This is a genomic window from Tessaracoccus pujii (genome assembly GCF_054483895.1).
In genome coordinates this window covers 2,082,677-2,544,049 of the sequence record NZ_CM137012.1, presented here as the reverse complement: position 1 = coordinate 2,544,049, position 461,373 = coordinate 2,082,677, and the positions used below count along the sequence as shown (strand labels likewise).

General features: G+C 68.7%; 381 protein-coding genes, 2 tRNA genes, 5 pseudogenes and 2 riboswitches (1 of these 390 running past the window's edge). Of the genes and pseudogenes, 178 read left to right on the top strand and 210 right to left on the bottom strand.

Features of this window, described 5'->3' with window-relative positions:
- Both ACX1D0_RS12075 and ACX1D0_RS12070 read left to right on the top strand, forming a co-directional pair.
- Nucleotides 1–527, top strand: partial view of an LLM class flavin-dependent oxidoreductase gene (locus ACX1D0_RS12075; RefSeq protein WP_458995336.1) — the 3' portion only. Its footprint begins 628 nt before the window's first position; 527 of the gene's 1,155 nt are visible here — the last part of the coding sequence; its start codon lies beyond the left edge, outside the window; it ends in the stop codon at nt 525–527.
- A gap of 160 nt (nt 528–687) precedes the next feature.
- Complete coding sequence (locus ACX1D0_RS12070; RefSeq protein ID WP_459018155.1) at nt 688–1,281, top strand: CE1759 family FMN reductase; 594 nt, start codon at nt 688–690, stop codon at nt 1,279–1,281.
- A 66-nt stretch (nt 1,282–1,347) separates the two neighbouring features.
- Here ACX1D0_RS12070 and mshB read toward each other — a convergent pair whose 3' ends face one another.
- The 3 genes from mshB to ACX1D0_RS12055 all read right to left on the bottom strand — a co-directional run bounded on the left by mshB (nt 1,348) and on the right by ACX1D0_RS12055 (nt 4,454).
- Nucleotides 1,348–2,241 carry an N-acetyl-1-D-myo-inositol-2-amino-2-deoxy-alpha-D-glucopyranoside deacetylase gene (gene mshB, locus ACX1D0_RS12065; RefSeq protein WP_458995334.1) on the bottom strand — a complete coding sequence of 298 codons (894 nt, stop codon included), beginning with the start codon at nt 2,239–2,241 and terminating at the stop codon, nt 1,348–1,350.
- A 216-nt stretch (nt 2,242–2,457) separates the two neighbouring features.
- Nucleotides 2,458–3,462: a Gfo/Idh/MocA family protein gene (locus ACX1D0_RS12060; protein WP_458995333.1), complete on the bottom strand. Its 1,005-nt coding sequence runs from the start codon at nt 3,460–3,462 to the stop codon at nt 2,458–2,460.
- Nucleotides 3,459–4,454 carry a Gfo/Idh/MocA family protein gene (locus ACX1D0_RS12055; RefSeq protein ID WP_458995332.1) on the bottom strand — a complete coding sequence of 332 codons (996 nt, stop codon included), beginning with the start codon at nt 4,452–4,454 and terminating at the stop codon, nt 3,459–3,461. The genes ACX1D0_RS12060 and ACX1D0_RS12055 overlap by 4 nt, the downstream gene beginning before the upstream one ends.
- Before the next feature lie 355 nt (nt 4,455–4,809).
- On the opposite strand from ACX1D0_RS12055, the gene ACX1D0_RS12050 reads away from it, so the two are divergent.
- On the top strand, nt 4,810–5,439 hold the full coding sequence (locus tag ACX1D0_RS12050) for a cation efflux transmembrane domain-containing protein (protein ID WP_458995331.1): 630 nt from the start codon (nt 4,810–4,812) through the stop codon (nt 5,437–5,439).
- An 18-nt stretch (nt 5,440–5,457) separates the two neighbouring features.
- Here the strand turns inward: ACX1D0_RS12050 and ACX1D0_RS12045 are convergent, their stop codons facing one another.
- Nucleotides 5,458–7,242 (bottom strand): DUF5671 domain-containing protein, encoded by a 1,785-nt coding sequence (locus ACX1D0_RS12045; RefSeq protein ID WP_458995330.1) that lies wholly within the window; start codon nt 7,240–7,242, stop codon nt 5,458–5,460.
- Between the two features lie 7 nt (nt 7,243–7,249).
- Nucleotides 7,250–7,675: a hypothetical protein gene (locus ACX1D0_RS12040; RefSeq protein WP_458995329.1), complete on the bottom strand. Its 426-nt coding sequence runs from the start codon at nt 7,673–7,675 to the stop codon at nt 7,250–7,252.
- A 91-nt stretch (nt 7,676–7,766) separates the two neighbouring features.
- Between ACX1D0_RS12040 and ACX1D0_RS12035 the strand changes: the two genes are divergently transcribed.
- The 5 genes from ACX1D0_RS12035 to ACX1D0_RS12015 all read left to right on the top strand — a co-directional run bounded on the left by ACX1D0_RS12035 (nt 7,767) and on the right by ACX1D0_RS12015 (nt 14,598).
- Nucleotides 7,767–10,127 (top strand): glycogen debranching protein, encoded by a 2,361-nt coding sequence (locus ACX1D0_RS12035; protein ID WP_458995328.1) that lies wholly within the window; start codon nt 7,767–7,769, stop codon nt 10,125–10,127.
- A 4-nt stretch (nt 10,128–10,131) separates the two neighbouring features.
- Nucleotides 10,132–11,112 carry a diacylglycerol/lipid kinase family protein gene (locus tag ACX1D0_RS12030; protein WP_458995327.1) on the top strand — a complete coding sequence of 327 codons (981 nt, stop codon included), beginning with the start codon at nt 10,132–10,134 and terminating at the stop codon, nt 11,110–11,112.
- 272 nt (nt 11,113–11,384) lie between these two features.
- On the top strand, nt 11,385–12,002 hold the full coding sequence (locus ACX1D0_RS12025; protein WP_458995326.1) for a DUF4126 domain-containing protein: 618 nt from the start codon (nt 11,385–11,387) through the stop codon (nt 12,000–12,002).
- A 201-nt stretch (nt 12,003–12,203) separates the two neighbouring features.
- The gene (gene thiC, locus ACX1D0_RS12020; protein WP_458995325.1) at nt 12,204–13,904 is read left to right on the top strand and encodes a phosphomethylpyrimidine synthase ThiC; all 1,701 of its coding nucleotides are present in this window, start codon (nt 12,204–12,206) and stop codon (nt 13,902–13,904) included.
- A 7-nt stretch (nt 13,905–13,911) separates the two neighbouring features.
- Entirely contained in the window at nt 13,912–14,598 is a 687-nt protein-coding gene (locus ACX1D0_RS12015; protein WP_458995324.1) for a thiamine phosphate synthase, read from the top strand.
- 39 nt (nt 14,599–14,637) lie between these two features.
- On the opposite strand, the gene thiH is transcribed toward ACX1D0_RS12015, so the two are convergent.
- The 4 genes from thiH to thiS are packed head-to-tail and all read right to left on the bottom strand — an operon-like array spanning nt 14,638 to nt 17,409.
- Complete coding sequence (gene thiH, locus ACX1D0_RS12010) at nt 14,638–15,789, bottom strand: 2-iminoacetate synthase ThiH (RefSeq protein WP_458995323.1); 1,152 nt, start codon at nt 15,787–15,789, stop codon at nt 14,638–14,640.
- Nucleotides 15,789–16,580, bottom strand: a complete 792-nt coding sequence (locus ACX1D0_RS12005; protein ID WP_458995322.1) for a thiazole synthase — start codon at nt 16,578–16,580, stop codon at nt 15,789–15,791. Before ACX1D0_RS12005 ends, thiH begins: the two co-directional genes overlap by 1 nt.
- Complete coding sequence (gene thiF / locus ACX1D0_RS12000) at nt 16,573–17,214, bottom strand: sulfur carrier protein ThiS adenylyltransferase ThiF (RefSeq protein ID WP_458995321.1); 642 nt, start codon at nt 17,212–17,214, stop codon at nt 16,573–16,575. Before thiF ends, ACX1D0_RS12005 begins: the two co-directional genes overlap by 8 nt.
- Nucleotides 17,215–17,409: a sulfur carrier protein ThiS gene (thiS, locus tag ACX1D0_RS11995; protein WP_458995320.1), complete on the bottom strand. Its 195-nt coding sequence runs from the start codon at nt 17,407–17,409 to the stop codon at nt 17,215–17,217.
- Between the two features lie 103 nt (nt 17,410–17,512).
- A riboswitch (TPP riboswitch) is annotated at nt 17,513–17,620 on the bottom strand.
- A gap of 55 nt (nt 17,621–17,675) precedes the next feature.
- On the opposite strand from thiS, the gene ACX1D0_RS11990 reads away from it, so the two are divergent.
- Both ACX1D0_RS11990 and ACX1D0_RS11985 read left to right on the top strand, forming a co-directional pair.
- Nucleotides 17,676–19,745, top strand: coding sequence for an NAD(+) synthase (locus ACX1D0_RS11990; RefSeq protein WP_458995319.1), 2,070 nt, complete (start codon nt 17,676–17,678; stop codon nt 19,743–19,745).
- A 13-nt stretch (nt 19,746–19,758) separates the two neighbouring features.
- Entirely contained in the window at nt 19,759–20,133 is a 375-nt protein-coding gene (locus ACX1D0_RS11985) for an ArsC/Spx/MgsR family protein (RefSeq protein WP_458995318.1), read from the top strand.
- A 100-nt stretch (nt 20,134–20,233) separates the two neighbouring features.
- On the opposite strand, the gene ACX1D0_RS11980 is transcribed toward ACX1D0_RS11985, so the two are convergent.
- Nucleotides 20,234–20,833, bottom strand: a complete 600-nt coding sequence (locus ACX1D0_RS11980; protein ID WP_458995317.1) for a hypothetical protein — start codon at nt 20,831–20,833, stop codon at nt 20,234–20,236.
- A 14-nt stretch (nt 20,834–20,847) separates the two neighbouring features.
- On the bottom strand, nt 20,848–21,687 hold the full coding sequence (locus tag ACX1D0_RS11975; RefSeq protein WP_458995316.1) for a hypothetical protein: 840 nt from the start codon (nt 21,685–21,687) through the stop codon (nt 20,848–20,850).
- 143 nt (nt 21,688–21,830) lie between these two features.
- Between ACX1D0_RS11975 and ACX1D0_RS11970 the strand changes: the two genes are divergently transcribed.
- From ACX1D0_RS11970 to ACX1D0_RS11945, 6 genes are all read left to right on the top strand, one after another.
- The gene (locus ACX1D0_RS11970) at nt 21,831–23,687 is read left to right on the top strand and encodes a hypothetical protein (protein WP_459018154.1); all 1,857 of its coding nucleotides are present in this window, start codon (nt 21,831–21,833) and stop codon (nt 23,685–23,687) included.
- Between the two features lie 2 nt (nt 23,688–23,689).
- A complete protein-coding gene (locus ACX1D0_RS11965; RefSeq protein WP_459018153.1) occupies nt 23,690–25,270 on the top strand; it encodes a type I restriction-modification system subunit M in 1,581 nt (526 codons plus the stop codon).
- A complete protein-coding gene (locus ACX1D0_RS11960; protein WP_459018152.1) occupies nt 25,267–26,409 on the top strand; it encodes a restriction endonuclease subunit S in 1,143 nt (380 codons plus the stop codon). Before ACX1D0_RS11965 ends, ACX1D0_RS11960 begins: the two co-directional genes overlap by 4 nt.
- Before the next feature lie 160 nt (nt 26,410–26,569).
- Complete coding sequence (locus tag ACX1D0_RS11955; protein ID WP_459018151.1) at nt 26,570–26,749, top strand: hypothetical protein; 180 nt, start codon at nt 26,570–26,572, stop codon at nt 26,747–26,749.
- A 12-nt stretch (nt 26,750–26,761) separates the two neighbouring features.
- On the top strand, nt 26,762–27,844 hold the full coding sequence (locus ACX1D0_RS11950; protein ID WP_459018149.1) for a HigA family addiction module antitoxin: 1,083 nt from the start codon (nt 26,762–26,764) through the stop codon (nt 27,842–27,844).
- A gap of 260 nt (nt 27,845–28,104) precedes the next feature.
- Nucleotides 28,105–29,865, top strand: coding sequence for an ATP-binding protein (locus ACX1D0_RS11945; protein WP_459018148.1), 1,761 nt, complete (start codon nt 28,105–28,107; stop codon nt 29,863–29,865).
- An 83-nt stretch (nt 29,866–29,948) separates the two neighbouring features.
- On the opposite strand, the gene ACX1D0_RS11940 is transcribed toward ACX1D0_RS11945, so the two are convergent.
- The 6 genes from ACX1D0_RS11940 to ACX1D0_RS11915 form a co-directional block, all read right to left on the bottom strand.
- Nucleotides 29,949–31,091, bottom strand: a complete 1,143-nt coding sequence (locus ACX1D0_RS11940; RefSeq protein ID WP_459018147.1) for a tetratricopeptide repeat protein — start codon at nt 31,089–31,091, stop codon at nt 29,949–29,951.
- Between the two features lie 227 nt (nt 31,092–31,318).
- Nucleotides 31,319–31,609 (bottom strand): type II toxin-antitoxin system RelE family toxin, encoded by a 291-nt coding sequence (locus tag ACX1D0_RS11935; RefSeq protein ID WP_459018146.1) that lies wholly within the window; start codon nt 31,607–31,609, stop codon nt 31,319–31,321.
- 4 nt (nt 31,610–31,613) lie between these two features.
- Nucleotides 31,614–31,907, bottom strand: a complete 294-nt coding sequence (locus tag ACX1D0_RS11930; protein ID WP_459018145.1) for a hypothetical protein — start codon at nt 31,905–31,907, stop codon at nt 31,614–31,616.
- Nucleotides 31,908–32,072: 165 nt separating this feature from the next.
- Nucleotides 32,073–32,750 (bottom strand): PAQR family membrane homeostasis protein TrhA, encoded by a 678-nt coding sequence (gene trhA / locus ACX1D0_RS11925; protein WP_459018144.1) that lies wholly within the window; start codon nt 32,748–32,750, stop codon nt 32,073–32,075.
- A 276-nt stretch (nt 32,751–33,026) separates the two neighbouring features.
- Entirely contained in the window at nt 33,027–33,341 is a 315-nt protein-coding gene (locus ACX1D0_RS11920) for a type II toxin-antitoxin system PemK/MazF family toxin (protein ID WP_068750567.1), read from the bottom strand.
- 3 nt (nt 33,342–33,344) lie between these two features.
- Nucleotides 33,345–33,578, bottom strand: a complete 234-nt coding sequence (locus ACX1D0_RS11915; RefSeq protein ID WP_068750569.1) for a YlcI/YnfO family protein — start codon at nt 33,576–33,578, stop codon at nt 33,345–33,347.
- 121 nt (nt 33,579–33,699) lie between these two features.
- Here ACX1D0_RS11915 and ACX1D0_RS11910 point away from each other — a divergent pair, with 121 nt between their 5' ends.
- The gene (locus ACX1D0_RS11910; RefSeq protein WP_459018142.1) at nt 33,700–36,816 is read left to right on the top strand and encodes a type I restriction endonuclease subunit R; all 3,117 of its coding nucleotides are present in this window, start codon (nt 33,700–33,702) and stop codon (nt 36,814–36,816) included.
- A 14-nt stretch (nt 36,817–36,830) separates the two neighbouring features.
- Here the strand turns inward: ACX1D0_RS11910 and ald are convergent, their stop codons facing one another.
- On the bottom strand, nt 36,831–37,952 hold the full coding sequence (gene ald / locus ACX1D0_RS11905) for an alanine dehydrogenase (RefSeq protein WP_459018141.1): 1,122 nt from the start codon (nt 37,950–37,952) through the stop codon (nt 36,831–36,833).
- A gap of 289 nt (nt 37,953–38,241) precedes the next feature.
- Here ald and ACX1D0_RS11900 point away from each other — a divergent pair, with 289 nt between their 5' ends.
- The 3 genes from ACX1D0_RS11900 to ACX1D0_RS11890 all read left to right on the top strand — a co-directional run bounded on the left by ACX1D0_RS11900 (nt 38,242) and on the right by ACX1D0_RS11890 (nt 41,614).
- Nucleotides 38,242–39,099, top strand: a complete 858-nt coding sequence (locus ACX1D0_RS11900) for a septal ring lytic transglycosylase RlpA family protein (protein WP_458995305.1) — start codon at nt 38,242–38,244, stop codon at nt 39,097–39,099.
- A gap of 572 nt (nt 39,100–39,671) precedes the next feature.
- Nucleotides 39,672–40,673 (top strand): ABC transporter permease subunit, encoded by a 1,002-nt coding sequence (locus ACX1D0_RS11895; RefSeq protein WP_459018139.1) that lies wholly within the window; start codon nt 39,672–39,674, stop codon nt 40,671–40,673.
- Between the two features lie 14 nt (nt 40,674–40,687).
- Nucleotides 40,688–41,614, top strand: coding sequence for a carbohydrate ABC transporter permease (locus ACX1D0_RS11890; RefSeq protein WP_458995303.1), 927 nt, complete (start codon nt 40,688–40,690; stop codon nt 41,612–41,614).
- 1,614 nt (nt 41,615–43,228) lie between these two features.
- Here ACX1D0_RS11890 and ACX1D0_RS11885 read toward each other — a convergent pair.
- Together ACX1D0_RS11885 and ACX1D0_RS11880 are read right to left on the bottom strand one after the other, a co-directional pair.
- Nucleotides 43,229–45,253, bottom strand: a complete 2,025-nt coding sequence (locus ACX1D0_RS11885) for a glycoside hydrolase family 3 protein (protein WP_459018137.1) — start codon at nt 45,251–45,253, stop codon at nt 43,229–43,231.
- A gap of 246 nt (nt 45,254–45,499) precedes the next feature.
- Nucleotides 45,500–46,468: a LacI family DNA-binding transcriptional regulator gene (locus ACX1D0_RS11880; protein ID WP_458995301.1), complete on the bottom strand. Its 969-nt coding sequence runs from the start codon at nt 46,466–46,468 to the stop codon at nt 45,500–45,502.
- A 230-nt stretch (nt 46,469–46,698) separates the two neighbouring features.
- Here ACX1D0_RS11880 and yicI point away from each other — a divergent pair, with 230 nt between their 5' ends.
- Nucleotides 46,699–48,918, top strand: coding sequence for an alpha-xylosidase (gene yicI, locus ACX1D0_RS11875; RefSeq protein WP_458995300.1), 2,220 nt, complete (start codon nt 46,699–46,701; stop codon nt 48,916–48,918).
- A 966-nt stretch (nt 48,919–49,884) separates the two neighbouring features.
- Here the strand turns inward: yicI and ACX1D0_RS11870 are convergent.
- A complete protein-coding gene (locus ACX1D0_RS11870; RefSeq protein WP_458995299.1) occupies nt 49,885–50,745 on the bottom strand; it encodes an iron-sulfur binding domain-containing protein in 861 nt (286 codons plus the stop codon).
- A 326-nt stretch (nt 50,746–51,071) separates the two neighbouring features.
- On the opposite strand from ACX1D0_RS11870, the gene ACX1D0_RS11865 reads away from it, so the two are divergent.
- Nucleotides 51,072–52,484: a sodium:proton antiporter gene (locus ACX1D0_RS11865; protein ID WP_458995298.1), complete on the top strand. Its 1,413-nt coding sequence runs from the start codon at nt 51,072–51,074 to the stop codon at nt 52,482–52,484.
- Between the two features lie 321 nt (nt 52,485–52,805).
- Here ACX1D0_RS11865 and ACX1D0_RS11860 read toward each other — a convergent pair whose 3' ends face one another.
- The gene (locus tag ACX1D0_RS11860; RefSeq protein ID WP_458995297.1) at nt 52,806–55,505 is read right to left on the bottom strand and encodes a phosphoenolpyruvate carboxylase; all 2,700 of its coding nucleotides are present in this window, start codon (nt 55,503–55,505) and stop codon (nt 52,806–52,808) included.
- An 85-nt stretch (nt 55,506–55,590) separates the two neighbouring features.
- Entirely contained in the window at nt 55,591–56,943 is a 1,353-nt protein-coding gene (dnaB, locus tag ACX1D0_RS11855; RefSeq protein ID WP_458995296.1) for a replicative DNA helicase, read from the bottom strand.
- Between the two features lie 590 nt (nt 56,944–57,533).
- On the opposite strand from dnaB, the gene ACX1D0_RS11850 reads away from it, so the two are divergent.
- From ACX1D0_RS11850 to fumC, 4 genes are all read left to right on the top strand, one after another.
- On the top strand, nt 57,534–57,845 hold the full coding sequence (locus tag ACX1D0_RS11850; protein WP_458995295.1) for a metal-sensitive transcriptional regulator: 312 nt from the start codon (nt 57,534–57,536) through the stop codon (nt 57,843–57,845).
- Nucleotides 57,846–57,865: 20 nt separating this feature from the next.
- A complete protein-coding gene (locus ACX1D0_RS11845) occupies nt 57,866–58,075 on the top strand; it encodes a heavy-metal-associated domain-containing protein (protein WP_458995294.1) in 210 nt (69 codons plus the stop codon).
- A 104-nt stretch (nt 58,076–58,179) separates the two neighbouring features.
- The gene (locus ACX1D0_RS11840) at nt 58,180–60,360 is read left to right on the top strand and encodes a heavy metal translocating P-type ATPase (protein ID WP_458995293.1); all 2,181 of its coding nucleotides are present in this window, start codon (nt 58,180–58,182) and stop codon (nt 60,358–60,360) included.
- A 211-nt stretch (nt 60,361–60,571) separates the two neighbouring features.
- Nucleotides 60,572–61,960, top strand: coding sequence for a class II fumarate hydratase (gene fumC / locus ACX1D0_RS11835; RefSeq protein ID WP_459018135.1), 1,389 nt, complete (start codon nt 60,572–60,574; stop codon nt 61,958–61,960).
- A 144-nt stretch (nt 61,961–62,104) separates the two neighbouring features.
- On the opposite strand, the gene ACX1D0_RS11830 is transcribed toward fumC, so the two are convergent.
- Nucleotides 62,105–63,376 (bottom strand): glycosyltransferase, encoded by a 1,272-nt coding sequence (locus tag ACX1D0_RS11830; RefSeq protein ID WP_459018134.1) that lies wholly within the window; start codon nt 63,374–63,376, stop codon nt 62,105–62,107.
- A 53-nt stretch (nt 63,377–63,429) separates the two neighbouring features.
- On the opposite strand from ACX1D0_RS11830, the gene ACX1D0_RS11825 reads away from it, so the two are divergent.
- A complete protein-coding gene (locus ACX1D0_RS11825; protein WP_459018132.1) occupies nt 63,430–64,500 on the top strand; it encodes a glycerate kinase in 1,071 nt (356 codons plus the stop codon).
- A gap of 12 nt (nt 64,501–64,512) precedes the next feature.
- On the opposite strand, the gene ACX1D0_RS11820 is transcribed toward ACX1D0_RS11825, so the two are convergent.
- From ACX1D0_RS11820 to ACX1D0_RS11805, 4 genes are all read right to left on the bottom strand, one after another.
- Complete coding sequence (locus ACX1D0_RS11820) at nt 64,513–66,018, bottom strand: molybdopterin-dependent oxidoreductase (RefSeq protein WP_459018130.1); 1,506 nt, start codon at nt 66,016–66,018, stop codon at nt 64,513–64,515.
- Between the two features lie 127 nt (nt 66,019–66,145).
- A complete protein-coding gene (gene cydD / locus ACX1D0_RS11815; protein ID WP_459018128.1) occupies nt 66,146–69,556 on the bottom strand; it encodes a thiol reductant ABC exporter subunit CydD in 3,411 nt (1,136 codons plus the stop codon).
- Between the two features lie 34 nt (nt 69,557–69,590).
- Nucleotides 69,591–70,667: a cytochrome d ubiquinol oxidase subunit II gene (gene cydB, locus ACX1D0_RS11810; RefSeq protein WP_459018127.1), complete on the bottom strand. Its 1,077-nt coding sequence runs from the start codon at nt 70,665–70,667 to the stop codon at nt 69,591–69,593.
- 13 nt (nt 70,668–70,680) lie between these two features.
- Complete coding sequence (locus ACX1D0_RS11805; protein WP_459018126.1) at nt 70,681–72,165, bottom strand: cytochrome ubiquinol oxidase subunit I; 1,485 nt, start codon at nt 72,163–72,165, stop codon at nt 70,681–70,683.
- Nucleotides 72,166–72,245: 80 nt separating this feature from the next.
- Between ACX1D0_RS11805 and ACX1D0_RS11800 the strand changes: the two genes are divergently transcribed.
- On the top strand, nt 72,246–72,602 hold the full coding sequence (locus tag ACX1D0_RS11800) for a BlaI/MecI/CopY family transcriptional regulator (RefSeq protein ID WP_459018125.1): 357 nt from the start codon (nt 72,246–72,248) through the stop codon (nt 72,600–72,602).
- Between the two features lie 164 nt (nt 72,603–72,766).
- On the opposite strand, the pseudogene ACX1D0_RS11795 reads toward ACX1D0_RS11800, so the two are convergent.
- The 4 genes and pseudogenes from ACX1D0_RS11795 to ACX1D0_RS11780 all read right to left on the bottom strand — a co-directional run.
- Nucleotides 72,767–73,612, bottom strand: a pseudogene (locus ACX1D0_RS11795) (PPK2 family polyphosphate kinase); the annotation flags it as partial.
- Between the two features lie 63 nt (nt 73,613–73,675).
- Entirely contained in the window at nt 73,676–75,193 is a 1,518-nt protein-coding gene (locus ACX1D0_RS11790; RefSeq protein WP_459018124.1) for a potassium/proton antiporter, read from the bottom strand.
- Between the two features lie 188 nt (nt 75,194–75,381).
- A complete protein-coding gene (locus ACX1D0_RS11785; protein WP_459018123.1) occupies nt 75,382–76,233 on the bottom strand; it encodes a VOC family protein in 852 nt (283 codons plus the stop codon).
- Nucleotides 76,234–76,260: 27 nt separating this feature from the next.
- On the bottom strand, nt 76,261–77,481 hold the full coding sequence (locus tag ACX1D0_RS11780; RefSeq protein ID WP_459018122.1) for an ROK family protein: 1,221 nt from the start codon (nt 77,479–77,481) through the stop codon (nt 76,261–76,263).
- Nucleotides 77,482–77,553: 72 nt separating this feature from the next.
- Between ACX1D0_RS11780 and xylA the strand changes: the two genes are divergently transcribed.
- Complete coding sequence (xylA, locus tag ACX1D0_RS11775) at nt 77,554–78,723, top strand: xylose isomerase (protein WP_459018121.1); 1,170 nt, start codon at nt 77,554–77,556, stop codon at nt 78,721–78,723.
- Between the two features lie 11 nt (nt 78,724–78,734).
- Complete coding sequence (gene xylB, locus ACX1D0_RS11770) at nt 78,735–80,126, top strand: xylulokinase (protein WP_459018120.1); 1,392 nt, start codon at nt 78,735–78,737, stop codon at nt 80,124–80,126.
- Nucleotides 80,127–80,498: 372 nt separating this feature from the next.
- Here the strand turns inward: xylB and ACX1D0_RS11765 are convergent, their stop codons facing one another.
- From ACX1D0_RS11765 to ACX1D0_RS11725, 9 genes and pseudogenes are all read right to left on the bottom strand, one after another.
- Complete coding sequence (locus tag ACX1D0_RS11765) at nt 80,499–82,481, bottom strand: ABC transporter ATP-binding protein (protein ID WP_459018119.1); 1,983 nt, start codon at nt 82,479–82,481, stop codon at nt 80,499–80,501.
- Entirely contained in the window at nt 82,478–84,223 is a 1,746-nt protein-coding gene (locus ACX1D0_RS11760; protein WP_459018117.1) for an ABC transporter ATP-binding protein, read from the bottom strand. The genes ACX1D0_RS11765 and ACX1D0_RS11760 overlap by 4 nt, the downstream gene beginning before the upstream one ends.
- Nucleotides 84,220–84,810 (bottom strand): TetR/AcrR family transcriptional regulator, encoded by a 591-nt coding sequence (locus ACX1D0_RS11755; protein WP_459018115.1) that lies wholly within the window; start codon nt 84,808–84,810, stop codon nt 84,220–84,222. Before ACX1D0_RS11755 ends, ACX1D0_RS11760 begins: the two co-directional genes overlap by 4 nt.
- 89 nt (nt 84,811–84,899) lie before the next feature.
- Nucleotides 84,900–85,355, bottom strand: a complete 456-nt coding sequence (locus tag ACX1D0_RS11750) for a cupin domain-containing protein (protein ID WP_459018113.1) — start codon at nt 85,353–85,355, stop codon at nt 84,900–84,902.
- A gap of 84 nt (nt 85,356–85,439) precedes the next feature.
- Nucleotides 85,440–86,015: an HD domain-containing protein gene (locus ACX1D0_RS11745; RefSeq protein WP_459018112.1), complete on the bottom strand. Its 576-nt coding sequence runs from the start codon at nt 86,013–86,015 to the stop codon at nt 85,440–85,442.
- Nucleotides 86,016–86,091: 76 nt separating this feature from the next.
- A pseudogene (locus ACX1D0_RS11740) lies at nt 86,092–86,310 on the bottom strand (DUF4031 domain-containing protein); the annotation flags it as partial.
- Between the two features lie 13 nt (nt 86,311–86,323).
- Nucleotides 86,324–86,563: a MoaD/ThiS family protein gene (locus ACX1D0_RS11735; protein ID WP_459018110.1), complete on the bottom strand. Its 240-nt coding sequence runs from the start codon at nt 86,561–86,563 to the stop codon at nt 86,324–86,326.
- A gap of 16 nt (nt 86,564–86,579) precedes the next feature.
- Nucleotides 86,580–87,707, bottom strand: coding sequence for a molybdopterin-synthase adenylyltransferase MoeB (gene moeB, locus ACX1D0_RS11730; protein ID WP_459018108.1), 1,128 nt, complete (start codon nt 87,705–87,707; stop codon nt 86,580–86,582).
- 169 nt (nt 87,708–87,876) lie between these two features.
- Nucleotides 87,877–88,902, bottom strand: coding sequence for a LacI family DNA-binding transcriptional regulator (locus tag ACX1D0_RS11725; RefSeq protein ID WP_459018106.1), 1,026 nt, complete (start codon nt 88,900–88,902; stop codon nt 87,877–87,879).
- Nucleotides 88,903–89,121: 219 nt separating this feature from the next.
- On the opposite strand from ACX1D0_RS11725, the gene ACX1D0_RS11720 reads away from it, so the two are divergent.
- The 4 genes from ACX1D0_RS11720 (at nt 89,122) to ACX1D0_RS11705 (ending at nt 95,731) form a co-directional block, all read left to right on the top strand.
- Nucleotides 89,122–90,573, top strand: a complete 1,452-nt coding sequence (locus tag ACX1D0_RS11720; protein WP_459018105.1) for a nitronate monooxygenase — start codon at nt 89,122–89,124, stop codon at nt 90,571–90,573.
- Between the two features lie 112 nt (nt 90,574–90,685).
- Nucleotides 90,686–93,772: a glycoside hydrolase family 2 TIM barrel-domain containing protein gene (locus ACX1D0_RS11715; protein WP_459018104.1), complete on the top strand. Its 3,087-nt coding sequence runs from the start codon at nt 90,686–90,688 to the stop codon at nt 93,770–93,772.
- A complete protein-coding gene (locus tag ACX1D0_RS11710) occupies nt 93,769–94,221 on the top strand; it encodes a NanQ anomerase/TabA/YiaL family protein (protein WP_459018102.1) in 453 nt (150 codons plus the stop codon). The genes ACX1D0_RS11715 and ACX1D0_RS11710 overlap by 4 nt, the downstream gene beginning before the upstream one ends.
- Before the next feature lie 25 nt (nt 94,222–94,246).
- Nucleotides 94,247–95,731, top strand: a complete 1,485-nt coding sequence (locus ACX1D0_RS11705; RefSeq protein ID WP_459018100.1) for an amino acid permease — start codon at nt 94,247–94,249, stop codon at nt 95,729–95,731.
- 76 nt (nt 95,732–95,807) lie between these two features.
- Here the strand turns inward: ACX1D0_RS11705 and ACX1D0_RS11700 are convergent, their stop codons facing one another.
- The 4 genes from ACX1D0_RS11700 to nadA form a co-directional block, all read right to left on the bottom strand.
- Nucleotides 95,808–96,644, bottom strand: coding sequence for a type IV toxin-antitoxin system AbiEi family antitoxin domain-containing protein (locus ACX1D0_RS11700; RefSeq protein WP_459018098.1), 837 nt, complete (start codon nt 96,642–96,644; stop codon nt 95,808–95,810).
- Between the two features lie 136 nt (nt 96,645–96,780).
- Nucleotides 96,781–97,698 (bottom strand): carboxylating nicotinate-nucleotide diphosphorylase, encoded by a 918-nt coding sequence (gene nadC, locus ACX1D0_RS11695; RefSeq protein ID WP_459018096.1) that lies wholly within the window; start codon nt 97,696–97,698, stop codon nt 96,781–96,783.
- On the bottom strand, nt 97,695–99,374 hold the full coding sequence (gene nadB / locus ACX1D0_RS11690; RefSeq protein WP_459018094.1) for an L-aspartate oxidase: 1,680 nt from the start codon (nt 99,372–99,374) through the stop codon (nt 97,695–97,697). The genes nadC and nadB overlap by 4 nt, the downstream gene beginning before the upstream one ends.
- Nucleotides 99,371–100,405 carry a quinolinate synthase NadA gene (nadA, locus tag ACX1D0_RS11685; protein ID WP_459018092.1) on the bottom strand — a complete coding sequence of 345 codons (1,035 nt, stop codon included), beginning with the start codon at nt 100,403–100,405 and terminating at the stop codon, nt 99,371–99,373. The genes nadB and nadA overlap by 4 nt, the downstream gene beginning before the upstream one ends.
- 63 nt (nt 100,406–100,468) lie before the next feature.
- Here nadA and ACX1D0_RS11680 point away from each other — a divergent pair, with 63 nt between their 5' ends.
- The gene (locus tag ACX1D0_RS11680) at nt 100,469–101,182 is read left to right on the top strand and encodes an NUDIX hydrolase (protein WP_459018090.1); all 714 of its coding nucleotides are present in this window, start codon (nt 100,469–100,471) and stop codon (nt 101,180–101,182) included.
- 243 nt (nt 101,183–101,425) lie between these two features.
- Here ACX1D0_RS11680 and ACX1D0_RS11675 read toward each other — a convergent pair whose 3' ends face one another.
- The 12 genes from ACX1D0_RS11675 to ACX1D0_RS11620 all read right to left on the bottom strand — a co-directional run bounded on the left by ACX1D0_RS11675 (nt 101,426) and on the right by ACX1D0_RS11620 (nt 114,977).
- Entirely contained in the window at nt 101,426–103,063 is a 1,638-nt protein-coding gene (locus ACX1D0_RS11675) for an MGH1-like glycoside hydrolase domain-containing protein (protein WP_459018088.1), read from the bottom strand.
- Complete coding sequence (locus ACX1D0_RS11670) at nt 103,063–103,920, bottom strand: carbohydrate ABC transporter permease (RefSeq protein WP_459018086.1); 858 nt, start codon at nt 103,918–103,920, stop codon at nt 103,063–103,065. The genes ACX1D0_RS11675 and ACX1D0_RS11670 overlap by 1 nt, the downstream gene beginning before the upstream one ends.
- A 3-nt stretch (nt 103,921–103,923) precedes the next feature.
- Nucleotides 103,924–104,847: a carbohydrate ABC transporter permease gene (locus ACX1D0_RS11665; RefSeq protein WP_459018084.1), complete on the bottom strand. Its 924-nt coding sequence runs from the start codon at nt 104,845–104,847 to the stop codon at nt 103,924–103,926.
- The gene (locus ACX1D0_RS11660; RefSeq protein ID WP_459018082.1) at nt 104,844–106,130 is read right to left on the bottom strand and encodes an ABC transporter substrate-binding protein; all 1,287 of its coding nucleotides are present in this window, start codon (nt 106,128–106,130) and stop codon (nt 104,844–104,846) included. The genes ACX1D0_RS11665 and ACX1D0_RS11660 overlap by 4 nt, the downstream gene beginning before the upstream one ends.
- A complete protein-coding gene (locus ACX1D0_RS11655; protein ID WP_459018080.1) occupies nt 106,127–107,080 on the bottom strand; it encodes a DMT family transporter in 954 nt (317 codons plus the stop codon). Before ACX1D0_RS11655 ends, ACX1D0_RS11660 begins: the two co-directional genes overlap by 4 nt.
- Before the next feature lie 97 nt (nt 107,081–107,177).
- Complete coding sequence (locus tag ACX1D0_RS11650) at nt 107,178–108,182, bottom strand: LacI family DNA-binding transcriptional regulator (protein WP_459018078.1); 1,005 nt, start codon at nt 108,180–108,182, stop codon at nt 107,178–107,180.
- Between the two features lie 8 nt (nt 108,183–108,190).
- On the bottom strand, nt 108,191–109,606 hold the full coding sequence (locus ACX1D0_RS11645; RefSeq protein ID WP_459018076.1) for a GH1 family beta-glucosidase: 1,416 nt from the start codon (nt 109,604–109,606) through the stop codon (nt 108,191–108,193).
- A complete protein-coding gene (locus tag ACX1D0_RS11640; RefSeq protein WP_459018074.1) occupies nt 109,603–110,511 on the bottom strand; it encodes a carbohydrate ABC transporter permease in 909 nt (302 codons plus the stop codon). The genes ACX1D0_RS11645 and ACX1D0_RS11640 overlap by 4 nt, the downstream gene beginning before the upstream one ends.
- The gene (locus tag ACX1D0_RS11635) at nt 110,511–111,443 is read right to left on the bottom strand and encodes a carbohydrate ABC transporter permease (RefSeq protein ID WP_459018072.1); all 933 of its coding nucleotides are present in this window, start codon (nt 111,441–111,443) and stop codon (nt 110,511–110,513) included. The genes ACX1D0_RS11640 and ACX1D0_RS11635 overlap by 1 nt, the downstream gene beginning before the upstream one ends.
- A gap of 73 nt (nt 111,444–111,516) precedes the next feature.
- The gene (locus ACX1D0_RS11630) at nt 111,517–112,818 is read right to left on the bottom strand and encodes an ABC transporter substrate-binding protein (protein ID WP_459018070.1); all 1,302 of its coding nucleotides are present in this window, start codon (nt 112,816–112,818) and stop codon (nt 111,517–111,519) included.
- Nucleotides 112,819–113,166: 348 nt separating this feature from the next.
- Complete coding sequence (locus tag ACX1D0_RS11625; protein WP_459018068.1) at nt 113,167–114,057, bottom strand: carbohydrate kinase family protein; 891 nt, start codon at nt 114,055–114,057, stop codon at nt 113,167–113,169.
- On the bottom strand, nt 114,057–114,977 hold the full coding sequence (locus ACX1D0_RS11620; protein ID WP_459018067.1) for a pseudouridine-5'-phosphate glycosidase: 921 nt from the start codon (nt 114,975–114,977) through the stop codon (nt 114,057–114,059). The genes ACX1D0_RS11625 and ACX1D0_RS11620 overlap by 1 nt, the downstream gene beginning before the upstream one ends.
- Before the next feature lie 107 nt (nt 114,978–115,084).
- Between ACX1D0_RS11620 and ACX1D0_RS11615 the strand changes: the two genes are divergently transcribed.
- The gene (locus ACX1D0_RS11615) at nt 115,085–115,987 is read left to right on the top strand and encodes a LysR family transcriptional regulator (RefSeq protein ID WP_459018065.1); all 903 of its coding nucleotides are present in this window, start codon (nt 115,085–115,087) and stop codon (nt 115,985–115,987) included.
- Here the strand turns inward: ACX1D0_RS11615 and ACX1D0_RS11610 are convergent.
- The 12 genes from ACX1D0_RS11610 to ACX1D0_RS11555 all read right to left on the bottom strand — a co-directional run bounded on the left by ACX1D0_RS11610 (nt 115,968) and on the right by ACX1D0_RS11555 (nt 129,322).
- A complete protein-coding gene (locus ACX1D0_RS11610) occupies nt 115,968–116,930 on the bottom strand; it encodes a ribokinase (protein ID WP_459018063.1) in 963 nt (320 codons plus the stop codon). The genes ACX1D0_RS11615 and ACX1D0_RS11610 overlap by 20 nt on opposite strands.
- Complete coding sequence (locus ACX1D0_RS11605) at nt 116,927–117,730, bottom strand: SDR family oxidoreductase (protein ID WP_459018061.1); 804 nt, start codon at nt 117,728–117,730, stop codon at nt 116,927–116,929. The genes ACX1D0_RS11610 and ACX1D0_RS11605 overlap by 4 nt, the downstream gene beginning before the upstream one ends.
- A gap of 4 nt (nt 117,731–117,734) precedes the next feature.
- Complete coding sequence (locus tag ACX1D0_RS11600; protein ID WP_459018059.1) at nt 117,735–118,709, bottom strand: nucleoside hydrolase; 975 nt, start codon at nt 118,707–118,709, stop codon at nt 117,735–117,737.
- Entirely contained in the window at nt 118,709–119,659 is a 951-nt protein-coding gene (locus ACX1D0_RS11595) for a nucleoside hydrolase (protein ID WP_459018057.1), read from the bottom strand. Before ACX1D0_RS11595 ends, ACX1D0_RS11600 begins: the two co-directional genes overlap by 1 nt.
- 19 nt (nt 119,660–119,678) lie before the next feature.
- Nucleotides 119,679–120,659, bottom strand: coding sequence for a nucleoside hydrolase (locus ACX1D0_RS11590; RefSeq protein WP_458995247.1), 981 nt, complete (start codon nt 120,657–120,659; stop codon nt 119,679–119,681).
- A 56-nt stretch (nt 120,660–120,715) separates the two neighbouring features.
- Nucleotides 120,716–121,675: an ABC transporter permease gene (locus ACX1D0_RS11585; protein ID WP_458995246.1), complete on the bottom strand. Its 960-nt coding sequence runs from the start codon at nt 121,673–121,675 to the stop codon at nt 120,716–120,718.
- Nucleotides 121,672–124,452 (bottom strand): ATP-binding cassette domain-containing protein, encoded by a 2,781-nt coding sequence (locus ACX1D0_RS11580; protein ID WP_459018054.1) that lies wholly within the window; start codon nt 124,450–124,452, stop codon nt 121,672–121,674. The genes ACX1D0_RS11585 and ACX1D0_RS11580 overlap by 4 nt, the downstream gene beginning before the upstream one ends.
- A 75-nt stretch (nt 124,453–124,527) precedes the next feature.
- Entirely contained in the window at nt 124,528–125,592 is a 1,065-nt protein-coding gene (locus ACX1D0_RS11575; RefSeq protein WP_459018052.1) for a BMP family lipoprotein, read from the bottom strand.
- A gap of 54 nt (nt 125,593–125,646) precedes the next feature.
- A complete protein-coding gene (locus ACX1D0_RS11570) occupies nt 125,647–126,666 on the bottom strand; it encodes a LacI family DNA-binding transcriptional regulator (protein ID WP_459018050.1) in 1,020 nt (339 codons plus the stop codon).
- A gap of 198 nt (nt 126,667–126,864) precedes the next feature.
- Complete coding sequence (locus ACX1D0_RS11565; RefSeq protein ID WP_459018047.1) at nt 126,865–128,373, bottom strand: lysine--tRNA ligase; 1,509 nt, start codon at nt 128,371–128,373, stop codon at nt 126,865–126,867.
- A gap of 23 nt (nt 128,374–128,396) precedes the next feature.
- Nucleotides 128,397–129,041 (bottom strand): HAD family hydrolase, encoded by a 645-nt coding sequence (locus tag ACX1D0_RS11560; protein ID WP_459018045.1) that lies wholly within the window; start codon nt 129,039–129,041, stop codon nt 128,397–128,399.
- Complete coding sequence (locus ACX1D0_RS11555) at nt 129,038–129,322, bottom strand: cell division protein CrgA (RefSeq protein ID WP_459018043.1); 285 nt, start codon at nt 129,320–129,322, stop codon at nt 129,038–129,040. Before ACX1D0_RS11555 ends, ACX1D0_RS11560 begins: the two co-directional genes overlap by 4 nt.
- Before the next feature lie 75 nt (nt 129,323–129,397).
- Here ACX1D0_RS11555 and ACX1D0_RS11550 point away from each other — a divergent pair, with 75 nt between their 5' ends.
- Nucleotides 129,398–130,177: a DUF881 domain-containing protein gene (locus tag ACX1D0_RS11550; RefSeq protein ID WP_459018041.1), complete on the top strand. Its 780-nt coding sequence runs from the start codon at nt 129,398–129,400 to the stop codon at nt 130,175–130,177.
- A 50-nt stretch (nt 130,178–130,227) separates the two neighbouring features.
- Nucleotides 130,228–130,866, top strand: coding sequence for an aminodeoxychorismate/anthranilate synthase component II (locus ACX1D0_RS11545; protein WP_459018039.1), 639 nt, complete (start codon nt 130,228–130,230; stop codon nt 130,864–130,866).
- A gap of 24 nt (nt 130,867–130,890) precedes the next feature.
- Here the strand turns inward: ACX1D0_RS11545 and pknB are convergent, their stop codons facing one another.
- The 14 genes from pknB to uidA all read right to left on the bottom strand — a co-directional run bounded on the left by pknB (nt 130,891) and on the right by uidA (nt 148,096).
- Nucleotides 130,891–132,747: a Stk1 family PASTA domain-containing Ser/Thr kinase gene (gene pknB / locus ACX1D0_RS11540; RefSeq protein WP_459018037.1), complete on the bottom strand. Its 1,857-nt coding sequence runs from the start codon at nt 132,745–132,747 to the stop codon at nt 130,891–130,893.
- A gap of 68 nt (nt 132,748–132,815) precedes the next feature.
- Nucleotides 132,816–134,243: a peptidoglycan D,D-transpeptidase FtsI family protein gene (locus ACX1D0_RS11535; RefSeq protein ID WP_459018035.1), complete on the bottom strand. Its 1,428-nt coding sequence runs from the start codon at nt 134,241–134,243 to the stop codon at nt 132,816–132,818.
- Nucleotides 134,240–135,634: an FtsW/RodA/SpoVE family cell cycle protein gene (locus tag ACX1D0_RS11530; protein WP_459018034.1), complete on the bottom strand. Its 1,395-nt coding sequence runs from the start codon at nt 135,632–135,634 to the stop codon at nt 134,240–134,242. Before ACX1D0_RS11530 ends, ACX1D0_RS11535 begins: the two co-directional genes overlap by 4 nt.
- Nucleotides 135,634–137,088, bottom strand: a complete 1,455-nt coding sequence (locus ACX1D0_RS11525; RefSeq protein WP_459018032.1) for a PP2C family protein-serine/threonine phosphatase — start codon at nt 137,086–137,088, stop codon at nt 135,634–135,636. The genes ACX1D0_RS11530 and ACX1D0_RS11525 overlap by 1 nt, the downstream gene beginning before the upstream one ends.
- Nucleotides 137,088–137,549, bottom strand: a complete 462-nt coding sequence (locus ACX1D0_RS11520) for an FHA domain-containing protein FhaB/FipA (RefSeq protein WP_459018030.1) — start codon at nt 137,547–137,549, stop codon at nt 137,088–137,090. Before ACX1D0_RS11520 ends, ACX1D0_RS11525 begins: the two co-directional genes overlap by 1 nt.
- Complete coding sequence (locus tag ACX1D0_RS11515; RefSeq protein WP_459018028.1) at nt 137,550–138,254, bottom strand: FHA domain-containing protein; 705 nt, start codon at nt 138,252–138,254, stop codon at nt 137,550–137,552.
- 111 nt (nt 138,255–138,365) lie between these two features.
- Nucleotides 138,366–139,397, bottom strand: coding sequence for a methylmalonyl Co-A mutase-associated GTPase MeaB (meaB, locus tag ACX1D0_RS11510; RefSeq protein WP_459018026.1), 1,032 nt, complete (start codon nt 139,395–139,397; stop codon nt 138,366–138,368).
- Nucleotides 139,398–139,435: 38 nt separating this feature from the next.
- Complete coding sequence (locus ACX1D0_RS11505) at nt 139,436–140,860, bottom strand: mannitol dehydrogenase family protein (protein WP_459018024.1); 1,425 nt, start codon at nt 140,858–140,860, stop codon at nt 139,436–139,438.
- Nucleotides 140,857–142,278, bottom strand: a complete 1,422-nt coding sequence (gene uxaC / locus ACX1D0_RS11500; protein ID WP_459018022.1) for a glucuronate isomerase — start codon at nt 142,276–142,278, stop codon at nt 140,857–140,859. Before uxaC ends, ACX1D0_RS11505 begins: the two co-directional genes overlap by 4 nt.
- A gap of 7 nt (nt 142,279–142,285) precedes the next feature.
- On the bottom strand, nt 142,286–143,344 hold the full coding sequence (locus ACX1D0_RS11495) for a LacI family DNA-binding transcriptional regulator (protein WP_459018020.1): 1,059 nt from the start codon (nt 143,342–143,344) through the stop codon (nt 142,286–142,288).
- Complete coding sequence (gene larC, locus ACX1D0_RS11490; RefSeq protein ID WP_459018018.1) at nt 143,337–144,716, bottom strand: nickel pincer cofactor biosynthesis protein LarC; 1,380 nt, start codon at nt 144,714–144,716, stop codon at nt 143,337–143,339. Before larC ends, ACX1D0_RS11495 begins: the two co-directional genes overlap by 8 nt.
- Nucleotides 144,709–145,395 carry a nickel pincer cofactor biosynthesis protein LarB gene (gene larB, locus ACX1D0_RS11485; RefSeq protein ID WP_459018016.1) on the bottom strand — a complete coding sequence of 229 codons (687 nt, stop codon included), beginning with the start codon at nt 145,393–145,395 and terminating at the stop codon, nt 144,709–144,711. The genes larC and larB overlap by 8 nt, the downstream gene beginning before the upstream one ends.
- Nucleotides 145,392–146,306, bottom strand: coding sequence for an ATP-dependent sacrificial sulfur transferase LarE (gene larE / locus ACX1D0_RS11480; protein ID WP_459018014.1), 915 nt, complete (start codon nt 146,304–146,306; stop codon nt 145,392–145,394). Before larE ends, larB begins: the two co-directional genes overlap by 4 nt.
- Nucleotides 146,307–146,311: 5 nt before the next feature.
- Complete coding sequence (gene uidA, locus ACX1D0_RS11475) at nt 146,312–148,096, bottom strand: beta-glucuronidase (protein WP_459018012.1); 1,785 nt, start codon at nt 148,094–148,096, stop codon at nt 146,312–146,314.
- 284 nt (nt 148,097–148,380) lie between these two features.
- Here uidA and ACX1D0_RS11470 point away from each other — a divergent pair, with 284 nt between their 5' ends.
- Nucleotides 148,381–149,835 carry an MFS transporter gene (locus ACX1D0_RS11470; RefSeq protein ID WP_459018011.1) on the top strand — a complete coding sequence of 485 codons (1,455 nt, stop codon included), beginning with the start codon at nt 148,381–148,383 and terminating at the stop codon, nt 149,833–149,835.
- An 831-nt stretch (nt 149,836–150,666) separates the two neighbouring features.
- On the opposite strand, the gene ACX1D0_RS11465 is transcribed toward ACX1D0_RS11470, so the two are convergent.
- The 3 genes and pseudogenes from ACX1D0_RS11465 to gnd form a co-directional block, all read right to left on the bottom strand.
- Complete coding sequence (locus ACX1D0_RS11465; protein WP_459018010.1) at nt 150,667–151,974, bottom strand: lactate racemase domain-containing protein; 1,308 nt, start codon at nt 151,972–151,974, stop codon at nt 150,667–150,669.
- Between the two features lie 85 nt (nt 151,975–152,059).
- Entirely contained in the window at nt 152,060–153,133 is a 1,074-nt protein-coding gene (locus ACX1D0_RS11460) for a PfkB family carbohydrate kinase (protein WP_459018009.1), read from the bottom strand.
- A gap of 11 nt (nt 153,134–153,144) precedes the next feature.
- Nucleotides 153,145–154,602: pseudogene (gene gnd, locus ACX1D0_RS11455) on the bottom strand (NADP-dependent phosphogluconate dehydrogenase); the annotation flags it as partial.
- A 176-nt stretch (nt 154,603–154,778) separates the two neighbouring features.
- Here gnd and ACX1D0_RS11450 point away from each other — a divergent pair.
- Both ACX1D0_RS11450 and ACX1D0_RS11445 read left to right on the top strand, forming a co-directional pair.
- Nucleotides 154,779–156,542 (top strand): glycoside hydrolase family 3 protein, encoded by a 1,764-nt coding sequence (locus tag ACX1D0_RS11450; RefSeq protein WP_459018008.1) that lies wholly within the window; start codon nt 154,779–154,781, stop codon nt 156,540–156,542.
- 7 nt (nt 156,543–156,549) lie between these two features.
- Complete coding sequence (locus ACX1D0_RS11445; protein WP_459018007.1) at nt 156,550–157,452, top strand: HAD family hydrolase; 903 nt, start codon at nt 156,550–156,552, stop codon at nt 157,450–157,452.
- Here ACX1D0_RS11445 and ACX1D0_RS11440 read toward each other — a convergent pair.
- Genes ACX1D0_RS11440 through rfbB form a run of 7 tightly spaced genes read right to left on the bottom strand, consistent with a single transcriptional unit; the run spans nt 157,442 to nt 162,489 of the window.
- Nucleotides 157,442–157,735 (bottom strand): PqqD family peptide modification chaperone, encoded by a 294-nt coding sequence (locus ACX1D0_RS11440; RefSeq protein WP_459018006.1) that lies wholly within the window; start codon nt 157,733–157,735, stop codon nt 157,442–157,444. The two genes, ACX1D0_RS11445 and ACX1D0_RS11440, sit on opposite strands and share 11 nt — an antisense overlap.
- A complete protein-coding gene (locus tag ACX1D0_RS11435; RefSeq protein ID WP_459018005.1) occupies nt 157,732–158,451 on the bottom strand; it encodes a hypothetical protein in 720 nt (239 codons plus the stop codon). The genes ACX1D0_RS11440 and ACX1D0_RS11435 overlap by 4 nt, the downstream gene beginning before the upstream one ends.
- Nucleotides 158,445–158,972 (bottom strand): arsenate reductase/protein-tyrosine-phosphatase family protein, encoded by a 528-nt coding sequence (locus tag ACX1D0_RS11430; protein WP_459018004.1) that lies wholly within the window; start codon nt 158,970–158,972, stop codon nt 158,445–158,447. The genes ACX1D0_RS11435 and ACX1D0_RS11430 overlap by 7 nt, the downstream gene beginning before the upstream one ends.
- Nucleotides 158,965–159,225, bottom strand: a complete 261-nt coding sequence (locus ACX1D0_RS11425; protein WP_459018003.1) for a PqqD family protein — start codon at nt 159,223–159,225, stop codon at nt 158,965–158,967. Before ACX1D0_RS11425 ends, ACX1D0_RS11430 begins: the two co-directional genes overlap by 8 nt.
- A complete protein-coding gene (locus tag ACX1D0_RS11420) occupies nt 159,222–160,118 on the bottom strand; it encodes a nucleotidyltransferase family protein (protein WP_459018002.1) in 897 nt (298 codons plus the stop codon). The genes ACX1D0_RS11425 and ACX1D0_RS11420 overlap by 4 nt, the downstream gene beginning before the upstream one ends.
- Nucleotides 160,115–161,491, bottom strand: a complete 1,377-nt coding sequence (locus tag ACX1D0_RS11415; protein ID WP_459018001.1) for a sugar nucleotide-binding protein — start codon at nt 161,489–161,491, stop codon at nt 160,115–160,117. The genes ACX1D0_RS11420 and ACX1D0_RS11415 overlap by 4 nt, the downstream gene beginning before the upstream one ends.
- A complete protein-coding gene (rfbB, locus tag ACX1D0_RS11410) occupies nt 161,491–162,489 on the bottom strand; it encodes a dTDP-glucose 4,6-dehydratase (RefSeq protein ID WP_459018000.1) in 999 nt (332 codons plus the stop codon). The genes ACX1D0_RS11415 and rfbB overlap by 1 nt, the downstream gene beginning before the upstream one ends.
- Nucleotides 162,490–162,586: 97 nt before the next feature.
- Between rfbB and rfbA the strand changes: the two genes are divergently transcribed.
- Nucleotides 162,587–163,453, top strand: a complete 867-nt coding sequence (gene rfbA / locus ACX1D0_RS11405; protein ID WP_459017999.1) for a glucose-1-phosphate thymidylyltransferase RfbA — start codon at nt 162,587–162,589, stop codon at nt 163,451–163,453.
- 14 nt (nt 163,454–163,467) lie between these two features.
- On the opposite strand, the gene ACX1D0_RS11400 is transcribed toward rfbA, so the two are convergent.
- Nucleotides 163,468–164,886 (bottom strand): sugar transferase, encoded by a 1,419-nt coding sequence (locus ACX1D0_RS11400; RefSeq protein ID WP_459017998.1) that lies wholly within the window; start codon nt 164,884–164,886, stop codon nt 163,468–163,470.
- A 152-nt stretch (nt 164,887–165,038) separates the two neighbouring features.
- Here ACX1D0_RS11400 and ACX1D0_RS11395 point away from each other — a divergent pair, with 152 nt between their 5' ends.
- Nucleotides 165,039–166,571, top strand: coding sequence for a tyrosine-protein kinase domain-containing protein (locus ACX1D0_RS11395; RefSeq protein ID WP_459017997.1), 1,533 nt, complete (start codon nt 165,039–165,041; stop codon nt 166,569–166,571).
- Here the strand turns inward: ACX1D0_RS11395 and ACX1D0_RS11390 are convergent.
- From ACX1D0_RS11390 to ACX1D0_RS11350, 9 genes are all read right to left on the bottom strand, one after another.
- Nucleotides 166,565–167,743, bottom strand: coding sequence for a hypothetical protein (locus ACX1D0_RS11390; RefSeq protein WP_459017996.1), 1,179 nt, complete (start codon nt 167,741–167,743; stop codon nt 166,565–166,567). The two genes, ACX1D0_RS11395 and ACX1D0_RS11390, sit on opposite strands and share 7 nt — an antisense overlap.
- On the bottom strand, nt 167,730–168,884 hold the full coding sequence (locus ACX1D0_RS11385) for a glycosyltransferase (protein WP_459017995.1): 1,155 nt from the start codon (nt 168,882–168,884) through the stop codon (nt 167,730–167,732). Before ACX1D0_RS11385 ends, ACX1D0_RS11390 begins: the two co-directional genes overlap by 14 nt.
- A gap of 1 nt (nt 168,885) precedes the next feature.
- On the bottom strand, nt 168,886–169,821 hold the full coding sequence (locus ACX1D0_RS11380; RefSeq protein WP_459017994.1) for a glycosyltransferase family 2 protein: 936 nt from the start codon (nt 169,819–169,821) through the stop codon (nt 168,886–168,888).
- The gene (locus ACX1D0_RS11375; RefSeq protein WP_459017993.1) at nt 169,818–170,849 is read right to left on the bottom strand and encodes a glycosyltransferase family 4 protein; all 1,032 of its coding nucleotides are present in this window, start codon (nt 170,847–170,849) and stop codon (nt 169,818–169,820) included. The genes ACX1D0_RS11380 and ACX1D0_RS11375 overlap by 4 nt, the downstream gene beginning before the upstream one ends.
- The gene (locus ACX1D0_RS11370; RefSeq protein WP_459017992.1) at nt 170,846–171,889 is read right to left on the bottom strand and encodes a glycosyltransferase family 4 protein; all 1,044 of its coding nucleotides are present in this window, start codon (nt 171,887–171,889) and stop codon (nt 170,846–170,848) included. Before ACX1D0_RS11370 ends, ACX1D0_RS11375 begins: the two co-directional genes overlap by 4 nt.
- Nucleotide 171,890: 1 nt before the next feature.
- Nucleotides 171,891–174,134: an N-acetylneuraminate synthase family protein gene (locus tag ACX1D0_RS11365; protein WP_459017991.1), complete on the bottom strand. Its 2,244-nt coding sequence runs from the start codon at nt 174,132–174,134 to the stop codon at nt 171,891–171,893.
- A gap of 209 nt (nt 174,135–174,343) precedes the next feature.
- Complete coding sequence (locus ACX1D0_RS11360; RefSeq protein WP_459017990.1) at nt 174,344–175,273, bottom strand: prephenate dehydrogenase; 930 nt, start codon at nt 175,271–175,273, stop codon at nt 174,344–174,346.
- Between the two features lie 83 nt (nt 175,274–175,356).
- Nucleotides 175,357–176,364, bottom strand: coding sequence for a CgeB family protein (locus ACX1D0_RS11355; protein WP_459017989.1), 1,008 nt, complete (start codon nt 176,362–176,364; stop codon nt 175,357–175,359).
- Nucleotides 176,361–177,257, bottom strand: coding sequence for a glycosyltransferase family 2 protein (locus tag ACX1D0_RS11350; protein WP_459017988.1), 897 nt, complete (start codon nt 177,255–177,257; stop codon nt 176,361–176,363). The genes ACX1D0_RS11355 and ACX1D0_RS11350 overlap by 4 nt, the downstream gene beginning before the upstream one ends.
- Nucleotides 177,258–177,433: 176 nt before the next feature.
- Between ACX1D0_RS11350 and ACX1D0_RS11345 the strand changes: the two are divergent.
- Nucleotides 177,434–177,679, top strand: a pseudogene (locus ACX1D0_RS11345) (transposase); the annotation flags it as partial.
- 13 nt (nt 177,680–177,692) lie between these two features.
- Here ACX1D0_RS11345 and ACX1D0_RS11340 read toward each other — a convergent pair.
- Nucleotides 177,693–178,472, bottom strand: coding sequence for a glycosyltransferase family 32 protein (locus tag ACX1D0_RS11340; protein ID WP_459017987.1), 780 nt, complete (start codon nt 178,470–178,472; stop codon nt 177,693–177,695).
- A 107-nt stretch (nt 178,473–178,579) separates the two neighbouring features.
- Nucleotides 178,580–180,466 carry an ABC transporter ATP-binding protein gene (locus ACX1D0_RS11335; protein WP_459017986.1) on the bottom strand — a complete coding sequence of 629 codons (1,887 nt, stop codon included), beginning with the start codon at nt 180,464–180,466 and terminating at the stop codon, nt 178,580–178,582.
- 18 nt (nt 180,467–180,484) lie between these two features.
- On the opposite strand from ACX1D0_RS11335, the gene ACX1D0_RS11330 reads away from it, so the two are divergent.
- Both ACX1D0_RS11330 and ACX1D0_RS11325 read left to right on the top strand, forming a co-directional pair.
- Nucleotides 180,485–181,348 carry a glycosyltransferase family 2 protein gene (locus ACX1D0_RS11330; protein WP_459017985.1) on the top strand — a complete coding sequence of 288 codons (864 nt, stop codon included), beginning with the start codon at nt 180,485–180,487 and terminating at the stop codon, nt 181,346–181,348.
- 12 nt (nt 181,349–181,360) lie between these two features.
- Nucleotides 181,361–182,242: a glycosyltransferase family 2 protein gene (locus tag ACX1D0_RS11325; protein ID WP_459017984.1), complete on the top strand. Its 882-nt coding sequence runs from the start codon at nt 181,361–181,363 to the stop codon at nt 182,240–182,242.
- Between the two features lie 24 nt (nt 182,243–182,266).
- Here the strand turns inward: ACX1D0_RS11325 and ACX1D0_RS11320 are convergent, their stop codons facing one another.
- From ACX1D0_RS11320 to ACX1D0_RS11295, 6 genes are all read right to left on the bottom strand, one after another.
- Nucleotides 182,267–183,148, bottom strand: a complete 882-nt coding sequence (locus ACX1D0_RS11320; RefSeq protein WP_459017983.1) for a capsular polysaccharide synthesis protein — start codon at nt 183,146–183,148, stop codon at nt 182,267–182,269.
- A gap of 96 nt (nt 183,149–183,244) precedes the next feature.
- On the bottom strand, nt 183,245–185,551 hold the full coding sequence (locus tag ACX1D0_RS11315) for a glycosyltransferase (protein WP_459017982.1): 2,307 nt from the start codon (nt 185,549–185,551) through the stop codon (nt 183,245–183,247).
- A gap of 42 nt (nt 185,552–185,593) precedes the next feature.
- Nucleotides 185,594–186,628, bottom strand: coding sequence for a glycosyltransferase family protein (locus ACX1D0_RS11310; RefSeq protein WP_459017981.1), 1,035 nt, complete (start codon nt 186,626–186,628; stop codon nt 185,594–185,596).
- A gap of 50 nt (nt 186,629–186,678) precedes the next feature.
- Complete coding sequence (locus ACX1D0_RS11305; protein ID WP_459017980.1) at nt 186,679–187,638, bottom strand: glycosyltransferase family 2 protein; 960 nt, start codon at nt 187,636–187,638, stop codon at nt 186,679–186,681.
- A 53-nt stretch (nt 187,639–187,691) separates the two neighbouring features.
- Entirely contained in the window at nt 187,692–188,558 is an 867-nt protein-coding gene (locus tag ACX1D0_RS11300; protein ID WP_459017979.1) for a WxcM-like domain-containing protein, read from the bottom strand.
- On the bottom strand, nt 188,555–189,664 hold the full coding sequence (locus ACX1D0_RS11295) for a DegT/DnrJ/EryC1/StrS family aminotransferase (RefSeq protein WP_459017978.1): 1,110 nt from the start codon (nt 189,662–189,664) through the stop codon (nt 188,555–188,557). The genes ACX1D0_RS11300 and ACX1D0_RS11295 overlap by 4 nt, the downstream gene beginning before the upstream one ends.
- Nucleotides 189,665–189,790: 126 nt before the next feature.
- Here ACX1D0_RS11295 and ACX1D0_RS11290 point away from each other — a divergent pair, with 126 nt between their 5' ends.
- Nucleotides 189,791–190,492: an acylneuraminate cytidylyltransferase family protein gene (locus ACX1D0_RS11290; RefSeq protein WP_459017977.1), complete on the top strand. Its 702-nt coding sequence runs from the start codon at nt 189,791–189,793 to the stop codon at nt 190,490–190,492.
- A gap of 23 nt (nt 190,493–190,515) precedes the next feature.
- Here the strand turns inward: ACX1D0_RS11290 and ACX1D0_RS11285 are convergent, their stop codons facing one another.
- The 3 genes from ACX1D0_RS11285 to ACX1D0_RS11275 form a co-directional block, all read right to left on the bottom strand.
- Entirely contained in the window at nt 190,516–192,456 is a 1,941-nt protein-coding gene (locus ACX1D0_RS11285) for an acyltransferase family protein (protein ID WP_459017976.1), read from the bottom strand.
- Between the two features lie 49 nt (nt 192,457–192,505).
- A complete protein-coding gene (locus ACX1D0_RS11280) occupies nt 192,506–192,961 on the bottom strand; it encodes a nucleoside deaminase (RefSeq protein WP_459017975.1) in 456 nt (151 codons plus the stop codon).
- A gap of 86 nt (nt 192,962–193,047) precedes the next feature.
- Nucleotides 193,048–194,655, bottom strand: coding sequence for an alcohol dehydrogenase catalytic domain-containing protein (locus ACX1D0_RS11275; RefSeq protein ID WP_459017974.1), 1,608 nt, complete (start codon nt 194,653–194,655; stop codon nt 193,048–193,050).
- 147 nt (nt 194,656–194,802) lie between these two features.
- Here ACX1D0_RS11275 and ACX1D0_RS11270 point away from each other — a divergent pair, with 147 nt between their 5' ends.
- Both ACX1D0_RS11270 and ACX1D0_RS11265 read left to right on the top strand, forming a co-directional pair.
- Entirely contained in the window at nt 194,803–195,735 is a 933-nt protein-coding gene (locus ACX1D0_RS11270; RefSeq protein WP_459017973.1) for a sugar-binding transcriptional regulator, read from the top strand.
- Between the two features lie 124 nt (nt 195,736–195,859).
- Nucleotides 195,860–196,285 carry a hypothetical protein gene (locus tag ACX1D0_RS11265; protein WP_459017972.1) on the top strand — a complete coding sequence of 142 codons (426 nt, stop codon included), beginning with the start codon at nt 195,860–195,862 and terminating at the stop codon, nt 196,283–196,285.
- On the opposite strand, the gene ACX1D0_RS11260 is transcribed toward ACX1D0_RS11265, so the two are convergent.
- From ACX1D0_RS11260 to ACX1D0_RS11250, 3 genes are all read right to left on the bottom strand, one after another.
- The gene (locus tag ACX1D0_RS11260; protein ID WP_459017971.1) at nt 196,249–197,028 is read right to left on the bottom strand and encodes a helix-turn-helix transcriptional regulator; all 780 of its coding nucleotides are present in this window, start codon (nt 197,026–197,028) and stop codon (nt 196,249–196,251) included. The genes ACX1D0_RS11265 and ACX1D0_RS11260 overlap by 37 nt on opposite strands.
- Before the next feature lie 101 nt (nt 197,029–197,129).
- A complete protein-coding gene (locus ACX1D0_RS11255; protein ID WP_459017970.1) occupies nt 197,130–197,804 on the bottom strand; it encodes a ThuA domain-containing protein in 675 nt (224 codons plus the stop codon).
- Between the two features lie 5 nt (nt 197,805–197,809).
- The gene (locus ACX1D0_RS11250) at nt 197,810–198,886 is read right to left on the bottom strand and encodes an oxidoreductase (protein ID WP_459017969.1); all 1,077 of its coding nucleotides are present in this window, start codon (nt 198,884–198,886) and stop codon (nt 197,810–197,812) included.
- Nucleotides 198,887–198,961: 75 nt separating this feature from the next.
- On the opposite strand from ACX1D0_RS11250, the gene ACX1D0_RS11245 reads away from it, so the two are divergent.
- Complete coding sequence (locus ACX1D0_RS11245) at nt 198,962–199,147, top strand: DUF5302 domain-containing protein (protein WP_459017968.1); 186 nt, start codon at nt 198,962–198,964, stop codon at nt 199,145–199,147.
- 191 nt (nt 199,148–199,338) lie between these two features.
- On the opposite strand, the gene scpA is transcribed toward ACX1D0_RS11245, so the two are convergent.
- The 3 genes from scpA to folP form a co-directional block, all read right to left on the bottom strand.
- The gene (scpA, locus tag ACX1D0_RS11240) at nt 199,339–201,519 is read right to left on the bottom strand and encodes a methylmalonyl-CoA mutase (protein WP_459017967.1); all 2,181 of its coding nucleotides are present in this window, start codon (nt 201,517–201,519) and stop codon (nt 199,339–199,341) included.
- A gap of 3 nt (nt 201,520–201,522) precedes the next feature.
- Entirely contained in the window at nt 201,523–203,394 is a 1,872-nt protein-coding gene (gene mutA, locus ACX1D0_RS11235; protein ID WP_459017966.1) for a methylmalonyl-CoA mutase small subunit, read from the bottom strand.
- Nucleotides 203,395–203,504: 110 nt separating this feature from the next.
- Complete coding sequence (gene folP / locus ACX1D0_RS11230) at nt 203,505–204,392, bottom strand: dihydropteroate synthase (protein WP_459017965.1); 888 nt, start codon at nt 204,390–204,392, stop codon at nt 203,505–203,507.
- Between the two features lie 419 nt (nt 204,393–204,811).
- Between folP and ACX1D0_RS11225 the strand changes: the two genes are divergently transcribed.
- From ACX1D0_RS11225 to ACX1D0_RS11205, 5 genes are all read left to right on the top strand, one after another.
- The gene (locus ACX1D0_RS11225) at nt 204,812–205,960 is read left to right on the top strand and encodes a Gfo/Idh/MocA family protein (RefSeq protein ID WP_459017964.1); all 1,149 of its coding nucleotides are present in this window, start codon (nt 204,812–204,814) and stop codon (nt 205,958–205,960) included.
- Nucleotides 205,961–206,103: 143 nt separating this feature from the next.
- Nucleotides 206,104–207,375: an ABC transporter substrate-binding protein gene (locus ACX1D0_RS11220; RefSeq protein WP_459017963.1), complete on the top strand. Its 1,272-nt coding sequence runs from the start codon at nt 206,104–206,106 to the stop codon at nt 207,373–207,375.
- A 19-nt stretch (nt 207,376–207,394) separates the two neighbouring features.
- On the top strand, nt 207,395–208,297 hold the full coding sequence (locus tag ACX1D0_RS11215; protein WP_459017962.1) for a carbohydrate ABC transporter permease: 903 nt from the start codon (nt 207,395–207,397) through the stop codon (nt 208,295–208,297).
- Complete coding sequence (locus ACX1D0_RS11210; RefSeq protein ID WP_459017961.1) at nt 208,294–209,157, top strand: carbohydrate ABC transporter permease; 864 nt, start codon at nt 208,294–208,296, stop codon at nt 209,155–209,157. Before ACX1D0_RS11215 ends, ACX1D0_RS11210 begins: the two co-directional genes overlap by 4 nt.
- 2 nt (nt 209,158–209,159) lie before the next feature.
- Entirely contained in the window at nt 209,160–210,827 is a 1,668-nt protein-coding gene (locus tag ACX1D0_RS11205; RefSeq protein WP_459017960.1) for a hypothetical protein, read from the top strand.
- Between the two features lie 24 nt (nt 210,828–210,851).
- Here ACX1D0_RS11205 and ACX1D0_RS11200 read toward each other — a convergent pair whose 3' ends face one another.
- Together ACX1D0_RS11200 and ACX1D0_RS11195 are read right to left on the bottom strand one after the other, a co-directional pair.
- On the bottom strand, nt 210,852–211,955 hold the full coding sequence (locus tag ACX1D0_RS11200; protein ID WP_459017959.1) for a sugar kinase: 1,104 nt from the start codon (nt 211,953–211,955) through the stop codon (nt 210,852–210,854).
- A 1-nt stretch (nt 211,956) separates the two neighbouring features.
- The gene (locus ACX1D0_RS11195; protein WP_459017958.1) at nt 211,957–212,583 is read right to left on the bottom strand and encodes a bifunctional 4-hydroxy-2-oxoglutarate aldolase/2-dehydro-3-deoxy-phosphogluconate aldolase; all 627 of its coding nucleotides are present in this window, start codon (nt 212,581–212,583) and stop codon (nt 211,957–211,959) included.
- 123 nt (nt 212,584–212,706) lie between these two features.
- On the opposite strand from ACX1D0_RS11195, the gene ACX1D0_RS11190 reads away from it, so the two are divergent.
- A complete protein-coding gene (locus ACX1D0_RS11190; RefSeq protein WP_459017957.1) occupies nt 212,707–213,615 on the top strand; it encodes a DUF6807 domain-containing protein in 909 nt (302 codons plus the stop codon).
- Between the two features lie 38 nt (nt 213,616–213,653).
- On the opposite strand, the gene ACX1D0_RS11185 is transcribed toward ACX1D0_RS11190, so the two are convergent.
- Together ACX1D0_RS11185 and ACX1D0_RS11180 are read right to left on the bottom strand one after the other, a co-directional pair.
- Nucleotides 213,654–215,780 (bottom strand): FAD-binding protein, encoded by a 2,127-nt coding sequence (locus ACX1D0_RS11185; protein ID WP_459017956.1) that lies wholly within the window; start codon nt 215,778–215,780, stop codon nt 213,654–213,656.
- A gap of 10 nt (nt 215,781–215,790) precedes the next feature.
- Entirely contained in the window at nt 215,791–216,555 is a 765-nt protein-coding gene (locus ACX1D0_RS11180) for a 3-ketoacyl-ACP reductase (RefSeq protein WP_459017955.1), read from the bottom strand.
- Nucleotides 216,556–216,716: 161 nt separating this feature from the next.
- Between ACX1D0_RS11180 and ACX1D0_RS11175 the strand changes: the two genes are divergently transcribed.
- Genes ACX1D0_RS11175 through ACX1D0_RS11165 form a run of 3 tightly spaced genes read left to right on the top strand, consistent with a single transcriptional unit; the run spans nt 216,717 to nt 219,831 of the window.
- On the top strand, nt 216,717–217,919 hold the full coding sequence (locus ACX1D0_RS11175) for a Gfo/Idh/MocA family protein (RefSeq protein WP_459017954.1): 1,203 nt from the start codon (nt 216,717–216,719) through the stop codon (nt 217,917–217,919).
- 3 nt (nt 217,920–217,922) lie between these two features.
- Nucleotides 217,923–218,792, top strand: a complete 870-nt coding sequence (locus ACX1D0_RS11170) for a sugar phosphate isomerase/epimerase family protein (RefSeq protein ID WP_459017953.1) — start codon at nt 217,923–217,925, stop codon at nt 218,790–218,792.
- Nucleotides 218,793–218,802: 10 nt separating this feature from the next.
- Nucleotides 218,803–219,831 carry a LacI family DNA-binding transcriptional regulator gene (locus tag ACX1D0_RS11165; RefSeq protein ID WP_459017952.1) on the top strand — a complete coding sequence of 343 codons (1,029 nt, stop codon included), beginning with the start codon at nt 218,803–218,805 and terminating at the stop codon, nt 219,829–219,831.
- Between the two features lie 70 nt (nt 219,832–219,901).
- Here the strand turns inward: ACX1D0_RS11165 and ACX1D0_RS11160 are convergent, their stop codons facing one another.
- Nucleotides 219,902–221,341, bottom strand: coding sequence for an alpha-amylase (locus ACX1D0_RS11160; RefSeq protein ID WP_459017951.1), 1,440 nt, complete (start codon nt 221,339–221,341; stop codon nt 219,902–219,904).
- Between the two features lie 66 nt (nt 221,342–221,407).
- Here ACX1D0_RS11160 and ACX1D0_RS11155 point away from each other — a divergent pair, with 66 nt between their 5' ends.
- Nucleotides 221,408–221,836, top strand: coding sequence for a hypothetical protein (locus ACX1D0_RS11155; RefSeq protein ID WP_459017950.1), 429 nt, complete (start codon nt 221,408–221,410; stop codon nt 221,834–221,836).
- Between the two features lie 257 nt (nt 221,837–222,093).
- Here ACX1D0_RS11155 and ACX1D0_RS11150 read toward each other — a convergent pair whose 3' ends face one another.
- Together ACX1D0_RS11150 and ACX1D0_RS11145 are read right to left on the bottom strand one after the other, a co-directional pair.
- The gene (locus tag ACX1D0_RS11150) at nt 222,094–223,170 is read right to left on the bottom strand and encodes a transaldolase family protein (protein WP_459017949.1); all 1,077 of its coding nucleotides are present in this window, start codon (nt 223,168–223,170) and stop codon (nt 222,094–222,096) included.
- A 151-nt stretch (nt 223,171–223,321) separates the two neighbouring features.
- The gene (locus tag ACX1D0_RS11145; RefSeq protein WP_459017948.1) at nt 223,322–224,068 is read right to left on the bottom strand and encodes a GntR family transcriptional regulator; all 747 of its coding nucleotides are present in this window, start codon (nt 224,066–224,068) and stop codon (nt 223,322–223,324) included.
- Between the two features lie 185 nt (nt 224,069–224,253).
- On the opposite strand from ACX1D0_RS11145, the gene iolC reads away from it, so the two are divergent.
- From iolC to ACX1D0_RS11110, 7 genes are all read left to right on the top strand, one after another.
- Nucleotides 224,254–225,252, top strand: coding sequence for a 5-dehydro-2-deoxygluconokinase (iolC, locus tag ACX1D0_RS11140; protein ID WP_459017947.1), 999 nt, complete (start codon nt 224,254–224,256; stop codon nt 225,250–225,252).
- Nucleotides 225,249–226,121, top strand: a complete 873-nt coding sequence (gene iolB / locus ACX1D0_RS11135) for a 5-deoxy-glucuronate isomerase (protein ID WP_459017946.1) — start codon at nt 225,249–225,251, stop codon at nt 226,119–226,121. Before iolC ends, iolB begins: the two co-directional genes overlap by 4 nt.
- A gap of 19 nt (nt 226,122–226,140) precedes the next feature.
- Nucleotides 226,141–228,021, top strand: coding sequence for a 3D-(3,5/4)-trihydroxycyclohexane-1,2-dione acylhydrolase (decyclizing) (gene iolD / locus ACX1D0_RS11130; RefSeq protein WP_459017945.1), 1,881 nt, complete (start codon nt 226,141–226,143; stop codon nt 228,019–228,021).
- 26 nt (nt 228,022–228,047) lie between these two features.
- Nucleotides 228,048–229,553, top strand: a complete 1,506-nt coding sequence (locus ACX1D0_RS11125) for a CoA-acylating methylmalonate-semialdehyde dehydrogenase (RefSeq protein ID WP_459017944.1) — start codon at nt 228,048–228,050, stop codon at nt 229,551–229,553.
- Between the two features lie 127 nt (nt 229,554–229,680).
- The gene (locus ACX1D0_RS11120) at nt 229,681–230,874 is read left to right on the top strand and encodes a Gfo/Idh/MocA family protein (protein ID WP_459017943.1); all 1,194 of its coding nucleotides are present in this window, start codon (nt 229,681–229,683) and stop codon (nt 230,872–230,874) included.
- Nucleotides 230,875–231,245: 371 nt separating this feature from the next.
- Nucleotides 231,246–231,638 carry a phage holin family protein gene (locus ACX1D0_RS11115; protein ID WP_459017942.1) on the top strand — a complete coding sequence of 131 codons (393 nt, stop codon included), beginning with the start codon at nt 231,246–231,248 and terminating at the stop codon, nt 231,636–231,638.
- A gap of 100 nt (nt 231,639–231,738) precedes the next feature.
- Complete coding sequence (locus ACX1D0_RS11110) at nt 231,739–232,866, top strand: zinc-binding dehydrogenase (RefSeq protein WP_459017941.1); 1,128 nt, start codon at nt 231,739–231,741, stop codon at nt 232,864–232,866.
- 62 nt (nt 232,867–232,928) lie between these two features.
- Here the strand turns inward: ACX1D0_RS11110 and ACX1D0_RS11105 are convergent, their stop codons facing one another.
- Nucleotides 232,929–233,789 carry a sugar phosphate isomerase/epimerase family protein gene (locus tag ACX1D0_RS11105; protein WP_459017940.1) on the bottom strand — a complete coding sequence of 287 codons (861 nt, stop codon included), beginning with the start codon at nt 233,787–233,789 and terminating at the stop codon, nt 232,929–232,931.
- Between the two features lie 514 nt (nt 233,790–234,303).
- On the opposite strand from ACX1D0_RS11105, the gene iolG reads away from it, so the two are divergent.
- Nucleotides 234,304–235,290 carry an inositol 2-dehydrogenase gene (gene iolG / locus ACX1D0_RS11100; RefSeq protein ID WP_459017939.1) on the top strand — a complete coding sequence of 329 codons (987 nt, stop codon included), beginning with the start codon at nt 234,304–234,306 and terminating at the stop codon, nt 235,288–235,290.
- Here iolG and ACX1D0_RS11095 read toward each other — a convergent pair.
- The 8 genes from ACX1D0_RS11095 to ACX1D0_RS11060 form a co-directional block, all read right to left on the bottom strand.
- A complete protein-coding gene (locus tag ACX1D0_RS11095; protein WP_459017938.1) occupies nt 235,287–235,892 on the bottom strand; it encodes a histidine phosphatase family protein in 606 nt (201 codons plus the stop codon). The genes iolG and ACX1D0_RS11095 overlap by 4 nt on opposite strands.
- Nucleotides 235,893–235,963: 71 nt before the next feature.
- Nucleotides 235,964–236,959: an ABC transporter permease gene (locus ACX1D0_RS11090; RefSeq protein ID WP_459017937.1), complete on the bottom strand. Its 996-nt coding sequence runs from the start codon at nt 236,957–236,959 to the stop codon at nt 235,964–235,966.
- A gap of 16 nt (nt 236,960–236,975) precedes the next feature.
- A complete protein-coding gene (locus ACX1D0_RS11085; RefSeq protein ID WP_459017936.1) occupies nt 236,976–238,475 on the bottom strand; it encodes a sugar ABC transporter ATP-binding protein in 1,500 nt (499 codons plus the stop codon).
- Between the two features lie 65 nt (nt 238,476–238,540).
- On the bottom strand, nt 238,541–239,566 hold the full coding sequence (locus ACX1D0_RS11080; protein WP_459017935.1) for a sugar ABC transporter substrate-binding protein: 1,026 nt from the start codon (nt 239,564–239,566) through the stop codon (nt 238,541–238,543).
- 125 nt (nt 239,567–239,691) lie between these two features.
- Entirely contained in the window at nt 239,692–240,564 is an 873-nt protein-coding gene (locus ACX1D0_RS11075) for a sugar phosphate isomerase/epimerase family protein (RefSeq protein ID WP_459017934.1), read from the bottom strand.
- A gap of 125 nt (nt 240,565–240,689) precedes the next feature.
- Nucleotides 240,690–241,694, bottom strand: a complete 1,005-nt coding sequence (locus tag ACX1D0_RS11070) for a Gfo/Idh/MocA family protein (RefSeq protein ID WP_459017933.1) — start codon at nt 241,692–241,694, stop codon at nt 240,690–240,692.
- Between the two features lie 16 nt (nt 241,695–241,710).
- Nucleotides 241,711–242,643 (bottom strand): TIM barrel protein, encoded by a 933-nt coding sequence (locus ACX1D0_RS11065; RefSeq protein WP_459017932.1) that lies wholly within the window; start codon nt 242,641–242,643, stop codon nt 241,711–241,713.
- A gap of 149 nt (nt 242,644–242,792) precedes the next feature.
- The gene (locus tag ACX1D0_RS11060; RefSeq protein ID WP_459017931.1) at nt 242,793–243,770 is read right to left on the bottom strand and encodes a serine hydrolase domain-containing protein; all 978 of its coding nucleotides are present in this window, start codon (nt 243,768–243,770) and stop codon (nt 242,793–242,795) included.
- Between the two features lie 336 nt (nt 243,771–244,106).
- On the opposite strand from ACX1D0_RS11060, the gene ACX1D0_RS11055 reads away from it, so the two are divergent.
- The 4 genes from ACX1D0_RS11055 to ACX1D0_RS11040 are packed head-to-tail and all read left to right on the top strand — an operon-like array spanning nt 244,107 to nt 247,934.
- A complete protein-coding gene (locus ACX1D0_RS11055) occupies nt 244,107–245,390 on the top strand; it encodes an ABC transporter substrate-binding protein (RefSeq protein WP_459017930.1) in 1,284 nt (427 codons plus the stop codon).
- Nucleotides 245,391–245,413: 23 nt separating this feature from the next.
- Nucleotides 245,414–246,418, top strand: coding sequence for a carbohydrate ABC transporter permease (locus ACX1D0_RS11050; RefSeq protein ID WP_459017929.1), 1,005 nt, complete (start codon nt 245,414–245,416; stop codon nt 246,416–246,418).
- Nucleotides 246,415–247,317, top strand: a complete 903-nt coding sequence (locus ACX1D0_RS11045; RefSeq protein WP_459017928.1) for a carbohydrate ABC transporter permease — start codon at nt 246,415–246,417, stop codon at nt 247,315–247,317. The genes ACX1D0_RS11050 and ACX1D0_RS11045 overlap by 4 nt, the downstream gene beginning before the upstream one ends.
- Nucleotides 247,314–247,934, top strand: a complete 621-nt coding sequence (locus ACX1D0_RS11040) for a DUF624 domain-containing protein (RefSeq protein WP_459017927.1) — start codon at nt 247,314–247,316, stop codon at nt 247,932–247,934. Before ACX1D0_RS11045 ends, ACX1D0_RS11040 begins: the two co-directional genes overlap by 4 nt.
- 81 nt (nt 247,935–248,015) lie before the next feature.
- Here the strand turns inward: ACX1D0_RS11040 and ACX1D0_RS11035 are convergent, their stop codons facing one another.
- Complete coding sequence (locus ACX1D0_RS11035) at nt 248,016–249,944, bottom strand: glycosyltransferase (RefSeq protein WP_459017926.1); 1,929 nt, start codon at nt 249,942–249,944, stop codon at nt 248,016–248,018.
- 69 nt (nt 249,945–250,013) lie between these two features.
- On the opposite strand from ACX1D0_RS11035, the gene ACX1D0_RS11030 reads away from it, so the two are divergent.
- On the top strand, nt 250,014–250,568 hold the full coding sequence (locus ACX1D0_RS11030) for a gluconokinase (protein WP_459017925.1): 555 nt from the start codon (nt 250,014–250,016) through the stop codon (nt 250,566–250,568).
- Here ACX1D0_RS11030 and ACX1D0_RS11025 read toward each other — a convergent pair.
- From ACX1D0_RS11025 to ACX1D0_RS11005, 5 genes are read right to left on the bottom strand one after another with little or no spacing between them, the layout of a single operon-like run.
- Nucleotides 250,534–251,787 carry an endo-1,4-beta-xylanase gene (locus ACX1D0_RS11025; protein ID WP_459017924.1) on the bottom strand — a complete coding sequence of 418 codons (1,254 nt, stop codon included), beginning with the start codon at nt 251,785–251,787 and terminating at the stop codon, nt 250,534–250,536. The genes ACX1D0_RS11030 and ACX1D0_RS11025 overlap by 35 nt on opposite strands.
- The gene (locus ACX1D0_RS11020; RefSeq protein ID WP_459017923.1) at nt 251,784–254,108 is read right to left on the bottom strand and encodes a glycoside hydrolase family 3 protein; all 2,325 of its coding nucleotides are present in this window, start codon (nt 254,106–254,108) and stop codon (nt 251,784–251,786) included. The genes ACX1D0_RS11025 and ACX1D0_RS11020 overlap by 4 nt, the downstream gene beginning before the upstream one ends.
- Before the next feature lie 22 nt (nt 254,109–254,130).
- Nucleotides 254,131–254,997: a carbohydrate ABC transporter permease gene (locus tag ACX1D0_RS11015; protein WP_459017922.1), complete on the bottom strand. Its 867-nt coding sequence runs from the start codon at nt 254,995–254,997 to the stop codon at nt 254,131–254,133.
- Nucleotides 254,994–255,995, bottom strand: coding sequence for a carbohydrate ABC transporter permease (locus ACX1D0_RS11010; RefSeq protein WP_459017921.1), 1,002 nt, complete (start codon nt 255,993–255,995; stop codon nt 254,994–254,996). The genes ACX1D0_RS11015 and ACX1D0_RS11010 overlap by 4 nt, the downstream gene beginning before the upstream one ends.
- 3 nt (nt 255,996–255,998) lie before the next feature.
- Nucleotides 255,999–257,306 carry an extracellular solute-binding protein gene (locus ACX1D0_RS11005; RefSeq protein ID WP_459017920.1) on the bottom strand — a complete coding sequence of 436 codons (1,308 nt, stop codon included), beginning with the start codon at nt 257,304–257,306 and terminating at the stop codon, nt 255,999–256,001.
- Nucleotides 257,307–257,461: 155 nt separating this feature from the next.
- Between ACX1D0_RS11005 and ACX1D0_RS11000 the strand changes: the two genes are divergently transcribed.
- Both ACX1D0_RS11000 and ACX1D0_RS10995 read left to right on the top strand, forming a co-directional pair.
- Nucleotides 257,462–258,508, top strand: coding sequence for a LacI family DNA-binding transcriptional regulator (locus ACX1D0_RS11000; protein ID WP_459017919.1), 1,047 nt, complete (start codon nt 257,462–257,464; stop codon nt 258,506–258,508).
- Nucleotides 258,509–258,556: 48 nt separating this feature from the next.
- Nucleotides 258,557–259,492, top strand: a complete 936-nt coding sequence (locus ACX1D0_RS10995) for an aldo/keto reductase (RefSeq protein WP_459017918.1) — start codon at nt 258,557–258,559, stop codon at nt 259,490–259,492.
- A gap of 53 nt (nt 259,493–259,545) precedes the next feature.
- On the opposite strand, the gene ACX1D0_RS10990 is transcribed toward ACX1D0_RS10995, so the two are convergent.
- Together ACX1D0_RS10990 and ACX1D0_RS10985 are read right to left on the bottom strand one after the other, a co-directional pair.
- Entirely contained in the window at nt 259,546–259,998 is a 453-nt protein-coding gene (locus ACX1D0_RS10990) for a hypothetical protein (protein ID WP_459017917.1), read from the bottom strand.
- Between the two features lie 12 nt (nt 259,999–260,010).
- Nucleotides 260,011–260,670: a hypothetical protein gene (locus ACX1D0_RS10985; protein ID WP_459017916.1), complete on the bottom strand. Its 660-nt coding sequence runs from the start codon at nt 260,668–260,670 to the stop codon at nt 260,011–260,013.
- A 293-nt stretch (nt 260,671–260,963) separates the two neighbouring features.
- Here ACX1D0_RS10985 and ACX1D0_RS10980 point away from each other — a divergent pair.
- The 4 genes from ACX1D0_RS10980 to ACX1D0_RS10965 all read left to right on the top strand — a co-directional run bounded on the left by ACX1D0_RS10980 (nt 260,964) and on the right by ACX1D0_RS10965 (nt 265,915).
- Nucleotides 260,964–261,046 (top strand) — tRNA-Leu (locus ACX1D0_RS10980).
- A gap of 239 nt (nt 261,047–261,285) precedes the next feature.
- Complete coding sequence (locus tag ACX1D0_RS10975; protein ID WP_459017915.1) at nt 261,286–262,425, top strand: tyrosine-type recombinase/integrase; 1,140 nt, start codon at nt 261,286–261,288, stop codon at nt 262,423–262,425.
- A 318-nt stretch (nt 262,426–262,743) separates the two neighbouring features.
- Nucleotides 262,744–263,736 (top strand): hypothetical protein, encoded by a 993-nt coding sequence (locus tag ACX1D0_RS10970; RefSeq protein ID WP_459017914.1) that lies wholly within the window; start codon nt 262,744–262,746, stop codon nt 263,734–263,736.
- Nucleotides 263,737–263,935: 199 nt separating this feature from the next.
- Complete coding sequence (locus ACX1D0_RS10965) at nt 263,936–265,915, top strand: hypothetical protein (RefSeq protein WP_459017913.1); 1,980 nt, start codon at nt 263,936–263,938, stop codon at nt 265,913–265,915.
- A 383-nt stretch (nt 265,916–266,298) separates the two neighbouring features.
- Here ACX1D0_RS10965 and ACX1D0_RS10960 read toward each other — a convergent pair whose 3' ends face one another.
- Nucleotides 266,299–266,526, bottom strand: coding sequence for a helix-turn-helix domain-containing protein (locus tag ACX1D0_RS10960; RefSeq protein WP_459017912.1), 228 nt, complete (start codon nt 266,524–266,526; stop codon nt 266,299–266,301).
- 314 nt (nt 266,527–266,840) lie between these two features.
- Entirely contained in the window at nt 266,841–267,263 is a 423-nt protein-coding gene (locus ACX1D0_RS10955; RefSeq protein WP_459017911.1) for a hypothetical protein, read from the bottom strand.
- A 357-nt stretch (nt 267,264–267,620) separates the two neighbouring features.
- Here ACX1D0_RS10955 and ACX1D0_RS10950 point away from each other — a divergent pair, with 357 nt between their 5' ends.
- The 8 genes from ACX1D0_RS10950 (at nt 267,621) to ACX1D0_RS10915 (ending at nt 274,066) form a co-directional block, all read left to right on the top strand.
- Nucleotides 267,621–268,175, top strand: coding sequence for a hypothetical protein (locus ACX1D0_RS10950; protein WP_459017910.1), 555 nt, complete (start codon nt 267,621–267,623; stop codon nt 268,173–268,175).
- Nucleotides 268,169–269,077, top strand: coding sequence for a hypothetical protein (locus tag ACX1D0_RS10945; RefSeq protein WP_459017909.1), 909 nt, complete (start codon nt 268,169–268,171; stop codon nt 269,075–269,077). The genes ACX1D0_RS10950 and ACX1D0_RS10945 overlap by 7 nt, the downstream gene beginning before the upstream one ends.
- Nucleotides 269,078–269,081: 4 nt before the next feature.
- Nucleotides 269,082–269,747, top strand: coding sequence for an SAF domain-containing protein (locus ACX1D0_RS10940; RefSeq protein ID WP_459017908.1), 666 nt, complete (start codon nt 269,082–269,084; stop codon nt 269,745–269,747).
- A 4-nt stretch (nt 269,748–269,751) separates the two neighbouring features.
- Nucleotides 269,752–270,522: a hypothetical protein gene (locus ACX1D0_RS10935; protein WP_459017907.1), complete on the top strand. Its 771-nt coding sequence runs from the start codon at nt 269,752–269,754 to the stop codon at nt 270,520–270,522.
- Entirely contained in the window at nt 270,519–272,072 is a 1,554-nt protein-coding gene (locus ACX1D0_RS10930) for a TadA family conjugal transfer-associated ATPase (RefSeq protein WP_459017906.1), read from the top strand. The genes ACX1D0_RS10935 and ACX1D0_RS10930 overlap by 4 nt, the downstream gene beginning before the upstream one ends.
- On the top strand, nt 272,069–272,923 hold the full coding sequence (locus ACX1D0_RS10925; RefSeq protein WP_459017905.1) for a type II secretion system F family protein: 855 nt from the start codon (nt 272,069–272,071) through the stop codon (nt 272,921–272,923). The genes ACX1D0_RS10930 and ACX1D0_RS10925 overlap by 4 nt, the downstream gene beginning before the upstream one ends.
- 119 nt (nt 272,924–273,042) lie before the next feature.
- Nucleotides 273,043–273,816, top strand: a complete 774-nt coding sequence (locus ACX1D0_RS10920; RefSeq protein WP_459017904.1) for a type II secretion system F family protein — start codon at nt 273,043–273,045, stop codon at nt 273,814–273,816.
- Nucleotides 273,817–273,856: 40 nt separating this feature from the next.
- Entirely contained in the window at nt 273,857–274,066 is a 210-nt protein-coding gene (locus ACX1D0_RS10915; protein ID WP_459017903.1) for a hypothetical protein, read from the top strand.
- Here the strand turns inward: ACX1D0_RS10915 and ACX1D0_RS10910 are convergent.
- Nucleotides 274,033–274,488 carry a hypothetical protein gene (locus ACX1D0_RS10910; protein WP_459017902.1) on the bottom strand — a complete coding sequence of 152 codons (456 nt, stop codon included), beginning with the start codon at nt 274,486–274,488 and terminating at the stop codon, nt 274,033–274,035. The two genes, ACX1D0_RS10915 and ACX1D0_RS10910, sit on opposite strands and share 34 nt — an antisense overlap.
- A 45-nt stretch (nt 274,489–274,533) precedes the next feature.
- Here ACX1D0_RS10910 and ACX1D0_RS10905 point away from each other — a divergent pair, with 45 nt between their 5' ends.
- The 7 genes from ACX1D0_RS10905 (at nt 274,534) to ACX1D0_RS10875 (ending at nt 282,210) form a co-directional block, all read left to right on the top strand.
- On the top strand, nt 274,534–274,953 hold the full coding sequence (locus tag ACX1D0_RS10905) for a TadE/TadG family type IV pilus assembly protein (RefSeq protein WP_459017901.1): 420 nt from the start codon (nt 274,534–274,536) through the stop codon (nt 274,951–274,953).
- Nucleotides 274,953–275,372 (top strand): TadE/TadG family type IV pilus assembly protein, encoded by a 420-nt coding sequence (locus ACX1D0_RS10900; RefSeq protein WP_459017900.1) that lies wholly within the window; start codon nt 274,953–274,955, stop codon nt 275,370–275,372. The genes ACX1D0_RS10905 and ACX1D0_RS10900 overlap by 1 nt, the downstream gene beginning before the upstream one ends.
- Nucleotides 275,369–278,647, top strand: coding sequence for a LysM peptidoglycan-binding domain-containing protein (locus tag ACX1D0_RS10895; protein ID WP_459017899.1), 3,279 nt, complete (start codon nt 275,369–275,371; stop codon nt 278,645–278,647). Before ACX1D0_RS10900 ends, ACX1D0_RS10895 begins: the two co-directional genes overlap by 4 nt.
- 190 nt (nt 278,648–278,837) lie before the next feature.
- A complete protein-coding gene (locus tag ACX1D0_RS10890) occupies nt 278,838–279,650 on the top strand; it encodes a TIGR04255 family protein (RefSeq protein WP_459017898.1) in 813 nt (270 codons plus the stop codon).
- Nucleotides 279,647–280,216 (top strand): helix-turn-helix domain-containing protein, encoded by a 570-nt coding sequence (locus ACX1D0_RS10885; RefSeq protein WP_459017897.1) that lies wholly within the window; start codon nt 279,647–279,649, stop codon nt 280,214–280,216. Before ACX1D0_RS10890 ends, ACX1D0_RS10885 begins: the two co-directional genes overlap by 4 nt.
- Nucleotides 280,217–280,524: 308 nt before the next feature.
- A complete protein-coding gene (locus ACX1D0_RS10880; RefSeq protein WP_459017896.1) occupies nt 280,525–281,214 on the top strand; it encodes a hypothetical protein in 690 nt (229 codons plus the stop codon).
- 534 nt (nt 281,215–281,748) lie between these two features.
- On the top strand, nt 281,749–282,210 hold the full coding sequence (locus ACX1D0_RS10875; protein ID WP_459017895.1) for a hypothetical protein: 462 nt from the start codon (nt 281,749–281,751) through the stop codon (nt 282,208–282,210).
- 324 nt (nt 282,211–282,534) lie between these two features.
- On the opposite strand, the gene ACX1D0_RS10870 is transcribed toward ACX1D0_RS10875, so the two are convergent.
- Nucleotides 282,535–283,938: a hypothetical protein gene (locus ACX1D0_RS10870; protein ID WP_459017894.1), complete on the bottom strand. Its 1,404-nt coding sequence runs from the start codon at nt 283,936–283,938 to the stop codon at nt 282,535–282,537.
- Between the two features lie 272 nt (nt 283,939–284,210).
- Here ACX1D0_RS10870 and ACX1D0_RS10865 point away from each other — a divergent pair, with 272 nt between their 5' ends.
- Genes ACX1D0_RS10865 through ACX1D0_RS10840 form a run of 6 tightly spaced genes read left to right on the top strand, consistent with a single transcriptional unit; the run spans nt 284,211 to nt 288,542 of the window.
- Complete coding sequence (locus ACX1D0_RS10865; protein WP_459017893.1) at nt 284,211–285,002, top strand: hypothetical protein; 792 nt, start codon at nt 284,211–284,213, stop codon at nt 285,000–285,002.
- Nucleotides 285,003–285,055: 53 nt separating this feature from the next.
- Entirely contained in the window at nt 285,056–285,253 is a 198-nt protein-coding gene (locus ACX1D0_RS10860; protein WP_459017892.1) for a hypothetical protein, read from the top strand.
- The gene (locus ACX1D0_RS10855) at nt 285,250–286,005 is read left to right on the top strand and encodes a hypothetical protein (protein ID WP_459017891.1); all 756 of its coding nucleotides are present in this window, start codon (nt 285,250–285,252) and stop codon (nt 286,003–286,005) included. The genes ACX1D0_RS10860 and ACX1D0_RS10855 overlap by 4 nt, the downstream gene beginning before the upstream one ends.
- Nucleotides 286,002–286,286, top strand: a complete 285-nt coding sequence (locus ACX1D0_RS10850) for a hypothetical protein (RefSeq protein WP_077348554.1) — start codon at nt 286,002–286,004, stop codon at nt 286,284–286,286. Before ACX1D0_RS10855 ends, ACX1D0_RS10850 begins: the two co-directional genes overlap by 4 nt.
- Nucleotides 286,286–287,104 (top strand): hypothetical protein, encoded by an 819-nt coding sequence (locus ACX1D0_RS10845; RefSeq protein WP_459017890.1) that lies wholly within the window; start codon nt 286,286–286,288, stop codon nt 287,102–287,104. Before ACX1D0_RS10850 ends, ACX1D0_RS10845 begins: the two co-directional genes overlap by 1 nt.
- Before the next feature lie 10 nt (nt 287,105–287,114).
- On the top strand, nt 287,115–288,542 hold the full coding sequence (locus ACX1D0_RS10840) for a hypothetical protein (protein ID WP_459017889.1): 1,428 nt from the start codon (nt 287,115–287,117) through the stop codon (nt 288,540–288,542).
- Nucleotides 288,543–288,750: 208 nt separating this feature from the next.
- Here the strand turns inward: ACX1D0_RS10840 and ACX1D0_RS10835 are convergent, their stop codons facing one another.
- Nucleotides 288,751–289,866 carry a DUF4062 domain-containing protein gene (locus tag ACX1D0_RS10835; RefSeq protein WP_459017888.1) on the bottom strand — a complete coding sequence of 372 codons (1,116 nt, stop codon included), beginning with the start codon at nt 289,864–289,866 and terminating at the stop codon, nt 288,751–288,753.
- 111 nt (nt 289,867–289,977) lie between these two features.
- Here ACX1D0_RS10835 and ACX1D0_RS10830 point away from each other — a divergent pair, with 111 nt between their 5' ends.
- On the top strand, nt 289,978–290,127 hold the full coding sequence (locus tag ACX1D0_RS10830; RefSeq protein WP_459017887.1) for a hypothetical protein: 150 nt from the start codon (nt 289,978–289,980) through the stop codon (nt 290,125–290,127).
- A gap of 11 nt (nt 290,128–290,138) precedes the next feature.
- On the opposite strand, the gene ACX1D0_RS10825 is transcribed toward ACX1D0_RS10830, so the two are convergent.
- On the bottom strand, nt 290,139–290,660 hold the full coding sequence (locus ACX1D0_RS10825; protein WP_459017886.1) for a hypothetical protein: 522 nt from the start codon (nt 290,658–290,660) through the stop codon (nt 290,139–290,141).
- A 472-nt stretch (nt 290,661–291,132) separates the two neighbouring features.
- On the opposite strand from ACX1D0_RS10825, the gene ACX1D0_RS10820 reads away from it, so the two are divergent.
- The 4 genes from ACX1D0_RS10820 to ACX1D0_RS10805 are packed head-to-tail and all read left to right on the top strand — an operon-like array spanning nt 291,133 to nt 295,491.
- Nucleotides 291,133–291,357, top strand: a complete 225-nt coding sequence (locus tag ACX1D0_RS10820) for a hypothetical protein (protein WP_459017885.1) — start codon at nt 291,133–291,135, stop codon at nt 291,355–291,357.
- A 14-nt stretch (nt 291,358–291,371) separates the two neighbouring features.
- Nucleotides 291,372–292,880, top strand: coding sequence for an SCO6880 family protein (locus tag ACX1D0_RS10815; RefSeq protein ID WP_459017884.1), 1,509 nt, complete (start codon nt 291,372–291,374; stop codon nt 292,878–292,880).
- Nucleotides 292,877–294,385, top strand: a complete 1,509-nt coding sequence (locus ACX1D0_RS10810) for a putative type IV secretion/conjugal transfer ATPase (protein WP_459017883.1) — start codon at nt 292,877–292,879, stop codon at nt 294,383–294,385. The genes ACX1D0_RS10815 and ACX1D0_RS10810 overlap by 4 nt, the downstream gene beginning before the upstream one ends.
- Nucleotides 294,386–294,420: 35 nt before the next feature.
- Nucleotides 294,421–295,491, top strand: a complete 1,071-nt coding sequence (locus tag ACX1D0_RS10805; RefSeq protein ID WP_459017882.1) for a C40 family peptidase — start codon at nt 294,421–294,423, stop codon at nt 295,489–295,491.
- Between the two features lie 230 nt (nt 295,492–295,721).
- Here ACX1D0_RS10805 and ACX1D0_RS15385 read toward each other — a convergent pair whose 3' ends face one another.
- Complete coding sequence (locus ACX1D0_RS15385) at nt 295,722–296,234, bottom strand: ASCH domain-containing protein (protein ID WP_527252173.1); 513 nt, start codon at nt 296,232–296,234, stop codon at nt 295,722–295,724.
- A gap of 16 nt (nt 296,235–296,250) precedes the next feature.
- Entirely contained in the window at nt 296,251–298,263 is a 2,013-nt protein-coding gene (locus ACX1D0_RS10800) for a GNAT family N-acetyltransferase (protein ID WP_459017881.1), read from the bottom strand.
- Nucleotides 298,264–298,601: 338 nt separating this feature from the next.
- Between ACX1D0_RS10800 and ACX1D0_RS10795 the strand changes: the two genes are divergently transcribed.
- The 7 genes from ACX1D0_RS10795 to ACX1D0_RS10765 all read left to right on the top strand — a co-directional run bounded on the left by ACX1D0_RS10795 (nt 298,602) and on the right by ACX1D0_RS10765 (nt 308,134).
- Nucleotides 298,602–299,075, top strand: a complete 474-nt coding sequence (locus tag ACX1D0_RS10795; RefSeq protein ID WP_459017880.1) for a hypothetical protein — start codon at nt 298,602–298,604, stop codon at nt 299,073–299,075.
- Entirely contained in the window at nt 299,072–300,538 is a 1,467-nt protein-coding gene (locus ACX1D0_RS10790) for a type IV secretory system conjugative DNA transfer family protein (protein ID WP_459017879.1), read from the top strand. The genes ACX1D0_RS10795 and ACX1D0_RS10790 overlap by 4 nt, the downstream gene beginning before the upstream one ends.
- Complete coding sequence (locus ACX1D0_RS10785; RefSeq protein WP_459017878.1) at nt 300,528–301,175, top strand: hypothetical protein; 648 nt, start codon at nt 300,528–300,530, stop codon at nt 301,173–301,175. Before ACX1D0_RS10790 ends, ACX1D0_RS10785 begins: the two co-directional genes overlap by 11 nt.
- 175 nt (nt 301,176–301,350) lie before the next feature.
- A complete protein-coding gene (locus ACX1D0_RS10780; protein ID WP_459017877.1) occupies nt 301,351–302,865 on the top strand; it encodes a type I restriction-modification system subunit M in 1,515 nt (504 codons plus the stop codon).
- Nucleotides 302,866–302,950: 85 nt separating this feature from the next.
- The gene (locus ACX1D0_RS10775) at nt 302,951–304,060 is read left to right on the top strand and encodes a restriction endonuclease subunit S (protein WP_459017876.1); all 1,110 of its coding nucleotides are present in this window, start codon (nt 302,951–302,953) and stop codon (nt 304,058–304,060) included.
- Nucleotides 304,057–305,103: a restriction endonuclease gene (locus ACX1D0_RS10770; RefSeq protein ID WP_459017875.1), complete on the top strand. Its 1,047-nt coding sequence runs from the start codon at nt 304,057–304,059 to the stop codon at nt 305,101–305,103. The genes ACX1D0_RS10775 and ACX1D0_RS10770 overlap by 4 nt, the downstream gene beginning before the upstream one ends.
- Before the next feature lie 10 nt (nt 305,104–305,113).
- Nucleotides 305,114–308,134 (top strand): type I restriction endonuclease subunit R, encoded by a 3,021-nt coding sequence (locus tag ACX1D0_RS10765; protein WP_459017874.1) that lies wholly within the window; start codon nt 305,114–305,116, stop codon nt 308,132–308,134.
- A 14-nt stretch (nt 308,135–308,148) separates the two neighbouring features.
- Here ACX1D0_RS10765 and ACX1D0_RS10760 read toward each other — a convergent pair whose 3' ends face one another.
- The 4 genes from ACX1D0_RS10760 to mobF all read right to left on the bottom strand — a co-directional run bounded on the left by ACX1D0_RS10760 (nt 308,149) and on the right by mobF (nt 316,173).
- On the bottom strand, nt 308,149–308,793 hold the full coding sequence (locus ACX1D0_RS10760) for a prepilin peptidase (RefSeq protein WP_459017873.1): 645 nt from the start codon (nt 308,791–308,793) through the stop codon (nt 308,149–308,151).
- Nucleotides 308,790–309,377, bottom strand: coding sequence for a recombinase family protein (locus tag ACX1D0_RS10755; RefSeq protein WP_459017872.1), 588 nt, complete (start codon nt 309,375–309,377; stop codon nt 308,790–308,792). The genes ACX1D0_RS10760 and ACX1D0_RS10755 overlap by 4 nt, the downstream gene beginning before the upstream one ends.
- A 256-nt stretch (nt 309,378–309,633) precedes the next feature.
- A complete protein-coding gene (locus ACX1D0_RS10750; RefSeq protein ID WP_459017871.1) occupies nt 309,634–310,365 on the bottom strand; it encodes an NYN domain-containing protein in 732 nt (243 codons plus the stop codon).
- A gap of 141 nt (nt 310,366–310,506) precedes the next feature.
- Entirely contained in the window at nt 310,507–316,173 is a 5,667-nt protein-coding gene (gene mobF, locus ACX1D0_RS10745) for a MobF family relaxase (protein WP_459017870.1), read from the bottom strand.
- A 361-nt stretch (nt 316,174–316,534) separates the two neighbouring features.
- Here mobF and ACX1D0_RS10740 point away from each other — a divergent pair, with 361 nt between their 5' ends.
- From ACX1D0_RS10740 to ACX1D0_RS10725, 4 genes are read left to right on the top strand one after another with little or no spacing between them, the layout of a single operon-like run.
- Entirely contained in the window at nt 316,535–316,927 is a 393-nt protein-coding gene (locus ACX1D0_RS10740) for a hypothetical protein (RefSeq protein WP_459017869.1), read from the top strand.
- Between the two features lie 21 nt (nt 316,928–316,948).
- Entirely contained in the window at nt 316,949–317,860 is a 912-nt protein-coding gene (locus tag ACX1D0_RS10735; RefSeq protein ID WP_459017868.1) for a hypothetical protein, read from the top strand.
- Nucleotides 317,857–318,198 (top strand): hypothetical protein, encoded by a 342-nt coding sequence (locus ACX1D0_RS10730; protein WP_459017867.1) that lies wholly within the window; start codon nt 317,857–317,859, stop codon nt 318,196–318,198. The genes ACX1D0_RS10735 and ACX1D0_RS10730 overlap by 4 nt, the downstream gene beginning before the upstream one ends.
- Before the next feature lie 6 nt (nt 318,199–318,204).
- The gene (locus tag ACX1D0_RS10725) at nt 318,205–320,034 is read left to right on the top strand and encodes a sigma-70 family RNA polymerase sigma factor (protein ID WP_459017866.1); all 1,830 of its coding nucleotides are present in this window, start codon (nt 318,205–318,207) and stop codon (nt 320,032–320,034) included.
- 85 nt (nt 320,035–320,119) lie between these two features.
- On the opposite strand, the gene ACX1D0_RS10720 is transcribed toward ACX1D0_RS10725, so the two are convergent.
- Complete coding sequence (locus ACX1D0_RS10720) at nt 320,120–321,301, bottom strand: HEPN-associated N-terminal domain-containing protein (protein ID WP_459017865.1); 1,182 nt, start codon at nt 321,299–321,301, stop codon at nt 320,120–320,122.
- A gap of 637 nt (nt 321,302–321,938) precedes the next feature.
- Here ACX1D0_RS10720 and ACX1D0_RS10715 point away from each other — a divergent pair.
- From ACX1D0_RS10715 to ACX1D0_RS10700, 4 genes are all read left to right on the top strand, one after another.
- The gene (locus tag ACX1D0_RS10715; RefSeq protein WP_459017864.1) at nt 321,939–322,091 is read left to right on the top strand and encodes a hypothetical protein; all 153 of its coding nucleotides are present in this window, start codon (nt 321,939–321,941) and stop codon (nt 322,089–322,091) included.
- Nucleotides 322,091–323,158: an ArdC-like ssDNA-binding domain-containing protein gene (locus tag ACX1D0_RS10710; protein WP_459017863.1), complete on the top strand. Its 1,068-nt coding sequence runs from the start codon at nt 322,091–322,093 to the stop codon at nt 323,156–323,158. The genes ACX1D0_RS10715 and ACX1D0_RS10710 overlap by 1 nt, the downstream gene beginning before the upstream one ends.
- Before the next feature lie 735 nt (nt 323,159–323,893).
- Nucleotides 323,894–324,220 carry an ATP-binding protein gene (locus ACX1D0_RS10705; protein ID WP_459017862.1) on the top strand — a complete coding sequence of 109 codons (327 nt, stop codon included), beginning with the start codon at nt 323,894–323,896 and terminating at the stop codon, nt 324,218–324,220.
- A gap of 282 nt (nt 324,221–324,502) precedes the next feature.
- The gene (locus ACX1D0_RS10700; RefSeq protein ID WP_459017861.1) at nt 324,503–326,242 is read left to right on the top strand and encodes an HAD hydrolase family protein; all 1,740 of its coding nucleotides are present in this window, start codon (nt 324,503–324,505) and stop codon (nt 326,240–326,242) included.
- Nucleotides 326,243–326,550: 308 nt separating this feature from the next.
- Here ACX1D0_RS10700 and ACX1D0_RS10695 read toward each other — a convergent pair whose 3' ends face one another.
- Nucleotides 326,551–327,966 (bottom strand): UDP-N-acetylmuramoyl-tripeptide--D-alanyl-D-alanine ligase, encoded by a 1,416-nt coding sequence (locus tag ACX1D0_RS10695; protein ID WP_459020439.1) that lies wholly within the window; start codon nt 327,964–327,966, stop codon nt 326,551–326,553.
- A gap of 189 nt (nt 327,967–328,155) precedes the next feature.
- A complete protein-coding gene (locus tag ACX1D0_RS10690; RefSeq protein WP_459017860.1) occupies nt 328,156–329,412 on the bottom strand; it encodes an integrase catalytic domain-containing protein in 1,257 nt (418 codons plus the stop codon).
- A 265-nt stretch (nt 329,413–329,677) separates the two neighbouring features.
- On the opposite strand from ACX1D0_RS10690, the gene ACX1D0_RS10685 reads away from it, so the two are divergent.
- The 3 genes from ACX1D0_RS10685 (at nt 329,678) to ACX1D0_RS10675 (ending at nt 332,121) form a co-directional block, all read left to right on the top strand.
- Nucleotides 329,678–330,724 (top strand): TerC family protein, encoded by a 1,047-nt coding sequence (locus ACX1D0_RS10685; protein WP_068750368.1) that lies wholly within the window; start codon nt 329,678–329,680, stop codon nt 330,722–330,724.
- Nucleotides 330,725–330,945: 221 nt separating this feature from the next.
- Entirely contained in the window at nt 330,946–331,815 is an 870-nt protein-coding gene (locus ACX1D0_RS10680; protein ID WP_459017859.1) for a hypothetical protein, read from the top strand.
- A 156-nt stretch (nt 331,816–331,971) separates the two neighbouring features.
- Nucleotides 331,972–332,121, top strand: coding sequence for a hypothetical protein (locus ACX1D0_RS10675; RefSeq protein ID WP_269466671.1), 150 nt, complete (start codon nt 331,972–331,974; stop codon nt 332,119–332,121).
- A 105-nt stretch (nt 332,122–332,226) separates the two neighbouring features.
- Here ACX1D0_RS10675 and carB read toward each other — a convergent pair whose 3' ends face one another.
- From carB to ACX1D0_RS10655, 4 genes are all read right to left on the bottom strand, one after another.
- Nucleotides 332,227–335,547, bottom strand: a complete 3,321-nt coding sequence (gene carB / locus ACX1D0_RS10670; protein ID WP_459017858.1) for a carbamoyl-phosphate synthase large subunit — start codon at nt 335,545–335,547, stop codon at nt 332,227–332,229.
- A complete protein-coding gene (carA, locus tag ACX1D0_RS10665; RefSeq protein WP_459017857.1) occupies nt 335,547–336,665 on the bottom strand; it encodes a glutamine-hydrolyzing carbamoyl-phosphate synthase small subunit in 1,119 nt (372 codons plus the stop codon). Before carA ends, carB begins: the two co-directional genes overlap by 1 nt.
- Before the next feature lie 59 nt (nt 336,666–336,724).
- Entirely contained in the window at nt 336,725–337,222 is a 498-nt protein-coding gene (locus tag ACX1D0_RS10660) for a beta-class carbonic anhydrase (RefSeq protein ID WP_459017856.1), read from the bottom strand.
- A 127-nt stretch (nt 337,223–337,349) separates the two neighbouring features.
- Nucleotides 337,350–337,676 carry a helix-turn-helix transcriptional regulator gene (locus ACX1D0_RS10655; RefSeq protein WP_459017855.1) on the bottom strand — a complete coding sequence of 109 codons (327 nt, stop codon included), beginning with the start codon at nt 337,674–337,676 and terminating at the stop codon, nt 337,350–337,352.
- Nucleotides 337,677–337,724: 48 nt separating this feature from the next.
- On the opposite strand from ACX1D0_RS10655, the gene ACX1D0_RS10650 reads away from it, so the two are divergent.
- The 5 genes from ACX1D0_RS10650 (at nt 337,725) to ACX1D0_RS10630 (ending at nt 346,099) form a co-directional block, all read left to right on the top strand.
- The gene (locus ACX1D0_RS10650) at nt 337,725–338,288 is read left to right on the top strand and encodes a phosphoenolpyruvate carboxylase (RefSeq protein WP_459017854.1); all 564 of its coding nucleotides are present in this window, start codon (nt 337,725–337,727) and stop codon (nt 338,286–338,288) included.
- Between the two features lie 162 nt (nt 338,289–338,450).
- Complete coding sequence (gene istA, locus ACX1D0_RS10645; RefSeq protein ID WP_459017652.1) at nt 338,451–339,977, top strand: IS21 family transposase; 1,527 nt, start codon at nt 338,451–338,453, stop codon at nt 339,975–339,977.
- Nucleotides 339,974–340,777: an IS21-like element helper ATPase IstB gene (gene istB, locus ACX1D0_RS10640; protein ID WP_459017651.1), complete on the top strand. Its 804-nt coding sequence runs from the start codon at nt 339,974–339,976 to the stop codon at nt 340,775–340,777. The genes istA and istB overlap by 4 nt, the downstream gene beginning before the upstream one ends.
- Nucleotides 340,778–340,850: 73 nt before the next feature.
- Nucleotides 340,851–343,112, top strand: a complete 2,262-nt coding sequence (locus tag ACX1D0_RS10635) for a phosphoenolpyruvate carboxylase (protein WP_459017853.1) — start codon at nt 340,851–340,853, stop codon at nt 343,110–343,112.
- A 251-nt stretch (nt 343,113–343,363) separates the two neighbouring features.
- Nucleotides 343,364–346,099, top strand: coding sequence for a cation-translocating P-type ATPase (locus ACX1D0_RS10630; RefSeq protein ID WP_459017852.1), 2,736 nt, complete (start codon nt 343,364–343,366; stop codon nt 346,097–346,099).
- A gap of 659 nt (nt 346,100–346,758) precedes the next feature.
- Here the strand turns inward: ACX1D0_RS10630 and ACX1D0_RS10625 are convergent.
- Nucleotides 346,759–347,085 carry a DUF4143 domain-containing protein gene (locus ACX1D0_RS10625; RefSeq protein ID WP_459017851.1) on the bottom strand — a complete coding sequence of 109 codons (327 nt, stop codon included), beginning with the start codon at nt 347,083–347,085 and terminating at the stop codon, nt 346,759–346,761.
- Between the two features lie 55 nt (nt 347,086–347,140).
- On the opposite strand from ACX1D0_RS10625, the gene ACX1D0_RS10620 reads away from it, so the two are divergent.
- The 5 genes from ACX1D0_RS10620 to ACX1D0_RS10600 all read left to right on the top strand — a co-directional run bounded on the left by ACX1D0_RS10620 (nt 347,141) and on the right by ACX1D0_RS10600 (nt 351,896).
- On the top strand, nt 347,141–347,725 hold the full coding sequence (locus ACX1D0_RS10620) for a type IV toxin-antitoxin system AbiEi family antitoxin domain-containing protein (protein ID WP_459017850.1): 585 nt from the start codon (nt 347,141–347,143) through the stop codon (nt 347,723–347,725).
- Entirely contained in the window at nt 347,722–348,621 is a 900-nt protein-coding gene (locus ACX1D0_RS10615) for a nucleotidyl transferase AbiEii/AbiGii toxin family protein (protein WP_459017849.1), read from the top strand. The genes ACX1D0_RS10620 and ACX1D0_RS10615 overlap by 4 nt, the downstream gene beginning before the upstream one ends.
- A gap of 22 nt (nt 348,622–348,643) precedes the next feature.
- Entirely contained in the window at nt 348,644–348,958 is a 315-nt protein-coding gene (locus tag ACX1D0_RS10610) for a hypothetical protein (protein ID WP_459017848.1), read from the top strand.
- 798 nt (nt 348,959–349,756) lie between these two features.
- Nucleotides 349,757–351,340 carry an SDR family NAD(P)-dependent oxidoreductase gene (locus tag ACX1D0_RS10605; RefSeq protein WP_459017847.1) on the top strand — a complete coding sequence of 528 codons (1,584 nt, stop codon included), beginning with the start codon at nt 349,757–349,759 and terminating at the stop codon, nt 351,338–351,340.
- Between the two features lie 49 nt (nt 351,341–351,389).
- A complete protein-coding gene (locus tag ACX1D0_RS10600; RefSeq protein ID WP_459017846.1) occupies nt 351,390–351,896 on the top strand; it encodes an FAD-dependent phenol hydoxylase family protein in 507 nt (168 codons plus the stop codon).
- Between the two features lie 245 nt (nt 351,897–352,141).
- Here the strand turns inward: ACX1D0_RS10600 and ACX1D0_RS10595 are convergent, their stop codons facing one another.
- The 5 genes from ACX1D0_RS10595 to ACX1D0_RS10575 form a co-directional block, all read right to left on the bottom strand.
- Entirely contained in the window at nt 352,142–352,435 is a 294-nt protein-coding gene (locus ACX1D0_RS10595; RefSeq protein WP_459017845.1) for a DUF1905 domain-containing protein, read from the bottom strand.
- A 50-nt stretch (nt 352,436–352,485) separates the two neighbouring features.
- The gene (locus ACX1D0_RS10590; protein ID WP_459017844.1) at nt 352,486–352,677 is read right to left on the bottom strand and encodes a hypothetical protein; all 192 of its coding nucleotides are present in this window, start codon (nt 352,675–352,677) and stop codon (nt 352,486–352,488) included.
- 148 nt (nt 352,678–352,825) lie between these two features.
- Nucleotides 352,826–354,034, bottom strand: coding sequence for an ornithine--oxo-acid transaminase (gene rocD, locus ACX1D0_RS10585; RefSeq protein WP_459017843.1), 1,209 nt, complete (start codon nt 354,032–354,034; stop codon nt 352,826–352,828).
- Nucleotides 354,031–354,882: a dimethylargininase gene (gene ddaH, locus ACX1D0_RS10580; RefSeq protein ID WP_459017842.1), complete on the bottom strand. Its 852-nt coding sequence runs from the start codon at nt 354,880–354,882 to the stop codon at nt 354,031–354,033. The genes rocD and ddaH overlap by 4 nt, the downstream gene beginning before the upstream one ends.
- Before the next feature lie 193 nt (nt 354,883–355,075).
- Nucleotides 355,076–356,491, bottom strand: coding sequence for a phosphoglucomutase/phosphomannomutase family protein (locus ACX1D0_RS10575; RefSeq protein ID WP_459017841.1), 1,416 nt, complete (start codon nt 356,489–356,491; stop codon nt 355,076–355,078).
- A gap of 172 nt (nt 356,492–356,663) precedes the next feature.
- On the opposite strand from ACX1D0_RS10575, the gene ACX1D0_RS10570 reads away from it, so the two are divergent.
- The 7 genes from ACX1D0_RS10570 to ACX1D0_RS10540 all read left to right on the top strand — a co-directional run bounded on the left by ACX1D0_RS10570 (nt 356,664) and on the right by ACX1D0_RS10540 (nt 363,790).
- Entirely contained in the window at nt 356,664–357,515 is an 852-nt protein-coding gene (locus tag ACX1D0_RS10570; protein ID WP_459017840.1) for a nucleotidyltransferase family protein, read from the top strand.
- Nucleotides 357,512–358,708 carry a galactokinase family protein gene (locus tag ACX1D0_RS10565; protein WP_459017839.1) on the top strand — a complete coding sequence of 399 codons (1,197 nt, stop codon included), beginning with the start codon at nt 357,512–357,514 and terminating at the stop codon, nt 358,706–358,708. Before ACX1D0_RS10570 ends, ACX1D0_RS10565 begins: the two co-directional genes overlap by 4 nt.
- 108 nt (nt 358,709–358,816) lie before the next feature.
- Nucleotides 358,817–359,021, top strand: a riboswitch (cobalamin riboswitch).
- A 36-nt stretch (nt 359,022–359,057) separates the two neighbouring features.
- A complete protein-coding gene (gene bluB / locus ACX1D0_RS10560; protein WP_459017838.1) occupies nt 359,058–359,729 on the top strand; it encodes a 5,6-dimethylbenzimidazole synthase in 672 nt (223 codons plus the stop codon).
- 234 nt (nt 359,730–359,963) lie between these two features.
- Entirely contained in the window at nt 359,964–360,491 is a 528-nt protein-coding gene (locus ACX1D0_RS10555) for an ECF transporter S component (protein WP_459017837.1), read from the top strand.
- A 4-nt stretch (nt 360,492–360,495) separates the two neighbouring features.
- The gene (locus ACX1D0_RS10550; RefSeq protein WP_459017836.1) at nt 360,496–362,229 is read left to right on the top strand and encodes an ABC transporter ATP-binding protein; all 1,734 of its coding nucleotides are present in this window, start codon (nt 360,496–360,498) and stop codon (nt 362,227–362,229) included.
- Nucleotides 362,226–362,996, top strand: coding sequence for an energy-coupling factor transporter transmembrane component T family protein (locus tag ACX1D0_RS10545; RefSeq protein ID WP_459017835.1), 771 nt, complete (start codon nt 362,226–362,228; stop codon nt 362,994–362,996). Before ACX1D0_RS10550 ends, ACX1D0_RS10545 begins: the two co-directional genes overlap by 4 nt.
- Nucleotides 362,997–363,019: 23 nt before the next feature.
- A complete protein-coding gene (locus tag ACX1D0_RS10540; RefSeq protein WP_459017834.1) occupies nt 363,020–363,790 on the top strand; it encodes an AIR synthase family protein in 771 nt (256 codons plus the stop codon).
- Between the two features lie 31 nt (nt 363,791–363,821).
- Here the strand turns inward: ACX1D0_RS10540 and ACX1D0_RS10535 are convergent, their stop codons facing one another.
- Together ACX1D0_RS10535 and ACX1D0_RS10530 are read right to left on the bottom strand one after the other, a co-directional pair.
- The gene (locus ACX1D0_RS10535; protein ID WP_459017833.1) at nt 363,822–364,454 is read right to left on the bottom strand and encodes an alpha/beta hydrolase; all 633 of its coding nucleotides are present in this window, start codon (nt 364,452–364,454) and stop codon (nt 363,822–363,824) included.
- Nucleotides 364,451–365,365: a VOC family protein gene (locus tag ACX1D0_RS10530; protein ID WP_459017832.1), complete on the bottom strand. Its 915-nt coding sequence runs from the start codon at nt 365,363–365,365 to the stop codon at nt 364,451–364,453. The genes ACX1D0_RS10535 and ACX1D0_RS10530 overlap by 4 nt, the downstream gene beginning before the upstream one ends.
- Nucleotides 365,366–365,978: 613 nt before the next feature.
- Here ACX1D0_RS10530 and ACX1D0_RS10525 point away from each other — a divergent pair.
- Nucleotides 365,979–366,311 (top strand): NifB/NifX family molybdenum-iron cluster-binding protein, encoded by a 333-nt coding sequence (locus tag ACX1D0_RS10525; protein WP_459017831.1) that lies wholly within the window; start codon nt 365,979–365,981, stop codon nt 366,309–366,311.
- An 84-nt stretch (nt 366,312–366,395) separates the two neighbouring features.
- On the opposite strand, the gene ACX1D0_RS10520 is transcribed toward ACX1D0_RS10525, so the two are convergent.
- Nucleotides 366,396–367,844 (bottom strand): HNH endonuclease signature motif containing protein, encoded by a 1,449-nt coding sequence (locus tag ACX1D0_RS10520; RefSeq protein WP_459017830.1) that lies wholly within the window; start codon nt 367,842–367,844, stop codon nt 366,396–366,398.
- A 194-nt stretch (nt 367,845–368,038) separates the two neighbouring features.
- Here ACX1D0_RS10520 and ACX1D0_RS10515 point away from each other — a divergent pair, with 194 nt between their 5' ends.
- The 7 genes from ACX1D0_RS10515 to ACX1D0_RS10485 all read left to right on the top strand — a co-directional run bounded on the left by ACX1D0_RS10515 (nt 368,039) and on the right by ACX1D0_RS10485 (nt 381,415).
- Complete coding sequence (locus ACX1D0_RS10515) at nt 368,039–368,830, top strand: amino acid ABC transporter ATP-binding protein (RefSeq protein WP_459017829.1); 792 nt, start codon at nt 368,039–368,041, stop codon at nt 368,828–368,830.
- Nucleotides 368,831–368,906: 76 nt separating this feature from the next.
- Complete coding sequence (locus tag ACX1D0_RS10510; RefSeq protein WP_459017828.1) at nt 368,907–369,791, top strand: glutamate ABC transporter substrate-binding protein; 885 nt, start codon at nt 368,907–368,909, stop codon at nt 369,789–369,791.
- A 260-nt stretch (nt 369,792–370,051) separates the two neighbouring features.
- Nucleotides 370,052–370,507, top strand: coding sequence for an ABC transporter permease subunit (locus tag ACX1D0_RS10505; protein ID WP_459017827.1), 456 nt, complete (start codon nt 370,052–370,054; stop codon nt 370,505–370,507).
- Complete coding sequence (locus ACX1D0_RS10500; RefSeq protein ID WP_459017826.1) at nt 370,504–371,436, top strand: amino acid ABC transporter permease; 933 nt, start codon at nt 370,504–370,506, stop codon at nt 371,434–371,436. Before ACX1D0_RS10505 ends, ACX1D0_RS10500 begins: the two co-directional genes overlap by 4 nt.
- Before the next feature lie 89 nt (nt 371,437–371,525).
- Nucleotides 371,526–371,747 carry a hypothetical protein gene (locus ACX1D0_RS10495; protein ID WP_459017825.1) on the top strand — a complete coding sequence of 74 codons (222 nt, stop codon included), beginning with the start codon at nt 371,526–371,528 and terminating at the stop codon, nt 371,745–371,747.
- Between the two features lie 121 nt (nt 371,748–371,868).
- On the top strand, nt 371,869–372,288 hold the full coding sequence (locus ACX1D0_RS10490; RefSeq protein WP_459017824.1) for a hypothetical protein: 420 nt from the start codon (nt 371,869–371,871) through the stop codon (nt 372,286–372,288).
- Between the two features lie 265 nt (nt 372,289–372,553).
- The gene (locus tag ACX1D0_RS10485; protein WP_459017823.1) at nt 372,554–381,415 is read left to right on the top strand and encodes a SpvB/TcaC N-terminal domain-containing protein; all 8,862 of its coding nucleotides are present in this window, start codon (nt 372,554–372,556) and stop codon (nt 381,413–381,415) included.
- 67 nt (nt 381,416–381,482) lie between these two features.
- On the opposite strand, the gene ACX1D0_RS10480 is transcribed toward ACX1D0_RS10485, so the two are convergent.
- The 4 genes from ACX1D0_RS10480 to ACX1D0_RS10465 all read right to left on the bottom strand — a co-directional run bounded on the left by ACX1D0_RS10480 (nt 381,483) and on the right by ACX1D0_RS10465 (nt 386,546).
- Nucleotides 381,483–382,382: an NADP-dependent oxidoreductase gene (locus ACX1D0_RS10480; RefSeq protein ID WP_459017822.1), complete on the bottom strand. Its 900-nt coding sequence runs from the start codon at nt 382,380–382,382 to the stop codon at nt 381,483–381,485.
- A 181-nt stretch (nt 382,383–382,563) separates the two neighbouring features.
- Complete coding sequence (locus tag ACX1D0_RS10475) at nt 382,564–384,153, bottom strand: peptide chain release factor 3 (protein WP_459017821.1); 1,590 nt, start codon at nt 384,151–384,153, stop codon at nt 382,564–382,566.
- Between the two features lie 357 nt (nt 384,154–384,510).
- Entirely contained in the window at nt 384,511–386,094 is a 1,584-nt protein-coding gene (locus ACX1D0_RS10470; RefSeq protein ID WP_459017820.1) for a serine hydrolase domain-containing protein, read from the bottom strand.
- A complete protein-coding gene (locus ACX1D0_RS10465; protein WP_459017819.1) occupies nt 386,091–386,546 on the bottom strand; it encodes an SRPBCC family protein in 456 nt (151 codons plus the stop codon). The genes ACX1D0_RS10470 and ACX1D0_RS10465 overlap by 4 nt, the downstream gene beginning before the upstream one ends.
- A gap of 397 nt (nt 386,547–386,943) precedes the next feature.
- Here ACX1D0_RS10465 and ACX1D0_RS10460 point away from each other — a divergent pair, with 397 nt between their 5' ends.
- Nucleotides 386,944–387,123, top strand: coding sequence for a hypothetical protein (locus ACX1D0_RS10460; RefSeq protein ID WP_459017818.1), 180 nt, complete (start codon nt 386,944–386,946; stop codon nt 387,121–387,123).
- On the opposite strand, the gene ACX1D0_RS10455 is transcribed toward ACX1D0_RS10460, so the two are convergent.
- From ACX1D0_RS10455 to ACX1D0_RS10430, 6 genes are all read right to left on the bottom strand, one after another.
- On the bottom strand, nt 387,110–388,306 hold the full coding sequence (locus ACX1D0_RS10455; RefSeq protein ID WP_459017817.1) for a cytochrome P450: 1,197 nt from the start codon (nt 388,304–388,306) through the stop codon (nt 387,110–387,112). The genes ACX1D0_RS10460 and ACX1D0_RS10455 overlap by 14 nt on opposite strands.
- Nucleotides 388,307–388,485: 179 nt before the next feature.
- A complete protein-coding gene (locus ACX1D0_RS10450) occupies nt 388,486–389,730 on the bottom strand; it encodes a glycoside hydrolase family 1 protein (RefSeq protein ID WP_459017816.1) in 1,245 nt (414 codons plus the stop codon).
- A 46-nt stretch (nt 389,731–389,776) separates the two neighbouring features.
- Nucleotides 389,777–390,637 (bottom strand): ATP-binding cassette domain-containing protein, encoded by an 861-nt coding sequence (locus ACX1D0_RS10445; protein ID WP_459017815.1) that lies wholly within the window; start codon nt 390,635–390,637, stop codon nt 389,777–389,779.
- A complete protein-coding gene (locus ACX1D0_RS10440; RefSeq protein ID WP_459017814.1) occupies nt 390,634–392,433 on the bottom strand; it encodes an ATP-binding cassette domain-containing protein in 1,800 nt (599 codons plus the stop codon). Before ACX1D0_RS10440 ends, ACX1D0_RS10445 begins: the two co-directional genes overlap by 4 nt.
- Nucleotides 392,430–393,371, bottom strand: coding sequence for an ABC transporter permease (locus ACX1D0_RS10435; protein WP_459017813.1), 942 nt, complete (start codon nt 393,369–393,371; stop codon nt 392,430–392,432). Before ACX1D0_RS10435 ends, ACX1D0_RS10440 begins: the two co-directional genes overlap by 4 nt.
- A 29-nt stretch (nt 393,372–393,400) precedes the next feature.
- Nucleotides 393,401–394,963 carry an ABC transporter substrate-binding protein gene (locus ACX1D0_RS10430; RefSeq protein WP_459017812.1) on the bottom strand — a complete coding sequence of 521 codons (1,563 nt, stop codon included), beginning with the start codon at nt 394,961–394,963 and terminating at the stop codon, nt 393,401–393,403.
- 130 nt (nt 394,964–395,093) lie between these two features.
- Between ACX1D0_RS10430 and ACX1D0_RS10425 the strand changes: the two genes are divergently transcribed.
- The gene (locus ACX1D0_RS10425) at nt 395,094–395,684 is read left to right on the top strand and encodes a TetR/AcrR family transcriptional regulator (protein WP_459017811.1); all 591 of its coding nucleotides are present in this window, start codon (nt 395,094–395,096) and stop codon (nt 395,682–395,684) included.
- 184 nt (nt 395,685–395,868) lie between these two features.
- Here the strand turns inward: ACX1D0_RS10425 and ACX1D0_RS10420 are convergent, their stop codons facing one another.
- Together ACX1D0_RS10420 and ACX1D0_RS10415 are read right to left on the bottom strand one after the other, a co-directional pair.
- On the bottom strand, nt 395,869–396,876 hold the full coding sequence (locus ACX1D0_RS10420) for a LacI family DNA-binding transcriptional regulator (RefSeq protein WP_459017810.1): 1,008 nt from the start codon (nt 396,874–396,876) through the stop codon (nt 395,869–395,871).
- Between the two features lie 58 nt (nt 396,877–396,934).
- Nucleotides 396,935–399,196, bottom strand: a complete 2,262-nt coding sequence (locus ACX1D0_RS10415; RefSeq protein WP_459017809.1) for an alpha-galactosidase — start codon at nt 399,194–399,196, stop codon at nt 396,935–396,937.
- Between the two features lie 254 nt (nt 399,197–399,450).
- On the opposite strand from ACX1D0_RS10415, the gene ACX1D0_RS10410 reads away from it, so the two are divergent.
- The 4 genes from ACX1D0_RS10410 to ACX1D0_RS10395 all read left to right on the top strand — a co-directional run bounded on the left by ACX1D0_RS10410 (nt 399,451) and on the right by ACX1D0_RS10395 (nt 404,586).
- Entirely contained in the window at nt 399,451–400,362 is a 912-nt protein-coding gene (locus tag ACX1D0_RS10410; protein ID WP_459017808.1) for a carbohydrate ABC transporter permease, read from the top strand.
- Between the two features lie 11 nt (nt 400,363–400,373).
- On the top strand, nt 400,374–401,300 hold the full coding sequence (locus ACX1D0_RS10405) for a carbohydrate ABC transporter permease (protein WP_459017807.1): 927 nt from the start codon (nt 400,374–400,376) through the stop codon (nt 401,298–401,300).
- 66 nt (nt 401,301–401,366) lie between these two features.
- Nucleotides 401,367–402,758, top strand: coding sequence for an ABC transporter substrate-binding protein (locus tag ACX1D0_RS10400; protein WP_459017806.1), 1,392 nt, complete (start codon nt 401,367–401,369; stop codon nt 402,756–402,758).
- A gap of 208 nt (nt 402,759–402,966) precedes the next feature.
- A complete protein-coding gene (locus ACX1D0_RS10395; protein WP_459017805.1) occupies nt 402,967–404,586 on the top strand; it encodes an alpha-amylase family protein in 1,620 nt (539 codons plus the stop codon).
- 551 nt (nt 404,587–405,137) lie between these two features.
- Here the strand turns inward: ACX1D0_RS10395 and ACX1D0_RS10390 are convergent.
- The 8 genes from ACX1D0_RS10390 to ACX1D0_RS10355 all read right to left on the bottom strand — a co-directional run bounded on the left by ACX1D0_RS10390 (nt 405,138) and on the right by ACX1D0_RS10355 (nt 415,729).
- Nucleotides 405,138–405,743 carry a GNAT family N-acetyltransferase gene (locus ACX1D0_RS10390; RefSeq protein ID WP_459017804.1) on the bottom strand — a complete coding sequence of 202 codons (606 nt, stop codon included), beginning with the start codon at nt 405,741–405,743 and terminating at the stop codon, nt 405,138–405,140.
- Nucleotides 405,744–405,877: 134 nt separating this feature from the next.
- On the bottom strand, nt 405,878–407,395 hold the full coding sequence (locus tag ACX1D0_RS10385; protein ID WP_459017803.1) for a DUF1593 domain-containing protein: 1,518 nt from the start codon (nt 407,393–407,395) through the stop codon (nt 405,878–405,880).
- A gap of 139 nt (nt 407,396–407,534) precedes the next feature.
- Nucleotides 407,535–409,751 (bottom strand): glycosyl hydrolase 53 family protein, encoded by a 2,217-nt coding sequence (locus tag ACX1D0_RS10380; RefSeq protein WP_459017802.1) that lies wholly within the window; start codon nt 409,749–409,751, stop codon nt 407,535–407,537.
- Between the two features lie 74 nt (nt 409,752–409,825).
- Nucleotides 409,826–410,722 carry a sugar ABC transporter permease gene (locus ACX1D0_RS10375; protein ID WP_459017801.1) on the bottom strand — a complete coding sequence of 299 codons (897 nt, stop codon included), beginning with the start codon at nt 410,720–410,722 and terminating at the stop codon, nt 409,826–409,828.
- Nucleotides 410,722–411,159, bottom strand: a complete 438-nt coding sequence (locus tag ACX1D0_RS10370) for an ABC transporter permease subunit (RefSeq protein WP_459017800.1) — start codon at nt 411,157–411,159, stop codon at nt 410,722–410,724. Before ACX1D0_RS10370 ends, ACX1D0_RS10375 begins: the two co-directional genes overlap by 1 nt.
- The gene (locus tag ACX1D0_RS10365) at nt 411,047–412,336 is read right to left on the bottom strand and encodes an ABC transporter permease family protein (protein ID WP_459017799.1); all 1,290 of its coding nucleotides are present in this window, start codon (nt 412,334–412,336) and stop codon (nt 411,047–411,049) included. The genes ACX1D0_RS10370 and ACX1D0_RS10365 overlap by 113 nt, the downstream gene beginning before the upstream one ends.
- A gap of 72 nt (nt 412,337–412,408) precedes the next feature.
- On the bottom strand, nt 412,409–413,683 hold the full coding sequence (locus ACX1D0_RS10360) for a sugar ABC transporter substrate-binding protein (protein ID WP_459017798.1): 1,275 nt from the start codon (nt 413,681–413,683) through the stop codon (nt 412,409–412,411).
- 24 nt (nt 413,684–413,707) lie between these two features.
- Complete coding sequence (locus ACX1D0_RS10355; RefSeq protein WP_459017797.1) at nt 413,708–415,729, bottom strand: beta-galactosidase; 2,022 nt, start codon at nt 415,727–415,729, stop codon at nt 413,708–413,710.
- Nucleotides 415,730–415,913: 184 nt separating this feature from the next.
- Between ACX1D0_RS10355 and ACX1D0_RS10350 the strand changes: the two genes are divergently transcribed.
- Nucleotides 415,914–416,927 (top strand): LacI family DNA-binding transcriptional regulator, encoded by a 1,014-nt coding sequence (locus ACX1D0_RS10350; RefSeq protein ID WP_459017796.1) that lies wholly within the window; start codon nt 415,914–415,916, stop codon nt 416,925–416,927.
- Nucleotides 416,928–417,133: 206 nt separating this feature from the next.
- On the opposite strand, the gene ACX1D0_RS10345 is transcribed toward ACX1D0_RS10350, so the two are convergent.
- Complete coding sequence (locus tag ACX1D0_RS10345; RefSeq protein ID WP_459017795.1) at nt 417,134–417,790, bottom strand: FadR/GntR family transcriptional regulator; 657 nt, start codon at nt 417,788–417,790, stop codon at nt 417,134–417,136.
- A gap of 167 nt (nt 417,791–417,957) precedes the next feature.
- Between ACX1D0_RS10345 and ACX1D0_RS10340 the strand changes: the two genes are divergently transcribed.
- From ACX1D0_RS10340 to trxA, 9 genes are all read left to right on the top strand, one after another.
- Nucleotides 417,958–419,598, top strand: coding sequence for an ABC transporter substrate-binding protein (locus tag ACX1D0_RS10340; RefSeq protein WP_459017794.1), 1,641 nt, complete (start codon nt 417,958–417,960; stop codon nt 419,596–419,598).
- Nucleotides 419,599–419,698: 100 nt separating this feature from the next.
- Nucleotides 419,699–420,664 (top strand): ABC transporter permease, encoded by a 966-nt coding sequence (locus ACX1D0_RS10335; RefSeq protein WP_459017793.1) that lies wholly within the window; start codon nt 419,699–419,701, stop codon nt 420,662–420,664.
- Complete coding sequence (locus ACX1D0_RS10330) at nt 420,664–422,745, top strand: dipeptide/oligopeptide/nickel ABC transporter permease/ATP-binding protein (protein ID WP_459017792.1); 2,082 nt, start codon at nt 420,664–420,666, stop codon at nt 422,743–422,745. Before ACX1D0_RS10335 ends, ACX1D0_RS10330 begins: the two co-directional genes overlap by 1 nt.
- Nucleotides 422,742–423,527 (top strand): ATP-binding cassette domain-containing protein, encoded by a 786-nt coding sequence (locus ACX1D0_RS10325; RefSeq protein WP_459017791.1) that lies wholly within the window; start codon nt 422,742–422,744, stop codon nt 423,525–423,527. Before ACX1D0_RS10330 ends, ACX1D0_RS10325 begins: the two co-directional genes overlap by 4 nt.
- Nucleotides 423,528–423,639: 112 nt before the next feature.
- Nucleotides 423,640–424,557: a dihydrodipicolinate synthase family protein gene (locus ACX1D0_RS10320; protein WP_459017790.1), complete on the top strand. Its 918-nt coding sequence runs from the start codon at nt 423,640–423,642 to the stop codon at nt 424,555–424,557.
- A 5-nt stretch (nt 424,558–424,562) separates the two neighbouring features.
- A complete protein-coding gene (locus tag ACX1D0_RS10315) occupies nt 424,563–425,483 on the top strand; it encodes an ROK family protein (protein WP_459017789.1) in 921 nt (306 codons plus the stop codon).
- 11 nt (nt 425,484–425,494) lie between these two features.
- A complete protein-coding gene (locus tag ACX1D0_RS10310) occupies nt 425,495–426,181 on the top strand; it encodes an N-acetylmannosamine-6-phosphate 2-epimerase (protein WP_459017788.1) in 687 nt (228 codons plus the stop codon).
- Nucleotides 426,182–426,290: 109 nt separating this feature from the next.
- Entirely contained in the window at nt 426,291–426,695 is a 405-nt protein-coding gene (locus tag ACX1D0_RS10305) for a hypothetical protein (protein WP_459017787.1), read from the top strand.
- 22 nt (nt 426,696–426,717) lie between these two features.
- On the top strand, nt 426,718–427,101 hold the full coding sequence (trxA, locus tag ACX1D0_RS10300; protein WP_459017786.1) for a thioredoxin: 384 nt from the start codon (nt 426,718–426,720) through the stop codon (nt 427,099–427,101).
- A gap of 59 nt (nt 427,102–427,160) precedes the next feature.
- Here the strand turns inward: trxA and ACX1D0_RS10295 are convergent, their stop codons facing one another.
- Complete coding sequence (locus ACX1D0_RS10295) at nt 427,161–428,000, bottom strand: DUF2231 domain-containing protein (RefSeq protein WP_459017785.1); 840 nt, start codon at nt 427,998–428,000, stop codon at nt 427,161–427,163.
- Between the two features lie 110 nt (nt 428,001–428,110).
- Here ACX1D0_RS10295 and ACX1D0_RS10290 point away from each other — a divergent pair, with 110 nt between their 5' ends.
- Both ACX1D0_RS10290 and ACX1D0_RS10285 read left to right on the top strand, forming a co-directional pair.
- Nucleotides 428,111–429,187 carry an LCP family protein gene (locus ACX1D0_RS10290; protein ID WP_459017784.1) on the top strand — a complete coding sequence of 359 codons (1,077 nt, stop codon included), beginning with the start codon at nt 428,111–428,113 and terminating at the stop codon, nt 429,185–429,187.
- 29 nt (nt 429,188–429,216) lie between these two features.
- Nucleotides 429,217–429,543 (top strand): annotated as a pseudogene (locus ACX1D0_RS10285) (VanZ family protein); the annotation flags it as partial.
- A gap of 48 nt (nt 429,544–429,591) precedes the next feature.
- Here the strand turns inward: ACX1D0_RS10285 and ACX1D0_RS10280 are convergent.
- A complete protein-coding gene (locus ACX1D0_RS10280) occupies nt 429,592–430,956 on the bottom strand; it encodes an MFS transporter (protein WP_459017783.1) in 1,365 nt (454 codons plus the stop codon).
- Nucleotides 430,957–431,048: 92 nt separating this feature from the next.
- Here ACX1D0_RS10280 and ACX1D0_RS10275 point away from each other — a divergent pair, with 92 nt between their 5' ends.
- The gene (locus ACX1D0_RS10275; RefSeq protein ID WP_459017782.1) at nt 431,049–431,660 is read left to right on the top strand and encodes a hypothetical protein; all 612 of its coding nucleotides are present in this window, start codon (nt 431,049–431,051) and stop codon (nt 431,658–431,660) included.
- 267 nt (nt 431,661–431,927) lie between these two features.
- Here ACX1D0_RS10275 and ACX1D0_RS10270 read toward each other — a convergent pair whose 3' ends face one another.
- The 5 genes from ACX1D0_RS10270 to ACX1D0_RS10250 form a co-directional block, all read right to left on the bottom strand.
- A complete protein-coding gene (locus ACX1D0_RS10270) occupies nt 431,928–432,491 on the bottom strand; it encodes an RpiB/LacA/LacB family sugar-phosphate isomerase (RefSeq protein WP_459017781.1) in 564 nt (187 codons plus the stop codon).
- Nucleotides 432,488–433,546, bottom strand: a complete 1,059-nt coding sequence (locus ACX1D0_RS10265) for an ABC transporter permease (RefSeq protein WP_459017780.1) — start codon at nt 433,544–433,546, stop codon at nt 432,488–432,490. Before ACX1D0_RS10265 ends, ACX1D0_RS10270 begins: the two co-directional genes overlap by 4 nt.
- A gap of 14 nt (nt 433,547–433,560) precedes the next feature.
- Nucleotides 433,561–434,574, bottom strand: coding sequence for an ABC transporter permease (locus ACX1D0_RS10260; protein WP_459017779.1), 1,014 nt, complete (start codon nt 434,572–434,574; stop codon nt 433,561–433,563).
- Complete coding sequence (locus ACX1D0_RS10255) at nt 434,567–436,090, bottom strand: sugar ABC transporter ATP-binding protein (RefSeq protein ID WP_459017778.1); 1,524 nt, start codon at nt 436,088–436,090, stop codon at nt 434,567–434,569. Before ACX1D0_RS10255 ends, ACX1D0_RS10260 begins: the two co-directional genes overlap by 8 nt.
- A 112-nt stretch (nt 436,091–436,202) precedes the next feature.
- Nucleotides 436,203–437,261 (bottom strand): autoinducer 2 ABC transporter substrate-binding protein, encoded by a 1,059-nt coding sequence (locus ACX1D0_RS10250; RefSeq protein ID WP_459017777.1) that lies wholly within the window; start codon nt 437,259–437,261, stop codon nt 436,203–436,205.
- A 211-nt stretch (nt 437,262–437,472) separates the two neighbouring features.
- Between ACX1D0_RS10250 and ACX1D0_RS10245 the strand changes: the two genes are divergently transcribed.
- Nucleotides 437,473–438,525, top strand: a complete 1,053-nt coding sequence (locus tag ACX1D0_RS10245; protein WP_459017776.1) for a LacI family DNA-binding transcriptional regulator — start codon at nt 437,473–437,475, stop codon at nt 438,523–438,525.
- A 31-nt stretch (nt 438,526–438,556) separates the two neighbouring features.
- Here the strand turns inward: ACX1D0_RS10245 and ACX1D0_RS10240 are convergent, their stop codons facing one another.
- Nucleotides 438,557–439,678, bottom strand: a complete 1,122-nt coding sequence (locus tag ACX1D0_RS10240) for a DUF4432 family protein (RefSeq protein ID WP_459017775.1) — start codon at nt 439,676–439,678, stop codon at nt 438,557–438,559.
- Between the two features lie 134 nt (nt 439,679–439,812).
- On the opposite strand from ACX1D0_RS10240, the gene ACX1D0_RS10235 reads away from it, so the two are divergent.
- A complete protein-coding gene (locus ACX1D0_RS10235; protein WP_459017774.1) occupies nt 439,813–440,565 on the top strand; it encodes a glutamine amidotransferase in 753 nt (250 codons plus the stop codon).
- 230 nt (nt 440,566–440,795) lie between these two features.
- Here ACX1D0_RS10235 and ACX1D0_RS10230 read toward each other — a convergent pair whose 3' ends face one another.
- A complete protein-coding gene (locus ACX1D0_RS10230; RefSeq protein ID WP_459017773.1) occupies nt 440,796–441,983 on the bottom strand; it encodes a hypothetical protein in 1,188 nt (395 codons plus the stop codon).
- Between the two features lie 161 nt (nt 441,984–442,144).
- On the opposite strand from ACX1D0_RS10230, the gene ACX1D0_RS10225 reads away from it, so the two are divergent.
- The 3 genes from ACX1D0_RS10225 to ACX1D0_RS10215 all read left to right on the top strand — a co-directional run bounded on the left by ACX1D0_RS10225 (nt 442,145) and on the right by ACX1D0_RS10215 (nt 445,910).
- Nucleotides 442,145–443,224 (top strand): SH3 domain-containing protein, encoded by a 1,080-nt coding sequence (locus ACX1D0_RS10225; protein ID WP_459017772.1) that lies wholly within the window; start codon nt 442,145–442,147, stop codon nt 443,222–443,224.
- A gap of 154 nt (nt 443,225–443,378) precedes the next feature.
- Nucleotides 443,379–445,052 (top strand): glucose-6-phosphate isomerase, encoded by a 1,674-nt coding sequence (gene pgi, locus ACX1D0_RS10220; RefSeq protein ID WP_459017771.1) that lies wholly within the window; start codon nt 443,379–443,381, stop codon nt 445,050–445,052.
- A gap of 162 nt (nt 445,053–445,214) precedes the next feature.
- Nucleotides 445,215–445,910: an L-ribulose-5-phosphate 4-epimerase gene (locus tag ACX1D0_RS10215; protein ID WP_459020438.1), complete on the top strand. Its 696-nt coding sequence runs from the start codon at nt 445,215–445,217 to the stop codon at nt 445,908–445,910.
- Between the two features lie 26 nt (nt 445,911–445,936).
- Here the strand turns inward: ACX1D0_RS10215 and ACX1D0_RS10210 are convergent, their stop codons facing one another.
- On the bottom strand, nt 445,937–447,280 hold the full coding sequence (locus ACX1D0_RS10210; RefSeq protein ID WP_459017770.1) for a UDP-glucose dehydrogenase family protein: 1,344 nt from the start codon (nt 447,278–447,280) through the stop codon (nt 445,937–445,939).
- Nucleotides 447,281–447,399: 119 nt separating this feature from the next.
- Between ACX1D0_RS10210 and ACX1D0_RS10205 the strand changes: the two genes are divergently transcribed.
- Complete coding sequence (locus tag ACX1D0_RS10205; RefSeq protein ID WP_459020437.1) at nt 447,400–448,989, top strand: xylulokinase; 1,590 nt, start codon at nt 447,400–447,402, stop codon at nt 448,987–448,989.
- A 59-nt stretch (nt 448,990–449,048) separates the two neighbouring features.
- Here ACX1D0_RS10205 and ACX1D0_RS10200 read toward each other — a convergent pair whose 3' ends face one another.
- Nucleotides 449,049–449,564 (bottom strand): MarR family winged helix-turn-helix transcriptional regulator, encoded by a 516-nt coding sequence (locus ACX1D0_RS10200; protein ID WP_459017769.1) that lies wholly within the window; start codon nt 449,562–449,564, stop codon nt 449,049–449,051.
- Nucleotides 449,565–449,653: 89 nt separating this feature from the next.
- Here ACX1D0_RS10200 and ACX1D0_RS10195 point away from each other — a divergent pair, with 89 nt between their 5' ends.
- From ACX1D0_RS10195 to argS, 3 genes are all read left to right on the top strand, one after another.
- Complete coding sequence (locus ACX1D0_RS10195) at nt 449,654–450,229, top strand: NADPH-dependent F420 reductase (protein ID WP_459017768.1); 576 nt, start codon at nt 449,654–449,656, stop codon at nt 450,227–450,229.
- Nucleotides 450,230–450,263: 34 nt separating this feature from the next.
- Nucleotides 450,264–450,743 carry a DoxX family protein gene (locus ACX1D0_RS10190; protein WP_459017767.1) on the top strand — a complete coding sequence of 160 codons (480 nt, stop codon included), beginning with the start codon at nt 450,264–450,266 and terminating at the stop codon, nt 450,741–450,743.
- A 112-nt stretch (nt 450,744–450,855) separates the two neighbouring features.
- Entirely contained in the window at nt 450,856–452,490 is a 1,635-nt protein-coding gene (argS, locus tag ACX1D0_RS10185) for an arginine--tRNA ligase (protein ID WP_459017766.1), read from the top strand.
- Nucleotides 452,491–452,551: 61 nt separating this feature from the next.
- On the opposite strand, the gene ppgK is transcribed toward argS, so the two are convergent.
- From ppgK to ACX1D0_RS10165, 4 genes are read right to left on the bottom strand one after another with little or no spacing between them, the layout of a single operon-like run.
- A complete protein-coding gene (ppgK, locus tag ACX1D0_RS10180) occupies nt 452,552–453,376 on the bottom strand; it encodes a polyphosphate--glucose phosphotransferase (RefSeq protein ID WP_459017765.1) in 825 nt (274 codons plus the stop codon).
- A 50-nt stretch (nt 453,377–453,426) separates the two neighbouring features.
- Nucleotides 453,427–454,797: a PH domain-containing protein gene (locus tag ACX1D0_RS10175; RefSeq protein WP_459017764.1), complete on the bottom strand. Its 1,371-nt coding sequence runs from the start codon at nt 454,795–454,797 to the stop codon at nt 453,427–453,429.
- Nucleotides 454,797–455,288: a PH domain-containing protein gene (locus ACX1D0_RS10170; protein WP_459017763.1), complete on the bottom strand. Its 492-nt coding sequence runs from the start codon at nt 455,286–455,288 to the stop codon at nt 454,797–454,799. Before ACX1D0_RS10170 ends, ACX1D0_RS10175 begins: the two co-directional genes overlap by 1 nt.
- On the bottom strand, nt 455,285–455,953 hold the full coding sequence (locus ACX1D0_RS10165) for a DUF1707 SHOCT-like domain-containing protein (protein ID WP_459017762.1): 669 nt from the start codon (nt 455,951–455,953) through the stop codon (nt 455,285–455,287). The genes ACX1D0_RS10170 and ACX1D0_RS10165 overlap by 4 nt, the downstream gene beginning before the upstream one ends.
- Nucleotides 455,954–456,036: 83 nt before the next feature.
- Here ACX1D0_RS10165 and ACX1D0_RS10160 point away from each other — a divergent pair, with 83 nt between their 5' ends.
- On the top strand, nt 456,037–457,164 hold the full coding sequence (locus ACX1D0_RS10160; protein WP_459017761.1) for a 6-phosphofructokinase: 1,128 nt from the start codon (nt 456,037–456,039) through the stop codon (nt 457,162–457,164).
- A 21-nt stretch (nt 457,165–457,185) separates the two neighbouring features.
- Here ACX1D0_RS10160 and ACX1D0_RS10155 read toward each other — a convergent pair whose 3' ends face one another.
- On the bottom strand, nt 457,186–459,930 hold the full coding sequence (locus ACX1D0_RS10155; protein WP_459017760.1) for an FAD-binding and (Fe-S)-binding domain-containing protein: 2,745 nt from the start codon (nt 459,928–459,930) through the stop codon (nt 457,186–457,188).
- 85 nt (nt 459,931–460,015) lie between these two features.
- On the opposite strand from ACX1D0_RS10155, the gene ACX1D0_RS10150 reads away from it, so the two are divergent.
- Nucleotides 460,016–460,089 (top strand) — tRNA-Gly (locus ACX1D0_RS10150).
- Between the two features lie 113 nt (nt 460,090–460,202).
- On the opposite strand, the gene ACX1D0_RS10145 is transcribed toward ACX1D0_RS10150, so the two are convergent.
- Nucleotides 460,203–461,147, bottom strand: coding sequence for a DUF368 domain-containing protein (locus ACX1D0_RS10145; RefSeq protein WP_459017759.1), 945 nt, complete (start codon nt 461,145–461,147; stop codon nt 460,203–460,205).
- Nucleotides 461,148–461,373 lie beyond the last annotated feature (226 nt).

Below are 461,373 nucleotides of genomic sequence, written 5' to 3'. Positions count from 1 at the left end.
CGCGGCGCATGGTGGACCTGTACCGGCGTCGCTTCGAGCACTACGGCCACGGCCGCGCGGACCAGGCCATCGTCGGGCTCGGCGGGCAGGTGTTCATGCGGAAGAACTCGCAGGACGCCGTCCGCGAGTTCCGGCCCTACTTCGACAACGCGCCGGTCTACGGCGGCGGCCCGTCGCTCGAGGAGTTCACCCGGGAGACTCCGCTGACCGTGGGGTCGCCCCAGCAGGTGATCGAGCGGGTGCTCGGGTTCCGGGAGTACGCGGGCGACTACCAGCGTCAGCTGTTCCTCATGGACCACGCGGGCCTGCCGCAGAAGACCGTGCTGGAGCAGCTCGATCTGCTCGGCGAGGAGGTGGTGCCGGTGCTTCGGAAGGAGTTCGCGGCGCTGAAGCCGGCCCACGTGCCTGACGCGCCCACCCATGCGTCGCTCAAGGCGGCGCGGGGCTTCGTCGATGCGCCGGAGCGGATCGAGCCCTCCGTCGACCGCTGGACCGGCACCCGCGCCGAGGACGGCAACCGCCTCTGAGTGCCTGGCGGGTGGAGGGGTTTGAGCACATGGCACGGGTCAAACCGCGAAACGGGCCATGGTGAAGGTTCAAACCCTCGTGGCCCCTGCCTTGTGCTCAAACCCCCTCCCCCTCCCGCCCAGCACACACAGCCCAGCAGGATCCGTGAAAGGAACACACATGTCCCGCATCGTCGTCATCTCCGGTGGCCTCGGCACGCCGTCGTCCACCAGAGTCCTGGCCGACGACATCCTCGTCCACCTCCGCGACGACCTCGCCGCCCGCGGCGACACGCTCGAGGAGACGGTGGTCGAGCTCCGCGAGCTTGCCCACCCCATCGTCGACGCCATGCTCACCGGATTCCCGACGGGCGACCTGGCGCGCGCCGTCGATGCCGTCGAGGAGGCCGACGCCCTTGTGGTGGTGTCTCCGACGTTCTCCGCCTCCATCAGCGGGCTGGTCAAGAGCTTCTTCGACATCCTCGAGCCGGGCATGCTCACCGGCAAGCCCGTCCTGCTCGCCGCGACGGGCGGCACCGAGCGACACTCGCTCATGCTCGAGTTCGCCATGCGCCCGCTGTTCAGCTACCTGGGAGCGGACCCCGTCCGAACCGCCATCTTCGCCGCCACCTCGGACTTCGGAGTGGGCTCCACCGGCCTGCGGTCGCGGGTGTCGCGGGGGGCGTCCGAGCTGGCCGACGCCGTCGCGGGTCGGCGCTCGACGTCGCGGGAGCCGGCGGGCTTCCTGGCCTTCGAGCAGCTGCTCGCCGGCTGAGGCTCCGCAACGACGACGGCCCCGCGATCTGCGTGATCGCGGGGCCGTCGTCGTTGGCGTCGATGACTAGGCGGCGTCGTCGAGGCCGTCGAACAGGCAGCTTGCCCGCCCAACGCCCTCGGGGAACGGCTCACCGGCACCCAGCAGATAGGCCTCGCCGGACCCCGGGAGCTCCTGCATGATGCTGTAGAACTGCCAGAAGGGGTGCTCGATGTTCACCTGGCTGCGGTGGGCCCCGAGGGCCCGGCGGCACACGTCGAGCCAAGGGCCCGTCTCGATCAGCGCGACGATCTGCGCCGGGTCCGGGCCGAAGCTGTCGGCGTCGCGATCCTCCTCGGTCCAGAGCTCCAGGCCCCGTTCCTTGGCGATCGCGTACGCCTCGACCCAGCGCTCCGTGTTGTGCGTGCTCCACAGGACCCGCCGGATCCGCCAGGGCGCGCCCAGGTCCGGGCGGTGCGACGGAGACGCAGCGAGCGTGCTGGCGTACATGAGGACGCGGTGGGCCTGGATGTGATCCGGGTGGCCGTAGTTGCCGTGGGGGTCGTACGAGACGGCGACCTGCGGCCGGCGGCTGCGGATCACCTCCACGAGGTGGTTGGCCGCCTCGAGCAGATCCGCCCGCCAGAAGGCGTTGTCGGGCATGTCACCGGGGACGGCCGCGCGGCCGTCGGGCCCGGTGGTCATGCCCGAATCGTGGTAGCGCCCCGCGCCCCCCAGGTACACGTGGTCCGTGACCCCCACCTCGCGGAGGGCCTGCTCGATCTCCGAGCGACGATGTTCGCCCAGCTCCGCCGGGGTGAAGTGCTGCCACTCGGGCAGCATGATCTCGCCCAGCTCGCCGAGCGTGCACGTGACCAGGGTGACCTGGCCGCCCTCGTCGAGGTACCGCGCCATGGTGGCGACGGACTGGCTGGACTCGTCGTCGGGATGGGCGTGCACAAGGAGGAGGCGGTGGTTCACGGCGGCCATTCTACGTCGCGACGCAAGGTAATTCAATGTTCAATTATTGACGCCGGTCCGGGCGGGGGTCACCGTGGCCTGCTGCGGTTACTGTTCCTCCAGGGGACCCCCGGCCCTGGCAGTGCACTGGTGAGCGGGCTGGAGGAACGACCACCGCACCGGACCTGGGTGGATAGGCCGACCCGCACCGCTCCAGGTTCGGAGGCGCGGGCAGCGTCAGGGGAGGGGGTCGCCCATCAGGTCGCGGGCCCGCTCCATCAGCCGGACGGTGGCCAGCGTCGCGTCGAGGGGCCGGATGGGGGACTCGGTCAACCCGGCGCCGATGCAGCGCGCCACCTCGAGGGCCTCGTGGTAGAGCCCCACGTGTGCGACGCGGTCCTCCTCCCATCGGAGCACCTCGCCGTCGCGGAACCGCACCTCTACCGGACCCGGGTGGTAGAACGGGCCGTCGAGGACGAGCGTGGCATCCGAGCCCGCGATCATCGCCGTCGTGGGCGTGTCGGCCACCATCGACGCGTGCACCACCGCCTGCCGGTGCTCGTCGTCGACCAACAGGGCCGCGAACTGCCCGAAGGAACCGCTGGAGTGCCGCTGCCCCGTCGCTCCCACCACGCGGGCCGACGGCAGGACCCAGCCCACGAACATCAGGGGATAGGTGCCGAGGTCGTTCATCGCGCCGCCGCCCTGCGCCGGGTCCATGGCTCGGTGGTGATCGACCAGGTACTCGCCCATGTCAGCCGCCACGGACTGGATGTCGCCGAGCATCCCGCTGTCCAGGATCTGCCGCACCACGTCGTAGCGCGGCAGCGCGAGCGTCCAGACGGCCTCCATGCAGAACAGCCCCCGCGCCCGTGCAAACTCGACGAGCGCCTCCGTGTCCGCCACCCGCGGCGTCATCGGCTTCTCGACCAGCACGGGCTTGCCGGCCTCAAGTGCCAGCGTGGCGTGCGCCAAGTGGTCGAGGTGGCCCGTCGCCACGTAGATCACGTCGACCTCTGCTCCCACGAGTTCCTCGTAGGTGCCGAACGCCTGCTCGATGCCGAACTCGCCCGCGAACTCCCGCGACCGCTCGACGTTGCGCGATCCCACCGCCACCACGCGCTGGCCTGTCCGGGCCAGCACGGTGGTGACGAACTGGTGCGCGATCCAGCCGGTGCCGAGGATGCCCCAGCGCAGGCTCGGCACGTCGCCGACGGGTCGCGGCTCCGGCAGCGACCTCACCGGTCGACTTCGACGAAGAGCCCGCCTCCGTGCATCGACTCCACGACCGCCTCGCCCACGAGGGTGGCGCGCTCCGCGTCCTCCAGGGTGGCCAGCGTCGACGGCCTGCCCTCCTTCACCGCGTCCACCCACTCCTGCAACTCGAGGCGGTAGGCGTCGGCGAACCGGGGCCGCCAGTCAGCCGCGATCGGCGACGAGGTGGCCTGGTTCGCGTTGACCAGCAGTTTTGCCGGTTCGGTGATCGTCAGCACACCTGTCTCGCAGACGGCGTCGCAGCGGATGTCGTAGCCGTAGCGGGCGTTGAGGAACACCTCGACGGTGCTGAGCGAGCCGTCGGCGGTGCGCACCAGAAGGAGGAACGGGTCCGCCAGGTCCGTGGCCGTCGAGCTGGGGTGCCCGGCGTGCCAGCTGACCTCGGTGACGGGCGCGTCCAGCAGCCAGGGGATGAGGTCCAGGTCGTGGATGGCGGAGTTGAAGATCACGGACTCGTTGGTGGCGCCTGGGCCGGAACTCACCCCGCGACCCACCGAGTGGATCATCAGGGGACGCCCGTGCTTCCGCGAGCGGATGGCGGCCTTCATGGCCACGTAGCCCGGATCGAAGCGGCGCATGAAGCCGACGGTGGCGAGGGGCGTCCCGCCGCCCACGGCCGAGCGGTGGGCGGCGATCACCTCTGCGCACGTGGCGGAGTCGTAGGCGAGCGGCTTCTCGACCAGCACGTGCTTGCCCGCGTCCAGGCAGGCCTTCACCTGATCCGCGTGCAGGAAGTCGGGTGAGGCGATGACGACGGCCTGCACGTCGTCGGCGGTGATCAGCTGCTCCGGGTCTGCGTGGACGCGGGCCCCGGGGATGCCGGAGATGGCCGCCTCGGCGCGACCTTTGTCCGGATCAGCGATGGCGACGACATCGGCGCCGGCGATGAAACGATGGATGTTCTGAGCGTGATCGGCGCCCATGATGCCTGCGCCGATGACCCCGATGGAGAGACTCATTTGTCCTGACCTTTCTTGGGTGAGATCAGCCTACGCGATGCGAGGGTGTCGCGGAAGGGGGTGCGCCGGGCGGCCCTCCGGCTGCTGGCTGAGCCGCCTGCGTTCGGCTCGGACGCCTGCGCTATAGCGCGGGCGCCCAGACTGACCGCGGGCGCCCAGACTGACCGCGGGCGCCCAGACTGACCGCGGGCGCCCAGACTGACCGCGGGCGCCCAGACTGACCGCGGGCGCCCAGACTGACCGCAGGCGACTCAGCAGGCGTCGGGAGGTAGCGCAGGCGTCGGGAGGTACCGCAGGCGTCGGCGGGTGCGGCCCCTTCGGCCGACCAACGGCGGGGCGCGATAGCCTGTCGGCCGTGCACGAGATCGACCCCACCCGCGTCCGCGCCCTCAGGCGCACCGTCCTCGTCGTCGCCCTGCTGAACCTCGGCTACTTCTTCGTGGAGAACGCGGTGGCGCTCGCGATCGGGTCGGTCTCGCTGTTGGCCGACTCCGTGGACTTCCTCGAGGACACCGCGGTCAACCTGCTGATCTTCGTGGCGCTCGGCTGGCCGCTCGCCCACCGCTCCGTCGCGGGCAAGGTGATGGCGGGCATCATCCTCGTCCCCGCGGCGGCCGCGCTCTGGCAGGCCATCGCCAAGTTCCAGAACCCGGACGCTCCGGACCCGCTCTCGCTGATCCTCACTGCCGGCGGCGCCGTGGTCATCAACGCGATCTGCGCCGTCCTGCTGCTGCGCCAGCGCGACCACGGCGGGTCGCTCACCCGGGCAGCGTGGCTGGCCGCGCGCAACGACGTCATCATCAACCTGGGCATCATCGCCATGGGTGTGCTCACGCTGACCCTGGTCCCGAACGGGTGGCCCGACCTGATCCTGGGCCTCGGGATCGTCGCGCTCAACCTGCGCGCGGCCAGGGAGGTTTGGGAGGTCGCGGAGGAGGAGAACCTTGCCGCCAAGGCGCTGGCGGGCGAGGTCGACGACGACTGACCCGCAGCCGCGAATGGCTCAGCTGTCGGGACGCGCGAACTGCGCCGTTTCGCCGCCAGATGCGGCTCGATCCTCAGCCGGTGCCGCGGGGGCGGTCGGGGCCGCGACACGACCCGACGGGTCCACCCGGAAGACCCAGTGACCGGCACCCTCGCCCAGCACGACCACGTCGGCCCCTGGGTATGCCGCCAGTTCCTCCGCCAGCGCCGCGACGTCCCACGAGTCGGCCGCGGAGTCCAGGCGCCCCCACACCTCCACCCGGGCGCCGGTGGCGCGGGCGAGATCGCGGTCGACCTCTGGCCCGACCGCGCCGATCAGCAGCACGGTCCGCGGCCCCCGCGCCCGCGTCGTCACGCCGGTGGCCCGGTCCATGCGGAACACGGAGCCGTGATAGGCGGACACGGCGGCAGCGCTCACCAGCGTGCCCAGCCCGTAGCGCATCGACCGGACGGTGGCGGCGCTCACCGACCCCGCGACGACGTCCTGCAACAGGATCACCGCCACCGCGATGAGGGCCACCACCGCCGCCACCCCGGCAAGCCCGAACAGGGTCACCAGGTACACGCGCCGGGTGGGCGAGCTGAGCTCCACATCGGGGGATGCGGCGGCGGCCCGGCGGATGCGAGCCCAGAAGATCCACCACACGGGCACCCCGACGGCGAGCAGCGTGACGGCGGACCAGAGCGTGTTGAGCACCGTCATCCCCGCGTCCACGCCCGGCGTCAGAGACTCGATGAGCGCCACGAGCACGGTGCCCACGCCGATTGCGGCCGCCCCCAGCCCGATGCCCGCCACCAGGTACTCGTAGACGCGCCGCGGCTCGGTGCGTCCCTCACCTTCGCCGAGGATGGTCCGGTGATACCACCACACCAGCAGGCCGACGAACACGGCGGCGATCTCCACCGGGGCCGAGTCGAAGTGGTTGGAGGCTGATGCCTCCTGGCGGTCCCCGAGGAACCACACCAACACGCTCCACAGCAATTGGCTGCCCGCCACGAGCGTCATGATCAGCCCGCCGCCCACGCCCAGCGGCAGGACCACCGCGAGCCACAGCGGGCGGCGCGGCAGCGATACCGCGGACGTGGCCCAGTAACGCACCCAGATCAGGGCCCCGCCCAGGAGAAGTCCACCGCCCTCGCCGAGCGTGGTCAGAGGGTTGCCGATCATGTCCGTCCGGAGCAGCAGGTCGAGCGCGGAGCCGAGGGTGAGGACGAGTCCCGTCACGCCCAGCGCCAGCCCCACCACCGATCCCAGGAGGAGGTGCGGGGTGTTGCGCTCCGCGTCCAGGGTGCGGGTGGCCAGCCACCAATGGAAGGCCCACATGCCCGCGAAGGCGACGAGACGCGCCAGCGCCTCGTGTTCCAGTTCGCCCTGGAGCGCCGCCGAGCCGATCTCCGGGAGCGCCGTCGCGGCTACGACGGCCCCCACCAGCGCGGCCAGCGTCACGTAGAGGGCGTAGAGGCCGGACTCGCGCTCGGCGGGATCCGCCCGGTGGGCGCGCCTCGTCCACCACGCGATCAGTGCGGCGAGCGGGCCGCCGACGAACACGAACGCCAGGCCCCGGGCAAGCCGAGCGTCCGGATCCTCCCACTCGGGGACCTCGGCCCCCAGGAGCAGCGCCAGGAGCTCCGAGACCCCGATCGCCACGACGATGACCAGTGCGAACAGCACCGCGTATTGGAAGAACCGCCGCACGCCGTGGGCGTCGATGCCCGGGCCGCGCCGTCGGGCTGCCGCGACGACGAGCACGATCACCACCACGGGCAGGGCCAGGGAGAGCAGCGCGCCGAACACCTCGAACATCACGACCTCACTTGCACGAGTAGATGGGCCACGGATGGCCGGTGGCCATCCAGCCGTCGCCGTCGGCCTTCAGCTCGATCACCTCGCGGTGATCGTAGGAACTGAACAGCCCCCCGCTGGACTCGGTGACGTTGAGCACGACCGTGGCCCTGTCGCCGTCGACCTTCGTGTCCACCACGGACATGCTCATCCTGGTCGGCCGGTAGACCTCCGGCAGGGGCACCGTGCAGCCCAATGCCGGGTCGAGGTAGGAGACGGCCTCCTCGTCGTCGCCGTCGATGACGGCGAGCGCGAGCAACTGTGCCGTGCCGTCCGGGGTGCCGGGGTCCATCTCGGGCGGCTCCCGGTTGGTGGCCATGACCCCGGCGACGATCGCGAGCAGGACCACCAGCCCGGCCACCACGGCGAGCACCACATTCGGGCGCGTGTTCATACCCTCAGAGTCCTCCTGTCTGCGCCCCATGGGAAGGGGTCTCGCAAGCGCGTTGCCGTGCGTGTCGGGGTGGCGTGCCAGAATCGACGCCATGACACGCGTGATCGCGCTGGACCGGCGCTCCTGGTCCAAGGCCACCTGGCCTCTCGGCACCCACCCCCACGCCGAGGGCGTCACCTTCGCGATCTACGCGCCGGCTGCCACCAGGGTCCAGCTGGAGATCTATCCCGACGCGATGGGTGCCTCAGCCGATCGCACCTACCTGCTCGTCAAGGGCAGGGACGGCATCTGGCGGGCGCTGCTGCAGGGTCTGCAGTTCGGCGCCCTCATCGGGTTCCGTGCCTGGGGCCGCAACTGGCCGTACGTGAAGGGCTGGAAGCCCGGGTCGGACCTCGGGTTCATCTCGGACCTGGATCAGCACGGCAACCGGTTCAACCCCAACAAGGTGCTCTTCGACCCGTATGCCCGCGAGGTCACCCACAACGTCTTCACCGATCAGCTGCACGAGTACGGCGTCAACGACGGCGTGTTCGGCACCGGCGGGGACCTGGTCGACGGCGTCCCCCGTCGCACCATCGACACCGGGCCCTACGCCCCGAAGGGCGTGCTCATCGCCGACTACACCCCGGTCACGCCCAAGCCGCGGATCCCGGGTGAGAAGACCGTCATCTACGAGGTGCAGGTGGAGCAGCTCACCGGGCACCCCTCGGTGGCGCGGCTGTCCCAGCTGCTGAGCCGAGAGCCGGGTTTCGAGGGCGTCGTCGACATCCCTGAGGAGTTCCAGGGGACGTACAAGGGTGCCGGGATGATGGCGCCCTACCTCAAGGCTCTGGGGGTCACCACCGTCGAGTTGCTGCCGGTGCACGAGACGAACGCGTCGGAGTCGGCGCGCCACGGCGCCGTGAACGCCTGGGGCTACATGACGCTGTCGTTCTTCGCCCCCAACCGCCAATACGCGGCGGACAAGGCCTGGTGCGGCCCCACCCGCGAGTTCAAGGAGATGGTCTCGGCGTTCCACGACGCGGGCCTCGAGGTCTATCTCGACGTGGTGTACAACCACACCGCCGAAGGCGGCAACTGGAACGGCGACGTCAACACCACCGGCTTCACCAGCCTCGGCGGGTTCGCGTGCGCGGAGTACTACCAGATGACCTCCGACAAGGTGCTCGTCGACGGTGCCACCGGCACCTCGAACCAGGTCAACTATTCCTCCCAGGCCGCCAGGAACCTGGTGCTCGACTCCCTGCGGTACTGGACGCAGGACATGCAGGTGGACGGTTTCCGGTTCGATCTGGCCACCGTCCTGGGGCGGCTCCCGGGCGAGGCTCATCCCGACGACTGGGCCAGGCAGAAGCGGTTCTTCTCGGACCACCCGCTGCTGGTGGACATCGCGTCCATGGCGAAGGCCGAACACATCGAGGTCATCGCCGAGGCGTGGGACCTGTGGGGCTACGAGGTGGGCAACTTCCCGCGCGGTTGGGGCGAGTGGAACGGCCGCTACCGCGACGCCGTGCGCCGGTTCACCAAGGGAGACGCCAACATGGTGGCGTTCACGGACATGTTCAACGGGGACTACCACCACTTCCATGACAGCGGCGGCGCCCAGAAGACCATCAACTTCGTCACCGCCCACGACGGCTTCAACATGGCGGACCTGGTGTCCTACCAGGAGAAGCAGAACGATCAGCCGCCGCCGTTCGGCCCGTCCGACGGCGGTTCGGACGACAACCTCTCCTGGGATTCGGGGGGCTCGCAGGCGCTCAGGCGCCAGCGGCTGCGCAACCTGTGGAGCATCCTGTTCTTCTCCCGCGGCGTGCCCATGATCGTGGCCGGAGACGAGTTCGGCCGCACCCAGAACGGCAACAACAACCCGTGGGCGCTGGACTCGGTGGCCATGCGCAACAACTACGCCATGATCCCCACCAACGCGCCCCAGCGGGTGCCGGTGGCCGACGGGGTGGACGAGGGCTACCACGACAACCTCGGCCAGTACGAGACGGCGCCCCACGTCAACGGCCAGTTCCGCTTCGCCACGTTCCTCGCCAACCTGCGCCAGCGCCATGAAGCACTGCAGCAGAGGCGCTGGGGGGACATGGTGGCAGACGACAAGGACGTGTCGTACCTCTTCCACACCCCGTCGGGAGAGGGGTTCCCCATGGAGGGGGACCGGGCGGTCTCCATCCAGATCGATTCCCCGGGCGACGACTTCTGGGTCATGATCAACATGGCCGACCAGGAGATCGAGTTCAAGGTCCCGCCTCCTCTGGAGGGCTGTGTGTGGCGCCGCCTGGTGGACACCTCCACCTTCGCGGAGCCGGCGTGCAACTTCTGGAACGAGGGCGAGGGCATGATCGTCTCCGACAGCGCGACGGTGGCGGCCTGGTCCGTCATCGTCTGGCAGGAACAGGCGAAGCCCGACGGCTCCCGCGCCATCCCCGTGTGGAAGGACTGAGCCCATGAGCGAACCGAACGGCGCCGGGACGAGGCGCGCCGCCGTCGTGTTCAACCCCACGAAGGTGGACCGTGCGGAACTTGAGCTGGCGGTCGCCGACGCGGAGCGGTCCTCCGGCTGGGGGTCCTCGCTGTGGCTGGAGACCTCCGCCGATGACCCCGGGGCGGGCATGGCGCGGCAGGCGGTCGAGGAGGGCTGCGCCCTCGTGCTGGCCGTCGGCGGCGACGGCACCATCCGCGCGGTCGCCGAGGGGCTGAGGGGGAGCGCGGTGCCGTTGGGCCTCTGTCCCCGTGGCACCGGGAACCTGCTGGCCAGGAACCTGCGTCTCCCGTTGGGCAACCTCCAAGGCTCAGTGACGGCGGCGTTCCAGGGGGTCCCGCGCCCCGTGGACGTGGGGGTCCTGGACTGGGTGCGGCCCGGTGGCGAACACGAGGAGCGCGTCTTCGTCGTCATGGCAGGCATGGGCCTGGACGCCCAGATCATGTCCAGCACCGACGAGGAACTGAAGAAGCGGGTCGGCATGCTGGCCTACGTGAAGGTTGGCGTGGAGAAGTTGCGTCGCAATCACCGGATGCGCCTGCAGTTCCGCCTCGACGACCAACCCCCGCAGCGCGCCAGGGTGCACACCGTGCTCGTGGGTAACTGCGGGTCGATCGGCGGCAACGTGACGCTGATGCCCGATGCCGCCGTCGATGACGGGGTCCTCGATGTGTTGGCGATGGAGCCGCAGGGCATGTTGGGCTGGGTGCGGGTGGCCTGGGGAGTCGTGGTGGACAACGGCATCCTGCGCGGCCGCCGGAACCGCGAGGGCGGCGAGGGCGAGCTGAGGTACCAGCGGTGCCGGAGCCTCGAGGTGTGGCTCCGGGAGCCCGAGTCGATCCAGCTCGACGGTGACTACTTCGGCAAGGTGGTGTCGCTCTCTGTGCACGTGGAGCCCAAGGCGCTCCGGGTGATGATGCCCCCCGGGTGGGAGCCCGCCGCCTGACGCGCGGCCCCTGGCGTCCGCTGTCCCGCGAGGGGGACGGTTTGAGCCGGACACGGCTCTCGCGGGGACGGTTTGAGCCTGGCTTCGGACTCGTCGCGCGTTGGATCGATCAAACTGGCCGCATCGGCGGTTGAGGCCGAAGTCCGGCTCAAGCGTCCGCCGCAAGGGCCGTGTCCGGCTCAAGCTTCCACCGCGAGAGCCGTGTCCGGCTCAACGCGTCCCTGGCGATCCGGACCCAGCGCGCGGCCAGGCCGGCTCGCCATAATGGCGGCATGGAACTGCTCCCCATGACGTTCGCCTCCGGGTGGGCATCCGGCATCAACGCCTACGCGACGGTGTTCATCCTCGGGCTGCTCGGCCGCTACGCCGGGACCGGCGGCGTGCCCGAGGGGTTCATGCGCACGGACGTGCTCATCGTCATGGGAGTCCTCGCCCTGCTGGAGCTGATCGCGGACAAGATCCCCGTCGTCGACTCCATCTGGGACGTGCCCTCGACTGTGATCCGCCCCATCGCCGGCGCCGTCATCGGGGCGCTGATCGCCGGCGCGAACGGCGACATCCTCACCATCTCCCTCGCCGCCGTCGGCGGGGTGACGGCGCTGCTCAGCCACCTCTCCAAGGCCGGCATCCGGCTGGCGGTGAACACCTCGCCGGAGCCGGTGTCCAATGTCGCGGCGTCGGCGGCGGGCGACGTCGGCGTCGTCGGGGTGACGACGCTGGCCGTGCTCTTCCCCGTGGCGGCCGCGGTCGTCGCGGGAGTCCTGCTGATCGCGATGATGTGGCTGGCGTGGGTGTTGATGTCGCGGATCAGGCGGGGCTGGGAGTGGCTGAAGGCCAGGTGGACCACCGCCGACTCCCCTCCCGGAGGTCGGCCTGCCCGGCGCGCGTGAGCGCCGCGCAGCCGTAGAGCTTCGCCTGCCGCGTCGTGCTGCAGGCAAACCTCATCGTGGCCCGGACGAGATCCGGCGACGGCACCCGCTACAGTCACTGTTGTCCCCACGGGAGCCCAGGCAAGGGCTGAGATCGGGCTGATGCCGCCCGGACCGTCGAACCTGCCCGGGTTATGCCGGCGAAGGAAGAGAGGCTCGCTCGTGAGTGAGATCCATCCGAAACACCGTGTCGTCCACCTGCTCGACGACGACATCAGCGTCCCCGTCACCGCGGTGTCGCTGGATCCGTCACCCGATGGGACCGACAACCCCGACGTGCACGTCTACCGCACCTGCGGTCCCGACACCGATCCGACGACAGGCATCCCTCCCCTGAGGACGGACTGGATCCTCGCCCGCGACGACGTCGAACCCTGGCAGGGGCGGCGCGCGCGGCAACTCATCGACGACGGACGCGCCGCGCTGCGCCGAGGCGGGTCGGCCGAGGAGTGGCGCGGCCCGGAGCGCACCGTGCTGCGGGCGCGGCAGGGCAGGACGGTCACGCAGATGCACTACGCCCGCCAGGGGCTGGTGACTCCCGAGATGCGCTATGTGGCGCTGCGCGAGGGCTGCGACGTGGAGCTCGTCCGCAGCGAGGTGGCGGCCGGCCGGGCCATCATCCCGGCCAACGTGAACCACCCGGAGAGCGAACCCATGATCATCGGGCGGCGCTTCCTCACGAAGGTCAACGCGAACATCGGGAACTCGGCCGTCACCAGTTCGATCACCGAGGAGGTGGACAAGGCGCGCTGGGCCACCAGGTGGGGGGCCGACACCGTGATGGATCTGTCCACAGGCGACGACATCCACACGACCCGCGAGTGGGTGATCCGCAATGCCCCGGTGCCGCTGGGCACCGTGCCGCTGTACCAGGCGCTGGAGAAGGTCGACGGGCGCGCCGAGCTGCTCACCTGGGAGATCTTCCGCGACACGGTGATCGAGCAGGCCGAGCAGGGCGTGGACTACATGACCATCCACGCCGGCGTGCTCCTGCGCTACGTGCCGCTGACCGCCAACCGGGTCACGGGCATCGTCTCGCGCGGGGGATCGATCATGGCGGCCTGGTGCCTGGCGCACCACGAGGAGTCGTTCCTCTACACGCACTTCGACGAGCTGTGCGAGATCTTCGCCCGGTACGACGTGGCGTTCAGCCTCGGCGACGGGCTGCGTCCGGGCGCCACCGCCGACGCCAACGACGAGGCGCAGCTGAGCGAGCTGCGGACCCTGGCGGAGCTGACCCAGCGCGCCTGGGCCCACGACGTGCAGGTGATGGTGGAGGGCCCCGGGCACGTGCCGCTGAACCTGGTGGAGGAGAACGTCCGGCTGCAGCAGGACTGGTGCCACGGCGCCCCGTTCTACACCCTCGGCCCGCTGGTGACCGACATCGCTCCTGGCTACGACCACATCACCTCCGCCATCGGGGCCGCCGTCATCGCGATGCACGGCACGGCGATGCTGTGCTACGTCACCCCGAAGGAACACCTGGGCCTGCCGAACCGCGACGACGTCAAGACGGGCGTGGTCACGTACAAGATCGCCGCGCATGCCGCCGACGTCGCGAAGGGGCACCCGGGGGCCAGGATCCGGGACGACGCCCTGTCGAAGGCCCGGTTCGAGTTCCGCTGGCACGACCAGTTCGCGCTGTCGCTCGACCCGGACACCGCGATCGCGTACCACGACGAGACGCTGCCGGCGGAGCCGGCGAAGACCGCCCACTTCTGCTCGATGTGCGGGCCGAAGTTCTGCTCGATGCGGATCAGCCAGGACATCAGGGCCGCCCATGGTCTGAAGGAGAAGTCAGTGGAGTTCCGTGCCAGCGGCGGCCAGGTCTACCTGGACGTCACCGCGGCCGGGAAGCGGTGAGGGGCCGGTGGCCCTCCCCGGCGGTCCGTCGTCGCCCGGTGCCTTCCCCGACTACCGGCTGTACCTGGTCACCTCGGGCGCCGGCCCCGCCACCGTCGCAGCCGCGTCGGCCGCCGCGGCCGCGGGTGCGGGCGTCGTACAGGTCCGGGCGAAACAACTGTCCGCGCGGGACCTGCTGGACCTGGTGCTGCGGGTGGCCGACGGTGTGGCCTCGGCGAACCCGGCGACGCGCGTGCTCGTCGACGACCGGGCCGACGTCGCCCATGCCGCCATGCGACGCGGGGCGCACGTCCATGGCGTCCACCTCGGGCAGGACGACCTGCCGGTGCGCTCCGCCCGCGACCTCCTCGGGCCCGGCGCGCTGATCGGGCTGACGACAGGCACCCTGGACCTGGTGCGCGCCGCGAACGACGTGGCCGACGTCGTCGACTACCTCGGGGCCGGCCCGTACCGGCTCACCCCGACCAAGGACTCGGGCCGTCCACCCCTGGGCCTCGACGGCTACCCGCCGCTGGTGACAGCCAGCGAACTGCCGGTCGTGGCCATCGGCGACATCGGGCCGGGCGACGTCGCGGCCCTGCGCCGGACCGGGGTCGCGGGGGTCGCGGTGGTGCGGTGCGTCATGGACGCCGAGGACCCGGGCGCCCGGGCAGCGGCCCTCCTGGACGCCTGGGCCGATGGCGGCGTCGGCTAGCAGGGCCCGCCGGCGCGGACGAGGGGCGTCCGCGCCGGGTCAGGTCCGGATGTGGTCGCGGTAGACGGGCTGCAGGCCGCGATCCACGAGGACGCGATGGATCTCCGCCAGGCTGCGCGTGTCGGAGATCTCGAACTGCTCGTCGCCCTTCTCCTCGGCCGCGTGTCCGCCGACGCCGACGCTGACGCCCGCCGACATGCGGGTGGCGACCAGCCCGGCGACGTTGTCGCGGAACCCCGCCCGCTCCCGCGTCGAGATGGTGATCCCGGCGTACGGCAGGAGCAGGCGGTAGGCGAGCATGACCTGCAGCAGTTGCCGCTCCGTCACGTTGATCTCCACCCCGTCGTGGTTGATGTAGGGCCGCAACCGGGGCACCGACAAGGTGATCTCGGCGTGCGGATAGCGGCGCTGGATGGAGCGGGCATGCATGCCGACGGCGAAGGCATCTCGGCGGGCATCGCCCAACCCCAGCAGCGCCCCGAACGCGACGCCCCGCATGCCGCCTTTCAGGGCCCGCTCGGGTGCGTCGAACCGGTACGGGAACACCCGTTTGGGGCCGAACAGGTGCACCCGCGAATAGGTGTCGAGGTCGTAGGTCTCCTGGTAGACGGCCACGTAGTCCACGCCGCGGTCGTGCAGGTAGGCGTAGTCCTCGGTGTTGAGCGGCTGCACCTCGATGCCGACGACGGCGAAGTGGCGCGCCGCCTTCTCCGCCGCCTCGCCGATGAACCGCACGCCGGAACGCTGCTCGGACTCGCCGGTCAGCAGCAGCACCTCCTGGAGGCCGGTGGCGGCGATCTCCGCCAGCTCCGCCTCCATCTCCTCCGGCGTCAGCGACGCCCGGTGGATCCGGTTGGAGGCGCTGAACCCGCAGTAGGTGCACTCGTTCTGGCAGTAGTTGGCCAGGTACAGGGGCGTGAACATCGCGATCCCGTTGCCGTGGTGGCGGAGGGTCAGCTCCCGCGCCCTGGCCGCCATGGCCTCCAGGTGCGGGTCGGCGGCCGGCGACAGCAACGCGGCGAAGTCCTCGGTCGTCACCTCGTCCCGGGCGAGCGCGGCCCGCACGTCGGCCTCGCCGTAGTGGCCCGGATGGTATCCGGCGACCGCGGCCATCACCTCCGCCATCACCGGCGACTCCAGCGACTCCATGCCCGGGCGGTACGACATGGGGTCGCGCAGCGCGACGGCCATCAGTCCTCCAGGAATCCGGTGAGCGGGCTGGAGGCCTCCGCCCGGTCGAGGACGCGCCCCGGGCCTGCCAGGTGCCCGGCCCGGCCCGCCTCGACCGCCAGCCGGAACGCGGTCGCCATGCGCCCGACGTCCGCGGCCGTCGCGATGGCCGTGTTGCACATCACGGCGGCGGCACCCAGCTCGATGGCCTCGCACGCCTGAGAGGGGCGGCCGATGCCGGCGTCGACGATGATCGGCAGGTCGATCTCCTCGATCAGGATCCGGATGAACTCGCGCGCCACCAGGCCCTTGTTGCTGCCGATCGGGGCGCCCAGCGGCATCACGGCCGCCGCGCCCGCCGACACCAGGGCCCGGGCGACGACCAGGTCGGGATGCATGTAGGGCAGCACGACGAAGCCGTCGGCGGCGAGGATCTCGGTGGCGCGGACCGTCTCCGCGTTGTCCGGGAACAGGTACTTCGAGTCGTTGATCACCTCGACCTTCACGAAATCTCCGCAGCCCAGTTCCCGGGCCAGCCGCGCGATCCGGACGGCCTCGTCGGCTGTGCGGGCGCCCGAGGTGTTCGGCAGCAGCGTCACCGAACCGGGGATGTGGTCGAGGATGTCCTCGAGCCCCCCGGCGTTGGCGCGGCGCAGGGCGACGGTGACGATCTCGGCGCCGCCGTTGTCGACGACGGCGCGGATCAGCGGCAGCGAGAACTTGCCGGACCCCAGGATCAGCCGGGAACCGAAGCTGCGCCCACCCAGCGACCAATCCCCGACGGCGGTCGGGGCGAGCGTCGCGCTAGACATCGGCGTGTCCCAGCAGCAGCCGCAGCACCGTGTTGGCCTGATGGGCCGCGCACAGCTGCACGCGGGGCGCCATGAGGCCTCGACCCGCCGTCGCCCCGCTCTCCAGATCCCCGGAGAGGTACAGCCGGTCCAGGGCCCTCCTCGTCGTGATGGTGTTGGAGCTGCCGTAGCCGGCCATCCCGGAGCCCGACACCAGTGGCGTGTCGGGCACGTCGGCCAGCAGGCTGCTGACCAGCATCGCCTTCTGGTCGGCGAGGTCGAACGCCTCGCACACCACGTCGAATCCGGTGAGCAGGGTCGGTACGTTGTCAGGGGTGAGCTTCACGGTGACGATGTCCACCGTGGTCAGGGGGCTGATCGCTGTGAGCTGCTCCGCGAGCGCTTCGGTCTTCGGCATGCCGATGTGCCGCAGGAGGTAGTTCTGGCGGTTCAGGTTGCACATCTCGACGATGTCGAAGTCGATGAGGCGCAGGTGCCCCACACCCAGCCGGGTCAGCGCGAATGCGATGTGGGAGCCGAGCCCGCCGAGGCCGGCGATCGCGACGCGGGCCCGGGCGAGCCGCTCGTACACGTCGCAGCCGTGGCGGTCGATGAGCCCCTCGACATAGGCGTCCCGGACGGCGGTGGCGCCCATCTACCCGCCCCCGACGAACGCGACGACCTCGACGATGTCGTCGTGGCCGACGCGCACCGAGTCGTACCTGGCCCGGGGCACGATCTGCCCGCCGAGCTCCACCGCGACCCTGTGCACGTCGAATCCCCGACTGGTCAGCAGGTCGAGCAGGGACTGGCCGGCGGCTCCTGGGATCTCCTCACCGTTCACCCGCACAGCTACACCTCCTTCGCCGGGCGAGCCGGCGTCCGTGGACGGCGCTCGACCCCTGTGGGCGGAGCGCTCGGCCTGCCGACAGGGCATGGCCGATGACGAGGGGTGAGAAATCACACGACGTCCCTTCGCCAGTGCTAACTGGATCAGGTTCAACGGGTGTGATCTCAGCCGACAGTGACCTAGCGTCACGGCGGCACCCCGCGTCCGAGGGTCACGCTAGTGCAACTCGCAGGTGGGGCACAATCCTCCGTGCAAGACTGACGCCCATGGAGTTCACCTCGCTCTACCGGCACGGGTTCGCGCGGGTCGCGGCCTGCACGCTCCCGGTCACCCTGGCCGACCCGTCGGCCAACGCGCACGCGATCGCGGTGGAGGCCAGGGCCTGCCACGACGACGGGGTGGCGGTCGCGGTGTTCCCGGAGCTGTCGCTCTCGGGCTACGCCATCGACGACCTCCTGCTGCAGGACGTACTGCTCGACGCGGTGGACCGCGCCGTCGTCGAACTGGCGGACGCGACGGCGGACCTCCTGCCGCTGCTCGTGGTGGGCGCGCCCCTGCGCGCGGGCAACAGGCTCTACAACTGCGCGGTGGTGATCCACCGCGGGCACGTGCTCGGCGTGGTGCCCAAGGCGTACCTCCCCAACTATCGCGAGTTCTACGAGAAGCGTTGGTTCGCCGACGGTGCGGACCTGGACCTCGGCACGCTCCACCGTCCCGGCTGGCCCGCCGAGTTCGGCGAGGTGCCGTTCGGCACCGATCTGCTGTTCGACGCGCGCGACGTGCCCGGCCTCACGGTGCACGTGGAGGTGTGCGAGGACATGTGGGTGCCGGTGCCTCCGTCGTCTCTGGCGTCGCTGGCCGGTGCGACGGTGCAACTCAACCTCTCCGCCTCCCCCATCACCGTGGGCCGCGCCGAGGACCGGCACCTGCTGGCCCGCTCGTCGAGTGCCCGCAACAACTCCGCCTATCTGTACGCCGCGGCCAGCTTCGGCGAATCCACCACGGACCTGTCCTGGGACGGCATGACGATGGTCTACGAGATGGGCGATCTCCTCGGCCAGACCGAACGCTTCCCGCACGCGGCCCAGCGCACCGTCGTCGACCTGGACCTGGACCGCCTTCGTCAGGAGCGCATCCGTCAGGGCTCGTTCGAGGACAACCGGCGCGCGGTGGGGGTGGGGGAGTACCGGAGCATCGAGTTCGCGGTCCGGCCACCCTCGGGGGATCTGGGGCTGCGCCGCCCGCACGACCGCTTCCCGTTCGTGCCCGACGACCCGGCCCGCTTGAATCACGACTGCTACGAGGCCTACAACATCCAGGTCTCAGGGCTCGAGCGGCGCATGAAGGCCATCGGCGGGGGCGATGCGTCGAAGGCGCCGAAGATCGTGATCGGCGTGAGCGGGGGCCTGGATTCCACGCACGCGTTGATCGTCGCGGCCAAGGCGTGCGACAGGCTGTCGCTGCCGCGCACCCACATCCTGGCGTTCACGCTGCCCGGCTTCGCCACGTCGTCGCACACGAAGAACAACGCCACGCTGCTGGCCGAGGCGTTGGGCGTCACGTTCGAGACGGTGGACATCACGCCCATGGCCACCCAGCTGCTCAAGGACCTCGGCCACCCGGCCGGCGACGGGCAGCCCGTCTACGACGTCACGTTCGAGAACGTGCAGGCAGGCATAAGGACGGACTTTCTCTTCCGCGCCGCCAACCAGCGCGGCGGGATCGTGCTGGGCACCGGAGACCTGTCCGAGCTCGCGCTCGGCTGGTGCACCTACGGGGTGGGTGATCAGATGAGCCACTACGCCGTGAACACCGGGGTGCCGAAGACGCTCATGCAGCACCTCATCCGCTGGGTGATCAACACCGGCCAGTTCGAGGAGACCGGCGTCAACGAGACGCTCGCCTCCATCCTCAACACCGAGATCTCACCCGAGCTGATCCCGGTGGGGGAGGGGCAGAAGCCGCAGTCGACGGAGGACTCCATCGGCCCCTACGCGCTGCACGACTTCACCCTCTTCGGCTTCCTGCGCCGCGGCTACCGGCCCAGCAAGATCGCGTTCATGGCGCACCACGCGTGGCGCGACATCGAAGCCGGCCACTGGCCCTCCGGCTACCCGGAGGCCGACCGGACGGCCTACGACCTGCCCACCATCAAGAAGTGGATGGCGGTGTTCCTGCGCCGCTTCTTCGGCAACCAGTTCAAGCGCTCCGCCATCCCGAACGGGCCCAAGGTGCTCTCCGGCGGCGCGCTCTCGCCGCGAGGTGACTGGCGGATGCCGTCGGACGTCTCGGCGACGGCGTGGCTAGCGGAGCTCAAGGACAACGTCCCCGACTGACAAGGAGATTCGCATGAAGGACCTGACCATCCTGCACAATCCGCGCTGCTCCACCTCGCGCGCCGGCCTGGAGGCCGCGGAGGCGTCGGGGCTGAGCCTGGAGGTGCGCAACTACCTCAAGGAGCCGCTCGACGAGGCCGCCTGGCTGGAGGTGCTGGAGATTCTCGACGCCGACCCCACGGACATGGTGCGCCGCGACAAGGCCTTCGACGAGCTGGGCCTGAGCGACGACGACGTGGCCAGCGCCGACCAGGTGGCGCGGGTGCTGGCGGAGAACCCCGCGCTCGCCCAGCGGCCGGTCCTCATCCGCCGCGGCGGCGCCCGCCCGCGGGCGATCATCGGGCGCCCGAAGACGGCGGTCGCCCCCTTCCTGTCCTCCGCCGGCTGACCCGAAGGCCAACCGTCGGCCGGGGTTGTCGGCGTGGGCCGTCGACGAGCCGGGTGCCCCCCATGTTCACCAGGCTCGCCGACGGCGGCTCAGGGGTACGTCACCCGTGCGGGCGCGGGTCGAAGGGTTGGTCGGTCGCCGCGGCCGCCAGCTCGGGCTCAGCGGGACCTGCGCCGTCGTCCGGTTCGCCGCCGGGGGTGCGGCGGGTCCGCCGCGCGAGGAGCAGGATGAGCGACGACCCCGCTACGTGTGCCGCGACCCCGAAGCCCAGGATGACGAGCAGCGACTCCACCCGCCGGTCCGTGATCTGCCAGCGGCCGAGTTCGTAGGCGCTCGCAGTGGCCGCCGCCTGAGACTCGAGCAGCTGAGCCTGGCCGAGCAGTAGCGAGTCGTTCTGCCGGCCGATGATCTCGAGCATGTCGTTGGTGTACCAACCGTTGACCACCTGCTGCTTCGGGGCGCTGTCGGCTGTGTACTCGCGCAGTTGCTTCAGGGAGGCCGCGCCGTTGAAGTCGCCGACGAAGTCGGGCAGGGCGGCTGTCCGGGTCTGATCGGGCGCCTCCGGAAGGGCCGGGAACGGCTGCCTGACCAGCACGATCAGCGCGACGAGCACAGCGGCCCAGACGATGGCCCGGTAGGCATGCAGAGCGGCCGGTTCAGGGCGTGGGGCCACCGTCGGTGCCGAGTGAGTATCTGGCATGTGGAGTCCTTCGGTCATGAGGTGCCGACGGTCCAGGCGCCGTCGGCCTTGATCAACAGCAGCGACGGTCCGGCCATCACGGGCACGCTGCCCTGGTAGGTGCCGATCTCGTTGATGAGCAGGCTGGGCCAGGTCCCGTCGGTCTGGTGGACGGCGAAGTTCGAGCTGCCGTCGTGGGTGACGGCCGCGACCGCGGCAGCCCCCTCGTACTTGAACACGGCGTCGCCGGTGCCGCTGAGCTGAGCGGTCGCGACGGGGGCATTGGTGATGGGATCGATCTGGACCGTCCAGGCGCCGTCGGCGGTGATCTGCAGCATCGCGCTCTCGGCGCCCATGAGGCCGTAGGAGACGACGCCCGAGTAGCTGCCGATCTCGTTGACGAGCAGGTCGCTCATCTGGTTGGAGGCGTCCAGGGTCTGGAGCACGAAGTTGGCGCTGCCCTGGTGCGTGGCCGTGACGAGCGCGGCCTCGGCCTCCGCCGGGAGCTGGATGACGGAGTCTCCGGTGCCGCTCTCGGAGATGGTGGCGAAGGTGCCGAAGCGTTCGGTGTACGGGTCGACGACGGGCTCGGTGATCTCCTCCGTCGGCGTGGCCGCGGCAGTGCTCGCCGGAGCGCTGGAGGCGCTCGGAGGGGCTGAGGCCGAAGCGGCCCGCTCAGTCGTCGCGGCGGACGCGGAGGTGGAGGCGGGGGCGGCCGCCGGGGCCGCCGTGTCGGCCGGTTCCGACAGGGCGCCGCCGATGCCGGCGAGCAGGACGAGGCCCGCGGGGATGAGCACGCGCTTCTTGCGGTACCACGGCCGGACGGGCGCCGGGGCGGGGCCGGTGGGTGGCTGCCACTGGGGGGTGGTGGTCATGGTTTCTCCTTCGGGTCGACGATGGTTCCACGGTCCCAGGGCTAGACGTTCTAGTCATGCGATGAGCCGATAAGGAGGGTTATCAGGAAGAGGCGCTCAAGATCGGCCGATCCCGCTAGGGTGGGCGACGAGGGGAGGGCGCAATGCTCATCACGGCTGCCGACGTGGCGATGATCGCCCGCGTCCGCCGCCCCGTCGTCACCATGTGGCGCAAGCGCTACACCGGCCCCGACGCGTTCCCGCCGGCCCAGGGCGGGCGCTTCGACGCCGATCTCGTCGTGAGTTGGCTCGCCGAGCACGGGCGAGGCAACAACCCCCAGCCCGAACGCGCGCTTCCGCTGCTCGGAATGCTGCTCGAGGCGCGCACGGATGTGGCGCGGGCCATGGAGCTGTCCGCCGTGCTCGCCTTCCGCGCCGCCTACGGCGAGGCCCTCGTCGAGGACCTCACCAGGGCAGGAGCACCAGACCGGGGAGTCCTGGAGGAGCTGGACAGCCTGCGTTGCTTCGGTCGCGAGGTCCGGGATCTGGGTGGCCGCCTCACGGAGACCGCAGCGGCCGTCGACGCCTTCCTGGACGAGCGCTTCGGCGCGGCCGACGCCATGGCCTGGCTGACCGACGACTGCCTCGTGCGGCACCTCCCGGCCGTCGCCTCTCTGTCGCTCTCGCGGCTGGCCGCCGGCCTCGTGGCCAGGGCCGCCGTCGCCCTGGCGGAGCTCTCCCCGCGCCCCGACCTCCTCGATGCCGCCGGTACCGGCTTCTCCTGGCTGCAGCAGCTCCCCCCGGAGTGGCCCGCCCCGGTGGGGATCGCGGTCGACGACTCGGCGGTCGGGCGCCACTCCCGCCGCGTCCTGCAGGTGGGGGAGTGGGATGCCCAAGCGGTGTCCGACGAGCGGGGATGGGCCCTCGCCGTCGACGCCGCGATCGACGCCGAGCCCGCAGAGCTGTTCGGCCGGGCCGCGCTGGGCGACGACGGCCAGGTCCGCCTGGTGCTCGGCCCCGCCAGGCTCCTCACCGATCCGGCCGGAGACGCGGCCGCCCGCGACGAACTCCTCCGCGATGGCGTGGTGCGCGCCGTCGTCAAGCTGCCGGCGGGATGCCGCCCCGTCCACCCGCGCGAGGCGCTGGCCCTGTGGCTGGTGGCGGAGCGCGACGAGCTGCCCTTCGAGCAGCACCGCACCTTCGTCGCCGACCTCACAGGCGTGGACCTGACCCCGCAGGTGGTCGCGGACCTCGTCGTCGACCTCACGGTGGCCGCGCAGGACCTCCCCGCCCAGCAGCATCGCGCGTGGCGGGTCCTGCGCCCAGCCCTCACCCGGCATCTCCTCGCCCGCGGCGGCTCGCTCGTCGCCACGTCCCAGGCGCCGCTCGGACGGCCCACGATGACACTGACGCCCGAGGAGCTGCAGGCCCGCGCCGCGGCGGTGGGTCTCGGCCCGCTGTGGCTCACGCCCGGCCCTGGACGGGCCGCGTCCGGGACCACGGCGCAGGTTGGCCTCGCCGACGGTTGGCTCAAGCTCCTCCCCGGCTCCAGGCTCGGCCCCGATCAGCTCGGCGACGGCGACCTCACCGTCTGGACCGTCGACGCCGGACGCCTCTCCCGGACCGCGACGGTGGACCGGCTGACCGCCCTCGCCCGTCCCCGCACCTGGCTCACCCAGCCGGGCGACGTGATCCTCGGCCCGGGACCCAGCGCCGTCGTCGACACCCACGGCGGCTCCCTCGTCGCCACCCCTGCCCGGGCCCTGCGCCTCACCGCCGACGCGCCCGTGACCTCGCAGCAGCTCGCCCGCGCCGTCGCCACCGCACCGCGCGGCACCAAGCCGCCCCAGTGGCGGCTCACCCCGCTCGATCCCGCCCAGCGCGCCGCCCTGTCCGCGGCGGCTGACAGGATTGGGCAGCGTCGGGCAGAGCTCACCGCCCAGCTCGACGCCCTCAACTCGTTCGAGGACGCCCTCCTCGACGCCTGCGAGACCACCACCCTCACCCTGGAGACCCGCTGACCATGGCCAGAACACCCGCCGCCCCCGCCGCGCCCAGCACCGCGAAGGAGCTCAAAGACCTGCTGTGGAAGTCGGCCGACAAGCTGCGCGGCTCGCTGGACGCCAGCCAGTACAAGGACATCGTGCTGGGGCTGGTGTTCCTCAAGTACGTCTCCGACGCGTTCGAGGAGCGCCGCGAGCAGATCCGCGAGGAACTGATCATCGAGGGCTACGACGAGGCCACCGTCGCCGAGACGCTGGAGGACCGCGACGAGTACACCGGCTCGCAGGTGTTCTGGGTGCCGCAGGAGGCCCGGTGGTCCTACCTCGCCGCGCACGCCAAGGGCACGCCGGACAAGTCCACCGGCGAGCTCGTCGACGACGCCATGCGCCGCCTCATGGAGGAAAACAAGTCGCTGGCAGGGACGCTGCCCATGGTGTTCAACCGGTCCAGCGTGGACATGCGCCGCCTCTCGGAGCTGATCGACCTGCTCAACGGCGCCCGCTTCACCGGCGCCGGCGCCACCAAGGCCCGCGACCTCCTGGGCGAGGTCTACGAGTACTTCCTGGAGAAGTTCGCCCGCGCCGAGGGCAAGCGCGGCGGCGAGTTCTACACCCCCGCCGGCGTGGTGCGGGTGCTCGTCGAGGTGCTACGGCCGACGTCGGGCCGCGTCTACGACCCCTGCTGCGGTTCCGGCGGCATGTTCGTGCAGGCGGAGAAGTTCCTCGAGTCGCACCATCGCTCGCCGGGCAGCATCTCCGTCTATGGGCAGGAGCTCAACGAGCGCACCTGGCGGATGGCGAAGATGAACCTGGCCATCCACGGCATCCTGGGCAACCTGGGCCCCACCTGGGGCGACACCTTCGCCCGCGACCTCCACCCGGACCTCAAGGCCGACGTGGTCATGGCCAATCCGCCGTTCAACATCAAGGACTGGGCGCGCCGCGAGGACGACGCCCGCTGGGCCTACGGCGTCCCACCGGCCGGGAACGCCAACTACGCCTGGCTCCAGCACATCCTCAGCAAGCTCACCCCCGACGGTCAGGCCGGCGTGGTGATGGCCAACGGCTCGATGTCGTCCAACAGCGGCGGCGAGGGCCAGATCCGCGCCGAGATGGTGGAGGCGGACGTGGTGAGCTGCATGGTGGCGCTGCCCACGCAGCTGTTCCGCTCCACCGGCATCCCCGTGTGCGTGTGGTTCCTGGCCAAGAACAAGGGCGCCACCGGCGAGGCGACGACGGACCGCCGCGGCCAGACGCTGTTCATCGACGCCCGCAGCCTCGGGCACATGGTCGACCGCGCCGAGCGCGCCCTGAGCGACGACGACATCGCCAGGATCGCAGGCACCTTCGCCGCCTGGCGCGGCATCGAGGGCGAGTACGACGACGTGCCCGGCTTCTGCCGCTCCGTCCCGACGGCGGAGATCAAGGCCGCCGGGTACGCGCTGACCCCCGGCCGCTACGTCGGCACCGCGGCGGTCGAAGCCGACGGCGAACCCCTCGACGAGAAGATCGAGCGCCTGACCAAGGAGCTGTTCGAAGCGATGGACCAGTCCGCCCGCCTCGACGCCGTCGTCCGCGAGCAGCTGGGACGGCTGCGGTGAGAACCACTTTGAACCAGCTGGCGGCTCGTAGCGTCCTTGAGTTCAGCGACGGGTACCGCACTCGCAAGGACGAGCTCGACCAGACGGGCTTTCGTATTGTCCGTGCCGGCGATCTTCACTCCGGCCGCGCGCACTTCGATGGTCCGGACTTCGTGAGCGCAACCATGGCTAGAGGAATCGGGCGAAAGGCGGTGCAGCCCGGCGACGTCGCACTCACCACCAAGGGGACGGTCGGGCGCGCTGCGCTGGTTGGCGATGTCCCCGAGCCAGCTGTGTACAGCCCCCAGATCTGCTATTTCCGTGTGCTGGATGACAGCGTTCTGAACTCTCAGTTCCTGCTCTGCTGGTTTCGGAGCGAGGGGTTCTGGTCGCAGGCCTCCTACTTGATGTCTGCCACAGACATGGCTCCCTACCTGAGTCTCAAGGACATCGGGAACCTTGATGTCGACCTTCCAGACCTCGCCACCCAAACCGCCATCGCCGACGTCCTGGGAGCGCTGGACGACAAGATCGCCGCCAACGAGCGGGTGCTTGACCAGAACCTCCGACTGCGCAGCGGCATCTTCGAGTCCCTAGCCAAACCCTTATCGGTACCCATGAGTAACCTGGCTCGCTTCGTCAACGGTCGCAACTTCACCAAGGACGCCACGAGCAGCGGCCGGCCGGTGATCCGCATCGCGGAGTTGAACAACGGGGTCACCGGATCCACAGTGTGGAATGACGTCGAGGCCAGTGACGACAACGTGGCGAGTGCCGGCGACATCCTGTTTGCATGGTCCGGCTCGTTGACGGTGACGCGGTGGAGCGGAGCCGAGGGACTCGTCAATCAGCACATCTTCAAGGTGTTGCCAAACGGGCTGCCTGACTGGCTGGTGTATCACCTGCTGCTGGCGAAGCTCGCGGACTACAAGTCCATCGCGGCCGACAAAGCCACCACCATGGGGCACATCCAGAGGGGCCACCTTGATGAGCCTGTCCCAACCCCGACCCTCGAGGGGGCTGCAAGGGTCGACCGCACGATGTCTGCTTTGTGGTCAGCCGAGCTCAGTCTGCGGAGCGAGAACAGCCGCCTCGCCGCGACCCGCGACGCCCTCCTCCCTGAGCTCATGTCCGGGCGGCTCGCTGTCAAGAGCATTTGACAGCGGTGCTAGCGTGTAACGTAAAAGGTTACAGATCGTGAGGATTCGTTGTTCGTCGAACCAGCTCCAGAAGGAGTGCAGCGACGAGCGAAAGATGAAGCGGAAACGCGGGTCGGTGGCTCCGAAACTGAGGCTGCGAATCAACGCTTTGAGTGCGGCAATGTCGTTGGAGGATCTGCAGACGTTGGATCCACTTGGCCGGTGGCACCCGTTGACGGCCAATCGCACTGGTCAATGGGCCGGGGACCTCAGTCGCAACTGGCGGCTCATCGTCGAGGATGACGGCGTCGAGGGCGGAGAGGTTTCGGTCATGGTGATCGAGATCCGGGACTACCACTAGAGGGGAGGGGACGTGGACAGGAACTATGCGGTTGCGCCGGGGGAGTACCTCGCCGAGTGGCTGGACGACGAGCACTTCACCCAGCAACAGCTGGCCGACAGGCTGGGGTGGAGCCGGAAGCGGGTGAACGAGATCGTCGGGGGCCGCGCCCCGATCTCCGCGGAGGCGGCCATCCAGCTGGAGCGGGTCACCGGCATCCCCGCGGACTCGTGGCTGCGCTTCGAGGCCGCCTACCGGGCCGACCTCGCCCGGCTGCACGACGCCGAGCAGCTTCAGGCGGACGTCGACGTGGTCGATGCGCGCGTGGCAACGTACCTGCGATCGCTCGGAGTCACGACGGCGACGGCCAGGAGCAAGACGCAGCTCGTGGCCGACTTCCTGCGCTTCCATCGCTGCGGCACGGTCGCCGCCTACCGGGAGCTGATGGCGGATCAGTTCCGGGGCGAGTTCCAGCTCGCGGCTCTGAAGGAGTCCACGGACGCCGTTGATCACGGGCTGTTGATGGCCTGGCTCCGCGCTGGCGAGCTGACCCCCGAGTACGAGGCTGCCCGCACGCTGGCCTACGACGAGGAGGGCCTGCGAGCGCTGCTCCCCGAGCTGCGCCGCCGTGTCGCCACGCCCGACGAGCACATGATCAACGATGTGAGCGCCCTGCTCCGGACCATTGGCGTCACGCTCCAACTCGTCGAGCCGCCAGCCAGCTTCCCGCTGCACGGCGTCACCCGCTGGATCGACGGCCGGCACCCGTTGATCCAGCAGACCGGCCGACGAGGCAAGGACGGCTTCATCATCTGGACGCTGTTCCACGAGCTGGGCCACATCCTGAACGACCCCCGCGGCGAGATCCATCTGGAGTTCACCTCGTCGAAGACACGGAACTCGCACGCGGAGAAGCAGGCCAACCGTTTTGCGATGGAGACGCTGTTCGGCGAGTCCGGGCTCGAGCCCTTCGATGGACTCGAGCGCGACGGCGATATCCGTCGCGTGGCGCAGGAGGTAGGAATCTCCCCCGGGCTCGCGGTGTTTCAGATGCACCGGAGCCGGCTGCTCGACTACAACCGCGGCAACAAGCTCTGCGTCGATCTACGCGCCTGACCGGACCTCGCGCTCACTCGGCCTAACGCTGCTAAGCAGATGGGGATCGTTGTCAGTGAAGTGCGAGTGTGTCCTCACTGATCGAGACTGAAACACACTGAAGGACACTGACGGTTTGAGTCGACGAGAGTGAAAAGTAGAAACTCTCACCGTTGTCAGCGTTGCGCGTTGTGAAAGCTCGGTTTACAGAAGAAGAAACACTGCGACTCTGGAAGACTGCAAAACTTGAAAATCTAAGTCTTGTGTCGTATGTTTCAACTGTGAAGTGGGACAGCGCGAGTCTCCAAGATGCCATCATCGGGCTTCGGGAGCGGCGAGGCGACAGCGCGGAGATTGAAGTAAAGTCAGCCGCCGGCGGTGCTCCAACGCTGGGGCCAACCCTGTGTGCCTTCGCCAACATGCCCGAAGGAGGAACAATCATCCTCGGGCTCGATGAGGCGGCAGGTTTCGTGCCAGTGGATCTGACGAGCGTCGCCGCCCTCGAACAGGCGGTCTCCGATCAGGCGAGAACCAGCGTCGTCCCGCCCCTGCGTTGCGAGTTCCAGACTTTTCGGGTGTCGGGCAAGCCCGTGCTCGTCGTCGAGGTGACGGGCCTGCCACTCGACCAGCGGCCGGCGCGCCACGGCGGCAAGGCGTATCTTCGCCAGACTGATGGTGATTACGTGATGAGCGAGCAGGAACTCGCCCAACTCGAGCTGGCCAAGACCCAGGCCAAGCAGCCCACCCATCCTGACCGCCAGCCGGTTCCCGGCTCATCGGCCGACGACCTTGACGGCGGACTGGTCGCCTCGTATCTGGCCGCCGCGCGCGCGGCGTCGCGTCGCTATGCGGCAGCCACTGATGAACAGATCCTCCTTCACACGGGCGTGACGACGCGTTCGGGCGAGGTCAGCCTGGCCGGTCTCTATGCCATGGGTCAGTTCCCCCAGTCGGGTTCGCCGAGCCTTGGAATTACCGCCGCCGTTGTGCCGCCGCGTGATTCGGATGGTCCCCGCACTCGAGACCTGGTTCACCTCATCGGGCCCATACCCGACCTGCTGGACGAGGCCATGGCTTGGGTGCTACGCAACACTCGCACCACCATGGGCTACGACGACAGGGGCCATGGCGTCGACCGCTCAGAACTTCCGATGAGAGCCGTGCGTGAGATCGTTGCCAACGCCCTCGTGCATAGGAACCTGCATCCCATCACCGACTCGAAGCGGGTGGAGATCCGGCTCCTCAACGATCAACTGGTCATCACGAGCCCAGGAGGTCTCTGGGGCGTCTCGGAGAGCCAACTCGGGCGCCCAGGCGCGAAGAGCGCCGTCAACCCGGTTCTCTACGAGATCTGCAAGTTCGTACGCATGGCTGACGCGAGTCGAGTCATCGAAGGGGAGGGGGGCGGGATCCGCGAGGCGATTCAGGCCCTCACTGCCGCAGGACTCCGTCCGCCACGGTTCATCGACAACGGGCTCCAGTTTACCGTCATCATCTCCAGGCACACCCTGGTGGAGGACGCGGATCTGGTGTGGCTACAGGACGTCGCCGACGATGTGGACCTCTCGAGCGAAGAACGGGCCGTCCTTGTGTCGATGAAGCACGGGGGAGTCTGGAGCAACGTCCGCGTCCGGCAGGAATTCGCACCGATCGACTCGACGGCTGCCCGTAAGCTGTTGCAGCGGCTCGTCGAGGCCGGGCTTGCGGTGGCCGACGGCGAACGTCGGCAGACGTCTTATCGAATCTCACCCTCGCTGGCCTCCTCTGCGCAGGAGGAAGTGGAGGTGTTGGAAACGGCTCCTTCAAGGCCGCCACGCCTCGACGATACGGGCGCTCCTCGGCCACGCGTCAAGCATTCAGACGCGATTCTTGGCGCGATGGAGCGTGCGGCGACGCTCCACGAGCTCGTCGAGGCTACCGGCCTCACTGAAGGGCAGGTTCGGTACGCACTGAAGAGGCTCATCGGGAGCGGGGACGTCGCGATGATCGGTTCCCAAGGAGTACGCGATACCCACTATGAGCGCTCGGGTGGCGTCCACTAGTCGGCAACAACGACGTTCGCCCTCGCTGCACAGCAGTGAGGGCTCACTGAACAACTGTGACGTGCAGTGAAGCACCAGTGAGGTCAGTCAGCAGTCGCCGCGAGGCGGCTGCTGATGTGCTGATGCAGGTCGTCGATATACGCAGGAAGCCGCATAGATCGGAGCGAGAACGAACCACACTCTGGCTCGCACCAGACAAATACCTCGGTGTCAGGGGCCTGAATGCCCTCTAGAAGTGCAAGAGCTTCGGCGTCGCGCCCGAGGAGGTGGCGCACGAACGCGCGGTTGGCGGTGTTGAGCGCCGGCTGTCTCAACGGAAGGTGCGACGCCCGATCCAGCGGGCCGATCGCCTGAGCCGCGCTCTGAGGGATCAGGCAGAAGCCCAGGTTGTTGAGCGCCTCTCCGTCCGCTGGGTTCATGAAGGCCAAAGCGGTGAAGATATCAGCCGCCTCTTCGGGTCTGCCCTCCTGTAGGTGGCGGACAGCCTTGTGGACGAACTGCTCACTGCTGAGGTCGCGCGATTGGGGGAAGGTCTGAGGCGTAGACTCGGCCAGACGGTCCAGGGCCACGGTGGCCACCTCGGTGGGATCGATGGTCCTCGCGGCCAGAACGCGATCCCCACACTGCGTGGTGATGCGGCCGCGGGAAAGACCCCACTCCATGACCAGGCTGCTCGTGGTCCAATCGGACACATGGGTCACGGTGAACCTCTCCCACAGCCAGAGCGCCTCCGGCTCAGGCAGAGTGGGTGGAACGCTGCTGAACAGAGCTTCCGCGGGGGCGTTCCACGCCAGAAACCCCTGCAAGTCAGTCTCGACCAACCGAGCGAGCCACTCTGTCGCATGCGTGGCGTACCACTTGCGGTAGTCATCAGGGCGCTTTTTCTGTGCCAGGTGTGAGTCCCACAGTTGCCGCCAAGGATCCGAGGCGGGTAGGTCTGGGGCCATCTCCGTGATGACGTCAGCGACTGTGGGTGAGATACCGACGCGCAGGATGGCGACAACGTCAAGTCCGCGCCGCGTTAGCTCACGCCAGATGTCGTAGAAGCCGTCTTCCGACGCTGTGCGGACGCCGGGTGGCGTGGCCGCATACCTGCGGAGCCTGAGAAGCAGGGAGGAGGTGTTTGCACTGGCCACTGGCGATTCGAGGTCACGGAGCATGGCCTCAGTGGCGTCGAAGAGGGACGCACCCGAGGCAATCTCGATGGGCCGCGATACGCCGGTCATGACTAGGCCTCCGAGCACGGTGACAGAGGTTGTCGGCCTCGCCACCCCCCTCTCCCGCAGGGCTTGACGGCACTCCTCGCCGCACGTGGGGCCCTGGGGCCCAACTCGGTAGTACGGGCACGACGGCGTCAGGGTCGGAATGGTGCACGAGTCGCTGTAGGCCGTGAGCGCCCGACTGATCAGTTCACCTTCTAGCGAAGACCGTTCCCCCATGGATGCAGCCTAGATCAGTCGGGGTGCGGGCCGATGGTGACGATCGTGATGCTGCCTTCGCCTGGGCCGTACTTCCAGAAGATGCGCCACGCGCCCGGAGTGTGGTTCTCCACATACGACTCCCACAAGTCCGACCCGTCCACGGACTTGACGGATTGGTACTTGTGGGAATTGAGACCCGGGTGACGAGGATTCTGCTCCAGGAGCCCAAGTGTCTTGCGCACCTTCTTCAGCTTCACCTTGTGGTTCGGTGATTCGAGATCCTTCAGGATCTTGCTCGCCTCCGGGGTAAACCTCAACTCCACGGGATCAGTCCTCGCCGTCCTCATCGTCAGCGTACTGGGCGAAGCTGCCGAGGCTCTCGGTCTCGCCCGCTGCCGCCTCCGCCAAGCCACGTGCCAGGGACTCGCGCAGCATCTGGTTCTCCCACACGATCAGTTCGCGGCGCGGGATCGAGACCAAGGGGGTCAACAGGATCTGTCCCTCATCGTTGACCGCTACGGCGTAGCGGTCGTCCTTGCGGACGCCGGTCTTGCCCATGGGCAGGCGTCCGCGTTCGTCAGCGAGTGCTTCACCGACGCTCTTGAATACGTCCGTGTTCATGTGAGTCCTCCCGTCCGCGAGAAAGTTAACACTCGACCCGCGGTTACATTGCCCCATGGGGGCATTGCCCACATTACGCCTGTCTGATGGAGTGTTCAAGTCGGAACAGAAGTCTGTAGCTACCCAACCTGCTGTGTCGTGGATCAGGTCCTGGGGGCGACGTGATTACGCGGGCAGCACGAACAGGTACATCAAGAGGTAGTGGAGGAACGCCGCCACGGCCACGAGCACGTGCCAGATCTCGTGAAAGCCGAAGGTGCCGGGCCACGGGTTCGGCCGCTCGATCACGTAGATTACGAATCCCGCGCTATATACCAGGCCGCCCGCTCCCAGGAGGATCAGTGCCTCCAGCGGGAGCGAGACGTCCGCGCCCATCAGCACCACCGTCATCCAGCCCAGCGTGATGTACAGGGTGTTGGTGACGTATTTCGGGAGCCGTCGCCACACCGAGCGCAGCACGATCCCCAGGATCGCGATGGTCCACACCGCGCCGAACACCGCCCACCCGTAGACGCTGCGGAAGAGCACCAGCACGAGGGGGGTGACCGTGCCGGCGATGAGGGTGAAGACCGACGCGTAGTCGAGCGTCCGTAGCGCCTCGTTGATTCGGGGGCCGCGATCGAGCCCGTGGTGGAGCGTGCTCGCCGCGAAGAGGGTCATGAGGGACAGGCCATAGATGCTGAAGCCGACGATCTTCCACGGGTCTCCCTGCGCGATGGCCTGGGAGACCAGCAGGACCGTCCCGAGGACCGAGAAGCAGAAGGCCACCAGGTGCGAGAGGGTGTTGAACCGCTCGTCGGTCACGTGGACGCTGCCGTCCCTGCTTCTGATAGCGCTGTTCACAAGCCGCCTTCCGCCGTGTGGCCGTGCGTGAGGGGGGTCCCGTCCTGACGCAGTTTACCGGGGCGAAACTGTCGTACCTGCGCCGTAGCGTCGGCGTCAGGAGTCGACACTCAGGTCGGCTCGCGAACGGTAGGAGGTCCTCGTAGGGTGGAGGATTCTCGGTCGGCGGCCAGGCGCGCGGCGCGTGACAGCGGAGTTCTTCCACGCCATGGGTCGGCCCGTGAAAAGCCGCCGTGCACAATCCATGAGATGCGTCACGGCTGTGCAAGCCGTTCGTCAATCAAGCAACGCGATATCGAGGTCGTAGGCCAGGACGACCGCCCGGGCGAGCTCGGCCTCCTGCCCGCGGGTCAGAAACCCGACGGTGCGCCCGAGTAGCTTACTCGGAACGGTGACGACGTTGTCGAGGGAGATTACGCCGTCGTGGTCGAGGCCGTTGGCAAGGCCGACCGGGACTTCGCTGGACAGGCCCTTGACGGTGGAGGTGATCGGCGCGATCGTGACTTTCGTCATGGCCGCCCGCGCGGCCTCGCGAGTCAGAACGACTGCTGGCCGTGTCTTGTCGAGCCGGACCAGGCAGATCTCACGCACGGGTCAGTCCTCGACGGTGGTGTGTGTGACGGACCAGTTGACCAGCTCGTCGAGCTCCTCAGTGGTGCCCCGCTCGCGCAGGATGGCGGCGTCGTCCTCGGCAACCTGACGGCGCATCTCGCGCTCGAGGGCGCGAGCCACCAGTGCTGCTCGGCTGGGAGCGTTGCCGGCGGCCACGGACTTGTCCAGGAAGGCCACCATGTCGTCGGGGAGTCGGATCGCGATCTGCGTGCTCATGTCACCATCATACCGGAGTGGGTCCCATAGTGGGATGCATGCCATTCTTGCTCAACCTGGATAACGGGCGTTCTCGCACGCCGCGTCGGATGCGGACAGACATGCGGGCAGACTAGGGCTCATGCTCGAAGACGACCTCGAACTCCTCGCCCACGACTACCTGGGCGAGCTCGGGTGGCGTCCGGTTCACGGCTCCGAGCTCAACGCCCGCCGCGGGTCGGCCGCGGACCCGGTCCTCGTCGTCGACTTCCGCGCGGCGCTGGCCCGGCTCAACCCGGCGGTGCCCGCGACACTGCTGGACCAGGCCGTCACAGAGATCCTCTCGCCGGCGTCGCAGGACGCCGCCTCGGAGAACCTGCGCCTCCACGAGCTCATGGTGCACGGCTACCGCGGGGTCAGCTGGCTGGAGCCCGACGGCACCGAGCGCACGCCCACGCTGCGGCTGATCGACCCCGACCCGTCGGCCAACGACTGGCTGGCCGCTCGCCAGGTGATCGTCCGCGACCGCGACGCCCACCGTCGCTTCGACCTCGTCCTCTACTGCAACGGCCTCCCCGTCGGCATCGTCGAGCTGAAGAACGCCGGTGACCAGTCCGCCACCGTCGCGACGGCGCACGCCCAGCTCGCCACCTACCTGCGCGAGTTCCCGATGGCCTTCCGCGCGTGCGTGGTCACGCTCCTCAGCGACGGCGTGGTGGCCAAGTACGGCAACCCGTTCGCCCCGCTCAACCACTACGCCGAGTGGAACGTCGACGACGACGGCCTCCCGCTCGCCGACCAGGCGCCCGCGCTCGAATCGCTGCTCGACGGCGTGGCCAACCTGGAGCGCTTCGGCCAGCTGATGCGCAACTTCACCGCCTTCGCGGAGGGGGAGGGCCGCATCCTCAAGCGCACCGCCAAACCGCACCAGTACTTCGCCGTCACCAAAGCCGTCGGCCGCACAGTCCAAGCCGTCGAGAGCGACGGCAAGGCCGGCGTCGTGTGGCACACGCAAGGCTCCGGCAAGTCGCTGGAGATGGAGTTCTACACCAACCTCCTCCTGCGCACCCCCCGGCTGCAGAACCCCACCGTCGTGGTGGTCACCGACCGCACCGAGCTCGACGGTCAGCTCTTCGACGGCTTCGCCGCCTCCAAGCTGTTCCCCGAGAAGCCGGAGCAGGTCTACACCCGCGAGGCTTTGCGCACCGCGCTCACCGAGCGCAACTCCGGCGGCATCCTGTTCACCACCCTGCAGAAGTTCGGCCGCACCCAGCAGGAGCGCGAGGCCGGGCGCGAGCACCCGCTGCTGTCGGGGCGCCGCAACATCGTGGTCATCGTCGACGAGGCGCACCGCAGCCACTACGACGACCTCGACGGCTACGCCCGCCACCTCGCCGACGCCCTCCCCAACGCCACGCTCATCGCGTTCACCGGCACGCCCATCAGCTTCACCGACCGCAACACGCGTGAGGTGTTCGGCGACTACATCGACATCTACGACCTCACCCGAGCCGTCGCCGACGGCGCCACGGTGCCCGTCTACTACGAGCCGCGGCTCGTCACCGTCGGGTTCGACGACGGCGTCACCGCCGAGCAGCTCGACGCGGCAGCCGACGAGCTCACCCGCGACCTCGACGAGACCGAGCGCGAGCAGGTCGAGCGGTCCGTGGCAGTCATCAACTCCATCTACGGCGCGCCCGAGCGGCTGCGCACGCTGGCGGCGGACATCGTCGAGCACTGGGAGAAGCGCCGGGCCCGGATGTACCCGGAGATCGAGGGGCCGGGCAAGGGCCTCATCGTGTGCGCGACCCGCGAGATTGCAGCCAACCTGTACTCGGCCATCGTCGCGCTGCGGCCGGACTGGCACTCGGATGCCATCGACGGCGGCCGCATCAAGGTGGTCTACTCGGGCACCGCTTCGGACCAGCCCCCGATTAGCGACCACGTCCGCCGCGAGTCCGAGAACAAGGTGATCAAGAAGCGGCTCGCCACCGCCGAGGACCCGCTGGAGCTGGTCATCGTCAAGGACATGATGCTTACCGGCTACGACTCGCCGCCGCTGCACACCCTCTACCTCGACCGCCCACTCAAGGGCGCCCTGCTCATGCAGACCCTCGCCCGGGTCAACCGGACGTTCCGGGGCAAGTCCGCCGGCCTGCTGGTGGCCTACGCGCCGCTCACCGACAACCTCGCCCACGCGCTTGCCGAGTACACCCTCTCCGACCAGCGCGAACGCCCGATGGGTCGCGACGTGGGCGAGGCCGTCGAGCTGGCGCGGGCGCTCGTGGACCAGCTCCGCGAGCTCGTCCGCCCGGTGAACTGGCGCGCCAAGCTCGGCACGCCCCGCGGCTGGATGGACGCCGCCCGTCTGTTGACCGCCTGGCTGCGGGACCCGCGGAACCCGGGCAACCGCGTCGAAGAGGGGCACGCGACGCTCACCGACCGCTACCGGCACCTCACCACTCAGCTCGGCCGCGCCTGGGCGCTGTCGGCGGGAGCGGAGAATCTGGCCGACATCGCCGACGAAGTCCGGTTCTACGTGGAGGTCCGGGCCTGGGTGGCGAAGCTGGACGCCGCCGAGCGGGAGGCCACCGGGCGGCCGGTGCCGGAGGAGGTGGCGCGGGCGCTGCTCGCCGTCGTCGAGGACTCCACCGACTCGCGCGACGTCATCGACATCTACCAGATGGCGCAGATCACCCCGCCCGACTTCGACCACCTGGCACCGTCGGTGCTGGAGGAGGCGCAGGCATCGCAGAACCCGCAGCTGGCCATCGAGGCGCTGCGCGCCGCGCTGCTGCTGGAGGCGGCGCGCGTGTCCGGCCGCAACCTGGTGCGGCAGCAGACCTTCGGGGACCGGGTTGCAGACGTCATCAACCGCTACACCAACGGGCAGCTGACCTCCGCCGAGGTGCTGCTTGAACTGTGGCGCACCGCAGAGGAGATCGCGTCCGAGGCTCGACGGGGGGAGCAGTTCGACCCGCCGCTCGGCACCGACGAGCTGGCCGTCTACGACGCCGTCGCGGCGAACGACTCGGCGATGGAGGTGCTGGGCCAGCCCGTGCTGGGGCAGATCGCGCGCGAGCTGGTCGAGCTGCTGAGGCGCGACGCGAAGACGGATTGGACGGTACGCGACGACGTGCGCGCGTCCATCCGCGCCAAGATCAAGCGCCTGCTGCGCAAGTACAAGTACCCGCCGGACCGCTCCGAAGAGGCGGTCAAGCTCGTGGTGCAGCAGATGGAGGTGCTGTCGCGGGTGTAGGCGCGCCGGATGGTTCAGTCGGCGCCGAGCACCGCCGCGACACTCGCGCACTCGCGTCCGAACGCCTCCGCCACCGGCCGCGACACCAGCGCCCCGCCGTGCGTGGACAACCCCCTCGCCAGTGCCTCGTCGCGACGCATGGCCTCCCGCCAGCCGTGGTCCGCGATCGCCTCGACGTAGGCCAGGGTCGCGTTCGTCAGCGCCCACGTCGACGTGTTGGGCACCACCCCGGGGATGTTCGAGACGCAGTAGAACGTGGAGCCCTCCACCTGGAACGTGGGGTTCTCGTGCGTCGTGGGGCGTGAGCTCTGGAAGCAGCCGCCCTGGTCGATGGACACGTCAACCAGCACCGATCCCGGCTTCATGGAGGCCACCAAGTCGTCGGTGACCAGCTTCGGCGCCCGCGCGCCAGGCACGAGCACCGTGCCGATGACGAGGTCCGCCCCCAGCACCTGTTCGCGCACCGCCAGCGTCGACGACGCGATCTGGTGCACCCGGTTGTCCCACCTCCAGAAGCTCATCCGCAGCTTCTGCAGGTCGGTGTCGAGGAGGGTGACGTCGGCGCCCATGCCGAGCGCGATGTTGGCGGCGTTCTGGCCCGCCACGCCCGCCCCGAGCACCACCACCTTCGCGTTGGCCACCCCGCCGATCCCGCCGAGCAGCAAGCCCCGGCCGCCCTGGTTCTTCAGCAGCGCGTGCGCGCCCACCTGGGGCGCGAGGCAGCCGGCCACCTCGCTCATCGGGTAGAGCAGCGGCAGCAGCCCCGACGACAGCTGCACCGTCTCATAGGCGATCGACGTCGTTCCGGCGGCCAGCAGCGCATCCACCAGCGGCTCGTCGGCGGCGAGGTGCAGGTAGGTGAACAGCACCAGGCCCTCTCGGAGCCGGTGGTACTCCTCCGCGATGGGTTCCTTCACCTTCAGTACCAGCTCGGCGTCGCCCCACGCGGTGTCGGCGTCCTTGACGATCTCGGCGCCCACCGCGCGGTAGTCGTCGTCGCTGAACGACGAGCCCACCCCCGCGTCGTGCTCCACGAGGACGCGGTGTCCGCGGGCGGTCAGTTCGTGCACCCCGACGGGGGTGATGGCCACCCGGAACTCGCTGTTCTTCGTCTCTCGGGGCACGCCGATGCGCATGGGTCGCTCCTTGCGGGGTCGCGGGCCGCGACGTTGCGGCCGACGCTTCAGGCTAGCGGCCAGCCGGTCCGGCCGTGGATCACTCGGGCGGTCGCAGGGCCTCGAGCTGCCGACACCTCAAGCCTCGCCTGAGGCTTCTCAGTTGGTGCCCTGTTGCGCGTGAGGAAAAGCCCTGGCCAGAGGCGGGGGGTGAACCAAGCTGAGAATTACATCTGAGAAATTCTTGGAATTCTCAGGTATCGGGTGTTACGGTCGGGCCCTCGCGGATCCGTGGAAAGGACCCACCACCATGTTCAAGCGCTTCCTCCTCGCGGCCATGGCCACGCTGATGGGCGCGGTGTCCCTCGGCGCCGTCGCACCCGGCGTCGCGCACGCGGCCACCGATCCCTACACGCAGCCGGGCCAGCACTACGTCAACGGCCGCTACTGGCGCACGGAATGCGAGAACTACTCGGACACCGTCATCCGGTGCCGCACCGAGATCTGGGCCACCAAGGTGGTCAAGGAGAACGGGGCATACCGCCAGCGCAACGGGTGGGTGTTCAACAACCTGACGTACCTGGCCTCGGACCGCGCGCAGTGGGAGGGCAACCCCCTGGGCAACAAGGGCACCTGGACGGACGCCGACGGCCGCGCCTGGCGCACCGACTGCGACAGCGAGGTGACCGGCGGCAACGGCTGCCGCACCTACGCGGAGTCCACCGTCGTCAGCTACCAGAACGGCCGCTACGTGCAGTACGCCACCGAGGTCTTCAACAACCTGGTGCACTTCTCCTCCGACGGCGCCGCCCCGGTGACCGCCATCCCGCCGCGCACCCCGGACATCGAGGGCTTCCCCGTCGAGCCAGACCCCTCGTCGGCCCCCGTCACCACCTGCAAGGCCTCGTACTACTGGCAGGGCAGCAAGACCGCCAACGGCGAGAGCTACAACCCTGACGGCTTGACCGCCGCCCACCGCACGCTGCCCTTCAACACCATGGTCCGCGTGGTCAACCCGGCCAACGGCAAGGAGGTCACGGTCCGGATCAACGACCGCGGGCCCTTCATCGACGGCCGCTGCATGGACCTCTCGCGCGGGGCCATGACCATCCTCGGCGGCACCTCCGCCGGCGTGATCACCATCAACTACCAGGTTCTGCCTGGCTGAGCGGGGATCCCCCCTCCCCGACCGACGGGGCCGCGCCGACCGCGCGGCCCCGTCGGTCTTTCTGCGCGCCCAGGTCTAGGTGGGAGTCGGCACGAATCGCCGTCGGAGTTGGGGGTCGAGGTCGCTGGGGGCGTCGGGGTCGGGTTGCGACGGCGTGTCGTGCTCAGGGGGAGGCGGCCGGGTGGTGGGGGCGCGACGGTGGGGGCGGCGGGGTGCGGGTTGTGCCCGGTCGGGGTGGGCACGAATCGCCGTCGGAGTTGGGGGTCGAGGTTGCTATGGGCGTCGGGGGCGGGTTGCGACGGCGTGTCGTGCTCATGGGGCGGCGGCCGGGTGGTGGGGGCGCGACGGCGTGTCGTGCTCAGGTGGGCGGCGGATCGTCGCTGCGATTCGAGAGATTGAGAGCGCTCTACAAGGGCTATTGCGCTGAGGATACTCTCGGGTTACCATGAGTCGTCGAAACGCTTCGCCAACGGAGGCAGTGTGAATATGAACCAGGAACAAGCGCCCACGCCGGGTGTCCATCCAGGCACCGACGCGCTCGCGCCGGTGTCGCGGCCCGAGGGCAGGGGCCGATGACTGTCGCGGCCCCGGTGCAGCCCCCGAAGCCGGAGGTGGTCGCCTCGGCCAAGCGGAAGCTCCGCCGAGGCGACGCCCCCGCCGGGTCCACCTCGTCGCGGCGCAAGCCCTCGAAGGCGATGTTCCTCAGCATCCTGCCCTTCCTCATCCTCGTCTTCCTGTTCTCGCACTTCCCGCTCTACGGGTGGATCTACTCGCTCTACGACTACCGTCCGGCGCTCGGCCTCTCCGGCAGCGAGTTCGTGGGGCTGCAGTGGTTCCGGCTCCTCGTCGGCTCGCCCACGCAGCTGGCCCAGATCGGCCAGGTCATGGCCAACACGCTGGGCATGAGCTTCATCGGCATCGCGTCCTCGGTGCTCCCGCTCGCGTTCGCCGTGTTCCTCAACGAGATCCGCGCGCCGTGGTTCAGGAACGCCATCCAGACCCTGACCACGCTGCCCAACTTCATCTCGTGGGTGCTGGTCTACATGATCGCGTTCTCGATGTTCTCCACCACCGGCCTGGTCAACTCGCTCATGCTGGACTCCGGCCTCATCACCGTGCCGATGAAGTTCCTGGACACGGACCAGCACATCTGGCTCACCATGGCCGCCTGGGGCATCTGGAAGACCGTCGGCTGGGGCGCCATCATGTACCTCGCTGCCATCGCCGGGATCGACCAGGCGCTCTACGAGTCGGCCAAGGTCGACGGCGCCGGCCGGTTCCAGACCATGTGGTACATCACCGTCCCACAGCTCATGCCCACGTACTTCGTTCTCCTGCTGCTGTCCATCGCGAACCTGCTCAACAACGGCATGGAGCAGTACTACGTGTTCCAGAACGCCTTCAACAAGACCTACATCCAGGTGCTGGACCTCTACGTCTACAACATCGGCATCACGGGCAACAGCCTGTCGATGGCCACGGCGATCAGCATGCTCAAGTCCATCATCTCGGTGGTCCTCCTCCTGTCGGTCAACGCCCTCGCCAAGCGCGTGCGCGGCACGTCCCTCATCTGATCGGAGCAGCAGACATGACCGCACTCGCGCACCAGCCCACCCGCATCGTCGAAGAGAAGGGATCCTTCGTCTTCCACGGGATCAACTACCTGATCTTCGCCCTCCTGGCGCTCATCTGCGCCTACCCCTTCTACTACCTCATCATCAACTCGATCAGCGCCAACGACATCGCCGCCCAGGGCGACGTGCGGTGGTGGCCGGTCGGCCTCCAGTTGCAGAACTACGCGCAGGTGTTCAGCCTGCCCGGCCTGCCGCAGGCGGCGCTCGTCTCGATCGGCCGCACGGTGCTGGGCACCGCCGCGACGGTCCTGGCCTCCGCGTTCCTCGGCTTCATGTTCACCCAGCCGCGGCTGTGGAAGCGGCAGCTCTGGTACCGGCTCGTCGTCATCACCATGTACTTCAACGCGGGCCTCATCCCGGTGTTCATCATCATGAAGACCCTCGGGCTGACCAACAACTTCTGGGTCTACGTCCTGCCGTTCGTGGTCCAGCCGTTCAACATCATCCTGGTCAAGACCTACGTCGAGTCCATGCCGGACTCGCTGCAGGAGGCGGCCGAGGTCGACGGCGCGAACGTGTTCCAGACGTTCTTCCGCATCGTCCTGCCCAACATGACCCCCATCCTCGCCACGGTGGCCATCTTCTCCGCCGTCGCGCAGTGGAACAGCTTCCAGGACACGCTGCTCTACATCACGGACCAGAGCCTCTACACGCTCCAGTTCCTGCTCTACATGTTCATCAACCAGGCGGCCTCCCTGGCGGCCGCGGCTCAGCAGGCGGGCGGCAACCTGGGCTCCATCGCCTCGGCCGCCACCTCTCAGACGGCGACGTCGATCCGCACCACCGTGTCGGTCATCGTCGTGCTGCCGATCATCTTCATCTACCCACTCTTCCAGCGGTTCTTCGTCAAGGGGATCATGCTCGGCGCCGTCAAGGGATGACGGTCCGGCTCCCTCACCTCCAGAAAGGAAACCCAATGCAGTACAGGAAGGCTGTGGCCCTTGTGGTCGCACCATTGATGGGTCTCGCCGGGCTCGCAGCCTGCAGCCCCGAGCAGGCTCCCGCCGACGACTCGTCGCAGGCCGCCAGCGGCACGTTCCCCACCGAGTGGTCCGAGGAGATCACCATCGACGTGTTCGACGGCCTGGCCAACCAGATGGGCGAGCAGCCCGGATGGTTCGCCAAGATCGTCAAGGACAAGTTCAACATGAAGCTCAACATCATCGCCCCCAACGTGGCGGGCGGCGGTGACACGCTCTACAACACCCGCGTCGCGGCGGGCGAGCTGGGTGACCTCATCGTCACCGACAAGGGCGAGAAGCTCGACGAGCTGGTCCAGGGCGGTCTGCTCCTCGACGCCTCCCAGTACTACCCGGCCATGTCGAACGCCGCCGTGTTCGACGCCGCCGTGACCCGCCTCAACGAGGGCAAGGACGGCACGTACGCCTTCCCGACTCAGGTCTCGCAGCTGAAGCCCACGGACTCGAGCGAGGGCATCGACCCCACCTTCGGCCCGTTCGTCCGCTGGGACCTGTACGCGGAGCTCGGCTACCCGGAGATCGGCACGCTGGAGGACCTGCTGCCGGTGCTCAAGAAGATGCAGGACGCCGAGCCCACCGCCCCCAACGGCAAGAAGACCTACGCGCTGTCCATGTTCAAGGACTGGGACGGCAACATGATGAACAACGCCAAGCAGCCCGCCACCTTCTACGGCTTCGACGAGATCGGCTTCGTCTACGCCAAGGCCGACGGCTCCGAGTACCAGAGCGTCATCGACTCCGACTCCGCCTACGTGCGCAACCTGCGCTTCTTCTACGAGGCCAACCAGCTGGGCATCATGGACCCCGAGTCCACCACTCAGAACTACGACACCCTGTTCTCCAAGTACCAGAACGGCCAGGTCCTGTTCTCCTGGTGGCCCTGGCAGGGACAGTCGGCCTACAACACCACCGACAACGTCAACGCCGGCAAGGGCTTCATGATCGCCCCGCTGCAGGATATGCAGGTGTTCTCCTACGGCGCCGAGCCGTTCGGCGGCAAGCAGGTCATGGCCATCGGCTCCAAGGCCGAGGACCCGGAGCGCGTCGCGGCGTTCATCGACTGGCTGTACTCCCCCGAGGGCACCTACTCCAACAACAGCCAGACCATGGGCGCGGCCGGCCCGCAGGGCCTGACCTGGGACGTCAACGCCGAGGGTGCGCCTGAGCTCACCGAGTTCGGCATGAAGGCCCTCGTCGGCGGCGGCGCAACCGTGCCCGACGAGTGGGGCGGCGGCACCTACGAGGACGGCGCGTCCTGGCTCAACACCACGCTCGTGCTGCCCATCGACGTCGACGAGAACACCGGCGCCCCGTTCAGCTACAAGATGTGGGAGACCTTCCAGGCCGCCACGTCGAACCCGCTGATCGAGGACTGGTCCGCGCAGATGGGTGGCGCGGCCACGACGATGGACTACCTGAAGGCGGAGGACAAGATCATGGTCGCCCCCGGCGCGAGCTACACGGCCCCCGCCGACAGCTCGGAGATCGAGACCCTGCGCAACCAGGTGAAGGCGATCATCGTCCAGGAGTCGTGGAAGATGTCGTTCGCGGCCAACGACGCCGAGTTCGAGTCGCTGCTGGCCAACATGCAGGAGACCGCGCGGGGCCTCGGCTACGACCAGGTCCTCGACCGTCGCCGCAGCGCACCTCCACCTCGCCGCCGAGGCCCGTGGCCACCCGCAGGCGCACGCTCAACCGCTCGGGCAGGGGCTCGACGGAGGGCCACGCCACCCGCCCGGCCCCAGCCCGCGCCCGGTAGCCGGAGCCCCGCAGCGCACCCGCCGCGACCGACGGCGCCGCGACGATCCGCCAGCTCGGCTCGGGCCGGTCAACGGTCTCGCGGCCGTTGAGATGCGGGTCGTTGCCCACCGCCACCAGCACCACGTCGGCGCCCGCGGCAGCCCTGGCCACCTCGTCGGGGCCGCTGCTCAGCACCTCGACGTCGAACCGCTCGGCGGTGGCCAGGTCGTCGGACGAGGAGCTGACGAGCCCGCCCCAGGACTCGACGCGCAGCCAGCGCCGGCTCCCGCGGTGCTGCAGGGACCAGCTGCCGTCCTCGTGCGCGTGCCGCACGAAGTGCTCGTGCGTGACCCAGCCGCCCGGGCGCGTGGAGTCGACGCGGACCATGCCCTCGTCGGAGCCTCGCCAGAGCAGGCCGGTGGGGTCGTGGCGGAGCGTGACCACGTCGGATCCCCACTCGACGACGGCGAACGCCGAGGCCTCGGCGTCGTGGCCCTGATCGGCCACAAGCACGCCGTCTTCCGCCCGCGACACCGCCAGCCCGGTGGTCCGCGACCGCAGCACCACCCGGTCTGCGCCGTCGTGCGCGCTGACCTCGTGGGTCTCGGCCGCGGCCGCGGCGAGCGTGACCATGTAGGGCGGGGTGCCGGAGTACCAGTCGTGCTTGACCACCTCCGCCATCGGCCCGACGACGGCCACGCGCGCGCCCGCGGCGAGCGGGAGGACGCCGTCGTTGGCCAGCACGGTGACCTGCGCGGCGGAGGCCCGGCGGGCGAGCTCGCGGTGGGCCGGGGTGTCGAGTTGGTCTGCGGTGATGCCCGCGTACGGGTCCGCCTCCGGGGTGAGCTCCCCGGTCAGCGCCCGCACCAGCAGCACGCGCCGGGCGGCGCGGCGGACGTCGTCCATGGTGAGCAGGCCCTGTGCGAGGGCCGCCTTGATGGCCGCGAGCGTGGAGGAGGAGTCCGCGTCGTGGTCGGTGAAGGAGTCCAGGCCTGCGAGGATCGCGGCCGCGTGGGAATCGGCCTCCGTGGGGTAGGCCCGCTCGGCGCCGGTGAGGTTGGTGGGCGCGTAGGCGTCGGAGACCGCGAGCAGGTCCGGATTCGCCGCCCGCACGGCCTCGAACAGCTCCTGCGAGGTGTGCGCCGGGCGGCCGTTGACCAGGTTGTAGGCGGCCATCACGCCGCCCACCACGCCTGCGGCGATGGGCTCGACGAACGGCGGGAGGTCGTACTCGTGCAGCACGCGGGGCGGCAGGCTCGACGACGACGTGCAGCGGTCCTGCTCGTTGTTGTAGGCCAGCAGGTGCTTGAGGGTGGGCACGGTCTTCCAGAACACGTCGTGGTCCCCGCGGAGCCCTGAGGAGTAGGCGATGGCGCACTCGGCGGTGACGTGCGGGTCCTCGGAGTAGCCCTCCTCGTTGCGCCCCCACAAGGGGTGGCGCAGCGGGTTGACCACGGGTGCCCACACGTTGAGCGACATCCCGACGGGGTCAGCCGCGTGCTTGGCGCGCACCTCCGTGGAGGTGGCCTCGCCGATCTCGCGCAGCAGCCCGGCGTCCCACGTGGCCGCCATGCCCACCGGCTGCGGGAAGACCGTGGCGGTGCCGGTCCAGGCGACGCCGTGCAGGGCCTCGGCGCCGGTGTGGAACTCCGCCAGGCCGTGATCCGGCATCGCCGGGTTGACCTGGTGGAGGAGGGCGACCGCCTCGTCGTCGCTGAGGCGCGCAAGTGTCGCGGCCACCAGATCCTCGAGGGTCGCGCGGGTGGGAGTGGTGCTGCTGGTCGTCGAGTCAGAAGCCATGAGGTCGAAGCCTTTCGATGCTTGAGTGGCGGCGGTGCCCGCAGTGATCGTTGCCCCAATGATGCACTATCTACGCTGCGTGCGCGAGACCGGGCGCCCAATCCGCCCCGAGGTGTTGCGGCCTGAGGCGCCGTCGTGATTCACTTGTGTCGAAATGATTCGACGACGAATCGACAGACCAGCTCAGCGAAGGAGTGCAATGCGATCCGGCCCGCAGCGCGCACCGTCACCGGCCGCGCCGACGGTTCACTCCACCCGCGGAGCCACCAGCCGTCGCTCCGGCAGGGAGTGGTCGTTGACCAGTGCCATCAGCATGTCCACGGCCGTGGACCCGATGGTGGTGCCGGGGATGTCGATGACCGTCATCGGCAGCAGCGGCGCCAGCAGCAACGACTTCGGCCCGATGGCCACCACCGCCACCGAGTCGGCCACCTCGGGGCCCCGTCGAGCCAGCGCGGTGATGACGCCCGGCAGCGCGGCCTCGTTGTGCACGATCAGCCCGGTGATGCCGGACTCCACCAACTCGTCGATGAGCGGCGACGCCTCCATGGGGTCGTCGCCGCAGGCCAGGCGCTGCAGCTCGATGTGGTGGGCCTCGGCCTCCCGCTCCGCGCCTCGCGCCAGCCGCACCGCGTACGACGTGCCGCGGGTGTGCACCGCGGGCGACGAACCGATGAGCGCGATGCGGGTGTGCCCGGCCGTGGCCAGCTTCCGCACGGCCATCGAGCCGGCGGACTCGAAGTCGAAGTCGATGCAGCTCAAGGATCCCGGGTCCTCCGGCATGCCGATCAGCACGCTCGGCTGGCGCAGCGCGGCCAGCGTGGGGAGCCGGCTGTCGCGGGACTCGACGTCCATGACGATGAAGCCGTCCACCATCGAGCGCAGCGAGACGCCCTCGATGCCTGAGGCGTCCGGCTCGGTGACCAGGAGGACGTCGTGCTCGAAGTGACGCGCCCTCGTGGCGATGCCGGCGACGAACTGCATGATGACGTCCACGTTGACGCCTGGACGCAGCGGCGTGACCAGGCCCAGCACGTGCGTCTTGGACGACGCCAGGGCGCGAGCCCCGGCGTGGGGGCGGTAGTTGAGCTCGTCGATGGCCTTGAGCACCCGCTCGCGCGTGGAATCGGAGATGGGTCGCCGGCCGCTCAGCACGTAGGAGACGGTGGACTGCGAGACCCCCGCCTTGCGTGCGACTTCCTGGATACCAGCCATCGTGACCCCTTGTCCCAGGGCGGGAGCGGCGGGGTCCGGCCCCTTCGGCCCGACGGGCCGGCGCCGTCTTCATACGGCCCTGTGAAAGCCAAGCCTAGGCCCGCGCAAGCGTTTCGACCAAGCGGGGTAGGCCGTCGGCCCGGCCCCATCGGCACGGCGGGGACCAACCCCGTGCCACCCACCATCTGGCGGCACGCGAAAGTGTCGCGGCAGGACGAGAGGACCCAAGCATGAAGTTCACCGACGGCTACTGGCAGTTGCGCCCCGGAGTCACGGCGCTCAGTCCTCGCAGCATCGCAGAGATCGTCGCCGAGGACGGCCGCCTGGTGGCCCACACGCCCACGCGCGTGATCGAGACCCGCGGCGACACCCTCAACTGCCCGGCGCTCACCATCACCGTCGACTCGCCCGCGGAGGGGGTCATCGGGGTCACCATCGAGCATTGGGACCAGCCCATCACCGGGCCCAGCTTCGCCCTGATCGACGGCGGGCACGAGGTCACGATCGCCGAGAGCGACGACTCCGTCTCGCTCACCAGCGGCACCCTGACCGCCACCCTGGGCAGGGAGGTGCCGTGGGATCTGCGGTTCGTCGGAGCGGGTGGGCCGCTCACCTCCTCGACGGGGAGGTCGCCGTCGGCGCTCACCAACCCCGACGGGCGGCGCTTCGTGAGGGAGCAGCTGGCCATCGCGCCCGGCGAGCACCTGTACGGGCTCGGCGAGCGGTTCGGGCCGCTGATCAAGAACGGCCAGAGCGTGGAGATCTGGAACGCCGACGGCGGCACCTCAAGCGAGCAGGCGTACAAGAACGTGCCCTTCTACCTGAGCGACCGCGGCTACGGCGTCTTCGTCGACACCCCGGACCATGTCTCCTACGAGCTGGCGTCCGAGTTCGCGTCGCGCGCCCAGTTCTCGGTGCCCGGTCACCGGCTGCGCTACCTGATCATCGACGGCCCCACCCCCGCCGACGTGCTGCGCCGCTACACCGCGCTCACCGGCCGCCCCGCCCGGGTGCCCGCCTGGAGCTACGGGCTGTGGCTGTCCACCAGCTTCACCACCGACTACGACGAGGCCACCGTCAACTCGTTCATCGACGGCATGGCCGAGCGGGACCTGCCGCTGTCGGTGTTCCACTTCGACTGCTTCTGGATGCGGGCCTTCCACTGGACGGACCTGGTGTGGGACCCGGCCACTTTCCCGGACCCGGAGGGCATGCTGGCGCGCCTCCACGAGCGCGGGCTGAAGGTCTCGGCGTGGATCAACCCCTACATCGCGCGCCGCTCGGTGCTGTTCGCGGAGGGACGGGATCGCGGCTATCTGGTCAAGCGCCCCGACGGGTCCGTGTGGCAGTGGGACCTGTGGCAGGCAGGCATGGCGCTGGTGGACTTCACCAACCCGGAGGCCACCGCCTGGTTCGTCGGGAAGCTGCGCGGCCTGCTGCGGCAGGGCGTCGACTGCCTCAAGACCGACTTCGGCGAACGGATCCCCACCGATGTGGTGTGGCACGACGGCTCGGACCCCCAGCGGATGCACAACTACTACGCGCACCTCTACAACAAGGCCGTCTTCGACCTGCTGGTTGAGGAGCGGGGCGAGGGCGACGCCGTCGTTTTCGCCCGGTCCGCCACGGCCGGCGGGCAGCAGTTCCCCGTGCACTGGGGCGGGGACTGCGAATCGACCTTCTCCGCGATGAGCGAGTCGCTGCGCGGCGGGCTCAGCCTGGCCGCGTCGGGATTCGGGTTCTGGAGCCACGACATCGGCGGCTTCGAGGGCACCCCGGACCCGGCTGTGTTCAAGCGATGGCTGGCGTTCGGGCTCCTCAGCTCGCACAGCCGGCTGCACGGCTCCAACTCGTACCGCGTGCCTTGGGCGTTCGACGACGAGGCCGTCGACGTGGCGCGCCAGTTCACCCGGCTCAAGATGCGGCTCATGCCCTACATCGGGCAGCTCGGCGAGATCGCCCACCTTGAGGGCGTGCCGGTGATGCGGCCGCTGTTCCTCGAGTTCCCGGACGACCCCGGCGCCGCGATGGTGGACCTGCAGTACATGCTGGGCGACCAGCTGCTCGTCTCGCCGATCTTCACCGACGACGGCACCGTGTCGTACTACGTGCCGTGCGGGCGGTGGACGCGGGTGCTCGACGGCGGCGTCGTCGAGGGTCCGGGGTGGCGGACGGAGAAGCACGGCTTCGACTCGCTGCCGCTGCTCGCGCGCCCCGGCTCGGTGATCCCCTGGGGTGCGGTGCAGGACCGGCCGGACTACGACTGGGCCGAGGGTGTGGAGCTTCGGGCCTACGGCTTCGGGCCCGGGATGTCGCGCACCGTCGAGGTGCCCCGTCCGGACGGTTCGGTGTCGCGGTTCGAGGTGGTCGCGGACGACGACGGCGAGGTCTCGGCCCGCCTCCTCGACGGCTCGGCCCCCGTCTCGTCCTGGACCCTCACCGTCGCCTGAGCTGAGCCGGGAGCCGGCCCGCGCAGGCCCATGCCGCCTGGCTTGCGTCTGGTCGCCTGGCTTGCGTCTGGTCGCCTGGCTACCGTCCCGACGCCTGGCTTATGTCTGGGAGCCTGCGCTGTAGGACAGGCGCCTCGGGGCCGCCTGCCGTGGGTTCAGACGCCGGCGCTATAGAGCAGGCGCGGTGACTTTGCGCAGGCGCGATGTCGTGGCCTGCCCTACCTCGGTGCGCCTGGCTTCCGTCTGGGGGCCTGGCGTCGGTCTGGGCAGCTGTGGTCGGGTGTGGTGGGGTGTGGTGGGGGCCGGGCCGCCCATGATGCCGGTCGGCGGCGCTTCGCGCTGCCGCGTACCGTCATCAACGCCCACCCAACCTGCCCCGGCCCCCACCACCCCCCGCCCCGCTGATCCGGTCGCGGGTCCTGGTGGGCGGGAAGAGCGTGCACGACACGCCGTCGGGATCGGTGGTCGGGTACGCATAGGGCGACGGGGTCCGATTCGCGCGGCGTTTCGTGCCACGCGTCTGGGCAGTGACGGCGACGGCGGGGACGTGAGGTGTGCGTGAGGGTGGGGGACGGCAGGGCGGCTGGGCGCAGGGATGCCCAGCCCGAGGGGCACCCGGAAGAACCCGCCTGAAGCAGACCCGAGCCAGGGCCGCCCTGCCGGCGCACGCCCGGACCCGACCACGCCACAGGCAGACGAGTGCAGGGAGACGTGAGACGAGGCCCGGGCGGCCTCGACTACCCGACCACCGCCGAGCACGTGGCCGACAGGCAGTAGCAGGACAAGGGCCGCACGGGCCTCGTGTCAGGGCTCACGGCACCGACAGCGTGAGCTCCAATCGCGAGAACCGCGGCCAACTCCATGGACAGGCGTCAGTTGGGTGGTTTCGGCGCGGGCTGGGCCGCTTCGCGGCTTGGCCCGGCTCAACCCAAGTCGACACGCGCTGAGCCGCCTCGTGGCTGAGCGTCAGGGGAGGGAGAGTGCGTCGTCGACGGGGACCGCCAATCCGTCCGCGACCAGCGACGCCGCGCACGCCTCGAGTTGCGCGGCGTCGGGCCAGGCGACGTCGGCCAGCCGGACCACGCCGTGGCCGCGCAGCGCCGCCATGATCCTGCCGCGACACTGCCGGTCCGTGCCCTCCCACGCCTGGACGCGGCGCTCCGGACCGTCCCAGGCCGGGCGTCCCGCCCCCAGCCAGGCGCAGCCGTCGGCGACGGGGCATTCCCCGCAACGGGGCGCCTTCGCCGTGCACACCAACGCGCCCAGTTCCATCGCGGAGACCGACCAGAGCGCCGCGTCGGCGTCCGACAAGGGCACGAACTCCCACGCCCGCCGCCGCTCCGCCGCCGTCTCGTGGCCGGCCGGGAACTCGACGCCCCCGTCGTACCGGGCGAGCACCCGGCGGACGTTGGTGTCCAGCACCAGCGAACGTCGCCCGAAGCCGAACGCGAGGACCGCGGCGGCGGTGTAGCGGCCGATGCCGGGAAGCGCCAGGAGGGCGGCCTCATCGTCGGGCACCTCGCCGCCGTGAACATCGACGACGACGCGGCCGGCCTCCTGCAGCCGCAGCGCCCGCCTGGGGTAGCCGAGCCTCGCCCAGGTCCGGAGCACGTCCGCGGTGGCGGCCTCCGCGAGGTCCGACGGCGTGGGCCAGAGGCCCATCCACTCCACCCACTGCGGCGCGACGCGCGCGGCGGGCGTCTGCTGGCACATCACCTCGCTGACCAGCACGCCCCAGGGGGTCACGCCGGCCGCGCGCCAGGGCAGGTCGCGGGCGTGCGCGGCGTACCAGGCGGCGAGGCGGGGGGCCAGGTCGTCGTCGGTCACCCACCGATCATGCCAAACGCCGCGCACCTGGGGCGCAGGCACGAGGTGGGGCGGGACACCGTCGCCACTGTTCCCCGTCCCGCTGACGCTTCCGCCCCTCCGCCGCCACGCCCCGCCCCCCGCTCCCGCCTCCGGTCCCGCGCGCCGCTTCCGCTCCCGCACTCCCGCCCCCGCCCCATGCGCTCCCGCTCCCGGTCCCGTGCGACCCCAGGGGTGGCTGCCGTCGCCCCCGATCCTGGGCCCGCACGCACGCGTCGAACGGGCCGGGTTTAGGCTGGGCGAATCTGGCCAGGAGTCCCGGGGGGCTCCGGTGAAGGGACCCGACGATGCAATATCCCTGGTGGAGCATGCTCCCGTTCGTCGCGATGCTGGGCGGCATCGCGGTGTTCCCGCTCTTGACGCGGACGAGGCACCTCTGGGAGAAGCCGTCCACCCAGCTGGGCTACGCGCTGGTGCTGGGCCTCCCCGTCGCGTTGGCGGTGTGGGCGCTGGACGACCCGTGGCGCGTCGGCCACGCCGTCTACGAGTACGCCCAGTTCATCGCCCTCCTGCTGGCCCTGTTCGTGGTCTCGGGCGGGCTGTTCCTCAAGGGCGACATCGAGGCCACGCCCCGCAACAACACCACCTTCCTCGCCATCGGTGGGCTCGTGGCCTCGTTCGTCGGCACCACGGGCGCCGCGATGCTGCTCATCCGCCCGCTGCTCAACACCAACGTCGAGCGCAAGCACCGGGTCCACACGGTGCTGTTCGCGATCTTCATCGTCGCCAACTGCGGCGGCCTCCTCACCCCGCTGGGCGACCCGCCGCTGTTCCTCGGCCTGCTGAGGGGCGTGCCGTTCACGTGGACGTTCGGACTGTGGCCCTACTGGCTGTTCGTGAACGCCCTTCTGCTGGTCAGCTACTACGCACTCGACCGACGGATCTACGCCACCGAGGCGCCGGAGGACGTAGCGTTCGACCACACCAACGTCGTTCCGCTAGGCGTGCGCGGCAAGATCAACTTCCTCTGGTTCGCCATCATCATCGCGGCAGTGGCGTTCGCTCCGTCGATGGACCTGCACGCCATCGAGACCGGCCATGCGACGGCGTGGTCCTGGATACCGGTGCGCGAGCTGATCATGATCGCAGTGACCGCCGCCTCGATGGCGACCACCCCCAGGAGCGTGCGCTACGGCGACAACGAGTTCAGCTGGGGGCCCATCGGGGAGGTCGCGGCGCTGTTCATCGGCATCTTCCTCACCATGATCCCGGCCCTGGAGTTCCTCGGTCAGCAGGCGCCCAAGCTTCCGCTCAACGAGATCACGTTCTTCCTGTTCACCGGCGGACTGTCGTCTGTGCTGGACAACGCGCCCACCTACGCCACCTTCTACGAGATGGCCTCGCAGGTGCCCGCGCCGCCGGGTGTGGCCATGATCGGCACGACGCCGCCGGTGCCGGAGACATTCCTGATCTCGATCTCGTTGGGGGCCGTGTTCTGCGGGGCGCTGACCTACATCGGCAACGGGCCGAATTTCATGGTCAAGTCCGTGGCGGACTCCCGGGGCGTGCACATGCCGTCGTTCGGCGTCTACGTCGTGAGGTCCATGCAGTACCTGGCACCCACCCTGCTGGCGATGATGCTGCTGATGATCGCGGACCACTGGGCCGCGTCGGCCGCGGGCGCGGCGATCGTGGCGTGGATCCTCGTCCGGGCGGTCCTGGACATCCGCCGATCGACGTCGGTGAAAGCAGGCAGCTGAGTCGCGCCCCGGCTGGCTGAGGTGCCCACCCCTGCTGGCTGAGGTGTCCACCCCTGCTGGCTGAGGTGCCGCGTAGCGGCCTCGAAGCCTAATAAACGTGGGCTGACAAGGAACGTTTTCTAGGCTTCGAGGCTCGTCGCTTCGCTCCTCGCACCTCAGCCAGCGGGAGGGGGCTCGTCTCTCTCGCTCCTTGCACCTCAGTGTCCGGGGCCGCGGGCGGCCTTGTGGCGCAAGAAGGAGCGTTCCTACAAATCAGCCAGCGGGAAGGGGCTCGTCGCTCTCGCTCCTCGCGCCTCAGGCAGCCGTGGGGCCGGGCGGAGACTAGCCGGTGTTCTGCAGGCCGGCCGCGGCGCCGTTGACGGTGAGCAGCAGCACCCGCGACCACACCGCTCGCTCCGCGTCGTCGATCGGCGACGCGGCGTCCCGGATGAGGCGCAGGGCGCGCAGCTGCAGGTGGCTGAGCGCGTCGATCGACGGCGCCCTCAGGCTCACCCGGCCCTGGAGCAGCGGCTTGGCCTCCAACAGCTCCGACTGGCCCATCGTCTCCAGCACGAGGCGCCTGGTCAGCTCCAGCTCGGTCAGCACCCGCTCGGTCACCTCGGGCTGCCCGCCCAGCGCCAGGAACGACTCCGCCAGCCGCGGGTTGGCCTTCGCCAGGCTCATCTCCGCGACGTCGATCAGGCTGGCGAACAGAGGCCACTCCCGGTAGGCCGCGCGCAGCCGCTCCGGATCCCCGACGGCGGCCAGGCCGGTGCCGAGCCCGTACCAGCCGGGGATGTTGGCGCGGATCTGGGACCAGGCGAACACCCACGGGATGGCCCGCAGGTCTGCCAGGTCGCGACCCTCGGTGGCCCCGCTGCGCCGCGCCGGCCGCGACCCCAGCCGCAGCTCGCCCAGCTCCTCCATGGGGCTGGACTCGGCCACCACGTCGGCGAACCCGGGGATCCGCACCAGCGACCACCACGCCTCGCGGGAGGCGCTCTCGACGGTGGCCGCGACATCGGCGAACCCGGCCGCCGCGTCGCGGTTGCGGCAGGTGGCGTCCTCGGTGCCGGCCAGCAGCACCGCCGAGGTGAGCCGCTCCAGGTGCGCCTGCGCCAGGGTCTCGTCGGCGTAGCGGGCGAAGATCACCTCGCCCTGCTCGGTGACCTTGAACCGTCCAGCCACCGATCCCGGCGGCTGGGCGAGGATGGCGCGGTGCAGCGGGCCGCCGCCGCGGCCGAGCGAGCCGCCGCGACCGTGGAAGATCGTGAGATGCACGCCGTGCCGGTCCGCCCACTCCACGAGCCCGCTCTGCGCGGTGTAGAGGGTCAGCGTCGCGCTGGCCGGGCCGACGTCCTTGGCCGAGTCCGAGTAGCCCACCATCACCTCGACGTGCCCCGCCGTCTGGCCGAGCCACGCCTGCGTGCTGGGCATCGGCAGCCAGCGCTCGAGGGTGTCGACGGCGCCGTTGAGGTCCGCGCCGGTCTCGAACAGCGGCACCACGTCGAGCCGCAGCGGGCCGTCGCCGACGGCCAGCCGGGCCAGCGCCCGCACCCCTACGAGGTGCTCGGCCGCCTGCGTGAAGCTGACGATGTAGCGGCCGCAGGACCGCGGGCCCCAGCGCTCCTGCAGCCAGGACATCACGCGCAGCGTGTCCAGGACCTCGCGGGTGCGCTCGCTCGTGGCGTGCACGTGGCTCGGCCAGCCGTCGACGGCGAGCCGGTCCAGGAGGGCGAGGCGGGCCTCGTCGTCGGCCGGCGCCTCGTCGAGCTGGCCGAGCAGCTCGTCGATCGCGGCCTTGTGGACGGCGCTGTGCTGGCGGACCTCGAGCTCGGCCAGGTGGAAGCCGAAGGTCTCGGTGAGCCAGATCAGGTGCTGCAGCTCGCCGAAGGCCGCTCGGTCGTCGCCGGAGGCGCGCAGCGAGTCCTGGATGAGGCGCAGGTCCTCCAGCAGCTCGTCGGGGCGGCGGTAGGCCAGCTCGATGCGGCCCTGCCGGGTGGCGGCGAGGCGCTCGGAGACGAAGAGCAGCTTCTGGCGGTGCGGCTCGCTGGGCGACGACGTGCGGATCGCGGCGAACGTGTCGGGCGCGGCGACGGCGTCGCGGGCCAGCGAGTTGGCCAGCTCCGGCGACGGCGGGGTGGCGTCGTCGCTCATCGTCAGGGTGCGCGCGATCCGCTGGGCGCCGGTGGCGAGCGCCCGCAGGGCGTGGTCTGCCTGGATGGCGGCGGTCTGCCGCGTCACCTCGGCTGTGACGAACGGGTTGCCGTCGCGGTCCCCGCCCACCCAGGAGCCGAACCGCAGGAACGCGGGCACGGCGGGCTCGCGGCGGCCCGCGTCGCCGTTGGAGATCACGGATTCGACGGAGCGGTACAGCCGCGGGACGGCGTGGAAGAGGGTCTGGTCGAAGACCTGCATGACGGCGCGCACCTCGTCGGAGGGCTGCGGCAGGGTGGTGCGCAGCGGGGAGGTGCGGCTGAGGATGTCGATCTCCTCGAGCATCCGGCGCAGCGCCGCGCCCCGCTCCTGCTGCCCGGCGGCGGCGTCGTCGTAGAGGTCGAGGTGGTCCCCGATCCGGTCCAGCGCCGATGACACCGCCCTGCGGCGGGCCTCAGTCGGGTGCGCGGTGAGCACGGGGTGGACGCGCAGGTCCCGCACCCGGGAGGCCAGCTCGCCCAGCGCCGCGACCGCGGGCCACATGTCCGGCGTGGCGTCCCCGGACCGTGGGTCGGCGCGGCGCAGCAGGCGGGAGCGGTGCCGCTCCTCGGCCAGGTTGATGAGGTGGAAGTGCACGGTGAGCGTCTGCGCCAGGGCGGCCGCCGTCGTGGCGGACAGGCCCTCGATGATGTGCGACGGCGCCTCCGGGTCCCCGCCGTCGGCTGCGCCCGCCGCGGCCTCCTGCAGCTGGTCCATGAGCGTGGCGAGCTCGCCGCGGCCCGACTCGGTGAGCACCTGCTGGTGCAGCTCGGTCAGCAGTGCGAGGTCCGCGACGAGGAGCGCGTCCGGGGAGGTGTCGACGGGGGGCTGGGCTTCTCGGGTCATGAGAGGGACGCCTTTCACTGGGAACACGCGATGGGCGATTATTCCTCAGTTCCGGCCTGCCGCGACATTCGTGCCCGGGCGCTGGTCACATGGGGGCGTTGGTGAACCGGCTGTAGTGGCCCTGGAAGAGGGCGTCGATCTTGCCCGTCTCGCCGTTGCGGTGCTTGGGGATGTGGAACGCCGCCAGGCCGCGCTCCTCGTCGGTGGGGTTCTGCGAGTACATCTCCGGGCGGTGCAGCATGATGACGATGTCCGCGTCCTGCTCCAGCGAGCCCGACTCGCGCAGGTCCGACAGCTGCGGGATGCCGTCCTTGCGCTGCTCGGTGTTACGCGAGAGCTGCGACAGGGCGATGACCGGGATCTCCAGCTCCTTGGCGAGCAGCTTGATCTGGCGGGAGAACTCCGAGACCTCCAACTGCCGCGACTCCACCTTCTTCCCGGAGCTCATCAGCTGGATGTAGTCGATGGCGAGCAGCTGCAGGTCGTGGCGCTGCTTGAGCCGGCGCGCCTTGGCGCGGATCTCCATCATGGTGAGGTTGGGGGAGTCGTCGATGAACAGGTTCTTCTCGCCCAGGATGGCCGACTTGTCCGTGACCCGCTGCCAGTCGTTCTCGTCCATCTTGCCGCCGCGGATCTTGCCCAGTGGCACCGACGCCTCCGCGGAGAGGATCTTCATCACGATCTCGGTGCGGCTCATCTCGAGCGAGAAGAACGCGGCCGTGAGGTTGTGGTGGATGGCCGCGGAGCGGCACACGTCCAGCGCGAAGGTGGACTTCCCGACGCCGGGGCGGGCCGCGACGATGATCATCTGGCCGGCGTGCAGGCCGTTGGTGATCCGGTCCAGGTCCACGAAACCCGTCGGGACGCCGGAGAGCGCGTCTCCGGAGGAGGCGATGGCCTCCATCTCGTCGAACGTGGGCTCGATGAGCTCGCGCAGCGACTTGTAGTCTTCCGACGCCTTCTTCTCCGTGACCTCGAAGAGGGTCTGCTGGGCCTCGTCGACGATCTTGTCCACCTCGCCCTGGCCCTGGTAGCCGAGCTGGGCGATGCGGATGGACGCGTTGACCAGGCGGCGCAGGACGGCCTTGTCCCGGACGAGCTCTGCGTAGTAGATGGCGTTGGCGGCGATGGAGACCGATGCCAGGAGGTCGTGCAGGTAGACGGCGCCGCCCACCTTCGACAGCTGCCCGGACTTGCCGAGCTCTCCGGCGATGGTGATGGGGTCTGCGGGCTCGCCGCGACCGTAGAGGTTGATGATCGCGTCGAAGATGGTCTCGTGGTTGGGGCGGTAGAAGTCCACCCCGCGCAGCACCTCGACCACGTCCGAGATGGCATCCTTCGACATCATCATGGCCCCGAGCACGCTCTGCTCGGCGGCCAGGTCCTGCGGCGGGGTGCGGTCCAGATCCCGATCGTCGTAGACGGCGGTCTGCGTCATGGTCCCCTCCTCATGGCCCCGGAATCCGGCCACAGGACAGGCTAGGGCACGCCTCCGACAGCTCCCGGCGGCCGGCTGTGGGCAAGCCTGGGGGTGGCCTGTGGACGGCCTGTGGACAACTCTCCGGAGGCAGTCGGGAGGCTGTGGACATGGTTGTGCGCCGAGCGTCACGGGCCGTTATCAAATCGTTATATTTGTCGTCGAGGCGGGCGTGTCGAGTCTGTTTGTCCACACATCGCCGTGACGACGCGTGGGCCGGGCGCATCTGAGGCGTGCCCGTCGGGCAGCGGGGACGGACGCGTCACCCAGGGCCGCGCCATACTCGTGTGGCTAGGCACGACACGTTAATTCTGGCATTTGTTGCGCGGCGATCCGCAGTCTGTGATAGAGGGCCGTCGGGCCACCGTCGCACCCCGACTCGTGGGCCGGTGGAAGGCTTTCCACAGGCCCGCGGCCCTCCCTGTGGACAAGTCTCTCCCGGAGCGGGCTAGCCGACCCCGCCGGTGGGCCCGATGCCCTGTCATGTCATGATGGGACCAGTTGAATCCGATACCCCCACGGGGTATTGTGGGTCGCGAGAAGGGGGTCCGATGACCGACATCATTGAGGGCAGCTGTCACGCCACGCACGGCTACACCCCGGAGAAGACGGCGTACCTTCGACGGCTCAAGCTGATCGAGGGCCAGACGCGCGGGATCGCGCGCATGGTGGAGGAGGATCAGTACTGCATCGACATCCTCACCCAGGTCACCGCCGTCACCAGCGCCCTCAAGGCGGTCTCGCTCGGCCTTCTCAACGATCACCTCTCCCACTGCGTCGCCGACGCCGCCCGCAAGGGTGGGCCGGAGGCCGAGGAGAAGATCGACGAAGCGATGCAGGCCATCAAGCGGCTCGTCCGCTGACCCACGAGAGGATTCACACCATGATCAGCAAGTACACCGTCTCCGGCATGACCTGCGGCAACTGCGTCAACCACGTCACCGAGGAGGTCTCCGAGGTGGCCGGGGTGGACAACGTCTCCGTCTCCCTGGACGACGGCTCGATGCTCGTCGAGTCCGCGGAGCGCATCCCCTTCGACGCCATCATCGAGGCCGTCCGCGAGGCGGGCAGCTACTCGGTCGTCGAGGCCTGACGCCGGCGGGTCCATCCCGCCCGCCTGAGCGCCGCCGTCGGCGCCCCATCACCTTCACCGTGTCCGCGCGTACCTTCGCGCCCTGAATCCGGAAAGGGCCTGCCATGGCCGGTTCCACCATCCAGCTCGACATCCAGGGCATGACCTGCGCCTCCTGCGCGGCCCGGATCGAGAAGAAGCTCAACAAGGTCGACGGCGTCACCGCCACCGTCAACTACTCCACGGAGCGGGCCACCGTCGAGGCGCCCACGGGCATCACCGCGCAGCGGCTCATGGAAGTGGTGGCTCAGGCGGGTTATGGCGCCACGCTGCCGGTCCCGGAGGCGGAGAAGGCCGACGAGGCGGCCGCGCTCAAGCCGCGGGTGCTGTGGTCCTTCGCGCTCAGCGTGCCGGTGGTGGTGGTCTCCATGGTGCCGGCCCTCCAGTTCCCCGCATGGCAGTGGGTGGCGCTGGTGCTCTCGAGCGTCGTGGTCCTGTGGCTGGGCCGCGGCTTCCACCAGGCCGCGTGGACCAACGCCCGCCACGGCACCACCACCATGGACACGCTGGTCTCGATGGGCACGCTCACCGCCTACGCGTGGTCCCTCTACGCGATGGTCTTCGGCCACGCCGGCATGATCGGGATGACGCACGAGTTCTCGCTCAGCCTCAGCCGGCAGGACGCCCGCGGATTCATCTACTTCGAGGCCGCCGTCACCATCATCTCCTTCCTCCTCCTGGGCCGATGGATCGAGGCCCGCGCCAAGACCGAGTCGGGGGCGGCGCTGCGCGCGCTGCTGGAGGTGGGCGCCAAGCAGGCCACCGTCGTCGTCGACGGCGGCGAACGCCTAGTGGACGTCAAGACCCTTCGCGTGGGGGACCTGATCGTGGTGCGGCCGGGCGAGAAGGTCGCGGCCGACGGCGAGGTGGTGGAGGGGCGCTCCGCCGTCGACGCCTCGATCATGACCGGCGAGTCGCTGCCGGTGGAGGTGGAGCCCGGGGCATCCGTGGTGGGCGGATCGGTCAACACGACGGGGCGGCTGGTGGTGCGCGCCACCGCCGTCGGCGCCCAGTCGCAGCTGGCGAGGATCGCGGCCATGGTGGAGGAGGCGCAGACCGGCAAGGCCGAGGTGCAGCGCCTCGCGGACAAGGTCTCCGGCATCTTCGTGCCGATCGTGCTGGTGATCGCCGCGCTCACGCTCGCCGGCCACCTGCTGGTGGGCAACGGGGTGACGATGTCGCTGTCGGCGGCCATCGCCGTGCTGATCATCGCCTGCCCGTGCGCGCTGGGCCTGGCCACGCCGTCGGCTCTGATGGTGGGCACCGGCCGCGGCGCCCAGCTCGGCACCGTGATCCGCGGGCCGCAGGTGCTGGAGCGCGCCCGCCGGGTGGAGACGGTGGTCTTCGACAAGACCGGCACGCTCACCAGCGGGCAGATGTCCGTGGCCGGTGTCGAGCCGGCCGACGGCGTCACCCGCGAGGAGCTACTGGAGCTCGCCGCCGCCGTCGAGTCCGGCTCGGAGCACCCGATCGCCCAGGCCATCGTCGCCGAGGTGGAGCGGCCGGGGGCTGTGACGGACTTCGTCAACGTGCCCGGGCGCGGGGTGCGCGGCGTGGTGGACGGGCGTGCGGTCTTCGCCGGCTCCGCCGCCTTCATGGCGGACCTCGGGCTGGCCCCGATGGCAGGGGAGGCAGGCCAAGTGGGCAGCGTCGTGGAGGTGGCCGATGAGCAGCGCATCCTCGGCCGGATCATCGTGGGCGACACCGTCAAGGAGTCCGCAGCCGCGGCCATCCGCGAGCTCAAGGCGCTGGGCCTGCATCCGGTGCTGCTGTCCGGGGACAACGAGCGCACCGCCCGCGCGGTGGCCGCCCAGGTGGGCATCGACGACGTGCGGGCGGGGGTGACTCCGGAGGGCAAGGTCGCGGCGATCAAGGAACTGCAGGCCGCGGGCCGGCAGGTGGCCATGGTGGGTGACGGCGTCAACGACGCGGCGGCCATCGCGCAGGCGGACCTGGGGATCGCGATGGGCACCGGGACCGACGCCGCGATCGCGGCGGGCGACATCACGCTCATGCGGCACGACCTCATGGCCGCCGTCGACGCGGTGAGGCTGTCGCGGGCCACGCTGCGCACCATCAAGTCCAACCTGGTGTGGGCGTTCGGCTACAACACCGCCGCCATCCCCCTGGCGGCGCTGGGGATGCTGACCCCCATCATCGCCGGCGCGGCCATGGCCTTCTCGAGCGTCTTCGTGGTCCTGAACAGCCTTCGGTTGAAGGGATTCCGGGGGGTCAAGGCCCGCTGACTGGGGGTGTTGTCATCCCGCGTCAAGAAAGGGTCAAGGACCCCGAAAACCCAGTACCGGGAGCGCGCGCGAGAGGCCCCGGATCGGGTACTGTTAGCGCGACACCCGATGGTGTCACCAAAGACCGCCCGACCGCTGCCGCCCCCCCAAGGGCAGCGGTCGGGCTCTTTTTTGTGCCGTGACGCACCACCGGCGCGGGTAGGTTGGGCCCATGAGCACCCGCATTGAAACCGACTCCATGGGCGAGGTCCCGGTCGACGACGACCGCTACTGGGGCGCGCAGACGCAGCGCAGCCTGCACAACTTCGACATCGGCCGCGACACCTTCGTCTGGGGACGCGCCATGATCCGCGCCCTCGGCGTGCTGAAGAAGGCCGCGGCGCAGGCCAACGCCGAGCTGGGTGAGCTCCCCGCGGACCGGGCAGAGCTCATCGCGCAGGCCGCCGACGACGTGATCGCCGGCCGCCTCGACGACCACTTCCCGCTGGTGGTGTTCCAGACCGGCTCCGGCACCCAGTCCAACATGAACTCCAACGAGGTCATCTCCAACCGCGCCATCGAGCTGGCCGGGGGAGTGCGCGGCTCGAAGACGCCCGTGCACCCCAACGACGACGTCAACCGGGGCCAGTCCTCCAACGACACCTTCCCCACCGCCATGCACATCGCGGTTGTGACGGAGCTGAACGAGCGGCTCTATCCGGCCATCGCCCGGCTCCGCGACGTGCTGGCGGCCAAGGCGGGGCAGTACGACGACGTGATCATGGTGGGCCGCACCCACCTGCAGGACGCCACTCCGGTGCGACTGGGCCAGGTCTTCGGCGGCTGGGTGGCGCAGCTGGACTTCGCCGTCGAGGGCGTGCGCCACGCCGACGGCCGGGCGCGGGACCTGGCGATCGGCGGCACCGCCGTCGGCACAGGGCTGAACGCGCACCCCGACTTCGGGCGCCTGGCCGCCGAAAAGATCACCGCGGAGACCGGGCTGGAGTTCCGGCAGGCCGAGAACCTGTTCGCGGCCCTCAGCGCCCATGACTCGCTCGTGGAGGTCAGCGGGGAGCTGAGGGTGCTGGCCGACGCGCTCATGAAGATCGCCAACGACGTCCGGTGGTACGCCAGCGGCCCGCGCAACGGCATCGGGGAGCTGAACATCCCGGAGAACGAGCCCGGCAGCTCGATCATGCCCGGCAAGGTCAACCCCACCCAGTCGGAGGCGCTCACCATGGTGGTGGCGAGGGTGTTCGGCAACGACGCCGCCGTCGGCTTCGCGGGTAGCCAGGGCAACTTCCAGCTCAACGTGTTCAAGCCGGTGATGGCGCACGCCGTGCTGGAGTCCATCCGGCTGCTGGCCGACGGGGCCCTGTCGTTCACCGAGCACTGCGCCGTCGGGATCGAGCCCAACCTGCCGCGGATCCAGCAGAACCTGGAGACCAACCTGATGCTGGTCACGGCCCTGAACCGGCACATCGGCTACGACAAGGCTGCCAAGATCGCCAAGCAGGCGCACAAGGAGGGCACGTCGCTGCGGGAGTCGGCGCTGGCCAACGGGCTGACCGGCGAGGACTTCGACGCGTGGGTCGTCCCGGGGGACATGACCGGGCCGTAGGGATCGCCGTCGTGCACGAATAGACGGCCTTTCCGCACTTCGGGCGCATGGAGGGGCTCGAAGTGCGAGTGTCGCGGCGTGTCGTGCACGGTGAGGCGCGGGTGGGAGCGTGCGGGGTGCGAGTGTGGAGGCCGCCCTCGCGCCTCAGCGGGTGGCCGCGACCTCGGCGTACAGCCTCAGCAGTTCGGCCGCCTGGGACTCGATCGTCCACTGCGACGCCAGCTCGACGGAGCGTGCAGAGGCGCGCGCGCGCCAGGCCTCGTCGGGGAGCCGGTCGATGACGCGCATGAGCCCGGCGGCCAGCGACGCGGCGGTGGGGCGCGTGATCTCGCCGTTGACCCCCGGCTCGATCACCAGCTGCAGCTCATGGTCCACGCTCACGATCGGCAGCCCGGCCAGGGCGGCCTCGTGCAGCACCAGCGCCTGGGTGTCGGTGAGGCTGGGGAACGCGAACACGTCCGCCATGCCGTAGTAGGCACCCAGCGCGTCGCGCTTCTGCTCACCCGGGAGGATGATCTTCCCGGCCGCCTTGCCCTCGGCCAGCACCTTCTTGATGCGCGTGTAGCGCTCCCAGTCCCCCACGACGCATAGCCGGGCATCCGGGCGTTGCGCGTGCACCAGGTTGAACGCCTCAGCGAGCAGCGGGATGCCCTTCTCCGGCGCGATCCGCCCGGCGTACAGCACCAGTGGACCGTCGGGGTGGGGGAACGGCGGCGGGCCGGGCGGGAGCGGGTCCACCCCGTTGGGCACCACGAGGATGTTGGCGTCGGGCGTGATGAGACGGAGGCGCTTGGCCGTCTTGGGCGACGGCGTGGTGATGAGGGTGGCCGTCTCCAGCATCTTCTCGCAGACGCTCAGCAGCGACGCGGTGGACCGGCCGCGGTCCTCGTAGCGGATCTCCGCGAGCCGGATGTCCTCCGCGCTGACGAACTGGCCTTTGGTGATCCGCGCGAAGGCCCGCAGCACCCCGGTCAGCAGGGGGAGGACGGCGGAGTAGTGGTCCGCGTAGGCGTCGAAGTCTGTATGCCAGGTCATCATCATCGGAATGCCCAGGCGGCGCGCGGCCCACGTGCCGAGGAGGCCGACGGTGCCGAACCCGTGCACGTGGAGGACGTCCGGGCGCATCTCGGCGATCTGATCGATGGTGCGCTCGAAGTGGCGGCCGTTGGCCACGCGCGTGGGCATCTTCGGCACCCGGACCGAGGGCAGCCGGATCTCCGTGCGGCCGGGGCGGCCGTGGTGCGGGTTGGGGCTCCTGGTCTCCGGGGCCACGACGATCACCTCGTGGCCGGCGTCCAGGAGATTGCCCTCGAGCTGCTGCACGGCGAACATGAGCCCGTTACTGCCAGGCCCGTAGTTGTCCGTGAACTGGGCCACCTTGAGGCGGCGGCCAGGCTCGGCGGCGGGAGAGGTCACCCGGTCACTCTATCGGCTCACCGCGGCGCCGTCGGCCCTCTAGGCTTCCGGCCATGCACGTTGTGATCGCGCCCGATTCGTTCAAGGGGACGCTGACCGCGGCGGAGGCGGCCGCACGGATCGCCGCCGGCTGGCTGCACGTCCGCCCGCGCGACACCGTCGCACTCCATCCCATGGCCGACGGCGGGGAGGGCACGCTGGAGGCGTTCGCCGCGGTGCCAGGTGCCGAGCGGATGCCGGTGCGGGTGGTGGACGCGGTGGGGCGCGCGCGGGAAGCGTCGTGGCTGCGGCTGCCCGACGGGACGGGGGTCGTCGAGCTGGCGGCGACGTGCGGGATCGAGGGCCTGGATCCGCTCGATCCCCGCGGCGCGCATACCACCGGGTTCGGCATGGCGGTGCGGGCGGCGATCGAGGCCGGGGTGTCGCGGCTGCTGCTGGCCATCGGCGGGAGCGCCTCCACCGACGCCGGCGCGGGGCTGCTGGTGGCGCTCGGGGCGCGGTTGCTCGACGACGCGGGGCGCGAGGTCACCTCGCCCGGCAACGGGGCGCTGCCGCGGGTGGCGTCGGTCGACCTGTCGGTGATCGTGCCGCCCCCGGCCGACGGCGCGGTGGTCCTGTCGGACGTGACGAATCCGCTGCTCGGCCCCCTGGGTGCGGCGGCGGTGTTCGGTCCGCAGAAGGGCGGAGGTGAGATCGTCGACGAGCTCGAGGTCAACGTCGGGCGCTTCGCGGAGCTGCTGGGCGGCGACGTCGAGGCGCCGGGGTCAGGGGCCGCCGGTGGTGCCGGGTTCGCGCTGCAGCGGTGGGGCGCGACGACGGAGTCCGGCGCGCGCGCGGTCGCGGAGGCTGTGGGGCTGGTCGACGCGCTCGTCGGCGCGGACCTGGTGATCACGGGCGAGGGCCGCTTCGACAGCCAGTCCGCGGGCGGCAAGGTGGTCTCCGTGGTGCGTGAGCTGGCCGGGGACGCGAGGGTCGCGGTGATCGCCGGGCGCCTGGACGCCCCCGTCGACGGGCTCGCAGGCGCCGTGTCGCTGTGGGACCTGGCGGGGGAGCGGGCGCTGACGGACGCGGCGGCGGTCGCGGAGGAGGCGGGTCGCGCGCTGGCTGCGCAGGTCGCTTCCTGACGCAGGGCCGCCTCATGCCTCCACGGTGACGCTGATCTGGTGGTATCCCTCGGCGCCGTCGGGGAACGGATCGGCCGGACCGGGCAGCTGCGGGGTGCCGGTGGCGTCCACCACCCGCACGGCGAGGAGGTGTTCGCCCGGGCTCGCGTCCCAGGGATAGGTCCACTGACGCCACATGTCGACGCCCGCGTCCGGTCCCTCGGTCGCCTCGCGCCAGGGCTCGTCGTCGACGCGGACCTCGATCCTCGAGATGCCGATCCCCTGCGCCCATGCCACGCCGGCAACGGCGACGCGGCCGGCGGGCACCGCGGCCCCCTGGCGTGGCACGTCGATGCGGCTGGCCGGCTTGACCGGCCCGCGCTCGCCCCAGCCCCGCACGGTCCAGTAGGCCTTGTCGCGGGCGAAGGTGGTGACGGTCAGGCCCGTGACCCACTTCGTCGATCCGACGTATCCGTACAAACCGGGCGTCACGAGCCGCACCGGCGCGCCGTGGTTGCGGGGGAGCGGCTCACCGTTCATGCCGACGGCCAGCAGGGCCATCCGGTCGTCCGTCAGCGCCTGGAGGGGGGTGGAGATGGTGAACCCGTCGACCGACCGGCTCAGCACCATGTCCGCGCCGGCCTCCGGGCGGGCCAGCGCCAGGACGTCGGCCACCCGCACGCCCAGCCATCTGGCGGCGCCGATGTACTCCCCTCCCACCGGATTGCTGACGCACAACATGGTGATGTCGGCCTCCACCACGTCCATGGCCACGAGCTGGTCCCAGGTCAGGGTCACCGGGCGCTCCACCATGCCGTCGACCGTCAGGCTCCACTCGCGATAGCTGAGGTTCGGTGGGCTGAGCGAGGTGTCGATGCGGTAGAACTCGCGTGTGGGGGTGTAGAGCCGCGACACTCCCTCGACCGTCGACTCCAGTCCCGCGGCCCGGGCGGGGAGCGGGTCCAGCGGCACCGGCAGGACGGGTGGCCCCACGGGCGCGACGGTGGGCACGAGCTCTGCGGCGCCGAGCCCGACCAGCGCCGCCCCGCCCCCGGCGGCGCCGACCAGCAGCCGCCGTCGGCTCAGGGCCGCCGGGGCCACGTCGTCGGCCGCCGCGGTGACGCGCTGGAATGCGGTGAGGACAGCACCGCCCACCACGACCGCCGCCACCGACGGCAGGGCCCAGAGCGGCGTGGCCTCAGGGTCGGCGAGCGCGGCCACCAGGCACAGCGCCCCGAGCGCCCCGGCCGCCACCCACGCCCCTGTCAGCGAGCGGGTGGCGAGGCGGCCCACGGCCAGGCCGAGCAATGCGACGACGGCGGCCACACCCGCGAGGAGGATGGCCTTGTCCGCAGTCCCCAAGGTGCTGACCGCCCACTCCTTGACCGGGGTCGGGGTCAGGTCGACGATCCGGTTGGCGACGGCGATGAGGGGAGAGGAGCCCGACGACACGAGCGCCGACAGGCCGTGCCCCACGCCCAGCCCGGCCGCTACCGCAGTCAGGCCCTCAAGGGCGGGCAGGCGTCCTCGCTCTGGCATGTCTCCATAGTGCCCCCTGCGCCAAAGGCTGCGGTCAGGCATTTGGGTTGAGCCGGACACGGCTCTGCTTGACTGGTCTTGAGCCGGACACGGCTCTCGACGGGGTGTCTCGAGCCTGATCCGAGGCTCAACCCGCGAGCGGCCCCGATGTGAACGATCCACGCCCCGCGAGATCCAGATCCGGCTCAACACCGGCAGCGGGAGGCTCGCCAGGTGCGACGGCCAGAGTGTGCACGCGGGTGCAGCGGGCGATCAGATCCGGGTCGTGCGTGAGGACCAGCACCGGAACCGCGGCGAACTCGCGCCACACGTCGTCCATCAGCGCGGTGGCCGTCTCGCGGTCCAGATGCTCGGTGGGCTCGTCGAGGATGACGAGGTCGGGTGCGCCGACCAGAAGCCGCGACAATGCCAGTCTCCGCCGCTCCCCGCCGCTCAGCGTCATGCCCGCCTCGCCGATGCGCCGCTGCGGGTCCATCTGCAGGCCGGCACGGGCGAGGGCGGCGCGGATGTCGTCGTCGGTTGCGTCGCGGTTGCCGATCCGCACGTTCTCCGCGACCGTCGTGGCGAAGATGTGCGCGTCCTGGGCCAGGTACCCCACGCGGCCGCAGCGCCGCACCTCGCCGGCCAGCGGCGGGATGAGGCCCATCACCGTGGCCGCCAGCGTGGTCTTCCCCACACCCGAGGGCCCGACGACGGCCACCTGCTCCCCCGGCTCCACAACGAGGTCCACCCCGTGCTGCACCGGCCCGGCGCCCGGCCACCCCACCGCGACACCAGTGACCTCCAGCCCCGGCGCGCCGTCGCCGTCGGCCGCCGCGTCTCCACTGCCGACGGCGGGCTCGGCCAGGACCTCGTCGAGCCGGTCCAGCGCGGACCGGGAGCGGGTGTAGGTCTGCGCGGCCTGCGCGAACGTCGCCAGCACCTCATGGAGCGCCAGGGGGGTGAGCGCCAGGACCGCCAGGAACCGGGGGTCGAGCTCGCCCGATGCGACGGCGCCCGTGCCGAACCACAGCGCCGCCAGCACCGCGACCCCGGCCGCCACCACCTGACCCGCCGTCGCCACGCCCCGGATCCAGGCGCCGTGCGCCTCCTGAGCGCGCAGCTCGTCGTCGACGGCGAGCAGCCGGCTCAGCGTGGGGCCCTGCGCTCCATAGGCCACGAGATCCCCGGACGTGCGAGCCAGCTCGCGCACCCCGTCGGCCAGCCGCCCCCGCGTGGGAACGGCGGCCGTGTCCACGCCACGGCTCACGCGCTGCGTCCACAGCGGGAGGACGACACCGGCAAGCAGGGCCGTGACGAGCAGGGCGGTGGCGCTGGGCCAGTTGACGACCGCGAGGATGAGGACCGCGGCCAGCACGACGGTCGCGGCGGAGACGAGCGGGATCACCACGCGCACGACGAGGTCCTGGATGGCCGCGACATCTGCCACGACGCGGGTGAGCAGGTCACCGCGGCGTCGCCCGATCAGCGTGGTGCCGCTCAGCTTGTCGTAGAGCCGTACGCGGAGCGCGCCCTGGAGACGGAGGGCGACATCGTGGCCCACGAGCCGCTCCACGTAGCGGAACACGCCGCGCGAGATGCCGAACGCGCGCACGCCCACGGCGGCGGGTTGCAGGTACAGGACCGGGGGAGCCATCGCGGCGAACGAGATGAGCCACGCGGACACGCCCATGAGCGCCACGGACGACGCGGAGGCCAGGGAGGCGACAAGGATCGCGAGGAGGAAACGGGACCGGGCTCTGGGGACGGAGGCCAGGAGGTCGCGGAGGAGGTTGGCGGGGGAGCCCGGCGGGCAGACCGCCGGAGGCGACCCGTCGGTACGGCCCGCGCCGCTTCGCGGGCGAACCCCTCCGTCGTCGGGCCCGGGGCGGCGCCCAGGTACCGTGGCAGGGCGGGCCACCCCCTCGGTGGGGCCAGGACGCGTGGGGGCGGGGGCGGCCGCGACGACGACCCGGTCAGCCGCTGCCAGGACGGCCGGCCGGTGGCTCACGATCAGCGCGCCTGCGCCGGTGGCACGCACCGCCTCGATGACCCGCGCTTCCGTCTCGGCGTCCAGCCCGGCGGTGGGCTCGTCGAGCACCAGCAACCGCGCGCCCGAACGGACCCGCACCAGCGCCCGTGCCAGCGCCACGCGACGACGCTCGCCCGCGGACAGGCCCTCGCCGTCGTCGCCGACGGCCTTGTCCGGCCCGAAGTCCGCGCCGGCGTCGGCCAGCGCGCGCCCTACGTCCTCGGCCGTCGCACCCGGCGACCCCAGCGCGACGTTGTGGCCCACGGTTCCGTTCAACATCCCCGGCTCCTGCGCCACCCACGCCAGCTGCGCCCGCCACGACGCGAGGTTCACCGTCGTCAGGTCCACGCCGTCGACGGAGACCCGCCCCGACGCCGGCGCCAGGAACCCCAGCGCCATGGCCAACGCCGTCGACTTGCCGCCGCCGGAGGCTCCGGTCAACGCAACCACCTCACCGGGCGCCACCTCGACCGTCAGGGCCTCCACGGCGGGAGTGGCCGCGCCCGGGTAGCTGTAGGCCACGTCGTCGAGGCGCAGTACCCCTCCCCGTGGCGCGGCCACGGTGCCGGCGTGCGCCGAGGCGCCGTCGATCACCTCGAACGCCGCGTCGGCGGCGGTCACCCCGTCGGCGGAGTCGTGGAAGTGCACGCCCACCTGCCGCACCGGCAGGAAGGCCTCCGGGGCGAGGATGAGGACGAAGAGTGCGGTGGTGAAGTCGACGTCGCCGTAGACCAGCCGGAACCCCACCGTCACCGCGACCACCGCCACCGACAGCGTGGCCAGCAGCTCCAGCGCGAACGACGAGAGGAACGAGATGACCAGCGTCTTCATCGTGGCCTCGCGGTACTGCTCCTCGCCCAGCTCCACCCCGCGCCGCTGCGCCCGCGCCCGGGCGAAGGCCTGCAGGGTTGGCAGCCCGGCGATGAGGTCCGCGAAGTGGTTGGCCAACCGGTCCGCCACCGCGAAGCTGCGCCGCGTGGCCTTCTCCGTGGTCCAGCCGATGAGCGCCATGAACACCGGGATGAGCGGGAGCGTGAAGGCGACGATGATCGCCGAGGGCCAGTCCGCCAGCAGGATCGCGCCGCCGACGATGAACGGGACGGTCGCGGCGAGGCCGAGCTGCGGCAGGTACTTGGAGAAGTAGCCGTCCAGCGCGTCGACGCCCTGCGTGACGATGCGGATCAGCGAGGCCGACGACGTGGCGCCGACGGGGGTGTCGAGGCGGGCGGCGAGGATGTCGCGGCGTAGCTGGGACTTCACGGCGGCCGCGGAGCGGTGGGCCAGGGTGGAACTCAGCCAGGCGAGCAGCCCCCGGCCAAGGAACACGGCGGCCAGCGCGGCCAGCGCCCCGGGCCAGCCGACCGGCAGTGCCCGGGCATCGAAGGCGCGCGTGATCCAGTCCGCCAAGACCCTGGCCTGGACGATGAGCAGCACGGCGGTGGCGAGGCCGACGAGCACCGTCGCCACCATGAACCACCGCGTGACCCTGCCTCTGCGGAAGAGTCTGGGATGGATCGGGCCTGCCACCGGGCCAGTCTCCCACAGCCCCTCAACGGTTCCCTCAGTGAGCCGCGACCACCTCGTCGGGGATGTTCTTCGTCGAGATGCGGCGGCTGAACACCCAGTAGGACCACGCCTGATAGCCCAGCACGATCGGCACGAAGATCACCGCGGCCCACGTCATGATGGTGAGCGTGGTGTCCGACGACGCGGCGCTGAGGATGTTGAGGCGCTCGTCGACGGCGACCCCCTCGTCCTGCGCGAAGCCCAGGTTGCCGTACATCTTGACGAAGATCCCGACGAACAGCGTGACGACGGAGGTGCCGGTGAGAATGAAGCCCCAGCCGTCGCGGCCGCTACGGATCATCACGGTGGCGCCGAGGATGGCGAGGATCGAGATGACGCCCACGGCCCACACGATGAGGGAGAAGTCGCCGAACTCGGAGGTGGCCGGGTAGAACACGTTCTGGCTGATCACGAACAGCGCGACCAGCGCGGTGGCGATCCAGCCCACCTTGGAGCCGAAGGACTCGGCGCGCTCGTGGATGTGGCCCTTGGTCTTCAGCGCGATGAACGCCGAGCCGTGCACCAGGAACAGCACCACCAGCATCACGCCGCCGAGCAGCGCGAAGGGTCCGAACAGCCCCCAGAACGAGCCGTTCCACAGCAGGCCGTCGTTGGCGAGGCCGATGACGAAGTTGGCGAACCCGACGCCGAACACCAGCGACGGCAGGAACGAGCCGACGATGGCGAACCAGTCCAGCATCGCCCGGTAGCGGCTGTCGGGGTGCTTCGAGCGGTACTCGAAGGCCACGCCGCGCAGGATGAGGCCGACGAGCACCAGGAGCAGCGGCAGGTAGAGCCCGGAGAATAGCGAGGCGTACCAGCCGGGGAAGGCCGCGAACATCGCGCCGCCGGCCGTCAGTAGCCACACCTCGTTGCCGTCCCACACGGGACCGATGGTGTTGACGATGACGCGCTTGTCCTTGTCGTTCCTCCCGAGGACGGGGATCAACATGGCGACGCCGTAGTCGAAGCCCTCGAGGAAGAAGTAGCCAAGCCACAGCACCGTGAGGAGCAGGAACCACACCAGGGGCAGCGCGGGGACGGAGACGGTTGCTTCAAGCAGAGTGGTCATCTCGGTGTCTCTCTCAGTACGCGAACGTCAGCGGGGCGTCGGCATCGGTCTGGACCTCGACGGGCGCGACCTCGGGCAGACCCGCCTTCGCGTACTTGAGGAACAGCCACACCTCGATCACGGCGAGCCCGCCGTAGATGAGCGTGTACACGATCATGGAGAACGCCACCTCCGCGACGCTCGCGGTCGGCGACACGCCGGCGGCCGTCGGCATCACTCCGGCGACGATCCACGGCTGGCGACCCATCTCGGTGAAGATCCATCCGAACGAGATCGCGAACAGCGGCAGCAGCGGCATGGCGAACATCAGCAGGGTCCACACCAGTCCGGGCTTCGGCAGCCGGTCCTTGCGGGTCACCCACAGCGTCAGCGCGCCGATGGCCATGCCCATCATGCCGAGGCCGATCATGAGCCGGAAGGTCCAGTAGGACACCGGGACGATGGGCATCGGGTCGATGTCCGGGTAGTTGGCGGCGAGTTCGTCGGCGTACTGCTCCTGGATGGAGGTCTGCGTCCCGTCGAACTGCCGGAAGCCGTCGGTGGTGTACTCCTCGCGCAGGTCGTTGATGCCCTTGACCTCTTCGTGGCCCGACAGGATGGAGAGCAGGCCGGGCACCTTGATGGCCCAGACCTCCTCGGTGCCGTCGAGGTTGCCGATGGTGACGATCGAGAACGGCGCGTTGCGCTCGGTGTTGAACAGCGCCTCGGCCGCGGCCATCTTCATGGGCTGCACCTGCGTCATGGCCTTGGACTGCAGGTCGCCGCTGATGATCGTGACGACGGAGGCGGCCAGCAGCACCCACGCGCCCAGGCGCACGGCGAACCGGTAGGTGTCCGCGTCGCCCGGCTTGGCCTCGCCGTCCCGGTTGATCCTGGCCAGGTGCCAGCCGGCGATGCCGGCCATGAGGCCTCCGGCCACCATGTACGACGACGCCATGACGTGTGGGAACGTGACGAGGAACACGGGGTTGGTGAGGACCTCGAGGAAGCCGGCGACACCGTCGAGCTCGGCGCGCCCGTTGTTGAACACGGTGCCGACGGGGTTCTGCATCCAGGAGTTGGCTGCGAGGATGAACACCGCGGAGAGCATCGTGCCGATGGCCGCCATGTAGATGGTCATCAGGTGGATCTTCTTCGGCAGCTTGTCCCAGCCGAAGATCCACAGCCCGATGAAGGTGGATTCCAAGAAGAATGCCAACAGCGCCTCGAGGGCGAGCGGGGCGCCGAACACGTCACCGACGAACCGGGAGTACTCGGACCAGTTCATGCCGAACTGGAATTCCTGCACGATGCCGGTGACCACGCCGAGCGCGAAGTTGATGAGGAAGAGCTTTCCGAAAAACTTCGTGAGCCGCAGGTAGGCGTCCTTGCCTGTGCGCACCCAGATTGTCTGCAGTACCGCCACCAGCATCGACATCGCGATGGTGATGGGGACGAAGAGAAAGTGGTAAACAGTGGTGATCCCGAATTGCCACCGTGCCAGGCTCACAGCATCCATGCTCGGATCGTACTACGGGGGGTCGTAATTCAACAACCAAGTCCATCCGAGAGGTGACTCCGCCGTTTATGCTTGGCCCCATGCCGTCACGTGGAGAACTTGAGCAGCGCGTCATGGAGCTGCTGTGGGCTTCCGACGTGCCCAGATCCGTCGCCGATGTCCACCAGGACCTGAGCGCCGAGCGGGAGCTGGCCTACACCACCGTCATGACGGTGCTGGACCGCCTGGCGAAGAAGGGCCTGGTCTCGCGTGAACTGATCGCCCGCGCGTGGCAGTACCGGCCCACGTCGTCGCAGGCCGAGGTGGTGGTGCGCGACCTCATGCGCCAGCTCGAGCGTGTGCCGCTGCAGGTCCGAGCCGAGGCCCTGCGTCGCCTCGCGGATTCCCTGACCGACGAGGAGCGGGCGGCGCTGGCCGGCCCGGTCCCCATCGGCTGAGCGGGGGATCAGCCGGACCCGTCCTTCTTGGACGTCTTCTTCCGATTCTTCTTGCCGTTCCCGGTGTCCTTCTTGCCGTTCCCGGTGTCCTTCTTGCCGTTCCCGGTGTCCTTCTTGCCGTTCCCGGTGTCCTCCTCGGTCTCGGCGAGTGCTTCGGGCGACATGGTCGCGGCCAGCCGTCGACGCTCCACCTCAGGGTCCCAGTCCGCCGCGGGCCACTTGAGGTCCATGTCGACGAGGGTGCGCGTGAGGATCTCAGTCGCCGCCAAGCGCGAATACCACTTCTTGTCAGCGGGCAGGACGTACCAGGGGGCGTGCTCCGTCGAGGTGAGCCGGAACACGTCGGCATACGCTTCCTGGAAGGCGTCCCATTTCAGGCGGGTATCGACGTCTCCCGGGTTGTACTTCCAGTGTTTATCCGGGCGATCGATGCGCTCCATCAGGCGCTTTCCCTGCTCGTCGCGAGACACCATGAGGGCGAACTTGAGGATCACCGTGTCGTCGTCGGCGAGAGCCTTCTCCCAGGCGTTGATCTCGTCGTAGCGTGCGCGCCAGACATCCTCCTCCACCAGCTCCTCGACGCGCACGACCAGCACGTCCTCGTAGTGCGAGCGGTCGAACACCCCGATGAGGCCAGGCTTGGGCAGGCCCCGCTCGATCCTCCAGAGGTAGTGGTGGCTGCGCTCCTCCTCGGTCGGGACCCCGAAGCTGCGCAGGGCCACGCCCTGCGGGTCCACCATCCCCATGACGTGGCGCGTGATGCCGCCCTTACCGGCGGTGTCGAGGCCCTGCACGATAACCAGGATCCTGCGGTTGCCACCGGAGCGGCCGTGGGCGAACAGGCGCTCCTGGAGCTCGGACATCAGCTCCCCGCGCTCTGCCATGGTGTCCTCGGCCTCATCCTTGTCGCCCGTCCACCCGGGTGTGCCCGCTCGATCGAACGTGGAGAGATCGAAGCCCGGCCGGACGCGCAGCAGCGCGCGGGGGTCATCACTCCAGAAGTCGGTCATGCGTTGTCCTTTCCTCGAAACCCCATTCTGGCCCGGGTCCCGGCTCCAGGGGCGGGGTTCGGCTCAGCGGTCGTCGGTCAGGCGACGACGGTTGCGTCCCGACGTCACCCACCGCGCGAGCGCCCCGCCCTCGTGGATGAGCTCGAGCCGGCGTTGCGTGCGCTCGAGGAGGTCCGTGCGGACGGCGAGGAGGACCTGGTCGTTCTCCCGCAGCCGGGTGGCCCTGTCCGGGACCAGCACGTCGTCACCGCGGATCACCATGGACGCGACCGCACCGCGGGGCAGCCGGAGGTCGTCGACGTACATCCCGGACAGCCGGCTCCCGGGCGGCACGGTGACCTGGACCAGGGCGGCGTCGATCCCCTCCAGTGGGGAGGAGTCGAAGGTCACCGGATGCTGCGAGATGGCCTCCGTCACGCCCATCCACCGGGCCAGCCGGGGGAGTGTCGGTCCTTGCAGAAGCGTGAAGGTCACCACGAGCAGGAAGGTGACATGGAAGATGTGGCTCGCGCGGGGGAGTTGCTCGGTGAGCGGGATCGTCGCGAGCATGATGGGCACCGCTCCGCGGAGCCCGGCCCAGGAGGTGAACACCTTCTCCCGCCATGGCACCCTGAACGGTGCCAGGCAGAGCCACACCGAGATCGGTCGGGCCACGAACGTGAGGACCGAGCCGATGACGAGCGCGTCGACGACGGCGCCCGGCAGCTCCGACGGGGAGGCCAGCAGCCCCAGCATGATGAACAGCGCGATCTGCGCCAGCCATGCGAGGGACTCGGTGAAGCCCTCCGTCGTGGCGTGGTGCGGCAGCGTCTGGTTGCCGAGCCAGATCCCGGCCACGTACGCCGCCAGTAGTCCGGAGCCTCCCGCGACCCCGGCCGTCGCGAAGGCCACCATCGCGATGGTGAGGGTGGCCAGCGGGTAGAGGCCGGCCGAAGGGAGCGAGATGCGCATGAGCAGGAGTTGCCCGAGGCGGGCGATGACCAGGCCGATCAGTGCCCCCGCGACGAGCTGGAAGGCGGCCGTACCCACCATCGAGGCCACGGACCCCTCGTTCCACGCGTCCGAGGCGACGACGATGACGAGCACGATCGTCGGGGGATCGTTGAAGCCTGATTCGCCCTCGAGCGTGGTGCGGACGCGGCGCTTGATCGGCAGGCGGCGCAGGATGGCGAAGACGGCGGCCGCGTCGGTGGAGGACACCATCGCGGAGAGCAGGATCGCAGTCCGCAGGTCCAGCCCGAGGATGAGGACGGCGAACGCGGAGGCCACGGTGACGCTGATCAGGACACCGGCCGTCGCGAGAAGCCCAGCCCTCAGCGCTACTGGACGGAGGTCCGCCCAGCGCGTGGTGAAGCCGCCGTCCGTGAGGAGGACGGCCACCGCGAGGAGCGCGAGATTGAAGGCGAGCTGGGTGTCGTCGAAGAGGATGCCGAGGCCGGACTCGCCGATGATGAGCCCGATGCCGAGATAGAGCAGCATCCCGGGCATGCCGCTGCGGGAGGAGATGCGCACCGCGATCACGCCGGCCAGGAACACGCCCGAGACGGCCAGCACGACGAGATTGAGCTCCTCGTGGGTCATGGTCTGGCTCGCGTGGTGCGCATCGGGGACCCTTCGGCCGGTGGGCTAGAGCTTAGCGGCCGATAGGCGTCCAGCTCCAAGGTTCATCGGCCGGGGAACGCGGAAACGATCCTCCAGTGCGGCTGTCCCCGCTTCGGTATGAGCAGGGGCGGCCGCACTGGAGGATCGTTTCCGCGGGGCGGGCTACCTCAGCCGACGGTGAGGCGGATCTCGTTGCGCCAGGGGTCGAGCGCGGTGAGGGTGCGGCCGTCGAACGTGGGACGGTGCCCGGCGAACCTCAGCCGCTCGTCGGTCTTGCCCAACTCCTCGGCGGTGGGCACGAGGATGTCGACGACCCCCATGCCCAGCGTGTTGTGCCGCGGGCCGGCGCCCGCCGAGTTCCACACGTTCATCGCCATGTGATGGTGGTACCCACCCGCGGAGACGAAAAGGGCGGACCCTCCGAGGGTCGCCGTCTGGTCGAAGCCCAGGGCGTCGACGTAGAAGGCGCGGGCGGTCGCGACGTCGCCGACCTGCAGGTGCACGTGGCCGAGTTGCGCCTGCGTGGGCGGCAGGCGGTCCGGGTCCGTGCCGGCCAGGTGCTTGGCGACGAACTCCGCCGGGTCGATGTAGAGGGTGGCCATCTGCACCTGGTTGCCGGTCCACTGCCACTGGTCGCGCGGGCGGTCGTGGTAGAGCTCCACGCCGTTGCCCTCGGGGTCGGTGAAATAGAAGGCCTGCGAGACGAGGTGGTCCCCGGTGCCCGCGTAGGTGTCGGGGTACTTCTGGTACATCTGCACCAGCACTGAGGCAAGGGCGGGCAGCTCGTCGTAGAGGACGGCGGTGTGGAACAGGCCGGCGTCGGTACGGCGGGCGGGCCGCAGGTCCTTGGACTCGGTGAGCCGGACGATGGGCGTGGCGCCGTGGCCCAGCGTGACGGCCCCGGGCTCGTCGGCCAGGGGCTCGAGGCCGACGCCGTCGGTGTAGAAGGCGATCATGGTGGGCATGTCCCGGACGCGTAGCTCCAGGCGACCCATGCGGGTGTCTGCGGAGAGGCTCATGCCTCCATCATATAGTTAAAGCTTCAACTAATCAAGACCGTGTGTGGTCCAGCGGCCCGGATCGTCCAGCACCCGCTCCAGCGCGATGTACGCCGCGCCGAAGGCGGGCGTGGCGTGATCCGGCGGCACGGCCAGCAGCGTCGGCTCCGCGAACGGTCGTGCCAGCAGCCGCGTGTCCAGCTCGTGCATGATCTGGGGGCGGTACTGCTCGGTGAAGAGTGCGAGATCGCCGCCCAGGACGACGGTGGTGATGTCGAGGAGGTTGCCTGCGTTGGCCAGCGCCAGGCCCAGGGCGCGCCCGGCTTCCCGGATGGCGTCGACGGCGCGGGGATCGTCGTCGAGGTAGGCCTGGCGGACCTCGTCGATGGTGGACACCCCGACGAGCTCGGTGAGGGCGCGGGTGCCGGCGTAGCGCTCGAGGCAGCCCGTGGCACCGCAGCCGCACCGTGGTCCGTCGGGTGAGATGCAGACGTGGCCGATCTCGCCCGCCCATCCGCGGGTGCCGAGGGAGACCTTGCCGTCGCTGACCAGTGCCGAGCCGATGCCCGCCTCCCCGGACAGGTAGAGGAACGTGCCGAGATCCCCCGGGTGGCCGGGGCGCTCGCGGCTGACGTAGATGGCGGCGCTGTCGGCCTCGTTGGTGACGCCGAACGCGACCGACTCCACCTGCGGGAGCCCCCCGTCGCGGAGGAACGGCCTGGGGTCGACGTTGCGCCAGCCGAGGTTGGGGGCTCTGAGCAGCATGTTCGTGGCGGCGTCGACGAGGCCCGGCACGGCGAGCTCGATGCCCACCAGCGTGGCCCCGGGGGGCATGGCCGCGAGGCAGTCGCGGCCCAGGCCGGCCAGCTGCGCGAGCGTGCGGGCGGGGTCGGCGCCGACGTGGTCCTCCAGCAGGTCCGCCTCGGCGACGACGGTCCCGCCCAGGTCCACGAGCCGAGCCGCGCTGTGGCCGACGTTGATCTCCAACCCCAGGGCCATGAGGGTGCCCGCACGCGGGTGCAGCGGGACCGACGGGCGGCCGCGCCGATTGGACGGCACCGGCTCGGATTCCGTCACGATCCCGGCGGCCACCAGCTCGTCCACCATGCGCGACGCGGTCGAGCGGGTCATTCCGGTGGCCTTGGCGACATCGGCCCTTGCCAAGGGGGTGTCGCTGGCGTAGATCCGGCGTGCGACCAGCGAGAGGTTGCTGGCGCGCAGGTTGCCCTGGCGGGCCACGCCGCTGCTGGGCTCGAAAGTGGTGCGCATGCGCTTGACTCTAGCTCAGATCCGTTATAAGTTCAGGACAGAAACAATATCGCTCTCGATGAGGAGATCAGCATGACCGATCAGCCCTACAAGTTCTCGTTCGGCCTCTGGACCGTCGGATGGCGTGGCACCGACCCGTTCGGCTCCGACACCCGGCCCGAGTTCGACCCGTGGCACTACGCCGACAAGCTCGCCGAGCTCGGCGCCTGGGGCATCACGTTCCACGACAACGACATCTACCCCTTCGACGCCGACGAGGCCACCGCCAAGGGCCGGATCAAGCAGCTCAAGGACGCCTGTGACAAGTCGGGCCTGACCATCGAGATGGTCACCACCAACACGTTCAGCCACCCCATCTTCAAGGACGGCGGCCTCACCTCCAACGACCGGGCGGTCCGTCGCTTCGGGCTGAAGAAGATCCTGAACGCCGTCGACATCGCCGCCGAGGTGGGTGCGTCCACGTTCGTGATGTGGGGCGGCCGCGAGGGCGCCGAGTACGACACCTCCAAGGACTACTTCGCGGCCCACGCTCGCTACGCCGAGGGCCTGGACACGATCGCCGGCTACATCAAGGACAAGGGCTACGACCTGAAGATCGGCCTCGAGCCCAAGCCCAACGAGCCCCGCGGCGACATCCTGCTCCCGACGATCGGGCACGCCCTCGGCCTCATCGCGACGCTGGAGCACGGCGACATCGTGGGCCTCAACCCCGAGGTGGGTCACGAGCAGATGGCCAACCTCAACTACACCACCGGCCTCGCGCTGGCGCTGTACGCGGGCAAGCTGTTCCACATCGACCTCAACGGCCAGCGCGGCCTGAAGTACGACCAGGACCTGGCCTTCGGTCACGGCGACCTCATGAGCTCGTTCTTCACCGTCGACCTCCTGGTCAACGGCTTCCCCGCCAGCCCGGACGCGCCCCGCTACGAGGGCCCCATCCACTTCGACTACAAGCCCAGCCGCACCGAGGGCGTCGAGGGCATCTGGGACTCGGCGAAGGCGAACATGGAGACCTTCACCCTGCTGGCCGAGCGCGCCCGCGCATTCCGCGCCGACCCGGCAGTCCAGGAGCTCATGCGCCAGGCCTCGATCTTCGAGCTCGCCGAGCCCACGCTCGCCGAGGGTGAGACGGTCGCGGACCTGCGCGCCGCCGAGATGCCTGATCCCGACGAGAAGGGTGCCCGCGAGTACCACTTCGTCGAACTGCAGCAGGCCGCCGTCCGCCACCTGCTCAAGGCCTGAGGGGTTAAGCCGTGACGCTGGTCGCCGGCGTCGACACGTCGACGCAGTCGTGCAAGGTGTTGGTGGTTGACGCCGACACCGGTGAGATCGTCCGCCAGGGCGCAGCCGCCCATCCCGACGGGACGGAGGTGCACCCGGATCACTGGTGGACCGCCTTCCAGTCGGCCTCCGCCGCCGCGGGTGGGCTCGACGACGTCGCCGCGATCAGCGTCGGCGGCCAGCAGCACGGCATGGTCGCGCTGGATGCCTCGGGTGAGGTCATCCGGCCGGCCCTGCTCTGGAACGACACCCGGTCCGCCGACGCCGCCCGTCAGCTCCGTGAGGAGTTCGACGGGTGGGTCCCGGCGGTGGGGTACCTCCCTTTGGCATCGTTCACCAACACCAAGCTCCGCTGGATGGCGGACGCGGAGCCGTCGAATGTTGAGCGGGTGGCCGCCGTCGCGTTGCCGCACGACTGGCTGACGTGGAAGATCCAGGGGTCCGGGGTTCTGACGGATCTGGTCACCGACCGGTCCGACGCGTCGGGCACGGGCTACTTCGATTCGGTGGCCAACGAGTACCGCCGTGACCTGCTGTCGTTGGCGCTGCGGCGCGACGCGTCGTCGGTCGTGCTCCCGCGGGTACTCGGGCCGTCCGAGGGCGTCGACGGCGGGCGCTGGCTGCTCGGCCCCGGCTGCGGCGACAACGCGGGCGCGGCCCTGGGCCTGGATCTCCGGCCCGGTCAGACGAGCGTGTCGCTCGGCACGTCCGGGGTTGTCGCGGCAGTGTCGTCGACGCCGGCCTACGACGAGTCCGGGCTCGTGAACGGATTCGCCGACGCCTCCGGTTCGTGGCTCCCGCTGACCGCCACCCTCAACGCGGCCCGGATCCTCGATGCGGCGCGTCGGGTGCTGGGGGTCGACTTCGACGAACTGTCGCGGCTGGCGCTGTCGGCCCCGTCGGGTGCCGAGGGGCTAGTCATGGTGCCGTGGTTCGAGGGGGAGCGGACGCCGAACCTCCCCGACGCGACGGCGTCGCTGGTGGGGATGACGCTGAAGAACTTCACGCCGGAGAACGTGGCCAGGGCCGCCGTCGAGGGGCTGCTGTGCCTGATGGGCGAGGGTCTGGAGGCGATCCGCCGGCTCGGCGTCGCCATCGAGCGCGTCAGCCTGATCGGCGGCGGGGCGAAGTCGGAGGCAGTGCGTCGGCTGGCTCCGGAGGTGCTGGGGGTCCCCGTCGACGTTCCGGCCCCGGCCGAGTACGTCGCCCTGGGCGCGGCGCGCCAGGCGGCGTGGGCGCTGTCGGGGTCGCGGCCTGCGTGGGCGTCGTCGTCGACGGAGTCGTACCAGGCGGAGTCGCGGCCGGAGATCGGGTCGCGCTACCGCGAGGTCGCGGGGAGGCTGGCCGAGTCCAACGGCTGGTGATCCTCAACCTTTCGCCGTTCCTACGTTCCTGACGCATCGCCGTTCTCAACGCATCGCCGTAGGCGAAGCCCTTGTCTGGGTATGGGCGTGGATCCGGGAGCCGAGGACCGGGCGGCCCGTTGTGTGCGGCTCTCGCTGTTGGCGCCGGCCCCAGCGTTGGTCGCGTAGAGGAGCCGCCCGGTCCTCGGCTCCCGGTTCCGCGCGTCGTCCTGCTGTGGCGCGGCTGGTGTTCCTCCAGGGCGGGTCTCAGGCGCATGAGGGGCCCGGATGCCCTCCTGGAGGAACACCGGCCGCAGGTCCTGATGCCCTCTCCGCGCCCCGCGACACCCCCGAAACGCCACACCCACCTCCTCAGGAGGCGTCGAGAGCGGATCAGGCGGCCGTCTCCTCCTCGATCGCTGCGTTGAACTGCGACTGGTAGAGGTCGAAGTACGCACCCCTCGCGTCGAGCAGCTCGTGGTGCGTGCCCTGCTCAACGATGCGCCCCTCCTCCATGACAAGAATCAGGTCCGCGTCGCGGATGGTCGACAACCGGTGCGCGATGACGAACGACGTCCGCCCAGTGCGCAGGGCCGCCATGGCGTGCTGCACCAGCACCTCGGTCCGCGTATCCACCGACGAGGTGGCCTCGTCAAGAATCAGCAGCGCCGGATCCGCGAGAAACGCCCGCGCGATGGTGATCAGCTGCTTCTCGCCGGAGGAGACGTTGGAGCCCTCCTCGTCGATCACCGTGTCGTAGCCCTTCGGCAGCGAGTGCACGAACCTGTCCACGAACGTGGCCCGCGCGGCCGCGAGGATCTCCTCTTCGGTGGCGTCCGGACGGCCGTAGGCGATGTTGTCGCGGATGGTGCCGCCGAACAGCCACGTGTCCTGCAGCACCATGCCGATGTTGCCGCGCACCTCGCCGCGCGCCACCGTCGAGATGTCGACGCCGTCGATCAGGATCCGGCCGGATTGCAGGTCGTAGAACCGCATGATGAGGTTGACCAGCGTGGTCTTTCCCGCGCCGGTCGGCCCGACGATCGCCACCGTCTGACCGGGCAGAGCGGTCAACGACAGGTCCTGGATCAGCGGATGCTCGGGCTTGTAGGAGAACCCGACGTGGTCGAACACCACATCCCCCCGCGACACCTTCAGCTCGCCTGCGGGCTCCTCCGACATCTCCTCGGAGTCCAGCAGTTCGAAGACCCGTTCCGCCGAAGCGACGCCGGACTGCAGCAGGTTGGCCATCGACGCCACCTGTGTCAACGGCTGCGTGAACTGGCGGGAGTACTGGATGAACGCCTGCACGTCGCCGATGTTCATCCGCCCCGACGCCACCCACAGGCCACCGACGACGGCGATGACCACATAGTTCAGGTTCCCGACCAGGAACATGACCGGCATGATGATGCCGGAGATGAACTGGGCGCCGAAGCCCGCCTTGTAGAGCTCCTGATTGCGGACCTGGAACTCGGCCTCGACCTCCTTCTGGCGGCCGAACACCTTGACCAGCGAGTGGCCGGTGAAGGCCTCCTCGATGTGCGCGTTGAGCTCTCCGGTGGACTTCCAGTTCTGCGCGAACAGCTTCTGGGAGCGCTTCCCGATGACGGAGACCACCACCATGGCGATGGGCACCGACACCAGCGCCACGAGCGCCAGGATGGGGGAGATCCAGAACATCATGATCAGCACGCCGATCACCATGAGCAGCGAGTTGAGCAGCTGCGACAGGGTCTGCTGCAGGGTCTGCGACACGTTGTCGATGTCGTTGGTGACGCGGCTGAGCACCTCGCCGCGCGGCTGCTTGTCGTAGTAGGACAGCGGCAGCCGGTCCAGCTTGGCGGCCACCTCGCGGCGCATCTGGTAGATCGACTTCTGCACCGCGCCGTTGAGGACCCAGCCCTGCACGTAGGAGAAGATGAACGACACGACGTAGAGGCCGAGCACCCACAGCAGGATGCCGCCGATGGCCCCGAAGTCGATGCCCTCGCCGGGGACGAAGTCCAGGTTGCGCAGCAGGTCCGCGAAGTCCGCGTTCCCCTCGGCGACGGCGCGGTCCACGACCTGCTGCTTGCTCACCCCGGCGGGCATCTGGCCGCCGATGATGCCGGACAGCATGAGGTCTGTCGCCCGACCGAGGATCTTGGGGCCGACGACGCTGAGCGCCACCGACAGCACGCCCATGGCGATCGCCAGGATGATCCCGGCGCGCTGGGGGCGGAGATGCCCGAGCAGCCGTCTGACGGACACCTTGAAGTTGGCGGCCTTCTCGCCGCTGCCCGCCATCGGGCCGTGACCGGGGCCACCGCGAAGGGCGGGGGCGTGCTTGGGGCGTTCGTTCGCCTTGACGGGGATGGCTCTGTTCTCGCTCATGCGGCGGCCTCCTCGGCGCTCAGCTGGGATTCGACGATTTCGCGGTACGTCTCGTTGGACGCCAGCAGTTCCTCATGGGTACCGCGACCGACGATCTCGCCGTCGTCGACGACGAGGATGCGGTCGGCCGCGATGATGGTGGACACACGTTGGGCGACGACGAGGACGGCCGCGCTCGCGGTCTCGGGCTTCAGCGCGGCGCGCAGCCGGGCGTCGGTGGCCACGTCGAGGGCGGAGAAGGAGTCGTCGAAGATGTAGACGCTCGGCTTCTTCACCAGTGCCCGGGCGATGGCCAGACGCTGTCGCTGCCCCCCGGAGACGTTGGTGCCGCCCTGGGAGATGTGCGCCCCGAGTTGGTCGTCCTTCTCGAGCACGAACGCCTCCGCCTGCGCGACGCGGAGCGCGGACCACAGGTCCTCGTCGGTGGCGTCCGGCTTGCCGTACCGCAGGTTGCTGGCGATGGTGCCGGTGAACAGGTAGGGCTTCTGCGGCACGAGGCCGATCCGGGCCCACAGGGTGTCCGGGTCCAGGTCGCGCACGTCCACGCCGTCGACGAGCACTCGGCCACCCGTCGCGTCGAACAGGCGGGGGATGAGGCTGATCAGGGTGGTTTTGCCGGCCCCGGTGGAGCCGATGATCGCGGTGGTGGTGCCGGGGGTCAGCTCGAAGGAGACGTCCCGGAGGACCGGCGACTCCGCGCCTGGGTAGGAGAAGCTCACCCCGTCGAAGACGACGTGCCCGCGCTCCCCCGTGGGCGCCACGGGATTCGTCGGAGGGGCGACGGAGCTCTCGGTGTCGAGGACCTCCATGATGCGGTCCGCGCAGACGGCGGCGCGGGGCGCCATGACCAGCAGCATCGTCGTCATCATGACCGAGATGAGGATCTGCATGAGGTAGGAGATGAACGCGGTGAGCTGACCGATCTGGATGTCTCCGGACTCGATGCGCTGGGCGCCGAACCACATCACGCCCACGGTGGAGACGTTCATGATGAGCCCGACGAAGGGGAACAGGAAGGCCATGAGCCGTCCGACGGTGGTGGTGGTGTCGACGAGTTCGGCGTTGGCCTTGTCGAATCGGCGGGCCTCGTGGGGTTCGCGGACGAAGGCGCGCACCACCCGGATGCCGGTGATCTGCTCGCGGAGGACGCGGTTGAGGGTGTCGATCCGCTTCTGCATGGTCTCGAACAGCGGGCCCATGTTGACGATGAGGATGGTGATGCCGGCGCCCAGGACCACGACGGCGGCCAGGATGATCCACGACAGCCCGGCGTCCTCGCGCAGCGCCATGAAGACGCCGCCCACCATGGTGATGGGGGCCGAGACGAGCATGACGGCGCTCATGAGCACCAGCATCTGGACCTGCTGCACGTCGTTGGTGTTGCGGGTGATCAGCGACGGGGCGCCGAACTTGTTGAGCTCGCGGGCGGAGAAGGAGAGGGCTCGCTCGAAGATGGCGGCCCGGACGTCGCGGCCGAACTGCATGGCCGCGTTGGCGCCGGCCCACACGGCGGCGATCTGTGCGGCGCCCTGGACGGCCGACAGCGCCAGCATGATGCCGCCGGTTCCCCAGATGAAGTCCGTGTTGCCGGTGACGACGCCCTCGTCGATGATGCGGGCGTTCAGGGTGGGCAGGTACAGCGACATGATGGTCGCGATGGTCTGCAGCACGATGACGATCGCGAGGAGCCCCCAGTAGGGGCGGATGTAGCGGTTGATGAGCCGCCCTAAGCGGGAGATCATGCGGTGTCCTTTCGGAGCGCCCCGTGGAGCGCGAGGCGGGCGAGGTCGTCGAGTGAGAGTGACGACGAGACGAAGCGTGAGGCGTGCCCGACGGCGAAGGTGCGCAGCAGCGTCGCGAAGGCGTCGAGGGGGATCGTGATCCGAGGTGCGTGCGGCTCGAACGCCTCTGTCATCCAGGCGTCGAGCTCGGCCGTGCGGGCCTCGAGTTCGGTGCGGGCGCATTGCGCGGCGTGCGGGGCGGTGTGCTTCGCTGCTCCGTGTGCGGCCACGAACATGGTGTGCACCGAGTGCAGGTACTGCTCGATGAGCTCGATGGCGGCGCGGGTCTGGGTCTCGATGTCGCCGGTGAGGTCCGACGCGGCCAGGTGGGTGGCCAGCCGCTCGGCGGACAGTGCCTCGCTGATGGTGGCGGAGATGAGGTCGTCGAGTGAGTCGAAGACGCGGAAGATCGTGCCCTCGGCCACGCCGGCGGCCTCTGCCACCATGCGGGTGGTGAGCGCCTGGCCGTGCTTCTCCAGGAGCGGGATGCTTGCTTCGACGATGGCCGCCCGGCGCTGTTCGGGGGGCATGGGTGCTGCTCGGGTCACGGGACGAGTGTAGTGAGTGAACACTCACTCATCAAGTTTCACCTCAGGGAACGACGAGGGGCCGCGCCGTGGCGGGGCCCCTCAGCAGGTCACTCGTCGGGTTGGACCGTCCACGACGGCGGCTCGTCCTTGCCCGCCTTCTCGTCGGCCTCCGAGTCCTCCTCGGTCTTGTGCACCTTGCCCTTGGCGTGGTGCGTCGGGGCGTAGATCACGTAGAGCTGCATGGGCTCGTCGCCGGTGTTGACGATGTCGTGCCACGTGCCGGCGGGGACCTGGACGGACCAGCCGTCCTCCACGTCGACCTTCACGTTGAGCTCGTCCTTGCTCGGTCCCATCAGGCAGCGGCCCTTGCCTGCGTCGAGGCGGATGAACTGGTCCGTGTCCGGGTGCACCTCGAGCCCGATCGAGTGGGCGACGGGGATGGACATCAGCGTGACCTGCAGGTACTTGCCGGTCCACGCGACGGTGCGGTAGTTCGGATTCTGCTTGGTGGCGGTCTCCAGGTCGAAGACGTTGGGCTCCGGCCCGTTGTCCGTGATCTTCATCGGTTCTCCCTCCGGTCGTCTGACCACATTAGCCCAGCGTCGGACCACGCGGAGGGGGGAATGATGCCGGTTCCTGGCCGACCCTCAGCGAGTCAGTCCCGCCAGCTCCGCGGACAGGTTCTCCCGGGCGCGGGGCTCCCAGATCTCCTGCCCTCGCGCGGTCCGGAACAGGGGCTTCATGTCGAGCAGTTGACGCAGAACAGCGGCTCGTCCGGCCCGCCAGGCGTCGTCGTCGACGTGCGCGTAGTCGAGACGGACGTCGCGGACGTAGACGTGGTAGCGCCCAGGGATCTGCCCGAGGATCGAGAGGTCCGCATCGGACAGGAGGGCTCCGCGCGCGTCGGCGGGCGCGTGGGTCGCGGTCATCCGGACCAGCCGCGACACCTCCGCCACGTCGACATCCGGGATCAATCCGGTGAGCGATGCCTCGGCCAGGCTCGCCGACGCCTCCTCGTCCTCCCCGGGCACCCCGTCGTAGACCGCGTCGTGGAACCAGGCGGCGAGCTCGACGACGGGGTCCGCGCAGTCCAGCTGACCCAGGGCGGTCAGGCACTGCGCCAGATGGCGGAGGTCGTGGTAATGGCGGTGTGGCTCGGACCAGCGGGCGACGAGATGGTCGCGGAGGGTCGTCGGCAGGCCGAGGCCTTCCCAGGCCCCCACCACCGCGGCCCGGGCGGCCGCCCGCGGGGGGGGTCTTGTCCACCATGCGCACCCGGAGCCCCGAGGCGGCCAGGCGCCGCACCAGCTCGCGCTCGCCGACGGGCACGGCGCCCCGACCCACGAGCGCGTCGTACCGGGAGGCGGGGACGTCGTAGTGATCGTGGTCGAAGGCGCGGGGAGGCAGGCCGGCGAGGGCGGCGAACTCGTGGAGCTCGTCGAGCGAGGAGTCCGAGACCAGGTGCCCGAACAGGGTGCCGTGCGCCGGCCACCGGGGCGGGTCGATCAGCACGGCCATCGTCGAGCCCCCGTCAGCCGCCGGCGAAGGGCGGGAGGACGTCGAGGAGGGCATCGTCCGCCAGCGGAGTGGAAGGGTCCTCCGCGTATCGGCCGTCATGGAGGATCGAGCTGACCTCGAGCACGCGGGTGAGCCTGGCGTCGTGTCGCGCGCGCAGGTCGGCCAGCAGGGCGCCGAGCGTTGCCGCGTCCACCTGTTCCTGCTCCGTGCCCGCGGCCTCGGCGGCCGCGGCGAAGTACCTCACCGTCGCCATGGGAACCAGTGTCGCATCAGTAGTGCGGGAAGCTGGGGTCGATCCGTTCGCCCCACGCGATCATGCCGCCGTCCATCAGCGACACGTCGGGGTGGCCGAGCCCGATGAGGTGCGCTGCGGCGCGGCGCGCGCGGGGCGAGATCTTGCAGTAGACGATGACCGGTCCGTCGGGGAGGTTGTCGTCCAGCCGGTCCCAGGTCAGCACTTCGCCGAGCGGCACCGCCAGCGAACCGGGAATCGTGCCCAGCGCATGCTCCGCCGGCTCGCGGACGTCCAGGAGCGTGGGACGCGCGGGACTCTCGAGGAGGGCGGCGACGTCCTCGACCGTGAGCTCGTTCAGTGTCATGGTGGCCTCTCTGGTGGGGGTGTGGACGTGGGCGGCGGGGGGCGCGGGGCGCAGCGGCACCTCGCGGGTGCGCTGGGTGAGGGCGTCGATGAGGAGGATGCGGCCCACGAGCGGTTCGCCGAATCCGCAGATCAGCTTGACTGCTTCGGCGGCCATGATGGACCCCACCTGCCCCACCAGTGCGCCCAGCACGCCGGCCTCCGCGCACGACGGCACGTCCTCAGGACGGGGAGGGACCGGGTAGAGGTCGCGGAGGGTCACCGAGTCGGGGCGGCCGGGCACGAAGGACGAGACCTGCGCGTCGAACCGCAGCACCGCGGCCCAGACGAGGGGGAGTCCGAGCTCCGCGCTGGCGTCGGAGACGGCGTAGCGGGTGGGGAAGTTGTCGGCGCCGTCGAGGACGAGGTGGTGGCCTTCGAGAAGGCTCCGAGCGTTGTCAGGGGTGATGCGGGTGCGGTGGGTGGTGACGGTGACGTCGGGATTCAGGGCCTCCACGAAGGCGGCGGCCGAGTCAACCTTGGGGCGGCCGACGGCGTCGTCGCGGTGGATGATCTGCCGCTGGAGGTTGCTTGCGTCCACCGCATCGTCGTCGATGATTGTGAGGTGCCCGACGCCGGCCGCGGCCAGGTAGGCCAGGATCGGGCTCCCGAGCCCGCCCGCGCCGACGACCGCGACCCGGGCGGCGAGCAGGCGCCGCTGAGCCTCGATGCCCATGCCGGGGACCAGCAGGTGTCGCGAGTAGCGGGTGAGCTGGGCGCGGGTGAGCTCCGGGCCGGGTTCAACTAGCGGGGCTGTCACCGTTCGAGCCTACCTGGCGAGGCGCTGGCGCCCTGTGGCGTGTGCGAGTTGAGCCGATGGATGGGTTCGTGAAGCGCGCCCCGCGGAGACTGAGCAGGAGTCACGTCGCGAACCCATCCATCGGCTCAACCCCCCGCCCCCGACGACGCGGGCATCGGCCCATGGGCGGTCAGACGCTTGCGCGCTCCACCAGTTCCATCGCCAGCACCACCGTCCTGGGCGCGTCGCCGTCGACCATGCCCAGAGCCAGCTCCGCCGCGATCCTGCCCTCCTGCCGCATCGGCTGCCGCACCGTGGTGAGCGGCGGGGTGGAGGTGGAAGCGACGGCGTGGTCGTCGAAGCCGATCACCGACACGTCCTCGGGCACGGAGCGCCCCGCGAGTTCGAGTGCGGCCATGGCCCCCATCGCGATCCGGTCCGACCCGGCGAGCACCCCGTCGAGGTGGGGTTCGTTCTGCAGGAGCCGGCGCATGGCCTCGAACCCGGAGGTGGAGTCCCAGCCGGTGGACAGGACGAACCGCTCGTCGAACAGGCTGCCCAGCGACTCCCGGTAGCCGACGAGGCGGTCCGCGGCGGCAGGGTTGTCGATCGGGCCGTTGATCACCGCGATCCTGGTCCTCCCGCGCTTCACCATCCTGGCGCCGGCCAGCCCCGCCCCGCGCACGTCGTCGGCGTACACGCTGGAGAAGACGCCCTCGTAGGGATGCCCCTCCAGCTGGCCGCACAGGACGACGGGGAGGTCGCCTCCCTTGAGCGCCTCGAGCATCTCGCCGCCCACATAGGGGGAGATGTCGATCACTGCGTCGACCGAGCGTCGCTCGAAGTGCCGGAGTGCGCGCCGGTGCTCGGCCGACGAGGACGCCTGCAGGAGGATCGGGAGGGTGGGCGTCTCGGCGAGCCCCTCCGTGATACCGCGGAGGATGGAGGCGTAGGTGGGGTCCTGGAACAGCTCGTCGAGGGGCTCGGTGACGAGGATCGCCACCGACTCCGCCTTGCCGACGGCCAGCGCCCGGCCCTGCGCGTTCATGACGAAGCCGGTCTCGCGGACGGCCTCGCGCACCTTCTGCTTGGTGTCCTCGGTGACCAACGGCGAGTCGTTGAGGGCCCGCGACGCCGTCGCCCGCGACACTCCCGCCACGCGCGCCACGTCGCCGATGGTGACGCTGGCGCGGCCGGTGCGGGGGGCTCTGGGCACGGGACTCCTTGGTTGCGCGGGTGTCGCTCATCCTCTCACGCTCCCGGGTGCCGTCGCCTCGCACCCGCGCTGCTCGGCGCAGATCGGCCACGCCTGATTGCGGGGATCTCTGGGCGTGAGGGATCGTTCAAGTCCGCCTGTCGGGACCCCAGATGTCTACGCTAGCGTAAGTTACGGTACCGTAGGGATATCTTGTTGCGCGTTCTCGAGGAGATTCCGGTGCCCATCACACATCCCCCGACGGTGATCCAGGGCGGCATGGGCGTCGCTGTTTCGTCGTGGAAACTGGCCCGGGAGGTCTCGCTGTGCGGGGAGCTCGGCGTCGTTTCAGGAACTGCTCTCGACGGCGTGCTCGCCCGTGAGCTCCAGGACGGCGATCCGGGAGGGCATCGTCGCCGGGCGATGGCGCACTTCCCGTCGCAGGCGATGGCGCAGCGCGTCATGGCCACGTACTACCTCGAGGGCGGACGCCCCGAGGGCCAGCCGTACCGCCCGCACCCCACCCTGACCATCTCTCCCCGGAGGGCGGCGCTGGAGTTGAGCCTGGTGGGTAACTTCACCGAGGTCTGGCTGGCCAAAGAGGGCCACGCCGGCCAGGTCGGCATCAACCTGCTGGAGAAGATCCAGACGGCCACCCTCTCGGCCGTCCTGGGCGCGATGCTGGCGGACGTCGACTACGTCATCATGGGTGCGGGGGTGCCCCGTGAGATGCCGAGGCTGCTCACCGAGTACGCCTCCGGCCGGACCGGGCACCTGACGATCGACGTGATCAACTCCACGACGACGCACCGTGCGACCCTCAGCCCGGCCACGATGCTCGGCGACGAACTGCCGGCGCTGCGTCGCCCCAACTTCCTCGCGATCGTGACCCTCCACGTGCTGGCCGACTACCTCAACCGCGACCCCGAGATCCGCCCCGACGGATTCATCGTCGAGGGTCCGAGGGCGGGCGGGCACAGCTCTCCGCCGCGCGGCAAGGTGGTCCTGGACGATGCCGGTGACCCGGTGTACGGGCCGAGGGACGACGCGGACCTGGCGAAGGTGGCGAACGTGGGGCTGCCGTTCTGGCTCGCCGGCGGCTACGCGTCACCCGAGAAGGTGGCCGAAGCGCGCGCCGCCGGTGCAGCCGGCGTACAGACCGGCACGCTGTTCGCCCTGGCCGAAGAGTCCGGGATCACCGCAGAGCTGAGGAACCGGCTGATGTCCGAACTCACCTCCGGGAGCCTGGTGGTCCGCAACGATCCCCGGGCCTCGCCGACGGGGTTCCCGTTCAAGGTGGCCCAGCTCTCGGACACGCTGTCGGAGGACGACGTCTACGAGGCGCGCGAGCGCATCTGTGACCTCGGCTACCTGCGCGTCCCGGTTGAGCGTCCTGACAAGTCCATCACCTACCGCTGTCCCTCGGAGCCCATCACGCCGTACCTGCGCAAGGGCGGCTCCGCGGAGGAGACGGTGGGGCGCAAGTGCCTGTGCAACGCCCTGATGGCCAACATCGGCCTCGGGCAGCTGCGCAAGAACGGGTACCGGGAGCAGCCGGCCATCACTCTCGGGCAGGACCTGTCCAGCGCCGAGGAGCTGGCCATCAGCCACCCGGGGGGGTGGACGGCGAAGCAGGCCGTCGAGTGGCTGCTGACCGGCCGCACCGACGCCGTCCCAGTCGACGCCGTCTAGGCGCTTCACCCCTCCTCGAGACCCCCGGTTGGCGCAGCCGGGGGTCTTGTTCTACTATCAATGTAACCGGTTACATTCCGGGAGAGACGTACGATTAAAGGAGACCGCGTCCATGACGGAGCCCCTCGACTGGGAGAACCCGGCGCTGACCGGACGCAACCGAATGCCCGCCCGGGCCTACTTCTTCGGTTACGCGACGCCCGAGCTGGCCGAAGGTCGCGACCGCAGGGCCTCGCGCGGCTTCGTCGATCTCACCGGCCCCTGGCGCTTCCGTCTGTTCGACCACCCGGCGCGGGTGCCGTCGTCGTTCACGGCGACAGAGCAGGACTGGGACACCGTCGTCGTCCCGCACCTGTGGCAGCTCGACGGACACGGCCGGCTCCAGTACACCGACGAGGGGTACCCGTTCCCGATCGAGCCGCCGCACGTCCCGGCCGACACCCCCACCGGCGCCTACCAGCGCACGGTCCGGCTGTCGGCGCCGGCCCTCGGCGAGCAGATGGTCCTTCGCCTCGACGGGGTGGAGAGCTACGCCGAGATCCATGTCAACGGGGAGTTCGTCGGCATGACGAAGGGGTCGCGGCTGTCGGCGGAGTTCGACATCACCGCCCACGTGGTCGACGGCGACAACCTGTTCGCCATCACCGTGCTGCAGTTCTCCGACGCCACCTACATCGAGGACCAGGACATGTGGTGGGCCTCGGGCATCTTCCGCGACCTCTACCTCGTCACCCGCCCCGCCGCGCGGCTGAAGGACTTCCACGTCCGCACGCACAAGGTGGGCGACGACGCCGAGGTCACCCTCACCGCGTCGGCCGACGGCGCCTCCTCGCTGACCTGGACGATCGCCGACGGCGGTGTCCCGGTGGCTGAGACCACCCTGGCGCCCGGCTCGACGGCAGCCGTCACCATCCGCGGAGCACGGTTCTGGAACCCGGAGGAACCGCACCTCTACGACATGCTGCTCACCGTCGTCGGGCCTGACGGCCCAGCCGAGCATGTCCCGCACCGTCTGGGCCTGGCCGAGGTCACCGTCGCGGACGGCCTGCTCCGGCTGAACGGGTCCTACTTCATGATGCACGGCGTCAACCGGCACGACCACGACGACCGCCGCGGTCGCGCCGTCGGCATGGACCGCGTCCGCCGCGACCTCGAGCTCATGAAGCGCCACAACATCAACGCCGTGCGCACCGCGCACTACCCCAACGACCCGCGCTTCTACGAGATGTGCGACGAGATCGGGCTGATGGTGCTGGCGGAGACGGACCTGGAGTCCCACGGCTTCGCCAACGTCGGGGACCTGTCGCGGATCACCGACGACCCGGCCTGGGAGACCGCGTACGTGGACCGGATCGAGCGGCACGTGCTGGCGCAGCGCAACCACGCCTGCATCATCATGTGGTCGCTCGGCAACGAGTCCGGCTACGGCTGCAACATCCCCGCGATGTATCGCCGCGCCAAGGCGCTGGACCCCTACCGTCCCGTGCACTACGAGGAGGACCGCAACGCCGAGCACGTGGACGTGATCTCCACCATGTACTCGCGGGTCTCGCAGATGAACGACTTCGGCGAGCACCCGCACCCCAAGCCGCGGATCATCTGCGAGTACGGCCACGCGATGGGTAACGGCCCCGGCGGGCTGAGCGAGTACCAGGCGGTGTTCAACCGCTGGGACTCCATCCAGGGGCATTTCGTCTGGGAGTGGGCGGACCATGGCCTGCTCGCGGTGGGCGAGGATGGGCAGGAGTACCACCGCTACGGCGGCGACTTCGGCGACTACCCCAACAACTCCAACTTCTGCATCGACGGCCTCGTCTTTCCGTGGCAGGAGCCCAGCCCAGGACTGACCGAGTACGCGGCTGTGATCTGCCCGGTCCTGGTGGAGGCAGTCGACGGCGGAGTGCGGGTCACCAACCGCCGCTGGTTCACCGATCTGGGCGACATCGAGCTGCGCGTCGACACCTGGACCGACGGTGACCTGACTGCTACCGATGTGCTGCGCGTTACCCCCATCGCGCCGGGAGAGACCGCCGAGATCCCGTACGCCCTGCCCTTCGTCGGGGCTCGGGAGGCGGCGTCGATCGCGACCGTCGTGACCACCCGAGCCACCCCGTGGTGTGAGCCAGGCCACGAAATCGGCCGCTATCAGCTCGCTGTGCAGGGCGCCGGCGCGGAGACGGTCCCCCAGTCCGGGCCCCCACGCTCAGGGGTGAGCACGGAGGGTGCCACTACGGGCACGTCTCCGCGGGCTGAGGCGCTTGACCCGCGCGGGGAGGGCCCTTCGCGGGTGGCTGAGGCGCTGGGCGGCCCCACCGTTCACGCGGATCCCGACCACCACCTGCTCCACGTCGACACCTCTACCGGCCGGCTCACCTTCGACATCCTCACCGCAGACCTCCTCTCCTGGACGTCCGCCGGCCGCGACCTCGTCGCCGCCCCCCTCCGCGTCGGATTCTGGAAGCCGCTGATCGACAACCACCAACAGGAGGCCGACGAGCTCTGGTTCCCGCGACACCTCCAGCTCATGCAGACCTCCGTCCGCGACGTCGCTTGGCGTTCGGACGGGAACGACGTTCTGCTCAGCTATCGCGCCCGCATCGCGCCGCCGGTGCTCGACTTCGGGTGCCATGTGGACATCGAGTGGCGGATCACGCCCGACGGCGCAGCCACCGTCCGCGCCGTCGGCACGCCCTACGGCAACTACCGCGACATCGTCCCGCGCATCGGCGTCACCCTCGAGCTGCCCGGTGACCTCCGCCGGGTGGACTGGTTCGGGCGCGGACCGGGCGAGAACTACCCCGACTCGGCGACGGCCAACCCCGTTGGCTTCTGGTCCAGCGACGTCGACGCCATGGTCACGCCCTACGTCGTCCCGCAGGACTACGGCAATCGCGGCGACGTCCGGTGGGTGGAGGTGACCGACGGCTCCGGGCAGGGGCTGCGGGTGTCGCGGCGGGCCGGGGAGCGACCGTTCCACTTCTCCGCGTGGCCGTACAGCTGCGCAGACATCGACGCCGCACGGCACGTCACGGACCTCACGCGCCGCGACACCGTCACCCTCAATCTCAACGACCAGGTCCTCGGCCTCGGCTCCAATTCCTGGGGCTCCGAGGTGCTGGACGCCTACCGGACGCGGTTCGAGGCGTTCGAGTTCGAGTTCACCCTGCAGCCCGTCACCAGCCAGGAGGACCCGGCATGAGGCTCTTCACCGACCACGCCACCCTGCGAGAGATCCTGGGTGGAACGACGAAGTGGGCGCGCACCCTGGAGGCCCTCGACGCCGCTCCCGGCCTGTCCGCCGGCGTCGCGTACTCCATCGGTGACTCCCTCACCTACCGCAAGGCCCCCGCGACAGCCCTCGCGACGGAGGAGATGGTGGGGCGCCGTCGCTACCACCTCGTCGTCGCCGCGCTCAGCGGTGAGGTCGCGGTGGAGGTGGCGGCCAAGGTGGACCTCGCCGTCGAAGGGGCCTATGACGACCTCACCGACCGGCAGCTGTTCACCGGCTCCGGCGAGACCGTCCGAGTCCCCGACGGCGGGTTGCTTGTCGTCGACATCGACGAGGCCGCCCGCATCCTTCCGGCTCCCTGCGGCGAGGCCGTGCTGCTGCACGTCACCGTCGAGGGCGCCAGCTTCCACAACAAGTAGCCCACCCCCAACACAGAAAGTCACCATGACTGGAACCAATCGCGCGCGGATCGGCATGTTCGCGCTGCTCACCATGACAGTGGCGGCGGTGTTCAACATCCGCAACGTCATCAACAACAACGTGGCGATCGGGCTGGCCTCCGCGCCGGCGTTCTTCTTCGCCACGCTCCTCTACTTCATCCCGTTCACCCTTGTCATCGCAGAATTCGTGGCGCTGAACAAGAACTCCGAGTCCGGTGTCTACCAGTGGGTCAAGACGTCGATGGGCGGCCGTTGGGCGTTCCTGACGGCCTTCAGCTACTGGTTCGTCAACCTGTTCTACTTCGCCTCGCTGCTGCCGCTGATCCTCGTGTTCGCGTCGTACCTGATCTACGGCGAGGAGAAGCAGCTCTCCCAGCTGTGGATCACGGTGTTGTCGATCCTCATCTTCGCCGTGGCCACGTGGGTGTCGACGAAGGGTGCCAAGTGGATCGGCTCGATCACCTCGATCGGTGCCACGCTCGTGCTGGTGCTGACGGCCACGTTCATCGTGCTCTCGCTCGCGTCACTGTTCGGCGGTGTCGAGCCGGCCTCGCCCATCACCACGGGTGCCATGACCCCGGACCTCTCCACATTCGCGCTGGCCTGGGGCTTCATGGGCACGTTGGCCTGGATCATCCAGGGCGTTGGCGGCGCCGAGTCCTCGGCAGTGTTCCTCAACGACCTCCGAGGCGGCGTCAAGGCGTTCGTGCGCACCATCGTCATCGCCGGCATCGTCATCGGCCTGCTGTACGCCACCGCGTCGCTGCTGATGAACGTGTTCGTGCCGGTGGGCACGCTCGACTACTCCAACGGTCTGTTCGTGGTGATGGGCGCCCTCGGTGAGCACTTCGGCCTCTCAGCCGTGTTGGTCAACCGCGTGGTCGGCGTGATCCTGCTCGCCGCGACCCTCGGGTCCCTACTGATGTGGACCTCCACCCCCGTGAAGATCTTCTTCTCCGAGATCCCTCGCGGCATCTTCGGCGGCAAGCTCGTCGAGTTGAACTCCGAGGGCATCCCGTGGCGCGCCGCCTGGCTGCAGTTCGCCATCGTGGTGCCGATCCTCGTCATCCCGGCCCTCGGCTCGGGCAACGTCAACGACCTGCTCGGCATCGTCATCAACATGACGGCCGCCACGGCGCTGCTGCCTCCGTTGCTCATCCTGCTGGCCTACTGGATGCTGCGTCGCCGGTACGACGGCGTGGCGCGTGACTTCCGGATGGGGTCGCGGTCGCTCGGCCTGGGTGTCGCGACGTTCCTCCTGGTGGTGTTCGCGTTCGTGTTCGTCGCGGGTACGGTCCCGTTGGGCCAGGAGCTGTGGCTGACGCTGACCTACAACGTGGGCGGTGTCGTGGTGTTCCTCGGCCTGGCGGTGCTCTGGTACGAGCGCTACATCCGTCGCTTGAAGGTGACGGATCCGGAGGCGGCGAGCGCCGAGCTCGAGCCGTCGGCCGAGCAGATGGTGCGCGCGGAGGTGGGTGTCGCGGCCTGACCCCTGCAGGAATCTACGTAGAGAGCGGCATCTGCGCATATGCACAGATGCCGCTCTCTGCGTAGGAAGTTGCAGATCACTTCGGCCTGATGTGGCGGCGTGTGCGGAGTTCCCGTATCAGGCTCTGTTGGGTGGCCGGCCAGTGCTTCCAGATCTGTTGGTAGCTGAGCCTCAGCGTCGTGTAGCCGAGTCCTCTCGCGGCAAGGTCTCGCCGACGGTCGTTCTCGTAGTTGGTCTCGCCGTGGTGCGCCTGGCTGTCGCACTCGACGATGAGCGAGTCTCCCACCAGGAGGTCGACGAACCCGACGCCGTCGATCTCGGCCTGAGCCCGGACGGGGACGCGCCTCCGCACGAAGAAGAGCCTGACTCTCGTTTCGCTCCCGGACTGGGCAGGTGCGATGCGGTCGCGGTAGTCGGCGTACTTCTTCGGCAGCCCTCCGAGTGCCCAGCGGACCTCCTCCAGAGGTGCCAGGCCGAGGTTCAGGGCGGATTCGGCCACAATCATCGCGTCCTCGACCGGGTGCCGGACCGCCACCTGTCGCAAGCAGTCCGCCAGCGGCCAGACGGCTTCCTGCGGATACCTGAACCTATAGGGATGGGCGATCAACCCCTTGCGCTCGACCGGGTCAGTGCCGAGCCCGTAGACCACGTGAATCGCTGACTTGTTGGGCACCCAGAGCCCATGGTGTCGACATCCGCTGAGGCAGCCCAGCCTGGCGCCAGCCTTGAGGGCGCGCTCGACCTGTTCGTCGGCGCCGTCCGTGGCGTACCAGCCTGGCCGGATTCGGCGCAAGGTTCCGCTCTTGACAAGGAGTGCTGCGTGGTGCCGGCTGACGCCGGCGGCCCGAAGTTGAGCGGTGGAATAGATGCCTTGGAGGTCCATGCCGCCACTCTCGGCAGCCTGGCGGAGCATCTCCCACCTTCCAGGCAACCTGTGGATGCGCTCGCCCTGCAACTTGCTATCCAGAGCGCGGTTTCTGCGTATATCCACAGAAACCGCGCTCTGGATAGCAAGTTGCAGACAGGTGGCCGCGGGACCCGGTCGTTGGTCAGGCGGTGAGGTCCAGGCCCAGGTCGAGCACCCTCGCGGAGTGGGTCAACGCGCCGACGGCGATGAAGTCCACGCCCGTCGCCGCGACCTCAGCGGCCCGCGAGAGTGTCAACCCCCCACTCGCCTCCGTCCGGACCCCCGCCGCGCGGCAGACCGCGACCGCCTCGCGGGTCTCGGCCAGGGTCATGTTGTCCAGCAGCACCAGCTCGGCACCCGCCGCGACCGCCTCGTGCACCTGCGCCACCGTGTCGCACTCCACCTCCACCGCGACACCCGGTGCGTGCGCACGCACCGCAAGGAACGCCCCCGCGACGGACCCGGCTGCGGCCACGTGGTTGTCCTTGATCAGCGCCGCGTCCCCGAGCGCCATCCGGTGGTTCACCCCGCCGCCGCACACGACGGCGTACTTCTGCAGGGCCCGCATCCCCGGCACAGTCTTGCGGGTGTCGCGGATCCGGGCCTCCGTGCCGGACACCTCGAACACCCACTCGGCCGTCGCCGTCGCCACCCCGGACAGCTGCCCGAGGAAGTTCAGCAGGGTCCGCTCGGCGGTCAGCAGGCAGCGCACCGGCCCGCTGATCCGCAGCACGACGTCCCCCATCGCGACCCTGGAGCCGTCAGCCAGCACCACCTCGGCGGAAGCCTCGACCCCCAGCCGCGACGCCACCACCCGCAGCACCTCGACCGCCACAGCCATGCCAGCCAGGACGCCGGCCTCGCGCGCCACCACCTCCGCGACCCCGACGGCCCCAGCCGGCACCGTCGCCTCCGTCGTGACGTCCGGGCCGAGCCTTAGTTCCTCGTCCACCGCGACGTCAATGATCCGCCGCACCTCGGCGGGGTCGACGGCGGTCCAGGCGTCCGCCACGTCGCGGTCCGGGGGGGCAAGGTCGATGTCGGTCGACACGGCGGTCATGCTGCGGTCCTTTCGGCGATGGCCAGGGGTACGGAGGTCAGCTCTAGCCCGCCCTCCGTGGGGCGGACGGTGATTCGCCGCTCCCAGGTGCGCGAGGTGGCGGCGAAGTCGGAGCGGCGGTGCGCACCCCGCGACTCCGTCCGCTCCGCCGCGGCCGCGGCGATGACGGTGGCGACGGCGTGGAGGTTGGTCGCGGTCAGCGAGGCGTCGTCCACCGGGCCGGTACCTCTCGGCGCTGCAGCCAGCGCGGCCCCGAGCCTGGCCAGCCCGGAGCCCGTCCGCGACACGAATGCCTCCCGCTGCATCCAGGCCCGCAGCTCGGGCAGGAAAGACGGGTCGACGACAACGGCCCCGTCGTCAACGGCGCCGCCCGCCGACTGGTGACCGGCCTTGACTGCCGGGTGACAAGCGGAGCCGCTCTGCCGGGCGCGGTCGCCGTCGGTGAGCAGCGTGCCCACTCGGTCGCCCGCGACGAGCGCCTCAGTCAGCGAGTTCGACGCCAGCCGGTTCGCCCCGTGCACCCCCGTCGCCGCGACCTCCCCGACGGCGTACAGCCCCGGCACCGACGTCCGGCCGTGCAGGTCGGCCGCGACACCCCCGCACGCGTAGTGCGCGGCGGGGTGCACCGGAATGCGCTCGGTCACCGGGTCGACGCCCCGGCCCCGGCAGAGCGCGAGGATACCGGGGAAGTGGTGCTCCCAGCGCTCGCGCCCGAAGAACGTCGCGTCGAGCCACACATGGGGCGCCCCGCTCCGGGAGAGCTCCGCCATGATGGCTGCGGACACGACGTCGCGCGGCGCCAGCTCGAGCAACCAGTGCACCCCGGCCATGATCCGGCGGCCGGCATCGTCGACGAGCCACGCCCCCTCGCCGCGCACCGCCTCCGACACCAGCACGCCCCGCTCGCCCGCGGCGTCGTCGGCCAGCACGGTGGGGTGGAACTGCATGAACTCGAGGTCGCGGACCTCGGCGCCGGCCCGCAGCGCCGCCGCGACCCCATCGCCCGTCGCGCCCAGCGGGTTGCTCGTGACCGGCCACAGCTGGCCCATGCCGCCGGTGGCCAGCACGACGGCGCCCGCGAGCAGCTCGCCAACCTGGCCGTCGGCGTCCAGCAGCCGCACCCCGCAGGCGCGCCCGGTGCCGTCGATCAGGACATCGATCAGCCGCGTCTGAGCCATCACCCGCGTCCGTGACCCAGCCAAGGCGCCGGACAAGGAAGCCCACAGCGCCCGCTCGATCTCCGCCCCGGTGGCGTCGCCGTCGGCGTGGATGATCCGGCGCGCGGAGTGTCCGCCCTCCAGGTGCAGGTCCAGCCCACCCGCTGGGTCGCGGTCGAACTGCGCCCCCAGCCCGATCAGCCGCCGGATGGCCCCCGGAGCACTCGCCACCAGGTCCGACACGACCCCTTCGTCGCACAGTCCCGCCCCGGCGGTCAGCGTGTCGGCGACGTGCGCCGCGAGCGTGTCGCCGTCGTCCCACACCGCCGCGAGCCCGCCCTGCGCCCAGGCGGTGGCCGAGTCCGTGACCTCGCCGCGGGTGACCGCCACACAGTCGACGCCGGCCGCGGCCAGGTGGAGCAGCGCGGACAGGCCCGCCGCGCCGGTGCCGACCACCACGACGTCGGTCCGCCCCGTCCACGCGCGAGGCTTCGCCGGGAGTGCCCGGGCGGGCATCATTCCCCCGATCCGGGATTGCCGATCGCCACCATCCGCTCGACGGCCCGGCGCGCCCGGGCGGCCACATCCGCCGGCACATCGACCTCGTAACCCCTGGTCAGGGCGGGGTCGCCGAGGCAGGCCTCCAGCTTCTCCGGGGTCGTCATCTTCATGAACGGGCAGGAGGCCTTGGGGTTGACCGGCTGGAAGTCTGTCAGGGGATTGGCCTTGCGCAGCTGGTGCAGCATGCCGATCTCAGTGGCCACCAGTACCTGCCGCGACGTCTCCCGGCGCGCGTGGTCCAGCATGCCGCCCGTCGAAAGCACGTGGGTGCGGGAGGCGGGCAGCTCACCGGACTCGGCCAGCCACAGCGCGCTGGTGGTGCAGCCGCACTCGGGGTGCACGTACAGGTCCGCGGCGGGGTTGTCGCGCACGGCGTCGATGAGGTCCGTCGGCGAGATGTCGGCGTGCACGTGGCATTCGCCGAGCCAGACGTGGATGTTCGTCCGGCCGGTGGCGCGGCGCACATGGGCGCCCAGGAACTGGTCCGGGAGGAACAGGATCTCGCGATCCTCCGGGATGGAGCGGACCACCTCGACGGCGTTGGAGCTGGTGCAGCAGACGTCGGTCTCGGCCTTGACCTCGGCGGTGGTGTTGACGTAGCTGACGACGACGGCGCCGGGGTGTTCGGCCTTCCACGCGCGCAGCTGGTCGGCGTTGATGGTGTCGGCGAGCGAGCAGCCGGCCGCCTGGTCCGGGATGAGGACGCGCTTGGCGGGGGAGAGGAGCTTGGCGGTCTCGGCCATGAAATGGACGCCGGCGAAGACGATGGTCTCGGCGTCGGAGGTCGCGGCGATCCGGGAGAGGGCCAGCGAGTCGCCAACGTGGTGCGCGACGTCCTGGATGATCGGCGCCTGGTAGTTGTGGGCGAGGATGACGGCGTTGCGGGCGGCGGCGAGCGCGTGCACCCGCGCCTGCCACGCGGCTACCTCGTCGGCGGTCCAGCGTTCCCAGGCCTCGGTGCCGACGGAGGGCTCCAGTAGGAGGGTCATCTCCTGCTCCTTTCCGGTTTTCGACTCGCAGACGAAAACCAGGGGAACTGTAGCATGCGATCCATGGCTCCCCATCCTCCGCGTGATTCCGTGGGCGTCGCCCTCTATCGGCACGAGGCCATCGGGGCGGTCCTGCAGGTCCGCGTGGTCGACGACGGCCCTCGGCTCTCCGTGCTGCTGGCCAGGCGGGACCACGAGCCGTACGCGGGCCGGTACGCGCTGCCGAGCGGCCCCGTCGAACCTGAGGAGACGCTGGAGGCGGCGGTGCTCAGGCACCTGGCGGCGAAGGTGGACGCATCCGGGCTGACACACCTGGAGCAGCTGGGCACGCGCTCCGACCCTGGCCGCGACCCCGCGCAGCGCACCATCGGCACCAGCTACCTCGGGCTCGTTCCGACGGTGCTGGAGCCGCACCTGCCGGAGCGGGCGGCGTGGTTCGCCGTCGACGAACTGCCGGAGTTGGCGTTCGACCACGCCACCGTCGTCGCGCAGGCAGTGACCCGGCTGCGGGCGAAGCTGAGCTACACCAACATCGGGTTCGCGCTGATGCCGGCGGAGTTCACGATCGCTGAGCTGCGGGAGGTGTATGTCGCGGCGTTGGGCCACGATGTCGCGCCGACGAACCTGGAGCGGGTGCTGACGAGGCGCGGCCAGCTGGTGCCGACCGGGGAGATGTCGGCCCCGGGCACAAAGGGCGGCCGCCCGGCCCGCGTGTTCCGGTTCCGCGACCAGGTGCTGGTGGTCACCGACCCCTTTGCCGTCCTCCGCCCCGAGTAGCACTCCTGGAGCGAGGCGTCGCCCCCACTGAGTGAGCCGGTCGCGGGCGCGGAGCGCCGCCGGCCGTGTCGAAGCATCTGGCGCACGGTGCTGGGACCTGTCGCCGGGTTGGGCGGCTTGTCACGTCGGCTTCGACGCGCTGTGCCGCTCCCGGCTTGCGTGCGTCTCACGCAACGGGGCAGGGCTCTGCAGGGAGCGGGGAAGGGCCCGTGTCGGGCAGCTTGGCGAAGGGCGCGGGCGGGTTCAGCGGGGTCGAGACAGGCGGACGGCGAGGTCGACGGCCAGCCCGGCCGACCAGCCGAAGACCGTCGTCGCGCGTGGCGGCTTCTCGCCGGTCACCGGGTTGAAGTACTCGTTCGGGCCGTGCTCGTCGACGAGGGCCAGCGTGTCGCGGTCGAGGCGGTCGGCGGTAGCCAGAAGACGGTCGGCTCGTGTGGAGTCGACGGCGGCCTGGCGGCGGAGGCCCTCGGCGACCAACCAGTTCGTGTTCACCCACACGGGTCCCCTCCACATCCGTTCGGCGGAATAGTCGGGGTCCGACGCGGCCACCGTCGGCAGCGCACGGGGCGTGGCGAAGCGGCCGGGGTCGGCGAGGGCGGCGAGGATGCCGCCGACGAGGTGGCCCGGCAGGCCGTCGGCCAGAAGGGGCATGAGGGAGACGATGGTCTCGGCCGCGATCGGCTGGCCGTCCTCGCCGAGGGCGGGAAAGAAGCCGCGAGCCTCGTCCCAGGTGTGGGCGAGCCTGTCGACGGTGGCAGAGGCCCGGGCACGGCAAGCGGCGGCCTCGTCGTGGCGGCCGCGCTCGGCGAGCCAGCCCGCCAGGAGCCGGTCGGACAGGACTAGGTACGCGGCCAGGTCCGGCGAGGCGACGATGGCGTCGTCGTCGAAGATCGGGGAGTCGTCGAGACCGGACGAGTAGGGGTGCAGGTAGACCGGCCGGCCTCCGCGGGAGGAGTGGGTGTACCACCACTCCTGCGCCCGCAGCATCGCTGGGAGGAACTGGTCGACGACGCCATCGCTGAGGACCTCGGCCAGCTTCGCCACGGCCAGCGCGGTCAGCGGCGGTTTGGTGAGCGGGACGCGGGAGTGGGCGAGCGACGGCGACGCCATGGCGCGGAGGTTCTCCAGGTCCGCGGGCGGGAGGTCGTCGCTGGACGCGAGGACGCCCTGCTCGTGCACGACGTCGGGGAGCTGGCCGTCGTCGCCCTGGTGTGCAAGCGCGATGCGGAGCTGCTCGACTGCGAGGTCGGGGTCGCCGTGGCGGAGCCCGATCGCGATGAAGTACGCGTCCCACTGCCAGAGCCCGACGTAGCCGAGCTTCGACGGCACGACGGCGCGGCTGAGGCCGTCGGGGGCGTCGAGGCGGAGCGTGTTGACACCGAGGACCCACCAGCAGAAGCGCGTGAGGTCGCGGTAGGCGGGATCGACGGCGGGGCAGCGGGCGAGCCACTCGGCGAGGGCGGTGTCGTGGGGGGCGAGGAGGTCCTGGTCGGGGGAGGTACGGGTTCTTGGGTTTCCCAGGTGTCGAGACGCGTGGATCGGCTCCGTCGCTCCACTCTTCTCAACCAGCGGAACGGATACCGACCACAGCTCCGGCAGGCCGCCGATCAGGACCTCGCCGCCGTCGACGACCAGTCTGGCGCCGCCGTCGAACTCGATGCCCGCCGGGCTCGCGCGCACGATCTCCACCTCGCGGCCGGCGTCGTCGAGGACCCGCAGCCCCGAGACCACGACGCTCTCGTCGAGCGGCCGCTCGTACGCCGCCTCGTACACCGTCAGGCCGTCGTCCCCCCGCCGCACGAACAGCCGGGAGAACCGCGCCGTGTAGGGGACGTCGAGCAGGTCGAGGCGGTGGGCGAGGTCGCGGCCGAGGTCGGTCATCAGCGCCCGCCGAGCCCCGAGGTGGCCAGCGACTCGATGATCTGCCGTTGCCCGATCACGAACGCGATGAGCATCGGCACCGTCGACAGGGCGGTCGCGGCCATGACGATGCCGTAGTTCATCCCACCGAACTGGCCCTGGAACTGGCTGAGCAACAGCGGCACGGTGAACAGGTCTGTGGAGTTGAGCAGCACCAGCGGCAGGAGGAAGTTGTTCCATGCGTCGAGCGCGACGATGATGCCGAGCGCGCCCAGACCCGGCCGGATGGCGGGCAGGATGATGGTCCAGTAGATCCGCCAGCGGGAGGCGCCGTCGATCATCGCGGCCTCCTCCAGTTCGATCGGGACCGAGGAGATGAACTGCCTCGCCAGGAACACGCCGAAGGGGTTGACCATGATCGCGGGGATGATCAGAGACAGGTGCGAGTCCACCCAGCCGATCTGCGCCATGAGGAAGTAGAACGGCACCAGGGTGACCTGCTTCGGGACCATCTGCATGGCGAGGAACACCCAGAACAGGGCCTTCGAGCCCTTGAACGGGATCCGGGAAAAGCCGTACGCCGCCATTGACGTGGTCAGCAACGTGCCGAAGACCACGAGCACCGTGATGTAGATCGAGTTGACGTAGGCGCGGCCGAAGGGGAGCGCGGCCCAGGCGTCGGCCCAGTTCGTGAACACCCAGGGGTCGGGCAGGACGGACAACGGGTTGGCGAGCAGCTGCGGCAGCCCCTTGAACGAGGTCAGCAGCATCCAGAGGAACGGCGCCACCATGAGGAGGGCGGCGGCGAACACGAGCGGGTGCTTGAGCCAGCCGAGGTCGCGGCGCGCCCGGGGTCGGGTGTCGGTGAGGACGGTCATGGCTCAGCTCTCGTAGTGGACGAACTTCTTCTGCGCGCCGAACTGGATGGCCGTGATGACCAGCGTCAGGGCGAGCAGGACGATGGAGGCGGCGCTGGAGAGGCCGAACTGCGACTTCGCGAAGCCGAGGTCGTAGATGTGGTAGACGATCGTGCGGGTTCCGTTGTCCGGCCCGGCGTTGTTGACCAGCACGAACACCAGGTCGAAGGTCTGCAGTGAGCTGATGAACGCCACCACCGACTGGTAGAAGACGATGGGCGACAGCAGCGGCAGGATGATGGTGAAGAACCGCGCCACAGGGCCGGCGCCGTCGATCGCGGCGGCCTCCATCACCGACGGGGGGACGGACTGCAGGCCGGCCATGAAGATGACCACGTTGAGGCCGAGTGATGCCCAGATGGTCACCAGGCAGACGGCGAGCAGCGCGAGCACCGGGTCACCGAGCCAGTCGATGGGGGCGATGCCGAAAAGCCGGGTCAGGGAGCCGGAGAGCACTCCGTCGGCCCGCAGGAGCTGCTGCCAGATCAGCGCGATGGCCACCGAGCTGGTGACGACGGGGGCGAAGAACAGCACCAGGTAGACCGCCCGGCCCCTGATCTTGTTGAGCACCACGGCGGCGAGGATGGCGAGGAAGAGCCCGATCGGCACCGTGATGACGGCGATCACCATGGTGTTGAGGATGGCGCGGCCGAGCAGGGGGCTGCTGAGCTGGTCGGCGAAGTTCTCGAAGCCGATGAACTCGGGCATCCCGAAGCCGTTCCAGTCGGTGAACGCCAGCAGGAAGGCGGCGGCGAACGGGAGCAGGGTGAACAGGAGCATGCCCATCGCCTGGGGCGCCACGAAGAACATGCCCCAGTACTTGTCCTTCTCCCGCCAGCCGCGCCGGGCCGGGGGTCGCCCCCCGGCCACGAGCGGGGCTGCGGTCATGACGCGGTCTTCTCCTCGACCAGCTTGGCGACGGCGTCGAGCGTGGTCTGCGCGTCCGACTTGCCCTCGTAGAGCGGCTGCATGAACTCCACCGCGATCTGGTTGGACAGGTCCGGCACGGCGGCCTCGGTGGCGAAGTTGGAGTAGCCGATGTCGCGCATGTCCAGCATGGTCTGGGCGTGGGCGGGGTAGCCGTCGGCCAGGACGATGTCGTCGGCGCCCTTGATCGACGGCACGGCGTTTCCGGTGCCCTCGAGGCGAAGCTGCTGACCCTCGGCGTCGAGGAACGCGGAGAGGAACTTCAGCGCGGCCTCCGGGTCCTGGGCCTTCGCGTTGACGGCGAGGTAGGACGCGGCGACGCCGGTGGGCGCGGCCTTGCCGTCGGGGGTGGGCCAACGGATGATGTCGTAGAGGGCCTCGTCGACGCCCGCGCTCCGGATGGTTCCGATGGTGTAGCGGCCCTGGGCCAGGAAGCCGAGCTTGTGGGTGACGAGCAGGGTGTCCTCGCCGGAGCCCTCGGGGAGGAGGTCGGCCAGCTTCAGCTCGCCGGTGGCGAAGCGGGTCGCGTACTCGTCGAGCGCTCGGACGCTGTTGGCGTCGGTGTTGGCCACGTAGGTTCCCTCGTCGTCGTACACCTCGCCTCCGCCGGCGGTCATGATCGAGTTGTGCGTGGCCCAGTAGTTCCAGTAGACGGCGCCGGTGAGGTCGGCGGCGGCGAGCTTGCCGGTCATCTCGAAGAACTTCTCGGTGGTCCACTCGTCGTTGGCGGCGAGCTCGGCCGGGTCCTCGGTGATGCCGGCGGCCGCGAGGGCCTCCTTGTCGTACCAGAGAGCGTCGGGGTTGACGTCGTTGGGCAGGGCGTAGAGCTCACCCTCCCAGCGGGCCACGTCCAGGACGTTCTCGGCGAAGTCGCTCTCCTTGACTGAGGCGCCCTCGACGGGGAGGAGCACGTCGTTGCGGATGATCGAGGCGATGCGATCGTCGCCCACGTAGAACACGTCCGGCGCCGTGCCCGACGACAGCTGGGTCAGCAGCTTGGAGTGGTAGTCGGAGTACGACGGGGTGGGCTGGAACACCAGTTCGACGTCGGGGTTGGCCTCCTTGAAGGCCGCCTGGACGTCGTCGAACATCTTGAGCTCCTCAGGCGAGCCCCAGGTGGACCAGACAACCTTTGCGTTGCCCTCGGCCGGGGTCGAGGTGTTGCCTGAGCAGGCGGTGAGGCCGATGCCGATGGCGGCGAGTCCGGCCAGGGCGCCGAGGCGGCGGCGGGTCAGGGTGGTCATGGGTGATCTCCTTGTCTATCTCCGTTGATGACGGGGTTGGGTGGGGGAGGGGTGTCGGCGCCGGGAGGCGCCGGGATCAGGGGGGTGTCGTCGGCGGGGTCGGCCTGGCCGCCGCGGATACCGATGAGGGTGGCCAGAAGGATCAGCGCGCCGCCGGCGAACAGCCGGATGGTGACGGTCTCGCCTCCGAGCCCTACGGCGAAGGCCGAGGCGAAGACGGGTTCGAACGTCATGAGGAGGACCACGCGGGTCGGGGTGATGTGGCGCTGCGCCCAGGTCTGCAGGAGCATCGTGACGACGCCGGCCATGATCGCGGTGTAGGCGATGGCGCCCCAGACTTTCGCGTCCGCGGGCACGTGGTAGCCGCCGGGGAGGCCGAGGAATCCGGTGGTGAGTGCCACGCCGATGAGCTGGACGATGGCCAGGCTCGTGGCGTCCATGGAGCGCGACCACCGGTCAAGAAGGACGATGTGGACGGCGTAGAGGGTGGCGCCCACCAGGGTGAGCGCCTCGCCGACACCGCCGTTGCCGAGGCCGGTGAGGCTGAGGACGGCCAGGCCCGCGAGGGCGAGGCCGACGGCCACCCAGGTGCGGACGTTGAGCCGGGCCTTGAAGGCGATCCACATGATGATCGGGGTCAGGACCACGTAGGTGCCGGTGATGAACCCGGAGACCGAGGCCGCCGTCGTCTGGAGGCCGACGGTCTGGACGATCTGGGCCAGGCCGTAGAGACCACCGAGGGCGAGACCGATCTGCCACTGGGTCGCGGTGAGGCGCCGGAGCCGTCGCCAGAAGATGGCGGCGGGGATCGCGGCGCCGACGGCGAACCGAACGGCGAGGAAGTCGATGGGGTCGATCCTGCTGACGGCGTCCTTGATGATGAAGAAGGTCGAGCCCCAGATCGCGGTCACGACGAGGAGGGCCAGGGTGGCTGTGGTGGACCGCCGCACACTTCCTCCTCGAATGTAACCGGTTACATTGGAAGTGTAGATTGTCAAAGGGCTCGATGCAAACGAACCTGTGGCTGGTGGATCGGCGACGAGCGCGTCAGCCGGAGTCGCGGACCCGCAACTCGACGGGCAGGGTCACGGGCGTGGGTGTGTCGTGCCCCTCCACCAGGCTCAGGACCATCAGCGTGGCCTGGCGCCCCAACTCGACGGCGGGGTTGGCGATCGTGGTGAGCGGCGGGTTGGTGTGGGCGGCGGATTCGAAGTCGTCGAACCCGATCACCTTCACCTCGTCCCCGATCCGGATCCCACGTGCACGAAGCGTGTCCATCACGCCCTGTGCCATGAGGTCGGACGCGGCGAAGATCCCGTCGATCGTCGGGTCCGCGTCGAGAAGTTCGCCCGCGGCCCGGGCCCCTGACTCCCGCGTGTAGTCCCCGTGCGCGACGGCGACCTCAAGGCCCGCAGCCTCCAGCGCCTGGCGCCACCCCGAGAGGCGGTCCAGCGCCGCCGCCATGTCCAGCGGACCCGCGACCGTCGCCGGCCGCCGCACCCCCGTCGCCAGCATCCGCTCGGCGGCCAGCCGGGCTCCGGCCAGGTTGTCGGTGTCGACGAAGTAGGCCCGTTGAGCGGGATCACGCAGCAGTGGTGCGCCCAGGAACACCGTCGGGATGGGCAGCGACGCCGCTGCCGCGACCAGCCCGTCGGAGCGATGGTGCGACACGATGATCGCCCCCGCCACCCGGCCCTCGAGCAGGAAGTCGACCACTGCCCCGGAGCGGTCCGGCCGCGACGCGAACACCATCACCAGCTGCATGTCCGTGCCCGCCAGGCCGGCGTTGATACCGGCCACAGCCAGCCCGAAGAACGGGTCCGAGAACACCCGGCTGTCCGGCTCCGGGACCACCATGGCCAGCGTGTTGGAGCGCCCCGTCGCGAGTGAGCGGGCCGACGCGTTGGGCACGTAGCCCAACTCGGCGACGGCGGCATCCACCTTCGCGGCGGTCACGGACGCGACGTTGGGGTCCCGCCGGACCACCCGCGAGACGGTGGCCCGAGACACGCCGGCGAAGCGCGCGACGTCCTCGAGCGTGGGTCGAATCATGGTCCTGGTCAGCCTTCCTCAACCGCATTGTTCCGCGCGGCGTCGCGGAAGAACAGAGCCGACGCCTTCGGGGTGCGGCGCTGCGTTTCGTAGTCCACGCGGACGATACCGAATCTCTTGTCGTATCCCCACGCCCACTCGAAGTTGTCCAGCAACGACCACACGAAGTAGCCCCGCAGATCGACGCCCTGCGAGATGGCGTCGTGGACCGCGACGAGGTGGTCCCGCACGAACGACACCCGATCCTGGTCGTCGACGAAGCCCTCGGCGTCCGGCACGTCCGCCATCGCGGCGCCGTTCTCCGTCACGTACATCGCGACTCCGGCCGGGCCGGTGTAGTCCTCGTGGAGGCGCACCAGCAGCCGGGTCAGCCCCTCGGGCTGGATCTCCCAGTCCTGGTCCGTGACCGGCAGGCCGCGCGGCACGGACCGCACCCACTCCGAGCCGATGTTCGGGTTCCCCCGCACGCGACCGTCGGGCAGCTCAACAGGCGCGTAGTCCGACGACGGCGTGCCGGTGACGGCCTCGCCGTGGTAGTAGTTCACGCCCAGCACGTCGATGGGGGTCGAGATGATCTCCAGGTCGCCGGGCCGGATGGCGTCCTCGAGGCCCAGACCCGCCAGGTCGTCCAGCACATCCGCCGGGTACGAGCCCCGGAAGATCGGGTCCAGGAAGAAGCGGTTGAAGACGCCGTCGATCCGCCGGGCGGCGTCCACGTCCGTTACCGACGACGGGTCCACCGGGTCCGCGACCGTGTGGTTGGTCGTGATCCCCAGCGTGGCCGACGGGGCCAGCTCGCGCAGCCGAGCCGTCGCCATGCCGTGCGCCAGCAGCAGGTGGTGCGCGGCATGCAGTCCCTCGCGCCGGGACGTGTGCCCAGGGGCGTGCTCGCCGCCGGCGTAGGAGAGGAACGACGAGCACCACGGCTCGTTCAGTGTGGTCCAGATATTGACCCTGTCGCCCAAGGCCCCGTGCATCGCCTCGGCGTACTCGACGAACCGGTAGGCGGTGTCGCGGTTGGTCCAGCCGCCCTTGTCCTGCAGGGCAGCCGGGAGGTCCCAGTGGTAGAGCGTGACCCACGGGGTGATGCCCTTGCCCAACAGCTCGTCGACCAGGCGCGAGTAGAAGTCCAGCCCCTTGGGGTTGAAGTCCTTGTCGTCAGGGCGTACTCGCGGCCACGCCGTGGAGAACCGGTAGGCCTGTAGGCCGAGGTCCCCCATGAGGGCGACGTCCTGGGGCATGCGGTGGTAGTGGTCGCACGCCACCGACCCGTCGTCCCCGCCGACGATGGCGCCGGGCTCGCGGCAGAACACGTCCCAGATGGAGTCGGTGCGGCCGTCCTCGTGGGCGGCTCCCTCGATCTGGTAGGACGCCGTGGCGCTTCCCCAGAGGAATCCCTCGGGGAACTCGTAGCGTGTGGTCATCCCTTGACAGCTCCTTGCATGATTCCGGCAACCAGTTGGCGGCCGGCGACGGCGAACAGGACCACCAGTGGCAGCGTGGCGACGACGACGCCGGCCATGATGAGCGAGTAGTCCTTGAAGTAGGACGCCTGGAGTAGCTGCAGTGCCACCGGGAGGGTGGGGTTGGCAGAGCCCAGGATGATGAACGGCCAGAAGAAGTTGGTCCAGGCGCCGACGAAGGTGAACAGCCCCAGCATGGCCGCAGCCGGACGCGCGGCCGGCAGTGCGATGGACCAGAACGTGCGGATCATGGAGGCGCCGTCGACGCGGGCCGCCTCGATCAGCTCGAACGGAAGTGCCTCGCGCAGGTACTGCGTCATCCAGAACACGCCGAACGCCGTCACCATGCCCGGCACGATGACCGCCTGCAGCTTGCCCACCCAGTCCAGACCGGACATCAGGATGAACAGCGGGACGATGCTGAGCTGCGTGGGCACGGCCATCGTCGCGATGACGAAGACCAGCAGCCCGCTGCTGCCGCGGAACCGCAGCTTGGCGAACGAGTAGCCGGCGAGCGTGGAGAAGAACACCACAGAGACGGCGGTGATCGTCGACACGATGATCGAGTTGCGCAGCGCCGTCCAGAACTGGATGTCCGAAGCGATGACGCGGCCGATGTTGGACAGCAGCTCCCCGGCAGGGATGAGCGACGGGATGGGATTGCGGGCGATCTCGCCGGCGTTCGACGACGCCAGCAGGATGGTGAAGTAGATCGGGTAGATCGAGATGAGGACGACGGCGGCGAGTGCGGCGTAGGTGACCCACCCCGGCCGCTTGTCCACGCCGTGCAGCTTGCGCTTGACGGCGCGCCCGGCGCCCTTGCCCGCGAGCTGGGTGGCCATGGGGGAGGACATCTGGGTGGACATCAACGGCCCGCCTTTCCGCTCGACGACGACGAGATGGACCGCGTGATCAGGTAGTTGACGACGCCCACCAGGATGATGATGAGGAACAGGATCCAGGACACGGCCGCCGCGCGGCCGAAGCTCTTCTGAGCGCCCCAGCCCAGCTCGTAGATGTACATCGTCAGCGTCATCCACTGCCGGTCCGCTCCGCCCTGGCCCAGGGTGTCGAACATGCGGGGCTCGTCGAAGATCTGCAGGCCGCCGATGGTGGAGGTGATGACGACGAAGATAATGGTGGGCCGGAGCATCGGGATGGTGATGGAGAAGAAGGTTCGCCAGCGGGCGGCGCCGTCGACGATGGCCGCCTCGTAGACCTCGCGAGGGATGGCCTGCATCGCGGCGAGGAAGATCAGCGCGTTGTAGCCGGTCCATCGGAAGTTCACCATGGTGGCGATGGCGATGTGGGCGGCGAGCGGGTCCGCGTGCCAGCCGATGCCGGCGGCGCCCAGGTTCGCGAGCACCGCGTTCACCAGGCCCGACTGGTCGGCGAAGATCTTGGCGAAGATCATGGAGACGGCCACGGGCGCCACCACGTAGGGCAGCAGCACGCCCATCCGCCAGAAGGTCTTGGCGCGGAGGTTGGTGTCGAGCAGGTAGGCGATGACGATCGCCGCCATGACCTGCGGCACCGAGGAGAGCAGGAAGATCGAGAAGGTGTTGCGCAGCGCCTTGAAGAAGTTGGGCTGCTGCAGCACGTCGGTGTAGTTCTTGAGGCCCACCAGGTCGCCCTGGCCACCGATGAGGTGCCAATCGTGGATCGACACCCAGGCGGTGTACACCAGCGGGAACAGGCCGACGATGAAGAAGAGGATGAAGAAGGGGCTGATGTAGAGGTACGGCGACGCCTTGACGTCGAGCCGGCTCATGCGTTGGCTCCAGGTGAGCTGTTTCATGGGGGGTTCCTTCGGGGCAGCGGGGACGGGGCGGGGTCGGGGGCCGGGGAACGACCCCCGACCCCGCGGTGACTCAGCTGAGGCCGAGGGCGTCGTACGCCGTCAGGGCCTTCTCCCAGGAGCCTTCGGCGTCGTCGGTGCCTTCGACGTCGAGGCGGTTCAGCGCGTCGGTGACGAGCTGGGCGAGCGCGAAGTAGTTCGGGCCCTTGAAGGGCGCGACCTCGATCGCGGTGGCGCGGTCGGCCAGGATCTGGCCGGTGGGGGCGTCGTTGAAGAACGCGTTGGTCTGATCGAGCAGGGCCGGATCCGTGAGGGCCTCGACCTGCGACGGCAAGGTGCCCTTGGCGGTGAAGGCCTTGATCTGCTGCTCAGGGGCGGTCAGCCATGCGGCCAGCTTCTTGGCCGCATCATGGTTGGCGCCCTGCTCCGGGACGGTCAGGTACGAGCCGCCCCAGTTGCCGCCGCCGCCGGGGAACACGTTGGCGATGTCCCAGCCCTCGACGCCCTCGGCGTTGCCCTCGATGACGCCCAGCATCCAGCCGGGGCACAGCATCGTGGCGAACTTGTCGGTCTGGAACGCATTGGTCCAGTCCTCGCTCCACTGGGCGAGCCCGGCAGAGAGGTTGTCGTCGACCGAGGCGGTGGCGATCTGGTCGTAGATCGCCTTGATCTCGGAGTTCTCACTCAGCGGGATCGGTGTGCCGTCGGAGTTCTCGAAGGGATTCTCAACCTGGTTGACCATGCCCTGGAACGTCGCGGAGGCAGAATCGAACCAGGCGACGCCGCCGGACTTGGCCACGTAGTCCTTGCCGACGCTGAAGTAGTTGTCCCAGTCGCCCTCGAGCAGCGCGGCCACTTCCTCGCGGTCGGTGGGGAAGCCGGCCTTCTCCATGAGATCTGCGCGGTAGCAGATGGCCTCGGGGCCGATGTCGGTGCCGTAGCCGATGACCTTGCCGTCGTCGGTGGTGACGGCAGCGGTCTTCCAGTCCAGCCAGCGTCCGTCGAGTTCGGGGTCGGCCAGGTCGACGAACTTGTCCGGGTACTGCATGAGCTCGGTGAGCCAGTCGATCTCGATGGCCTCGATGTCGGCCAGGCCGGAGCCTGCGGCGAGTCGGGTGTTCATGTTGTCGCGGGCCTCGTTGGAGGTCGCGGCCTTGCGGGCCTCGATGGTGACGTTGGGGTTGTCGGCCATGTACTCGGTGAAGAGGTCCTCGTAGCCGAACTCGTTGAAGGTGGCGACGGTGAGGGTGACCTTCTCGTCGGGGTTGGCCGACGCGTCGGGGGACGTGGTGGCGTCCGGGGTGCCCGACGAGCAGGCGGTGAGTAGGGCGCCGACGCAAGCGACGGCGGCGAGATTACGGATGGCAGCACGCACGGTGACTCCTTTGTAAGAACTGTGCTTCTCCTGCGAGAGCGCTCTCAGCTTCGGTGCTGAATATTTAGAGAGCGCTCTCAGGGATACGGAAAGACTAACCGGGCGCGCGGAGAGAGTCAACTCACGTTACCCAGTTGTGATAATCGACGCCGTATAGCCGTCGCGGGTCAAGGGCCCGATGAGCCTGATCCACGGCTCGAGCGACGGTCGCGCCGTGAATGGTCGAATCCCGACGGCGACTCTGGGTGCAGGCTCAACGTCCGTCGTCGAACCGCGTGTCAGGCTCATCGGGGGTCCGTAGACCGCGAGTCAGCGCAGGGCCCCCGGCCCGTAGCGGACGGAAGGGGGTCAGTCCGCTACGGGATCGGCGTTCTCTGTGGCGCCGGGTGATCGCAGGACCTGTCGGGCCAGTGCATGACCAGAGAGGCAGCTTCGAACCACATCTCCTCCGTTCGCGAGGAACGAGGAGAGGAAACCTGCGTTGAAGGCGTCCCCGGCCCCGGTCATGTCGCGCACGTCGTCGACCGGTGTCACAGGGACGGTTGCGACGTGTCGACCGTAGCTGAAGGCCTGAGTCGCGTCCTTGCCGTGTCTGGCCAGGAGTACGGTGTCGAAGGAGCCCAGGTTGGGGCCAGGACGATCGCCGTCGGAGAGCCCCAGGTAGAGCGATTCGTCCCGGTTGGCGGAGATGAAGTCCGGCTGCAGGTCCACCATCAGGCCGAGGAAGCGGTCCACTCCGAAGTGGTCGATCATCCCCACGGATGAGACGTCGAGGGACACCCGACCGCCTCTGCGCTTGTGTTCGCGGACAACCTCCCCGACGGCGGCGACGGTGCTCCCCGTCTCGAAGGAGTAGGCGGTGAGATGAAGGATCTCGAGATCGTCCAGCCAGGCCGGGTCGACCGATTCGAGCATCGCGCTGGCGCCCCGACTGGGAAACATCAGTCGCTCACCGTGCTCGTCGATGAGAACCACGATCAGGCCCGTGGTCCCGCGCACCTGCATGCGGACATCGACGCCGCAGCCCTCCAGCTCCCGGGTGAGTGCGAGACCTGCGAGGTCGTCACCGACGCACCCGATGAACCGTGTCGGATATCGTGATGCGGCGAAGGCTGCCACATTGGCCGCAGAACCGCCACGGGTCGTCCTGATCATCGAGCGCGTGTCCGTGGCGTGCCGGATTGGCTCCAGTTGCCACACGACCACGTCCTGGACGACGTCTCCGATGACCCCCAACATCAGGCCGGCCTGGCGACCAGCTCGGTGGCGATCTCGGCGGCCAGCCGTGCGTTGTTGTAGTACAACGCGACGTTGGCGTCGAGGCTGCGACCCTCGGTGGCGACGCGGATGAAGTCGAGGAGAAAGGGCGTCGACGCCTGGCCGCTGATGCCCTGTTCGTCGGCCGCCGCCCAGGCGCGCTCGAGGACTCCGTCGAGCTCGCGGGGATCGAGCTGCTTGTCGACCGGGATCGGGTTGGCGACCAGGATGGCGCTGCTGAGGCCGAGATCGCTCTGGGCCGTGACCATCGTGGCGATGTCACCAGGGCTGTCCACGCGCGCGGTCAGGTCGTAGCCGGAATCGGTGACGTAGAAGCCGGGGTAGCGGTCGGTGCGGTAGCCCACCACCGGGACGCTCAGCGTCTCGAAGCGCTCAAGCGTCGCGGGGATGTCCAGGATCGCCTTCGCACCGGAGCTCACCAGGACGATCGGGATCTGGGACAACGCGGTAATGTCGGCCGACTCATCGAAGGTCGTGGACGCCCCGTGATGGACCCCGCCGAGACCGCCGGTGGCGAAGACGTCGATTCCTGCGGCCTTCGCGAGGAACGCGGTTGCAGCGATCGTCGTGCCGGCGTTCTTCCGCGTGACCGCCGCGTAGGAGAGGTCGCGGATGGATGCCTTGGCCGCTGCGTCGTCGTGGGCAAGTTCATTGATCTCGGCGGCGGTGAGACCGACCACCGGGCGGCCGTGGACGACGCCGATCGTGGCCGCGACGGCGCCCAGTTCGCGGATGATCTCCTCGCCCCTGAGCGCGACTTCGACGTTGCGGGGCCGGGGGAGACCGTGGGTGAAGATCGTGGACTCGAGGGCCACCACGGGAATGCCACGGTCGAGGGCGTCCTGTACGTGGGCGGCGACGCGGAGCGAGAGATCGGTCATGGGGTGCCTTTCGGAAGCGAAACGGATGTCTCTGATTGACACTAAGGCTAGGGCGTAGGTCCATGCCTGAAAAGCATCAAATGGGTATCAGGTGATAGCGTTAAGGCATGGAGGTGACCATCACGCAACTGCGCGCGTTCGCCGCCGTGGCGGAGGCGGGGCACTTCGGTCGCGCCGCTGTCGAGCTGGGCCTGTCGCAGCCGACGGTGAGCAAGGAGGTCCAGCGTCTCGAGCGGGCCGTCGGCGTACCGCTGTTTCTCCGGTCCCCGGCCGGCACGAAGCTGACCGATGAAGGGCGGCGTCTCCACCGCCAGGGAGTCGGAGTACTCAACGCCCTCTCGGAGTTCAGAGCCGCGGCTGACGGTCTCCGGCGTGAGGTGCGCGGAAAGGTGCGAGTAGCGGGTTCCCCCAGCATCGTCAACCGGCTGCTGCCGCAACTCCTCAAGACCGTGCACGAGCAGGTCGAAATGGCCATCGAGGTCATGGAAGTGGAGACCGGGTCCGTTCTCTCGGCGGTCGAGCGCGGTGATGCGGATCTCGGCATCGGGCATCTTCTCGGTCGCTCGGCACGGGTTCAGACCCGCCGCATCGGGCGGGACGAGTTGAAGGTGCTGGCCCATCGGTCGCTGTTGAACCGCGCCACCGCCGCTCAGATGGCGGGTCTGGACGGCCTGCCGCTCCTCATCTGGCCACGCGAGCAGCATTCCGCCTACTTCGACCTCGTCGTCGAATCCTGCCGCAGCCGAGGGCTGGAACCACTCATTCTGACGGGCACCTCCAGGATCTCGGGTTCGTGGTCCTACTACCTCCAGGAGGCGCGGGCCTTTGCCGTCGTGCCGGCCGACTTCGCCGAGCGGGAAGCGCGCCACGACCTCGTCTCCGTGGCAATGGTCCCCCCGGCAAGCGTCCCGCTCGAAGTCGCTTGGGGAGGGCACGGGTCGGCGGGCCGAGTGCTCCAGATCCTCATGGATCTGACGGCCCCCCTTCGTGTCAGCGGTGTGAGGCGATGAAGCGCTCCACGTGGGCACGATCGACATAGGAAGACTGCGCCCCCAGCTTCTGCACCGACACCGCGCTCACGGCCGTGGCGAAACGCACCGCGTCCTCCAGCGCCACTCCGCGGGCCAGTTCGGCAGCCACTGCCCCGACGAAGGCGTCACCGGCCCCGGTGGTGTCGACGGCGTCGACGCGATAGGCGGGCACATGGACCACAGGCCCTCCGTCGGTGATGAGCGATCCGTCCACGCCCAAGGTGATGACCACCGAACGGGCCCCGGCGAGCAGCAATGCCTGCGCGAGCACCTCGAACGGCGCGTCCGGCGCGATCGCTGAGTTGCCCAGCACCTCGCGGGCCTCCGTCTCGTTGACCACCAGAGGGTCGCAGTGCCTCAGCGTCGCTGGGGAGAGAGTCCGCGCCGGGGCGGCGTTGAGCAGCAGCCGCACCCCGGTGTTCCCGACCACCTCAACAACGTGGAGCACAGTCTCAAAGGGGATCTCGAGTGCGAGGACCAGCACGCCTGCGCCCAGCCATGTATCTCTCAGGGCGTCGGCCGCTGGGATGTCCATCAGAGAGTTGGCTCCAGGAGAAACCACGATCGAGTTTTCCCCGTCGGGCGTGATCTGGATCAGGGCGCATCCGGTGGGTACGTCCGCTCGCATCACGTGGGACGTGTCGACTCCGGCGCCCCCCAGCGCCGACAGCAGTAGGTCCGCATTGCTGTCGCGGCCCAGGGCACCCAGGAACGTCACCGATGCGCCGCATCGTGCTGCTGCCGCCGCCTGGTTCGCGCCTTTCCCGCCGGGAAACAGGTGGAGATCTCCGCCCAGGAGGGTCTCGCCGCCGGACGGGCGTCGGTCCACGTGTACCACCAGGTCCGCGTTCGCGCTGCCGAGGATGACGACGGTTTCCGACTTGTCGACTGCTGAGGAAGGGCTCAGGGGCAGCGCGCTCACAGCGTCGCACCCCCGTCGACGACCAGTTCGGTTCCGGTGATGTAGCGCGCCTCCTCGGAGCCGAGCCACCGCACGGCCCGGCCCACGTCTTCGGGGTCCAGTCGGGTGATGGGCATCGGTAGCGCCAGGGATCCCGCGCCGCCGAAGGACGATTGCCACGCCTCAGCGGCAGGGTTCTGTGTCATGTGCGTGGCCGTTCCGCCGGGATGCACCACGGTGACCCTGATGTTATCGGCTGCCAGTTCCAGCGCGAGGGACTTGCAGAGTCCCACCAGGCCGCTCTTGGCGGCTGCGTAGTGCCCGATGGTGGCCAGTGGCTTGACCGCCGCGGTCGAGCCGATCATCACGATGGCTCCGCCGCGGCCGCCCGCCCGGAGGGCGGGCACAGCCGCCCGTACCGTGTTCCAGCTGCCTGTCAGGACGACACCCAGCATCGTGTCCCACTGCTCGTCGGAGGCCTCCCAGGTGCTGGGCGGCCAACTCGCGACGCCGGCGTTGGCTACGACGGTGTCGAGCCGGCCCCAGAGATCCATCGCGTGGCTCACGGCCAGCGACAAGCTGGGGAGGTCGCGCACATCTGCGGTCATCGCGGTGGCGACGCCACCGGCTGCTCGGATGTCGTCGGCAGTGGCCGTGAGAGCCGACCGCCCCGATGTCGAGTAGGTGAGGTTGGCTAGGGGCTGCTCCAAGTCCGTGACGAGAACTTTCGCGCCCGCCTCCGCCAGAAGCAGGGCCGTGGCTCGGCCGATCCCACGGGCGGCCCCCGTCACGAGGGCCACTTTTCCGGTGTAGTCGATCACGACGTCACTCCGTCGGGGTCAGGGCGTCGCCGAAGGAAGCCACGAGCGCCACGGCGTCGTCGGCGATGGTGTCGTCGCACTCCAGTACCACGCGGCAATGCGCGCCCTCCTGTGCCGGGTAACCGCGATAGATCCCCCGCAGATCGCAGATGGTCTGGCCGTGGGAGGGGCCACCGGACACGTCCACCTCGACATGGACGACGGGTGCCAGCGTGATACGCAGGGTGCCGGCTGCCGCGGCGACGGCCATGGTGTCGTGCATGGTGGCGCGCCATTGGCTGAAGTCGTTGTGCTGGAAGAACTCGCCGTAGAACTGGTGGATTCGCGAGACGTATCGTCCGAGGGACCCGCCGGCGTCGAGGACAGCACGACGCTCGGGGGTGATGAGCGTCTTCATCGTGACGTCCAGCCCGACCATCGTGATCGGCCACGGGGCGGCGAAGACTGCCTGCGCCGCCCAGGCGTCATGGGCGATGTTCGCCTCGGCCACCGGGGATACGTTGCCCGGGGCCTGCGCCGTTCCGCCCATCAGCACGACCTCCTTGATCAGGGAGGGTAGTTCCGGCTCCAGCCCCAGGGCCAGAGCGACGTTCGTCAGCGGCCCGACCGGGACCAGGGTGATCTCACCCGGATGGCGCCGCGCGAGCCGGACGATCTGTTCCGCCGCCGTCCCCGGAACAGCCGGTCCGACCGAGCGGCCGGTGCCGGCGTTGCCCTGCCCGTCGTCGCCGTGGACGTGATAGGCGAAGGACGCCTCCCCGCCCAGGAGCGGGCCGGCCGCTCCTCTGGCGACAGGCACATGGCCCATGCCCACCATCTCGAGTGTGTGGATCGAATTGCGCGTCCCGGTTGGCACGTCGACGTTACCCCACACCGTGCCCACACCCACCAGGTCGATGTCGGGGTGCAGCGCCGCGTACAGAATGGCGAGGGTGTCGTCAACGCCGGTATCGCAGTCGAGGAGGATTTTGGTGGGCATCAGAGTCCGTTCTTCAGGGTGGCGTCGAGGTCGACGAGCCGGCCGATGAGTAGGTCGCGGAAGCGGTCCGCGTCGACGTCGAGCGCGACATCGCAGTTGGGTTCGCGCCCGGGGCGCTTCCGGAAGTCCACGACGGTCATCCCAGCCGTGAGCCGGCCGACGTTCTCGACGTCGACGTGCAGGTGGCGCGTCGTGATGACATCGGGCTGTACCACTGCCGCCAGTGCCAAGGCGTCGTGCTGCGCGGCGCCGCCATCCAGCCCCGAGTAGGCGTGCTCTCCGTAGTGTCCGAGCATCCGCGCCACCATCTCCGCGATGGGTCCCCCTGACTGATCCAGCGGTGCGAAGTCGCGTGGGAAGAGGATCGCGCGGTGCGTGACGTTGAGCCCGACCATGGTGATGGGCACCCCGAAGTCGAAGACCCGGGCCGCGGCATCAGGATCGTAGTAGATGTTGAACTCTGCGGCAGGGGTGGCGTTGCCCAGCACATCCAGGGTGCCGCCGCCCATGATGACGATCCGCTGCAGTTTGCGGGCGGTGTCGGGGTGCAGCGCCATGAAGGCGGCGACGTTCGTCAGCGGACCGATGGCCACCAGGGTCACCGGCTCGCTGCTGCTCTCGACCAGACGGACGAGCAGTGGGATCGCGGGCTCGAGGGTCCGGGTGGAGAGCGGCAGTTCGTAACCGCCGAAGCCGTTGTCTCCGTGGACGTTGCCGTCCGGCACGGTGTCGCGTCGCCATAGCGGCGCGGCGGCGCCGTATCCGATCGGAACGTCCAGGTCGAGCAGGTCGGCGAGTGCCGCTGCGTTGACGGCGGTGTGGTGGAGTCCGGTGTTGCCGGCGACGGCGGTGAGGCCCAGGACGGTGACCTCGGGCGAGGCGACCGCGAGCATGATGGCGAGCGCGTCGTCGATACCGGGGTCCGTATCGATGATGATGGGGACAGGCATGATGGCTCCTAGTCGGTGGTCAGCGGGCCGATGTGGTGCTGAGCGTCTCGATGGCGTCGCCCACGAGATCGGCGAAACGTTGCCAGTCGAGGGTCATCGCGACGTTCGTCGTCGGCTTACCCATGGGAAGGCCCTCGTTGGCGGCGTGGTGCATCCCGGGGACCGACTCGAAGTTGGTCACGGTCATCCCCTTGGTCCACTGGCCGTGCAACTCCACTGTGACGAACGCCTTGGCCGTCGTGAAGACCGCGGGGTCGGCGATGGCTGCGACGCACACTGCGTCGTGGACCGGCGGATAGTCGAACTCGTAGAACTCCTTGTACGCACGTCCGACGAAGCCCCAGATGTCCAGGACGAACCGCGACAGGTCGCCGCCCAGGTCGCGGATCCGGTTCTGAAGCTCGGCCGTGGCCAGGGCCTGGTGCGTGAGGTCGAGACCGACCATGGTGACGTCCCAGGCGCCGCGGAACACCGCCTCGGCGGCCTCCGGGTCGACGTAGATGTTGAACTCGGCGGCAGGGGTCGAGTTCCCGCGGGTGTAGGAACCGCCCATGAGGACGACGGACTTGACCCGGTCGATGATCGCCGGCTCCTTGCGCATCGCCAACGCGATGTTGGTCAGCGGTCCCACCGGCACGAGGTGGACGGTCCCCGGTTCCTCGGCCATCACCGTGTCGATGATGAAGTCGACCGCGTGGCGTGGATCCAGCTCGAACGTCGGATCCGGAAGGAGCGGGCCGTCCAGTCCAGTGGCCCCGTGGATGTCCTCGGCGACGACCTGGGGCGTGACGAGGGGGAGGCTGGCGCCAGCGGCCACGGGAACCGTGATGCCGGCGGCCGCGCACACAGACAAGGCGTTGCGGGTGACCTTCGGCAGGGTCTGGTTGCCCGCGACGGTGGTGATCCCGAGCAGGTCGATGTTGGGATTCCCAGCGGCCAGCAGGATCGCGATGGCGTCGTCGTGTCCTGGGTCGCAGTCGATGATGATCTTTTGGGGCATGTGAATTCCTTCAGAGGGTGCAGATGCGAGAAACCGAAACGGGTCGGGGGGAGGGATCAGGGACGGGCGGGGGCGGTGACGCTCTCGAGGGCGCGCCTCGCCCTCGATGCCAAGGCGCTGCGAACGCGGAGCGAAGCGAGCACGAGAGCGCCGATGGTGATGACGTAGGGCGTCATCAGGGCGAGTGACGGGTTGGCCCCTGCCAGGCCGAGTCGATCGGCGAACGCGTCGGCGACGCCGAAGATGAGGCAGGCGATGAAGGTCCGGTAGGGACGAGCCAGTCCGAAGGTCAGTGCGGCCACCGCGATGAAGCCCCGGGAGCTGGTCATGTTGGCCGTGAAGGAGCCGAGTGCGGCCATCGACAGCTGAGCGCCGGCCAGACCTGACAGGGCACCGGAGATGATGATCGCGATGAACTTCACCCGCGAGGCGTTGATGCCTGCAGCCAGGGCTGCCTGCTCGTCCTCGCCCACGGCACGAAGGTGCACCCCGTAGGGCGTGCGGTACAGAACGAACGCGTAGAGAGGCACCATGAGCAGGGCCAGCCACACCAGGATCGTCTGATTGTTGATCGCGTCGCCGAGGAGGGGGATGTCGCCGATCGGTCCGAGGTCGATCCTCGACAGGTTCGACTTCACATTGCCGGGGGTCACGCCGGGGTTGCCGTAGAACACCTGCAGCAACAGGATCGTGGATCCCATGGCCAGGAAGTTGACGCCGATACCTACCATGATCGGGTCGGCCTTGAATACGAGGGAGGCAACGGCGAAGATCACCGCGAGCAGCATCCCGGCGCCCACGGCGGCGAGCACACCGACGTACGGGCTGCCGGTGGCGGCGCCGACGACGACGCCCGTGAACGCTCCGACAAGCATCATGCCTTCGAGGCCGATGTTGAGCACGTTGCCCATCTGGGTGAAGGCGCCGCCGATGGCGGCGAGCAGGATCGGCGTGAGCTTGGTGAGGATGACGGCGAGCATGGTCACCGTGAACAACTGGGACAGCACATCGGTCACAGCGATGCTCCTTCGGTGGTCGCAGTGGTCGGCTGGGTCAGGTCGGGTCTGCGCACCCGCCTGCGCCACCAGTTCCAGGTGAAAGTGGCCGTGATCATGATGATGATGAGGCCCTGGAGGATACTCACGAGGGGGAAGGGCACGCCTGCGGTCTGCAGCCCCGTCGATCCGCCGAGCATGGTGGCGTAGAACAGAGCGGCCGGCAGTGCGAGCCACGGGTTGAGGCGGGCCAGGAGCGCCACGGTCATCGCCATGAAACCGAAGCCGGGCGAGAACTGCTGGAGGAACCGGCCCCCGTTAGGGCCGAGGACGAAGAGGGCCCCTGTGAAGCCGGCCACGGCACCAGACACCATCATGACCTGCATCGACATCCGAGAGGCCGACACCCCGGTGTATTCCGCGAAGTCGTTCATCTCGCCAAGTTGCCGCACCCTCGCGCCCCACGGCGTCCGGTCGAAGATCACCGCGATGAGAACTGCGGCCGCGAGGGCGAGGAGCAGGTCAGCCCCGAGCCCGTACGTGGAGCTGAACATGGTGAGCCGGGCCTGGGGGGCGATGTGGCGGGTTCCGGCGATGCCTGCGGAGGGGTCCTGGAATGGCCCGGACACGAAGTACTGCGTGAGCAGCTTCGCGATGTCTGTCAGAAGGAGCGTGGTGACGATGATGTCGACCCGCCAGCGGGCCAGCAGCGCGCCCGGGAGCAGCCCCCAGAGCCCGCCCGCGACGGTTCCGAACAGCAGAACGAGGGGAATCAGCACTGGGGCCGGGAGATCGGGGAAGGTGAACCCCGCGAACGCGCCGAAGAACGCGCCGAGGAACATCTGGCCTTCCGCGCCGATGTTGAAGAACCCGGCTCGGAAGCTGATGATCGTGCCAACGGCCAGGATGGCCAGGGGGACGAACGCGGCGATGATCGACGCGATCCCGAAGGGCGAACTCCAGCCGGACAGGAACAGCGCCGAGTACGCGGTGAGCGGATTCTTACCGATGGCGAGGATGACGATGGCGCCGAGGACCAGGGCCGCGCCGATCGCCAGGAGTGGCTGGAGGGCGCTGGTGAACGCGTTCTTGGCGAACTCGGCGAAGAAACCCGAGGCGTGGGGGAGTGCCGTGGCCGCGACTCGCGCCGCCTCCGCGTCGGTCAGGGGAGCCGCAACCACCTCGTCGTCGGCCACCTCGGCCACTTCGGCGTCCCCGGTGGAGCCGCTGGCCGCGAGCTCCTCCTGCACCCGGCGGTGCCGGGCCTCCGCCTCTGCGAGCGCTTCGGGGGTGGGGGCGACGCCCGCCATAGCCAGGCCCACGGCCACCTCGGACATGTTGGCCTGGGTGAACTCGGCGACGATCTCGCCACGGAACATGACGAGCAGCCGGTCGGACAGGCTCATCACCTCGTTGAGGTCAGCCGAGAACAACAGAACGCCCGCCCCTGCGTCGCGCGCCGCGACGATCGAGTTGTGCACGAACTCCATGGCGCCGACGTCGACGCCTCGCGTCGGTTGGGAGACCATGAGCAGTGCAGGCTCATTCGAGAACTCGCGGGCGATGATGACCTTCTGCATATTGCCGCCGGAGAGCGTGGAGATGACCGTGTCGGGTCCGGCACCGCGGATGTCGAACTTGGCGATCAGCGATGAGGCGAGTTCGCGCATCTTGCGAACGGAGAGCCACCCCTTGGTGACGATGGGGTGCCGCATGTGGGTCGCGGCGATGTTCTCCGCAACAGTGAGGCGCGGTCCGCTGCCCTCGTGGTGGCGGTCCTCGGGGATGTAGGCGAGACCGAGGTCGCGGCGTGCGGCCACTGAGGCCCGCGTGACGTCGCGCCCAGCCATGGTGATGGCCCCCCGCGGCGCCTTGTACATGCCGGCGATCGCGGCTGCCAGTTCGGACTGTCCGTTTCCCTCGACGCCGGCGATGCCGACGATCTCACCACGCCGCACTTGCAGGGAGAGGTTGCGGACGGCGAGTGCGCCGCGCTTGTCGACGGCGCAGACGTCGCGCACGGACAAGATCTCATCCCCGGGAGTGGCGGGCCGGTGCCTGATGCGCAGCAGCACCTCGCGGCCGACCATCATGGCTGCGATGTCGGTCTGGGAGAGGCCTTCGGCCGGTCGTGTCCCCACCACCTTGCCGTCCCGGATCACGGAGACGGTGTCGGCGATGGCGAGGACTTCGCCGAGCTTGTGCGAGATGAACAGGATGGCGCACCCCTGCTTGGCCAGCTGGCGGATGACAATGAAGAGCTCATCGGTCTCGGCCGGCGTCAGCACGGCGGTAGGCTCGTCCAGGATCAGCAGCCGCGTGTCGTGCGAGAGTGCCTTGATGACCTCGACGCGCTGCCGTTCCCCGACCGACAGTTCGCGCACGACGTCGTCGGGATTGACGGGAAGTCCGAACCGCTCCGATAGCTCGCGCACGCGCGCTCGCATAGGCTCCGCGTCCAGCGTTCCCGCCCTAACGGTCTCCTTTCCCAGAAAGATGTTCGCGGTGACCGTGAGGCTGGGGACGAGCTTGAAGTGTTGGTGCACCATCCCGATTCCCAAGGCATCGGCCTTGCGGGGATCGCTCATGACGACGCTGCGGCCGTCGAAGAAGATCTCGCCGGAATCGGGCTGAAGGTTGCCCGACACCATGTTCATGAGCGTGGTCTTGCCGGCGCCGTTCTCGCCGACCAGGGCGTGGACCTCACCGGGGTAGATGGTCAGCGAGATGTTCTCGTTGGCGACTTTCGGTCCGAAGGTCTTGGTGATGTTGCGCAGCGCGAGAATCGGCTGGTCCATTCCGGCTCCTAGGCGGGATAGTGGGGTGGGGGTTGGTGGCGGGGAGGGCGCACCCTCCCCGCCACCAACAGGGGATCAGCCGTTGTAGGTCGGGACGGTCAGTTCGCCCGAGACGACCTTCTGCTTGTAGTCCTCGATCTCGTCGATCACGGACTGGGGGACGATGTCGCCGTTGTCCGCGAACTCCAGGCGGACACCGTCGTTGGCCAGGCCGTAGGGGGTGGTGGTTCCGAACTCCAGTTCGCCGGCCTGGGCCGCCTCGATGGTCAGGACCAGCGAGTGCGCGATGTTCTTCGTCATGGAGGCCAGGACGTGCCCGGGCTGCAGGCCGTTCTGGTTGCCGTCCACCCCGATGCCGTAACGCCCTGCGTCCTTGGCAGCCTGGAGCACGCCGATGCCCGCACCGCCGGCGACCTGGAACACGACGTCAGCGCCGTCGTCGAACATGGCCTTGGCCTGGTCGTAGCCCTTCTGCGAGTCGGTGAAGTTGCCGACGTAGGTGGTGAGGACCTCGATCGACGGGTCGACGGCCTCGACACCAGCCGTGAAGCCAGCCACGAAGTCGTTGATGACCGGGATGTCCATGCCGCCCACGACGCCGACCTTCTTCCCCTCACCGGAGAGGGGGAAGTCTGCCTTGTTCGTGGTCACCTGCGCGGCGAGCACGCCGGCGAGGAACGATCCCTCGTTCTGCTTGTAGATGACGCTCGCCACGTTCTCGTGCTCGAAGACGTTGTCGTAGAAGATGAACTTCTGCTCCGGGAACTTGGTCAACGCCTCGGACAGGATGTCGGTCATCTGGGCGGATCCGAGGACGACGAGATCCCAGTCGTTGCCGGAGACGGATTCCAGGTTCGCCTTCCACTGGCTGGGGTTGTTGGCGTCGGCCTGCAGCGTGGTGGTCTTGTGACCGGCGGCGGCGAGCTCCTGGATGCCGCGCTCGGCATCGTCGAAGAAGCCCTGGTCGCCGAGATATCCGTTGACGACGTTGGCGACCGAGAGCAGGTCCCCGTCGGTCGCGGCGCTCTGGGAGTCGGAGGGGGCAGGTGCGCTGCTCGTCCCGCCGTTGGGGCTGGAGCAGGCGGTCAGGGCCAGGACACCGGCGGCAATGGCCGCGGCGGCGCGGATGCGGATGTTCATCTCACTCCTCTGTGGGATGGGTGGGGGCGTACCGGCGGGTGTGCCGGCGTCCCGCTAGGGCGTCTGCGGAGGGCATCCGCAGGATTCCCGGATCACCAGCTGGGTGGACAGGATCCGGGTGGTGCCGAGGTCGGCACCGTCCTCGCGCGACTCGATGAGTCCCGCGAGAAGTTCGATGATGGCCGTTGCGACGGCCGCGAGTGGCTGGGCGACCGTAGTCAGCCGAGGGTAGGTGTAACGGCCCGCCGTGATGCCGTCGAACGAGGCCAGCGCGATGTCGGCTCCAGGGAGCTTTCCCGCGTCGAAGATGGCGCGCAGCACGCCGATCGCCTGGAGGTCGCTGCCGACCAGGACCGCATCGACATCCGGGCGGCTTACGATGAGGGCCCGGGCCGCGTCGTATCCGGCCTCGGCCGTGAAGGGGGTGTGGACCACGAGACCCTCGTCGACGTGTACGCCAGCCTGCTCGAGCCCGGCGCGCCAACCGATCACGCGATCGAGGGCCGGGGGGGCGTCAGCGGAGCCTGTGATGCAAGCGTGGACGAGGCGCCCGTGCTCCGCCAGGTGGAGTGCGGCCGCGCGGGCTCCGTCGACGTTGTCGACACTCACCGTGGGGACGTCCACACCGGCGGCCCGGTCGGTGAACACGACGGGGATGCCGCGGCCCCTGGCGGCCGCCAGGGCGTCCTGCGCGGAGTCGGTGATGGGGACGACGACGAGCCCGTCCACCTGCCGGTCCGCGAAGGTGTGGACGTAGTCGAGGACGTGACGGCCCTCGTCCGATGCGTTGCCGACGACTACCGTGTAGCCGGCCGCGAACGCCGCGGCTTCGATGGCTGAGGCGAGTTCGGCGAAGAAGGGATTCGCCACCGCGGGGACGATGAGGCCGATGGTGTGCGTGCGGGAGATGGCCAGCGCGCGGGCCACGGCGTTGGGCCGATAGCCCAGCTCTTCGATGGCCTCCTCGACCTTACGGCGGGTGGCGGCCGAGACGGGGTGCGAGCCGTTGGTGACGTAGGAGACGACTGCGGGCGTGACCCCCGCGAGCCGAGCAACGTCGACGCGACGAACCATGCTGAACCACCTCCTCGTGGGGCCCCCGGGAAGGCGCCGTCGCCTTGCGTTACCCGGGTTTCGTGAGAGTAGCTAAACACGCCTCGGCGCGCATGTCAACTGATTTGAAACAGGGGTTTCGTCATGGCGCACGTCCTAGGCGGGCAGGTGCTGCCCCCCCGACGCTGAGCCGGCGGTTCGGGAGAGCGGAACGCCCTGTCAGGCCTGGGGACGGAGGAGCGGGTAGAGGATGGTCTCCCGGATCCCGACGCCGGTCAGCAGCATGATCAACCTGTCGATCCCCAGGCCGAGCCCACCCATCGGCGGGACGCCGTACTCGAGCGACTCGATGAAGTCGTTGTCGAACTGCATCGCCTCGGGATCACCGCCCGCCGCCTTGACCGACTGCGACAACAGCACCTCGCGCTGGATCACCGGGTCCACGAGCTCCGTGAAGCCGGTGCCCCGCTCGAGACCGCCGATGATGAGGTCCCACGCCTCGACCTTTCCGGGCTCGGCGCGGTGCTGGCGCGCGAGAGGCTGCGCGATCGACGGATAGTCGTAGACGAACGTGGGCTGCAGGAGGTCTGGCTCGACGATCTCGGCGAACAGTTCCATCACCATCTTGTCCGCGGCCCACTTCGGGTCGTACTCCACCTCGTGGGCGTCCGCGTGGCGGCGCAACACCTCGATGGGAGTGTCGACGGTGATCTCCTCGCCCAGCCGCTCGGACAGAGTGGGGAACACCGACAGCCACGCCCACTCGCCGTCGAGGTCGATGACACCCTTGGGCGTCTCGATCTGCCGCGACCCCACCGCGTCCGCGGCCGCCACGACGACGTCCTGGATGAGCCTGGCGATGGTGCGCTGGTCACCCCAGGCCATGTAGGCCTCGAGCATGGTGAACTCCGCCGAGTGGGTGGAGTCGATGCCTTCGTTGCGGAACACGCGGCCCATCTCGAACACGCGGTCCGCGCCGCCCACCATGGTGCGCTTGAGGTGCAGCTCCAGGGCGATGCGCAGCGTCATGTCGATGTCGAACGCGTTGATGTGCGTGGAGAACGGCCGCGCGGCGGCGCCGCCGTGCACCAGCTGCAGGATGGGGGTCTCCACCTCCAGGTAGTCCCGGGCGTAGAGGGTCTCACGGATGGCCCTGGTGATGGCGGAGCGGGCGCGCACCATCTCGCGGGCGTCCTCGCGGACGATGAGGTCCACGTAGCGTCGGCGGACGCGGGCCTCCTCGGACAGGTCCTTGTGCATGACCGGCAGGGGGCGCAGCGCCTTGGCCGCCATGCGCCACTGGCCGGCCATGATGGACAACTCGCCGCGCTTCGACGAGATGACGCGACCGGTGACCCACACGAAGTCGCCCAGGTCCACGTCCGTCTTCCAGGCAGCCAGGGCCTCGTCGCCCACCTCGGCCAGCGACAGCATGATCTGCAGGCGCTCGCCGTTGTCGTCCGGCGTGAAGCCGTCCTGCAGCGTGGCGAAGGCCAGCTTTCCGGTGTTGCGGATGAACACGACGCGGCCGCCTGTGGTCACTACGTCCTGCGTCTCCTCGCCGGCCTCCAGGTGTCCCCAGGCGGCGCGGATCTCGCGCAGCGAGTGGGAGCGGGAGAGGTCCGCGGGGTACGCCTGCACGCCGGAGCCGAGCAACCGGGCGCGCTTCTCCTTGCGGACGGCGGTCTGCTCCGAGTCGCTGTGCTGGGGAGTAGGGGTATCGGTCACGCCGGTCATCCTAGCTGTGGCGCTCAGGCCCAGCTCACGCGCACGCCGTCGGCCGTGGTGTCGAACACGACGCCCGCCAGCGAATCGACCGCCCAGTCGGCCCCGAGCTCGTCGGCGGTGTGTTCGGTCAGGACGCCGAGCACCGGCATGCCTGCGGCACGCGCGGCCGCGACACCCGCGGGCGCGTCCTCGCACACCAGGCAGCGGGATGCATCGACGCCGAGGCGTGCGGCGGCCAGCAGGAAGCTGTCCGGGGCGGGCTTGCCCCGCTCCACCTGGTCACGGGTGACGATGACGCTCGGGCGCGGGAGTCCCGTGGCGCCCAGGCGGGCGTCGAGGAGGGCCGTGGTGCACGACGTGGCGATGGCCCGCAGGTGGGCGGGGATGGCAGCGAAGGCGGCTGCCGACCCAGGAAGCGCGACGACGCCCTCGGTGTCCGAGATCTCGAGCTCGTCGATGCGGGCGCCGGCGGCGGGCGCGATGTCCGCGGGCACGAGGGCCCGGGCAACCGCCTCGGCCGGCCGGCCGGTGTACTGACGAAGCGACTCCAGGTCGATGCCGTACTCCCGGGCCCAGATGGCGTAGGCGCGGTGCATGGACGCGACGGAGTCCGCGAGGGTCCCGTCGAAGTCGAAGATGACGGCGTCGAATGTGCCGAGCGGGGTCACTTCCACAGCGTCATGCCGGTGAAGGACACCACGATCAGGCCGAGCCCGATCACAAGGTTCCAGTCTCCGAGCGCTCGCATGAACCCGATGTGTTCGTAGGCCAGGTTCCAGGTCACCATCCAGGCGACGCCCACCAGGCCGATGGGCAGGAACACGGCAGGCACCCACGAGCGGCCGGCCGGGGCGAGCCGCGCGGTCTCGCCACGCCTCTCCACCAGCTCGGACTTCGCCTTCGCCTTGCGCTTGTCCTCTGCCGTCTTGCGAACCTTGGATTCAGGCACACTTGCCTCCTTCGTCGGACACCCAGCCTAGGTCAGAGCCGCGGATTCCCCCACATCGGCGGGTACCGTGGGCACATGACCATGTGGCGCGCGATCACAGAACGGATCCCGCGTGTGCGCGCCAACATGGGAAAGAACCAGGAACGGCCCCGGTCGGGCCGCGGACGCGTCACCACGGTGCTCGTGTGCCTCCTGGCGGGGTTCATGATGACGGTGGCCGCGCTCGCGGCGCGGGGCACCGATCTCCGCTCGGACCGCACGGCGGACATGCGGGACCTCATCGTGTCCCAGGGCCGCCGCAACTCTGAGCTGCGCGAGGAGGCGGACCGGATCCGCGCCGAGGTGGAGTCCCTGGCACCCGAGGCAGCCGGCACCGATGTGCTGGCGGATGAGGTGGCCCGCGCGGAACTGGCGGCGAGCATGGTGGCGGTGGTCGGGCCTGGGCTCCGGGTGACGCTCACCGACGCCCCCGCAGACGTCAAACCCGCCGGGGTGGACGACGACGCCCTCGTGGTCCACCAGCAGGACATCCAGGCGGTGGTCAACGCACTGTGGGCCGGTGGCGCCGAAGCCATGACCATCCAGGGTCAGCGTGTGGTGGCCACCACCGGCATCAAGTGCGTGGGCAACACCGTCGTCCTCCACGGCATCCCCTATGCGCCGCCCTACGTGATCGAGGCGATCGGGGATCAGGAGCGTCTCCTGGCCGGCCTCGACGACTCGCCGGCGGTGCAGATCTACCGCCAGTACGTGGCCGCCTACGGCCTCGGGTACGCGGTCGAACGACCCCAGGGGCTGGAGTTCCCGGCGTTCAGCGGGTCTACGGGCGTCCGCCTGGCCCGGGTATCGCGCTGAGCCACCGGGGACGGACCGGGGTTCCCGCCCCGCGGTGGCACAATGGCCGCGTGGCAGCCATCCTCGTGATCGACAACTACGACTCGTTCGTCTACAACATCGTGTCCTACCTGGCGCAGATCGGCGCCGAGGTGGAGGTGTGGCGCAACGACGACCCGCGGTTCGCCGAGGCGGGCTGGCACGACCGCTTCGACGGTGTCCTGCTGTCGCCGGGTCCCGGCACGCCCGAGGAGGCAGGTGTCTGCGTCGAGGTGGTGCGGACGCTCGGCGGCGTGAAGCCGCTGTTCGGCGTGTGCCTGGGGCTGCAGGCGATGGCGGTGGCCTACGGCGGCGTCGTGGACCGGGCCCCGGAGCTCCTGCACGGCAAGACCTCCCCGGTGTTCCACGAGGGCAAGGGCGTGTTCCGGGGTCTGCCCTCGCCTGTGACCACCACGCGCTACCACTCCCTGGCCATCGTCGAGGACACCGTGCCGGACGTGCTCGAGGTGACCGCCCGCACCGAGACGGGCGTGATCATGGCGGTGCGGCACCGCAGCCTCCCGGTGGAGGCGGTGCAGTTCCACCCCGAGTCCGTCCTCACCGAGGGTGGCTACCAGATGCTCGCCAACTGGCTGGCCGAATGCGGCGACACCGACGCCCCGGCCCGGGCCGTCGACCTGTCGCCCCTGGTCACCACCACGCTCGGCTGACCGCCCCTCCGGGCGGCCGAGGGCTCAGGGTGTCGTCGACGGAGAGACGCTCGGGTCCGGCTCGGTGCTGGGCGTCTCCGACGGAGTGGGGTCCGGCGTCGGGGTCTCCGACGGCGTCGCGGTGACCGTGACGACCGGGGGTTCGGGCTCCGGCGGGGCCACCGCCACCTTGACCTTGATCACCGTCGAGCGCTCGAGGACAGCACCGGCGGGTTCGTTCTGATCGAACACGAGTCCGGGGGAGACCTCGTCGGTCTCCACCTCTTCAGCCTCGATGGTGAACCCTGCGGCCTCCGCCTCGTCACGCGCGGCGGACAGCGTGCGGTCCGTGAGCCTCACTACCACCGACGTCCCGGTGGCCACCTGCAGCACGATCTCCCTGTCCGGAGCGACGGTGGCCCCGGAGGCGGGGTTGACCGACACCACGTTGCCGGCGACAGCGTCGATGGGTTCGGTGGCCGGGTCCGCGTCCTCCTCGGTGACGTTGGTGAGCCCCGCGGTCTCGAGCAGCCGTCGCGCCTCGGCGACGGGGATGCCGGTCAGATCGTCGGGCACCGTCCTCACATCCGGGCCGCTCGAAACCACCAGCGTCACCGTGGAGCCGGGCTCGACCAGCTCGCCGGAGTCCGGATCCGAGTCCAGGACCAGGCCCTTGTTCTCGTCGGTTCCGGCCTCGAACGTCACGTCCGGCACGAGGTTCTTGTCCGTCAGCAGGTTTTCGGCGGCCAGTTGCGTCTGGCCCACCACCGTCGGCACCGCCACTGTCTCCACGACGGGCTCGGGCGGGTTGAGCAGGCTCCAGAGAGCCACTCCCATGGCGATGAGAATGAGGCCGGCGATGATGGCCAACGCGATGACGCCACGGTTGGAGCGGCGGTCGGTGTCCCTGACCTCATCCACCCTGACTGGCGAGAGGGCCGGCGACGGTGCCGCGGCAGGCACGGGCGCCATGCCCCGCCTCGCGGTGGTGGTCATCGGGTCGCTGGGGATGACCTGCGTGGGGTTCTCCGTGGGCAGCGAGGCCAGGACCGGCTGCCCGTTGAGTGAGCGGAGGATGTCCTCTCGCATCTCGGAGGCGTCCTGGTAGCGGTCCCGGGGGTCCTTCTCCAGCGACTTGAGCACGATGGCGTCCATGGGCGCGGTCACCTCGGGGTCCACGTGCGACGGCGGCACCGGGATCTCACGGACGTGCTGATACGCGACGCTGACGGGCGAGTCGCCCTTGAACAGTGGCTGGGAGGTGAGCAGCTCGTAGAGCAGGCAGCCCACCGAGTAGATGTCCGAGCGGTTGTCCACCTTCTCGCCACGCGCCTGCTCGGGGGAGAGGTACTGCGCGGTGCCGATCACGGCAGCGGTCTGGGTCATGGTGGCGGAGGTGTCCGCGACGGCGCGGGCGATGCCGAAGTCCATCACCTTGACCGTGCCGTTGGGGGTGAGCATCACGTTGGCGGGCTTGATGTCGCGGTGGATGATGCCGGCGCGGTGCGAGTACGCCAGCGCGTCCAGGACGCCCGCGGTGAACTCCAGCGCACGCTCGGGCACGATCTTGCGGCCGTCGCGCAGCACCTCCCGCAGCGTCACGCCCTCCACCAGCTCCATCACGATGAACGGCACCGAGATGTCAGAGGAGGCGTCGCGTTCCTCGCCGGTGTCGTAGACCGCCACGATGTTGGGGTGGTTGAGCCCGGCGGCCGACTGCGCCTCGCGGCGGAACCGGGCCTGGAAGGTGGGGTCGCTGGCGAGATCCACGCGCAGACGTTTGACCGCCACGTCGCGCTCCAGGCGCAGATCCCGGGCGCGCCACACCTCGGCCATGCCGCCTCGACCGATCACCTGGTCGAGTTCGTAGCGGCCGCCGAGCAGCGCTCCTCGCTCTGTCATCACTTACCGATCCTTCCGGATAGTCAGGCACCATACTGCGTCATGGACCTGAGAGATGTCTGAGAAGTTCATCGCAGGGCCTCCAGGACCGCCGTGAAGATGGGGGCGGCCACCCTGCCGCCGGAGATGTCGTCGCGGGCCACGTCGGCGTCCTCGACGAAGGCGACGACGGCTACCGCCGGGTCCTCCGCATAGCCCACGAACCAGGCGTAGGGCGGGCGGTCCGGGGCAGTCTGGGCGGTACCGGTCTTGCCGCCCACCACAACGCCGTCGATGCGGGCGGGCCGGCCGGTGCCGTCCTCCACCGTCGCCACCATCATCTGCTGCAGCAGCTCGGCGGAGGAGCTGCTGAGGGGCCGCCCGGCCACCTCGGGGCCCCGCGAGTCCAGGACCGTCAGATCCTGGTTGGTCACGGTGCTGACCATGTAGGGGGCCATCATCACGCCGTCGTTGGCGATCGCCGCGACCACCTGCAGCATCTGCAGCGGGGAGGCGGCCACGTCGTACTGCCCGATGGCCGACAGCGCAGTCTGGGCCGCGTCGATCTCGGCGGGGAAGCGCGAGGTGGCCACCGTGATGTCCGAGGTCTGCTCCTGGTTGAAGCCGAACGCCTCCGCCATGGCGCGCAGCTTGTCGTCGCCCAGGCTGAGGGCCAAGGAGCCGAAGGCGGTGTTGCAGGAGGTCTTCAGCGCCTCCTCCAGCGTCACCGTCGTTCCGCCGCAGTTGGTCGAGTTGCCCATGGAGCGGCTCGAGTTGGGCAGCGGCAGTGACGCGGGGGCGTCGAGTTCGCTGCTGGGCACCATCCCGTCCTCCAGCGCGGCGGCGGCCGTGACGAGCTTGAACGTTGATCCGGGCGGGTACACCTCCCGGGTGGCGCGGTTCTTGAGCGGCTCCGTCGGGGAGTCAAGCAGCTCGGTCCACGCCTCCCGCTCGGCCTCCAGATCCACCGTCGCCAGGCGGTTGGGATCGTAGGTGGGCGTGGAGACCAGCGCGAGGATCTCACCGGTCTCGTAGTTCATGGCGACGGCGGCGCCCCGCTGATCACCCAGCGCACGGACGGCGGCCGCCTGGGCGCGGGGGTTGAGCGTGGTGGACACGTTGGCCCCCTGCGACCGCTTGCCGGCGACGAGGTCCACGAGGCGGCCGAACGACTGCTCGGAGGAGGTGCCCGCCAGGTCCTCGTTGTAGGAGCTCTCGAGGCCGGAGCGGGCGTAGTCGTAGGAGTACCAGCCGGTCACCGAGGACCAGAGTTCGCCGGCGGGGTAGGTACGCACGTACGGGAAGCGGCCGGGGCGCTGCACCGAGACCGCGATGGGCTCGTTGCCCACCAGGATGGCTCCGCGGGGTCGCGAGAACTCGGCGTCGCGGACCCGACGGTTGCGCGAGTCCGCGTTGAGGTCCTCCGACTGGACCACCGAGATGGCGGTGAAGTTGAGCAGCAGCGCGGCCATCATGAGCGCCACGAACACGGTGACCTTGCGGATGGGGCCGTTCATCGGCTGATCACCGTCGTGGCGTCGTCGAGGGCGCCCACCTCGCGGGGCGCGGCGGTCGCGGCCTGGGGCATGCGGCTGCGGTGTGAGATCACCATGAGGATGGCCACGATGATCCAGTTGGCGATCAGGCTGGACCCGCCCTGGGACATGAACGGTGTCGTCAGCCCCGTGAGGGGGAGAAGCCGGGAGACGCCGCCGATGATGGCGAACACCTGCAGGGCGAAGGCGAAGCTGAGGCCCGTGGCGAGCAGCTTGCCGAACCCGTCGGGCGAGGTGACGGCCGTCTTGAAGCCGCGCGCCACCAGCAGCGCGTAGACCAGCACGATGCCCATCACGCCCATCACCCCGATCTCCTCACCGAGGGCCGCCGCGATCATGTCGCTCTTGGCCAGCGGCGTGAGGCCGGGGCGCCCGAGGCCCCAGCCGCGGCCGAACAGCCCGCCCCACGCGTAGCCGAACTGGGCGCTGATGATCTGCAGGTTGCGGTCGTAGTCGCTGAACGGGTCCAGCCAGGCGTTGACCCGCCGCGGGACGTGCCCGGTGAACCGGTAGGCGGCCAGGGCCGCCCCGATGAACGAGATCCCGGCCAGGATCGGCCAGGCCGGCCGCTCCGTCGCCACGTAGATCATCACCGTGAACAGCCCGAAGAACAGCATGGAGGTGCCCAGGTCGTTCTGGTAGACCATCACCACCAGGCACAGCACCCACATGACCGCGATGGGCCCGAGGTCCCGGGCGCGGGGCAGGTCGATGCCCATGAACCGCCGGCCGGCCAGGGCCAGCACCTCGCGCTTCTCGTAGAGGTAGGCGGCGAACGCGACGGCCAGCAGGATCTTCGCCACCTCGGCCGGCTGGAACGACAGCCCGAACACGCGGATCCAGATCTGGGCTCCGCCCGAGGACACGCCGATGACAGGCAGCAGCGGGAGCAGGAGCAGGACGAGCCCGGAGATGAACAGCAGGTACGGGTAGCGCTGGAGCCGGCGGTGGTCCCGCAGCCCGAACGCGACGACGGTGAACAGCGCCAGACCCAACCCAGTCCACAGCAGTTGCGTGGCGGCGTCGTCGTTGACCGGCTCCGGGATCTGGTCGATCCGGGCGATCATGGCCAGCCCGAGCCCGTTGAGCAGGAAGACCGACGGCAGGATGACCGGGTCCGCGTAGGGGAGCCGGAACCGCACGACGAGGTGCGTGGCCAGGCCCATGCCGTACCAGGTCAGGGCGACCGGGACCAGGCCCTGCGGCAGTTCCCCGTACAGGTTCAGACTGGTGATCACCCAGCCGGCGAGACCGAACGACTGCGCGAAGAGCAGCAGGAACAGCTCGACCGTCCGCCGCTTCTTGTAGACGATGACCTCATCGGAGACCGCCGGCTGCACCGTCGCCGTCATCAGCAGGCCTCTGGGTCTGCCTCTTCGCTGGCCGTCGGGGTCGCGGTGACGATCTCCGTGGGCAGCAGGAAGCTCGGGACGGCCGACTGGCTGGACGGCCCGCTCGGGGCGGCGGACAGCGTCGTGGTCGGCAGCCCGGGGATGGTCTGGGCCGGGCTCGGGCTGACGCTCGCGCTGGGCGACGGCGACAGCTGCGGAGTGGGCTGCTGGCGCTCGCGCCGGACCTCGACGCAGCGTTCGGCAAGCCCGCGCAGCTGCTCGGTGGTGCTCTCGGCGGCGGCGATGCCGTCCACCTGGATGGTGGAGTCCACCACCCGTTGGTAGAACGGCGGCAGGTCGGTCACGCGGATGTCGGTGCGCTCGGTCAGCGTGTTGAGGTCCGCGCCCAGCAGCGATCCGGGGAGCCCGTTGTAGATGGCCACGAACCCGTCGTCGGCGGCCACGAAGTAGCGCGTCTGGGAGTAGGCATACACCGCCCAGGTGCCGCCGCCCAGCACCAGGGCGATGGCCAGGATCATGGCGGTGACGCCGGGCCATCGTCGCCTGGGTTCGTGCGGCGCGTAGCGCGCCACCTCCGAGGCGTCGTGCTCGACGACCACATCCTTGGCCGACTGCGGCCAGCGCGGGTCCCTGTTGCCCGGATCCTTGCGGAGGGCCAGTTCGCCGGTGCGCGGCACGTCCAGCTCCGTCGCGGCGCCGACGAGCACACCGGCGCGGGCGTCCAGGGCGTCGTCGTGCTCCACGACGTCTGCCATGACGATGGTGATGTTGTCGTGACCGCCGTTGGCGTTGGCCCGCTCGGCCAGGGACGCGATGGCGGTCACGGGGTCCTCCCGCCGGATGATCTGCAGCAGGGTGGCGTCGTCGACGAGGCCGCTGAGACCGTCTGAGCAGAACATGATCCGGTCGCCCAGCCGGGCGTCCAGCAGGTCGAGGTCCGGCTCGAACTCCACCTGCCCGTTGAGCACCTTGAGGATCAGCGAGCGGTGCGGATGCGTGGCGGCCTGCGCCGCGGTGATCTTCCCCTCGTCGAGGAGGGACTGGACCCAGGAGTGGTCGTGCGTGATCTGCGTGAGGGTGCCGTCGCGCAGCAGGTAGCCGCGGGAGTCGCCGATGTGGGCGAGGCCGAACTGCTCCCCGTTGAACATGGCGCCGCAGAAGGTGGTGCCCATGCCGTCCAGCTCGAGGTCCTCCTCGATCAACTCGCTCAGCTTCGTGTTCGCCCTGGCGATCATGCCGGCCACGCGCTCCAGCATCTCCTCGCCGTCGGCGGCGCGATGATCCGAGCGGGCCGCTTCCAGCGCCGCGACGGCGGAGGCGAGGTCTCCGGCGGCCGCACCGCCCATGCCGTCGGTGACCAGCAGCATCGTGGGGGAGGCGTAGCCGGAGTCCTGGTTGTTCTTGCGGACGCGCCCCACCTCGGAGTGGGCGGCGAAGCGCAGCGAGAACGCCATCAGATCTCGAACCGCATGAGGGTCTTGCCGATGCGCACGACATCACCGACGGTGACCCTGGTGGGCTCGGTGACGAGCTTGCCGTTGACGTAGGTGCCGTTGGTGGACTGCAGGTCCGTGATCACCCAGGTGGTGGCGTCCTTCTGGACCAGCTGGGCGTGCCGGGCCGAGGCGTAGTCGTCGTCCAGCAGCAGCGTGGAATCTGCCGCGCGGCCCAGGTTGATGGTGGGTTCGACGGGCACCGAGGTGCCCTGTTGGGGGCCGGCCGTGATGGCGAAGCGGGTGGGCAGCTTGGATCTGTTCCTGCCGCGACCCCGGTCCGCCGGGATGGCGGTGAGCGAGGACACGGGCACGCGGCGACCGAACATGTCCGTGCGCACCACGTTGGCGACGAAGAGGATGAAGAGCCAGAGCATGGCCAGGAAGACGATCTTGATCGCCGCGACGATGAGGTCTGACACCTACGATCCCGTCGGTGCGTGGATCAGCATCCTGGTGTTGCCGACCTCGATCCTGGCCCCCTCGCCAACCCTGGTCTTGGTGACGCGGCTCCCGTTGACCAGCACGCCGTTGGTGGAGCCGAGGTCCTCGACGGTGACCACCGGATGGTCGGGATCGCCCGAGACCGTGATCATGGCGTGGCGCCGGGAGACGCCTGGATCGTTGAGCCGGAGGTCCGCCTCCGCGCCGCGCCCGATCAGCAGGCCGGGGGCCACCAGCGGGTGGCGCACGCCGTTGACCTCCACGACCAGCCGCCCGCCCGCGTCGGGGGAGGATGAGTGCCCCGTGCCGTCGGTGGTGGTGGCGTGGCTGGCCACGGTGAACTGGCCGGTGGGGAGTGCCTCGTCGAGCGTGTAGTCGATGGTGACCGGGCCGTTGAACACGTAGTGCCGGTCCGCCGCATGATCCCGGATCCCGGGCATGATCTCGGCGTTGAGCGTCTTGGAGTACGGCACGAGCCTGTCGTAGTCCGCACGCGAGAGCCCGATGGTGAACGCGTTGGGCACAAGGCGCTTGTCGCGGCTGAGGAGCTTGGCCTCGGCGTCGAGTTCGCGCTGGATGCCCGCGACGAGTTCGACGGGGTGGACGAAGCCCTTGAAGGCCCGGGCGAAGACCTTGCCGACGGCGGACTCGATCCGCTTCTCGGCCTTGTCGAAGACTCCCATACGCCTCCTCTCGGTGCTCAGACGGCGCCTCCCCACAGGCAAAGGTACCGGGCCAGCATAACTGCCGCGCCGATGCCGGCGCGAGACAGCCCCGTGACAGGCCCTTGAACCCTAGACGGCGCGTCGATGCGCGTCGTGCGCCCAGGCGAAGGTGCGCACGGCGCCGGCGAACGCGCGCAGGATCACCTGGGAGCCCTCCAGCGCGGACAAGGACTCGTCGGCGAGCTGCGCCTCGACGTCGTGGGCGACCGCCCGGATCTCCGGAGACGTCCGCAGGGTCTCGAGCAGTTCGTCCTGGACCATGTTCCACAGCCAGTCGCGCTGCTGGTCCAGGCGCCGGGCGGCCAGCGACCCCTCGGCCTCCAGGTCCGCGCGGTGCTTCTCCACGGTGTCCCACAGCTCGTCCAGGCCGGCGCCCGTGTACGACGAGCAGGTCAGCACCGGCGCGCGTCGCTTCTTGGTGTCGCTGGTGATCAGTTTCATGGCGATGCTGAGCTCCCGGGCCGCGACCCTGGCGGCCTGCTCGTTGTCGCCGTCGGCCTTCGTGATGGCGATCACGTCCGCCAGCTCCAGGATGCCGCGCTTGATGCCCTGCAGCTGATCGCCGGTGCGGGCCACCTGCAGCATGAGGAAGGTGTCCACCATCCCCGCGACCGCCACCTCGGACTGGCCCACGCCCACGGTCTCCACGAGGATGACGTTGTAGCCGGCGGCCTCCAGTACCAGCATCGATTCGCGGGTGGCGCGCGCCACCCCGCCGAGGTGCCCGCCCGACGGCGAGGGCCGGATGAAGGCGTCCTCACGGGCGGCCAGCTCCGCCATGCGGGTGCGGTCGCCGAGGATGGAGCCGCCCGTGCGCGACGACGACGGGTCCACCGCGAGCACGGCCACCTTGTGGTGCCGCTCGTCGATCAGCTTGACGCCCATGGCGTCGACGAAGGTGGACTTGCCTGCTCCGGGGACGCCGGAGATGCCCACCCTGAACGCGTTGCCGGTCAGTGGCGCGATCCGTTGCAGCAGCCGGTGCGCCTGGTCCCGGTGCGCGGGGTGGGTGGACTCCACGAGCGTGATCGCGCGGGCGATGTGCCCACGCGACCCCGCCACGATCCGGTCCGCCAGCTCCTCGGGTGTCACCTTCCGCATGGCTCAAGACCCTACCGTCGCCGGTAGCGGTGGGGCCGTCAGCCCTGGTTGGCGTTTCCCTCCAGTTCCAGGATCTCCTCCGCTGCCACCGCGACGGCGAGGTGGAGCGGCTGGTCGCCGGCGAGTTCGGGCTCGAGGAAGGCCACGACGCGAGCCGCGTCGGCCACCAGATCCTCACCCACGAGACCGGTCAGGCGCTCCCCGGCGGCGTCGCGCACCGGCGCCCCGTGCCCACGGAGGTGCAGTAGCCAGGCGGCCACTGCGCGCACGGCCGCCGCAGGCATCTCGCCGCGGGCCCGGAAGGCGGCCACGGTGGGCACGATGCGCACCGGGAGCTTGAGGGAGCCGTCGCTGGCGATCTGCGCGAGCAGGTGCCGGATGTTGGGGTTCTCGTAGCGCTCCAGCAGCGCCTGGGCGTACGCCTCCCACGGGACGCTCAGACCCTGGCCGGCCTCGGCCCACCACTGCTCGACCCACGCGCGCAGCGTCGGGTGCGCGATGGCCTCCGAGACGGTCTCCACGCCGAGGATGGGCCCGGCGTAGGCCAGCAGCGAGTGCGACCCGTTGAGCATCCACAACTTGCGCTGCTCGTACGGTTCCACGTGCTCGACGATCTGGGCTCCAGCGGACTCCCAGTCCGGCCGGCCGGCCGGGAACTGCCCGCTGATCACCCACTCGCTGAACGGCTCCGTGGGCACGGGCGACGCGTCGACGTAGCCCTGCGTCGCGGAGACGGCCGCCAGTTCCTCTGGGGTGGTGGCCGGGGTGATGCGGTCCACCATCGAGGTGGCCCACGCCACGTTGTCGGTCATCCATCCCACCAGCGTGGGGTCGACCAGGGCTGCGGCCTCCGTGACGACGGTGGCGAAGGCCGTGCCGTTGTCCGGGATGTTGTCGCAGGGGAGGATCGTCATCGCGCCGGAGCCGGCGGCCCGGCGGGCGAGCAGCCCGGCCAGGATGCGCGCCGGCACGGTCGACACCGTGGCCCGGGCGATCCGGTCCGGGCTCACGTCGCCGCCGGCCACCAGGTCCCGCAGGGTCGCGAGGTCGGCCGCGACCGCCGGGTCGTCGGCGTCGAGGTGCCCGTCGGCGATCCGGTGGTAGCCCGCCTCCGTGACTGTCGAGGTGACGACGGCGAGGTCCGGCGACGCGAAGTAGCCGATCAGCGCCGCGAAGTCCGAGGCCGGATGCACGCGGGAGATCGACGAGATCACCTCGAAGGTATCGCCGTGGGCGCCCTTGGTGATGAGGGTGTAGAGACCGTCCTGGGGGGTCAGCAGGTCGGACATGACGGGGCGACGGCCGGTGAACGCCGCGATGCCCCACTGGTCGGCGTCCGAGGCGTGCTCGGTGTACCAGGCCTGATGGGCGCGGGTGAAGTTGCCGAGGCCCAGGTGGACCATGCGGACGGGGGCGGCGGGGCGGCCGAAGCCGGCGCGGGTGAGGGGCGTGGTGGTGGTCACAGCTTGAACACTTTCCTGGGCTGGGTGGATACGAGGTCGATGGCCGTCTCGACGGCCTCGTCCATGGCGAGCCGGTGCTCGGCGACGAGGGTGGCGAGGAAGGCGGAGTCGACGCGGCGGGCCACGTCGTGGCGTGCTGGGATGGAGCAGTAGGCGCGGGTGTCGTCGATGAAGCCCGACGTCTTGGTGAAGCCGGCGTAGCCGGTGACGCTGCGCCGGTAGCGCATGATGGCGTCGGCCTCGTCGATGAACCACCATGGCGCCCCAACGTACATTCCGCGGTACCACCCGGCCAGCGGCGCGAGCTCGCGGGAGTAGACCGTCTCGTCCATGGTGAAGACCACCAGGTGGAAGCCGTCGGCGTTTCCGTAGGCGTCCAGCATCGGCTGCAGGGCGCGGGTGAACTCGAGGCCGTAGGGCACGTCGCCGCCCACGTCGGCGCCGAAGCGGGCCTGCGTGGCGGTGTCGTGGTTGCGGTGCACCCCGGGGTGCAGGGTCATCACCAGGCCGTCGTCGCACGCGAGGCGCGCCTGGTCATTGATCATGTGGCGACGCAGCGCGTCCGCGTCGGCGGGGGCGATGGTGCCGGACAGGGCCTGCTGGAACAGGGTCTCGGCGCGCGCGTCGGTGAGTCGCGCGGTGCCGGCATCAGCGTGGGAGTGGTCGGTGGACACGGCGCCGTTGTCCTTGAAGAACTGGCGGCGCACGCGCATCGCCTCGACGTGCGAGGCGTAGTCGGCGATGTCGACGTCCGTCACCCGGGCGAGGTCGGCCGTCAGGGCTCGCCAGCCGGGCCGGGCGGACTCGAGGTAGGCGTCGGGCCGGAAGGTGGGCACCACCCGGCCGGTCCAGGTGGGATCGGCCGCGAGCTTCGCGTGGGCGGACAGGTCCGAACACGGGTCGTCGGTGGTGGCCATCGCCTCGATGTTGAAGCGCTGGTAGAGGGCGCGCGGGCGGAACTCGTCGCGGGTCAGGCTGTCGGCGATCTGGTCGTAGATCTGATCGGCCGTCTCCGCCGACGGCCGCACGGTGACGCCGAACACGTCGTGGAACTCGGACTCGAACCAGAACTGCACGGGGGTGCCGCGCAGGACGGTCCAGTTCTCGCACAGCTTGCGGAAGGCAGCCCGGGCCTGCGACTCGGAGAGGGGTGTGCCGACGGGGACGCCCAGGTCGGCCAGGTCCACGCCGGCTGCGCTGTGCAGCATCCGGTTGGTGTAGTGGTCCGGGGTGAGCAGGAGAGTGGTCGGGTCGCTGAAGGGCTCGTCGTCGGCCAGCCACTCCGCCGGCACGTGGCCGTGGGGGGAGATGATGGGCAGGTCGGCCACCTGCGCGTACAGCTCGCGTGCGATCGCCCGGGTTCCCGGATCAGCCGGCAGGAGCCGGTCCGGGTGGGGGTTGAGTGCGGTGGGGGACATCGGTGTCTCACTTGTCTTTTGGAGTCGGGTGGATGGCGGTGAGGGTCTTGGAAGGAGGCGGCCCGACGCTTTCGCGCACCAGCAGCTCCATGGGGGTCACGATGGTTTCGGCGCTCGGAGTGCTCCGATGGCGGAGTTGGGTGATGAGTGCCCGCGCGGCGCGGGCGCCGATCAGGCTCGTCGAGGGGGAGACTGTGGTGAGGGTGGGTGTGGTGAGCACCGATGAGATGGAGTTGTCCACGCCGATCACCGACACGTCGTCGGGCACGCGGTAGCCGGCGCCCTGCACCTGCTTCATGAATCCGATGGCCATGATGTCGTTGAAGGCGATCACCCCGGTGGTGGGATGCTCCTGCCAGGTGCGGCCCGCGGCGAATCCGCCGTGGATCGACGGTGCGTTGGGGCCGATGCGCCGCAGGTGCAGGCTCAGCTCGTGGCACGCCTCGGACACCGCGCGCCATCGGGCGCCGTCGGCCCAGGACGCAGCCGGTCCCGAGAGGTAGGTGAGGTGGCGGTGGCCGAGCGTTGCGAGATGCTCGACGGCGCGTCGCATCCCGCGGGCGGTGTCGGGAATGATCGACGGCAGCCCGGCGATGGTGCGATTGACGGCCACGACCGGGGTGACCTTGACGATCTGCGTGATCGCCGAGTCGCTCAGCCGCGACGAGGTGAGGGCCACGCCGTCGACCAGGTGCAGGACGCTGTGGATCAGCCGGTTCTCCGTCTGGCCGTCCTCCTGCGAGTCGATGAGGAGGACGGTGTGCCCGTGGGCCGCGGCTTCCTGCTGGAAGCCCTTCATGATGTGGGCATAGACGGGATTGGTCACGTCGGCGACGACGAAGGCGAGCAGTTTCGTGCTCCGGGTGAGCCCGTCGGGACGTGCGATCGGGTCGACGCGGTACCCGAGCCGGGCTGCGGCCTCATGGATGCGCAGACCCGTCTCCGAGTTGACGCGGCCGGGACGGGCGAAGGCGCGCGAGACGGTCGACGGTGCCACGCCGGCCTCCTTGGCCACGTCGTAGATCGTGACGCGCTTGCGGCGCTTGGGGGTGCCTTGTTCAGTCATCGGTCGCCTCCTCGCCGGGCCACGGCGCCCCTGGGAAGAGACCGGCCCGCCAGGCCGCGCCCTGGGCGAGGGTGAGGGCGACGCGCTGCGCGCATCCCAGCTGTCGGGCCAGTTCCTCGACGTCGACGAACTCGGCGGTGGCCTGGCGGATGGGCGAATCCGCGCCGTCGCCGGCGACCTTGATCCGCACCTCGACGCCGTCCACCTCGACCGTCCGCCAGGTGCGGCTCAGGGTCCGGCGGCGCCACGGGGGCGAGACCCGCACCCCGATGGTCGAGGTGTGGGTGATGAGCGCATCCACCACGGCGTCGACGGCCGCCGGCGGCACCAGGGCCGCGACGGTGTGGGCGGGTCGGCCGCGCTTCATCGTGATCGGCGTGAGCCAGGCGTCGACGGAGCCGGCGTCGAGCAGGCGGTCGAGCACCGCTGGCCAGACCCGCGGGTCCAGGTCGTCGATGTTGGCGCTGACCTCGCACACCTCGTGGGGAGTGGAGTCGCGGGCCCCCTGGGGGCCGGCCTGGGCGGTTGTGGTGCCGACGACGACGCGCAGGACGCCCGGACGGTCGGCTCGGGCACGGCTGCCGGTGCCCACACCCACGCTCTGGACGGACATCGTCGGCAGCTGGCCGACACCGTCGCAGAGGGTACGGATGAGGGTCATGCCGGTGGGGGTGCAGAGCTCGCCCACGTCGACCGGTCCGCCCGCCTCCACCTCCCAGCCCACGGCGAGCTCGATCACCGCTGGTGGCGGGACGGTGAGCAGCCCGTGCTGCGTGTGGACGGTGCCGGCTCCGACCGCCACGACGGAACTGGTGGCGTGCTCGACGCCCAGGGTGCGGAACGCCTCACACACGCCGACGATGTCCCCGATCGAGTCCAGCGCGCCCACCTCGTGGAAGTGGACGGCTTCGGGATCGGTGCCGTGGACGGCGGCCTCGGCCCGCGCGAGCGAGCGGAACGCCGAGGTGGCGAGCCGGAGCGTCGTGGCGGGCATGCCCGGCACGTCCAGCATGGCCTCGATGTCGCGGAGATGTCGTGCGGGAGGGTTGGTCTCGTCAGCGATCACATCGACCTTGTGAGCGGCGAACGGGCCGCGGTGCAGGCGTCGCGACCGAAGATGCAGCGCGCCCGGGGCCACCAGATTCAGGACGGCGGCCACCGACCCGGCGTCGGCGCCGGCGTCGAGGAGCGCGGCCAGCAGCATGTCGCCCGACGCGCCCTGGCTCGCGTCGATCCAGAGGGTCCTGGGGGCGGTGACGTCGTCACGCCAGATACCCGCGGGCTCGATGCGGAGGCCCGCCTCAACCAGCTGGCCGTCGGCGGTGGTCAGGCGCTCGTGCTGGTGATGGCCGCCGGTGATGATGTCATGCATGGCGGTCCTTCCGGGGGGCGGAGATCTGGGCGGCGAGGTGGCCGGCCCCGTAGCCGTTGTCGATGTTGACCACCCCGACGCCGGGGGCGCAGGTGTTGAGCATGGTGAGGAGCGCCGCGACACCGTTGAAGCTGGCGCCGTATCCCACGGAGGTCGGGACGGCGACGACGGGGCAGGACACCAGCCCGGCGACGACCGGCACGAGCGCCCCGTCCATCCCGGCCACCACGACGATGACGTCCGCGTCACGAAGGTCGTCGAGGCGGTCGAGGATGCGGGTGAGGCCGGCGACGCCGACGTCGACGATCTCCAGCACCTCGCGGCCGAGGTGTCGGGCCGTCAGCGCGGCCTCCCGGGCGACGGGGAGATCCGAGGTGCCCGCGCAGGCGACCACGACCCGGCCCCCCGACGGTGTGGGCGGATCGGCGGGCCACGCCAGCAGCGCGGCCGTGGCGTCGTAGAGGGCGTCGGGAAGCTCGGCCCTGATGGCGTCGGCCTGGTCCCGGGTGGCGCGGGTGAAGAGGACGGCGCCGATCGGTTCCTCGCCGGCGGCGGCGCGCTCGCGCCACATCCGGGCGATGACACCGCACTGGTGCGCGGTCTTACCGAGGCAGAAGACCGCCTCTGCGTAGCCGCGGCGGGCGAAACGGCCGAAGTCCAGGGTGGCGATGTCGCTCACAGCGCCTCCGGCCTGGCAGTCAGCAGCTGGAGGGTGAAGGCGCCGGACTGGATGCCGGCGAGATCGAGGGTGGCGTGCCGGAATCCGGCGGCCCGCACGGCTGCCAGGAGCGCGCTGCGGCGGTGGTCGTCGGCCAGGAGAGCGAACTCCGGTGTCGGCACCTCGATCCGCGCCGTGTCGCCGTGGTGGCGGACGCGGCAGTCTGTGAACCCCGCAGCGAGCACCGCGTCTTCTGCCGCGTCGATGGCGGCGAGCTTCTCCGCCGTGACCTCCTGGCCGTGCGGTATCCGGCTGGCGAGGCAGGGCGAGGCGGGCTTCGCGGCCGCCTGGAGGCCCAGGTGCGCGGCGATGGCGCGGACGTCGGCCTTGGTGGCGCCCGCCGTGGACAGGGGGTGCCGGACGTGATGTTCCCGGGCCGCCCGGCTGCCGGGGCGGTCGGGCCGCCCGGCGTCGTCGGCGTTCTCGCCGTAGGCCACGACGTCGAGGCCGAGTTCGGCCACCACTCGGGCGTCCAGACGGGTGAACAACTCGTCCTTGCAGAAGTAGCAGCGGTCCACCGGGTTGGCGCTGTAGGACGGGTTCTCGAGCTCGTGGGTGGCCACCTCGATCACCTGCAGGCCCAGTTGATCGGCCTGGTGGTGGGCGAGGCGCCGCTCGCGGCGGGCCAGCGACGGCGAGACGCCGAGCAGCAGCACTGTGTTGGCCTCCCCGACGGCTCGGGCGGTGAGCGCCGCCAGGACCGCCGAATCGACGCCTCCGGAGTATGCGACGCCGACCCGCGGGCACTCACCCGAGTGCAGCAGGAGGTCGGCCGCGACGAGCGTCGCGATCAGTTCCAGGTCTGCCGGCAGCTCGCCGTGCAGATCCACCCGCATCTGCTCCGCCAGCCACGCTGCGCGATGGGAGGACATGGCCGTCAGCGCCCCTGCTCGTCGCGCAGGCGCAGCCAGCGCTCACGCACGGAATAGGCGGCAGCCTTGGGCAGTCGGTCGCGGGTGAACATGCCCTTCTTGTTGCCGCCCACGCGCATGATGCCCGGAGTGGTCTGGAAGTCCGCGAAGTTCCACATCTGCTCGCCCGCCACCTCGCGGTAGTCGTCGAACACGCGGTGGTACATGCCAAGCAGGTCCGTCTGGAACTCCTCGGACCAGGGGCGATGGTGGAAGTCGCGCAGCCCGCTCAGCGTGTCGGGTCCGTACTCGGTGAAGATGATGGGCTTGCCAGGGGCCAGCTCGATCCAGGCATCGATCTCGGCGCGCAGGTGCGCCTCGGCCAGGGGCACGTCGCCGTTGTCCCAGTACCAGCCGTAGTAGCGGTTGAGCATGACGACGTCGTAGAGGTCGGCCACCTTCTCCTTGTCCGGGGTGGAGAGCTGCACGTTGACGTAGCCCACCGGGCGGGTGGGGTCGGCCTCGCGGGCGGCGGCGACGAGTGGCTCGAAGTAGGTGCGGCCTGCGTCGGTGAAGGTCTCCGGCTCGTTGGCGATCGACCACAGCACGACGCTGGGGTGGTTCTTGTCGCGGGCGATCAGCTCGCGGATGTGGTCCGCGTGGACCCGCTGGGTCTCGTCGTTGACGGTGTTCGGGCTGAAGGTGGAGCGAGGGGTGTCGTCGCCGAAGATGCCGCCGGTGATGCCCGCGTTGAGGCCCACGGCGGCGGTCTCGTCGATGACGACGAATCCCTGGCGGTCCGCGTAGTCCATGACCTCTTCCGCGTAGGGGTAGTGCGAGGTGCGGAACGAGTTGGCGCCCTGCCATGTCATGAGCTCGAAGTCGTGGACCATGAGCACGTTGTCGTGGCCCTTGCCGCGGGACAGGTTGTCCTCGTGGCGGCCGTAGCCGCGGAAGTAGAAGGGCTTGCCGTTGATGAGGAACTGCGAGTCCTTGACCTCGACGGTGCGGATGCCGAACGGCTGGGGGTACACGTCCTGGTCGGCACGGACCTCGAGGGTGTAGAGGTAGCCGCGCCCGGGCTCCCACAGGTTGGCGTCGGCGACGGCGAGCTGACCGGTGGCGCCCTCGGCGCTGGCCACCTCGGTGCCGGTTGCGTCCAGCACGCGCACGGAGACGGTGCTCGCTCCGTCTGCCGTCACGTCGTACTTCACGATGCCGTCGGCGCCGTCGATGTCGGTGACGATCGTGACGTCCGTGACAGCGACGGCGGGCCGCGTGTAGAGCAGCACGGAGCGGTGCAGGCCCGCGTAGTTGTAGAAGTCGTGGAAGTAGTACTGCTTCTCGCGGCCCAGCGCGTCGGTCTTGACGAAGCCTGGGGGGATGGATTGCCAGGTGAGGCGGTTGTCGACGGCGACCGTGAGCCGGAACGAGTCGCCGGGCGCGACCAGGTCCGTCACGTCCGCTTCGAAGGGGAGGTAGCCGCCGACGTGGCTGACGACCTCGGCGTCGTCGACCCAGGCGGTGGCCTCGTGTGTCGCGGCGCCGAACCGGAGGAGGAGACGCTCGCCGTCGGCGACGCGGGGGACGGTGACGCTTCGCTGGTACCAGACGACGCCTACATGGTCGTGGAGCGCGGTGTCGGTGGTCACGTCGTTGTAGGAGGCAGGCACGGGCATGGGCCGCGGGTCGGCCAACGCGCCGGCGAACCACCGCTGGTTCCGGCCCTCGTTGGCAGTGTCTGCCTGGAAGTCCCACACGCCGTCGAGCGTGGTGATGGACCGGGTCGGTGAGGTGCGGGCTCCCAGCATGCTTGCTCCTTTGCGAGGCGGTGCGTCAGTGCGGCTGTGCCAGTTATTGCATCATGTTGCCTGGTTTGCGGATCCTGAATTGCCATAAGTTGCCGTGGGTCCTTGACACTCATGGCGCCGGAGCGCGGAGGGCGCCGTGCAGCATGGCAAGAAGCGGCAACTTTGATGCCTCCGAGGTCGCCGGTGGCACATTTGTTCCACTAGCTCAGGCGAATCGGCAACACATCGAGGGCCTGACTGAACAAGCAAGGCGGCGTCGAAGCCGCCCAGTCAAAGGAGACGTAATGTCAACACACCTCGAGACCCCCACCCGGGCGGTCAAGGCCATTCGTCCGTTCGGTTGGCGCGACAAGATCGGCTACATGTTCGGTGACTTCGGAAACGACTTCACCTTCATGATGTCCGCCTTCTTCCTCGGCGCCTTCTTCATCAAGGGCATGGGCATCGACCCGATCGCCGTCGGCCTGGTCTTCCTGGTCGCCCGTTTCGTCGACGCCTTCACCGACGTCGGCATGGGCATCATCGTCGACCGCTCGAAGCCCACCGCGGCCGGCCGATTCCGCCCCTGGCTCCTCCGTGGCGCCATCCCGGTGTCGCTGGCCATGGTCGCCATCTTCGCCATGTACTGGTTCCTCCCCGTCGGCGAGGCGCAGATGGGCGCCAAGATCGCGTGGATGTGGGTCACCTACTTCCTCTGGGGCTCGGTCTTCTACACCATGATCAACATCCCCTACGGCTCGATGGCGTCGGCCATCTCGCCGGAGGCCGACGACCGCGCGCAGCTCTCCGTGTTCCGTTCGATGGGCGCCTCGCTCGCCGGCATCGTCATCTCCCTGACCGTCCCGCTCATCGCGTTCCAGGGCAAGGAGATCCTCACGGGCCGGTTCCCGATCATCGCCGTCGTGTTCGGCGTCCTCGCGGTCGTCTGCTACGCCCTCTGCTACGTCAACGTCCAGGAGCGCGTCGTCGTCGAGGCGAAGCCCAAGGGTGAGGGCGGCGGCGCCGGCGCCATCGTCAAGGGCCTGTTCACCAACCGCGCCCTCGGCGGGCTGATCCTCGCGGCCATCATGCTGCTGTTCGCCTCGCTGTTCGCCGGCTCGGTGAGCTCCTTCCTGTGGCTCGAGTACTTCGAGCGCGGCGAGCTTGCCTCGATCGGCCAGATCCTGTCGTTCGCCCCGGCCCTCGCGCTGGCCGCCTTCGCCCCGGCGCTGGCCCGTCGGTTCGGCAAGAAGGAGATCGGCGTCATCGGAGTGCTGCTCTGCGGCGTGCTCCACATCTCCCTGTACTTCGTGGACCTCCGCACCTCGCCCTTCGCCTTCCTGCTCATCTTCGGGTTCGCGGTGATCGGCCTGGGCCTGTTCAACGTCCTCGTCTGGGCGTTCATCACCGACGTGATCGACCAGCAGGAGGTCAAGACCGGTTCCCGTAACGACGGCGTCGTCTACGCCGTGTACTCGTGGTCCCGCAAGTTCGGTCAGGCCCTCGCCGGTGGCCTCGGATCCATGGCGCTCGGCTGGATCGGCTACCAGACGGCCACGACGGCCGGCGAGTCCGTCACCCAGAGCCCCGAGACCATCCAGGGCATCTGGATGCTGTCGACACTGCTGCCGGGCTTCATGTACCTGGCCTGCGGTCTCGCCCTCTGGCTCGTCTACCCGCTGGGCAAGGAGGCTGTCGCCTCCAACATCGCCGAGCTCAAGCGTCGTCGCGCCGAGGCGGAGGCTGCCGCCACCGTCTGAGCCGGACACGACCCCTCGGGGCTCATCCAGGAAACGAACGGCCCCCGCTCCGGCGGGGGCCGTTCTGTCGTCCACCCCGTCGGGGGCCGTTCTGTCGTCCACCCCGTCGGGGGCGATGCCCCGTCCGCCCCGCCGGGGGCGATGCGCCTCTCGATGGTGCGGGGAGCCGTGAGCCGAGTCCCGGGCGGCCGCTCTGTCCGGGTCCCTGACCGGTGTCGACCCTCGCGTCGCGCGGGTGGGTGAGGCCGCCCGGGACTCGGCTCACCGCTCCCCGCACTGGTCACCGGTGACGTGGCCAGGTCCGGGCGGGTGTCGGCGGGGCGGCCCTGGCTCGGGTATGTGCAGGCGGGAGGCCAGTGGGGTGATCGTCGGGCTGGGCATCAGTGCGCCGAGCCGCCCCGCCGATCCCCGCCCTCAGCGCGTTCGGAGGGCTGGGCATTAGTGCGCCGAGCCGCCCCGCCGATCCCCGCCCTCAGCGCGTTCGGAGGGCTGGGCATCAGTGCGCGAAGCCGCCCTGCCGATCTCCGCGCTCAGGTCGTTCGTCGAGTCCCGACAACCGATCGACCGGGGATCGTGGCCGGGTAGGGGATTGAGCCGGACACGGCTCTCGGGGGACTGAGTTGAGCCGGACACGGCTCTCGGCAAAGGCGCACGAGCCGGATCCGAGGCTCAAGGCTGAGTTGGAAGGATTCGATCGATCCAACTCCCGCGAGACTCAGATCCGGCTCAAGTGAGTGGCGGCAGACCATCCAGGACCCCTCGTCCTTGCGGCGCAGTGGCCCCAGGGACGAGGGGGAACGCCCGGTTGTGCCTGCCGGCAGGCGGTCGTCGTCAGGCGGGGAGACGGTGGCGCTGTGCCTCAGTGCGGTGCAGCAGTTCGCCGGCGTTGGGCACCACGAGGGTGTCCGGGTCCGCCTCCATTGCGGCCAGGTCCACCTCCGCCGGATCCAGGTAGTTCAGGTTGATGCTCTCGACGACCTCGCGTGGGATCCCCGTCGCCAGCGTCACCGTCACGCGATTGGTCTCGACGCCCGTGTCCGGGTCGTAGTCGCCGAGCCCGCGCAGGTGGGTGGAGTGCGCCAGCTCACCCCACGGGTGATCCTTGAATCGCTCCCACTGACCGACGAAGTACTGCCGGTTGTGGTAGCCGATCTCCTCGATCCCCGGGTGCATCACGGAGACGTGCTTGATGTGCGGCGCGTAGATGATCAGCTCGCCGCCGTCGGCGACGACCGGCTCCATCTTGTAGAAGCCCTTCGCCCCCGTCCACATGTCCTCGTACATCGTCGGAATGACCGACACCACCCGCTTGTAGGCCTTGGGCACGTACTTGACGTGCACCTGGCTCGACACCTGTGCGCACGCCTCCCACGACGTGCGTGTGTCGCCGAACGACAGGAACTGCAGATCGTCGGAGCCGGGCTTGACGATCATCCCGAGGAGCAGCTTCGTCGACGGGATGAGCGCGGCGGCGGCGTCGATCATCTGGCGCACCGGCGTGATGCCGACGCTGCCGATCATCTCGAAGCTCGTGATGAGTGCCCCCACCCAGTGCGACATGTCGATCACGTCGTGTCCCGAGAGGCCAGGGAAGAAGTACTTGTTGCCGCCGGAGATGCCGACGACCTCGTGCGGCAGCACCGGGCCCAGGACCAGCGAGATGTCGGTGTCGACGACCATCCTGTTGACCAGCACCGTCATGGCCCGGTCCGTCAGCCGTCCGTCGGTCAGCTCCCCGATGCGGGCGGCGTCGATGGTGCCGAGATCCGCGAACGTCTCGTCGTTGCGCCAGTCGTGGTTGTGGATCTCCCAACCGGGGTACTCGTCGGCGAAGTGGCCGGGCTCGTAGCCCATCAGCGCCGCGATCGCCTCCTCGGACATGTAATCGTGCGTGCCGAGGGCGATGACGACGCGGACGGAGCTTGGGCGGGTGCCGAGGGCGTCGCGGACGAGGTGCGCCAGCATCGCCACCGGCGCGTGGCGGGTGCCGTCTGGGACCACGAGGGTGATCCGCTTGCCCGCGACGTCGTAAGCGCCGACGGCGTCGGCGACGAAGCGCCGGATCTGCTCCTCCGTGAGGGTCGTCTCAGGCCCGCCGACGGTGGCGGCCGGCGCGACGCCCGGGTACAGGTTCATCATGATGATCAGCCTAACTCTCGTGAATGGGGAAATCCCCCGGGCCCGTAGAGGAGGGCCCGGGGGAAGTGGCGGAACGGTGGAGCGGTCAGCGCTTCACGCGCGCGTTGCCGGACCAGATGGACCAGACCTGCTCCTCGTCGGCCGGTGCGGCGTAGTCGTTGAGCGACGTGGCGGCCAGCGCCCCGGTCGCCCACCCGAACTGCATGCACTTCTCGGCGGGCCAACCCTTGAGGATGCCGTACAGCACGCCGCCGACGGAGCCGTCGCCGCCGCCGATGCGGTCGATGACGTCGATATCGCGGAGTTCGGCGACATGGAAGTCGCCGTCGCCCCACAGCACCATGCCCCACTCGTGGCGGTTGGCCGAGACCACCTCGCGCAGCGAGGTGCCGACGTAGGAGGCCTGGGGGTACGTCTGGCGAATGCGCCCGATCATCTCCTTGAAGCTGTCGATCTTGGCCCCGATGGCCTCACCGCCGGCCTCTGGCCCTGGGATGCCCAGGCATAGCTGGAAGTCCTCCTCGTTGCCGTAGAGGATGTCGCAGAGCCCGGCGATCTCGGTGAAGGTCGACCGCAATTCCTGCTCGCGGCCCTTCCAGAAGGACGCCCGGTAGTTGAGGTCGAAGCTGATGGCGGTGCCGTGCGCCTTGGCCTTGCGGGCCACCTCGACGCAGAACTTCGCGGTCTGCTCCGACAGGGCGGCGACCAACCCCGAAAGGTGCAGGATCTTCACGCCCTCCGTGGCGAACAGCGTGTCGAGATCGTAATCGTCGGCCGACAGGGTCAGCCCCACCTCGCCCGCGCGGTCGTTCCAGACCCGCGGGCCGCGACCCCCGAAGCCCGAGTCGGCGATGTTGAACTGGTGCCGGTAGCCCCAGGCGTCGCCCTGCGGCACGTCGGGACCCTCGAACGCCATGCCGCGACCCCGGAGGTCCGCCTTGATGAACGCCGAGATGGGCGATCCCTCGACGAAGTTGGTGAGCACCTTGACGGGCAGGCCGAGGTAGGACACCACCGACGCCACGTTGGTCTCGGCCGAGGTGGCCTGGAGCGTGAACTCCCGGGAGGTGTGCACGCTCTGCCGGTTCACCGGCGTGAGTCGCACCCCCATGGACGTGGGCACCACGAGGGCCCACTGCGCATCGTCACGGAGTTTCATGATCCCGCGCCTCAGGCCTCGACCTCGGGGCGGCCGTCGGCGGCCCAGAGGGTGTGGAAGGAGCCGTCGAGGTCGATCCGGCGGTAGGTGTGAGCGCCGAAGAAGTCGCGCTGACCCTGAATGAGGGCGGCGGGGAGGCGATCGGCGCGGACACCGTCGTAGTAGGAAAGCGACGACGAGAACACCGGTGCCGGGACGCCGTGCAGCGCCGACTGGCTGACGACGCGACGCCACGACGGGAGGGCTGCGACGATCTTGTCGTAGAAGTACCCGTCGCCGATGAGCAGCGGCAGTTCCGGTGCGGAGGTGTAGGCGCGGGTGATCTCGCCGAGGAACTGGGCGCGGATGATGCAGCCCCCGCGCCAGATGCGCGCAAGCTCGCCCAGGTTGATGTCCCAGCCGTAGGTCGCGGCGGCGGCCTGGATCATGTTGAAGCCCTGGGAGTAGGCCACGAGCTTCGACGCGTACAGCGCCAGCCGCACGTCCTCGATGAAGGCGTCGCGATCCGTCACGTCCCAGGCTGCGGCCTGGCCGTCGAAGTTGCGGGCGGCGAGCCGCTGCTCGACGGACGAGGAGAGTCCGCGGGCGAAGGTGGCCTCGCCGATGCCGGTGACCGGGACGCCGAGGTCGAGGGCGGTCTGGACGGTCCAGGAGCCGGTGCCCTTCTGGCCCGCGCGGTCGACGATGATGTCGACGAGGGGCTGGCCGGTGGTGGCGTCCGTGTGGCGCAGCACCTCGACGCTGACCTCCATGAGGTAGGAGTCCAGGTCGCCCTTGTTCCACTCGGCGAAGATGTCGGCGACCTCGGCGGGCGTCAGGCCGAGCGCGCGGCGCAGCAGGTCGTAGGCCTCGCCGATCACCTGCATGTCGGCGTATTCGATGCCGTTGTGGACCATCTTGACGAAGTGGCCGGCGCCGTCGGGGCCGACGTGGGTGCAGCAGGGTTCGCCGTCGACGACCGCGGAGATGGACTCGAACATGGGGCCGAGGCGCTTGTAGGACTCGACGGAGCCACCGGGCATGATCGAGGGACCCCAGAGGGCGCCCTCCTCACCGCCGGAGACGCCGGCGCCCACGAAGTGCAGACCCCGCTCGCGGAGCGCGGCCTCCCGGCGGCGCGTGTCGGAGAACAGGGAGTTGCCGCAGTCGACGATGATGTCGCCCTCGTCCATCCGTGCGGCGAGCTCCTCGATGACGAGGTCGGTCGCGGGGCCGGCCTGGACCATGATGATCGCGACGCGCGGGCTGCTGAGGGATGCGACGAACTCGTCCATCGTCGCCCCCGGGACGAAGACGCCTTCGGTGCCGTGGGCGTCCATGACGGCCTCGGTCTTGGCGACGCTGCGGTTGTGGATGGCCACCTTGTGGCCGTTGCGGGCGAGGTTGCGGGCCAGGTTCGAGCCCATCACCCCCATGCCGGTGACTCCGATGTCAGCGCTGGACGGGGTTGGGGTGGCGAGTGCCATCGATGCTCCTTTGGGTCGTGTGCCCCTTCAGGATGGCCCCGCGAACACACGCTGCAGGAAAAGTTGCCACTTGTTGCTCAGGGCAAACCTCGGGCATGGCAACTAAAGGCAACTGACGTGGTCCGAGGGCCTGTCGCTCGTACGGTTACATCATCAGCAACGGAGCAAGGAGCAGCATCATGGTGGACCTGAAGGCCACGCCTTTCAACCTCGACGACGAGGCGATCAGCTGGGTGCAGAGCACCATCGCGGAGATGACCGACGAGGAGAAGATCGGCCAGCTCTTCGTCAACATGGGCGCCCAGCGCACCGAGGAGTACCTCACCGGCGTCCTCGACACGTATCACATCGGCGCGGTGCGCTACGTCCCCGCCAAGGCGGACGAGGTCTGGGAGCAGAACAACATCCTGCAGACCAAGTCCAAGATCCCCATGCTGATCGCGGCGAACACCGAGGCCGGCGGCAACGGCGCGGCCACCGACGGCACCTACGTCGGCTGGGAGGCCAAGATCGGCAACACCCAGGACGCCAGGTACGCCTATGAGATGGGCCGCATCTCCGGCGTCGAGGCTGCGGCGGTGGGCTGCAACTGGTCCTTCGCGCCCATCGTCGACATCTACCGCAACTGGCGCAACCCCATCGTGTCGCGTCGCGCCTTCGGCGGCGACGTGGATCTCGTCCTCGAGATGAGCCTCGCCTACATGAAGGGCATCCAGGAGTCCGGCATCGCGCCGGCAGCCAAGCACTGGCCGGGCGATGGCATCGACGAGCGCGACCAGCACCTCTCCCACGCCCCCAACTACCTGTCCACCGACGAGTGGGACGCCACGTTCGGCCGGCTGTACAAGGGCCTGATCGACGCGGGCCTGCCGTCGCTGATGACCGGCCACATCGCCCTGCCGGCGTACCAGAAGCACTTCAACCCCGACATGACTGACGAGGACATCCTCCCCGCCACCCTGTCGAAGGAGATCAACACCGACCTGCTCCGCGGCAAGCTGGGCTTCAACGGCGTCGTGGTCACCGACGCGAGCCACATGGTGGGCCTCACCGCCGCCATGAAGCGCTCCGACATCCTGCCCACCGCCATCGAGGCCGGCTGCGACCTGTTCCTGTTCTTCAACGATCCCGACGAGGACTTCACCTGGATGATGGAGGGCTGGAAGAGCGGCAAGCTCTCCGACGAGCGGCTTCATGAGGCACTCACCCGCATCCTCGGCCTCAAGGCCATGCTCGGCCTGCACACCCGGAAGCGCGAGGACATTCTTCCCCCGAAGGAGGTGGCCATGGCCCTCATCGGCCTCCCCGAGGCCAAGGAGATGGCCAAGGAGGTCGCCGACCACGCCATCACGCTGGTCAAGCACAAGCAGCCCGAGAACCTGCCCATCTCGACGACCAAGTTCAAGCGCATCCTGGTGGTGCCGATCGGCGCGGCGCCCAGCCCCTTCGCGATGATGGCGGGCGGGGCCGGCGAGCACCCGGCCGACAAGATCGTCGCCAAGCTGCGCGAGCGCGGCTACGAGGCCGACCGTTACGAGTCGCAACTCGACAAGATCAAGGGCAAGTCGCCGGAGGAGACCAAGGAGATCCTGCAGAACGCCTATGCAGGCAAGTCCCCGATCTCGGGCCTGACCGACAACTACGACATGGTCATCTCCGTGGCCAACGTCAACGGCCTGGGCCAGGCCGTCGAGCGCCCCTACTGGCCGGGCACCAAGGGCACCCTCGACATGCCGTGGTACGTCCACGAGCTGCCGACCATCCTCGTGTCGACGGCGTCGCCCAACCTGCTTGCCGACATGCCGCAGGTCAAGACGTTCATCAACGCCTTCGACGACCACGACTTCAACCTCGACATCCTGCTGGACAAGATGGAGGGCAAGAGCGAGTTCAAGGGCGTCTCGGCCACCGAGATGTTCCCCTTCCCCGACTCCCGGATCTGAGGGCCCGATGAACGACAAGATGCCTGAGCGGGCCCAGGTCCTGCTGGATTTCCAGCCGACGAAGCAGTTCTTCGTCGGGATCGACTCCGACGGCTGCGCCATGGACGCCATGGACATCAAGCACCAGGAGTGTTTCACCCCGGCCTACATCAAGTACTTCGACCTGCAGGCCGCCTCCACCCTGGTGCGCGAGACGGCGCTGTTCGTCAACCTGTACTCCACCACCCGCGGCCAGAACCGCTGGGTGGCGCTGGCCAGGCTGTTCGAGCTGCTTCGTCAGCGGCCGGAGGTCCTGGAGCGCGGCGTCAAGGTGCCCGAGGGCGTCGAGCTGCAGAGGTTCCTCGATTCCGGGTACCCGCGCTCGGACAAGGGGATCGCCGAGTTCGCCGAGGCCCACCCCTCCGCCGAGATCGCACAGTGCATCGCCTGGGGCAAGGGCGTCAACGAGCTGATCGCCTGGATGGTGCACGGCTGCGCGCCCTTCCCGGGCGCCCGCGAGGCGATCGAGGCGATGCAGGCCGACGTGGACTGCATGACGGTCTCGGCCACCCCGATGGAGGCGCTTGAGCGCGAGTGGCACGAGCACGACCTGGCGAAGTACATGAAGGTGGTCGCAGGGCAGGAAATGGGCTCGAAGGCCCAGCACGTCCACTGGGCGGCCAAGGGTAAGTACGCCGATGACCACATCATGCTCATCGGCGACGCGCCAGGTGACCGTGACAGCGCCTTCTCCGAAGGCGTGCTGTTCTACCCGATCATGCCCGGCGGCGAGGCCGAGTCCTGGCTCAGGTTCCGCGAGGAGGCGCTGCCGAAGTTCCTCGACGGCACCTACCGCGGCGCCTACATGGACTCCCTGGTGGCCGACTTCGAGGCGCTCCTGCCGGAGAAGCCGGGGTGGGTCACGGCGTGACGCCGCCGTCCTGACCAACGGGCTCCTCATCGACGGTGAGGAGCCCGTTGTCCGTCAACGCCGCCACCTGGGACGCGACGGCCGCCTCCAGGCCACCGTCGGGCGGGGCGCCGAACGCGGCCTCGAGGTCACGGGCGAGGCGGGGGAGCGTGGTGGGGCCGTCCTCCAGCACCTCGAGGATGAGGGTGGCGACGGGGCCGAGGCGCAGGACCTTGTTGTCCACGAGCGCGAGGGACTCGCCGTCGACGGCAAGGAAGTCCGTGACGGGCGTCCGGCGGATCATGGCGACCCGTCCAGCCGGGCCATGCACCAGTCCATGATCTGAGCGGACTCGCCGTACTCGATCAGCGTTCCGCCCGCGCGCCGGTGGACGTCTGCCATGAGGTGCAGGGGACGGGGCAGCCTGGACAGCGAGGAGGTCTCCCCGGCGATCATGGCGAGTGTGTCGAGCACACCCAACGGGGTGAAGGCCGCCCTGTCGCGGCCGGGCGTGCGGCGTAGCACGACGAGGTCCGCCAGGACGGGCGAGGCCGGCGCGGGCACCAGCCCCAGGGCCCCGGGGGAGTTCTCGCGCTTCGGCTGCCCGTGCTCCGTGGCAAGCGTGATGGGCTTGGGGTAGGGGTGGATCTCGAGGGTGTCCGGGTCGATCCCGATGGTCTCGTCCGACAGGTAGCCGTAGCGGGCGCCGAGGGCGCGGGTGAGGGTGGACTTGCCGGTGCCGCCGGGCGCCACGAAGACCAGGGCCCGCCCCGTCTCCGGGTGGGCCACCCCGCCGGCGTGCAGCATGAGCAGCTCCCCGGCGCGGGCGGCGATCAGCGCCTGGGTGATCTGCTGCGTGGCCGACTCCTGCGTGGCGCCCGACGAGATCTCGACGGTGGGCCCGGCCTCGCCTCCTGGCGCCAGGCAGCGAACCCAGAGGGCGGCGAATTCGTCCGGGTCCAGCGACGTCCGGGTGAGGTCCACGTTCACACGGACGCCGAGGCCCGTCACCGTCACCACGGCGGGCCCTTCGGAAGTAGCGTGGCCAACTCCGAGATGAGCGCCTCCAGCTGGCCCGCCGCGGCGCGGGCACGCTCGCGACCCTGACCGTAGGGGTCAGCGACGTCCGTGCCGGGGGTGCTGGGCACCCTGTTGGCGTAGACCCAACCGACGAGGTCCTCGAACGTCAGCCGCGACGGCGCCCGTCGCGCTGAGGCGACGAACTGGCCCAGCGTGAAGCTCTTCCGGATGGCGGCCGGGTACTCCTCCAGGATGTAGTGGCGGTGGGCGCCCTCCATGGTGAGCAGCAGGCCGGCGTCCGCGACGATGCTCCTGCTCAGCGGCTTCGACCCGGAGTGGACAACAGCGCCCTCCGGCAGGGTCTCCGCCATGACGGGATCCACCGGGCGGCCACGGGCGGCCATGGTGCCGGCGCTGCTCAGGCGGTAGCCGTCGAGAAGCTGGGCGGCTCGGGCTTCGGCCCAGGGGGAGCGGCTGATGTTGGCCGTGCAGACGAAAACGATGAGCGGCGCTTCAGGCATGGGCGACCACCAGCCGCCTGGTCACCAGATCTGCGAGGAAGGGGGTCAGGTGGGGGAGGATCTCGGCCTGCGGGGCTCCTGTGATGTGGCTCACCTCGGCGGCGATCTGGGGCGTGGTGGCGCCGTCGAGGGCGTGCCAGATGAGGGCGGAGGCGCCGTCGAGGATCACGACCTCCCCGATGGTGGGGGCGGTGGCGAACACGGTGGCGCCGTCGTCCTCCCAGACCGCCTCCGGGTGACGCGTGAATCTCACCGGCGGGCCCCCTTCCGTACGCGGCTGGACACTTCGTCGATCAGTCGTATCCATCGTTGCAGAAGCCGCTGACGGATCTCACGCCTCGTGGGCGGGTGGCCCAGTTCGGCTTCGAGGAGGGTGGTGTCGAAGAACAGGAGGCCGTGCACCACGTCCGCCTTGGCGCGCAGGGTGGTGGCCGCGCGCCACCGCGCGCGCCATTCGTCGAGCCGGCTGGGATTGCCCTCGTGGAAGTGCTTCCAGAGCAGGTAGTCCGGGTGGTCGCGGAAGGCGTCCAGGCCGCCGACCGCGGCCGCCACCCCGAGTTCGGCGCCCAGCTGCCGGGCCAGGGAGAGCACGCCGGCGCGCTGGTCCTCGGTAGCCCGCACCCAGGCCCGCTCGGTGTCCGGGTGGCTGGGGCCGCTGCGGGCGGCGTGAAGGAGAAGGAGGAGGCGTTGGGCCTGGACCGACGGGACGGCGCAGGGGACGTGCCCCAGCTCGATGCTCGACCGACCCCGCCACAGCTCGTCGAACGCCGCGTCCGCCAGGCCGGGGAACCGACGATGGACGTCCGCGTTGCCGAGCGTGGGGTGGTAGATATTCATCGCGTGGCCGAAGGCCGAGCTCGAGGCGAACGTCGTCTTGCGGATCCAGCCGTGCCGGGTCACCTCGTCGAGGAACCTCGCGACGTGCCCAGGGCGAACCAGGAGGTCCGCATCGCTGCTGTGGCGCCCCGTGACTTCGACGCGATGCTCCCCGCTGACCGGGTCCGTGACGGGGCGGGCGTCGAGCAGCTCGTCTGCGACGGCGGGACCCTTGATGTGCAGGACGTCGGCGCCGGCCCGGTCCGCGTGGCGCTGGAGGACGCCGTGGATGAGTTTGAGGCGTACCGGGAGGGAGGGGTCGCGGCTCACGGCAGCGTCTCCAGATAGCGGTGGAGGGCGGCGATGCCGTCGATGGGCTGGTAGCCGGTGGCCTTGAGTGCGGTCAGGTCGAGGGTGCTGTGGCGGGGGCGGGGGGCGGTGGGCTTGCCGGCGGTGAAGGTGGCGGTGTCTGTGCGGGTGACGCGGCCGCTGGCGCCGCGGGCGTCGAACACGGCGGTGGCTATGTCGTACCAGGACATGGTGGGGCCGTCGGAAGTGACGTTGTAGGTGCCGGAGGGGGCGCTGTGGAGGAGGTGGAGGGCGGCGCGGGCGAGGTCGTCGGCGAGGGTGAGGCGTCCGTACTGGTCGTCGACCACGCTGGGGGAGGCGCCGGCGTCGGCGAGGCGGGCCATGGTGCGGATGAAGTTGGGTCCCTCGCCGATGGCCCAGCTGGTGCGCAGGATGTGGTGCCGGGGGAGGGTGGCGACGAGGGCGTCGGCGGCGGCTTTGGTGGCGCCGTAGACATTGAGGGGGGAGAACGGCTCGTCCTCGGGGTGGATCTGGCGGGTGCCGTCGAAGACGTAGTCGGTGGAGACGTGGACGAAGGGGAGGCGGTGCCGGCGGGCTGCGTCGACGAGGTTGGCGGTGCCGGTGACGTTGGCGGCCCAGCAGGCGGCGCGGGCGTCGGTCTCGGCGGCGTCGACGGCGGTCCAGGCGGCGGCGTTGATGATCGCGGAGGCCCGTCCCCACGGGTAGGCGGCGACGGCGTCGGGGTCGGTGATGTCCAGGTCCTCGCGGCCCAGGAACACTCCGTCGGGGAGGATCCGGCGCAGCGCCCGGCCGAGCTGGCCGCCCGCTCCGGTGACCACGGGGCGGGGACGGGGCATCGGTGCGACGTCGGCGAGCGCGGGGTGGGTGCGGTCCGCGTCGGACACGATGGCCGAGTCCAGGGGCAGGGGCCAGACGATGCCCGGGTGGTCAAGGTTGGCGAAGGTGTACTGGGACTTGGCGTCGGCTGACCAGTGCTCGTTGACCAGGTAGGAGTAGCAGGTCCCGCCCTCGAGGGCCTGGTACGCGTTGCCGACCCCGCTGGGGGTGAACACGGCCGTGTCCGGGCCGATCTCGTGGGTGACCACGGCGCCGAACGTGTCGCCGTCGCGCAGATCCACCCAGGCCCCGAACACCCGCCCCGTGGCCACCGAGACCAGCTTGTCCCAGGGTTCGGCGTGGATACCGCGGGTGACGCCCGCCTCGGCGTTGAAGCTCATGTTCTGCTGCACCGGGCCGAAATCGGGCAGCCCGAGAGCCGTCATCTTCGCGCGCTGCCAGTTCTCCTTGAACCATCCGCGGGAATCCCCGTGGAGGGGCAGCGTGAGGATCAGCAGGCCGGGGATCGCGGTGGTCTCCACCCTGAGCCCGCCCATCACTGGCCCTTCGCGGCGTACTTGGCCTCGACGGCGGCCTTCAGCGGACGCCACCACCCCTCGTTGCCGCGGTACCACTCGATCGTGGCCTGAAGTCCCTGACGGAAGTCGGTGTACTGCGGCGCCCAGCCGAGTTCGTCGCGCAGCTTGCTGGCGTCGATGGCGTAGCGCAGGTCGTGGCCGGCGCGGTCGGTGACGTGGTCGTAGGCGTCTGCCGGCTGGCCCATGAGTGTCAGGATCAGCTCGATGACGTCCTTGTTGTTCATCTCGCCGTCGGCGCCGATGAGGTAGGTCTCCCCGATCCGGCCATGGGTGAGGATCCGCCAGACCGCGGAATTGTGGTCGTCGACGTGGATCCAGTCGCGCACGTTGGCCCCGGCGCCGTAGAGCTTGGGGCGGATACCGTCGAGCACGTTGGTGATCTGGCGGGGGATGAACTTCTCAATGTGCTGACGCGGACCGTAGTTGTTCGAGCAGTTGCTGATCGTGGCCCGCACCCCGAACGAACGCACCCAGGCGCGCACCAGGTGATCGGAGGCCGCCTTGGAGGCCGAATACGGGCTCGACGGGTTGTAGGCCGTCGACGGGGTGAACCGGGCCGGGTCGTCCAGCTCCAGGTCGCCGTACACCTCATCGGTGGAGATGTGATGCAGACGCTTGTCGAACCGCCGCACCGCCTGAAGCACGTGGAAGGTGCCCAGGATGTTGGTCTCGACGAACACCCCAGGCCCTTCGAGGGAGTTGTCGTTGTGGGACTCGGCCGCGAAATGGACCACCGTGTCATGGGCCTCCACCAGCCGGTTCACCAGAGCGGGATCAGTGACGGAGCCCTCGACGAACCTCACCCGCTGAGGATCCAGGCCCTCGAGGTTGGCGGTGGTGCCGGCATAGGTGAGCGCATCCAACACCGTCACCGCCGCGTCGGTGTGCTCCACCAGCCAATGCGCGAAGTTGCTGCCGATGAACCCGGCTCCCCCAGTGACCAGAATCGTCTCCACACCGGGAGCCTACCGGGCGCGACAGCCGCGACACCGGCTGCCCGGCCCCCGCGCCGAACGCGCGCGGCGCCGAGGCCGGATGTGCCAAGGTGGGGACATGCGGGGGATCATTCTCGCCGGTGGCACCGGCTCCAGGCTTCATCCGATCACGCTCGGCACCAGCAAGCAACTGATGCCGGTCTACGACAAGCCCATGATCTACTACCCGCTCGCCACCCTCATCTTCGCCGGCGTCCGTGAGGTGATGATCATCACCACCCCCCACGAGGCCACCGCGTTCGAGCACCTCCTCGGCGACGGCAGCCAGTTCGGCGTGACCTTCACGTTCGCCGTGCAGCCCGAACCCAACGGACTGGCGCAGGCGTTCACCATCGGCGCGGACTTCGTCTCCGGCGGCCCCTCGTGCCTGATCCTGGGCGACAACATCTTCTCCGGCCCCGGGCTCGGGTCGCGGCTACAGGAGCGCACCGCATCCATCGACGGCGCCCTGGTGTTCGGCTACCAGGTGGCCGACCCCACCGCCTACGGCGTCGTCGAAGTCGACCCCACCGGGCTGGCGATCTCCATCGAGGAGAAGCCCACCCATCCGAAATCCCACTGGGCCGTGCCGGGGCTGTACTTCTACGACGAGAATGTGGTCGACATCGCCCGCGACCTCAAGCCCTCCGCCCGCGGCGAGTACGAGATCACCGACGTCAACCGCGTCTACCTGGACCAGGGACGACTCCACGTCGACCTCCTCCCACGCGGCACCGCCTGGCTCGACACCGGCACCTTCGACTCCCTCAACGACGCCAGCAACTTCGTCCGCACCATCCAGGCCCGCCAAGGCCTGCAGGTCGGATGCCCCGAAGAAGCAGCCTGGCGTCGCGGCTTCCTCACCGACGACGAACTGGCCGAGCGCGCCGCCCGCTACGACAAGTCCGGCTATGGAACCTACCTGCGGAACCTGCTGCAGGGCTGACCTCGGTCCAGGGCTCAGTACGCGCCCTGTGAGCGCACGACGGCCCGGAAGGTGCGCAGGAGGATGACCAGATCCTGAAGCATGGACCAGTTGTCGACGTAGTAGAGGTCAAGGCGAACCGTGTCGTCCCACCCCAGGTCCGAGCGCCCAGATACCTGCCAGAGGCCGGTCATGCCAGGGCGCACATCGAGGCGGCGGCGCACGTACTGCCGGTACTGCTCAACCTCGCGCTCGAGCGCCGGACGGGGTCCCACCAGGCTCATCTCCCCGCGCAGCACGTTGAGCAGTTGCGGGAGCTCGTCGATGGAGAAACGACGGATGAACCGTCCAATCGGGGTGATGCGTGGGTCCTCGCGGATTTTGAACAGTGCGCCGTCGGACTCGTTGCTGTCCTCGAGCGTGTCCGCGCGGATCTGCTCGGCGTCCGGGACCATCGAGCGGAACTTGAATAGTTTGAAGGGCTTCCCGCCCACGCCGATCCTGTGCTGCTGGAACAGGACCGAGCCGCCGTCGCCGACTTTGATGAGGAGGGCGGTTGCGAGCATCAGCGGTGAGAGTATGACCAGGAGCAGGAGCGCGCCGATCACGTCGAAGGCTCGTTTGGTGAATCGGAGCGAACGTTCGGCCTGCGGCTTCCCGACGTGCATGAGAGGGAGGCCTGCCACGGGTGTCACGTGGATCCGTTGACTGGAGATGTCGGTCATGGCGGGAACCACCACCATCTGCGCACGGTGACCCTCGAGCTTGCGCGCCATCTCGTTGAATTCACGACCTCGGCGCACGGATCCGGTGGTGAAGATGACGGCCCGTGCCTCCGTGCGGTCGATCACCTCCAACAGATCGTCCAGGGTCCCCACCTCCGACAGGCCCTGTGACGGCGCTGCGGCGACGTCGATCGCCTCATCCTCCGGCGGCGCGACGATGCCCACGGGTGTGTACCCCAGCCACGTCTCGCGACGCAGGACGGCGACCACGTCGTCGACGGCCCCCTGATCGCCGACGACGAGGGTGGGAACGCAGAAGCGACCGCTCCGGCGAAGGTATTGGAGGAGCCGTCGGGCGGTGAGCCGGCCGATCGCCAGTGCGGGGATGCCGATGGCCACCAGGATGGCGACGAAACCTCGGGAGAGGGGATAGTCGAAGATGAACGCGGAGAAGCCCAGCGTGAGCAGGAAGAACAGCGACGAGTTGAATACCTGCCGGTATTCCGCCACGCCGACCCCCCAGTGGCGCTCACGGTAGGCACCCCCGGCCGCCAGCGAGCCGAGCCACACGACGATGATGAGAGGCGCGACGGGCAGCACCAGGCGGTCCGCGTCGTTGATGCTCTGCAGGAAGGGAGACCATCGCCGCAGCGCCACAGCCGTATACGTGGCGACGACGATGAGGGCAGTATCCAAGGCGACGAGCGCCCAGCGATACGAATTGCGCATAGTGGTCCCCACCATCCCCCTTGACCTCACTGTAGCGATGGGCCGTGCCATGTGCCGACTTGGCGGACAATGCGGGGGGATAAGCGCGGTTGCCTATACTCAGGAAAACCGCGGGAATCGACACCCGCGCCATGGTCCCGGGGGTCCCACACGTGACGCTGCTCGAGTTCGTCCGATTTCTTCGCCACTCCGCGCTCCTGATCGTCCTCATGACGCTCCTGGGCCTCGGCGCATCGGCGGCGTACGCCTACGTGCAGCCGGTGGTGTACCAGTCGAGCGCCACGGGCATCGTCGTCGCAGGCGACAACACCAGCGTGGGCGGCGCGATGAGCGGCAGTGCGCTCTCGCAGCAGCGGGCCGCCGTGTACGCAGCCCTGGCCGGCACTGGAGCCGTGCGGGATCGGGCCATCCAGTCGCCGGAGCTACAGGCCGAGCCCGGAGCTGCCGGTGGCACCATCAGCGCGTCGATCGTCACGGGAACCCCCCTGATCACGGTGTATGCGACGGGGGGCTCCGGCGAGGAGGCGCGCATGCTGGCCGACGCGGGTCTGCAAGCCCTGGCCGATGAGGCGCTGGCGCTTGAGATGCGGACTCCGACGGAGGATGGCACGGCGGCGTTGCCCGACGACGTGGCGGTCCGGATCGCGACCTACAGCCCCGCCACGGCCAGTTCCACGCCGATTTCGCCGGACTGGGTGCGCCTGTTGCTGATCGGCACCGGCCTCGGCCTGGGTCTGGGCTTGGCCCTGGCCTTTGTGCGCTCGAAGCTCGACGTCCGGGTCCGCACCATGGCGGACGTGGAGGCTGAGACTGGACATGGGGTCCTCGGTGTCATTCCGGATACCAAGGAACTCGCGGAGGCCCGCACCGGGGCCAGGATCAGCTTGTCCAAGCTCGGAGCGGCAGGTGAGGCGCTGCGGCAACTCCGGACCAACCTCCGCTACGTCAACATCGACTCCCCGCCCCGGTCCATCGTCGTCACCTCGGCCAATCCGGGCGAGGGGAAGTCCACCATCTCCTCCACGCTCGCCGTACTCATCGCCAGATCAGGGCAGCCGGTCGTCCTCATCGACGCCGACCTCCGCAAACCCGTGCAGCACCAGATCTTCGGCGCAGACAACGCCGTCGGGCTCTCGCAGGTGCTGGTGGGCGACGTGTCGGTGGAGGACGCGCTGCAACAGACCAACGAACCCAACCTGATGGTGCTGACCTCGGGGAAGGTGCCCGCGAACCCCAGCGAGATGGTGGGGTCGCGGCGGATGAAGACCCTTCTGGCTGGTCTGGCGAAACACTACTTCGTGATCACCGATGCGCCGCCCATCCTGGCGGTCACCGACGCGGGCCTCCTCACGGCTGCCACCGACGGTGCGGTGCTGGTGGCCCGCGTGGGCAAGACGCACAAGGAGCAGCTGAGGATGGCCACGAAGCTCCTCAAGCAGGTGGGCGGGTCCGTTCTGGGCACCGTGTTACACCGCGCCGGCCGCAGGTCGATGGGCAATGTGGTGTACGGCGCCGGGCATGGCGGCGCGTACCAGGCCTACTACGGGACGGGTGCGGCGACTGTGGATGACGAGGACGGCGCCCCGATCTCCGTGCGCCGCGAAGCACCCCGTGCCGAGCCGGAGCCGGAGCCGGTACCAGCCCGGGTCGTGCAACGCTCGGCGAAGCGAAGCGCCGGTCACTGATCGTCTGTGCCGGCTTCTGAGGCCAACCGCTTTCGCGCCGCGCCGTGGTAGGCGAGGTACAGACCCAGGGCGATCGCGATCGGTGGGCTGGTCAGGGAGAAGCCGATGTTGAAGGAGGCGATGAGCGTGCTCAGCAGCGCTGCCTCGCTCCACACAGGACGTTCCCCCGCCGGCAGTTGATGGAACATCCAGAACACACCCACCAATAGCGCGAGCAGGAGAACCATCGCGACGGCCCCACCCTCGGTCTGCAGCGCCCGGTAGCTGTTGTGGAAGAACAGCGTGGTGCCGCGGATGTCGACGATCGCGGTGCCGAGACCCTCGCCCAGCCACCCTGCGCCGGCGGACATCTGTTGCTCCTGGATCGCCAAGGCCTCCCGCAGATCATCCGATCCGTCGCGCTCGGCGAACCAGCCCGCGGCCTCGGCCAGGTTCGTGACCCACGCGTACAGCGCTGCTGTTCCAGCCATGGCCGCCAGGCTCATGAGGCGACTCACCCTGGGGGCCAGCAACACCCAGAGGGAGACCGCGCCGAAGGCGAAGATCGTCGTGCGCGACACTGTCAGAACAGCTCCCAGACCGAGGAGTGCCCAGAACATGAGGCGCATCCGGCGGGTGGAGAGCGACTGCGCGGCGGCGAATCCGAGTGCGAGCAGAACGTAGCCCGCCCCGTTGGGATCACCCAGCACGCCGGTGAGCCGCCCGGCGTAGTTGCTGAGGGGAATCATGGCGGCACTGACGGCGAGGGCGACGACCGCCCCCACCACGATGCCGCGCGCGAGTGAGCGGATGTGCAGCCGGCCCGACGCGATGACGGCCGTGATGGCGAAGAGCGTGAGTATGTTGACAGTCCGGCGGAGTTCGCCGAGCCCGTGCGTGACGATGGTTCTGGCCACGAGCCAGAACACGAGGGAGAAACCGGACAGTAGGACCAGCATGTTGCCCGTTCTCCACCTGGATGACGCCCAGACGCCGATCAGTACCAGGGCCACACAGGCGAGGGTATTGATCGGCAGAGTCATGGTGGGAACGAGGAACTCGATTCCCCTGACGGGGAGGAGCATGCCTAGAAGAAAGACGGGGATGACGATGTCGCCCCACTCGTCGAGCCATCTACCGGTGCCGGACTCGGCGCCGCGGGGTGGCAGAAGAGCGACGTCATGCGCACTCACTGCGGCCCCCCTCCCTGATGCTGCCCGACGATTCTGGCACAAGTTCCGCCACGTGCCGCCGGAGGGCAGCTGCGAAGCGGGCCTCGTCGAACGCCCCCACGTGCCTTCGGATGGCCGCGTCGTCCCAGGCAACCCCACGGTTGGCCACCACCGCTTCGGTAATGGCGCCCACTGTGGCCGCGGGGAAGAAGGAGCCGCTGATGCCCTCAGCGACGGTGTCCAGGTAGCCGCCCGCCCGCAGCGCCAGGGTCGGCGTGCCGAGCATGCCTGCCTCGAGCGGAGTGAGGCCGTAGTCCTCGAAGCTGGGCGCGATGAGCGCGGTGGCGGCCGCGTAGGCCCACGCGAGCTGCCCATCAGTGAGTCCTTCGAGCATCCTTGCGTTGGATGGGAGGTCGCGACGCAGTTGGTCACGCAGGGGGCCTCTGCCGACGATGACCAACCTCTCGTCGGGCAAACCACGGAACGCCTCGATGACCTTGTCCACGTTCTTGTAGGGGAGCAGCCGCGAGACCACCAGGTGGAACGAGGGCCAGTCCTCCAATTCGGCCATGGGCTGGGGGTGAACCGAGTCGTGGACCGCCGGGGGAGCGGGCACGACGGTGGCATCGAGTCCGTACACGTCCCTGATCCGTTCACGGACCACGCTGGAGTTGGCGAGGTAGCGGTCCGCGGACCTGGCGGCGCGTTGGTCCCACCGCACCAGCGCGGGACGCAGCGCGGAGAGGGCCCACCCCACCGGGGACCGACCCGCCGGTGCTCCCAGGTAGTCCTCGACGAGGTAGAGGAACCGTGCCGGCGAGTGGCAGTAGACCAGCTTCCGGCCGGTGGTGCGGAACCCGTGGGCGAAGCCGGTGGTGGAAACCAGGAGCACGTCCGCGTCGATCACCGGAGCGCGCGAGATCCAGGGCTGGTAAAGGGGCAGGCCCATCCGATGGTCCCGCCGCAGCAGGCCGAGCCTGTTCAGTGGGGTGGTGAGGATGCGGGCCTGACGGAACTCGGGGAAGGTGCCGTCCGGGTCGTAGACGGTGGTGTGGATGGCCGCGTCGGGAAAGGCCCGCAGCATGGCCAGCACCACCCGCTCCGCGCCGCCGCGTTGGGTGAGGTAGTCGTGCGCGATGGCAACCCGGGGGCGAGTGGGCACGTCAGAACTCCGTCGTGATCTGGCCCGGCCTCTGGTAGCCGGCCACCGCTGCCCCCTCGACCAGGAGAGCGATCACCTTGCCCGAGACGGCGCGCGGCAGAATGGCAGCGGAGTGGTCCACACATCGCGAGGCAAGATCGAGTCCCTTGCGCGAGCCGAAACGGGCGGTCAGGTGAACAAGCCGGTTCCACACTCCCCGCTGTGGGGGCACGGCGCTGGCCAGCAGGTCCGTGCCGTGCTTGGCCTCGAAGAGGCGGCGGGCAGCTCCCGAGTGGAAGGCGCGCAACACCCGGCTGCGGGTGGTGACCGCTGCCACGAAGTGGGGGGTCTCGAGTGCGGGCACGAGGCGGACCGGCACTCCCAGCCGGTGCAGGCGGTAGCCCCAGTCCACGTCCTCCCAGCCGTAGGCGCGGTAGTCGGGGTCGTAGGGCCCGACCTTCTCCCATACCTCTCGGGTGACGGAGCAGTTGCCGGCCCAGTAGCGCCAGACGCGATCAGATGCCGCCGCATACGCATCTCGCCGGAATCGCGCATCGGCGTCCCGGCCGTAGGCGAGGGCGTAGGGGGTGTCCGGCAACCGGTTGAGGTACAGTCCGATGGCCCCGTGGGGGCCCCGCAGATGCTCTGCCTTGTGTGTGCGGATGAAGCCTGGGTCTGGCACGAGGTCGTCGTCGCAGCGGATCAGCACGTCGCCGGCGGCGGCCTGGAACCCGGCGTTGAGGGCGGCCACACGGCCGCGATTCTCGGGGAAGACGATGCAGTGGACCGGGAGTTGCCTCTCGTAGCGGGCGACCACGGAGGCGGAGCCGTCAATGTCGCCGTCGATGACGACGATGGCCTCCCAGGCAGGATCGTCCTGCGCCGCCAGCGCCGAGAGCAGGGCGGGGAGTCGCTGGGCGCCGCCGCGGCTGGGGATGATCACCGAGGCGAGTGTCATGCCGACCGTTCCTCCCACTCGGACAGGTAGCGCGTGAATCGCGCGACCCCCGCACTCGGAGAGTAGAGCTCCGCCCACCTCCGCCGGGACTGTTCAAGGTGTGCGGGCGTGTAGCGGGCGACGGCGTCAAGGATGGTTGTGGCCAGATGCTCGGCGTTGCCGGCTTCTGCGACGAAAGCCGGATCGTGGCCGGTCACCGAGGGGAGCGCTCCGGCGTCGGTGGTGACGAACGGGCAGCCGGCGGCCATCGCCTCCACCGCCACCAGTCCGAAGGACTCTGGCGCCACGGACGGGAAGACTGCAAGGTCCACCTGCCCGAAGAAGTCCCCCGGTTCCACCCAGCCGAGCCGGACCGGGGCAGGTGAGAGGGTGCCCAGGGCGGCGTCGACGCGGGTCGCGTCGGACTTGCCGGCGTACAGGGCTTTCCCGCCCACCACTAGGGGAAATCGGCCAGGCGAGCGGCCCTGCAGGATCCGGAGAGCGTCCGCGAGCACGACGGCGCCCTTGGCGGAGGTGAGGCGGCCGAGGAAGCCCAGCCGGAGTGGCGAGCCGTCCCGAGGCGGCAGGTGGGGGGAGAAGGGAAGGTCGCTGGTCCAGTTGTGCAGCGTGCTCGTGGTGACGCCCAGCTGCCGCCGCAACCATTCGGAGGGGACCAGTACGTCGTCGGCCCCGGCGGTCGCCAGGGGGAGGAGAGGCCGCAAACGACCCGACGGCAACGAGTGCAGATGCACCACCCGTCGCGGGAGCGACGAGGTGGCCAAGGCGGGCCGGAGGCCGTTGCACCACAGGAACTCGGGTGCGGCCGTCACCGCCCACCTTCGGAGCCCGCGGAGGTAGCTGACGGGGGTGCGCCCGTGGATCTCCACGGTGGCGAAGCCGCGGGCGGCCGCGGTGTCGAGAAGGACACCGGGTGGGCCCACCACCCTTGCGCCACGCCCCGACGCGCGGGTGGCCTCGGCCATGGCCAGGAGCATGACCTCGCCGCCGCCCATCTCGCCCCGGTTGGCAGCGAAGGTCACGGCGGTCATCGCTCGAGCCGATCGTAGATCCCGGCGATCTGTCCAGCCATCGACTCCACGGTCGGCCATCCGTCAGGGAGCGCGGGCCGGCGAGCCGGGTCGGCGGCCTGCTCGGTCATGACCTCGGCCACCCTCCTGGAGTCGCTGGAGTCGACCATGCAGTGGGCCGGCAGGATCTCCGGGTTTCCGCCCACTGGGGTGGCCACCACGCCCAATCCGTGCGTGACGGCGTCCAGGATCGAGTAGGACGCGTTCTCCCACAGCGACAGCTGGACGAGAACGTCGTGGGAGGCCAGGGCGGCCGCCGGGTCCACGTGGCCCGGGAAGGTGACGCGGTCGCCGAGCCCCAGCGCTGTTGCCCGGGCGATCAGGGCCGCGCGCTCCGGCCCAATTCCGGCGATGGTGAGGGTGGCCTCCGGGGCGCTGCGGGCCATGGCCGAGAACGCTTCCAGCGCTGCTGCCAGCCCCTTCTCCGGGGCCAACCGGGAGAGCGTGAGGAACCGGTGTCCCGGAAGGCGGCTAGGCGATCCGGTGGGATCCACGCCGTTGTGGATCACGTGGACCGGTTGCGTTGGGCGCCAGGCGCGGACCATTTCCCGCCGCGTGGAGCGGCTCACCGCGATGAGAGCCGCGAAGCGGCGGGTGCGGAGGCGGTGCAGAGCGCGTCGGACGCCGGCCTTGGCTCGGCCGCCGTGATACAGGCGCGAGTCCGCGGCGATGCCGTGTTCGGTGGACACCAGGCTGACAGGCAGCCCGACGGTGGCAGCCACGGCCAGGAAGTCGGCCCGAGCCAGGTGGGAATGCACGACGCGCGGCCGGACCTGACGCACGAGGGTCCGGAGCGTCGGCACGGCACGACGGGGGGATCCGTCCAGCGGAACCTCATGTGTCGGGACGCCCAGCTCGCGAAGCTCCTCGAGGAGTGGCCCGGAGGGCGCGGCCACCTGGAGCGCGTAGCCCGGCAGGCCCACGCGGGCGACGTCGAGGACGTGACGGGCGACGCCGGCGAGGTTGCTCACCGGCACCACCCACAACGCCACGTCCGTCACGTCAGAACCACTGCTCCAGCCGGTCGAGGGCAGTCCAGAACCCCTCACCGTTGTTGGTGTGACCCATCCAGATCTCCGGGATGAACCCGACGCCCGGCGCGAGCCGGTCCAACTGCTCCGCCAGTACGGGCCAGTCGACCTCGCCCTCGCCGATCTGCGGCCCCTCTCCGTCGACGCCTTCGGCGTCGACGATGTGGAGGTGCTCGGTGAGCGGGGCCAACGCCTCCACGTAGGTGCTGAAGGGCATCTTGTGGAAGTTGGCTGCCAGCTTCGAGTGGGAGATGTCCAACGTCAGGCGTTGCCCGTACTGGTGGCAGAAGTCCACCGTGTCCTGCAGCCCCATGAACAGGTTGTGGTACTGCTGGCCGCCCATCAGCCAGGGGAACGGCGGGAGCGTCTGGGCGGTCAGCCGGACGTCGGTGGTGTCGAGCCGCTCGATGGCCTGGGCGATGCGGGCGTACAGCGCGGGCCGCTCGGACGCGTCGACGAAACCGTCGGCGGTGAAGCCGCCCATCGTCGCGATGACCACAGGGGCCTCGTCGCAGGTGAAGTAGCGGGTGAGGTCCCGCGTGATGTCGATGACCTTCTGAGTCTCGTGGACGGACCGCTCCCACACCGCCTCGTCGCGGCTCGCCAGGTTGATGATGAAGTCGCCGGCATACAGATCCGGCGTGTGGCAGGTGAACGCCATCGGCAGGCGGTGGGTGAAGATGTCGTCGATGTCGAGTTCCACGTCCTTGTAGGAGAAGTGGAACTCGAGGAAGTCCGGGTTGGTGCCCTCGATCAGCTTCGCGTGATCGTGGTACCGGACCGGAAGGCCCCAGGGCCGCCGGAAGGAGTAGGGCCGCCCCTGTGACACGGCGTCCGTGAGGTCTCCGGGGTAGAAGAAGTCCCCCTCCTCCACCACCCGTCGCGACGTGCGGCCCAGCAGGGCGTCGAGCCGGTTGGGCTGCAGGCCGCGTCCGGGGGACTTGACGGTGACGTCGTCGCGGCTGATACGCTCGCCCACCCCGATCCGTCGGGTGGCCACCAGCGACTTCGCGAGATTGACCCGGTTCATCGATTCGCCGGTGGAGACCACGCGCGCGTCGCCGGTGCCGAGCGCCTCCTCCAGTTCCCGGATCCGCGAGACCATCTGACGGAACTCTCCGGGGAGCAGCGACACCTTGTGGTCGCTGCCCTCAAGGCTCTGGTCGGTCGTGAAGTGCTTCTCGATGATGCGGGCGCCCATGGCGACGGCGGCGAGCGGCACGTGGAAGCCCCGCTCGTGGCCGGAGTAGCCGACGGGGCCACCGCTGATCTCCGCCAGCCGCGCGAGATAGCGCAGGTTGACGTCCCTGAACGGCGCCGGGTAGGTGGACTGGCAGTGCAGCATGGCGAAGGGGGACCCGGAGCCGCGCAGGAGGTCGGCGGCCTCGACGATCTCGGCCTCCGTACTCATTCCAGTGGACACGATGAGCGGGAGCCCGGTGGCGAACATGTCGGCGAGCAGGGTGTGGTTGGTCATGTCCGCAGACGCCACCTTGAGCGCTGGGACGCCGTACTCCGCCAGCACGTGGACGCTGGGCGCGTCCCACGGTGTGCACAGCACATCCACGTCCCGTGCCCGGCAGTGATCGAACACCTTGATCATCTGCTCGGCCGTCAGCGAGTACTTGGCCAGCAGGTTGAGCGTGTACTGGGCCCCCAGGTCCTCCCCGCCGGTGGCAGCCCCGCTCTGGCGGTAGAGGGCGTCCATGTCGCGGAGCTGGAACTTCACCACGTCGGCGCCGGCGTCCACCGCGAGGTCCGCGAGGTGCTTGGCGAAGCCCACGTCTCCCTGGTGGTTGTTGCCGATCTCGGCGATGACCAGCGTGGGCTCGTCGTCGGAGATCCGGTGGCGGCCCACCATCAGTGCTCGGCGGTCGTTGCTGGCGACGGCGACGAGCCGGTCCTGCTCGTCGACAAGCGGAACGTGGGTGACAACGCCGGAGATCAGCGCGGCGATGTCCGCGTGCGGCGTGGCGACGGTGGCGCGAATACACCGGGAGTTGGCCGCGCGGCTGCACGGCGTATCCAGCGACGCGTCGCTCTCGGCCAGCAGCCAACGCCGCACGTCCCCGTCGGACAACGAACCGATGAGGTGGCCGTGCCCGTCGACGACGAAGATGATGCGGGAGCGGTTGGCGTCGATCTTTCGCAGTGCGCTGAGGATCGATTCGTTGTCGCGGATGGCGAGTGCCGCCACGTTACGCTCAATGATCATGCCGGAAGTGCCCCCAAGCCTCTGCGACGACTAGTCGAAGACGAGTGTGCGTGAAGCTCCATCGTGGCACACCCGCGACCCGAGCTGACGCCCTCGCAAGACAGCGGCCTCAGGATTGCTGACCGGCTGGGATGCGGGCGGCCTGGAGTTGGCGGCCCAGGGGCTTGGCGCGTTGCGGACGCAGGTGATGATCGACACGTCGATGTGGTTCATGTCTGGGCCTCCGCAAGATGATGTGCGATCCGGCTCGCAGGGTCAGGCTCTACAGCGGGGGGTGGCGTGGGCTCCCCACCCCACCGACTCATGGCATAGCGCTCCCAGAACTCTTCGAGCCAGGGGGGCGGCGACATGTGGAAGACCCATGCGGGGATCCCGCGGGCGGCGGCCTCGAGGACACCGGTCGAGAAGGCGCTGACGACGGGCCGGTCCAGCTCGGTGACCGGGGTCGACGCGTCGATGTCCATGCCGAGCCTGTGCCAGAGCGCGTGCTGTGCCCGCGACAGCTTGTCCTCCTCGCGGGGATGCGGCCGGTAGGTGGCGTCGGTCAGCCGCCAGAACTCGGTCACGGAGCGGGTCATGGACCAGCGCGAAAGTTCGGCCCCGTGGAGTTGACCGAGGAAGACGGGTCTGGCGAATCGGCTCACGTGTGGGGCCGGGTTGGCCGCAGCCGCGGCCAGCAGCGGAGAGCCAACCACTTGAGCGGTCAGGTCCGGGCGGCCCTCCGTGATGAAGGCCGCATCGGCCTCGGACCATGCCAACACCTCGACAGACGGTGGGGGTGGGGGAGAAAAGGGGGTCAGCAGCCCGTGCTGGATCACCAACTGGCGCCACCCGCGTCGGCCGGCCAGCGCGTGAGCCCAGGCACCCACCCCGAGGTGGTCGCCGATCGACGCCACGGCACGGACCTCCTTGAACATCTGGTGGGGATCCGTCGCCTCGCGCCAGCCCACTCCGGGGAGTCTGAGGTCCACACCCTCCGGATGGACCACGAGGGCGGGTAGGTCCTGCGCGGAACCCAGTGGCGCGAGCAGTGCGTGATGGTTGGTGGGCGAGTTGGAGTCGCACGCCACCAACAGGGCGGGGTGGGTTCCGCGGACCCAGACCCGGTGAGTTTCGTCGGGCGTGGTCCTCGGTGTCATGGGATGACGGAGCCGGGCCCTGATCAGCTGAACCCGCCTGCGCGAATCCTGCCAGCGGCGCCAGGATTCGTGGTCGAGGTGCCTCAGGCCCACAGCTGCGCCACCTTCGCGGCACGGTGGGCCCACGTGTGCTCGGCGAGCGTGCGCTTTCTTCCTGCTTCGCGGAGGGCGTCGCCCCACCGGTCGTCGCTGATCGCCCGGCGGCAGAGCTCCACGAGTTCGTCCGCGTCGTGGAACACCGCGACTTCGCGGCCGGGCTCGTAATACGCCGCCACGTCGTCGCGGTCCACCAGCTGCACGCCCCCCACCCCTGGCACTTCGAAGGTCTTCATGGTGAAGCCGTCCTGGTCTCCGTGGATGTTGATCGCAGCGGGGGCGCCGGCGGTGAGTGCGTAGCCGTCGGCGCGGTCGATGTCGCGGGCCGCAGGCACGTCGGGGCGGGTGACCTGCCAGGTGCGGGCGCGGTCGAAGGGGTGGCGCGACCACTCCCGCCCGAAGCAGCGGAGTGGCACCCCCGCGTCGGCGACCGCGGTGAGGAGTTCGTCGCGTCGGGGATAGCGCGCCCCGATGAAGATCACCTCAGGCGAGTGGCGCGGGGTGGGGGTCATAGCGGGGTCGAATGCGTTCGGCAGGTGGAGGCACGCCCGGCCGCCGTCGTTGAACGCCTGCGCGTCATTGGGCGAGTAGGAGATGAGGTGGTCGTAGCGATCCAGGGACGCCGCATCGTGCGCCGTCCTGCGGACCTCGTCCCAGAGCCAAAGGAACTTGCGCGACCCCACGTCGTCGAGGGCGTCGAACACAGCTTCTGCGAACTGATCGCCTCGGATGACCAGGGTGATGTCCGGCCGTGACGCGCGGATGGCTTCCGCGGCCTCGGCGCTGTGCCTTGTATGCGGGCGCTCGTCGCCCAACCCCACCCTGGTGGGCAGTTCGTGCAGCAATTTGTGGGACAGCTTCTGGCCGAACGTCTGTTTCGCGTCATAGGAGTGGGTGTCGATCTGGAAGCCGAGCTGCCGGAACCCGGCGGCGATGCTCGTGGAGTAGCCGTGGAAGACCGGGCTCAGCAGCAGCAGCTTGGGAAGGCGGGTCACGACGCGCCCCAGATCAGTGCGAGTTCCTCGCGTGCGGTGCTTACCGGTGTGACGTCGACTCCCCGCGCGGCGCGCACACAGTTCCACATCAAGTTCACGACGGTGGCCGCGCTGAGTGCGGCTCGGAGGCGACGGGCCCCTCCCCACTTCTCCGCGTAGCGGACCTGAGCGGTCACGAGCCAGCGGCGACGCTTCGCGGGGTCTGACGATCCCCCGCCCTCGTGGGTGACACTGACCGCGGGCAGGTAGACCCTCATCAGTCCGCGCTCCGCGAGGCGACGTTGAAGGTCGATCTCCTCGGAGTTCATGAAGAATCTCTCGTCGAGCCCACCCACGGCTCGGAATTCGGCGGTGGGCACCATGAACGCGGCCCCCACCAGCCAGTCGACCTCGATGGGTGCGTCGGTGGTGAAGAGGCGGAGGTCATGACCCAGCAACCGCCTGAGCCAGGAGCGGTCGCGCCAGCGGGCGAGCGGCGTCAGCCACTCGAGTGTCTGGTTGATCGTCGTCGGCCAGCGGCGTGCGCTGTGGGTCGCATTGCCGGCATGGTCGACGACGCGCGGGGCCACCACCGCTGGCTGCCAGGGCGCGGCTTCGGTCACCAGGTCGCTGACGAAGTCGCCTGAGATCTCGAGATCGCTGTTGAGGATCAGCAACAGCTCGCCGGTTGCCGCCGCGGCGCCGGAGTTGACTGCTGCGCCGAAGCCGGCGTTGGACGGACGTCGCACGACGACCACTCCGTCGGTGGCGGGGAAGGGATGGGGTGAGGAGTCGTCGCTCACGATGATCTGGTGAGGGTGCTGCGGTACGAGCTGCCGAACAAGAGCCTGCGCGGGCGCAGGGTCGCCGTAGTGGGGTATGACTACGCTCACCGTTGGTGGTGTCGACACCATGGGCCCCCCTCCTGCCACTCAAACAGCCTACCTACTCAGGGCGCACCCGGATCCCACTCTGTGTGTGGGGCAGATCCCCCCTGAGAGGCTGCGGAGGCGGCTCGCCCTGCCAACAGCTTGGGCGTTGGGGTGTGTCCTCTCATCCAGTAACTCCAGTACCCACTTAGCCGGCCAGCCTGATCGCCTCCGTCAGCCACGGCGTCCCCGCCACGCTGACCGAGCTGATCACACTCGGACGAACACCGAAGAAGCGAGCCGACGACGTGCTGGCCTACTTCGATCGCCCCGGCACCTCGTACGGCCCCACCGAGGCCCTCAACGGCCGCCTGGAACATCTCCGCGGATCGGCACTCGGCTTCCGCAACCTCACCAACTACATCGCCAGATCACTGCTCGATACCGGCGGATTCAGAACCCGACTACGTGATGAGTCAGTTATCGATAGTCCTGAAGGATCGGTCGGATGTCTTCGTCGAAGAACACGCGGTCGTGGTACCTCAGGGAAAGTGCATGGAGGATATCGCCCATCAGCTCGCCCCACCACAGTGGGTAGCTGGCAGGTAGGTCGTAGGGATCCGTCACCGGGCTCAACCTAAAGGCCAGGTCGCAGTAGTCGAGCCGACGCAGGAACTCTCTGTAGAACGACGCGGTGAAGATGCTGTGGGGTCTCATAATGAACGCACTGGGGCCAGCGAGTTGCCGATAGTGTCGCCGGAGGTCCACCCCCAATTGGCGTGGAGCTGCGCCTACATACTCGGTCGAGACCTCCCTATAACCCGTCACTAGTATCTGGGGGTCGCCCATGCGGTCGAAGGCGAGCTGCCACGACCGCCTTGCCGGCTTCAGATCGGAGTACCCGCCGCCGTGGAAGTGCATCAGATAGACGCGAATGTAGTCCGACTGGTGTACGGCCGACATGTGGGGGAACGTCGGGTGCAGAGGATGTTCGGGCAGAAGGTACTGGTCCAGGTTCCCCTCCGTGATAAGCCGAACATCCAAGTCGGGGTTCGCCCTGCGGAGGCTGTCGAGACTGGCCCGCCTGCGGGCTGACATGGGTGCCCCCAGCCAGATGGTGTAAATCACCCGGGGGATATCGGCACCCTCCGAGTGGTTCGGGGGAGGTAGTTCCAGGAACGTTCGGGCGTACCGGCCTGGCTGGTAGCAGTAGGGGGAACCGCACCTTTGCCTCAACCGGCCGCTGACGTCGAGGCGCATGGTCTCTATGCTGGAGATCCGTCGCCGAGCGGTCTTAACTGCGAGAAAGCCTCGATGCTTCATCCTCCGCGCAGCTGAGAGGAGAGTGCTTATTCCCCGGTGCGGTCTCAAAACAGCCTCCCGAGTCGCACCAGCTCCGCGAACTTGGCGTCGCTTGCCGTCAGTGCGGCCATCGTTCCGCGGGCACGGATGTGACCGCCGTCAAAGAAGAGGATCTCGTCTGCGCCCTTCACTGTAGACAGTCGATGGGCCACCACAACGATCGTCATCTTGCCGCGGAGGCCTTCGATCGTTTCCGTGAACTTAGCTTCCGTCTGGTTGTCGAGAGCAGACGTGGCTTCGTCGAGAATGAGAACTCGGGGGTCCCGATATAGGGCGCGAGCAATTCCCACACGCTGACGTTGGCCTCCAGACAACCGTGCTCCCTGGTACCCAATGACTGTATCCAGACCAGCAGGGAGATCGGCCACGACCTCGTCGAGCTGTGCCATGGTTACCGCTCGCTTGACGGCGTCGTCGTCGATCTCTGCGTGTGGAACACCGTAGGCGATGTTGCTCCGCACGGATTCGTCCCAGATGAAGATGTCCTGCGGGACCACTCCCACGTGCCGTCGCCAGGAGATGGGATGAGCGTGAACCGAGATGCCGCCCACTTCGATCGAGCCTGCTGTGGGGAACAGCAGTGCGGTCAGCAGGTCGACGAATGTCGTCTTGCCTGCTCCGCTCGAACCGACGAGAGCGATGGTGCTGCCCTGGGGTATCTTGCCCGAGACGCGATCCAGGACCGGCGACTCGCCATCCTGGAACGTGAACGTCAGGTCGTTGAAGATGATGTCGGCGTCGAGGTATGAGAGTGGCTCTTCCGTGTAGGAATCCCTGTTTGTCTCCGCGAGCAGCGATCGGATCTCCTTCTCCAAGGCACTGAGATTGGGCAGGCTGCCGCGGATACTGCCAACAGTTGCTATCACCCTGTTCAGACTCGGGATGATCCGGACGGAAGCCACCGCGAACACTCCCAAGATGGTGAACGCCTCAGATTCTCCTGTCGTGGCGCTGAGCACGATGGCCATCAGGCCGATGCCCAACACCATCACGACTTCGAGGAGATGCCGGGGCAGCTCGCCCAGAAGCGAGGCTTGCCTCGAGAGATCGTTCTCTTCTCGGCGGGACTGAGTGAAGCCCGCGGAAAGAGGCTGCGACGCGCCTGACAAGCGAGCCTGTTTCAGGCCATGGATCGCCGGGGTTAGGTAGCGCCAACTGCGAAGGCCGGCCAGCCTCCTGCCCTCCCCGAGGGCCAGGAGACGATTTTTGAGAAACGCTTGGATCGCTAGCGCCGCAGCTCCGAAGAACGTGATCGCGAGAACAGTGGCCAGGGGCGAAAGGATCATCAGAGCGACTAGCACCGCAAGGACAAGCAGGCCGTCTACGAAGATCTGAATGATCCCGTTCGTGACGCCTCCAAAGGCCGACGGGATGTAGCTGTTGAGCGCGGTGTAGATGTCACCTGAGTCACGTTTGCGATGAGACTCGAACGGGGAGGTCATGTAGAGATCCATCATCACTGCGGTCGCATCAGTCTGTGCGCGATTCGTGATTCCTACGCTCCACCAGCGGAAGGTGAGCGAGAAGACGCTCTTGGTGATCATCAGAGTGGCGACGAGGCCAAGCGTCACGAGCAGCAGGGAGTGCCTCTCGACGACGCCGAAGACCTCAGAGAGCAGAAGCAAGGCGGGGCTATCGGCGGTGGTCGTCCCCGAAACCAACTGCATCACCGGAAGAAGCAGCACCACTGCAGCCATGTCGAGGAAGGCGATGGCAGCCGAACCCAGCGCTATCAAGACCAGCTTGGGGCGCATCCTCCACGGCACTAGCCGGAAGGCAGCCCGTAGATCGTGGATGATCTGTCTGAGTTCCCGCATGTAGCCCTCGCCCGTCTCTCGCTGACCGTAGTCTAGTGAGTGCCTGCACATCGTTCGGCCACCGCTGGGGAGCATCCACACTACCCTGTGAACATGCGGGTATCTGTGGTGATCCCTTGTTGGAACGAAGAGCCGGCGAACCTATCGCGGGCTGTGCAGTCGGCGGCGGGTCCCCACACAGAAGTGATTGTGGTCGATGACGGCTCGACGAACGAAGACACAGTCAGGTGCATCGACAACCTCAACGTGACCGTCGCTCGGATTGCCAACCGAGGTCCGGCCCGAGCCATCAACGTCGGATGCGAGTTGGCGAAGGGCCGTTACCTCTTGACTCTGGGTTCCGACGACTACGTCTCCGAAGGCTTCGGGTCCCTTCTTGCCGATGCACTTGACGACGGCCTCGACACGTCCATCGCCTACACCAGTTGGCAGGAATTTGGCGCTAGGGACTCGTTCAAGGTCCCTCCCCCAGTGCTCACAGCTACAGACATGGTGAGAGGCTGCCCCATCGTCGCAACGTCGCTGTTTCGGAAAGAATCGTGGGAATCACTAGGCGGTTTGGACGAGACTCTGCGCGATGGCTTCGAGGACTGGGAATGGTGGGTTCGGCTGCTGTTGCAGCAGGGCGGGGTGGGACGCCATGTGGCTGGTCCGATGTTTCACTATCAGATTAAGGCGCAGTCGCGGAATGTCAGTAACACGCAGGGCGTCGAACCCCTCTGCAGGACTCGGGCGGCCATGCTTCAGAACAATCCAGGGCACCACACAACCCTGGCCTCGGGCATGTTGGAGGATCTCAACACGGCCTACGCTCTAGGCCAGAATCAATCCCCATTCGCGGCGGCGTCGGCCGAACAAGCAAGATACTGGGCCAGGCGGTACGGGAAGATTGAAGGGGCCGTGACGCGACTTGAACGCATCTGGCGGAGGCAAAGGCTCCGGCTCGGTGCGCGATGATCGCCGCCCGACGTGGAACAGGAAGGGGCGATCGAGGTGTTCAGTGAACTGGTGGTGATCATCCCCGCCCTCAACGCAGCTTCGACGCTTGCGCGTCAACTCGAAGCACTCGACGCTCAGTCGGACCTGGAGTTCAGCGTCATCATCAGCGATAACGGCTCGTCGGATGCCACCAGATCCATCGCCCAGCGATGGAGGCCCAGGTTCCGAGGCATCACAGTGGTGGACGCCTCTCAACGTCGAGGAGTGGCCCATGCGCGGAATGTCGGCATCACGGCCTGCAAGGAGCAGCTTATCCTCATCTGTGATGCGGATGACCGCGTGTGTCCCGAGTGGGTGGCATCCATGCGCATCGCGTTGAGCGAGGCGGACGCGGTGACGGGTCCGCTGCTAATCGTCACGGAAGAAGACGAGACACCCCGGGTGACGTGGAATGCCGGGTCCCTGCCCACGGCCATGGGTTACCTGCCCTACGTGCCAGGGGGAAATCTGGGCGTCAGACGGGAGGCGTTCGAGGCGGTAGGAGGCTTCGACGAAGAGATGTCACTGGGGCAGGAGGACGTCGACTTCGGCTGGCGTTTAGTACGGGAGGGGTTCTCACTTGGTCACTCGGTTGGGGCTTGCCTTTACTACTACCAGCGGCGTGACTGGCTAGCCACCGTGCGCCAACAAGCGCGGTATGGGCGAGCGCACGTTGCTTTGTATCTCAAGCACCGCGACGAGGGCATCCGAGTGGCCTCGGGGCGGACTTCCGCCCGCTGGTTCATCGAGTGGGCTAAGCAGTTTCCAGGTGCTGCGGCCAAGGGTGACGTCCGAGACGCGTTGGGCTCCCTTTCGTTTCAGCTCGCCCGGTCCCTAGAGTCGATGCGGTGGAGAACCGCCACGCCACTTTGACTCTCCGTGCAAAGCGGAGATCCGTCACAAGTAGTTCTCGAAATCAAGTAGGAGGGAATCCTCCTGGCGCACTGCAGATAAGTACTTGAGCTGAAGGGGTTGATAAATGCCCCCGAGCAGATGGGTCCATGAGATGGGGTACCCAACCACGTTTCCACGCTCGCCACCGGGAAATTCGCGCAATTGGGGCCCGTAGTAATCGAGACGTCGTTCGACTTCACGAAGCCACTCGCCGGTGAACGCGGTGCGGGACTTGGTGATCATGGCGCTGGTGCCTATCAAGCGTGCATGGTGCATTGCCACGTCTACGCCCAGCGCCCCGGGTAGTCTTACGGCCGACCCGGCACTGAGTTCTCGGAAGCCGGAGATCCACGCCGTCTCATCTGAGCTCAACCGTGCAAACGCTTCTGTCCACGCGTGGAGGGGTCTCTTCACGTCGCAGTAGCCTCCGCCATGGTGATGGAGAAGATAGGCCCGTAGGTAGTCCGACCTGTGAACCAACGACAAATCGCTGTAGGCCGGGTGCAGGGGATGCTGTTCCACCACCCACTCTTGGATGGTGTCAGGCGTGATCAAACACACTTCGACCCCGATCCGCTGGCGGAGCGATTCGAGGTTGCGGCGGCGGATATCCGGCATTTCGTTCGTGCCAGTCCACAGAACGAAGACTCGATGGGGTAGTTCTGTGAAGCCCAACTGCAGGGGCGCGGGGCGAGCTAGGAAGGAGCGCCGGTATCGGGAAGGATCAAACCGGTAGGGGCGCAACTGGGAGTACGGTTTGGAGACTTGAGTCACGGTCGCGAACTTCAGAGCGCGTCCGTAGGTGCGCAGTCGCTTCTGTGCGATGAAGCCGAGGTGTTTCACCTGTCGAGCTCGGCTCATCGCCCGGGCACGGACCGTGTTCACCTCCTCATCATAGCGGGCGGGCCCCCTATTGCGTTCAGGATGCAGTCGCGGCGATTGAGAGTCATGCGGGCCAGCGAGCCGAGTGTGGACGTCCCTCTAGAGATAGAGGGATTCGATCGTGGCCCGGAAGCTGTCGACGCTGTAGCGGCCCCAAGCCCACTCCTGGGCTGGCTTAGCGCCATCGACGGCCTCCTCGTTACTGTCCAGCACCCGAACGAGTGCATCGGCGAACTCCGTTGGGTGGTCAGTGAGCCCCGCGAAGAGCTGACCCCCGCCGATCCCCTCGGCCCCGACCGTCGTGGTGACGACCGGCACTCCCTGGAGCAGCGAATCGATGGTCTTGAACTTGACCCCGGCCCCCTCAAGGAGGGGCACCAAGACGGCGCTCGCGGCTCGGTATTCGTCGGTGAGATCCGGCACGAAGCCCAGGAGGATCACCCCGGGGTAATCCGCGACGCGCTCCTGCGCGGCCGGATCCATCGCACCTCCGGCTACGCGCAAAGTAGCTCGAGGACACCGAGCCAGTACCTGCGGCCACACCGAGTCCAGGAACCAGAGGAGCCCGTCCACGTTCACCTTGCGAGCCATGAAGCCGACAAACAGCACCCTCGCGTCATCGTTCGGGGCGTGCGCTGGCACCTCTCCTTCGGCGAGCGGGGGATTTACGACCACCACATTCCCCGTGTCCCGAGGGTCCAGCAGGGTCTGGTCCTTCCCGCTGAAGACGATGCAGAGATCTGCCAGTCGCACGGCTCGCCGTTCCCAGCGCCGGGCGAGGAAGGCGGCCAGCCGCCACTTGGCGCGTCTCAGGGCGTCCGGGGCTGCCGCTGCCGATCGGTCGCACTTCTGACTCATCACGTCGTGAAAGGTGAAGTGGATCCGGGCTCGGGGATTGATCAGACGGGCGAGAGGGGCGAGCTTCGTGTAATTGGCCCACTGGATATCCAGGATGCGCGCCTCCCTGACCCTCCTTCGCACCGCCGGATGCGTGAGGAGGTCCAGGGCCGGTGCGAGCGGGATCGGCTGGGAGTCGATCCGAGAGAGCCGCGCCTCAATCTGATCGGCGAGCCGATAGGCGGTGCGACGCCACTTCGCGGGGGCGTCAGAGTTGCCGAGGAGGACCACGTCGTCGGCGACCCCGGGCTGCTGCAGGGAGTGCCGGAGGCTCGGCCGGTCCATTGCCATCCAGCACGTGGCTGAGCGTCCGTCGAGAGCCTCGTGGAGTCTGCGGATGTACTGGCCGCCGGCGTGCTCAATTCCGGGATACGGGATTGCGGGAGAAAGAAACACGATTGGCGCTGCAACCCGCTCCGGTTCGACGCTCGCCCGGCAGGCGGCAATGGCCGCGTCGGCCCAGGCCCCCCAGCTGAGGGTGGCCTCAGCGTGGCGCCTCGCCGCGAGAGACATCTCCGCCCTGGTGTCCGCGTCCGCCAACGCTGCGACGAGGTCGGCGGCCTTGTTGATTGCTCCGGGCGTCACCAGAAAGCCAGTCACCCCGTCGCGGACGATGGTGGACACCCCACCGGTGTCGCTGGCGACCACCGGCAGACCGAACGCCGCGGCGTCGGTCAGGGTCACGCCAGCCGCGTTGCTTGTCGAGAGCTCCAGCAACACGTGGTGGGTGGCGTACAACTCACGCATCTGATCTCGGGAAACCCGGCCGAGGCCACGTACCTCCTCCGGCAGCGACGGAGCTTCACCGACAACCGTGAGTTCGACGTCCATACCCCGGCGCATGAGTTCCTGCCTCGTGGCGAGGACGTCTGGGCCACCCTTCCTCTCCCAGTTGCTCGAGACCATGAGGAGCCTAAGCGGTCCTGTGGACGGACGGGCAGGCTCGTCCCCGGTCGGCTGTATCGCCGGGCCGAAAGGCGCCACTGTCACGTCCTGCGGGGAGAAGCCGTCGTCGCGGATCAACGCGTCGCGCGCCCAGCGGGTAGCGGCGAGAGAGTGCCGGGTTCGCTGGGATGAGCGCCGGGCCTGGATGGCTGCCTGGAAGTCGGACAGCGGAGTCAGCCTGCTGAACAACGGATAGAAGTCCTTGATTGCCCCATAAGTCGTATCAGACACCTGGACGATAGGGATGTTGGTGTGGAGGAACGCGATGTCCTGCGACGCCGCAACGGCGAGGATGACGTCGACGGGCTCGTCCTTGAGCCGCTTCGCAAGGCTCCGGCCGCGCTTGGCGCCGGTGGCGAGGGCGTGTCCGACGAGGTACCGGCGGCCGAACCGTCCGTCGAGAGCGCGCGCCAAGGCGCGGTCCACGATCGAGTCCGCTACGTCCCGGGTGACGAAGGGAACTACCTCGGCCCGCTCCGCCAGGGCCGACACCATCGGTGCCACCACGCCGGACCATGCCCGCGGGTCGTCGATGGACCACGGCGTGACGACTCCGATACGCATGGCACCACCATAGAGCGCTGAGCTGGCGGTGAAGGACCGCAGCTACGGCTCGCTAACCCAACCGCGGGCGCGGAAGAGCTGGTCAACTTCGCGCCACATCGCCCTGTAGGTATACCGGGAGCGCACGTGCTGTGCCCCGCGCCTCCCCAGCCCCGTCCGTAAGTCGGGGTCGTCGCGCAACGACCGCAGCGCATTGCGCCACCCATCCTGGTCGCCGGGCGCCGCGAACAGTGCCGTGCCCTCGGGGAAGTACTCGCGCATGGCAGGGGTGTCGGTGAGGACCACAGCCGCGCCGGAGGCAGCAGCCTCCAACGCCACGGTCTGGCCCGTGGGGTAGGCCATCACCTTTGTCGGTACCGCCACCACCCCGACCCGACGCAGGACGGCCCGGTACTTCTCGAAGGGCACGATACCCACCAAGCGCACGCCGTCCGGGAGAGGCGCCCCCTCAAGGTTGTCGTCGCGGCAGTAGAGATCCACGGCCAGATCAGTCCCCCGAACAGCCTCCAGCAGCGTCGGGTAGTCGCGGCCGCGGTCCGACCCTATCGCGGCGATCGTACCGTCCCGCTCCAGCGGATCAACGAACGGAAAGAGCCCGGGGGCGAACCCGAAGCTGATGGCCTCGACCCGGTCAGGGTCGAACCCTGAGTCGAAGAGAATGTCGATCTGGTTAGTCGACCAGACCATCGTCAGGTCGACGCCCGCGTAGCGACGAGCGGCATCGCGACGGTCGTCAGCCGGCAGGGCTCGGAGCTCGTCAGCCAACCAGCAAGCCAGCATCGCCAGGGGCTTACGCGAAAACGGCGGAATGCGGTGCACCTTCAACCATGACGGCGCGAGCGCTTGGCGCTCCAGGAAGGCCAGGACGACGTCGACGCTTGGCACCTTTGGGGCTGACCGGAGAGTCTTATCGAGCGGCACACCAAGCCGATGCTCCGCGACGTCACGGAGTTTCCGGTGAAGCTGCGTCTCGGCGAGTGGAACTTCGACGAGCTCGTAGCCGAAGTCCGCCAGCTTGTCGATGCCGTACGGACCGAGACTGGCCCGCCCGTCGAACAAAACGAGGCAACGAGCCATGCGATGAGTCTCCTTTCGGATGGCGAGCTGTTTGGTTGATATTCCAGATGTCAACGAAGCGACGGCAGGAACTTCTGAATCGGCACACGGACGACGGCGAGGAGGGTTAGCAGCACTCCACGCACGCTGGGGCTGACCCGTAACCGTGCGAGGAATGCCTGGTACAGCTCCCTGTCACGGGCCCCCAGCTTGTACGCCTCCATGGCGTAGCTGTAGGCCCGCCCCGTAATGAGCTGGTCCAATTCGCGCGACTGCCCGAGGTGCTTCGCGAGGATGCGCACATTGGTGAGGAGGTAGGTCGCGCGACGCGCGAACTGCAGCTCGTCGGACAGGGAGGCCTGGTTTCCCCCAGCTCCCTCGCGCCTGTATAGGACGGTCTCATGGTCGTCGAAACCGACGCGGTACTCGCGCGTCAACTTGCACCAGACGTCGTAGTCCTCGTAGGCGAGGCGATCGTCGTAGCCGCCCACCGCTCTGAGCGCCTCGGCCCTCATCATCACCGACGGTGCGGCGATGAAGTTGCCGCTCAGCAACTCTCTGTACATGTCCTCCCGCCCGGGCAGATATCGATTGGGCATGGATGGTCCGTAGAAGTAGTCGCCGGTTCGTTCACCGGCGCCGTCGACGACGGGCATGTCCCCGTACACGAACGCCACGTCAGGGCCGAGCGCGTCGAGCAGGTCGACTTGGTGTTCAAGCCGCGTGGGCATCAAGACGTCATCGGTGGAGAGGAAGGCGACGTACGGCGTCTGCACCTCTGCGAGCGCCGCGTTGAAGGTGGCGCAGATGCCGCGGTTTGAGGTGCTCAACATGGTCCGGGCCTTGAGCCCCAGTTCGGCGAGTGTCGCCCGGATGAGGTCCTGCGAACCGTCCGTGGAGGCGTCGTCGGTGACGATCAGATCAAAGGCGTCAATGGTCTGCGCAGCAATTGAACGCAGGCAGTCGCGGAGGAAGCGGGCGTGGTTGTAGCAGGCGGCCACCAGGGTGACATTGGGCTCAGGTCCTGGCATCCTGTCCTCCGCCCGACAAGAGCTCGCGGAACACGGCGTAGTCGCGGATGTAGTCATCCGCGTCGTAGGGGGGGGGAGGCGAAGACGCCCAGCACCGCATCGGGGGAGTACTTGAACTGCGAGCCCCAAGTCATGGGCGGCATGTAGAGGCCCCGGGACGGGTTGTCGAGTAGGTAGGTCGACCGTCTCTGGCCATCGTCGACCAGGCATGTGACATGGCCCGCCAGACATACCAAGAACTGGTGACAGCGCCGGTGCGCGTGCTGCCCCCGCACGTCAGCGCTCGGCACCGCGTAGACGCTGAAGAAGCGCTGGGGGGTGAACGGAATCTCACTGAAGTCGAGTGCAGACAGCGAACCGCGGAGGTCCTGCCCCACCGCCAGGCTCACGATCTCCCCGGGGCCGGGTGCGTCGTCATGTGCAGCGGGTGCCGACGGGAGGCCCGAGGGTCGGTGATCGTCGACGTAGCCGATGATCCGGGCTGGATTTCCGGCGACGATCGCGTTCGGCGGCACGTCCCGCGTGACCACTGCCCCGGCCCCGACCATCGCCCGTCGGCCGATCGTGCGGCCGGGAAGGACGACCGCGCCGCCGCCGATGGAGGCGCCCTCCTGCACCGTCGTGACGGCGAACGAGTCCGGGTACTGCTTGCTGCGCGGGAACGGGTCGTTAGTGAACGTCACGTTCGGCCCGACGAACACGTCGTCCTCGAGGCGCACGCCGTCCCAGACCTGGACGCCTGACTTGACGGTCACGCGGTCGCCGATGATGACGTCGTTCTCGATGAACACGTGGTCGTTGACGTTGACGTCGGCACCCAGCCGCGCTCCTGGAAGGACGTGGGAGAAGGCCCAGATCCGGGTGCCCTCCCCGATCTGATCCGACTCACAGATCCCCTGGTCATGAACGAAGTAGGTCACGTTGCCGGCTCCTTGAACGACGCGAGAGCGGCGCAGACCTGATCGATCTCACCGTCCGACAGTTCGGGGAAACAGGGCAGGCTGAGCAGCCGCCCCACGAATGACTCGGTGACGGGCAGCGGCCCGTCGGAGAGGTGCCTCCAGGCGGGCTGGCGATGATCGGGCGTCGGATAGTGCACGTCCGTGTCGACGCCGTGCCTGTCGAGGTGTGAGCGCAACGCCGCCGCGTCGGGGCTGACGACCACCGCGAGGTGGGCCGCGTGACTCTCGTCGTCGGCGGGCAGCACCTCGATCGCCGCGGGTGCCGCCGCAGCGTATCGGGCGATGATCGAGCGTCGACGTCTGTTGCCCTCGTCAAGGAGGCCAAGGCGGAAGTCGAGGATCGCGGCCTGCAGCTCATCCAGGCGAGAATTGCGGCCACCCGAATCGTCGACGCGGTACTTCTCATCGCGCCATCCGTACTGCCGTAGGCTCCGCAGACGCGCGGCCAGGCTCGGACTCGAGGTGGCGATGGCGCCCCCATCGCCGAGCGCGCCCAGGTTCTTCGTGGGATAGAAACTGAACGCGGCGATATCGCCGAGCGAGCCGCCCGTCCCCGACCGTGACCTGGCTCCAAGGGACTGGGCGCAGTCCTCGACAACCGGTATTCCCGCGCGGGCGCAGAGTTCGGAGATGGCGGCGACGTCGCCGAGCCGGCCGTACAGGTGGGTGACTACGACTGCTGCGACGTCATCGCAGAGAAGAGGTTCGAGGGCGCGAGGAGACATCGTATGGCTGGCGTCATCTATGTCGCAGAACCGGACGGTAAGGCCGGCAGCGATCGCCGCGCACGTGGTGTACCCGCCCGCGTTCGCGACGGTGACCACCACCTGCCGGCCGGGACTGGCGACGGCGCGCAGCGCAAGCTCGAGCGCATCCGTGCCGCTTGCGGCGCCCAGCACTGTGGCCGCACCGAGGTACTGCGCCAACGACGCCTCGAACCTCGCGTGATGAGGCCCGTGCACGAACCACCCGCTCGCTATGACCCCGTCGAAGATGGCAGCCAGCTCGGTCGACTGCTCGTCGGCCGCGCGCCGCAGCTCGTTGAACGGAACTCGGGTGGTCATCTCACTCCCGCCGGTGGACCTCCACATCGTAGCGGTCAGGCTCGACCGGCTCCAGGTTCGGGCATCAGGCCAATGGTTCCGAGATCTCGGGTGTTCCCGGCGCCGCCCAGGCGGGAGACTGGGTCCATGTCGACGCTTGCTGTCATCCCCGCACGGGGCGGTTCCAAAGGGATTCCGCGCAAGAACCTGCTCCGTGTGGCCGGCAAACCGCTGATCGTCTGGACGATCGAGCAGGCCCTCGCGGTGCCGAACATGAGGGTGGCGGTATCCACCGAGGACGCTGAGATCGCCGCAGTCGCCGCTGATGCGGGCGCCTGGGTGATCGAACGCCCACAAAGTCTGGCTCAGGATGCGACGCCCACGGAGCCTGTGGTCGAGCACGCCATCGGCGCCTGTGAGTCCGTCTTCGGTCGACCGGACCAGGTCGTGCTGCTGCAGGCCACGTCGCCGGTGCGTCGACCGGGATCGATCGCGCGGGCGCTTCGCCAGTTCGCCATGGACAGGCTGGACGCCCTGGTTGGCGTCGTGCCCACTCCGCCCTTCCTGTGGTCGCTCAACGGCGATGCCGCCGTCGCCCATTGGGAGTGGGAGCACCGACGCCGGCGCCAGGACATGGCGCCGGAACAGCTGCGCTACCGCGAGACCGGCTCGCTTTACGTCACGCGCACAGAGATCTACGAACAGACCCACAACAGGATGGGGGGGCGGATCGGCCTCTTCGTCATGGAGGAGGCCGAGGGCATCGATATCGACGGCCTCCACGACGTCGCGCTGGCGGAATCTCTACTGAGCAGGCTGTCCGAGAGCGGCGATCCCCGAAAGTCATAGAGAATCGTCGGGCCCGCAAACCCTCAGCGTCGCGGTTGCAGAACCGCCGCAAACTCAGGATGGTTGACGATCGCATGCTCGACGAGCAGTCGCGAGCCCAACGCCGTGACATGATCTCCGTCGGAGTACAGCGGCTTCTCGTCGAGCGCACGCCGGCACACGTAGTCGTCGCACAGTGCGTCGTGCACAGACACGACGGTCGCGTTGTCCACAGCACCCACCACCCGCGTCAGATCGGCTGTGATCTCCCTATGCCTCGGCTCGAAGGCGGAACGGTCCCACTCGCAGATCGTGCCGGCGAGAACCACTGAGCGCCTGACGGTGCAACTGAACATGTCGAGTGGCCATGGAGGATTGTCGTCGAGGACGAACACGGGGAGATCCAGTGCCTCGAGGCCTCGCAGCGTGAGGGTCATCCCTTCCTCCTCGGCTGCTGAGAGGCCGCCGCCATCCGTCCCCAGCGCGCGGCTGTACACGACCGCGCGGATGGATGGTTGTCGCGAAGCGTAGTCAACGACTGCCTGCGCCCCTGCAGGGGAACCGAATGGCTTGGGTGATCGGACGCTCACGATCTCGATCGTGACGTCCGGGAACAGTTGAACGAGGCCGGGCAGCAGGTGCTCAGCGTGGCTGTCGCCGATGAGGAGAACCGAGGGGTCGCCGTCGGTGGTCGTCCCGCAGAGACCATTGGACAGCTGCCCCATCGCCGGATCCTGGCACGGCGTGAGGCCGGCCTCCGCCACCTGTTCGGCAACAGTCGGGGCCCGACCCCCGGAGCCTCCAAGACCGAAGGCCGGGGTCAAGACCTGAACGAACAGGATCCACGCAGCCGCGGCCGCCAGGGTGGGCGGCATCAGGATGGTGCCCACCGTTACTGCCACCTTTCGTGCTCCCCTGACCTGGAGAGCCCGCAATGGTTCCTCGACGTAGCGGTAGCTGAGGTAGGCGGGAAGGATCGACACCGCCGCAGCGATGATGGGCGCCGTGCTCGAGAATGGCCAGATGGCCTTCGCGACGACGATGAACGGCCAGTGCCACAGGTACAGCGAGTATGACCAATCGCCGACCGCCACCATGGGCCTCGACCCGAGGACTGCGGAGACAGGATTCGGAGTTCCACGCCCGGCGGTGATCAGCGCGAGGGTCGCCGCTACCGGCAGGAGCGTCCACTTCCCGGGGAAAGGAGTCTCCGGAGTGATGGATACCAGCCCCCACGCCATCAGCCCGGTGCCGGCGATACCCAGGAGTTGGAAGGCTGCTTTGGGGAGGTTTCGTGCGCGGTTAATGACGAGGGCTAGGAGGCATCCAGCCAAGAACTCCCACGCTCGTGTGGCCGGTCCGTAGTAGCCGAACGGGAACCCGGTTCCCATGCGGACCGAGGCCAGGGACCCGACGGCGAGTGCACCGAGCAGAGACAACGGAACGAGCCACCTCCACCATCGGCCGATGCGTGAACCTAGCGCGAGTGTGACGAGCATCACGCCGGGCAGTACCAGGTAGAACTGCTCCTCGACTGAGAGCGACCACGTGTGCAGCAAGGGGTTTCGCTCTGCGGCGGTGCCGAAGTAGTCACCGGTCCCTTCGGCGATCACCCAGTTCGCTACACCGAATGTCGCTCCCAGAGCTGTTCGGAATGTTGTCTCCTGGGGGCCCAATGGAGACAGAAAGAGGACAGCGAGCAGGACGGTGGCGATGTTCGTGACCGCCAGGGCGGGCCCGAGGCGCTTGATGCGGCGGATGTAGAAGCGCCGAAACGAGATCGTTCCCCTCGTCGCGTGCTCGCGCAGGAGCATCAGGGTGATGATGAAGCCCGAGATGACGAAGAACACGTCCACGCCGATGAATCCGCCGGACAACCCCAGCCCTGAATGCGTGGCCATCACAGCCAGGACGGCGACTGCGCGAAGACCCTGGAGGTCGCGTAGTCGCCCTGCGGATGAGTCGGGTGGGGGCTGGCCTGTCATGATGCGCAGATCCTAAGTCCCGGTCCCCGGTACAGATGCATGAAGATTGTCAGTAGGCAACGCGGCGCTCGAACCGGTGCCATGCCTCGAAGGGGGTTGACCGGTCCGGATGCGACACGTGGGCCCAGCCCATCGTCGTGACGCCGTCGCACAGCTGGGTGTAGAAGGCGGCGTCGTCGAAGCCCGCCGCGGCGGCGTCGTGCCGGTCCGCCGCGAACACCACCCGCGACACCCGCGCCCATAGTGCCGCCCCCAAGCACATCGGGCAGGGCTCGCAGGAGCAGTAGAGGACGCTGCCGATGAGCTCGTGGGTGCCCAGTCCGGCTGCCGCGGCGCGGATGGCCTGCACCTCGGCGTGGGCGGTGGGGTCGGGGACGGCCGTGACGCGGTTGACGCCCTCGAACACCTGCCCCGGCGGGGTGACGAGGACGGCGCCGAACGGGCCGCCGCCGTCGGCCACGTTCGCGACGGCCAGGTCGATCGCGCGCTGCAGGTGATCGGTCATGCTGGCCCCTCCTGCGCCCACTGTAGTGAGCGGGAAGGGCCTGGGTAACATCGCCGCCTGCGGCCGCGGACTCACCGCGTCGCGGCTCAGCCCGCGAGCAGCGCCTCCTCGGCCTCCTTCGTCCACACGCCGTCGTTCAACAGGGCTGCGACATGCGGCAGCTTCTCCGGCATGTCGACGAGGCGGGTGAGCGGGAGATCGTGCAGCGACGGGTAGACCATGATCTTCCCGCCGGAGGTGCGGTTCATCACCGACTCGATGGCGTCGCGGAAGCCCGCCATGCCGGTGACAGCGTCGAGCGAGATGTGGGTGTCGATGATCCCTTCCTCGATCTTGCGGAGCACCGTGCGCATGTCTGAGACGTCCGAGCCCGAGGTGCCGAGCATGAAGACGCGGCGCTCGATGATGCCCTGCAGGTCGAACGAACCGGTGGTGCCCGCCGGGATACCGGCGAAGGCGTTGATGATCGCGCCCTCGGCTGCCAGGTCCACGGCCTGCGCCACGAGCGCGGGCACGGGCACCATGCACGAGAGGTGCGTGTAGCCGGGCTGCAGCTGGGTGGTGCCGGTGTTGATGATGCTGAGCTCGATCCCGTTCTTCTCGGCGACGGGGCGGGTGAGCGACTCGAGGTGCGCGAGCCGGTCGTCGCTCAGGTCGGTGCCGGCCACCGAGATGCCGGGGATGCCGGAGGTCAGCGCACGGATGGTGTGCATCTGGCCCATCGGGCCGGCGGCGCCGATGATGGCCACCTTGTCGCCCTCGCGGATCTCGCCGTTGGCGGGGATCCAGGCGTACCCGTCGGCCGGGTCCGATCCGGTGGTGCCGCAGAAGCGGATGAAGTCGTAGTGGACGCGGCCGATGTCGAGCTTGACCGGGCCGTCGATGCGGCCGCCGTCGAGCACCACGCACAGCACGCCGCGCATGCCGAGCAGGCCGCCCAGGATCTCGAGGGCGGCGACGTCGTGACCGCGGTAGATGATGTCGTCGAAGGCGTTGCCGGCGAGCGTCTCCACGTCGCCGGGCTCGAGCCGCACGATCTCGGCCGGCTCGTTCGCCGCGATCAGGGCCTCGAGGGCCTCGATCTCGCCGTCGGCCACCACGAGCATCCGGCCGCCGGCCTTGGGGTGGTTGCGCTCGGCCCAGGCGTAGGACCCTTCGACGGTGGCCCACGGCTCGATGAGGCCCACGGCCGCGGCGGACGGACCATCGGTGACGTGGATGAGGAACTTCTCGCCGTCGGGCGCCACAACGCAGCGCTCGTCGACGACGACGTACTCCTGCAGCGCGCCGTCGAAGTTGTACCCGAACGCGCCGTTGGAGGCGGGGGTCTTGAGGTGCTTCCAGTCGGCTTGGACCAGGACGCGATCGCCGACGGCGAAGTGCGTCACCTGGTCGCCGACGGCCACGATACGCGCCACCGGCTCGTGGCCGGGCACCACGGGAGCCGAACCCGGGTGGTAGCTGGGGATCTCCTTGAGCGCCTCGAGGTCGATGCCCGAGACCACCTCGGCCTTGCGGGGGTGGGAGTCGAAGGCGTGCAGCAGTTTGGTGTCGCTGAAGCAGATGCCGCAGGACTCCACCTTGAGCAGCAGTTGCGTGGGGCCGACGGGGTCGACGGGCTTGACCGGGTTGTGGACGAACTGGTCCACCCCCGTGATCTGGATGGCGTGCTGCGTGGCCGGGAACTCCGTCACTGCTACTCCTTCGTCGAGCATGACTTGTGGTGTTGTGGTGCCCTTGAATCTATGCCAGCGGCACCCCCGTGAGAAGCTATCGGCAGGCAATTGGGCATCGGCCCACGGCGCCGCTGCCGTCGGCGACCGACGAAGGAGGCAGGACCCATGTTGACCCCCGAGGCCGGCGACCTCGACCTCGCCGTCCGCGCCGCCTGGCTCTACTACGAGGACGGGCTGACGCAGGCGCAGGTGGCCTCGCGGCTGTATGTGTCGCGGCAGACGGTGGGCCGGCTGCTGGAGACCGCACGCCACCAGGGGATCGTCCGGATCGAGATGGACGCCAACTACCTCGCGGCCCTCGGGCTGGCGACGCAGCTGCGTGAGCGGACCCCTCTGACCGACGCCGTCGTCGTGCCCACCTGGACGGGCCCGCTGAGCCGTGAGCGCACCAACGAGCGCGTGGCAGCCGCGCTCGCGGCCTATGCCCGGCGCTACCTGCATCCCGGGGTGGTGGTGGGCGTCGGCTGGAGCGACACGGTCGCCCGCGCGCTCACGATGCTCTCCGCCGAGTCGCTCGCCGGGGTCACGCTCGCCTCGGCCGCCGGCACCATCGACAACGTCGCCCAACTGGTCTCTGACAATCCGGCGGCGGTCCGCTGCCTCCGCACCGTGCCGTCACCGCTGTTCGTCTCGAGCGTTGAGCTGGCGGAATCGTTGCGGACCGAGGACGCCGTCGCGAAGGTCTTCGACCTGGCCCGCAGCGCCACGTTGACGCTGACGGGCGTCGGCGCCGTGCGGGCGGGCGGGTCGGCAGTCCGGACCGGCATGGTGACCGACGACGACGTCGCGGCCTACGCGGCCGCCGGGGCGGTGGGGGACATGCTGGGCCACTGGTTCGGGCGTCGCGGCGAGGAGATCCCCGGGTCCGCCTCGGACCGTTCGGTCTCGCTCAGCCTCGCCGAGCTCCGGGCCCTGCCGAACGTGGTGGGCGTGGCCGCCGGGGCGGAGAAGGTGGAGGCCATCCGCGGCGCCATCGCCGGGCGCTATCTCGACGTGCTGGTCACGGACGAGCCGACGGCGCAGGCCCTGCTGGGCTGAGCCATCCCGGGTGCACCGGCGCACAGGGACGTACGCACATGTGCGTATTCCGCCGGGGCGACGTGTGGGGGAGCGTTGGGTTATCGCCCGGACTGCGGGCCCGACACGAGAGGGGAGCTCACCCATGAGCGCGAAGCGGATATGGCTGAAGATGGCGGCTGCGAGCACCGTCGTCCTGATGGGAACCGCCACGGTGGCGTCGGCGCACGAGTGCTACAAGGACAAGTGGGCCGACGCGGCCTACCAGCACCACCTGGCAGGGGGGACCGCCTGGGTGTCGCTGAGCGACCTCGGCACGATGTTCCTCATCCCCGAGGAGTTGCAGGCGGACTGCGGGTGGGCCGCCGACGTGGCCGTGGCCGACTTCATGGAGGAGCAGGGCCTCGAGCAGGAGCCTCTGGTCCACTCGAGGGCGCTCGTCGGGGGCGGTGCGCGCGCCCAGGGCAAGGACGCCAAGCCGTTCAGCTATCTGACGGAGGCCCAGTTCGACTCCCTGGGCGGTTCGTTGATGGGCTACCTGATCGAGTGCGAGGCCGGGCTCGGCGACTGAGGCGTGTCCGAGGGGCGGGGGAGCCACCCCCGCCCCTGCGCGCGCAGCACGGCGGTGAGCCTGTCCGCTGCCCCAAGCTTCCGGTAGAGGTGTTCGAGGTGCTTGTGCACCGTTCGCTTGGAGACGGCGAGCCGGCTGGCGATCGCCTGGGCGGTGAGCCCGTCGGCCAGGAGCTGCAGCACCACCTTTTCGCGCGGCGTCAGGCCGACCTCGTCCGGGGCCTCGTCGACGGTGGAGAGGGCGCCGATATGTCGGTCCAGAGCTCGCAGCAGCGGCTGGAACACCGCCATCGTCTCGACGGCGCGCTCGGAGACCCGGTCGTCGGAGACAAGAACCCAACCCGTGTACGGGGCCGCTGTCGACATCGGCTCGAGTGGCACGCTCAGCTGGTGGACGCTCAGCCCAAGCCGCTCAAGGACCCCCATCGTGGAGGGCAGGAGGCCGAGCCCGGACCGCAGGGCGTCCAGCATCAGTGCGGGGGTGGCGGAACCGACCGTGGCATGGAAGCGCGTCAGCGGGTGAAGGGCGAGGTCCGCAGGGGTGGGCAGCAGATGTGGCGGCGGAGCTGGGGGGTCGCCATCGACGAAGAAGAACACTGACTGGCGCGTGAAGCTCACCCGGGACACGATGTCGGTCCCTGTGCCGGCGCGCAGCGCCCCGGCCAGGAGCGCCAGAGCGACTCCCGCCGTCGGCGCCTCCAGAACGTCAGCCGCGGCCCTGACCAGCCCCTGGGTCGAGTCCATGGTTCAGCCTGCCATCTGGCCTACCTCATGTCGAGACCCTTGTGGGATCCGCGGCGCCCTCCTTTCCCCTCCTTCCGGTACCTGGGAGGAGGGGAAAGGCGTCAGCCCGGGTGCGGCAGACCCGAGCGGGTAACCGCCCAGACGGCGAGGTCGCGAATGAGGTCGCGGTGGCCCGCCGAGCCGTAGGAGCGCTCGTCGTGACCGAGCAGGTCCACCGCGATCCGCGCCGCGCCGTGCTGCCGGATCCATGCGGTGGGCTCCGGACCGTAGGGGCCCGCGTGAGTGGCCACTACGCGGCTCCGGCCCACGAACTGGAGGCTGAGGTAGCGCTCGTCCTCCACGCGGAAATCGATGGGCCGGCCGTCCTCCTCGATCGGGATGCGCCGGATGGTCGCGGTGTCGAGCGGTGGGTGCCAGGACTGCCCGGGCACCCAGATCGCGCCGACGGCGGCCGCCCAGTCGGGATAGTCGCGCAGGCTCGCCACCGCGATGTGAACCGCCAGTACACCGATGCCCCGGTCGAGCGCGGCGGCCAGCCCGGCGGGTCCGGGGGCATCCGGAGGGAGACGGTGGTCGGTGTCCGCCCACGGGTCGCCGGCATTGACCACCAACAGGTCCACCCCGTCGAGGCGTGTCATGGCGCCGTCGACATCATGGTCGATCTCGACGGCGAACCCCGCCTCGGCGAGGAGGTCCGCGATCCTCTCGCTGGTCCGTTCGAAGGGGTGCCATGGGTCGGCGTAGCGCCCGGCGCCGCTGGCGATCAGTGCACGCACGGCCGTCAGCCGGCGACGAGCTGCGGCCACCCGGTCGAGAAGTACTCGACGAAGGGCTCGCCCACGCAGTTGTCGCGGAGTTGTTGCTTCGAGACGGGGAACGACGGGCCGGGGTGGTCGGCGTCGGCCAGGATGCGTTCGGCGATCCGTTGGTCCGCGATGGCGGCGCGCCCGATTACGACGAAGTCCGCGCCGGTGGCGAGCGCGGCGGTCGCGGTGGGGCCGCTGGTCACCTTGCCGGTGACCCCGAGCCTGGTGCCGCCGCGTGGAAGGCCGACGAAGTGGCTGACCAGCGGGGCGTCGCCGTCGGCGGCCCCCTCGGGAAGCTTGGTGACATCCCACAGGGACAGGTCGAGGTGATCGAGCCCGCCCTCGGTCATCAGCTCGGAGCTCAGTTGAGCGATCTCGGGGGTGCTGAGGCCGAATCGCTCGGTGGACAGCCGGAGCCCGACGTGAAAGTTCGACGAGGTGGCCGCGCGCACGGCGGCGATGGTCTCGCGGATGATCCGGGACCTGCTGTGGAGGTCCCCGCCGTAGCCGTCGTCGCGGGTGTTGTGGGCGTCGAGGAACTGGCACAGCAGATAGCCGTGGGCGCCGTGCAGCTGCACGCCGTCGAACCCGGCTCGCTCGGCGCGTGCGGCCGCCGCGGCAAAGTCTGCGATCGCGTGCTCGATCTCGGCCGCGGTGAGGGCGCGGGCTCCCGTGGCGGCGTCGTCGTAGGGGCCGACGGCGGGCTCTCCGGATGCGTGAGGGTCGGCCTTCGCGCCGCCGTGGTGGATCTGTACCAGCGACGCGGCCCCAGCGTCGCGGATGCCGGTGGCCAGTCTCTCCAGGCCGGGCAGGTGTGCGTCGTCGCTGATGCCGAGCTGCCCGTTCCAGGCCTTGCCGGCCTGGGTCACGTAGGCGGCGGCGGTCATCACCATGCCGAAGCCGTGGCGGGCGCGGGCCAGTAGCCAGCTGATCTCGGTGTCCGAGAGCGTGCCGTCGGGGTTGGACTGCTTGTTGGTCAGCGGCGCCAGCGCGAGGCGGTTGCGCCAGGCGCGGCCGTGGGCGAAGTCGAGGGTGTCGGAGAGCTGCGTCACGGGACCGAGACTACTTGGGGGCCAAGAGACCCTGGCAGTGGGCCGCGTCCTCGGCGGCGGCGTAGGCTGGGGGCCATGTCAGAACCGGAGCAGGAACAGCAGAAGTTGGATCCCAAGGAGGCCATGCGCCAGGCCTTGGAGCGGAAGAAGTCGGCCGAGCACCTGTCCGCGTCCTCGGGCGTCGACGCAGATCGCGGCCAAGGACACGCCCACGGCAAGGTGGGCGGGAAGCGCGAGTTCAGGAGGAAGTCGGGCGGCTGACGCCACCTGCGAGCCGTCCTCTGCGGCTTATGTTCCTCCAGGCCGTCTTGCGGACTCGCGAGGGCATCCAGAACCCGACTGGAGGGACATTCACCGCAAAAGGGCAGCGGCCCCCGCTCGAGCGCCGCGCCAAAGATCAAGAGACGACAGTGGCCCGCCCCCTGGGGGGCGGGCCACTGTCGATGCTGACCTCAGTCGGCCAGGCGCTCGTTCAGCTTCGTCAGCAGATCGATCGCAGCCGCCGGGATGATGGTGCCGGGCGGGTAGATCGCGTCGGCGCCGTGCTCGCGGAGCTCGTCGAAGTCCTGGGCCGGAATCACGCCACCCACGACGATCATCAGATCCTCGCGGCCCAGCTTGTCCAGCTCCTGACGCAGCGCGGGCACCAGGGTGAGGTGACCGGCGGCCAGGGAGGAGACCCCCACCACGTGGACGTCCGACTCGACGGCCTGGCGGGCCACCTCTTCCGGCGTCTGGAACAGCGGGCCGACGTCGACGTCCATGCCGAGATCGGCGTAGGCGGTGGCGATGACCTTCTGGCCACGGTCGTGGCCGTCCTGGCCCATCTTCGCGATCAGGATGCGCGGACGGCGCCCCTCCTTCTTCTCGAACTCCTCGACGAGCCTGCGGGCCTCGTCGACGTCGTCACTCGAGCCGGATTCGCTGTTGTACACACCTGAGATCGTACGGATCTGAGCGGTGTAGCGGCCGTAAACCTTCTCCAACGCGTCGGAGATCTCCCCGAGGGAGGCCTTCGCGCGGGCCGCGTCGATGGCCACCTTGAGCAGGTTGCGGTCGGGATCGGTGGAATCCGGGTTCGCGGCCACCCAGGTGAGGCGCTCCAGCATCTGCTGGGTCACGGCCTCGTCCCGCTCGGCGCGCAGGCGCTCCAGCTTGGCGATCTGGGACGCGCGGACCGTCTTGTTGTCCACCTTCAGCACCTCAAGCGCATCCTCGGTGTCCAGCTTGTACTTGTTGACGCCGATGACGGGCTGGCGGCCGGAGTCGATGCGGGCCTGGGTGCGGGCCGCGGCCTCCTCGATGCGCATCTTCGGGATGCCCTGCTCGATGGCCTTGGCCATACCGCCGGCCTGTTCCACCTCCTGGATCCGCTCCCATGCCTTGCGGGCGAGTTGCTCGGTGAGCTTCTCCACATACGCCGAGCCGGCCCACGGGTCCACAGTGCGCGTGGTGCCCGACTCCTGCTGCAGGAACAGCTGGGTGTTGCGGGCGATGCGGGCGGAGAAGTCCGTCGGCAGCGCGATGGCCTCGTCGAGGGCATTGGTGTGCAGCGACTGGGTGTGGCCCTGGGTGGCGCCCATGGCCTCGACGCAGGTGCGTACGACGTTGTTGTACACGTCCTGCGCTGTCAGCGACCAGCCGGAGGTCTGCGAGTGCGTACGCAGACTCATCGACTTCGGGTTCTTCGGCCCGAACTGACGTACCAGCTTGGCCCACAGGATGCGCGCGGCGCGCATCTTCGCGACCTCCATGTAGAAGTTCATCCCGACGGCCCAGAAGAAGCTCAGGCGGGGGGCGAACTGGTCCACGTTGAGGCCCACCGACTCGCCGGCGCGGATGTACTCCACACCGTCAGCCAGCGTGTAGGCCATCTCGATGTCCGCCGTCGCTCCGGCCTCCTGCATGTGGTAGCCGGAGATGGAGATGGAGTTGAACTTCGGCATGTGCGCGCTGGTGAAGGCGAAGATGTCGGCGATGATCCGCATCGACGGGGTAGGCGGGTAGATGTAGGTGTTGCGGACCATGAACTCCTTCAGAATGTCATTCTGAATGGTTCCGGCCAGCTGCTCGGGCCTGACGCCCTGTTCCTCGGCCGCGACGACGTAGAGCGCCAGCACGGGAAGTACCGCGCCGTTCATCGTCATCGACACCGACATCTGGTCCAGCGGGATCTTGTCGAACAGCTGACGCATGTCCAGGATGGAGTCGACGGCGACGCCCGCCATGCCCACGTCACCGGACACCCGTGGGTGGTCGGAGTCGTAACCGCGGTGGGTGGCGAGGTCGAACGCGATCGACAGGCCCTTCTGGCCGGCGGCCAGGTTGCGGCGGTAGAACGCGTTGGACTCCTCGGCGGTGGAGAAGCCCGCGTACTGGCGGACCGTCCACGGCTGGTTGACGTACATCGTGGCGTAGGGGCCGCGGAGGAACGGCGGGATGCCGGGCGCGGTCTCGAGGAAGTCGAGGCCGGCCAGGTCCGAATCGCCGTACAGCGGCGGCACGAGGATGCGCTCGGGCGTCTGCCACCCGGCGGAATGCCCGGTGGCCGCGGTGAGGGCCTCGAACTTGGTGGCGGCGTCGGCCGGGACCGACTCCGTCAGCTCCACGTCATTGAAACGAGGGATCGTCATTGCTCAGGCTCCCATCTTGTTCAGGGTGGCGGTCAGCAACTCCACCACGTTCATGCCGTCGAACACATTGCCGTCGACGGCGCCCTCGGCGCCCTCGCCCAGCTCCTTGATCTGGCCGGCGACCAGCACCGTCTCTGCTCCTGCGGCGCGCAGCGCCTCGGCGACGGCGACGCCCTGGTGGGCGTAGACCTTCGCGCTGGAGCACAACACCGCGATCCTCGCGCCCGACTCGGTGAGCTGGCGAGCGAAGTCCTCGGGTGTCTCGCCCTCAGCGACCAGCGTGTCCAATCCGCCGACGTGCAGCAGATTGGCGGTGAAGCCCTCGCGGCCGCCGAAGTCACGGCGGGCGCCCAGGCAGGCGAGCAGCACCACCGGGGCGTTGCCGGCCTCGCGGGCTGCGGCCGAGCGGTCGCGGAGGTCCTCGAAGACCTGCGAATCGCGCATCATCTTCAGGCCGCCGAGCTCCGGGGCCGCGGGGCGGGCCTTGCGCTCCAGCGCGGCCTCCTCGTGGTTGGGGAACATCGACACGCCGGTCAGCGGGATCTTGCGGGTGGCGAGCTGGGCAGCGCGAGCGGCGACCACCTCGTCGAGCTGGGCCTTGACGGTGCCGTCGGCCAACGCGGCGGCGAAGCCCTCAGCGTCGAGGCTCTGGAACACTGCCCAGGCCTTCTCGGACAGCTGCTGGGTGAGCGACTCGACGAACCAGGAGCCGCCGGCGGGGTCGTTGACCCGTCCGACGTTGGACTCCTCGGCCAGCACCACCTGGGTGTTGCGTGCCAGGCGGCGGGAGAGATCCGTCGGGAGGCCAGAGGCCGCGTCGAACGGCAGTACGGTCTGCACCTCAGCGCCACCAGCCGAGGCGGCGAAGCAGGAGATGGTGCCGCGCAACACGTTGACGTAGGCGTCGTCGCGTGAGACCTGCCGCTCGGAGGTGACCGCGTGCTGCACCGCACCACGCTTGGCCTCGGTGACGCCGAGCACCTCGCCGACGCGCGACCACAGGCCGCGCAGCGCCCGGAGGCGTGCGATGGTGGCGAACTGATCCGTGGTGGCTGAGACGCGGAACATGACGGCGTCGAACGCCTCGTCCGCGCTGAGGCCCGCCTCGGTCAGCGCCCGGACGTATTCGACGCCCACCGCGACCGCGTAGGCCAGCTCGTGCACGTCGCCGGCGCCTGCGTTGTGGTAGATGGTGGCATCCACCACAATGGGTCGGACGCCGGGGAACGGCTTGGCCAGTTCGACGGCGGTGGCCAGGACGCTCAGATCGGCGTCGGTGCCGGCCAGGGCGGCCGCCCCGATGGGATCGACGCCGAGATTGCCGGCGAGTGTCGCGGCGTCCTGACCGGAGGCCGCGAGCACGTCGACGAGGGCCTTGGCCGCGTCGAGCTGCTGCGCCTTCGACGTGAGATAGACGGGCGCGAGGTCCAACATGACGTCGGCGAGCACCGCCGGGACATCGGCCACGGCTACGGCGCCGGGGTCGACGCGCAGGTAGACGGCCGTGCCGCCCCGCTCGAGGTCTGTCAGGATGGCGCGGCGGGTCTCTGCCGCGTCGGGGTCCTCCTGCAGCTGCGCCACGTGCCAGGCGTCCATCTCGCCATCGCGCACCGTGGTGCCGCGGACGAAGGGAGCCACGCCGGGGTAGCCGAGCTCCTCGACGCCGTCGCTCTTCACGTACAGAGGCTTGATGGTTAGGCCGTCGACGGTGGAGCTCGTCAGGCGCTTGTACGCCTGCTCGATACTGAGCTCCTTGCCCTCTGGCCGCTTTCGGTTCAGGACCTTCAGGACCTCCTTCTCCCAGTCCGCCTGGGAGGGAGTGTCAAAGTCTGCAGCCAGGCTGATGTCGGCCGCACTCGTGGCTTGATCGCTCATCGCTCTCCGTCTTGTCTCAGGGGTGTGCACCCAACCCCCACACTAAACCAGCGCCATTACCCCCATACGGCGGGGCGGCAATAGGTCAGACCGAACAGCGGGTGATATTCTTATCGGCCGCGATCGGCGCGCGCCGGTGAACGGTCACCGCGGATCGAGGCCACCATGTCCAGCGTTCGCCGCGTGGCGCGGACGTCGTGGGCGCGGAAGACCGTGGCGCCGAGCCAGGCTGCGACGGCGGTCGCGGCGAGGCTGCCCTCCAGGCGCTCGTCAGCGGGCAGGTCGAGGGTCTCACCGACGAAGTCCTTGCGGCTGATGGCCTGCAGGACCGGGAACCCGAGGGCGACGACGCGGTCCGTCGCGGCCACCAGGGCCAGCGAGTTGGCGGTGGTCTTGCCGAAATCCAGGGTGGGATCGACGAGGACGCCGTCTGCTCGCACGCCCGCGTCGAGCGCGCGCCGGGCGCCGCCGTCGAGGACGCGCAACACGTTGTCAACGACGGCGTCTCCAGGTCCGTAGTCGATGCCGACGGGGTCGGTGCGGGGCGGGAGGCCTCCGGTGTGCGAGACGACGTACCCTGCCCCGAGCCGTGCCGCCACGTGGACGAGGTCCGGATCGGAGCCGGCCCAGGTGTCGTTGACGAGGTCGACGGCGCCCTCACAGGCTGCGGCGACCTCGGCCCGCCAGGTGTCGAGGCTGATCGGAAGCTCTGGAAAGCGCTCGCGGAGCGCGAGGACGAACGGGCGGACGCGCGCGATCTCAGTGGCCTCGTCGATCCACTCGCCCTCCTGTCCTGCGCGCACGCCGCCGACGTCGATGAGGTCCACGCCCTGGTCCACCATCTGCACGGCGCGGGCGAGAGCGGCGTCGTCGTCGAGGTAGCGGGCGGTGGCGTAGAAGGAGTCCGGAGTGCGGTTGATGATGCCCATGACGGCGGGGTGGGAGGCGTCGAAGCGGAGTCCACGCAGGACGAGCGGGGCGGGCTGAGGACGGGTCACTCCGAGAGTCTAGGTGGGCGTCGCGGCGGCCTTGTCGGGCCGGCGGCTGGGAGTGCGTTGAGCCGGACACGGCTTTCGGGGGAGGGTGTTGAGCCGGACACGGCACTCAGCGACGATCTGGGTGGGTTGGATCGTTAAAGCCTGTGACGAGCCAGACACGGCTCCCGCGAGAGTGTGTTGAGCCGGATCTGGGTCTGGTGGACGACTTGAACGTTCAAAGCAAACGGTCCGGGCCACGAGACTCGAATCAGGCTCAAAGGAGTCCTCCGACAGCCGTGTCCGGCTCAAGGACCATCCTGGACCCGCGTGTCCGGCTCGACGACGTTTCCGACCCGCGCGTCGGGTGCGACGCGTCGGCGGCCACCCCGGTTTTGACGGAAGGTTGGGCTGTGCCGGCGCCTAGGTGACAGGATTGCCGCGTGAGCATCCCCGCGCGAATCATCCAAGTCGGCGTCAACGGGTACGGCCGGCTCCACCTCGAGGCCATCGCCGAGATGGAGGCCGCCGGGCGGGCCGTCCTTGTGGCGGCCGTCGATCCACGGCCCGGAGGGTTCGATGCTGTGCCGGTCTACGACACCCTCGAGCAAGCGCTTGCCGCGCATCCGGCCGACGTGGTCAGCATCGCCACCCCCATCGGCACCCACGGCGCGCTCGGCGCATTCGCCCTCGAGCACGGGGCCGACGTGCTGCTCGAGAAGCCGCCGACGGCGTCGCTGGCGGAGTTCGATGCCCTGCTCAGTGTGGCCAAAGGCACCGGCCGAGCCGTCCAGGTGGGCTTCCAGGCACTGGGCTCCGACGGGGTCGATGTGCTGCAGGTCGCGCTCGCCGACGGGCTGGTCGGGGACCACGCCCGGGTGGTCGCCTGGGGGGAGTGGAGCCGCAGCGCGGGATACTACAACCGCAGTTCCTGGGCCGGTCATCGCGTGTTCGACGGCCAGCGGGTGGCCGACGGCGTGGTCGCCAATCCGCTGGCACACGCCGTCGCCGCAGCCCTGGCGGTCGCGGGCGCGCAACGCGCTGACCAGGTGCGATGGGTGGACACCGAGCTCTACCGGGCGCACGACATCGAGACCGACGACACAGCCTGGGTGGAGGTGGGCACCACAGTCGGGGTCCCCGTCCAGGCGGCGCTGACACTCTGCGCGGACACCGGGGGATCGGAACCCTCGCCGAGTGTCGCGGTGATGGGGGATCGCGGTTCCGTGATCTTCCGCTACAGCGACGACGAGGTGGACTGGCGCCTGACGGGCGAGCCCGAGCGCACGGAGCGGGTGTCGCGGCAGGGCCTGTTGGCCAACCTCCTGGACCATCGCGAACACGGCACACCGCTCCTTGCCCCCCTTGTGGACATCGGCGCGTTCATGTGTGTCCTCGAGGCCAGCCAGACGGCGCCCGAGCCGACGCCCGTGGATCAGGCGCACGTCACGTGGATCGGCGACGGGGAGTCCCGTGTCCCGGTGATGCACGCGATAGCCGATTCAGTGTCGTCCGTGGTGCGTCAAGGACGCTCGTGGTCTGCGGTCGGGGCCCCGTGGGCCGCGTCGTCCCCCACCCGCTGGACCCCCTGACAAGGAGTGAAAGATTGTTCACACAAAAAGCGTGACATGCGGGAAAGCGCTTGCTAGCCTGGGGGCACCCGATCGCACGCACGCTGCGGTGTCGTTACGGGACGCAGGCCAAAGAAGGCGTGTGACCATCGAAAGGAGTACCAGTGCTCAAGAAGCGCTTTACCTCAGGCATCGCTATGGCGCTGCTGCTGCCCCTGGCGGCATGCGCCGGTGGCAGCAACCCCGCCACCACAGACGGGGCCGAGGCCCCCAGCGGTGAGCCATTGCAGTTCTACCTCTCGGGCGACACCTCCCAGGGCGGCGGCTACGCCAAGCTCGCGGCGGAGTACACCGAGGAGACCGGCGTCGAGATCGAGGTCGTCGATCTCGCTTATGACGACCTCGCCGTCAAGGTCAAGAACGCGGCGCTGGCCAATGATCTGCCGGCCCTCGCCCGCATGCCATCGGTGGACCCCACGTGGATCGATCAGCTCGCCGACCTCTCCGACATCGGTGAGAAGAACGACGTGATGATGGATCTCGCCAAGGTCACCGAGGACGGCGAGGCTCTCTCGCTGCCCAGCGACCTGACCGCCGTCGGGCTCTACCTGAACAAGACGCTGTGGGACGAGGCAGGGGAGACCTGGCCGACCTCCGGTGACGACGTCTGGACCTGGGACGAGTACGTGGCGGCCACCGAGCGCGTCCAGCAGGCCACCGGCGCGAAGTACGGCATGGTCATGGACCGCTCCTCGCACCGTCTGAAGTCCTTCCTCTTCCAGTTCGGCTCCGAGCTCTGGCTCCCGAACGACGAGGGAGTCTACGAGACCAACGACGCCACTCAGCCGGCTATCGAGTACTTCAAGACCCTCAACGACGACTCCTTCATGCCCCGTTCGGTGTGGCTGAGCGCCGACGACCCCGCCGCGCTGTTCAAGTCCGGCCAGGTCGCCTCGTACTACTCCGGCTCGTGGCAGATCGCGTCCTTCGACGCCGAGATCACGGACTTCGAGTGGGTCTCGGTCCGCATGCCCGCCCAGCCTGTTCGCGCCACGATGTTCGGTAACGCGGCGGACATGGTGGTCTTCGAGGAGACGGGCCAGACCGACGAGGCGCTCGCTTTCGTCGACTGGCTCTACACCCCGGAGCACTACACCCGGCTGATGGAGTACTCCTCGATGCTTCCGGCATCGGAGGGCATCGAGCCCACCTACACCGGCAACCAGGAGGCGTTCGACATCTACATCGAGGAAATCTCGGTCTCGCCCGATGCGGTCGGCATCGCCTTGGCCAACGACATCAAGAACGCGGTGCAGGGCAAGGTCACCGAGGGTGATCCCATGCGCGACGAGACGGTCAAGTACCTGAACGACGAGGTCACCATCGATGAGGCCATGGCCAACATCTCCGAGCAGATGACCAGCGCCCTGAGCTGATCGACCGAGGAGAACGTCTATGAGCACGCATGTAGAAAGCCGAAAGCGGCGGGGTAACCGCATCCCGCTGTTGGCCCCCCTGTCCTTCACCATCATCACGATGGTCCTGTTCGTGCTGTTCTTCGTCATGCCGGGAGGCCTCGGCATCTACTACGCCTTCACCGACTACCGCGGTATCGGCTCGGCTGAGTGGATCGGACTTGAGAACTTCGTCGAGCTCTTCCAGGACGAGGACTTCTACAGCGCGCTGTTCAGGACGCTGACCTACGCGGTCGTCGTGGTGCCGCTGGGCTTCGTCGTCTCCCTTCTGTCCGCGTGGCTGATCACCAGCCCGCGGACGAAGGGGGCCGGCGTGGCCCGCGTCATCTTCTTCCTTCCGTGGCTGGTCTCGCCGATCGTCGCCGGTGTCATCTGGCGCTGGCTCTTCGGTGAGAGCTTCGGACTCGTCAACTACCTTCTGAGCCTCGTCGGCATCGCCCCGATCTCGTGGCAGTCCAATGCGAACCTGTCGCTGTCCGTGGTGGTCCTGGCCGGCATCTGGGGCGGCATGGCCTTCTCCATGCTGCTCTTCGCCGCCGCGCTGAAGAACATCCCGCAGTCCTACTACGAGGCGGCCAGCATCGACGGCGCATCCACCTGGCAGCAGTTCTGGAAGATCACCCTTCCCCTGCTCAAGCCCACCTCCTTCATGGTGGTTCTTCTCAGCACCATCGGCGCCATGAAGGAATTCGCACTGATCCAGGCGCTCAACGGCGGCGGGCCGGGCACGCAGAACAACCTGATGGTGCAGTACATCTACTCGACCGGCTTTGAGCGGGCCAAGATCGGCTACGCGAGCGCGGCGTCGGTCATCCTCATGCTGCTGCTGTTGGTCATCGCCGGCATCCAGATGCAGTTCGACAAGGGAGCTGAGTACGAATGAGCAAGACCTCCACGCCCCGACGTCGACGTCACCGCGAGCCCGGATACTGGGTGCCTTCGGCGCTGCAGACCGCCGTCCTGTGGGGCATGGCGCTGCTGTTCATCGTTCCGTTGGCCTGGTTCCTTCTCAGCTCCTTCAAGCCGGCCGGTGAGCTCTTCCGCTACCCGCTGACCGCCCTCCCCGAGAACTGGTCCGTGGCCGGCTACGAGACGGCCTGGTCGCGCTACGACTTCGCGCTCTACTTCCGCAACACGGCCGTCGTCGCGATCGTCACGACGGTGCTGACCGTCATCGTGAGCGCCATGACTGGCTTCGCTTTCGCCAAGTACAAGAACAAGTGGCTCAAGGTGTTCTTCATCTGCATCCTCGCCACCACGATGCTGCCCACCGAGGTCATCATGCCGTCGACGTTCATCGTCATCCGCGACCTCGGCCTCTACAACCAGCTCCCCGGTGTCATCATCCCGTCGATCATCACCGCTACAGGCATCTTCATGTTCCGCCAGTACTACCGCAGCGTCCCCGACGAGCTGCTCGAGGCCGCCCGCATCGACGGCGCCAGCGAGATGCGGATCTTCTGGTCCATGATGCTGCCGCTCGCCAAGCCCATCGCGTTCACGCTGGCGATCTTCTCCTTCCACTGGCGCTGGAACGACTTCATCTGGCCGCTGCTCGTGCTCAACAACCCGAACCTGTACACCCTTCAGGTTGCCCTGCGCTCAATCGTCGGAGCGGAGAACATCGACTGGTCCGTGCTGCTGTCGGCCTCGGTCATCTCGATCATCCCGATGGGGTTCGTGTTCATCCTCTTCCAGAAATACATCCTCAACGCCGATCTCAACAGCGGGCTGAAGGGCTGATCATGGTGGGTGGGCTGAGGAGGCGGATCGTCGGATCTCTCTTCGAGACCTGGAGCGGGCCGGAGGTTCGCACCGACGCCGAGCAGCCGCACCGCCGCCTCCAACACCTGGCTGAGGCGGCCACCTACTGGATGCTGCTGGAAGGGTGCGTCGACGACGCGGCCACCGGCGTCGCGCTGAGTGCGCTCGACTCGCTGGCGCGCCAGCAGGACGAGGGAACCGGGCTGTTCGTTGTCGGGGACAACGTTCTCTCCCCGCCGGATACGAGCTTCAGCATCAACGGCCTCACCCGCCTCGCGCTGGTGTTGCGCGCGGTGGACGCCTCGGGTGAACCGTGGGACGAGGTGAGTCGCCGGCTGGGCCGCATCGTCGCCTCGGTCGCCGAGGCACTGCGGTCCGGAGGTGTGCACACCCCCAACCACCGCTGGGAGATCGCCTCGGCGCTCGCACGATCCGGAGCGGTCCTCGGCGATCCCGCGCTCACCGCGCGCGCCGAGCAGTGGCTGGCCGAGGGCATCGACATCCAGGAGGACGGCCTCTATTCGGAACGAAGCCCGAACTACGCCGCCTACGTGAGCAATCCGAGCCTCACGGTCCTCGCCTCCCTGCTGAATCGGCCGGACCTTCTGGACGTGGTGCACCGCAACCTGCACGCGCAGGCCCTCCTCACGGCCGACGGCGGGTCTGTGCTCACCCTCCAGTCGCGCCGCCAGGACCAGGGAAGGGCGTTCAGCGTCGCCCCCTTCGAGTTCGGCTATCTCACCACCGCCGGCGCCTTCTGTTGCGGACTCTGCGCATCGATGGCGCAGCGGTGCGCGGTATCTGGCGGGGGAGACCCGGTGGAGATCGCGGCCGGGCTCCTCGACGGCTCGCTCGTCCAGGCGACGACGCCCCCGCCGCAGATCGTTCGCCCAGAGGGCTGGCACACTTTCACGGCCAGCGAGCTGGCCCTGTACGTGGGTAAGGATGAGGAGCTCGTCGTGCGCGCAGCCTCGGACGTGGCGGCCGTAGGCCGGGTCTGCTCGGGCGTCAACCACGAGCCTACGTTTGCCTCCTACCGGCGCGGAGGGCTCCACATCGCGGGGATGAGGCTGTCGCGGGCCTTCTTCGGTCTGAGCCCGTTCCGCGCCGACACGCTGGAGCGACACGGCGATCGCGTGACGCTCAACGAGACCGTCTCCGCGGGTTACTACCAGCCCCTCGGCGTGGCCGACCACAGGGGCGACGGGAGCTACGAGCTCGAGTTCGACGGACGCTTCGCGGCCAGCATGTCCTTCTCCCGCCGGGACGTGGACGCGGTGCAGCTCGCCACAACGGTCACCGTCGAGCGGATCCCCGACGGGCTACGGGTGGCGGTGGCATGCGTCGGGCCAGCGGTTCCGCTGAGCCTGGAACTCGCCCTCGGGCCTGGCTCCGAGGCGTTGACGGGCGCGACCGCCACCGTCGACCCAGGGCTCTGGACTGCGCTGGGCCCCGTGGAGGTGCGCACCCACGACGGCGTGGCGTGGTCTGTCGAGCCAGCGTCGGATTGCCTGAGCGCTGCAGCGTTCTACGAGCCAGGTGAGGCCGTGCGCTACTCAGGCGGCTCCGACGCCGTCACGGGACCGAGGCTGGCGGTCGCCTGGCGCTCGGATGGGCCACTGGAGTTGCGCATCCGCCGGGTGAGCTGAGAACACTCCAAACCAGACCCGCCCCTATCGATCTACGCGGGCGTTGCCGCCGCCCGCGAGCTTGAGGACCTCGGCTGCGGTCACCATCGAGGTGTCGCCGGGCGTGGTCATGGCGAGGGCGCCGTGGGCCGCGCCGAACTCGACGCAGGTGGAGAGCGGCTCGCCGGTGAGGAGGCCGTAGATCAGACCGGAGGCGAAAGAGTCTCCACCGCCGACCCGGTCGAGGATCTCCAGGCCTTCGCGGTGGGTGGCCTGCACCAGGCCGGTGTCGGCGGACCAGGCCACTGCGCCCCAGTCGTTGGTTGAGGCCGAGTGGACTGTGCGCAGGGTGGTGGCGATGACGCCCATGTTCGGGTAGGCCCCCGCGACCCGTTCGATCATGGCCTTGAAGCCCTCGATGGGCAGTTCCGCGAGGTTCTCGTCGACGCCCTCGACCTCGAAGCCGAGGGCTGCGGTGAAGTCCTCCTCGTTGCCGATCATCACATCGACGTACTCGGCCAGCTCGCGGTTGACCTCCTGGGCGCGGGCCTGGCCGCCGATGGTCTGCCACAGGCTGGGGCGGTAGTTGAGGTCGTAGGAGACGGCGGTGCCGTGCTTCTTCGCGGCCTTCACCGCGGCAAGCGCGGTCTCGGCGGACTGTTCGGAGAGTGCGGCGTAGATGCCTCCGGTGTGGAGCCAGCGCACGCCCTGCTCGCCGAAGAGGCGGTCGAAGTCGATCTGGTCCGGACGCAGCTGCGAGATGGCGGTGTGGCCGCGGTCGGAGACGCCCTTGGCGCCGCGCACGCCGAAGCCGCGTTCGGTGAAGTTGAGTCCGTTGCGGATGGTGCGGCCGACGCCGTCACTCTTCGCCCAGCTGATCCATCGGGCGTCGACGCCACCGGCGAGGATGAAGCCCTCGACGAGGTGGCCCACCTCGTCGTCGACGAGCGCGGTGACCGCAGCCGTCGGCAGGCCGAACACGCGGGAGAGGCCTCGGACGACGTTGTACTCGCCGCCGCCCTCCCAGGCCGTGAAGGAGCGGGCGGTGCGGATGCGCAGGTCGCCTGGGTCGAGGCGAAGCATCACCTCACCCAGGGAGACCGCCTGGTAGCGGCACTCGTCGGCGGGACGAAGGTTGAGGGTGGCCATGTCAGGCCTCCGTTCCGAACGAGGCAACCGCGGCTGAGGCCTCGGCGCAGAGACGTCGGATGGTGTCCATATCGCCGGCGTCAACCACATTGGCGGGAACCATCCAGGAGCCGCCGACCGCAGCGACGTTGGGCAGCGCGAGGTACGTGGCGAGGTTGTCTGCCGACACACCGCCGGTGGGAATGAACCGCACCTGCTGGAACGGGGCGCCCAGCGCCTTGATGGCGGCAGGTCCGCCGTAGATGTTGGCAGGGAAGAACTTGAGGGTGGTCAGGCCCAGGTCGAGCGCGGCCATGATCTCCGACGGTGTGACCGCGCCAGGGAAGACCGGCAGGCCGTGGTGTTGGGCGCGCTGAACGACCGCTGCGCTGAAGCCAGGGCTGACGATGAACTGCGCGCCGGCGTCGACGGCCTGGTCCACCTGGGCGACACTCAGGACGGTTCCGGCACCCACCAGCAGGTCGGAGTTGACACTCATGCGTCGGATCGCTTCAGGTGCCGCCTCCGTGCGGAACGTCACCTCGGCGATCGGGATGCCTCCCGCCACCAGGGCCTCGCCGAGCGCCTCCGCGCGGTCTGCCTGGTTGATCACCACCACCGGGATGATCCGATTGTCGGCCACGTGCATGAGCCCTCCTTGGCTTGCGTGGGTTGAAGTCTCCGTTAGGATAGCGCTTTCCCTTCGATTCCTCTAGTGTGGTTCCTGCCCGCTGAGGCGGGCGCCCCGCCCCATCCTCATCGTGGAGTTCCCATGAAGTTCGACACCGGGCCCGGTCGGCTCCTGTTGGTTGACGGCGAGGTCACCGTCGCCGAATACGTCTATGAACCGACGGAGGTCCAACTCGAGTCGCCGCGTCCCTATGCGCTCCTTCGGACGCGCGCCGGCGGCGACGTCACCGCCTACCGCCCCGCCGACCATGTCTGGCACAAGGGGCTTTCGCTGGCACTCCCCGTGGTGGGGCCCCACAACTTCTGGGGTGGCCCCACCTACGTCCACGGCCGTGGCTACGTGCAGCTGCCCAACAACGGCGCGCAGGTGCACCGATCCTTCGAGATCAGCACCGACGCCGGCCCTGCCCGTCTCGTCGAACAGCTGGACTGGGTGGCGCAGGACGGCTCGCTGGTGCTGACCGAGGAGCGCCGCCTCACGGCCCGTCTCATCGATGACGTCACCTGGGCGCTGACCTGGCACAGCGCGCTGACGAACGTCTCAGGCGAGGGGCTGGGCTTCGGCTCGCCGACGTCCAAGGGCAGGGAGAACGCCGGGTATTGCGGCATCTTCTGGCGCGGCCCCGCCACCTTCACCGGCGGCGAGATCCTGGCGCCGTCTGGGCCGGCGGGAGACGCAGCTCGAGGGGAACCGGGCCCATGGCTGGCCTTCGCGGCCTCGGACCGCTCCGCCGGTGTCCTCATGCTGGACGCGGCGGAGGACCCCAACCCCTGGTTCGCCCGCAGCGAGGAGTACGCGGGGCTCAATCCGGCCCCGTTCTTCTTCACGGAGACACCGCTGCCGCAGGGCAAGACGCTCGTGCTGTCCGCAGCGCTCGTCGTCGGTACCGCGGACGTGGCCGCCCATGCCGGAGGTGTGGGTGCGGATCTCGTCGCTGAACTCCGGGCCATCGGCCCGACCCCCACCTCCGAATCTGCGACATCCGAGTGAGCCAGACCCTTCGCCCCGCTCTCTGGGCTCCCGAGGTTTCAGGCTCGACGTGAGGGTACCCCGTGGTCGGCGCGGAAGTGGCGCCAGACGTTTTCGAAGAAGTCGTCGTCGCTGGGAATGGGACGCACGTCGCGCCAGGTGAACTCCGGCACGCCCTCGCCGGACCAGTCCACCTCCTGGGTCACACCGTCGAGGGCGCCGGCATCGAGGACGAACCGGAACTCCTCAGGCAGGGCGAGGTTCTGGTCCGGCCACGGGAGGTCACCCTCGGGGTCGGTGTAGAGCACGGAGCCGCGCGACCTGCCGCCGTGGTCCAGGTAGTCCCTCATGGCGTGGAGGTAGACGTATTGGCTCGTGAGGATGTCGTGGATGAGGAACAGCCGGTTCACGCTGCGCCTCGAGGATTCGTCGATCACCATGAGCCCCTCGTAGCCATCCAGCCACCGCGTGACCTGCTCGAGCGCCGCCAGCACGGATGCGCGCGACCGCACGAGGCCGGCGTTGCGGCTCATCAGCTCGGTGACCTCGGTGATGAGGCTCCCGGTGTTGTCCTCGGCCCCCGACCGGAAGCGGTCGACGGCGTCGGCCAGCAGCCGCGTCGCCCGCTCCAGGGCCCTGATGGCCACTGCCTCGAAGCCGTCGCTGCCGGGGAGATCCGCCCGGTGCGCGGCGATGTACTGGGCAGCGCGTGTCGCGCCGACCTGGCCGGAGTTGAGCGCTGCGCCCCCGGGACGGTAGACGCCGTGGGCGCCGGCTGCCTCGCCTACAGGGAACAGCCCGTCGATGACGGAGGAGTGCCACCAGTCGTCGACGGCGATGCCTCCGTTGTTGTGCTGGGCGCACACCGCGATCTCCAGCATGTCGGTCTCCAGGTCGACGCCAGGGTTGCGGCCCAGGTAGAACCGGTACGACGGGTCGTTCATGTGGCGGAGCCGCTGGATCGGGGTCGTGCCCGCCAGGTCGGCGGCGCCGGCCCGCTCCAGGTAGACGCGGGCCTGCTCGTCGAGGAGGGCCGCGTCGAGCTCCCCAGCCGGATTGCTGCGGAAATCGAGGAAGACCCGTCGGCCACGCGTGGCAGTCTCGCGGTACACCAGCAGGTCGATGATGCTGGAGCCGTCGCGCGCCTTGCGGATGTCGAACGGCCACTGGTAGCCCTTGAGGAACACGAGGCTGGCCAGCTGGTTCGGGTCGGCGATGACGTCGGCGAGGAACTCGCGCTCGTCGCCGCCGCCGGCGTCCGTGGACACGAACCGGGGCACAACCTGCATGTAGGTCCCGGACACGTTCCAGCGCGGTTTGATCGACGCCATGCCGAACTGCCACTCGGTGAGATTGTGGCCGCGGGCGCCGTTGCGCAGCGCGGCCCCCGCGCCGCCCCACTGGCCGTGGGGGAAGACCGAGTCGGCATACATGCCGGCCGGACCACCGGTGGCCTGGACGACGTTGGTGGCGCGGATCACCAGGAACCGCGAAGTCTCCCTCGCAAGCTGCTGGACGAGGGTGCCGGTCGGCTCCGGCGCGGGGACCTCGCCGCGGTTGGTCTCGACCGGCTCCTCCTCCTGGGCCTGATTACGGGTGGCTCCGACGTCGGTGCGCAGGAACAGCGCCCCGCGGATCTCGCCGTCCTCGACCAGCAGATCGATGAGCCGGCAGTTCCCGATCACCGGGATGCCGAGCGTGCGGATGCGTGACTCGAGGGACTCCACCATCGACTTGCTCGTGAACGGCCCGACCGAGGTGGCGCGCTGACGCGGGTCGTGATCTGTCTTGTACCCCACGAACTCGCCGGAGTGGTTGGCCGGAAACGGGACCCCGGCCTCGATGAGGTGGAAGAAACACCGCGCGCTGAGGGCCGCCTCGGCCAGCGCGTTGTCACCGTCCATGGACCCGCCGCTGAACAGCGTCTCCGCCATGGAGCGCACCGAGTCCGCTTCACCGCCGGACAGGGTCAGCTTGTAGTAGGTCTGCTTGTCGGAACCGGCGTTGCGCGACGCTCCGGCGCGGATCTTGTCGGCCACCATCACCACGTCCGGCGCGCCGAAGCCGGCAAGCCTTTCTGCGGCGCAGTACCCGGCCGAACCGGTGCCGATCACCAGGCTGGTGGTGGTGATGACGGGTATGCGCTCTGCGCCGAGGCTCAGGTGGGTCAGAGTGGGAGAGGTCACGCCAGGTCCTTCAGAGTCGGGGGAGGTGCATGCCGCCGTCGACGTGGATGACGTCTCCGGTGCTGTAGGGCATGGCGCCGGAGGCGAGAGCGGCGACGGTGCTCCCCACGTCCGAGGGCTTGCCCCACCGGGGCATCGGCGCGAGGCCCTGGGCGAACAGGGCGTCGTAGCGTTCGGTGACGCCTGCGGTCATGTCGGTGGCGATGACGCCGGGACGGACCTCGTAGACGGGGATGCCCTCGGGCGCGAGCCGGGCGGCCCAGAGCCGGGTGGCCATGGAGACGCCGGCCTTGGAGAGGCAGTACTCGCCTCGGTTGATCGACACGGTCGTGGCGGAGATCGAGGAGACGTTGATGATCGTGCCCCGAACAGGGGCACCGGCCTCGAAGGACTGCGTCAGCATCTGCCGGGCGACGGCCTGGGTCAGGAAGTAGGGTCCGCGAAGGTTGATCCCCATCACCCGGTCGTAGCTGTCCGGGGTGGCCTCCAGCAGGTCGCGGCGCTCCTCCGGTGCGACGCCGGCGTTGTTGACCAGCACGTCGATGCGTCCGAAGTGGGCGAGGATGTCGGCGACCAGGCCCGCGTGGCTGTCCAGGTCGTCGACGCGGCCCTGGAAGTACGCCGCGCTGTCCCGCCCGCCGAGCCCGTCGATGAGGCCGCCGGGTTCGGGACGGGTGGCGACCACTGCCACGCGGAAGTCCTGGGTGATGAGGGCCTGGGAAATGCCGAGGCCGATGCCCCTGCTGCCTCCCGTGACCACGGCGACACGATTCATGACCGCCATTCTTCCTGGAATCCGCCAGCTTGGCAAGCGTTTTCCCGCAATCGCGGCGGTGATCTACCAGTCGCCCCTTGCGGTAAGGACGGCGACATGTCAGGATTGGAGGAAAGCGTTTACCCAATGATGTCCAGACGCATAGAGAACAGGAACTGAGAGTGACGACGACTTTGAAGCCTCTGCCCGCCGAGACGGTGCAGGGACCCTCCCCCGTGCGCGAGATCGGCATCATCATGAACGGCGTCTCCGGCCGCATGGGCTACCGGCAGCACCTGGTGCGGTCGATCCTTGCCATCCGCGACCAGGGCGGAATCGAGATGCCGGACGGTTCCCGCGTCACGGTCCGGCCCATGCTCGTCGGGCGCAGCGAGTCCAAGCTCGCCGAGCTCGCAGCCAGGCACGGCATCGAGGACTACACCACCGACCTGGACGCGGCCCTGGCGGATCCGCGGTGGGAGATCTACTCGGACTTCCTGGTCACCAAGGCCCGCGGCGCAGCGCTCCGAAAGGCCATCGCCGCCGGGAAGACCATCTACACGGAGAAGCCCACGGCGGAGACCGCCGAGGAGGCCTTTGAACTGGCGAGGCTGGCCGTGGCCGCAGGCGTGAAGACCGGGGTGGTGCATGACAAGCTGTACCTGCCCGGCCTGCAGAAGCTCAAGCTCCTCATCGACTCCGGCTTCTTCGGCCGTATCCTCTCCGTGCGCGGGGAGTTCGGGTACTGGGTCTTCGAGGGCGACTGGCAGCCCGCTCAGCGCCCCAGCTGGAACTACCGGACCGAGGACGGCGGCGGCATCATCGTCGACATGTTCCCGCACTGGAATTACGTGCTGGAGAACCTCTTCGGTGAGGTCAAGAGCGTCTACACCCAGGCGTCGATCCACATCGCCGACCGTTGGGACGAGCACGGCGAGCACTACACGGCCACCGCCGAGGACGCGGCCTACGGCGTGTTCGAGCTGGAGGGCGGCGTCGTCGCCCAGATCAACTCCAGCTGGACCGTCCGGGTGAACCGCGACGAGCTGGTCGAGTTCCACGTCGACGGCACCCACGGCTCCGCCGTCGTCGGTCTCTTCGGTGCGAAGATGCAGCACCGCAACGCCACGCCGAAGCCGGTGTGGAACCCCGACCTGGCCGACGCGCACGACTACGCCGCGGACTGGGCCGAGGTGCCGACCAACGAGATCTTCACCAATGGCTTCCGCCAGCAGTGGGAGGAGTTCCTCACCAGCTACGTGGAGGGCACCGAGTACCCGTTCGACCTGCTGGCCGGCGCGCGCGGCGTGCGGTTGGCGGAGGCGGCGCTGCGCTCCGGTCGCGAGGGTCGCAAGGTCGTCCTCGACGAATCGCCGCTGGGCTGATCCGTGACCGCCGCGCACCCCCGCCTCTCGATCAACCAGGCCACCATCAAGCACGCCACTCTGCGTGACGCGCTGACCGTTACCGCCGGGTCCGGCATGCAGTCCATCGGCCTGTGGCGGGAGCCCGTGGCCGACGTCGGGCTGGCTGAGGCGGCCTCCATGCTGGCCGACTCCGGGTTGCGGATGTCGTCGTACTGCCGCGCGGGCTTCTTCACCGCGGTCTCCCGGCCCGAGCGGCGCGCGTCCCTGGACGACAACCGTCGCGCCATCGAGGAGACGGCAGCGCTCGCAGCGGCCGGGGCGCCGGGCTCGCGGGCAGTCCTCGTGCTCGTCGCGGGCGGGTTACCCGAGGGCTCGCGGGACCTCATCGGCGCGCGGGCCCGCGTGCGTGAGGCGCTCGAGGAACTCGCTCCCGACGCTGCGGCTGCCGGAGTGACGCTGGCCGTCGAGCCCCTGCATCCGATGTACGCGGCGGACCGCGCCGTCGTCTCGACGCTCGGGCAGTCCCTTGACCTGGTCGACGGGCTGTCGCCGCAGGTCGCCGGGGTGACGGTGGACACCTTCCACATCTGGTGGGACCCCGAGGTGCTCCCGCAGATCGAACGCGCCGGACGCGAGGGCCGGATCGCCGCCTATCAGGTGTGTGACTGGCGGGCGCCGCTGGAGGCCGACGTGCTGTTGTCCCGGCATCAGCCGGGGGCCGGCGTCATCGACTTCGAGACGCTGACCAGAGCCGTCGAGGCCACCGGATACGACGGCGACGTCGAGGTGGAGATCTTCAACGCTGCCATCTGGGGCACGGACTTCGAGGTCGTGGCACGCGACACGGTCGACTCGTTCGGCCGGTGGGTCGCCCCCCATCTGCAGCCCTAGACTCATGACTGTGAAGCCAGAGCAGCGCCGCTACGGTACGGCCACCCTCGTCGACGTCGCGCAGGCGGCCGGCGTCTCGCTGGCGACGGCGTCGCGGGTCCTGAACGGATCGACGCGGAAGGTCGCGGAGTCCTACCGCGAGCGCGTCCGGGAGGCGGCGGACAAGCTGGGCTACAGCGTCAACGTCTCCGCCCAGGCCGTCGCCAGTGGGGCCTCCGCCCTGATCGCGCTGCTGGTGGCTGACATCGCGGACCCGTACTTCGCCCAGGTCGCGGCCGGAGTCGCGCGCGGGGCGGACGAGGCGGGGTTCCTGGTCACCATCGCGACGACGGGGCGCGACCCGCAACGCGAGGCGGCGTTGCTACGCGTGCTGCGCGGCCAGCGGCCCCGAGGGGTGATCTTGGCGGCCTCGCGCATGGCGGTTCCCTTCGAGCCGGTGCAGCTGGAGGTGGACGCCATCCACGGCATGGGTGGCCGCGTCATCGCTCTCGGCCCCGGTGCCGCGGAGCTGCGCTCGGTGCTGATCGACAACTGGGGTGGCGCGCGGCAGCTCGGGCTGGCCCTCGCGGGGCGCGGCTACCGGCGCGCCGTGGTGCTGGCCGCGCCGCGCGGGCTGCTGACGACGGATCAGCGTCAGGCCGGCTTCACCGACGGGTTCACCGCCGGGGGAGGGCGCGTCGATCAGGTGTTCCGTGCCCCCTTCACGCGGGAGGGCGGCGCGCAGGCGATGCGCGAGGCGCTGGCCTCCGGGCTGGAACCCGGGACGCTGGTGTTCGCGCTGAGCGACGCGGTGGCGCTGGGCGCGGTCCGCGAGTTGCGCGACGAGGGCCGCGAGCTGGGCACGGACATCGCCATGGCCGGCTTCGACGACATTCCCGCATCCAGTGACCTCACGCCGCCGCTCACGTCGGTCCACATCCCCCTGGAGGAGGTGGGCTACCAGGCGGTCCGGGCGGCGATCGACCCGGACTGGGTCCCCTCGCCCCTCGCGCTGGAAGTCCACCTCCGCGACAGCACCCCGCCGGTCGCCGCAGACTGACCCCCTCCCAATCCCTGACGCGGGCTCCGTCCGTGCCCCCGGCTCAACCAGCCGACAGGGTTGCTGTTTCTCAGGCGGCTGGGGAGCGCAGGTTGACGTGGAGCGCGACCACGTCCATCGGCGGCATGTCGACCGTCACCTCCCCGTCGGCCACCACGAACGGGCCGTCCTCGCAACGATCCGCCATGGTGGGCGGTGAAGGCGAGGCGGCCGCGTCGCAGTAGGCGCCGTCGGGCAGGTTCGTGGTCAGGGTAGCCGTGACGGGCGTGCTGGTGTCATTGATCGCGATGAGGCCGCGGTCGCCTCGATCGAAGGCCACCGCGTAGCCCTCCTTCCACACGTTCTCGACGGGGGTGTCGCCCACCACCGCGACCCACTCAGCCAACCCCGCGACATCCCGGTGCTGGCACAACCACGCGCCATCCTCCGGATCCTCCGACGGCTCCGCGCACGCCACGTCGTCGACCCGGCCGTCCGTCTGCGGCGCCCCGGCGTCGCGGTCCGAGAAGGAGTAGCCGGAATAGACGACAGGGGTGCCGTAGTCGATGCCGAGGAGCAGAGCGGTGGCCACCCGGAACTGGTCCCCGTCCTTGGGCGTGAGTGTCTGCCCGTTGCGCTCGGTGTCGTGGTTGGTGACGAACGTGAACGCCTGCTCCGACGGGACCTCCCCGTCGCGCATATCCAAGGCGCGCGAGACAGCGCCGCCGGGCACCACGCCGGAGATGTCCTTGGCCACCTGGAACGCGAAGACGGCGCCGGCGTCGAGGTAGTCCTCCGGCTGGATCGGCTCGCCGCCCCCGCGGATGACCTCGGAGATGATCAGCGGCTCGCCGTCAAGCCTCCCGACGATGGCCTCCACATCGGTCGTGGACATGTGCTTGGCCGCGTCGATCCGGAAGCCTGCCACGCCTAAGGCGGTGAGGTCGTCGAGGTAGGCCGCGATCGTGTCGCGGACCTTCTCGCTGCCGGTGTCCAGGTCTGCGAGGTTGACCAGCTCGCACTCCTGCACCTGCTGCTGGTCCGAGTAGTTCTCGATGTCGCCTGAGACCGTCATGGGGCAGTCGTGGAAGTCCTCCTCCGAGTACAGCCCCGGGTAGTCGTAGTGCGTGAAGTCCGTGCCCGCGACACCAGTGCCCCCGTCGATCCCCGCCATGTGGTTGATCACGGCGTCGGCGATCACGTCCACGCCGGCCTCCCCGCACGCGGTGACCATCTCGGCGAACTCCTCGCGCGTGCCCAGCTTGGACTCGAGCTGGTAGCTGACCGGCTGGTAGGAGGTCCACCACTGCTCGCCCTCGATGTGCTCCTGGGCGGGGGAGAGCAGCACGAAGCCGAATTGGTGTGGGCCGAGCACGTCTGTGCACTCCTTGGCCACCGACCGCCACGGCCATTGGAAGAGCTGGACCCCGACGGTGGGGGTGGCCTCGACGGCGGGCTCGGGGGTCGCGGTGCAGGCGCCGAGGGCGGCGGCGCCGATGAGCAGGACCGGGGTGAGGACGCGTCGTCGCATGTCGGCCAGCGTAGGCGGTCGCGGGGATCGGGCGCCCCGTTCTGGCGTCGAACCTAGACTGGCCGCATGAGCAAGCTCGGCATGATCCTCAAGACCACGGGCGCCGCGGTCGCCACGACGGTGACGCTGGTGTCGGCGCTGCGCGAGAATCCGCAGATCGCCAAGAGCCTGGACAATCTGGTGGGCAAGCTGCAGTCGGCCACCGACCCGAACAACGCGAAGCTCCGCTTCGACGCCAAGATGGCGGCCATCGACACGGCCGCGGACGCCGTCGAGAGGGCGTTCCCCGAGGCCAAGGAGCCGCAGGGGTGGCGCCGGCACGCGCAGGCGCTGCGGGTGCGGGGCGAGCTGGCGTGGGGCGCCAACACGGGCGGAGTGCGCCGTAAGGCCATGAAGTCGCTGAACGCGGAGACGGCGGAGCTGCTCGAGCAGATCAACGTCCGGCTGGCCCAGCTGCAGAAGCAGCTCCCGCCTGAGGGCCCCCGCGCCAGCTGACCCCCGCGACCCGATACACCACCGACGGCCTGGAGCTAGCCCCGGGGGGTGCTTTGAGCCGATGGATGGGTTCGCGGGATGGGTCCCGCTCAGCCTGAGCGTGGTCATCTCCGCGAACCCATCCATCGGCTCAAACCCCCACCCGCCCCAAGCGCGGACCCCACTCCACCCCGGGCACACGCAGGCCCCGGTCCGTCAGGAGCGGACCGGGGCCTGCGTGGTGTGATCCCGGGGGTCAGGCCAGGACGCGGGGAGGATCAGGCGGGGGCGATGAGGAAGTCGCGCACCAGGGCGTCGAGATCGCAGTCAGCGCCCAGGAACTGGCGCAGCGTCTTGCGGGTGGGGCCGAAGGTCTCGAACTCCTCGATGGACAGGCCGTCCTCCTCGTAGGCGCGGTTGAAGTCCTCGATGCGCCGCAGCGACGCGATGATCTTCGGGTCCACCGGCACGTCGATGCGGCTCTCGGCCACGTAGTCGGAGTTGTTGATCCGCTTGGCCCACTTGAACGGCGGGGAAACCACCAGGTCACCGCCCACGAGCTCGCTGTACTGCAGCACGTTGCGGAACGCGGCCGACAGGACGCGCGACCGGAAGCCGCGCTCCTGGAAGATCTGGTAGGCCTTCTTGATGGCCGCGACGCCGGCCCACTCCATGTGGCCGGGGTCGATGAAGAGCTGGGTGCGCTCGGCTTCGGCCTTCATCCAGTCGTCGAGGCGACCCACCATGAGCGTGACCACGGGCCACATCTGGTCGATCGGCTTACCCTCCGCGACGCGCCGCTGCAGGCCCCGCTCGATCGCCTCGCCGGAGCGGACGACCTGGGCGACGGTGAACGACACGGTCACGTTCATGACGACGCCGCGGTAGGTGGCCTCCTCGATGGCCTCGATTCCCACCTTCGTGGCGGGAATCTTCACGATGATGTTGGGCGCCAGGTTGTGGAACTCCTCAGCCTGGTCGGCGAGGGCCTTGGCGTCGCGGTGGTGGCGGGGATCCGTCTGCACGGAGAGCCGGCCGTTGCGCCCCTTCGACTCCTCGAAGATCGGCAGCAGCAACTCGGCAGCCTCGATGGACATGTCCTTGATGGCCTGCCAGCCGATCTCAGACTCGCCCCACGTGGGGTGGGCGGCCGCGATGGCCTGGATCCGGGGGCCCCAGATGTCCTTGCGCTGCTTGATGGTGGTGTACCCGATCACGGGGTTGCAGGTGGCTCCGACGCCGCCGTAGGAGATGGACTGGCGCAGCTCCTCGAGGTCTGCCGAGTCGTTCCACAGGGCGGTAGGCGTAGTCCGGGCCGCGGTCAGGAGCGGTCCCTCGGTGTACTCGATGGTCATCGACATTTCCTTCTTGACGGTGGTGCGGTCTCGACGATGAGGCCTTGCACCCATTGGACACCCAATCGCTTTGTCCTGTCAAGCGTATGTCAGAACAAATATTGGGGCAAGTGCTGATCGGCGGACGACGCCCACGGTGCGGGATCGGCGGTCATGCCAGGACGGTCTGGTCGTAGGAGTACATGGAGGCCCGGTACACGTGCATGCCGAACTCCACGGCGCGGTGCTGCTCGTCGTAGGCGGTGCGCTGCATGGTGAGCAGAGCCGCCCCCGTCGGCTCGTTCAGCAGGCGCCCCTCGTCGGCCGTGGCCAGGCGCGCGCTGATCTGCTGCACGCCGACGGCCACCTTGACCCCCCTGGTGCGCAACAGCGCGTAGAGCCCGCCCGTCTCCAGTTCGTCCCTGGTGGGGGCGATGCCGGCGGGAAGCCAGTTGGTCAGGATGGCCAGGGGCTCATCGCGCAGCATTCGGAGCCGACGCATGCGGACCACCTCCGAGCCGACGGGGACGGTGAGCGCCGCCGCGACCCCGGGTGCCGCCTCCTCGATCGCCCACTCCAGCACGGTGGTGCGGGGGTCGACCCCGGACTTCTCAAGGTCGTCGTTGAGGGAGCTGAGCGCCATGGGGCGGTGCACCCGGGTGGGCGTGACCATCGTGCCGGCGCCGCGTCGCCGGACGATCAGCCCCTTGTTGGTCAGCGTCTCCATGGCGCGGCGGGCCGTGGGCCGCGACACCTTGAGCCGCTCGGCCATGGATACCTCGTCCTCGAGGCGTGTGCCGGGCTCGATCTCGCCGTTCTCGATCAGCCGGGTCAGCGGTTCCGCGATCTGGGCGTGGAGCGGCGTGGAGCTGGCGCGGTCGATCTCGATCTGCGCGATGTAGGGGGCACTTGGCGGCATGGTTCATCTCACGTTCTATTGAATGCAGTCTAGAGGCATTGTCAGGTCTTGGCGAGGACTTTGTCAGGATGAATTCCCGATGCCGGGTCCGGCAGGGCGTCGCCGAGCAGATTGTTCGTTTGTCTTGACAAATGACGAAGGGTCGTTACGATGGGAGGGCACCACCTCGAAGAAGCGGGTTATTGATGGGACTTTTCGGCACACGCACGGTCGATGTGCTGACCATGGGGCGTATCGGCGTGGACATCTATCCTCACCAGCACGGGGTCGGCCTTGAAGACGTGACGTCCTTCGGCAAATTCCTCGGCGGCAGCGCCACCAACGTCGCCGTCGCCGCCGCGCGCCTCCGTCGCTCGGCCGCCGTGGTCACGGCCGTCGGCGACGACCCCTTCGGCCGGTTCTGCCGCGCCGAGATGGGCCACCTCGGGGTGTTCGACGATTACGTCAAGGTCGACGGCGACCTCAACACGCCGGTCACCTTCTGCGAGATCTTTCCCCCGGACAACTTCCCCCTCTACTTCTACCGCCGCCCCACGGCGCCGGACCTGCGCCTCCGGCCGGAGGACCTGCCCTTCGACGCCATCGTCCAGGCCAAGGTGTTCTGGGTCACCGCGACCGGGCTGAGTCGCGAGCCCAGCCGGTCCACCCACATCGCCGCCCTGAAGGCCCGCGGGCGCCGGCCGTTCACCATCCTGGATCTCGACTACCGCGAGCAGTTCTGGTCCTCGCCAGAGGCTGCGCGTGAGGCGATCGCCGAGGCGCTGCCCTTTGTCGACATCGTCGTGGGCAACGCGGCCGAGTGTCTCGTCGCAGTCGGGGAATCCGACCCGGAGCGGGCCGCCGAGGCGCTGCTGGCGCGCGGAGTGGACCTGGCAGTGGTCAAGCGCGGCCCCGACGGCGTGCTCGCGATGGATGCCGATCGCGTGATCGAGGTCGAGGGCACTCCCATCGACGTGGTCAACGGCCTCGGCGCCGGCGACGCGTTCGGCGGCGCGCTGTGCTTCGGACTCATCAAGGAGTGGCCGCTCGTCGACACGCTCGTGGCCGCCTCGGCCGCCGGCGCCCTCGTCGCCACCCGCCTCGAATGCTCGACGGCGATGCCGAGCGAGCCCGAGCTCCTCGCGGCCGTGCGCCGCAACCCAGTCGCCACCAAGACCCGCCACCGCGTCAAGGAGAACTCATGACCGACCTCGTCCTGCCAGCCGGCTCCACCGCGTCGCCGCCCCTCTCCGTCGAGGTGAGCCCCGAATCGGCCGGGTGGGGATACTCCGGCCTCAGGATCGCGGTGCTGGGCGCCGGCGAGTCCTACGCGCTGTCCACCGGTGAGGCCGAGTATCTCGTCCTGCCGCTGGAGGGCGCCGCGACGCTCGCCGTCGGCGGGGCCACCTTCCAGCTCAAGGGTCGCTCGACCGTCTTCGGCGAGGTCACCGACTACCTCTACCTCCCCCGGGGCGCCGAGGCCACCATCACCTCCGTCGGCGGCGGCCGCTACGCGCTGCCCAGCGCCGTCGCCGACGCCACGCTCGACGTGCGCTACTGCCCGGCCGACGAGGCCGTCGTCGGCCTGCGGGGCGCGGGCACGATGTCGCGGCAGGTCACCAACTACGCGCTCAACAACACGCTGCAGACCAGCCGCCTGCTGGTGTGCGAGGTCATCACCCCCGGCGGCAACTGGTCCAGCTACCCCCCGCACAAGCACGACGAGACCACCGGCACCGAGCGCGAGCTCGAGGAGATCTACTACTTCGAGATCAAGGCCGACGAGCACGGCCCCGGCATGGCCTTCCACTCCACCTACGGCACGCCCGAGCGGCCCATCGACGTCGCGCTGCGGGTCAACAGCGGCGACACCGCACTGGTTCCGCACGGCTGGCACGGCCCGTGTGTCGCGGCACCGGGCTACGACCTGTATTACCTCAACGTGATGGCCGGCCCCGGTGGACCCGAGTGGTTGTCCGTGGACGACCCCTGCTACGGCTGGCTCCGCCAGACTTGGGACGACACAGACGTCGATCCCCGCCTCCCCTACGTACCCACCCGGCTCGACGCCTGAGAAAGCGAGTTACCCTCACATGACCACCATCCGCCTTTCGGTTGCGCAAGCCATCGTCCGGTACCTCGCGCACCAGTACACCGAGCGCGACGGCGTGGAGCAGCGCTTCATTCCTGGCATGTTCGGCATCTTCGGCCACGGCAACGTCGCCGGCATCGGCCAGGCCCTCCTGCAGCACGAGGTTGACCCCGCCTTCGACGAGCCCTTCGAGTACTGGATGGGCCGCAACGAGCAGGGCATGGTCCACGTGGCCGCCGCCTTCGCCAAGCAGACCGAGCGCCTGCAGACCCTCGCGGTCACGTCCTCGATCGGCCCCGGCGCCCTCAACATGGTCACCGGCGCCGCGCTGGCCACCACCAACCGCGTGCCCGTGCTGCTGTTCCCCTCGGACATCTTCGCCAACCGCATGCCGGACCCGGTGCTGCAGCAGGTGGAGGACCCCACTAACCCCGACGTGAGCGCCAACGACGCCTTCCGTCCGGTGTCGAAGTTCTGGGACCGGGTCAACCGCCCGGAGCAGCTCATGGTCTCCCTGCCGCGCGCCATGCGCGTGCTGACGGATCCGGCCGACACCGGCGCCGCCGTCGTCTGCATGCCCGAGGACGTCCAGGCCGAGGTCTACGACTGGCCCGAGGAGTTCTTCGCCAGGAAGGTGTGGCACATCGACCGCCGCGTCCCGGACCGCGCCGCCCTCGCCCGCGCCGTCGAGGCCATCCGCGCCGCCAAGCGCCCCCTCATCATCTCCGGCGGCGGCACCATCTACTCCGGTGCCACCGAGGAACTGCGCGCCTTCGCCACCGCCACCGGCATCCCGGTGGCCGACACGCAGGCCGGCAAGGGCGGCATCAACTGGGACCACGAGCGCGCCGTCGGCGGCGTGGGCTCCACCGGAGCCGGCTCGGCCAACGCGATCGCCGTCGAGGCGGACCTCATCATCGGCATCGGCACCCGCTACTCCGACTTCACCACCGGCTCGCAGACCCAGTTCAAGAACCCGGACGTCAGGTTCCTCAACATCAACGTCGGCTCCTTCGACGCGGCCAAGCAGGGCGCCCAGATGCTCGTGGCCGACGCCCGCGAGGCGCTGACCGCGCTCACCGAGGCACTCTCCGACTACCGCGTCGAGGATGCGTACTCCCAGAAGATCGCCGACGAGCGCGCCGCCTGGGCCGAGGCCACCGAGACGTGCTACCACCTGGGCCACGGACCGCTCCCGGCGCAGACCGAGGTGTTCGGCGCCCTCAACGAGATGATGGGCGACGACGACATCGTCATCAACGCCGCCGGCTCCATGCCTGGAGACCTGCAGTCCCTGTGGCGGGCCCGCACCCCCGGGCAGTACCACGTCGAATACGCCTTCTCGACCATGGGCTACGAGATCCCCGCGGCACTCGGCTGCAAGATGGCGTCCCCGGAGTCGGAGGTGGTGGCCATCGTCGGTGACGGCACGTACCAGATGCTGCCGATGGAGATCGCCACCATCATCCAGGAGCGCGCGAAGGTGATCTTCGTGCTGCTGCAGAACCACGGCTACGCGTCCATCGGCGGGCTGTCTGAGTCCCGCGGCTCGCAGCGGTTCGGAACCAAGTACCGCATGCGTTCCGCCGACGGCGGACGCAGCGACGAGCTGATCCCCGTCGACATCGCCGGCAACGCCCGCACCTGGGGCCTCGACGTCCTGGAGGTCCGCACCATCGCGGACTTCCGTGAGGCCTACGCCACCGCCGTCGCCTCCGACAAGGCGACCATGATCTACATCGAGACCGACCTTTACGGGCCCAACCCGCCCGGCACCAGCTGGTGGGACGTGCCCGTCACGGCCGCCTCGACGCTCGAATCCACCCAGAAGGCCTACGAGGAGTACGCGGAGGCCGTCAAGGCCCAGCGTCGCTTCTTCTGATCCCGCACCCCCGAGAGGAAACTGATATGTCCATCACCATGCCCCATTGGATCGACGGCGCCGAGTACTTCGAGGAGGGTGTCGAGGTCCTGCCCATCGACAATCCCGCCACCGGCGAGGTCATCGGCGGAGTCGCCGAGGCCAGCATCGAACTCATCGACCGCGCCATCGCGTCAGCCCGCACCGCCCAGAAGGCCTGGGGCCGGGCGTCGCTGGCCAAGCGCACCCGCGTCATGTTCAACTTCCGCCAGCTGCTCATCGAGCGCCAGGACGACCTCGCCGACGTCATTGTCCGTGAGGGTGGCAAGACCCGTGGCGACGCGCTCGGCGAGATCGCCCGCGGCCTGGAGATCGTGGAATTCGCCTGCGGCATCCAGAACGCGCTCAAGGGAGACCACACCATCGAGGCCGCCACCGGCGTCGACGTGCACACCATCCGCCAGGCCGTCGGTGTCGTCGGCGCCATCGTGCCCTTCAACTTCCCCATGATGGTGCCCATGTGGATGCACCCGATGGCGCTGGCCACCGGCAACGCCGTCATCCTCAAGCCGGCCACGCCCGTGCCCTCCGTGTCGCTCATGGTGGCCAAGCTGTACCAGGAGGCGGGCCTGCCCGACGGCCTGTTCCAGGTGGTGTGCGGCGACAAGCAGGTGGTCTCCCACATCCTTGACCACCCCGGCATCGATGCCGTCTCCTTCGTCGGCTCGACGCCCGTGGCCAAGATCGTGGCTGAGCGCTGCGCTGCCTCCGGCAAGCGGTTCCAGGCCCTCGGCGGCGCCAACAACCACGCCATCGTGATGCCCGACGCCAACCTGGACTTCGCGGCCCAGCACATTGTCTCCGGCGCCTTCGGCGCGGCCGGTCAGCGCTGCATGGCCCTGCCTGTCGTCGTGGCCGTGGGTGAGGCGCACGACGCCCTCATCGAGAAGGTCAAGGCCCGCGCCGAGGTCCTCAAGGTGGGCCCGGGCTCGGACCCGAAGAACGAGCTCGGCCCGGTCATCTCGTCGAAGTCCCGCGAGCGGATCCTGTCCTGGATCAACGACGCCGAAGCCAAGGGTGCCAACGTGGTGCTCGACGGTCGCGGCTTCAGCTCCGAGGTCGAGGGCACCGCGAACGGCAACTGGGTGGGCCCCACCATCGTGGACAACGTCCCGCTCGAGACGCAGCTGTACTGCGAGGAGGTCTTCGGGCCGGTGCTGGTGGTGGTGAAGACCGACACCTACGAGGAGGCCATCGAGATCGTCAACTCGAGCGCGTTCGGCAACGGCTCGGCGATCTTCACGGAGAACGGCCAGGTGGCCCGCCAGTTCCAGCTCGACGTCAACGCGGGCATGGTGGGCGTCAACGTGCCCATCCCGGTTCCGGTCGGCTACTACTCGTTCGGCGGCTGGAAGAACTCGCTGCTGGGCGATCACAAGATCCACGGCCAGGAGGGCGTGAACTTCTACACCCGCACCAAGGTGATCACGACGCGGTGGGCCGGTTCCGGCAGCCACGGCAAGATCGGCCTGGACTTCGTCGCCACCAAGTAAGGCCGGCAACGGCACAACACACCCTGAGCACCGTCCGGGGCTGATCCCGGGGTGGGCACCGCTGCCCACCCCGGACCGTCCGGACGGGCTCGTCACCATGGCGCGAAGCGCCAGGAAGGAACTCGTCATGGCCAAGCGCATCGGCGTCGGCGTCATCTCACTCGGCTGGATGGGCCGGCTGCACACCCGCAGCTACAAGGCACTCGCCGAGCGCTATCCCGAGCTCGGGCTCGCCTGCGACCTGGTTGCCGCGTGCGACCCGGTGGAGGCGACGCGTGACTGGGCTGTGGACGTGGCCGGCTTCCGCCGCGCCTACGCCGACTACCAGGATCTCCTCGCCGATCCCGAGGTGGACGTGGTCTCCATCTGCGCGCCCAACTTCCTGCACCACGAGATCGCGCTGGCCGCCGCCGCGGCCGGCAAGCCGTTCTGGATCGAGAAGCCCATGGGCGTCAGCGCGACGGAGTCGCGTGAGATCGCCCAGGCCGCCGCCGGCGCCGGGCTGGCCACCGCCGTCGGCTTCAACTACCGGCACGTGCCGGCCATCCAGTACGCGCGCCAGTTGATCCGCGAGGGGAAGCTGGGGCGGGTGACGAACTGCCGCGTGTGGTTCATCGCCGACTACGCCTCCAGCCCCGACGGCCCGCTCACGTGGCGCTACGACCGGGCTCGGGCGGGCGCCGGCATCGTCGGGGATCTGCTCTCGCACGGCGCTGACCTGGCCCAGTATCTGGTGGGACGCATCTCGTCGGTCTCGGCGATGACGGACACGTTCATCAAGGAACGGCCCATCCCGATCGGCTCCGGCGGCGTCGGCCACTCGGGCTACACCGTCGGCGAGGAGAAGGGGCCGGTGGGCAACGAGGACTGGGTGGCCGTGCTGACCCGGTTCGACGGCGGCGTCGTGGGGGTCCTGGAGGCCAGCCGGGTGTCCGTGGGGCCGCGGGCCGAGTACATCGTCGAGGTCTACGGCACGGAGGGGTCGGTGCGCTGGAACTTCGAGTCGCTGAACCACCTCGACGTGTGTGCGGGTCGCGGCGAGGGCCCTGTCCAGGGCTACACCAGGGTCATGGCCGGCCCCGGCATGCCGGACTTCGACCGGTTCCAGCCCGGCGCGGGCACCTCGATGGGCTTCGACGACCTGAAGGCCGTCGAGGCAGCGAAGTTCCTCATCTCCGTGACGACGGGGGAGCAGGTCGCCCCCTCGGCCGGCGATGGCTGGGCCGCGGCCGAGATCGACGAGGCGGTCGTGGCCTCGGCCGCAGACGGGCAGTGGCACGACGTGCCGACGGTCGAGGCGGTCACCACCTTCGGCCGCTGACCCCTCCCGATTCCGCCCGCGTGGAAACCCCGACGTGGGCGCTCGGTGGTCTGGTGCGGTGAGCCGTGCGTCGAGGCCCGGGCGGCCGTTGTCCAAGGTCTCGCGCCTTGCCGCGGGCCCGTCTGCGGTTGGGTGTGGAGTCCGCCCGGGTCTCGTCTCCCGTCTCCCCGCACTGGTCTGCCTGTGGCGTGGTTGGGTCCGGGTTCTGCAACTTGCGATCAGGAGGGCGGTATCTGCGTATATGCACAGATACCGCCCTCCTGATCGCAAGTTGCAGACCGATGTGGGCGACTCGGCTGGCGTGCGTCTCAGGGAGCCGGTCGGGGAGTTCCCTGGGGCGCGTGAGAGACGGGAGCCCTACGCTCAGAGCTATGAAGCTCTTCCTCCGCCTGCTCGCCACGGCCGTTGCGACCGCCATCGCCGTGTGGCTTCTCCCCGGCATCACGCTGACCGCCGACACCACGGTCAACCAGGCCCTGACGCTCCTGGGGGTGGCTGTCATCCTCGGCGTGGTGAACGCCGTCGTGAGGCCCTTCGCGGCGGTTCTCGGCACGTGCCTCATCGTGCTGACATTCGGACTCTTCCTGCTCGTGATCAACGCGCTGATGCTGATGCTGACGTCCTGGGTGGCCGGGCAGGTGGGCTTGGGATTCCACGTCGACGGCTTCTGGACCGCCCTCATCGGGTCCTTCATCATCTCCGTCGTGTCGGCTGTCGTGAGCTCTGCGCTCGGTGCAAACGATTCCACAAAGAGGCGCATGTAAGAACAAATAAATGTCGCGACAAACTGGCACCCCGGTAGTGACAGGGCGACAGGCGTAGTCCATACTGTGAATGTCCACACAAATTCACTGAGGAGTCATCATGGACATTCCTGCAACGATGCGCGCCGCGGTCCTCCGGGCTCCCGGTGAACCGCTCTCGATCGAGACCATCCCGACCCCCCGCCCGCGCGCCAACGAGGTCCTGCTCAAGGTGGCGGCCTGCGGCCTGTGTCACTCGGACCTCCACGTCCTCGGCGGCGCCATCGCGTTCCCCACCCCCTGCGTCCTCGGCCATGAGGTGTCGGGCGCCATCGTCGAGCTCGGCCCCGGCATGCTCACCGGCGAACTCCAGGTCGGTCAGAATGTGGCCGGCGCCTTCCTGATGCCCTGCGGCCAGTGCAAGGCCTGCCGCGCCGGCCGCGACGACCTCTGCTACCCGTTCTTCCAGCTCAACCGGCTCAAGGGCGTCCTGTACGACGGCGAGACCCGGCTCTCGGACATGGACGGCAACCCCATCTGGATGTACTCCATGGGCGGCCTGGCGGAGTACTGCGTGGTTCCTGCAACCTCCGTGACGCCTATTCCCGACAACCTCTCGCCGAAGAACACGGCCATCCTCGGCTGCGCGGCCATGACTGCCTACGGCGCCGTACGGCGCGGTGCGGACCTGCGGTTCGGTGAGACCGTCGCCGTCGTCGCCACCGGTGGTGTGGGCTCCATGATCCTCAAGTTCGCCAAGGTCATGGGCGCCCGTCAGGTCATCGCGCTCGATGTCGACGACGACAAGCTCGCGGCGGCCAAGGTCATGGGCGCCACGCACACGGTCAACCTCAAGAACACCGACGCGCGGGAGGCCGTGATGGAGATCACCGACGGCTACGGCGTCGACGTGGCGTTCGAGGCGCTGGGCCGCCCCCAGACCTGGAATACCGCGCTGGACATCCTGTCCGACGGCGGCCGCATGGTTCCGATCGGCCTGGGCGCCGGAGTGCAGTCGGCCGAGGTGCAGATCAACCGCACCGTGCGCCGCAGCCAGTCCATCATCGGCTCCTACGGAGCGCGTACCCGCGTGGACCTCCCGGCGGTGGTGGACATGGCGGCGCGGGGCCTCATCGAGGTCGACGACGTGGTCAACCAGGTCTTCAGCCTCGGCGACGTCAACCTCGGCTACCAGCGCCTGCGCGAGGGCACCATGTCGGGTCGCGGCATCGTCGACATGAGCCTCTGACCCCTGGGGCGTGCGAAGGGGGCGGTCACCATCGCGGTGACCGCCCCCTTTCGTGTGCGGAACTAGGCGAGGGCCTTGAGCGCCTCGAACGACTTGGCAGCGTTGTTGATCGGACCCCCGTCGGCCGGGGGCTCCTCGTCGAGCATGATGTCCTGCTCGAGCACCCAATAGCCGTCGAAGCCGGCGTCGTCGAGGAGGCGCACGATGGTGGCGAAGTCGATGTCGCCCTCACCGATGGGGACGAACATGCCGCCCTTGATGCCCTCGGACCAGTTGATCTCGCCGGGAAGCAGCTTGGCCGCCATGTCCATGCGCACGTCCTTGGCGTGGACGATGCCCACCCGGTCCGCGTACTTGCGCACGAGCGCGACGACGTCGGCGCCGCCGCAGGCGAGGTGGCCGGTGTCGAGGCAGAGGCCGACAGTGGAGTTGTCGAGGACGCGCTCCACCTCGTCGACGTTCTGCACCATGGTGCCCCAGTGCGGATGCAGGACGGCGGTGACGCCCTTGGCCTTGCAGACGTCGCTGATCCGGCTGAGGTTGGTAAACAGCGTCTGCCAGCCCTCCTCGTCGAGTTCGGGGCGGGCGTCATAGCCGTCCTGGCCGGAGTCGGCCGCCAGGACGAGGAACTCGCCGCCCGCGATTTCGAAGGCGCGCAGTTCGGCCTCGACCATCGGGATGGGGTCGAAGTCGGGATCGTGCATGACGGCCAGGAAGAACGCGCCGACAGGCTTGAGGCCGAACTCGGACACGACGGCGGCGCGCTCCTCGGCGTCGACGGGCAGCCAGCCCTGGGGGCCGAACTCGGTGGCGGTGAGGCCGATCTCCTTCATCTCGGTGAGAACGCGCTCGGGGGACATCTGGTAGCCCCAGCCCGGTACCTCACACACGCCCCAGCTGATGGGGGCTCCGGCAATCTTCATGTGCAGCTCCTTCGCAGCAAGCCGCCTCGCGCGGCTCGGTGGAACCATTATGTCCTGCCAAAGAGCTGAGTAGAAGGCGCCCCCCGCAATGTCTGCGGCCGGGGTGCGGATTGAGCCGGACACGGCTCTCGCGGTGAGGAGTTGAGCCGGACACGGCTCTCGCGGTGAGGAGTTGAGCCGGACACGGCTCTCGCGGTGAGGAGTTGAGTCGGACACGGCTCTCGCGGTGAGGAGTTGAGCCGGACACGGCACTCGACGCGGGCGACGGTGGATTTGCACGTTCAAGCCGCCACGAGTGCCGCATCAGGCTCATGCGGGTCGTGAAGCGTGTGTCAGGCTCGAGGACCGCTTGCGAGAGCCGTGTCAGACTCAACCCGGGCACGCAACAGCCGTGTCCGGCTCAACGGCATAACCCGCACCGCGCAAAGCGGACCCCGGCTTGTGGCGCTCGCCTCCAATGTGCTGACATTGATACCGCCGCGACACAGCTGCGGCCTTACCCCCAGGAGCACACATGATTCGCTTCGCGATCATCGGGGCCGGACGCATCGGCCAGGTCCACGCACGCGCCATCGCGTCACACCCGCAGGCGACGCTGTCGTTGGTCTACGACGCGTTCGACGGGCCCGCCAAGTCGCTCGCCGATGCGTACGGGGCGCGGTACACCCTGGAGGTCGAGGATGTCTACGGCGCCGACGACGTCGACGCGGTCATCATCGGCTCGCCCACCGCCATGCACGTGGAGCAGATCCTGGGGGCCGTCAAGGGCGGCAAGCGGGTCATGTCCGAGAAGCCCGTGGCGCTGGAACTCGACGAGGCGCAACGCTGCCTGGACGAGCTGGGCGCTGAGGCCACCCGCGTCATGCTGGGCTTCAACCGGCGCTTCGACCCCTCCTTCGCCGAGGTGAACGCCCGTGTGGTGGCCGGCGAGATCGGCCCGCTGCAGCAGTTGACCGTCACCTCCCGCGACCCCCAGGGCCCCCCGGCCAGCTACGTGGCAGGCTCGGGCGGCATCTTCAAGGACATGACCATCCACGACTTCGACATGGTGCGCTTCTTCCTCGGGGACATCGTCGAGGTCAGCGCCTTCGGCACCAACGCCGACGAGGAGATCAAGGCCGCGGGTGACTTCGACCAGGCCATGGTGCTGCTCCGCAACGCCGACGGCGCCCTGGCCACCATCGTCAACTCGCGCACCTGCGCCTACGGATACGACCAGCGCCTGGAGGCCTTCGGGGCCGACGGCGCACTCTCGGCGGACAACCTCACCGCAACCTCCGTGCGCGCCGCCAGCGCCACGCAGACCGACGCGCGGGGACCCGTCCTCAACTTCTTCCTCCAGCGGTACGAGGCGGCCTACCGCGACGAACTGAGCGCCTTCATCGACGCGGTGGTGGCCGACGGCGACGTGTCGCCCAACGTCGTCGACGGTGTCGAGGCGCTCAAGCTCGCGGAGGCGGCGACCATCAGCGCCCGCGAGGGGCGCGTCGTCAGGCTCTAGTCGGTTTCGTCGGTGGACGTAACGTAGTCCGCCCACTGCTCGATCTTCCATCCGTCAGTGGTCGACCCGTTGAGGACGATCCACTGGGTGTTGTGCAGCGGCTGGGCGTTCTCGAACCCGATCGACGGGTCCTGCGAGATCGCCCAGACGCGCAGCGCCGCGCCATGGCTCACCAGCGCCACCACGTCGTCGCCGGCCCGCTCCATGGCCGCGACGGCGTTGGTGAACCGCGTCATGAACTGGCGCGCCGTCTCACCGCCCTCGAGGCCCTCGTCGAGGTTGTCCGGGGCCCACCTGTTGAGCATGCCCACGTAGACACTCCAGTCCGTGTTCATCTCCTCGATCCCGGCGGCGATCTCGTGGATGCCGTCGGCGATCACCAGGTCCAGCTCCCGTGCCTTCGCCAGCGGAGTGGCCGTCTGCTGCGCCCGCGTCAGCGTGGACGCATAGAGCGCATCGATCCGCTCGTGCGCGAGGGCCTCGACGAGCGTCTCAGCCTGCGTCAGCCCGTTCTTGTTGAGTGGTGCCCCCGGGAAGGCCGTGTCCAGTTGGCGTTTGACGTTGCTCTCGGTCTCCCCGTGACGGATCAGGATCAGGCGCATGGGTCCACCGTACCGGGGCATGCGACAGGGGCGGAGCCGCACCGGCCCCGCCCCTGCAACTGCTGTGTTGACTAGCGGTTCTTGCGCTCGTCGATGATGACCGCCACCACGATGATGGCGCCCTTGACGACCATCTGCATGAACGGTGAAACGTTCATGAGGTCCAGGCCGTTGTTGATGACGCCGATGATCAGGGCGCCGACGACGACGCCCCACACCACGCCGATGCCGCCGTTGAAGGACACGCCGCCGATCACGGCCGCGGTGATGGCGTCCAGCTCGAGCATGACGCCCAGGGTGGGCTGGCCGGAGCCGATTCGCGCGGCCAGGATCATGCCGGCGAGGCCGGCGAGCATGCCGATCAGGGTGTAGATGAGGAACTGCACCCTGCCGATGCTGATGCCCGACACGCGGGCGGCCTGGTCGTTGCCGCCGATGGCGTAGGTGTGGCGACCGAAGCGGGTCCGGTTGAGGACCACCCAGATCACCCCCGCGACGATGATGAAGATGATCATCGGGACGGGGACGCCCAGGATGTTGCCCTGGCCCATCCAGTTGAACCCGGGGGCCAGGTTGGAGACGGGGCGTCCGCCGGTGTAGATGTTGGCCAGGCCGCGGGCCGCGGTCATCATGCCGAGCGTGGCGACGAAGGGCGGGATCCGGAAGTAGGCGACGAGGGTGCCGACGATGGCCCCGACGATCGCGCCGACAAGGAGGCCGACGATCACCGAGACGAAGATCGGCATCGGGGGCAGGCCGGGGAACATCGCGCTGTCGCTCTGGACCTGGGCGAGGCTGGCCGAGACCACGGCCACCAGGGCGACGGTGGAGCCCACAGAAAGGTCGATGCCCTTGGTGATGATGGCGAACATCATGCCGAGGGCGACGATGCCGATGGGGGCCACCTGCACGACGACGTTGATGAGGTTCTGGGACCTCAGGAACGTGCCGCCTGTGACGATGGCGAGGATCACCATGAAGGCGATGAGGATCAGGAGGATGGCGTACTTCTTGACGGCTGCCGCCGTGTCGAACTTGGGCTTGGTCTCAACTGTGGTGTCAGACATGAGTAGTGGTTCCTTCCTACGCGGCCGCGGTGCCGCCGGTGGCGAGTTGCATGATGGACTCCTGGTTGGCCTCCGCGCGGGAGAGCTCACCGGAGATGCGGCCTTCGTGCATGACGATGACGCGGTCGCTCATCCCGAGGACCTCGGGCAGCTCGGATGAGACCATGATGATGGCCTTGCCCTGTTGAGCGAGTTGAGACATGAGGCGGTGGATCTCGCTCTTGGCGCCCACGTCGATGCCGCGGGTGGGCTCGTCGATCATGAGGATCTCCGGGACGGTCAGCAGCCAGCGCGAGATGAGCGCCTTCTGCTGGTTACCGCCGGAGAGGTTCTTGATCAGCTGCTCGAGCGTCGGCGTCTTGATGCGCAGCGCCTGGCGTTGGGCCTCGCTGTCCTTCTTGATCTCCGCCATGCGGAGGAACCCCTTGGGGGAGTACTTGGGTAGCGCGGCGATGGTGATGTTGTCGCGTACCGACAGCACGCCCATGATGCCGTTGTGCTTGCGGTCCTCGGTCAGCATGCCGATGCCGGCCGCAATGGCGTCCTTCGGCTCCCGGACCTTGAGCTGCTTGCCCTCGACGAAGATCTCGCCGCTGTCGGCGGGGGCGATGCCGAAGATGGTCTCCAGCACCTCGGTGCGGCCCGCGCCCATGAGTCCGGCGAAGCCGAGGATCTCGCCGCGGCGCACCTCGAAGCTGACGTCGCGGACGAGCCTGCCCCGGTTGAGGTTGCGCACCGAGAGCACCACCTCGCCGATCTCGGCGTCCAGTTTGGGGAAGAGGCTGGTGAGTTCGCGGCCCACCATGAGCTGGATCAGCTTGTTGCGGTCCAGCTCCTTCGCCGGCAGGGAGACGACGTGCTTGCCGTCGCGGAAGACTGTGATGTCGTCGGAGATCTTGAAGACCTCGTCCATCTTGTGGGTGATGTAGACGATCGCCACGCCGAAGTCCGTGAGGCGCTTGATCATCTTGTGCAGGTGGTCCACCTCGCGCTCGGGGATCGCCGAGGTGGGCTCGTCCATGATGATGATCTTGGCGTCGTAGCTGATGGCCTTGGCGATCTCCACCATCTGCTGGCGGGCCACCGTGAGGTCCTTCATCTTGGCGCGCGGGTCGATCTTCATGTCCCACTCGTCGAAGAGCTCCTGGGTCCTGCGGATGATCAGCTTGGGGTCCAGCAGCCCGAACCTGCCGCGCTGTTCGCGGCCGAGCCAGATGTTCTCGGCCACCATCATCTCCGGCACGGGGGACAGCTCCTGGTGGATCATGGAGATGCCGTGCTCGAGGCCGTCCCTGGTGTCCTTGAAGCTGACCATGTCGCCGGCGAGCTCTACTGTGCCGCTGTCGGGGGTGTACATGCCGATCAGGCACTTCATGAGCGTGGACTTGCCAGCGCCGTTCTCTCCCATGAGCGAGTGGACCGTGCCGCTCCGCACGTCCAGCTGCACGCCGTCCAAGGCCACCACGCCGGGGAACGTCTTGCGGATGTCGCGCATCCGCAGAATTACCTCTTGCATTGTCTATCCTCCCTGCCGAAGGGGGTGGCCGGGGCGATCATCGCACCCGGCCACCGGTTCCTTCTTTACTTGAAGTCGGCCATGTTGTCAGGGGTGACGAGCTGGTAGGGCACGTCGATGACTGCCGGAACCTCGTCGCCGTTGTACATCGTGACGATGGCGTCCACGCCGCCGGCGCCCTGGCCTGCTGCGTCCTGGAAGACGGTCACCTCGAGCTCACCGGCCTCCATGGCGGCCAGCGCGTCAGCGGTGGCGTCCACGCCGCCCACGAGCACGTCATCGAGCGTGCCGGCATTCTTCAGCGCCTGGATGGCGCCCAGCGCCATCTCGTCGTTGTTGGCGCAGATGATGTCGATCTCGTCACCGGACTGGATCCAGTTCTCGGTGATGGCCAGACCCTCCTCGCGGTACCAGTTGCCGGCCTGCTCGCGGACGACCTCCATGTCCGGGTACTTCGCGACGACGTCCTTGCAGCCCTGGGTGCGCAGGCGCGCGGCCTCGTTGGCCGGGTCGCCCTGGATGATGCCCACCTTGCCCTTGCCGTCGGCGAGCTCCGCCAGAGCCTCCATCTCGAGGAGGCCGGAAACCAGTGAGTCCGAACCCACGTAGGTCACGCCGGCCGGCAGGTCTGCCGGGCGACGGTTGACGTAGGCGAGCGGGATCTCGGCGTCCTGGGCCTTCTGCGTCATGGGGCCGGCCGCGTCGGTGTCGACCGGGATGATGATGATGCCGTCGACGCCCTGGGAGATGAAGTTCTCAACCTGGCCCAGCTGGACGTCGGCCTTCTCCTGGGCGGACACGATGGTCACCTCGACGCCGGCCTCTTCAGCGCGGGCCTCGATGCCGTCGGCGACCTTCTGGAGGAACTGGTCCAGGATCGGGAACGTGACGCCGATCTTGAGGGTGGCGCCGTCGTTGGGCTTGACGACCTCGCTCGGGGCGAAGGTCACGGTGGCACCGGCCGACGCGGCCGGTGCGCTGGACTCGCCGGCGGGGGCGGAGGACGTGGGGGTGCTCGCGGTGGTGCCGCAGGCGCTCAAGGCGAGGGCGCCGGCGGCCAACAGGCCGACTAGCTTGATTCCTTGCTTCATTGCAGTCTCTCTTCCGAGGGTGGTTGCGGGTGTCTGGTGACTCCGCAGGGAGGGAGTGTCGCATCCTTGCGACACAGTCATCATGACGACAGCTGTAGGTCTATGTCAAGACAAAGACGGAGATGTTATCGGTTTGTTGCGAACTCCGACTCGAGCCGCTCGCGCATGCGGACGTGGATGGCGTCCGCGTCCTCCTCCCAGCCGAACACGCAGACCGACAGCCGTGCGTCGTACTTGATCTCGCGGAGGTAGCCGAAGACCTCGTCCCACGGGACCTCGCCGTTGCCGATCTCGTTGTGCTGGTGAATGCGCGCATCAACGCCCGGAGGGTTGACGATGTAGCGGTTGCCGACGTTGGCCAGGTGGTTCCACACGTCGCCGATGTGGATGTGGCGCAGCCGCTCGCCGGCGTACTCCATCAGCTCGCGCGGGTTGCTCTTGCCCGAGGACAGGTGGAAGAGGTGGGGGAGGCAGAACTGGTAGTTGAACCAGTCCTTGTTGACCCCCCGCACGACTTGGACCGCCCGGTCGTTTGTCTCTACAAAGTCGTAAGGGTGAGCCTCGACGACGCACTCGATGCCGCGCTTCTCGAAGTCCGGCGCGAGCTCCTCGATGGAGCGGTAGAACTGGTGCTCGCTCGTGAGTGCCCGGTTCGGGTCACCGGAGAACTCGGTCGCCATCATCGGCACCTCGAGCTCCTCGGCGATCTCCAGAAGCCGGCGCCAGTTGCGCACCTGCGCCTGGCGCTCCTGCTCGTCGGGCGAGGCCCAGTTGAACACGGGGTTGAAGGTCTCGATCTTGACGCCGGTGGCCTTCATGGCCTTCTTGACGCGCGCGATCTCGGCGTTGTCGACCTTGGGGTAGTGGTGCCACTCGTGGAAGTCGGCCCGGGGGGACAGCTCGATGAAGCTGTAACCCAGATCGGCCGCCTTCTCACACTCCTGGGTGACAGTGAGGTGGGGGTGGTACATGGAGGGGTCGAGCAGGATCTTGACCATGACGGCTTCCTTGGCGTTCTGGGCGGAGGGTGGGCTGGGGGAGGTAGCACTTTCCCGGGCTCGTCGTCGTGCTCGATCATGCCGACCGGTCACCGGATCAGACCCGGGAAAGTGCTTCAGGTATGTCAGGCGTAGAGGGCGGGACGCTCGATCATGGAGATCGGCACCTCGCCGTCCTCCGTCAGGGCCTTGACGCCGGCGTCGCACACGGCGGCGGCGGCGTAGCCGTCCCACGACGAGGAGCCGGTGTGCTGGTCCTGCGACACCGCGGAGATCCACTCCTGGACTTCGGTGACGAAAGCCTGGCCGAAGCGCTGGTTGTGGTCCATCGTGAGCCGGTTGTGGCGACCGAGCTTGTCGGCGCGGTGCACCAGTTCCTGGTCGCCCAGCCGGACGACGCCCTGCTCCGCCACCAGCTCGCACTGGATGTCGTAGCCGTACTGGCAGTTGACGAACACCTCGTCGTCGACGCGGACACCGGACTCGGTGGTGAGGATGAGAACCAGCGGATCCTGCAGGTGCTCGAAGCGCAGGGAGGTCTTCTTCGGCTTGTCGACTCGCGCGGAGACGAACTCCTCGCCCAGCAGCCACCGCATGGTGTCGATCTCGTGGATGGCGGTGTCGTTGATGGCCATGTCCCACGTGTACATCTCGGGCACGGTGGGGTTGCGGTGGGCGTTGTGCACCATGAGGGCCTCGCCCACCTCGCCGTCGTCGAGGATCTTCTTCATCTCGCGGTACGAGGCGTCGAAGCGGCGCATGAAGCCGACGGTGACCAGCTTCTTGCCGGCCTTCTGCTCAGCCTCCATGATCTCGACGCACTCGGCCGCGGTGGGGGCCAGGGGCTTCTCGCAGAACACGTACTTGCCGGCTTCGATGGCCGCGATGACGTCGGGCTTGTGGGCCGGGCCGTAGCTGGCGATCATGATGGCGTCCACGTCGGGCGAGGCGATCAGCTCGGCGCTGGTGGCGAAGGCCGTGCCGCCGATCTGCTCGGCCACCGCGGCCGCATTGTCCGGGTTGACGTCGCTGACGGCCACCACGCGGCCGCCGGAGATGACGGTGTGGATCCGCTCGATGTGGGCCTTGCCCATGCCGCCGGGGCCGATCATTCCAATACGAAGGGTCATGTGTTGTCCTTGGGGATCAGAGGAGGCCGAGGCCGCAGGAGGCCAGGAACTCGCGGGTCTTGATGGCGTTGGGGAGCGGGTAGCCGGGGTCGCAGCCGAACATGTCCTGCTCGGTGATGACGTAGAGCTCCTTGTTGAGGTCCGCGAGGGCCTCGACAAGGGTCGGCATGTCGGGCTCGCCCTCCGGCGGTGCGACGGAGCAGCCGGCCTTGACGGCCTTGACGAACGGCCAGTCCTCGTCGTGGGCCTGCTTGACCAGCTTGGGGTCCATGGCCTTGATGTGCACGTAGCTGATGCGCTCCGGGTAGTCCTTGATGAGCGCGATGTTGTCTGCCATGCCGTAGACGATGTGGCCGGTGTCCAGGCAGAAGCCGACGTACTCGGGATCCGTGGCCTGGAAGATGCGGTCGATGTCCTCGCGGGTCTCGATGTGCGAGTCGCCGTGGGGGTGCAGCACCATCTTGAGGCCGTAGTCCTCCTTCATCATGCGGCCGAGGCGATTCGCGTTGTTGATGTAGAGGTCCCAGGCGGCGCCGTCGAGGTGGCGGTCGTCGGTGAAGTCACCGGTGATCTCGTCGCGGAACATGGGGGGCAGGTGCACCACGTACTCGGCGCCGACGGCGGCGTGGGTCTCGCCCACGGCACGGAAGGTCTTCTCGGTCTCGGCCCAGGCCTCCTCCTTGTGCAGGATCCCCCACGCGGTGCCGGCGACGACGCGGAAGCCGCGCTTGCCCATCTCCTCCATGAGGCGCTTGGGGTCGGTGGGGAAGTAGCCGAACGGCCCGGTCTCCATGACGGAGAAGCCGGCCTCTGCCATCTCGTCGAGCGCCTTCTCCCACGGGATCTGGTCCGGGTGCTCGGGGAACCAGACTCCCCACTGGTCGGGGCAGACACCGACGGTCAACTTGGAGTAGCGGGGATCAGTGTTACGGCTCTTGTCGACAGCCATCGTCATCCTTTCGGGGTTGCTCATCCTTGAGCTTGTGCTCAGTCTAAGCATGGCTGCTTTGTACTGTCAATGGGGGTCGGTGTAGGGAATTCTGTGTCGCGACTAGCGGTCTGACGATGCCACTTGTCCGGACAAGCGGGACGGCATGGTCAACGCCCTCGCGCCACCAGGCTGTCCATGGTCGCGACGTCGAAGCCGGGCCGCTCGGGGCGGTTGGTCATCAAGGTCCACGCGACTCCGACGGTGGGGTTGATCCAGAACTCGGTGCCGGACCATCCTGCATGCCCGAAGACGCCGTCGGCGGCCCCCCAGCCGGGGAGCTTGAAGGTGAAGCCGTACTCGTCGCCGTCGTCCTGGGGGAGTGGCTCGTGCACCGGGACGCCGACGGTGAGCGGCGCACGCATCAGGTCCAGCGTCTCTGGGCGCACGACGGCGCCGTCTCCCCGCAGGAGGGAGATCGCCACCGTGAGCAGGTCCTCCGCCCGCGCGATGACGCCGGCGCCGGGGTGGTGCTGGGCCGCGAACGTGGCCATGTCGAAGGTTCCGAGCCCGAGGACGGGCGGGGGATCCGAGGCCTCGTCCAGGGTGAAACTGGTCCCGAGGTTTTCGTTGAGGGCGGCGAGCCCGGCCTCCCACGTCGAGCCGCCGGCGTGCTCGATCAGTGCCGCGATGCCCTCGAACGCCAGCGACGAGTAGCGGCGCAGGGTGCCGACGGGAGTGTCGCGGCCGGCGGCGACGAGGGACTCACGCAGGGGCCGCGGGTCGTCCAGCTCCGGCTCGGTGATGCCGGAGGTGTGCGAGGCGAGGTGGCGGAGGGCGACGACGTCGTCGCGGCCCGCGCCGAACCCGGGGAGGGCATCGGTCAGGGGAGTGTCGAGCGTCAGCGTGCCGCGCTCGAGTTCGCGGGCGGCGATGAGGCCGACGAGGGGCTTGGTGATGGAGAACAGTCGGTAGTGGTCGTCGATTCGGGCCTCGCGGTTTCCGGTGCGCCCGAACGACTGCAGGGCCACGACGCCCTCACGCGTGGCGACCCCCAGCACGGCGGTCGGGAGGCCCCCCTCGCGGACGAGGGCCGAGACGTACTCGAAGGCCGCGTCGAGGCCGGGGGAGTGGGAGGTGGTCGTCATTGGTTCGCCTCGTCGGGGTGTGAAGGGACAGCGCTTGCCCTCCTGGCATCGTAGCGGCGCGATCCGCACTCAGGGCGGAGTGGCCGCACGTCACGTCACGCGGGGCCGTCTCTTGGAAACGATTCCACGCTCGCCACGGGACTATAGGCGTCCGACTAGGATGTTTGTCCTCTCAAGCTCGCGGACCTGTGTCCATTTCGTTACGTCTCGGCTATTGCGAAACGTTTCAAAGGGTGTTAGCTTGTGGGAAGGCGCTTTCCAGGCGTGATTGGCGTCCAGTTGCCGGTCATGCGCAGCCAAGAACGACGACGTTCCGAACCCGAGAGGACACAACCGATGTTCCCCAAGAAGCACACACTCGTGGCGCTGATCGCCAGCGCGGCCCTAGCCCTGACGGCCTGTGGTGGCGGCGAGACCGCCCCTGAGGTCACCGCCTCCTTCGATCCCAACGAGGCGGTGTCGCTCACGTTCACGTGGTGGGGCAACGACGACCGGGCAGCCCGGTACGAGAAGTTGATCGCAGCGTTCAACGAGGAGTACCCCAACATCGAGATCAACGGCACGTTCACGGACTTCCCCTCCTACTGGGAGAAGAAGCAGACCGAGGCTGCAGGCGGGGGACTGCCGGACGTGTGGCAGTTCTCCGACAGCTACCTCCGTCAGTATGCCGAGCCGGGCTATCTGCTGGACCTCGGCACCGTGTCCGAGTACATCGACATGGGCACCTTCGACGATGGGCTCAAGGGCACCGGTCAGCTTGAGGGCGTCCAGTACTCGCTCCCCACCGGCTACAGCACGTGGGCGAATTTCGTCAACGACGGACTGATCGCCGAGCACGGGCTGGAGATGCCCGAGGGCGGCACCACCTTTGCCGAGTTCACCGACTGGATGGCCGGCGTCACCGAGAAGACGGGCGGAACCGTGTACGGCGGCACCGACGTCACGCAGCGGATCCAGACCTTCGAGTTGTCTCTGCGCGCCGAGGGCAAGAACCTCTACACCGAGGACGGCGAGCTTGGGTTCACCAAGGAGGAGCTGAAGGCCTTCTGGGAGTCCGGTCAGGCCGTCCGCGACGGCATCGGCGTCCCCCAGAACAAGCTGGAAGAGATCGCGCCCAAGTCCGGCTTCGGCGCCAACCTCACCGTCAGTGAGACCAGTTGGAGCAACTTCCTGGGCGGCTACCTGGCTGATTCGGGCGCCGAATCGATCTCGATGATCGCGCCTCCCACCGCAGTGGAGGGGTCGAAGGACCTCTACCGCCAGGCAGGCCTGCAGATGGCCATCTCGGAGAACACCGAGCACCCGGAGGCCGCCGCGCTCTTCCTGGACTTCGTTGTCAACAGCGCCGAAGCCGGCGAGATCTTCGGCACCACCCTGGGCTTCCCTGCCTCCAGCAGCAAGCTCGAAGGCGCCGTGCTGGAGGGACCCGATAAGCAGGTGGCTGATTTCCTCGCCTCCGTTGAGGACCGCGTCGGCGACGCCCCGCCGGTGCCAGTTGTCGGCTACGGCGCCCTGGAGCAGAAGTTCTGGGATCTGGGCAAGGCGCTCGGGCTCGGTGCCGTGACCGTCGACGAGGCTGTTGACCAGTTCTTCGCCGAGACCGATGTCATCCTCGGCTGAGCCGCGGAAACGGACCTGACACCATGACCATCGCACCCAAGAGTGCGGCCACGATCACCGCGGGCCCGGTTCGCCGGGCCCGCGGTGGGGGGCCCGTCACCGCAGGAGAGCACGCGGCGTCCGCGCCCCGCCGCAGGAGGGCCCTGCAGCGCCGCGAGGACGCGGCCGGCTATCTCTTCCTCACCCCGTGGCTGGTGGGCTTCTTCCTGTTGACGGCCGGCCCCATGATCTACTCGTTGTACCTCGCGTTCACGAACTACAGCATCTTCGGCACCACGGAGTTCATCGGCCTGGGCAACTTCGAGCGCATGCTCAACGACGAGGTGTGGTGGGGGTCGGTGCGCATCACGCTGATCTACGTGCTCGTGGGAACCCCGATCAAACTCGCTGCAGCCCTTGGCGTGGCCATGCTGCTCAACTACCGCAGCCGCGGCACCGGCTTCTTCCGCTCGGCGTTCTACGCGCCGTCGCTCATCGGGGCATCCGTCAGCATCGCCATCGTCTGGCGTGCCATGTTCTCGACGGGCGGGCCGGTGGACAGCTCGCTCAGCATCTTCGGCATCAACATCGGCGGTTGGGTGGGTGTCCCGGCGCTGATCCTGCCCATGATGATCCTGCTGGCCGTGTGGCAGTTCGGGGCGCCGATGGTCATCTTCCTGGCCGGGCTCAAGCAGGTGCCCGCCGAACTGTACGAGGCGGCCTCCGTCGACGGCGCGGGACCGTTCCGCAAGTTCGTCAGCGTGACGCTGCCGATGCTCTCGCCGGTCATCTTCTTCAACCTGCTCCTCGAAATGATCCACGCCTTCCAGATCTTTGCCTCGGCCTACATCATCGGCTCGGGCACCGGCGGGCCTGCGGGAGCCACCAACTTCTACACCGTCTACCTCTATACGCGGGCCTTCACCAACAGCCAGATGGGTTACGCCTCGGCGATGGCCTGGGTGCTGCTGGCCGCCGTCGGTGTGATCGCCTTCGTCATGTTCCGCACCTCCAACCAGTGGGTGCACTACTCGGGAGACAAGCGATGACCGCCTCCACCTCCGCCCCTCAGCGGGGCGCCCTCGTGGGGCCGCGGCCCCGCGGCATGCGCAGCAGGCGCACATGGGCCACCGTCGGATGGGTAGCGGCCATGGTGCTCCTCACCGCAGTGGTCCTGTACCCGCTTGCCTGGATGTTCTCGGCCTCGTTCAAGCCCACGGCCGAGTTCGGCGCCAACCAGTCGTTCCTGCCGGAGAATGCCACCATTCAGAACTACTTCAAGGTCCTTGAAGGCATCGGCGGGGTGCCGCTGTGGCGGTTCTTCGCCAACTCGTTCATCCTGGCCACATTCTCGGTGGTGGGCATCGTGATCTCCGCGTCGCTGGCGGCCTACGCGTTCGCGCGCGTCAGGTTCCGGGGAAGCGGCGTCTGGTTCGCCATCATGATCGGCACCCTGCTGCTGCCGTTCCACGTGCTGATCATCCCGCAGTACATGCTGTTTCGGCGGCTCGACCTGATCGACACCTTCGTTCCGCTGCTGCTTGGCAAGTTCCTGGCCGTGGAGGCGTTCTTCGTCTTCCTCATCGTCCAGTTCATCAGGGCGCTTCCCCGCGACATGGATGAGGCGGCGCGCATCGACGGCTGCGGCCACTGGCGGATCTTCTGGCTGATCATCCTTCCGCTGATCAAGCCGGCCCTGGTGTCGGCGTCGATCTTCGCGTTCATCTGGAGCTGGAACGACTTCCTCGGGCCGCTGCTCTACCTGAACTCGCCGGAGAACTACCCGCTGCCGCTGGCTCTGCGGGTGTTCAACGACCAGACGTCGACGTCGGACTACGGCGCGACGGTCGCGGTGTCGGTCCTGGCGTTGCTGCCCATCCTGCTGTTCTTCATCATCTTCCAGCGGTTCCTCGTGGAGGGCGTCTCGACGCAGGGGCTGAAGGGATGAGGCGACGGTCGCGGTTCGCGGTACAGGAGCCTGCCGACGGCAGCGTGCTCCGGTGGCCGGGTGCCACGGCCAAGTTCGCGCTGCTCGGCGAGGTGCTGTGGGTGGGCATCCTGATGGCGGTGGCGTGCCTGCCGGTGGTCACCTGGCCAGCGGCCTTCGCAGCGGGCACCTCGCACCTGCGTCGGTTTCTGCGCGGTGAGTCCTCGACGGTGGCGGAGTTCGTCGACGACGTGCGCCGCGCGATACCAGGCGGGGTCGTCGTCGGGTTTGCCTCGCTGGTGGCAGGCGCCCTGGTGGCGCTCGACCTCGGGATCGCGGCGGGAGGGGGTCTGCCCGGTGCGATCCCGATCGCCGTCGTCGTGAGTGCCCTGGCTATTGTTGCCGTCGTCCTCGTGCTCACGGCTACGGTGTCCTGGGCGGCCGGCAGCCGCTGGCGGGTATTGCTGGCGGATGCTTCCCGTCGCCTGGTGAGGCACCCGATCACCGCGCTCATGACCGTTGTCGCACTGGGGCTCGCCGCAGTCATCGTCTGGCAGTACCTGCTGCTGATCGTGCCGGCGTTGGGCATGCTGGCGTTCGCCGTCGTGGCGATCCACGAGCGGCACCTCGCCACCTAATCCGGGTTCGACGTGCGCCCCATCGTCACGCTCGGAGTCGAGTTCGACCCTAGGTCTGACACTTGGCCTCCGGGGCGGGGGCTATGGGAGGTGGGGGACGTCTCCCCGCAGGCCCGTCGAGGTGACGATCATGTCCGGCTGGCCGCCGCTGTGGGTGATCGACCGGTCGTCGCCGTGGACCGTCAGCTGGGTGCGGTGGTGCCGCAGCGCCTTGGCGACCCGCGGGCGGTAGCCCTCGAGATCGAACCACCTCGCCGCGACCTCCCGGTCCGTGGTCAGCGCGGCGAACGGGATCCCCACCGACTCGGCCGCGGCTCGGCTCAGGTGGTGCGTCCGCACGTGGTCCGGGTGGCCGTACCCGCCGTCGTCGTCGTAGCTGACGACGAGGTCCGTTCCCATCTTGCGCAGGAACGCCGCGATGTCGGCCGTCGCCTCCGACTCGTCGGCCGAGGTCAGGGACCGCTCGTCGGCCTCGTCGCCAGGACCCGCGACGCCTTCCGAGATCCATTGCATGCCTGAGTCGAGGTAGCGCCGCGGCTCGTCCGAGGCGCGGGCCGGCGGCATGCCGAGGTAGGCGTGGGCGTGGACCCCAAGCGAGTCGAGCGCGCCTGCCAATTCGGCCTCTCGCCGCTGCTCCAACGCCGGGGTGCCGGCCAGATGAGACAGCGGACCCGGCACCACTGCGCCCATTTCGCCGCGGGTGCACGTGAGGACCGAGACCTTCAGCCCCTCGTCGACCAGATGCGCGATGAGGGCGCCGGAGGCGAGCGTCTCGTCGTCGGGGTGGGCGTGGATGAAGGTGACGTGTTTGACTGCGCCGTTGGCGATGGCGCGACGGTAGGCCTGCAGCGTCCGGTCCGCGACGTGAGCCCACGTCATCGATTCGGCGCGCTCGCGGGCGGTGGCACCCATGCGGGCGCGGCGCTCGGGGTCGCGGAGGAGGCGGAGGAGTGCGGCGGCCCAGTCCTCGGGGTCATGCGTGGGGACCAGGTCCCCGGTGTGGCCGTTGCAGATCGCCTCGGTGAGCCCACCCGCCGCCGCGGCGAGCGTCGGAATGCCGGAGGCCGATGCCTCGAGCGCCACCAGCCCGAACGTCTCGGAGTGTGAGGGGACCAGCATGACTGAAGCGTGGCGAACCATCTGCGCGAACGACTCGCGGCCCTGCCCGGGCAGGAACGTCACCCAATCACGCACGCCGAGCTCGTCGACGAGCCCGTGCAGTTCCGCCTCGTAGGCCGCGAAGTCCGCAGACACCTGACCCACGATCACCAGGTCGGGGCGCTCGTCCTCCGGCAGGAGAGCCAGAGTCCGGATCGCGATGTCCGGCCCCTTGAGCGGCTGCAGGCGCGCGGCGAACAGGAGATACCCGGGCGCCACGCCCGGCGCGGGTGTCCATCCCTCACCAGGCTCGGCCGGGTGGAACAGCTCGATGTCGACGCCGGGCCGCACGATCATCACCTGCTCGGGATCCGCCTGGCAGCGGCCGATCACGACGGCCGCCTCGTGCCGCGACACCGCCAGGATGAGGTCGGACTGCGTGGCGCAGTACACCTCGCCGTCGATCCGTGCCGGGGACTCCGGCGGCTCGCCGTCGCGGAGCGAGGAGTTGGGGTGGGCCGCCACCGAGTGGAAGGTCATCAGGTGCGGGATGCCGGCCTCGCGGGCCAGCGGGATCGCCGCGACACCCGACATCCAGTGGTGGCTGTGCACCAGGTCGAACCGGTCCAGCGAACCCAGATTCCCGCGGAACTCGTCGATGTACTGATCGATCTCGCTCTTGGGCAGCGGCCTGGCCGGGCCGGCGGTGATGTGGTGCACGGTGAGGCCGGCATCGAGGATGTCGGTGTCGGGCTGGTTGGCGGACGAGCGCCGGGTGAAGAACTCCACGTGTGCACCGGCCTGCTGCAGCGCCGTGGCCAGCGCCCGGATCAAGACGTTCATGCCTCCCGCGTCGGCGGTCCCGGCCCGCTCCGCGGGTGACGTGTGGAGCGAAATGAAGGCGACGCGCATGGACGGGACGGTACACGAGACGCCGCACGCGGTGTTCCAGGACCGGCCCCGGCTGGCAGGATTGGGCGCATGACTCAGCCTGTGCATCTCGTCGTGGTCGGCGTGGCCGGGACCGGCAAGACGACCATCGGCGTGGCCCTGGCCGAGCACTTCGGGCTGCCGTTCGCCGAGGGCGACGACTTCCACAGCCAGGCCAACCGCGACACGATGGCGGCCGGACAAGCGCTCACGGACGAGGACCGCTGGCCCTGGCTGGCGTCGCTGCGCGACTGGATGTCCGAGCAGGCGGCCGCGGGCCGTTCGTCGGTGGTGGCGTGCTCTGCCCTACGCGAGGCCTACCGCGACGTCCTCCGCGGGGCGGACGGCGACGTCTTCTTCGTTCACCTGGTGTTGCCGGAGGAGGAGAACCTCGAGCGGCTGGCGTCGCGGCAGGGGCACTTCATGAAGCCCGTGATGCTCGATTCGCAGCGCGCCACGCTGGAGGTGTTCCAGGAGGGCGAGGACGGCGTCGAGGTGGTCAATGTCGGCGACCCGGGTCAGGTGGTCGCGGACATCGCCGACGTCGTCGTGGACCGCTTCGGCGCGCGCCTCAGCCGGCTGGGTGATTCCCCGCCGCGACAGTGAACGCCGTCACCCGCCCGTCCACCTCGGCCTCGTAGTCGCCCGCGAAGCCCTCGACGGCGACCTCGCCGCGATCGTCGGCCTCCACCGTCGTCTCGGCCACCCACCACTCGTCCCTGATGAGCGCACGCAGCGCCTCGAACGACGGCTTGGGTGACCCGTCGGCGCGCACCAGCCCGATGGGCGCGCCGAGCCAGGCGCCCGCGTCGGTGATGCCCCAGTACGTGATGGACTCCACTGCCGGATGCGCGACGAGGGTGCGGTAGTGCCGCGACACCTCGTCAGCCTGTCGAGCCTCACCCTCCTCCGTCGACGGCCAGGACGGGACCTGGTAGTCGTTGAGGTCGACGATGTCCGCCGGCATGATGTCGCCAGAGACAAGGCTGGTCTCGGTCATCTGCAGCGGAAGCCCGAACCGGCCGAACCGGCTCAGCACCTCCAGCGTCCGATCCTCGCCCCAGTAGCCCTGGTGCATGTGGCTCTGCAGCCCGATCGCGTCGATCCTGATGCCCGCGGCCAGGCACTCCTCGATCAGCGCCTCGTAGCGGGCCGACATGTTGAAGTCGTTGAGCACCAGCCGCACCGACGGGTCGGCCCGGCGGGCCGTGTCGAACGCCAGCCGCACCATCTCCAGCCGGCCGACCTCGCGAGCCAGCGCCGTGACGGCGTTCTCCTCGGCGGTGAACTCAGGAAGGATCACCACCTCGTTGATGGCGTCCCACTGGTCCACCAGATCGGCGAAGTCGGTCACCTCGCGGGTCACCCGCTCCTCGATGCGCCGGCGCACCTCCTCGTTCGGCCGCCCCAGCAGCCACTCGGGGGCCAGGGTGTGCCAGACGAGGGGGTGCCCCTTGACGGTCGCCCCGCGCTCCTGGAACCAGCGCGCCGTCGTCTGGAGCCGACGGGTGTCGGGCGCACCCTCCGACGGTTCGAACGTGCGCCAGTAGAAGGGGAGCGTCACCGTGTTGAACAGCTCCAGCCACTGACCGGCCAGCGCCTCGGCCATCGCCGTCGGCGCCTGGCCGAACCCGGTGGACGGGGCCCGGTCCTCGCCGTTGGCGAGACCGATGAAGTCGAACCCGATGTTGCCGAACCCGAACGCGTGCCGCGTCTGTCGCACGGTCACCCGCCTCCCGGCGGCGCCGGCACCGAGGGCCGGCCGGGCTCTTCCCATGCGGTGGCCGTAGACCGTCCTGTCGGCTGCCGCGGCGACCACGGTCACGACAGGACCACGCGAACAGGCGTGTCCAGCACGCGCCCCTCACCCACGACGCGACGTTGGCCCGTCACCTCGACGCTCAGGGCGGGCAGGCGATCCTCCGAAGACCAGCCGACGGACAGCTGCACCTCGCCGGGCTCGACGATCCGAGACATGTCGACGCCCGTGAACGACAGCCGGTCCGCGTGCACCGCGAACGTCACCCGGGCGGACGTGCTCGCCGCCAGCTGCACCTTGCGGAAGCCGATCAGTTGCTTCAGCGGGCGCACGACCTCGGCCCACGGGTCGCTGAGGTAGAGCTGCACCACCTCGGCGCCGTCGCGATCCCCGGTGTTGGTGACCGTGACGGACACCTCGACGGACCCCTCGGCCCTCATCGTCGCCGACGACACCTCCGCGTCCGTGTACTCGAAGCTCGTGTACCCGATCCCGTACCCGAACGGGAACCGCGGGATGGGGTCCAGGTTGGAGATGCCGTTGGAGAACCATGCCAGAGGTGCGGCGAGGTAGGTACCGGGCTGGCCGCCGTGGTGCGCGGGGAGCCCGATGGGGAGCCGTCCCGACGGGTTGACCGCGCCGGTGAGCACGCCCGCCAGCGCGTCGGCGCCCTCGACGCCCGGCATGAACGCCTGGAGGACGGCCGCGCAACGGTCGGCGTACTCACCGATGGCATACGGGCGGCCGGTGACCAGCACCAGCACAGTCGGGGTGCCGGTGGCCAGGACGGCCTCCACCAGCTCGCCCTGCCTGCCGGGCAGGCGCAGGTCCACCGCGTCGCAACCCTCGCCGGAGGTGCCGTCGCCGAACATGCCGGCGATGTCGCCCACCGTCAACACGGCCACGTCCGCGGCCGCCGCCGCCTCGACGGCGTCCGCGAGCTCCTCGTCGGTGCCGTGCATGAAGCCCGTGCCCCGTGTGAAGGTGACGGCCTCACCCAGCGCGGCCGTGAGGGCGTCGTCGAGCCCCCGGATGGGGATCCCGGTCTCAGTCCCGGTCTTGGCCAGCACGTGGTTGGGGAAGGAGTAGCACCCCATGAAGCTGCGCACATCCGCCCAGGTGGGGCCGATCACGGCCACGCGGCGGCCGGTGTCCAGCGGAAGCACCCCGTCGTTCGAGAGGAGCACGATCGACTCCTCGGCCACCCGTCGGGCGAGGTCGCGGTTACGGGGCGAGTCCAGGTCCACGGAGGGATCGACGGCGGGCTCCCAGCCCTCGTCGAGCAGCCCGAGCTCCAGCTTCTGGCGCAGTACGCGCCGCGCCGAGCGGCGCACATCGTCCTCGCTGAGCATCCCCCGCGAGATAGCCTCCTCGATGGCCCAGTACGCCCCGGTCGAGGGCAACTCGATGTCCAGCCCGGCCCGCAGCGCGAGCGCGGCGGCGGTGGCGTCGTCGGGCGCGATCCGGTGCATCCGGGTGAGGAACGCGATGCTCCAGTAGTCCGAGACGACGGTGCCCTCGAAGCCCCAGCGGTCGCGCAGCACCCCGGTGAGGAGCTCGGCCGACGCCGCGGCCGGCTGGCCGTCGACGTCGCAGTAGGAGTTCATGATCGAGCGCGCGCCACCGAGCCGCACCGCCATCTCGAACGGCGGCAGCATGACGTCCTCGAGCTCGCGGCGGCCCATCGACACCGGCGCGTGGTTGCGCCCGGCGCGCCCGGCCGAGTACCCGACGAAGTGCTTCGGCGTGGCGACGACGCCTGCGGACTGCAGGCCCCTCACGTAAGCGGTGCCCAGGGACCCCACCAGGTAGGGGTCCTCGCCGCAGGTCTCCTCGACGCGGCCCCAGCGGTAGTCGCGAACCACGTCGAGCAGCGGGGAGAGCCCCTGCTGCACGCCGACGGAGGCAAGGTCCGAGCCGATGGCCGCGGCCATCTCCTCGATCAGCTCGGGTCGCCACGTTGCTCCCCAGGCGATGGAGGCCGGATAGACGGTGGCGCCGAGGGCGGTGAAGCCGGTGAGGCACTCCTCGTGCGCGACGGCGGGGATGCCGAACGCGTTGGCGGCCACGACGTCGGCCTGCATCCGGCGAAGTTTGGTGGCGCCGTCGGCCACGCTCACCGGGTCGGTGCCGTAGACGCGGGTGAGGTGCCCGAGGCCGCCGTCGACGGCCGTCTCCCACGGAGGCAGTTCCTGCGTGAACTCACTCTCCATGGGGGCCACGTCGTGGGAGGCGGGGTCGTGGTGGTCCGGGTCCGGAGCCGGCGCCTCGGTCTGGCCGGGGAGCCAGTAGGAGCCGAGCTGATGGGCGAGGTCCGCCAGCGACATGTCGGCCAGGAGCGCGTCGAGACGGGAGTCGAGGGGGAGGCTGGGGTCGGTCCAGGTCATGGAGGAAGTCATTTCTGTTGGATCAGCCCTTGACCGCGCCTTGGAGGCCACCGACGATGCGGCGCTGCATGGTGAGGAAGAAGACCATGGCGGGGATCATGGACAGGGTGGTGAAGGCGAACACCCCGGCGGTGTCGGAGGAGTGCTCGGTGGAGAAGTCGGCCACACCCAGCGGCAGCGTGCGCATGTCACCTTGGAGGAGCAGCAGGGGCAGCAGGTAGGCGTTCCAGGAGCCGACGAAGGCCAGCACGCCGACGGTGACGAGGCCGGCCCCGGACAGCGGCACCATGATGCGCGTGAAGATGCTGACCCGGCTGGCGCCGTCGATCATCGCGGCCTCCTCGAGCTCGGCCGGGATGGCCTGCAGGAAGGGGCGCAGGATGACGATGGTCATGGGCAGCGCGAACGCGGCCTGGGGGAGCGCGACGCCCCACCACGTGTTGCTCATGCCGAGGTCCTTGCTGATGATGATGAACAGCGGGATCACGGCCACGGTCGCGGGGAACAGCAGGCCCAGGACGAAGATCATGTAGACCTTCTCGCGGCCGGGGAAGCGGTAGCGCGAGAGCGGGTAGGCGGCCATCAGGCCGAAGACCACCACGATCGCTGTGGTGAGCAACGCGATGACCAGCGAGTTGAGGCCGTAGCGCCAGAAGCTCGAGTTGCTCAGCACGCCGAGGTAGTTGCCCCAGACCCACGGGTCCGGGAAGCCCGCCGGGCTCTCCGCGAGCTGCGCGTTGCTGCGGAAGCCGCCGAGGACCGAGTACAGAACCGGACCGATGGAGAAGCCGGCCACGATGAGGGCCACGAGGTAGACGAGCGGGTTGGCGCTCACCCGGGGGCGGCGCGGCGCTGTCTCGGCGGCCGGGGCGGCTGCGGTGGCGGTCATCGGCGAACCTTTCGCTTGTCGTTGTCGGCGGTGTCGCGGCTGAGGATGAAGCGCTGGTACAACAGCGCCATGGTGAGCGCCACCACGAACAGCACCACGGACGCGGCACCGGCGATGCCGTAGTTGCTCCTGCGGGTGCCCTCGGTGATGAGGAAGGTGGCCATCGTGGTGGTGGAGTTGGCGGGCCCACCTCCGGTGAGGATCCACACCATGTCGAACAGTTGCAGCGAGCCCACCATGGACAGGAAGGCCCAGGTGCGCAGCGTCGGGCCGAGCAGCGGGATGGTGATGTGGCGCTGGGTCTGCCACCACGAGGCGCCGTCGATCTGGGCCGCCTCGTCGAGTTCCTGCGGGACGCCCTGCAGGCCGGCGAGGAACAGGATGATCGCGAACCCGAGGTACTTCCAGGTGAGCACGATCATCACCGTCCACAGGGCCAGGTCCGGCGTGCCGAGGAACCCCTGCGCGGGGCCCTGGATGCCGACGGCGGCGAGGATGGAGTCGATGACGCCGTAGCGGGGCTGCAGGAGCTGGAACCACACCACGCTCGCGATGACCTCGGCGAGGATGTAGGGGACGAAGACGATGGTGCGCAGCAGCCCCTGGAACCTCATCTTTCGGTTGAGGAGCAGCGCGACGGCGATGCCGAGCGGCAGCTGGATGGCGATGGACGCCACGACGATGAAGAGGTTGTGCCCGAGCGCCCCGAGGAACACGTCGTTGCTCAGGACGGAGGCGTAGTTGCGGAGTCCGACGAAGTCGGCGAGGGGCCCGAAGCCCTTCCAGCGGTAGACGGAGAACTGGACGGCGCGCAGCATCGGCCAGACGACGAACATGAAGAACAGCGTGAGGGCGGGCAACACGAAGACGGCGATCTCGAGGCCCATCTTCCAGTTGACGGGCCGCTTCCGACCGGGGGAGAGCGGGCGCCGGTCGCGCCCGCTCTCGTCGGTGGTGACCCGGACCGCCGCCGCCTGCTCAGAGGTGGCGTTGGTCATGGATTACTTCTCCGCGTCCGCAGCGGCCTGGGTGGCGTCGACGATCTCCTGCGGAGTCGCCTGGCCGGCGAAGGCCAGGGCGATCTCGTCGTTCATGGCGCCGCCGATGGAGGTGCCGAAGGCCGTGTCGAAGTAGAGCTGGACGTAGCCTGCCGCGTCGCGGACCTCGAGGAGCTTGGCCAGCGCGGGATCAGCGACGAACTCGGAGGCCGTGGGGTTGGTGGGCAGCCCCATGTCGAGCTCGGCGAAGCCCTTCTGGACCTCGTCGGAGAGGAGGTACTCGACGAATTCGACGGCCTCGTCGGGCGCGTCGGCCGGGACGCCCCAGGCGTCGCCGCCGCCGAGCGCGGCGCTCTGGTCGCCCTCGCCGCCGTCGACCTCAGGGAAGGCGAACCAGCCGGTGGCGTCGCCGAGGCCCTGCTCGTCCTCGGTCAGGCCCTGCATGACGCCGGGCTCCCAGTGGCCCGCCAGCTCCATGGCGACCTTGCGCGTGGCGAGGAGGCCGGAGGCGCTGGTCGGGCCGGACTGTGCGGGTGTGGTGAGGAAGCCGGGGTTGAACGGCTCCTTGGCCACCAGGTCGGCCAGGTCCTCGCCGGCGCGCACGAAGCACTCGTCGGAGAAGTCGAGGCTCGTCACGGCGCCGGACAGAACGTCCTGCGAGCACTCCCGCAGCGCGGTGTAGTACCAGTAGTGCGCGGCGGGCCACTTGTCGCCGGCGCCCACGGAGATCGGGTCGATGCCGGCGGCCTTGAGCTTGTCGATCGCGTCGTAGAGATCGTCCATGGTGGTGGGGGCCTCGGTGATGCCGGCCTGCTCGAACAGTTCCGTGTTGTACCAGAAGCCCACCACGCCGAGCGAGAAGGGCAGCGCGTAGGTCTTGCCGTCCACCTGCCAGCCGTTGACGGCGCCGCCGAGCTTGTCGATGGTGTCGGCGGCCGACTCCGACAGGTCCTTGACCAGCCCGGCCTCCACCTTGTCGGCCAGCTCGCCGCCGCCGCGCTCCATGTAGATGTCAGGCATGTCGCCGCTCTGCCAGGCGGCCTCGATCTTGGTGCCCATGTCCTCGTGCTGCATGGCCTCGACGGTGATGGTGACGCCAGGATTGGCCGCCTCGAAGTCTGCGGCCACCTTGTCGTAGTAGTCCTTGCCGGCACCCGTGTTGGAGTTGTGCCACCAGGTGAGCGCCACATCGCCGCCGGCGGCGGCGGACGAGGCCCCTGTGGTGGGCTCGTTGGTGGTGCCGCCGCAGGCGGACAGGGCCAGCGCCGCGCTCGCGACGAGTGCCGCGATCTTGGGGAGCTTGTGGGTCATCATTGATCCTCCGGTAGTTGCGTCGCGAAAAATTTCACGAAAGCTTGGCTAACGTCACCGATTCTAAGCGCACATGTATTTAGTCTGCAAGTGCTACGAAACATTGGTTACCGCTTCGTTAGGTTCGATGTGAAACTTTTCGCTATGCTGCTGCCGTGTCGGTGAAGAGTGCACCCAAGGCGGTGCGGTTGCAGGACGTGGCGCTGAGGGCAGGCGTGTCCAGCGCGACGGCGTCGAAAGCTCTCAACGACCGGGGCGGGGTGTCGAAGGCGACGAGGGCCAAGGTGCTGGCCGCCGTCGAGGAGTTGGGTTACCAGCCCGTGTCCGGCGAGTCGATGCCGTACCCACAGATCGCGCTCGTGGCCGACGACCTCACCACCACCTACACGTTGGAGATCCTCAAAGGCGCCATCTCGACCGCTATGGAGCAGGGCGTGGCGCTGGGCACCTTCTACCTGCCCGAGGCCAGGCCGTCGGGAGTGCCGGTCCCGCTGGACGACGCCTGGCTCGATCTGATCAAGGCCAAGGGATATCTGGGTGTCATCGTCCTGACGGCCCGATTGTCGGATCACCAGCTCGCAAAGACGCGCGAGATCGGGCTGCCGCTGGTGGCCATCGACCCGGCCAACGCGCTCCCTGCCGACGTGATGAGCATCGGGGCGACGAACTGGAACGGCGGCGTCGAGGCCGCGCAGCACCTCGTCGGCCTGGGCCATCGTCGGATCGGGTTCGTACAGGGTCCGCCCGAATCGGTGCCGGCCACCGAGCGACTTCAGGGGTACGTCTCGGCCCTCCACATGAACGGCCTAACGCTGGACTCGAGCCTTGTCGTCGCGGGTGGATATACCCACGAGCTGGGGATGAAGGCCGGGCGCGAGCTGTTGTCGCGGCCCGTGGGGGAGCGCCCCACGGCGATCGTCGCGCCGTGCGACCCGGCCGCGATGGGCGTCTGTGAGGCGGCGCGCCAGCTCGGGATCCAGGTGCCCGCAGAGCTCAGTGTCGTCGGCTTCGACGACACGGTCCTGGCCGGCCTTGCCGTGCCGGGGCTCACGACGGTGCATCAGCCGCTTCAAGGGATGGGCGCGGCCGCGGTGCGGCGGCTCCTCGACGTGTCCACCGGCCGTCCCGTCGAGCCGGGGCACGTCCGGCTTGCCACGAGGCTCGTGATCCGGCACTCCACGGCTCCGGTTGCGCAAGGCTAGGCTGGCTGGGGGCCTGGTTGAGTTGGGCCGTGAGAGAAGGAGTCGGCGATGAAGACGTTCACTTTGGGCAGCACTGATCTGGTGGTGCCTGCCGTGGTCACAGGCGTGATGCGGATCCAGGACAAGACCGACGACGAGGTGCGCGCCCTCTACGGGGCGTCGCGCGACGCGGGTATCGACTTCTTCGATCACGCCGACATCTACGGCGACGCCCCCTACCACGGCTGCGAGCGGCGCTTCGCGGAGGCGCTGCAGCTCACCCCGGCAGAGCGTGAGGAGATCACGCTCCAGACGAAGGCGGGCATCGTCAAGGACGGGCCCTACTTCGACTTCTCCTACAAGCACCTGGTCGTGCAGGTGGAAGGGTCGCTTCGGGCGCTGGACACCGACTACATCGATGTCCTGCTCCTGCACCGCCCGGATGCGTTGGTGGAGCCGGAGGAGGTGGCCCGCGCGTTCGACCACTTGGCGGTCGCGGGCAAGGTGCTGCACTTCGGTGTCTCCAATCACACGCCCGGTCAGGTCGATCTCCTCAAGCGCTACGTGACGCAGCCACTCGTCGCCAACCAGCTGCAGCTGTCGATCACTCACGCGCCGATCGTGGCTCAGGGTGTCGCGGCGAACATGGCCGCGCTCGACCAGTCCGTCAGCCGCGACCTGGGCATCCTCGACTACTGCCGCCTCAACGACATCACGGTCCAGGCGTGGTCGCCGTTCCAGGCCGGGTTTTTCACCGGCGTGTTCCTGGGCAACCCGGACCACCCCGAGCTCAACGCCGTCATCGACCGTCTGGCGGCGAAGTATGACGTGCGGCCCGAGGGCATCGCGACGGCGTGGATCACCAGGCATCCGGCGAACATGCAGGTGGTGCTCGGCACCACGACCCCGGAGCGCGTGACGTGGGCGGCGGCCGGCGCGGACGTCCAGTTGACGCGGCCGGAATGGTACGAGCTGTATCGCGCGGCGGGGTACCTCGTCCCGTGACATGTGAACGGGGCGCCCGACCTGCGACAGCAGATCGGGCGCCCCGTGGCGTTTCAGCGGTGCAGCGGCGGGAAGGGGGGCACGATGGGGCCGCCAGGCGATGGGTCTCCCTCGTCGTCGTTCACTGCCGCGCTCCACGGTTGGGCGGCGCCGAGCGGGTCGATCCGTTCGCCCGCGGCGTTGACGGGGTTGCCGTCCTCGTCGACCCGTCGACCCTCGTGATCCACGCGGTTGCCGAACTCGTCGCGCCAGAAGCCGTCGGCGTCGGCCTCGTGCTCGATATCTCCGCCGACGAGGCCACCGGGTGCCACAGCGTCCACCTCGGAAGGGCTCGGCGGGCTCGACGGCGAGTCTGGTGAATCCGGGGAATCGGGTGAGTCCGGCGACTCGGCCGCGGGTGCATACGGGTCGGGGGCGACGGCGCTGACGCCGGCGTCCGGCCGTGACTCGGGGTCCGGGAAAGCGGTGGCCGGCGCTGCGACGAAATCGTCGTTCGAGCTGGTCATGTTGTCAGTCCTTTATCGATGGTCGGCGTCGGGGACGGGGTTGCCATATGGATCCAGGCGGCGGCCGTGCTCGTCGCGAGGAACGTCATCGACGGTGTCGTCATGGGCGCGAGGAGAATCGGGGTCGAGATCCCGGTTGAGCTCGTCGCGGTCCGCGTCAAGGCGCGGATCATGGGTGTCGACGGCGTCGGGGTCACCGTGCCGGATCTCGTCCGGCTGCGCGTCGAGGTCGGTCGCGTCATCGGTGCGATGGGACCTGCGGACGCGAGGGTCGAGTTCATCGGCCTTGCGTAGCTGTTCGTCCCGCTCCCGGGCAACCTGGTCCAGGGCCTCGCGGCTGTGCCGGGCTTCGTCGTCGCGCAGTTCGGCCTCCTCCGCCGCCAGAGCAGCACGCTCCTCAGCCTCCTCGGCCTTCCTGCGCAGCACCTCGGCCCGCTCTCCTTCGCTGATCGCGTCGTGGCGCACCGCCTCGGCTTTGGCGGCGAGATCCTCGGCGCGTTCCTCACGGGCGGCGACGAGCCGATCCTGCTCGTGAGCGCGCGCCCGGAGCTGGTCTGCACGTTCCATGTTGGCGCTCCTCTTGCCCCGCGACGCTGCAGCGATGATCCCGATGATCAGGGCCAGTACAACGAGCGCGATGAGCACCCACACCCATAGTGGCCATTCAGGCATGGTCATCCTCCTCCTGTGTCAGCTTGCTTGGTTTCTCCACACTAGACACAGGGCGGGTCCATGGCCAGGGATCTGAAAGATCGCTTCTGTCGGTCATATTCCACCGGGAAGCGAGACATGGTCGGACAGTGGTGATTGGCGGATGACAGACCGTCCATGGGAAACCACTGGCGGCCCCGCCCGTCGACCCGCTGGTCTGGTCCTTCCCGGGCGATGTCCACGTGGGCGACATGCGATTTGCTGAACACCGTGGCGGGCGTGCTAATCTTTGCCGTCGGGTCGTAAGGCCCACTGCGCGAGTGGCGGAATGGCAGACGCGCTGGCTTCAGGTGCCAGTGTCCTTCGGGACGTGGAGGTTCAACTCCTCTCTCGCGCACAACGATGTATGGTCCCCTGACTACATCAAATCCCCTCTGACAAGGACTTCGGTCCTTCTCAGTTGTGGACTCTCATGGACACGGATGGCCTTCAGAGGCCTCCCATTCCCCACGTATTCCCCACGGTTCCCCACGTATTCCCCACGACATCCGGGGCGTGGGGAACGTCGTCGGCGCCGCCCACTGTCCACCCGACCGTCCTTGAGCCCGTTACGGAGCGTGACGGGAGGGGCGCATCATGGGTAGACCACGGGCCAAGGCCAAGCGGGGCTTCGGTGAGGTCGGCCAGCTGCCGAGCGGGCGGTATCGGGCGCGCTACACCGGCCCCGACGGCAGCCGGCACAGCGCTCCGATCACCTTCGTCGCTCGGATCGACGCCGAGGGGTGGCTGGTCGACCAGGAACGGATGATCAGTCGCGGCGAGTGGGAGCCGCCGGCCCGTCAGGTCCGGGAGGTGCACGAGGCGCCGCTGCTGCTGGGTGAGTACGCCGCCACCGTGGTGGCCCGCCGCCGGATTCGACCCGGCACGGCGGCGCTGTACGCGAAGCTGCTCAGGCTGACCATCCTTCCCGCGTTCGCAAAGCGGCCTCTGGGCGAGATCACCGCCGCGGAGATCTCCACCTGGTACGCCGAGATGCGGACGACGCCCACCCAACAGGCCAACGCGTACGGGCTCCTCAAGTCGATCTTCAAGGAGGCCGTCGAGGAGCGGCTCGTGGAGGTGAGCCCGTGCCGGGTGAAGGCGGGCACGCAGAAGGAACGCGCGCGTGAGATCGAGGTGCTCACGGTCGACCAGCTCAACCGCTACCTGGCTGCCGTGCCCGAGGCGCGGCGGGTTCCGCTGTTGCTGGCCGGATGGTGCGGTCTGCGTTCCGGCGAGGTGCGGGGGCTCCGCGTGCGTGACCTGGACCTGGATCTCGGCCTGGTCCACGTTCGGCAGGCTGTCGTGCGCCTCAACGGGCAGCTCCTGATCGGCCCACCCAAGACGGACGCAGGGGTCAGGTCCGTGTCAATCCCTCCCCACCTCCTGCCGGCTTTGCGGGAGTGGGCGGCGCGCCAGCCCGTGCGTGAGCGGGAGGCGTTGCTGTTCCCGGCCGGGGACGGACTCTCCCCGCTAAACGACAGCGTCCTGCGGGTCGCCCACAACAAGGGCAAGGCGGCCATCGACATGCCCGGCTTGACGGTCCACGGGCTGCGCCACACCAGCGCGACACTGGCCGCGCAGTTGGGAGCCACCTTGGCGGAGCTCCAGGCACGCATCGGGCACAGCACACCAAACATGGCCATGCGCTACCAGCACGTCGCCGCCGAACGCGACGCGCAGCTGGCCGCTCGCATGTCTGCGTTCGCCACTGGTCGACAGAGCGCGAGTCGGTGATCACAGGAGTCAGTTGCTCGCCCACGAAGCAGGTCGAGCCTATTGAGGCGTCAGCAAGCCCTATCAGTGGGTGCACTCGTCGAGAAGACGGCTTGTCATTCTATTCGGTCGGCGACGAGAGGTGCCACAGTGGGCCGATCCGCGTGCCGGGGCCGGCCAGCCCACGCGATTCCGATGGCGAGAGAGCGACATGAAATGGTGGTTCGGACATCCGTGGACTGCCAACGCCCGACAGTGATCTGGCTAGGCTGTCGTAGGGTCGTCGGGTCGGAAGCACGACGACCTCTGACCGGCCAGGCCACTAAGATGACGGGTACGATGCAGACCGAGATGATGTGGCTCGCCGGAGCCGGAGCCCAGCCGCGGCGCATCGAAGACTGGTCAGTGCTCCTGAAACTCCATAAGCGACGGGGCGAATCGTCCCAAATACTGGTCGTAGGCGTGTCCACGGAGGTTGCAGCAGAAGCGGCCGCTGGCGAGCATGCCCGGCGATTGTCGGAGCGAGCGCCTGAAGTGGACATCATCTCGTACCACTCGACCTCCCGCATTTCGCGCCTGGCGCTAGTGGAACTCAGACGACCAGACAGCGTGCCGCTGGGCATCACAGTCGGGACCTCGGCGGCGCGTGTCTGGGGCGTCTGGATCGCCCCAACACATCCGGGGGCCGCCGAAGCGACCCTCAGTGAGCAGCTCGCTGATGCCGGGTACCTTGCCTCCGCCATCTTCCTACCCCTCATCAGCACGCCTTCACCATCGGTCGACACCGTGATCAACTCCGCCCGAACTGAACTGGCAAGGATCGCTGAAGCGGAGGCAGACGACGCGATACAGGCAGCCTGGGAACAAGTGATGTCCCTCGCAGAAAACCACTCCCCACTCGATGGACCCCCCACGCAGCACGACGTTGCAGATGTATTCAAAGCGGTTCGTGAACTGCAGCGTCGACTCCGAGATTCGGCAAACGAGTACCGAAACGTCGGCGACGCAGACGGAGCCGAGATGTTTCGCGACCGGCTCTCCGAGCTCGGAATTGCCACGCAGGCGCTCGGAGTTAGCGTCAGCCTCACGGACGCGAGACGTGAGCGCCAGGAAGCGGCACGACAAGACGAGCACAGCGCGCGACTGACAACGATGGCGCTAATCCTAGCCTTTCCGGCAATCTACCTTACTGCCCTCCCTTTCGTCGTGTCCCCGGAATCCTTGCGAACAGTGACCGAGCGAATAGCCTTGGCATCGTTAGGGATAGTCATCTCAGCGTTCCTGGGCTGGGCCCTATCCACATTCGTCTCTCGACACGGGAAAGTGGAGTAGAATGTGCGCTCAAATTATCTCTCTCGCGACCATCCTGGCGGCGCTGCCGCGCCCCCACGGTGACCTCGCGCGAAGCATTCTGAATCCGAGCGCCAACTGGGCGCCCCTCAACCCAGTGCCCACGACGAATGTACTATTCATTGAACCGACGTTCACTCGTCTGTCTACCGGGGACGATGTGGATCGATGTGATGTTGTCTTGATCCAAGCAGCCGCGGGCGTTGGCAAGAGCCTGTTAGCTAAGTACATGGCTGCGATGTCGGGCAATGCACTCGTAAACCTCAGTTTGGACCTTCAGGTTGGGGCAAATTACTACCGCGGCGGACTGTCCAAAGCATACCAAGCAGAAGCGTGGCCTATCGCATCTGCAATTGCGGGCGGCGAGGCGGCGCTGGTGATTGATGGACTGGATGAAGCATTGGTTGCTGCGACAATCCCGAACTACGAAGCTTCGTTGAATGACCTAGCTGAAATACTCAAGTCGCGAGGGGATGCCGATCGGGCTCTGGCCTCAGCCGTTCTTCTCGGCCGGCCTGATTCCGTTGAGCGTGCAGTCCACATTCTGACGACCGCTGGTCTTCGGTGTGACACTTACGCAATCAACCTCTTTAGTGAGCATGAGCAGGCACAGTTAATTGGTCAGCTTGCCGAGAAGAAGTTTCCAGGGATAAACAGGAATCAATTTGATAACTTGGTGGCCGAGTTCCTCGCTTTGATCAGAGCCACACTCGGCGAGAACGAACTTGAACGGAGATCGTTCCTCGGATACGCGCCGGTGCTGGACGCCATCTCTGCAATGGGCGAATCAGAGAACCTGTACGCTGCACTATCTTCTCTCAGGGCGAACGAGGACAGGCGGGAAGCTTGGAGCATTCTGGCCAAGATCCCCATGTGGCTCCTCTTGCGTGAGCAAGAGAAGATAGTGCAAGCCGCTCTGCCGGCTGACCGCGCTCTCGCCTCACGCTGTTATGACCCCACGCACCAGCTTGAGTACCTATGCTCTGAAGATCTCGATCTTGCGTTTCCGGAGATCGCGACGAATGCAGACCACGATCAAGCGGCGCGGGTTCGCACACTGATTTCCTCGCAGTTAGAGATCCATCCATTCCTGCGTGGAGATGCATCCACAAATGCTTCTTCGCTGGCACTCGAAAGCTTCGCCAGTCCGGTCTTCCGCGACTACACCGCCGCGTGGGCTGCAACGCTCGGTTCAGATGATGCGCTTCTTACGGTCCTCGACGGCTTCGATCGACAGGTACTCAGCGCTTCACCACTGCTCATTCGGTTGATCTTCTCAATCAGTGACTCGTCGATCCATCAACCCTTACGACTCGACTCTTCCGTGTTGGGCGTTTTGTGCGATTCCGCGGCAATGGAGATCGGCGATGCGAGCGTGCATCGAGTCATTTCGCTGCACGGGCGATTACCGGACCTGGGCGGTCGTTCTGTTGAACTCCTCTTTCGCGAAAACGACTCCGTCTTAGGCGTGGTCGAGCTCGAGCTACCTCGTAGCGGGACCCTCCAGCTCGCGCATTCACTTGCTCGGGCGCACCTTGAATTCCCAGGCGTCACCATCGAGGCGGGAGCCGGATCTACATTCTCATTCGAGGGTCCGATCGAAGTATCCTGCGAACGCTTCGTGTTCGGCGCCGCCAGCCACTACGTCAGAGCATCGCGTGCAGCGGTTGTCGCTATCAACGCTGCTTCGGTCTCTGGCGGATACCACGATGTTCCAATTGATCGCGAGGATCTCTTGGTAACCACGGACAGCGCGCACTTTCCATGGTCTCGGTATGTTACGGGGGCCTACGAGCGTCCCACAGCGTGGCCTGGTGAACTGGTGCGCGCTGCAGCCGACCTTCGGTCTGTTCTCATGTATGCGTTCAAGACCCGACTACCGGGCGAGCTGGTCCGAGGCCCTGTCACCTTTAGATACCATGCGATGCGGAACGATGATTGGGTGTCTTTCTTGATTTCTCGGAATGTATTGCAGGCCGCTGTCGGCGCATCGTTTCCCGGAGCCAATGGGGCCATCAGAAGTTGGTACATACTGAATCCCGACGCAGAGTGGCTGCAATCGGCAGTGGCCACCATGCGGATCAACGACGAGAGATACGAGGCACTCCTGCGTGAGTACTTAGCGTGGAAGTCCCGCATTGGGGTGGGCAAGAAGTCCTGACGCCTCACCTGCGAACTCGCGGGTATGGTCTCGCCCCTCATGTTTAGTGGCTGGTCAGTGACGGCGGCAGCAGTGCAGGTTTGATACCGTCAACCGAGTTTGTGGGGCGGGCTGCGCCGGTGATCTGTGGATCCCAGCCAACCTCACGTCTGTGGATCCCAGCCACCCTCACTGATGGGTCAACGAAAGGGGGTGGCCGCCACATCACTAGCCGAGATGCCCATCCAATGCATGCGACTCCACATTCTCCGGTCTGCCGTTGGCAGAGGCCTAGGTGCCACCTACCCTGCACCTCGACGGCGAGTGACAGGGGGAGGAAGCGAGCCGCCCTCTCCGACTGTCGCGCGCCATGGGTCCCCATCCAGGGGGCCTGCTGGGTGGGGCTAGGAGGCGCGTCGGGACGGGCGGGGTCCCTTCGAGTTGAACTCGGATGCGGTCCACTGTGGGTATCGACTGAACATGGCGTCGACGTCGTCCGGGTCCAGCCTGAGGATGCGGCCGCACCGGTACACGGGGAGGACGCCCTCGGCGATCCGGCGGCGGATGGTCTTCACGCTGACCCCGATGCGGGCAGCGGCCGTGGGCAATGACTCGTAGGTCCGTATGGTCATGGCACTGTCCCCTTCTGGGCCCTGGCGGGGCCTCAAGGACACAAGACCAGCTTGACGTACTCCTGGCCGCAGCCCACGGGTGAGTCTCCCTGGGACTGCAGGGCCACTTCCTGGGCGAGATCCGAGCAGTCAGCCCTTGTGGGAGCGGGGTTGCGCTGCCGATGAGTCGCACCGACGTCCAAGAACAACCGTGAGGATGCCTTGTTGTAGGGCGGCCTGCGCGGTGATCGGGCATCAACGATGCCTGTTGCCTCGGCATGCCTCGGGAACCCGTCTCGCCTTGTGTATCGGGAGTTAGGGCGTCTGCGCCGGGATCAGGCGTCGTCCGTAACCCAACTCGCACGCACTGGTCTCGTGTTGGTCGCCGGGAGCGGCGCCCCCACCGCCCGTGAACCCGACACGGCCGAGGAGTCGGCGGTGGGTGTGGTGGCCTGGATGAGCGCGCGCAGGTCGGCGTGCAGCTTCCCGTGGGCGAGCGTCCAGTGCGTGCGCCGGCGGCGACGGTCGTCGCGGGGGACGTCTCCGGTGACGTAGCCGTGGTCCTCGAGCTCATTGAGGTTGCGCGCGATCGTGGTGCCCGCAACCCCCTCGCCTAGCGCGGCCACGAGCTCCGGGGTGCTGAGACACCCGCCGTGCTCGGCCAGCGCGACGGCGATCGCGAGCTTGACGCGGTTCATGCCCATGCCGACCAACGCGTCCAACTCGACGGGGAGCGGGGCGTCGGAGTAGAAAGGCACGCGCCCATTGTTTCAGTGGTCCGCGGCAAGGAGTGACGAGACACGATGAGCAATCTATACCGCTAAACGGTGTAGATGTGCTAGCGTGACACGCAGAAGGGCGAAGCTCGATATCCGCAAGATCGCCGAGATCCATGCTTAGCCTTCCCGTACAAGGTCCACCCCCTGGAGAGCTTGGAGCCAGAGATGGCAGCTTCTGACAATGGCCGTACCCGCGACTACGCGGAACCGGCGCCACGAGCGCCAGACGCACCCGGGAGCTTCGGTGCTGCCGCAGTCTGGGAGACAACAACAGACAGCGCATGTCCACGAGGCGCCTCTTCGCCCCGTTATGGCCCTTAGGCGAAGGAGGATGGGATGACCCACCAAGGACTGGCCGTCAAAGCAGTGGGAGCCATCATGGCCGCTGCACTGATCGGTGGCTGCACTGCCGCGCCCACCAACAGCCCGACCCCGACGGGGCCGTCGCAGTCGCCCTCACAGTCACCCACGGTGATGCCGACACCGACCCTCAGCCCCGAAGACCAGAAGCTCCAGGACGCGAAGACGCGCGTCGTACTGCTGTGGCAGACCCTCGACGGTCTCTTGGTCGACTCCAGCAAGAGCATCAACGAGCTCGACACCCTTGCCTCAGGAGAGGCGCTGAGCAGCCTGCAGGTGATGCTGACTACGGTCCGCCAGCGAGGGCAGGTGCAGGTCGGCGAGACGAAGATCCCCTCCCAGCGTGCCGTGGCGAAGGATGACGGGTGGGTTGTCACCTCGTGCGTCGATCGCAGCGACGCCATCCTCACGGACAAGGACGGCCAGCCGGTCACTCCGGCGCCTCAGCCGAGGCTCTCGCACGAGAGCACGGTGCAGTTGGTAGGCGCCAACCTGCAGATCACGAAGGACGAGGTCCTCGGATCATGTTGACCAAGCTGATCGCGGCGCTCGCCCTCTGTCTCGCGCTCACGACCACGCCGCTCACTGCTTCGCCCGCCTATGCGGAGGGTGGCTGTGAAGGGGCGAGCTGGGGAGTCGCGTGCGGGGTCGGCGTCCCCGGGTACGGCGGGTCGGGTCCCGCTGCTCCGCTGAAGAACAGCCACTCCGGCAGCAGCGACCCCGTGGCCTGCGTGACGCAGGAAATGCCTTCCCGTGAGGTGCCGTGTTCCGACGCTGAGTTGGGGACGTGGAGCAACGCTCGAGCCTGCTACATCAAGGCGGAATCGCCGCCGCCCCCGCTGACGGACGCGGTGTGGAGCGGCAATACAACGGGGTCGATCCACCGGTGTTCGAGTTCCGGTATCTGGTCGGGTCCGGGCTCCTACCTCTTCTGGGCCGACAGCGCCCCCGGCGTCATCCCTGACCCCAGAGTGCTGGCCCTGCAGGCGGTCACCCAGATGCGTCTCCGTGCGGTCGAGATCGGGATGGCGCCCGACCCTTCACCTGGTTCGGTGGGCTTGGTTGGCTTGCCGATCTGGCTGTGGGTGGCGTCCCCGGACCAGAGCACCTGGGGGCCCAACACGAAGACCGCGTCCGCGGGAGGCTATTCCGTCACCGCGACGGGCAAGGTCACGCAGGTGGTGTGGAGCATGGGCGACGGCGGGACCGTCGCGTGCACGTCCACAGGCACCACCTACGCCGACTCGTTCGGAGTCTCCTCATCGCCCGACTGCGGCTATCGCTACGCGAAGCAGGGGACGTACACCGTCACGGCGACGAGCTACTGGACGATCAACTGGTCCGGGATCGGCGAGTCCGGTGTCATCAACCAGACGTACACGAGCTCGGTCGTGGTCACGATCGGCGAACTCCAGACCGTGGTGAGGGGATGAGGACGTGAGGACAGCGACCATGGCGCCGACGACGGCGACGACGACCCCTCAGGCACCCGCGGCGTTGGGTCCCGTGAAGACCCGGCGGCGTCCGGTGCTGATCATCGCGTCCGTGGCCGCCCTGCTGCTGTCAGCGCTGGGCGGCGTGTGGCTGTGGACGGCGGCAACTTCGTCGGTCGAAGTCGTGGTGTCAAGGGTGGCCGTCCCTCGTGGCGCGGTCATCGCCGCCGGTGATCTGATGGTGGCGCGGGTGTCGCTCGATCCGGCCGTCGCCTCGATCCCCGCCAGCGAGGTCTCGACGGTCGTGGGTCAGAGAGCCGCGCTCGACATCTCTGCCGGAGGGCTGCTCACCCCCGACGCCATCGCCCCCGAGACGGTCCCTGCCAAGGGCGAGACAGTGGTGGGGCTGTCGCTGGTGGACGGGATGCTCCCAGCCATTCCCTTGAAGACCGGCGACGACGTGCGGGTGGTTCAGACCCCCGGTGCGCAGGGCCAGGTCGGGGAGGTCTCGCCGGTGACCATCGCGGCCAAGGTGGTCGCGGTCACGCGCTCGCAGGACGGGCAGTTCGCCCTGGTCGACCTGCTGGTGAGCGCGGACGCCGCACCCGATCTGGCGGCGCGCGCCGCGACCGGCAAGGTCGCCGTTGTGCTCGACTCCCGGGAGCGGTGACGCCATGCCGCTCTTCACCGTCGCGTCCGTCTCGGGCTCGTTGGGGGTGACGACCCTGTCCGTCGGTCTCGCCCTGACGTGGCCGCGTCCGGTGGTTCTGGTGGAAGCCGATCCGTCGGGCGGCTCGGCGATCCTGGCCGGGTACTGCACAGGCGTTGCCCGCCCCGGACTCTCCGAACTCGTGTTGGCCCACCGGCACCGACAGCTGGCCGACGAGTTGCCCTCGCGGCTCTTCCCTCTCGCCGACTCGAACGCGAGCCTGTTGCCCGGGCTACGGGCGCACCAGCAGGCAGCGTCCCTCCTCGGCGTGTGGGACTCGCTCCTGGACGCCCTGCGCGGACTCGAGGTCGACACGGGCGTAGACATCGTCGTGGACGCCGGCCGGCTGGGCATGGTCGGCAGCCCTGAGCCGCTGATCTCGGAGTCGGACGTGACCGTGGTGGTGACGGGGACCGGGTTGCCCGAGCTGGCCCGCGTGCGGTCATGGTTGCCCGGTCTCCAGGAAGGCTCGCTGGGCGAGGTGCGGTTGGTCATCGCAGGGCCGGTCCGTCGGTACAGCACGTCCGAGGTCACCAAGACGCTGGGCGTACCGGTGCTCGGCGAGGTCGCGTGGGATCCGGACGCCGCGCGGTGGTGGTCCCACGGGGAGCCTCAGCGTCGGTTCGATCGTTCGCCGCTACTGCGGTCGGTGGTGACGTTGGGTGAGTCGCTTCGGGCTCTGGCGCCGCGCACGGAGGACGCGCCGCCGCGCGCCAGGGCGGGGGCGGAACGATGACGAAGCAGCCCCAGCCAACCTGGGAAGGGCCCGACCTGGCCAGCGTGCCGCTGTTCACCGCCTTCGGTGACGCGGTTGATGCGGCGCGCCCGGGCCGCGTCCGCTCTGGATTCACCTTGTCGACGGCAGTCGCCACGACGCCCACGTCGTCCTCCCTTCATGTGGTCGGCCGCGAGGCGAAGGTGGGACCGATGGGACCGCCCACGGAACACTCGCCCGAGGTGGATTGGGACGAGGCGTCGCAACTACGCGCGCTGGCGTCCAAGCGCTTCTCCGAGCGTGCGGCGCAATCGGCGTTCGCGGACGAGGCTGCCCGCCAAGAGCTGGGGCGGGCCGTGATCATGGAGGTCGTCCAGGAGGCGACGGAGGCTCGCTTCGCCGTCCACGGCTCCGTCAGTTCCACCACCGCGCAGGACGCCCTGGCGCAGGCGGTCTTCGATCTGATGTTCGGGCTCGGCCGGTTGCAGCCCCTGGTGGATCGGGCGGACGTCGAGAACATCATCGTCGTCGGCCACGACCGGGTCTTCCTGGACCTGGTGGGCGGCGAGAAGGTGCCGGGCCCCCCGGTGGCGGCGTCCGACGAGGAGCTGATCCAACTCCTGCAGGACTTGGCCTCCCGGGCTGATCCGCCCCGGGTGTTCTCGGACGCCAACCCGGACCTCCACCTGAACCTGGATGGCGCTCGCCTGGCGGCGTCCGCGTTCGTCACCCATCGGCCCAGCGTGGTGATCCGAAGGCATCGGCTGGTGCGCATCACCCTCGATGACCTCGTGGGTCTGGACACGGTCAGCCCCTTGCTGGCCTCATTCCTCGCGGCCGCGGTGAAGGCTCGGTTGTCGATCGTGGTCTCCGGGCAACAAGGCGACGGGAAGACGACCCTGCTGCGGGCGTTGTGTGCCGAGATCGGTCCGGAGGAGGTGCTGGGGACGTTCGAGACCGAGCGGGAGCTGGGTCTGGAGCAGTTGGTCGACGAGCACCCCGTCGTGTTCTCGTGGGAGGCGCGTCCAGGTTCGGGCGAGCGAGGTCCCGATGGGCGTCCGGTGAACGAGTTCACGCTGCAGGACGGCATGCACGCCTCCTTCCGGTACGCGCTGGACCGGCAGATCGTGGGCGAGGTGCGCGGACGCGAGGTCGCGCAGATGATCATGGCCATGGAGTCGGGGTCCGGCTCGTTGTCGACGACGCACGCCGCGTCGGCGTCCGACACGATGGAGAAACTGGTCAGCTGCGCGATGCAGTCCGGCGAGTTCACCCGCGACTCGGCCGTGATGAAGCTGGCTCGCTGCCTCGGCTTGGTGGTGCAGCTGCGGTCCATGTACGTGCGCGGTCGCGACGGCTCGGTCCGCAAGCGGCGTGTGGTCGACGAGGTCCTGGCGATCACGCCGGGCGAGGAGTCCGCCGGCTACGCCGCGACCACCGTCTTCCGCAGTGACCCCGACGGTCCGGCTGTCGCCTTCGTGCTGCCCGACCACCTACGGATGCTGACCGGCCACGGGTTCACGGCGAACGAGTTCCTCCTGGAGGCGCAGCGGCACGGGGGTGTCGCATGAACCCGCTCGTCCCCGCGCTGGTGAGCGTCCTCGGCGTCGGTGGTGTGATGGGGCTGGTCGCAGGGCTTCGGCGAGTGCCGGTCCCGACGGGCGCTCCGAAGACGCCCCGTCTCCTGACGCGGCTCGCAATCGTCCCGCGCCGCGTCCTGATCTCCGGTCTGCTGGCGGCGGTGGCCGGTGTGCTGGTGGCCTTGCTGTCGGGCTGGGTGATCTCGATCGTGCTCTTCCCCCTGGCGGCGGTCGGCCTGCCGGTGCTCCTTGGTGTCTCGGACGAGTCCCACACGATCGAGCGCCTCGAAGGTCTCGCTGAGTGGACGCGCAACCTGGCCGGCGTGATCACCGTGGGAGTCGGTCTGGAGGGCGCCCTCGTGGCCACGCTGCGCACGACACCCGACGTCATCCGTCCGGAGGTGACCACCCTCGTGAGTCGCATCAGGTCTCGGTGGAACACAGCCGAGGCGCTCCGCGCGTTCGCCGACCAGTTCAACGACTCGACCGGTGACCTGGTGGCAGCCACCTTGATTCTCGCGGCGCAGAAGCGGGCCGATGGCCTCGCCCAGATCCTGTCCGGCCTTGCCGAGTCGGTGTCCGCGGAGGTGGCTGCCCGGCGTCATCTGGAGGCCGACCGCAGCAAGCCGCGCCAGACCGCGCGGATCGTCACCATCATCACCGTGGTGTGTCTGGTCGGGATGGCCGCCACCGGCCAGTACCTGGAGCCCTACCGCTCACCGCTGGGACAGGTCGTGCTGTCGGTGCTCCTGGCGCTCTACGTCGTGGGCCTCGTGGTCATGCGGCGCATGGCGCGGGTCAAGCCGCTGCCCCGACTGTTGGCGTCCGGAGAGCCGACATGACCGGCCTGCAGCTCGCAGCACTCACAGGCTTGTTGCTAGCCACGAGCGTTCTCTGTGCGGTCTGGTGGCTCACACCGACCGTGCCGGCCCTTGGGCCTGCACTGGACAGGCTGACGGGAGTGCCGTCGGCTCCCACCCTCCTCGCGGGCGGCGTGGACCCCCAGGATCGGGTGGGGGCCTGGGTCGCGCGCTGGCTGCCGAGGTGGGTGTGGATGACGCCGGTCAAGGAGTTGGCGCTGCTGCGCCGGACTGAGGCCAACTTCTACGGCGAGAAGCTGATCCTGGCCGCCATCGGGCTCGTGGCACCCCCGCTACTGTCGACGCTGTTCAGTTGGTTCGGGCTGCGGTTCCCGATCGCGGTCCCACTCGCTGCGTCCTTGGTCGGCGCGGTCGGGCTGTTCGTGCTGCCCAACCTGGACATCCACGGCAAGGCGAAGGCAGCGCGCCTTGAGTTCAACCACGTGTTGACCGGCTTCATCGACCTCGTGGCCCTCGAACGTCGCGCCGGTTCGGGGCCCCGCCAGGCGCTGGAGAACGCAGCACGCGTCGGCCGCGGCCAGTGGGTCTTCGACCGGCTGGCGGAAGGCTTCACCCAGTCCAGCGTCGACGGCCGCCCGCCGTGGGACGTCCTCCGCGCGATGGGCGACGAGCTGGCGCTGCCCGAGCTCGACGATCTGGCCAACATCATGGCCCTGGCCGAGCAGCAGACGATGCCCGTCTACCAAACCCTTCGAGAACACAACCGAGCGCTGCGAGTGGCGCTCCTGACCGACGAGCAGGCCCGTGCGAACGCCGCCTCCGAGCGGCTCACCATCCCTGCGACCATGCTGGCGATCGTCTTCATCGCCATCCTGTTGGGGCCATCCCTGATGACCCTGATGAGCAACACCTGACCCCAAAGGAAGAACCCCTTCAGGAGAGGAAACCCCCACCATGATGCTCAACCTGTACGTGGAGAGCCAGCTCATGCGCCGCGACCTCGAGTCGTGGCTCGCCAAGCAGCGCGAACGGATGCTCGCCGAGGACGGCATGTCCGAAACCATCCAGAACGTGCTCTGGGCGATCTTCGCGATCGCGATCGTTGGGATCGTCGCCGCGATCATCCAGGCCTACGTCGTCGGCAAGGCCAACGAGATCCGGTAGGCGACGACCATGCGGCGGTCCAGGTCCAGCCAGTGGCTGATGCGGGGTGAGCGCGGCTCGTCATCGGTCGAGATGGTGATCGCGCTCCCGCTCGTGCTCACCGTGCTGTTCCTGGCCGTCCAGGCCGGCACGTGGTTCCACGCCCGGTCGATCGCCCTCGCGTCTGCCCAGTCGGGCGCCCGCACGTCAGCGATGCTCAACTCCTCACTGGAGGCCGGGTTGTCGAGCGCGAGGTCCTTCGCCACCGACGTGGGAGGGACGACGCTGACCGGCGTAACCGTGACCGGCGACAGGACGGCGACCAGCACAACCGTGACGGTGACCGGCCACAGCGTCCGGCTCGTGCCGTTCATGGACGTGACCGTGTCCCAGTCGGCGACCTTGCCCGTCGAGAGGTACACGCGATGAAGCCGCGAGTTCACGAATCAAGACGCTGCGGGAGCGCGAAGCCCAGGTCTCGGGGCTGCATGACCGCCGCCGATGAGCGCGGGTCGGCGGCAATCGAACTGGTCTTGTTGGTGCCGGCGCTCATGCTCCTGCTGTTGTTCGCCGTGGCCGGCGGACGGGTGGCCATCGCCCACGGGAGCGTCCAGCAGGCAGCCGCGGACGCCGCACGCGCGGCGTCCATCGCCCGCACCGCAGGGTCGGCCCAGACGTCGGCGGTGGCGGCGGCACGAGCCACCCTGGCCAACCAAGGGCTGACGTGCGCGTCCATGACGGTCACCCTCGACACCTCGGGGTTCGCCACACCCGTGGGCACGCCCGCCAGCGTCGCAGCGACGGTGACCTGCACGGTGGAGCTGTCAGAGCTGGCACTGCCCGGCTTGCCGGACAGGGTCGTCAGTGCGACAGTCACGAGTCCGCTTGATGTGTTCAGGGGGCGATGATGCGCCATCACGATGAGCGAGGCTCGGTCACGGTGTGGGGGGTGTTGATCGCGCTGGTGATCACCATGGTGATCGGCATCACCGTCGACCTGACCGGGCAGGTCAACGCCCAACAGAGGGCTCACGACCTCGCCCAGCAGGCGGGGCGAACGGCGGCCAACCAGGTGCAGGCAGGCCAGATCATGCGCGGCCAATCCCCGCAGATCGACACGGCAGCCGCCCGGACGGCCGCGGCGGCCTACCTGCATGCCGCCGGCGTCGACGGCAGCGTGAGCATCACCGGACCGACCACCCTGTCGGTGCACGTGACAATCGTCTACCAGCCGAAGTTCCTCGGGACGGCAGGCATCGGACCCAAGACGGTCAGCGGCGACGCCACCATCCTGCTGTCGCGTGTCGTGAACGGAGCTCCCCGATGAACCCGCGCCCTCGTCACCCCCGACTCGTCGGGTTCGCCGCCTTCGTCGCACTGCTGGCTCTCCTGGTGGGGCTGCCGACGGTGCTGCTGGCCCTCGGGTGGGGGCCGACGCCGTCCGGCCTGGACGGGTGGTGGGCGGCGCTCACCAGTCCGGATGACGGACACCTGACCGTGTTGATCTTGAAGGGCGCGGCGTGGGTTGTATGGGGACTGCTCGCGGTCACGATCCTCACGGAGGCAGTCGCAGCCCTCCGAGGCCTGGAGGCACCCAAGCTGCCCGGGCTCCGGTGGTCCCAGGCGCCGGCCCGCCGGCTCGTAACAGCCGCGCTGCTCCTGTTCATCGCGGTGCCCGCCACGGGGATCGAGACTGCATCCGCAGTCCCGGACAGCCCGAACCCGGTGGCCACAGCGACGGCGACCTTGGCGCCCGCGCCGCCAGCGTCCGTGGGAACGACGTCCAGAGCCGTTGCGCTCGCCGAGATCGCCCCCGCACCCGTCACTCACACGGTCAAGCGAGGTGAGACCCTGTGGTCGATCGCTGAGAACCACCTGGGGTCAGGGAACCGCTACCCCGAGATCCTCAAACTCAACAACGATCTCCTGCGGGGCAAGCCGCAGTTCCTCAGACCGGGCTGGGTGCTGACCCTGCCCGCAGCGGCGCAGGCCGACGCCGGACAGGCCACGGCGACGAGCGACCGCGCGCATTCCCGATACACCGTGGTCAAGGGCGACACGCTGAGCGAGATCGCACAGCAGCACCTCGACGACGCCGAGGCGTGGCCACGGATCTTCGAGGCCTCTCGGGGGATTCCGCAGCCGGACGGCCGTCGCCTGACGGACCCAGACCTCATCCTCCCCGGCTGGCACCTGCTCATCCCCTCCGCTGCGGAGGCAACGCCCGAGCTCCCAACCTCCCCGGAACCCGAACGAGCTGAACCGGCACCTCAGGCCTCGCAGCCAGCGCAGGTCGACTCCGTCCCGCCCGCGACTGCCACCCCGACCCCGGTGGCCGAGACGTCGCCTGCAACCGGCGGGGCCGTTCCTGTTCCCGTCGCTTCGTCCAGCGCGCCGGCGGCGCCCTCCGCGTCCGCCTCGACGCCCGTGGCCTCGGACATGAGTAGTGACGAGCGGCCTGTGGGCGAGGAGTCCGATCGGGACGCCGAGGCTCTGGCCCCGTGGGTGCTGGCCGGGCTCACCGGTGCGGGCGGGGTCCTCGCTGCTGGGCTGCTGGCCGCCCTGCGCCAGCGCCGGAGGGCCCAGTTCCGTGCTCGTCGGCCGGGGCGGACGATCCAGGCACCGCCGCCGGAACTGGTTCCGGTGGAGAAGACCGTGATGACGGAGGGGCAGGCCGCTGCGCCCACCCTGGTCGCCATCGACCAGGCGCTCAGGTTGCTTGCCGTCTCCGGCGAGGACCGCGCCGTGCCGCCGCAACCCCTGGCTCTCCAACTCCTGCCAGGCGAGGTGGCCGTTCAGCTGGTCGAGTCCGTCACACTCGCGCATCCCTGGCGCCCGGACCCGGCCAATGATCGTCGATGGCTGCTGGCCACCGGCTCGCACGAACATGAGTCGACCGCCCGATCCGCCTACCCGCAGCTCGTCTCCGTGGGACTGGACGACGACGGCGCTACGTGGCTGGTCAACCTCGAACAGCTGGGCACGATCAGCCTCACCGGTGACCCCACCTACGCCGCCGACTTCGCTCGCTATCTGGCGGCCGAGATCGCGGTCAACCCGTGGGCGCGCCAGGTTCAACTCGACTGCATCGGGATCGCGCCGGAGGCCGCGCCGCTCGACCCGGCTCGCATCCGCCACCACCGTCTCGAGGATTCCGCCTCACTGGACGCGGCGATCGCTGCGGCCCGCGCGACCGGTGACAAGTGCGCCGAGCATGACGTGACCGCAGCCGCCGGCCGCGTCGACGACCTGGGCGGCGACGTGTGGGACAGCTGGCTCGTCCTGGTCAACGGGGCGCTGTCGAGTACCCCGCTCGACCGGCTGCTCGCCCTCGTCGGGGAACATTCCTCGAGGACCGGCACGGCCGTCGTCATGGTCGCCGACACCGAGCCCGTCCGTGGCCTCGGCGTCCGACTGACCGGGCAGGGGCGGGTGCTGATCCCGTCCCTCGGCCTCGACCTGATCGCCAACGGACTCACCCCCGCCGAAGCCCAGGGCTGCGCGCTGCTCCTGGCCCACGCCGACCTGCTCGACGACGTCGAGATGCCGAGCGACGGCGACGACGGCTGGCGCGAGCACTGCGACGCCGCCGGAGCGATCCGTGACGAACTCGTGCTGCCCCGCGACACAGACCCCGAGTCCGAACCGGGGGCGACAGTGGTTCCAGCCCCAGACGCCGAGGTCCTCGACGTGGCTGCAACCACCAGGGACGACCTACAGCAACTCGCTCCGCACGTGCCCGACAAGGTCCGGGCAGCAGTCGAGCGCTCCGACCCGGACCTGGACGCCGACCTGGCCGCCTGGGCTGCAGGCACCCGACCGCACCTGCGGCTCCTCGGTCCCATCCAGGCGCGCACCGGTACCACCGGCAAGCCCACGGCGGTTGCGAAGCGCAAGGCCTTCTACACAGAGCTGCTCGCGTTCCTGGCGCTGCACCCCCAAGGGGTCACGATCGACCAGGTCGTCGACGCGTTCGGCTCCGACGCCACCCAGATGAGGGTCCACCTGTCGAAGGTGCGAAGCTGGCTCGGCGTCGACCCCACCAACGGCGGCAACTACCTGCCCGACGCCACGAAGTCCCCGGCTGGCATCGCCCGAGGCATGGGCATCTACCAGCTGGTCGGCGTCACGGCGGACATCGACCTGTTCCGCCGGCTTCGCGCGCGTGGCCAGGCCCGCGGTCCCGAGGGCCTCAGTGACCTTCAGGCGGCGTTGGAGCTCGTGACCGGGGAGCCCTTCACAGGACAACGTGGGCGCGGCTGGGCTTGGCTGGCGGACGGTGTTCGCATCGACCAGCACATGGTCTGCGCTGTCGTCGACGTGGCCCACACAATCACCATCGCGGCCCTCCATGCGGGCGACCTGGCGTTGGCCCGCACCGCCACCGAGACCGCGCTCCTGGCTGCTCCTTACGAGGACACCCCTCGGCTCGACCTCGCCGCTATCTTCGCTACCGAAGGTGACAGGCAAGCGGCCGAACGCATCCTTCGCGACGATGTCAGCAACCGCGCCGACGACGGCGATGCTCCCGATGACCTACCAGAGCGAACAGCCGAGCTGGTCGCCAGCGCGCCGTGGCTGAAGAAGGGGCGCGTTGCCTGAAACCGAACGAGCACCGCGCAGCGTGGAACCTCTCTGCTGTGTGCGGCGACATCGGCGTGGGTCGGGACATCTTGGGATGCCGCCTCCAGAGCGCCTGTGGCGCGCGGGGAGGAGGTGGCGAACCGCTGTCACGGGCAGGGATGAGTGGATTCATCGGGATCTGTCAGGGGTGTGAAGTACAGTGTGAACCATGGTAGATCGAGAGCGCCTCCGACCGTTCACCGGTGATACGGAGAAGAAGGTTCGCTTAGGAAATGCACCCTTGGCCCTCGTGTTGTGCCAAGTCCGGTGGCCCAACTTCAGTCACTTGCAGGCAGACATGACCGAAGTCGTTCGCGCCTTCGGCTCGGCACTCGACGGGTACCCTGTCGTCTCGAGTATCCACGAGGTCGCTTACACGATCACGCCCGAAGGGGTGACACAGGCCCCGGGCGAGAGGATCGACCAATGGCGATCCATCGACGGTGCGTGGCACGTCAGCCTGAGTCGACGCTTCGCATCGCTGTATAGCACCTCATACTCGTCGTTTCCGGACTTCCTCACGCGTCTTGAGTCGGTACTCGGCGCCATCGCGTCCGAAGTGAGGATTCCCCTGGTAGACCGACTGGGTGTTCGGTACGTCAACCGTGTCGAAGACTCTCGCCTGGTCGAGAATCTTGCAACGTACGTGCGTCCGGAAGTCCTTGGCTATGCCGGCTTACCGGGGGTGACCGGGGATGCCCTATTAGTATCGAATGCCAACCAGGCGCGGTATATTGTCGGCGACGCCGCGTTGCAAGTGCGTTCAGGTCTGGTTCCCCCAGGTGAGACAGTGGATCCCGCCGTAGCGCCACTGCAGCAGTCGTCTTGGGTGCTTGATCTCGATGCGTCGGCGGAGAAGATGGTTCCCTTCGATGTTCCAGCAGTTCTCGCCGAAGCCGGTCGTTTGTCAGACATCGCCTACGACTACTTCAAGTACATCTCGACCGAGGGTTTCCTCAGGGAATTCGGTGATGCTGGATGATATCGGCATCGGGTGCTCCAATTAAGGATCGCGAGCGCAGCCTGCATGTACCTTTCGCGCTTGCGTTCGGCTTTGCTCTGGCAACATCGTCCGCCGTAGGCGCGACGCTTCCGGCCTTGCCCTACACTGCCACTGCCGTCCGGCCATTCGTGCAGGCATCGGCACTAGACTCATCTGCACTCACTGATCACACAAGTTCCGGACTTTTGGAACCCTACGGTCCGTACTCCGACGAGGTTTCCGCTTCCCCAGCGCAAAAGATCGCTGAACTGCGCGCCCTGACGGGTCTTACGACCGATCAGGTCAGCCGTCTCTTCGGCGTATCTCGCCGCTCTGTCCACAACTGGATTAGTGGCAATGCGATGTCACCGCTGCATGAAGAGCTTGCGGCCAAGATCCTTGCCATCGTCCAAGTGGTCCCCGGTTCTACTCCTGCTGAACGGCGAGCGGCAATGCTCGACTCAAGTCGTGGTACAAGCCTGTTTCATCAACTCGTGGCAGCGCGCGGCGAGGACATGCAACTGCAGGTTGCGGGCGTTTCGCCAAGGGAGCGGATCGAATTGTGAGCGTTGAGGCCGCAGTGGAGGTGGTTGGTGACGACTGCTGCAACCTCCGCCAAGGTGACGTTGTCGGCCTGCGTCTTGTCTCACTATCTGGCACGGGCGTGGTGGCTCAGCTTGTTCCTACCCCTGAGGGGGTCGCGATACTGAGCCAGACTTGTGACGTAGTGCAGCCGAGCAAGGCTCGTTGTCTTGTGGCGCCGGTCGTTGTAGGGCCGAGCGACGGTGCACTGTCGAGTGCACGAAAGGGCCAGAAGCCACTTCACTTGTACCTTGAGTCGAGCACTGCTGAGCCGACGCGATGCTTGGCTGACATGGAATACGCCGTCTCGATCCCTAAGGCGACTCTGGTTGGCTTGCCAATCACCGCTCGATACGTAGAGCAGGCGAGCGGGCATGCAGCACGCACCGTCGCCTGGCGGGTCGGTCGAGCATTCAGTCGATTCCCCTTTCCCGACGAGGTGTATCCAGCGTTCAGTAGGCTTCGCCGGCAGGCTCAGGACAAGGCGGGGTCGGCGGGCAACTTCGGCCGTGTGCTGGATCGCGTGGAAGATCTGCGGGTTGCGGCGGACCAGTGGTCCAGGCCAGGACGCAACTTGACGCTGTACATCGTTGTCAAGCAGGAGCTTTTAATCGCGTCCGATGATATGGATCCCGGCTGGCATTGGAATTCGACGCGCGTGATCGGCCTTCGATCCGACGAGCCGGAGACTGGACTGTCACTCGATCGGGTGAGCGAACTGATTCTCGCGAATTTGGATGCTGACAAGAGCTCCTTGGCGCGGCTATGGCATCTATTCGGCGAGATTGTGCGGGAGAAGCTCTTGACGCCGATGCTAAGCGACGAAGTAGCGGCGTTCGCCGTGGTAGTACTAGCGGATTCCGAAATGACCTTCAGGCAATACCAGAGGACCGAGAGCCTCGACTTGGAGGTCCTGTCCGACTCCACTGACGGCGCCGGTGGTGTCGTGGTCCCAGTCGGCGAGACAGCGCCCCGCCCGTGATTGTGGCGCTGGAGCGGATCCCCCGGTGCGGCTCCGGAGCCGGAGCTCGAGCAGCAGTCTGGTTCTCGCGGCCACCCATGTCCTCGAGGCGCCGTGGGGCGTGCGCATACGCGTTGCGCGGGCGCATGGAGGCTCGAACTTGAAACGCACGCCTGCGGAGCCGTCGCAGGCGGTGCGCGGCAGGGTTCTCGCGTTCGGGGGGAAGACTAGCGATGACCGGGAGTCGCGATCTTCCTGTGAGGAGTAGGGTTTGGTCATCAGCGCCTCACCCCAGATGGACTTCCCGCTATGAGTTACTCCGAGCAACACCTCCGGATGTTCCTGACGGAACTCGCCTCACAGATCGACGGCGGAAGGAGGCCCACGCCCGAAGATGCTGCAGGGGCGGTCGGTATCGACCTAGACGATGCGCGCGACGTCTTCCGGCTGTTGGCAGACCAAGGGCTGCTCACAGGCCTCGGAACCGCGCAAGCCCCAGTCGTGCGAGCTCAGTGGCTGGCGCCCAGCCTCCGCGCCGATCTCGCATAAGTGGCCATGAGCACCCCGAAGCTGCTCGACGTCTGGGCGCGCCGTGACTTCCCTGTCTTGCGCGAAGTCACACGCCGGATTGATCAGGACGGTCTCGTCTACGGCGGCGTACGCCTCCAGGAATTGCCTGATGCCGTGGGACTTACTCTCGATGAGGTTGGCCGGGCTGCGGAGGCGCTCGAAAGACGTGGGTTGATCACCCTCCAGAGGTACGCCTCGGGCGGGGACGTTGGACCGTGGCGCATCTCAGACGTCGCCGGCGAGGCATACCTGCTCACCGGCCTACACCCGGACGGCCATGAGGCCCTGGGCGTACTCATCGACGTACTTCGGCAGGCCGCGGAGCAAACCACGGACTCCGAAGAGAAGAGCAGGCTGAAGCGCGCAGCCACCGCACTCGGCGAGATCGGAGGCGCGGTTGGTGCCAACGTCCTGGCCGCCTTTCTCTCGCACATGGGCGGCTTCTGATCCCGAACATGCATGCCACTTCGCGTCATCGCCGAAGTGCACGGCGCGGGCCGCAGGACGCCAGCCCGCGGAGGGGATCGGGTCGATGACAGCGTTAGTCCGGTTGCGAACAAGCGCGTCACTCACGCCTTGTGGCCTTGAGGTGAGGTGAGGGAAGACGGAAGGGCCCTGCGTCCTCTGTAAGACCGTAATCGCCTGCAACTCTTCCTGACCAGCAGATCGGACTCACCCGGCAGGCTGGCAACGACACCGAGGGGCTCGATCCTGGGCCGGCTCTGGCTCGCGGATCCTGGCGCGTAATCGTGAGGTGACCGCCCTCAGGTGTCAGGAGGACAGCCCGGCACGGTTCATGGCCGACATCAGGGCCGGGCGGCGGCGGGAGACCTCGCGCAAGCGGGTGATCTCGGCGTCCGCCTCAGCTCGGTAGCCTGCCGTGTCGAAGAGGTCGCGAGCTCTCACCAGGAGATCGACCACGGCAGGGTACCGCTTCGAGTCCGGCGTGGTGAGGGACTCCAGCACCTCAGCCAGGCACAAGCGGGCGGCCCGGAGCGGGAAGCCGTCTTCGGAGGCATCCACGAGTTCGCGCCACGCGTGGCCCGCGCCGAAGGCGTCCGCCGCCTCCCATGCGTGCGTGACGTTCCCGTCGGCGAGGTGGAGCCTGACGAGCTGGGCGCCGCCGCTGCTGCGTGCCCGCTGGGTGGCCTGCTCGAACGCCCACGTGCGTTGTTCGTCCCGGCGCCCGCACCGTTCCGCGACCTGGCTCAGCAACCGGAGAGCGTCCGCGCTGAGGTCGCGGTCGAACAGGGTCCGCGCGATCGCGAGGGCGGCGTCCGGACGCCCACCGTCCAGGTAGGCGTCGACGGCGTCCTCGACGGGCACGATGGTGGGTCCGGCCCGCCAGGCGACGTCCACGCAGCCCTGGGTGACGGCTCGGTCCAGCCACGCGAGGATGTCAGCCGGCCGTCCGGCGTCACGCAGCCGGCGGAAGATCTCCCGGTAGTACGGGCGGTCACCTCCGGACAGCAGGGCGACGGCTCGTTCGACGTCGCCGTCGTGGTCGGCCAGTTCCAGCAGCATGCGGTCGATCTCGCTGCGATGGGGGTCTGCTGCCGGTCCACCGCCGCCCAGCGTCGCGATACCCGCGCGGTAGGCGTCCCAGGCGGGCTCGTCGAACGCGTGGGCCACGGCGTCCAGCGCGAGGGATGGCCAGCCGCCGTACTCCACCCGGAAGCCGACCACCCAGCGGGCGAGGCTGACCGGTTCCGGGTGCCCTGCGACCGCGCGTCCTAACAGCGTCGACGCCCGTTCGGCCACGCCGAGCAGGGCGTCGGCGTTGTCGGCGTCCCGCGCCAGGTCGCCGAGCCGGGTGAGAAGGTGCTGGAGTACTCGGCGCACCACGGGGTGGGCGCCGCCGTCGAGGTGCCGCTCCAGCTCGTGGACGGCCTCCTCGATCCCTTGGACGCCGTCGTCGACGTCTTCGTAGAAGGGGTCGTGGTAGTCGAGGTCGACTCCGGCCAGCGCAGCGTCAACGGCCGTCAGGACCTCGGAGGCCGTTGGCTCGTCCTCGGGCGTGGCCCGCAGCTGCAGCGAGCGCATGGCCTCGGGGCTGTGTGCCGCCATCTCGAGCACCAGCGACTGCAGCGCGCGACGGTCCATGGAGCGCAGGAGCCGCTCGATGTCGGGCGTGACCGGATATCGCACGCTGCCCGGCCCGATCACGTTCTTCACCCGCTGATTATCGCGAATCGTCCGGGCGTGGCCGACGCAGTCCTCGTCGCTTCCGTGAAGTGAAGAGGCGGACTTCGCGCGCGGTGGCACATCGCGCGTTTCTGTCAAACGTGTCGGGGGCTACGCGGGGCAACGGTCCGCCGGCCAGGCGGTTTGGTCAGCTCAGGCTGCGTCCTGAGCCGCGTTTCGATGCCGCGGAGCCCTGTGGACTACGAAAGGAACAACGTCCGATTGGTGATCTTCCCGCATAACCAAGCGGAAGGACCACGGCAATGAACATCACCGAGATGTTGGGCTTGCAGGAGGAACGGTTGGAGTCCGTGCTCGCGGAACACTGGGCGACTTGGGTCGCCATCGAACCCCGGCTGGGCGTCGTCGCCGACCCCAATCGGCTCGACGCCTGGCGGCGAGCGGCTGAACCCGCGCTGGCCAACGACGTCCTTCTGGGTCTGGCTCGGTTGGCGGCGTTCGATGGGGCGGACGACCGGGATGCAGCATTGGTGCTCGCATGGTTCCTGCTGCCGACCGCCTTGCGCGTGCGGCGTCGGCTGGGCTTGAACGACGATCGGGTCGACGAGGTGCTGGCCGCCCAGCTGTGGGTTGAGGTCCGCGGCTTGCCGTGGCGGCGTCCGCACTGGGTGGCTGCGAAGGTCGCCGGCCAACTGCGTGAGGGCGTGCTGCTGGACTGCGGCGCCTCCACGCATCACCAGCCGCGCCGCCTCTCGACCGTCTCGTTGGGGCCCGTCGACCCGGCCGACGATCGGCTCGTCGAGGACCCAGACCCGGCAGCCGAGTTGGCTGAACTCCTCGCCTGGGCGTGTGCCGAGGACGTCATAACCGACGGGGACCGGGAGCTGCTTGTCAGTCTGATCGAGGCCGCGAAGACCCTCCAGGTTGATGGCAGTGCCCGCGAGGGCGGAGTGGCCGGCCTGTCGAGCCGCCAGCTCAGCGCCGTCGTTGCCCAGGAGTGGGGCGTGTGTGCCCGCACCGTGCGGCGTCGCACCGCTCGCTGCTTGGCCGCCCTCAGCGGAGCGGCCGGCGAGTACCTCAGGGTCACCTGCTGACTGTCCACCAGGGGTGGGCGAGTCCCGTTAGGGATGGCGGAGGTGATGCCGAGATGACCAGCACCCCGGCCGAGGTGGCCGCCCTGTTGAAGATCGCGGCCATGGAGCCGGAGACCCTGGACGACCTGGACGGCTGTCTGAGCAGGCTCCGGGACGTTCAGAAGGCCCGACGTGAGCTGGCCAAGGTGCCCCCGGCCATGCTCTTGTCCGGACTGCTGGATCGGCGCTCTCGGGGCGGTGATCCGACGTGACCGCGCACAGCGTGGCAGAGCTTCGTGAGGCGTGGCGCGCGATCGAGGCGGGCGATTTCGCCCACGGGCCCCGGTCCGCGCCCACTTCCCGGAGCGCTGCGACCCTCTGGACGCCGGCGCCAAGTGAGCGGGTGGTCGCCGTCGTGGGCTGCGCCGGCGGAGTGGGGGCGTCCACGGTGGCGCTCGCGTTGGCCACCGCAGCCGGGGTGCCGGCGCGGGTGGTGGAGTGCTGCTCTCCGTTGGCGTCCGGCTTCTCTGCCGCAGCCAGTGCCGAGCTGGGGATCGAGGGACCCTGGCGCCGCGGCAGTCGTGGCGACGTCCTCCTGGAGCGCCCCATCACCGGCGACGCGACCGTGCCGGTTCCGACCCAGTCAGCGGTCGAGTGGACGTTCGTGGACACCAACTGGACGACCATGTCAGGCCCCGGCGCCGGGTGGCTGGGGTTACTGCTGCACACGCTCGACGACGTCGTCCTCGTCACGAACGCCACCGTGCCCGGAGTCCGTCGCCTGGAGTCGTGCGCCGAGCTACTGGGCCGCGACGCGTTCGGGGTGGTCGTGGGACCCACGGCCAAGCGGTGGCCGCGTCCGGTCAAGGTCGGCGCAGCTGGGATCCCCGCACGCGTGCACATGTCCGATTTCCCCCTCGATCCACGCCTGCAGGTCACCGGCCTGACTCCCGACCCGTTGCCCGCCCCGCTGCTGAAGGCGGCTGAGAACCTCCTCGCCCTCCTCCGAAAGGAACCGACATGAACCCGCTGATCGTCCCGCTGAAGATCTGCCCGGTGGCGCCCACGGGCGTCGCCGCCTACACCGATCAGATCTCGGGCATGGTCCTGTGGTCGGTGCTGTGGCTGTTCGGGATCGCGGCGCTGGTGTCCGTCGGGGCGATCCTCGTCGGACGTGCCACGCACTCCCCGCACCTCTCGAAGGGCGGCATCATCGGCCTCGCCGGCGTCCTGGTGCTCGCCGTGGTGCTGATGGGTGGCTACGGGATGCTCAACGGCATCCTCGGCGACGGCTGCGTCGGCTGATGTTCCGCCGTCGCCCACCCGTCCCGGCGAGCTCAGGCGAGGTCGTCCCGCTCTCGCGCACTCAGCTGGTGGGCGTCCTCGCGGGGCTGCTGCTGGTCGGCGGCGTGCTGTTGTACGGGCTGGGCTACACCCTGGTCTCCAGCTTCTCGGCGGGAACCGCGGCCGACGGCGTCCACAGCAGCGCTCACGCAGACGACGACCCTGGCCAGCGCCGAGACGCTATCGCCGCAGCGCCGATGGCGACGGTGGCCCAGGACGCCGGTCTCTCGCCGGGGGTGGCGATCGCCCTGCCTCCCGCGATCAGGCTACCCGCCGCCACGACCGCCGGCGCCAGCGGTGTGCCGTCCGGCTTCCCGCGCACACCCGAGGGCGCGGCCGCCCAGCTGGCGGCCATCGAGGTACGCGTGCTGTCGGCGATGTCACTGCCGCTGGCCACCCAGGTCTACCGCGACTGGGCGATGCCCGGCGGGGTGGGCGCCGCCGACTGGTCCCAGACCCGCAACGTGCAGTCGTTCCTGACCCACGCCCGGCAGTCGTCGAACCAGCTGGACCCCGGCACCCTGGTCAGCGTCACCCCCGCGGCCATCCAGATCAAGGGGACCGACGGCCATGACTGGGTGCTCGCGTGCGTGCTGCTCGACGTACGCGCCGCCCTGAAGGCAGAGGCCCGCATGGGCTACGGCACCTGCGAGCGCATGCAGTGGACCGGCGACCGCTGGCTGATTGGCCCCGGCACCCCACCCGCCCCCGCCCCGTCGACGTGGCCCGGGTCGGACGCCTCCGTCGAGGCCGGCTGGCAGCCGGTCGCCTCCAACTGAAGGAGCAACCATGCCCATCGATCCGTTCGGCTTGCTCGGCTCGGCCATCGCCAACGTGGTGACCGACAGCCTGACCGCGGCCATGCTCGCGCTGTGGAACGCCGGTCTGTGGGTGCTCCGGGCCGTCCTCGAGTTGGAGGACGCGATCCTCACCCCGAGCCTTGGCGAAGACGGACCGGTGGGCGAGCTGTACGCGACCACCTTCTGGATCGCCCTCGCGCTGGTCGGGATCCTCATGCTCGTCCAGGTCGGCGTTGCGCTTGGGAAGCGGGACGGGCACAGCATCGGGCGGCTCCTCGTCGGAGCCGCCCAGTTCGGGTTCGTGTGGTTCGCTTGGGTGGGCTACGGGGTCACCCTGGTCGCGGCCTGCAGCGGCCTGACCAAAGCCCTCATGCAGTCACTACTCAACGTAACCCGCTGGAGCGAGTGGGAACCCTGGGCGCCGTTCACCGCCAGCGACATCAGCAACGGCACGGTCGCCGTCATCCTCGGCGTCATGGGGATGCTGCTGTGGATCGCGGCGATCGGTCACACCCTGGTGATGGTGGCTCGAGCCGCCTCGCTGCTCGTGTTGGCTGCAGTCACACCGATCGCGGCGGCCGGGCTCGTCACCGACTTCGGTCGCGGCTGGTTCTGGAAGTCGTTCCGCTGGTTCCACGCCGCCGCCCTCACCCCGCCCCTGATGGTGCTCGCGCTCGGCATCGGCGTGAGGATCACCACCGAGGTGGCGGTCGGCGGTGAGGACGACGTTCTCAAGTCGATCGGGACGGCGTTCGTCGGCGTCGTGCTCATCTGCGTGTCGTCGTTCTCACCTCTGGCGCTCTACAAGCTGTTCGCGTTCACCGACCCTGGCAGCACGTCCGGGTCCGCCCTGCGCGCCGGGCTCGCCGCGGCCGGAGGCATCGGCGGCGTCCTCGCCGGACGCCAGACCGGCAGCAGCGCTGCCACCACCACCGACGACGCCGGACGCACTGCCGGCGAGGACGGAGCTGCGGCCACCACAATCGGCCGTTTTGCGGCCGGAATGGGCCCGGTAGGGCAGGCGTTCTCCACAGGCATCGGCGTCATGGCCGCCGTGGGTGGGACCGCCGCCGCTATGGGCGCCGATCAGACCAACCAGATGGGCGTCGGCCACAACAACTTCCCGCCCGACTACTCACGCCGCGGCGTCCGGGCCGGCAGCGGTCAGTCGGGATACGACGGTGCCACTGACGATCCGGCCAACCCGGACGATCCCACCGAGGCCAACGGCTACGACGGCGGCGGGTGGGGAGGCCCGCCCCCGGACGCCGCCCCCGCAGGTTCGGCACCCTCCGGAGCGGGCGCATCGCCGGTCGCTGGCAGCCCTGCCGGCGCCGGGTCTGGCGCCGGAGCGGTCGCGAGGGGCGCCCACAGCAGCCCCGAAGTGGTGGAGGCCGCCGAGGTGGCGGCGCTATAGCATCCGAGGGCGGTGAAGTTTGAACGCCCTGAAATCTGGCTACCTCTCGTGCGGGCAACCGGACCCTAGATGTCCGTCACGAGTTCAGATCTCCGTGATGCTGGCGGAATTACTCCACCTTGGTGGAATGTCCTGTTGCCGCCTGACTGCCGTGCCGCCTTCAACTCTCCTCGAGCATGGTGATGTCGGCCCTGGCACTTCGAGCGCTCTACGATCGCCGACGAAATGCGTCAAGCAGTGTTTGGACGACCGAACTAGCGACCTCGTCAGCGCCGCGGTCCAATGCCGCACTCGATATCGCCTCGTCCGGCTCAACGCGAACCGGCTGCGACCCGAACCCTGACATCGATGCGGAAGTCCGGGCGACACCAGTCACCCTGCCCTCGGCCACCATGGAAGTAGTCCCCCCGAGGCCAATCCCGATCGCGACGTCACCGTCGGGCACCATACGAAGGGACCCGATAAGCCGGAGCCCCCCGGACACAGTCGACTTGAGTACCGCCTGGTCGAGTATGGAGCCGAGTCCGTCGGCAGGCAGTGACCAGAGCAACGACACCTGTCCAGCGGCGTCAACGCGTACCGTGGTCAGCCCACCCTCGCGTGGCTCGCCCCACCGGCGGTTGTCCGACGGGGGCAGTTCCACCACAGCAGCGTCGTCGGCGATGAAGGGTTTGGCGCCGGCTGCAACTGCAAGCGTCCCCACGCTTCGTAGCGATGAGACGAGGAGATCGGGCAGTTCTCGGAGTTGTCGCATGGATCGGGTTTCGGCGTTCAGCGGCACGACGTGCAACTCGAGCCAAGCGGCTGATGTGCTGCTCGTGCCTTGACTGCCGTCCGGGTCCCAGCGGACCTCGACCGGTGAGCGCAACGGGGAGAACGTGAGCGCTGGCGGTTGCGACTCAAGGCTGCGAAGCGCCTGCACAACCTTGGTCTGCAGATCTGCGACGTCGGTGAACTCGGCGTAGAACGCGCCATGACCGTAATCACCCACCACCCTCGCGAACAGTTCCTGCTCGGGTTCAAACTCGACGCTCTTCTTCCGAAAGACGAGCCTCGGGAGGCCCTTGGCGACGGCCGCCACCCACTCGTCGTGTGTCGCGGACTGCCCTGTCTCCGGAAAGACGTGCCCGTAGTAGGGACCCAGCAGGAGCAAGTACGCGTCGCTGTCGTCAACGCCGCGCAGGCATGCCTCGCGGCTTGGCATAGCCTTCGCTCCGAAGTCCTCGAACCTTCTGGGTTGGTGCCCCAGCGCCATGACCAAGCCGGGGAGTGCATCCCGCTCCGCCTCCAGGCCGCGTCGTACGCTGCTGATGAACACCTTCATGAGGCCTCCTGGCCGAGCCGGGCTGTCTAGGATGCTGAGCTGTTGAGGGACCGCGGGTCGATCAACTGACTGGAGCAATCGTGGACGATTTGACGCCCCAAGCATGTCAGGGTGCGCGACCGGGACGACATCGGTGATGACGTGATCCAGTGGGGCAGGAACCTCGGGTCGAACCCAGCGATCTACTGTGCGGTCATCCACTTCCCACAGACGGTGGAGTGCCGCTTCTACGCCATCGACCAGTTGTGGCGGGTCAAGTAGAGGGCGAGTTGTCAACGTCGTGCTGAGGCCGACCGCCACGCCGCAGTCACGAGGGCTATGACTGGAGTCGGATCCGGCGCTCGACGCGACCGGCGTGGGCTCCGCAGCGGGATCTCGATGGCGTCTTGGCCGAACTTGAGCGCGTAGACCGGCGGATCGCCTGTACCCGCGGCGTCGACCCAGTGCCATGTGTCGCCGCCCAGGCCGACCTCTGTCACGAGAGCCAACGGGCGACGCCATGCGACGAGCGTCCTTGGAGTCATTGACTGCGGCTTCCGGTTGAAGCTGACACGCTGGTGATCCCAGACATCGTCGTCGTGCTCCGCCTGCAGGTAGCAGACAGCCGCATCGGTGACAGCGACGAAAACGTACCGGGTGCCAGGCACCCCGGCGCCGCTCTCGAAGGCGACGTCCAGGTACAAGTGAGCATCATCGGCAAGAAGTGCCAGCCACCTTGTCACGAGGACGTGCGGCGGCCTGCAGGGGAGTCCGGCTGCCAGAAGCACTTCCGCAGCGCTGTCCGCATCAATCATGTCGGTTTCCCCCTTGCTCTTGTCATGGTCTCGCAAGGTCCCTGGTTGGCGCCGTCGGCGCGCCGACGTCCCATAAGGAGCACCAACTGCGCGCCTCCACGGCGACCTACAGCATCCCGCCGAGACGTTCCCACCGAACCACCAAGCGCGGGCCCTCCTGTGCGTCTAGTGGGACCTTTGCCATGTCAGGCGTGGGCCCCGGTAACGAACGTGCGCTGCGGGTGCGTTCGTGAGATAATGCGTGGCCGCATGACGATCAGCGCAATGGACGTCTCTCGAGGATCCGACCCCGGATCGTGAACACCGCTCGATGGATTCTTCGGCCACTCGGGTCACCAAAGGTCAAGCTCGTGGTTGGGGAACGATGCCCAAACCGCGGACCGGGCGCTGGCGTTGTCCACGGGACGGCCGCAGGCGCCGTTATGCGGGTGAGTGGCCTCGTGGTCACCGCACCTGACAGGAGACGCATCGCATGGATGACTGGACCTACCCAGAGCCCAACTCCGACGACCTCGACCCGCCTTCGTCGCAGCCCGTGCTGGTGGATGAGGTCTCGGGCGCGGTCGAGGACCGCCTGCGCGCGGCCCCCCGAGTGGCGGCGGACATCGAGCGATCCCGGGTCTGGGACAGCGTCGCCGACGGCAGGAGCACTCCGCTGCAGTTCGAGTCACCCGCCCACACATCGCTGGCTTACTGACCGCAGGTCTCGTCATGGCTGCGGTGTACGACGACTACGGCCCGGATCGGGTCGGCTTCTTCTTCGGGCTGACGGGCTCCCGGCTGGCGGCCTTGACCCTCGCGGTCATCCCTGTGTTCCTGGCGGCAAACCAGCAACGCTGGCTGCTCGCGGCCCAACTCGCCGGGCTCGCTGCCGTGGTGACGGTGCTGGTCGTCGTCCCCGTCCGCGGCCGATCGGCCACCGGCTGGCTTGTCGCCAGCCTCAGCTTCACCGCCGGCAAGGCGCTCGGGTGGACATCGTGGCGCAGCAAGGCCGCCACGGGTAAGGCCGAAGCACTCGAGAACGCTGACCTGCCCGGTGTGATGACCGGCATTGAGGTCCACGACGGCGCCCCGAAAGGCCCGGCCCAGACCCGGTACGCCGTCATCCAGGACCACGGCTTGCGCACGTGGGCGATGACGGCCGCGATCCGGCACCCCGGCGTCGGCATGGCCGAAGGCGACCGCCGCGACCAGTACGGCCGCGGCCTGACCGAACTGCTCGACGTCGCCGCCCGAGCGTCCCTGATCAGCGACGTCGTGTTCCTGGTCCGCACCGTCCCCGACGACGGCGCCGAACGGCAGCAGTGGATCTCGGCCCATCGGCGTCCCGACGGCCCCGAGCTGGCCAGGCGGATGAACGACGAACTCGCCACCGCCCTGACCCGCGCCGCGGTCCGCACCGAAGCGTTCGTCACGTTCGTGGTCCCCGAAACACGCATCGCGAAGCAGGCCCGCGAGTTCGGCGGCGGCCTGGAGGGACGCACTCGCGTCCTGTACGCGCTGGCTGACGAGATCGCCGCCATGCTGCGCGGCGGCATGGGCGTGACCGACGTCACCTGGCTCACCTCGCCCCAGCTGGCGCTCGCGGTCCGCACCGGTTTCGCCCCCGCCGACCGGGCCGGGATCATCGACGCCCTCGCCGCCCACCAGACCGAGCCAGCCGTGTGCACCGAGGTGCCGTGGGCGATGGCCGGCCCCTCCGGCGCCGACACGACGATGCGGCACTACTCCCACGACGCCTGGAACTCGATCATCTCCACCATCAAGCTCCCCGACCGGGGCGCCTGCCTGGGCGCCCTGGCGCCGGTGCTGACCCCGAGCGAACCGGGAGAGCGGCGCAGCTACACGGTGGTGTTCCCGATCCTGCCGTTCAGCCGCGCCGACCGACAGACCGCCTCCAGCGAGTGGGCCGCCGACATGGGCGAAGGACTCCGCGGCCGCCTCCAGATCCGGCAACGCTCCCGCGACCGCGCCAACGTAAACCGCGCCCACCGCCTCGACGCCAAGCTCGCCTCCGGCCACGCCCTCACCCGCCCGTACGCGGTCGCGTGCGTCACCGTCGCCAAGACCATGCGCGTCGCCGAGTTCGGACGCCGCCTCGACGCGTCCATCCGGCGCGCCGGCTTCGCACCCCTGCGCCTCGACCTGGCCCAGGACGCCGGCTTCGCTGCCGCCACCCTGCCGCTCGGACTCGGCCTCACCCGGAAGGCCGACGAATGAGGATGCCACCCCGCGGGCGCTCGACCGCCCAGCTGCTCGCCGACTTCGGCCATGACTTGCCCACCAAGCCCGAACCCGAGCGGCCCGGCAAGGAGCCGTACCTGTTCCGCTCGTCGCCGCGCCATGGACAGCGGCGTCCCGGCCGCGGGTGGAACCCGGCGCGGATGCCCGTCGCCCAGTACCGCATGACGAGCGATCAGGCGGCGGCCTGGTGGCCGTTCATCGCGAACCCGCCACTGCCTCCCACGGGCGCGCAGATCGGCATCGACGAACTCTCCGGGGGCAGCTTCTACGCCGACCCGCTCGGCTGGGTGCTGGACGACACAGTCCCGGTGACCAACCCGAACGTCATCACGTTCGGTAAGCCCGGCGGGGGCAAGTCGACCAACACGAAGAACTTCGCCACGTTGATGATGGACTTCGGCTACAAGGTGTTCGTCCTCGGCGATCCGAAGGACGAGTACGAACCGCTGTGCCGCGCGTTCGGGGTCCAACCCTTCGCCGTCGGCCCGGGCATGAGCGCCCGCATCAACCCCCTCGACTTCGGCCCCCTCGGCGACGGCTGGGACACCCTCGACCGGGTCGAAGCTCAACGCCGGGCTGGCATCATCTTCCGCCGCTGGCTGACCCTGATCCGCGGGCTGGTCGGCTCCCAGTTCGTGGGCGAGCAACGCGTCCCGTTCGGACCCACCGACGCCCGCGTCGTCGAGGCCGCCTTGGCCCAGCTCACCGGCTACCAGGACGGGCACCACACCCTGCACGTCACCACCATCCCCGCCCTGTGGCAGCTGCTCGCCAACCCCACCGACCAGCTCGTCACCGAATGCCGGTACGCGTCCACAAGGCAGTTCCTCGACGAGACACGGCTGCTGCGCGACGCCCTCGGCCAGCTGGTGACCGGGGCGCTGGCCGGCCTGTTCGACGCGCCCACCACCATCGCCGTGGACTGGGCGGCACCGGTCCAGTCGTTCTCGCTGTCGCGCCTCGAACCCCTCGGCGACGAGGCCATGGGCATCGCCTTGACCTGCCTGTCCTCGTGGGGACGCGCCATGCGCGAGATCAAGGCCCCCGGCGACCTGCGGATCAACATCCGCGACGAGATGTGGAAACAGATGCGCCTGGGTCTCGAAGCCGTCAAGAGCCTGGACGCCGACATGCGCTTCTCCCGCCGCGACGGCGAGATCCAGTTCGTCGTTGGCCACAAGCCGGGCGACATGCTCACCGTCGGCGAGTCGACCTCCGCCGCGACCGCGATCGCCAAGGAACTACTGAACCTCGCCGACCTGAAGATCCTGCACGGGCAGGACCCCAGCGTCGCGCGCGAGCTCTCCGAACTGTTGGAGCTCGGGCCGATCGCCGAGCACCTGATGGCCGACTGGGCCACCCAGCGCAAGGGCCGGGCCCTGTGGTGCGTGGGCAAGCAGATCTACAAGGTGCAGACCGTCCTGCACCCTGCGGCCGCCGCGTTCACCTACACCAACCAGGCCATCGACGGCGCTCGCTAGAAGTTCGCGGGAAGAATGACCGAAACGAGCTCACGATGAAGACGATTGCTTGGGCTCTCGCACTCTCACTCGGCGCCCTGCTCACCGTCCCGCTCGCGGTGGTGCTGTTCATCACCACGCTCGCCAACCCGGCTGTCGCGGCCGGCAGCTGCACCCCGCCGGCGTCCGCGGCGGGTCTGCCGCAGCCCGGGAGCCCTCGTCAGGCGAGCCTTCACAACCAGCCGACCGAGATCCCCGCCGCCGTGCTGGCGCTGTACGAGGCGGCGGCGACCCGGTACGGGGTGCCCTGGACGCTGCTCGCGGGTGTCGGGATGGAGGAGACCAACCACGGCCGCAACAACGCGACATCCAGCGCCGGCGCTCGCGGCCTCATGCAGTTCATGCCGGCCACCTTCGCCTTCTACGGGGTCGACGGCAACGGCGACGGACGTGCGGTCATCACCGACGACGCGGACAGCGTCCACTCCGCGGCCAATTACCTGGTCGCCTCGGGTGCGCTGTTGGGTCCCGACGGCGTCCGGAAGGCGCTGTTCGCCTACAACCACGCGCTCTGGTACGTCAACGACGTCCTCTATTACGCGGCCGCCTACAGCGGCGGCGACGTCGCAGAGAACCCGTGCGTCACCGACGACTCAGACACCACCGGCACGCCCTTGACCGGCACCGGCCCGGCGACGGACGCCGTCAACGCCGCCCTCCGCTGGCTCGGCACCCGCTACAGCTGGGGCGGCGGCACACCCAGCGGACCCTCAACTGGCATCTGCTGCTCACCCGGCGGCCAGGACGGACGCGTCGTCACCGGGTTCGACTGCTCCGGACTCGTCCTGTACGCCTACGCCCAGATCGGGATCCGCCTGCCACACCTGGCCCACGACATCACCTACAACTCCGGCGGCCAAGTAATCCCGCGGGACTTCACCCAGATGAGGGCGGGCGACGTGATCGGCTTCTCCTACACACCCGGAGGCCGCGTGTTCCACGCCGGCATCTACATGGGCGACGGCCGCATGGTGAACTCAGACGGCAGCGGCGTGTCGATCGACAGACTGACCACCGGGTATTACAGCCGCCTCACCTGGCGCGTGGTCCGGTTTGTCGCTTCCTAGCCGTACCGGACAGGTTGGTTGACGGCTCTGGAAGACACGCGCCGTCCTCTCGCCCTTCCCCGGCCTAGCCGACGCGCCCTTCGCACGTGTGGCGCGTTCGACGTCGCTTTTGTACTTGGGTGTTGCCGGGGAGGCCTCTTCGAGTTGGGGGCAGGGTTGAATTCCATCGCATCGACAGCGCCTGTCGACGCCCAACGAGCCGGGAACGGGTGCGTATGCCATGCAGCAGGTCACGGACGCCGACTGCCCGTTCGGGCGGTGCCCTTGTGGGAATCCTCATCATGTTCGCCGGGACCGTTGCTGCCTCGTTCGGCAAGGATGTCGAGCGCTCTCCGATCCGCTTCCCGTAGGAGGGGGACGAAGGACTCCTTGGAGACGAAGCGCCAACTCTGAGTGGGCGTGGTGGCTGGTGACTCTCTCAGCGTGCTCAGGGGAACTGGATTCGGTAGGGCCGTTGCGCAGTCCAAAAGGAGAGCGGTGGCCGCGGCTGCGCCAAGATAGTAGGTCTCGAATGCGCGGCCGGGTATAGCTGCGCTCCTCAGATACTTGCGTTTGATCGTGGCGAGGGCGCCAGTCTCCAATGAGTCGACACGGCAGGCACCCACAACTGCGCAGACCGGTGAGGATGCGTAGAGGAGGACGAGTTGCCCAGGTGTGATCGAGGGCCGGGCCCGTCTTAGCTCCACCGTCTTGCGTCCGCTCAGGATGTCTGCCGCGTGAGTGGGGTGGATCGACAACAGCATGAAGCCGCGCGCGTCCTTACCCACGTGTACCCGCCTCCATGATCTCTTCGAATACGCGAGCTCCCACTCGACATGGAGACTGTAGCTGCAGGCTCTGACCATGATGTTCAGTAATCGAGCGGAGGCGCCAGAGGGGTACGGGTGTGGGCAGAAGCCTAGTGTCGCGGACTCTCAAGGCGCGTGCTCTCGCCGTCTTGATGCTTGCAGTCAGCTGATCGAGGTTCCAGGCGCCGAGTCGCTTGAACCTCGCGTACAGGTCCGACGGAGGGCCGTCCCGGACTTCGACTAGCGAACTGCACGCGAAGATGCCTTCATGTGAACGACCGGCCAGTCGCCAGAGGATGCGACCAGGTGACCGTTCGCCCGAGCGACCGCCTCGGTAGTACACCTGCTCCATGCCGAGTCCGAGTGCGATGGGACGGCTCAGGAGGTTCGGCGGGAAGCCGAAAAGGTCATCTGCGTACTGCGGGCGAATGGAGACAATCCACGTTGGGATGGGGGCGTCGATGATTCGGCACGGGCGCAGGATGTGCTCGAGTTCCATGGCGCTGTCCGCACTCCAGCGCTGTTCGAGCAGCTCGAGGTGGCGCGTCGTGTCGATGCCGTGCCGAGCAAGCTGCTCGAGGTGAAGGCCCAGTTCCTTTCGAGTTACGAGCCCGTGAATGGTCACGCCCACGAGTGAGGTCCCGCGATCCTCGAACCCGTCACGGAGCAGCGCAGCCCTGCTCGACCTGTGCAGATGAGGATCAGTCACTGCGATCTCCTGCGCGCCCGCGGTGAATGCGAGACGCCTAAGCTCGTCCGTGAGTTCCACGGCGAGGGTCGTCTGCAAGCTACTGGGGGTGAGCCGGAGGATCGGTACTTCCAAGCGCGCGGAACTCCAGTTGACGCCACAAAACGCGAGTGGCTCGCCGGCCTCATCCTGGATCAGCTGCCGTGAGGCGGCTGGGGACTGCGTCGCGAGGTCGTCCAACCTGGCCTCGAAGTCGCGCCGCCTCTCGCTGGCTCCGGTCGCAAGGAAAGCATTGAGGTCTTTGACCTCCTCGGGGCGTACCTCATGGACCTGAAGCTCGGTGTCGTGAAGCGCGCTGGGCACATAGGCGTCCTCGTCTGCGCCAGCCAGTGCGATCGCAACGAGCTCTGCGGGTGTCGTTACGACTAGCTGCCCGATGTCGAAGGCCGCGCCGGCAAGCCAACTCCTCGCGCGTCGGTCACGTGTGATGACAATGGGGATGTCCGACGCCAGTGCTGTGGCGACTTGACGAAGATCGCTGCGGTCTTGGGGGCCTGTGGGCGACCTACGAAGGGCCTGAGTTAACTGCGCCACGCTCCCGTCCAACTCGGCGGGTGGAATCCCGAGTCGGGGGTAGTGGTTGTGAAGTATGGACAGGAGGGCTTCGCGCTCGGCGGCTTCGGCCCGGCGGTTGATCTCAACTGCTGTCTCAGGAGCAACGAGGAGCTCGGTGAAGTCACGCACTCGATCCAGGTTGGCGCGAGTCACCTTCGCCACGTGATCCGGGGTGCGGGTGTGCAGGTCAATGAAGACGTTGGCGTCGATCAGGACTGGGACCTTGCCTGCGGGCGATCCGGCCCAGGTGAGAAGGTCTTGATGTCCATGGTCCAGCCACCAGAGAGTGAGGAGCTGTCCCTTGCTGCCCCGACCGGGAAGGTTCCCTAGTGCGGTGAACCCGAGCGCAGGCCAGACCTGGTTCGCCGGGAAGTCCCTTCGGCAGCGCGCTCGGATGCCGGTTCGATCGGCGTACCGGTTGCTTATGGCCTGGATGAGCGTGCGCGCGACCCCGGTGCGCTGCGCTTCGGGAGCGACGGCCAGGTGCGCAATCGCGACCTCCTTCCGGGGGAGTCGCACCAGCACATAACCCCGCAACTCATTACCGCTGACGGCTGCAACTACACGTCCTTCATCCATGGCTTCGTTCCAGGCGGCGTACGGCATCGGGCCGAGGTATTTGCGTAACGAGTCACCCAGCTTGACGACGGCTGCCGCGAGAAGGGTCGACGGTTCGACCACACGTGTCGTGGTAGTTGAGGCAGACGATGCCATTGGAATCCTCACGAGCGGATTGGCGTGCGATGCCATCCTGCCAGTTGCGTCATCCCATTAACTGCGGCCGGCGGCCACTGGCGTCCACTCGTGTCTATTGGCCCCGATACACCCGCCGGTATGGACTCCGGGCTCGGTGCAGGCAGCCGAGCATCTCTCAGCTCAGCTCAGCCCGTCGGCATGGAGATGCGGGCGATCTGACCGTCTCTACCCGACGTCCTCTCAAGCACAAGAACTGTCGTGAAATGGACGGGATCGAATGTCCTGTCCCCGGACGCGTCCCGGAACCCGTTAGGAGGGTGACGGTGAAGGGAGCGCTGATGCAGCGAGAGCGCGTGAGGGACCAGTACCCATGGACGTGGGAGATCCCCCTGGCCGTCGTCTGCGCGGTGCTCGTCGTGGGGGTCGCAGGGTGTCAGGTCGGTCGGTCGCTCGCGAACTGGTTCGCCGGCGTTGGCTGGCTCTGGCCGCCCCCGGACAAGCTGGTGACCAGCATCCCGCGCATGCTGGCTGGCGACGCCGCCGCCGGACTGTCGGGCGTCCACCAAACGGCCAGTGAGACAGCCCTGTGGGGGTGGCTGACCGTCGTCGGCTTGCTCACACTCGCGGTGTCCACTCTCGCCTGCGTGTGGGCGTGGCGCCAGTGGGGGCCGGGGCGGATGCGTGGCATGGCGACTGTCGCCGAAGCCCACGAACTTCTGGGGGAGGATCGGCTGTGGAAGGTGCGCCATGTGGTGCGACCGGACCTCTTTCCGGTACGGAGGAGGGCGACCCGATGACCGCAATCAAAGCCATCGGCGAGGGCCGCCGCGGTCGGCCGAGTCGGTTCGACCCAGCACAAGTGGGGTGGCGGATCGGCGTTGGCCATCAGCCGAGGTCGGGAGCGCTGTGGTGCCCCTGGGACCGGACAGCCGGCGTCATCGGCCCGCAGGGGTCCGGCAAGACGCTGGACCTGCTGACGCCGGCGCTCATCAACGCCCCCGGCGCTGCGCTCGTCACCCTCACCAAGCCCGACGACCTGCTCCTGTCTCTGCCCGAACGTTCGAAGGGCGGACGCCCGTGCGTCGTGTTGGACCCGTTCGGCCTCGTCCCTGGCCTGCCGGAGCTCGTGTGGGACCCGATCACCGGGTGTGTCGACCGCATGTTGTCCGAACGCCGAGCGAAGGCGTTTACGGCGGGAACCATCCACGGGACGAGCCACGGGTCGGGGGACGCCGCAGCTCGGTTCTACGCCGCCGAGGCCGCGAAGGTGCTGATGGCGTACTTCCACGCCGCAGCGCTCACCGGCAAGACACTGGATGACCTGCTGGCGTGGGTGGCCAAACCGTTATCGACCTCGCAGCCCGAGGAGATCCTGCGCCGCCACCCTCACTCCGATCCCTTGTGGGCCGGGCTCCTGCAAGGGGCGCTGCGCGGTGACGAACGCACGAGCGCGAACACCATCACTACCGTCCAACAGGCCATGTCGCTGTTCTTCCAAGACGACATCCGACGCCGCTGCGTCCCGACCGAGGGGCGACCGGCCACCAACGTCGCCGAGGTGCTCCGCAACCAGGGGACCATCTACCTACTGGGTCGCGAGGATCCGTACGCGTCGGCGTCCCCGTTGATGACCGCCGTCGCCGAGCACGTCCTCGATACCGCAATCCAGCAGGCAAACGGCAGCCAGTTCGGACGCCTGTGCCCGCCCATGCTGGCCTGCCTGGACGAACTGCCCTCCACGGCTCCGTTGCCCACGCTCCGGACGCGGATGGCGAACGAGCGGGCGCTCGGGTTGTCGTTCATCTACGCGGCGCAGACATTCCGGCAGTTGGCCGCGATCTTCGGCGAGCAGGAGGCCCGCGCCCTGGTGGGGCTCACCAATGTGCTGGTGTGGTTCGGCGGCTCGAAGGACGTGTCGTTCAACCAGGAGGTCTCCGACCTGGTCGGCCGCGTCCGGGTGCCTCGCTCGTCGTGGCAGATGGGCGGCGGACGCGGGCGCACGATCCACTCCGAGGAGATCCCAATCTTGCGTCCCGAAGAGTTACGGCAGTTGCCCGACAAGCAGGCGCTGGTGATCGCGGAGAACGCCCGACCGATCATCGCCCGGCTGCACCGGTGCATCGAGGGACGCGATGGCCGACGGCTCCTGGCCCAGCAGCGAGCTCTTCGTGAGGCTCTTGCCGCGGGACGTGCCGGGTGCCGTGACGTGGAGGCCCGGACCGCCGCCGCCCTCGTGGAAGCGCAACGTCATGGCTGGTGAGCAGGCGACCCAAGCAGGCCCTCTCGTGGTGGGCTTCCCGGCGCCAGGTAGTCGGGTCCAGAAGGCGTACCACGATCTGTGGGAGGCCCAGAATGGCAGCGAAGAACGCAAGAAGAAGTTGGGCAACCCCGCCAACCTGCCGCGCCCGTGGGACCCGACTACGTGCTTGGAGCGGGGTCTGCGGTGGGAGGTCTGGCTGTGGCTCGACCAAGTGGCGGACTGGATCAACACGGAGTACGTGTGGGAGGGCTCGGGAGGCGGGTGCATCCCGCACTGCTGGCCGCTGCATCCGCACCTCGTCCACGAGCTGGCAGTGGTGGCCGACCAGCGCCGGCGAGCCGGCCACGCGCCGACGTCGGACGTCCTCGAGAACTGGCATCGCTACGTCCTGCCCGGCTTTGTCGATCGGATGCGGCAGCGGCTCAAGCAGTCCTGCGACGACGAGCACCAGCCCTGGCCCAGCCGCAGCCGCTACACCCGCCACACGAGCGAAGAAGCGTCCGCCCAGCGACTCCGAGCATTCGAGTCGGACCTGTTCGCACTCGCCCACGACGAGGACGTTCGCTCCGCCCGGCACCAACTCGCCCTCCTGGACGGCGGTGACCTGATCGACCCCTCCACCGGCGAGGTCTTCTAGCATCGCCAGACGTTGCGACGTTCTCGTGCCTCCGCGAGGACACAGTCGACCTCGCGTCGGGTCAGAGCACAGATCGATGGGCGAACCGCGACCACCGCCGGCCCGGATCAGTCCGGGTCAGCTCCGATGCTGGCACAGTAGGGGGACAGCCCCCGAAGAAGAGAGCATCCTCAGCGTGACCATCAATGGCAATGCCCAACACCTGACCCAACCCGAGCTAGAGCGGACGCTGTGGGCTGCAGCGAACGCCTTGCGCGGCCCGGTGGACGCAGGGGACTTCAAGGCATACGTCTTCCCAGTCATGTTCTTCAAGTGGGTGAGCGACAACTGGGACTACCGACACGCCCGGGCGGTTTCTGATTGGGGCGACGACCTGACCCCGGAGATCGAGTACGCCGACTACCAGCCGTTCGTGGTTCCGAACGGCTGCCACTGGTCCGATGTCCACGGCACGGCGGTCAACGTCGGCGCGAAGCTCGGCGACGCGCTGGACCGCATCCAGGAGGCTAATCGTGACTTGGCCGGCGTGTTCGGCGACGTCCAGTGGGCCAACACCGACCGGCTCCCGGAGTCGGCGCTGACAGCGCTGCTCGACACCTTCCACCCGGTGCGACTCGACCCCGATCATGTGTCTGGAGACCTGCTGGGCAACGCGTACGAGTATTTGCTGAGGGAGTTCGCGGAGGCGTCCGGCAAGAAAGCCGGCGAGTTCTTCACGCCGCGGCAGGTGGTCCACCTGCTGGTGAAGATCCTCGATCCGAAGCCGGGGGACGAAGTTGTCGACCCCGCCTGCGGGTCCGGCGGCATGCTCGTCGAGACGGTCAACTCGGTGCGTGACACGGGCGGTAACCCGGACTCTCTGCGGCTCCACGGTCAGGAGATCAACCTGACCACGTCGGCGATCGCGAAGATGAACTTGTACCTTCATGGTCTGGAGGATTTCGAGATCCGTCGCGGCGACACTTTTCGGGATCCGAAGTTCAGCGAGCGCGGACGCTTACGGAAGTTTGACGTGGTGATCGCCAATCCGCCGTTCAGCCTGCAGAACTGGGGCGCAGGCGCCTGGGCGAACGACCCGTGGGGACGCGTGCTGTGCGCGGTACCGCCGGCGAAGAACGGCGACTACGCATGGATACAGCACATGATCGCCTCGATGAAGGAAGACACCGGCCGGGTCGGCGTCGTCATGCCGCACGGGGTGCTCTTTCGCGGCGGCAAGGAGAGCGAAATCCGCCGTTGTCTGCTCGAGAAGGACCTACTGGAGGCGGTCATCGGCCTTCCCAACAATCTCTTCTACTCGACCTCGATCCCGGTGTGTTTGCTCATCTGGCGCAAGACCAAGACCGAGGAACGCCGCGGGCGCGTGCTGTTCGTGGATGCCTCGACGGGTTTCGTACCGGGGAAGAACCAGAACTCCCTGTCGACCGCCGACGTCGATGCCATCCATGCCGCCTACACCCGCGGCGTCGACACCGATGGGAAGGATGGAGTCAACCTGCGTCTTGTGGACATGAATGAGGTCGCCAGCAACAACTTCGACCTCAACATCGGCCGGTACCTGCAGTCCGCCGCAACCGCCGAGGTGGACCTCGAGACGGCGCTGGCCGCCTATCAGGACGCCCGCGAGGCCCGTCGCGTCGCCGAGCGGGTCTTGGACGCCAAGCTGAAGGCTGCGGGCTTCGATGCGTGAGGGATGGCAAGAACGCCAACTGGGTCAAGTCCTTCATCGCCGCACGGAACGACTGGGCGTCGCCCCCGAGCCCCGGATCCTAACGGTGACGGAGGGGCGTGGGCTCGTCGACCAGATGGTCCACTGGGGCAGGAGGGTCGCGACTGAGAACGTTAGCGACTACAAGGTGGTCGAACCCGGGGATGTCGTCTACAACGTCTATCTCCTTTGGAACGGCGCGATCGGGCAGAACTTGTTCTCCGACAAGGGCGTAACGTCACCGGTCTACGAGGTGTTCACACCAACTGCGGATGTCGAGTCTAGGTATTTGGGCCTATTGCTTGAATCACCCATGCTTCGCGGCGAGTTTGACCGGATCTCCATTGGGTCAATCCAGAGGCGACGCCGCGCGCCCTGGCAGGACTTCGAGAGGATCAAAGTCCAACTTCCCTCCCTTTCTGAGCAGCGGCGTATCGTGGACCTTGTCGGCGCGCTCGACGACGCCATCTCGGCTTGTCAGCAAACGCGACGGAGGCTCGAAGGCGCACTCGCGAAGTCGCGAGACGCGCGTCCTGTTGGGATGCCGACCACGGTTGGCGAGTTGGTGAGTGCCATCGTGAATGGCCTGACAACAACCTCAGCGGACCAAGCCACAGGAGATGGGCGACAGCACTTCGTCAAGGCCAGCGCAATCGAGCCGGGGCAATTCGTGCCCACCGAGATCAAGCTGGCGCCCAATAAGGAGTACGACCCCAAGTATAGTGTTCGCCTCAACGATATCCTTATGACGCGCATCAACACTCCTGAGCGCGTTGGGCATCTCGCTCGGGTTGATGCGGCCACAACAGGTCTACTGCGGCCGGACCTAGTCTGGCGATTGGAAGTCAGAGCCGACCGAGTGATCCCGGACTTCCTGGTCCACAGCCTGAGCGGTCCGAAAGGACGCGAACTGATTTCGGCGGCGGCGCCGGGCACGAGCAACTCCATGAAGCAGATCAGTAAGGGAAGATTTCTCGCGCTCCCGATCGACCTCCCCTCACTCGCGGCCCAGCGGGAGTACGTCGATCGCTGCGAAGCTCTTCGATCCTGCATCGCCGTCACCGCCGAGGAGCATGACTCCCTTCGCGGTATGCGATCCGCACTTCTGATGGCCTTGTTGTCAGGGGAGCATGAGATTCCGAAATCCTACGACGAGTTGATGGGGGTGGCGTCGTGACCAACACGTGGGTCGTGCGTGCGGGCAATCGTGGCCAGTCGGAGGACTTCAACCTGGAACGGGGCCGCGCGACGATTGGCTGGCCGGAAATCGACGACCTGTCGGCGTGCTCGTCGCGCGAGGTGGTAAGACACCTCGTGGATCAGGCCTACCCCGGCGACAATCCGCAGCGGTTGGCCGTTTACACGGGCCAGTTGTGGGCGTTCCGTCAGGGCGTCCAGCCCGGTGATCTCGTTGTGATGCCGCTCAAGACGAAGCCGGGGTACCTGGCGTTCGGGCGCTGCACCGGCGCCTACGCGTACGACTCAGCAGCCCCCAGTGACCGACGCCACTTCCTGGCTGTCGACTGGCAGCCTGAGCCGGTGTCGCGTGCGGTGTTGAAGGACGATCTGTTGGCGATGGTGAACGGCGCGATGACTGTGTTCAGCCCGTCCCGGAACCGCGCGGCGGCGCGGCTGGAGGCGGTCGCGGCGGGTGGCGCAGACCCGGGTGTCGGCGTCCCGACTGTTGCGAGCCCGTCGCCGTCGTCGGCTGACGTGGCGGTGGCTGATCCGCCGCAGGTCCCGACGTTGGATGCGATTCGGGATCGGGTGCGGGCGCGGATCGTGGAGGACTTCGGTCAGCACAAGCTGACCCATCTGGTGGCCGACGTGCTGACGGCGCTGGGGTTCGTGTGCGAGGTGTCCCCGGCCGGCCCCGATCAGGGAATCGACATTCGCGCGGGTCGCGGTCCGCTGGGCCTGGACACTCCCATCATTGTGGAGGTCAAGTCGGAGCCCACGGCGGTAGGTGCCCCGGTCATGCGCGGCCTACACAGCGCGATGAGCAAGAACAACGCGCCGCAGGGGCTTCTGGTGGCGATGGGTGGCATTACCGCCCCCGCGAAGAAGGAGTTCGAGTCGCTGCGCACGATCATCCAGGTCTGGGACGCCGAAGCCCTCCTCGACCAGTTGTTCGCCACGTACCCCCTGCTGCCCGACTCGACCAAGGCGGCCCTGCCGCTCAAGCAGGTCTGGGTGCTGGACGACGACACGGAGGCCTGACGTGGCCGGCATGACCGAACACAACTCCGTTCAGCAGCCGCTTGTGGACGAGCTCGTGCGGCTGGGCTGGTCGTACTTCCCGGGCAAGAGCCTGGACCGCCAGTTGGAGCAGGTCTTCATCGAGTCCGAGGTGGTCGATGCACTGGTGCGCCTCAACCCGGACGTGGCGGAGGTGCCAGCACGGGCGTCCGAGGTGGTGAAGCTGCTGCGGAACCTGACGTTCCAGGTGGATGACGAGGGTCTGGTTGAGACGAACCGTGACGCGATGTCCTGGCTGCGGGGGCTGCAGACGCACAAGTTCGTTGGCGCGGACGCCTTCCGTCCAGTCCGGCTGATCGACTTCGAGGACCCCGCGAACAACCGGCTCGTGGTGGCGGATGAGGTGTCGTTCGGGTCGCCGGGGAACAAGGCGCGGTTCGACATCGTCCTGTTCGTCAACGGGCTGCCGTTGGTGGTCGGGGAGACGAAGACGGCGTTCAAGCAGAAAGTGAGCTGGATCACCGCCGCGAACGAGGTCGCCGACCACTACGAGACGAAGTTCGCGCCGTTCTTCACCACCAACGTGTTCAGCTTCGCCACCGAGGGCCGAGAGCTCATGTACGGGGCAACCGGAGCGCGGGTGGAGCACTGGATGACGGCGGGTCCGACGAAGGACCATCCACTGCTGACCGACGTGCTGGCGGCAGCCAGGTGGCTGTTGGCGCCGGCGACGGTGCTGAAGTTCCTGAACTCGTTCACCTTGTTCGAGACCCCGGAGGACAACTCGGGGTCGGCGTCCCTAATCAAGTTGATCGCTCGGTACATGCAGTTCGAGGCAGTCGAGCTCATGGTGGGTCGCGCCCACGAGGGACAATCGCGACGCGGCCTGATCTATCACACGCAAGGGTCGGGGAAGACGCTGGCGATGGTGTTCGCGGCCGGGCAGCTGCTGCAGGATCCGGTGTTGGCGAATCCGACGGTCGTGCTCGTCGCCGACCGGGTCGATCTCGTGCGCAACGCATGGGACCAGTTCCGCACCACCCACATGCCACGGCTGCTCGCCCCAGCGACAGCGAAGGCGTTGCAGGACACCCTGGGTGCCGCGGACCGGCGGGGCCTGATCTTTACGACCGTCCACAAGTTCGCGGGGGCGGCATCCGACCTGAACACTCGCGGCAACATCGTCGTCCTGGTCGATGAGGCGCATCGCACCCAGGAAGGCAACTTGGGGTTGACGATGCGGGCGGCCCTACCGAACGCGTTGTTCTTCGCGTTCACGGGGACGCCGATCGCCAAGCTGGACCGCAACACGTTCGCGACCTTCGGTGACCCCGCCGACGAGAAGAAGACGCTGCACGCCTACACGTCGGACCAGTCGATCGCGGACGGCATGACGGTGCCGATCCACGTGGACCCGCGGCTGGTGACCTTCCAGCTGGACAAGGACGCGGTCGACGAGGCGTTCAAGGAGTTGACCGACGCCGAGGATCTCGACGAGGAGTCGGCCGAGGTGCTGGTCCGCAGGGGTTCGCGCGTTGATGTCGTGTTCGCGAACCCGGCGCGCACGGAGGCTGTCTGCGCTGACATCGTCGACCACTACTACTCCACGATCGACCCGCTCGGGATGAAGGCGCAGGTCGTCGTGTTCGACCGGGCGGCGTGCGTGGCCTACCACAAGCAACTCACCCACCTGCTGGAGCAGCGGCACGCGCAGGGGCATCCGTTGGACGAGGCGGCCGTCGTGATGCACGTCACGAACGGGAAGGGGGAGGACGAGGAGTGGGGGCAGCACCGACGCAGCGAGGCGGAGGAAGCAGAGTTGTTGCGGCGGTTCCGCACCCACGGTGATCCGTTGAAGTTCCTTGTGGTCACGTCAAGGCTGGGCACTGGCTTCAACGCTCCGATCGAGGCGGCGATGTACCTCGACAAGCCCATGAAGGACCACACGCTGTTCCAGACCATCACACGTACCAACCGAACGTGGCGCAACCCCGAGACCGGCCAGGAGAAGCGGTACGGGCTGGTCGTCGACTATGTCGGGTTGGGGTCGGGCTTCGCCCGGGCCATGGCGCCCGCCAACGGCGACCAGGACCCGCGCAGCGTCGAGGTGGACGCCCTCATCGACCAGTTCGAAGCCGAGCTGGACGCGACGATGCGGTGGTTCGCGGGCATTGACCACACCGTGATCGCGTCGACCACGCTGCTGGAGTGCCAGCAGCGGATCGCGAAGGAGAAGGACCAGGACGCCTTTATCGCGAGCTTCCTACTGCTGGAGGGCATCTGGGAGGCTTGCTGGCCACACCTCCGGCTGCGGGCTCACACGGAGGCGTACCGGTTCCTCGCCAAGATCTACGCGTCGATCGCACCAGTGGGGCCGCGCGTCGACCTGGTGTGGACGCGGCTGGGCGCCAAGACCCTCGACATCGTCTTCGAGCACATGACCGACGTGAAGGTCACACAATCCAACGCGGTCGTCGTGGCGGACGCTGACACGATCCGCAGGCTGGAAGAGGAAGGGCTCCTGCCGGGCCTGGAAGAGGTTGAACACAAGACCGCCAACGAGGTCCTCGACACGCTGTACGCGCGGCTCAAGAAGCGGCTGGAGGGCCCCAACGGGGACCACCCGGTGTACCAGTCGCTCGCGGAGCGTCTGGAGAACCTGCGGCAGCGGACCATCGCCGAGGCGCAGCAGTCGATTGAGTGGCTGCGCGAGGCGTTCACTCTCGCCAAGGACGTCACGGCCGCAGAGAAGGCTGAGGACGAGGCTGGAGTTGATGGGCTGAACCTGCTGCCCGATCCGAACGTGTTCGCCCTCACTCAGATCTTCCTGGAGTACTCGACTCCGGACATGCCGGTCTTGATTGAGCGCGTAGTCGAGGAGGTGGACTCGATCGTCAAAGAGGTCACGGCGGGCAACGCCGGCTGGGCGTCGACCCAGAAGGGCGACATGGCGGTCCGCAAGGAGGTCCGGCTCGTGCTGAGGGACAAGGGCCTCCATACCGTGCCCGGCCTGTTCGACAGGGCCTACGAGTACATCGCCGAGCACTACTGACGGCGGAGCGCGGCCTATCCCAGGAGGGAGATGGCGACCAACGCGCCGGCAGCTAGCCAGGGCCCGAACGGGAAGTTGGCTCGCCGGCGGCGGAGAGGCGTGGCGATGATGGCCGCAGCACAGGCGAGAAGAAAGGCCCACCACTCGACGGTGAGGCTGACAGCCGCGGTGGCGGCACCGATGATGGGGACGTACTTGCCGTCGCCCCAGCCGAAGCCACCGGGGCGGAGCCGATCGAGGATCCAGAAGACGGCGAACGCCACTGCACCGCCCAGTGCGGCTTGGATCGCGATCATTGGATCGTTGGTGATGAAGGCGGCGGCGCCCACCCCGGCAGCAACGAAGCCGGCGTGGGCGGCGAGCAGAGGGTTGGGCAGCCGTCGGACATCGAGGTCGATCGCTGAGAGCCACGGGCCGAACCAAGCCAGTGGCAGCGTCGGGAGCAGCAGTGGCCACCGGTCGATCCCGAATCGCCAGGAGAGAAGGCCGGAGCCCGTCGCCACCGCGAGGGGGACCCACCAGCAAGGGCCAGGGGAGGGCTGGGTGACTTCGTCGTCACGCCGGTAGGCAAGGGTGGCGAGCCGCCACCTGACAATCAGGCCGATGACCGCTCCGAGCACCGTGAGCGCGCTTGTGAGGATGAGGTCGCTGCTGGTCATGGCTGGGACTCGTGTTCGTGCAAATGCCTGTAGAAGGTGGCCCGGCTCCAGCCGACCAGCTGCGCGGCTTCGGCCGCGGTGAGGCCACGGGCCCGGGACTCCTGGACGGTGCGAAGTTTATCGGCGGTCACCTGCGGGTCGACGGGCGGGCGGCCAATCTTCGCGCCTGCCTGCCGAGCGGAGTCCATGCCAGCTGCGATCCGTTCTCCGATGAGTTGCCGGTCGTAGTGTGCCAGCCTGACAAGGAGATTCAGCATGAGTTGGCCGTCGGCTGTGTCTGGGTCGATGCCGTCCTGCAGCGAGCAAAGCTTGACGGCACGCGCTTGTAGCGTGCTGACGGCGCCCAGGACTTCGGTCAGAGACCGACCGAGGCCGTCAAGCCGCCACACCACGAGGGTGTCGCCTGCCTCTGCCTTCTCAAGTGCGAGTCTGAGCTCGGGGTAGTCGAACACGTTGGTGGAGCCGCCACTGCCATCCGAGAAGATGTCGCAAGGCGCGACCCCGTGCGCCACCAGTGCCTCGACTCGGGGGTCGTCGTTCTGCAGTGCCTGATGGGTACGCGTGTAGCCGAGCAGTCGCCCCATGAGGTTCAGTGTCTCATAAAGGGGAGACGGGAAGCGCGTGAGACGGATCGGCATTCATCGCGTAGCGCGGTACTGGTCCGCCGCCATGACTGGCGGCGTGGCGGCTTGCTGACCGCGCTAGGCTCACAGGTGGCTACGCCACGCTTCGCGCCCAAGGCCTGTGAGCCTAGCGCGGTCAACGTGGCACTTGTTCCGTGGCTGGCGATGCGCTACCTTTGCCCCATACCGCCCGGCCCCTCAGGGGCCGGGTTTACTGTTACCAGCCAAGGGGCCGGTGAAGCCGGCCAACTTGCGGGGCCAGTTGATGCGACACAAAATCAGTGGCTGTGAGCTGATACCACCAATGGCCCCCCGCACCCTCGGATGGGGACCCGTTGAGAGCTCCAGCTGGGTAGCTCTTGGTGGGGTTCACAAGACCCACAGGGACGTGCTGCTTGGCTTCTTGAATAGGCAACTTCAGGTCGCTGTCATTGCTGATGACCACAGCTGCGTCGACCGCCCGGGTCAACACGTCCTTTATCAGGTGAGTCGCGACGTTCACATCGCTGCCTTTCTCCTCCCGCCGCGCCACCGACGCCATGAACCACGCGTCTGGAACGTCGGAGCCGGATGAGTCCTTGACCACCAGCGGCCATTTGGCCCTTGTCAAGACAGGACGGCCTCTCCTATCGGGTGTCGCAAGGGGAGAGACTGCAGTCCGCTCGACGTATGTGCCCAGTTCGACGACATCGACAGCAGCAGCTTGCTTGATCGCGCGCAGATAGACGTCCTGATCCTGTTGCGCAGATGGGTTTCCCTTTCCCTTGATGCGCGCTGTGCAGAAGACCACTTTGGTGGATCCAGGGCTCACCCACCCGGAATGCGCCGTCACAACCGCTTCGCTCAGGGCGCGCAGGTCTAGCCATCGCCATCCGGGTAGGCCGCGTCCGCAGATGCCTCTCCCCCCGTAGTACAGGTTGTAACCATCAACGTATACACCGATAAGCACGGGGTCAGTATCACATCCGGCACGACTCCCGGCTGACGCTGGGCTCCGATGGCCCTCCTAGGAGGACGCGGTTGCTGCCACCTCATGGCCGATAGTCACCGGGGCCAGGCGTTCGTACCAATCGCCGTGCCAATGTCCGGCTCACCAACTAACCGTGCCTCGATCGGGGTGCGGTCTGCTGTTGGTGCGGAGCTCATCCGCTGGCTGGTCGGCGACGGCGCCATCAGGGGTCTCGGCGAATGGTTCTGGGTAGGTGAGCCGCTCGAGCCGACCGGCCAGCTCGGAGGCGGGGGTGGCCGAGTTCAGGGGGCCGTCTTCGAGGGCCACGGAGATGGCGTTTGGCACGTCGACTCGGCGGGCATGCGCGTCCTGCAGCGTGGAGGCAAGGTTGCGCCAGTGGGGGTCCGCCACCAGGCGAGGGTCGATTCGGGTAGCCAGCGGTTCCCAGCGGCTGGCGTTCGCGGCTTCGGTGAGCCGTTCCCGGACTTGTGCGGTGAGGCCGAGTTGCTGGTCGGCGAGGCGGGCTGAATCGTTGTTCCAGGCCCGGATGAACGCCGCGACGCTGGAGCGGATAACGTCCGCCTCGACCCCGATCCTCTCCGCCACGGAGTGAACGGAGGGTTCCCACGCCTCAACGGCGTGCGCGGCGATGACGGGCGCTGCGGCGAGGGCCGCTTCGACGGGGGGCAGGTTGGTAAGGCGCTCGTCGATGAGGACATCGGCCAAGGGCCGAGCCTGGTCCAGGGCATCGACCAGATGCGGGGCGCTGCCGCTGGCCACGAGTTCGGCGGGATCGGAGCCGTCAGGTAGGGCGGCACAGCGCGGCTGGAGGAGTTGCGGGGTGAGGATCCAATAGTCGCGCTGGGCGGCCACGTGACCGGCCACGTCGGCGTCCGTGGCGACGATCGGGTCGACGCCGTAGCCGCGGAGTTGGGTGGCTTGTTCGCTGGTCAGGTTGGTGCCGAGCGGCGCGACGCCGACGTAGCGGCCGTGGCTGGCGCGGGTGACGGCGATGGCGTCGGCGGGTCCCTCGACGACGACAGGGATGCCGCCGGCGTCCAGGTGCCGGGCTCCGGCGACGAACAGCTGCGCTCGCTTGTGGAACAGCAGCGTCTCGGCGGTGTTGAGGTACTTCGGTCCAGCGTGGTCGAGGTCGGTCGCGTCGGGGTGGCGGCGGCCGACGAACCCTAGGACCTGCTGGTCGTGGACGATGGGGAAGACGGCTCGGTCGCGGAACCGGTCGATGAGGCGTCCGGTGGAGGCGGTGACGGCCAGGCCGGAGGCGAGCAACTCGTGGTCGGTGACGCCTTGGCGGTGGAGGTGGGTGACGAGGCTGGTCCAGCCGGCTGGGGCGTAGCCGGGGCGGATGTCGGGGTCGTCAGTGAGGTCAGCGGCGAACCGTCCGGCCAGGTAGGGCTGGGCCCACGAGCCGTGGTAGCGGTCCTGGTAGAACTCCAGCGCGAGCTCGTTGACGGCCGCGAGGCGTGCGGGGGTGTGGGGGCTGGCGCGCCAGGCGTCGGCGCGGTCGAGTTGGGCGTTGAGGTCCGCGGAAGAGATCTCTGGCGGCATCATCACGCGGCGCTCGAGGGCCTCCCACGTGAAGGCCAGGTTCGGCTCGACCTCGTCGATCTGGTTGTCCTCCGTTGACGCGCCAGTTCCCTCACCCAGATCGGCGCGTGCCGTCCGGTGCTCGTCCGGGGCGGCGTCGGCGGGGTCGGGGGGCAGGGCGTCGACGTCGGGGAGGGGGTCGAGCAGGACGCCGGTTCGCCACACGAGGGCCTGGCAGTCGTCGATGTCGACAGCACCCTCGGGCGTGCTGATCAGGTCGGTCAGCTGCCATCCGCGCGCGAGTGCCTGCTCGATCGAGACGACGAGTGCCGGCCACCACGGCGAGGCTTGGAGGGCGGCTGCCCGTTCGGGGCCGACGTTCTGCTCCAGATCCGCCACCCAACTGGTGGTGACGGCGTTGTGCTGATCGGCGAGCTGGGTGGTGACGGCGGGGGTGAGGTGGCGGCAGATCCGCCACCACAGGGCTGATGCCGCGTGGTGGTCGGGGAGTTGGCCTTCGTTGGTGGCGGCCTGGAGGAGCCGGTGGGCGTCCAGCCCGACACCGGCGATCTGGGCGAGTCGGTGGGCCAGGACGGGGAGGTAGGGGTCCCGGTCGGCGGCGTGCGCCAGCTGGTGGAGCAGCGGCGTCCATTCGGCGACGGCGGGGGCGAGGTGGTCGATGATGCGCCGGTCGAGGCGGGCTTGCCAGCGGGCCTCAACCGCGGCGTACTGCCGCTCGCCGGTGGGTCGGGTGTCGGTGGCCGGCGTGCCGTGCGCGGCCCGCCACACGGTGAGGTCGGCGACAGTGCCGGCGTCCGGACGGAAGCTGCCCGCGGGTGCCCACGCCGGGAGCTGGGTGGACGCGAGCGCCTCGGTGCGCACCTGATCGGCGAGGTCGACGACGAGTTGGTGGCGTCGCTGCAGGTAGTCACCCCAGTCGTCGTGTCTGGCAAGGGTTGCAGGCAGGTCCGACAGCCAGGGCACGGGTCCGGGGTGGGTCTGGCGTCCGATGGCGGATTCGAGGCGCCAGTCGAGTACGGCGGCCGGGTCGCCAGCACTGCCCAGTTCGCGTGCCTGGACGGCGTCGGCGAGAGCCCACACGGGATCGGTTCCGGACGCCGCGATCAGGAGCAGATGCGCGCGGAGCGTGGGCCAGGCTGGAGCGTCGGTGAGTCCGGTGACGAGCTCGTCGGCGGCGTGCTCGAGGCGCTGGGCGAGGGCGGGTCCGGCGGTCTGTTCGGCTGCGTAGCCGAGGGCGTCGCTGTAGCGGGCGACGGCGTCCGCGAGCCGGTTGGCCGGGTCGGCGAGGGTGCGCGCTGTCGTGGTGGCGGAGGTGTTGTCCTCGTCGCGGGCGAGGATGCGCTCGAGAACGTCGGTCGCCGTCGGCGGGATGATCGCCTCCGGCCGGATGAGGGAGTGGGCGTCGCCGTCGCCGACGACTTCGAGGTGAACGTGGTTGGCGTGCCGGCCCCGCGTGAGCATGGTGTACAGCTGCTGACGGGTCTCCGCGCCGGTCGCGATGCCGTGCAGGACGTCGGCGGTGACTCCCTGGGAGCCGTGGATCGTGCAGGCGTAGCCGAGCTCGACCGACTCGTTGACGTAACCGGCGGGCAGGATCACGGTCTGTCGGTTGGTCTGGTGAATCGCGCGGAGGTCGCCGTTGGTCGCGATGGCGGTAATGGTCCAGCGGTCGCCGTTGCGGACCCAGTCGGTGCCCGTGGTGCGCAGCCTTCGGTCGTTCTGCCGCGTGATGATCACGTCGCCGACCGCGGCGTGGCTGCCGTCGGCGAGCGCGACGGCGCGGGTGGGCTGGACGCCGTCCCGGAGATGGGCTTGGGCGCGGCTGTTGAGTTCGGCGACCAGCGTCCGGGTGGGGGCGACCATGAGGGCGTCCGCGCCGGTCTGGCGGGCGACGAGCCAGGAGCCGAATACCTGGTCGGCGCAGGTGCCGAGGTCGCCGACGTGGACGCGGTGGTTGTCGAGGTAGAACCCCAGGGCTTCGGGGTCGCCGGCGCGCAGCGCGAGGCTGGCGGCGCCTTCGGCGGGGTCGGCGAAGCGGACGAGCTCGTTGAGCTGCACGGCGCCGTGCTGGGCCTGGATGTCGCGGAGGACGCCGCCGGCGCCGATCGCGGCGAGTTGCTGGTCGTCGCCGATGAGGCGCACCGATCCGCCGCGGTCGAGGACGAACTCGACGACCTGATCAAGCGAGAGGGTGTCGGCCATGCCGGCCTCGTCGATGATGACCAGGCTCGTCGGCCCGATGCGTTCGGCCCACGCCGGGAGCGGTCGCCGGTGGTTGAGGGCGTGGGTGAGGAGAGCCATCGTGTCGGCGTGGGTGTCGATCTGGGCTCCCAGCTGGGCGGCCGCTGCGGCTGACGGGGCGAGGCCGACGACGGTGCCGCCGCCGTTGCGCCAGGCGGTCGCGAGGGCTCGCATGGCGGTGGTCTTGCCGGAGCCGGCGGGGGCGATGGCGAGCTGGAGTCGGGCTCCGCTGGTGGCCATCTCGCGGACGAGGGCGACCTGTCCGGGGTTGAGCGGGGTGCGGTTCGCGACCGCCTCGATGAGGGCGACCTCGACGGCCGGGGTGGGGACCTGGTGGCCGCCGCGGCCTCCGGCTGCGTCGACGAGGCGGTGTTCGGCGGCGACGATCCGCCGGGAGGTGTGCCAGGTGGAGCGGGCGACGGTGTAGACACTGTCACCGTCAGCGCGGCGCAGCGCTGCGGGTTCGGTGATCCCATCGGCGGGGGCCTGCAGGGCGACGGAGTGCCGGGTGAGCGCGGCGTGGGTGACCCGGGCGACGATGTCGTCGACACGTCGGCGGGGCACGTTGGCGGCGCGGACGATCCGTAGTGCTTCGGCGCGGACGTGCCAGTCCTGCCAGGTGGAGCGCGAGCCTTCCATGGTCGCGACGATCTGCGCGGACTGTGTGCGCACCCAGCCGCGGGTGACAAAGACCGGACGCCGGACTTGCCTTGCGGTGAGGGCCGCGGTGAGCATCGAGCGGATGCCGTCGGCGCCGCCCAACACGGCTTCGGCTTCGGCGCGCCAGCTGGCGCGTTGCTCGGCCAGGGTGCGGGGTTCGTGCTTCGCCTGGCGGGTCTCGAGGTTGGCCTGCTGCGCCAACGCTCGGGCCTCCACCATGGTCGGGGGCCGGTGGTGCTCGCGCTGGAACGTGGCCGTCAGTTCGCTCTGGCGGTGTTCGATGGACGCCCGCCGCTGCGACCAGCGGGCGTTGAGCGCGGGGTCGACGCCGACGAGTTCGCGGACGGGGCGCTTGCCGGGGTCGGTGGAGGGCCGTTCGGCGAACCGGACGGGGAGGGCTTCGGACAGGCGGCGTTCCAGGGCGGTGTTATAGACCTCGGAGGCGGCCACGATGGCCTTGAACAGCAGGCGTCCGTCGACGGAGAGCCAGCGCCCGTCGAGGGTCTGCACCTTGTTCGCGACGGGGACGTGGGTGTGCAGGTCGGGGTCGCCCGCGCGGCTGTCGCGGTGGGTGAACCGGGCGGCGACCAGCCCGGTCACGTCGACCTGACGGACGCCGTTGTGGCCGGTGCGCGTGTAGAGGGCGTGGGTCTCGATGAACCGCAGCGCGTCGCCGATCGCGGCGAGGTGGGCGCGTTCGATGGTGGCCGCCGTCGCGGGTGCGGCGAGCGCCCACAGCGTCGAGACGCTCTTGACCGGGGAGAAGGTGAGGTCGTAGCCGGCGACGGCGGTGGTCTGGGGTCGGGACGCCGTGGCGATCAGCCCGGCGAGTTCACGGGCGTCGACGGGGTCGCGTCCGAAGGTGGCCCGGAACGTCTCGCGTCCGACCTGGGTGCGAATGGCGGCGCGAACCTGCGCGGGGACCGGCGCGTCGTGCGGTGCGCCGACCTGGGCGTTGTAGGCGGCGAAACCCTTGGCGACCTCGATCCGGAACTCGGGCATGTCGTGGGCGTAGACCTTGAACGGCTGGCCGAGCCGGATCGCATCCCGGGCCTGGGCGGGGGTGGCGTCCGGCGGGAGGGCTTCGCCCCGCTGTCGGGCGAGGGGGTGGTGGCCCGATCCGAACAGGAACCGCATCTGCTCGGCAGTGACCGGGTCGCCGGCGTCCAGACCCTCGATACCAGCCATCCCGGAGCCGACCCACACGCCCGGGGTCTCGCCCTTCTGCGTGTAGTAGGACGCGAGCCCGGTGTGGCCCTTCTCTGTGGAGTCCATCGCAGCCACCTGCCGGGTCAGGTACTCGTACCCGTCCCCGGCGGTCAGCTTGTGCAGGCTCATCACACCCGCCTAACGGGGGCATCCATGCCTCGGCGGACAGCGGACTCTGACGCCTTTGGACGGGCTCGGGTCGCAGCGGGTGCAATTGGCTCCTGACATGGGCGAACCTTGGATGCAACAGGTGTGCGGGTCTCGAGGTTGAGGTGTTATGGGGGGTGGACGGGGCTTGTTGTCGTCGTCGGCGGACGGATGCGGGCATGGTGATCGGACGCTGGAGCGCGGTCGGTAGGAGACCGCGGCTCGGAGGGGGTCGACGGCGTCGAGCGAGCTCTGAGGGGTTGGATGCTTCAGGCGGGCGCGGTGCGGTCCTTAGCGGGGGTCGCTCAGTGTCCACGAGGCTTGGCGGCGTTCCGTTAGGAGGGTGAACGAGAAGGAGCCGGCGGATGGTGCGGGAGGGGCGACAGCGATGGCGATGAACGAGATCCGGCAGCAGGCACGCAAGAGCGCCGCGGAACGGGTCGCCCGGTTGCGGCAGGAGCGGGCGGACCTGGCCAAGAAGCAGGAGGAGCTGTCGGCCACGGTGATGACTGCGCTGGCCGAACGCGACGCAGTGATCGCGGACGCCGAACTGAGGGCGGCGACGGCACTCGCGGCGCTGGTGTCCAGCGGACTCAGCCTCAGCCAGGCGGCGCGGTGGTGTGACCTCTCCGACCGGGACGCGTCGCGCCTGGTGAGGCTCGCCCGGCCGGCCACCGGCGAGGGTGGATCGGCGACCGAGGAAACCGTCACTGGCGACCAGCCGCTTCCCCTGTAGCGGAGCCTCAAGGAGGCCATCATGACGACGACAACGAGCCACCCGCGCCCGACCGGCCAACTCCGCCACGCAGCAGTACTCGTCAAGGCGCCTCGCGTGGCGATAGCCGCGGTCCTCTGGCTCCTCCTCATCCAGTCCATGCCCGACTCCTGGGGTTGGGGCATCCTCGTGGTCGTCGGCTGCGGCACGGTCGCCGGCGTCGTCGCCGAGACGATGGTCGTCCGACTGCTGTGGTGGGCGCGGCCCCCCTCCGTTCCCCTCGCGATCGCCGGGGAACCGCACGTCCGTGTCGTGGTCACCCGACGACAGGTGGTCGGTGTCGCTCACGCGGGATGCCGCCACCTCGTCGTGCCGCTGGCGTGGACCCGACGGCCCGACCTACCCGCCCTGCTCGCGGGGGCACGCCAACGCCAACTACTTACGGTGGGCCGATTCGAGGTGGCCTACCTGTGGTTCACCTGGCCGTGGCAGGTGCTCGGCTCATTCCTCGGAGGGATCGCCCACGGAGTGTCCAAGCTGCCGCTCATCGGGTTCGCCTGGCGGGTGCGCTGGGCGATAGCCGGCATCGCGGTCTGGCAGAGCGTCGCCGCAGGTCGGACCTCCGCAACCATCGGCATCGTCGTCGTCATCGGGCTCACCTACCTGCTGCCCTGGACCACGAGTCATCACGAGCATCTGGTCCGCCAGGCGCTCGCCGACCTCGACCCGTCATGGCCAGCACCTGCGACCACGGTGACCTGGCGTCCCGCAGCGGATCCCATCCGGCTCGCCGCGGCCGGACACCGTCGTGCCTGCACCCGCCGACGAACGCCGGGAACGCCCAGCTGTGGGCAACTGCACCCGTCGCCACATCTTGCGACCTGTACCGCTGAGGGGACCCGTGGACAGGCGCACATCTCCCGAACAGATCGAAGGAAGGGGTCTTCAACATGACCGCACTACCGATGCCCACCGAGTCGATCGCCACCGTCGATCTCCTGCTCGGACGGGCAACCATGCTGACCGCCGACCAGTTCGACAACGTGGCCCAGGCAATCCAGGAGGCAATGGGGATCTCGCTGCTGATGGCGGCGACCCACCCGGCGCCGGAGTCCGTTGACGTCGAGGAGCTGGATCGTCTGGACGCGCTCCAGTGCGTCGAGCACGCGCTGCGTGAGGTGCATTCGTGGAACCTGGGGCTCGCCGCCGAACTGCCCGACCTCGCGCGACTGCGCGTGCTGCTGGCCGACGTCCGCTGCGACCTGGCGGTCACGACCGGACGGCGGGGGTGACGACCCATGTGGCAGGACGTCCGGCGGGGAGTCAACCGCCTTGCCTGGGAGGTCGAGCCGCACCTCACCCTGGACCTCATGGCCGACTGGACCTCTACGATGTCCAGCCTCGTCGCCGTCCGACGGACACTCGGCCCGATCTCTACCGCCGATCCCATCGCGCTCCTGGCCACCGCAACCACCGGAGCGGCGCGCACCCCGGGATTGAAGCCCGTCCTGGCTCCGTCCCTCCACGAGGTGGCGACGGCGCTCGACACCTTGGCCCACGACATGCCCGGGCACACCGACGCCGACCGGAGGCGTGAAATCGCGACGCTGAACCACGTCGCCTACGAACTCGCGCACTGGGTGCGGGTCCGGACCCCCGACGACCGGGCGGACGCGTGGCTGCAGGCCGGAGAGACGGCCCTCGACGGCGCGATCCACACCCCCACAGCCCGGTCTGCCACCGGGGTCGGGTTGGCCGCGTGGCAAGAGGCGCTCGCGGACGTGCAGCCTGTCCACGATGCCCCCATCGTGCGGCGCAGCGTGGCCCTGGGACACCTGGCCATCCTGCGCGCCACCCACACCTCGGTGGACGAAGCCAAGGCGGCCGGGACGCTGCCCGCGCCCTACGCGGACGCGCTCCTCGCGTCCATCCGCGACCTCGCCCGAGCTCACCAGACCACGCTGAGTCAGATCGACGGGCGACTCCTCGGCGTCACCCGCGTCGACCAAGCAGTCATGCTGCAGATCGGCACCGCGGTGCGGCAACTCACCGGACGCCCCGAGCCCGCCGAGCCTTCCCACGTCCGCCTGGACGTGCTGCTGCGCTCGGGTCTCGGCCTGGCAGTCCTGGTCGCGAACCTCGTCGGCGAGCCCGCGGCCAATGCCGCAGCGGCGAGGATCAGCCGACTCTCGCTCGAGTACCTGACCAATCCCCGGATGCTCCGCGACGTCGACCCGTCGGACGCCCCAACGCCGCCCGCACCGGTGGAGCCACAGGCCGCTGCTCCGCTGGAACCCCGAGCCTCGGCAGGGATCGCACCCATGGAGCCCACGATCACTCCTGGGACCGTCCTGGACGGCCGGACCATCCTGGCGCTCTGCCAGGCTCGTGACCTTGGCGTCGCCGCCGCGACCGGCGATCCGGCAAACCCACCGGCGATCCTCCGGGGGGTTGACTCATGGCATTGGCCGCAGCTGGTCGTCGAGGGGCGGCAGGCCGTGACCGACTTGGTCGGCTCGGTCATTCCGATGGTCTACGCCCAGACCAGACGAACGCCAAACGCCGCGGACACCCGCGGTCAGATGTTCGTTGAACTGATGGGCGCGGCCTACCGATTCGACCCACAGCGGACCGGTCCAGAGGGCTGGGCCAGCTACGCCTGGATGACGCTGAAACACGCCCGCCTGCGCGGGGTCGACGACGCCGGCGTGGTCCGCAAGCGCACTACTGGCCTTCGACCGATCACGGTGACCCTCGGTGAAAGGGATCCGGCGAGCAGCACGCCGGACCCGGGCATGGTCGCTGAAGAGCGCCAGTCGGTGGCGGCCCTCGCGCGTGCAGTGGAGCAGCTACCCGCATCCCTGCGCGAGCCATTGCTGGCTTCAATGAAAGGCAACCCGATGCGGGCGATCGCAGACGACCTCGGCTACTCCGAGAGCACCGCGCACCGCCGCATCAAGGAGGCGCGTGAGCACATCAGGGACGCCCTCGCCTCGCGCGTGGACGACTGTGGCTGGGTGCCCTTCGACGCGGGGACCGATCCGGTGCTGGAACGTTCGCAGCGCTTGTTCGAAGGGACCTTCCGGCCAGCCCTCGGCCCGAGCCCATGCCGAGGTCCCCACAGATGAAGTGCCCGAGCGCTGGCCTCAGGGCGGAGCAAGCGGGGCTGTCCCTCTGAAACGCGTATCTCGCGTCCCGCGCAGCCCAGCGACACTAGAGCGGAGAGGGCAAGTGCCTCACCGACGCAGCGTCAAGCTCCATTCGCGAATCGGGAGTGGTGGCGCCTGCGTCGGACATCGAGGCGTTTGGAAGGAACAACACGCACACAGTGACATCTCGGTCTTTGGTCGAGCGCCAGCAGATACCGTCGGCTGGGAGATCGAAGTGCAGGTGTTCGGCAATAATTTGTGTCGGAATGTACTCGAGGTTCGCCTCATCGCTGGGGTCGGACACCTTGGTGACGTCAGCGATGAAGTCACGCAAGAAGGAGAGCATGCCTCGCAAGTGCCTGCGTCCTTCGTCAAACAGGGATGGCACCCTGGGCAGGTCCCGGAGGTCGACCAAAGCCAGGTCGCTCAGTTGCGTGAATTCGCCAATTGTCGCTTCGGCGGATGGCGAGGCGTATCCGGCGACTTCCGCGCGTGCGCCAACGAGTGTTGAAGCGCCGTAAAAGGCGCCTATGCCTTTCGGACTCATCCTATTGTCCCGCGCGTAATCATCGGGAGGTGTGCCGATATCCTTGGCTGCGCCGTAGTTCTCGCCTTCGTTGTGCACGCGTGCTCGCCACCACGTGGTCCCAGACTTGAAAACAGTGATCATGTTGGTCTCCGCGACGGCTCTGACGACCGCTGCGGGAATTCCGTGCATGGGGATATAACCGGCCCCGGCCGCAGTGGAGTCGTCCTTCGTCAGGAAGGTGTATCGGCGGCGGTGTTGGACGTACTTGCGAAACGCTTCCCAACCCCAGAGGAGCGCCTCCGCTTCGGTGGCAGCGTACGGATCCTTCTGGCACCACAGTTCCAGTTCAATAGTGCGTGCAATATCGAAAAGCAGCTTGTCGTTCTCTGTAACCTCGTGATCCCACAACAGATCAGGGGTGTCGAAGGTAGGTACTTGATAGCCACCTTCACGTCCGTCCCACCCAGCACCTTCGGCCGGATCCTCGTACTCGGACTGAAGACCATCGGTGACTAGCTGCACAATGCGTTCGAGCTCGACGGTGGCGTTGGGAGCCTCGGGAATCGACCCGCAGTAGCTGCACTCAGTTGCCGCGCCTTCAGTGCGGATCACCTGAACAAGCGCAGGTTCCGTGATGCAGATCGAGCAGACCATGCCGTCTGTATCGCTGCATCCACGAGCCTGGACCTCCTCCAGATGCCGCTTGACTGCGCCCATGTCCTGATTCTAAGTCAGCATCTGACCCGGCCCGCTCGAGGGGTCCCTCGAAGTCCCTTTGCGACCCGGGAGCGTACGTGTCCACGGGGAGGGGTCTGCGTCCGTTAGGACCGTTAAGAGTGGGCCCCGCCCGTCGCTAGGAGGCCGCAATGAACCCCATGCCTCACCACTTCGTCGCCCGACACGAACTGTGGCGCCAGCGGGACGACGTTTGCTGTGCCCGGAACGACTACATCAGAAGGGCGCTCGACGAGATCGCCCAAGACCACCGCACCTCGAGGGCGCGGATGAGGCGCGGGCGGGTCTCCCGGGGCTCGATGACCTCGAGGTGCTGCGGGAGCAGCGACGCCTGGCGCGAACTCCTCACCGACCCAACGGGCACGACCTCCGCCACACACGAGGCGGTCACGAACAGCCACTCCGCGCGACCTCTGCCCATCAAGGACGCGGACGAGCGGCGCGGTAGGGGCGAGCTGAACTGTCACGTCGACCCCGTTCAGGTCATCGATTCGGGGCAGCGGATCGTGCCGCCACGCCCCATGCGGGGGGCGGGCGACGAGTGGGAGTCCATTGCCGCCGGATGCCGCGGCCCCGAGGGGGGCCCCAGTCTCCATGCCCGGATTGCCACGCGTCGGCCATGAGCGAACCCGAACTCCCGCCACGGGACCTTCCGCTCATCGTCGAGAACCTCCTCCTGCAGGCCAAGCGGCTTGCCGATGCAGGCGCACCGACCGAGGGGATTGAGAAGATCCTCGAGCACGTCGCCGCCCTGCGAGAAGGCCGCGGCTGATGGCTGGCTACCGCAGGCCCGTCGGCGAGGCAGAACGAACCGCAGCTGCGGAAGCTCGGCAGGCGGCGCTGGACAAGCTCCATGGCCAACTCAGCGACGGCATCCTCGCCCTCAACGATCCGCAGGCCTGGCAGGTCTGGCTGAAGTTCTCCAGCAAGTTCCACCGCTACTCCTTCGGGAACTCACTTCTCATCATGCTTCAGGACCCGCAGGCCACGCATGTCGCCGGCTACCAAGCTTTCAAGGCCATGGGCCGCCAGGTGCGCCGCGGCGAGACTGGCATCAAGGTCCTCGCCCCGATCACTCGCCGAGAACCCCGCCTCGACGACGCCGGCCAACCGGTGCGCGACGACCAGGGCCGAGTCGTGCACCGGACACACGTCGTCGGGACGAAGGCTGTCACGGTGTTCGATGTAAGGCAGACGGACGGGCCCCCGTTGCCCGACCCCAAGATCGGCGAGGCGACCCTTCTCACCGGGCAAGCCCCCGTCGGACTGTGGGATCGCCTCCAAGGCCTCCTCGAGGAACGGGGATTCGACGTGCGCCGCGGCGCGGACCTCGGGGGGCCGAACGGCTACACCGACTTCGGCCGGAGGCTCGTCATGGTTCGCGATGACGTCGACGACGCCCAGGCCGTCAAGACCCTCGCCCACGAAGCCGGTCACGTGCTCCTTCACGAGGACCAGGGCAGCCGCGACTGCCGGGGGATCCTCGAAGTGGAAGCCGAGTCGGTCGCGTACATGGTGACCAGCGCCCACGGGCTCGACTCCAGCCAGTACACCTTCAACTACGTCGCCGGTTGGGCTCTCAACGCGGTGACCGAGCAGCGTGACCTCGCCGACATCCTCCGTAGCACAGGCCAGCGTGTCATTGGCGCCGCAGACCTCATTCTTCAGACCACTCAGCCGGCTCCGACCATCACCGATACCGCGCTCGATGCTCTCGAGAGTGACATCCGAGTTCAGACGGACCCCACGCGCTGGGAGGCAGTCTCCGTCGGCCAGGCCATCACCCCGGAGCCGCGGACCGTGCCTTCGCTGGCGCTGGTCCCCTCAGTGGGCCGCTGACCATGACCATCGCGATGGACGATCTCTGCTCACCTGGCCCATGCGACAGCGTTGCGTCGTCGACGCGGCGCTTGCCGCACGACCTCAAGCGGAACGGTGCCCGCGCCTCCCTGATGCTGCGAGCGATCGGTGTCGGACATGCCAGGCCTCACCGCGCACAGGAGGGAGCCGAACCAGTTCCTGCACGCGTCCCCATCCGCGGGCTCGCCAGTGGGCCCCGCCTATGCTGAAGGGCAGCGATGGACGCGAGATCCGCGGGGATCTGGCGTGCGGAGCGATTCCCCACGTATTCCCCACGGCAAGGTGACGGCATGGCTGAGTCCTATCAAAATACCTTGTCAGGGGGTCATTATCGGCTGATGGAAGAGAGCTTCAACTCCTCTCTCGCGCACAATAGTGCCCCTGACTAGGGCAAATACAGTGAATCGGCGAGAGGTGAAAACCTCTCGTCGATTCTCTGTTTCTGGGGTGTAGCGCCTTTGGCAAGGGGTGATACCTCGGGAAATGGTCCACGTTGCGTTGGAGGAGGGGAGCCTCGCCTTGTTGGTGAGGGCTCATTCCCCACGGTTCCCGACCGTGGTGATAATGCCGGATCCAGGGTCCGCTCGCCTCTGTGGCGCGAGTCGTGACACGATCCTGAAGGTCCACAAACTGGATGCCGAGCCGAGCGGTAGAAGCGCTGCCGGCGGTGGTGGGCCGATTGAGGCTCCGACTGGAGATCACTCCAGGGGCCAGGTGAAGTTCCTGCGCAAGTACGCCGCGTTCACGCTGCCCGTGATCGACGAATCACTCCTCGACCCGCCCGACGAGAGCACCCGCAGCATGCTACTGGAACTCCTCGAACGCCGCTGCGACGCCGTCTCCACCGTGTTCTGCACCCAGCGCGCGAAGAAGGACTGGCACCACAGACTCGGCTCCGGCATCCACGCCCCCGGCCCCCAACCCCACTCCCCGGGCTACTCAACCGCGAAAGCCAACGGCGCTCAGACGGTCAGATACTCCGGCAGTCGGGTCGCCGGCGGCGTGCACGATGTTGTCGACGCCATGCGGCGATGGCCGTGACCGCGATGGCGACTTCGCCGGTGGAGTCGGCGGTGTGCGGCGCGCCGAGGCCGCGGACTAATATCGGCCACTTGAGTCGGCGTCCGGAGGACTCGGCGCCTCCGCCCGAGCCGCAGGGGGCCGACGGATTGACTTGCTGATTCGGGCAACTGGGGTTACGAGGGCTGGTGGTACCCCGTGATCATTCGTGGGGTTGAAATGCGAAGCATGTTTCATGAATACTGTAACATTCGAAGGGGACATCCCTGCTAACGAGGACCTTCACCCACTTGATGGAAGGCCATGCCTGACTATTTCCGCGCTGTCGCACTCGATTTCGACGGCACTCTGACAGACGGTGAGCGACCCGCCCCGGCCGTGCTCGCTGCCCTCGGCGAGGCGCGAGCCGGCGGGCGCCGCCTCGTGTTGGTCACCGGCCGCACACTGCGTCACCTGCGGGCGGGCTTCGCCGATGTGGACAACTGGTTCGACGCAATCGTCGCCGAAAACGGCGCGGTGCTTCACACCCAGGAGGGGTCGCAGGTGCTGGCTCAGCCGATCGATCCCGCGTTGGCCGACGCGCTCGCCCGCCGCGGGGTCCAGGTCGACCGCGGGCAGGTACTCCTAGGCTGCTCGGCGACCCACGACCACCTGGTTCTGGAGGAGGTCCGTCGACTCGGAGCCGACTACCAACTCACGCGGAACCGGGGCGCCCTGATGATCGTGCCAGCCGGCGTCACCAAGGGAACCGGACTGGACGCCGCCCTCGACAACCTGGGCCTGTCCCGGCACTCCACGATCGCCATTGGCGACGCCGAGAACGACCACACCATGCTCTCGCGCTGCGAGATTGGCGTCGCCGTCGCCAACGCCGTCGAGTCCCTCAAGCGCCGCGCCGATATCGTCACGCTTGCCCCGGACGGCAAAGGGGTGATCGAGATCCTGCGGGGTGACGTCATGGCCGGGCGCTCCCACGTGCATCCCGAACGCTGGCAGATCGCGCTCGGAACCTACCTCGACGGCACACCCGCCACCATTCCGGCCTCCCAGGTCAACATTCTTGTGACGGGCGGCACCCGTGCCGGGAAGTCCTATCTGGCCGGGCTCATCGCCGAGCAGCTCATCCGTCTCGCCTACGCCGTGGTCGTCATCGATGTCGAGGGCGACCACACAAGTCTGGCCGACCTGCCTAACGTCGTTCATCTGGGTGGGTACGAGCCCGGTCCTGGAACTGGGCTCGTACGCACGCTGTTGAGTCACCATGGCACAAGCATCGTCGCCGACCTGTCCCAGCTCACCGGGGAAGAAAGACGCAGATGGTACCAGGAGAAACCGCCCCGGCTCGCCGACCTGCGCAGCGACCGCGGCCTGCCCCACTGGGTGCCGATCGACGAGGCCCACGAGTCTCTCGGCCAAGAGAGTCAGAATTCACGCCTGTTCGCACCGGACCGCAAGGGCCACTGCCTCATCACCTACCACCCCACCGAACTCAGTGCTGAGGCTCGGAACAGCATCGACATCCTTGTGTCACTGCAGCCAACTACCCTCGATGCGGAAGACGTGGTCGTCGCCGCCACAACGGCGTTTTGCGGGCTCTCGGTCAACGACGTCCTCGCAGCATTCTCCGTCCTCCCCGCAGGGGCCGGCCTGCTCGTGCGCGCCAGCGAGCCCGGAGTACTGCGCCCCTTCATAGTCGGCCACCGGCGTACCATTCACGAGCGCCACTGGCACAAGTACGCGACGGCGGACCTGCCGGTCCATCGGCGGTTCGTGTTTCGCCGCAGCCGAGAGTCAACTTCCGGTCACGAGGCAGCGAACCTACGCGACTTCCACACTGAGCTGGACGGCTGCGAGGCCGATGTCATCGCTTTCCACGCCGGGGCCCATGACTTCTCCCGCTGGATCCGGGGCGTATTCGGTGATGAACGTCTCGCCGCCGATGTCGAGCAGGTCGAGACCGAACTGAACACCGCCCGCCGCGAGAACGTCGAGGCCTCCAGGCGTCGGCTCCTGGACGCACTCGAGCACCGCTTCCCCGGCTGAGGCATGCTCAGCGAGGGGGGTGCGCCGGCCGTGGCTCGCCGAGACACGGGACCCCCGACGGCAGATGCATTGCAGGGATTGGCCCCGGAAGGTTTCGAAGAGGATTCTGCTGGGCGGCTGCGGCCTACTTCACCGTGAGCGAGAGGACCATCCCTCAATGTTCTCGGGTTAACCAGAGGTGCTGCTTAACCAGAGGTGCTGTCGGTTTTCGGGGCCTTGGTCGTGTAGCAGTCGCTGGGCCCCACAGGAGTAGAGCTGACCAGGTGTGCGAGGCTGAAGGCCAGCAGCGAGCTGATGGCTCGGGCTCCTCATCGTCGATCACCTCTGTGCGGTGCGGCCAGTTGTTCGGCCAGGGTCTCCAGAGCCGAGCCCCTTGATGCCTTGACCAGCACGACGTCCGCAGGACTCAGCCAGGCGGCGGCAGCGGCGGAGGCGGCGGCCCTGTCCGATGCCACGATGGTCTCGACGCCACCGGCTCCGGAGACCAGGTCGTCGGCATGGGCGCCGATCGCGATCAGCCGGTCCACGCCGAGCGCTGCGGCAAGCGCCCCGACCTCGATGTGGGCGGCGGCGGCGCCGGGGCCGAGTTCCAGCATGTCGCCCAGCACCGCGAGGAGGCGCCCGCCGGGTCTACGCAGGGAGGCGAGGGTGCGCAGTGCCGCAGTCATGGACTCGGGATTGGCGTTGTAGGCGTCGTTGATTACGAGCGCCCCGTCCGGACGAGCGCTGAGTTCCATCCGCCAGCGCGAGCGGGCGGTCGCGCTGCCAAGAGCCTGGGCAACCATGGGAACGTCCAGGCCCTGCCCCAGCGCTGCCGCCGCTGCGGCCAGCGCATTGCCCACCTGATGGGCTCCGGTCACCTGCAACGCCACTGGTGCACATCCGCTGGCTGCGCCGCTGGCGTGGAGCATGAAGGTGGGCCGTTGCCTGTCAGCGGCCCCGACCTCCTCGGCCCAGACCCGCAGGTCGCCCCACCCGGGCGCAGCACCGACGGCGAAGGTGGCGATCCGGGCGCTGGTGCGTCCGGCCATCGCTGAGACGAGCGGATCGTCGGCGTTCAGGACCGCCCAGCCTTCTGCGGGCAGCGCCTCCACGAGTTCGCCCTTTGCCTTCGCGATCGCCGAGACCGACCCGAACTGGCCGAGGTGAGCGTGGCCGACGTTGAGCACAATGCCGACGTGAGGCGTCACGATCGCGCACAAGGAGGCGATGTGGCCTCTGCGGCGGGCGCCCATCTCGCTGACCAGGAACCGTGTGGCCGCATCCAGCCGGGTGGCCGTCAGCGGCACCCCGAGCTCGTTGTTCAATGAGCCGACAGGGGCGACCGTGGGGCCGGCGGTCGCCAGCACCTGGGCCAGCAAGTCCTTAGTACTGGTCTTGCCTGACGACCCGGTGATGCCGACGGTGACCAGCCCCGCTGCGACGGCTTCCTCCACAAGTGCCCTTGCCAGGGCCGTCAGCCCGGCCAGGGGGTCAGGCACCACAAGTTGCGGGACCGCCATGGGGCGTTCCTTGCGCACGAGGACGGCCGCGGCGCCAGCCGCGACCGCACCCGCTACGAAGTCGTGACCATCGGCCCGCTCCCCCGGCAGAGCGATAAAGAGGGCGCCGGGGGAGCATGCGCGTGAGTCGATAACCACGTCGGGTCCGACGAGAGAGCCAGGGTCGCCGACGAGCCTGGCCCCCGAAAGCTGGGCCAACCGGCCGACGGTCAGTACATGCATGCGATCAAGCATTCACGAATTCTGTTGCGTATGTCAAGTCGGTCATCACATCACCCTCTCGCGGTGGCGGCGCGTAGCGTCGCCTGACACGCTGTCATGTCTGATGATCGTCGCTGACCGTGGTGCCTCACTGTCAAGTCCCCGGATAGTGGGGGGCCGTGCCTCACATAGTTTTCCCCGTGTAACGGGTTAGCTGGCTCGGGTCTTGAGGACACCGGGGGTGGGTGCTTTCCAGGTGATCTGGTCTTGGAGTCGCCGTGTTTTCCCGGCGGCGAGTCGGGTGAGTTCGTGTTGGATCTCGGTGATGGCGCGGGCGATCGCGGCGGGTTGCAGGGTGGCTTTGTAGGCGGCGAGTTCGGCTTCTTGGGCGGAGCTGAGGACGCCGGCGGCCAGCAGCCGCTGATACGGGGAGCGGGGCTGGTCGTAGAGCCTCTTGCGTCGCCCGATGGTGTCGGTGGACCAGCCGACGGGTTTCTTGGTCGGGGTGAAGAAGTTGAGTCGGTCGTTGACCAGGGTCCAGAGCTGGTTGAGCAGCGTCAGCTCGGTAGGGGTGTCGTAGCGGTGGTAGAAGCCGTAGCGGCGCACGAGGTGGTTGTTCTTCGACTCGATGGTGGCCTGGTCGTTCTTCTTGTAGGGCCTTGAGCGGGTGAAGAACACGTCGCGTTGGCCGGCCCAGTCGATGAGTTGGTGGTTGATGAACTCAGAGCCGTTGTCGCTGTCGATGCCGGTCACGGCGAACGGTACCTGGTCGATGAGCAGGTCGAACGCGCTCCGGATGTGGATGTGGGCGTTGTTGCGGATCGCGTGGGTGAAGGTCCAGCCGGTGTGCATGTCGGTGAAGTTGACGCTGCGGGCGAACTCTCCTTGCAGGGTGGGGCCGCAGTGGGCGACGGTGTCGACCTCGAAGAACCCGGGTTCGGCTTCGACCTCGTCACCGGCTTTGCGGATCTGGATCGAGTTGCGAAGCAGGCTTCCCTGCCTCGTGGCGGACTTCCCGCGGAGTGGGTCTGTGGCTCGGGCAGGGGCCAGGTAGCGGTCGATCGTGGCCGGCGACATCGACTCGAGTTCGGCTCTGACCTCAGCGCTGTACCGATCCTGGCCGGAGACCAGGGAGCCTTCGGTTTCCATTGCGTCGAGCCAGTCGGTCATCGCAACAGCGAGGTACTTGCCGCAGCTGCCCCCGGCAGTGGCCCAGACCAGTTGAAGGACCTTGATCGCATCGTAGGAGTACTTCCGCGGTTTGGTCTTGCGGCGGTCGATCACTGCGACGGTGGCAACCGCCCGACCGGGGGCCTGTTTCAGCCGGGCGACCAGCTGTTGACGGGCGTGATCACGGTTCCAGCCGGTGACCTCGACCACGTGGTCCAGGATCACGCTCTTGCCCTTCCTCGGGGCCGCGGCGTAGGCCTGGGCGTACTTCTTCGTGACTTCGAACCGGGCTGCCATCGACAGCTTCTCCTCAACCTCCACACCCCATCGTGGCCAGCCTCCACGTTCGCGGGGAAAAGTGTGTGAGGCACGGCCCCTACGTACGCGGGGACTATGTGTGAGTCTCGTCGCTGACTTGACGTGAAGACACTTCTCCTGTTTCATGGGACGGGAAGGGGAGTAATCCTCGCTCCGCATCGTCAATACGGTCCCGCCGCGGGATCCGGTGCGCAGGGCCGACAAGGCCGATGAGACCTTCACGAATTTCGTGGAGGTCTTTGTCATGAATGTTCCTTGGTGGGCGTGGTTCGCGGTCTTGGGTGTGATCCTGGTGATGCTTGCCGTGGACCTGATCGCCCACCGCAAAGCCCACGTGATCGGCGTGCGTGAAGCCGCCCTCTGGTCGGTTGTGTGGGTGACGATCGGTGTCGCCTTCGGTGTGCTTGTGTGGGCGCTTTGGGGGGCCGAGTTCGGGCAGCAGTATTTCGCCGGGTACCTGATCGAGAAATCCCTCGCCGTAGACAACGTGTTCGTCTGGGCGATCATCTTCGCCGCGTTCGCGGTCCCGCGCGAGTTTCAGCACCGAGTGCTGTTCCTGGGCGTTCTCGGTGCACTGGTCTTCCGCGGGATCTTCATTGCCGCAGGCGCCGCGTTGATCGAGAACTTCTCCTGGATACTCTACGGTTTCGCCGCGTTCCTGATCTACACCGGGTGGCGAATGTTCCGCTCCCGCAACGATCACGTCCACCCCGAGAAGTCCCGCATCCTCAAGGTGTTCCGCCGGTTCGTGCCGATGACCGACGCGTACCACGGCCAGAAGTTCCTGATCCGCAAGGCAGGGCTAGCAGTGGCGACTCCGCTGCTGGCGGTGCTGGTGCTGGTGGAGATCACGGACATCATCTTCGCGGTGGACTCGATCCCGGCAATCTTCGCCGTGACCAGCGAACCGTTCCTGGTGTTCACCGCCAACGCGTTCGCGATCCTCGGACTGCGGGCGATGTACTTCCTCCTCGCGGACCTGATCCATCGGTTCGTCTACCTCAAGATCGGACTCTCGTTCGTCCTGATCTGGGTGGGCATCAAGATGCTGCTCCTAGATGTGCTCTACATTCCCACGACAATCAGCCTCGCCGTCGTCGCGACCATCATCACTGTGTCTATCGTCGCAAGCCTCCGCGCCACCCGCGGCCAAGGCCGACGCGAAGTGCAGGCCGAGGCGGCAGGGGCGTTCCGGATCGCCACCGACGAGGAACTTGCCGCCGTCGAGCCGCTCTTCCGCCGCCGTGCACTTGTGCCCGCTGGGAGCCGGAACGATCGCTCCGTCGACTGACCGGGACACCTGCCGCTGCGATCGAGAAGCCACACCCGCGGCGACCCGACACACCATCCCTCAGCCAGTCTGAGAAGGCAAACCCGCCGGCTCTGAGAACTGGTTGGCCGAACCGTCGACGACACTCCACCGCCCAGTACCAGACGCCACGACCGGAGCACGGCTCACCCGCCGCGCTCCGCCGATAGCCGCATCACCCGCCCGCACCGAAGGGAACGCTCATGAACTTGTTCGACCTCCTCAGCGGCCTGGCTTCCCAGGCTCTCAATAAGACCCCGGCCCCAGCGCAGGCTCCCGGCAACGAGCCCCGAGACTGGAAGAGCAGGCTGCGGGGTACCGTGAACACGCTCATCGGCAACGCGCCAGTCCCCACGGCAGCGGCATCCGCGCAGCCGCCGGTCGCACCGCCCGCCGCGACCCAGGCAGCACCCTCGAGTTCGGTTGGACTGACCCCACCGCCGCCGGATCACCACACGGCCGAGCGTGCCGCGGTGGCTCGCTACGAGTACCTGCTCCGCACCGCCGAACCCACCCAGCTGGAGCGGATCCATGCAGACGTGTTCGCACGCCTCACTCCCGCAGAGCGCGACCAGCTCCACACGCGCCTTGGCATCGAATTACCTCGTGGCGAGCAGCCGCGCACATCGCAACCGGCCGACCTTGCCCGCACCGCCACCCGCGCCGAAGCCGCTCGGCCCGGCTTACTGGCCGGGATCCTCGCCCGCACCCCTCGACCCGGCGCCGCCATGACCGGGCAGAGGGTCGGGGTGGCCGCTGCCGGTGCGGCAGGAGGGCTCCTGATCGCCGTCGCGGGGGGCGCGGCCATCAGCGCCGTCGCCGCCCCGCTCCTCGCCGAAGCCCTGACCGCGGGTGTCGATTTTGATGCCCTTGCCGGCTCGATCGACCTGGAAGGCTTCACCGGCGGTCTCGAGGACCTCACCGCCGGGGCCGCTGACCTGGCCGGCGGGGCAAGCGATATTGCTGCGGGGGCAACCGAGCAGGTCGCCGGATTAGGAGAGGACATCACTGGCTTCGGGGAGCAGCTCTCCAACCTTGAGATTCCCGGCTGGGGAAGACTCTTCGGGAGTTGAGCGGCGCCAACCAGGCCCAGCACGTCAATCGCTGGCCGGGCAACAGACACCCACCGAGTCGCTCGTTGAGCCAGTGGTCCAGCGGATTGCCCCGACGAGAGCACCCGCAGCATGCTCGTGGTACTCCTCGAGCGCCGCTATGACGCCGTCTGAACCGTGTTCTGCACCCAGTACGCGAAGAAGGACTGGCACCACGGGCTCGGCTCCGGTGTCCACGCTGCCGCGATCATGAACCGCGTCGTCCACAACACCATCAGGATCGAGACCGGCGGCACCAACATGCGCGAACACACCGCCACCGCATGAGCCACAGCCGGTGAGCGTCACCCGACCACCGGTGGCGCTCACCGGCACTACCCCACAGCGCCCAACCCCACTGCCCAGTGGCGCTGGGACGGAGCGGGCCACGGATCAGGGGAGATCAGCTTGAATCGCGGCGTTCCAGGACTGCAGCGAACGCACCCCCGGGGTTCCTTGGCGCAGGGATTCGACGCCCTGCACGCACGCCGCGAGGGCCTGGGTCGTGGTGACGCAAGGCACGCCGGCGCGGATGGCCGCGCCGCGAATCTCCCAGCCGTCCTGTCGGGGGCTGCCATGGAGCGAGTGGCCGTGCGGCGTGTTGACCACGAGGTCGATCTCGCCTGCCGCGATGGCCTGCACCACCGTCAGCTCACCGTTGGGACCTGGACCTTGCGACGCTTTCCGGAGCACAGTGACCGCAACATCGTGGCGACGCAGCACCTGTGCCGTGCCCTCGGTGGCCAGGATCCGGAACCCGAGGTCGGCGAGCCTCTTGATCGGGAAGATCGCGTGCCGCTTGTCGCGATTCGCCACCGAGACGAACACCGTCCCAGTCGTGGGAAGAGCGGAGAACGACGCGGCCTGGCTCTTGGCAAAGGCGGGGCCAAAGGCCGCATCGAGCCCCATGACCTCGCCTGTGGATCTCATCTCCGGGCCGAGCAGCGGATCGACGCCGACGCCCTCGGGGCTGCGGAACCGGTTGAAGGGCAACACGGCTTCCTTCACGGCGATCGGTGCCGACGCGAGCGCCGTCGCGCCGTCTCCCCCGGATCGGAGCATTCCCTCTGAGCGGAGTTCGGCGATCATCGCGCCGAGTGAGATTCGGGCTGCGGCCTTGGCCAGCGGCGTGCCGGTGGCTTTCGAGACGAAGGGCACGGTCCGCGATGACCGCGGGTTGGCCTCAAGCACGTAGAGCACATCGCCGAGCAGCGCGTACTGAATGTTGATCAGGCCCTTCACCCCGATCCGTTTGGCGATGATCTCGGTGGAGCTGCGAATCTGGTCGATGGTCTCGGTACCGAGGGTAATCGGAGGAAGGGTGCACGCCGAGTCGCCGGAGTGGATGCCGGCCTCCTCGATGTGTTCCATCACGCCGCCGATGTAGAGCTCCGTCCCGTCGAAGAGCGCATCGATGTCGATCTCGATCGCGTCGTCGAGAAACCGGTCCACGAGCACGGGGTGCGAGGGGTCGATCTCGGTTGCGCGTTGGATGTAGCTCACCAGTGAGGCGTCGTCGTAGACGATCTCCATGCCGCGCCCGCCCAGCACGTAGCTGGGACGAACCAGCACGGGGTAACCGATCGTGTGGGCGACCGCCAGCGCCTGTCCGGCGGAGACGGCCGTGCCGTGCTGGGGGGACAGCAGGCCCGCGGCGCTGAGGAGGGCGCCGAATTCTCCGCGATCCTCCGCCAGGTGGATGGCCTCTGGCGACGTGCCCACGATGTGGACTCCGCGGTCTTTGAGCGCCTGTGCGAGCTTGAGCGGCGTCTGCCCGCCCAGCTGCACGAGGACGCCCGCCACGGGCCCGGCCGCGAGCTCGGCATGGACCACCTCCAGCACGTCCTCCAGCGTCAGGGGTTCGAAGTACAGCCGGTCGGTGGTGTCGTAGTCGGTCGAGACCGTCTCGGGGTTGCAGTTGACCATCACCGTCTCGTAGCCGGCGTCCCGCAACGCCATGGCCGCGTGCACGCACGAGTAGTCGAACTCGATGCCTTGCCCGATCCGGTTGGGACCGCTGCCCAGGATAATGACGGCGGGCCGGGCGCGGGGCTCGACCTCGGTCTCCTCGTCGTAGCTGGAGTAGTGGTACGGCGTCCGGGCCGCGAACTCGGCGGCACAGGTGTCGACCGTCTTGTACACGGGCCGGATGCCGAACGCCCAGCGGAGGCCACGGACAACGTCAGGGCTGAGATTGCGCAGGTCGGCGATCTGATCGTCGGAGAGGCCGTGTCGCTTGGAGAGCCGCATGAGACCGCCCGTCAGCTCTGGGGCCGAGCACACCTGGTCGGCCGTCTCGCGGATCAGCTGCAGCTGGTCGACGAACCACGGATCGATCCGGGTTGCTTCTACCACCTGTGCCGAGGTGGCGCCGGCACGAAGCGCCTGCATGATGAGGGCGAGGCGGTGGTCGTGCGGTCGGGCGATGCGGCGCAGCAGCTCGTCCACGCTCTCGATGATCGGGCGAGTGAAGTCGAAGAGAGCCGCCGGGTCCTCCAGCGAGCGCAGAGCCTTGCCGAGTGCTTCGGTGAAGCTTCGGCCGATGGCCATGGCCTCGCCCACTGACTTCATGTGCGTGGTGAGGGTGCTGTCAGCGGTTGGGAACTTCTCGAACGCGAAGCGCGGGCACTTGACCACGACGTAATCCAGCGACGGTTCGAACGAGGCGGGCGTCTCGCCGGTGATGTCGTTGGGGATCTCGTCGAGGGTGTAGCCCACCGCCACCTTCGCTGCGATCTTCGCGATCGGGAAGCCGGTGGCCTTCGAGGCCAGCGCCGAGGATCGGGAGACCCGCGGGTTCATCTCCACCACTATCAGCCGCCCGTCGACAGGGTTGAGTGCGAACTGGACGTTGCAGCCGCCAGTTTCGACGCCGACCGCCCTGGTCACCGCGATGGCCACGTCGCGCATGGCCTGGTACTCCCTGTCTGTGAGCGTCATGGCGGGGGCCACCGTGATGGAGTCCCCGGTGTGCACGCCCATGGGGTCTAGGTTCTCGATGGAGCACACGATCACGACGTTGTCCGATCCGTCGCGCATGACTTCGAGTTCGAACTCTTTCCAGCCGATGATCGACTCCTCGATCAGCACCTCGGTGACCGGCGACGCCGAAAGTCCTGCCCCGGCGATCCGGATCAGTTCCTCCTGGTTGTAGGCGATGCCGGAGCCGAGCCCGCCCATGGTGAAGCTCGGCCGGACCACGATGGGGTATCCGAGGATCCCCGCGGCGGCAAGGACTTCGTCCATGACCTGGCAGATTCGCGAGCGTGCCACACCGGCGTCAGCGCCGGGCACCTTGAGTGAGGTGACGATCTGGTTGAACTCCAGCCTGTTCTCCGCCTTTTCGATGGCGTCGACGGAGGCGCCGATGAGTTCGACACCGTAGCGGTCGAGCACCCCGTTCTTGAACAGGGTCATGGCGGCGTTGAGTGCGGTCTGGCCTCCAAGCGTCGCGAGCAGCGCGTCGGGGCGCTCCGCGGCGATGATCTGTTCGAGGTACTCGGGCCTGATCGGTTCTATGTAAGTTGCGTCGGCGTACTCGGGGTCGGTCATGATGGTGGCCGGGTTGGAGTTGACCAGGATCACCCGGAACCCCTCCTCGCGCAACACGCGGCAGGCCTGCGTGCCGGAGTAGTCGAACTCGCACGCCTGCCCGATGACGATCGGCCCGGAGCCGATCACCATGATCGAGGAGATGTCGGTGCGACGGGGCATCAGGCGTCCCTTCCTGCCATGACGTCGACGAAGCGGTCGAACAGGTAGTCGGCGTCGTGCGGTCCGGCGGCTGCCTCCGGGTGATACTGAACAGCGAAGGCAGTCAGTCGGCCGGAAGAGTCACGCAACTCCAGGCCCTCGACCACATCGTCGTTGAGACAGACGTGGGAAACTCGTGCGGTTCCCCAGCGGGTGGACACGGACTGGCCCAGAGGGGCATCGACGGCGAAGCCGTGGTTCTGCGCGGTGATCTCCACCGTGCCCCTGGCCAGGTCCATCACCGGCTGGTTGATGCCGCGATGGCCGTACTTCAGCTTGTAGGTGCCGAAGCCGAGTGCGCGACCGAAGATCTGGTTGCCGAAGCAGATCCCGAAGTAGGGCAGCCCCGCATCCAGAATCTCGGTGAGAAGGTCCACCGCACGCCCGGCTGCCGCCGGGTCGCCGGGCCCGTTGGAGAAGAAGACTCCATCGGGACCCACTGCGGTGATGTCGTCGAGGGTGCTCGCAGCAGGCAGGACGTGCACCTCGATTCCTCGCTGGGCGAGCCGGGTGGCGGTCATGTCCTTGATGCCGAGATCGATCGCGGCGACTGTGAAGCGCTTCCTGCCCACTGCCGGGACGACCTGCTTCGAAGCCACTGTGACATCGGCCACGAGGTCCGCCCCCAGCATGGGCTGCGTCTCCAACACCCGCGCAAGCAGTTGCTGGGGGTCGGTCTCGATCGTGGAGACGCCCACCCGCATCGCGCCGTTGTCACGGATGTGGCGCGTCAGCGCCCGCGTGTCGAGGTCGGCGATGCCGACGATCCCTTGCCGCCGCAGTTCGTCGTCCAGGGAGCCGCTGGCGCGCCAACTCGAGTGGATCCGTGAAGGGTCGCGGACCACGTAACCGGCCACCCAGATCCTGCGCGACTCATTGTCCTGGTCGTTCCATCCGGTGTTGCCGATGTGGGGAGCCGTCGCGATCAGGACCTGGCGGTGGTAGCTGGGATCGGTGAGAGTCTCCTGGTAGCCCGTCATGCCTGTGGAGAAGACGGCCTCCCCGAAAGTCTCTCCAGCGGCACCGAACGACGTGCCGCAGAAGAACCGCCCGTCCTCCAAGACCAGCAATGCTGGCATCGGAAAACGAGCGGTCCCTGCGTAAGCCTCGCTGGAGCTGCCCTGAGCAGGGGGGGTGCTCATGCGATCTGTTCCAGGAGGCTGGTCTCAACGTCGTACAGGAAGCCTCCGACCCTAACCCGGTCAGAGAGCAACGGGTGCTGCCGCAGCAGTGCGACATCGGCGTGGATCCGGCCATGCTGGTCCGGGTCCGCCCCGATGGGCAGGGTGCCGAGGTCCGCACCGGTCGTCTCCGACACGCGCCGACGGATCGCATCGTCGTCGCCGCTGGCCATGGCACAGCGGGTGTGTTGGACGATCAGGATGCGGTCCACGTTGAGAAGGTGTGCGGCCAACACGCATCCGGTGAGCGCGTCCACTGTGACATGGCCCCCAGGCGTGCGCATGATCTTGGCCTCGCCCAGTGTCAGGCCCAGCATCTCCAAGGGCTCCAGGCGTGAGTCCATGCATGTCACGATGGCGATCCCTGCGTGTGCGATGCCGTCGAAGGGGCGGGGCCCGGACCTCGCGTAGCGCTGGTTCGCAGCGATGAGATCGCCAAAGAAGTCCTCGTCCATGGTCAGAACAATAGCGACTTGACACGCGAATTGCAATTCCGGAAACTAGGAGCAGTAGAAAGTCCAGTGCGAGGCGGGGGCAGGCCGACCGCAACGCCCGATCGCGAGAGATGGGGGCATGGGTAAGTCAACTCTTCGCCCTGTTCGGCGTCCCGCGAGTCACGTTCGCTTCACCAGCCCCGCTCACCATCGCCACGAAGTCGGCGACCCTGACGCCGCGCTCCAGGTTGTGGCGCAGATGGGTATCGGGAGCGAGGCGATACTCATTTCGCCGTCCCGACTTTTCCTTGATCACGTAACCCTGCGTCACCAACTCACCGACGATCTGCTGCACGGCGCGTTCAGTGATACCCACCTGCTGCGCGATGTCTCGCATCCGCGCAGTAGGGGTTCTGGCCAGGGCCACGAGGACGTGGCCGTAATTGGAGAGAAAGGTCCAGTCGCCAGGTGCCATAGTGGAGCATGATACCCGATTCTTCATTCACGAAATAGAGAGGTACCAATGATCAATCCCCTTGCCGAGGCGATCCACCTTGACCAGGATCCGTACGGTCTTGACCGGCTCCTGGAAGCCGACATCGACATCCTCACACAACTGCATGAGCAGGTGCTCCACGAGTGGGGAGCCGGCGCGCTCGCCACGCTTATGCGGCAAGTGCAGGACTCTGCGGCACGGGCCGCCGATGGCGGCGACCCCGAGGAGCCTGGCCGGATCGTCGGGGCACTGACCGCTACTCAGGCGCTTCAACTCGCGCAGGCCCTGACAGTTCACTTCCACCTGATCAACCTCAGCGAGGAGCGGTACCGCTCCAGGCTCATTCGCGGGACACACTCCGAGGTGGCGGGCACTGCGCCGGACGTGTGGCCGGCGGTGGCTGCACTCGGCCCCGCGGCGGCTCGGGTGAAGAACCTCCGCATCCATCCGGTGCTGACCGCACACCCCACGGAAGCTCGCAGGCGCGCTGTCTCCTCAGCCCTACACCGGATCGCCGAACAGCTGGACCGCTACGACGATCCGAGCTCCGGCTCACAAGAGTGTCGGCGGACACGGAAAAATGCCCAGTGACGGTCATGTAGTTGCCCGCTGGCGGTCATGAAATCTGCCCGGTGGTGGCCATGGGATCTGCCCGACACGACATCCGTTGCCTGCCGCGTCCGCGGTCGGCGTCCCTTCCTCGAGTGCGATGAGTGGTGCTGAAGCACTGTTCGTCACCCGGGAAGGGACATCTTGAAGTCTGCCGAGGAAATCATGGAAATCTTGGATGCTTACGATCTGACCGGGTCGTTGCGTGACACCGCCGAGTTGGTGGGGTGTTCCCATCACACGGTGAAACGCTATGTGGAGGCCCGCGACAAGCTGGGTGGCCCGCCGTCGGGGACGGCCCGCCGGCCGCAGTTGATCGACGACTACCTGGAGAAGGTCGAGGAGTGGGTCGAGCGGTCGAAGGGGAAGGTCCGCGCCGACAGGGTCCACCAGAAGCTGGAGTGGCTGGGCTACACCGGCTCGGAGCGCACCACCCGCCGAGCGGTCGCGGCCGCGAAGACCGCGTTCCGGGTCGGGAACCGCCGGGTTCATCGGCCGTGGGTGACCGAGCCCGGGATGTGGTTGCAGTACGACTACGGCGACGGGCCGTTGATCGACGGGGTCAAGACGGTCCTGTTCGTCGCCTGGGTCGCGTGGTCGAGATTCCGGGTGGTGCTGCCGCTGCGGGACAAGACCCTGCCCTCGGTGTTCGCCGCCTTGGATGTCACGTTCCGCCGGATCGGGGGCGTCCCGACGTATGTGTTGACCGACAACGAGAAGACCGTCACCAGTGAGCACATCGCCGGGATCCCGGTCCGGAACCAGCAGCTGGTCGCCTTCGCCTCGCATTATGCGGTGACGGTTCACACATGTGTTCCGGCGGACCCGGCGAGCAAGGGCGGCACCGAATCATCGGTGAAGCTCGCGAAGGCCGACCTGGTGCCCACCGACGCCAACCTGCGCGACGCCTACGACACGTTCGCCGACCTCGAAGCCGCCTGCGAGGCGTTCTGCGACTTGGTCAACGCCCGCCCGCATCGGGTCACCCGCCGGGCCCCGGCCGAGATGCTGGCCGAGGAACGCCCACGGTTGCATCCTGTCGCCGCGGCGCCGTTCACGGTCGCGTTCGGGACCACGAGGGTGGTGCCGGACAACACGCCGATGGTGAACTTCGAACACGGCCAGTACTCCGTCCCTCACCGGCTCTGCGGCGAGACGGTCTGGGTCCGCGTCCACGGCCGCGGCGCGGATGAGCAGATCGTGATCTGCCACCTCGACGACGCGGGCCCGGTCGAGGTCGCCCGCCACCGACGCGCCACCCCAGGCACGCCGATGCTTGAGGGGCTGCATTTCCCGCCCGCCCCGGCCGGGGCCCTGGAGCGGTCACCCAGGGCGAAGACGGTCGCTGACACCGAGTTCCTCGCCCTCGGTGAAGGGGCGCGGATCTGGCTGGTCGAGGCCGCTCACGCGGGCACCGGGAAGATGCGGGTCAAGATGGCCGCCGCGGTCCAGCTGGCACGCCTGTTCAACCCCGCCGACGTCGACTGGGCCTTGGGGCATGCCGCCGTCCACGGCCGCTTCGCCGAGGCCGACCTCGCCTCCATCCTCGACCACCACCGCAGCCGACCCCACCCCCAACAGCTGCAGGCCAGCGAGGACCAGTCCCTGACCCAAGGCACCCGCGGCTGGGCCACCTACGGCACCAACCCCGCCCAGGAGATCGCCTCATGACCGCACCGAAGGTCGCCGTCCCCGTCGCGGGAGTCCCGGTCGCCCCGCCGCTACCGGCCGATCTGGAAGGCCTGCTGCGCCGGATGCGGTTGCCCTACATGCGGGCCCAGGCACCTGACATCCTCGCCACCGCCCGAGCGCAACGCTGGGACCCCGCCGAAATCATCAAGGCCCTCCTCATCGAAGAGGTCACCGGAAGGGAACGCTCCGCGCTCGCCACCCGCCGCACCGCCGCCGGGTTCCCCACCGGGAAAACCTTCGACGCCTGGCAGCCGACCGCCTCATCGATCCCGGCCCCCACCCAACAAGCACTCCGGACCCTGGAATGGGTCGGTCGGCGGGAGAACCTCGTCGTCTGCGGCCCCTCCGGCACCGGGAAGACGTTCTTCCTCGAAGCACTCGGCCAACACGCCGTCGAACAAGGACTACGCGTCGCCTGGTTCACCCTCGAAGACCTCGGCCTCCTGCTGCGCCGGCACCGCGCCGACGACACCGTGTCGAAAGCCATCGCCCGGATCCTGCGCGCCGACGTCGTCGTCGTCGATGACATCGGCCTGCTGCCCGTGTCCCACGACGCCGCCGAGGGCCTCTACCGCTTGGTCGACGCCGCCTACGAGAAACGCTCCGTCGCGATCAGCTCCAACCTCCACCCCGCCGGCTTCGACGAACTCATGCCCAAAACGCTGGCCACCGCCACCGTCGACCGGCTCCTCCACCACGCCCACGTCTGCCAAACCAGCGGCGACAGCGTCCGCCTCACCCAAGCACTCGCCGGCCGGGGGGTGACCCCCTTGCACTAACCACGCCCTCGACCGAGGTGGATGGCCAACAACCCCCTGGGGCAGATCCCATGGCCACCACCGGGCACTTCTCGTGACCGCTACCGGGCAGGTTTCATGTCCGCCTCCGGGCAGAAACCAGTGGCCCTTGACACAAGAGCGGGATTTTGCTCAGCGCCGGATGCTGGAGGAGATCGACATCCTCAGCCGAACCTCCCCCCTGCGCACCGCACCACCACAACCCTCGGACGAGGTTCGCACCGTGATGTCCGTGTTCGACCAGACGCTGTTTCAAGCGGTGCCACGGTTGTACCGCACTGTCGAGTCCGCGATCGCCGACGGGGAGCCGGGCCGGTGTCGTCCGTCGGTTCCCGGCTTCCTGCGGTTCGGTTCCTGGGTGGGCGGTGACCGTGACGGTAACCCGTTCGTCACAGCCGAGGTCACCCGGCAGACCATGACCATCCAGGCGGAATGTATCCTCACGGCGCTCACCACCGCGGCGGAACGCGTGGCCCGCACCCTCACGATGAGCGAGGAGGCCAGCCCCCCGTCGCCCGAGCTGGCCAATGCGCTGGCCCGTGATGCGGTCACGGCGCCGGAGATCTTCCAATCGATCCGCAAGTCCTCTCCGGGAGAACCGCACCGGCAGAAACTGCTCTTTGTCGCCACCAGGCTCACCGCCACGCGGGAGGGCCGGATCGATCTTGCCTACCGCGAGCCCGTTGAGCTGGTGGCTGACCTCACGATGATCCAGACCTCCCTGGAGCGGGCGGGAGACACGCGGGCGGCTTTCGGAGAACTCCAGCATCTGGTGTGGCTGGCCGAGACTTTCGGTTTTCACTTGGCCGACCTAGAGGTGCGCCAACACAGCGATGTCCACCGGGCGGTACTCGACGAACTGCTGGGGCAGCTCGACTGGGACCCAGAAGCGCCCGCTGGCCCCACCCGGCTGCAACTACTCGACTCGCTCGCGGTCAACGGGTGGCCGGCCCACGTCCGCGCGCTCAGCGACGCCGCCCGAGAAGTGCTCGACACGCTTCGGGTCATGTCCTGGATTCAGGAGCGCTGGGGGACCCAGTCCTGTGGCCGTCACGTGGTGAGCTTCACCCAGCACGCTCAGCACCTCGTCGCAGTGCGCGCACTTGCCCGCCTCGCGGTAGGGGAGGGCGACCTCAGATTGGACGTAGTGCCGCTGTTCGAAACCGGAGCCGACCTGCACGGGGCCGTCGGCGTCCTTGAGGACTGGATCACGCTGGAGAGCACCCGCAGCTGGCTCGACGACGTGGACCGGCACGTCGAGGTGATGGTCGGCTACTCGGACTCGGCCAAGGACGTCGGACCGGCCAGCGCGACCCTGACTCTCTACCGGGCGCAGACCGAGATCGTGGAGTGGGCACAGCGCAACGACATCCAGCTCACGCTGTTCCACGGCCGAGGCGGATCCCTGGGCCGTGGCGGAGGCCCTGTCCACCGGGCCATCCTGGCCCAGCCGCCGGGCTCGGTCTCCGGCCGGTTCAAGGTCACCGAGCAGGGCGAGGTCATCTTCGCGCGATACGCGGACGTGACCCTGGCGCAGGCGCACCTGGAACGACTCACGTCGGCGGTGCTGCTCGCAGACACCGACGACGTGGTGCACCGCAACCGTGCCGCCGCTGAGGAATTCGACGATGTCGCGACGACCGTGGAGCGGACTTCCCGCGAGACCTACCTCAGCTTTGTGCGCATGCCTGGTTTCGCCGACGTCGTCGCTGAGTCGAGCCCGCTTGAGGAGTTGGGCCGGCTGCGGCTCGGGTCCCGCCCGGCGCGGCGAAGCGGCGCCGAGAAGGGTAGGGATCTCCGTGACTTCCGGGCCATCCCCTGGGTGTTCGCCTGGTCCCAAATCAGGGCAAACGTGCCCGGCTGGTTCGGGCTGGGCTCAGGACTCGCCGCTGTGGGAGACCTCCACCGGTTGCGCGCGGCCTACAGTCAATGGCCGCTGTTCGCCAGTATGATCGACATCGCCGAGATGAGCCTCGCGAAGGCGAACCCGCGCCTGGCGAAGTCGTTCCTCGCGCTCGGCGGGCACGAGGGCGTCACAAGCGCGGTGCTGGAGGAGTTCGAAATGACGCGCAGCCTGGTGCTGGCGATCCTCGAACAGGAGGAGTTGCTGGAGCGCAAGCCCCGGCTCGGTACGCGGATTGCTCTGCGGGCCCCGTCCATCGACGCGCTCAGCCACCTCCAGTTGCGCGCACTGCGCGTCATGCGCGAGGCTGCTCCAGGAGACGACGCCCCTTCGCAGGAGGACCCGGATCTGTGGACCCGGGTCCTGTTGACCACCGTGAACGGAGCAGCGGCCGGGCTGCAGAACACTGGATAGCCGAAGCGGTAACAGGCGCTGCGCTGCTCCCCGCCTTCTCCAATTGGCATCGATCCCACTCAGGGCTCCTCGCCGCCCGGGTCCGGGGCGCCCTCATTGCGGCTGCTCCCACGGGCGAGTTCCTCGAGGTCGTCCGGAGAGGGAGTATCCCGAAGCGGGTCCGACGTCAGTACGGCGCAAGCCCGTGGGATCGGCCATCTGGCGGGACTCGACGTGCTTCCTTTCTATGCACCTCACACCAGGAGACAGACTTGTCCATAGAGAATCTCACCGCTGACAGCCCCGTCGAGACTGATCCCTCCTGGCACGTGATCAGTGTGGAGGACGCTCTGGCCCGGACGGGCTCCCAGGCCTCCGGAATTTCGATGGCGGAGGCCGAGAAGCGCTTGGAGCGCTTCGGCACCAACGAACTGGTAGACCGTGGCGGCAAGCCGGCCTGGAAGATCCTGTGGGAGCAGTTCACCTCGGTGATGGTGCTGATCCTCATCGCGGCCACGGTCTTGTCCCTCATCCTCGGCAAGTTCTTGGAGGCCGGTGCCATCGGCGGGATCGTGCTTCTGTTCGCGCTGCTCGGCTTCTTCCAGGAGTACCGCGCGGAGAAGGCGATCGCCGCGCTTCGCCAGATGACGGTCCCCACCGTGCGGGTGCTGCGCGACGGCGTCACGGTCTCAGTGCCGGCCAGGCAGTTGGTGCCGGGCGACGTGATCCAACTGGACGCAGGCACCGTTGTCCCCGCCGATCTACGACTCGTGGAGGTGGTCTCCCTGAGGATCCAGGAGGCTGCCCTGACCGGCGAGTCCGAGGCCGTGGACAAGAACACCGCACCACTGGCCGGTGCAGACCTTCCCGTCGGGGATCGCATCAACATGGCATTCTCCGGCACCGAGGTCACCTACGGCCGCGGAGTGGGCCTGGTCATCGCCACCGGGATGGGCACGCAGCTGGGCAGAATCGCCGACCTGCTCCAAGGGGTCACGACGGAGCAGACCCCGCTCCAGGCGCGCCTCGACCATGTCGGCAAACAGTTGGCCGTCCTGGGCGTGGTCACCGCCGGTGTGGTTGCGCTCCTTGGCGCGCTAGCCGGCGAGACGTGGAGCAACCTCGTTCTCACCGCCATCTCTGTGGCAGTTGCGGTCATCCCAGAGGGTCTACCGGCCGTCGTGACTTTCACGCTGGCTGTGGGTGCACAGCGGATGCTGCGGCGCAACGCGCTGGTGCGCAAACTGCCTGCGGTAGAGACGCTGGGCTCGGTCACCACCATCTGTTCGGACAAGACGGGCACCCTCACCCAGAACAAGATGACGGTCTCGACGCTCGTCCTGCCCGACGGCGCCTGGACTTTGGGTGGCGATTCGCCGTCGGATGCGGCCCTTGTCGCCTTGGCGGCCGGGGCGCTGTGCAACAATGCCGAACTTCGCCACGTCGACGGGGAGGGGATCGAGACAATCGGCGACCCCACTGAGGCCTGCCTGCTCGAGGCCGCCCAGGCCGGTGGGATCGACGTCGCGTCGTTGCGCACGGTCATGGCGAGGATCGGGGAGTTGCCGTTCGATTCCGAGCGCAAACGCATGAGCACCCGGCACGCGACGCTGGCCGGGCGGGTGGCTGAACTCGCACAGCTGCCACAGGACCTTGATCTCATCTTTGTCAAGGGAGCCGTCGACGGGCTCGTCACGCGCGCCACGGGAGTGTTCGCGGACGGCGCCATCCGGACCTTCGACGATGCGGCACGCGACTGGGTCGAGGACACTAACAAGGACCTGGCCTCCCGTGGCCAGCGGGTGCTGGGCCTCGCCGTGCGGCTCGTTCCTCCGGGCAGCACGCCGGCCGACCCTGAGACCGACCTCGTCCTGCTGGGTGTCGTCGGCATCATCGATCCCCCGCGGCCCGAGGTGGCCGCTGCCGTTGCCATCTGCCAAGGCGCGGGCATCCGGCCGGTCATGATCACAGGCGACCACCCCCTGACCGCGCAGGCCATCGCCCGCGAGCTCGGTATCGGGCGCGACGGGGGCGTGCTGACCGGCGTCGAGCTGGACCGCCTTGACGCCGAGGAGTTCGATCACGCCAGCAGGACGGTGAACGTGTTCGCCCGCGTCTCGCCCGAGCACAAGCTCCGCCTGGTTGACTCGCTGCAGCGTCACGGCCAGATCGTGGCCATGACGGGCGACGGCGTCAACGACGCACCCGCGCTGAAGAAGTCCGACATCGGCGTGGCCATGGGCATCACCGGCACCGACGTCTCGAAGGAGGCCTCGGACATGGTGCTGCGCGACGACAACTTCGCCACCATCATCGCCGCCGTCGAGGAGGGCAGGGTCATCTACGACAACCTGCGCCGGTTCGTCTCGTTCGCCGTGGCCGGAAACCTCGGCAAGATCATCGTCATGGTCGGATGGCCCATCCCGTTCCTCCTCCTCCCCTTCGATGGGACGGCGGCCGTGGCCCTGCTCCCGCTGCAGCTGCTCTGGCTCAACCTCATGACCGACGGCTTGCTGGGCCTCGCGATGGGCAAGGAGCCTGCCGAGTCCACGGTGATGCGCAGGCCTCCGCATGTGCCAGGCGGGAGTCTCTGGACGGGTGGCCTGGGCCGCCGGACCGTGTGGATCGGCTTGGTCACCGGCTTCGTGGCGCTGGGGATCGGTTTCTGGTACCACGAAACCGGCAACCCGGCGTGGCAGTCGATGCTGTTCACCACCCTGGCGTTCCTGCAGATCGGGCAGGCCTTCGCCACCCGGTCCCACCACGACTCGCTCACCACGATCGGGTGGCGCTCCAACACGCTGCTGCTGTGGATCGCCGCACTGGTCCTGGCACTGCAGTTGGCAGCGCTCTACACGCCGCTGGGCGTTTTCCTGAGGCTGGAGCCGCTGGGCGCGGTCGATCTGATGATCGCAGCGGCCACCGGCGTCGGATTGCTGGTGCTGATCGAGAGCGTGAAGGCCGTCGATCGTCGCAGGGGTGTTGGTATCAGCATCGGACGCCACTGAGGCCGGGCTGGTGCAGCGGGCGAGGATCAGGTACCCGTCGTTCCTCACGATCCAGTGTGTCGGTTGCGGTCATCCCGCTCCCTTCCATCGGCATAGAAGGTTGGCGCCAAACTTGTGTACCTCAACCCTCATGGTCGGCCAACCCGGCCAGCAACAGCATCCGAGAGAACGTGTCGGACGTGGCCCGCGGCTGATCCATCACATCCTGGCCGTGGCCGAGCGCCCATCGGGCGATTTCGTACTCGCGTCTGGATAGCCGGTATGTCCTCACCGAGAACGATCAGTGCTACCCCTGAGGAGTCGACGAGCCGGAGGGCAGGCGGCGGCGAGTTGCTCTTCGACGAGGAGACCAGCGCCTGTCGGCTATTCCATCGGATTATCCAGAGAATCCGATGTCATGAGCGTTGACTGCCCGACGGCGACATCAGCTCGTCACCTGCGACGACGCGCCGCTGCCGCCGTGCGGGTGGAGCCACAACCGCCGCGGCCAGAGTTTCGCGCGGGGTGTGAACCTGCCGACCTCGGTCAAGTCGCGGAGGGCGAGGAGGGGGAGGGCCCCTTGTAGAGGACTCGCTTGTCAGGTTCTTTGCGGCGTTGGGGATGCCCCTCCGCTCGGTAGCGCCTGGGTTCGGGTTATGTCGACGGGGGTGCTGGGTGGTTCAGGGCCCGAGGAGTGCGAGGGGGACGACGGCGATGCCGTCGGGGCGGCGGTAGGCGTGTCTGCGGGTGTGGATGATCATCTGGTCGACGAGGCAGTCGCCGAGTTGTTGGTCGAGCCAGTTGAGGTGCTTGACGTTGGCGGGTCTGATGGTGTCGGTGAGTTTGACCTCGATCGCGATTGTGGATCGGTCTGCCGCTTCTACGATCAGGTCGATTTCGTGGTGGGTGTTCTTGGTGCGAAGGTGCCCGATGCGGGCGTCGGCTGCTTCGGCGTAGACCCGCACACCGATTGGGCGGTCAACGACTCGAAATGCGTGTGCTGTCATCGGAAACCATCACAGGTATGATGTATCTGTATCTGATTCTGTCGAACGTGAGGTGATGATGGACACTGCGATGCTTCCTGACCTGCTGCGCTACGACGACTTGGCCGCGCAGGGGCTCACCCGACATGGTCTTGACCGGCTGATCGAGTCGGGGGAGTTTGAGCGCATCGCCCCGGGTCTATTCCTGCGGGCGGGGCTCACGGATGACACGACCGCCGCGTGGATGGCGGTCGCCGCGAAGAAACCCGACGCGACGTTGTGCCTGCTCACCGCGCTGTCGCTGCACGAGCTGACAGATGAGATCCCCGCCCGCAGTGACATCGCCATCCCGCGCGGCACGCAGCCGGTCACCCTCCAGCATGCGCCGATTGCCTGGCACCGCTTCGATCCCGACACCTTCGGCATCGGGCGCCTCGAGTATGAGTTGCCGCTCGGGCTGTCCATCGGCCTGTTCTCGGGGGAGCGCACCCTGATCGACCTGTTCCGGCTGCGGCACGTATGGGGCAGCGACCTCGCCATCGGTGCGCTCAAGCGGTGGGTGCGTGGCAGGGGGAACAGTCCCGGCGCGCTACTCGCGCTGGCTGACTCCTTCCCGAAGGCGCGTCCCGCGGTTCAGTCGGCGCTGGAAGTGCTGCTGTGACCCCGAGCCCGCAGCACGGCACACCGGCGGGCGACGCGAGCATCGCCATCCGCAGGCTCGCCCGACAGGCCGGCGGAGACGTTCAGGAGCTGATGACCCTGTATGCCCTCGAAGGGTTGCTGGCGCGCATCGCACTCTCGGAGCACCGCGATGACTTCGTGCTGAAGGGCGGCGTCCTGCTGGCCGCGTTCGCTGCGCGCCGCCCGACCAAAGACATCGACCTGCAAGCCACCAGGCTTATCGGCGACCCAGAGGAGGTCGCCGAGCGCGTTCGCATCATCGCGGCGTTGGAGGTCGACGACGGGCTCGCGTTCGACCTGGCCAGCGTCACAGCGATGACGATCCGTGAGGAAGACGAGTACGCGGGAGTGCGGGTCAAGCTCACCGCGACGCTGGGCACCGCACGGCTTACTGTCGGGATCGACGTGAACTTCGGCGACCCGATCTGGCCCGCACCTCGTCTTGTAGACCTCCCCCGCGTCCTGCCCCTCGGGCTCCCGCCGGTGACGCTGCTGGGCTACCCGCTGACGATGGTGCTCGCGGAGAAGGTCGTCACCGCAATCGACCGCGGTATCGCCAACACCCGCTGGCGTGACTTCGCGGACGTGTACGTGTTGACCCGACTTCATCCGGTCGGCGCGGCCGAGTTTCGAGCGTCGGTGAAGACCGTGGCCGAGTACCGGAACGTGGCGTCCACGCCTCTTCTGCCCGCGCTCGCGCCGATGGGCGATTGGGCCCAGCAGAGGTGGCGCGCATGGCGCACACGATCCCACCGCGAGCATGAACTTCCCGCGGCGTTCGCCGACGTGCTCGCAGCGGTCGCAGGCTTCGCCGACCCCGTGCTGTCGGAGACGGCAGTGGGACAATGGAACCCTTCCGCGAAGTCCTGGGAGTGAATCGGCAGGTGCTGCTCACGCCGTGACCGACCACCGTGACCTCATCGAGATACTCCGCAGCACCGGCCAGCGCGTCACCGGCGCCGCCGACCTCATCCTCCAGGCCACTCAGCCCGGTGCCACCATCACCGATACCGCCCTCGATGCTCTCGAAAGCGCCATCCGAGTCCAGACCGACCACTCGCGTTGGGAGACGGGCTCCGCCGAAAAGGCCATCGCCCAGGAACGCCGGCTGTCGGCGCGCCGATGCTCGTCCCCTCCGTGGCCCGCTGACCATGAAGACCGTGATCCACGCGCTCGCTGCGATCACCACGACAACGTCGAAAGTTCGAACTGAAGAACACCCAGCGTGGAGCCCGAGTAGTGGCCGATGAAGCCCGAGAGCCGGCGGCCGAACACGCTGTCGTGCCGCGCCTCGAGGATCACCCTCTGGCCCCGGCCGCCTATGCTGGAGCGCAGTCCTGGACGCGAGATCCGCGAGGTTGCAAGGTTCAGTGCGATTCCCCACGCATTCCCCACGACAAGGTGACGAAATGTCAATTGAAGGCCATAAGGCCTTGCCAGGGGGCTATTGTCGGCTGACGGAAGAGAGCTTCAACTCCTCTCTCGCGCACAAAAGTGCCTCTGATTAGGGCAAATGTAGGGAATCGGCGGGAGGCGAAAGCCTCTCGCCGATTCTCTGTCTCTGGGGCTGGGTCTTCTTGTGGCAAGGGCTGATGCCGGTGGAGTGGTCCGGGTGGCTGTCGGGGGGAGGGGTTTCTTGCGGGGTTGGTGGGGCTGATTCCCCACGGGTTCCCCATGGGGAATCGTGGTCTCCTGAGGCTGTGGAGGGCTCGCCTGTGTCCCGTCTCTGGGTTGTGTCCGCTGACGGGTGCCGGGGGTGGCCGTCGTGATCGGGCGGGTGTGGCTGGTGTGCGGGCTTCGTGTGACTTTCGGCCGGAGTTTCGGCTTGTGGGGCTGCGGGTGGTCTGGGGTGTCTGTGATAATTCGGCTTGTCGTTCTCGCTGGGGTGCGGTGTGGTCGGCGCGTTGCAGCGTCGGTTTCGGGCCTGTCGACAGCTCTTCGTCCCCGGCTTGCCACGCCCATGCGGGGCTGTGAAGTGCCCCGCGGCCGAGCCCTGAGTACGCTGGGCGCCGTGTCGATTCCATCAGCGCCGGAGCCCATTCCAGCACCCTCCTCGGCTGCGGTCGGCAGCGGAGTCGACGCAGACGACCTGGCCGTGACATTGCGGGTCTTGCGCATCATCCACGAGCTCGACGAGGCCCACCCCGACTTCGTGGCCGTCCGACAGGCGACCAGCAGCATGTTCAAGGCGGTCAAGCGCCACCGCCGAGGCGTCAGGCGAGCGGCGATCCAGGACAACGACAAGGCGATCGTCGCCGGGACAGCCACGGGGGCACCCGACCGCATCGATGACGAGACGCGGGGGCTGGCGCTCACGTCAGGCGTCGAGGCGCCGACGGCCGGGACGCTCATGAAGGCCCGGCCCTGCTACATATGCAAGCAGCGGTACACGCTGGTGGACGCGTTCTACCATCAGCTCTGCCCCGCGTGTGCGGCCATGAGTCACACCAAGCGCGGGGCGCGGACGGATCTGGTCGGCAAGCGAGCGCTGCTGACCGGCGGTCGGGCCAAGATCGGCATGCACATCGCGCTCCGGCTGCTGCGCGATGGCGCCCACACCACGATCACGACACGGTTCCCGCGTGACGCGGTGCGACGTTTCGCGGCGATGCCTGACGCCGCCGACTGGCTGCATCGACTGCATGTGGTCGGCATCGACCTGCGTGATCCGTCCCAGGTCATCGCATTGGCCGACGCGGTGGCCGCCCGGGGCCCGCTGGACATCCTGATCAACAACGCGGCGCAGACCGTCCGACGCTCGGCCGGTTCGTACGCGCCCCTCGTCGACGCCGAGTCGATCCCGGTCCCGGACGGACTGTGGCCCGAAGGCCAAGGCCCAGAACTCCTGACGTTCGGGCACACACGAGACCTGCATCCTTTGGCGCTGGCCGAGTCGGTCAAGGCGCACCCGCTGCTGGCGGCGGCGGACGCCGCGGTCACCGGCTCTGCCGCCACTCACGCGGATGCCGAGGCCGCGGCCCGCCACGCCCAGCGCCTGACAGACATGGCTCTGGCTCCGGGCTCGTCGTCGCTGGCGCGTCTGGCCGATGGCTCAGCGATCGACGCGGGAGGGCTCGTTCCCGACCTTCACGACTCGAACAGCTGGGTCCAGGGCGTCGGCGAGGTGGACGCGCTCGAGATGCTCGAGGTGCAGCTCTGCAACGAGACGGCGCCGTTCATCCTCATCAGCCGCCTGCGGCCGCGCCTGGCAGAGGCGGCGAGAAGCGTGGCGAGTGGTCCGGCCCGGGCGTACGTGGTCAACGTGTCAGCGATGGAGGGGGTCTTCGCGCGCGGCTACAAGGGTCCCGGCCATCCGCACACCAACATGGCGAAGGCGGCGGTCAACATGCTGACCCGGACGAGCGCGCGGGAGCTGTTCGAGTCCGACGGCATCCTGATGACCAGCGTCGACACCGGCTGGATCACCGACGAGCGCCCGCACCCCACGAAAGTTCGGCTCGCCGAGGAGGGCTTCCATGCGCCCTTGGATCTGGTCGACGGTGCCGCTCGGGTCTACGACCCGATCGTCCGCGGGCAGGCCGGCGACGACCTGTTCGGCGTCTTCCTGAAGGACTACGCGCCCTCAGGTTGGTAGGCCACGCTCGACAAGAACTCGCCACCCCTCCGAACTGGAGGACTTCTACGTGGGCACCGCGGAGTTCCCCTTCGGGTTCATGACCCAGTACAAGCCATCGATGCTGGTCGGCGACGACAACCACCAGTCGCTCGCCGCCGGATTCCCGATCGGAAAGCGGTTCAAGTCGGCCACGGTGGTCCGGGTCAGTGACTCCAATCCCGTGCACCTGGGCCACCTGGCGCAGGCTGACGGCCGGTGGCGCATCTACGTCTTCGCCGACAGCCCGCCCGCGGGGCAGGCCTCGAAGCTCGCCGACTTCGCCGGGTGGTTAGGCTCATCGCCGGATTCGCCGCTGGCGTGGACGCCGGAAGGCGCCGACGAGGACGCCTGGTTCGACGTGAAGGTGGTCTACCAGCAGGACCACACCAACGTGGCACTGATGGAGCGCCCGCGGTGTTCAAGCCCCGGGTCGGCATGTTCGACCTGGTCCACCTGGAGAAGGTCTATGGGGTCGACCTCGCTCACCACTGTCGTCAGGCACCGGCCCGGGCTGGGATCCCGGGCCGGTGCCTGACGACAGTGGTGAGCGGGCCGCCGGCGGGCGCCGTCGGCGCCCGCCCCGGTCGAAAGGAACTCCAATTGTGACTTCTTGAGTGCGCGATGAGTGATGGTCTGCGGATGCTGCCCACGAAGGCGTGGCAGGCCCTTTGTCGGGCCCGATGAGAGACGCAATGCGCGAACCGTTCGACCGCAAGATGGATGCCGCGTACTGGCGCACAGCCGAGCGGCGTCTGGTTGGGCTGGACATCTGGACGCCGCTCAGTCCAGCACCCGCAACGACACGGCGACCATGTCTCCGTCGTCGAGATCCTCCGCATGCCTGACGGCCTTCTTCACCGGCAGAACGAAGGTGCCGCGGCTGGCATCCGGGAACACGGAGGTGTGCCAGGTGGTGCCACCGACCGTGACCTCGACCCGCACCGATCCGAACCCCCGAGGCGGCCCCGACGTCATCCGGATGACCTCCGCCAGGTCGCCGGGCACGGTGACGAAACGCCATGCGTCCTGGGCGGGCCATCGCCAGAGCTCAGCGGTGAACGTGTGCTGCTCCAAGGCGACTCACCCTCCCCGGTCGGACGCTGTCCTCCAACGCGGACTCCGCATCATCGGACGCCGACCCGCGGGATGGCCGATCCGTTCGCCCTTCCCAGTCGGAACAGCTTCCACCCCACCATCGCGAACCAGGTCGGCAGCAACAACCCGTAGATCATGTACATGGCGCCCAGGATCCCGGCCAAGGAGACGGCGTTGGTGGCCGCGATCAGGGTCCTCCACGATGGGTCTGGGCGCGTCATGTTCACGACCACGATTGTCTCAGCCCGCGGATCGCGACGGGGGAAGGGCTCTATCGTGCGTCGCCGTCGTGCCGGACGGTTCTGCCTGAGGCGTGGTTCTCGGACCCCACCCGTCTGGTGCCGTGGACTGGTCGCCACCCTCGGGCCGTCAGGGCGCCTGGAGGACGAGCTTGAGCTGTTCGACGGCCCAGCCCAGGTCGGAGGCTTGAATCGTGAGCGGCGGTGCGATGCGGATGGTCTGGCCGTGTGTGTCCTTGACCAGCACGCCGCGAGCCAGCAGCCTCTGTGCGACCTCGCGGCCGGTGCCGCGCGACGGTTCGACGTCGACCCCTGCCCACAGGCCGGCCACCCGCACCTCGGTCAGGCCGTGGCCCAGCAGCTCGTCGAGCAGACCCTTGAGATGATGCCCCAGCGTCGTCGCACGTTCCTGGAACTCGCCGGTGCGGAGCAGCTCCACCACGCGCAACCCGACCGCCGCGGCGAGCGGATTGCCGCCGAAGGTCGAGCCGTGCTCGCCGGGACGGAACACGCCGAGGACGTCGCGGTTGCCGACGACGGCCGACACCGGCAGGATGCCGCCGCCCAGTGCCTTGCCCAGCAGGTAGAGGTCGGGGACGACGCCCTCGCGGTCGCACGCGAACGTCGTCCCGACGCGACCGAGGCCGGACTGGATCTCGTCGGCGATGAGGAGCACGTTGTGCTCGGTACAGAGCTCGCGGACGGCCCGCAGGTAACCCTCCGGTGGGATGATGACGCCGGCCTCACCCTGGATGGGCTCGATGAGCACGGCGGCGGTGTTGTCGTCGATTGCTGCCTCGATCGCGGCGGCGTCCCCGTACGGCACGGTGACGAAGCCGGGCGTGAACGGCCCGAACCCCTCCCTGGTGACGGGGTCATCGCTGAACCCGACGATGGTGGTGGTGCGGCCGTGGAAGTTGCCCGCCGCCACGATGATCCGTGCGGCGTCGGCAGGGACTCCTTTGACCCGGTAGGCCCAGGCGCGGGCGGTCTTGATGCCGGTCTCGACGGCCTCTGCGCCGGTGTTCATCGGCAGCACGAGGTCCTTGCCGCACAGCTCGGCCAGGGCGGTGGCGAAGGCACCGAGCCGGTCGTTGTGGAACGCCCGGCTGGTCAGGGTGAGCCGGCCGATCTGATCGACGGCCGCCTTCACCAGCTCGGGGTGGCGGTGCCCGAAGTTCAGCGCCGAGTAGGCAGACAGCAGGTCGAGGTAGCGCCTACCGTCGACATCGGTCACCCAGACGTCCTCCGCGGTCGACACGACCACCGGAAGCGGGTCGTAGTTGCGCGCCACGTGCTCAGCCTCCTGGTGGATGAAGCGCGCCGTCGTCGTGCTCATGGTGTTCTTCCTCTCAGTTCCAGGGTGCAGCACTTGATCCCGCCGCCGCCGAGGTGCAGCTCGGACACGTCGACGGGCACGGGATGGTAGCCGCGCTCGCGCAGTTGGGCGTCGAAGCTGGTGGCGGGCGGCGAGAGGACCACGTTGCGGCCGTCGCTGACCGCGTTCAACTCGAGGCTCGCGGGTTCGGCGGCGGGCACGCGGATCGCGTCGGGGAAACGCTCGAGGAGGTCGGACTGGCCGCGCTCGTCGAAGGCCGACGGCAGGTAGGCGATGTTCGCACGCTCCACACCGCCGAGGCCCTGCACTGGATCGAGGACGCAGATGGCGGTGTCGAGGTGGTAGTACGTCGGGTTGACCAGCCGCAGCGAGATGACCTCGAGCCCGAACACACTGGCGATCTCGGTGTGGCTGTCCAGCTGGGATCGGAAGCCGTAGCCGGCGAGGATCGTCTCGCCCACCAGCAGCAGGTCGCCCTCGCCCTCCTGCGTCGCGACCGGCTGGACGACCTCGAACCCGTGGTCCGCGAACCACTCCCTGAACGGGCGTTCCTCACCCCGACGCTCGCCGACGCTGAACCTCGCGCCCATGGCCACGCCGTCGATGACGAGTCCGCTGTTGGCCGTGTAGACCATGTCGTTGAGGCCCGGGATCGGATCGATGAGTTCGACCTCGTGACCCAGTCCCAGGTATGTGTCGTGGAGCGCCTGCCACTGCCGCACAGCCCTAGCCGTATCGGTCGGATGCGCCCGGTGCATCCAGGGATTGATCTCGTAGCTCACCGTGAAGAAGTCCGGCCGGCACATCAGGTACCGGCGACGCTGCTGGATCCGCTCTTGAGAAGACATCGCCCTCCTCCACCGAGTGCGGACGGCGGACGCTGTCCTTGGACCCGGCGGCACTTCGACCCGCGGCCGAACCGCGAGGAAGAGGCGACACGAGTACGCCTGTCTCCAGTATCCATCCATCGGGCGCCGCCCAATCTCGACGCCCCGAACCCCATAGAGTCCCAGGCGTCGAGGAGCCGGTCGGGGAGTCGGATCAGGTGAGCTGCAGGAAGGCTACGAGTTCGGCGATGGTGGTCTCGGCTTCATCGAGCGTCGGCATTTCGGCGAACACCCTGAGCACCGGTTCGGTGCCGGAGAACCGCACGACGAGCCAGCCACCGTTGGCGAAATGGACCTTGCAACCGTCGAGGTAGCTGGTGTGGTCGACCGCGAGCGTGAAGGCGGGGAGCTCGCGTCGATCGAACAGGGTGGCCATGAGCTCGGCGCGCCGCGCGGGGGTGAATGAGTACGCGTTCTCCACCATGTGGGCGTCGCCGTAGCGGGCGACGACGTCGGTCCACAGGTCGCTGAGCCTCCGGTTGCTGGCAGCCAGCATCTCGACCAGCAGCGAGCCGGCGTAGACGCCGTCCTTGCCGGCGATGTGACCCCGCACAGTGAGGCCTCCCGAGGACTCACCGCCGATCACTGCATCGGTCTCGGCCATCTTGGAGCTGATGTGCTTGAAGCCGACGGGGACCTCGTAGCACTGCTGACCATGGGCGGCGGCCACGCGGTCGAGCAGGTGGGTGGTGGCGATGTTGCGCACCACGGGACCGGTCCAGCCCTTGCCGGTGAGCAGGTACTCGTAGAGCAGGACCATGATCTGGTTGGCCGAGAGGAAGTTGCCCCGGTCGTCGATGATGCCGAGCCGGTCCGCATCACCGTCGGTTGCGATGCCGAGATCGGCGCCCCGCTCGATCACCGTCTGCCTCAGCTGATGGAGGGTCTCGAGCTTGGGGGAGGGGAGGCGCCCGCCGAACATGGTGTCGTGGCGGGAGTTGATCACCTCGACGTCGCAGCGGGCCGTCATCAGCACCGTCTGCATGCACGTCTGCGCCACGCCGAACATCGGGTCGAGCACCACTCGGAGGTGGCGGTGGCGGATCGTGTCCACGTCGAGCTGTTCGAGGATGGCGTCGATGTACCAGTTCATCGAGAACTGCACGGTCACCAGAGGGTGGGTGCGCACTTCGTACTCCGGCACCGATCGCACATCGTCGGAGGAGAGGGCGTTGACCTGCTCCTGCAGGGAGCTGGTCACGTCGACGTCGGCGTCGCGCCCACCCTCGACGAACACCTTGATGCCGTTGTAGACCGCCGGGTTGTGGGAGGCGGTGACCGCCATGCCGTAGACGCAGCCCTTGTTGCGGACCGTCCACATGATCATCGGTGTCGGTGCAGGCCGATCCACCACCGTCACCGGGATCCCATTGGCCACCAGGACCTCGGTTACCCACCAGGCGGCATCGCAGGAGAGGAATCGGCGGTCGTAGCCGACCACGGTTCCCCGATCAGCGACCCCCTCGGCGTTCATGCGATTGGCCAGCCCTTGAGCGAGCAGCCGGACATTCTCCTTGGTGAAGCCGTCGGCGATGATGGCGCGCCAGCCCCCCGTCCCGAATTCGATCATGACTGCAAGCTATCGGAGTCGTCCTCTCGGCAGAGCCATGGATGCAGACACCCTGAGCGTTTGATCAGCAGTTCTGTTCAAACACCCTGTGTGACCAGCCGTGTTGAGCAGTTTGCGCGGCCAGGCTGCGCGGAGCGCGCTTCCGTCCCAGCGCGATCCTAGGATGTCGGACATGAGCGAGATCTTGCCGATGAAGGCCGTTGTCCTCTCCCGCGGACTCGGGACCCGGATGCGCCGAGCCGCCGACGTCACCCTTGACGAGGACCAGCAGAAGGCCGCAGACCTCGGCCTCAAGGCGATGATGCCGGTAGGTCACGGCGATCCTGACGGAAGCGGGGGCCCGGCGGCCAGACCGTTCATCGACCACGTGATCAGCGAGCTTGCCGATGCAGGCCTCACCGACATCTGCCTGGTCATCGGACCCGAGCACGGGCTCGTCCGCGAGTACTACGCCACCCAGCAGCTCCAGCGGGTCAGGATCTCATTCGCCGTCCAGACCGAGGCGCTCGGCACCGCGGATGCGGTCCGGGCGGCACGCGAGTTCGCCGGGGACGATCGATTCGTCATGGTCAACGCCGACAACTTCTATCCCGCAGATGCGCTGCGCGCACTCGTGACGGCCCCCGGGACCGCGGCCGTCGGTTTCGACGCGGCCGCGATGATCGAGAAGTCCAACATCCCCACCGACCGGATAGCCGCCTTCGCGATCCTTCACGCCGATACCGAGGGTCACCTGATCGACCTCATTGAGAAGCCCACCCCCGACGTCGTGGAGCGCTTCGGCCCGCACGCGCGGATCTCGATGAACTGTTTCCTGTTCGGCCCGAGCATCTTCACCGCATGCGACGCGATCGGCCCTTCCTCCCGTGGCGAGTATGAGATCGTCGACGCGGTGCGCTGGCTGGTGTCCGCCGGTGAGCCGGTCACCGTCGTGCCGGTGGCCGAGGGCGTGCTCGACATGTCGGGGCGCACCGACGTTCCGCTCGTCGCCGCGGCCCTCGCCCGCCGCAGCGTGACCCTGTGAGCGGCTGGTTCGCTCCCGGACGGATCGAGGTACTGGGTAAACACACCGATTACGCCGGCGGGCAGGTGCTGGTGTGCTCAGTCGACCGCGGCGTCACCGCGACCGTCGAACCGGGGACCCGCGGCATCCAGGCACGCAGCACGGCGCGCGACGACATGGTCATCCTGGAACCTGGCTCGGCCGTCGCCCTGCCCGCCGGGCACTGGGGCCACTATCTCAACGTCGTGGTCGACCGCCTCGGCGCTAACTTCGGGCCCCTGCGCCCCGCGCGCCTCGACATCGAATCCGACCTGCCCCTGGCCAGCGGCATGAGCAGTTCCTCCGCGCTGGTCGTTGCCGCGGCCATGGCGCTGGCCCACTTCAACGGGTTCGACCGGTCCGACGCCTGGACCGCCGCGGTCAGAGACGACATCGAGCTGGCGGGCTACCTGGCCTGCGTCGAGAACGGCCGCTCCTTCGGCCCGCTCGCCGGGCGAGCCGGGGTCGGGACGTTCGGGGGGTCCGAGGACCACACCGCGATGCTGTGCAGTCAACGCGATCACCTTGGCCAGTTCGCGTTCAACCCCGCCGGACTGGTAGAACGCGTTCGCCTCGCAGACGACCTCACCTTCGTCGTGGCGGTCAGCGGGGTCACTGCGGAGAAGACGGGAGCCGCGAAAGACGCCTACAACCAGGCCTCGCTCGCAGTCGACGAGGTGCTCGCCCGCTGGAACTCCGCCACCGGCCGCCGCGACCCGAACCTCGCGGCCGCCGTCGCCTCCGACCCGGGCGCGGCGTCCGCCATGGAGGCACTCGTCGCGGGCGAGCCACTGCTGCTCGCACGGCTTCGCCAGTTCGTGGCGGAATCCACCTGGATCGTGCCGGGAGCCGTCGCAGCGCTGCGGGCCGACGACCGGTCCGCGCTCGGTGAACTGGTCGCGGCCTCCCAGCGCTGGGCCGGAGAGGGGCTGGGCAACCAGATCCCTGAAACGGAGTCACTCGTCCGGGGCGCCCGACGACTCGGCGCGGTGGCGGCATCCGCCTTCGGCGCCGGCTTCGGGGGCAGCGTGTGGGCCCTCGTGGAACGCGCTGGGGCTGAGGACTTCGCCGACGACTGGCTCACCGCATACGCCCGGGCCCACCCGGAAGCCGCAACCCACGCCACGACACTCGCGACCCGACCATCCGGGCCGGCGCACCCGTTGGGGGAGTGAGCCAACGACTCACCGCCCGATCGGCATGCGCGATCTTCCTCCCCTGATGGTGCAGCTGCCCCGAGCGCCCCGCACTGCGGGACCTCCGGCGGGTGGGCTATAGTCGTCTCGGCAAACAACCCGCGAGGTGTCCGCGTCCGTCGAAAGGCGGCCGGGAGAATCGGGAAGCCGGTGTGACTCCGGCACAGGGCCCGCTGCGGTGAACCCGAGCGGCCGACCGTGCGTAACAACGCAACCACTGGACAGCTGTCCGGGAAGGTGGTCGGGCGTGATGAAGGGAAGTCCGAAGACCGGCCTCGCGACGAGTGCCGTCCCGTTCGCGGGATGGCCCGACCGACGGAGCCTTGTCATGATCACCCACCCGCCCACAACCGACCTCTACGAACTGATCGGACGTCGGCGCGACGTCCGCGCCGAGTTCACCGGCGCCCCCCTCCGCGACGACGTCCTGAACCGCCTGCTGGGTGCAGCGCATGCCGCGCCCAGTGTGGGTCTCAGCCAACCCTGGGACTTCATCCTCGTCCGCGACGTCGCGACGCGTCGCGCCTTCCAGGAACATGTCGCGGGAGAGCGGGACGTCTACGGGGCGTCCCTGGATGAGGAACGTCGCCGCCTATTCGACCGGATCAAGATCGAGGGCATTCTGGAATCGACCCTTGGGATCGTTTTCACCTATGACCCCGGTCGGGGCGGCCCAGCCGTGCTGGGGAGGCATGCGATCGACGACGCCGGCCTGTATTCGGTGGTCACGGCCATCCAGAACTTCTGGCTCGCGGCCACGGCGGAGGACGTGGGCGTCGGTTGGGTCTCGTTCTATCGCGAGACCTTCCTCCAGGAGCTGCTCGGGATTCCCGACGGGGTTCGGCCCGTGGCATGGCTCTGCGTGGGACCGGTCAGTCACCTGCACCCCAAGCCCGAACTCGAGCGTTGCGGATGGCGCGAGCGGCGGCCGCTGGAGCTTGCCGTGCACCGGGAGCGATGGGGCGCAACCCGTGACGAACGCCTACCCGGGAACCCCTGATCCGTGCTGACTACCGCCGCATGCCTGATGGTGCCGAGGCGGTCAGGTCTACTCAGTGTCTCGCCTGTGACGCTGATGAGTCATACGCAGGTGAGAACCACCTGAAGCTCTGAACTTGGCCGGCCGAGACCGCATGGCGGTCGCGGGGGCGTCCCGCACCAGCTTGAGAGCCCGCATTGGGCCCGACAGGGATGGGCCGGCCAGATTTCCGTCAGAAACAACGAAGGAGTAATAATGTCGATTTCCGACCTTGCACCCGACCAGGTGAAGAAGTCACCGGTCTCGGCCCGTCAACTCGCCAACATGGCGATCTTCATCGCCCTCAGCGCGGTCGGCTCCCTGATCAAGATCCCGAGCCCGCTGGGTTCGATCGGGCTCGACTCGGCGCCGGGTTTCTTCTCGGCCCTGGCATTCGGCGGCTGGACAGGTTTCATCGTCATCGCCGTCGGACACCTGCTGGCGGCAGCCATCGTCGGCTTTCCGCTGACGCTGCCGATGCATCTCGTGATCGCGCTCGGCATGGGGGTGTGCGCGATCGTGTTCCGGTGGCTGGGGCGCCGCGGCGGGCCGGTGTGGCTGATCGTTGCGGTAGTCGTCGCTGCGATCCTGAACAGCTTCGGTCTCGGCCTGATGGTGCTGCCGATCGGCGGCTGGGGCATGTATGCGGCAACCGTCCCGTCCTTGCTGGTGGCTGCGGTGATGAACCTGGTGATCGCGGCGATCGCCTACTCCGCGGTACGCAACAGCAGGCTTCTGAACTGACCTGATGACGCACTCGTTGGAGGTCGTCGGCGTCAGCTATCGCTACCCGAAGGCCGACGCCGACGTCCTCCACGGGATCGACCTGAGCTTCCCGGCCGGCAGCTTCACAGTGGTGATGGGGCAGACCGGGGCCGGGAAGTCGACGCTGCTGATGACCCTGAACGGTGTGATCCCGCACCTCAAGGAGGGAAGCATGCAGGGGAGGGTGGTGATGGACGGGCAGGACCTGAGCGGTTTCCGCGTCCAGACCATCACCCGGTACGTCGGGCTGGTTCTACAGGATGCGGAGAGTCAGATCCTTGGCCGCAGTGTCGCCGAGGATGTGGCCTTCGGTCCCCGCAACTATCTTGTGGACCGTGACGAGATCCGCGCCCGGGTCCTGCAGAGCCTTCGCCAGGTGCAACTGGACGGCTTCGACGGACGGGAGACCTCGCAGCTGTCCGGCGGCCAGAAGCAGCGGCTGGCCATTGCCGGCATCCTGGCGTTGCGGCCGCGGGTGATCTGCCTGGATGAACCCACCTCGGAGCTCGACCCGCAGGGCCGCGACGAGATCTATGCCACCGTGGATGTTCTCCGACGCGCTGGTGAGGTGACGATCGTCGCTGTCGAGCACGGCAGCGGTGACATCGTCGGGCGCGCTGATCACCTGGTCGCCATCAAGGACGGCCGGGTCAGCTGGCAGGGACCGCCGAGCGAATTCTTCCGAGACCTCGACCTGGTCACCGACAACCGGGTCAAGCCGCTGCCGATCGCCGTCGTCGGCGCCGGGCTGGCCACCGCCGGACTGATCGAGTCCGGCGACATCCCCCTCTCCGTGGACGATGCGGAAGCCTTGATCCGTCGGCTCGCCTCCGGCTCCCTGCCGGCCGCCCCGCCTCCGCCCGGGCCCGCTGCCAGCAGGGTGGGCGGTCCGGTCGTCGAGTTGCGGCAGCTGGTGCACACGTATGACGGCGGCCACCGCGGGCTTGCCGAGGTCGACCTGACCATCGGCCGTGGCGAATTCGTGGCCATCGTCGGACGCAACGGCGCAGGGAAGACGACGCTGGCCAAGCATCTCAACCGCCTTCTGGACCCGACCTCGGGCACGGTGCTGATCAACGGCATCAACACCGCCACCCTCACACCGGCCGAACTGGCTCGTCACGTCGGCTATGTATTCCAGAATCCCGACCACCAGATCTTCAACACCAGCGTGGGGGGAGAGGTCGGCTACGGGCTGAAATTGGCCGGATTGTCCGACGCCGAGATCGACACACGGATCGGCGAGGCGCTGGATGTCGTCGGCCTGACGGCCCGGCGCAACGAGCATCCGTTCTCGCTGGGCAAGGGGGAACGCCAGCGCGTCGCGGTCGCTTCCGTCCTCGCGCTGCGCCCGGAGATCCTCGTGGTGGATGAGCCGACGACAGGGCAGGACTGGGCTGGCGTGCAGAGCATCATGGCCCTCATCGGCCAGCTCAACCGGGCCGGAACCACCATCGTGATGATCACCCACGACATGGACGTCGTCGCCCACCATGCCCGACGCGTGATCGTGATGAACGACGGAAGGATCGCTGCCGACGGTCCCACCGCGGATGTACTGGCACGCACCGACGTACTCGCCTCGGCCGCAGTCGCTACCACGCAGCCCGTCGATCTGTCGCTGCGCCTGTGGCCGCAGGCATCGCCGATCCTTGACGAGGCCGAGCTCGGCGAGCACCTGGCCGACGAGCTCGTCCGGAGGAGGCTCCGGATATGATGCTCGATCGCCTCGACGTGAGGGTGAAGATCCTCGCCTTCGTGACGGTGTTGGTCGGCATGTTCGTGTTCTCCGACCCACTCGCCAATGCCAGCCTGCTGGTGTTGCTGCTTGCAGCCTTGGCCGCCACCCGGACCCCCTTGCGCGGACTGTGGGCGATGCTGCAGCCGCTGCTGCTTGTCCAGGTGCTGATCGTCGCCGTGACGATGTTCACCAGCACCCAGTTCACCCGTCCCGGGTTGCACGCCGAGTTGTTCTCGCTGTGGGGGATGCCTGCGACGCTCGGTGGCCTCCTGGTGGGGCTGAACTTCGCCGTGCGGATCCTGCTGATGGTCGTGGCCACCTACGCCTTCACCGTCAGCACGCCCATCGACGACCTGCTCGAGGTGCTCAGCTGGATCCACGCCCCGTACTGGTTGTCGATCATGGTGACCACGTCGATCGCATTCGTCCCGACCATGGGACGCAAGAAGGAGATGATCGTGGCGGCGCAGCGGGCCCGTGGCGCCCGCATCGTCGATTCGGGACCGGTGAGCCGGCTCGTCTCCCTCGTCCCGATCATGGTGCCGCTGGTGACCACCTCGATCCTGATGGCGGACAACCTCGCGGTGGCCATGACCAGCCGCGGCTACGGCGCCAACACCACCATGACCCGAATGCGTGACCTGCGGTTGCGCCCCGTCGATCTCGTGGTGATGGCTCTCGTTCTGCTTGTGCTCGGCGGAATCCTGGTGGTTCGTTTCGGATGGGAATCGGGAGTGTTGTGATGAACCAGATGGGGGATCTCGCCATGACGACAACGCCCGCACCAGAGCTGCGCCGGATCAGGGACTTGGTGATCATCAACGACCTGGTCATCGCCACCGACTCGATCGGCGGCATCGGGCCGAAGCCGGCGGACACCATCTACGCCGATGCGGCCACCGTCGCCCACTTCGCCGTCCGTGTCCCCCTGCTCGAAGTGATCTGCGCCGGCGCGACGCCGATTCTCGTGATCAACGACCTGTGTGTCGAATTCGAACCCACCGGACGTCAGATGATCGCCGAGATCCACCGACTCGCAGCGGGGGTCGGGGTACCGCCGGAGGCCGTCGCCGGCAGTACAGAAGAGAACGTCCGCACCGAGGCCACCGGCATCGGAGTGACCGTCGTGGGGCGCCTTGATGACACCGCCACGACGAGGCCGGGCGGCGCCCACGACGGCGACCTCGTCCTGTGTGCAGGACTGCCCGTCTCCGCGCCGCGCGACGACATCCACATCGGCCACCCCGACCAGGTCACGATGGCCGCCGTGGCGGCGGTGATCGCGAGTGGCATCGTCCACGACGCACTTCCCGTCGGATCGAAGGGCCTGAACTGGGAGGTGCCGCAATTGGCGGCCTCGGCCGACCTCGGCGTCGACTGGCTGCCGTCAACAGTCTCGCGAACGGACTCCGGCGGCCCGTCCAGCTGTGTCTTGTTCAGCGTCGACTCCGCGTCGGCTGAACTTGTTCGAACTCTGTGCGCTCCGGCACCCGTCCACGCGGTGGCGCGCCTACAGCGACGGGGTCTGCCTCATTAGCGGCGGGCGCCGCGCAGCCTCCGCGGAAGATTCACGTGGGCTCCGCAACGTAGGTTGCCGCGAGGAAACGGCGGACGTCAGCGATTTCGGCGGCGCTGAGCGTGTGCGCGAGCCCGGGGTACACGCGCCGCTCGAGCCGCGCATGTCGCGGCAGCCACGATTCGGTGCGGGCGATCGCCGGCGCAGCGATGACCCGGTCCTGGGAGCCACGGCCCCAGAACACGGCAGGGGGGTTCTCGGCGAGGAGGTCGTCGCCGGGTTGTGGCGCACCCAGGATGAAGCCGCTGAGGATGACGGGGGCGAGTACCCGCTCCGGGCGGGTGCGCAGGAGCTGGCTCGCCATCAGCCCGCCCTGCGAGAAGCCGATCGGGACCAGACGGGTGTCGGGGGACAGGTGGGCGTCCACCCAGGCCCAGATCGTGTCGGTCGCCCTGGTGACCGTCTCGGGGTCGGGGTTTCCGGGCGTGGTGACCGGGAACCAGGCGGCGCCGTGCCCGAGGTCGACGGGGGCGCGCAGGGAAGCCCACGGCACGGAAAGACCCAGAGGCGTGGCCAGCCCGGTCAGGTCGTGTTCGTTCGAGCCATAGCCGTGGAGGAGGAGCACGACGACTGGGGCGAGGGGCGTCCAGTCGGCTGAGCGCACGTCTTGCAGAGCGGTGGTCATCGCGCGATCAGCTCCTCGGTGGACAGGTCCGGCACGGCGAGGGTGACCTGGGTGCCCCATGGGTCGGCGACGGAGACGGAGCGGCCGTCGCCGGCGAAGGGGATCGAGCGGGCACGCAGGCGCGCCGTGAGTGCGTCCAGGTCTGCCGCGGCGGGAACGGTGACGGCCACATCGCCCAGGCCCAGGCCGGCGGCGCGGGGTCCGGAGCCGCGGCTGTTCCAGATGTTCATCGCGACGTGGTGGTGGTACCCGCCTGCCGAGGCGAAGAGGGCGCCGGGGTAGGCGCTCTGCGTGGTCTCGAATCCGAGCGCGTCCACGTAGAAGGCGCGGGCCGTCGCGATGTCGCCGACCTGAAGGTGCACGTGGCCGACGGTTCCTGCCAGCGACGATCCGGCGTCGACCGCCTGCTGGGTCAGGTGCTGTTGCAGGTAGGCCCTCGGGTCTAGGTAGTTGGTGGCCATGACGATCTCGTCGCCCTGACGTGTCCAGAGATGACGGGGCCGGTCGGTGTACAGCTCGACGCCGTTGCCCTCGGGGTCGGTGAAGTAGAACGCCTCGCTGACGAGGTGGTCGCTGGATCCGAGGAAGCGGCTCGCAGGCTGCTGGGCGGCTCGGTACACGGTCGCGGCGAGGCTGGCAGCGTCCTCGAAGAGGAAGGCCGTGTGGAACAGGCCCGGTAGGCGCGGGTCGACACCGGGCAGGCCGGGGGTGTGCACCAGCCGCACCAGCGGCGTCCGGCCCCGTCCCAGCACGCGGTGGACCTCCCGGCCGCGGCTGCGCTCTTCGAGCGCGTCGAGCGCGAACGCCTGCGTGTAGTACGTGGACATGGCCTCGAGGTCACCGACCCGCAGCGTGACCGCGCCCATGGAGGTGTCGGGGTTGAGGGTGTGTTCGTCGGTGGCGACGGTCATGGTGGGTCTCCAGGTGGTCGAAGGCCGGTCGGGGGCCGGGTGCCGGCCGCGACGTGGTCAGTGGGGTGGTCGTTCAGCGGATGACAGCCGACCGCCGGGCCAGGGGCGGCCGCGCGCTGGCGTGGTTGTAGTTTCAACTATATAGAGGATTGGTTGCACATGCAACCGTTTGGCGCGACGCCGATCCACGGGTTCGCAATGCCTCGGTGCCCGATCCTGGGGGTCAACCGCAGCTCCAACGCCAACAGCCACAACGGAAGGATCCCGATCAGAATACGGGCACCGCGTTACCGAGCTGCGCCAGAGCCGTCACGGCGACCCCCATCCGCGCGGGCGGCCGCGACGTACCCGATCCCGCTGGCGAGCACGACGGACACGACGAAAGAGATCAGGGTCAGCGGCAGCGTCACCCCCAAGCGCGACGATGTCGGGCAGCACCGGGGTACCGGAGATGAATGAGGTGCCCACGCGCCAACTGATCCGCGCACTACCTCGCCTCCCTGCCGCCCGTGCGTCTGGCCGGTGATTCAGTGGGCCCTTGCGACCGCCGAGTAGATCACGAAGAGATGGCGCCGTAGCATCAGAGGCGCGCTTACCAGAAGGAGCACGAGTCATGATCGCCTCAACACCTGTCAATGACGAAGGCCAGTCCGGCCACGCGTGGGGCAGGGCACGCTGGGTCGGCGTGGCCGACGTGCGAGACGCTGTCATCGTCGCATGGTCGGTCCATGAGGTGCGCTGGGATGAGTCGCACGACGCCGGCACGCACGGATCGCACCACGCCCGCGTGGTGACGTTCCTCAGGGAGCAGGGCGTCGAGGCGGTCGTCGTTGATCACATGGGGGAGGGGATGGCCCGCATGATGCGCACCATGGGCATCCACGTCCTGCCCGCCTCGCCAGGTGACGCACAGTTGTCTGTGCTCAACGCCGTCGCGGGCCTCTGACCACAGCGCCCCCGGCCGCCGATACGCGCCCGTTGGTGGTACTAGCGCGGGACGCCGCGCCGGGGTGGGCACACGGTCGCAGTGCTAGCCATTGCCCACTGGTGGTGGGCCCCAGATGGTGGCGCTGCGGCGGATGAGGTCGTCGAGGTCTGGCCCGGGGTCGTCAGGAAGGTCTGGGTCTGGCGGGTCGGGGTCGTGTGGGCGTGGTGGTGCCGCGGCGTGGGGTTCGAGTTGCTGCAGCCGGTGGCGTTGGTGCTGCCTCGGCCGACGGGCGGGGTCGATGTGTCTTGGTGGCGTGAACCATGGGGTGCCGGTGGCGGGATCAAGTGCCACCTGCCACTGGGATTCCTCGGATTGCTGGGGGTCTGGTTCGACGAGCCGGTGATGGTACGGGCACAGCAACACGCCGTTGGCGATCGACGTGTCCCCGCCGGCCCACCACGGAAGGATGTGATGCGCTTCGCAGGCGGCGGGGGTGGCGGTGCAGCCGGGGAACACACATCCCTGGTCCCGCTGCAGCAGCGCCGCACGGATGGCGGGGGTGAACAGGCGATGGGTCCGGCCGACATCCAGCGGCCGCGATGCCGTGCCGAGGGCGATGGGGATCAGCCCGGCGTCGCAGGCCAGGCGGCGGGCCTCCGCGGCGGACAGGCCTTCCACCCCGCCCGCCCCGCCGGTGTCGAGGAGGGCGACCGTCCCGAGACCGGTGGTCAGGGTGTCCAGATCGAGGGTGATGTGGACCTGGGGCCGGTCCACCCCGTGCCTGGGTAACCCGCCGCTGCCTGCCGCGTGCTGGACGAGCAGGACCAGGGCATCAGCGCGGCGGGTGTCGCGGCCCGGGGTCTCGCCGGTGTGCTGATAGGCGGAGGCCGGTGGCATCAACGCATCCAACTGCGCCGACAGGAGCGCGGCGTCGGCGACGGGCAGTTGCCCGGTGATCCGCATCGACCCGTGGAAGTCCGGCGCCAGACGCAGGAACCGATCCCGGCGTGCGGCGGCCTCTTCACGGGCCAGGCGTTTCGCGTCGTCGGCATCCGCCTGCTCCGGGTCGATCACCTCGACCAACCGGGCCGCCAGCACGCGTAGCTCTGCCGGGCCCAGGGTGTCCACGTGGGCCAGGATCAGCTCCTGACACTCGATCAGCTGCGCGCGGGACCACCGCTCGGGCAACTTCCGCAACCCGGCCACGATCCCCTCCGCCTGCGCCAGCGAGATGGAGCCGTCGTTCAACGCGCCACCGATCACCCCGAACCGTTCCCCGAGATCCTGCGCGAGCCGCAACGCGGCCGCGGCCTGCGCTGGGGTGCTGCGCACCGACTGGCGGACCTCCTCGACCACCGCCTCCGCGGCCGCGACCCGGGCCTCGTGGAGCAGGTGCAGCCGCAGCCCCGCCAGCTGGGCCTCCGCCTCAGCGACCGCCTCCACCAACCCACCCAGCCGTGCCACCGCCGCGACATCCGCACCCAGCGACCCCGCGACACCCCACAGCGCGGCGATGTACCGCTGCCCCAGGTCCCGCACCGAATCGCTCACGCGTGCTATTCTAGCACCATGTATTCGATGCACACAAGATCAGCACGCCCCCTGCCTCATCCACGATCCACCATCCATCGAGCACACGGATCGGGGCTATCGGGGCGTTCCTGTCCTGTTACAGGTCGGTAAATAGCGGTCGGTAGGCCGGTTTGGTCTTGTTGGCACCGTCTCCGGGCTCGTATGGTGCTGATATGGCCACACCGGATGCACCAGCGCCGCACACGTCGCACGTGAATTCGGGATCCGGCGTGCCGCTCGTCGTGGTCGATCACGTGGACAAGTACTTCGGCGATCTGCACGTCCTTCGCGACATCAACACGGTCGTGGATCGCGGTGAGGTCGTCGTCATCATCGGTCCCTCCGGTTCCGGGAAGTCGACACTATGTCGGGCCGTCAACCGTCTCGAAACGATTGACTCCGGCACCATCTCCATCGACGGAAGCCCCCTGCCGGAGGAGGGTAAGGACCTTGCGAGGCTGCGCGCCGACGTCGGCATGGTCTTCCAGTCGTTCAATCTCTTCGCGCACAAGACAGTGCTCGAGAACGTCACGCTCGGGCCGATCCGGGTGCGGGGGATGAAGAAGAAGGACGCCGACGAGAAGGCGATGCGCCTGCTCGAACGCGTCGGGGTCGCCGATCAGGCGAGGAAGATGCCGAACCAACTCTCCGGCGGACAGCAGCAACGGGTGGCCATCGCCCGCTCGCTAGCGATGGACCCGAAGCTCATCCTCCTGGACGAGCCGACCAGCGCACTCGACCCGGAGATGATCAACGAGGTACTCGACGTCATGGTCGGCCTCGCCCGCGAAGGCATGACAATGGTCGTCGTCACGCACGAGATGGGGTTCGCGCGCAAGGCCGCAGACCGGGTCCTGTTCATGGCCGACGGCGCCATCGTCGAGGAGGCCACGCCGGAGCAGTTCTTCACCAACCCCCAGAGCGAGAGAGCACAGGACTTCCTGTCGAAGATCCTCCAGCACTGACCGAGTGTCCCGCCCCAGGGCGGAGATCGAGAGCGGGCGCCACCAGGCGAACCGCACACCAGGAAAGGAAGCAGACATGAGACCACAGAGGAACTCCCTGATCGCCCTTGTGGCAGCGGGTGCGTTCGCGCTATCGGGCTGCGCCGGCGGCACCTCAAGCGAGACCACCTCCCCAACTGCCGATGACACCGCGTCGCCGTCGGCCGAGGTGACGTTCGCGGAGGGCACCACGATGGCCGAGCTCAACGAGGCCGGCAAGATCACCATCGGCACCAAGTTCGACCAGCCGCTGTTCGGCCTGATGGGCCCCTCGGGTGTCCCTGAGGGCTTTGACGTCGAGATCGGCAAGATCATCGCGTCGCACCTGGGCATCACCGAGGACAACATCAAGTGGGTCGAGACCGTCTCGGCCAACCGCGAGCCGTTCATCGAGAACGGGCAGGTCGACATCGTCGTGGCGACCTACACCATCAACGACAAGCGCAAGGAGGTGGTGTCCTTCGCCGGTCCGTACTTCATGGCCGGACAGTCGATCCTCGTCCTGGCCGACAACGAGGACATCTCCAGCGAGGCTGATCTCGTCGGCAAGCCGGTCTGCTCGGTCACAGGTTCCACTCCGGCCGCGAAGCTCGCGGAGATCGGGGCAGAACCCGTCCTCACCGACACCTACTCCAACTGCCTCGAGCCGCTGCGTAACGGCACTGTCGTGGCGGTGTCGACCGACAACGTGATCCTTGCCGGCCTCGCCGCCCAGAACGAGGGCGAGTTCAAGGTGGTCGGCGAGCCGTTCACCTCCGAGCCGTACGGCATCGGTCTCGCGCTGGAGGACACCGACTTCCGGATGTGGATCAACGACGTGCTCGAGGAGAGCTACGAGGACGGGAGCTACGAGGCGGCATGGAACGACACGGCCGGCACCGTCCTGACCTACGTCGAACCGCCCACTCCGGACCGCTACTGATGTCCCGGTGGGGTCCGGTCCGTGTTCGCCGGGCCGGGCCCCACCGCACTACACGAAGGGGGAGCCCATGGCGCAGCTGTTCTCGCTCATGCCTGAGTTCTGGCAGGGGCTCCGCGTCACGCTGCTGTTGCTCGTGGTGTCAGGCGGCGTCGCGCTCGTCCTCGGCACGGTCATCACCGCGATGCGGATCTCGCCGGTCCCGGTCCTGCGATGGTTCGCGGCGGCCTGGACCGAGATTGCGCGCAACACTCCTCTGACCCGTGGTGTTCCTGTTCACCGCCTTCGTCCTGCCGATGCTGGGCGTCCGCACGCCGTTCCTTCTGCTGGCCTTCGTCGCGCTCACCTACTACACCTCACCGTTCGTGGCCGAGGCGCTGCGGTCGGGGATCAACGGTGTGCCGATCGGGCAGGCGGAGGCGGCACGCAGCATCGGGCTCGGCTTCGGCCAGACGGTGTCTCTGGTGGTCCTGCCGCAGGCGTTCCGCATGACGATTCCTCCCCTTATCAATGTGTACATCGCCTTGACGAAGAACACCTCGGTCGCCGGCGGTTTCTTCGTGGTGGAGTTGTTCGCATCGACGCGCCAACTCGTCAACGACAACGGCAACATCGTCATTCCGATCCTCGTGCTGGCGGCAGCGCTCTATCTGGTGATCACGGTTCCGCTCGGCTTCATGGCCGTGCAACTCGAGAAGCGGTGGGTGGTGTCTCGATGAGTGCCACCAGCGTCCTGTTCGACGCGCCCGGCCCGCGGGCCCGTCGCGCCTCGCTCATCGGGTCGATCGTGTCCCTGGTGGCCATCGTCGCCGGCGGTGCCTGGATCGTCGCGATCCTCGCGGCCCCGCGCGAGTCGGGCGGCATCACGCTTCCCGGCATGTTCGACGCGTCGCGATGGGACATCTTCGTCGACCCGCAGGTGTGGGTCTTCATCGGCAACGGCGTCCTCGGCACGCTGCGGGCCGCAGCGGTGGCGGCCGTCGGCGCCATCGCCCTGGGCGTGGTGTTCTCGCTGATGCGAAGTTCCCTCCTGCCGTGGGTGCGCATCCCGACCGCCGTGATGCTGGAGTTCTTCCGCGGCATGCCGGTGCTGCTGATGATGCTGTTCATCCTGCTGGTGGCCTCGACGGGTGCCTTCTGGGCCGTCGTCATCGCCCTCATCATCTACAACGGAACCCTGATCGGCGAGGCGCTGCGCGCGGGGCTCGCCTCCCTGCCTCGCGGGCAACGCGAGGCTGCCCTGAGCCTCGGCATGCGCGAGTTCCAGTCGAAGATGCTCGTCGAGTTCCCGCAGGCGTTCCGGCAGATGCTGCCGATCATCGTCGCCCAGCTGGTGGTGCTCCTCAAGGACACGTCGCTGGGCTACATCGTCGGATACAACGAGATCATCCGCAGCACCATGAACAACCTCGCGAGCTTCTTCGGCAATCGTTACCTGTTCTCGCTGTTCATCGTGACCCTGGTGATCTACCTGGCCATCAACTTGTCGCTGTCGTGGTTTGCGCGGTGGTTGTCGTGGCGGACGGCCAGCGGTGGGCACATGGCCAAGGGCGGTGGTGCCGACCCCGGAACCGCCGACCCGACGTCGGCGATCCGCCTCCTGGAGGCGACGGCTGCAGCCCGGGAGTCCGAGGCCGGTCGCCGCTGATTCGCACGAGTCACTGGAGCCGACAGAATGCGTCACGCGGCGTCGTCACGCGGGTAAGCTCGAATGATCACATTCCCGAGGAGGTAGGCATGAATTCGACCATCCTGGGAGCGGACGACGCGTTCCCGCCGGACCCGGAGGACTGGCCGGCACCCGATTCCAGCGGCCTCTCTCCAGAGGCCCTGGAGAACGAGTCCGACGACATGGCTCTTCCCGGCTCACCCGAGCCTAGCGAGGCAGACGAGCTGGACGTGTTGGATCAGCTGCGTGACGCCGGGCCCGACGATGAGGCCGACGCTTGGACGGTCTAGGGTCACAGCGTGCTCGAGGTGCTGAGTGTCTCAGCCGTTGACCCCCCGGATGTGCGTGGAGGGATAGCCTTGAATCATCGTCTGAAGGGCGGTGAGGGCAATGACGTCGGGTTCGAATGACGTGCATAGCCGGGCAACACTGGGTCGCCGGAGACTCCGGCTGGCAGCAGCTTTCCTGGCCGGGATCATTGCGGTGCTGTATGTGACCGTGTTCTTCATCCAGTTGCCGCATCTACGCGAGGCGGACAACCCCGCCCCTTTGTATGCGTTCCTGGCAGTGGCGTACGCGGTCGGTGCCGGCCTGCTGGTCCTCCGTGACAATCGCCTGTTACACGGTGTCGGCGCAGGCATCCAGGTGCTGGTGGTCGGAGGCTTCGTCTGGCTCTTCGTCGAACTGTCCAGGCACGGCGAGGAGTCCTTCGTTCTGGACATGCTCTGGCTGGCGGTGTCGATCAATGCCCTTCAGATCGTCCTGTTCGGGATCCTCGCGGTCCTGGTGGCAGGACGTCCCGACTCGTTGCAGGCTCGGCTGCCCCACTAGATGAGCACCCCGGGCCAGCGGTCCTCCCGTGGACCGGGTTGAACCGGGCCAGCGCGCCGGCCGCGAGGCCATCGGGCACCGGAGGCGACCCTGGCCCCGCCGCGACACGAGGGTCGCGGCGCCTGTGGTGGGTGGCGGCGGACCGATAGGCGACCTAGGCCCATTGTCTTGACTCTCTGGCGCCGAAAGAGTGGTGCACGGCGCTGGTCTCCACACTTCAGGGGGCAGGCGGTATCCGGTTTTGCCCCACTCCCTGGAGTTCACCATGAAGCTGCCCCGCCTTTCTGCCCTGACCTTGAGCGTGGTCGTGCTCGCCACCGGCACGCTCAACGCCCCTCCCGCGCAGGGAGACCTCCTGTCGGGGGCGGAGCCGGGCACCCTGGCCCGGCCGGGGCAGATCACGCCGGCCGACCTCGGCGAGGACGCGCTGGAGGGCCTGCAGTTCGCCGATCCGACGGAGAACCTCGACCTGATCGCGCCGCCTGAGGCCGATCACCAGGGCGGAGCGAGCGTGTCCCACCCGCTCAGCGTGCCGGCCGGCCGGGCCGGTGTGGAGCCGTCCCTGTCGCTGGTCTACGACTCGACGGGCGGCAACGGCTGGGTGGGCACGGGCTGGGATCTCGGGCTCGGGAGCGTGGAGATCGACACCCGTTGGGGCGCTCCGCTCTTCTGCCCGGCCGCGGGGGACCTGTGCGACACCGCCGAAGGCCGGAATGTGGAGAGCGAGACTTACGTCCTCGACGGCGACCAGCTCAGCCCCACCGCGGTCACCTATCCGTTCGAGCCCCGCGTCGCCGACAAGGCCGACTGGACCCGTCGGGTCGAGACCGAGTGGGAGCGGATCATCCGCCACGGCGACTCGCCGACGAACTACTGGTGGGAGGTCACCGACAAGAACGGCACCACCCGCTTCTACGGCGGCACACCAGAGGGGGAGCGGGATGAGCAGGCGATCCTCAGCGACGACGGCGGCAACGCGGTGCGCTGGGGGCTGTCGGGCGTCCGCGACATCTCCAGCAACGTCATGCGGATCAGCTACGACAAGCCCGCCGGTAGCGCCGTCGGCTCGGGCAACGCCACGCTGGGTAGCGGCTTCTACGTGAGCTCGATCCTGTACACCGGATCCCTGGGCACCGGCAACGCGGACGACCCGGCCTACGAGGTCGTGTTCCTCCGCGACGGTGACCTGTCGCCCGTGCCGAGCCGTCGGCCCGACGTCATCGTGGACGCCTCCGCGGGCGCACTCGAGGTGACCTCGGACCTGCTGCGCCGCATCGAGGTGCGCCACGGCAGCCCCGCCGGCGACACGCGCACCTACAACGAACTCGTCAAGGGCTGGAACCTCGTCTACGCCGACGAGGCCCCGTTCGGCAAGTCCATGCTGGAGAAGGTGGAGCAGTTCGGCGACGACGGTGCCGTCGCCGGGTCGCACACCTTTGAGTACTACGACGAGGTCGCCTTCGCCTCCGGCGCCTACGACGGCTTCGCGGACGACGCGACCTGGAACTCCGGCGGCAACGACCTCAGCCAGTCGCTGCTCAGCCCGGTGGGGCTCAGCGCGCTGGGCGCCTCGGAGACCAACAGCGGCGGAGGCCACGCCTACCTGGGCTTCAACCTCTCCAATCCCTCCAAGACGGGCTCCTTCGGCGGCTCGCTCGCGATCAGCGGCAGCGGCACCGGCGGTCTCATCGAGATGCTCGACCTCAACGGCGACATGCTGCCTGACAAGGTCTTCCGCAAGAACATCACGGGCGCCGGGGTCCAGTACCGGCTCAACAACGGCGACGGCACGTTCGGCGACGCGCGCAACGTGGTCGGCATCGGAACCCTGTCCACGGAGGCCAACATCGGCGTCTCCGGAGGCCCTGAGGTGTACTTCGGCGTCACCGTGCAGTTCAACATCGCGGCTGACGTGACCATCGGCGAGCAGTACTTCACCGACGTGAACAACGACGGTCTGCCCGACTACGTCAGCGCAGGACAGGTCTACTTCAACACCCCGACCGCGACCGGCCCGGAGTTCCGCGCCGACAGCGGGGACACCCCCGTGCCCATCGACGACGGCACCGTCGACCTCGACAACATCGAGAAGCTCGCCGAGTTCGAGGAGCTCCAGCGCGCCAACTCCCCGCGCCAGGACGTCGTGCGCCGCTGGGTGGCCCCCTACGCCGGCACCGTCAGCATCACGGGAACCGCCACCTTGGACGACGGCCACGTCGGCGACGGCGTCCGGCTCGCCATCCAGCACGGCTCCGACGAGTTGTGGGCGGCCAACCTGCTCACCGCCGGCGCCAGCACCACCCCGCCGGCCCTCACCCCGACGGTCCAGCGCGGCGAAGCCGTGTACTTCCGCGTCGGTTCCGTCGACGACGGCGCCAACGACCGGGTCGAGTGGGCGCCGGTGATCACCTACACCTCGCTCGGCGATCTCCCCACCGACGCCAACGATCTGAGCCAGACCGCGTTCGTGTCGGCTGACGAGTTCACGCTCGCCGGCCGCCCCGACACCCCGGTGCTCATGCCGCTCCGAGGCACGGTGAAGGTCGAGGGGACGCTCACCAAGTCCGCCCCGACGAGCGACGACCTGACACTCCTTGTCCTGCGCAACGGCATCGCCGTCGCCTCGGTCCCCGTCGCCGCCGACCTAGTGGGTGACATTGAACTCAACGAGAGTTTCACCGTCGCCGCCCCGACCGGCGATGAGGACGCCCTGGTGGCTGACAAGGTGGTGGTCCGCATCGCGGCCGACTCGCCGATCGACCCCACCGTGCTGTCCTTCGCGCCCCGGCTCTACTACACAGCCGCTTTCGACGGGGATGATCCGGTCGTGGTCCTGGGCGATCTCGACGGCGACGGCCTTGACGACGACCACACCCTCGAACTCAACTTGCCCTACGACATCGACCTCTATCCCACCACCGACGAGACCGCCCCCCGCGCGCCCTGGACCTCCACGCTCAACCGTGAGGTCACGGTGAACGCCTCCGTCGTCGCGCTCGTGGATGCGGAGCCCGGCCAGGTGACCCTGACCGTCAAGCGGCGCACCGCGTCCGGGCTGGGCGAGGTGCTGGCCAAGCAGACCTTCGACGCCGGCCCACTGGGCGGCAGCACCGAACTGACCGGTGTCGCGCTCGAATCCGGCGACGACTACTGGTTCGACCTCACCGTCCGCGATCCCGACCTCTCCGAGCGCATCACCAGCAACGACGTCACCCTCACGTGGACCGACGGCGGCGCCGACGATGGCCTCGACGTGCCCGAGACGCTCAACTCCGCCGGCCGGCAGGGGATCTTCCCGATCGCGCATCGCGGCTGGGCCTACGCCGGCTACAACGCCGACTACGAGGGCGACAACCGCTCCACCGACCCCCTCAGCGAGCAGGCCTTCGTCTTCCAGCAGTCGGACTACCCGACCTCGAAGCCCACGGGCTTCAACGACTCCAGCTACAAGGACCCCGCCCAGGGTGAGTCCTACCCCTACGTCGCCTACCTGCTCCGCACGCCCGGGAGCACCGAGCCCGTGCCGGTCTGGCGCGGCCTCAAGGACAACCTGGTGGGCGGCGCCGACTTCGCCTCCAGCTCGCGCACCGGCTCCGACAGCATCGGCGTCACCGGCGCCCCCGGTACGGGCGCGGGCGCCGGTGTGCGCGCCGTCCGCCGCGTCGGCCTCTCGGCCCCCATCTTCGGCCTGGTGGCCGGAATCGGGCCGCTGACGGCCGCCTTCGGCGCCGGGCCCAGCTTCGGCCTCCTCGACTACGTCGACGTCAACGCCGACGGCTTCCCCGACGTCGTCGCCCCCGGGCGGATCACCTACACCACGCCGCGCGGAGGATTCCTCCCCGGATCCGGTTCCGGGCCGGACGTCGCCGGCCAGGACACCACGTTCGCGATCAGCGGTGGCTTCAACGGCACCGCCATCGACATCAAGGGCAACTCGAAGGGCGACGCCAACACCGCGCAGGACACCGCCACCACCAGCGGCACTTCGAAGAAGGCCACCACCTCCGGTTCGGCGCAGCAGGGCGAGCCCGCAGACACGCAGGAGTCCGGCGCCAACGTGGGCGGCTCCCTCGGCGTCACCGCCCAGTTCACCAACCCCGGCGGCGGCGTGAACTCCGACTGGGGCGACTCGATCTCGCAGATGGACCTCGACACCTCCGCCCCGCTGGAGCGCGAGCTGGCCGACGTCAACGGCGACTCGCTGCCGGACCTGGTGCTGGCCGGCGGCGGAGGCGTGCGCGTCCGCTTCAACCTGGGCCACAGCTTCTCCCCCACGGAGGTCCAGTGGTCCCAGGGCGGGTTCGAGAACGGCGAGTCCTATTCCGGCTCCGTCGGCCCGCTGATGGGGTTCAACTTCAACAACAAGGAGTTCTCCGGCGGATTGTCCTTCAACGAGGGCATCGACCAGGCCCGCTACTCCTGGGTAGACGTCGACGGCGACGGCGTCCTCGACCGCGTCCGCAAGACCGACGACGGCACCCGGGTGGCCTTCGCCTCCGGTAGCGGCGCCCGGTCCGAGGTGGACTACGGCGACATGGTCGAGGGCAAGGTCGACCTGATCGGCAGCATCCCGCTCGGTCAGCAGGCCTCCCAGGACCGCAGCCGCGGGCTCGGCGGCGGCTTCGACTTCACCATCCCCATCGGGCCGTTGTGCCTGGCCGGCTGCTACATCATCGTCAACCCCGGCGCCAGCTTCGACCACAGCCTGTCATCCAGCCAGGTGCAGCTCACCGACGTCGACGGCGACGGCAACCCCGACTCGGTCCTCAGTACCGAGGACGGCACCATGACCGTGCGCGCCAACAACCGCGGCCGCACCAACCTGCTCAAGAGCGTCACCAACCCGCTCGGCGGCACGATCAGCCTCGGCTACGAGCGCGACGGCAACACCCCCGAGCAGCCCCTGCCGCTGTGGTTGATGACCAGCGTCCAGGTGGACGACGGCCGCCCCGGCGACGGCCCGGCGCACGCCACCACCTTCGGCTACGAAGGTAACCGGTTCGACAAGGTGGAGCGCGAGCTCATGGGCTACCGGACCATCGTCGAGGAACAACTCGACGGTCCCGGGGGTGCGGTGCTGCGACGCACGGTGAGCACCTATGGCAACGCCACCGTGTTCGACTCCGGGCTGCTGGAGAGCCAGGAGATGCAGGCCCCCGACGGGACGCCGATCTCCCGGACGGACTCCACGTGGGTGGCCACGACCCTTGAGGCCGGTGCAGCCACCATCCCCGCCGCGACACCCGACCCCGTCATCACGCCCACCGATGGCACCCTGGCCCTGGCCCTGCTCGACGACAGCCGCGGCGTCGTCCGCACCCAGGTGCTCCAGTCCTGGTTCGACGCCGACGGCGACCTCGGCACGTCGCTCAAGAACACCTTCGAGTACGACGCGCTGGGCAACCCGGTGCGCCAGGTCGATCACGGGCAGGCGGCCGATCCGATCGACGACCTGGTCTCCCTCACCACCTATCCCGACTGCCGCGACACCTCCTGGGTGGCCACCGCAGCCACCTTCACGGTGCTCGACCACGCCGACACCGTGCTCCGGTACCGCGACGGCTCGACCGACCTGTGCCTCAACGCCGTGCCGATCCACATCGAGGAGCGCATCGACGCCGACACCGACGCCATCACCGACCTCACCTTCGACGCGTGGGGCAGCTACAACCAGGTGGCCTACCCCGAGAACGCCGACGGGGACCGCTACGTCGTGGACTACGTCTACGACGCGGACCGGCACACCGACGTCGCCGAGGTCACCGACAGCCACGGCCTGACCGCCCGGGCGTCGTTCTCGGCCGCCGGCCTGGTCACCGAGCGGGTCGACGCCAACGGCAACGCCACGCGCTACACCTACGACGCGTTCAACCGCCTGGCCACCGTCCGCAGCCCGAACGAGCAGGACCCCGGCGGCCCGCCGACGGTCGCCTACGAATACGCGCCCACGGCCGCGGCCTACGGGTACGCGATCGCCCGCCACCACGACCGCTTCAACCCCGGCGACACCATCGACACCGTCGCGTTCGTCGACGGCATGGCGCGGGTCACCCAGACCAAGCGCGACTACACGATGATCAACGACGACCCGACGCTGCCGGCCGTCGACCAGGTGCTGGTCGCCGGTGCGATCGAGTACGACGCCCTCGGCCGCGAGATCAAGGAGTGGTGGCCCACGATCGAACCCCTGGGCACCTTCACGACCTACCAGGCGGCCACCGACCCGTACCCCCCGACGCTGACCTCGTACACGCTGCTCGATCAGGTGTCGAAGGTCGAGCTGCCTTACGGCGAGGACAACTCCGACCCCATCATCACGACGATCGACCACGGGTTCGGATCCACCACCGGACTTCCAGTCGACTTGTTCCTCACCACCGTCACGGACCCGATCGCGTACGACTCGGCGCTGGCGGGCGGCGGCACCGCCACGGCAGGCAAGCAGCAGGTGACCTACACCGACGTGCGCGGCAACCTGCTGGTCGGCGACGACATCCCGGCCACGGCAGACCCGATCCGGACCCGCTACCGGTACGACAAGCTCGGTCAGCTCACCGCGGTGGTGGACAACGCCGGCAACCAGACGAGCCACAGCTACGACGGCCTCGGCCGGCGCCTGTCGACAAACACCCCCGACGGCGGGCGGCGCGAGATGACCTACGATCCCGCGGGCAACGTCGTCACGGAGACCACGCCCAACCTGGCCGCCAACGGCCAGAGCATCGCCTACCGCTACGACTTCGATCGTCTGGCGACGATCGACTATCCGGCCTCCACGCCGGACGTCGCGTACACCTACGGCGCGTCCGGGGCACCCGGCAACGGCGCGGGCCGCGTGGTCGGCGTCGAGGACGGCGCGCGCAGCCAGACGCTGACTTACGACGCGCTCGGCAACGTGGCCACCGAGGTCACGACCATGAAGGCGCACAACCTCAGCCCCGACACTCTTGCCAAGCTGACCTTCACCACCGGCTTCAGCTACGACTCGCTGGGCCGCATCGACCAGCTGACCTACCCCGACGGGGAGGTGCTGTCGCACGACTACGACAGCGCCGGGCAGCTCACCGCGATGCTGGGGGTCAAGGAGTGCACCCAACTGGGCTCCCTCACCGTCGCCATCACCGCGGAGGCCACCACCATCACGGTCACCGAGGTGTCGGACTCGGCTCCTTCGCTGCCGTTCACCATCTGGCTGAAGGACGAGCAGCTCCGGGTCACCGACCGGGTCGCCACCTCCACCCCGGGCCAGTACCTGTACACCGTGGAGCGCGGCATCAACGGCAACCTGTTGTTCCCGACGGCCGTCGGGCACACGGCGCGCACCAAGGTGATCTCCGACGAGGCCCTCACCTGCTCGTACGAGTACCTGGAGCGCCAGGAGTACGACCAGTTCGTCGACCGACGGCTGCGCGACACCGGTAACGGGGTCAGCACGCAGTGGGGCATGGACTGGATCGGCCGCCCGGAGACTATCTCCACCGACACTCCGGTCCGCAATGTCCAGAACCTGACGTACGGCTACGACAAGGCCAGCAATGTCGTCTCGATGGACAACGAGGTTCCCCCGGTCACGACCAGCCTCTTCGTCGGGCCGAGCTCGCAGCAGTACGCCTACGATCCTTACTACCGACTCAGCAGCGCCACCGGCCGCGCCGACGTGGCCCCAGACAAGGTTCGCAAGTTTGCCCTCGACATCACCTACGACCAGCACGGCAACATCGCCACCAAGAAGCAGGGCGACTCCATCGGCAAGGCGTCGGGCAAGGGCAAGCTGCTGTTGCCCGCGGAGACCAACTACACCTTCTCGATGGACTACGCGGGCGCCGGGCCGCACCAGCTGACCAAGAACGGACGGAGAACCTACACCTACGACCGCAACGGCAACCTGGCGAAGTGGGTCGACGCCGCCACCAAGGAGACCCGGACCATGACGTGGGACGCCGAGGACCGGATCACCAAGTTCGACGACGGCAGCGACACGACCACCTACACCTACGACTCCGACGGCCGGCGCGCGCTCGAGCGGGGCCCGGACGGGGAGACCTCGTTCGTCAACCGCTGGTACACCGTGCGCAACGGCGCGGTCCCGTGGAAGCACATCTGGGCCGGCGACGACCGGATGGCCACGAAGCGCTCCTTCGACGGCGACTTCGAGCACCAGCAGTACTACCTGACCAAGGATCTCCAGGGCTCGACCAATGTCGTCACCGACGACATTGGGAAGGTCTTCGAGCACTGGGAGTACTTCCCCGGCGGTGAGCCGTGGATCCGGGAGGACTCGACCGTCCATCGCACCCCGTACCTGTATGTGGGCGGCTACCTGGACGAGGTGAGAGACCTGCTCAACCTGGGCGCGCGCTGGTACGAGCCTCGCGAGGGCATGTTCTACAGCCCGGACCCGATGCTCTACACCGACCCGTCCGCGGTTCAGGGTGACCCCGCCCTGCTGCCGGCCTACACCTATGCCGAGTCCAGCCCGCTGCGGCTGGTGGACCCGGGAGGCCTGGCGCCGAACGTCGCCGGGGGCAGCCTGTCCTCGACCGGCCTGACGGCCACGACCCCGTCGGCCACCGACGCGGGCGTGCAGACCGACACGGATCGCGGGTCGCGGCTGTGGTTCCCGCTGGCAAAGATGGCCGGCTCCGAGCAGGCCAAGAGCCTGCAGGCGTTCTCGGAGAACTATGAGATGAAGCCGCTGATCCAGGTCAACATGGTGAAGACCTCCGACGGCTGGAAGCTCCAGGACGTGAAGGTCTCGGCCTTCATCGGGATCACGCAGAAGACCGTCTACAAGGGCGCCGGCGACCGGAACGGCGCCGACAGCACCGACGATTCCACCAACGTCGGTCTCGGCGGCCAGACCGGCCCTCAACCGGGCGCGGGGACACCGGCCCTGGACACCGGTCCGGCGGCCTTCGGAGCGGGCGGCGCAGCCGACGACGCGGGTGAGGGATCACTCGGCGACGGCGTCTCGGCGACCGGCCCGTCGGGGCTGGCCGGCGGCACCGCGAGCCGGGCCGACAGCCTCAGCGACGGTGGCGGAATGAGCCGCGGCTCGACCAGCGCGTCGCTGGGCGGTGCCGATGCCGGCTCGGTGGACGGAGCGGCGGACTCCTCGGGCGCCTGACGCACCGGTGGGCCCGTCGAACCGACGGGCCCACCGACCCAAGAGGTCACCGTGGGGCAGCGGCGGGTCAGAGGGTCAGGACGACCTTGCCCTGGGTGTGGCCCGCTTGGACGTGGGCGTGCGCTTCGGCGACTTTCTCCAGCGGGTACGCGGCCTGAATGTGTGGGATGTATGCGCCCGACTCGCCCAGTTCCGCGGCGAGGGCCAGGTTCGCGTGCGCGTTGGCGGTGCCGGCGATCAGCGCCACGCCGAGCGACGGGGCGCTGAAGTCGGCTGCAGAGGCGACGCGGGAGGCATCGCCGACGATCGCCACGAGTGTGGCAAGTGATCCCGAGCCCGCGAGGTCCAGGGCAGCGTCAATCCCCTGGGGGGCCACGTCGGCGACCCGCTCGGCAAGTCCATCGCCATACGTCACCGGCGTGGCGCCCAGCGAGCACAGGAAGTCGTGGTTGACGACGCTGGCGGTCCCGATCACGGTTGCGCCCCTGGCTATGGCGATCTGGACGGCCGCGACGCCGACGCCTCCGGAGGCCGCTTCGATGAGGACCGTGTCACCCGACGCGAGGCCGACCGCGTTCAGTCCTTCGATGGCCGTGGTGGAGGCAAGGCCGGCGGCTGCCCCCTGTTCCAGGCTCCACCTGGTTGGCAGCGGTGCCCACGCGGTCAGGATCGCCAACTCGGCCGCTCCGCCCTGGGCGATTCCGAAGACCGCGTCTCCCGCCTTCACGTCGGTCACCGACTCGCCGACCTCGTCGATGATGCCGGCGGCGTCGGTTCCCGGGATGGCAGGGAAGGTGACCGGCATTACCTCGTGGAGATAGCCGGCCCGAATCTTCCAGTCGACGGGGTTCACGCTCGTCGCGTGCACGCGGACCCGGACCTGCCCCGGTCCCGGGTGCGGTTCGGGGGCATCCTCGAGGGTGAGGACCTGCGGGTCCCCGTACCGGTGAAATCGCACTGCTCGCATGTGGTGTCCTCTGTCGGCTGGCATGACCCGGGCGGAGCGGGGGAATGCCCGTGTTAAGAGGACTTTCCGGAGTCGTGGGCCCGCGTGTCAATGACGCTGCTGGCTCGCGGTCGATCCACGCGGACAGCGATGGCGCACCCCGCAACAAACGCGCGTGTTCCGCGTCGCTCGACACGGACCGTCAGGACGCGTCGATGGTTCCGCTCACGATCGGCTCCAGCACGATGGACGGGTGGTCGCGGCGGACCCCGCTGACCTGCCACTTGTCCGTGAAGAGCGCGAGGTGGACACCGTCCTCCCGGGTGGCCACCTCCACCCCGGCACGCCTGTCGATCACCGGCGCGTCGTCTGCTGTGGTGCGCAGCGCGAAGGTGTACGGGAGCGTTTCGAGGTGTACTGCCGCTCCGAACTCGCGCTCCATGCGGTGGGTCACCACCTCGAACTGCATGGGCCCGACGGCGGCCAGCACGGGGGAGCGGCGCGTGCGGTGATCCGAGTAGAGCACCTGGATCACCCCCTCCTGATCCAGCTGGGTCATGCCGCGCTGGAACTGCTTGTAGCGGGACACGTCCTTGGCGTTGGCGACGCGGAAATGCTCGGGTGCGAAGGCCGGAATCTTGGGGAACGCCACCGCCTCGCCCGAGTAGAGCGTGTCACCTGCGCGCACGTCGCCGGCGTTCACCAACCCGATGATGTCGCCCGGATAGGCCACCTCGATGGTGTCCCGGTCCCTGCCGAAGACGCTGTGGACGTACTTGGTGGCGAAGGCCCGGCCCGTCGGTTCGTGGGTGATCACCTCGCCGCGGTGGAACATGCCCGAATTGACCCTCGCGAACGCGAGCCGGTCCCGGTGGGACCGGTCCATGCCCGCCTGGACCTTGAACACCTGGGCGCTGAAACCGGCGGTCACCGCGCGGCGGCTTCCCACCGCATCCGGGCGCGAGCCCGCCGCGGGAGCCAGCCGCGCGAGGGTGTCCAGCAGGTGGCCGACGCCGAAGTTGAGCGCCGCCGCGGTGAACAGGACAGGGGTGGTGCGCTGCTCTTCGAAGGCGGCCTGGTTGTGCGCGTAGTCGTCGGAGGCGAGCAGTGACACCTCCTCCACCGCGCGGTCCCAGTCGTCACCGACCAAGCGATGGGCCGCCGCAGCATCCATCCGGTCCGCGCCTGACAGTGTGCTGCCGCCGGGTGTCCTGGTGAACCGGATGAAATCACCCGTGGCCACCTCGATCACACCGTGGAAGTGGCCCGCGATACCCACCGGCCAGGTGATGGGCGTGGGGCGGAGCCCCGTGCGGCTCTCGATCTCGTCGAAGAGGGCGAGGGCGTCGTGCCCGGGCCGGTCCCACTTGTTGATCACCGTGATGATCGGAATCCGACGCGAGCGGCAGACCTCGAACAGCTTCATGGTCTGGGTTTCGAGGCCCTTGCCCGCATCCAGGAGCATCACTGCGCTGTCGACCGCCGTGAGGACACGGTAGGTGTCCTCCGAGAAATCGGCGTGCCCCGGGGTGTCGACCAGGTTCATCACCGCGTCGTGATGCCGGAACTGCACGGCGGAGGAGCTGATGGAGATGCCCCGGTCCTTCTCCATCTCCATCCAGTCCGACACCGTCGCCTTGCGGCCGGCCTTGCCATGCGTGGCTCCCGCCTCGCCGATGGCCCTGGCGTGGAGCAGGAGGGCCTCGGTGAGGGTGGACTTGCCTGCGTCCGGGTGGCTGATGACCGCGAACGTCCGGCGCCGAGCAGCCTGCGCGGCAATGTCGTCGCTCATGTTGTCCCTCCCGATCCTGGTGCGCGCACCAGCGTTCGAATATACCGTGCGCGGCGAGGAGCCGGGAGCGGGCATGGGCCTGCTGCCCCGAACCCGTCACTGATGCGGAGGACATGAGCATCCGACGGCCGGACACTCGTTTCGCGGTGGTGGCTTGAGTCGGACACGGCTGTCGCGGTGGTGGTTTGAGCCTGAGACTGCTGTCGCGGGGAGTGGAACGATCAAAATCGCAGATTCTCGTCGCGAGACCGAGATCAGGCTCGCGGGGGCCTCGCAAATGCCGTGTCCGGCTCATGCCGAGGCCCTCCCGGAAGCCGGAGGCCAAGGGGCCATCGCGCACTGGCGACGTTCCGGAACCTATCCGGCTCCTCCCGCCGGTGCGCCGATGAGCTGCCTGGCGATGAGGGCGAGGGTGATGGCCGCCAGCCCTGTGGTGGCGATCGTGGCGAGGCCCAGCTCGGGCGCCCCGGCCCAGAAGGCCGACAGGGGAATGCGGAACCCAAGCCGGCGGGGTGAATACGTCCACCACGCCCACATGGCCGCGACCGCCACCGCCGCCGCGACCCCCGCCCGAATCCGCCACCTGTCCCGCCTAGCACCCAGGAGGCGAACCAGGGTGAGGGCCTGCAGCGTGAGCGAGCCGAGAATGATCAGCGCAGCGTTCGACTCAACGAGGTTGGGCAACCGGTGTGACGCCGTAGTGCCCAGGAGGACGTGGGTGAGTTCCTTGGTGAACCTCGCCCACCGCGTCGTGTCGATGCCGGGGCCGGTGTTGGTCAGCGCCACCAGGCCGAAGCCCGTCGTCGGGCAGGCGAGCAGGTAGGACTGTGACGTGTAGGTGCCGCCGAGGTGGTCGATACACCGAGGCAGCGGTTGCTCGATCGGCCCCAGCGCGAACGGATCCCCGGCGTGGTCACGCGCCTCCCACAGTGGGCGCACGACCCAGCCGGATCCGTACTGCGAGTACCCGTCGATGTTGCTCAAGGGGGCCCGGGCAGAGGCGAGGGTCTCGGGTGGCAGGCGACTCGCGAACGTGCCCAAGTGCGCCCGGAGGAGTTGGGTGAGGTCGTCGGCCGTCGAGACCTGGAACGCGGACGGCACTGCGCCAGGTGTCCAGGGAGCGGGCATCGGGACTGTGGCCAGCTGGAGCCAGGAATAGTGCCCGGCTGCCACCTCGTCGGCGGCTACTGTGACGGGGGAGGCCGTGGTGTGGGCGAGCGACATTGGGGCTGCCACGAGCGTCGTCATCGCCTGGGCGAACGGCATCCCAGTCACCTGCTCGATCACGGCTCCGAGGAGGTCGTAGTTGCTGTTGGAGTACTCGAACGCGGATCCCGGCGCTGCGACGAGTTCCGCGTCGGCCAGGCGCTCGGCGTTGGTGGCGATTGAATCCGGGACGAACGGCTGCCAACCCCACTGCTCCAGACCCGTCGTGGTGGACAGCCCCGACGTGTGACCGAGCAGGTCGCGCACGGTGATCGTGCTCAGACTCGCGGGGGCGGAGGCCCATCCAGGCAGCAGGTCGGCCACGCGGCGGTCGAGGCTCAGGAGGCCTCCGTCGATCAGCCGGTGGACCGCGAGCGCGGTGAACTGCTTGCTGGTCGATCCCAGGACGAACGGCGTGGATCCGGTGACGGGGCGCCCTTCCCCGGCGCTGCCGAGATGGATCTCCTGCGCAGGCTCGCCGTCGCGGAGGACGACCAGGGCGAGCCCGGCGAGGTCCAGCTCCTCGGCGCGACGCTGCGCGAACTGCTCGATCTCCACCGCCGATGCCCAGCGCCCGATCGCAGCGGGAGTGGCGCTGGGAGGCTCACGACCCACCGCTATCGCGAGCATCGCGGATGCCATGGCGTCGATGGCGATCCAGGCTATCCACTGGGCCAGGGATCGAGGAGGGCGTGCCGCTGCGGCCGCGGCGCGGATCGGCTGCCGACCGGTCATGTCCGTGCAGGAACGCTGCGGCGCAATGCCTCGGAATCATCAGGGAGCGTCAGCGGCGTGTCAGGGTCCTCAAGTAGCGCCGCAAGGCGTTCGAGATCATCCTCCACCGCGCGGGCGTCGCGCTCGAACTCCTCGTCGGTCATGTCCAGCTGGCGCAGGGTGAACAGTACCTCGCAGCCGTCGGGGTGGGGGAGGACCCTGGCCGGGTTGGTGACGACAATGCCCGACGGGAGGGTCACGTCGTGGTCGAAGACGCCGTAGTCATTGACGGGCACGAGCCGGACGGTGACCTGTCCCATGGGGGAGCCGACGATGAGGTCCGGCCCCTTCCGGACCGCGTCGCCTTGGGCCAGGCCTGCGGCCCAGCGGACCAGATTGTCGGGGTTTGCGACGAAGCAGTACACCTCGTCGGCGGGGCGCGGAATGACGCGGCTGAGGTGGCGGCTCTGCATGTATCAAGGCTCCTCAGGTGGGGGTGCGCGGTCAAGGGCTGCGCACCTGTGAGCCAAGCGCGGAGTTGTCGAGTCAGAGCCACGGCACTGACGACCACGACCAGGATCCCGACTTGAGCCGGACGCGCATCTCGTCGCGGCTGGATCGATCAAATTGGATGGATCGGGCCGTTGAGGTCCAGATCAGGCTCGTCGGGCCGCGTCGTGAGCCGTGTCCGGCTCAAGCAGACACATGTCTGCAACTCCTCAGAACGATTGGCCTTAGGCTAGGAGGCCCCTCGTTGCGGTGGGCGCTTCGCGATCAGTAGGTGTGGAGGGCACCTGTGTCCACCGTGCTGTGTGCGCGACGGGCCTAGAACTGACCGCCCAATTTGTTGCGCCGTGGGACGCTGCCCCCGTGACTGCCGATCCCACGCCCAACGCGTCGTCGACCCCTGCCGGCTCGGGCGTTCTCCGCGCCACGGGACGGGTCCTGCTCGGCGCTGCTGTGGCGGCGGCCGGCGTCGGTCATCTCACCGCCCTGCGCCCTGCGGTGGGCGTCGCCACCGCCGTGACGAGAGGCGTCAGCCGACGGTGACCGCCACGTCGCGCAGCGCGTAGCCCGAGATGATGTCGTCCCAGCCGAGCCGCGGCTCCCGCATCAGCTGCACCGGACGGGCGAACAGGCGGGTGAGCAGTATGTCGGACTCCTGAATGGCTAGCGCGTTGCCGGGACACTTGTGCGGGCCGTCGCCGAAGCTCATCACCTCCGGGCCGATGCCGCGGGGGAGCGGCCGGGCCGGACAGATGTCGAGCGGCGCCTCGCCGACGGTGGCGGGATCCGCGTTGGCCTGCCGGACGAACAGGTCCAGCAGGTCGCCTCGAGCGACGGTGTGGGTCTGGCCCCCGTCGGTGAACGTGAACTGGTGCTGCGCGCGCCGGTACAGGTGCCCGACGATGGGCTCGAGCCGCAGGATCTCGTGCAGGATGGCGTACCGCTCGGCCTCGTCGGCGACGACGTAGCGCGCGCGGAGGTCGTCGTCGCGCAGCAGGTGGAGGGCTGCCATGGAGATGAACTCGCGGGTGGTGGCCATGCCGGCGGCGCCGTAGGTGACGCACTCGATGAGGATGGCCGGGACGGCGTAGCCCTCGGCGAGCAGGTGGCTGATCACGTCCTCCTGCGGCTGCTTCTTGCGCTCGCGGATGGCGGGGTGGACGTCCCACAGATAGAACCAGAGCATCGGGATGCTCCCGCGGAGCTGGCGCACGGTGCTCGCGACTCGCCCCTCCGGCTCCGTCGATGCCGGGTCGAAGGATGGCTGGTCGAACAGCCGCTCCAGGCGGTGGGCCATGCGGGTGAGGTCGGAGTTGGTCAGGCCGATCACCTTGGCGGCGACCTCCGTCGAGTACCGCAGCGACACGTCGTCGAGCCGTGCCTCACCCGTGGCGATCATCTCATCGACGAGGGCGTCGGCCCGCGACTCCATCAGCTCGCGGTACCTGGCCGCCACGGTCTTCGGCGCGAAGTATCGCGCGATCTTGCTGCGCTGGAGACGATGAGGCGCGCCGTCCATGAACAGGATGGGCTCGTTGGCCATGGTGCCCTCGGGGATGGCCTCGGAGTTGAACCCGGCCTGGGCGGTGGCGTCGCGCTCGCGGAGGATCTGCCGGACGGCCTCGGTGGAGCGGATCCGCCACACGCCCTCGACGTGCTCGACGCGCGGGGAGTCCGCCTCCCCGGGCTTGACGGAGATGCGGCGACAGGCGGCCTCGGCGCTCATGCCTCCAGGCTAGGGGGATGCCGCGGAATCTGGGGATGATCCCGCCGGGCGGGCGCCCCTTCATCACTGCCTCGGGCGTGGGATACCACTTCGACCAGTGGCCCAGGTCTGTCACCGGCCCTTCAGAGTGGTGATTTGTGGACGGTCTACCCTCCACAAATCACCACTCTCCTAGCCCCTCAGGCGGTGACCGCCGAGCGGGCCGCGATCTCGGCGGCGTAGACCCCCGACGACTCCTTCGGCGTGCGCTCCAATGTGTCGCGGTTGACGGCGTGGAGGCCGAACTTCGGGCCGTAGGCAGACACCCACTCGAAGTTGTCCAGGAACGTCCAGTGGCAGTACCCGAGCACGGGCACGCCGTCGGCGATCGCACGGTCGAGGCCGGCGAGGGCCTCTGGGATGAAGGCGCACCGCTGGGCGTCGTCCTCGGTGGAGAGGCCGTGCTCGGTGACCAGCACCGGGGCACCCGTCGCCTCCGCGACGTAGCGGACGGCGCCCTCAAGCGAGCCGGGCTCGATGGGGGACCCCATCCCGTTGAGCTGCACCTCCGGACCGGCGGCCACCCGACCAGAAGCGTCGTACCAGACCCTCTCGTAGTTCTGGACGCCGACGAAGTCGTCGGACTTCGCCAACTCGAGCCACCGCCCGTAGCAGGCGGTCCGCACGCGGTCCCGGTGGGCTTCGCCGCCCGGCAGCGCCACGTCGTCGGCCACCGCGATGGACAGGCCGACGGGGAGGTCGGGCCGCACCGCCTTGATCGCGGCCCGGGCCGCGACATGCGCTGCCTCGAACCCGTCCTCCAACTCGTCGATCTCCTCCAGCTTCGCGACGTTGCCGGCCCGGTACCGCGGCACCCCGGCGGCGGCGGACGCCGCGTCGAGGGTCGCGGCGCTCAGCTCCCAGATGTCGGGCGGAAGCATGTCGGCCAGGATGTGCTGGAGGTTGGGCTCGTTGAGCGTGACCACCAGCGCGAACCGGTCGCCCAGCCGCTCCGTCACCATCGCACAGAACGCAGCGAACAGCTCGGCCGAGTCCGGCGCGAACCACGAGCCGCGACAGGCGAACCAGTGCGGCAGCGTGAAGTGGTTGAGCGTCACCAACGGCGCGAGCCCGCGGGCGATGCACCCGTCGAGCACCCGGGAGTAGTGCGCGACGGCCGACTCGTCGATCTCGCCCTGGCGTGGCTCGATCCGCGACCACTCGATGGAGAAGCGGAAGGCGTTCAGCCCCATGTCAGCGGCGAGGTCGAGATCGGTCTCCCACTGCTCCCAGGCGCCGCAGGCCACCCCAGCGGGCTCGACGAACACCGTCGGGGTGACGTTCTCGAGGAAGGTGGTGTCGGCGTCGACGTCGCCACCGTCGACCTGGTGGCCGGCGGTGGCCGCGCCCCACAGGAAGGTTGAGGGCATGCTGATCTGGCTCATGGATGTGTTCTTTCTGACGAGGTAAATGGGAAAGGAGGCCGCAGGCTCAGAGCACGCCGGCTTGAAGGTCCTGCTCGGCGTGGACGGCCTTGAGGCGCTGCCGATCGGCCCGGCGTTGGGCCTGCTGGAGCGGATCCGGCACGGGGGAGGCCAGCAGCAGGCGCTGCGTGTACGGGTGCTCGGGCGCCGAGGTGACGGTGTCGCCGTCGCCCCACTCGATCAGCTCGCCGCGCAGCAGAACGGCCACCCGGTGCGACATCTCCCGCACGACGGCCAGATCGTGGGAGATGAACAGGTACGCCACGCCGGTCCGCTCCTGGATCTCCAGGAACAGCTCCAGCACGCGGGCCTGCGTCGACAGGTCGAGAGCGGAGACGGGCTCGTCGCAGATGATGAGCGTGGGGTCGAGCGCCAAGGCCCGGGCGATCGCCACCCGCTGCCGCTGGCCGCCGGAGAACTCGCGCGGCATCCGCTGGGCGGCATCGGCGGGGAGCCGCACGAGGTCGAGGAGCTCGCGCACCCGTCGCTCGGCATCCTTCTTGGGCGTCCTGCGCACGATCATCGGCTCGGTGAGCGAGTCGCCGATGGTCAGCGCCGGGTTCAGCGACGAGTAGGGATCCTGGTAGACCACCTGAATGTCGCGGGTCAGCTCGCGGCGGCGGGCGGTCGTGGGGTGGCTGATGTCCTCCCCGCGGAACCCGATCGAGCCGCCGGAGACCGGGGCCAGGCCCAGGATCGCCCGCCCGATGGTGGTCTTGCCGGAGCCGGACTCGCCCACCAGGCCGACGGTCTCGCCGGGGAGGATGTCGAAGCTCACGCCCTTGACTGCGCGGAACGGCTGGGCGCGGAAGCCGCGACCGGGGTACTCGACGACCAGGTCGTCGACGGTGAGCAGGGGGTGGGTCATGAGAGGCTCCCGATGCCGAGACTGCCGGAGCTGGTCACGCCCGGCAGGGGAGTGCGCGGTGCTCCGGAGGGGATCGCGTCGAACAGGGACTGCGTGTAGGGATGCTGCGGGTTGCGGAACACGTCGACGGTGGGTCCGGTCTCCACGATCACGCCGCGCTGCATCACGGAGACCCGGTCACACAGGTCCGCCACCACGCCGAAGTTGTGGGTGACCAGCAGGATCGCCATGCCCAGTTCATGCTGCAGGTCTCGCAGCAGGTCCAGCACCTCCGCCTGGACCGTGACGTCGAGTGCCGTGCTGGGCTCGTCGGCGATGAGCAGGTCCGGGTGGGAGGCCACCGCGCCGGCGATGAGGACGCGCTGCGCCATGCCGCCGGAGAGTTGGTGCGGGTAGGAGTCGAAGGTGCGCTGGGGGTCGGGGATGCCCACTCTCTCCAGGAGCGAGAGCGCCCGTTCCTTCGCCTCCGCCCGCGACATCCCCAGCACGATCACGAGCGGGTCGGTGAGCTGGGAGCCGACGGTGAACGACGGGTCCAGGTTGGTCATCGGCTCCTGCGGCACGTACGCGATGCGGCGTCCGCGGAGCTTGTTCATCGCGTCATAGCTCAGGCCCACGAGCTCCTGCCCGTCGAAGGCCACCGAGCCGCCGACGACGGAGCCGCCCGAGGGCAGCAGGCCGAGGATCGCGAAGGCGGTCTGGGTCTTGCCGGAGCCGGACTCGCCGACCAGGCCGTGGGTCTCCCCGCGCGCCACGGTGAGGCGGGCGTCGTGCACCACTGTCGTCCACGTGGTCGTGCCCTGGTAGGCCACGGCGAGGCCGTTCACCTCCAGCAGCGGTCCAGCGGCGGGCGCGTCGTGCGCCAACGGCGCGGGCGCTGCCTCCGTCGCGGCGCACCAGGCGGTTCGACCGCGCTTGACTTCGCCTGTGCCCTCCAGCTCGTCGCGGATGGCGGTGCTGAGGAGGGTGAGCGCGACGAGCGTCAGGCCGAGGGCGAGCGACGGCCACACGACCAGCAGGCCGGAGCGGTTGATGTTGTAGAAGCCCTCGTTGAGGATCTGGCCCCAGGTCGGGGTCAGGGGATCACCGAGGCCGAGAAAGTCGAACCCGGCCTGCATGCCGATGCCCGCGGCGATGATGCCGGAGGTCAACAGGATGACCGGCGCGCGGACCGCGAGCAGGATGTGCCGGCCGATGATCCTCGGCGTGGACAGGCCTGAGGTGCGGGCCGCGTCGACGTAGAGCTCGTTGCGGACCGCGCGTACGGAGTTGTAGACCACGCGGTAGTACACCGGGGAGATGAAGGCGCCGAAGATGGCCATCGTCACCCACATCGACGGCCCCATGACCGCGCGGGCGGCGATGAGCACGATGATCGCCGGCAGCGACATGGTCAGCGCTGTGAACCACGAGCCCAGTGAGTCGACCCAGCCGCCGAAGTAGCCGGCGATGAGCCCGGCCGTGACCCCGATGGTCGCGGCGATGGCGGCGACCAGCAGCCCGCCCGCCATGCTGAACGACGTGGCCACCAGGAGCCGGGAGAAGATGTCGCGGCCGGCGGAGTCGCCGCCCAGGAGAAAATCCTCGACAGGTGGGGCGAAGATGCGCCTCAGCGACGTGAGGGACGGGTCGTTCGGCGCGACGAAGGGGCCGATCACCGCGACGATCGCGACCAGGGCCAGGAAGATGAGCGCCGGCCCGCCCAGGGGGTGAACCAGGAGACGCCTGAGCAGGGTGCCGCGCGGTGGCCGGGTCTGGGCGGGTGCCGCCGACGGTGTGACGAGGGGTGTTGTCATGACAGCCGGACCTTCGGGTTGACCCATGCCTGAGCGATGTCGACGAGGGTGTTCACGAGCGTGACGATGATGCCTGTCACGATGACGATGCCCATCACGATGGGCAGGTCGCCCTTCGACGTGCTGGTCAGGGCGAGTGGGCCGAGGCCGGGGATGGAGAACAACTGCTCCACGATCACGGCCCCGCCCAACAGGATGACGAACATGAGGCCGAGGATGCTGAGCGCGGGACCCGCCGCGTTGCGCAGCACATGCCGGTACACGATCCGCCGCGCGGGGAGGCCCCGGCTGCGGAGCGTGCGCACGTAGTCGCGGCCGAGCACGTCGATCATGGAACCGCGCACCTGCTGCGCCACCCCGCCGATCGATCCGATGGTGAGCGCCGCGACGGGAAGGGCGATGGACTGCAGCCACTCGGTGGGTGACACCGTGAACCTCGTGTAGCCGGTGGCGGGGAACCAATCCAGGTTGATGGCGAACACGATGACCAGGAACAGGGCCATGAGGAATCCGGGGATGGCCTGGCCGAGAACCGCCATGATCTGTACGGTCCGGTCGAGCCATCCGCGCCGGGTGGCGGCGAGCGCGCCCAGCACGATGCCGATGAGAGCGGTGAGGAAGACCGAGCCGACGGCGAGTGAGATGGTGACCGTGACGCGGGTGAAGATCGCGTCGGTCACGGGCTGGCCGTTGAACCACGACAGGCCGAGGTCACCCTGGAGGGCGTTGCCCGCCCATGAGGCGAACTGCTCCAGCACGGGCTTGTCGAGCCCGAGCCGTTCCTTCACCTGTGCCACGGCCTCGTCGGTGGCTGTCTGCCCCGCGATGCGGCGGGCAGTGTCGGTGTTGCCGATCTGCAGCAGGAAGAAGGTCAGCACGCTGAGCGCGGCGACGAGGCCGAGGCCCGTCAGCAGCCGCTTGGCGATGAATGTGAGCATGAGATGCGCCCTCCAGGGTTCTCGAGGGATCAGGCCGGGACGATGTCCCAGAGGTTGGACACGGCCTGGCCGTCCTTCATGGTCACCGAGGTGCCGTCGGCGCTCACGATGACGCCCATGACCCGGTAGAAGGGGGCGAACCAGGCCTGATCGACCAGGTACTCGTTGAGCTCCTTGGCCGCGGCCTCGGCATCGTCGCCACCGAGACGCATGCGCTCGGCAAACCCGGCGACGGTCTCGTCGCCCTGGTGGTAGACGTTCCACGCCGAACCCGGATCGACAGCCAGCAGGTAGGTCATCCACGCGATGGGCTCCTGGTTGAGGCCGAAGGCGAACGCCGCCCACTTGCCGCCCAGAAGCTCGCCGATGAAGCCTTCGCCGGCCTGTTCGTACTCGATGTTGATGCCGGACTCGGCCAGGACGCCGGCGATGAGCTCCGGCTCCGACGGGGGCACGAAGCCGGTCTGGGGCATCACGATGGTCACGCCGTCGGGGTAGCCGGCCTCGGCCAGAAGGGCCTTGGCCTTCTCCGGGTCGTAGGGGTAGGCGTCCTCGAGTTCGGGGATGAAGGCCTCGGTGCCGGGGCCGAAGATCTGGGTGGTGGGCTCGCCGTAGCCGGACTCGAGGCCCTGGAGCAGGCCCTCACGGTCGATGGCGTGGTTGATGGCCTGACGGACGCGGACGTCGGCGAGGGCTTCGTTCACCTGGCCATTTCGGTCGGCGATGATGAGGCCCTTCCAGTTCACGGGGGCCTGGTTGATGGTGTAGCCCGCGGACTCGGCGTCGGGGATCTGCGTGACGGAGTTGAGGTTGGCGACGTCCACCTGCTGGTCGCGCAGCGCGTTGAGCAGCGCGGATGCGTCGGCGTAGAAATTGATGGTGATGGCGTCGTAGTGCTGAATGCTCGGGTCCCAGTAGTCCGGGTTCGCGGTGAGCTTGTAGCTGGAGCCGACGGTGGTGGCGGCGGTGTCGAGCAAGTACGGGCCGGAGCCGACAGGGTTGGTCTGCGCGTCGGCAGCGTCGAAGCTGGACGCGGCGGCGACGAGGCCGGAGTTCTGGCTGAGGTAGGTCAGCAGGGCCGGGTCGGGCTTGGAGAGCGTGAGCACCAGGGTGTCCTCGTCTGCCGCGGTGGCCTCGGTGAGGGCGGCGAGGTTGCTCGTGTTGGGGGAGGCACCGTCGCGGAACCGGATCAGGTTCTGGGCCGCCAGGTCCGCGGTGAGCTCGGTGCCGTCGGTGAAGGTGACCCCGTCACGCAGCTCGAGGGTGAGCTCGGTGTTGGCGTCGTTGTAGGTCCACTCCTCGGCGAGCCCGGGTTCGACGGTGCCGTCGGCCGCGGTGCGCAGGAGGGTGTCGTAGACGGCCATGTGGTACGTGGCGACGTTGCCCCATTCGGCGTCGGCCGCCTTCCAGGTGGCGATGTCGACGACGGCGCCGATGCGCAGCTCGCCGCCGCGCTCCGCCGCCGTGGCCGAGGACGCGGAGCCGGCCGTGCTGCCGGTCGAGGTGGTCGGGTCGCTGGAACCCGAGGAACAGGCGGTGAGCGCGAGGGAGGCGGTTGCCCCCAGCGCCAGGGCCTTGATGATGCGGGACATCGGTGTGTTTCCCTTCGTTGGGTCTTCGTCGGTGAAGGTGTGGACGGCGGTCGTCGGCGTCTTGTGAGGACAGTAGATCGAAAATCTAAAGGTATCAAGGTTTTCGTTCCTGGGGTGCTATCGTCCTGCCATGGCAACTGTCCGGGGCGAGTACCGCAAGAGCGCGCAGCGCCGCGAGGAGGTGCTCGACGCGGCCTTCCGCGTCTTCTCGCGGGTGGGCTTCACCAACGCCTCGGTGAGCGAGATCGCGCGGGAGGTGGGCATGAGCCAGCCGGGCCTGCTGCATCACTACGACTCGAAGCTGGCCATGCTCCTGGCGGTGTTCGAGCGCCGCGACCAGACCGCGCAGGACATCCTCGGCGGTCGCCGCGACATCGAGTTCCTGCGTGGACTGCTGGAAATCTCGCGCCGAAACAACGAGAAGCGCGATCTGATCAGGTTCTATACCGTGATCGCCGGCGAGGCGACCAGCCCGGACCACCCGGCGCACCAGCAGTTCAAGGACCGCTTCGAGCTCATCGTGAAGGAGACCACGCAGGCCTTCGAGGACCTACGTGAGCTCGGCAAGCTGCGGGAGGGCGTTGACCCGCGCGCAGCCGCCGTCAGTTGTGTGTCGATGGTCGAGGGGCTCCAGCTGCTCTGGCTCAACGACATCCCCGGCATCGACATGGCCGAGGATATGCGGCGCCACATGCAGCAGTTCCTCACCGTCCCCCTCTGACAGCTGGAGCTGTCGATCCAAAAACTTCAATGTGGAATAGTTTCACGGATTGTCCTGGCGTCGAGGACGACGGTGCGCCGACGATCGTCGACCCGCCGAGCGCCCACGACGATGAGCCTGTCCGGCAGCTTCCTCGCCGACGGCGAGTGGAATTCGTTGCGCTCCCGGAGCCGGAGCGCGTGGCTCAACAGCCGCAGGAGCCGCGCAGGATCAACTCCGGCCGGAACACGATCGCCTTCAGGCCGGGTTTCATCAGCCGTGCCACCGCCGCCTTGGCCATCGCGTCCATCGGGACGCTTGCCGTTGTCAGGGGTGGGTAGGTGAACTCGGCCTCGGGTGAGCCGTCGAACGAGGTGACGGCGATGTCGCCCGGGATGGAGCGGCCCAGTTCGTGCAGCCCCGCGATGAGACCGATGCCCTGCTGGTCCGACATGGTGAACACGGCCGTGCACTCCGGGAAGTCGCGCACCAGCCGCCGCGCGGCGTCGCGGCCGGCCGTCAAGGACCAGTGCACCCGGATCACCGCGTCGGTCGGCAATCCCGCCGCCCCGAGCACGTCGCGCCAACCCCTGAAGCGGTCGTCGATCACGCTCTCGTCCTCGGGGTGGTCTGAGCCGACGACCAGCGCGATCCGGGTGTGTCCGTGCACCTCGACGAGGTGGCGCACGGCGTCGACCGCCCCGTTGTAGAAGTCGGGCAGGACCGACGTCGCATCCACATCCGGCGGCACCAGGCTCAACCGCACCATGGTGATCTTGTTGCGCAGGATGATCTCCAGCGCGGCCGGCTCGGGCACCGCCGCTGAAATGATGCCCGCGACCAGGTGGCCGCTCAGGGACTCGACGAGGTGGGCCAGATGACCCGTCGCGCCCTGGGCGAGCACGAGGTTGACGCCCTGGGCCCGCGCCTCCACCTCGACGGCCTGGGCCAGCGCCGCGAAGTACGGGTTGCGGACGTCCGGGACGATGAGCCCGACGAGGTCCGATCGCCCCATGATCAGCGACCGGGCCGCAGCGTTGGGCCGGTATCCGAGCTTGTCGATCGCCTCCAGGACCCGCGTCCGCGTGGCCTCTGCGACGGGACGGGGGCCGTTGTTGACCACGTAGCTGACGACGGCGGAGCTGACGCCGGCGAGCCGCGCGACGTCGTCGCGGGTTGCCCCCCGCGCCGGCTTCCCGTTCTCGCTGGTCATCGTCCCTTTCATCGTCGTGGTCAAGCGTAGGGCTCCCGCGCCGCCGCGGGCCAATGCGTCAGTCGACGGCCTCCACGAGGTAGAGCAGGCTGTGGTCGGGGTGCACCAGGGCCTCCATGACGCCGACAGAGCCCAGAACCCGGCCCGAGAGGACGACGCCGGACTCGTCGGCGATGGGGACCAGTCGCGGAGGCCGGCCGGCGGTGAGGTCGACGGTTTCGGTGGCCATGTCGCGTTCGACGCCCCACCACATCGCCGGACGCAGGCCCGACGGCACCCGCCCTACCAGCACAGGGGAGACGCGGTAGCGGCGCTCAGGATCCAGGCCCGGCATCCGCAGCCGGCCGCGCAGGGCGGTGACGTGCGTGGAGACGGACGCGAACGAGTAGATCGCCTTGGACCGATCCGGTGCGACGACGCCGGTGGCCATGAGGGAGTCGCCGGGGAAGTCGATCCGCACCAGGTCGCCGCCGTGCAGCAGTTCGCGGTGGGCCTTGTGGAACGCGACCCACTCGCTGAGCTCGGCCAGCTCGTCGTCGGAGGCCTGGCGCAGGTCCCATTCGATGCCGAGGTGCCCGAACAGCGCCGTGCCGGCGCGGAAGTTCAGCTCGTGCGTGCGGCCGGTGGTGTGGGAGGTGCCCGACGCGATGTGCGAGCCGAGCAGCTCCGGCGGCAGGAGCTGCTGGGTCCAGCGCATCATCTGCTGGCGCTCCAGCGGATCGATGCAGTCCGAGACCCAGACGCGATCCGTGCGCTGGAGGATGCCGAGGTCCACACGGGCGCCGCCCGACGAGCAGGACTCGATCTCGAGCCCGGGGTGGGCCGCTTTGAGCTCGTCGATCAGGCGGTAGACGGCCTCGGTCTGCGCGTGTACGCCGGCCTGGCCTGTGGCGTGGGTGCCGGCGTCGATGAGGTCGCGGTTGTGGTCCCACTTGATGTAGCTGATGTCGTACTCGTCGAGGATCGCGTTCATCTGGCCCAGGATGTAGTCGAAGCACTCCGGGATGCCGAGGTTGATCACCTGCTGGTGCCGCGACTCCACGGGCGTCCGGCCGCCCGTGGCCATGATCCACTCGGGGTGCGCGCGGGCCACATCGGAGTCCTCGTTGATCATCTCGGGCTCGAACCACAGTCCGAACTGCATCCCGAGCTTCTTGACCCGGTTCACCAGCGGGTGCAGGCCCTCGGGCCAGATGTCTGTCGAGACCACCCAGTCCCCGAGGCCGGCGAAGTCGTCGCGGCGGGCGCCGAACCAGCCGTCGTCCAACACGTAGCGCTCCACGCCAACGCCGGCCGCCTTCTCCGCGAGGTCCAGCAGGGGCTGCAGCGAGTGATCGAAGTAGACCGCCTCCCACACGTTGATGGTGACCGGTCGCACCGACGACGGGTGCTGCGGCCGCGACCGCAGGTAGCGGTGGAAGCGACGAGCCACCTCGTCGAGGCCCGTGCCGTAGGAGCCGTAGAGCCAGGGGCTGAGGTATTCAGCTCCCGGCGCCAGCACCACCTCGCCGGGGAGGAGCAGCTCGCCGCCACCGATCACCTGCTCGCCGGTGAAGACGCGCTCGGCGTAGTGGGTGTGGTTGCCGCTCCAGCCCACGTGCACCCCCCAGACCTCGCCGTCGGCGAAGCTGAACGAGGGGGTTCCGGCGTGCAGGACTGTCGCGGCGTCGGCGCCCGTGCGGCCCTTGCGGCCCTCGCGGACGTGCGCGCCGACGGTGAAGTCACGGCGCTGCGGCACGCGCTCCTTGGCCCATCGGCCGGCCTGGTCCTGCAGCTCGGAGGCGACGGTGGGCACCGGGAGGGCGAGGACGAGGTCGTCGAGACGGTAGTCGTCGTCGCCGGCGTTGAGGAGGCGTGCCTGGCTGCGCAGGATGCCGCCGGCGGTGAGCTCCATCGTGAGGCCGATCTCCAGCCCGGCGGTCTCGTCGCGGGCGAGTACCTCGACGGTCCCGGCGCCCAACTCGACGAGCGCGGGCGCCGTGCCGGAGGCGGCTGTCTGCGTGCCGTCGACGAGCAGCGTGTGCGTTGTGAACCGCGGCGACCAGGCCCGGCCGTCGGCGCGGGATCCGCTGAGACCCGGGCGGCCGACCCAACCCGACCAGTGCTCGGGCAGGAGCGCGAGGCGGCTGGGCTCGTCGACGGTGCTGGGTGCGGCGGGCATCACGGCGGTAAGCGCCATCGCCGAGACGTCGTCGGCGCTGAGCTCACCGAGGTCCGGGCCCCAGTGCAGGAGCGAAGGGAGGCGCCCGTCGGTCAGATCGACGACGACGCCGACCCCCTCGGTCCGCAGTGTGACGTAGGCGTGGATGGGCTGGCTCATGAGGGATCCCTCCTGGATCTGTCCGAGTTCTTGGGGGAGTGACCGGCGTGGCGGGAACTGCGTTGTCCGTCGATCATCTACGCATGTAGATATCATGGTTGCATCAGCACAGGGGCGAATGCAAGCGTGGATTCTGCGCAATAACGATTCTGTAACGGGGTCTTGCGCTGCCGATGTAACGCGTGTAGATTCCATCATGCAAACCCGCACACACCCGTCAGAGATGCCGGGGCAGTCCCAAAGAGGGGAACGTGGTGAGTACACGAACCATCGAGCACAGCCTCGACCCGAACCGCAAGCGCAAGAGCGACCTCCGCACCGCGCTGATGTTCATCGCCCCCGCCGCCATCGGCTTCGTGGTCTTCTACCTCGTGCCGGCCATCCGCGGCGTCTACTTCAGCTTCACGCAGTACAACATCCTGGGGAAACCCACCTGGATCGGCACCCAGAACTTCGAGAAGATCGCCGTCGACCCGCTGTTCTGGAACGCCATGAGCGTGACCATCTGGTACGTGATCCTCAACATCGGCTTCCAGACCGTCATCGCGGTCCTGCTGGCCGTGATGATGCAGCGGCTGACCAAGTCCATCGCGCTACGCGGTGCCCTCCTGCTGCCGTGGCTGATCTCCAATGTCATCGCCGCCATGCTGTGGTTCTGGCTGCTGGACTACCAGATCGGCCTGTTCAACCAGGTCATCGAGTGGATGGGCGCCTCCAGGATCGCCTTCTTCGCCGACGAGATGTGGGCCATCCCCACCATCGCCTTCGTCAACGTGTGGAGGCACATGGGCTACACCGCGCTGCTGGTGTTCGCCGGACTGCAGACCATCCCGAAGTACATCTACGAGGCCGCCTCCATCGACGGCGCCTCCGAGTGGACGTCGTTCTGGAAGATGACGCTGCCGCTGCTGCGCCCCGTCCTGGCGATGATCCTGGTCATCACGGTCACCGGCTCGTTCCAGGTGTTCGACACGGTCGCGGTCACCACACGAGGCGGCCCCGTCAACGTCACCCGCGTGATGCAGTACTACATCTACCAGAAGGCCTTCGGTGAAGGTCAGTTCGGCTACGGCAGCGCCCTGGCCGTCATCCTCTTCATCATCCTCGCCGTCCTGGCCGCCATCCAACTGCGGATGCTGCGCGCCGGCGAGTCGGACCTGGCGTAAGGAGACCCATCATGGCCAATCACGCTGACACCACCACCGAGGCGCCGGTCAAGCGCACCAAGAAGAAGTGGAACGCCGGACGGATCCTCGCCTGGGCCGCGATGATCGCTTTCCTGATCCTGTCGCTCTTCCCGTTCTACTGGATGCTCCGCACCGCCCTCTCCACCACGAGGTCCCTGTCGTCGGACCCGTCATCACTCCTCCCGGTTGACTTCACCCTTGGCGCCTTCAGGCGCGTGCTCGGACTCGCCACCCAGGAGGAGGCCATCGCCGAGGGCGGCTCCGGCGCGTCGGTGAACTTCTGGCTCTACCTGCGCAACTCCGTCATCTACGCCGGCGCCGTCACCATCGGCCAGGTGTTCTTCTCCGCGATGGCGGCCTACGCCTTCGCCCGGCTGCGCTGGCCCGGACGCAACATCGTGTTCGGGATCTTCCTCGGCGCCCTCCTGGTGCCGCCGATCTTCACCAGCCTCCCCAACTTCCTCCTCATCAAGAACCTCGGCCTGCTCAACACCTTCCCAGGCATGATCCTCCCGTCGTTCCTCATGACCCCGTTCGCCATCTTCTTCCTGCGCCAGTTCTTCCTGGGCATCAACAGGGAGATCGAGGAGTCGGCGTCGCTCGACGGTGCAGGCCCCTGGCGCACGTTCTTCCGGATCATCCTCCCGATGAGCACCGCCCCCATCACCACGCTCGGCATCCTCACCTTCATCGGCACCTGGAACGACTACTTCTGGCCGCTGCTGGTGGGCAACTCCGAGAACACCAAGGTGCTCACCGTGGCGCTGGGCGTGTTCCGCTCCCAGACCCCGGCCGGTTCGCCGGACTGGGCAGGCCTCATGGCCGCGACCCTGGTGGCCGCCATCCCCGTGCTCATCCTCTTCTTCGCCTTCGCCCGAAAGATCATCGACTCGATCGGCTACTCGGGCAGCAAGTAGCCCGCGGTCGTCACCCTCCCCCCTGTCCGCCCCCTCTCACCCCACCCCTTCCCGAAAGGAACAGCAATGCCGAAGTTCACCCTCCGCAAGGCCGGTACCGCCCTCGCGGCCGTCACCGCCCTGTCCCTGTCGCTGACCGCATGCGGCGGCGACACCGAGCCCACCGCCACCACCGACGGCGGCGCGGCCATCGACACGAGCGCCGCCTCCGGCGAGGTCGACTACTGGCTCTGGGACAACAACCAGAAGCCCGCCTACGAGCAGTGCGCCGCCGGCTTCAAGGAGGAGTCCGGCGTCTCGGTCACCATCACCCAGTACGCGTGGGACGACTACTGGTCCGGCATCACCAACGGCTTCGTCGCCGGCACCGCTCCGGACGTATTCACCAACCACCTGTCCAAGTACCCGGAGTTCGTCACCCAGGGACAGCTGCAGTCGCTCACCGCAACCCTCGAGGCCGACGGCGTGGACGTCGGCAACTACCAGGAGGGCCTCGCGGACCTCTGGGTCGGCCAGGACGGCGAGCGCTACGGCCTGCCGAAGGACTTCGACACCGTCGCCATCTTCTACAACAAGGCCCTCATCGCCGACGCGGGCGTCGACGAGGCCGAACTCGCCACCCTCGAATGGAACCCGGAGGACGGCGGCACCTACGAGGAGATGATCGCCCACCTGACGATCGACAACAACGGTGTTCGTGGCGACGAGCCCGGCTTCGACAAGAACAAGGTCGCGGTGTACGGCCTCGGCCTCGACGGTGGCTCAGGCGGCGGCAACGGCCAGACCCAGTGGAGCATGTACTCCGGCACCACGGACTGGACCATGACCGACCAGAACCCCTGGGGCACCAAGTACAACTACGACGCCGCCGAGTTCAAGGACACCATCTCCTGGATGGCCTCCCTCGCCGAGAAGGGCTACATGCCCACCGTCGAGGCCGTCACGGGTCAGAGCTCCGGCGACATCTTCGGCGCCGGCAAGTACGCCATGATCACCAACGGTTCCTGGATGATCAACCAGATGTTCGGCTACACCGGCATCGACACCGGCCTCGCCCCCACCCCCACCGGCCCGTCCGGTGAGCGCGCCTCCATGTACAACGGCCTGGCCGATTCCGTGTGGTCCGGTTCGGACAACAAGGCCGGCGCCATCAAGTGGGTCGAGTACCTCGGCTCCGCCGCCTGCCAGGACATCGTCGGCGAGGCCGGTGTGGTCTTCCCGGCCATCCCGTCGGCCACCGAGAAGGCGCAGGCTGCCTTCGCCGATCGCGGGATCGACGTCGAGCCGTTCCTGGTGCACGTGAACGAGGGCACCACCTTCCTGTTCCCGATCACGGACTACGCCTCGCAGATCACCGGCATCATGCAGCCGGCGGTTGACGCGGTGTTCACCGGCCAGGCCGACGCCGATTCGCTGGATGCGGCAAACGAGCAGGTCAACGCCCTGTTCAACGGCTGATCTAGCACTGAAGGGGCCGGGCGGGAGACCGTCCGGCCCCCTCGCGCGTCGGATCCCACACGTCACCCGCACCCGGGGCTCTGGCGGGGTCGGGTTGGGGCGTTTTGAGCCGATGGATGGGGTCGCGGCGACCCCCCTGCGGCAACTGAGCGCGAGCCTCGCCGCGAGCCCATCCATCGGCTCAAACCACACCGGACAAGGAGATCACATGGCCACCGTCACCGTCCCGACTCCCGACCTCGTGCGCGTCCAGCTCAGCCCCCGCGGCTCCTGGCGAGACCCGCGAAGCACCGGCATCGACGTGCGCTGCCTGCCCGACGGTCACGGCATGGCGGTCACCGTCGCCGCGGCCGGCGTACCCGTCAGCCGGGTGCACCTCCGCTGGCGCCGCACCCTCCCCGCCGACGCGCTGGTCCTCGGCGACGCCTGGGAGCGCACCTACGGCGACGCGTGCTGGCAGCCGCTCCGCGCCGACGCCGTGCACCCGTGGATGGTGCTGATCCACTCGCCATCGGCCGCCTCCACCTGGGGCGCAGGCGTCGACGTCCGCGCGGGATCGTTCGCGTTCTGGACGGAGGACGCCGACGGGGTGTCGCTGTGGCTGGACCTCCGCGCCGGCTCGGACCCCGTCGACCTGGGCAGCCGAGAGCTGACCGCGGCCGTCGTGCGCTTCGTCGACGGCGGGGCCGCCTTCGCAACGCAGGGCGAGTTGGCCTCCGCGCTCTGCCGCGACCCTCGCCCGTCCGGACCCCTCGTCGGGGCCAACAACTGGTACTACGCCTACGGTCGCGGGTTCGATGCGGACGCGGTGGTGCGCGACGCGCGGACCGTCGCCGAGCTGGTCGGCGACCATCCCGTCCGACCCTTCGGGGTCGTCGACGACGGGTGGAGCCTTGACGGCACCGCCGATGGCCTGCCGGCGTCGGGAGGCCCGTGGGACGTGGGCCGCCCGATCGAGTTCCCCGACATGGCTGAGGTGGCGGCGAGGATCGCGGCGGAGGGGGTGCGGCCCGGGGTCTGGTTCCGGCCGCTGCAGCACCGCTGGGAGCCGGAGGCCGGCGGACTGCGGCCATGGCAGGGCGGCTGGGCGTTGGATCCGAGTCACCCCGCGACCCTCGAGCGCGTCGCCGACGACGTCCGTCGCATCCGAGGCTGGGGCTTCGAGCTGATCAAACACGACTTCTCCACCTTCGAGGCACTCGGCCAGTGGGGGCCGACGATGGGGCCGCGGCCGATCGCCGACGGCGTGCACGTGCACGACCGGACCCGGACCACCGCAGAGGTGCTGGTGGACTTCTACCGGGCGATCAGGGTCGCGGCGGGGGACGACGGCGTAGTCCTCGGGTGCAACGTCGTCGGACATCTCGCGGCCGGGCTCGTCGAGGCCCAGCGCACCGGTGACGACACGTCCGGCCTGGTGTGGGAGCGGACCCGGCGGGTGGGCGTGAACACGTTGGCGTTCCGGGCGGCGCAGCATGGGCGGTTCTTCACGGTCGACGCGGACTGCGTGCCCAGCACCACCGGCACCGACTGGGGGAAGAACCGCCAGTTCCTGGACCTGATCGCACGGTCCGGGACGGCGCTGTTCGTGTCGGTGGATCCTGTGACGAGGACTGATGCGGTGGACGCTGACCTGTCGGCGGCGCTGCGGCTGGCGCTCGACGGAGGGGTGCCAGGGGGAGTGGAGCCGCTCGACTGGCTTCACGCGTCGACGCCGTCGGTCTGGCGCGCGGGTGGCGAGACGGTGCGCTACGAGTGGATGGCCGACGAGGGGTCGGACCCGTTCGACGCGACGGGCGACGCGGCCCCGCCGGCCCCGGAGGGCTGACCGCAGTCCCAGGGTGAGGTCGTGTTGATCTCGTCGCGGGCTGTGCCGCCCCGGCCCAACGCGCTGGGACGCGGGTGCACCGGTTGGCGGATGGTCGGCCAGCTCATCGGTGGGTTCGGGGCCTGCGTTGGGTGATCCGGATCCTGCTGGCCTTCGTCGCACTCGCGGTCATCGCAGGCGCCGCCGGCTGGGGTGAGGTCCGCGTTCCGGAGCCGAGGCGGGTGTGTGGCGGCTGGGGTGTGTCGGCTTTGACCGCGGAAACGTGACAGGACTGGCACCCACCCCACCCCGCCCTGAGCGTGGACACCCGCGCTGGGGGACCGATTCCGCGCAGGAGGTCCGACGGCAGTGCGAGTGGGGCGTCGAGGGACCGCTGAGCTGGCACCTTGCCGTGGGAGTCGCAACTGTGCACGAAACGCCGCGTGAAGCGTGGCCGGATGGGCTGGGCGTCCATGAGGCGGGGGTGTGACGGCGTGTCGTGCGCAGGCAGGCGGCGGGTACTGGTCTGGTCCGGGTAGGGCTTGGGCGCCGTCGCTGGGCTTGCCGCGCGGTCAGGCGAGGGACTTGGCCAACGTCGCGTCGCGACGTTCGAAGCCGACATGCTCGAGGTAGCGGCGGTGGACGTCGGTGGTGGGTGACGCCGTCACCTCCCGGATCCCGTGGGCGCGCAGTGCGCTGGTCCTCGACCCGTAGATCCAGCGGCCCAGCTCGGAGTCACGGTAGGCGGGGAGGACGTAGTCGAGGGTCAGGTGGAGGGTGTCGCCGTCGCGCGTGCCGAGGACCGCGCCTGCGGGCATGCCCTCGCGCATGAGGACGAAGGCGGTGTCGGCCGGGCGCTGCTCGTACTCGGGCTGGGACCGGCGGATGTCGTCGAGGTGCGAGTGCAGGAAGTCCACGAGGAAGGGCGCGTCGGGGGCGATGGGTGTCGCGCCGAGGTCGGACTTGCTGCTGAACTCCTTGTAGAGCGCGATGCAGTGAAACACGACGATGGTGATGTTGGCGAGAAGGATGGGAACGGAGCCGATCATGGCACCGTAGGCCACGTAGAACACGGACCCGACGAGCGAGATGATCCGAATCTTGACGATGGAACTCATCGCGAAGGACAGCACGATCAACACCGAGGCGATGTAGCCGACGAGCTCTACCCAGTTCATGTTGCGTACTTCCTTCGATTGCGCGGCCTTCGGTTGCCCGCCGTCGAACGGCGTGGGCCTGCCGGGACAGCGTCGCATACCGCGGGCCTCGTCGCACATCCGTCTAGGGGAGGCAAAACGACGTGGGACCGGACTCAGCTTACGGTGACCACAACCTGGGCGTACCTCGTCAACGCGGGTGTGCCGTCGTCGGTCACCTCGATCACCACGACCGCGCGCTGGCCCGGTTCCGCCATCGACGGGAGTGTGATCGTCGCCTCGAAGCCGTCCGATTCCAGCGTCGGCTCGTCGCTCAGCGACCCCGCCTCCGAGTACACCCACCACTTCGCGACGAGGGCGTCGCCGTCGGGATCGCTGGCCGTCGCGTGGAGGGTCACCGACCCGCCCGGGGAGAGGGTCACGTCGGCCGGGCCCGACACGATGGGCGCGTGGTTCGCCCCCCGGAAGTCCGGGGTGATGCCCCAGTCGGCGCGCGCGGCGAAGTCGTTCTGGAACGCCGCCGCCCAGCGCATGCAGGTGTACACCCGCTGCTCCAGCCCGACGTGGGGGTTGTGGTCCTCCCCGGCGACGAAGGTGTGCGGGTTGCCATCGGTGGCCACCAGGCGGCCGGCCCAGCCGCCCAGGCTCGGATCCTCCAGGAAGCGCAGACCGGTGGGGATCAGGCACATGAAGGCTGGGGTGTCGCCCTCGCCGGTCCAGTCCAGGCGTTCGAAGCCGCCGATGAGGCCGAACATCCGGAACGCGGAGGGGTCCTTCGCCTGCCCCGGCTGCCAGCCGGGATTGTCGCCCTCGCCCTCGAAGTAGGTCCCGTCGCCGATCAGGCCGTAGTTGGCCAGCACCGGGCCGTGCCCGTACTTGATGTTCGGCGCCCAGAACCCGGCCCGGTAGTAGGGCATCAGCTCGGGGGAGGCGAAGCGGCGTGAGAAGGACGTGAACCCGCCGAAGGCCCCGTCGAAGTCGAGCAGCGGGATCTCGGGCCACGCGTCGGCGATGTAGTCGGCGTAGGCGGTGTCCTGCTGGCCGATGCTGAGGATGACCGCCTTGTGGACCACGGCTGCGCGGATCTCTGCCCAGTCGCTCGAGTCGATGTGCTCGAGTTCGATGCTGAACAGCGCGCGGGCGATCGTGTTGGTCCCGCCCCAGACCTGCAGGTAGAGCGGGCGGGGGTCGTCGTCGAGGAGGGCGGCCTTGATCAGCTCGGACCCCTCGGAATCGCTGCTGAAGTCGCTCTCGAAGGCGACATTGCCCACGGCCACCGTGGCCCACAGTTCGGCGGGGGAGGGGTAGTTCGGGTCGTGCCGGAGGAGGTTGGGATATACCTGGCTGTAGTCGCTGAGGATGATTTTCTCCATCCAGCCCATCGGTTCCCAGCGCCAGGTGGTTGCGTCGTCGGAGCGGGCCTCGCTGCCGGCGGTCTCGCCCATGAAGCTGGTGATCAGCCCCGCCTGCTGCGCTTCGCGGAGCGTGTGCACGCCGTCGCCCTGCCAGTGGTGGACCGAGGAGTTGTAGATCAGGCCGACGATGTCCAGCTCGTTGGCGTAGTAGAGGAGGCGCAGGAACGAGTTGATGTCGTCGGCCTCGCTGTCGGTGGTGACGATGGTCCGCGGGCGCGACGATGCGGGCGCGGGCAAGGGCGGAGTGTGGAGCTGCACCGCGAGAGCATAACACTGCGGTATCGAATAGGTATGCGGCCCACATGCCCACCCCACACCCCCCGACCGCACTTGGGGCCGGCCCGGGCATGCGCTCCCGGGCCGGCCAGATCAGGGGGTCGACGTCCACCCGCGGCGACTACCGCAGGGGGTGCGTCGGCGACGGTGGGATCACCGGCCGTTTCGACGGCGACGCAGGCGCAGGCATGGACTCCTTCGCGTTGGGGGCCGCGGCCAACGAGTCGAGCGCGCCCGACAACAGGGATTCGGCCTCGTCGACCATGGCCGTGCTCGGTGTCCTCGCCCCCAGCACCACCGCCGCGACATCCAGCGCCGCTGTGAGCTCGCCGAACGACTCCTCCGTGTAGTCCCGCGGGTCGAGCGCTCCGGCTGCGGCAACCAACGCGGCCAGCTCGGAGGTGTCCGCCGCGACACCCGACGGCCGCCCGAGGACGACGTCGTCGATCGTGCCCCAGGCGCCACCCGGCAGCGAGGCCGCGATGGTCACCGTGACCGTCTCGCCGGACGTGACCGCCACCGAAGCGGTCTCCGCCGTGTACCACTGCTGCCACCCGTTCAGTTGGAACGCGGCGGACTCTGAGGCCCCCCCGGACGTCTCGACGGTGAGGGTCACCGACCCGGCGCCCTCGCCGTCGCCCTGGATCGATGCCGACGCGGCGAATTCGCCCGCGGCACCGGCCGTCACCGTCTGGGACAGGCTGAAGGAGTACGGCGAGCCGTACCAGAAGTGCGCCGAGCGTGACCCCGTCCGCGGCGTGTCGGTGGAGCGCACCGTGAGGCCTTGACCCGTTCTCGTCCACATCGACACGTCAGCGTCTTCGAAGCCGGGGTTGACCAGCAGGTTGACTGCGATGACGGTGAGGGTCGCGGTGACCGCGTGCCCGCCCGACGTCACCCCAGGCACCGGATAGACGCCGGGCCCCTCGATCCACGCCGCAGCCTCGGACCAGGTCACCGACTGCTCCTCCGAGGAGCCGTCGTTGAACACCACCGACACCGTCGGCGGCAGCTCGACGGGTTGCCCATCGACAACCTGGATCGACGTGCCCTCAACCGATGTGACCGCCAACGGCGCGACGGCACCCGTCTCCACGTACTCGAAGACGCTCAGCGACCCCAGCGGCCGCCCGTCGGCCGCGAACAGCGCCTGGTTCTCCCACGAGGATCCGCCGTACCACTGCCCGGCGTCGTGCGGGTCGTACTCGCCTGCGTAGCTGGTGGCCCAGCCGGAGCCATCGCGCTCCCAGAGCACGCGATTGGCCTCCCACTCGGACGCCGGACCCACCGGCAGCCAGGCCGGCTCCCAGTAGTAGACGCCGATGCCGCCCGCGTCCGAGACCGCCTGGATGACGTCGCGGACCGCGGTGGCCTGGCCCTGCACGCTCACCGGGTACGCGGTGGCCTCGCCCGCCTGGTCGATGACGTTGGTGTGCCCGTCGAGGTCCTCGAGCGTGTACGCCCACGAGGTCTCGACCACGGCGACCTCCTTGCCGTACCGCTCCCGGATGTCGCCGAGCAGCGAGGTGAGGTTGGCCAACGTGCCGTGCCAGAAGGGGTAGTAGGAGGAGGCGAACACGTCGTACTCCACCCCGCGCGCGTCGAGTGCGGCCGCGGCCCGGTCGTAGTGGCCGGCCCGCTGCGGGTCCGTGAAGTGGATGGCCACCTTCGCCTCCGGCAGCACCTCGCGCACGGCGGCGGAGCCGGCCGAGAACAGGGCCGCCATGCCGTCGAAGCCGGACACACCTGCGATCGCGCCGTTTGTCTCGTTGCCCACCTGGACCATGGTGACGTCGACCCCGGCGTCGCGGAACTCGGTCAGGGCGTCGGCGGTGAACTCGCGCAGCGCCGTCGCCTTGGCGGGGACGGACAACCCCTCCCACGCCTTCGGTGCCTGCTGCTTCGACGGGTCGGCCCAGAAGTCGGAGTAGTGGAAGTCCACCAGGACGCCCAGCCCGGCGGCCGTGGCGCGCCGGCCGATCTCCACGGCCCGGGGCACGTCGACGTTGCCGCCGCCGTAGCCGTTGCCGTCGGCGTCCCACGGGTCGTTCCAGACGCGCACGCGCACGTCGGTGACGCCGTGATCGGCCAGCACCCGGAAGAGGTCGGCCTTCTTGCCGGTGCGGGTGCGGAACACCACGCCCGACTCCTCCAGCGACAGCACCGACGAGACGTCGACACCGTTGATGAAGCCCTCAGGCAGGTTCTCAACCTTCTGGACAAAGACGTCCGCGCGGACCGGGCCGCGCTCGGCCTGGGCGGGGAGGCCCACGGCGGACAGCGCCAGGGCCGGGACAAGGAGCAGGGCGAAGGCCCGCCCCAATCGAGGAACTCTCATCTTGCACTCCGATCGTCGGTGATGGGTGAGGGGAGGGGAGGGGCTCAGACCCCGCCTCCTGCGGAGGCTGAGGATCAGCCCTTGACCGAGCCGGCGGTCAGGCCGCCGACGATGTAGCGCTGCAGCGAGAGGAACAGCGCCAGAACGGGGAGGGCGGCCAGGACGACGCCGGCGGCGAACAGCCCCCAGCGCGACGTCAGTTGATTCGACACCCACTGGTACATCCCGACAGACAACGTCCAGTTGTCCTCCGAGACGAGGATGATCTTGGCGAGGATGAAGTCGCCGAAGGCGGAGATGAAGGCGAGCAGGCCGACGACGGCGAGGATCGGCGCCACCAGCGGCATGATCAACCGCCAGAAGATCTGGGCGTGCGAGGCACCGTCCATCTTGGCCGACTCGTCGATCTCCATGGGGATGGTGTTGAAGAACCCGTACATGAGGAAGGTGTTGGCGCCCAGCGCGCCGCCGAGGTACACGCTGATCAGCGCGAGCTTCGAATTGATGCCCAGCGCCGGCACCACCTCGCCGAGGCCCAGCAGGAGCAGGAACACGGCGACGAAGGCGATGGTCTGGGGAAACATCTGCACGATCAGCAGGGCCGTCAGCGAGAAGCGGCGACCCTTGAACCGGAAGCGCGAGAACGCGTAGGCGGCCGCCGCGCCCATGAACACCGCGCCCAGAGCCGACGAGCCGGCGACGATGAGCGTGTTGAGGAACCACGTCCAGTACATGGTCTCGCCCAGCGCGGCGAAGTTGGACGGGGAGAAGGCACTGAACATGGCGCTGCTGCGGGCCAGCGAACCGCGCGGGTTGAACGACGCCGACAGCACGTAGAGCAGCGGGAACACGGCGTAGATGATGAGCACCACGGCCAGGGGGTACTTCCAGCCCACTTCGGCCACCCAGAGCTTGCGGCGCGCCTGGCGGCGGCCCTCACTGTTGCGCTCGTCGACGAAGGGCTGGGACATCACTGGAACTCCTCCAACTTGCGGGTCTGGCGGAACGCCAGCGCGGAGATGGCGCCGATCACGATGAACACGACGATGGACAGGGCGCTCGCCAGGCCGTAGTCGGCCACGCCACCCGAGACTCCGGAGATCTTGTAGATCGCGGAGATCAGGATGTCGGTGCCGCCCAGGCGGGCCTGGTTGCCCGGGAAGGCCGGCCCGCCCTCGGTGAGCATGTAGATGATGGTGAAGTTGTTGAAGCTGAACGCGAAGGACGCGATGGCCAGCGGCGCCGTCGACACCAGCAGCAGCGGCAGCGTGATGGCCGTGAATCGCCGCCACCTGCTAGCGCCGTCGATGGTCGCGGCTTCCAAAGTGTCGGCGGGCAGCGCCTGCAGGGCCCCGGTGCAGACGAGGAACCAGTAGGGGTAGCTGAGCCACACGTTGACGAAGATCACGGCCAGCCGTGCCAGCAGCGGATCCGACAGCCACCCGATGGAAGAGCCGAAGAAGAACAACTCGTTGACGACGCCGAACTCGGCGTTGAGCATGCCGCGCCACAGCAGCGCAGACATGAAGGGCCGGGAACGCGTACGGGAGGATCAGGAGAGTGCGGATCAGCTTGCGGGCGCGCAGCCGCTCGTCGTTGTAGAGGAGCGCGAACGCCAGCCCGACGGCGAAGCTCACCACCACCGAGGCGATGGCGAAGACGAACGTCCAGATCATCACCTGGAACAGGGGTGCCGCCAGCGTGGGGTCCGTGACCGCCCGCACGAAGTTGTCGAACCCGACGTTGACGTACCAGCCGGCCGGAAGGCTGGAGCCGTCGTCGCCCACGAAGCGGCCGCGGTCGTCGGGGCTGTAGACCACGCCGGTGTCGGTGTTGGTGAGCGTGCCCGCATCGGCGTCCCACCGCATGGACGACGAGTAGATGGTGCCCTTCGACCCCTCGCGGGTGCGGATCGAGCCCTCTGTGGCGTCGTCGGAGACGGGCACGCGCAGGGAGGTGACCACCCCCTGCAGCGCAGTGTCGGTGAGCAGTTGCGCCCGCGGGACGACGTCCCAACCGGGCACCAAGGCGGGCGTGCCGCCGTCGGCCGTTTCGGCGCCGTCGACCACACTCAACGGCTCGGTTTCCGTGCCCACTTTGACCTCGTCGCCATCGGTGATGGCGAAGCCCACCTGCTCGCCCTGGCGGACCACCGCGAGCGGGTAGGTGGGGGAGTCCGGCAGGCGCTTCTCGGCCTGGATGAGCGCGGCGTCGACGGCCTGCTGCATCGAGCCCGCGTGACCGGTGCCGTAGTTGGTGAACGCGACATAGCCCGTGTAGGCCAGCGTGAACACCTGGAAGATGAGGAGGAACACCAGGCCGGGCAACAGGTACTTCAGCGGCAAGGCCCGCTTGGAGAAGTACACCCAGTCCGCGAACAGCAGCAGCACCACGGAGGCGCCGAGGATCACCCAGGACTCCACCTGCCACGCGCTGAGGATCACAGAGATCCCGAAGGCGTTGACCACGCCCATGAGCAGGAGCTTGACCACGAAGCCGCCGCCCAGCCCTCGCCACGCCCTGGCGTGGGGTTCGGAGCGGGGTGGGGCGGGGTCGGTGAGTTGTTGGTCTTCGGTGACCGTCATCAGTGTTCCTCACGTTGGGGAGAGTCGAGGGGGGCGGCCCGCGGGAGGCCCGCCCCCCTCGACGGTGGACGGCTACTTGTCGAGCTCTGCCTGCAGGTTGGTGATCATCGTGTTCCAGGTGGCCACGGGCTCGGCCCCGGCGATGATCTGGGCCTCGGCCGCGTTCCAGAAGTCCCACACGGCGCCCATCTCGGGGATGTTCGGCATGGGCACGCCGTTCTGCGAGGACTCGAGGAAGCCAGCGATGATCGGGTCCGACTTGACCTCCTCGCCGATGGCCGTGAGGGCGGGGAGCCGCGGGTCGGCGTCGTAGAGCGCCTGCTGGCCCTCTTCGGTGCCGAGGTAGTTGACCAGGAAGTCCTGCGCCAGCAGCGGATTAGCGCTCTGCGAGCTCAGGTAGAAGCCCTGGACGCCGACGAACGGCCCGGCCGGCTCACCACCCGCGGACGGGATGGGGCTGACCTTCAGGTTGACGCCCTCGAAGGCCGGGATGGCCCAGGGGCCCTGGATGGTGAACGCGGCCTTGCCTGAGGAGAAGAGTTCGTTGTTGATGTCGTAGTCGACGGTGGTGCTGAGGTAGCCCTTGCCCTTCATGCCGTTGTCGTAGAGCCACTGCGCGAAGGCCTCACCCTTCTCGCCGCCCATGCCCACCTCGGAGGTGTAGGAGCCGCTCTCGTCCTGGACGAACACGGGCGCACCGAAGGAGGTCTGGAAGCCGTACATTGTGTAGCCGTCGCCGGTCTCGCCGCCGGTGTTGATGACGAACGGGCGCTCGGCGCCGGACGCCTCGCCCATCTCGATCATCTCGTCCCAGGTTGCGGGGGCGGTGTCGCCGACGAGGTCGACGTTCTGGATCAGGGCGACCGTCTCCAGTGAGTAGGGCAGCGCGTAGAGCTGGCCGTCGTAGGTCATGGCCTCGAGCGCCACGGGCTCGAACTGCGAGGCCATGTCGCCCACGTCGACGGTGTCGACGACGCCGGCGGTCACGAGCGCGCCCAGCCAGTCGTGAGCTCCGACCGTGATGTCGGGGCCCTCGCCGGTGGGGACCTGGGCGATGAAGTCGTTGCGCAGGTCCTCGAAGTTCTTCTGTACGACGGTGACGGTGGCGCCGGTGGCCTCCTCGAAGAGTTCGGCCTGGCTCTTGATGGCCTCCTCGCGCTCGGCGTCGGTCCAGATCACCAGGGTGGCGCCGTCGCCCGAGGGGGCGCTCGACTCGGGGGCGGCGCTGGTGGCCGCGGTCTCGCTGGTGGCCGGGGACGCGGTGGGGGTGGTGCCGCCCCCGCCGCTGCAGCCGGCGATGAGGGCCGCGGTGCTCAGAGCGAGCGCGGCCTTGGCGAATGTGCGCATGGTGTGGTCCTTCCTTCGGTGGTGTCAGTGCTCCGGTGTGGAGCGGGTGGTGTCCTCGGAGCGGACGACGGCGACTGCGCCGCCTTCGAGACGAAGGGTCCCGTCCGTGTGGTGTCCGGTGACGAGGTCCGTGCCGGGGAGCGGAAGCTCCGCGGCGTGGTCGTTGTGGTTGATGGCGACGGTGAAGGTGGCGCCCGCACCGTGACGGGTGACCACCTCCACGCCGTCGGGGAGGGCGGTGGGGGCCAGGCCGGCGTCGCTGTAGACGCGGCCCATCACGGCCTGGAGCGACGGCGCGTCGAGGCAGGTGCTGAGGTACCAGGCGGTGCCCGCGCCGTGCCGGTGCCGGGTGATCGCAGGCTTGCCCGCCGCGGGGCCGTCGACGTAGGTGGCCACCGCCTCCGCGCTCGTGAGGACGAGGTCCTCGGCCCACACGTCGGCGCGGAGCCGGCCATCGGGCCCGTCGAGCGTGAGCGAGTCGCCGTCGCGCAGGGGCAGGAACTCCTCCACCCAGACGCCCAGCGCCGGCTCGAGCGGCCTGAGGAATCCGCCGCGGTGGACGGCATCGTGCTCGTCGACGACGGCCGAGAAGCAGGACACCACGAGGGTGCCGCCCTGCTCGACGTAGCGGATGAGGGCGGTGGCGTCGTCGGCCCGCAGAAGATACTGCGCGGGGACCACGACGAGGCGGTAGCGCGTGAGGTCGTGGGAGGGCAGCGCGAAGTCCACCGTGATGCGGTCACGCCACAACCGCTCGTAGTAGGCGCGCACCTGCTTGCGGTGGTCCAGGCCCTCCGAGGGGCGCCATTCGAGGTCCTGCGCCCAGAAGGACTCGAAGTCCCACAGCACGGCCACCTCGGCCTCGACGCGGGAGCCCCGGATGTCGGCGATGTCTCTGAGTGTGGCGCCCAGCTCCACCACCTCGCGGAACACCCGCGATTCGGTGCCGGCATGGGGGAGCATCGCCGAGTGGAACTTCTCCTGGCCGTACCGCGCTGCCCTCCACTGGAAGAACAGCACCGCGTCGGCTCCTCGAGCGACGTGGGCCAGCGAGTTGCGGGCCATCTGGCCGGGCCGCTTGGCCACGTTGCGCGGCTGCCAGTTGACGGCCGACGTGGAGTGCTCCATCAGGATCCACGGCCTGCCGCCGGCGACCGAGCGGGTGAGATCGGCGGCCATCGCCAGCCCGATCTCGGCCTCGGGGTCCGCCGCGGTGAGGTAGTGGTCGTCGGAGACCACGTCGACTATCTTGGCCCACTCCCAGAGGTCGGTTCCCCAGTGCTGGTTGGCCATGAAGTTGGTGGTGATCGGCTGGGTGGCGTGGCGTCGGATGGCGTCGCGTTCCACCGCGAAGCACTCGCGCATCTGATTGTCGGTGAAGCGGGCGAAGTCCAGCCGCATCGTCGGGTTCACCACCGACGGCGCCGCGGCCGGAGCCCCGATGTGGTCCCAGGAGTGGTACGTCTGCCCCCAGACGGCGGTGCCCCAGGCGTCGTTGAGCGCATCAAGTGAGCCGTAGCGAGTCCGGAGCCATTCCCGCCACGCCTGCACGGAGGTGGGGGAGTAGTCCTCGCCCACCGGGGTGCCGTACTCGTTGTGGATGTGCCACAGCACGACGGCGGGGTGCTCGGCGTAGCGCTCGGCGAGCGCGCCGGCGATCCGGGCTGCCGCGTCGCGGTAGGCGGTCGACGACGGGGCGGCCATACCTCGCGAGCCGAACCCCATGACGGTGCCGTCGCGGGTGATCACCCGGGCCTCGGGATGATCGGCGAAGAACCAGGCGGGCGGTGACGCGGTGGGCGTGCCGAGGTCCACCGCGATGCCGTTGGCGTGGAGGAGGTCGAGGAGCTCGTCGAGCCAGCCGAAGTCGAACGTGCCGGATGCGGGCTCAAGCTTGGCCCACGAGAAGATGCCGACGCTGACCAGGGTGACCCCGGCGCGGCGCATGAGCGTCACGTCCTCTTCCCATACGGGGCGGGGCCACTGCTCGGGGTTGTAGTCGCCGCCATAGGCGATGCCGGCGATGGCCGGCCAAGGGGTGGTCACGTGCGTCGACACCTCGTCGTATCTCGGTTCCGGCTGGCCTCTGCCAACCTGTAAGCGCTTACAGTCTTGGCCACGCGGGCGTCGAAAAGCAAGCGAGGTCACGATTTCGTTATCAAACTGTAACCGCTTACAGTTGTGCGGCCGGCGTGGGACGGCCGTGCCGAACGGCGCTACAGTTCGATCCGTGGAGACCGTGGAACCCAGGGGCAGGCCAACGATCAACGACGTCGCGGTGGCCGCCGGCGTGTCCAGCGCCACGGTGTCGCGGGTGCTCAACGGCGGCCGCTGGGTGTCGCCGAAGGCGCGGGACGCCGTCGAGGGTGCCGTCCGGGCCACCGGTTACACGGCCAACCAGTCCGCACGGAACCTGGCCACCGGCCGGGCCAATTCGCTGGCCTTCCTCCTGGCGGAGGACACCTCGCTGCTCTTTTTAGACCCCACGTTCTCCAACCTGCTGCGCGGCGCGTCCCAGGCTCTGGCCAGACGGTCCATGACCCTGGTGCTGCTGGTGGCCGGGTCCGAGCCGGAGCGTGAGAACGCCCGCCGCTACCTCGCGTCGGGGCACGTCGACGGCGTCATGCTCATATCGTCGCACCAGTCGGACAGGCTCATCGAGTCTCTCGCCCGCGAGGGCGTGCCCACGGTGGTCTGCGGGGTGCCGCTGGGCCATGCCGACGATGTGGCCTGGGTGGCGGTGGACGAGGCCGGCTCCGCACGAGAGATGGTGCGCCATCTTCGGGCCCGGGGTCATCGCCGGATCGCCATGATCGCCGGGCCCCAGGACACCTCCGGGGGTCGGTTCCGGCTGGACGGCTTCCGCGCGGAGATGGGTCCGGACCTGCATGAGGATCTCATCGACTACGGCGACTGGGGCCTGCGTTCCGGGTTTGCGGCCATGGCGCGGATCATCGCGCGGGGGGCGCCTTTCGACGCTGTGTTCGCCGCCTCGGACGCCATGGCCGCCGGCGCCATCCGCGCGCTGCGGCAGGCAGGCTTGAGGATGCCCGACGACGTGGCTGTGGCCGGGTTCGACGATTCGGGCCTGGCGGAGGAACTGGACCCCCCGCTGACCACCATGCGCCAGCCATGGGGTGAGCTCAGCGAGCAGATGGTGACGCTGCTGCTGGAGCAGGCCCGAGGTGATGCGCCACGCCAGGTCACCCTCCCGACGACGCTCATCGTTCGCGAGAGCGCCTGACACCGCTGATCCGGTCTGTTCCTGGTCTCGGCTGGGTGGTTTGAGCCGGATCTGGATCTCGTCGTCGGTGGCAGCGGTAACAAGGGGCCGACGGGGGTTTGAGACCGACGCCAGGCTCGTCGCCCCTGCCGAGTGCCGTGTCCGGCTCATTGCCCGTCACCGAAGGCCGTGTCCGGCTCAAGCCACGTAACCACCCGTCGGCGTTCCTACGCCGAGGTGGAGTCCAGGACTCGCAACAGCGGGGCGTAGTGGTTGTCCACGGCAACCCGGTACGCGTCCAGGTCCCTTGCCTTCGCTGCGTCGAGTATCTCCCGGTGTGCGACGACCGTGTCGGCGATGTCTCGGGGCGTCGGCACACCGAGCCGCGGCGCCAGCAGGGTGTGCACGTCCCAGAATGCGGCCACCAGCTGGGCGTAGAGCTCGTTGCTGAGGATCGACGCCAGGGTGAGGTGGAACTCGCGATCCTCAGTGGCGAACGCCTCGTTACGCTCACTGTGTGCGGCCATCGCGTCGCACAGATCGCTCAGTGCTGCCGCCGCCGCATCGTCGAGGTGCTCAACCACGGCGGGCGCCAGCGCATGGTCGAGCCCGCTGCGCACCTCGACGATCTGGCGCAGGGACTCGAAATCGTGCCCCGGGAGCACCACGCCCTTGAAGGCCAGGCCGTCGACGAGCGGGCGCAGCGACATCTGCCCGACGAAGGTCCCCGTGCCGTGCCGGACCTCGAGGATGTCCAGCGCGACGAGCGTGCGCACGGCCTCGCGCAGGTTGCCCCGCGAGACGTCGAGCAGGTCCACGAGTTGCGCCTCGGTGGGGAGCGGGTCGCCCGGTAGTAGCCGCTCCGTGAGGATGAGCTCCTTCACGGCATTGATGGTCTGCCGGAGGCGCTGGGGTTCGGATCTCGCCATATGTGTCAACACCCTCTGGTGAAAAAACGCTCATGTCTATGAGCGAAGTGGGAGCGCCCTTCGATCCCATGCGCTAGTCTAGCGGACGTCAGACATCGGATGTCCGATCACCAAGGAGTTCAATGATGAATCAGGTTCCCGTCACATCGCGCTGGAGTCTTCTCAAGCTCGCCGGCAGCCTGGGCGCCGCCGCGACCCTCGCGGCCAGCCTGGCGGCCTGCGGGGCGCCGAGCGAATCGTCCACCAGCCCGACGGCCGCCCCCAGCACGGGCGACGCTTCGAGCGCGCCCGCCTCGTCGGCCGCCGACGCCGGGACCATCACCGCCGGCATCTCCTACGAGCTCGGCACCAACGGCTACGACCCCATGACCACGACGGCCGCCCTCACGGTGGCGGCGAACTGGCACACCATGGAGGGCCTCACCGAGATCCACCCCGCCACCCGCGAGGTGTACGCCGCGCTCGGCGCGGACCTGCCCACGCAGGTCGACGACACCACCTGGGAGGTCACCCTCCGCGACGGTGCCGTCTTCACCGACGGCACCCCGGTCACCACCGAGGACGTGGTCTTCTCCTTCGAGCGCGTGCTCGATCCGGCCAACACCTCGCTGTACGCCAACTTCCTCGGCTTCATGGAGGGCGTCACGGCCAAGGACGACACCACCGTCACCTTCACCACCAAGTACCCCTTCTCGCTCGTGCCCGCACGTCTCTCGGTGGTCAAGGTGGTCCCGAAGGCCGCCGTCGAGGCCGACAAGGCGGCGTTCGATCTCAACCCGATCGGCACCGGCGCCTACCGGATGACCGACAACGGCGCCAGCTCGCAGCAGGTCGTGTTCGAGCGCAACGACGCCTACACCGGCCCCTACCCGGCCCGCGCCGCCTCGATGGTGTGGCAGATCCTGCCCGATGCGGCGACCCGCACCAACGCGATCTCGTCGGGCACCGTCCAGGCGATCGACTCCGTGCCCGCCGCGGACCTCGCCACGCTCGCGCAGAGCAAGTCGGTCGCCGCCCAGCAGGGCTTCGGTCTGGTGTTCATCATGTTCAACATGGGGCTGGCCCCGATGGACGACGTCAAGAACCGTCAGGGTGTCATGTACGCGCTCGACTACGACCGCATGACCAAGGTGGGCATGGCCGACCTCGCCACGCCGTCCACCTCGTTCCTGCAGAAGGAGCACGCCTCCTATCAGGAGGCCTCGACCGTCTACGCCCTCGACGTCGAGAAGGCCAAGGCCCTCTTCGCCGAGACCGGCCTGACCTCGGTGCGCCTGCTCGCCTCGAACCACGACTTCTTCGGAGCCGTGCGGCCGATCATCAAGGAGTCCCTGGAGGCTGCCGGTCTCACCGTCAGCTACGAGGAGAAGCAGTCGTCCGACGTGTACGGCACGATCGACAGCGACCCGAACGCCTTCGACATCGTGGTGGCGCCAGGCGATCCGTCGGTCTTCGGTGACGACGCCGACCTCCTGCTGCGTTGGTGGTACAGCGGCGACGTCTGGACCGACAAGCGCATGCACTGGAAGGGCCAGGAGTCGCACACGAAGATGCAGGAGCTGCTCGACCAGGCTGTTGCGGCTTCCGGTGACGACCAGCAGGCTCTCTGGGGTCAGGCGTTCGACCTTGCCTCCGAGACCCTGCCGATGTATCCGCTGTTCCACCGCAAGACGCCCACGGCGTTCGACGCGGAGACGCTGGTCGACTTCCAGCCCATCGCGGTGACGGGCCTTTCGTTCGTGGGCGTCGGCAGCACCGCCTAGTTGCTCCCTGGTGAGGGGGTCGGCCCGGAGCCCGGCCGGCCCCCTCACTCGTCCCCCGAGCGGTTGCCACCCCCACTGAAGAGCAGGAACTGACGACGCCGTGTCCAACTTCATCCGTCTATTGCTACGTCGAGTGCTGGCGATGCCCATCATGGTCTTGGGTGCCACCCTCCTGGTGTTCCTCGTGATGTCCCTGTCGACCGCCGACCCGGCGCGTCTGGCGCTCGGCGAGTCGGCCTCCGCGGAGGCCCTCGAGAACTACCGGGAACGGTTCCGCCTCAACGACCCGCTCCTCGTCAAGTACGTGCGCTACCTCGGTGGTCTCGTCCAGGGTGACCTCGGGGAGTCGTTCACCGGTGTCCCGATCGGCGAGATGGTGGCCAGGTCGTTCCCCATCACCCTCCAACTGACGTTCATCGGCCTCTTCCTCGGCGTCGTCATCGCGCTCGTGCTGGGCATCATCGCCGCGCTGTTCCGCGACAAGTGGCCGGATCAGGCGATCCGCTTCATCTCCATCGCCTCGCTGGCCACCCCATCGTTCTGGCTGGCGCTGCTGTTCATCCAGTGGTTCGGCAACATCCCGGGGGGCGCCGGCTACTTCCCGGCAGTGATCACCGACTGGACCCACTTCACCGAGGATCCGGCCGGTTACATCAACCAGGTCACCCTCCCCGCCGTCGGCATGGCCATTCCGCTGTCGGGATCGCTCACCCGCGTGGTGCGCACCGCCATGGTGGAGGAGCTCGACCGCGACTACGTGCGCACCGCCATCGGTGCGGGCATCCCCAAGCACATCGTCGTGGGCCGGAACGTGCTGCGCAATGCGCTCATCACCCCGCTCACCGTGCTGGGCCTCCGCGTCGGCTACATGATGGGCGGCGCCGTCGTCATCGAGATGATCTTCAACATCCAAGGCATGGGCAACCTCATCTTCCAGGGCATCATGCGCAACGACGTCAACATCGTGCAGGGCGTGACGATCACGATCGCGCTTGCCTTCATCATCATCAACCTGGTGGTCGACCTCCTCTACGTGCTGGTCAACCCCCGGATCAGGAGCATCTGATGCTGTCGCCTGAGTCCAGAGAGAAGCTCCAGCAGCCGGGACTGCGGTTCGAGGGCATCCGGGCACTGCCCGTCGGCTCCAGGATCGCGCTCGTCGTGCTGACGCTGCTCGCGCTGGCCGCCGTCTTCGCGCCGCTCGTCGCCCCCTTCGGCCCCGGCGCATCCGGCCTCGTGCCCGAGGCGAAGATCGTCTACTCGGAAGTGACCATCGAGGGCGTGGGCACCCAGCTGATCCCCGACACCGCGATCCCGCCGGACGGTGAGTTCCTCTTCGGCACCGACGACCGCGGCCGCGACATCTTCTCCCGGGTCCTGTACGGCGCCCGGGTCTCGCTGCTGGTCGGCCTGGCCGCCACCGGGCTGGCGCTCGTCGTCGCCGCGGTGCTCGGATCGATCGCAGGCACTGCGCGCAAGGTCGTGTCCGAGGTGCTGATGCGCACGCTCGACATCGTGATGAGCTTCCCAGGCATCGCGCTGGCCGCCGTCATGGTGACCGCGCTGTCCTCGCGCCTCCCGATGCTGCCCGTGGTCGTCATCTCGATCGCCTTCCTCTACGTGCCGCAGCTCACCCGCGTGGTCCGGGCCAACGTCCTCGCCCAGTTCGGCGAGGACTACGTGGCCGCGTCCAAGGTGATGGGCGCGCGGACCTGGTGGATCCTGTTCAAGCACGTCGCCCGCAACTGCCTGGCCCCCATCCTCGTCTTCGCGACGGTGCTCGTGGCCGACGCCATCGTGTTCGAGGCGTCGCTGTCCTTCATCGGCACCGGCATCAGCTCGGTCAACGCCCCCACCTGGGGCAACATGCTCTCCGAAGGCAAGGCGCTGCTGCTGTCGGGCCACTGGTGGGGCACGTTCTTCCCCGGCCTGTTCATCCTCATCACGACGCTCAGCCTCAACATCCTGTCCGAGGGCCTCACGGACTCGTTCGCGTCCCCGCGCATCAAGACCCGCGTCAACGTGCAGTCCGATGAGGACAAGCTCAAGGGCGAGGTCGGCGCCGCCGGCATCGCAGCCTCGCACCTCTCGCAGGTCGAGTCCCTCAAGGCCCGGCTGAATGCGCTCAAGGTGGCGGAGGCAGCCCGCAGCGACCGGCTCGTGCTCGTCAACCCCCACGCGCAGCCGCTGCTAGAGGTCGAGCACCTCTCGATCTCGTTCCCGGGCGCGCACGGTGCCGTCAAGATCGTCGACGACGTGAGCTTCACCGTCCGCGAGGGCGAGACGATGGGGTTGGTGGGCGAGTCGGGCTGCGGCAAGTCGATCACGTCCATGGCGATCATGGGTCTACTGCCCGAGACCGCCAGGATCGAGGGGTCGGTCAGGTTCGACGGCCGCGAGCTGCTGACACTGGGCCCGAGGGACCGCAACGCACTGCGCGGCCATGAGATGAGCATGATCTACCAGGATGCGCTGAGCTCGCTCAACCCGTCGATGCTCATCCGTGCCCAGATGAGGCAGCTCACCAGGCGGGGCGGACGGCGCACGGCCGAGGAGCTGCTCGAGCTCGTCGGCCTCGACCCGGCGCGCACGCTCAAGTCCTACCCGCACGAGCTCTCGGGAGGTCAACGCCAGCGCGTGCTGATCGCCATGGCGCTCACCCGCAACCCGCGCCTGGTGATCGCCGACGAGCCCACGACGGCCCTCGACGTGACCGTGCAGGCGCAGGTGGTGGATCTGCTCAACGAGCTGCGCGAGAAGCTCGGTTTCGCCATGGTGTTCGTGTCGCACGACCTGGCCCTGGTGGCCGAGGTGGCTCACCGGATCACGGTCATGTACGCGGGGCAGGTCGTGGAGCAGGCGGCGACCACTGAGCTGCTCACCAACCCGACCCACGAATACACCCGCGGCCTGTTGGGGGCGGTGCTGTCCATCGAGTCCGGCACCGGTCGCCTGCACCAGGTGCCGGGCGTGGTGCCCAGCCCCCGCGAGTTCGTCGGCGGCGACCGGTTCGCTCCTCGCTCCTCGCACCCGCAGGCGGGACTCACCGAGAAGCCGACGCTCCGCCCCCTGCCCGGGACCGAGGACCACCTGTACGCCAGCACCGGCGAGCTCGAGGCTCTGCTGGAGAAGGAGGGCGCGCGATGAGCACCCCCGTCATCGACCTGCGCGACGTGCACGTCGTCCACAAGTCGCGCACCGGCAAGCTGTTCCGCCCTGACCGCGTGCACGCCGTCAACGGGGTGGACATCTCGGTCAGCAAGGGGGAGACCCTCGGCCTGGTGGGCGAGTCGGGCTGCGGCAAGTCCACGCTCGCCCGCGTCATGGTGGGCCTGCAACCCGTCACCTCCGGCGAGGTGTACTTCAAGGGCGAGCGCATGAAGCTCGACGGGGCCGGCAGGAAGAAGCTGGGGCGCGCCGTTTCGGTCGTATTCCAGGACCCGGCCACCGCGCTCAATCCACGCATGATCGTGCGCGACACGCTGCTCGACCCCTTCACGGTGCACGGCGTCCTGGAGCCATCCGAACGGGAGAATCGCGTCAAGGAGTTGCTCGACCTCGTGGGCCTGCCGCAGTCGGCGCTCGACGTGCTGCCCCGCCAGATCTCCGGCGGTCAGCGGCAGCGCGTAGCCATCGCCCGCGCCCTGGCGCTGGACCCCGACGTGATCATCGCCGACGAGCCGACCTCGGCCCTCGACGTGTCGGTGCGCGCGCAGGTGCTCAACCTGCTCAGCGACCTGAAGGATCAGTTGGGCCTCGGACTGGTGTTCATCAGCCACGACATCAACACCGTGCGCTACATCTCCGACCGGATGGCGGTGATGTTGGGCGGCCGGATTGTCGAGACGGGTCCGGCGGATCAGCTGTTCGCCAACCCGCAGCACGAGTACACGCGGACCCTCCTCAGCGCCGTCCCCTCCCTCCTCTGACCGACCCCGCGGGCCGAGCTCCCGCTCCCGTCGGTAGAGCCGGTCGCCGCGCAGCGCGCGACCGCGTCGCCCCCCGTATCCGATCTCAATCGATTCCCAAGGAGCCCCTCCCATGCACACCTTCACCGGAACCATCCCCCCGGTCATCACCCCCTTCACCCCCGGGGGCGAGCTCGATCTCCCCTCCCTGGACCGCGTCGTCGACCACCTCATCGACGGTGGCATGAACGGCCTGTTCATCCTCGGCTCCTCCGGCCAGGTGGCCTACCTCACCGACGACGAGCGCGACACAGTGACCCGCCGCGTCGTCGAGCGGGCCGCCGGGCGCGTGCCGGTGCTCGTCGGCACCCCTGACCTCACTGCGCGGCGCGTCGCGGAGCAGGCCCGACGGGCGGAGTCGCTGGGCGCCGACGCCGTCGTCGTGACCGCCCCGCTGTACGCGATCAACGACGTGGCCGAGACCGAGCGACACTTCCGCATGGTGGCCGACGCCGTCACGGTGCCGGTGTTCGCCTACAACGTGCCGGTGCGCGTGCACAGCTACCTGGGCGTGGACCTGTTGGTTCGCCTCGGCCGCGACGGTGTCATCGCCGGTGTGAAGGACTCTTCCGGCGACGACGTCGGCTTCCGCCGGCTCGTCTCCGCCAACGCCGCGGCCGGGCACCCACTGGTGCTGTTGACCGGCCACGAGGTGATGTGCGACGGCATGTACCTGCTCGGCGCCGACGGCGCGGTGCCCGGCCTGGCCAACGTCGACCCCGCCGGCTACGCCCGGATGTGGCGGGCCGCCCAGGCCGGCGACTGGCTGGCCGCGCGCGACGAGCAGGCCCGGATCGCCCGGCTCTTCGACATCGCGTTCGTGCCGCAGGGTCGCTCCGGCGATGCCGGTGGCATCGGCGCGTTCAAGACGGCCCTGGCGCTGCTCGGTGTCATCGACTCCGCCGCGATGCCCGCGCCGCTCGAGGGGCTGACCGACGGCGACACGGCCGCCATCCGCGACATCCTCGTCGAGGTGGGACTCCTGCAGTGAGGGCCGTGGGCGTCGACCTCGGCGGCACCAAGATCGCGGTGGCCGTCGTGGCGCCGGACGGGGCGATGGGTGAGGTGTCGATCACGCCCACGCCCGCGCTCGCGGGCGGCGAGGCAGTGCTCGACGCCGTCGCCGCCCTTGTCGCAAGCGCGACCGCCGGGATCGACGACGTGGCCGGCGTGGGCGTCGGCACGGCGGGCGTCGTTGATGCGACGGCGGGGCGGATCATCTCGGCCACCGACACGTTCGCCCACTGGGTGGGCACCGATGTCGCGGCCGGGCTGCGCGCCCGGCTCGGCTGGGACGCGACACGGCCGGTCGAGGTGCGCAACGACGTCGACGCGCACGCGCTCGGCGAGGCCTGGCTGGGGGCGGGGCGGGGCCGCTCGTCGATGCTGATGGTGGCGGTGGGCACCGGGGTGGGTGGCGCCGTCGTCCTGGACGGGAGCTTGTGGACCGGGGCGCACCACGTGGCCGGCGAGATGGGGCACGTTCCCACGCCCGGCGCCGAGGGTCTGCGCTGCCCGTGCGGGGTTGAGGGGCACCTGGAGGCGGTCGCGGCGGGGCCGTCGATCGAGCGGGCCTTCGCGCTGGCCTCTGGCGAGAGGTTGTCCGGGGCCGGGATCATGGCGTTGGCCGCCGCGGGCGTGGAGCCGGCTCGTCGGGTGGTGGCTGAGGCCGCCGTCGCGCTGGGCAGGGCTCTCGCGGGGATCGTGACGGTGCTGGACCCGGAATGCGTGGTGGTCGGTGGGGGAGTGGCCCGCGCCGGCGACGAGTGGTGGGGGCCGCTGAGGGACGCGTGTCGCGGCGAGGTGGTACCGGTTCTGAAGGACCTGCCGCTCCTGCGGGCCGCGCTCGGACCCGAGGCCGCGATCCTCGGGGCGGCGCGGACGGTGTTCGACGCCGTCGGCGCCAGAGTGAGTTGAGAGGAATGGCAATGAGTGTAGTGATCGAGGCGATTCACGGGCGGCTGGTGGTGTCCTGCCAGGCGTACCCGGGGGAGCCGATGCTGGACCCGCGGACGATGAGTCAGGTGGCGCAGTCGGCGGTGATCGGCGGCGCGGCCGCCATCCGGGCGAAGGGCCTGGAGGACCTGCGAGCGATCCGCGCCGTCGTCGACGTGCCGATCATCGGGCTCGTGAAGGTGGGTAAGGAGGGCGTGTACATCACCCCGACGTTGGAGGACTGCCTCGCGGTGGCGGAGACAGGCTGCGAGGTGGTGGCGCTCGACGGCACCCGTCGCCCACGCCCGGACGGCCGGACCCTGGCGGACACAGTGGCCGGCCTGAGGGAGCGCTTCCCTGAGGTGCTGGTGATGGCGGACTGCGGATCTGCAGGGGACGCGGTCGCGGCCCAGGAGGCCGGGGCGGACCTGATCGGCACCACGCTGGTGGGCTACTCGGGCGAGCGGCCCAGGACCGCGGGGCCCGACTGGGAGGCGATCGACGAGATGCTCGCGGTGGCCGACCGGCCGCTGATCGTCGAGGGGCGGATCCACACGCCGGCGCACGCCGCGGAGGCGATGCGTCGCGGCGCCTGGTCCGTGGTGGTCGGCACGGCGATCACGCATCCGGCCACGCTGACGACGTGGTTCGTCGACGCTCTGGCGATTCCCGGGGCGTGAGTCGACGACTCCTCCCGGAATGTCGGCGCGATCTGCGTTTGAATACCCTAGGGGGTATCTGTGTATAGTTGGACCTGTCCGTGAGCAACGAACAGGGAAGTGAACAGACGTGTCTCAGCAGGTCCTCGGTGATGTGAAGGTCGCGGCCAGCGGCCCCGCCTACTGGCGGGCGGTCTGGTCCACCCGCCACACCGTCGCCGCCGTTGTGGCCGCTGTCGCTCTCTTCGTGGCGCTGAACTCGGCCAGGGAGACGACGGGCGCCCTCGAGGTGACCGTCCTGGTCCTGGCCGCGCTCTTAGGCGCCGTCACCCTGGCCACCTACGTGCCTCCGGCAGGTGTCGCAGCGCGCGAGCACCTCACCGGGGGCTCGTGCGGCATCATCCCGGCCGCGGCCGTGGTGGTGGCCCCGTTCATGCTCTCCCAGGCGCCGGCCACGCTCGTCGCCCTGGCTGCGCTCCTCGCCTGCTACGGCGTGGCCGCGGCCAAGCGCATCACTGACCACGCGTCGTGCTGATCACCCCTCGAAAGGAAATCCCATGCCCACTCTTGAACTGACCGCCGAGAATTTCGAAGACACCGTTGCAGCGGAGGGCATCACCTTCGTCGACTGGTGGGCCGAATGGTGCGGCCCCTGCCGTGCGTTCGCCCCCGTGTTCGAGAAGGCCGCCCAGACGCACCCCGACGTCCGCTTCGGCAAGGTGGACACCGAGTCCGAGCAGGGCCTCGCCGCCGCCGCGCAGATCCAGGCGATCCCCACCCTGATGGCGTTCCGCGACGGGATCCTGGTGTTCCGCGAGTCCGGCGCACTGCCGGCCAAGGCGCTGCAGGAGGTCATCGACGCCGTCGAGGCCCTGGACATGGACGACGTGCGTCGCCAGCTTGCCGAGGCCACGCAGGACGCCGAGTCGCAGACCGCCTGACGCGTCGTGCCTCGAACCCGCCCGCCGATCACAGGCCGGGCGGGTTTTTGCTGCCCGGATCAGGCAAGCGGCCCCAGCAGAAACTCGCTGAGCCGCTGGTTCGGCAGCGTCGCGTCGCCGTGCTGGGTGCCGAACGCGGAGGTGGCATCGGTGCCGCACAACGGGATGATCCGCTCGGGGCCGCCGGGGTGCTGCGGGATCCAGTCGGTCACGTCGTAGACGAATCCCTCGACGGCGATCCAGCACGACTCGGCCGTGGCGTGATCCGCGAGCACTGCGGCGGGGTAGCCCTCCTCGGGTGCCGATGTGGTGGTGGCGGGGGGCGAGCCGAAGCGCGTGGGGGTGGCGCTGGTCGCGGCCGTCGCGGTGGTGCTCGGCGCCGGGGTGGTGCCGGGGGGCGGTGTCGCGGCGGGGGAGCTCGGTGCCTCCACCGTCGGGGAGGCGGTGGCCGGCGCGGCCACCACGTCTGCCCAGACCGCCGTGGCGCCAGAGTGGCCGGCCAGGACGGTCAGCCCCGTCACGACGGCGGACAGCGCCGCCGCAACCCAGCCGGTCGCTGTGCGGGCCGCCGTCGGCTCGTCCGTGTCGCGCCGCACCCACCAGAGCCATCCGCCGGCGATCACGAGATAGGCCACCGAGGTGAACGCCAGGGCGGTGCCCCACCTCTGATGCGCGGCCGGCAGCCCCACCTGCTCCGCCAGTGCGTTGCCGGCCGGCATCGCCACAACGGCGGAACCCGCCCCCGCGGCGAGGATTGCGAGCAGCGGCAGCGCGAACCTCGGCCTCCAGCGAGGGACCACGACCAGGGCGATCACCCCCAGCGCGGCCAGCGGCAGCAGCACGACGACCGCGTGCACGATGAGCGGATGCAGCGGCAGCCCCAGCACGGTGTCGACCATGCAGTGAGCGTAGTCGGGCGCCTTTGCAGGATGGAACAACGCATGCCCGCGGACCGACGGCGACACCAGCCCGGGTTGGTGCGTGATCGGCCACAGTGGACAATGGGCCCATGAGAAGAGCAGCCGATGAGGGACTCGACGTCCTGGACGACGAGGACGCGCCGAGGCGGAAGCGACGGCGTGGCCCGCTGTTCGTTCTCCTGCTGGTGTGCGTGGGGGTGCTGGTCGCCGCGCTTGCCGTAGGCGGGTACTACGCGGGACGCGGATTTTCGGCCCTGGACTCCATCACCCGCGACCAGCAGCTGACGCCACAGGACTACGAGGGCCGCCCGCAGGCGGCCACGCCCAAGGCGGGCGAGTCGGAGACGGCCGCCCCCATCAACTTCGTCCTCATGGCCAGCGATTCCCGCGACGACATCGAGAACGGCCGCAGCGACTCCCTCATGATCGCGCACGTCACCGGTGACCGGCAGGCGGTCTACCTGATCTCCTTCCCGCGCGACATGTGGGTCGACATTCCCGGCCGCGGGAAGGGCAAGCTCAACTGGGCCTATGCCTTCGGCGGCCCGCAACTGACCGTGCGCACGCTCGAGCAGCTCACCGGGGTCCGGATGGACCACACGGCACTCATCGACTTCGAGGGCTTCGTCAAGCTCACAGATGCCGTCGGCGGCGTCGAGGTCTACAACCCCTGGGCCACCGAGCAGAACCCCGGGGTCCGCTTCGAGGAGGGCCAGATCCACCTCGACGGCGAACGCGCACTCGTCTACGTGCGCGAGCGCTACCCGCTCCCCAACGGCGACCTGGACCGCGCCTACCGGCAGCGGACCGTCGTCAAGGCCATCATCCGCGAGGTCATGACGCCGGCCACGCTCGCCAATCCCGTCACCTTCAGCAATGTCGTCGGCCAGTTGGCCGACACCATGACCGTGGACGACGCGATGACCAACCAGTACGTGACGGATCTCGCGCTGTCGATGCGGCTGACCGGCACCGGTTCCATCGGTATGCTCCAGGCGCCCATCAAGGGCGTCGGCATGGTGGGGGATCAGTCCGTCGTCGTCGTGGACACCGAGGGGTTGTCGCTGCTGTCCCAGGCGCTGGCCGGGGACACGATGGACGAGTACCACGCGGCAAACCTCGACGGCGCCTCGGGCGAGCTCGGCGAGGTCGACCCGAACGAGTGACCCCGCCACCGCAGGTCCGCTGGTGGGCGATGTGGCTCGTGCTGGCGCTGGCCGCGCCCGTCACGTGGCTGGTGTTCCTCGCCGACGGCTGGAGCGTCAACCGGCTGGTGGTGGCCATCTGGTCCACGGCCGGACGGCTGGGCATCCGGGCCACCCCCGAGCAGACCGACGGTCTGCTCAACACCGCGATGCTGCTTCCCTCAGCCCTGCTCGCCGCGCTCTGGCTGCCGCGCGTGCGCTGGTGGGTCTGGGCGGTGGCCGGAGCCACCGCCTCGGTGATGATCGAGGCCGTCCAGTACTGGATGGCCCGGGACGCCAGCGCTCACGACGTCGCGTTCAACAGCCTCGGCGCAACGATCGGCGCCCTCGCGGGCGCGGGGATCAACCGGTGGGTGGCGGGGCGCTCAGACCTCGTCCAGGGCACGGTCGGTGTACTCGGGGAGGAACCAGGCCGCCACCATCGCTATGCTGAACATCACCCCGAACAGCATGAACAGGGCCGGGCGTCCTGCGGTGGAGACGATCCACGGCACCAGTAACGGGGCCAGCATCGCGGCGATCCGCCCGAATGCCGTGGCCGCGCCCGCGCCCGAGGCGCGCATCGCCGTCGGATAGACCTCCGGCGTGATGGCGTACAGCGCGCCCCATGCGCCCAGGTTGAAGAACGACAGGATGCAGCCGGCGGTCAGCGTGATGGCGAAGGCTGCACTGTCTGAGCCGGGGGCTACGGTGGCGGCGACCTGCGGGGCCATCCCGAACGCCAGCGCACCCACCACCGACCCGCCGAGGAAGGTCACGAGCGTGGGGCGCCGCCCCCACACCTCCACCAGCACCGCCGCGAGCGCATACCCGGGGAGCTGCGCCAGCGTCATGTAGAGGGTGAACTCGAACGATTTCACCAGCGTCATGCCCCCCTCGAACAGCAGGGTGGGCAGCCAGATGAAGGCGCCGTAGTAGGCGAAGTTGATACCGAACCAGGTCAGCCACAGCGCGATGGTGCGGCGCTTGAAGCGCGCCCCCCAGAGCTCCCTCTTGTCGACGGTGGACGCCTCGGGCGCGGCGTCGGGGGCCTTGGCATCCGCGGGCACGGAGATGCCGGCGGCCTCCTCGAAGTCCGACACGACCGCCTCGGCCTCCGCGTGCCGGCCCTTGCTCTCCAGGAACCGCACCGACTCGGGCAGGCCGTAGCGCACGATCAGCGAGTACGCCGCGGGAACGGCGCCGAGCGCAAGGGCCCAGCGCCACCCGTTCTCGGTGGGCACGACGAAGAAGCCGATGGCGGCGGCGGCGAGCCAGCCCACCGCCCAGAACGACTCCAGCGCCACCACGACCCGGCCCCGGATGCGGCGCGGCGCGAACTCGCTCACCAGCGTCGACGCGACGGGCAGCTCGGCGCCGAGCCCGAGGCCGACGATGAACCGGAAGATGATGAGCGTCGCCAGGCCGGTCGACAGGGCGGACAGGCCGGTGGCGATGCCGTAGACCAGCAGCGTCAGGGCGAACACCTGCCGGCGGCCGATCCGGTCCGCCAGAAGCCCGCCGAGCGAGGCGCCGAAGGCCATGCCGACGAAGCCCACCGAGCCGAGGAGCGACAGCTCGCCGCCGGTGAGGCCCCATTCCACGGCGAGCGCCGCCATGATGAAGGAGATCAGGCCGATGTCCATGGCGTCGAGCGCCCACCCCACACCGGAACCGATGAGGAGCTTGTTGTGCTTGCCCGTGTAGGGCAGCTCGTCGAGGCGCTGCGTGCGCGTCAGGAGACCAGACATGGCCGCAGTCTAGGCAGCGGCGGACGCGGGCGGGGGTGACTGCCCACATGGGTGTCCCCGACCGCGCGCCCGCGTGGGGCAGAATTGGGGCCATGTCCTCGCTCAGCGGCCTCATCGTCTGCCTTCCCGACGCCTCCGTCGACGACCTCGTCGGCGTGGTGGAGGTGCTGATCCAGGAGGGTTTCGCCACCTTCGCGCTGCCCGCGGCCGGGTCCGCGGTCGCGGATGTGATGTCCATCTTCGGCGCGCGGGCCACGCTGGGCGTCATGCGCGTGACCACGGTGGAGCAACTCGTCGCGGCCATTGGCGCCGGCGCCGCCTTCGTGCTGTGCGACGTGGCCTCGAGGTCGCTTGCCGACGCCGCCTGCGAGCTGGGCGTGCCGTGCTATCTCGGCGCGATGACCCCGACGGAGGTGCGCGCCGTGCTGGACACGTCCGCCACGGGCGCGCTGCTGTACCCGGCGGACGTCATCGGCCACGCCATGGCGCCGCGGCTGGCCGAGCTGGGCCTCGCGGAGCGGGTGCTGCCCCTCGGAGGGCTCGGGGCCTATGCGTCCGGGGAGTGGAACAAGGCCGGTACGCGGGCGGTCTGCGTCGACACCGCGCTGCTCGGCGACGCGGTGACCGGCGGGTCGCTGTCCATGCTGCGCGACAGGTGCCGGTCCTTCCGCGCCGTGGACCAGGCGATGCTGGACCGGGCCTAGTGGTAGTGACCGGGGACTCGCACGGCTCCTCAACCCCGGTTTCTCCTGGGGCCAAACCGAATGGGTGGCCGCCTGAGCTGGGGTCCCATCTGCACAGGCAACCGGACCGCCAGCCACCTCAGGGCACGAGAAGGCAGCCATGAGGGCCCGTTCCTCACTGGATCCAACCGGGAAATCCACAGGCAGCATCACCATCGCCCCACAACGCCACTCTGCTCGACCCACCAGTCATCCGGCGGACGGGGCCAGCCCTTCTTCAGCGTTCTCCTAGAAGGCCAAGCCCACCGGCTCCGGACCGAGGTCGACGTGGCGAGGCTCCGGCACGGCGAAATCGTTGGCCTTGTAAGCCTCGTAGTCGAAATTCTCGCACTCGTCGTAGCCGATCAGGTGGTACTCGTAGAAGCCGTCCCACTCCTCGTAACCGTCGCCGAGGGAGTGCTCGAGGAACGCGTCGGCCATGGCCTGGCCGAGACGGGGGGCTGTCCAAAAGCCGCCCATCGCGAGTGCGTTGCAGTTATTGGCCGTTGCCGCCCGCTTTGCGGCCCGGACACTCTCGGCGACGGCTGCGTGCACGTGCGGGCACTTGCTGGCGGCCACGTGGATGCCCATCCCAGTGCCGCAGAACAGCAGAGCCTTCTCGAACTCCCCCTCTGAGATGCGCGAACCGACGAGGAACCCGACACGGTGATACATGGGAGCGGAGTCCTTGTCCGGTGTCAGGTCCGTCACCTCCCAACCCTTTGCTTCCAAGTGCGACTTGACGTGCTCCTTCAGGTGGAAGCCCGCGAAGTCGGCCCCCATCACGACCTGCTTGTCCTGTGTGGTTCTCATGACGCCGGCGTCTCCTTCCTGATGCGGCGGCGGAAGAGCCTTCGTCCTCCGAAATCACTGGTGGCAATGACCAGCAGCAGCACCCCGCCCCAGATGAGGTCGCGGTAGAAGTTGCTGATCTGTGGGAACAGGTTGAGGCCGGACGACAGCACCTGCAGCGTGATGATCGCCAGGACCACCCCGATCAGCCGACCGCTGCCGCCGTTGGGGTTCACGCCGCCAAGGACGACAATGAGGACCGTCAGCAGTGTGTAGACCACGCCGTAGTCGGCCTTGGCCGAGTTGTAGTTGGCCAGCATCACGAGCCCCGCCAGCGAGGCCATGATCCCGGACAACATGTAGGTGCGCACCAGGAGCGACGTGGTGTTGAGACCGCTGAACTTGGCGTTGGTCGCGTTGGTGCCGAGCATGTAGAGCTTGGTGCCGAACGTGGTGCGCTTCATGATGAAGGCGATGAGCAGCACGGCGACGATGAACACGATGAGCTGCATCGGGACGCCCACCACCTTGCCGGCCATGAAGCTGCTGTAGGCAGGCGGCAACCCACTGATGGGTCGTCCCGCCGTGATGACGATGGCCACGCCGGTGAAAAGCTCCAGGGTCCCGAGTGTGACCAGGATGGCCGGGATCTTGATCTTCGCCACCAGGATCCCGTTGAGGATGCCGGCCAGGGCGCCCAGGACGAGCGACGCCACCATGGCCAGGAGGATCCCGAACAGCACCGTGCTGCCCGTCGCGTCCGGGGGGACCAGCGACAGCATGATCACGGCCGCCACGATGGAGGTCATGTTGGCGATGCCCACGACGGCGAGGTCGATGCCGCCCGTGATCATCGTCAGCATCACGCCGAGGGCCATGAGGCCGAACTCGGGGAACTGGACAGCCATGGAGTTCCAGGTGGCCATGTTGGTGAAGTTCCTCGGGCGTAGGACCAGGAACAACACCAGCAGGGAGATCAGGATCAGCGTCAGGCGGCTGAGGTGCGGGTCGCGGCGGGTGGCGCCCACTATCCGGGTGATGAAGGTGGGGCCCGAGGGCTCCGTCGTTGTGGTCATAGGTCCATCCCCTCTCATGCCGCCACGATCCGGTTGCGCTTACGTCTCTGGTTGAGCTGAACCGCCGAGATGCCCGTGCCCGCGATGATGAGGACACCTAGCGCTACCCTCTGCCAGTAGGTGGGAATGCCGATCAGGATCATCGAGTTCTGGACGATGACGATGAGCAGGGTCCCGAGCATGACGCCGGTGAGCGTGCCGGTGCCACCGGTGATCGCCGTGCCGCCGAGGACGACGGCGGCGATGACCATGATCTCCATCCCTAGCAGGTTGGTGGGGTGCATCTGTCCCATCATCGAGGTCCGGACCAGACCGGCCAGGGCCGCGATCGTGCCAGCCATCACGTAGAGCCAGAACTTGATGCGCCGAACCTTGAATCCGGCGCGGGCGGCCGACGACGCGTCGCCGCCGATGGCGTAGACGCCGCGTCCGAACATCGTGTAGCGCATGACGACGAAGGCGATCGCGACCACCGCCACCAGGAGGAGGAACGACAGTGGCATGCTCGAGGTGAGCCCGGACTGTGGGTTGCGGGCGACGAATAGGGTTGCGCGTCCGAACTCCGCCATGGAGGGCGGCAGTGTGGCGATCTGCACGGAGCCCAACGCGCCCTGCATCACCCCCTTGAACACGTTGGCCGTGCCGAGCGTGATGATCAACGTCGGCACAGCCAGCCGTGCGGCGAAGGACCCGTTGAAGGCGCCGAGCAGGGCGCCGAGCACCACCACCGTGAGGAGGGGCAGCCAGAAGCCGCCGCCGTATCCGTTGTCGACGAGGAGGCGAGTGACCGAATACACCGCCAGCGACGCCAGAGCGGGGAAGGACACGTCGATGCCGCCGGAGACGAGCACCATGTAGGTGCCCACGGCGAACAGCCCGGGGACCACCATGGCGTTGGCCAAGTCTACGAGGTTGTTGGCCGTGAAGAACTGGCCACTTCGGACCTGGATCAGCATCGCCACGGCGAGGATGACCAGGAGGAGGTAGAACTCGTTGGACCGCAGCAACCTGCGGGCGAATTCACTCATGTCGCTCCACCTCCACGGTGATCGAGCCGCCGGTAATCATGTCCGCCAACTCCTGCTCGCTCACGGTCTCGGGGTCAACCTCCACCTGGATGGACCCGTCCCGGAGGATCAAGACCCGGCGGCACGTCTGCACGAGTTCGGGGATGTCGTCGGAGATGACGATGATCCCCATCCCCTCTGCGGCGAGATGGTGAAGGATGCGATGGATCTCCGCTTTGGAGCCGATGTCAACGCCCACCGTCGGGCCGTTGAGGATCAGAATGTCGGGGTTTGTGGCCAGCCACTTGGCCAGCACCACCCTCTGCTGATTGCCGCCCGAGAGTGTGTTGACAGGGTTGTCTGGGTTCTTGGTGGCGATACGGAGTTCTTCGACCCAGCGCCCCACCTCCGTGCGGCGCTTGGTCCGGTCCAGCAGGCCCAAACGCGACGTCATGGCGTCGATCTCGGACACGATGATGTTGTCCGCAATCGAACGTTCCAATGCCAAGCCCTCCGTCAACCGGTCCTCCGGCACATAGCCGATGCCGTGCTCGATGGCTGTGGAGATGCTGTTGATGGTGACCCGCTCGCCCTTGATCACGGCCTCGCCGCTGTCGGCTGGGAACACGCCGAACAGCGAGAGCGCGAGTTCGGTGCGCCCAGACCCGAGGAGGCCAGTGATGCCCAGAACCTCGCCCCGGTGCAGGGTGAAGCTGACGTCGTCGTAGGCGCGGCTTAGCGAGAGGTTCTTCACCTCGAGAATCGGCTCGCCGACCTCCTGGGCCTTCGGGAGGACGAGGTCTTCGACGTCCTTGCCGGTCATGAACAAAGCGAACTTCTTGTGGTCCAGGTCCTCGGGGAGGGTGGTCACCACCAGCTTGCCGTTGCGGATGATGGTGAAGCGCTCGCTGATCTCGAAGACCTCGCCCAGCTTGTGGCTGACGAACAGGATGGCGATCCCGCGCGATTTCAGGTCCAGGATGACCCTGAACAGCGCCTCGACCTCACGGTTGGTGAGGGCGGTGGTGGGCTCGTCCATGATGATGAGCTTGGTGTCGGTCAACAGTGCGCGCGAGATGGCGACCAACTGCTTGTCCGCCACCGACAGATCGCCGACGGTCGCGTCGAGATCGACGGTGAAGTTGATCTTGGCCACCGCCTCCTGTGCAATCCGACGGAACCGGTGCCAGTTCGCGACCTTCCGGTTCTCGGCGAGCTCGCTGTTTAGTGCCAGGTTCTCCATCACCGTGAGATTGGGGAAGATCGAGAAGTCCTGGTAGATGACCTGAACACCGTTGTGTATGGCCTCGATGGGGTTGAGGCGCTCGTAGCTGCGTCCGCCCATGTCGATGGTGCCGCTGTCGGGCGCGTAGACCCCCGAGATGATCTTGATGAGCGTCGACTTACCGCTTCCGTTCTCCCCGGCGAGGCAGTGGATCTCGCCCGCGTGGATGTCGAGGTTGATGTTGTCCAGTGCCTGGACCCCGGCGAATGACTTGCTGAGGTTGCGCACTGAGATGACCGTGTCAGTCGTCATCGTCGTCCTTCGGCTGGTGAGGGGGGCAAGGCGGCTCGCCCTGCCCCCCATGGGAACTAGTCAGAACTGCGGCGTGGCGGCCCGACTGAGTCTGGGTCGCCACGCCCGTTCATCAGAAGCCGAAGTCGTCGACGTTGTCCGCGCTGATGACGATCCAGCCGTCACCCTCGAGGACCTTCTCGCTGCCCTCGGCGAACTTCATTCCCTCGTACCCCTTGACGCCCAGATCCACGCCGTCGGCGATGTCCTCGCCGTCGAGGATCTTCTTGGCGAGCGACGCCATGGCGTAGCCTGCGTCAGCCGGATCCCACAGCGTCAGCGCCGAGACGAGGCCCTTCTCCAGGATCTCTTTGTTGGCGGCGGGCATGCCCGTGCCGGCGGTGAAGACCTTGTCCTTGAGGCCCAGCTCCTCGATGGCGCGTGCGACGCCGGGGGCGTCGAACGACGAGGTGCCCATGATCCCCTTCAGGTCTGGGTACTTCTTCAGGAGCTCCTTGGCCTTCTGGTAGGCGGTCTCGCCGTCGTCCTGGGACTCGACGCGAGGCTCCTCCTCGAGGAGGGTCATGTTCGGGTACGCCTCCTTGGCGCGCGCGACGCCGCCGTCGGCCCACTCGTTGTGCGACGCGTTGGTCACGTGGCCCACCATCGTGGTGTACATGCCCTCTTCGCCCATGGCCTCAGCGAGGTTGTCCATGATGAAGGCGCCGTAATCGGTGTTGTTGAAGGCCTCGATGTCATACATCGTGTTCTCCTGGCTGGCGCCCTCGTGGGTCACTACGACGATGCCGGCGTCCATGGCCTCCTTGAGGACGGGCTCAAGGGCCCCTGGGTCCACAGGGACTACTCCGATGGCATCGACGTCCTGGGCGATCAGGTCACGGATGACCTGGGACTGCATGGTGGCGTCGGTCTCGGCGGGGCCGCGCTGGAACACGTTGAGGCCTGATTCCTCGGCGAACTTCTTCACGCCGGTCTCCATGCGGACGAACCACGGGTTGGTGGAGTCTTTCGGGACGATGGCGATGGTGTAATCGCCGCCACCTGCTGCGGTGCTGTTGGCGGCGTCAGTGGGCTCGGGGGTGGTGGCCGCGTCGCCACCGCACGCGGTCAGCGCGAGGCTGGCGGCCGCAGCTACTCCGATGAGCCTGCTGATCAAGCGTCGTTGCTTCATCTCGTTTCCTTTCGACGTTGCTCCTCGCGGCTGATCGGGATCCGGATTGGGACTACCGGCGGCACGACTCCCGTCGTCGTGGCATCCTTCGATTGAACCGCTTCAACTGTCGGTGGCTACGCTACTCCGGAGTCTTCGTGCTGTGAAGGGGCGCGTAGAAAAGATACGGGTTCGTTATCTTGGGTCCTTCAAGGGTGAGGGGAGTGGAGTGGTGGCAGATCGGTCCCTTGGCGAGAGCAGCCGAGCGGCCTCGGCTCGCATCCGTGACGTCGCGAATCGGGCAGGCGTCTCCGTCGGAACGGTGTCCAACACGCTCAACCATCCGGAGCGGGTGGCGCCTGCGACGCGGGACGCGGTGATGGCTGCCATCCGAGATCTGGGATTTGTCCCCAACCTGCAGGCCCGCCTGCTCACCGGCGCGCCCAGCAATGTCATCGCGCTGGTGGTGTTGGACCTGATGAGCCCCTTCTACATGGAGATCGCCCACTCCGTGGAGCGCGCGGCCCGAGAGGCCGGTCACGTCGTCATGCTCTGCAACTCGGAGAACGACAGGGAGAAGGAGAGCGAACTCCTCAAGACGCTCGCAGCGCAGCGGGTCCGAGGTGCGCTGCTGAGCCCGGCATCCGGGTCCGACAATGTCCTCGACCGGCTCGACCCGGCGCTTCCCGTCGTCATCCTTGACCACATGGGGATCGAGCGGGGCTGCGCGGTCGCCGTCGACGACGTGGTGGGCGGAGGACTCGCGAGCCAGCACCTGCTGGAGCTGGGGCACCGCCGCCTCGCATTCCTGGGCGGTCCTGCAGGGCTCCGGCAGATGCAGCAGAGGGCGCTGGGGATGAGAGAGACGATCAGGGCGTACGGCCTGAACCCCGACGAGGTCCTGATCGAGGTCAACGTCGAGGACATCGGCATCCAGGGCGGGCTTGACGGTGCCCGACGCCTGGTGGAGATGGGTGACCTGCCCACGGGGATCGTGTGCGGCAACGACATGCTCGCGTTCGGGGTATTCAGGGCCCTCGGCAGGGCGGGCGTGACGGTGCCCGATGACGTGGCGCTCGTCGGTTACGACGACGTGGAGTTCGCCGCCGACTGGGTGGTTCCGCTCACCTCGGTGCGCCAGCCGATCCAACAGATGGGCTACACCGCGGCCAAGCTGCTCCTCTCGCACGCTGGCGACCCGGACCACCGGCACCAGCAGGTGCTGCTGCATCCGGAGTTGGTGGTGCGGAAGTCCTCCGGGGTGGCGCGGCCGAACGCCGGCTGAGCCCGGAGCGTCGTCAGCGGGCCCGAGTCCCCTAGTCCGCGCTCCCGGTCGACGGGTCGGCACCCGCCACCGCACGCTCGTTGATCTGCGTAATGCGCGCCCGGAGGTGCTTGGCCGGCGTTTCGCTGAGGAGGCCGGTGACCACCCGCATCGATACGCTGGCCGACCCGTCCACAGTGGAGAGCAGCCCGTCGCGCTTCGACGCCGCCCGCCCTCGATGGTGCGTGGTGGACGGAAGGCAGAACCCCGCCGCGGCTTCGTCTCCGGTGTTGGAGATCCACCGCACCACCATGGGGAGGGTGGCTGTGTCGAAGCTGACGAAGGCGGCATCGCCTGCGGGGCGGACCTGCAAAAAGTGTGCCCAACCGTCCTCGCCCGAGTGGGGGCGGATGACGGCGCAGTACTCGGGGACCAGGGGTTGGCTGAGGCTGAGATGATTGGACTCCTCGGGCGATTCGATGATGCGCCGGGTGTATGCCTCGGTCTCCGAGTCTTGGTTAGCGTCGGGCACCACCGTGAAATGCGAGGCGTCAAAGCTGACGGTCTGCTCGAGCCGCGCGTCGTCGAACAGGGGGAAGTTCACGTGGCACATGTACGAGTAGTCGAACGGTGCGATCCGATGGTTGGTGAGCGTGGCGTCGATCTCGATCTGGGTCTCCCTGGGCCTAACGCGCACCAAGGGCCGGAACTCGATGTCCATGGAGTGTGTCCGCCGCAGGCGGCAGCTGCCGGTGACTCCGAGCCATGGCTCCTCGCCCTCCGCGAAGAGGACGGAGGCAGAGTCGTAGCGCGCCGTCGGCAGCTCACCGTGCAGCGCGTGCGTGTCCTCCGCTCCGGGGTGGCCCACGCCCGTGCCGCCGCAGTGCAGCAGGAATCCGCCGTAGGACTCTTCGAACACAGTGGAGGGCGTGGGCTCGTCGAAGTGGGTTTTCATCGTGACGTCCTCACCGTCAACGAAGAGGCGCCAGATCTGCTGGCCCCTGAACGGCAGAACGATCAGCTCCACGCGATCGGTCGTGAGCCGGAGCGCTTCGACGCCTGACGGGTACCGGAAGGTGGACACCATCCCGCTACTGCACCGCAGCAGGGTCTCCTCGTGAGTGCGGAACATCTCCGGCCGGAGGTGGACCTCAGACGGCTTGGTTTGGCTCATGGCAACTCCCTCGTCGCGACGCAGCGTCATGCCTAGCCTATGGCAATTGAACCGGTTTTTCCGCCCGATCGCATGTGGTTTTGTAGGGTGATCGAAGGGGTCGCGGCAGCTGATGAGACAGGAGATCGAAAGTGGTGCGCGTACTGTTCGTGGGTGAATCGTGGAGCGTCACGGAAATCCATGTCAAGGGATTCGATTCGTTCGTGACCTCGAGGTATGAAGAGGCCGGCCTTGCGCTGCGCGAGTCCTTGGACCGCGATGGCTTCTCCTTGACCTACTTGCCCAGCCAACTGGCGGTCGAGCACTTCCCAGACACGGTGGCGGACCTCAGCGGGCACGACGTCATCCTCTTCTCGGACATCGGCTCCAACTCGCTGCTGCTGCCGTCCAAGGTGTTCAGGGAGGGTGGAACCGCCCCCAACCGCCTCGAGGTCATCCGCGACTGGGTCGACGGGGGCGGGGGCTTCGGGATGATCGGCGGCTACATGAGCTTCCAGGGCATCGAGGGCAAAGCCAACTACCGCAACACCGCGCTCGCTGACGTACTCCCCGTCGACATGATTCAGGGCGACGATCGGATCGAGACACCCCAGGGCAGCATCGCGCGTGGTTCTGACCATCCGATTCTGGCCGGGGTTGAGGGGGAGTGGCCGCCGTTGCTGGGCTACCAGCGGCTTCAGCCTCGGAGTCAGGCGCGGGTCGTCGCAACCTTCCCGGCCGACCCGCTCATGGTGATCGGCACGTATGGTTCCGGCCGCACCCTTGCCTACGCCAGCGACATCGACACGCACTGGGCTCCGACGTCGTTCACCACCTGGGACGGGTTCCCGACCATGTGGCGCAACGCGGTGCGCTGGTTGGCCGGCGAGGGTGATCCGGGAGTCTGAAACGGAAAGCCAAGCGCCTTCGCCGCCATCACCGGCCCACAGCCCCAGTATGTGCCATGGGTCATGCCGCGGGCCGTCAACGACTTTCGCGCTTCCTCGCTCGCCCCGAGGCGGTTGGCCTTTGGCTACGGCCACCGGCTCGAACGACGCCGCCCGATCGCGGCGCACGTTCATTGTCATCGTCTCGGCCGTCCTGAGCGCCGTCCTCGATCGGGTTGCCGTTATGGGCGCTAGTCGTCCTCGGGCATCGCCCGGGCCGGGCGGACACGCTGGGTCGGCTCGTCGTCTGCCAGGTCCAGGGCGCTCAGGCCGGTCAGCACGCTGGTGTCACCGAGGCTCAGCTCGTCGTCGAGGAAGTCGATCGCATTGCCCTCCTCGTCGGGGAGGAGTGCGGCCCCGCGCGACCCGCGGAACACCAGGACCGCCAGGGTGAGGAGGGCGCCGCCGCCGGCCACCACTGACGCCGCGAGGAACCACGTCATAGCGGTGCCGACGCCGGAATCCGGCGTGGCCGTCGTGCCGCCGGTGGCGGCCGGGCTCGCGGTGGAGGAGCCGTCAGCTGTTGCGGACGGCGACGCCGTGGGCGACGGCGAGGCGGAGGGGCTCGGCGTCGCGGTGGCCACCTCGGTGTGCTCGACCGCGATCGTCAGCTGCGTGCTCGCGGCCGCCAGCCGGGCCGTGCCAGGAAACGAGATCGTGAGCGTCAGGTCCCCGGTGGGCTGGTCGGCGGGGATGGCGTAGAGGGTCTGGAAGCTTCCGGTCGACGTGGTCAGGGTGAAGGAATCCTCCACCTCGCCGCCCGCGTCCGCGACGGAGATGCCCGCGTCGGCGATTCCGGTGCCGTCGGCAGCGACCAGGGTGCCGGCCACGTCGACCACCGAGCCGTTGAGTGCGTCCTCGGTGCTCGTGGCAGTGAGGGTGAGGGCGGCCGGAGGGGCCTCCTTGGGGGTGGCGGGTGCCTTGTCGGTGCGGGGCTTCGCCGCGTCGTCGTCGGTGCTGCCCCCGTCGTCGGACCCGGGATCGGCGGAGCCGCCGCCACCGCCGCCGTCGCTGGACCCCGCGACGGTGATGGTGATCTGCGAGCGTGACGGGTCCACCTTTGCTGCGCCCGCGAACCGGACTGCCACGACATGGTCGCCGGCGGACAGGTCAGCCGGCAGGGCGAATGACAGCTCGAAGCTGCCGTTGCCCAGGGTGCTGGCTGAGGCGGTCTCGGCTCCGTCGAGGGTGGCGACGACACGTGCGCGCTTCACCGCATCGCCCTCGGATGTGAGGGTGCCGACGATCCGGACCTGACCCTCGGAGACGGTGAAGGTGGCGTCGATGGCCGACGCCGCGGCGTGGGCGGGCGCGGCGATAAGCGCGACCATGGCCACGAGGATCGCGGCCAAGGTGGTGCGCACGGCGGTGGCGAGCATCGGTGATCCGTTCCTGACAGTGCTGCGTAGCGTAGTCCACTCCTGAGGGTCGCCTGAGGAGGCCCCCAGACTGGTCGGTTCCCCGGCTTGCGTTTCCTCGGCGAGCACGTATCCTGAGACAACCTTAAAGGTTTCTCAAGTTTCTCAGGAATGAGGCCCGCATGGCTCAGGCACGACGCACGGCGCTCGGTCGGCATGACGACGAGGTCGTCGAGCTGGGCGTCGTCTCCCCTCCTCGGCGGATCCGCACCCGGAGTCCGCTGGTGGTCGTGAGGTTCGTGTTCGCCCCGCTGGCCCTGGTGTCGGTGGCCGGGCTGTCCGCTCTGGCGATGATCCTGCCGCAGACCGGCGCGGGACTCGAGCACACAGACCCGAGCATGGCGGCCGCCAGTCCTCTTGGTGTGTCACGCGACTATCTCCGGCCGTCGCTGACGCCCGCGGCCTCCGCAGCGCCCTCGGCGTCGCCGTCCGTGAGCGCCACCCCGTCGCCATCACCCACGCCGTCGGCCACGCCCAGCCCCTCCGCGGCTCCGTCAACCTCCGCGTCGGCAGCCCCCGCTGTGGCTACCCCCGCGGCCGCCCCCTCGAAGACCGTGGACTACTCGGCGCTCGGCGACTCCGCAGGCACCCGCTACACCTCCGCGTCGGTCAACCTGCGCACCGGGCCGGGGGTCGGATACGACGCCCGCACAACCCTGGGTGAAGGCACGGAGGTAGCTATCACGCAGTGGCACGTCGACGGCTGGCGCCAGGTGGAAGTCTCACACAAGGCGGGATGGATCAAGGAAGGCTTCCTCACGCAGGAGAAGCCTGTGGTCGCGCCCGCGCCGGCCAGAACCTCTCAGGCAGCCGACTCGGGCGGGTCCAGCTCGTCGGGCTTCTCCACCGAGGCGTGCGCGGCCGCGTCCGGCATCGAGTCCGGCCTCACCGCCCGCACGCGCACCGTCCTGCGCGCCGTCTGTGCCGAGTTCCCGCGGGTCACCAGCTACGGCGGGTACCGCGCCGATTCGGACTCCTACCACGCGTCCGGCCGGGCCATCGACGTCATGGTCTCGGGTGAGGCCGGTTGGGAGATCGCACGATGGGCGCGGGCCAACGCGTCGGCCCTCGGCATCATCGAGGTGCTCTACTCCCAGCAGATCTGGACGGCGCAGCGCTCCGGCGACGGGTGGCGCAGCTTCTCCGACCGCGGCAGCGTCAGCGCCAACCACTACGACCACGTGCACATCAGCGTCCGCTGACCCCTCGGGAGGGTGACGGAGTTGAGCCGATGGATGGGCTCGTCGCGCCTTTGAACGATCAACCCCTGCGATTTCCGCGTTGAGCCCATCCATCGGCTCAACGCGTCTCCCGGGGGCGTGGCCCCCGTCGCGGCGCGCGCCCTAGGCTGTGGGCATGATCACTCCGGTTGACGCCACCACCACCGAAGCCTGGGCAGACCTTCACATCATCAAGGACGCCCTCGTGCCAGACCTGCGCGGCTGGTTCGAGGCGGACCCGCACCGGGCTGCGGAACTCACCTTCGACATTGCCGACCTCCGCGTCGACCTCTCCAAGAACCTCATCAACGAGGACGTCGTCGCCGCCCTCGTCCGGCTGGCGGAACAGGTCAACCTGGCCGATCGCCGCGACGCGATGTTCGCGGGAGAGCGGATCAACATCACGGAGAGCCGCTCCGTCCTCCACACCGCGCTGCGCCTCCCGCGCGACGCCCAGCTCGTCGTCGACGGGCAGGATGTGGTGGCGGATGTGCACGAGGTCCTGGACCGCATGTACGCCTTCGCCGACAAGGTTCGCTCCGGTGAATGGACCGGCGTCACGGGTGAGCGCATCGCCACGGTGGTCAACATCGGCATCGGTGGCTCGGACCTCGGTCCGGTGATGGTCTACGAGGCCCTCCTGCCCTACAAGCAGGCCGGCCTGGAGTGCCGTTTCGTCTCCAACATCGACCCCAACGACTGCGCCGAGGCGTTGGCGGACCTGGACCCCGCCACGACGCTGTTCATCGTCGCGTCGAAGACCTTCACCACCCTCGAGACGCTCACCAACGCCCGGATGGCCCGCGACTGGTTCCTCGGCCGGCTGGCCGAGGCCGGGGTCGTCGACGATTCCGACGAGGCCCGCCTCGGCGCCGTCGCCAAGCACTTCGTGGCCGTCTCCACGGCGCTGGACAAGGTGGCCGATTTCGGCATCGACCCCGCCAACGCCTTCGGCTTCTGGGACTGGGTGGGCGGCCGCTACTCCGTGGACTCCGCCGTCGGCCTTCCAGTGGCGATCGCCATCGGCCCCGACGCTTTCCACAGCTTCCTCGCCGGCTTCCACGCGGTCGACACGCATTTCCGCACCGAGGCGCCCGAGCGCAACGTTCCGCTGCTGATGGGCCTGATGAACGTCTGGTACGTCAACTTCTGGAACGCGCACAGCCACGCCGTCCTGCCCTACGCGCAGTACCTTCACCGCTTCGCCGCCTACCTGCAGCAGCTCACCATGGAGTCCAACGGCAAGTCCGTGCGGTGGGACGGCACGCCGGTCACCTCCGACACCGGCGAGATCTTCTGGGGCGAGCCCGGCACCAACGGCCAGCACGCGTTCTACCAGTTGATCCACCAGGGCACGCGCCTCATCCCCGCGGACTTCATCGCGGTCGCCAACCCGGCACACCCGGTCAAGGACGGCGACACCGACGTCCACGGCCTCTTCCTCGCCAACTTCTTCGCGCAGACCGCAGCCCTGGCCTTCGGCAAGACCGCCGACGAGGTCCGGGCCGAGGGCACGGCTGAGGAGATCGTCCCCGCCCGCGTGTTCCCGGGCAACAGGCCCACGACGTCGATCATGGCGTCCGCGCTGACCCCGTCGGTGGTGGGTCAGCTCATCGCCCTGTACGAACACATCACGTTCGTGCAGGGCATCGTGTGGGGGATCGACTCGTTCGACCAGTGGGGTGTGGAGTTGGGGAAGAAGCTGGCCATGGACATCGCGCCGGCGGTCTTCGGCGACGCCGAAGCGCTGGCCAACCAGGACCCCTCCACGCAGGCGTTGGTGAGCTGGTACCTCGACCACCGTGAGTGACGCTCCCGCAGGGCCGCGCTGGCCGCGGCGTCGGCCCCTCAGCGGGATGTGGTGCCTGGCCGGGGCCGGGGGCCCGAGGGTCGCGGTTCTGGCCTAGGATTCGAGGTGGTTACAACGATGGAGGAACCCGTGACGCTCACCCTCACCGACCTTCCCGCCGCCGTGCAGGAGGAGGTCGCCCGGACCCGCGAGGTCGTCGCCCGCCTGCACGCCGAACTACCCCGGTGGGAGCTCGTCGTCTGGACCGCCGGCAACGTGTCGCAGCGCATCCGCTGCGCCGATCAGATCGGCGAGGAGCTGTTCGTGATCAAGCCCTCGGGCGTCTCCTACGACGACCTGTCCGCCGAGGCCATGGTGGTGTGCACCCTCGACGGTGTGAAGATCGACGACGGGACGCCCGAGACGCTGCAGCCTTCGAGCGACACCGCTGCCCACGCCTACGTGTACCGCCACATGGAGCACATCGGCGGCGTGGTGCACACGCATTCGACCTACGCGACGGCGTGGGCCGCCCGCGGTGAGTCCGTGCCGTGCGTGCTCACCATGATGGCCGACGAGTTCGGCGGAGACATCCCCGTCGGCCCGTTCGCGCTGATCGGCGACGACTCGATCGGCCAGGGCATCGTCGAGACACTGAAGGACTCCCGCAGCCGGGCCGTGCTGATGCAGAACCACGGCCCGTTCACCATCGGCAAGGACGGCCGCGACGCCGTCAAGGCGGCGGTGATGTGCGAGGAGGTGGCGCGGACGGTGCACATCGCGCGACAGCTCGGTGAGCTGATCCCCATCCCGCAGGAGAAGATCGACTCGTTGTTCGACCGCTACCAGAACGTCTACGGCCAGCCGGCCAAGGTTTGACGTCCGGCCGGCGTCGGTGACCTGCCTCACCAGACCGAGACGCCGCGACCCATCCCGAAATAGCGCCATCCCGCGTCGCTCCAGCGGCGCGGGATGAGCACGTTGCGACCGTCCACGACGTTGGCGGCCGCCGGCAGCGACACCAGCGCGGCCGGGTCCAGCTCCACGAACTCCCGCCACTGCGTCAGCACCATGACCACGTGGGCGTCGCGGACGGCCTCCTCGACGGTGTCGCTCACGTTGAGCTCCGGCTGGCGCTTGCGCAGCAGGTCTCCCGCGGCGGGGTCCACCACCGCGAGTTCCGCACCGCGTGACCACAGGCGACCGGCGATGTCGAGGGCGGGGGAGTCTCGCAGGTCGTCGGTGTCCGGCTTGAACGTGATGCCCAGCACGGCCACCTTCTTGCCCGCGAGCCGCCCACCGACGGCCTCCTCGGCCAGCGAGACGGCATGGTCGCGGCGCCGCAGGTTGATGGCGTCCACCTCTCGCAGGAAGGTGAGGGCCTCGTCGACCCCCAGCTCACCGGCCCGGGCCATGAACGCGCGGATGTCCTTCGGCAGGCAGCCACCACCGAAGCCGATGCCGGCCTGCAGGAACTTCTTCCCGATCCGGTCGTCGTGGCCGATGGCCTCCGCCAGCCGCGTGACGTCGCCTCCGGTGGCGTCGCACAGTTCGGCCATGGCGTTGATGAACGAGATCTTGGTGGCGAGGAAGGAGTTCGCCGCGACCTTCACCAGCTCGGCCGTCGGGTAGTTGGCCAGAACCAGTGGAGTGCCCTCGGACAGGGGCCCCGCGTAGCACTCGTCGAGGATCTCCTTCGCGACGGCGCCGCGGGCCAGGTCGTCGGGGAGACCGTAGACGAGGCGGTCCGGGTGCAGCGTGTCGGCCACCGCGTACCCCTCGCGGAGGAACTCGGGGTTCCAGGCCAGGAGGAGATCCTTGTCCGAGGACCCGAGTGTCGCGGCGATCTCCTGCGCAGTCCCGACGGGCACCGTGGACTTGCCGGCCACGAGGACCGGCCTGCCCCCCGCAGGTGGCTCGGCGTACTCGACGATGGTGCGCACCGCCTGCCGCACGTAGGTCATGTCCGCCGCCATGCGGCCCTGGAGTTGCGGCGTACCGACGCCGATGAAGTGGATCTCGGCATCCCTGATCTGGGCCGGATCCGTGGTGAACCGCAGCCTGCCCGACGACACATGCCGGGCCAGGAGGTCCGGGAAGTCCGGCTCGTGGAACGACGGCCTGCCCTGCGCGAGCAGGGCCACCTTCTCCTCGTCCACGTCCAGGCCCACCACGTCGTGGCCGAGTTCGGCCATGCACGCAGCGTGTACCGCGCCGAGGTATCCACATCCGATCACAGAGATCCGCATGGGCAAAGGCTAGCGTCCGGGGGCGCGCACCAACTTTTCCGCCACCCCCGTGGCGCCGCCGGCCTCGGCGCGGGATGATGGGAGCCGGGTCAACCTATAAGGAGTACATCGTGGAAAACATGAGCGCGGGACGTGACGCCATCGTGGGCGGGCAGACGTCGCTCGGCATCGAGCTGGGATCGACCCGGATCAAGGCCGTCCTCATCGGGGATGACCACCAGCCACTGGCCACCGGAGGCTTCGACTGGAAGTCGAGCCTGGTGGGTGGCATCTGGACCTACGACGTGGACCTGGTGTGGGAGGGCCTGCAGGCGGCCTACGCCGATCTTGCCGCTGACGTCGAGTCGCGCTTCGGAGTGCCGCTCGACACCGTCGGCACCATGGGCTTCTCGGCCATGATGCACGGCTACATGGCCTTCGACGCGTCGGGGGCACTGCTCGTGCCGTTCCGCACGTGGCAGAACACCCTCACCGGCGAGGCGGCCGGGGCGCTGACCCGTCTCTTCCAGCACAACATCCCGCAGCGGTGGAGCATCGCGCACCTGTACCAGGCCGTTCTCGGCGGCGAGAGTCACGTGGGCTCCATCGATTACCTGACCACCCTGGCGGGGTACGTCCACTGGCGCCTCACCGGCGAACGGTCGCTCGGCGTCGGCGACGCCAGCGGCATGTTCCCCATCGACACCGCCACCGGCCAGTTCGATGAGGGGATGCTCGCCCGGTTCGACGAGCTCGTCGCGCACCACGGCTACGGCTGGAAGCTCGCCGACATTCTTCCCACGGTGCTCCCCGCCGGGCGGCAGGCGGGGGCCCTGTCCGACGACGGCGCCCGCCTGCTCGATCCGTCGGGTCGGCTCCGCCCGGGCGTCCCGTTCGCGCCCGCTGAGGGCGACGCCGGCACCGGCATGGTGGCCACCAATGCCGTTGCCCGTCGCACCGCCAACGTGTCGGCGGGCACCAGCATCTTCGCGATGGTGGTGCTGGAGAGGCCGCTCACGGCGCTGCACGAGGAGATCGACCTGGTCACCACGCCCGCCGGTGACCTGGTGGCCATGGCGCACTGCAACAACGGCGCGGTGGATCTGCAGGCATGGGTGGGGCTGTTCGGTGAGGTCGCGGCCGCGCTGGGCGCCCAGGTGGACACCAACACGCTGTTCGAGACCTTGTACAACGCCGCGCTCAAGGGCGACGCGGACGGCGGCGGCATGCTGGCCTACAACTACCTGGCCGGGGAGCACGTCGTCGGGCTCGAGGCGGGCCGGCCGATGTTCGTCCGGACCCCGCACAGCGCCTTCACGTTGCCCAACTTCATGCGCACCCACCTGTTCGCCGCTCTGGGCGCGCTGCGGGTGGGCATGGACATCCTGCTCCAGGACGAGGGTGTGGAGCTGGACTCGATGTTCGCCCATGGTGGCCTGTTCAAGACCAAGGGGGTGGCGCAGGGGTTCCTCGCCGCAGCGATGAACACGCCGGTGTCGGTGGGGGAGATCGCCGGCGAGGGCGGCGCGTGGGGCATGGCGCTCCTGGCGTCGTTCCTGCGCTCGGGTGAATCGTCGCTGGCGGACTGGCTGGCGTCGTCGGTGTTCGGCGGTGCCGCGATCGACACCGTCGAGCCGGACCAGGCCGACGTCGAGGGCTTCGACAGGTTCATGGCGCGTTACCGCTCGGGCCTCGCGATCGAGCGGGCCGCGGTGGACACGCTGCACTGACCCAACGCTCGACTCCGACGCTTCGACGGGGGTCCGACCGGTCGCCGGTCGGACCCCCGTCAGCGTTCGGCTGCGTCGTCCTCGCGGGTGTCGTGCCGTCGGTACATCTCCGAGAGGGAGCGTTCCGGGTCCAGCCGCTGGACGATGGCGTCGGCGATGTCGGTGAGTTGGCCGACCTGCTCCGGGGTGAGGGCGTCGATCACGTACTGGCGCACCGCCTCGACGTGCCCGGGCGCAGCGCCCTGGACCACCTGCCAGCCCTCCTCGGTCAGCCGCGCGTTCGTGGCCCGTGCGTCATCGGGGCACGGGAACCGGCCCACCAGGTGGCGGTCCTCCAGCCGCTTCACGACGTGGGAGAGCCGGGGGAGCGTCGCGTTGGTGAGGCTGGCCAGCGTGCTCATGCGCAGCGTCCGCCGGTCGGCCTCGGAGAGCATCGCGAGGACGTAGTAGTCGAAGTGCGTCAGGTCTGAGTCGCGCCGCAGCTGGGCGTCCAGCACGCTCGGCAGCACCTCGATGACGGCGGCGAGCCGCACCCATGCCGCCAGTTCGGGGCGGCTCAGCCAGCGTGGTTCCATGCCCCCCAGTCTACCGATAGTTGTATCTTTAACCAAAGTCTGTCATGCTTGAAGGGACAACCAATCAGTCGCTTCACCAAGGAGTAGTCATGACCAGCATCACCATCATCGGATCCGGCGCCATGGGCTCGGCCATCGCAGGGCTCGCCGAGCGCGGCGGCCACACCGTCGAGGTCCTCGGCCGCGCCGACGCCCACCGCACCCCGGCAGGCGACGTCGTCGTCCTCGCCCTCCCGTATCCCGCTGTCGACGGTGTCCTCGCCGGGCGCGCCGACGAGTTCGCCGGCAAGGTTGTGGTTGACATCACCAACCCCCTGGACTTCGAGACCTTCGACTCCCTCACCGTCCCGGCCGACTCCTCGGCCGCAGCCGACATCGCCGCACAGCTGCCCGGCGCGCGTGTGGTCAAGGCGTTCAACACCAACTTCGCGGCCACGCTGGCCGGTGGCACCGTCGGCGACGTGCCGACCACCGTCCTGATCGCGGGCGACGACGCTGAGGCCAAGGCCCTGGTGTCGGGCATCGTGACCGATGCCGGGCTCAAGGCCATCGACGCGGGGACCCTCCGCCGGGCCCGTGAGCTCGAGGCGATCGGTTTCCTCCAGATCACCCTCGCCGCACGCGAAGCCATCTCGTGGGCCGGCGGCTTCGCCGTCCAGGCCTGACCCGACCCCACCACCGAAAGAGAGTGACCCCCCAATGAGCTTCCTGTTCAAGCCCGCCTCGTCCGTCTCCCCGACCGCCGTCGACATCGCCCTCCTCGTGGCCCGCGTCGCGCTCGGCGCCATCCTGTTCGCCCACGGATGGCAGAAGTACATGCAGTACACGCTCGCCGGGACGACGGCGGCGTTCGCCGACATGGGGGTCCCGCTGGCTGCGGTCGCGGCCACCGTGGTGGCCACCGCAGAGATCGTGGGAGGCATCCTGCTCGTCATCGGCGCGCTGACCCGGGTGGCCGCGGCGGTCAATGCCGTCACCCTCACCGGCGCCCTGTTCCTCGTGCACGCCCCCAACGGGGTGTTCATCGAGAACAACGGTGTCGAGCTCGTGCTCGGCCTGGCCGCGGGCCTGGTGCTCCTCGCGGTGCTCGGCGGCGGCAGGTTCGCCGTCGACGGGCTGCTGACCCGGACCCGTGGAGCCGCACAGGCCGAGCGTGTGTCCGTGGCCGCGGCTCGCTGACACCGGCTCGCCCTTCCGGGGCCCTCTCCGCCTGGCGGGGAGGGCCCCCGCGTGTTTGCCGGAGCGGTCGTCGGCTTGGGGTGATTCCCTGGTGGGTGCGAGAATGGCCCCCATGCAGTCCCTCCCCGCCCTCCTCGACGACCGCCTCCGGGCCCTCACCGGCGTCGATCCCGAGATGCGCCCGGCCACCAAACCCCAGTTCGGCCACTTCCAGTCCAACGTCGCGCTGCGCCTGGCCAAGCAGGAGGGGCGCCCGCCCCGCGAGGTCGCCGCCGACATCGTGGCCCGCCTCGATGTCGACGACCTCTGCGAGCCGCTGGACATCGCCGGCCCCGGCTTCATCAACTTCCGGATGCGCACGGACGTGCTCGCCGCCGCCGCCACCGCCCTGCTCGAGGACCCGAATGGCGGGCTCAACCCCGTCAAATACCCCCAGCGCGTGGTGATCGACTACTCCGCCCCCAACGTGGCCAAGCAGATGCACGTCGGCCACCTGCGCACCACCATCATCGGGGACTGCTTCAACCGGGTCCTCAGCGCGCTGGGCCACACGGTCATCCCCCAGAACCACATCGGCGACTGGGGCACCCAGTTCGGCATGCTGATCGAAGAGGTCCTCGACGAGGGCATCGACGCCGGCGCCCTCACCCTCGACGAGGCCGACGCGCTCTACAAGCGTGCCGCTGCCCGGTTCCGTGAGGACGAGGAATTCGCCACGCGCGCCCGCTCGCGGGTCTCGGTCTTCCAGGGCGGGGACGAGGAGTCGCTGGCCATCTGGCGCCAGCTCGTCGAGATCTCCAAGCCCGCCTTCAACGAGGCCTACCGCCGGCTCGGGATCCTTCTCACCGACGACGATCTGGCCGGCGAGTCCACCTACAACGCCGACCTTCCGGTGCTGGTCAAGGAACTCGAGGACTCCGGGGTGGCCGTGATCGACGACGGCGCGCTGTGCGTGTTCGTCGACGGTTTCGAGGCGCCGCTCATCGTGCGCAAGACCGACGGCGGCTACGGCTACGCCACCACGGACCTCGCCGCGATCCGTCGCCGGGTCCGTGAGCTCAAGGCGGCCCGGATCATCTACGTCACCGACGCCCGCCAGGGCGGGCACTTCGCCCAGGTGTTCGCCGCCGCCCGCAAGGCCGGCTTCCTGCCCGGCGACGTGACGGCCCAGCACGTCGGCTACGGCATGGTGCTCGGCCGCGACGGCAAGCCGTTCAAGACCCGCGACGGCTCCGCCGCGACACTCGGGTCCCTGCTCGACGCCGCGGAGGAGGTGGCCGCCCCCAACATCGCGCTGGCCGCCATCAAGTACGCGGACCTCTCCAACGGACTGCAGAAGGACTACACCTTCGACGCCGAGCGCATGGTGCAGACCACGGGGGACACAGGCCCCTACCTGCAGTACGCCCACGCCCGGGTGAGCCAGATCCTGCGCAAGGCGGAGGCGGAGGACGTCAAGTGGGGATCGGTCACCATCCTCGGCGACCCGGCGGAGCAGCAGCTCGCGCTCCTGCTGAGCGGCTTCGGGGAGGTGGTCGACGAGGTGGCCCATTCCCTGCAGCCACACAAGCTCTGCGCCTACCTCTACGACCTGGCCGGTGCGCTGGCCACGTTCTACGAGGCGTGCCCGGTGCTCCGGTCCGAGGGCGATGTGCGGGCGTCGCGGCTGGCGCTGTGCTCAGCCACGAAGCAGGTCCTGGCCCGCGGCCTGCACCTCCTCGGGATCGACGCCCCCGAACGGATGTGAGGCGCGGCGACGGCGGGCGGCCATTAATGGGTCCGCCCGCCGCCGCCGCGTCAGGGGGAGGTTACTCGGTGTCCGCGACGTCCGCCGGGTTGGCGTCCACGACGGCGGGAATCATCGCCAGCACGTCGGGATGCTCGACGGCGTCCTGGGCGGCCAGCGCCGCGCCGATGATGCCCGCTCGGTTGCGCAGCTTGGCAGGAACCATGGGGGTCTTCAGGGTCAGCAGGTGGCCCCACTTGTCCCAGTCCTTGGAGACTCCGCCGCCGGTGACGAACAGGTCCGGCGAGAACAGCATCTCGAGGTGGCTGTAGTACGGCTGGAGGCGCTCGGTGGCCCACTCCTCGTAGCTGAGGCCCTCCTTGTCCTTGACCGAGGACGCGGCGCGCTTCTCCGCGTCGTAGCCCGACAGCTCCAGGTGGCCGAGCTCCGCGTTGGGGATGAGCACGCCGCGGTAGATGATCGCGGCGCCGATCCCGGTGCCCAGCGTGGTGAGGATGACCAGGCCCGGGTGGTCCTTGGCGGCGCCGAAGTGCACCTCCGCCAGGCCCGCGGCGTCGGCGTCGTTGACGAGCACCACCTTGCGGCCGAGCTTGTCCTCGAAGTACTCGTCGGCCTTGAACCCGTTCCACTTGACGTCGAGGTTGGCCATGAACGGCACCCGGCCGTGCAGCACCGGCGCAGGGATGGTGAGGCCCACCGGGCTGTCACCGATGACGCCCTGGAAGTGTTCGATGATCTCCCCGACGACGGCCGCCACGGCCTTCGGGGTGGACTTCTCCGGCGTCGGGATCCGGAGCCGGTCCGCCGCGAAGTCACCCGCCTCCAGGTCAACGGGCGCGCCCTTGATGCCCGAACCGCCAACGTCGATACCCAGGAAGATGCTCATGCGCGAAAGCGTAGCGGTATCGCCTGGACCGTCGGCGATGGCCCGAAGGATCAGACGGTGGCGACGACGGCGCGGGCCGCCCGGCCGCGCTCGAGCTGCTCGTCGAAGAGTCGGCGGGCGTCGGCCTCGTCGAGGTGGAACAGGCGCAGCGAGACCGGCCCGTCCGTGGTGTGCGCGGCGATGGTGGCCAACCGCAGCCGCCGCTGCAGCGGGCCCTGGTGCAGCGAGAGCGACTGCATTCTCCGGTGCGGGACGATCGCCAGCGTGTGGTCGATCAGGCCGTGGTGCGCCACCAGCACCTCCTCGCCCACACCCCACGTGTGCTGGGTGTGTGAGAAGGGGGTGAGCCAGCGGGCGCGATCCGGCTGCGGGGTGGGCTGAATCCGGCTGAGGTCCACGTCGGGCCAGATGGCGCGCAGGACGGTGAGGACGTCGCCCCATGTGCCGAACGGAAGCACGATGGAGTTGGTGGAGCGGCCCTCGTCGTCTGCGGGGTCCCCGTAACCGAGCACCGTGACGGTCACCCGGTGCAGCCCGGTCAGGCGCTGCAGCAGGTCCTGGTGGATCACCACGCCCTGGATCCGGTCCGGCCGCAGCCCCTGGGTGGCAGTGGAGGCCAGGCCGCGTGAGATCCGCAGCGTCTCCCCGCGTCGCGTCATCCGGAATCCCCAGTTGCGGCCGATGTTGGACCAGGCCCAGCCGGCGAACGCCAGCATCGCGCCGAAGGCCGTGATCGACGTCCCGCCCCAGATGGTGACGCCGAGGAGCAGGAAGGCGGTGGCCAGCGCGGCTGCCGCCGTCGTCGACACGGCGGTGCCCAGGATCAGCGTGGCCGGTGGAACGGCGTGCACCGGCTCCTCGGGCTGGTCGTCAGGGGACGCGACGACGGCCTCTCCCTCGGTGCCCGGTGCCACCGCCGGGCCGGCCTTCGCCAGCGCCATCCGGGCAAGCAGGTGCTCGCGCAGCGACTCGGCGCGCGTCTTGGTGAGGAACGCCAGGCTGAGCCCCCCGGCGCCGCCGACGTCGATGTGCACCTTCGCCAGGCCGAGCAGCCGCGCGACGAAGGGTTGGGCGATGTCCACCGACTGCACCTTCGTGTAGTCAAGCCGCGACGACGAGCGCGAGATGAACGCCCGCTCCACGCGGAACTCCTCGTCGTCGACGATGAACGCCGTGGTGCGCCAGGCGAAGATGCCGTAGACCCCGGCCACCAGCGCCGCGCCCAGCGCGACCAGTGCGAAGATCCACGCCTGGCCGGTCAGGTCCTCCAGTCCGCCGTCGTCAAGTTCGCGGACCAGGAACACCACCGAAGCCGCCAGGACGATCCCGCTGTGCGCGAGGCCCGTGAGCGGGCTGGGGCGCTCCACCACCTTCTCGACCTGCGGCTCGGGCCGCGCCGGGAGCGGAGGCGGGTGCGTCATCAGATGCCGGCCTGCTGCGTCTCGCCGCGCTGGATCAGCCGGTCGCGTAGGGCCGCCGCGTCGGCGGGTGCCAGACCCGGGATGGAGATGCTGCCCTGGGTGGACGAGGTGATCATCTCCACGGTGGCCAGGCGGAAGGCGCGATCGATGGGCCCGGAGTGGAGCTGGACCAGCTGCATCCGGCCGTAGGGAACGCACACCAGCCTGCGGTGGAAGAGGCCGCTGGTGAGATAGACGTCCGTGTCGCGCTCGGCGTAGCCCCACCGTCGGAACGCCCGGGGAGCGCGCAGGATGCGCCAGGTGAGGACGACCGCCCACATCCCCACCACGACCCAGCCCAGCCACGACGGACCCAGCAGGAACGCCGCCACGGCGCCCGGGGCGAACCAGAGGGTCCAGACGAGGGGGATCAGGATGAGCTTCATCCGCAGATAGTTGGGGGAGAGCCGCTGCCAGGCCGTGCCCGGGGGGGCGAACAGCGTGTCGGTCATCGGATGAACCGCTCGAAGCGACGGCGGTCCACGCCCGGGCCCACCACTTTGACCTCGCCCATGAACACGGTGCCCACGAGGTTGATCCGGATGCCGTCCGCCCGCGGAAGGAGCCCCTGCACCTTCGCCTCGGCCATCACCAGGTTCATGCCCGAGACGTCGACGTCGACGCCTTCCGGAACGCGGATCTTCACCTCGCACATGCCGCCGCCGAGATGGACGGTGATGTCCCGGCTCTCGAAGGCGGCGCCGAGGAGGTCCACCCGCATCTCACTGAGCCAGGCGTTGAGCTGCACCGTGGAGGACACCTTCGTCACGCGGCCCGGGTTGTAGGTGGAGAGGAACGAGTTGCCGCCGGTGAACGCCCCGGCGGCGAGGGCCCCGGAGGGAGGCGCAACGGGAGCGTAGGGGCTCGGCTGGGGTGCCAGGCTTGGAGTGAAGCGCGCCGCCACCGGCGGCGCGGCTGGGCGCTCGAAGGCGACGAGGTCCGTGGTGAGGGAGTTCAGGTCGCCGAACGTCTTGGCGTCGTAGGCGAGCGCGATCCGGTCCGCGTGCTCGTCGAACGTGAGCCTGCCGTCGGTGTAGGCGGTGTTGAGGAGTGAGGCGACCACCTCGCGGTCCTGGTCCGCGCAGCGCAGCACGTCAAGGCGATGGGGTTCGGACATGCCCCCAGTCTAGGAGTGCCGCGTTCCATCCCCCCGCGCGCCTGCCGTCGGTAGGGTTGAGGCCGGACACGAGGAGGCCTGTGATGGGTGCGAGCAAGCGAGTGGGAATCCTGACGGCCGGCGGAGATTCGCCCGGCCTCAATGCTGCGATCCGGGGTTTCGGCAAGGCGGCCATCGGCGTGCACGGCATGGAGCTGATCGGCTTCCGTGACGGGCTGCGCGGCCTGGTCGAGGATCGCTGGCAGGTGCTGGACGGGCCCGCGCTGTCGGGCATCCTGACGATCGGCGGCACCATCCTGGGCACCTCGCGGGACAAGCCGCACAAGATGATGATCGACGGCGAGGCCCGCGACATGGTGCCGACCATCGTCGAGAACTTCGAGAAGAACAAGCTCGACGCCCTGGTGTGCATCGGCGGCGGTGGCACCGCCAAGAACGCGAACCGGCTGATGCAGGCGGGGCTCAACGTCATCCACCTGCCCAAGACCATCGACAACGACATCGCCCACACCGACACGAGCTTCGGCTTCTCCACCGCGCTCGGCATCGCGACGGAGGCCATCGACAGGCTGCACTCGACGGCGCACTCGCACCACCGGGTGATCATCGCCGAGATCATGGGCCACAAGGCGGGCTGGCTGGCGTTGGGTTCGGGCATCGCCGGGGGCGCGGACATCATCCTCCTCCCCGAGATCCCCTACCACATCGACTCGATGGCGGCGTCCATCAAGAAGAGGGCCGGGTCTGGGCGCAACTTCTCCGTCATCGCCATCGCCGAGGGTGCCAGGGACGTGCAGGACACCGCGGACCTGCTGGCGGCCGACGCGCTGAAGAAGGCGGCCTCCTCGCCCGAGGCGAAGTCGGCCGCCGCGGCGCACAAGGCCTCCATCGAGGCCGGCCACCGCGACAACGCCTTCAAGGTTGCCACGGCGCTCGAGGAGGCGACGGGCCTGGAGTCGCGGGTGACCATCCTCGGGTACGTCCAGCGCGGCGGCATCCCGGACGCCAACGACCGTCTGCTCGGCACCCTGCTCGGCTCAGCCGGGGCGGACCTCGTCGCCGAGGGTCACTACGGCGTGACGGTGGCGTCCCAGGGGGGCGACGCCGTGCCGGTCCCGCTGGGGGACGTGGCCGGCAACCTCAAGGTCGTTCCTCAGGACCACGCCTGGATCAGGGCGGCCAGGGGAGTCGGCACCGGTCTTGGCGACTGACCAGCGGGAAATGTGCCGGGCTCAGCGGGTCGCCTCCGCCAACAGCTCGAGGATGTGGACGTAGGTGCGGCCGGTGGCCCGCGACATCGCGATCTCGCAGGTCCTGTTCAGCGTGGCGTAGGCGAAGTACCCGGTGCGCACTTCGTCGGCCTCCTCGCGGGTGGCGCTCGCGGTGAGTTCCGGGTGGAGGAGGCCCCGGTCTCCCGCGAAGCCGCAGCACGCCCACGACGGCGGCACCTCGACGGAGTCGCTGATGAACTCGGCGACTCGCAGCAGGTCGTCGTTGATGTCCATGCGTGTGGACGCACAGGTGGGATGCAGCACCAGGGAGGGCAACGAGCGGGTCACGGTGAGCCGCGGCACAAGCTGCTGTGCCGCGAAGGTAACCACGTCCACGACGGTGACGTCGCTGCCGTCGGTCATCCTGGCCAGGGCTTCGGTGCAGCTCGAGGCGTCCACCACAACCGTCAGGTCCCGGCCGCGCCGGCTCAGCGCGGTGCTGACCTGGGCCTGCATGGTGGCGTAGCCCTCGCGGAGACCCTTGGCGCTCCATGGGGACCCGCAGCACAGCCCGGAGGCGTCGAGCAGCGACACCCTCACCCCAGCGCGTCGGCACAGCTCGTTGAAGGCCAGGAAAACCCCCTGCCCGGACGGGGCGAACATGGTCTGCAGGCAGGAGGGGAAGTAGACGGCGACACCGGCGCCACCACGGTCGCGGCGACGGGGCCTGCGGCGCAGGCCGGCGCCCTCGGGGAGGTCGTTGTCGTACCCCGGGACCACGTCGTCACCCAGGGCGCGCCGCCCCAGGCGCGTCGCGACCGAGGCCAGCGGGCCGGTGGACTTGGCGAGGGTCAGAGCCGCCGATCCCATGCGCGTGGCGAGTGACCAGGTCCTGGCGGCGCGGTTCCATGCGGCCTTCTCCACCCCGCCGGCGCGTTCCTCGCGCTGCCGGCGCACCAGATCCCCGGTATTGATGCCGAGTGGGCACGCCACGGCGCACATTCCGTCGACGGCGCAGGTGTCGATGGCCGCGTACCGGTAGTCCTCCTCCACCTGGCGCAGCAGGTCGGTGTCGTCCTGGCGGGCGGCGAGCTCCCGGCGCAGCACGATGCGTTGCCTGGGGGTGAGGGTCAGGTCCCGCGATGGGCAGACCGGCTCACAGAAGCCGCACTCGATGCACGCGTCGACCTCCGGCTCGATCGTCGGCATGAGCTTGAGGTTCTTGAGGTGGGCGTCGGGCTCGTCCGAGATGACGACGCCCGGGTTGAGCACCCCGGCCGGGTCGAAGAGGTGCTTGATCTCGCGCATCACCTCGTAGAGCTCGTCGCCGTACTGCTCGCGCACGAACGGCGCCATGGCCCGGCCGGTGCCGTGCTCGGCCTTGAGGACGCCGTGGTGCCGGAGGGTGAGCCGCACCATCTGGCGCGTGAACTTCCGGTGGCGAGCGAGGCTGGCGGCATCGTCGAACCGCTCGCTGAGGAGGACGTGGATGTTGCCGTCGCGCGCGTGGGCGAAGAGGGGTGCATCGTGGTACCCGCTGCGGGTGAGGAGGTCGGCGAGGTCGCGGAGGGCGGGCGCGAGCTCCGTCACGGGGACGCAGATGTCCTCGAGCAGCGTCGTGGAGCCTGTCGGGCGCGCCCCCGCCACGAGCGCATAGAGGCCGCGGCGGAGCTCCACCAGCGCGTTGCGGTGGTGCGCCTCAGTAGTGAGGGCCACGCGGCCGATCACCTCGAGCTCGCCCAGCGCGATTGCCGCGGCCTGCAGGCGCGCGGCGAGGACGTCCTCATCCACCTCATGCAGCTCGACGAGCAGCGCGGCCTCGGTGGTGAGCTCCCGGCCGTGCAGGAGCGCAGGCGATCCTGGCTGGGCGCCGGCCACCCGCAGCGACGCGGCGTCCATGAGTTCGATGGCCTCGAAACCGTGTTCGACGAGTCCCGGCACCGCGGCCGCGGCGGCGTCGAGGGTGGGAAAGAGCGCCAGAGCAGCCGCAGTGTGGGGGGCGAGGGGGACCGTCCGGAAAGTGGCCTCGGCGACGAAGCCGAGGGTGCCCTCGGACCCGATGAGGAGGTGGCGGATGAGGTCCACGGGACGATGGAACTCGAGGAGCGCATTGAGGCCGTATCCTATGGTGTTCTTCATGGCGAAGAGCCGGTTGATGTCGGCGATGGACGACGGTGTGGTCCTCAGGCGTTTGCGCAGCATGTGGAGCCCGCCCACGAGCGGCGTCTCCTCCAGTCTGAGCGTGATGTCCGCCGTCGGGTCCGCCGTGTCGACGATCCGGCCGCTGGGCAGCACGAACACCATCGATTCCAGCGTGTGGTAGCTGTTCTGCGCGACACCCGCCAGCATGCCGCTGGAGTTGTTGGCGATGATGCCGCCGATGGTGCAGGCGATGTCGCTGGTGGGATCGGGGCCCAGCCGTCTGCCGTGGCGTGCGAGCCGGGCGTTGACGGCCCGCAGGGTGGCCCCCGCCCCGGCGCGGACGCGCAGTCCGTCGTCGAGGACCTCGATGGTGCGGAAGTTGCGCCGTACGTCGACGAGGAGACCGGAGGTGATGGATTGCCCGCAGAGGCTGGTGCCGCCCGCACGGAATGTGATCGGCTGCCGGGCCTCGGCCGCCTGCACCATGAGCGTGGCGACGTCCTCGACCGTCTCCGGGGTGACCACGCCCGACGGCGTGAGGAGGTAGGGGGAGGCATCGTGGGCCATGGCGAGCCGCATGAGGGCGCGGTCGTCGCGCTCGATCCCCGCCCTCGCCGTAGCCACGACGTTCAGCCTACCCAGGGTGGGGTGGCGAGTCTGGAAGGCCGGTTGGAGGAGGGCAGGATTTCTTTGCTAACCTAGGGCCCACGCGGGCGTAGCTCAATGGTAGAGCGCTAGCTTCCCAAGCTTGATACGCGGGTTCGATTCCCGTCGCCCGCTCCACTCGGAGCCACGGCCACCTGCGGTCGGGGTCCCGCGTTCCTCCGGTCGCGTGGCGCGTTCAGCCCTCGAGCCCGACAACGCGCGGCGGCTCGGCCGACAGCACGGCGGCGGACTCAGCCGTCGGTCACCTTCGCGGCCGTCTCCTCGATTTCGTGGCGCATGTCGCTGACGTTGTCCTCCACCTTGCTGAACAGGTACGAGGCGATGGCCCCCACCACCAGCATGACGACGGCGAAGGCCACGGCGGTGGTCAGCGTCAGCCCGCTGGAGGTCAGGCCGTCCGGGGAGAATGCGGGGAAGACGACGGTGGGGAAGATCGCCAGCGACGAGCCCACCACCATGCCCAGGATGAAGTGGTACATGCCGCCGTAGTAGCGGTCGAACAGCCAGGCGGCGGCCTTGGCGAGCAGCAGGACACAGGCCACCACACCGAAGAACAGTGGGATGACCACGCTCATGTCGAAGTCCTTGATGCCGCTGGCCATCTTGTCGTAGAGACCGAAGTAGATGAGGAAGTTCGACGGCGACATCCCCGGCACGATCACACCCAGCCCGATGAGCGCGCCCGAGCCGAACCAGACGGGGATGCTCGGCGGCACCTGGACCAGCATCTGACCGCCGGCGAGCATCAGCATGAAGATCGCCGCGGCGGCCACCCCCATGATGACAAGATGCGTCGCGCTGCGACCGTTGCGGCCCGCCTGCCGGTACAGCGAGGGGAACGTACCGATCACGAAGCCGATGAAGAGGCAGGTGAACTGCGCCGCGTAGGAGGCGAAGGCGGCCTCGACCACGACGGAGAAGCCCAGGATGCCGAGCCCCATGCCGATGGCGATCGGGACGAAGAACAGCACGTTACGCATGAAGTGGTGACGGATCTTGGCGAGGAACCGAATCATCGGGTCGTAGAGCCCGAAGATGACGGCCAGCACTCCGCCGGACAGCCCCGGCAGGATGGCGCCGACACCCACGGCGATCCCCTTGAGCAGCCGCCCGAACCAGGACCGTGGGGAGTCCGGACGGTCGACGACCGACTCGCGGTGGGTGTGTGCCGTCATGGGCGCCTCTTTCTCGCTGTGCTTCAGCTCAACCCTACGGTCCGCATGGCCGGGCGCCAATCTGACGCAACGCGACCCCCCAGTCCCGGCGCCCCCGCGCCCCCGACCTCCGCGCCAGTCCGAGCACGACACGCCGACAGACAGCGGACCGGAGGGCCCCAGCGGCCATCCGGAGGGCAGAAAGGCGTTCATTCGTGCACGGCCCGCGCCCCCGTCGCGCCCCAGG

Excerpts from the sequence above, each read along its gene's own strand:
- ACX1D0_RS10555 (WP_459017837.1), top strand. The coding sequence starts at position 359,964 with ATGTCGATTTCCGACCTTGCACCCGACCAGGTGAAGAAGTCACCGGTC.
- ACX1D0_RS10590 (WP_459017844.1), bottom strand. The coding sequence starts at position 352,677 with ATGACGCGCCCAGACCCATCGTGGAGGACCCTGATCGCGGCCACCAAC.
- ACX1D0_RS11465 (WP_459018010.1), bottom strand. The coding sequence starts at position 151,974 with ATGATGAACCTGTACCCGGGCGTCGCGCCGGCCGCCACCGTCGGCGGG.
- ACX1D0_RS11705 (WP_459018100.1), top strand. The coding sequence starts at position 94,247 with ATGACTGGAACCAATCGCGCGCGGATCGGCATGTTCGCGCTGCTCACC.
- ACX1D0_RS10540 (WP_459017834.1), top strand. The coding sequence starts at position 363,020 with ATGACGACAACGCCCGCACCAGAGCTGCGCCGGATCAGGGACTTGGTG.
- ACX1D0_RS10200 (WP_459017769.1), bottom strand. The coding sequence starts at position 449,564 with ATGGAACCACGCTGGCTGAGCCGCCCCGAACTGGCGGCATGGGTGCGG.
- ACX1D0_RS10475 (WP_459017821.1), bottom strand. The coding sequence starts at position 384,153 with ATGAGCGACGACATTGCCGCGCAGGCTGCTCGGCGCCGGACGTTCGCG.
- dnaB (WP_458995296.1), bottom strand. The coding sequence starts at position 56,943 with ATGACGCAGACCGCCGTCTACGACGATCGGGATCTGGACCGCACCCCG.
- ACX1D0_RS11800 (WP_459018125.1), top strand. The coding sequence starts at position 72,246 with ATGCCGTCACGTGGAGAACTTGAGCAGCGCGTCATGGAGCTGCTGTGG.
- ACX1D0_RS11470 (WP_459018011.1), top strand. The coding sequence starts at position 148,381 with ATGTCAACACACCTCGAGACCCCCACCCGGGCGGTCAAGGCCATTCGT.
- ppgK (WP_459017765.1), bottom strand. The coding sequence starts at position 453,376 with ATGAGCATCTTCCTGGGTATCGACGTTGGCGGTTCGGGCATCAAGGGC.
- ACX1D0_RS11825 (WP_459018132.1), top strand. The coding sequence starts at position 63,430 with ATGCACGTTGTGATCGCGCCCGATTCGTTCAAGGGGACGCTGACCGCG.
- ACX1D0_RS11030 (WP_459017925.1), top strand. The coding sequence starts at position 250,014 with ATGACTCAGCCTGTGCATCTCGTCGTGGTCGGCGTGGCCGGGACCGGC.
- ACX1D0_RS10445 (WP_459017815.1), bottom strand. The coding sequence starts at position 390,637 with ATGACCCACCCCCTGCTCACCGTCGACGACCTGGTCGTCGAGTACCCC.
- ACX1D0_RS11840 (WP_458995293.1), top strand. The coding sequence starts at position 58,180 with ATGGCCGGTTCCACCATCCAGCTCGACATCCAGGGCATGACCTGCGCC.
- nadC (WP_459018096.1), bottom strand. The coding sequence starts at position 97,698 with ATGACCGCCGTGTCGACCGACATCGACCTTGCCCCCCCGGACCGCGAC.
- ald (WP_459018141.1), bottom strand. The coding sequence starts at position 37,952 with ATGCGCATCGGCGTGCCCCGAGAGACGAAGAACAGCGAGTTCCGGGTG.
- ACX1D0_RS11155 (WP_459017950.1), top strand. The coding sequence starts at position 221,408 with ATGAGCAAGCTCGGCATGATCCTCAAGACCACGGGCGCCGCGGTCGCC.
- ACX1D0_RS10535 (WP_459017833.1), bottom strand. The coding sequence starts at position 364,454 with ATGACCACCGCTCTGCAAGACGTGCGCTCAGCCGACTGGACGCCCCTC.
- ACX1D0_RS11205 (WP_459017960.1), top strand. The coding sequence starts at position 209,160 with ATGGTGGGTGGGCTGAGGAGGCGGATCGTCGGATCTCTCTTCGAGACC.
- meaB (WP_459018026.1), bottom strand. The coding sequence starts at position 139,397 with ATGCGGAAGGTGACACCCGAGGAGCTGGCGGACCGGATCGTGGCGGGG.
- ACX1D0_RS11625 (WP_459018068.1), bottom strand. The coding sequence starts at position 114,057 with ATGTTGGGGGTCATCGGAGACGTCGTCCAGGACGTGGTCGTGTGGCAA.
- ACX1D0_RS10550 (WP_459017836.1), top strand. The coding sequence starts at position 360,496 with ATGACGCACTCGTTGGAGGTCGTCGGCGTCAGCTATCGCTACCCGAAG.
- ACX1D0_RS10655 (WP_459017855.1), bottom strand. The coding sequence starts at position 337,676 with ATGGCACCTGGCGACTGGACCTTTCTCTCCAATTACGGCCACGTCCTC.
- ACX1D0_RS10225 (WP_459017772.1), top strand. The coding sequence starts at position 442,145 with ATGGCTCAGGCACGACGCACGGCGCTCGGTCGGCATGACGACGAGGTC.
- ACX1D0_RS11070 (WP_459017933.1), bottom strand. The coding sequence starts at position 241,694 with ATGACCCTTCGTATTGGAATGATCGGCCCCGGCGGCATGGGCAAGGCC.
- yicI (WP_458995300.1), top strand. The coding sequence starts at position 46,699 with ATGAAGTTCACCGACGGCTACTGGCAGTTGCGCCCCGGAGTCACGGCG.
- thiF (WP_458995321.1), bottom strand. The coding sequence starts at position 17,214 with ATGGGCGCCACCGCCGTCCGGGACGCCTATGTCGAGGGGCTCATCGAC.
- nadB (WP_459018094.1), bottom strand. The coding sequence starts at position 99,374 with ATGATGCCCGCCCGGGCACTCCCGGCGAAGCCTCGCGCGTGGACGGGG.
- ACX1D0_RS10395 (WP_459017805.1), top strand. The coding sequence starts at position 402,967 with ATGGCCACCGTCACCGTCCCGACTCCCGACCTCGTGCGCGTCCAGCTC.
- ACX1D0_RS11145 (WP_459017948.1), bottom strand. The coding sequence starts at position 224,068 with ATGCCGCCAAGTGCCCCCTACATCGCGCAGATCGAGATCGACCGCGCC.
- bluB (WP_459017838.1), top strand. The coding sequence starts at position 359,058 with ATGATCACCCACCCGCCCACAACCGACCTCTACGAACTGATCGGACGT.
- ACX1D0_RS11750 (WP_459018113.1), bottom strand. The coding sequence starts at position 85,355 with ATGAAGATCACGGACAACGGGCCGGAGCCCAACGTCTTCGACCTGGAG.
- ACX1D0_RS10425 (WP_459017811.1), top strand. The coding sequence starts at position 395,094 with ATGGCAACTGTCCGGGGCGAGTACCGCAAGAGCGCGCAGCGCCGCGAG.
- ACX1D0_RS11700 (WP_459018098.1), bottom strand. The coding sequence starts at position 96,644 with ATGCTCCGCCAGGCTGCCGAGAGTGGCGGCATGGACCTCCAAGGCATC.
- ACX1D0_RS10450 (WP_459017816.1), bottom strand. The coding sequence starts at position 389,730 with ATGAGCCAGATCAGCATGCCCTCAACCTTCCTGTGGGGCGCGGCCACC.
- carA (WP_459017857.1), bottom strand. The coding sequence starts at position 336,665 with ATGCCAGCATTGCTGGTCTTGGAGGACGGGCGGTTCTTCTGCGGCACG.
- ACX1D0_RS11190 (WP_459017957.1), top strand. The coding sequence starts at position 212,707 with ATGAAGTTCGACACCGGGCCCGGTCGGCTCCTGTTGGTTGACGGCGAG.
- ACX1D0_RS11305 (WP_459017980.1), bottom strand. The coding sequence starts at position 187,638 with ATGCCAGGACCTGAGCCCAATGTCACCCTGGTGGCCGCCTGCTACAAC.
- ACX1D0_RS11715 (WP_459018104.1), top strand. The coding sequence starts at position 90,686 with ATGACGGAGCCCCTCGACTGGGAGAACCCGGCGCTGACCGGACGCAAC.
- ACX1D0_RS10400 (WP_459017806.1), top strand. The coding sequence starts at position 401,367 with ATGCCGAAGTTCACCCTCCGCAAGGCCGGTACCGCCCTCGCGGCCGTC.
- ACX1D0_RS10720 (WP_459017865.1), bottom strand. The coding sequence starts at position 321,301 with ATGGGCGCAGTCAAGCGGCATCTGGAGGAGGTCCAGGCTCGTGGATGC.
- pknB (WP_459018037.1), bottom strand. The coding sequence starts at position 132,747 with ATGACAGAGCGAGGAGCGCTGCTCGGCGGCCGCTACGAACTCGACCAG.
- ACX1D0_RS11440 (WP_459018006.1), bottom strand. The coding sequence starts at position 157,735 with ATGATCCGCCGGACGCCCGTCACGGACTTCCTTGCCGTCGACGGCGAG.
- ACX1D0_RS10255 (WP_459017778.1), bottom strand. The coding sequence starts at position 436,090 with ATGACGACTGACACGGTCATCTCAGTGCGCAACCTCAGCAAGTCATTC.
- ACX1D0_RS11535 (WP_459018035.1), bottom strand. The coding sequence starts at position 134,243 with ATGAACGGCCCCATCCGCAAGGTCACCGTGTTCGTGGCGCTCATGATG.
- ddaH (WP_459017842.1), bottom strand. The coding sequence starts at position 354,882 with ATGTCTTCTCAAGAGCGGATCCAGCAGCGTCGCCGGTACCTGATGTGC.
- ACX1D0_RS11580 (WP_459018054.1), bottom strand. The coding sequence starts at position 124,452 with ATGGACCAGCCGATTCTCGCGCTGCGCAACATCACCAAGACCTTCGGA.
- ACX1D0_RS10810 (WP_459017883.1), top strand. The coding sequence starts at position 292,877 with ATGAGGATGCCACCCCGCGGGCGCTCGACCGCCCAGCTGCTCGCCGAC.
- ACX1D0_RS10525 (WP_459017831.1), top strand. The coding sequence starts at position 365,979 with ATGATCGCCTCAACACCTGTCAATGACGAAGGCCAGTCCGGCCACGCG.
- ACX1D0_RS11450 (WP_459018008.1), top strand. The coding sequence starts at position 154,779 with ATGGTGGACCTGAAGGCCACGCCTTTCAACCTCGACGACGAGGCGATC.
- ACX1D0_RS11910 (WP_459018142.1), top strand. The coding sequence starts at position 33,700 with ATGCTCGAAGACGACCTCGAACTCCTCGCCCACGACTACCTGGGCGAG.
- ACX1D0_RS10380 (WP_459017802.1), bottom strand. The coding sequence starts at position 409,751 with ATGAGAGTTCCTCGATTGGGGCGGGCCTTCGCCCTGCTCCTTGTCCCG.
- ACX1D0_RS10850 (WP_077348554.1), top strand. The coding sequence starts at position 286,002 with ATGAACCCGCTGATCGTCCCGCTGAAGATCTGCCCGGTGGCGCCCACG.
- scpA (WP_459017967.1), bottom strand. The coding sequence starts at position 201,519 with ATGACGATCCCTCGTTTCAATGACGTGGAGCTGACGGAGTCGGTCCCG.
- ACX1D0_RS10820 (WP_459017885.1), top strand. The coding sequence starts at position 291,133 with ATGGATGACTGGACCTACCCAGAGCCCAACTCCGACGACCTCGACCCG.
- ACX1D0_RS10295 (WP_459017785.1), bottom strand. The coding sequence starts at position 428,000 with ATGGTCGACACCGTGCTGGGGCTGCCGCTGCATCCGCTCATCGTGCAC.
- ACX1D0_RS10170 (WP_459017763.1), bottom strand. The coding sequence starts at position 455,288 with ATGACCGACACGCTGTTCGCCCCCCCGGGCACGGCCTGGCAGCGGCTC.
- ACX1D0_RS10250 (WP_459017777.1), bottom strand. The coding sequence starts at position 437,261 with ATGAAGCAACGACGCTTGATCAGCAGGCTCATCGGAGTAGCTGCGGCC.
- ACX1D0_RS11295 (WP_459017978.1), bottom strand. The coding sequence starts at position 189,664 with ATGACCACCCGAGTTCCGTTCAACGAGCTGCGGCGCGCGGCCGACGAG.
- ACX1D0_RS10685 (WP_068750368.1), top strand. The coding sequence starts at position 329,678 with ATGAATGTTCCTTGGTGGGCGTGGTTCGCGGTCTTGGGTGTGATCCTG.
- ACX1D0_RS10930 (WP_459017906.1), top strand. The coding sequence starts at position 270,519 with ATGACGAAGCAGCCCCAGCCAACCTGGGAAGGGCCCGACCTGGCCAGC.
- ACX1D0_RS11785 (WP_459018123.1), bottom strand. The coding sequence starts at position 76,233 with ATGAGCCTCTCCGCAGACACCCGCATGGGTCGCCTGGAGCTACGCGTC.
- larC (WP_459018018.1), bottom strand. The coding sequence starts at position 144,716 with ATGCATGACATCATCACCGGCGGCCATCACCAGCACGAGCGCCTGACC.
- ACX1D0_RS11360 (WP_459017990.1), bottom strand. The coding sequence starts at position 175,273 with ATGACACCGAGGACCACGCCCGACGAAACTCACCGGGTCTGGGTCCGC.
- ACX1D0_RS11990 (WP_458995319.1), top strand. The coding sequence starts at position 17,676 with ATGGAGTTCACCTCGCTCTACCGGCACGGGTTCGCGCGGGTCGCGGCC.
- ACX1D0_RS10935 (WP_459017907.1), top strand. The coding sequence starts at position 269,752 with ATGCCGCTCTTCACCGTCGCGTCCGTCTCGGGCTCGTTGGGGGTGACG.
- ACX1D0_RS10455 (WP_459017817.1), bottom strand. The coding sequence starts at position 388,306 with ATGAGCGCCGAGGCCGCCTGTCGCCGCATCTCCGTCAAGCCCGGGGAG.
- ACX1D0_RS11055 (WP_459017930.1), top strand. The coding sequence starts at position 244,107 with ATGTTCCCCAAGAAGCACACACTCGTGGCGCTGATCGCCAGCGCGGCC.
- ACX1D0_RS11845 (WP_458995294.1), top strand. The coding sequence starts at position 57,866 with ATGATCAGCAAGTACACCGTCTCCGGCATGACCTGCGGCAACTGCGTC.
- ACX1D0_RS11035 (WP_459017926.1), bottom strand. The coding sequence starts at position 249,944 with ATGCGCGTCGCCTTCATTTCGCTCCACACGTCACCCGCGGAGCGGGCC.
- ACX1D0_RS11975 (WP_458995316.1), bottom strand. The coding sequence starts at position 21,687 with ATGACCACCACCCCCCAGTGGCAGCCACCCACCGGCCCCGCCCCGGCG.
- ACX1D0_RS10340 (WP_459017794.1), top strand. The coding sequence starts at position 417,958 with ATGATGAATCAGGTTCCCGTCACATCGCGCTGGAGTCTTCTCAAGCTC.
- ACX1D0_RS10480 (WP_459017822.1), bottom strand. The coding sequence starts at position 382,382 with ATGCGAGCAGTGCGATTTCACCGGTACGGGGACCCGCAGGTCCTCACC.
- istB (WP_459017651.1), top strand. The coding sequence starts at position 339,974 with ATGACCGCACCGAAGGTCGCCGTCCCCGTCGCGGGAGTCCCGGTCGCC.
- ACX1D0_RS11095 (WP_459017938.1), bottom strand. The coding sequence starts at position 235,892 with ATGCGCCTGATCCTGATCCGTCACGGGGAGACCGAGAGCAACGTCAAA.
- ACX1D0_RS10240 (WP_459017775.1), bottom strand. The coding sequence starts at position 439,678 with ATGAGCCAAACCAAGCCGTCTGAGGTCCACCTCCGGCCGGAGATGTTC.
- ACX1D0_RS11080 (WP_459017935.1), bottom strand. The coding sequence starts at position 239,566 with ATGAAGCAAGGAATCAAGCTAGTCGGCCTGTTGGCCGCCGGCGCCCTC.
- ACX1D0_RS11380 (WP_459017994.1), bottom strand. The coding sequence starts at position 169,821 with ATGACACTCGCCTCGGTGATCATCCCCAGCCGCGGCGGCGCCCAGCGA.
- iolC (WP_459017947.1), top strand. The coding sequence starts at position 224,254 with ATGGGACTTTTCGGCACACGCACGGTCGATGTGCTGACCATGGGGCGT.
- ACX1D0_RS11525 (WP_459018032.1), bottom strand. The coding sequence starts at position 137,088 with ATGGCGTTCTCGCTGCGCTTCGCCGCCCACTCCGAGGTGGGGCGCGTC.
- ACX1D0_RS10840 (WP_459017889.1), top strand. The coding sequence starts at position 287,115 with ATGCCCATCGATCCGTTCGGCTTGCTCGGCTCGGCCATCGCCAACGTG.
- ACX1D0_RS11530 (WP_459018034.1), bottom strand. The coding sequence starts at position 135,634 with ATGACGGCGACGGTGCAGCCGGCGGTCTCCGATGAGGTCATCGTCTAC.
- ACX1D0_RS11575 (WP_459018052.1), bottom strand. The coding sequence starts at position 125,592 with ATGAACATCCGCATCCGCGCCGCCGCGGCCATTGCCGCCGGTGTCCTG.
- ACX1D0_RS11965 (WP_459018153.1), top strand. The coding sequence starts at position 23,690 with ATGGCCAGAACACCCGCCGCCCCCGCCGCGCCCAGCACCGCGAAGGAG.
- ACX1D0_RS10195 (WP_459017768.1), top strand. The coding sequence starts at position 449,654 with ATGACCAGCATCACCATCATCGGATCCGGCGCCATGGGCTCGGCCATC.
- cydB (WP_459018127.1), bottom strand. The coding sequence starts at position 70,667 with ATGACCACTCTGCTTGAAGCAACCGTCTCCGTCCCCGCGCTGCCCCTG.
- ACX1D0_RS11460 (WP_459018009.1), bottom strand. The coding sequence starts at position 153,133 with ATGAAACTCCGTGACGATGCGCAGTGGGCCCTCGTGGTGCCCACGTCC.
- mobF (WP_459017870.1), bottom strand. The coding sequence starts at position 316,173 with ATGAGCCTGCACAAGCTGACCGCCGGGGACGGGTACGAGTACCTGACC.
- ACX1D0_RS11985 (WP_458995318.1), top strand. The coding sequence starts at position 19,759 with ATGAAGGACCTGACCATCCTGCACAATCCGCGCTGCTCCACCTCGCGC.
- ACX1D0_RS10515 (WP_459017829.1), top strand. The coding sequence starts at position 368,039 with ATGGCCACACCGGATGCACCAGCGCCGCACACGTCGCACGTGAATTCG.
- ACX1D0_RS11315 (WP_459017982.1), bottom strand. The coding sequence starts at position 185,551 with ATGCGTATCGGAGTCGTCACGCCGTGGTCCATCGACGACCCGCGGGCA.
- ACX1D0_RS10700 (WP_459017861.1), top strand. The coding sequence starts at position 324,503 with ATGCCTGACTATTTCCGCGCTGTCGCACTCGATTTCGACGGCACTCTG.
- ACX1D0_RS11065 (WP_459017932.1), bottom strand. The coding sequence starts at position 242,643 with ATGGCTGTCGACAAGAGCCGTAACACTGATCCCCGCTACTCCAAGTTG.
- ACX1D0_RS10785 (WP_459017878.1), top strand. The coding sequence starts at position 300,528 with ATGGCTGGTGAGCAGGCGACCCAAGCAGGCCCTCTCGTGGTGGGCTTC.
- ACX1D0_RS10690 (WP_459017860.1), bottom strand. The coding sequence starts at position 329,412 with ATGGCAGCCCGGTTCGAAGTCACGAAGAAGTACGCCCAGGCCTACGCC.
- ACX1D0_RS10470 (WP_459017820.1), bottom strand. The coding sequence starts at position 386,094 with ATGACCGGTCGGCAGCCGATCCGCGCCGCGGCCGCAGCGGCACGCCCT.
- ACX1D0_RS11365 (WP_459017991.1), bottom strand. The coding sequence starts at position 174,134 with ATGATCATTGAGCGTAACGTGGCGGCACTCGCCATCCGCGACAACGAA.
- ACX1D0_RS10925 (WP_459017905.1), top strand. The coding sequence starts at position 272,069 with ATGAACCCGCTCGTCCCCGCGCTGGTGAGCGTCCTCGGCGTCGGTGGT.
- ACX1D0_RS11280 (WP_459017975.1), bottom strand. The coding sequence starts at position 192,961 with ATGACCGATCACCTGCAGCGCGCGATCGACCTGGCCGTCGCGAACGTG.
- ACX1D0_RS11680 (WP_459018090.1), top strand. The coding sequence starts at position 100,469 with ATGGCTCCCCATCCTCCGCGTGATTCCGTGGGCGTCGCCCTCTATCGG.
- ACX1D0_RS11090 (WP_459017937.1), bottom strand. The coding sequence starts at position 236,959 with ATGTCTGACACCACAGTTGAGACCAAGCCCAAGTTCGACACGGCGGCA.
- ACX1D0_RS11645 (WP_459018076.1), bottom strand. The coding sequence starts at position 109,606 with ATGACCACACGCTACGAGTTCCCCGAGGGATTCCTCTGGGGAAGCGCC.
- ACX1D0_RS10440 (WP_459017814.1), bottom strand. The coding sequence starts at position 392,433 with ATGACAACACCCCTCGTCACACCGTCGGCGGCACCCGCCCAGACCCGG.
- ACX1D0_RS10390 (WP_459017804.1), bottom strand. The coding sequence starts at position 405,743 with ATGAACTGGGTAGAGCTCGTCGGCTACATCGCCTCGGTGTTGATCGTG.
- ACX1D0_RS10465 (WP_459017819.1), bottom strand. The coding sequence starts at position 386,546 with ATGCAGAGCCGCCACCTCAGCCGCGTCATTCCGCGCCCCGCCGACGAG.
- ACX1D0_RS10680 (WP_459017859.1), top strand. The coding sequence starts at position 330,946 with ATGAACTTGTTCGACCTCCTCAGCGGCCTGGCTTCCCAGGCTCTCAAT.
- ACX1D0_RS12045 (WP_458995330.1), bottom strand. The coding sequence starts at position 7,242 with ATGTTCGAGGTGTTCGGCGCGCTGCTCTCCCTGGCCCTGCCCGTGGTG.
- ACX1D0_RS11180 (WP_459017955.1), bottom strand. The coding sequence starts at position 216,555 with ATGAATCGTGTCGCCGTGGTCACGGGAGGCAGCAGGGGCATCGGCCTC.
- ACX1D0_RS11005 (WP_459017920.1), bottom strand. The coding sequence starts at position 257,306 with ATGACCCACAAGCTCCCCAAGATCGCGGCACTCGTCGCGAGCGCGGCG.
- ACX1D0_RS11570 (WP_459018050.1), bottom strand. The coding sequence starts at position 126,666 with ATGGTTCGTCGCGTCGACGTTGCTCGGCTCGCGGGGGTCACGCCCGCA.
- ACX1D0_RS11615 (WP_459018065.1), top strand. The coding sequence starts at position 115,085 with ATGGAGGTGACCATCACGCAACTGCGCGCGTTCGCCGCCGTGGCGGAG.
- argS (WP_459017766.1), top strand. The coding sequence starts at position 450,856 with ATGCAGTCCCTCCCCGCCCTCCTCGACGACCGCCTCCGGGCCCTCACC.
- ACX1D0_RS11710 (WP_459018102.1), top strand. The coding sequence starts at position 93,769 with ATGAGGCTCTTCACCGACCACGCCACCCTGCGAGAGATCCTGGGTGGA.
- ACX1D0_RS10175 (WP_459017764.1), bottom strand. The coding sequence starts at position 454,797 with ATGACGCACCCGCCTCCGCTCCCGGCGCGGCCCGAGCCGCAGGTCGAG.
- ACX1D0_RS11020 (WP_459017923.1), bottom strand. The coding sequence starts at position 254,108 with ATGACCTGGACCGACCCCAGCCTCCCCCTCGACTCCCGTCTCGACGCG.
- ACX1D0_RS11290 (WP_459017977.1), top strand. The coding sequence starts at position 189,791 with ATGTCGACGCTTGCTGTCATCCCCGCACGGGGCGGTTCCAAAGGGATT.
- ACX1D0_RS10420 (WP_459017810.1), bottom strand. The coding sequence starts at position 396,876 with ATGACCAGCGAGAACGGGAAGCCGGCGCGGGGGGCAACCCGCGACGAC.
- ACX1D0_RS10985 (WP_459017916.1), bottom strand. The coding sequence starts at position 260,670 with ATGCCTGAATGGCCACTATGGGTGTGGGTGCTCATCGCGCTCGTTGTA.
- ACX1D0_RS10205 (WP_459020437.1), top strand. The coding sequence starts at position 447,400 with ATGAGCGCGGGACGTGACGCCATCGTGGGCGGGCAGACGTCGCTCGGC.
- ACX1D0_RS10710 (WP_459017863.1), top strand. The coding sequence starts at position 322,091 with ATGGCTGGCTACCGCAGGCCCGTCGGCGAGGCAGAACGAACCGCAGCT.
- ACX1D0_RS10320 (WP_459017790.1), top strand. The coding sequence starts at position 423,640 with ATGCACACCTTCACCGGAACCATCCCCCCGGTCATCACCCCCTTCACC.
- ACX1D0_RS11375 (WP_459017993.1), bottom strand. The coding sequence starts at position 170,849 with ATGACCGCCGTGACCTTCGCTGCCAACCGGGGCGAGATGGGCGGCGGC.
- ACX1D0_RS10890 (WP_459017898.1), top strand. The coding sequence starts at position 278,838 with ATGGTAGATCGAGAGCGCCTCCGACCGTTCACCGGTGATACGGAGAAG.
- ACX1D0_RS11215 (WP_459017962.1), top strand. The coding sequence starts at position 207,395 with ATGAGCACGCATGTAGAAAGCCGAAAGCGGCGGGGTAACCGCATCCCG.
- ACX1D0_RS10695 (WP_459020439.1), bottom strand. The coding sequence starts at position 327,966 with ATGCATGTACTGACCGTCGGCCGGTTGGCCCAGCTTTCGGGGGCCAGG.
- ACX1D0_RS11340 (WP_459017987.1), bottom strand. The coding sequence starts at position 178,472 with ATGCGCCTCGACGTCAGCGGCCGGTTGAGGCAAAGGTGCGGTTCCCCC.
- ACX1D0_RS10650 (WP_459017854.1), top strand. The coding sequence starts at position 337,725 with ATGATCAATCCCCTTGCCGAGGCGATCCACCTTGACCAGGATCCGTAC.
- ACX1D0_RS11635 (WP_459018072.1), bottom strand. The coding sequence starts at position 111,443 with ATGAAACAGCTCACCTGGAGCCAACGCATGAGCCGGCTCGACGTCAAG.
- ACX1D0_RS11045 (WP_459017928.1), top strand. The coding sequence starts at position 246,415 with ATGACCGCCTCCACCTCCGCCCCTCAGCGGGGCGCCCTCGTGGGGCCG.
- xylA (WP_459018121.1), top strand. The coding sequence starts at position 77,554 with ATGACCGATCAGCCCTACAAGTTCTCGTTCGGCCTCTGGACCGTCGGA.
- ACX1D0_RS11310 (WP_459017981.1), bottom strand. The coding sequence starts at position 186,628 with ATGGCTCGTTGCCTCGTTTTGTTCGACGGGCGGGCCAGTCTCGGTCCG.
- ACX1D0_RS12030 (WP_458995327.1), top strand. The coding sequence starts at position 10,132 with ATGAGCGAACCGAACGGCGCCGGGACGAGGCGCGCCGCCGTCGTGTTC.
- ACX1D0_RS12035 (WP_458995328.1), top strand. The coding sequence starts at position 7,767 with ATGACACGCGTGATCGCGCTGGACCGGCGCTCCTGGTCCAAGGCCACC.
- ACX1D0_RS10950 (WP_459017910.1), top strand. The coding sequence starts at position 267,621 with ATGACCCACCAAGGACTGGCCGTCAAAGCAGTGGGAGCCATCATGGCC.
- ACX1D0_RS11550 (WP_459018041.1), top strand. The coding sequence starts at position 129,398 with ATGACCATGTGGCGCGCGATCACAGAACGGATCCCGCGTGTGCGCGCC.
- ACX1D0_RS10995 (WP_459017918.1), top strand. The coding sequence starts at position 258,557 with ATGAAGACGTTCACTTTGGGCAGCACTGATCTGGTGGTGCCTGCCGTG.
- ACX1D0_RS10715 (WP_459017864.1), top strand. The coding sequence starts at position 321,939 with ATGAGCGAACCCGAACTCCCGCCACGGGACCTTCCGCTCATCGTCGAG.
- ACX1D0_RS10765 (WP_459017874.1), top strand. The coding sequence starts at position 305,114 with ATGACCGAACACAACTCCGTTCAGCAGCCGCTTGTGGACGAGCTCGTG.
- ACX1D0_RS11980 (WP_458995317.1), bottom strand. The coding sequence starts at position 20,833 with ATGCCAGATACTCACTCGGCACCGACGGTGGCCCCACGCCCTGAACCG.
- ACX1D0_RS10310 (WP_459017788.1), top strand. The coding sequence starts at position 425,495 with ATGAGTGTAGTGATCGAGGCGATTCACGGGCGGCTGGTGGTGTCCTGC.
- ACX1D0_RS10975 (WP_459017915.1), top strand. The coding sequence starts at position 261,286 with ATGGGTAGACCACGGGCCAAGGCCAAGCGGGGCTTCGGTGAGGTCGGC.
- mutA (WP_459017966.1), bottom strand. The coding sequence starts at position 203,394 with ATGAGCGATCAAGCCACGAGTGCGGCCGACATCAGCCTGGCTGCAGAC.
- ACX1D0_RS10290 (WP_459017784.1), top strand. The coding sequence starts at position 428,111 with ATGAGAAGAGCAGCCGATGAGGGACTCGACGTCCTGGACGACGAGGAC.
- ACX1D0_RS11940 (WP_459018147.1), bottom strand. The coding sequence starts at position 31,091 with ATGACCGGCGTATCGCGGCCCATCGAGATTGCCTCGGGTGCGTCCCTC.
- ACX1D0_RS10330 (WP_459017792.1), top strand. The coding sequence starts at position 420,664 with ATGCTGTCGCCTGAGTCCAGAGAGAAGCTCCAGCAGCCGGGACTGCGG.
- ACX1D0_RS10660 (WP_459017856.1), bottom strand. The coding sequence starts at position 337,222 with ATGGACGAGGACTTCTTTGGCGATCTCATCGCTGCGAACCAGCGCTAC.
- ACX1D0_RS11040 (WP_459017927.1), top strand. The coding sequence starts at position 247,314 with ATGAGGCGACGGTCGCGGTTCGCGGTACAGGAGCCTGCCGACGGCAGC.
- ACX1D0_RS10730 (WP_459017867.1), top strand. The coding sequence starts at position 317,857 with ATGACCGCACTACCGATGCCCACCGAGTCGATCGCCACCGTCGATCTC.
- ACX1D0_RS10915 (WP_459017903.1), top strand. The coding sequence starts at position 273,857 with ATGATGCTCAACCTGTACGTGGAGAGCCAGCTCATGCGCCGCGACCTC.
- ACX1D0_RS12005 (WP_458995322.1), bottom strand. The coding sequence starts at position 16,580 with ATGTCTAGCGCGACGCTCGCCCCGACCGCCGTCGGGGATTGGTCGCTG.
- ACX1D0_RS12055 (WP_458995332.1), bottom strand. The coding sequence starts at position 4,454 with ATGAGTCTCTCCATCGGGGTCATCGGCGCAGGCATCATGGGCGCCGAT.
- ACX1D0_RS11850 (WP_458995295.1), top strand. The coding sequence starts at position 57,534 with ATGACCGACATCATTGAGGGCAGCTGTCACGCCACGCACGGCTACACC.
- uidA (WP_459018012.1), bottom strand. The coding sequence starts at position 148,096 with ATGCTGGGAGCCCGCACCTCACCGACCCGGTCCATCACCACGCTCGAC.
- iolD (WP_459017945.1), top strand. The coding sequence starts at position 226,141 with ATGACCACCATCCGCCTTTCGGTTGCGCAAGCCATCGTCCGGTACCTC.
- ACX1D0_RS10825 (WP_459017886.1), bottom strand. The coding sequence starts at position 290,660 with ATGATTGATGCGGACAGCGCTGCGGAAGTGCTTCTGGCAGCCGGACTC.
- ACX1D0_RS11415 (WP_459018001.1), bottom strand. The coding sequence starts at position 161,491 with ATGGGCGGGCTCAGGGTGGAGACCACCGCGATCCCCGGCCTGCTGATC.
- ACX1D0_RS10625 (WP_459017851.1), bottom strand. The coding sequence starts at position 347,085 with ATGACAGCACACGCATTTCGAGTCGTTGACCGCCCAATCGGTGTGCGG.
- ACX1D0_RS11640 (WP_459018074.1), bottom strand. The coding sequence starts at position 110,511 with ATGTCCACCCAGATGTCCTCCCCCATGGCCACCCAGCTCGCGGGCAAG.
- ACX1D0_RS11160 (WP_459017951.1), bottom strand. The coding sequence starts at position 221,341 with ATGCGACGACGCGTCCTCACCCCGGTCCTGCTCATCGGCGCCGCCGCC.
- ACX1D0_RS11495 (WP_459018020.1), bottom strand. The coding sequence starts at position 143,344 with ATGACTGAACAAGGCACCCCCAAGCGCCGCAAGCGCGTCACGATCTAC.
- ACX1D0_RS10165 (WP_459017762.1), bottom strand. The coding sequence starts at position 455,953 with ATGTCCGAACCCCATCGCCTTGACGTGCTGCGCTGCGCGGACCAGGAC.
- ACX1D0_RS11675 (WP_459018088.1), bottom strand. The coding sequence starts at position 103,063 with ATGACCGACCTCGGCCGCGACCTCGCCCACCGCCTCGACCTGCTCGAC.
- ACX1D0_RS11890 (WP_458995303.1), top strand. The coding sequence starts at position 40,688 with ATGACCGCACTCGCGCACCAGCCCACCCGCATCGTCGAAGAGAAGGGA.
- ACX1D0_RS11970 (WP_459018154.1), top strand. The coding sequence starts at position 21,831 with ATGCTCATCACGGCTGCCGACGTGGCGATGATCGCCCGCGTCCGCCGC.
- ACX1D0_RS10760 (WP_459017873.1), bottom strand. The coding sequence starts at position 308,793 with ATGACCAGCAGCGACCTCATCCTCACAAGCGCGCTCACGGTGCTCGGA.
- ACX1D0_RS11860 (WP_458995297.1), bottom strand. The coding sequence starts at position 55,505 with ATGACCCGAGAAGCCCAGCCCCCCGTCGACACCTCCCCGGACGCGCTC.
- ACX1D0_RS10375 (WP_459017801.1), bottom strand. The coding sequence starts at position 410,722 with ATGTCCCAGCCCTTCGTCGACGAGCGCAACAGTGAGGGCCGCCGCCAG.
- ACX1D0_RS11880 (WP_458995301.1), bottom strand. The coding sequence starts at position 46,468 with ATGGCTGGTATCCAGGAAGTCGCACGCAAGGCGGGGGTCTCGCAGTCC.
- fumC (WP_459018135.1), top strand. The coding sequence starts at position 60,572 with ATGAGCACCCGCATTGAAACCGACTCCATGGGCGAGGTCCCGGTCGAC.
- ACX1D0_RS10360 (WP_459017798.1), bottom strand. The coding sequence starts at position 413,683 with ATGCGCACATTCGCCAAGGCCGCGCTCGCTCTGAGCACCGCGGCCCTC.
- ACX1D0_RS10405 (WP_459017807.1), top strand. The coding sequence starts at position 400,374 with ATGGCCAATCACGCTGACACCACCACCGAGGCGCCGGTCAAGCGCACC.
- ACX1D0_RS11350 (WP_459017988.1), bottom strand. The coding sequence starts at position 177,257 with ATGGTGTCGACACCACCAACGGTGAGCGTAGTCATACCCCACTACGGC.
- ACX1D0_RS10790 (WP_459017879.1), top strand. The coding sequence starts at position 299,072 with ATGACCGCAATCAAAGCCATCGGCGAGGGCCGCCGCGGTCGGCCGAGT.
- ACX1D0_RS11915 (WP_068750569.1), bottom strand. The coding sequence starts at position 33,578 with ATGAGCACGCAGATCGCGATCCGACTCCCCGACGACATGGTGGCCTTC.
- ACX1D0_RS11245 (WP_459017968.1), top strand. The coding sequence starts at position 198,962 with ATGTCAGAACCGGAGCAGGAACAGCAGAAGTTGGATCCCAAGGAGGCC.
- ACX1D0_RS10365 (WP_459017799.1), bottom strand. The coding sequence starts at position 412,336 with ATGACGGTCACCGAAGACCAACAACTCACCGACCCCGCCCCACCCCGC.
- ACX1D0_RS10500 (WP_459017826.1), top strand. The coding sequence starts at position 370,504 with ATGAGTGCCACCAGCGTCCTGTTCGACGCGCCCGGCCCGCGGGCCCGT.
- ACX1D0_RS11895 (WP_459018139.1), top strand. The coding sequence starts at position 39,672 with ATGACTGTCGCGGCCCCGGTGCAGCCCCCGAAGCCGGAGGTGGTCGCC.
- rocD (WP_459017843.1), bottom strand. The coding sequence starts at position 354,034 with ATGAGCACGACGACGGCGCGCTTCATCCACCAGGAGGCTGAGCACGTG.
- ACX1D0_RS10275 (WP_459017782.1), top strand. The coding sequence starts at position 431,049 with ATGTCCTCGCTCAGCGGCCTCATCGTCTGCCTTCCCGACGCCTCCGTC.
- ACX1D0_RS10260 (WP_459017779.1), bottom strand. The coding sequence starts at position 434,574 with ATGAGTGAATTCGCCCGCAGGTTGCTGCGGTCCAACGAGTTCTACCTC.
- ACX1D0_RS11270 (WP_459017973.1), top strand. The coding sequence starts at position 194,803 with ATGTTGACCCCCGAGGCCGGCGACCTCGACCTCGCCGTCCGCGCCGCC.
- iolB (WP_459017946.1), top strand. The coding sequence starts at position 225,249 with ATGACCGACCTCGTCCTGCCAGCCGGCTCCACCGCGTCGCCGCCCCTC.
- ACX1D0_RS11010 (WP_459017921.1), bottom strand. The coding sequence starts at position 255,995 with ATGACCAACGCCACCTCTGAGCAGGCGGCGGCGGTCCGGGTCACCACC.
- ACX1D0_RS11735 (WP_459018110.1), bottom strand. The coding sequence starts at position 86,563 with ATGGCGACGGTGAGGTACTTCGCCGCGGCCGCCGAGGCCGCGGGCACG.
- ACX1D0_RS11105 (WP_459017940.1), bottom strand. The coding sequence starts at position 233,789 with ATGAAGATTGCCGGAGCCCCCATCAGCTGGGGCGTGTGTGAGGTACCG.
- rfbA (WP_459017999.1), top strand. The coding sequence starts at position 162,587 with ATGCGGGGGATCATTCTCGCCGGTGGCACCGGCTCCAGGCTTCATCCG.
- ACX1D0_RS10510 (WP_459017828.1), top strand. The coding sequence starts at position 368,907 with ATGAGACCACAGAGGAACTCCCTGATCGCCCTTGTGGCAGCGGGTGCG.
- ACX1D0_RS11330 (WP_459017985.1), top strand. The coding sequence starts at position 180,485 with ATGCGGGTATCTGTGGTGATCCCTTGTTGGAACGAAGAGCCGGCGAAC.
- ACX1D0_RS11125 (WP_459017944.1), top strand. The coding sequence starts at position 228,048 with ATGTCCATCACCATGCCCCATTGGATCGACGGCGCCGAGTACTTCGAG.
- ACX1D0_RS11430 (WP_459018004.1), bottom strand. The coding sequence starts at position 158,972 with ATGCCTGAAGCGCCGCTCATCGTTTTCGTCTGCACGGCCAACATCAGC.
- ACX1D0_RS11195 (WP_459017958.1), bottom strand. The coding sequence starts at position 212,583 with ATGCACGTGGCCGACAATCGGATCATCCCGGTGGTGGTGATCAACCAG.
- ACX1D0_RS11955 (WP_459018151.1), top strand. The coding sequence starts at position 26,570 with ATGTCGTTGGAGGATCTGCAGACGTTGGATCCACTTGGCCGGTGGCAC.
- pgi (WP_459017771.1), top strand. The coding sequence starts at position 443,379 with ATGATCACTCCGGTTGACGCCACCACCACCGAAGCCTGGGCAGACCTT.
- ACX1D0_RS11650 (WP_459018078.1), bottom strand. The coding sequence starts at position 108,182 with ATGATTCGACCCACGCTCGAGGACGTCGCGCGCTTCGCCGGCGTGTCT.
- ACX1D0_RS11265 (WP_459017972.1), top strand. The coding sequence starts at position 195,860 with ATGAGCGCGAAGCGGATATGGCTGAAGATGGCGGCTGCGAGCACCGTC.
- ACX1D0_RS11400 (WP_459017998.1), bottom strand. The coding sequence starts at position 164,886 with ATGCGCAATTCGTATCGCTGGGCGCTCGTCGCCTTGGATACTGCCCTC.
- ACX1D0_RS15385 (WP_527252173.1), bottom strand. The coding sequence starts at position 296,234 with ATGCTGTTGTCGATCCACCCCACTCACGCGGCAGACATCCTGAGCGGA.
- ACX1D0_RS10895 (WP_459017899.1), top strand. The coding sequence starts at position 275,369 with ATGAACCCGCGCCCTCGTCACCCCCGACTCGTCGGGTTCGCCGCCTTC.
- ACX1D0_RS11670 (WP_459018086.1), bottom strand. The coding sequence starts at position 103,920 with ATGACCGTCCTCACCGACACCCGACCCCGGGCGCGCCGCGACCTCGGC.
- ACX1D0_RS10545 (WP_459017835.1), top strand. The coding sequence starts at position 362,226 with ATGATGCTCGATCGCCTCGACGTGAGGGTGAAGATCCTCGCCTTCGTG.
- ACX1D0_RS10435 (WP_459017813.1), bottom strand. The coding sequence starts at position 393,371 with ATGCTCACATTCATCGCCAAGCGGCTGCTGACGGGCCTCGGCCTCGTC.
- ACX1D0_RS10875 (WP_459017895.1), top strand. The coding sequence starts at position 281,749 with ATGAGCACCCCGAAGCTGCTCGACGTCTGGGCGCGCCGTGACTTCCCT.
- carB (WP_459017858.1), bottom strand. The coding sequence starts at position 335,547 with ATGCCCCGTCGCACCGACATCTCCTCGATCATGGTGATCGGCTCCGGG.
- uxaC (WP_459018022.1), bottom strand. The coding sequence starts at position 142,278 with ATGTCCCCCACCGCACTCAACCCCCACCCGGACCGGCTCCTGCCGGCT.
- ACX1D0_RS10430 (WP_459017812.1), bottom strand. The coding sequence starts at position 394,963 with ATGTCCCGCATCATCAAGGCCCTGGCGCTGGGGGCAACCGCCTCCCTC.
- ACX1D0_RS10960 (WP_459017912.1), bottom strand. The coding sequence starts at position 266,526 with ATGACCATACGGACCTACGAGTCATTGCCCACGGCCGCTGCCCGCATC.
- ACX1D0_RS11885 (WP_459018137.1), bottom strand. The coding sequence starts at position 45,253 with ATGGCTTCTGACTCGACGACCAGCAGCACCACTCCCACCCGCGCGACC.
- ACX1D0_RS11200 (WP_459017959.1), bottom strand. The coding sequence starts at position 211,955 with ATGGCCACCCTCAACCTTCGTCCCGCCGACGAGTGCCGCTACCAGGCG.
- ACX1D0_RS10530 (WP_459017832.1), bottom strand. The coding sequence starts at position 365,365 with ATGACCGTCGCCACCGACGAACACACCCTCAACCCCGACACCTCCATG.
- ACX1D0_RS11015 (WP_459017922.1), bottom strand. The coding sequence starts at position 254,997 with ATGACCGCCACCGCAGCCGCCCCGGCCGCCGAGACAGCGCCGCGCCGC.
- ACX1D0_RS11060 (WP_459017931.1), bottom strand. The coding sequence starts at position 243,770 with ATGACGACCACCTCCCACTCCCCCGGCCTCGACGCGGCCTTCGAGTAC.
- ACX1D0_RS10725 (WP_459017866.1), top strand. The coding sequence starts at position 318,205 with ATGTGGCAGGACGTCCGGCGGGGAGTCAACCGCCTTGCCTGGGAGGTC.
- ACX1D0_RS11760 (WP_459018117.1), bottom strand. The coding sequence starts at position 84,223 with ATGATCTCCCGCTTAGGGCGGCTCATCAACCGCTACATCCGCCCCTAC.
- ACX1D0_RS11110 (WP_459017941.1), top strand. The coding sequence starts at position 231,739 with ATGGACATTCCTGCAACGATGCGCGCCGCGGTCCTCCGGGCTCCCGGT.
- ACX1D0_RS11930 (WP_459018145.1), bottom strand. The coding sequence starts at position 31,907 with ATGAACACGGACGTATTCAAGAGCGTCGGTGAAGCACTCGCTGACGAA.
- ACX1D0_RS11120 (WP_459017943.1), top strand. The coding sequence starts at position 229,681 with ATGGCCAAGCGCATCGGCGTCGGCGTCATCTCACTCGGCTGGATGGGC.
- ACX1D0_RS10495 (WP_459017825.1), top strand. The coding sequence starts at position 371,526 with ATGAATTCGACCATCCTGGGAGCGGACGACGCGTTCCCGCCGGACCCG.
- ACX1D0_RS11660 (WP_459018082.1), bottom strand. The coding sequence starts at position 106,130 with ATGACCACCCTGACCCGCCGCCGCCTCGGCGCCCTGGCCGGACTCGCC.
- ACX1D0_RS11085 (WP_459017936.1), bottom strand. The coding sequence starts at position 238,475 with ATGCAAGAGGTAATTCTGCGGATGCGCGACATCCGCAAGACGTTCCCC.
- ACX1D0_RS10880 (WP_459017896.1), top strand. The coding sequence starts at position 280,525 with ATGGAATACGCCGTCTCGATCCCTAAGGCGACTCTGGTTGGCTTGCCA.
- trxA (WP_459017786.1), top strand. The coding sequence starts at position 426,718 with ATGCCCACTCTTGAACTGACCGCCGAGAATTTCGAAGACACCGTTGCA.
- ACX1D0_RS10970 (WP_459017914.1), top strand. The coding sequence starts at position 262,744 with ATGCAGACCGAGATGATGTGGCTCGCCGGAGCCGGAGCCCAGCCGCGG.
- ACX1D0_RS11115 (WP_459017942.1), top strand. The coding sequence starts at position 231,246 with ATGAAGCTCTTCCTCCGCCTGCTCGCCACGGCCGTTGCGACCGCCATC.
- ACX1D0_RS10265 (WP_459017780.1), bottom strand. The coding sequence starts at position 433,546 with ATGACCACAACGACGGAGCCCTCGGGCCCCACCTTCATCACCCGGATA.
- ACX1D0_RS10860 (WP_459017892.1), top strand. The coding sequence starts at position 285,056 with ATGACCAGCACCCCGGCCGAGGTGGCCGCCCTGTTGAAGATCGCGGCC.
- iolG (WP_459017939.1), top strand. The coding sequence starts at position 234,304 with ATGATTCGCTTCGCGATCATCGGGGCCGGACGCATCGGCCAGGTCCAC.
- ACX1D0_RS10885 (WP_459017897.1), top strand. The coding sequence starts at position 279,647 with ATGATATCGGCATCGGGTGCTCCAATTAAGGATCGCGAGCGCAGCCTG.
- ACX1D0_RS12070 (WP_459018155.1), top strand. The coding sequence starts at position 688 with ATGTCCCGCATCGTCGTCATCTCCGGTGGCCTCGGCACGCCGTCGTCC.
- ACX1D0_RS10945 (WP_459017909.1), top strand. The coding sequence starts at position 268,169 with ATGTTGACCAAGCTGATCGCGGCGCTCGCCCTCTGTCTCGCGCTCACG.
- ACX1D0_RS11765 (WP_459018119.1), bottom strand. The coding sequence starts at position 82,481 with ATGAGCGAGAACAGAGCCATCCCCGTCAAGGCGAACGAACGCCCCAAG.
- ACX1D0_RS10415 (WP_459017809.1), bottom strand. The coding sequence starts at position 399,196 with ATGAGCCAGCCCATCCACGCCTACGTCACACTGCGGACCGAGGGGGTC.
- ACX1D0_RS10845 (WP_459017890.1), top strand. The coding sequence starts at position 286,286 with ATGTTCCGCCGTCGCCCACCCGTCCCGGCGAGCTCAGGCGAGGTCGTC.
- nadA (WP_459018092.1), bottom strand. The coding sequence starts at position 100,405 with ATGACCCTCCTACTGGAGCCCTCCGTCGGCACCGAGGCCTGGGAACGC.
- ACX1D0_RS10575 (WP_459017841.1), bottom strand. The coding sequence starts at position 356,491 with ATGATCGAATTCGGGACGGGGGGCTGGCGCGCCATCATCGCCGACGGC.
- ACX1D0_RS11620 (WP_459018067.1), bottom strand. The coding sequence starts at position 114,977 with ATGACCGATCTCTCGCTCCGCGTCGCCGCCCACGTACAGGACGCCCTC.
- ACX1D0_RS10735 (WP_459017868.1), top strand. The coding sequence starts at position 316,949 with ATGACGACGACAACGAGCCACCCGCGCCCGACCGGCCAACTCCGCCAC.
- ACX1D0_RS11595 (WP_459018057.1), bottom strand. The coding sequence starts at position 119,659 with ATGCCTGTCCCCATCATCATCGATACGGACCCCGGTATCGACGACGCG.
- ACX1D0_RS10270 (WP_459017781.1), bottom strand. The coding sequence starts at position 432,491 with ATGAGAACCACACAGGACAAGCAGGTCGTGATGGGGGCCGACTTCGCG.
- ACX1D0_RS10805 (WP_459017882.1), top strand. The coding sequence starts at position 294,421 with ATGAAGACGATTGCTTGGGCTCTCGCACTCTCACTCGGCGCCCTGCTC.
- larE (WP_459018014.1), bottom strand. The coding sequence starts at position 146,306 with ATGTCCTCCCATCGCGCAGCGTGGCTGGCGGAGCAGATGCGGGTGGAT.
- ACX1D0_RS10835 (WP_459017888.1), bottom strand. The coding sequence starts at position 289,866 with ATGAAGGTGTTCATCAGCAGCGTACGACGCGGCCTGGAGGCGGAGCGG.
- ACX1D0_RS10905 (WP_459017901.1), top strand. The coding sequence starts at position 274,534 with ATGACCGCCGCCGATGAGCGCGGGTCGGCGGCAATCGAACTGGTCTTG.
- ACX1D0_RS10230 (WP_459017773.1), bottom strand. The coding sequence starts at position 441,983 with ATGCTCGCCACCGCCGTGCGCACCACCTTGGCCGCGATCCTCGTGGCC.
- ACX1D0_RS11210 (WP_459017961.1), top strand. The coding sequence starts at position 208,294 with ATGAGCAAGACCTCCACGCCCCGACGTCGACGTCACCGCGAGCCCGGA.
- ACX1D0_RS10815 (WP_459017884.1), top strand. The coding sequence starts at position 291,372 with ATGGCTGCGGTGTACGACGACTACGGCCCGGATCGGGTCGGCTTCTTC.
- ACX1D0_RS11900 (WP_458995305.1), top strand. The coding sequence starts at position 38,242 with ATGTTCAAGCGCTTCCTCCTCGCGGCCATGGCCACGCTGATGGGCGCG.
- ACX1D0_RS11335 (WP_459017986.1), bottom strand. The coding sequence starts at position 180,466 with ATGCTCCCCAGCGGTGGCCGAACGATGTGCAGGCACTCACTAGACTAC.
- ACX1D0_RS11780 (WP_459018122.1), bottom strand. The coding sequence starts at position 77,481 with ATGCGCACCACTTTCGAGCCCAGCAGCGGCGTGGCCCGCCAGGGCAAC.
- ACX1D0_RS11050 (WP_459017929.1), top strand. The coding sequence starts at position 245,414 with ATGACCATCGCACCCAAGAGTGCGGCCACGATCACCGCGGGCCCGGTT.
- ACX1D0_RS11865 (WP_458995298.1), top strand. The coding sequence starts at position 51,072 with ATGCAATATCCCTGGTGGAGCATGCTCCCGTTCGTCGCGATGCTGGGC.
- ACX1D0_RS10900 (WP_459017900.1), top strand. The coding sequence starts at position 274,953 with ATGCGCCATCACGATGAGCGAGGCTCGGTCACGGTGTGGGGGGTGTTG.
- ACX1D0_RS11285 (WP_459017976.1), bottom strand. The coding sequence starts at position 192,456 with ATGACAGGCCAGCCCCCACCCGACTCATCCGCAGGGCGACTACGCGAC.
- ACX1D0_RS11600 (WP_459018059.1), bottom strand. The coding sequence starts at position 118,709 with ATGCCCACCAAAATCCTCCTCGACTGCGATACCGGCGTTGACGACACC.
- ACX1D0_RS10755 (WP_459017872.1), bottom strand. The coding sequence starts at position 309,377 with ATGGGGCGACTGCTCGGCTACACGCGTACCCATCAGGCACTGCAGAAC.
- ACX1D0_RS12040 (WP_458995329.1), bottom strand. The coding sequence starts at position 7,675 with ATGAACACGCGCCCGAATGTGGTGCTCGCCGTGGTGGCCGGGCTGGTG.
- ACX1D0_RS10190 (WP_459017767.1), top strand. The coding sequence starts at position 450,264 with ATGAGCTTCCTGTTCAAGCCCGCCTCGTCCGTCTCCCCGACCGCCGTC.
- ACX1D0_RS11150 (WP_459017949.1), bottom strand. The coding sequence starts at position 223,170 with ATGACCATCGAGTACACCGAGGGACCGCTCCTGACCGCGGCCCGGACT.
- ACX1D0_RS11590 (WP_458995247.1), bottom strand. The coding sequence starts at position 120,659 with ATGCCCCAAAAGATCATCATCGACTGCGACCCAGGACACGACGACGCC.
- ACX1D0_RS10325 (WP_459017791.1), top strand. The coding sequence starts at position 422,742 with ATGAGCACCCCCGTCATCGACCTGCGCGACGTGCACGTCGTCCACAAG.
- ACX1D0_RS12025 (WP_458995326.1), top strand. The coding sequence starts at position 11,385 with ATGGAACTGCTCCCCATGACGTTCGCCTCCGGGTGGGCATCCGGCATC.
- ACX1D0_RS10210 (WP_459017770.1), bottom strand. The coding sequence starts at position 447,280 with ATGCGGATCTCTGTGATCGGATGTGGATACCTCGGCGCGGTACACGCT.
- ACX1D0_RS11075 (WP_459017934.1), bottom strand. The coding sequence starts at position 240,564 with ATGGTCAAGATCCTGCTCGACCCCTCCATGTACCACCCCCACCTCACT.
- ACX1D0_RS10145 (WP_459017759.1), bottom strand. The coding sequence starts at position 461,147 with ATGACGGCACACACCCACCGCGAGTCGGTCGTCGACCGTCCGGACTCC.
- thiH (WP_458995323.1), bottom strand. The coding sequence starts at position 15,789 with ATGGCCGTCGCGCTGCGCGACCCCATGTCGTACCGCCCGGGCATGGAG.
- ACX1D0_RS11665 (WP_459018084.1), bottom strand. The coding sequence starts at position 104,847 with ATGACCGCAGCCCCGCTCGTGGCCGGGGGGCGACCCCCGGCCCGGCGC.
- ACX1D0_RS10570 (WP_459017840.1), top strand. The coding sequence starts at position 356,664 with ATGAGCGAGATCTTGCCGATGAAGGCCGTTGTCCTCTCCCGCGGACTC.
- ACX1D0_RS11445 (WP_459018007.1), top strand. The coding sequence starts at position 156,550 with ATGAACGACAAGATGCCTGAGCGGGCCCAGGTCCTGCTGGATTTCCAG.
- ACX1D0_RS10620 (WP_459017850.1), top strand. The coding sequence starts at position 347,141 with ATGATGGACACTGCGATGCTTCCTGACCTGCTGCGCTACGACGACTTG.
- ACX1D0_RS10485 (WP_459017823.1), top strand. The coding sequence starts at position 372,554 with ATGAAGCTGCCCCGCCTTTCTGCCCTGACCTTGAGCGTGGTCGTGCTC.
- ACX1D0_RS11260 (WP_459017971.1), bottom strand. The coding sequence starts at position 197,028 with ATGGACTCGACCCAGGGGCTGGTCAGGGCCGCGGCTGACGTTCTGGAG.
- ACX1D0_RS11515 (WP_459018028.1), bottom strand. The coding sequence starts at position 138,254 with ATGGGAGTCTTCGACAAGGCCGAGAAGCGGATCGAGTCCGCCGTCGGC.
- ACX1D0_RS10865 (WP_459017893.1), top strand. The coding sequence starts at position 284,211 with ATGAACATCACCGAGATGTTGGGCTTGCAGGAGGAACGGTTGGAGTCC.
- ACX1D0_RS10990 (WP_459017917.1), bottom strand. The coding sequence starts at position 259,998 with ATGACCAGCTCGAACGACGATTTCGTCGCAGCGCCGGCCACCGCTTTC.
- ACX1D0_RS10160 (WP_459017761.1), top strand. The coding sequence starts at position 456,037 with ATGGGTGCGAGCAAGCGAGTGGGAATCCTGACGGCCGGCGGAGATTCG.
- ACX1D0_RS11805 (WP_459018126.1), bottom strand. The coding sequence starts at position 72,165 with ATGGATGCTGTGAGCCTGGCACGGTGGCAATTCGGGATCACCACTGTT.
- ACX1D0_RS11820 (WP_459018130.1), bottom strand. The coding sequence starts at position 66,018 with ATGCCAGAGCGAGGACGCCTGCCCGCCCTTGAGGGCCTGACTGCGGTA.
- ACX1D0_RS10280 (WP_459017783.1), bottom strand. The coding sequence starts at position 430,956 with ATGTCTGGTCTCCTGACGCGCACGCAGCGCCTCGACGAGCTGCCCTAC.
- ACX1D0_RS11790 (WP_459018124.1), bottom strand. The coding sequence starts at position 75,193 with ATGACCCACGAGGAGCTCAATCTCGTCGTGCTGGCCGTCTCGGGCGTG.